The organism is Phytohabitans sp. LJ34, from assembly GCF_052068095.1.
In the GTDB taxonomy this organism is placed as follows: domain Bacteria; phylum Actinomycetota; class Actinomycetes; order Mycobacteriales; family Micromonosporaceae; genus Phytohabitans.
Genome location: NZ_JBQHDG010000004.1, coordinates 1 through 456,671, shown reverse-complemented (window position 1 = coordinate 456,671; position 456,671 = coordinate 1). Strand labels below are relative to the sequence as shown.

Here is a 456,671-nt window from a genome sequence, read left to right as displayed (position 1 = left end):
ATGCTCGACGTCCTGCTCGGTTCGCCACCGGGCCGCGCACGGACCGAAGGACTTCTCGACTGCATGAAGACCCAGTACGTCGCGGCGTACTCGTGACGCCGGTCTGCGGGTCGGCCCTCCGACAGCACGGCAATACGCCTGACCAACCCAGCAACTCCAGAAGTCCCCCACCCAGAAAGCAGGCCAGAAGATGCGGCATCAAAAGCGAATAGGACGACTCGGTCGAAGGGTGCGGCTAGCGACGGCGGCCATGCTGGTGGCCACGACCGTGGCGGCTTGCGGCGGCGGCGAGGACGACGGCGCGGAGGCGAGCGCCCCCAAGGCACCGGCGACCATCCCGACGCTCACCCAGGATCCGCTGACCCTCAGCTTCGTCTGGTTCGAGTGGCCCCCTGCCCAGGCGCTGGAAGCCTTCGCGAACGCGGAGTACAAGAAGATTCGGCCAAACGTGACCGTCAAGGTCAACACCGTGCCGAACGCGAACTGGCACGACGCGATGTTCACCCAGTTCGCCGCGCGCAAGACCGACTTCGACATCGCGATCCTGGACTCGCAACACATCGGCGAGGCCGTGACGAACGGCAACATCCTCGACATCACCGACTTCGTCAAGCAGAACATCGACGTCAAGGCCTACAACCCGTACCTGCTGGCGGCCTACGGCCAGTTCCCCCAGGCGGAGACCGGGCAGCGCGACGAGAACGCGAGCCTGTACGGCCTGCCGCTGCTCGGCGACACCTGGACGATGATCTACCGCAAGGACCTGATCGGCGACAAGCCACCGCAGACCTGGGACGAGATGATTTCGGCCGCCGAGAAGTGCCAGGCGGACAACCCGGGCGTCAGCGGGCTGGCTTTCCACCAGGCCAACGGCTCCGACGCCGCGGCCGTCACCTACAACACGGTCAACGGCGTCTACGGCGGCAACCTTTGGAACTCCAAGGACCGCAAGATCGAGGGCGTCCTCAACGACGCGGCGGGGCAGGAGGCGATGGACGTCCTGGTCAACAAGATGAAGCCGCTGACCGCCAAGGGCTCCGGCAACTGGTTCATCGACGAGGTCAACGCGGCGGTCGCCCAGGGCAAGGCATGCATCGCGTTCCAATGGATCGCCGCGAGCGGCGGCCTGCTTGACCCGAAGCAGTCGACGCTCGGCACCTCGCGGGAGAAGATTCTCGACAAGCTGGGTTTTGCCACCTTGCCGACCCAGAAGACGAACCTGGTGCCGCTCGGCGGCATGGGGATGCACATATCGGCCTACGCCGCCGAGAAGAACCAGGCGGAGGCACTGAACTTCATGAAGTGGTTCGAGCAGGCTGACATCCAGAAGATGTGGGCCGCGGCCGGTGGCGTGCCATCGCGCACGGACGCCCTGGAGTCGCCCGAGTTCCTCAATGCCGCGCCGTTCAACAAGGTGTACACCGACTCGGTTCCGCGTTTGCGGGACATGTGGAACGTGCCCGAGTACGCGCGCCTCGTCGACATTGAGAACACCAACGTGAACGCGGCTCTCAACGGCGCGAAGAGTCCGAAGGACGCGCTCGACGAGATCGCCAAGGAGCAGCAGAAGGTGCTCGACAGCGGCCGCAAGGGCGGCGGCGGGCTGTGAGTGACCTCGTCCCTCTGACGACCGATCACCCCGGGCAGGTGGCGTCTGCGGCGCCGCCTGCACCGGGGCGGTCCCGCCGATTGAGCGACCGCTGGCTCGCCGTGGCCTTCATCTCCCCCGCGCTGCTGCTGTTGCTCGCGATGTCGGTGTTCCCGTTGCTGTGGGCGTTGTACCTGTCTTTCACCGACTACTCGGCCACCCGTGGAGGGCCCGCCAATCTCGTCTGGTTCCAGAACTACACCGCCGTCCTGACTTCGGCGCAGGTCCACCAGAGGGCTTTGACGACGTTGATCTATGTGGTCGGTGCGGTCACCCTCCAGACCGTGCTCGGTTTCGGCATCGCCTACCTGATCTCACGGCGCACGCACGGGCGAGGATTGCTGACCACACTGTTCCTGGTTCCGATGATGCTGTCGCCGGTCGTGGTCGGGCTGTTCTGGCGATTCATGCTCGACGCGCAGTTCGGCGTGATCAACAGCATGCTCGACTCGCTCGGCCTGGGGCAGGTGGAGTGGCTCACCCAGCAGCGAACGGCATTGCTTTCCCTGATCGTGGTCGACACCTGGCAATGGACGCCGTTCATCATGCTCATCGCACTCGCGGGCCTTACCGCGGTCCCCAAGTACTTGTACGAGGCCGCCTCGATCGACCGGGCGTCCGAGTGGTTCCGGTTCCGCACCATCACTCTTCCGCTGGTGTGGCCGCTGCTCCTCATTGCCGTGCTGTTCAGGGCCATCGAGGCCTTCCGGCTGTTCGACCTCGTCTACATCCTCACCAGCGGAGGGCCGGGGGTGTCCACCGAGACGTTGTCGTTCCACGTCTACAAGGTCGCCTTCCTGGGCTTCAACACCGGCACCGCCTCGGCGTACGGGATCCTCATGGTCCTCGTCGTCATCATCCTCACGCAGCTCTACCTGCGCTACTTGAACAGGCTCAAGGAGAACTAATGGCCGTCTCCGTCGACGACGCCGTGTCCACAGGTCCTGTCCCGGATCACCCGCCCCCTACGCGCCGCCTTGGCAGCCGGGGCCGCTCCGTGATGGAGGTCGCGCTGCTGACCGTGCTGGCCGTCGTCATGCTCTTTCCGGTCCTGTGGATGATCGAAACATCCATCAAGGAGAACCGGGACGTCTACGCCATCCCGGCCAAGTTCTTCGACTTCAAGGTCACTTTGGACCATTTCAAGGACGTGTTCGTCTCCTCCGGCGGTGGTCGCTCGGGCTTGTCCGTCTCGTTCCTCAACTCCGTCGTGGTCGCCGGGGTCTCCACGGTGCTGGCCACCGTGCTGGGGGTCCCGGCGGCCTGGGCCTACTCACGCCTCGCCGTGAAGGCCAAGAAGGACCAGCTGTTCTTCATCCTGTCCACCCGCTTCATGCCGCCCGTGGTGGTCGTGATCCCGATCTTCCTCATGTACCGCCAAGTCGGGCTCATCAACACCCAACTCGGCCTGATCCTCATCTACACCGCGTTCAACCTCCCGTTCACGATCTGGATGATGAAGGGGTTCGTCGACGAGGTGCCCGCGGAGTACGAAGATGCCGCCATGCTCGACGGCTACACCCGCTTGCAGGCGTTCTGGAAATTTACCCTCCCCCTGCTCGTGCCCGGCATCGCCGCGACGGCGGTCTTCGCACTCATCTTCTCGTGGAACGAGTTCGTGTTCGCCATCTTCCTCACCTCCAGCGACGACGTGCGGACGGCCCCACCCGCCATCGCCGGCCTCATCGGTGGCACCACTGTGGACTGGGGTCTGGTGGCCGCTTCCTCCGTAGTGTTCGCCCTACCGGTGCTCGTCTTTGCCTACCTGGTGCGCAAGCACCTCGTCGCCGGTGTGACCCTCGGGGCGGTGCGACGCTGATGGCGGGCATCGAGGTGACCGCCCTGCACAAGCGCTACCCGGACGGGACGGTCGCAGTTGACCATGTGGACCTGTCCATCGTCGACGGCGAGCTGTTCGTGATGCTCGGCCCTTCGGGTTGCGGCAAGACGACCACGCTGCGCGCCATAGCCGGCCTGGAGAGGCAGACGACGGGCGACATCCGCATCGGCAACACGCTGGTCAACGACCTGCCGCCCGCCGAGCGCGACATCGCCATGGTGTTCCAGTTCTACGCTCTCTACCCGCATCTGAGGACCCGCGACAACCTGGCGTTTCCACTGCGGGCCGAGGGACTGCCCAAGGCGGAGGTGCGCAAGCGGGTCGACGAGGCCGCCCGGCTGATGCGGCTTGGTCCGCTCATGGACCGGCGACCGCGCCGGCTGTCCGGCGGGGAGCAGCAGCGCGTCGCGCTTGCTCGCGCCCTGGTGCGGCGTCCACGCGCATTCCTTATGGACGAACCTCTGACCAATCTGGACGCGGAGCTGCGGGCGGACATGCGCACGGAGATCAAACACCTCCAGGGGCAGCTGGGGACCACGATGGTCTACGTCACCCACGACCAGGTCGAAGCGATGTCGCTCGGTCACAGAATCGCCATCCTCAACAAAGGCCGCGTCGAGCAGATCGGCACGCCGCTGGAGGTCTACAACCGTCCGGCGAGTCTTTTCTGCGCCGAGTTCATCGGCTCCCCGCCGATGAACCTGATCGAGGTGGAGGTGGCCGACGGGGAGCTGCGCAGCAAGGGCGGACTGGTCCTCACGCCACCGCCAGGCCTGCCACGCGACCGTTCCCTCGTCGCAGGCGTCCGGCCGGAGGCGCTGGAAGTCACAGAACCAGGAGCGGAGCGTTCAGTCCCGGCCCGCGTGGTCTCGGCGGAGTGGCTGGGCGACGAGATCATCTACGTGGTCGACCACGGCGGCCAGCGCGACGTACGGGTTCGGATGCCAACGACTGTCCGCTTCGCCGCTGACGCCTCGGTCGGACTGCGGCACGCCGGCGGGACCCCGGCGGTCTACGACCTGAACACGGAAGAGTTGGTGGCCTGATGGGAACCGTGACAGTGCACGGGCTGCGCAAGTCCTTCGGTGCGGTCCAGGCCCTGGACGGGGTGACGCTGGACGTGCCGGACGGCTCGTTCTTCGTCGTGCTCGGGCCCTCCGGGGCAGGCAAGACGACGACCCTGCGGGCGATCGCCGGCCTTGAGACGCTTGACGCCGGGTCGGTGCATCTGGACGGGAGGGACGCGACCGCTGACACCCCGGCCGCACGCGACCTGGCCATGGTCTTCCAGAGCTACGCCCTCTACCCGCGACACACGGCGTACGAGAACATCGCTTCGCCGCTGCGGGCACGCCGCCGTTCTTCGAGCGAGATCGCCGCTGCCGTCGAGCAGGTCTCGAGCCTGCTGCACATCGAACGCCTGCTTCAGCGTCGTCCCGCGCAGTTGTCGGGCGGTGAGATGCAGCGTGTCGCCCTGGCCCGGGCGCTGGTCCGTCGCCCACGCGCGTTTCTCATGGACGAGCCGCTGACGAACCTCGACCTCAAGCTCCGCGTCGAGATGCGCACCGAGCTCACCCGCATCCACCGGAGCCTCGGAGGAACCTTCGTCTACGTGACCAACGACCAGGTCGAGGCCCTGTCCATGGCCGACCAGGTCGCGGTCCTCAAGGAGGGGAAGGTGCAACAGGTCGGAACGCCGACCGAGGTGTACGAGCGTCCAGCCAACCAGTGGGTCGCAGGCTTCGTCGGGAGCCCGCCGATCAGCCTGCTCGCCTGCCACGCCGAGGGCGATCGTCTGGTCGGGGCGGAAGGCTGGACGCTGCCGCGACCCCGTTGGACCACGGCCGAGGACGGTCTTCCGCTGCTGCTGGGCGTGCGCGCCGAGGACCTGTCCGTCGAGCAGCGTGGGAACGCGTCGTTGTCGGGTGAGCTCTACGGGCTCGAGCCACTCGGTGACCGAACGGTGGTCGACGTCCGAGTGGGGACGGTGATCCTCAAGGTCAAGGCACGACCCACCGTCACCGGTACGCCGGGCGAGCGGCTGCTCGTCACGGTCGACCTGGACCGTGCGCACCTGTTCGATGCGGGCACCGGGCTGGCGCTGTCCGAGGCCGGGAGGTAACCCGCGCGGGACGGCGCCGTCAACATGCGGCCGCGCGTGGCGCGATCGCTGAGGTCTCGCTGGGCATCACCAGAAGCATCACAGGAGGCGACGCGATGAGTGACCCGATGAACGTCCTGGCCCCCGAGCACCGGCGGCTCCGGATTGGCGACGCCTGGCGCGACGCCGCCAGCGGAGCCACCTTTGCCGTCGAGGACCCGGCCACCGGCAAGACCATCGCCGAGGTGGCGGACGCCGACGTCGTCGACGGGCTCGCCGCTCTGGACGTGGCGAGCAAGGCACTGGCGGAGTGGGCGGCGACCCCGCCGCGAAAACGGTCCGAGTTGTTGACCGCGACGTACCGGGCACTGACCGAGCGATCCGAGCAGGTCGCCCGGCTGATAACGCTCGAGATGGGCAAGCCGCTCGCCGAGGCTCGGGCAGAGGTGGCCTACGGCGCCGAGTTCTTCCGTTGGTTTGCCGAGGAGGCGGTGCGCGTCGAGGGGCGCTACAACACCGCTCCCGCTGGCGGATATCGCATCCTCACCGTGCCGAAGCCGGTCGGACCGTGCGTCTTCGTGACGCCCTGGAACTTTCCGTTGGCCATGGGTGCCCGCAAGATCGCTCCTGCGCTGGCGGCGGGCTGCACGACGATCACCAAGCCAGCGGGTCAGACGCCACTCACCATGCTGTTCCTGGCCCGCATCATGGAGGAGGTCGGCGTTCCCCCGGGCGTCGTCAACGTGGTGACGACCAAGCGTGCCGGCGCGGTGGTCTCAGCCCTGCTGGCCGACCGTCGGACCCGCAAGCTCTCGTTCACCGGGTCGACCGAGGTCGGGCGCGTGCTGCTCCGACAGGCGGCGGACAACGTGCTGCGCACCTCCATGGAACTGGGCGGCAACGCGGCCTTGATCGTGTGTGCCGACGCGGACCTGGACGTCGCGCTCGACGGTGCCATGGTGGCCAAGATGCGCAACATCGGGCAGTCCTGCATCGCGGCCAACCGAATCTACGTCGAAGAGCCGGTGCGCGAGGAGTTCACGGCGCGCTTCGCCGAGCGGATGGGCGCGCTTTCGGTGGGCCATGGTCTCGACGACGGCGTGGACGTCGGGGCGTTGATCGACGAGGCCTCGGCCACCAAGATCGACGAGCTCGTCGCCGACGCGGTCGATCGCGGCGCCCGTGTGTTGGTGGGCGGCGAGCGTCCGGATGGGCCGGGCCACTTCTACCCGCCTACGGTCCTCGTCGACGTGCCCGAAGACGCGCGGATGTTGGAGGCGGAGATCTTCGGCCCGGTGGCGCCGATCATCTCGTTCACGTCCGACGACGAGGTGATGGCGAAGGCCAACGACACCGAGCACGGCCTGGTCGGATACGTCTTCACCCGGGACCTCCAGCGGGCGCTCCGGTTCACCGAGGGGCTGGAGACGGGGATGGTCGGCATCAACCGTGGTCTGATCTCGGACCCGTCAGCTCCGTTCGGAGGCGTGAAGCAGTCCGGGATCGGCAAGGAGGGGTCGCACGAGGGCATCCTCGAGTACCTCGACGTCACCTACGCGGCGATCGACCTACCGTGACCGGCCTCGACGCCGTCCCGGTCGTGCAGGTGACCTGGACGTCCGACCAGCAAATCGCCGCCGGCGTTCCAGAGAGGTACTGACATGCTTGAGACCGTCCGCGGACCACGCCAGCTGATGGTGGGCGAAGGGGTCGCGCAGAACATCCCACGAGTGGTGGCCGAGTGTGGCTCGCGAGTCCTCGTCGTGACCGACCGGGTTCTTCTGGGGCAGCCGGGCGTGGCCGAGATCGTGGCCGCCGTGCGGGAGAAGGCCGAGGTCGTCGAGGTGTTTGCCGACGCGACTCCGGACGTGCCACTGGCCGATGTCACCCTGGCCGTCTCGGCCGCCGCGGAGGTGGACGCCGACGTGATCCTCGCCATCGGGGGTGGCACGGTGATCGACCTCGCCAAAATCGTCGGCGTCATCCGGCGCCACGGTGGGACGCCGCGCGACTTCTACGGCGAGTCGAAGGTGCCGGGGCCGACGATGCCTCTCGTCGCGGTCCCGACGACCTCAGGCACCGGCTCCGAGCTCACGCCGGTCTCGGTGTTGACCGACCCGGACCGCGAGCTGAAGGTGGGGGTCTCCAGCGTCCACATCGTGCCCGACTTCGCCATCGTCGACCCCGAGCTCACCTACACCTGCCCGGCGACCGTCACCGCCCACTCCGGCATCGACGCGTTTTGTCACGCGGTGGAGAGCTACACCGCGCGACCCCGGGCTCACGGACCGCGCGACCCGGTGGAGCAGGTCTTCCTCGGCCGCAACCCGATCACCGATCACTACGCGCTCCTAGCCGCGGAGCGGATCGCCCGCAGCTTGCGCCGTGCCGTCAGGGACGGAGGCGACACGGACGCACGCGCGGACATGTCCTATGGGTCCATGCTCGCCGGGCTCGCGTTTTCCCACGCGGGCAACGCGGCCCCGCACGCCCTCCAGTACGTCATCGGCGCAGCCACCCACACGCCGCACGGCCTGGGCGTCGGGCTGCTGCTGCCCTATGCGCTGGACGCGGCCAGGGATGCCATCGGCGACCGGTTGACCATCCTCGCCGGGGTGTGCGGGCTCGACGTGACCGACGCCTCGGATGCCGAGGCCGCGGACACGTTCCTCACCTGGCTCGACGGGCTCCTTGTCGACATCGGCATCCCTACCACCTTGGCGGACATCGGCGTGGCACGCGCCGACCTCCCGCGCTTCGCGGAGATGGCCAGTGGCATCACCCGCTTGATCCAGAACCATCCAGGCCCGACCGACACCGCCAGCCTGACCGCGATCCTCGAAGCGGCCTGGATCGGGGACCGGACCCGACACGTCCTGACTCCGAGCAGAGATAGTGACGGGCCGCGACGGCGGTGAGGCGGCCGCGCCGTTCTATATAGGAGTCCACATGCGACTGTTGAAGCAGCTGCTCGCCGTCGCCGCGATCGCTTTGGCCGGCGGTCAGGCGGTCGCCGCGGTGAACGGCAATCCCTGGCTCACGCTGCTTTTCGGGGCGGCCACGGCGGTGATCGCCGTGCTCACGTACGCGTGGGTGGTGCGGCGGACCGAGCGCCGCGCGCCCACGGAGGTGGCCCGGAGAGGAGCAGGCGCCGCGCTCGGCCGCGGCGTGCGCGACCGGGTCCAGGCCGTGGTTTACGCCTACCGCTAGGGCCTGGTCACCTAGGCGACCTCTCCGTGCCGCGCTCCGCGCATCGACCGTCGTTACCGGTTGTCGTATGCCGCACGGGCGGCGTCGATGTGGGGGAGGTGCGTGATGCTCCACTCGAGCAGCGGCGCGGTGGCCTCGCGCAGGGTCCGGCCCATCGTGGTCAGCTCGTAGCTGACGTGCGGCGGCATTACCTCGCGGACCGTGCGCGTCAGGATCCCGTCGCGCTCGAGGTCGCGCAGCGTCACGGTGAGCATGCGCTGGCTGATGCCGTCGATGGCCCGCTTGAGCTCGGTGAAGCGCTGCGGCCCGTCCTTGAGCATGCGCACGATCAGCAGCGCCCACTTGTCCCCGACGATGCCGAGGACTTCGCGGGCCTGACACGGGTCCTGCACTGGTTACCTCCTGAGAACCGGGTCACCGAAATGTGCCGTATTGCCGGGGGCGCGTCGCGGAGATCATGATGCTTCCGGTTACCCAACGGTACCGAGGCACGAGGAGGAACCAAACGGCCATGGCCACATTTCTACTGGTACACGGCGCCTGGCACAGCGGGCGGAGCTGGGACCGGATGGTCCCGCTCCTGGAGTCGGCTGGGCACCGGGTGCTCGCGCCGTCGCTGACCGGCTACGGCGACAAGGCACACCTACTGGGCCCTGCGGTCGGGCTCGGCACCCACATCGACGACGTCGCCGGCCTGATCGAAGACGAGCGTCTCGACGACGTCGTGCTCGTCGGGCACAGCTACTCCGGGATGGTCATATCGGGAGTTGCCAACCGGGCCCCGCAGCGGATCGCGCACCTGGTGTTCCTCGACGCGATGGTCCCCGAAGACGGCGAGACCGCGGTCGACGTCCTTCCGATCACCAAGCAGCTCATCGACCTCGCCGTCGACGGCTGGCGGGTTCCGCCGATGCCGGAGCAGCCGCCGCCGATCGGCTTGTTCGGCGTCATCGATCCCGACGACGTCGCCTGGTTGCGCTCGATGCTGTCGGACCACCCGGCGCGGTCCCTCCAAGAGCCGGTCCGGCTGGACAACCCGGCCGCGCACGCGATCCCACGCACACACGTCCACTGCGTCAAGGGCCAGCCGGCGGGCATCACCCGGCGTCCCGTCCCAGCAGGCGACCGGCTACGGGAGCTACCGACCGGCCACGACTGCATGATCACCATGCCCGTCGAGCTCGCCCGGCTGCTGCTCGAGGCGGTCTAGTGTGCATCCGCTAGCCGGCGGGCCGTCTGTCAGATGGCTGCCGGTCGCGCACCCGCGTGGTCTCCACCCACGTATCTTGTTCGTGTGGTCGACTCCGTCGCGGGGGACGCGTTCGGCGAGCTGTTGTTGCGCCATCGGGCGGCGGTGGGCCTGAGCCAGGCCGTCGTGGCCCGGCGCAGTGGGCTCAGCGAGCGCGCCTTGCGCGATCTCGAACGGGGAGCGACCAAGAGTCCGCGCCGCCACACCGTCGCGGCGCTGGCCGAAATCCTCGGGTTGAACGGGGTTGAACTCGTCGCTTTCGCCGCCGCGGCGCAGGGGCGGGCGGCGGCGCCGTCCCCGCCGCTCGCCGGTGCGGGTAAGGCGGCTCGCGGTGACCTGATCGGTCGCGAGCGGCATCTTGCCACCCTCGTCGACTTGGTGCTCGGCGAGCGGCATCGGATCGTTACGGTGGTCGGCGCCGCTGGTGTAGGCAAAACCCGGCTCGTCGCGGAGATGATCAGCACCGCCCGGGTGGGAGCGCCGCTGTCTATATACACCCTCGAGGCCGCGGCGGTTACCGACCCGGCCCAGCTCGGCGAGCTGATCGCGCAGGTGGTCGGTGCCGGCGGGCGGTCGAGGCTGGCCGTGCAGGACCGTATCGCGGCCGAGCTCCGCGACCGGCGGGCGCTGCTCGTCCTCGACTGTGTCGAGCGCACCGTCGCGGCCGCACCCCTGGTTTCCTCGCTGGTACGCCGTTGTGCCCGGCTGACCGTCTTGGCCACCAGCCAGCGCCCCTGGCGGGTCAGCGGCGAGCGCGAGCTGCGCCTTCCGCCCCTGGCCGCCCCCGCGGCCGCCGAGCTGTTCGCACGCCGTGCCGCCGCGGTCAATCCGGCGTGGACGGTCGGCGGCGTGGACCACGAGGCGGTGGTCGACATCTGCCGCCGCCTCGAGGGCTTGCCGCTCGCCATCGAGCTGGCCGCGGCCCGGATGCGGGTGTTGAGCGTGCGCGAGCTCGCCAGCCGGCTCGATCGGCGACTACAGATCCTCGCTGGCGGGCCGGTCGACCTGCCGGAGCGGCACCGGTCGCTGCGCGGCGCCATCGAGTCGAGCCTCGAGCTCGTCACACCCACCACGCGGACGGTCTTCGGGTGGTTCGCCGCGTTTCCCGGCGGGGTACGGCTGACCGATCTCGAGTCCGTGGCCACGGCCGTGGACCTCGACGCGGACTGCTGCCTCCCGGCGGTGGAGGAGTTGGTGCAGACAAACCTCGTCAACGTCGCCGAGGACGCGGGATCGTTCCGGTACACGCTGCCCGACGCGGTCCGTGAGCTCGCGGTGGAGGAGCTGGCCGCCGCCTGGGGCGGGGAGGTGCGGCGTGCGGCCGCGGCCCGCTGCATCGCCAATGTCGTGGCGTGGTGCGATGACCCGGCGCCCGGGCGCGTGCTGTCGGGTGCCGATGCCGACAATCTCCGTGCCGCGGTCGAGTTCGCCGTCCGCGATCACCCGGCGCTGCTGACCCCCGAGGTCATGGACGCGCTCTACCGCCATTACGACCTGACGGGGCGGTACAGCGAGGGTCAGACCGCGTTCAGCCGGGCCGGTATGGGTGGGCCCGGACTGGTCCGCGCGGGCCGGCTGGCCCTGTTGCGGTGCGACACCGAGGCCGCCGAGCGGTTCGGCGAGCAGGCATTGGCGCACCTGGCACCCGACGACCACATCGGACTCGCGGAGGCGCGGCTCTTCCTCGGCTGGGTCGGCCTGGAACGGCGCGACTGGCGGCAGGCCCGCGCCCACCTACGAGCCGCGCTGGTCCAGGCGCGCCGGGCCCGCGACCTGGCCATGCTCGCCCGGGTGCTCAACAATCTCGGCGTGTGCTCGGCGTTTGACGGCCGGCTGCGCGACGCCGAGCGACAGACGGCGGCCGCCCTCATCGCGAAGCGCCGCAGCGGCGCTGGTCCGATCGAGCTGGCCCGCACCTTGAACAACCTTGCGGAGAACGCCCGCGACGCCGGCTCGTTCGGCAACGCGGCGCAACGGGCCGAAGAAGCGACCACGCTGTTCGCGTCCGCCGGACACCAACGAGGCGCGGCGACCGCCGCCAGCACCGGCGCACTGATCTGGTTGGCGCACGGTGACACGGCCGCGGCGTCGGCCGCGATCGACCGTGCGGTCGATGTGCTCGGCGATACCGGCGAAGACCTGCGCACGATGGCCGTCGTCGACCTACGACGCACGCTGGTGTGGCACGCCATCGGACGGGTCCGCGAGGCGGCCGAGCTGCTGCGGCGGACGCTGCCGCACGCGATGCGCCATGACCGCCGGACGCAGGAGGAAGCGGCCCTGATGCTGGCGCAGCACGCCGCGCTCGTGGCCACCCGCGTCCCGACACTCGCCGCCACCATGATCGGCGCGGCCCGGGAGTTGCTGCTGTCGGTCAACCGTGACACCCCGCCAGCCGAGCAGAGGGCGATCGACGAAGCCACCCGGATCGGTGTGGCGGCGCTGGGCGAAGACGGGTTCGCCCAGGCGGCCGCGGCGGGCGCCGGGGCCGGGCCCGAGACCTTGGCGGCACTGTGCGGGCGGCTCGCCGAGGCGAGTTGAGGCCGGTCACGGCGCGGGTGGCAGGAGTATCTGGTCGGGCCGGACCCAGCGGAGCAGGGACAGGTTCGCCCGCACCGGAAACGGCACCTTCAGAGCCAGGCCGGGCGCCTGCTCGAAGGCCGCCCGGGTGGCCTCGTTGGCCGGAAACACCGCCACCGCGTGCACGTTGAACGGGTTTGCCGGATCGAGGTTGACCGCGGGTGCGGCGCCGCCGGCGACCGGCACCTCCCCGACCGGGATGGTGTGGTGGGCGATCCGGCGCGGCACGGCCAGCACGAAGAAGCTCAGCGAGTCGGCCGCCCCGACCGCGACGCTGGTGCTGCCTTCGTCGTCGAACCCGTCCAGGTCCCACTTCACGTCCTGAAGGACCATGGTGCGGCCGCGAGCCGTGGCGAGCATCCGCCGGGGAAACGGGGTGCGCAGGTCGGCGGGACCGGAGGCGGCCTTCGGCTCCTGCCAGACCTCCTCGTACCGCAGTTGCTCGCGTTCGCCCGGTGTGCGCATCGCGGCGGGTGCGGCGAGGATGTCGGCCATCGCCTCCTCCGGGGTACGCCCGTAGCCCACCTCGATCCGGTCGAAGACCATCGGCCCGGTGATCGTGGTGTCCGGCAGGGACGCCTCCCGGTAGGCCATCCGGAACAGCGCGCCGTCGTGCGGACGCTGTGCCATGTGCGCGGCGGCGGCCTGCGCGTACGGTGCCAGGGCGGCCTCGACCTGCGGGCTCTGCTTGTCCCGGAAGCGGGAGTTGAACCAGGCGGCCAGGGCACTCAACGCGCCGACGGCGGCGCTGGCGCCGGCCTGCGCCTTCTCCTGCCGCCCCGTCGGGAGCTGGATGGCCGGACCGCGGTTGCGGGCCAGGACCTCCTCGAGCTCCTTCGCCGTGGCGGGCGGCTTCTCGCGCAGTATCCGCCGAGTGTTCTCGTCCATCGACGGGTCGAATGCGGCGAGCACCCTCATGAGTTCGGAGCGGTCGAGGTGGTAGGCGCGTCCCATCGGGCCTTCCTTCCCGGCCGTCTTGTACACCCGCTCGTGGAACCTCATGGCATCCGCGCTATCGCTGATATTGATGCTCATGCCCGCTCGGCTGGCGCGCAGCGTCTCCCGGATCCGATTGGCCAGCATGATCTGGCCGGCACCCCGGCTTTCCTCTGCGGCGTGGACCCATCCTCGGCTGGCGTCCGCGGCCGGGTGTGGCGGCGGTACCCAGGTGTCGGCAGCGACGAGTATCAGGCGTCCGCCTTGCCGGCCCAGCATCGCACGCGCCACCCGGCCCTTCTGCTGGGCTTCCGCGCGGAGCGTGGCCATCGTCAGCGGTTTGTTCCGATCGAGACCCTTGACGTGCATCTGGAGTTGGTTGATCTCGGGGGTGTCCGGTAGGTCACGCACGTCGAAGATCTGCGTGCGGACCAGGAACTTGTTGCCCGTGGCGTCTTTCAACAGCGCCCGGCCGGGCGGGGCGACCTCCGTGTCGCGCGGCACCGGTATCGGTTCCTCGGTGAGCAGGTCGAGCGGGTCGCCGATCGGGGCGAGCTGCGGCCCCAGCGGCACGCCCGCGGCACGCTGTTGCAACACGTGGGCGAGCTCGTGGCGGAGCAGCCGGTCACCCGGGCCGGTGCCCGGCGCGTACCGGCCGGCGCCGAACGCGATGTGCTCGCCGACGGTGAACGCCCGCGCGTGCAGCCCGGCCGCCGCGGCCGCGGCCCGGCCGTCCCGGTGCACCCGGACCGTACTCAGGTCGGCGGCGGTCTCCCGTTCCCAGCGCAGCCGGTCTGGCTCGGGCAGTGGAACGCCGGCGCCGAGTTCGGCGAGTACCCCGACCGGCGGGGCCGGTGCCGGTCCGGTGGAAGGACCGGCGGGCGGCAGGATGCCGCGCGCCGCGTCCCGCTCGTACTCCGCCCGGTGCCGGACCAGGGCGCGCACCGCTTGGTTGCCGAGGGTGTGTTGCAGGTGGGCGAGCCCTCCGGGTGCGCGGGCGGCGGAACCGCCGGCGTCAGGCGTGCGCTGCCGGTCAGCCGCGATCCGCTTCTGCATGTCCGTCCTCCCGTTCCGGCCCCGGCTCGCCGCCGAGCACCTCCCGCAACACCTGGATCGCTCCGCTGATCAGCAACAGGGACTCCTGGAGACGCACGCTCTCCTCCGCCAGGGCGCACAGGCGCTGCTCACCCACCTCTTGTTCGCGTTCAAGGAGCACCAACCGGTCGGTGAGGCACTGTCGCATCCGGTCCATCGCTATCCCTCCTTTGTGGACCGGTTGGGAGTGGCGCGCCGGGTCAGCCGCCAGGCGGTGCCCCGTTCGGCCGGCTGGTCGTACAGGTCGGGATGCAGGTAGGTGCCCTGCTCGTCGGCTGGCTTCTCCTCGTCCACGACCAGGGGGTTGGCCTTCGCGTACGGGTCTCGCCGGACGCCGGTGAGCTGCCAGCACACCCGCATACCCGCCCGGCCGCCGGCGATCCGGAACCTGTTGCCGGCGACCTCCTCGGCCACGTGCAGGTCGGGGGCCGCCGCGCCGATCGGGGTGAGCTGGTAGCGGAATTCCCGGTTGAGCGTGTCGCACCAGCCGGCGAGCTCGACCTCGGCCGCGCCGCCGGCGTCGAGCTCGACCACGCCGTCGTACACGGTCTTCAGCTCGTCGCTTTCCACCAGCGCGTGGGACAGCGTACGGGTCTCCGGCGCCTCCGGGTGGTCGATGCGGATCCGCCCGGCCGCCTTGTTGACAGTGCCGGTGACGTTGACGTCGCCGACCAGGATGGCCGCGAACACCTCGCCGCCGGCGATGACTCCGGTGCCCGCACCGCCGACCGCGAACACGGCCGTCCCGTCGGGGACGCTGGCGAACACGCCGACGCCCCGCGTCGCGTTCGTCGCCTCGATGACCGTCCCGCTGGGCTCGGCGGAGCGCACGTCCAGCCGCGCGTCGGCGTTCGGGGCGTGGACGCCGATGCCGACCTGGCCGGTGCGGGTATGCATGGTCAGGCCGAAGCCGGCCGCGTCACCCCACAGGCCGACCCGGTCGTTGTCGGCCATCCCGACGAACGCGCCGAGCGCACCGGCGCTGTCCTGGCGCAGCCAGAGCCCCGCCGACGCGTGCCCGGCCTGGCGGAGCTGGATCCGGCCGGCCACGTCGAGCGGGAACGCCGGTGCGGTCGTCCCGATGCCCACCTTGCCGTCGTTCTTGACGATCATCCGGGTCACGTTGCCGCCGGCCCGTAGCCGCAGGTCGTGGTTTGTCATCGTGGAAACGATGCCGCCGTTGACGTCGGCGCCGAGGAGGATCTCGGCCGGGCCGCCGGCGATGGCGGTTTTCGCGCGTACGTTGAGGTAGGCGCCGGCCGTGCCCTCCACGGTCAGCCGCTGGTCGGGAGCGGCGGTGCCGACACCGACCCGTCCGGTGCCGGCCGAGCCGACCACCACGTTGCCGGCGGCGGCGTCGACGGTCAGCGCCGGCGTCCCGTCGTCGCGGCGGGCCACCACCTGCTGGGCGGTGATCGCCAGCCGGGCGAAGCCGCGCACGGCGCCGCCCTCGTCGCGGCCGAAGTCGACCTCGTCGGTGGCCGACTCCACGCGCAGTTCGAGCCCGCCGGCCGCGCGGGCGCGGAGTACGGCCGCCGGCTGGGGGCGTTGCTCCACCGCGAGCCCGTCGGCGCTGGCCGTGCGGACCGGCCGGCGCAGCACCACCCGTTCGGCCGGCAGCCCGGCGCCCCGGCGCTGCTCCCGGCCGAGGTCGGCGACGTTGCCGGCGGGGTCCAGGACCACCCGCGCAAGGACCACCCGGGATCCGTCGGCGGGCAGGTCGGCCGGCCGGTACCGCTGGAGCAGCGGGGTGTGGTCGACCCGCGGGGCGCCGGGGATCGCGCTGTCGAACGTTTCGGCGAACCCGATCGTGAGGTACCACTCGCCGGACTGCCCCGGTGGCGTCGGCAACGTCACGCCCGCCGGTCCGACGTCGGCCAGCGTCGTCCCGTCGAGCCTGGCCTGCCCACCCGCGGCGAGTGAGAGGTGCCGGCCCTGCGCGTCCAGCGCGACGCCGGGAGCGACCGTGACCCCGGCTTGGTTGACGGTGGCGGTGACCCGCAGGCCGGAGGCCACCCCCCACTCGTGCAACTCGCTGCCGTGCAGGCGTTCCATCGGCTGGAGGTACTGCTCGACGTCCCAGTTGCTCTCCTTCCGGGACGTGTCGCCGCCGCGTTCGTCGCCGTTGGCGTCGCGGTAGGAGGTGCGGGTCAGGTTCTGTGCGGTCATCGTTCGGCTCCTGTGTGTTCGGCGGCGCCGCTCGGTGCGGCGGTGCTGCGGGCCGGGGCGCTGACCTGTTCCGGGCGGGGCAGCACCGAGGCAAGGGTGGTCGCCGGCTTCTGCTCGGCGACGATCCGGTCGATCTCCCGCATGATCATTTTCTGTACGGGAATCCGGCCGACGTCCGGCTCGCGTGACTTGGCGAAGTGGACCAGCACCCCGAACTCGTGCGTGCCCGCGCGCCACGTCCGGCGTTCGGTCAGGTGCGGTTCGCCGGGGTCGCAGAGGTACACGGTGCCCTCGTGCAGGACCATCCCTTGTGGATAGACCAGCCGGCCGGGCTCGGTGACCCGGGTGACCGTGGGCGGCGAGACCCCGATGTCCACCCGGTACACCGCGGCGTGTTCGGCGAAGTCGTGCCGGAACGGTTCGTTGATGGTCGGTTCCGGCCACAGTCCGAGGTCGAGCACGAGCAGCCGGGTGGCGTCCTCCTCGACGATGGCCACCGGGGCGATCAGTGGGTTGGCGGCGGCCGGCAGCCCGGCCAGCAGGCGGTGTTCGCCCCAGGGGTCGGAGCGGCGGTCCACCCGGACCAGTTCGGCGGGCGAGGGCGGGTCGAAGGTGCGGGCCACCCCGATGACGAGGTCGCCGTCGGCCCGGGCCAGCAGCGACCGGGCCGGTCCCGGGGTGGCCAGCGGCCGGCGGGGCTGTACGGCCGGGGCGGTGCCGGTGTCCGCCCCGGTCACCACGGTCACGCCGGAGGGGTCCAGCAACAGCAGCTGCCCGGTGGGGGAAACCGCCATCGACACCGCGGCGGCGTGCAGCGGCGGCTGCGGCTGCAACGTGGTGGCCAGCAGGTCCGGTGCGGTGAGCCGGTGCAGGCCGCCGTTGGCGTCGAACAGGTACACCTTCCACGCCGCGGTCCGCGCGTCGACCGCGACCGCTACCGGCCGGCCCGGCTGGAACGGCTGCTGACCGGCCGGTACGGCCTGGCCCAACGGCAGCGGTGCCGGGGGTGCCCCGGCCATGTCGGCGTACCCACCGCTGCGGGTGATCCGCCACAGGCCGGGCTTGACCGGCTGGGCCGTGCCGGTCATTCCGCCGTCGCCGACCAGCAGGTCGCCGGACGGGCTCAGCGCGATGCACTGCGGGGTGACCAACCCGCGGTACGCGGCGGTGCGGTCGGGCCGGATGAACGGCCCTTGCCGGATCAGCGCCGACACGCCGGCCGCCTGGTCCGGCAGCAGCCGGGCGAACAGCACCTTCGCCGAGTCGTCCACGGCGATCCGGGGCCGGATCGGGCCGACCGTGTACAGGTCCAGGTACCGGGCCAGCCCGATGGCGGTCCCGCGGTCGGCGTAGACCCGGGTGATCTGGGCGATCGCCTTGCGTCTCTGGTACTCGTCCCAGCTGGGCGGCAGGTCCAGCCCGACCCAGGAGGCGAGCCAGGGCAGAAACCGCTCCGGCGTGCGCCAAGGGTCGAACAGGTGGGGCAGCCGGTCGACCGCCTCGGCGATGCTGCCCGGCCGGACGACCCGGCCGCCGGTCTTGCCGGCGCGGTGATCGTCGGGCAGGCCGGTGAGCATCTTCTCGAACACCCGCAGCACCGCGCCGAGCGAGCCGCCCGCCTGCCCCTCCCACAGCACCGGCGGCAGGTACCGCAGGTAGCCGCTGCCCCTGGTGTCGATGTCGGTCACGATTCCTCACTCCGGTTGCGCGGTCACGGTGGCCTGGCCGAAACAGACAAGCTCGTAGTCGGCCAGCAGCACGACCGCCGCGTCGGTCTCCAGCAGCAGCGGCAGCGGCCGTTCGTTGGCGGTCCAGGCGCCGCCGGGTCCGTACGGCGGGAGGTGGTACGGCGGAACCGCCGGCCGCAGGCTCAGCTTGGCCACGTATCCGATGTCGTCGGCCGGCCGGATCGCCTGGTACACCTCGGCGAGGTACACGCTCTGGCCGACCTGCCAGCCACGCTCTCCGGGCCCGCCGTGCACCGGGTGCAGGAACGCCTGGATCCGCTGCCGGATCGTGTTGGCGACCTCCTCCGGGCCGGTGACCCGCCCGTCGTCGATGGCCCGCCGGAACACCCGGACGTCGACGCTCACCTGGATCGGCAGGTATCGGGGACCGGTGACGTGCAGGTACGTGGCCAGGTCCCGGCGCTTGTCGAGGCTGGCGAGCAGGTCCTGGACGAGCGCGGTGGACGGCTCCGGCTGGTCCACCTTCGGCCCCAGATCGGGGACCACGATGAGGTTGACGTTGCCGGGCGCGCGCAGCAGGGAGGCGAACCGCCAGGGGTCGCCCTTCAGCCAGGCGGTGCCGTTGTCCTGCTCCTGTACCCGTGGCGGCAGGCAGCGCACCACCGCCAGGTCCGGCCGCGCCTCGCGGGCGAGCTGCTCGTAGTCCTCGACGTTGACCGCGCCGTTGCCGTGCCGCAGCACCTGCGGGGCGCGGCGCTTGGTCTCCTCGACGGGTTCCTCGTCCGCCCCGCCCTGTGCCGGCGCCAGGTTGCGGACCGCGACGATGCCCGGGACGGGCGCGGTGAGCGCGGCGATCGCCCCGGCGGGTACGTTGCCGGCGGCGCCGGCGGCCACGTACCGGTAGCTGGCGGTTATCCGGCTTCCGGACGGCGGTACGGTGCCGCGGCCCTTGCCGGTGGTCGGTTCGTGGTTGCCGAAGCTGATCTCGCCGGTGACCGGGTCGAGCCGGTAGTGGTTGCCAGGTCCGGCCGGCAGGTCGTCGACAAGGGTCCACGGCTGGTCGTCGACGCGGACCGTGACGTGGTCGTACGGGCTGTCGGTGGCTGGCCGGCGAAACAGCGGCCGGTTGCGCAGGGGCAGCACCTGGAACGGTGTCCCGTCGCCGCGGCCGACCTCCTCCGGCGCGGACGGGCGGGCGCTGAGGGCCGCGGTGGCGGGTGCGGTGTTGGCCAGCAGGTACCGCAGGCCGACCTGGATCGGGTTGGCCGAGCTGTTGGTCACGCTGACTCCGAGCCAGCGGTACGAGCCGGTGACCGGGGTGGTGCCGGCCGCCGGCCGCACCGGTGCGGCGCCGGCGGCCCAGCTGGTCGGTGCCTGGGCCGCCCAGCCGGCGGGTGCGGTCAGCCGGATCCGCCCGTCGCGGCGCAACCCACCGGTGCGGTCCGCGCGCACGGTGACCGCCGGCCACTGTGCCGGCGCGATGGTGGCGACCGAGCACCGCCAGCCGACCGCGGGTTGCGGGCCGGGCGGCAGCGGGCCGGCCAGTTCGACGTACAGGTCGACGTCGCCGCTGACCGGCCGGTCGAAGCCGAGGCACAGCAGCACTGTGCTGTTGGGCGCCACGCTGAGCGTCGCGCCGGCCGGTGGCGGGCTTCCGGCCGGGCCGCCCGGCGGCGGCGGGACGAACGCGTCGGAGACGTTGGTGTAGCTGCCCTGGCCGGCGGCCGGCAGGCTCAGGTTCAGTGCCACCGCCGGTGCGGGCAACACCCGGACCGCGTCGTCGGTCTCGAAGCCGACCGGTGTCTCGCCCTCGCCGGCCGGGGTCTGCGCCTGGGTGCCGGCCGGCACCGGCACCGGCAGGTCGCCCTGCGCGGTGAAGGTGAGCAGGGTCCGGGCGGGGGTCCGCGGGGACCGGGTGATGCCGAGCAGGTTGAGGAACGCGGCGTAGTTCTTGTCGGGGACCTTGTTGAGCCGGAAGATGAGGCCCTCGACCAGCCAGGCGAACAGCTCGACGAGCGTGATGCCGAGGTCGCTCGGATTGTGGTCGGTCCACTGTGGAGCATATTTGGGGATCAGGGCGCGGGCCTCGTCCACCAGGTCCTGCCAGCGGCGGTCGTCGAGGTCGGGTACGGGCACGGTCATGACAGCTCCAGCGGGACGGGTACGGTCAGCTCGCCGGTCTCCGGGCCGCCCTTGACCCGGTACCGGACGGTGATGGACAGGGCGGCCCGCCCGTTGTCGTGGGCCACCTCGACGCCGGTCACGTCGATGCGCGGCTCCCACTCGTCGAGCGCCGCCTTGACGAGGTGCCGGGCCAGGTTGGCGGTGGCCGGGCTGTTCGGGGCGAACGCGAGACCGCGTAGGTTGGCGCCGAAGGTCGGGCGCATCAACCGTTCGCCGTGCTGGGTGCCGAGGATGATCCGGATCGACTGCTCGATCTTGGCCAGGTCGGCGGCCTCGCGGATCCCGCCGGTCGCGCCGGTGCCGAAGGGGTGCGCGATGCCGCGCCCGTAGAAGTCCGAAGCCATCGGGGTCCTCCTAGACCGCGCTGAGCTTGATCTGGGCGGGCGTGGTGCTCAGCTTCGCCGGGACACCGGCGAGGAGGCCGTCGGTCGTGCCGGTCAGCCCGAGCAGGACGGCTTGGCCGCCGACGCTCAGCTTGGCCGCGCCCAACGAACTGACCGTCTGGACGGTCCCGCACTTGGTGGTGTTGGCTCCGGACGCCACGCAGCCGCTCACGGGCATGCCGGCTACGCCATCGCGGGTCAGTACCTCCGCGCCGGCGACGACGAGCCTGGCCGCGCCGGCGGTGTCGACGTGTCCCGGCGTGGGGTGGTCGCAGACGACCGCGCTCGCGGTGGTCAGCACGAAGTCCACGGCTAGCTCACGTCCATCCGGTTGGCGACCTTGACCTTGACGTCGATCGCGTTGAGCCGGATCTCGCCGGCGGCGTTCAACTCGATGTCTCGCATGGCGGTGATGGACACCGTGCCGTCGGCTGCGAGGGTGACGGTGCTGCCGGCCCGATCCTCGATGACGATCTGCTCCGCCGCGGTGCTGTCGTCCAGGGTGATGGTGTGCCCGGCCTTGGTGCGGATGCGGCGGATCGAGTTGGTGCCGTCCAGCGTGGTGACCGGCTTGCCGCGTAGCTGGTCCCAGAGGCTGCCGATGACCACCGGGCGGCCGAAGTCGCCCTGCTCGAACGCGACGACGACCTGGTCGCCGGGGTCGGGCAGGAAGAAGGCGCCGCTGCCGGCACCGGCCATCGGTGTGGCGCAGGCGGCCGTCGTGGTCTCGCCGCTGTCGGAAAACCACGGAAAGGCGACCTCGGCCTGGTACGTGAGCGGGTTGACCGACTCCACCGTGCCGATCGCCACGCCGGGGGAGGGCTCCGGCCGGTTGGGCGAGGGCTGGTCGACCACCGAGCGGCGGACCAGCTGGAGCAGGCTGGACGCGGCCCGCTGGGTGACCTCGAAGTCGGTGCGGTAGCCACCGCCGTCGAGGGTGTGGGTGACCCGCCGCAGCCGGTACCCGCCGCTGAACCGCCTACCTACGCCGCGTACCGCGACGGTCTGGTCGGCGCGCAGGTCGGGCAGTCCGGGGCAGGACCCGGACGCCTCGTACATTCCCTCCAGGATCTCCTGGAGGATCGACTTGGCCAGGGCGAACGCGTCCACAGGGGACTTGACCGGCTTGTCCCGCACCACGCGGCGGCCGAGGCCGAGCAGCATGTCCAGCGCCGTACCGCCCAGCCGCTCGACCACCGCGTCGAGGTCGACCGTGGCACCGGTCATCACGCCGACGATGGTCTGGGCCAGTTCCTCGTTGTACCCGCGCACCACCTGGATACCGGCCAACGCGGCCGAGGACAGCCGGGGGTTGAAGCTGGTCAGGTTTCGGCCCCATTCCAGGACCAGTTCACCGGCCTGCGGGCGGGGCAGGCGGAAGTACAGCCGGTCCCACCACACGTACACCTCGAAGAAGTTCGCCCGGGCGCGCTCCTTGAGCAGGGCCATGTCGGTGCCGGTCTGGCGCAGCTTGGTGTGGAAGAACAGCGAGGGGTCGACCACCGGGATCAGCCCGGCCTCCACCGCGATCTGAGCCGCGATCATGCTGTCGTTCATGAACTTGAACGCCGGCCGGTCCGGCACGTCGTGCCGCAGCCGGTGCGACCGGTCGTAGCCGGACACTGTCAGCGTCGGGGCTCCGGACTGGGGAAACGAAGGCTGCAAGGCGGTGATCTCGCCGAGCATCATCGGGTGCAGGTCGTCGCCGTACCCGAGGTGGATCTCCACGCTCTTGCCGAGGTCGAACAGCGGCGAGTCGGTGAACCGGTTGCCGGCGTTGTCCAGCACGATGGTGAACATGTCGGCCAGGTCCAGGTTGTTGTCGTACTGGACGCTGAGCACGTGCCGGCTCACCTCGGCGGCGAGGGTGACGCCGCTGACCACGATCCGGGCCCGGGGGGCGAGGCCGGCCGTCATCGGGGGTCTCCGGTGGGGATGACCACCGGCTGGCCCGGCGGCAGCCGCAGCGGGTCGGCGATGTCGTTGTGGTCGGCGATCTCCCGCCAGCGGCCCGGGTCGCCGAGGTAGATCCCGGCCAGGCCGGACAGGGTGTCGCCGTCGCTGAGCCGGTGCAGCGTGGGCGGTGCGAGAAACAGCCCGCCGCGCACCTCGGTCTCCACCCGGGCGTACTCCTGGAACCGCACCACGAGCCGGGCCCGCACCGGGGTGCCGTCCGGCAGGAACATCGACATGTGCTGGTCGGCCTGCGCCAGCACGCATTCGAACGAGAACCGGCCCATCACGAACAGCAGCACCGGCGGCGCGAACGTGCGCGGCTCGGGGTCGAGCAGGCCGACGATGCGCCGGGTGTGCTCGCGGACGTCGGTGCGCCGTTCGTAGGTGTCGAAAAACAGCTCCAGGTTCAGCGTGCGGGCGCGGCCGCGCACGTACTGGATCGGCGGGGTCGCGAGGCCTGGCACGCCGATCTCGGCGATCTCGTTGCCCTGCTCGATCCGGTACTCCTCCGGGTTGTACATCACCGGGATGTGTTCGCCGGAGCGGGTGTTGACGATGAAGGCTCTGGTCAGCTGTACGGCCATCGGCTATCCGCCCCGCTCCCACTCGATCCGTAGTTGGTAGCGCAGGTCCTGCGGCACGGCTGGGGCCGGGCCGCCGGTGCGCGCGGGGCTCGGCTCGGCCGGCCGGTGCGGCTCGCGGCGCAGCGGCGCGGCCATCGGCCGCGGCGTCGGCGCGGCCGACGGTGCGGGCGCGACCGGTGCGGGCACCGGTGCCGTCGAGGTGGGACCGCTGGGCCGGACCGCCCGGTCCGCCGCCTCGGGTGGGCGGGGGCCAGCGGCCGGCAGGACCAGCGCGGCGCGTTCGTGGATCGCCGCCGCGTGCTCCTCCGCGGCGGCGCCGGCCGCGGTGGCCCTGCGCCAGGCGGCGTTGGGCCGCATCGCCTCGCTCACGTGCGTCGCCTCGTGCACCAGCAGGGCGAACCCGGCCGGCTCGTGCGGGCGGAACTGGCCGCGGCCGAAGAAGACATCTGCGCCGACGGTCACGGCCGCGGCCTGGTGCCGGTGCGCCACCTGTTCGGCCGGCGCGCCGCGGTGCACCCGCAACCGGTCGGCGGCGGCGCCGGCGTACGGTCGCAACCGCTCCCGGACACCGGCGTCCAACGGTGCGCCTGGCGCGGCGGGTGCGTCCGGCGGCCCCGGCGGGCCGGTTTCCGCCGGCCACGTCGGCCCGCCCGGCGGCGGCTCGTGGTGTGCCGGGCGCGCCCAGGCGACCGGTGGGTCCGCTTCCACCCGGCGCAGCCGGCTCGCGGTCGCCGCGGGTCGGTTCGCGGCGCGGCGCAGCACCGGCCGGGCCCGCTCCACCCAGCCGATCGTCACGGTGGGGCGGCCCATCAGCCGCCGCGCCTGTATGGCAAGGCGCGCGCCGAGGGTTCTCACGTCGTCTCCTCCAGTTCGAGCACGGTGGCCAGCCACCGCCGGCGCTCGGTGTGGTCGAGGTTCATCAGTTCGTGGTGGGTCCAGTGGACGCGCTGTCCGAGCAGGGCCACCTCCTGGTAGACCCGCGTCAGGGGGTAGCCGAGGATCCCCCCGGCGGCGCCGGGTCGAGGTCCAGGGCACAGCGGGGGCACCGGCTCGGGCCGGGTTCCGGGGCCAGGCCGTTGATCCGGTTGTACATCTCCTGGAGGTAGGCCAGGTCCGGTGAGAACAGCCCTTCGATCACGGCCGGGTTGACCTGGGTGACCGACCCGATCCGCCGGACCACCCGGGAAAGCAGGATCACGATGAGGTACGCCGGCAGGTTGTGCACCCGCGGGTCCTTCATCGGCAGGATCTCGTCGGCCGCGGTGGCCAGCCGCATCACCCCGGTCCGGTGCAGCGTGCCGGTCTCGTCCAGGTACCCGACCGGCAGCTCGAACTCGTGCTCGGTCAGCAGCGGCTGCTGATCAACGGCGGACACGCTTTACCCCCTCGTGCGCGAGGATCAGCGTCTCGATGGCCACCTCGTTGCCACCGGCGTTGAGCTGCGGGCCCTCCCACTTGTGCGGCCAGGCGTTGACGAAGTTCCACCGCACCACCTCGCGGCGGTTGGCCAGGTCGTACACGATCACCGACCCGTTCTTGCGCTGGACGTTGCCGTCGATCACCTGCTGCCGCCAGGCCCACAGCTCGTCGGAGTCGGTCAGCCCCCACTTGAGCGTGATGTCGGTGAACGTCGTCTTGCCGGGAAGCTTGCGTACGCCGGCGTTGTCGCCGCCCTCGCGGGTCTCGATGACCTCGGTCGTGGCGTCGAGCCCGGCGCACTCGCGAAAGCTCGCCTGGGTGATCCCGTCGATCTCGACGAGGAAGTTGAAGTTGACGTACGGGTCGACTCGGGCACCGGTCTGCGCCATGGTTGTCTGCTCTCCCTGCCTGCTAGCGGTCTTGTCATCCCTCGGTGACCTGCGCGCCGCCCGGCCACATGCCGATGCGGACGACGACGAACTCGGCCGGGCGCACCACGTTGACGCCGATCTCGATGACGATCTGGCCCAGTTCGCGCAGCGACGGCGGGTTGTTCTCACTGTCGATCTTGACGTAGAACGCCTCCTCCGGGCTGGCGCCGAACAGCGCGCCGGAGCTCCACACCCGGGTGAGGAAGTCGGTGATGGTCCGGTCCAGGCGCTTCCACAGCGACTCGTTGTTCGGCTCGAACACCGCCCAGCGGATGCCCTCCTGGATGGACTCCTCCATGAACAGGAACAGCCGGCGCACGTTGACATAGCGCCAGGCGGTCTCGTCCCTCGGCGCAGTGGTGCGCGCACCCCACACCTGGGGCTGGCCGCCGCCGAACACGCGCAGCACGTTGACGCCCTCGATGTTCAGCTCGCCCTGGTCGGCGTCGCTGAGTACCCGCTCCAACCCGAGCGCGCCGGCGATCGTCTCGTTGGCCGGGGCCCGATGCACGCCGCGGCTGCCGTCGCTGCGGGCGTACACGCCGGCCAGGTGCCCCGACGGCGGGACGAGCAGGGTCTGCGCACCGGAGCCGCTCGGGTCGCTGATCGACAGCCAGGGGTAGTACAGCGCCGCATAGCCGCGGCTGGAACCGATCCCGGCGCGCTGCTCCAGGACGCTGCCGGAGCCGGACAGCCCGGCCTTGGGCGCGGAGTCCAGGATCGCGAACCGGTCCGCCATCCGCTCGCAGTGGTTGATCACCGCCTGCTGTACCGCGGGGTCCGTCCGCCCGGGGACGCACACGACGTTGATGTCGTCGACCCGCTCCAGCGCGGCGAGGGCGGCCGCGTAGTCCTCCACGGTGACCGCGGCCGGAGTGTCGGCCGTACCGCCGGCGAGGCTCACGTCGGTGACCACCGCGGGCCGGTTCGTCGGCGGCGGCTGCACGCTGGGCACGTCCGGCAGGCTCACGTCGACGAAGGCGGACTCGACGGTGCGGATGACGTACCGGTTGTGCCGCGGGTCCATCGCCAGGTTCGGGAACGTCTCGGTGACGCCTTGGAAGGTGACCGCGAGGGTGAACTCCGACGTGGTCACCGCGACGTTGTCGGTACCGGCGAGGTTGTAGCCCTTGGTTAGTCCGGCGGCGAAGGTGACGAACTCGCCGTCCACCGCGGTGGCGACGGCGTCCTCCTGGGTCGTGCCCTGTGCCAGGCGCACCGCACTGCCCGGCTGGATGCCCGTCCGGTTCTCGACGCGGAACGTCTTCTGCCCGGGCACCAGGTTGGCGATGCGTACGGTGCCGGCGCCGGAGGGCGTGCCGAGGACGGATTCGAGGACCAGAGTGGCTCCGGTGATCCGGGAGATCGGGAACCGGTCGGTGCCGGTGCCCACGGTGACCACGTCGCCGGGCCGGAACTGGCCCGCGTCGGCGGCGTTCTGGAGCGTGACCGTGTCGTTGGCGGCACCGGTGATCGGCGCGCTCGCCTTACGTACCCGGGCGTTCTTGCTCTGGTCCACGATCTGCGCGTCGCTGACCCTCAGCTTGATGTCGTTGCCGGCCGCCCCGCCGGTGTTGCCGTCGCGGGCCCGCACCACCAGCGCCTTTCCGGGCGTGCCGCCTCGGTCGTTGAGCTCCAGCACGGCTCGCCGAGCGGTGCCGACCCGCACCACGTAACACACCGTGCCGCCGTTCAGAAAGAACCCGCGCACGGCGTGGGCGAGATAGCCGCGGGGCGCGGTCATGTAGTCGCCGAAGGTGTCCCGGAACTGGGTCCAGTTGGTGATTTTCACCGGTACGTTCACGTCGCCGACGAGGGCCGGGCCGATGAACGCGGCGGTGCTGGTGCCGACCCCCGCGATGGGGCCGGTGGCCGGGATCTCCTCGATGAAGACGCCCGGGGTGGTCAGGTTTGGCATGCCGTTTTCTCCTACGGTGCTGGCCTAGAGCGGCTGGAGTTGGATGTCGGTGCCGGCGACCGGCGACGGGACCACGATCGGCGCGCTCGCCGGGTGGAAGCCCACCGCCCGCACCTCGATCTGGTGGTCGCCGGCGGTCAGTCCAGATAGGACGAACCGGCCGCCGGCGTCGGTCACGGCGATCCGCGCCGTACCGGCGACCCGCAGCCAGGCGCCGGCCACCGGCGCGGCGTCCGGATCGGCCGGCCGCACGGTGCCGCCGACGGTGTACCGCCGGCCCGGGTCTTCGGCGGTACCGACCTCGACGGTGCTGACCGGCGGGCCCCCGTCGGTCGGGCGGTCGGGCAGGGCGATGGTCACCCGGCAGGTGATCGAGGGCCGCAGGTAGGTGCCGAGCCCGGACCAGAACTCGCCGGTGGCGCCCGGGCCGTCCGGCTCGGCGGCCATCAGCGGCAGGTCCCCGTGCTGCGCCACCAGGCCGGTCAGGTGCCGGCGCGGGAGGGTCGGGTTGCGCAGGATCACGTCGAGCGCCTGGCTGAGCAGCCGGTGTTCCTGGTCCTCCAGGTCCGCGCCGCTGATTGGCTGGCCCTTGTTCCAGGCCGTGATCAGGTACGAGCAGTCCACCCGAGCCGGCGGCCCATCGACGAGCATGACGCCTCCGTCCAACCGGGTGAACCGTTCGTTGGACCGAAGGGCCCGGTTCTCGCCGACCCGGAACAGGTAGGCGTTGAGCGCGAGGCCGGTGCCGGTGCCGCGCCAGCGCTGGTCGGGCACGGCGAAGGAGACCGGCGCGTTGGCCAGCTCCGAACCGGGCACTGCCTCCCCGGCGAACATCCGTCGCAGCGCGGCGTCGAGGTCCCGGATCACGCCAACCCGCCTTCCGCCGCCATCTCCTGGTACGGTCCGAAGTCCTCGGCCACGCACAGCCGGCCGAGCTTCTGGTACTCCCGCTGGGTGGCCGCGAGCAGGTGCGGCATGGCGACCACGCCGCCGTTGGCCGCGGCGAGGAAGGCCGCGTTCAGGGCCACGTTGCGGATGTGCCCGCCGGGCAGCTCGAACTGCTGGGCCATGAACGCCAGGTCCAGCCCGGCCTCGCGGGGCGCCTCGGCCGGCCACACTTTCCGCCAGATCTCCAAGCGCTGCGCCGCGCCCGGATGCGGGAAATCCACCGCGAACGACAGCCGGCGCAGGAACGCCTCGTCGAGGTTGCGGCGCAGGTTGGTGGCGAGGATCGTGGTCCCCTCGTACGCCTCCATGCGCTGCAACAGGTACGACGTCTCGATGTTGGCGTAGCGGTCGTGCGCGTCGCGGACCTCCGACCGCTTGCCGAAGATCGCGTCGGCTTCGTCGAAGAACAGGATCGCGTTGCTCTCCTGCGCGGCCACGAAGATCCGCTCCAGCCGCTGCTCCGTCTCGCCGATGTACTTGCTGATGACCTGCGAGAGATCGATCTTGTACAGGTCGAGGCCAAGCTCGTTGGCGATCACCTCGGCCGCCATCGTCTTCCCGGTGCCGGACGGGCCGGCGAACAGGACGGTGAGCCCCTTGCCCAGGGACAGCCGCCGGTCGAACCCCCACCGGTCGAATACCGTGTGCCGCCACTCGACGTGCTGGCACACCTCGCGTAGTTGCGCGAGCCGGTCGGCGGGCAGGACGAGGTCATCCCATCGGTACGTGGGCCGCACGCGAACGGCAAGGTTCGCGAGGCCCGGCCCGGATCCGGCCCGGGCGGCCGCGAACAGGTCGGCGCGGTGCGGGGGAGCCCCGTCGCGCAGCGTGGCGGCGTAGGCGGCAGCGGCGACCGTGCGCTCGATCTGGTCGGCGGTGAACCGGAACCGCCCGGCCAGCGCCCGGATGTCCGCCGCGGCGAGTTCGGCGCCGACCGCGCGCAACCGCGTTGTCCAGCAGGACTGCCGGGTCTCGAAGTCCGGCAGCGGCACCGTCACCTCGACCACCGGCGTCGCGATTTCGTCGACCACGGTCCACCGGCGGGTACCGGCGAACACGACCGGGCGGCGGCAGCCCGCCACCGCGCTCAGCACCGCCTGGCGCAGCCCCGGCAGGCCGTCACCGGTCGCCGCGAGCAAGGCGTCGAAGCCGGACAGGCACACCATCGCCGCGCGCAAACCCGCCTCGCGCAGCGCCGCGTCCAGCCGGTCGGTCAGCGCGGCGGGTACGTCGAGCGCGGCCTCGACGTCCAGGTCCACCACCGGCAGTCCGAGCACGCCAGCCAGCCGGTGCACCGCATCGCGAGCCGCGACCCGGGACGGTCCACGCAGGTACAGCCGGGGCGCTGGCTCGCCCTTCCGGCTCGCGCCGAGTGCGGCCACGGCCGGCGCCAGCGGGTCACCCGCGCCGATCGCCGCGGTGGTCGCAGGGGGCACCGCGGCCGGCGTCAGCAACCGGTGGCCGCTGGCCGGGCCAGCTCCGCCGCACAGCAGCCAGACCAGCTCAGGCGCCGGTCGCAGGCTGTGCGCCAGCAGCGGCGGTTCCGGCAGGCCCGGGTCGTAGGTGAGGCCGACCAGCCCGTGCCGGCGCAGCGGCGCGTCCGGGGCCAGGTGCGCCCGGCGGCCCAGCTTCTCGCCGGCGGTGCCGCACAACAGGTTCAACGCCAGGTCCACGGTCGGGCGCCGGCGGGTCACGTCGTCCTGGAGGTATCCGAACAGCCGTTCGTACTTGAGGTCGAACTCCGGGGCCAGCGCGATGACGACAAGGTCCAGGTCGAATGGGGTCAGGTCGAAGCCGTCCAGCATCCGCCGCAGCACCGGCCCGGGTGCCACCGCCAGCCCACCGTGTTCGCCGACCGGACCGAGCGGAGGTTCGCCCGGCTCCCGCACCAGCAACCGGCGAACCTCCGGACCGTCGACATAGAGGCCGCGGTACGGGTCCGGGCCGCGGCCGGCGAAGGCCGCCTCCGCTTGGACCACCGCCGCGGCAAGCACCTCGTCCAGCCGGCCCAGGACCGATCGCAACTCGTCGACCGGCTCGGCGTTCGCGGTGCCGTTCACTGGTCCGACCTCCGATGCTTGGCTCGATGCGTTGCCAAGCCTGCGTTGGACCGACCTGCGTCAGCCCCGCCGCGCGTGAAACTGCCGGCCAACTGCCGGGGCGCGACCCTGCCGCCGCGCTGCCACCTGGCAGGCCGGTGCGCGTCGGTCATCACGCCAGGCGTGGCGGCTTGCGCCGGCGTGGTCGAGGGACGCGCTGTGGCGCAGGACTGTCAGGAGGTGCTCGACCAAATCGCGCGACCGGACCTGGTCCACCTGCCCATGGCAGTCAGCACCCTCGATGCGTATGTGGACGGTCACCGCGCTCCCGCCCACGCGCGGTCCGTCGCAGTCGTGGGAAACCGTCGCCGGCCCTAATCACGCCACTGACCGTGCCTCCTGTCGCCCGACGAATGTCAGTCGGCGCGCTCGGTGGCATCACGCGCAGTTCGGCGGCGGCCTTCACGGTCAACGCCTCGATTGCGAGGCGAGCCCAACATAAGCCGACCTACCCCATGCCGCTTCGGGCCTGAGTTTTGGCCAGGTGGTCGGCTCGCGGATGAGACTTCACGGCGGCGAGCCGCTTGGCCAGCCGGTCTCCTTCGACGTCGACGTTCGGCAGGATCCTGTCCAGCCACTTCGGCAGCCACCACGCCGATCTGCCGAGCAGCGACAGCACGGCCGGCACGATGGTCATGCGGACCAGCAGGGCGTCGACGGCGACGCCGAACGCGAGGGCGAATCCTAGCGACTTGACGATGGGGTCTTCGGCGAGGATAAAGCCGGCGAAGACGCTGGTCATGATCAGTGCTGCGGCGGTGACGACCCGCGCGTTGTGCCGCATGCTGGAGATGATCGCGTCGTTCGGGGTGGCGCCGTGTACGAAGTCCTCGCGGGCGCGGGTGACCAGGAAGACCTCGTAGTCCATGGCGAGTCCGAAGAGGACACCGACCAGGAAGATCGGGACGAAGCTGATGATCGGGCCGGTCGACTCGATGCCGAGCGGGCCGGCGAGGTGGCCTTGCTGGAAGATGAAGACCAGGGCGCCGAACGAGGCGGCCACCGACAGCAGGAAGCCCAGCGTCGCCTTGATCGGCACCAGGATGCTGCGGAACACCAGCATCAGCAGGATGAGCGCGAGGCCGACCACCACGGCCAGGTACGGCAGCAGCGCGTTGTTGATTTCTCCGACACGTCGATGTCGATCGCGGTGCGGCCGGTGACGGCCAGCGTCGCGCCGCCGGTGGCTGCGGTGAAGCGCGCTTGCTGAGCGCGGATGTCGTGTACGAGCTCCTTGGTTTCCTCGCTGGTGGGACCGGTGCCGGGGATGATCCGGAGGATGGCGGTGTCCCCGGCCCGGTTTGGCGTGGGGGCGGTTACGAGCACGATGTTCCCGGTCCCCGAAATGATCTTCTGTGCCTGTTCGCCCGCTGCCGTGGCCGCGCCGGGGGCGGCCTGAACCACGATTATCAGGGGGCCGTTGACGCCGGGTCCGAAGGCTCCGGCGAGTTGGTCGTATGCCTTGCGCTGGGTGGACCCGGGGGACGCGGTGCTTTCGTCGGGCAGCGCCAGACGTAGGTCGAGCGTCGGGATCGCCACGGCGCCGACCGCGACGACGGACAGGATCAGGGCCGGGACGCGGTACGTGACGACGGTGCGGGCCCAGCGCTGGCCGAACGGGGTCCTAGTTGGCCCCTCGTGCTTGGCGATGCCACGGCGCTGTGCCCTGGGCAGGACGACTTTGCGGCCGGCGAAGCCGAGCAGGGCAGGTAGCAGGGACAGGCTGATCACGACGGCCACGGCGACGGTGCCGGCGGCCGCGATGCCCATGGCGGCCAGGAACGGGATGCCGACCACGGTGAGCGCGGCCAGGGCGATGATGACGGTCAGGCCGGCGAAGACGACGGCGGATCCGGCGGTGCCGACAGCGCGGCCGGCGGCCTCTTCTCCGTCGTGGCCGGCGGCGAGCTCGTGCCGGTAGCGCGACAGGACGAACAGCGCGTAGTCGATGCCGACGGCCAGCCCGAGCATGGTGGCCAGGGCGGCGGCGTTTGAAGACAGGTCGAGGAAGCCGGTGGCGATGCTGATGCCGAGCGTGCCGATGGCGACGCCCGCGAGCGCGGTCAGCAGCGGCAGGCCGGCGGCCGCGAGCGCGCCGAAGGTGATCAGCAAGACAGCGGCGGCCACGACGATGCCGAGCGCTTCGGCGGCACTGGAGGCTTCGGACTCCGCGGTGACCTCCCCGGAGTAGTCGACGCCGATGCCGGCCTGTCGTGCGGTGTCACCGGCCGCGAGAAGTGCCTCACGGGACGCGGGGCTCACATCGGGTGCGGCGACCGGGTAGGAAACGGTGGCGTAGGCGGTCTTCCCGTCAGGTGTGACCATCCCGGCCTCGTACGGGTCGGCAACCGCCGTGACCTGCGATGCCTCCCTTAGCGCGGCGACCGTTGCCTGGACAGCGGCCTTCTGGTCCGCGCCGGTCAGCGTGGCGTCGCCGGAGGCGGTGAACACGACCCGGGCCGAGGCCCCGTTGACCTCCGGGCCGAACTTCTCCGCCAGTACATCCCTCGCCCGCCACGACTCGGTGCCGGGAATGGACACGGCGTCACTGGTCGGTCCGGACAGGCTCGCCGCCCCGAAGCCGAACGAGGCCAGCACGATCACCCACGTGAACAGGGTCAGCCAGCGGCGCCGGAACGAGAACCTTCCAAGCCGGTACAACAGGATTGCCACGACCATCCTCCGTCCATTCTTGATCTCAACGATGGCGGAGGCGCCGCTGGTGCGTCGTCCTGTCAGCGCAGGCGACGACGTACTGCGAACGCAGTAAGTTCACGGCCCCCGATACCACGGGAACAGGTCGATAGGAACCGGCTCGGCGTTCTACCGTGTGATCATGTCCATGGTGCGCCACCAGCAGATGCGCCTGTACGTCGACAGGTATCGCGGCCCGCTGGGCGACGTGGTGCTGGCCGCCTCCGGAGTACTGGTCGTGCTGTTCGTGGGCAACCCGGCGGTACACAGTGGACCGACGCTGCTGGCGGTGCTGTACGCCCTGCTGCTCCTGGCGCGCCGGCGGTATCCCGTGCCGGTCTTCCTGGCCGGCACCGCCGTCGCCATCCTCGTCATCGCGCTGGGCCGGCCGCCGGACGGGCTGTTCGTCGTCGCCGGCATGATGGCGTACTCGGCCGCGCTGTACAGCCCGCGTCGCCGGCCCTGGCTCTACGCCTTCTTCGTGTGGGGCTCGCTCATGGTCGCCGGCACGGTAGTGCACCAGCCCAGCGAATGGTGGAACGCGGAGCAGTTCGGCCCGTTCGCGTTCATCCTCGGCGGTGCCGGCGTCGGAGACTCGATCCGGATGCGCCAGGCGTACATCGCGGAGGTGACCGAGCGTGCCCGGCAGGCGGAGGTGACCCGCGAGGAGGAGGCCCGCCGCCGGGTGATGGACGAGCGGCTGCGCATCGCCCGGGAGCTGCATGACGTCGTCGCCCACCACATCGCGGTCATCAGCGTGCACGCCGGCGCGGCCGACCACGTGCTGCGCGCCGAGCCGGACAAGGTGTGGCCGGTGCTCGCGAACATCCGCACGGCCGCGGACGCCGTCCTGGAGGAGCTCAAGTCGGTGATCAGCGTGCTGCGCGACCCGGACGAGGTGCGCAGCGTCGAGCCGGCGCCCGGGGTGGAACGCCTGCGGGACCTGCTGGACGGGCTAGGCTCCGTGGGCTTCTCGGTGCGGTGCGAGCAGCGTGGTGAGCCCCGGCCGTTGCCGGCGGTGGTGAGCCTGGCCGCGTACCGGATCGCGCAGGAGGCGCTGACGAACGCGCACCGCTACGGCGACGGCAGCGCCACCCTCGACATCGAGTACACCGCGGACACCGTGTGCATCGAGGTCACCAACCGGGTCGCCGAGTCCGGCAGCCGCCGCTCCGGTTCGGAGTTTGGGCTTCTCGGCATGCGCGAGCGCGCCACGGCCGCGCACGGCACGATCACCGCCGGCCTCGTCGAAGGCGGCCTGTTCCGGGTCCGCGCCGAGCTGCCCACCGGCAGCCGGGCGGTCAATCGGCTCAATCCGCCGAACCTTGTCTCCTCTCCAGCCGCCGCAAAGGAAAGCCTGACGTGACCATCCGTGTGCTGCTCGCCGACGACCAGGCGCTCATCCGCGCCGGGTTCAAAATGATCATTGACGCCGCGCCGGAGATGGAGGTCGTGGGGGAGGCCGCCGACGGCCGCGAAGCCGTCGATCTGTGCTACACCGGCCGGGTCGACGTGGTCCTGATGGACATCCGCATGCCGCACCTCGACGGCATCGAGGCGACCCGCCGCATCGGCGCCGACGAGCGCCTCGCCGGCGTGCGCGTGCTGGTGCTGACCACGTTCGACAACGACGACAACGTCATCTACGCCTTACAGGCCGGCGCGAGCGGCTTCCTGGGCAAAAACGTGGCCCCCGGCGACCTGGTCAACGCCATCCGGGTCGTCGCCGACGGCGAGGCGCTGCTGTCGCCCCGCGCCACCAGCGGCCTGATCGGCCGCCTGATCCACCACATCCGCCCGCCCGCGCGGCACCCGCCGGAGCTCGCGCTCGTCACCGACCGGGAGATGGAGATCCTGCTGCTGGTCGCACATGGACTGTCCAATGGCGACATCGCCGAACGCCTGCACCTGTCGCCGCTCACGGTCAAGACGCACATCAACCGCACAATGATCAAGCTGAACGCCCGCGACCGCGCCCAGCTGGTCGTGTTCGCCTACCAGCACGAGCTGGCCAAACCCGGAGACACCCTGGGCGAACACCGATAGTCCGTGGCCCTCTTGGCGCAGCCAGCGTCGCAGCACCCGGTGGTGGGCGGCGAACACCGCCTCGAGCAGATCAGGTGCGCCGGCCGGAGCTTCGGTAGAGGTAGCGCCGGCCGGCCGACGGGTGATCCACTAGCGGATGATCCGCGGGGTCAGCGCGGGTAGTAACCGATCGTGCTGTGGATCCAGGGCACGATCACGTCGATCCGGGCGGTGGTCTCGTCCAGCACATGGGGGCAGCTCGGCCCGCTGTTGACGATCGCTACCAGGAGCGGACGGCCGGGGAGGCGCTCGGAGAAGAACGGGCCGCCTGAGTCGTACGGGCAGGGAGTGGTGTCCCGCTGCGGCGCGTAGCCGGTCATGCCAAGCGTCGCGGCGTTCACCGTCGTGACCTGGAGCTGTCCGGTGCGCAGCCGGGTCGACGGGGTGGGGTTCTGGCTGGTGATCGAGCCGTAGCCGGTGAGCCGCAGCACGTCGCCGACCTCGGGTGCGGTGCGGCTCAGCCACAGCGGCCTAATGTCGGTGATCCGCTTGTCGATCTTCGCCAGTGCCACGTCGTTGGTGGGGGACTGCCGCACCGCGATCACGGTGGCGACGTGGCCGCCGGTGCCCTCCAGGTCGGTGCGGCCGACCGTCGCGGTGGTGAGGTCGGCCACCGGCCGCTCCACCCGCACCCCGTTGACGTCGCGGAAGCAGTGCCCGGCGGTCAGGACCCAGTCGGGCGCGATCAGCGAGCCGGAGCAGGCGCTGTTGCGGCGCCCGCCGTCGGCCGTGGGGATACCGGTCATGGTCAGCTTGACCGAGAACCGGTACTTGCCGATCGGCACTTCCTCACCGTTGGCGATGGCATTGGCCGGCGCGGCGTGCGCGACAAGGGCCAGCGCGGCCGCGCCGAGTACTGCTGTGAGCCTTCTAGTCCACATAGGCACCATTTAACCCCGGCCGGCCGCCCGCCGCTGTCCCAGCGCATGGCAGGCCTCCGGCGTGATCGACCCGTTGACCGCCGCGGCGGCGGAAACACCACGGCGCGGTGACCCTTCACTGAAATGCCACCACGGTCCACAGTAGAGGGCCACCGAACGATGAAGAGACCCCGTGCCTTCCCGCACCGCCCGACCGGACGCGGCCGTCGACCTGCTCGACCGGGCGCTGGACCGGATCGACCGCGTCTTCGCCCTCGCCGCCGAGGTCGCGACCGACAGGGCATTCGCCCGACAATGGTCCGTGTTGCCGATGACGGGCGGCTTGGCACCGGTCTGTGCGGCGACTTCGGTGAACTCTTTCGAAACGAGGCCACCCACATCCCGAGGCAGTTTCTCGGCACCGACTGGGAAAGTGACGGGGCTCTTGGCTGATGTCATGTCAGCGGGGAACCGTCGGAATCGCCGATTGCGGGTCAACACCGGCGAATGCCAGCCCGATGACGAAGCCGGCGACCTCCTCCAACTGGCGTACCCGGTCGAGCTTCCCGAGGATCGCGGAAATTCCACCCACGTCTCGCACGAGGGCCCCGACCACATCGAGGGCGCGTTCGTCGTCACCGCACATGGCGACGGTGACCGGTCCGGCGTCGGGCGTCACCCACCGCTCCGCCGGAAACAGATGGAAGGCTTTGACCACGTGCGCGCCAGGCGCGAGGGCGGCGACGTGCTCGGCCGCTGACCGGGCAGGTTCGGTATGGAGGGCGCCGACACCGTGCTCGACAGCGTTCGTCGGGTCGATCAGGGGAAGGTCGGCGAGTGCGCCGGCTGGCCCACCGGCCGCCGTGAGCATTTCGGTGACGCCATTCCAGCGGACTGCGAGCAGAACCGCGTCGGCGCCGGCGGCGACTGTCCGCACGGGCCGGGCGGTGCCGCCGATCCGGTTCGCGATCGCTTCGGCGGCGGCCGTCGAGCGACCGCCGATGGTGATGTCATGCCCGGCCCGGGCCCAGCCGGTGGCCAGTGCTGTGGCGAGGTTGCCGGTGCCGAGGATTCCGATACGCATGCCGTCACGCTAGGCCGGCCGACGCGCACCGGATGGTGCGTGTCGGGTGTGCCAGGATGGGGTGCATGGGTGATGGCGCCTACTGCGAGGAATTCGTGGCTGACTGCCGGCTGCGCATGGCGGCCGACCTGTTCGCGCATACGTGGGATGCGGTCGTGCTCGCGGCGCTGACCGAGGGCCCGCGCCGCCGCCGCACGCTACGGGCGCGCATCGGAGGAATCAGCGACAAGGCGCTCACCGAGGCGTTACACCGGTTGGCCGGCAATGGCCTGATCGAGCGGCGGTTCTTCGCCGAGGCGCCGCCCCGGGTCGACTACGCGCTTACCGATCTCGGCCGTAGCTTCGCCGACGGCCCGATGCGGGCGCTGGGCGCCTGGGTCACCGAGCGCGGCGACGAACTGTTCGAGGCACAGGAGCGACTCACCGCGTCGTAGCGCCGAACGAGATCTGGCGAATGTGTAGCCGCCTTCCGCACCTTCGACGCCAGCCGTGAGGCGTTCGTGTACAGGCTTGGATCCAGGGCCGGGTAGAGGTCTTGTCGGCGACGGTGGGCACCCTCGCGGGGGAGGTGCGGGCTGCGCCTGGTTGAATCATGGTGTGCTGATATCAGCTGAGCATGATGTGATCCGCCTGTTGGCCGACCCGCTGCGGGCCCGGATCGTGGAGATCCTCGCCGCTGGGGCGGCGTGCACCTGCCACCTGGTGGCGGATACCGGTGCGACACAGCCGAACGTCTCCAACCACCTGCGCGCGCTGCGGCAGGCGGGCATCGTGGAGGCCAGGCCAGAGGGCCGTTATACGTTCTACCGCCTGCGGGCGGAGGCTCTCGACGGCGCGGCCGGCTACCTGAGCGCGCTGGCCGAGCAAGCCCGCGACAGCGGCGATGTGCGGCGGGAGTGCTGATGGGCCTGCCGTTGTGGCGTCGCGCGACCGCCGAGTTCGTCGGCACGGGGCTGCTGGTCACGGTGGTGGTCGGCTCGGGGATCATGGCGGCCCGGCTGTCGCCGGATGATGTGGGCCTTCAGCTGTTGGAGAACTCGACCGCCACCGCGCTCGGCTTGGCGGCCCTCATTCTGGTTGTCGGTCCGGTCTCCGGCGCTCATCTCAATCCGGTCATCTCGCTCGCGGATTGGTGGCTGGGTCGGCGTTCTGCCACCGGTCTGACCACCGGGGACCTGGCCGCGTACGTGTCCGCGCAGGTGGTCGGGGCGATCGGTGGCTGCGTGCTGGCGAACCTGATGTTCGAGCTGTCGCCGGTGGACTGGTCGGGCACCGGTCGCGGACGGAGCCACCTGTGGATCGGGGAGCTGGTGGCGACGGCCGGTCTGGTGCTGTTGGTGTTCGCCCTCGCTCGCGCGGGCCGAGCTTCGGTCGCGCCGGCCGCGGTGGGTGCGTACATCGGTGCGGCGTACTGGTTCACCTCCTCGACGAGCTTCGCCAACCCGGCGGTCACGGTGGGGCGGGCGTTCACGGATACGTTCGCCGGTATCGCCCCGGGATCGGTGCCGGGTTTCGTCGTTGCCCAGCTGGTGGGTCTGGTTGTGGGATTGGGTGTGTTGGTGGTGTTGTACCCGCGCGCGGCGGTCGGCGCGGAAGAGGTCGTGGTCCCACAGTTGTCGGAAGGGCGATCAGGATGAGCGGTTCGAAGCCGGTGGTGTTGTTCGTGTGCGTGCACAACGCGGGCCGATCGCAGATGGCGGCAGGGTGGCTGCGCCATCTGGCCGGAGACGCGGTCGAGGTCCGCTCGGCCGGCTCCGCGCCGGCGAGCGAAATCAACCCGGTCGCGGTGGCGGCGATGGCCGAGGCCGGCGTCGACATCACCGGCAACATTCCAAACCTGCTGGAGTACGACGACGCGTACGCCGCCGACGTCATCGTGACGATGGGATGCGGCGACGCCTGCCCCGTCTTTCCGGGTAAGCGGTATGAGGACTGGAAGCTGGACGACCCGGCCGGTCAGGGGATCGAGGCGGTGCGGCCGATCCGTGACGAGATCCGCCGCCGCGTAGGGGACTTGGTGGCGGATCTGGTGCCAGGGCGGGCGGCGGGGTGACCCGGCTGGTCATCGTGGGCGGCAGCGACGCCGGGATCGGCGCCGGGCTGCGCGCGCGGCAGGTCGACCCAGACGTGGAGCCGTTGCTGGTAGTGGCCGACCGCTTTCCGAACTACTCGATCTGCGGCATCCCGTACCACGTCTCCGGGGATGTGCCGGACTGGCGCGACCTGGCCCACCGCACCCAGGCTGACCTCGAGGCGGCCGGTCTGGAGCTGCGGCTGGACACGACGGCCCGGCGGATCGACCCAGCGGCCCGCACCGTCACCGTGACCGGCCCCGATGGGCGGGAGGAGACGATCGGCTATGACCGTCTCGTGGTCGGCACCGGCGCGAGTCCGGTCCGCCCGCCGATCACGGGTCTGGACCGGCTCGGCACGGCCGACGGGGTGTACGTGTTGCACACGATGGCGGACACGTTCGCCCTCACCGAGGGGTTGGCCCGTGAGCCGCGGTCGGCGTTGATCGTGGGTGCCGGGTACATCGGCCTGGAGATGGCCGAGGCGCTGCACGCCCGCGGTCTCGCGGTCACGGTTGTGGAGCAGCTGCCGCAGGTGCTGCCGACGGTCGACGCGGACCTGGCGGCACTGGTCGAGGAGGAGCTCGCCCGTCACGGCGTCCGGGTGTGCACCGGCGTCACGGTCACGGCGATCGAGCGTGGACCGGCCGGGTTGACGGTGGCCGGGCACACCACGGCCGACCGCGCTGACGCGTTCTCCTCCACTGTGGACTTTGTGCTCGTGGTCGTCGGCGTGCGCCCGGACACGACCCTGGCCGAGACGGCCAGTGTGGGGCTCGGCGTGCGTGGGGCGATCGCCGTGGACCGGCGGATGCGCACCAACGTGCCCGACGTCTACGCGGCCGGTGACTGCGTGCACACCTACCACCGGCTGCTGGAGACCGACACCTACCTGCCGCTGGGCACGACCGCACACAAACAGGGCCGGATCGCCGGCGAGAACGCCGTCGGCGGGGATCGGGAGTTCGCCGGCTCCCTCGGCACACAGGTGGTCAAGGTGTTCGACCTCGCCGTCGCCCGCACCGGGCTGCGCGACCACGAAGCCGCCGCGCACGGCCTCATGCCGGCCAGCCGCCGCACGGTCGCGGACGACCACAAGGCGTACTACCCGGGTGCGAAGCCGATCACCATCAAGGTCACCGGTGACACCTCCACCGGCCGGTTGCTCGGGGCGCAGCTGGTGGGGCACCGGGATACCGGCGTGGCCAAGCGGGTGGACATCTACGCCACCGCCCTGCACCACCGGATGACTGTGGATGACATCGCCGACCTGGACCTGTCCTACACGCCACCGCTGGGCAGCCCGTGGGACGCGGTCCAGATGGCCGCACAGACCTGGATGCTGACCACCCGCTGACCAGACCGCGGTTGGCCGACCGATCCTCTTCGGCGCCAGGGACGGCGCGGGTTACCTGGCGCGGCTCCCGCTCGCGGCTGGTGGAGTCGGCGCGGGTGCGGACAGCAGACCGCCGCCGATCCCGGTGGCCAGGCCGCGACCCGGCGGTGCCGCCGCGGCCGTGGTGACGCCGCAGCAGCCACCGCCGTCTTGGATCCGGTCGCTGTCGACCGGCTGGCCGCTGTTGCACACCCCGGTCTCGGGCAGGTCCAGCTGGACGTCCCGTGCGGCGGCCCAGTCGCCAGCCAGGGCGGCGACGACCGAGCGGGCCTGCTCGTAGCCGGTGGCCATCAGGAACGTCGGCGCCCGGCCGTAGCTCTTGACCCCGATGCCGTAGAAGCCGGGCTCGGGGTGAGCGAGCTCCTCGACGCCGTGCGGCGGCACGGTGCCACAGGAATGCTCGTTCGGATCAATCAACGGGGCCAGCGCGCGGGTGGCGCCGAGGATCGGGTCCAGGTCCAGGCGCAGTTCGGTGGTCAGCGCGTGGTCTGGCCGGAACCCGGTCGCCGCTACCACCCGGTCCACCGTGAGCGTGCGGGCGCCGTCGGAAACGGCCACCCCGCCCTCGTCCGAGGCGGCGATGGCATGGACACCGAAGCCGGTGACCAACTCGATCGCCCCGGACTCCACGTGTTCGCGTAGCCGGCTGCCGATCGCGCCCCGGGCCGGGAGGGCATCGGCCGCCTCGCCGCCGTACGTGCGGGCGGGGCTGGCCGACCGGATCGCCCACACCACTCGCATCCCTGGCGTCTGGGAGGCGAGGTCGGCCAGGGCGAGAAGGGTGTTGGCAGCGGAGTGGCCCGCGCCGACCACAAGGGTGTGGCGGCCGGCGAACCGGTCCCGGTCGGCGCCGAGCACGTCCGGCAGCGCCGTCTCGATGAACCGGGCGGCCTCGGTTTCGCCGCGGGCGGGGATGCCCGAGGCGCCGAGCACGTTCGGCGTGTCCCAGGTGCCGGAGGCGTCGATCACCGCCCGGGCCAGCAGGACTTCGCCGCCGGCGAGCCGCACCACGAGCGGCGCGTCCGCGCGGCCGGCCGTGCGGAGCCGGTCTACACCCTGCCGGGTCACCGCGATCACCCGGGCGTCATAGCGCAGGTGCGGCTTGAGCGCGGACAGGTCCGCCAGAGGCTGGAGGTATTCGGCGGCCAACTGCCTGCCCGTCGGCAGCACCTCCGGATCCGGTTCCACCCATCGGGCATCCGCCAGGAGGCGGCGGGCGGCGGCGTCGATGTTGTACCGCCACGGGGAGAACAGCCGCACATGCCCCCACGCCCGCACGGCGGCGGCGGGGCCGTCGCCGGCCTCCAGGACGGTGAACGCCAGGCCGCGCTCGTGCAGGTGGGCGGCGGCGGCCAGCCCGACCGGGCCCGCGCCGATGACCACGACCGGTAGATCGCTATCCACTGTGGACTCCTTGCTCAATGACGTACTGAAGGGTTTGGGTGATGTGTGGGCTTCGGCGTTCGATGAACACGACGTCGTGCCACCAGCAGCCGTGCATGGCGTGCTGACCGATCCGTTTCCGGCGTTGCCCGCCTTTCCTCCGAAGCTCTGTTTAGACGTTCCTCTAAGCAGGGTTGCACTCTGCTTCGAGAACTGTCAACCTAGACGCATGTCTAAACAGGCGGCGCTCACCCTCACCGACCTCAACGCTGGTGTGGCGTGCTGCCCGCCGATCGCCGAACAGCCCGTGTCCGCCGACATGGCCGCCGTGCTCGCACCGGCCTTCAAGGCCCTCGGCGACCCAGTCCGGCTCCGGCTGATGTCGATGATCGCCTCAGCCCCCGACGGGGAGATCTGCGTTTGCGACCTCACCCCCGCCTTCGACCTCACCGGGCCGACGATCTCCCACCACCTCAAGACCCTCCGCGAAGCCGGCCTCGTCGACGCCGAGCGCCGCGGCACCTGGGTCTACTACCGGCCGCGGCACGGCCTGATGAGTCAGCTCGCCGCACTGCTCACCTCCGCCGAAACCGCCACCACCTAATCGGTGATGACACGATCCGCAACGCGGCTCGCTGGAAAGTGCGGCGGTACCAACGCCCCTGCGCAGGTTGTCGCGATCTTCAAGGGCTGAGGGGCCAAGGCCGCCCACTAGCTCCGCTGTCTGGACTGGCCGGGCACACTTGGGTCGTGGCACGTCAGGAGTTCGGCGCTGCGGTGCGCCAGTTGCGGGAGAGTACGGCCCCGGCGGCTGTCGGGCTGCCGGTCGGCCGTCGGCGGGTGCAAGGGTTGCGGCGGGAGGAGCTGGGCGAGCTCGCGGGGATGTCTGCGGACTACGTACGCCGGTTGGAGCAGGGGCGTAGCCATCCGTCGGCCGGGGTGGTGAACGCCATCGCTCGTGCGTTACGGGTCGGGCGGGCGGAGTATGAGCGGCTCTGCGCGCTGGCCGGGTACGCCGCCGCGGACGGGCGGGTGCCGAACGAAGTCGGTCCGGGTGCGATGCGGTTGCTGGAGCGATTCACGGACACGCCGATGTTCGTCTCCGACGCGGCGATGAATTTGATCGCCGTAAACAGTGCGTTCATGGCCCTGGGGCATTGGAATCTCACCGGGGACCCGTGGGAGTGGAACATCGCCTGGCGTTCCTTCTGCGATCCGTTCAGTCGTTTCCAGCAGTCTGCGGCTGACGCGACCGATCATCAGGCGATCCTCGTTGCCCGCCTGAAGAGCGCGCTGTTGCGCTACCCCGCCGATGCGTCGCTTGCCGCGCTGGTGGACGAGATGCGGAGCCGAAGCCGCCTGTTCGACACCTTGTGGCGCACGCCGCGGCCGGTGGCGGCCTACGAGAGCAGTGCCGCGTTCGTTCATCCGGACGGCGGCTCCGTCACGCTCGTCGGCAGCCTGCTCGCCATCCCGGGGGACGATTTGGCGGCTCTCGTGCTCACCGCGGCGCCGGGCTCGGCCGATGCGGCGCGTCTGGCTGAGATCGTCGGCGGCGCCGGGGAGCCGACCATCATCAAGGTGGGCCAGCCCGGCCCAGGCTAACCGCGCTGGATCCTGCGAAGTTGAGTGACGTCATTGACGGCGCTCACGGAAGCAGGTTCAGCAATGAAGGCAGTGCGTTTTCACGAGTTCGGTGGTCCCGAGGTTCTGCGCTACGAGGACGCGGCGCAGCCCACCCCCGGCGCCGGTCAGGTCCGGATCCGCGTCGCCGCGACGTCGTTCAACGGCGTCGACGGCAATATCCGCGCGGGCTACATGCAGGGTCCGATCCCGGTCGAGCTGCCACACACTCCTGGCATCGACGTCGCCGGCACGGTCGACGCGCTCGGTGACGGCGTGGACGACGTCGCGGTTGGCGACCGCGTCATCGGCTTCCTGCCGATGACGGGGGCTGGGGCGGCTGCGGAGTATGTGATCGCGCCGGCGGAGATCTTGACAGGGGCACCCAAGAACATCCCGTTGGCTGAGTCGGCGGCGTTGCCGCTGGTGGGCCTGACCGCGTGGCAGGCGCTGTTCGACCACGGCAAGCTGACCGCCGGTCAGCGGGTGCTGATCAACGGCGCCGGCGGAGCGGTCGGCGGATACGCCGTGCAGCTGGCCAAGGAGGTCGGTGCCCAGGTGATCGCCACGGCCAGCCCGCGCAGCGCCGAGCGTGTCAAAGCCGCCGGCGCCGATGAGGTGATCGACCACACCACCACGGATGTGACCGCGGCGGTGGCCGAGCCGGTGGACCTGGTACTCAATCTCGCGCCGGTCGCTCCGGAACAGCTGGCCGCGCTGGTCACGCTGATCCGTGACGGCGGCACCCTCGTCAATACCACGGTCTGGATGCCGGCCCCTTCCGACGAGGAGCGCGGTGTGCGCGGTATCGACCTGTTCGTCCGCAGCGACGCCGACCAACTCGCCGACCTGGCCGCTCGCGTCAGCACCGGTGAGTTGCGCGTCGAGGTCGCCCAGCGGGTACCCCTCGCGGAGCTGCCGGCCGTGCACGCCCAGGCCGCTGCGGGTGGGCTGCTCGGTAAGACCGTCATCGTCGCCCCCACCGCCTGATCCGGACCAACAGGGAGGAAACGTCGATGTCTTACGACAAAGTGATCACCGTGCTCGGCGCGACCGGCACGCAGGGCGGCGCGGTCGTCCGGGCGCTGCTGACCGGCAGCGAATTCACCGTACGGGCGGTGACGCGCAACGCCGCGTCGCCCAAGGCGCAGGCGCTGGCCCGGCGCGGCGCCCACGTGGTGGAGGCGACCCTCACCGACGAGGGCAGCCTGCGCCGGGCATTCGACGGGGCGTACGGCGCGTTCCTGGTCACGCCGTACTGGGAGCACCGTTCACCGGCCCGGGAACTGGCCGAGGTGGAGAACCTCATCAGCGCGGCCCAGGCGGCCAGCCTGCGGCACGTCGTGTGGTCGACGCTCGAGGACACCCGGGAGGTGATCGCGGCCGATGACGATCGGATGCCTGTCCTTGGCGACGGCTATCGGGTGCCGCACTTCGACGTGAAGGGCGGGGCCGCCGACGCCTTGTTCGCCAAGTCCGGCCTGCCCACCACGTATCTGTTGATGTCGTTCTACTGGGACAACCTGCTGACCCTGGCCAAACCGCAACGCGACCCGGACGGGACGCTCGCCGTGCACCTGCCGCTCGGCGACACCGCGATCGCGGGCGTCGCCTCCGATGACATCGGCCGGGTGGCGCTGCGCGTGTTCCAGCAGCCGGCGGAGACGGTGGGCGCCACGATTCCCGTGGTCGGCGAATACCTGACTGGCGAGCAGATGACGGCGGCGCTCGGCGCGGTGCTCGGTGAGCCGGTGGCCTATCGCCCGCCTACCCACGAGCAGTTCCGCGGCTTCGGTTTCCCCGGCGCGGACGAGCTGGGAAACATGTTCCAGTACTACGCCGAGTTCCCCGAGTCCTACCTTGGCCGCCGCAACATCGAGGCCGGGCGCGCGTTCAACCCGCATCCGCTCAGCCTGACCGATTTCCTGACCGCGCATCAGGCCGAGCTCGGCAATGCGGAGGAGCTCCGGTGACCACCATCGACCTCACCCCGTTCAGCCCGCCCGGAACCTCCGAGTATGCGCAGGCCGGCGCCTCCTTCCAGCTCGCCGCGCCGGTCGACCCGGCCGGGGCGTTCACCGCCCGATCGATCGACGACGTCGTCCACGCGGTAGCCACGGCGCGCCGGTTGGGCCGGCAGCTCCGGCTGACCACCACCGGCCACGCGATGGGCCGCACCGGCCCGCTGACCGACGCACTGCTGTTGCGTCCCCTGCTGGACGCGCCCGTGCGCGTCGACCCGGACGCCCGGAGGGCCCGTGTGCCTGCCGGCAAGACCTGGGGCGACGTCGTGCCCGAGGTGACCCGGCACGGGCTCACCGCCCTGCACGGCTCATCTGCCACCGTTGGCGTCATCGGCTACCTGCTCGGCGGCGGCCTCAGCTTCTACGGCCGCCGGTTCGGGCTGGCCGCTAACTCGGTGCGCTCGCTTACCGTCGTGCTGGCCGACGGGGAAGTCGTCGAGGCGAATGCCACGCACCGTCCGGATCTGTTCTGGGCGCTGCGCGGCGGGGGCGGCGGGTTCGGCGTCGTCGTGGAAGCGGAGATCGACCTGATGCCGATGCACCGCATCGTCACCGGCATGGCGGTCTGGAATGCCTCCGACGCCGCACGGCTGGCGCCGGTCTGGCAGGCGTGGGCCCGAACTGCCCCACCGGAGATCACCACCAGCCTTCGCATGCTGTCGCTGCCGCCACTGCCGTTCCTCCCCCCGTACCTGGCCGGCAAGCGCGTGCTCGCCCTGGACGGTGCGATGATCGCACCCACCGAACCGGACCTGCCGGCGGCCCAGCGCATAGCCGACGAGATGCTGTCCGCACTGTCCGAACTCGCCTCACCCGTGGCGAACACGTGGGCGGAAGCTGCTCCGGAGGCGCTGCCGCTGGTCCACATGGATCCGCAGCAGCCGGTGCCGTTCCATTCGGACTCGGCCCTGCTGCACGAGATCGGCGCAGCCGACTGGGCGCGGATCCTGGACGCCGGGCCCAACCTGATCGCGCTCGAACTGCGTCAGCTCGGCGGCGCGTTCGCCGCCGCCCCGGCCAACGTTGGAGCGCTCGGCCGTTTCACAGCACCGCTGCACTACTACGGGGTCGGCCTGGCCGGTGAGGAGACCATGAGCGACCTCAAGGCCGTCCGGTCGACTCTCCGGCAGTACCTGACCGGCTTCACGGCGCCCAACTTCGTCGACGACTTCGAACGGCCGCAGCGAACGTACGACGACCAGACTCGCGCCCGGGTGGAGCGGGTACGCCGCGCGGTCGATCCGACCGGCCAGTTCGCCGGTGACGTCGCACCTACCCGCGATCAAGCCTGAGACCGCGTGCCGATCGCCGCGACGTCGGCGGGCCCAGCATCGGTACAGATCGCGTGCGAGGTGCTTGGAACAGAGGGAAAGAACTGAGTGGGCTAGCTGCGGTCACCGGTGCGTCGTCCGCGCCGCGTCCAGCAGGGCGTGCGCGAGTTGCTGGCGCCCTACGCGTACGTGGCGCCGTTCTTCCTGCTCTTCTTCATCTTCGGGCTTCCCGCCGCTTTTCACGTTCTATTTCGCCCTGTTCGACTGGGATCACGTCGGTGAGCGGCATTTTCGTGGGGCTGGCGAGCTCTTCTGAGCTCGTTCACGACGCACGGTATTGGGGACGCCCATGTGGCCCGGCTCGCGTGCGTCCCACGCCGCACCGCGAAAGCGTTGCGACAGCAGTATGTAAGCGCGGTTGGATACGCTCCGCCCGCGACCAGTGGCACCCTTCGATGTCCCCACAAGATCAAGGTCCTCTATCCGTATGCGGGCGCACGTGGGGTTTGTTGAACATGGCTGATTCGGTCACCACGTTCCCGTGAAGGGTGGCTGGTTGCGTCGGTGGTGTTGGCGATGGGAGTGATATGACGGGGCTATTCCGCGGTGCTTTTGGGTGGCTGGGGAGATCGGCCGGTGGCATCTTGCCGAGACGCGGGCGGGCGTTCTACGCGTTGATGGTTATGGCTGTGCTGCTGTCGGCGGTGGGGGTGGTGGTCCAGCCTTCGCCGGTGAGGGCTGATGACTGGTACCGGGATGGGTGTTTCAATGCCCGGCAGGAACATCACGTTATGCGGTGGAATGAGTATGAGCTGGTGGTGGAGCCCGGCCCGGTGATTCGGTACGGCCATGCGTCCCTTTCCACGACCGTGTCGTACAGCACGAGTTTGACGGAGACGAGGACGGCGACGATCACGGTGGAGGGTACGCTCGACGTGGGCAAAGTCATCGAACTGAGCCTGAAGGCCGGCTACCAGACGCAGGTGAGCGTTCAGCGGGGGGTGACGTCGGCCGTCAATATGGTGCTTCCGCCCGGCGAGTTCGTAATGGTGACTCCGTACATGCGGTACGAGTTCCGGAAAGTGATCACCACCTGGGTCAAGGCCGATGGCAGTGGCTCCTGCGGCATATCAGCGACGGTGGCCCGGGTTCCCACGGCGTTCGGCGCGTGTCCGATACGCGAGGGCAGGACATTGGCCGAGGAATGCGGGTCCAGCCTCGCGCGTCGGGGTGGAGGGGCCGGGCCGAACCCTGGTGGCGCGGCGCCGCCGACGCCGCCGGGTCCGCAGCCGGTGACGGACGTGCGTAGCGTGGCCGACGGCACGGTGCTGGCCACGACCGACACGAAACGGATCTACAAGGTGGTGGGTGGGGCGCCGGTCTGGCAGGCCACCTGTGACAACGGGATCTGTGAGCCGCAGTCACGCCCGACGACCCAGGCGGTGATCGACGCCGGCCCGGCGAGGCCGCGTAACGGCTCGTCAGCTATCGACCAGCGTGGCCGGGTGTATCTGTTCGTCGGGGGTGCCCCGCTGTGGCAGGACTCGTGCGCCGCCCCGGTCAACTGCGGCACCCCGGTCAAGGTGTCCAACTGGTCGATCGACGCCCGCGATCACATGAACCAGGTGCCCGCGGACGGTAACCTCGTCCAGGCCGTGTCGAACGGGACCGACCTGCCGGTGGCCGCGACGCTCGGCGGGGCATTGATTCCGTTCGCCAACCCGCAGGAGGTCATCGAGACCGGTCACGGCACGGACTGGGCCCGGAAGGTGACCGCGATCAGCGGCGTCAGCTACCACACGCTTGGGTTCGAGCCGGCCAACGGCACCCTGGTCCAGGGAGTGGCCGGCGGTGTCTCCACCCCGGTCGCCACGTTCGCCGGTGGGGCGATCGTCCCGTTCGCCAGCCCGCAGGAAGTCATCGACACCGGCCATGGCGGTGATTGGGCCGGCAAGGTACGAGCCGTTCCCGCCCGGATCTTCAACGCCCGGTCCCGGGTGCCCACGGATAACACCCTCGTGCAGGGCACGGGTGGGGGCGCCTCCACCCCGGTAGCGATGATGGTCGGCGGGGCGCGGATCAACGTCGCCAGCCCGCAGGAGCTCATCGACGCTGGATACGGCACCGACTGGCCGAGCAAGGTCCAAGCCATCCCGACCCGCGTATTCAACGAACTCCGCGCGGACGTGCCGGCTGACGGCACTTTGATCCAGGGCATCAACGGCAGCACCCCGGTCGCCAAAATCGTCGGCGGCGCCACCGTCCCGTTCGCCAACCCGCAAGAGGTCACCGACGTCGGCTACGGCGCCGAATGGCACCTGCACGTACGGGCGGTACCACACCGTGCGTATACCGCTCTACGGAGCACGCCGGCGAACGGCACTCTGGTCAAGAAGCCGAACCACGAAGGCATCGGCGTCGTTCTCGGCGGCGCATGGGTTTCCTTCAGCAACTGGAACGAACTGGAAGAGACCGGGCACAAGGGCCAGCCGATCCATGTGATTCCCAGCCGTGTTCTGGACGCTCTTCCTCGCACTATCGGGGACGGCGTTCTGGTTAAGAAGGCAGACCATAGCGGCATCGGCGTCATTGTCGGCGGCGCGTGGGTCTCCTTCGATACCTGGAACGAACTCGCGGGTGCCGGGTACGGTAGTCACCCGGTCCATGTGATTCCCGGCCGTGTTCTGGACGCTCTTCCTCGCACTATCGGGGACGGCGTTCTGGTTAAGAAGCCAGACCACAGCGGCATCGGCGTTATCGTTGGCGGCGCGTGGGTCTCCTTCGATACCTGGAACGAACTCGCGGGTGCCGGGTACGGTAGTCACCCGGTCCATGTGATTCCCGGCCGTGTTCTGGACGCTCTTCCTCGCACTATCGGGGACGGCGTTCTGGTTAAGAAGCCAGACCACAGCGGCATCGGCGTTATCGTTGGCGGCGCGTGGGTCTCCTTCGATACCTGGAACGAACTCGCGGGTGCCGGGTACGGTAGTCACCCGGTCCATGTGATTCCCGGCCGTGTTCTGGACGCTCTTCCTCGCACTATCGGGGACGGCGTCCTGGTTAAGAAGCCAGACCACAGCGGCATCGGCGTTATCGTCGGCGGCGCGTGGGTCTCCTTCGATACCTGGAACGAACTCGCGGGTGCCGGGTACGGTAATCATCCGGTCCATGTGATTCCCGGCCGTGTTCTGGACGCTCTTCCCCGCACCATCGGAGACGGCGTCCTGGTCAAATCGCCGGACTCCGCGACCGTCTGGAAGATCGTCGGCGGGAAGCGCACGGTCACTACCGAGACCGGATCGGTCCGGACCGTTCCGAAGCGGGTGATCGACGGCATCCCGCTGGCGTAACCAGGACGACCGGCGGGGTGCGAGGCGTCGACCTCGCACCCCGCCGGACCGACCATTGTCCGTGATGAATGCGGGGATCCAGCGGTGGCGAGATCGGCCCCCCTGGCCGATCTGGTGCCTGATGCCCGGGTGCTTCGCACCTCAACCCTGTGCCCACGGCCGGCGCGCGCGTCCTCGGCATGCACTGCCGGCGTCAGCGAAACGACAGCGGCACACAGCTCTTAGGCACCTGCTTTTGTCGTCACGGATCGGGGCATCTGACGAAAGACTGCGGAACCTGAAAGCCGTTCGATACCTGGTGATCCTGGTCCATCAACATCCCGTCTCGTACGCACCTCCACCAGCCTGGCGGATCGATGCGTCACCGTCTCCCTGGGCCCCGCGTACGGGTATAAACGTGCATACGCGTGGTCGTGGGTGGTGGGTCCGCGGGCGGGAAGGTCATCCGAGTGCTGTTATGGCCTGCACCGACGCGGGCGCGGCGCCCGGCGTCCGGTAGAACGCCGCGTTCGTCACGTAGATGGTCCGGCGGCGGCCGTCGATCGCGACCGCGGTCGGTTGGGACAGGCCGTCGGCCGTCGTTGCCAGGATCGTCGTGGTGCCGTCGGGCCGGATCCGTTCGACGGTCTGCGCCGAGATGCGGGCGACGATGATGGTGTTGTCGTGGTGGATGTCGAAGTCGTCGACGTCGGCGAATATTGGTCCGCGTTGGCGCACCGTGGGCGTTCCCGGCCGGCCGTCGCGGCCGATCGGCACCGACGCGAGCAGCTCCTGCGACGGGTTTCCGATCCACAGCGCGTTGCCGTGCAGTTCGGTGCCGTTCGCGCCGTAGGGCGTGCCGCCGGCCGCGCGCGTCAGCAGCGGATGGCGCAGCCACGTCTCGGCGACCCGTCGGCCGGCCGGCACCCGCCAGACCACGCCGAGTGCGTCGTCGGCGATGTAGAGGTTGCCCTGGTGGTCGCGTGACATCCCGTTCGGGCTCGCATCGACTGGAAGGGCCGCTAGGCGCCGGAATGGCCGTCCCGGCCAGCCCTGCCACACGCCGGCGATCGCCGCGTCGGTCGACAGTACGGCCACCGAGACGACGCCGCTGGGCGCGACCGCGATCCCGTTCGCGCGCGTTACCGCACCTGATTGTCGCGATTTCGGCAACACGGTCACTGAGGTCCGCCCGTCGGGCCGGCGGTGCCATACCGTCGCCGCTGCGTGCAGCGCGACGTGGATCGTGCCGTTGTCGCCGATCACCACGCTTTCGGGATGTTCGTCCGGGTGGGTGAACGTTACGAGCGTGCGCACCGCGCTGGCCGGGGCCGCCACCGCCGGGGACATCGCGAGGACGAGCGCCGCGGCCGTGACGGCGAGGGCACTACGCTGCCAACCAGAGAAGGTCGTCATGAGAGCAACCATAAGGAACCCTGATAGTGGGTGCAAGGGACCCTGATACTTTGGCCGGCCCCGACCGTGCCCTCGGCTGGACGGTGGTGCGGCTCGCGCACGTGCTGAACAGGCGGTTCGAGGACGAGATGCGACCGTTCGGCCTGACGCCGACACAGTTCGGAGTGCTCGCCACGATCGCCACCGAGCCCGGCATCGGGTCCGGGCAACTGGCCCGCCGGGTGCTCGTCACGCCGCAGAGCGTCGGCGAACTCGTCGCATCGCTCGAAGCGGCCGGGCACGTCGTCCGCGACCGCAGCGGCGGACGCGGGCGCCGGGCAGGCATCGACCTGACGTCGCAGGGCCGGTCGGTCCTCGACCGAGCCGCCCGAGCCGCCGACGCGCTGAACGACCCGGCCATCTTCGGCCTCGACGCCGACGAGGCCGCGACGCTGAACGCCCTCCTGCACCGCGCCCTGGCCGCGACTCAGAAGCCAGCATGACCCCGGCGACCGCCGCGGAGTAGGTATCGCGCTGACCAACCTCGCCTACGTGCTGTTCGAGCTGCGCCGGTTCGACGAAGCGGTCACCGCCACCACCGCGGATGTTGTGATCTGCCACGAGCTGGGCGACCGCAACGGCGAGGCCACCGCGCTGAACAACCTCGGCTCAGGGCTGCGCGAGCTGGGCCGACTCGACGAGGCGATCGCCGCCCATCAACAGGCCGTCGATATCCATCGCGTCACCGGCGACCGGTACGGCGAAGGCTTTGCGCTCAACGACCTTGGCGTTGCCCTGACCCTCGCACGTCGCCTCGATGAGGCAATCGCCACCCATCAACAGAATCTCGCGCTCTGCCGACAGACCGGCGACCGGCACCGCGAAGGCCAGGCTTACAACATGCTGGGCAACGCCCTGCTGGAAAGCGGCCGCATCGACGAGGCGATCACCGCGCACCAGCTGGCCATCGACTGCTACCGGGACACCGGCGACCGCCACGGCGAAGGCAAGGCCCTGGTCAACCTCAGCATCGCCCTGCACCGGGCGCAGCGATTCACCGAAGCGATCACCGCGAGCGAGCACGCGATCGACCTCCACGCCGCGATCGGCGACCGCCATGGCGAAGGCTTGGCCCACAACTGCCTCGGCAGCGCATGTCACGTGCTAGGCCGGCTAGATGAGGCAGTCCGCGCCTTCGAGCAGGCCGTCCGCCTCCACCAGGACTCCGGCGACCGCCGCACCGAACAGACCGCGTTGACCAACCTCGGCATCGTTCACCGCGACGCCGGCCGCTTCGATCACGCCGCTGCCGCATTCGAGCAGGCCACCAACATCCTGCGCGACATCGGCGACCACCACGGCGAGGCGCTCACCGCAACCGATCTCGGAACCCTCCAACACCTAGCCGGCCGCACCGCCGACGGGATCGCCACACTGCGGCGCGCGGCAACCCTTCTACACCAGAGCGGCGACACCCACCATGAAGGACTGGCATGGATCAGTCTCGGCGAGATCCTGCACCAGAGCGGCCGCCTCGACAAGGCAGTCACCACCCTCCAGCACGCCGCCGAACTCCTCCGCACAGCCGGCGACCTCCCCGGCGAGAGCCTGGCATGCAACAACCTCGCCGGTACCCTGGCCGCGGCAGGGCGCCTCGACGAAGCGATCGTCATCTACCGCAGAGACCTGGCGATCTGCGAGCAGACCAACGACCGGCGAAACGAAGGCGCGACCCGGTCCGCCCTCGGCGCCGTCCTGTACCAGGTGGGCCAGACGCTGGAAGCACGCGAGCAATGGATCTTGGCGCTCAAGGCCTTCATTGCGGTCGGCGCCAAGGAGGAGGCGGCCCGAGTGCGTACCTACATCACGCGGATCAGCGGGCCGGACAGCTCGGCACCGTCGATGGAATTGTTCGGTCATTGGCGGCTGTGATCTGCGATCGCCGCGACAGCGTCAGGACAGCGTCAAGACAGTGGCATCTGTGAATATTGTTTCGCTGACAACACTGTCAGTCGGCGTGGAGCTCAGAGAAACAGGGCATGCCGCCGTCTCAGCTGGGGAAAGGAAAGGCATGCGCAAAAGCATCGCAAGACCCCTGCTCGCACTTCTGCTCGTGGCAGTCGGAGTGCTGTTCGCCCCCGCCTCGTCCGCCATGGCGGCGCCGTCGACGGCGGCACCGGCGGTCGCCGCGACCGGGCCGGACGCCGGTGAGATCGGGACGATGGATGCGTCGAGCTGCAACTATCCGTCGTGGGGTCCGGTCTGCATCGCCGTCAACGGCAGTGGTTTGTTCGTGTCCCGGATCACCGCCAGCCACGTCAAGCCCGGCTGGATCTGCGACAAGGACTTCCACGTCTGGGGCTATTACGAGAATGGTCAGGAGTGGCATCGGAATGCCACCGCGGGTTGCGGCCTGAACTCCGTGTGGGTCAACTTCGACCTGAACAACTACATGAGGGACGGATCGTCGATCTGCGCTGACATGAAGGACCACACGCAGGGTTCGTGGCACGCGAACGGCTTCGCCTGCGTAAGGATTCACCGATGAGGCACAGTCGGTTCGGACGCATGTGGCTCGCTCTGGCTGTCAGCATTGCCGGGCTGACGGCGGCGCTGGTCACCGCGGCGCCCGCTACCGCAGCTCCAGCCTCCCCGGCCGGCTCGGACGACGTAGGCGTGATGCTTAAATGCGGCTACGACGTTGACAGCGTCGGGATTGTCGCCTACTACACTCACTGCGACCCGAGAACGCACGTCATCATCAAGGTATGGACCACTCCCATTACGGCATACGAGCGGTGTGTCGGCCCGGGCCAAACCACCCTGGGGTGGGTTCAGTTCAACATCTGGGCCGAGTACGTAAGGCTGTGCTGACGCCATCTTGATTGGCCGGCGTGCTCCGACCATCTCCCGGTCAACGGCCGCCAGGGTGTTCGTCTCCTAACGAAACGGCCGGCGGTTTCGTGCACGATCCAGTGCTCGGGCCTGCCGGCCGTCGGTCTTCGACCCGATCGCCTACCGGCAACGCCACGCGGTCAAGATGAGCAAGCAGCGATACGGCGTGGGATAGTGCGGTTCGAGGCGGTGGCGCCGCTGTTCTCTGGCGTCACATGATTGGGTGATCCCCGATGGTTGCTATGCAAGCTCGGGTGGGAGCCTGGTGCGCCCGTCAACGACCGCTCCGGCCAACTGCTCGGCAGTCAGCATCCGGTCGCAGGAGGCCTGGCCGCGGTGCGAGGAGCCGTTGTCCACGACCCAGAACACCCGTCGAGCTGAGGCGTACGGCTCGGCTGTCATGACCTGCTCGACCAGGGCGGCGAACGGTTTGATGCCGGTGGTCGGCGCGCACCGGCCGGTCACTGTGCCGGCGTGCACGTCCAGGGCGGCCAGGTAAGCCAGCGCGTCGCCGCGGTCGTACTCGTGCTCGACGCGCATGTGCCGGGCCAGGCCGGGTGGCAGGGTTGGGTGGCAGCGGCAGCGGGCCTGGATTGCAGCCGGCGCGGGGCTTGGTTGGTGGCGTCGTTGTGCCGCTCGGTCAAGGAGTGTGCCTTCTGCCGATGACCGAGGGCCTGTTCGACGAGGTGGCGCGAGGCGGCACGGTTGACTCGCGCTTCGCCGTGTGCCAGCGCTTTCCGCCGGGGTTTGACACGGTGCTGGCCGAGTGGTCTGGGCGTGGGCCGGTGGCCTACGTGGAGGCCGATTTCTGGGGCGGGACTGGCACGCAGTTCGCGGCGGTCTGGGAGGCCGGCGCGCTTGTGCTCGGACCGATCGTGGACGGTGATGACGCGCCTCCGGTCACGGTCCGACGGTCTGCGATTTCCCAGGCGCTTCGGAGGCTCGGCGTCCGTGCGCATGGCCACATCGATGAATTCGATGCGGTAGGGCTTGGTAGACACCGCCGTGTGGAGGCGTGGCTCAAGGGACAACCGTAGTCAACGATGAGTCGACGAGGGCCGACAGGGCTCGCGCACTCATTTGCCGCGGCTGCTATGGCTGCTGCCCATCACCTCGGCGGAAATGCAGCACGTGCTACGGAAGCTCCGCAACCACAACCATTCGATTGTGGTCGGCATTCAGCGGGCTTCCGTCTTCGCCGTATCCGGCCACACGGGTGAAACCCGCGGCGGTGCACCAATCACGCAGCTCGGGAAAGCCGAACAACCGCTTGACGAAAGTCAATCGGCGGGCTTGACCGTCGCGAACGACCGTGCGTTCGACCTGGAAGCGTCCCGTCAGCGGATCCAGGTGGTGACGGTCGACGAGCATGTCGCCGTTGTTTCGGATAGCCGTGACACGCGACGGCGTGTACGACGCAAGGAATTTCGTCAGGTTGTCGAGATCCATGGCCAGCTTGCCGCCCGGCCGTAGGACTCGTGCCATCTCCGTCAGCACAGTGCGGTTGATGACGTCATCGAAGTACCCGAACGCCGTCGTCCAGTTGACGACCCGGTCGAACCGGGCCGTCCATCCTGGCAGTTCTCGCATGTCCCCGGATACGTACTCGACTTCCACGGCCATCGCCTCCGCGTCGGCTCGAGCGCGACCCAGGAACGCCGCCGAGGAGTCGAGGCCGGTGACCCGGCACCCGCGCGCCGCCAACATGTTCGCCAACACGCCGTGGCCACAGGCCAGATCGAGCACGCTCATTCCAGGTTGCAGATCCAGCAGCTGCCAGACGAGATCAGCGGCGGCGGACGCGCCGGCGTACGCCGTTCCCACAACGGGGCCGTGCGTCGGCGTGCCGTCGGCGTCCGATCCGGCGAAGAAATGCAGGTAGTCCTCGTCGTACATCGCCGCTGCGTCAAACAGATCCGCCGTCACGGTGCCCACCGTATGGACGGGCGGCGTAGCCGGCAACCGCTTTGACCCGACCGCTCACGGCGCGCCTGTTCTGCCGCCGACAGTAGGTTGGCCGGGCGTACCAAGCCTCAGCTGACGCGGTCGACGACAATCTGGGTCCATGTCGGGTCTTCGAGGCGGTCGGCTATGTCGGCGAGCATGACCGCCGACAACGATGTCTGATGTGGAATCCCTACCCCGAATGTCAGGACACGGACCGTTGTCGCACCGGCGCAACCGCTACATCTGGTCCGGCGACAAGTTCAAGGCTGTGGCAAGGGCTGCCGGGCCGAGCCTTTGGTCAGCTCATTTGCCCGTGTCGACGCGCCACCAATCTTTCGCGTCAGTTGCCTCCCCGGACCAGAATTCCAGAAGGTCTCCGGGCGCGAGTCCGAGGGCTCGTTCGATCTCGCTGGGAGTGAGGTCGCGCAGGGAGTTGGACAGCGACCGGGTCAGGTCGAGCCAGTAGCCGCGCAGTGTGGATTCGCTTACGAACAGTTGCTTGGCGATCTGGGCGTAGCTCAGGCCGCGGGCGCGGCCGTGGAGGATCTGGCGCTGGCGTTTGCTGAGCAGGGTGATGCAGTCGCGCCGGACCAGAACCTCGAGTATCCCGACGACCGGCTGCGGCACGATGGTGCCACCGGAGGCGACTTCGAGGAAGAGTTGCTCTGCCCGGCCGGTTGGCAGCGCCTTGGAGACGATCCCGCTCGCGCCCGCCGCGACACACGCGGCGAGGACGAAGCGGCGTTCCTCCTGGCTGTAGACGCAGACGCGGTAGCCGCGGCTCGTCAACGCGCGGATCGCGGCGATGCCCTGGCGGACGTCGGGTTGCTGTTCGAGGTTTGCCAGGTGCAGGTCGAGCAGGACTACGTCTACGGTCGGGCGTCGACGCACGAGTTCCTCCACGGTCGCGAACGCGGCGACGACGTCCAGACCAGGCATGAGCAGGCCGAACGACTCGCGTATCAGCGACGCGTCGTCGACTACCGCCACCTGGGGCCTCATGGCGCGTCCGCGGTGGCGTCCCGGTCCGTATGAACGGCGGCTGGCCCGGGGCCGGACCAGATCGTCACTGTGGTCCCCTCATCTACTCCGGACTCGATCTTTACGTGGAGCCCTTGCCGCCGCAGTTCGCCGACGACGACCTCGCGCAGCCCAACCCCCGCGGGCACGGAGGTTGGGTCGAACCCGACGCCGTCGTCGTGCACAGTCATCACCCAAGTCCCGTCCGTGTCCTGGTCGAGGTGGATCACGACCGTGTCCGCGCGGGCGTGCACGCGTACGTTGAGAAGCAGGCTCTCGAGGGCGCGTTCGAGCGCTTCGGCTTGCCCGGCGGGAACTTTCAGGTCGGCGCCGAGGTCGACCAATGCATCGACGTGCAGGTCGGCGAATCGGTCGCAGACCCGCTCGATCACCGCAGCGAGCACGACGGGGGAGTTGGCATCGGCCACCTCAGCGGCGGCTGCATCCCTGTCCGGCGCCTGGCCGCGCAGGTAGGAGCGCATGCGCCGCAGCTCCACCTCAGCCTGGTCGATGAGCCGGGAGCGTGTGGCGTCGGTCCCCGGCTCGGTGAGCAGCCGCATGAGCGCGACGCCGTTGTGCATCATCACCTGGGCACGCCTCTCCTCCTCGCGCCGCGCCAGCTCCGCGGCGCGGGCCCGCGAGGAATCAGCGTCGCGCGCGATGCGGCGGGTGAATCCGAAGAAGATCCGCGCGACCAGCGCGTACACCACGTAGGTGAGGACGTTGCCGACGGCGGTCCAGGTCATGTTTCCCTCGATCTCGCCGCCGAGATACACCATGTAGGAGACGACAACGCCGAGGAGACCGCCCGCCCAGAGGACGCGGCTGCGGACACCGCTGGCAGTGATGATGACCGACAGCGCGTAGGCCGGTTGGTACGTGACCCAGGTGCCGATGCGTTCCCCCGACGGCAGTACCAGAGGCCCCAGGACGAGCAACACGCAGGCCAGCGCGAAGTCCGTCGCGGAGGTCGCCGCGCCCAGCGGGCGACGGCGCACGAGCGTCACCACGCTCACCGCGACGGCCGCGACGGCTGCGGCGGCCCAGCACGCGAGGTAGCCGACTTCATGCGGTGACGTCGCTACGCCGATGTGAACAGCCGGGATCATCTGCGCGATCGTGCCCAAGCGGATCCCCGCTATGCAGTACGAGAATGCCCGCTCGACGCCGGCCTTGGTCGTTGGCAACTCCGCGACCCGCCATAGCCCCTTCCGGCCGCTCATGGTCCTCCTCGGGGTGACCGACGGTCCAGGCCGACGAAAGTTCGCGGATTCGTTGGGTCACAGCGAACCCCCGAAACGCAACGATCAGGGTACTTCAGCCGACCGAGCGGGATATCACCCGGTTTCCTTCGAGAGGACACGATAGATGCGACGAGTCCTGGCCCTGCTCGTCTCGCTGGCGGTCACCGCAGGCCTGACGGTGGTCGCGGCAGGCCCCGCACGTAGCAGCGCCAAGAAACAACGCGGCGATTCTCGCTCCCGGGGGCATGCCGGTGCGGGCCGCGCCGGCCTCGGCGGGCGCCTTCAGAGTGACCGGGACGGGGCAGTCCGCGCTGGCTCTGGATGACGCGACGATGCAGGACCTGGCTACGTATGCCAAGCAGAGCGGACGGGGTTGGCACACATAGCATGCTCACCCGGATCGGTCGGGTGCACCGCCACCTCGACGCCACGGTATTGCAGAACTAGCCCTGTTTCAAAGAAGCCTCACCCTGAGGTGTTCACCACGGACGAGTTGGGCGGCGGCATAGACCACCCGGTCGGTGCCGCGCCCAGCCGCGCAGGCTATGACCTGTACGGGGGCGCGGCTGGCGGCCGTCTCGCCGATCCCGCGCTGAAAGGAGATCTCCACCATGAAAGGGAAGCATCTGAAACGCAGAATCGAGACGCTGATCGCGGCCTGCGCGGTCGCGATTTCCGGTGGCGTCTTCGTGGCGGTGCCTCCGGCGTCCGCAGACGGTTTGGCCAACCCGAGCGGCACGCTCACCGTCTCCTGCCCGGGCGCCGAGGCCTTCATCCAGGTCGGCTGGGAAGGCCCGAACAAGGTGAACATCTGGTGGCGCGTCGAAGACACCGGCACGGCGGCCAACATCTCTCCGGTCCTGCGGATCCAGGCCCACGACGAGGACCACAACGCGGAGCCCTTCGTCTTCCCCGGCGACAACGCCTACTTCGTCCTCAGGGGCGGCAACGGCACCCATCAGGATGGCGCCAAGTTCGAATGGAACCCAAGCAACCTCGCCGACCTCAACCACCTTCTGGTGAAGGTCCAGAACGGGACGACCGAGCAGGGGACCTCCTGCTACCAGGAGAGGAATATCTTCAACTGGACCAGGATCGCCTACCGGAAAGCTGTCGACAAGCAGGGTGCCGACTACTTGTTGGGTGGTACGGGTCCAGCCTATGACTGCTCGGGGCTCCTGCTCACCTCCTACAACGAGGTCGGAAACTTCCCCGATTTCGACACGAGCAGCGTCCGCACCGCCGAACAGATCTACGACTGGGCGCGGACCCATACCTCTCCCGCGAAGAAATACGCCAAGCGGATTCCGACCTCGGACCTGAAGATCGGTGACCTGCTCTTCTACACCAACACCGTCGACAACGGTCGCTACATCACGCACGTCGCCTTCTGGGCCGGGGACGACACCCTCTACGACGCCCGCAGCCCCGGGGTCAAAGTCGGCTTCCACGCCAATACCTCGTGGTGGAGCAGCCGCTTCGTCGCCGCCTACCGCATCCTCGGCGTTACGACCGTCGACAATGGATGACCTGCAACCTGTGGAGTCCACATTGACCATTCGCCAGGTGACGGAGCGCGTGGTCGAGCTCGGCCTCGTAGACGCGCAGACAGCGTTAGATGCCCTGGAACCGGACATGTTGGACAGGACGCTTGACTACTTCGGTGTGCCGGACGACCGGGCCGTGCTGAGGCTGCTCGACAGTCTGGGGATCTGGTACGACGCCGACCCAGATGCCTTCCGCGGAGTATGTGAAGACGGGCCCCAACTGTACGAGGAGCAGTTGCGGTTGATCGCGGACCGCACGCGTGGACTGATCACGATCACGGACGTCGACGTGGTGGACGACGAGGCGGGCGGTCACCATGCGCTGCGGTTCCGCTGCGACGGGGAGCCGCGCGAGTGGCGGATCCCGCACGACGAGGACGAGGACGAGGAGGAGTTCGATGCCGTGATGACGTTCGCCATGCGCATTCACGAACTCGTGCCGGCCGGCTCGCCTGCTCGGTGGTGCGCCGTCGAGATCTACGACGGCGCCTACGGGCCGCAGGCCGTCTTCGGCGATCCCGAGGCGGTGCGGCAGCTGGGTGCCGAGTTCGGCCTGACCTTCCGGGCGTGAGGCACCGCCTCTCCCAACCACCGCCTGCGCCCGTGCGCGCGCCACAGGCGGCGCCGATCCCGCCCTGTCTGATGGCTCGAGCCGCTCCGCCCCATCCAGGTGATGGCGGCTATGCTGCGCCGTGACTGGCCCGCCCACTGCCCGGTTGGCCATCGTCGAGCAGTGGCCCCCGCATTGTTCGACGACAAAGCGCGACGACTTCCGTCGCCCAGAACGACAAGGGAGTAGGCCTCTGCCGTGACAGATGCGAAGCGTGATTTGGCCGATGTCATCGAGGAGTTCGTCGCGGCCTTCAACGACAACGACCTTGACAGGGTGATGTCGTTCTTCTCGGAAACGGCGGAGTACTGTCCGGGCAACGGCGTCACACATCACGGCCGGGCCGCTATCCGAGCAGAGTTCGCGCCACAGTTCGCCGGCCGATACGGCGCTATGCGCTTCGAGGTGTACGACCGGCTCGTCGACCAGGCCCGGCGGCGGGCGGCCATCCGCTGGGTGTGCCGGATCGACATCTCCGGCCCGCGTGGACGTGCCGTCCCCTTGGCGCTGCGGCTGTTCGCACGCCTGCGGTACGGCACGCACATGCGGTGGCACGGCGTCGATGTCTTCCATTTCGACACCGATGGAGCGATCACCGGCAAATACACCTACGCCAACTACCGCATTCCTCCACTGATGCAGCGCGACCGAGAGCCGAGCTGGTAGCAGCCGCTAGCGGTTGCCGCACAGGGCCGGCCCCCGGTCGCATCGACCAGGGGGCCGGCCGTGAGATGTCAGCTCATCCGATCCGGTACGCGCGCAGGACGGTCTGTTCCGTGCTGGTGCCGTCCCGGTCGGTGGCGGTTGCTCGCAGTGATACGAACCCGTCGCCGGCCGGATGCCTTCGGGACGCGCAAGGGCGACCGGACTGCGCGTCCGAAGGCCCCAGGCAGGTCGTCACTGAGGGTGAGGGTCGCCTCTTTCTCGTGTGGGGTAAGGGTTCTCCGGGCCGCCCGAACAGCCGACGCCTGGCGGCCGCGGCGGGAGCGGTGCCTCGTGGCAATCACGCCGAAGGTTAAGTGTGTGCAAAGTGGAGGACGCCGGACGTGTCGGCGCCGCTACGATCGGCTCGTCCGTCGAGGCGGCTTCCACTGAGGAGGCGTGGTCATCATGGTTGGACGCCGGCTGTTCCCGCGTTTGGCGATCGTTGTGGTTGTGCTGTCGGCGGTGCCGGCGGCGGGGCACACACCAGCCTCGGCCGGTGTGGCCGACCGCCGTCCGCTGGCGGTGGTCAGCCTCGGCGACTCCTTCATCTCCGGTAATGCCGGCCGCTGGCTGGGCAACTCGGCCGACAACACCGCAGACCGCAGGGGCACCGACCGCGCCTACACCGGTTCGCCCGCCGCCCCTTACGACCCCTCGCTGATCTACGCCGACACGGTCGGCGGCTGCTGGCGTTCGGACGTGGCCGAGATAACCCAGGTGCGGCTTCCTGGCGTCACACCGGTCAACCTCGCCTGCTCGGGTATCACCTCCGCCGGCATGCAGGCGCAGATCCTCCAACTCGCGCAGGTCGCCAGGACCCATCGGGTACTGGCGATCGCGGTGTCGGTCGGCGGCAACGACGTCGGGTTCGCGGGGATCGTGACCGACTGTGTGATCGCCTACCTGACGTTCGATCCGGAGGTCGGTCCGCTGCCTTGCCACCCCGCCAAGCAGGCCGCTGTAGAGCAGCGCCTTGCCGACATGCGCGCCGGGGTGGGCCGCGCGATCGACGATGTCCACGCCGCGATGGCCACCGCTGGGTACCGCGCCGGTTCGTATCGGCTGATCCTTCAGTCCTACCCGGCGCCGATGCCGAGGGCCGCGGATATGCGGTACCCGGAGTCAGATCGCGACGGCCGCACGTCGGTGGCTGGCTGCCCGTTCTACGACGCGGACGTCGAATGGGGCCACACGCGACTCGTGGCCCAGCTCGCCGACACCCTCCACGCGGTCGCGGTCGCGCATCGCGCGCAGTTCCTCGACCTTCGGGACGCGTTCCGCGGCCACGAGCTGTGCCACAGCGCGGCGCGGCAGCCGCAGACCGCGCCGGAGGCCGCCACGAGTGAGTGGATCCGCTGGATCGACCTGCCCGGCCAGGGCAGCACCCTCGCCGAGTCGATGCACCCCAACGCGTATGGGCAGGAGGCCCTCGGCCGGTGCCTGCGCCTGACGCTGCTGCTGGCCTTCGGCCACGTGAGCTGCCACGGCGTACCCGGGCAGCCACCCTCGCGGGTATTTCTGCGGCGCGTGCGCGCCTAGGTGGTCGACCGCTGCCCGATGGCTACGCCAGGGACGTACAAGGGGATCGCGAATTGAGTGTCCACGTGTTCAATCGTCGTACTCGACGGCGCCAAGCCCGAGTTCGGCCCTAACCGTGTCGATGAACCGCCGTTCCGCCGCCCACACGGCCAGATAAGTCTCGCGCGGAATACGCCCAGCGTCGTAGTGCGCGCGGGTGGCGACGGCACGACGTACCGCCTTCGACAGGTCGTGCGCACGCTCCACGACCACGGTGGAGCCGGCGATTAGCCGAACACTCGCGTGTGCCGCGTCGAGTCGTTCTTTGTAAGGAACGCCTGTCTCATCGAGGATCGGTATCTCGACGTCGCTGCCGTCCGAGACCTTCACTGCGGCAATCTTGACACTGGGACTTTGGGCGTACGCGAAGTAGGCGCGTACGGCGGTGAGGAACAAACCGTACGCTTGGCGTCTGGAGTCCATCAGGTAACGCTGCTCGTCTCTTCGCCAGCCTCTTTGCTGCGTCCAATGGGTCGCCCAACCTCCTACCAGCACGCCGAGCAGCGGGCCTACCGTGGTAGCGACGATTGCGAGCGCGTTCAGAAGCATCTCCTTAAGACAGCGGTGCCTGGTCACGTGTAGCGAGGCGAGGGCTACACGATCGAGGTTGTCTCCGGACTACTATCGAGGCCTTCCGCATCGCGTTCAACCCCGTACGCCGGCACGGACCGTGCCGGCCTGTCGGACGGAAACCACTGGGAGCGGCTCCGTTTGCCGCGGTGGCGGCTCGGGTGGCGGCCGGTAGGCGGCTGGGGCTAACGCTTCACCAGGTGCACCGGAACGCCGAATCCGTCACGGTGGGTGAGCAGGTCGGAGATGGCCTCGCGCTCGGACCCTGTCTCGTAGGCCACGCTGATCAGCGCGCGGTCCTGTCCAGCGGCGCACGGTTTGCCCACTTCGACGGCGACGCCGTTACCCAACGACTCGATCTCGTTGGCCAGGTCCTGATTTTTGGCGAGCCTTTCGCTGGCCACGGCCACGGTGGGCAATTGGTCGCACGGCGGGTGTGTATCGCCCGATCTCGTGATCACTCCGGATAGAGCGATCGCTCCCACTCCCAGAAGCGACGCGATTCCGAGGACAATTATGGTGACGGACTTCATGATGAACCTTTCCGCAGTGAGTGATGGAGGGGGTCATGCGGCCTGACGGTTCGAACCGATCTCGTGCCGGGAGTCGCACGCGCTGATCATCTCGGAGTCGTGCGTAGACACAAGCACGGTTCGGCCGTCGGCGGCGAGTTCGGCGAGCAGGTCGATGACCTTTTGGCGGTTGGCGGCATCGAGCGATGCGGTCGGCTCGTCGACGAATACGATCCTGGCTTGCTTGTAGATGGCGCGCGCCAGAGCGAGTCGCTGCTTTTCGCCGCCGCTGAGGTGGCTGGCCGTCTCATCTTGTCGCCCCGACAGGCCTGTCCGGTCGAGCGTCCGCCGCAAACGCTCCTGGGCGCCGGTGGCGAGACGTGGGATGAGGCCAGCACGCATCGCGACGTTGAAGGCGACCGACTCCTCGTCCATGATGCCGTAGTCCTGAAGTACGAACGCCGCGTGATCACGCCAGAAGCGGCGTCGCGCCGCGCTTCTGTATGCCGTGACGTCGTCTGTGCCGATCACGATGCGTCCCTCGTCGACGGGGAGCAGCAGCCCGAGGCAGTGCAACAGCGTGGTCTTTCCAGAGCCGCTAGGGCCGACCAGGGCCGTCATGGTGCCGGGCTCGCAGCGAATGGACTCGTTGTCGAGCACGAGTCGCCCGTCGATGGCTTTCGAGACACCGTGCGCGGCAATCAACATCTTCTCGCTCCGATCAGATCCGGCGCCGGCCGACACCGGCGAAACACCATTGTGCGGAGAACAGGTGACCCAGCGGGGGGACGAGCAATCCGAGTGCCGCGGCAACGAGAATTGCGCCTATCGCGTCGGGTTTCTGGAACAGCAGCACAATCATCGTGAGGCCGAGACCGGCAAGCAATTCCTTGGCGACGCGGCGCCGGAGGATCAGCGCCCACGACTGGCCCGCCGCCCGTAACGGGAAGTCACGCTTGGCGTGGAGCAGGGCGGTAATCAATGCGCTGACCGCGGCGGCGACGGTGAACGCTGCGGCCAAGGCGGCAAGCGCGAGACTCCGCAACCACACGACGTACGCAGCGAACCGCGCCTGGATGATCCCTTCCTCCGCGATGTAGACGACCCGGAGCGCCGGCGTGGTAAGACGGTGACGCTCCAGCAGTTTCTGTGTCGCCGCCACGCCGGTGAAGACAATGTTGTGGGTCGAGATCATGGACGTCAGGTTGGAATCGTCGATGGCCTCGTAGAGGGAGGGCATCACGGCGACGAGGACGTCGTCCATCAACCGCAGGTCTCCTCCACCGCCGGTCGCCACTGGTAGCCGGAAACCCTCCACCGGCCGTACGAACCGGAGCTGGGCGAGTTGCGCCTCGCCGGGAGCCTTGCTTCTCGACCACAACGCGAACTGGTCGGCGAACGCGGGGACGATGATTTCTTGGACGTCGCGGTACGGCACATGTGCGACAGCGGGCCGCCGTGCGCCGCGGGTCATGAGGTCCAGCCAACGCTGGTTTACGAACGCTACCGCCGAATAGCCTCCGAAATCCGCCGACGAATCGGGAGTGAACGCGTACGAGTACGCGACCGAGCCGAGTGACTCGGCCTCTTTGACCAGTTGACCGATCTGTGGCTCCACTCCGGTCATCTCGTCGTCGGTGCCCACGAACGCCAGGCCGACCTGGTCCGATAGCTTTCTCCACTGCGCCATCTCGGCGGCGATGGCGGACGACCGTTCGAGTGCGGACCATGCGGGTCCGGCCGTAGCGACCACCAGGACGAACGTGGCGGCTTGGATGACGATGGCTGCCAAGCGCAGGCTCTTCGCCGCGGGTTGCCTGGTGGCGAGGATGGTGGCGCTCGGCCAGGCGGAGGCGGACATGGCGAGCGCGGCGAGCAGTGACGCGACGATGACGGTGATCTCTAGGCCGGCCAACGCCTTCAGGAAGGAACCGACGTACATCCAGCCACGAAGCACGCCGACGCACGCCGCGGCGGCTAGGGCGACGGCGACCGCCGAAACCACCAGCGCGCCGAGGAAGCCGCCCAGGTCCTGCATCTGGATCCGCGCGGTCGGGCAGCCACCCAGCACCCGCAATGCGCGCCCCCGCGCCTTCATCGACAACCAATACAGCGCGAGCGCGGCGATCAGCGCGAACGCGGCAAGGACCGCGGCGAAGAAGCTTGCCTCCTTCACGACGAATCGCAGGCTGTCAGCGACAGAGGCGTCGCTGCGGCGGATGCTCACACCATCACGGCGCAGCGCGTCCTCGAACTCGCCGAGGCGGCCACGATCGCCGGTCACGAGGTAGGTTCCGTCAGGGTAGGAGTGGGCCAGCCGCTCCTTGCCGACGACCTTGCCCACACCCTCGCCGAAGTAACGAAACTCGGCCGGCAGGTCTGCGGAATTGAGTGCTATGTAGACCTGTCCGCCCTCGTCGTCGAGGTCCGGCACGACCCTGACCAGGCCAAGACCCAGACGCGCATCGAGCTCCTCTAGGTACGCGAACGCTTCCACGGGCGTAAATCGCGAGTCGCCGAAGTCAAGACCAAGCCTGCTCTCGACCCCGATGGCCTGCGGAAAATCGCGATCGTAAAGATCAGTAATTACGGCCGACACCAGCGCCAGAAGGGCGAACAATGCCCCTGCTACGGCTCCTACGACGCGCTTGTGCAACGGTCCTCCCATTTGTGTCGGGCTCAAGAGAACAGTTCCGGAAGGCACGCCACATCGGTCCACGGACCGCAACTCCCGCCGGTTGTCGGACGTGGGGCTGTCGGACCGTGGTCTGACGCCCAGCACGGTGACAGCCGCTAGATTCGGCGTATGACCCATGAGCGCGGGCGCCGTTTTCGGCGATCGGTGAGCTGGCTGCTGCCGGTCGGCGCCGGCGTCGTCGCGCTCGCCGCTGTCGTGGTACTCGGGCTCACGTGGCCGCTCGCCACGCTGTTACTGGTCGCTGCCGCCGCGGCGGTCGCGGCGCGAGCGATGGTTCGGCTACGTGCCGAACGCGCCGAACATGAGGCGACGCAGGCGCGGTGGAATGCCGCGGAGGCGGTGCTCGCCGAGCGCTTGCGCATCGCCCGCGACCTGCACGACATCGTCTCTCACGGACTCGGCATGATCACCGTACGGGCGGCCGCGGCGGCGCATCTCCACGCGCGTAAGCCTGACGAGAAGGAGCTGATGGCCGCCATCGCGGACGTCGAGGCACTCAGCCGTCAGGCCACCGTCGAGCTGCGACGGATGCTTCAGGCGCTGCGCGAGGTCGACCACCCGGCCAGCCGCCACCCTACGGATGATCTCGCCTCCCTGCCGAAGATCATCGCGGACGCGCGCCGGGCGGGCCTGCGCGTAGACCTGCACCAGGACGAGCTCGGCCCGGTGTCCTCAGGAGCCCAGGCCGGGATCTGCGCGGTGGTCCGCGAAGGGCTGGCCAACAGCACCCGCCACGCCGGCCTCACACGCGTCGAGGTCAACCTCGCACGAGCACCCGACGCCGTCGTCGTCACCATCACCGACGACGGGCCGAGCCCAGGCTGGGCCGCCAACCCCGGCCCGAGGCACGGCCTCATCGGCCTGCGGGAACGGACCATCAGTCTGGGCGGCACCGTCACCGCTACGCCCCACCCGCCGGGGTTTCGCCTCGTAGCCACCATCCCGGACGGGACGACATGACAAGCGCGCCGGTGCGGGTCGTCCTAGCCGACGACCAGCCACTGCTCAGGCACAGCCTCGCGATGATCATCAACGCCGAACCCGACCTCGCCGTCGTCGGAGAGGCCCACGACGGCCTGGAGGCCACCACCGTCGCCAGCGACACCACACCGGACGTGGTACTCATGGACGTCAGGATGCCGCGCCTCGACGGAATCGAAGCGACCCGGCGCATCTGCCGGATGCCGAAGCTCGCGCACACGCGAGTGCTCGTACTGAGCATGTTCGACCTCGACGAGTACGTCTTCCACGCACTGCGCGCGGGAGCCAGCGGCTTTCTGCTCAAAGACAGCAAGCCCACCGACCTGCTCGCCGCGATCCGCCGCACCCACAATGGCGAGCCGCTGTTCGCCCCTTCGATCCTGACCCGACTTGTCGCGCACTACACCGCCAGAGGACCGACCGCCGTCGAACCCTCCCCGCCAGACCAGCTGACCACACGCGAAGTGGAAATGCTCGGCCTCATCGGGCAGGGCCTGTCCAATGACGAGATCGCCCATCAACTAACGATCTCCATCAAGACCGTCAAAACCCACGTCTCGCACCTGCTACGCAAGCTCGACGCCCGTGACCGCACGCACCTCGTGATCGCCGCATACGACGCCGGGCTGGTCAGCGCGCGGCCGCACCCCTCCCACATCAGCGGTAGAAACCGTCTCGACGAACGTTGATGGTGAACAACACTCGCCGCTGGCTGGAGGTCTCTCACGACCTCGAATGGGGGATCGATGAGTGAGCTCGACAACGGCGCTGCCGGCGACCCCGCCGTGGCGGACAACGCGTCTACAGGTCAGATGCCGCCGTGGGCCAGGCTGTCACCGCCGAGGTGCGGGTGTCGCGAAGGCGGATCCAGCGGTAGCCGTAGCCGTTGAGTTCCAGGTCGTTGAGGTCTATGTCGTCGCCGTAGTCGCTGTCGGCGGCGACCGCGATGGGGTAGGGGTCGCCGGGTTGTGCGGGGATGGCCAGCCGGCAGGGTCGGTCGGCGAGGTTGTGCAGAAACAGCAGTCTGCCCTCGGGCGCGGTGACCAGATGTACCAGGACGTGGGGCGGGCAGGCGTCGGAGAGGATCTCGTGGTGCCCGCCGCTGATTTCTTCGCATTCGCGGAGGGTGTGCAGCATCCGTTCGAACCAGGTCAGCAGGCTGACGGGGTCGCGTCGCTGGGCGGCGACGTTCAGGGTGGGGTAGCCGTAGGGTTCGTCGGTGATCGGCGGTACGGGGAGCCGGTGCGCGGCGGCGGTGGAGAAGCCGCCGCCGGGGGTTTCGTCCCACTGCATCGGTGTGCGGATCGCTTCGCGTTCGGGTAGGTCGAGGTTTTCGCCCATGCCGATCTCGTCGCCGTACCGGATGACCGGTGTGCCGGGCATGGAGAGCTGCAAGCTGTAGGCGAGTTCGAGGCGGCGGCGGTCGCCGTTGAGCATGGGGGCTAGGCGGCGGCGGATGCCGCGGCGGTAGAGCCGCATGTGTGGTTCGGGGCCGAAGGCGCGGAAGACGTCCTCGCGTTCGGCGGCCGTCAGTCGGCCGAGGTCGACTTCGTCGTGGTTGCGGAGGAAGGTGGCCCACTGTGCGTGCCGGGGCAGGTCCGGCAGTTCGGTGAACACCTGCCGGATCGCGGTGGCATCCTGGCGGGCCAGGGCGAGCATGATGGCCTGGTTGAGGCGGAACGCGAACACCATCGGCACCCGGCTGGCGTGTCCATCGTCGGAGCCGAAGTACTCCAGTAGCTCGGTGTCGGATACGTTCGCCTCGGCCAGCAGCACCGCGTCGCCGCGACGCCAGGAGATGGTCTCGCGGAGCTCGCGCAGAAACCTGAAGTCGGAAAACGGCCGGCCGTCGGCATCGAAGTGTTCGATCAGGAACGGGGCGGCATCGACCCGGAAGCCGGAAACGCCGAGCCGCAGCCAGAACTGCACGATCCGGAGGATTTCCGTGCGGACGGCCGGGTTGTCCACGTTGAGGTCCGGCTCGAAGGCGTAGAACCGGTGCCGGTACCACGCGTCGGCGGCCTCGTCGTAGGTCCAGGTCTCCGTCTCCACGTCGGGGAAGACCTGGCCCTCGAACCGGTCGGGCGGCTCGGTGTCCGACCAGACATACCAGTCCCGGTACGGCGAGGCGTGATCGGCGCGGGCGGCCTGAAACCACGGATGCTGGTCGCTGGTGTGGTTGACGACCAGGTCCAACATCACGCGGATACCGCGCTCGTCGGCCTCGTCGAGCAGTTCGGCGAAGTCGCCCATGCTGCCCAGCCGCGGATGGATCGCGTAGTGGTCGGTGACGTCGTAGCCGCCATCGCGCATCGGTGACGGATGGATCGGGTTGAGCCAGATCGTGTTCACACCGAGACGGGACAGGTAGTCGAAACGGCCGATCAAGCCGCGGAGGTCACCGATGCCGTCGCCGTTGGAGTCTTGAAACCGGCTGACGTCGAGCGAGTAGATCACCCCGTTGCGATACCAGCGTCTACTCACCGGGACCGACCGAGAGTCGCCCACTCACAGCCTGCACGATGACCATGGTCCCGGCTCACCGTCCTCCCTCTGCGGTGGCCCCGTACCGGGCCGTCAGTGGAGAGAGCGCGGCGGTGCCTCGCGGCGTTACATCAGACGGGAGTTACCGCCGGACCACGGGACACCTAACGCGATCTACACGGCGGTGTATGGCGGGCCGTGTAGCACCCGACGGCAGCGTTGTCCACGTAGGGCGCCAGCTGGCACTGGCGTGGTCCTCCCGCGAAGGAGCCGTTCGCCCCGCGGGGATGCGGACGTTGCGCCGTGACGTCCTGACCGGACGAGCCAAGGCGCGGCACGACACCGCAGCAATCCACATTGGAGGGTGCAGCGTGCGTGACAGGACACCACACGGGGTGGTCGGGACCGTGCTGTCCGAGCACCGGACGTCGATGGGCCTTGTCCGGTACCGACGGTGGGAGGGCGTCATCACCGGGGAACTGCTCCCGATGGACAAGCCGACCGCGATCCTGGCGGTGGTACTCGGCAGCGACCAGCCCGACCGTCGCCGCCGCACATGAAGGGCGGAAGTTTCGTGACGGAGTTCGACTACGTGGTCGTGGGACACCCTCGAACGTCACCCTCGCACTGTCGACGGCCGTCGACCAGGTGATACTCGAACGTGGCCGGGCCGTCGGCGTGCGAGGCCGCCGAAACGGGCGCCGCGTCGAGGCCTGAGCGACGGGAGGTTGACGAACAATGCTGCTGCTGAACCGAACTGCAATCGTCCACGGTGGAAGCGGCTCCATCGGTTCCGCCGTCGCGCGGGCATTCGCGCGGCAAGGCGCCGCCGTCCACCTGACCGGGCGCACCCGGACGACCCTCGAGGACGTCGCCACCGGCATCCGCGCGGCCGGCGGTGTCGCGCACGTCGACGTCCTGAACGTCCTTGACCGGGACGCGGTCGAACGGCACGCCGCCGCCGTGGCCGACCGCGGTGACGGTATCGACATCTGCTTCAACGCCACCTTCAACGACGACATCCAAGGCACACCGCTGGTCGACATGCCGATCGGTGACGTCATGCAGCCGGTCACCAAGGCCCTCACGTCGAGCCTCACCGTCGCCACCGCGGCGGCACGCCACATGGTCCGACGCGGCACCGGAGTCATCCTCGTCATGGGCGGCGGCCGCGAGGCCATCCCCAACCTCGGCGGCTCCCACGTCGCCTGGGCCGCGCTCGCGGGCCTCTGCCGGCAGCTCGCCGCCGAGCTCGGGCCACACGGCGTGCGCGTCGCCTGGCTACTTTCCCCAGGCTCGCCGAATACGGGGGAGCCCGACCCAGAAGCTGACCGGCTGCTGCTGCCGCGGCGCCCCAGCTACGACCAGGTCGGCAACGCGGCCGTGTTCGCCGCCTCCGACCTGGCCGCCACGATGACCGCCACCGAGATCAACCTCACCGCCGGTGCCGTCGTCGACTAGCTACTTCGACAAGAAAGTGGATCGATGCCCGGCATTACGGCTTGCCCGGTGGAGGCCCGCTGAAGCGGGGCGTCCCGGTCGGAGCCTCACCCGCGGACGGGGATCATGGAGTTTCGGATACTGGGCATCCTGGAGATCAGGGATGATACGGGGCAGCTGCTGACGCCGCCCCGGCGCAAGCAGCGACTGCTGCTGGCCGTGCTGTTGCTGCGGGCCAACACGCCGGTGTCGACCGAGTCGCTGCTCGATCTGCTGTGGCCCGAAGCGCCCCCGCCGTCGGCGCGGGCCAACCTCCAGTCCTACGTCAGCGACCTGCGACGCCTGCTGCACGCCGGTGAGCCAGCCGACCCGCCGCGCCTGCACCGGGCCTCCGGCGGATACCAGCTTCGGGCCGCGGCGGAAGAGCTGGACGCGGCGGTGTTCGAGAGGCTGGCCGGCCAGGGCCGGCAGGCGTTGTCCGAGCAGCGCCACGCACCCGCCGTCGAACACTTTGCCCAGGCCCTGGCCCGATGGCGCGGGCCGGTGCTGGAAGACCTGCCACTGCCCGCCGCGCTCCAACCAGAAGTTGAACGGCTCGAAGAGTTGCGCATGATGGTGCTGGAGGACAGCTTCCAGGCGCGGCTGGGTTTGGCCGAGCCGGCGGTGCTCGCCGCCGAGCTGGCCGAGCTCACCGCCCGCCACCCGCTGTGCGAGCGGCTCTGGGCACACCTCATGCTCGCGCTCTACCGCGCCGGGCGGCAGGCCGACGCCCTCGACGCTTACCAGCGGATCTACCGGCTGCTCGACCAGGAGCTCGGGGTGCGGCCCGGCCCGGCGCTACAGCGGCTGCACCAGCAGATCCTGGCCGCCGACCCCACCCTGACCCCGGCACCGTCCGCGACCGCGCACACCTCGGGCCCGGTGCGGCAGCTACCTGCGCCGCCACAGCTGTTCACCGGCCGGGCCCGTGAGCTGGCCGCGCTGGACCAGACACGGGACGCGTCCACGGTGGTGATCAGCGCGATCGACGGGATGGCCGGGATCGGCAAGACCGCCCTCGCCGTCCACCTGGCACACCGGATCGCCGACCGGTACCCGCACGGGCAGCTGTTCATCGACCTGCACGGGCACACACCGGGCATGGCGCCTCGCGAGCCGGCGGAGGCGCTCGAGCACCTGCTGCGCGCCCTCGGCGTTCCCGGGCCACAGATCCCGGCCGGCCTGGAGGATCGGGCCGCGTTGTACCGCACGCGGCTCGCCGACCAGCAGATGCTGATCCTGCTGGACGACGCCGCCACCGAAACCCAGGTGGCGCCGCTGCTACCGGGCAGCGCCGGCTGCCTGGTGCTGATCACCAGCCGGCACAGGCTGGCCGGACTGGACCACACCCACACCCTGTCGCTGGACACCCTGCCCGCCCCCGACGCGGCCAGCCTGTTCGTGCGGACCGCCGGCCCGGGCCGGCTACGCGACCAGCCAGCTGAGCTGGTGGCGGACCTCGTCGAGCTGTGTGGCCGGCTGCCGCTGGCGATCCGCATCGCGGCCGCCCGGCTGCGATCCCACCCCGCCTGGCAGCTGTCCCACCTGGTGGCGCGGCTCAGCGACCAGCAGCAGCGGCTCAGCGAGCTCGAAGCCGGGCAGCGCAGCGTCACCGCCACCCTCGACCTGTCCTACCGGCACCTGACCGGCGACACCCAACGCGCGTACCGACTGCTCGGCCTACACCCCGGCCCAGACACCGACGCGTACGCCACCGCCGCCCTGCTCGACTCCACCCCAGATCACGCCAGCCGGCTGCTCGACCAACTCCTCGATGCCCACCTGCTGCAAGAACCCACACCCGGCCGGTACCGGTTCCACGACCTCGTCCACGCCCATGCCACGCTCACCGCGACCCGCGACCAGACGGAGTCCACCAACCGCGCGGCGTTGAATCGACTTCTCGACTACTACCGGCACACCGCCGCGCTCGCCGTGGACGCCGCACACCCATACGAGCCCGAAGGCCGCCCCGAGGTACCTCCCGCGAGCACCCCGAGCCCCGACCTCCAGGACCCGGCAGCCGCGCTCGGCTGGCTGGACAACGAGCTTCCCAACCTGCTGACCGCCGCCAGATACACCGCCGAACACGGCCAGGCTGAACACGTCCTGCACCTGTCGACCATCCTGCACCGGCATCTACGCTCCCGAGGCCGCTACCACGACGCCGAAGCCCTTCACCACCAGGCCCTGATGACAGCCCGTGCCACCGGCCACCGCGTCGGCGAGATGGATGCGCTGGCCGGCCTTGGTCACATCCACCGGCTGCGCGGCCGATACACGCAAGCCGCCGACCACCTCGAGCAAGCGTTGCGCCTTGCCCGGGCCACCGGTCACCCGGTTGGCGAGTTGGACGCGCTGACCGGCGGGAAAGTTGGGCCAACCCGTCGACGAGGCCCGCGCCCACGACGGACTCGCCCACGCCCACCACGCCCGGGGCCAGCACGAACAAGCCCGCGAACACTGGCAACACGCCCTGAACATCCTCACCGACATCGGAATCGACCGCACCGACGACGAGGAAACCACCACCGACGCCATCCGTGCTCACCTGGCCTCCACCGAACCCGGGCGGCTGGGCCACCGGCAGAACACATAGCCGCGGCAGATGCCGAGCGCTGGCACACGCTTAGGCGCGTGAGGTGACAGCGCCGTGGAAGACTGCGCCGTCGGGCGGCTCGCTGTCGAACAGGACGTCGCCGTGGAAGGTGGCCCGGCCGGACGATCCGTCCAATGTGAACGTCGCTGGGTCGAACCGGCTGCCGTCGAAGCGGGTTGTCCCGTGGAACTGGGCGCCGGTGAACTCGGCGTACCCACCCTCGCAGCCGCTGAAGTCCAGCTCGACAAGCGTGGCGCCGCAGAGCCACACGTTCATGTCCTTCCACTGTCCGGGGCCGGGCCGCAGCCGCTGCGCGAGTAGTGTTTGCGCCTGCTGGCGCAGCTGGAGCAGCGTGGTCTGTTCTGCGGTGCGTTCCTGCGCGTGCAGATCGAACGGCACCGGGATCCGCAGGAACGAGCACAGCGTCGCCACGACACGCTGCCGTAGCTCGGGCCGGTCGTCACCGAGTCGGTCCAGGCTCTCCAGCGCGGCCGCGCGGACCGAGGGGTCCGGGTCGGCCAGCCGCCGGGTGTGTGGCGCTATCGAGGAATCCGGGACCAGCACGCCGCCGGCGCCGTCCGATCGCACCGTCCAGCCCAGCGGCCACTCGGACCTACCGTCGTCGGTGCCACCGGCCCAGTGCGCGTCGGAGAGGTCGACCGAGGGCTGGTCGAGATGCACCCGCCCCGCGAAGCGGGCCCCCGCGAACGTGGCCGCCGCCGCGAACCGGGCGTTGTAGAACCAGGCCGGGCCGTCGAACCGGACGCCAGCGAACGACGCGTCACCGGCGAACCGCGCGCCGTCGCCGCCCTCCTCCCAGTCCTGGTAGTCCTCGATGAGCACCGCGATGGGCCAGTGCGGATCGTCCTCGTTGAGCTCGTCCCAGGGCGCCGGGTCGATCTCTTCGACCGTCTCCCACGCCTCGTCGTCTTCCCACCACGTGTCGGTGCCGCGCCCGAACCAGGCCATGCCGCCGAAAGCCGCACCGGTGAAGTCCGCCCGGCCACGAAACCGGGCCCGGCCGAACTCGGCATCGCCTTCGAATCGCACCTCCGTGAAGCTGGCGTCGTCGTAGAAGACCGCTCGCTGGAACATGACCTCACCATCGAACGTGACGCCGTCGAAGACCGTGGTGCCGTGGAACCGGGTGTCGGCGAACACGGCACCGCCGAGCCGGCAGCCGGTGAAGTCGGCGTCGACGAGCGTCGCACCGGACAGGTCGACGCTCACGCCTTGCCACGGTGCCTCTCGCGCCCGCAGCCGATCGGTCAGCGACCCAAGTACGGCACGCCGCTGCTGGACCGCGACGCCGCTTGACCCGGCCTCGCCTCGCAGCCACCGGCAAATCGTTTCCGTGACCGACTGCCGCAGCTCAGCGTCGGCCACGGCCAGCGTGATCAGCTCCGCCACGGCCGCTTGTGCCGTGCCCGGAGCAGCCGTCGCGAGCCGGTCAGCCGCCGCCTCGAACCCCGTCAAGGTCTCATCCACGGCGCAGAGCGTAGTGCTTCGAGCCAACCCCGCGGCAAACCGCACACCGTCTCCTGGATCAGCAATTCGTCACGGCTGTGAGCTTGGCTCGCGCCTTTGGCTCTTCGGCGCAGCCGGAGCGGCAGACGATGTACCGGCGTGATGGAGACCCGCGTTAAAGGGCGTCGAAGGCGCCGCGGAGGAACGCGTCACGTCGTGCAGTGACCGCTGGAGTGTCGAGGGGTTGACCGTTCGTGTCGAACCCGGGCCAGCCGTCCATGGTGACGGGGGTGTTGAGGGCGGCGACCGCGTCCCAGTAAGGCACGTTCGTCGCTGTGCGGCCGGCCTGGCGTTCCCAGCCGTCGAGGACGTGTGCCGGCGCATCGAGCCCGTACTGGATTGCCATCTGCATGCGCAACTCGCCAAGGTCGACGCCCGGATCACCGGCGCCGGCGATTTTCCAGTCGATCAGCGCGAGGCAGGTCTCACCATCCCAGCGCATGTTGCCCCACCAGACGTCGCCGTGGACGAACACGGTCCGCGCTTGTGGGCGCGGGATCTCCCGGATCCGTTCGTCGGCGAGTTGCAGCAGCGGCGTCGACCGCGCGCCGGCCGCCACCCGCAGAGCAGTGTCTTCGCCCCACCCGGTCAGTTCACGCAGCGCTGCTACGACCGCCGGCTTCTGCACGTCAGTCGACGCCTGGTAGAGGGTTGCCCAGCGTCGCTCCATGGCACGGTCATCGACCTGGGTAGGGCGGGTCCGCAACGGCAAATCGGCCTGTGGTTCAAGGGGAATCGCGTGTACCCGAGCGATCGCGGCGCCGGCTTCTTTGAGGCACGCGGCCGTAACCGTGCCCGGCAGCGCACTGCTGCCCGGCAGCGCCGTCTCCAACGTCGCTGCCACGCCTCCGGTGGACCGGCCGTCGAGATCGCTGGCGAGCAGCCGAGGAGCCGGCAAGCCATACTTCTCGGCGACGGCAAGCGCCGCTGCGTTGGTCGCAATCATATCGGGACGGATTCTGCTGCTCGGGGACCGAAGGACCACCGAGAAGGGCGACTCGTTGGGCGTCGTCACATCGATCCACCACGGGCTTTCCCCGTCGTGCAGAGAACGAACGCCTGTGACCATCATGCGATGGCCGAGCTGTTTCTCAAGCCAGTCGAGCAGCGACCTAGTAGGACCAGTTCCGCATTGGTTACCTTGCCCGCACTGGACGATGGTGATCCAGACACGGGAACCTGTCAAGACCCGACGGCACGTGTCCGCCTCGTGGAGGAGACTGCGCCTCGCCGGCGCCGCCAACGGCAGCCCACCGCCGGCGGACGTGACCGTGGCCAGCCCGGCCTACCAGCAGATCCTCGCCGTGTTCGCCACCACCGACCTCAGTGGACTACGCGCCAAGGACATCTGCCATGCGCTGGGTATCGGCACCGCCGCCAAAGACGTCGAAGGGCTCCGCGCCAAACTCAAACGCCTCGTCGCCCGCGGCGTTCTGACCGAGGCCGAGGCCGGCCTGTTCACTCTCGCCCGGCCCGCCCACCGGTGGTCCTAACCCAACGCCAGGGTCATAACGGACATAGCCTCCCGGAACGCCCTCTCATAGCTATTCATCGGCCCGTCGCACCGTCGATCTGTTCCCGGAGGATGTCGGCGTGCCCGGCGTGCCGAGCCGTTTCTTCGATCATGTGCGTGAGGAGCCAGCGCATCGATGGTGCTGACTTCGCGTTCACTGATCTCGGAACCGGTTGAGCGAGGTCGTCGCATGACTCGATCACGGCATTCGCCTCGGCGACCGCCTGCCGGTAGCCGGCGAGCACACTGTCTACTGTGTCTTTTCTGGTCGGCTTGAACGTTGCGGCCCAGTTGCGGACGTCTGCGCCCTGGAAGTAGTAGCGCTCGACGGATGTCAGGTGTTTGATCAGTCCGAGCAGGCTGGTGCCGGAGGGCACGCCGGGAGTGCGGACCTGAGGTTCCGGTACGCCGGTCGCCTTGGCGGTGATCGCATCGCGAAGGTAGTTCAGGAATCCGACTAGCGTGGTCTTCTCGTCGGCCGAGATTCCGGGCGGCTTTCGGTCCGTCACCCGGTAAACCCTAACCGCATCCAGCACCCCAGAGACGTTGGAGCCTTAGCGGGGCTTGCGCAGTTGGCTGGACTGATAGCTGTTCCAGCCGCGCAGGCCCGACCGCCATGCCGGTGTGCCGGCTCGCCGCAGGCGGGTCTTGTGCAGACGCCACGCCAATGTCTCCACCAGGATTGAGCGCTCCCGCCAAAGGAACCACAGCAGCACCAACTGCGCAGTCACCGGCAGCCACAGGAACACCTCCGGCCAGCCGGACAGGTCGCCTTCAGCGCTGGCGATGGCGAGGGCGAACGAACCGATCAGGCCGAAAGTGCCCGTGGCCCATACCAGTGCCAATCCCAGTACCGGGAGGATCACCCGGCGCGAGCGGGCTGCGGCATGCTGAACGCACCACCACGCGGCCGGGCCGACGCTGGCTGTCAGCGCGGCCAGTACGACAGCGAGAACGAGATAGGTGCTTAGCTCGACCGCCGGGCCGTAGGCCGTTGCGACCACCAGCAGTGGCACGAGGGCGAACGGCAGCAGGTAGCGGAGCATGACGTGACGGTTACCGCACCGGGAGCACACATGCGCGCCGCCCTGCCGGATGTCGCTGTACCAGGTGACTTCGTAGGACCCGGCCGGTTCGGTGCGCACATGCGCGCCGTAGTGGTACTCGTACCAGGCGTCGGTCTCGTGCTGGCCGCATTTGTCGCAGGTCGCCACAGCCGGAGAGGATACGCGTCGCCCATCAGAGCGCCCCTCGTGTCACGAGCTTGGCGGCTCCTCGGACGCGAACTGGAAGATCACCTCGTACAGCGTCTGCGCGGGCTGAACCCCGCACCAAGACGACGGTGACGTGGTTGCCAGTACTTCGACCGATGCGGTTACTGATCGCCGTGCTCGTAGGTTCCGATCATGAACGCCGTCGCGTCCGCGGCGGGTCCCCGAGAGGAGTAACCGCGAGATGAGCGAGAGCACGAAGCTGGTGCAGGACGCCGAGTTGGCCGCGTTGGATCGCCTGGTCGGCACCTGGAAGGTCACCGGCGGCGCCGAGGGCACGGTCACCTACCGCTGGATGGAGGGCGGCCACTTCCTGATCCAGGATGTGGACCTCGAGCAGTACGGCGAGCGGATCACGGGCATGGAGGTGATCGGTCGGGAACGCCCGTTCGGTGCGGAGAAGGCCAGTGTCGACATCAAGAGCCGTTTCTATGGCAACAGGGGCGACACGTTGGATTACGTCTACGAGCTGGACGGTGACGTTCTCACCATCTGGGGCGGGGAGAAGGGCTCGCCGGCGTACATGCGGGCGACGTTCAACGAGGCTGGCGACGTCCTTACCGGGGCCTGGGTCTACCCGGGCGGGGGCGGCTACGAGACCACGAGCCTCCGGGTCACGCCGGCGGACCGGTAGCCGCCAGACCACCCGGACACGGTTGGCCGCCTGGTGCGCGCGACACCGCCGTCTTTCGCGGTGGCGTTCGCCCAGGCGGCGGCCGGGACGCGTACCGGCCGCGCACGAGTCCGGCGCCGGTACGGATTGTTACTGTGCACGGGTGATCGTCGGGCGATCGGCCGAACAGGCCCGGATCGAAAAGCTGCTGGCCGACGCCCGCGCCGGCGCCGGGGGCGCACTGGTGATCCGCGGCGAGGCGGGGATCGGTAAGACCGCCCTCCTCGATCACGCTGCCGCGGGCGCCGCCGGCCTGCGCGTGCTGCGCGGGGTGGGGATCGAGTCGGAGATCGAGGTACCGTTCGCCGGCCTGCACCTGCTGCTGCACCCCTACCTGGAGCACCTGGATGTGCTTCCGCGGCCGCAGGCGAGGGCACTGCGAGCCGCCTTCGGGCTGGCCGACGCCGGCACCGTCGAGCGATTCCTGATCGGCGCCGCCACCCTGTCGCTCATCTCCGAACTGGCCGGCGAAGGGCCGCTGGTGTGCCTGATCGACGACACCCAGTGGTTCGACGAGGCGTCCGCGGACGCGCTGATGTTCGCCGCCCGCCGGTTGAGACAGGAGCCGGTGGCGATGCTGTTCGCCGTGCGCGACGGCAGCAGGCACTTCCCGACCGAGGGCATCGACACGGTGCGGCTGTCCACGTTGGACCGTGACAGCGCCATCGCGATGCTCAACGAGCGTGCGCGTGGCCTGGCGGGCCCGACCCGGGCGCGGATCCTGGCCGAGGCGCGAGGCAACCCACTGGCGATCATCGAGTTCACCGCCGCGCTCACCGACCGGCACCACGGTGGCGACCACGGCTGGTCCCTGCCCGTCGAACCGCTACCGGTCGCCAGACAGGTCCAGGATGCCTTTCGCGCCCGCATCGGCGAGCTGCCGGAGCCGACACAGCGAATGCTGCTGCTCGCCTCGGCTGACGACACCGCCGACCTCACAGTGCTCCTGCGCGCCGGCGAACGATTCGGGCTGACCGCCGCGGACCTGGAGCCGGCCGAGAACGCGCACCTGCTCGAACTGTCCGCCCACACGGTCGCGTTCCGGCACCCACTGATCCGGGCCGCCGCCCACCAAGGCGCGCCGCGCAGCTGGCAGCTCGCCGCGCACCAGGCACTGGCCGATACCCTGACCGGCGACGAGTACGCCGACCGTCGCGCCTGGCATCTGGCTGCCGCCGCCACGGCCCCGGACGAGACCGCCGCGGGCGCGCTCGAACAGGCCGCCCTGCGCGCCGGGCAGCGGGGCGGATCGGCTGCCGTCGCGATCGCGCTCGAACGCGCCGCCCAACTCAGCACCGACCCCGACCGCCGGGCCCGGCGGCAGATTGGCGCCGCCCGGGCCGCCTACAACGTCAGCTGGCTCGACCGGGCGGCCGAGCTCGCCGCGGCCTCCGCCGGCGTCAGCACCGACGAGTCCCTGCTGGCCGAGGCCGCCTGGATCCGGGCGCAGGTCTCCTACGAACGCGACACCCCGGCCACCGCGGCCGCGCTGATGCTGGACGGCACCGCGCCCATCGTCGGCTCCCATCCCGAGCAAGCCGTGTCGATCCTCACCGACGCGATCGGGTGTGCCAAGGACGCCTGCGCGCACGACCTGATCCGCCGGGCCGCCGAACTGCTGGCCACGGTGTCGTTGCCACCCGAGTCCGCGCTGCGGCCAGTAGTCGACGGCATGATCGGGCTGGGCGACCTTTTCGCCGGCGCCACCCGACCGGCCGTCGCCCGGATGCGGAAGCTCGTGGCCGCCGCCCAGGGCGGAACCGTCCACGGACTGGTCGAGCGGGTCCTCGCCGGCTACCTGGCCCTCATCGTCGCCGACGACCAGGCCGCGACCGAAGTGCTCGACGCGCTGGTCGCCGACGCCCGCCAGCAAGGTGCACTGGGCTGGCTGCCGTACGCGCAGGAGCCGCTGGCCATCGCCCAACTGCTCAGCGGCCGCTTCCGCGACGCCGGGACCACCGTCGCCGAAGCCCTCGCGGTCTCGGCCGACCTCGGCCAGGACACCCAATTGCTCATCATGAACGCCATCCCGGCCTGGCTGGCCGCGGTCGCCGGCGACGCGGACACCTGCCGGTCGTACGCCGAGACCATCCTCCGGAACGAGGCGAAGCACCCCACCAACGCCGCACTGGCCACCTGGGCGCTGGGCCTGCTCGACCTCGGCCATGGACAGTTCGACGCGGCGGCCGACACCCTCGACGCGGTATGCGCCGGCCCGGCCCGGCAGGACTTCCTCATCCGGGCCGTCCCGGATCACGTGGAAGCCGCCGTACGCAGCGGCCAGCCCACCCGGGCCGCGCGCCACCTGCCCGCCCTGGACAACTGGGCCGAACACACCGGGCAACCGCACGCGGCCGCGCTGGCCCGCCGCTGTCACGCCCTGCTCGCCCCCGGTCCCGAGGCCCAAACGCACTACGACGCCGCGTTGCGGCTGCACCACGAGACCGACCGGCCGTACGACCACGCCCGGACCGCACTCCTGTACGGCGAATGGCTGCGCCGCCAACGCCACCGCACCGACGCGCACACGCACCTGACCGGCGCGCTGACCGGATTCGAGCGGCTCGGCACCCACAGCTGGGCCGCGCGGGCCCGAGCCGAACTGGCCGCCCTCGGCGACCGGCCGGTCGCCCGGCCACACGACCCGGACCCCGCCGCGCGACTCACCCCACAAGAACTCCAGGTCGTCCGGCTCGCGGCCGGCGGGCTCAGCAACCGCGACATCGCCGCCCAGCTGTTTCTCAGCCCGCGCACCGTCGGACACCACCTCTACCGCGCCTACCCGAAGCTAGGCATCACCAGGAGAACCGAACTCGCGCAGTTCACCTTGTGACCCGCGGCCGCTTGCGGCACTTCTAGCGTGACGGGCGCTGGAACCGCGCTGGGGTGAAGTGTGTGAATGCCGGAGGCATGACCTTGTCCTGGAACGTCGTGAAGTCCAGGACCCGGTGGAAGGGCTCGGTGAACTCGCCGGCGGCCGCGTTGAGCCGGCGCGGGCTCAGGTTTGGCCAACGGCCGGTGTCGATCCGTTCGAACAGGGCCCGGAGGGTCACCAGCTCTTCGGCGTCACTGAACGCGCAGTGCATGCCGCGGGCCACATAGACCTGTCGCAGGTTTGCCGGGTCTCCGTGCCGGCGGACCTGGCCGGCGTACCACCGCTCGTGTTCGGCGACGGCACCGCCATCCTGCTCGGTGTGGAGGGTAATGAAGGGCATCGAGATCCGCCCAGTCGGCAGGGCGAACTGCTCCATGTAGGCGAGGGCGGCCGGGTCGGCGGCGATCCGCGGCGTGGCGTTGAGACGGTGCAGGTCGGCGTCGAGGTCCGCACCCGGCGTGGCTTTGTAGGCACGGCGTACCAGCTCGGTCTGGCTGGACCGGCTCAGCAGGCGGCGGTAGTCGATGCCGGTATTGAACGAGGGATTGCCGCCGGCGCGGCGTTCCAGATCGGTCCGCTCCTTCGGTCCGCCGAAGAAGACGTAGGCCATGATCCAGTCCGCCTGCTTGCGAACCCAGTCCTCGGTGCCAGGCCGCGGCGCCGGCTCGTGCGCGGAAAACGCGCCCGGGATGTTGCCCAGCGCGGCGATCAGGGCGATGCGGGCGCGGCCCTGCGGTGTCGTCACGGCGTCGCGGATCGCGTTGCTCAGGACCTCGTTGCCGCGATCCGGCTCACGGGATCGGACCAGTTCGATGTCCTGCTGATCAGCCGGTACCAGCAGGGCCTTGACCGCGAACAGCATGTCCAGCGCCGTGTTGAGGGTCCCGGGCGGATCGAACTCACCGCACGAGGTCGCCACTCCGGCGAACCGGCGCGGGTTTCGCTCGGCGAGCAATGCCGAAATCGCCGCCCCGTTCGAATGCCCGGTGGCAACCGTGCGGTGCGGTCGCCCGACGTTCGCCTCGAACCAGTCCAGCAACGCGATCTGGTCCTGAAGCGCGTCCTTCATCGTGAAGCCGGTGACGCCCTTGAAGTTCGAAGCCGCGAGCGCGTAGCCGTTGTCCAGCAGCCATGCCTCGGTCCCGGACCGGTCCGGCGGCCGGTTCGAAAGCCAGATCCCGCCGGGTGGCGGGAAGCCGACCGGCCAGTTGCCATGGCTGAACAGCACCAGGGTGCCGTTCCACCGCCGCGGCGTCTCGACCCTGAAGTCAGCCCTGTCGATTGTGCCCATGTAGGTGTGGCGCCCCGTGGCGACCGCCACGCCTGGTGCCACCGCATTGGCCGGCGACCCGCTGACCAGCAACCCGATCAGCAGCCCAGCCACGGCAAGGCCACGTAGTCCGCTGCTACCACGCTGAAACATCGTCGAAGTAAACCAGTCGGCGCCTTCAATCCGGTTTCAACCTCATGATCTGCTTCCGGGGGCGCGCAGAAGCTCGTCCGACTTTCTCTCATGCCGCTGTCCGGAGGTCAGTGGGGATAGGTGTGGGTAACACCTGGTTCGGAGCTGACGAGAACCTGAGAGGGACTGGGAGTGGGACGGTCGTGCGGGGCGGGTTCGTCGTCATGCCTGGCGATGAGCATTGCGGCGGTGGCGAGAGCGCAGATCGTGGCGGCCGCCGCGGACCACGCCAGCACCGACCGGCGGTGCCGGTGGATGGTGACCAAGCGGCCGCGGGTGTCGTGGACCGGCCAGGCGGTGACGGTCGAGCGCAGGGGCAACGCCGTAGAAGCGGCCGTGCGGAAATTGTCCTCCTCTGCCAGGTACCGGCGATACGTAGCCAGCGATGCGGCCCGGGCCGCATCGAGGTCGGCTGTGGCGGGCGTTTCGATCTGGCCGGCCCGGCAGACGAATCCGTACATGAAGCGCAGCGGCCGGCCGTGCTCGTCTCGCGGCTGGGCGACGTCGGCGGCACTGACGAGGTATGTCGCGTACGCGATCTCGAGCCTGTGGCCGGTGCTCGTCGATACCTCGATCACACGGGGCGGGGCGTCCACGGGTGTCGGCGCGACGACCTCGCCGAGCCGGCCGTGTGTCGAGTCCGCGAGCATGAAGTCTGGTGCCAGGAGCACGCTGTAGTCGCGGCGCCGGCCGGCGCCGACCAGGAAGGGCCAACCTTCGGTGGGTGCCATGTCACCGCTCGGCGGACAGGCGTGAGCTGGGCAGCCGGCCTTCGAGCACGTCGACCCGGCTCTGGAACTCGCGGATCACCTTGCGGCGGGCCAGGTGGAATTCTTCCACCGCTCGTTCGGCTTCGGTGAGGCGGCGTTCGGTGGACATCTGTCGCTCTGTCGCGGCGGCCTCGCCGGGGGAACGGAACAGCGCGGCGACCGCATCACCGACGAATCCGGCATTGACCGGTGCGATCGATCCGAGGGCGCGTCCGGCGGTCCGCGCCACGAAGGCGCCGAGCTCGGCCAGGGCGGCTGCGGGGCCCATCCCGCTTCGCCGGCGAAGGTCGGCGAGCAGGGCGTGCAGGTGGGCCTGGTTCAGGGACCGTTCCACCTGTTCGAACACGTCGGGTACGACGGCGGCGAGCGGGACGTCGACGTTGGTGGGGTGCATGTACCCGTCCGGCCGTTTGGCGACCGCCCCGGCGGTGTCGAGTGCGGCGAACGACGGGCCGACCGCGCTGACCGGAATCAGGCGTACCACCCGGTGTGCACTGTGGACGTTGACCAGGTCGCGGAAGCCCGGGTTGGACATGAGGAGCTTGCGGACGGTGTGCAGCCGGCCGTTCTCGTCCGCGTCGATGTCGGCCAGCAGGTCCCATTTGGTGATGACGAAGGTGATCGGGCAGGAGACGAGCATCATCAGGCTGATCATGGCGGTGAGGGTGTGTTGCAGGCGCATCTGGCCTTCGGGCTTGCCGTCCAGCCATTGCCGGATCCGGTGGCCGTCGATGAGGCCGATCAGGGCGTCCGCCGTGCCGACCCGGTGTAGCAGGTCGGCCTGTAGGGTGCTGCCGGGTGCCTGCGGTTCGGTGAGCAGGCCGCCGGCGTATTCGAGGTAGCCGAGGTTCATCACGGAGTGCAGCGCGCCGGATGGGGTTCTGGTCCGTACGGTGAAGGTGAATTCGCGGGTGTCCGCCAGTGCCGTGCCGGTGGGCCAGTCCAATGCCGGGTCGGCGACCTCGGAGAACCATTTGTTGAGCAGGGTCACCTGCTCGTAGGGCGCGGTGAGGAAGTAGCTGCGCCCGGAGGGTGTCTGCATTTGGTGGTACATGCTGGCCAGTAGCAGCGTCTTGCCGGATCCTCGTGGTCCGAGGGCGACGACGCGGAACGTGGGGACGGGCTCGATGCCGGCGTTCCGGGCTACGGCCGGCGGGCGCTGCGACCGGACAATGAGGACGGTGCCCACAGCTCCCGCGCCGGCGAGGGCCAGGATGCCGGCGATCACTACGACGCCTGTCATGATTTCTCCTTGCTGGGCCGGTCCGGTGATGGCAGTTGGGTTCCGGCGGCGTTCGGGCCGCCGCCGGCGAAGGCGGTAACCGCGCCGGCCGCGTCTTGGGCGTCGCGGCTGGCCACGAGTGCGAGGCCGCCGGTGAGGACGACGCCTTCGGCGTACCCGTCGACGTCGCAGGCCCAGCGCCGCTGGCCGGTGTTCGCGTCGAGGGCGAGCAGGCCGCCGGCGCCGGACGCGACGTACACCGTGTCGCCGGTGAGGGCTGGCCGGTCCACCGGACCAGGCACCGGGCGTTGCCACCTGAGGGCGCCGGTGTCGCGTGCGACCGCGTAGAGCAGGCCTGGCGCCGTGTCGGTACCGATGAAGACGGCGCGGCCGCCGACCGCGAAGGACGACATCGGCGGGTCGCCTGGGGGTGCGAAGACCCATTTGCGGTTGCCGGTGCGCGCGTCGAGCGCGTGTAGCCGGGTTCGGCGGCCGGGAAGGGCGGCGGCGGCGACGCCGGCCACGTAGATGGTGCCGGCGTCGACCGCGGGGGTGACGATCCGGTCGCCGCCGGTGTCGTAGGCCCAGATGACGCGCCGTGTGCGTAGGTCGACTGCGGTGAGCCGGCCGCCGCCCTCGCCGCCGACGTACGCGATGGTGTCCGAGATCGCGATGCGGGACACGTTGTGTCCGATGTGGACCGACCAGCGTCGGCGGCCGTCCGTCGGGTCGTGTGCGGCGAGGTCGCGCGTACGGGTGCCGGCGTACAACACTCCCGCGTGCACGCTCACCTGCGCCCCGTCGACCACGCCGGCCAGGCGCCAGCGTTCTCGCCGTTGGTCGAGGTCGATCGCGTGGGTGACGCCGTCGGCTGTCGTGGCGTACACCGTGGGGGCGGCGACCGTCAATGGGGCGTTGAGCGCGGCGCCCAGCGCGACCGACCACAGCGGGGCGCCGGTGGCCAGGTCCAGAGCCACGAGCGACCGGTCGCCGGGCGCCAGGACGTGGCCCGCCGCGACGGCTGGTGGGAACGTGACCGGCGCGGGGCCGGTGTGCCGCCACCGCTGGTGGACCGGTGCCCGCGGCCCGGGTCCGGGCATGCGTCCGGTGCGGCTCAAGTCGCCACGGTAGTCCGTCACGTCCGGCGGGGTCGGGACCGCTGGCGTTGCGGTCGAGCAGCCGGCCATCAGGACCGCGGCGGTCGCTGCGAGGAGGGTCGGTTGTCTCATGTGTCGACTCTGCGGCCGTACACCGGCGGCGCCTACCGTGCTGCCACGGTGCCGGCGACCCGTTACACCGCGCATGATGGTGGTCGTGAGGGTGCGCCGGCTGCTGGCGGCCGCGGTGGCGGTCGCTGTCGCCGCGCTGTCGGTTCTGGCTTCGCGGGCGGATGCCGCAGCCGGCGCCGCACCGGGGTATGTGGCCGCCGACCTGGCCGTCGGGGTGGCGCTCGCCGGTGCCGCGCTGGTGGCGGCCGGCGCCACCGCCGAACGGTTGCTCGTGGCCGGTGCCGGCGCGGCGTGGCTGGCCGGTTCGGTGTTCGCGGAGGTCCGCTCGTTGCATCAGGGCATGCTGCTGGTCGCGTTGGTTGCCTTTCCTGACGGGCGGATCCGCGGTCCGGTGCGGGTGTCGCTGGTGGCTGCGGCGGCCGTTGTGGCGTTCGGGCTGGTGCCCCAGGTCGGTGTCGCGGCGTTGTTCGCCACCGTCGCGGCGGTCGCGCTGCTCGGCGCTGCGCGGCTGCGCGGCGCTTTTCCGGCCGCCGCCGGCGGCGTGCTCGCGAGCGCGCTGCTGTACGCGTGGTGGAGTGGCCGGCACGACGCACCGGTGCCGCCGCTGGCCGTGTACGAGGCGGCGCTGCTCACGGTCGCCGCCGGTTTCGCCGTCGCCACCCGGCTGGTGCGTCGCGACGCCGCCCGGCTCGCCGACACCGCGCTCGGCGGTGGACTGAGCGCCGGCCTTCCGGGCCTGCGCGAGGTGCTGGCCGGCCTGATCGGCGATCCCGGCCTGCGCATCGAGATGTGGGACCCGGTGGCGGAGCGGTTCCGCGATCCGGCGACCGGCGGTGCCCGGCCCGCCGAACAGAGGCCGGCGTTTCCGGTCCGGGACGGCGGTGCCTTGGTGGCCCAGGTGGTGACCGGGTCCCGGGCGATGGCCGACCCGCCGACGGCGGCAGCGGTCGGCACCGCCGTCGCTCTGGCGGTAGCCAACCACCGGCTGCGTGAGGCGCATGAGCGACACGTCGCGGAGCTGGAGGCGGCGCGGCGGCGGCTGCTGGCCGTGACCGACCGGGAGCGGGACCGCGCGGCGCAGGCGCTGCGCACCGGCGTGATCGCCGCATTGGACAAGGCGGCGGCTGAGCTGGCCCGCCGGGACAGCAGCGGGACCGGGCCGCAGCTGGCGGCGTTGCTGGACGAGGCGGCCACCGAGCTCGGGCTGGCGGCCGCCGACGTACGGCGGATCGTCGGCGGCGCCCCGCCGCTGGCGCTGGGCGAGGGCCGGCTGCGGGCGGCGGTCGAGGCGCTCGCAGCGGCGAGTCCAGTCCCGGTGGCGGTACGTGTGGACCCCACGCTGGCGGCGGATGCCGCGGTCGAGACCGCCCTGTTCTACGTGTGTTCCGAGGCGCTGACGAACGTCGCGAAGCACGCCGGCGGCGGACGGGCCTGGATCGATCTGCGGTGTGTGTCGGGGCATGTGGTGCTCGACGTCGGCGACGACGGGTGCGGTGCCGCCGACCCGCGTGGCTCGGGGCTGCAAGGCTTGGCCGACCGGTTGGCGGCGGTCGGCGGCCGGCTGGCCGTGACCAGCCCGCCCGGTGGCGGCACGGTGGTGACAGCGACGGTCGGGCTCACATCCGGCAGTCCGCCGGCACGTCCAGCGGTTCCGGCGCAGCCGCTGCCACGCTGAGCACGTCGGCCAGGGACGGCGCGGTGGCCGGGTCGCGGGCCAGCGCGTCGATGACCGGCCGCATCGCCTGCCGCATCTCCGCGAGCTGCCGCGGCGACGCCGTGGCCACCCGGACACCTTGCCCGCACAGCCGCCGGGCGATAGCCGAGTCGTCGTACGGGTGGGTGGCGGAGGCCTCTACCGCCTCCTCGGCGGCGGCCCGGAGCCACTCGCGCTGGCGGCCGGTCAGCGCGTCGTGCCGGGCCCGGCTCATCGTGATCACCGGCATGCGGGGCCACAGGACGACGTTTCCGGCCAGCGCCGGCAGCAGCCTGCCGTAGCTGTTGCGGGCGTACTGGGCCACGTCCGTCTCGACCGCCCGCAGCGTGCCGGCCCGCACCAGCTCGGGGAACGTATAGCTGGCCTGCACCGGGACGGCACCGAGCGCTCGGTACGCCGCCTGCTGTACCGGCGAATTGAATGCGCGCACCGGCACGCCGCGCCACCGGCGAATGTCGGTCAGCGCGGCGGTGGTCGACCACGGCCGGCGCAGCGGACCGACCGCCAGACCCAACCCCACCACACCGGAACCATCGAGTGTGGACAATAGCCGTCCGGCAGCCGGCCCGGTCACCAGAGCTCGCTGCGCGGCGTACGTGGTGACGGTGAACGGCGCCTCGATCGGCTCCAACCCGCGCAGCCCGGCGTGGCTGAAGGCGCGGCTGGCCGGGAAGCCGCCGTCCAACTCCCCGCGCGCGAGGGCCGCCACCATCTCGCTCTCCGCGGCGGCCGCGCCATCGCCGTAGTGGTCCACCACGCTGATCCGCATCTGGCCCCCGGACAGCCGCGACACCGCCGCCACGAACACCTCCGGCGCCACGATCTGCCCGTTCGGGTTGAGCGTGTCGATCGTGCCGAAACGCAGCACCACGACATCACCGCCGGTCTTGTCCACCACGCCGGCGCCGTCGCAGGCCGCGCCGGCGCCGACGCCCACCGCCAGCGCCAGGCACACCAGCACCCGAGCCCTCACGAGATACGCGTCCACGGTTGTGCCGTCCAGTTGCTCAGCTCGGGGAAGGTGGCCTGGTCGCCCAAGCCGCCGTAGTTGCGGAACGAAACGCCATCGCCGGCAAGCGTCCAGTCCAGATGGTAGGCGTCCTCGGGCCCACAGCCGTCCGCCTGCTCGGAATGCCGGACGCATCCGGAGAGCTTCATCTTCCGTTCGACGTCACCGACGAACCAGACGGTCTGTCCGGTGCCGCGCAGCGTGCCCACCTCGACCACTGCCGGCATGCTCGGGTCGTAACCGCCACAGTCGACGCCGGGCGTGGTCACCGGCCGGCACTCGAGTGTGAATGTGCCGTCCTTCACGGTCAGCGTCCACGTGCCCGCGTGACCGGGATCGTCGACGCCGAACGCACGCAGCCGCTCAACCGAGAGCTGGGTGCGGTAGACCCCGCCGGGGAACTCGGACGCCTCGGCCGGCACCTGTGGTCCGGCGGAAGCCATGGGGGCGGAGGTGACAGGCGGCGGCGCGGCCGGCGGTTGATCGGAGGCGCTGTCCGCGCAGCCCGCGACGAGCGCCGGCAACAGCGCCAGCCAGGCCATTCGATATGCGGTCATGCTGCTCACGCTACGAACGGAGTCACCGGTACACCACCGTGGTAACCCGGTGCCCGGCCGCTGCCGCCGGGGATACGCTGCCTGACGTGACCGGCCGGAAAGAGACCACGCTCGCGGTCATCCTCACGGTGACCGCGCTGGCCGCCGTCCCGGTCCTCACGACGCCAGCGGAGCCGGCCCTGACCGCGCTTCACATGCTCGCGCTCGCGACCGTTCTCGGTGCCTGTTGGACGGCGATCAACGAAGATTCCGGCGCGGTCGCCGGGATCGCAGTGATCGGCCTGGCCTGGCTGCTTCCGACCTTCGCCGGATGGTCGCCGCTCGGACCGTACCCCCGGGCGCTGCTCCTGGCCGCGCCGCCGCTCGCGGTCGCCGGCGTCGCCGTGCTGCTCGGCGGCCGGCAGCCGGCGCCGATCCTCCTCGCCTCCGCGGCGGTCGCGGCGCACGCACTGACGTACGACCCGTTCTACGACACGTCCTGCGAACGCACCTGCCTCGCCGCGCCGGCCCCGCTGTCCACCGTGGTGGACAACCGGACGGCGACCGCGCTCGTGACCGGGCTGACGCTGGCAGCCGCGCTCGTCGCGATACGCCGGAGCCGGCCACCGCTGGTCTGGACCGCCGGCGCCGCCACCGCCGCACTGACCGTCGCCACGATAGCCACCGGCGCCGACCCGCTCCCGGCAGCAGGGGCGGCGCTCACCAGCGCGGCCGTATCGGCAGAGGCGATCCGGGTACAGCTCGTCCGGCGCCGGGTGCGCCGCGCGGTGGCGCAACTGGCCGGTGCCGCACCCGCCATCGCCGCGCACTTCAGCGTCCCCGGCGACGGCCGTTGGGTCGACAGCGCCGGCCGGCCATTACCCCAGGACGGCGGACCAGCCGCGATCCTGCTCGACCGGGACACGCCCGCGGTACGGCTGCTGCTGACCCCGCACGCCGACCCCGCGCGCACACTCGCCGCGCTCACCCCGGCCGACCGCCTCGCCCTACAGAACGCCCGCCTCCGCGCGGCCGGCGCGTTCCAACTCGACGAGATCCAGGCCTCACAGCGGCGCATCGTCCAGACCGCCGACGCCGAACGCCGCCGCATCGAACGCGACCTGCACGACGGAGCACAGCAACGGCTTGTCGCGGTAGCGATGCACCTCGGCTCGGCCCGCCCACAGGCGGACACCGCGACCGCCGCCGCCATCGCCGCGGCCACACACCACGTGCGCCAAGCGCTCGCGGCCCTGCGCGCGCAATCGTCCGAGTCCAGCGAGGTGCTAGCCACCGAGGGGCTGACAGCCGCCATCGAGGACCTCACCGACCGGGCCGCAGTCGACGTCGACCTGCACGTCGCGCTCACCGGCACCTCGATCACCTGGCCGGCGCAGCGGGCCGCGGTCGCCGTGGTCGCCGAAGGGCTCGACAACGTGGCCCGGCACGCCGGCACAGGCCAGGCCAGCGTGAACGTCGCCGACGACGGCACGGAACTGACGATCCGCATCACGGACAACGGGCCAGGAGGGGCGTTCCCCGGCCCCGGGCTCACCGCACTCGCCGACCGGGCCGGCGCACTCGGTGGCCACTTTCAGCTGGTCAGCCCCGCCGGCGCCGGCACAACGATCGTGGTGACCCTGCCATGCGCCTAGTCGTCGCCGACGACGTAATGATCGTCCGGGCCGGCCTCGTCCGCCTGCTCACCGATGCCGGGATGCAGGTCGACGGCGAGGCGTCCGACGCGGCACAGCTGCTGCGGCTCGTCGCGGTCGAACGCCCAGACGTCGCCATCGTCGACATCCGCATGCCACCCACCCACCGCGACGAAGGCCTCGTCGCGGCCCGCGAGATCCGCACCCACTACCCCGACACCGCGGTGCTTGTGCTCAGCCAGTACCTCGCCACCCGCTACGCCGAACGACTGCTCGCCGACCAACCCGCGAGCCTGGGATACCTGCTCAAAGAGCGAGTGTCGGACGTCGACGTCCTCACCGACGCGGTCCGCCGGGTCGCGGCCGGCGGATGCGTGATCGACCCGACCATCGTCCAGCGCCTGCTCGGCCGGACCGGCGCGGCGGCCGCCGGGCTCACACCCCGGGAACGAGATGTACTCGCGCTGATGGCCGAAGGCCGCTCGAACGCGGCAATCGCACAACGGCTCGGAATCCGCGAACGCACCGTCGAAGCCGCCTGCGCCCAAATCTTCGCCAAACTCGGCCTACCGCCCGACCCCGACGCCAACCGGCGCGTGCTGGCAGTCATCAAGGTCCTCCGCGGCGCCTGACCCGCGCCCAGCGCCCGGGACGAAAGTGCATGGTCGGCAGCCGAGCGCCCGCGGCCATCGTGGATGAGTACCACGCTGCTGCTGTTTGGCGCGTTCTCGGTGTCCTGTCGGCGTTCGACTACCGCTCGTCACGATCTCCCTTGACAATGTTGCTGAGTGGAGTCATAGTTGAGTGCACTCAGAAAGTCGAACCGCATGGTGCCGCCGGCAAACGCGACCGCCCGCGCCCGGCAGCTGCCGACCACGACATAACAACGTCACGAAGAAGGAACAAGAAGTCATGAGAGCGTTCGTCGTCGACAAGTACAAGACTCCGCCGCACCTGGCGGACGTGGCCGAGCCCACCGTGGGAGAGCGCGACGTGCTCGTGCAGGTGCAAGCCGCGGGTCTCAACCAGCTCGATGAGAAGATCCGAGCGGGCGAGTTCAAACAGATCCTGCCGTACCGGCTGCCGCTGATCCTGGGCAACGACGTCGCCGGCACCGTCGTTCGGGTCGGCGCGAAGGTGCGCGGGTTCAGGTCGGGCGACGAGGTATACGCCCGGCCCGACAAGGACCGCATCGGCACGTTCGCCGAGCGCATCGCCGTCGCCGAGTCCGACCTGGCACTCAAGCCCGCGTCGATCAGCATCGAGGAGGCGGGCTCGCTGCCGCTGGTCGCGTTGACCGCATGGCAGGCCCTCGTCGAGCGGGGCAACGTGCGGGCCGGGCAGAAGGTCCTCATCCACGCCGGCGCCGGCGGAGTCGGGTCGATCGCGATCCAGCTCGCCAAACACCTCGGCGCGACCGTCGCCACCACGGCCAGCGGCGCCAATGCGGACTTCGTGCGCGAACTCGGCGCCGACACCGTCATCGACTACCGCACCCAAGACTTCGAACAACTGCTTGCCGGGTACGACCTGGTGCTGGACAGCCTTGGCGGCGAGAACCTCAAGAAGTCGCTGCGCGTGCTTCGTCCCGGCGGCACGGCGATCGGTATCGCCGGCCCTCCGGACCCGGCCTTCGCCCGCGAGATCGGCGCCAACGCGGTGCTGCGTCTGGTGATCACCGCACTCAGCAGCGGCATCCGCCGCCAGGCCCGCAAGCTCGGCGTGAACTACCAGTTCCTGTTCATGCGTGCCAGCGGCGACCAGCTCCGCCAGATCGCGGCCCTCATCGACGGCGGTGCGCTGCGTCCGGTCGTCGGCAAGGTTCTCCCCTTCGACCAGCTCCCCCGGGGCCTGGAAGCACTCGAGAAGGGCGGCATCCGAGGCAAGGCCGTCGTCAGTAAACCGTGATCGCACCCACAGGACTAGCAGTAACGTCAAATCATATCCAAGGAGCACGATCATGAGCACACGCGACAACTCGAACGAATCCGTCATCACGTCCTACGCCCAAGCGCCGGCCCGTACCATCTCCGCCGGTCACGTCACCTACGCCTACCGCGAGCTGGGCCCGAAGGGCGGGATTCCGGTCGTCTTCCTGGTCCACCTGGCCGCGACCCTCGACAACTGGGACCCCCGGATCGTCGACCCCATCGCGAAGCACCACCACGTCATCGCCTTCGACAACCGTGGTGTCGGCGCGTCGACGGGCCAGGTGCCCGACAGCGTCGAGGCGATGGCCGACGACGCCTTCACCTTCATCAAGGCGCTCGGCTTCGACAAGGTCGACATCTTCTCCTTCTCCCTCGGCGGCATGATCGCCCAGGCACTCGTGCTCAAGCACCCAGAGCTCGTCCGCAAGCTGATCCTCACCGGGACCGGCCCCAAGGGCGGCAAAGACATCGACAAGGTCGCCGGCATCACCTACTACGACATGCTCCGGGCGACACTGACCCGGTCGGACCCGAAGGAGTTCCTGTTCTTCAACCGCAACACCACCGGCAAGCCCGCCGCGAAGGCATTCATCAAGCGCCTGGAGGAGCGCACCGCGGACCGTGACGCGCCGATCAAGGTGAAGGCGCTCCAGACGCAGTTGAAGGCCATCAAGAAGTGGGGACGCGGCACGCCCGACGACCTGTCGACGATCACCCAGCCGACCCTGATCGCCAACGGCGACAACGACCGCATGGTGCCCTCCGTCCTCTCCGAAGACCTGCACCGTCGCATCAAGGACTCCGAGCTGATCATCTACCCCGACTCCGGCCACGGCGGGATCTTCCAGTTCCACGACAGGTTCGCTCCCGTCGCCGTGGAGTTCCTCGCGCGATGACCGGCACACTACGAAATCCAGGAAGCCGAGCAATGGCTCAGACACCGACGTATACCAGGAAGCCCTTCGCCTCATCGATCCTGCTGTGGATGCGCACCGACCAGCCCCGTCAGCAGGGGATGGATCACTGGAAAGGCCCACACTCCAAGATCATCAGCGCGACCCCGGGGTTCGAGGAGTACCGGCAGATCCACCTGACCGAAGCCAACCCCGGGCTGTGGCCGGCCATCAGTGGAGTCGAGACGGCCATCCCCGTCGATCGCCGCATCGACGGGGTCGCCGAGGTCACCTTCACATCGGTCCTCTCGCCGCTCTCGGGCCGGAAGCAAACGAAGCTGGCCTACAAAGACGAAGTGAATGTGTTCCGGCGCACTCTTCTCTACGCAGGGCCGCCGAACTCCGCTCGCTGGTACCACGTCGCGGATCCCAACGAAAAGGAGCAAGCCCGAGCCCTGATCTACCTCAGGCGAAGGCAGGACGTCAACACCGGTGCCTTCCGGCGGTTCCTCACCGACGAGATCGTCCCCGCCCTCGCGAACACCGGCATGCTGAAAGAGCTCCGAACACAGGTGTTCATGCCTTGGAACCAAAGGCTCTGGAACACGCCCAACGTGGCACACGACAACCCCACGGACGAGCGCTTCCACGCCTCACTGATCCTTGGCTTCACCGACGGCGCCGCACGACGGGCATACTTCGCAAGCGATGCCGTCACGACGCTGTCGGCCAAACTTCCCGCGTTCGTCTCAGCGGTCCACGCCTACGAGGTTGCCGAGGCGCTCACCTATGTGAAGCACGGAAAGATCCTGCCGAACTACCACAAGTAATCGACCGGGGCGCAGCAGCGGTGAACGCGAGCCGACGTCTCCGCCCCCACGTCGCCGGTTGACTATGCTCATAGCTGAGCATAGTCAGATCTCGGCGAGAGGACACGTTATGCCAGCCGCCCCTCAGCCGGTCGGACGGCGTGAGCGAAACAAACAGGAAAAGCTCGACCGCATCACGGCCGCCGCTCGCCAGCTCTTCGCCGAGCACGGCGTCGATGAGGTCACCACCCAGCAGATCGCCGACAAAGCCGACATTGGCACCGGCACGCTGTTTCTCTACGCCAAGACCAAAGGCGAGCTGCTCCTGCTCGTGCAGAACTCCACCTACGCCGAGGCGCTCGCCCAGGGCAAGGCGCAGGCACAGAACACTCCCGACGTGCTCGATGCCGTGATGGCGATCATTCGCCCGGTCGTGGAATGCAACCGCGTCCAGGTCGACAACGGCCGAACCTACCTGCGAGAGATGGTGTTCGGCGACCCCGAGGAACCCCACCACCGCGACGCCTTAGGCCTCACCGTTCAAACCGAGGAAGCGATCGCCGTCGTGTTGCAACGGGACCAGCGCATCGACCCCGGCGCCGCTGCCACACTCGCCCACGTCGTCTCCGCGATCATGTTCCTCAGCATGGCCGCCACGATCAACATCAACAGCACCGTCGACGACATACTCAAAGAGATCAGGGGCCAGGTAAACGTGCTCCTGACGCGCTAATCACAACGGGTCCCAGAAAGAACAGGCACCCGGCGGCCATGCCGAGTGCGGCTTTGGCGTCAATTAGTCCTGGCGCAGCATTGACACAGGTCCACCGGCCTGGGGCGGTGCGGTGCGGGGCGCCGGCCTCGACATCGACCAGTAGCCGCGGGGGGTACGTTCTTGGAGTGATCAGGGTGCTGCTCGCCGACGACGAGGTGATCGTGCGGGCGGGGGTGAAGGCGATCCTGGCCGCCGCGCCGGACATCGAGGTGGTGGCGGAGGCAGGTGACGGGCGCGAGGCGCTCGACCGGGCGCGAGCCCACCGGCCGGACGTGGCGCTGCTCGACATCCGGATGCCGGTGCTGGACGGCCTGGCTGCCGCGGCCGAGTTTCACCGCGTGGTGCCCGACGTCTCGGTGGTAATGCTCACGACCTTCTCCGAAGACGAGTACATCGCGTCCGCTTTGGACAGTGGGGCGAGCGGGTTCCTGCTCAAGTCCGGCGACCCGTACGAGCTGATGGCGGCGGTGCGAGCCGTGCACGGTGGCGCCGCTTTCCTGTCACCGCAGGTCGCCCACCGGGTGATTCGGCGGCTGTCCGGTGGCGTGATGACCCGCGAGGCGGCGGCCAGGGAACGGGTCGCAGCCCTGACGCCGCGGGAGCGGGACGTGCTCGCCCTGGTCGGTGCCGGGTTGTCCAATGCGGAGATCGGCGAGCGGCTGTTCCTGGTGGAGGGGACGGTGAAGGTCTACGTCAGCGCGATGTTGAGCCGCCTGGAGCTGAAGAACCGGGTACAGGCCGCCGTGCTGGCGTACCAGGCGGGGCTGGTCGAGGAGTAGCTACTCGGCGCTGATCGCGGTCAGCACGTCGGTCCGCGCGGCGCGGCGGGCGGGCCAGAGCGCGGCCACGACACCGACCAGGGCGGCCACGGCGACGAAGAGCGCCAGCCGGCCCCAGGGCAACACGAGGCTCCAGGTGTCGATGCCGATCGCGGCGACGACCTCGCCGATACCCCAGCCGAGGAAGGTGCCCAGCCCGACGCCGAGTACGCCGCCGAAGAGTGAGATGGCCAGCGACTCGAGGCGGACCATCCGCTTGACGCCGTGGCGGTCCAGGCCGACGGCGCGGAGCAGGCCGATCTCCTGCACGCGTTCGTGTACCGACATGGCGAGCGTATTGACGACGCCGAGGATCGCGACGACGACAGCGAGGGCGAGCATGCCGTAGAGGAGGTTCAGCACGAGGCCGATCGCCCCGGTGATGCCGTCGGCGACCTCCTGCCGGTCCTGGGTACGGATCGCCGGGCTGTCGCCCAGCGCGGCGCGCAACGTGCGCCTCGTCGCCTCGCTCGCGCCGTCCCGGGTCGCCACCATGATCTCGGGGGCGGTCGGGCGGTCGAGATGCGGATCCATCACGGACACGTCGGTCTTGAACCCGTCGTCGAACGCGCTGCGGTAGAAGCCGGAGAGCGTCAGGTCGGTGCGGGCACCATCCGGCCAGGTGAACTCGACCGTGTCGCCCAGCCGCCAACCGTTGGCCGTCGCGGTCTCCTGATCGACCACCACGGTGTCGCCCGGGGCGAAGCCGCCCTCGGTGAAGTCGATGTCGAGCAGCTTGTCGATGCTGGCCGTGCGGAAGCCGACCACGATCTGCTCGGTGCCGGCGACCTGGACCGGGATCTCCCGCCGGGGGGACGTGGCGACGACCTCGTCCAGGGCCTCCAAGATCTCTTCGGTCTTCGCCGCGAGCGGGCCGGCGTTGGCCATGGAGACGATGTAGTCGGCGCGGTAGACGCCCGCACCGGCCAGTTCGTCGACGGCCTTGTCCGCGCTGGCTCCGGTGACGGTCAGGGCGGTGATCAGCGTGAGGCCGATGGTCAACGCGGAGGCGGTGGCGGCGGTACGGCGCGGGTTGCGTACGGCGTTCTGCGCGGCCAGCGTGCCGCTGATGCCGAACCGCCGCAGCACCGGCCGCGCGGCGGCGATCAGCAGCCGGGACAGCAGCGGGGTCAGCGCGATGACGCCGACCAGCAGCAGCACGGCGCCCAAAGCAAGTGGGAGCTTGCCGTCGACCACCGCCGTCGCGGCGACCACCAGGGCGGCGCCGGCGGCGGCCAGGACGGCGCCGACGGTGTTCCGCAGCACCAGCGAGCGTCTGGTCGCCGGTGCCTGTATCGCGCTCATCGCGGCCACCGGCGGGATCTTCGCGGCGCGGCGGGCCGGCAACCAGGCGGCGAGCAGCGTGACGCCGACCCCGAGCGCAAGGCAGACCAGGACCGTGCGGGCGCCGACGACCAGCGGACCGTCCGGCACCGTGTCGCTGGTGGCGGAGAGCACCGCGCGTACCCCGGCACCTACGCCGATTCCGCTTATCAGCCCGGCCACGGTGGCGGCCAGCCCGACCACGCCGGCCTCGGCCAGCACCGAGCGCGTCACCTGGCGGCGGCTGGCGCCGACGGCGCGCAGCAGCGCGAGCTGCTTGGTGCGCTGGGCGACCAGCATCGTGAACGTGTTGACGATCAGGAAGCTGCCGACGAACAGGGCGATGCCGGCGCTGGCGAGCAGCACCGGGCTGAGGCTACGGATGCTCGCGGCGTTCCGGTCGGCCTGCTCCGCGGCGAGTTGGGCGCCGGTGACCGCCTCGATCCCGGGCGGTAGGAGTGGCTGGGCCTGCCCGCGCAGCTGCTCGGCGGAGGTGCCCGGCGTCACGGACAGCTCGATCTGGTTGTAGCGGCCCGGCTCGGCGAAGAGCGCCTGGGCGGTGGCGGTGTCGAAGAGGGTGAGGGTGCCGCCGGCGGCGACGTTACCGTCGTCGGTACGGAAGACGCCGGTGATCCGCTCTTCGAGGACGGGTCCGCTGACCGACAGCCGGACCGTGTCGCCCACCGCGTAACCGGTACGCCTGGCGGTCGTGGCGTCGATGGCGATCTCACCAGCGGCCTGCGGCGCCCGGCCTTCGGCCATCGGGTGGCGGATGCGGTTGGTGCCGAGCGTGGCCCAGCCGTCGCCGACCATCTGCCCGTCCTTGCCGGCCAGCGCGGTGAAGCCGGAGATCACCCCGGACGCGGAGGCGGCGCCGGGCAGGGCGCGCGCCTGGTCGAGCAGCTCCTCGTCGATCAGCCGTGCGGTGTCGTGGCCAGCCCCGCTGCGAGCCGCCCGCAGCTGCACGTCGACGCCGGTGAAGCTCTTCTCCGCGCTGTCGAGGTAGGCGCCGGAGACCGTGTCGGTGAACACCAGAGTGCCGGAGACGAACGCCGTGCCGAGCAGCACGGCGAGCATGGTCATCGCCAGCCGGGCCTTGTGGGCGAGCACATCGCGCATGGCGGCACGGAGCACGCCGGGTCCCCTCAGGGTCTTTCGCACCGCTTTCCTCACGCCGACGAACCTACGAACATGACCGGGTACCCGGCTGCACCCGATCGTCAGCGGCCACTACTAACCTTCGTCAAAGGCCGGCTTACTGTCTTTCGTCAGGTGTCCCGTCAGGCCGCGGCCCGTAGCGTGAGGCTCGTGCAACGGCTCACCCGGCTCGTGAGCGGCAGATGGGCGGCCGACCTGCTGCTGTGGCTCGTGATCACCGCACCACTGCTCATCCCGGACGACGGGGAGTCCGCGCAACTGGCCGCGGTGCCGGTGCTGTGGCTGCGGATCGTCGCGGTCCCGCTGCTGGCGTTCGCGGTGCTCATCTCCCGGCGCGCGCCGGTGGCCGCGACCGCGGTGACGATGGCGCTCGGGCTGGCGGCGACGCCCGAGCTGCTTAGCGCCAACTTCGTGCTGGCACAGGGGCTGCTGGCCTACCTGCTGGGCCGGCGCTCGGCGCGGCGGCGGGAGCCGCTGCTGCTGTTCGCCGCGGGGTGCGCGACAGGGCTGCTCCTCGTGCCGGCCACCGCGAGCGCCACGATGTCCGACTGGTTCGGTCTGCTCGCCAACGTGCTGGTCACGTTCGTCCTCCCGTGGCTGGCGGGCCGTTACGCGCGCCAGCACGCCGAGCTCGTCCGCACCGGCTGGGAGCTCGCCGAGCGGCTCGAACGGGAGCAGGAGCTCGTCGGCGACCGTGTGCGGCTGCGGGAGCGCTCACGGATCGCCACCGACATGCACGACTCGCTCGGCCACGAGCTCAGCATGATCGCGTTGCGGGCCGCCGCGCTCCAGGTGGCCCCCGACGCCGGAGAGCGGTCCCGGCAGGCCGCTACGGAGCTGCGCCAGGCCGCGTCCGCCGCCACGCAGCGGCTCCGTGACATCGTCGGCGTGCTGCGCGAAGACGGCGAGAGCCCGCCACTGCTGCCGGCCGACGACACCGTGGGATCGCTGGTCGCCCGCGCCGAGGCCGCGGGGATGCCGGTGACACTCGTCGACGGCATGTCCCCACCAGGCTCGCCACCGCTCGCGCCGATGACGGACCGGGCGGTGTACCGGGTAGTTCAAGAGGCGCTGACCAACGCGACACGGCACGCCGCGGGAGCGAAGGTCACGGTGACGCTGCACCGGGACGGGACCGACGCGGTGGTGAGCGTCGTCAACCAAGCACCGCCCGCGCCGCCGGCGGCCTCGTCCAACGGCGCGCACCCCGGCTCACCCGACGGCGGCCACGGCCTGGTCGGCCTGCACGAGCGGGTCCGGCTTGCCGGCGGCACGCTACACACGGAGCCGCTGGACGGCGGCTTCGCGGTCACCGCCCGGATCCCCGAGACCGCCGCGGCGGTCACCACCCCGCCACCGAGCACCGGCACCTCGCGACGCGAGCTCGCGCTGGCCCGCGGCCGGGTCCGCCGCACCATCATCGACGCGATCTGGGTACCGGTGGCGGCGGCCGCCGTGCTGTTGCTCGCGTTCGCCGTCGACACCGACAGCCGGTCCCGGTCCCTGCTGCACCGGGACGTGTACCAGCAGCTGCGCATCGGCGACGCGCAGCCGCTGGTGGAGCAGCACCTCCCGGAATGGCAGGTCGGCGGTCCCGGGCGGCCGGACGGCACCCCCGCCGACCCACTCGGCGTCGACGAGTGCCTCTTCTACCGCACCGACCCGCACGTCCGGTCGCCCGCGTACCGGCTGTGCTTCACCGGCGGGCGCCTGTCGCACAAGGACACGGTGTACCTGCGCGACTGACCGACGCTGTGGGGTGTTCACCCGACACAGGTCTGGCGCGTTCGTAGCTACCGTGAGCGCTTCGATCGGCAACCCACGCCTAAGGAGTGCTTCATGCGCCGACTCACCCGCCACGTCGTGCGGATCGCCGCCCTCGGCCTCGTCGCCGTCGGTGGTCTGACGGCCACGGCGAGCCCAGCCGCCGCCGCGTACACGCCGGAGGGCCTTTGCGGGTCCAGCTACTACCGGCTGTCCTCGGTGGCCCTGAAGACCAACAGCGGATACGTCTGGGGCACGACCTACGTCCTCTACAGCGCCTCCACCCGAAAGAACTGTGCCGTCACCATCAAGAGCGCCCACGTCGGCGTGCCCACGAAGACCACCGTGCGGCTCGAGGACCAGAGTGGCGAGCTGGGCTACGACTCGGACTCGTACCGTTGGTACGCCGGGCCGGTCTACGTGACCGCGCCGAACGAGTGCATCACATACGGCGGCTACGTCTACAACGGCGCCGGCACCACATACGCCTATGGATCCCGCTGGTACGTGCACTGCGGCTAGGGCTGAGGTGCGGGTCGACGTCGCGGCGCTCGAAACGTTCGCGTCGCGTATTCACGGGCTCGGGCTGGACGTGGCGGCGGGCCGGCGTTATGTCCGCGACCACGCCGACTTCGGTTGGCTGGAGGACGGGCTGATCGGCTTGCTGCGCCCGGCCCACGAGAACGCGGCCGCCGAGGTCGACGAGGCGTTGCGGCGCCTGGAGTACCTGCTCGACCGGTCGGCTTTGGAGCTGCGATTCGCGGAGCGGTACTACGTCACCACCGACGTCGCCGCGGCGTCCGATCTGGACCGTACCTTCGACGGGGCGCCCGTCCTGTACGGGCCGCTGCGGCCACGGACACCCGACGTTCGGGTGCCCCTGGCCGGCTGGCGTGATCCCCAGGTGCACCTGACCGATCCGGGGGAGCCCGAGGCCACGATCGGCGACGGGTACGTCGATCCGGTCCAGGTGTTCGAGGTGGTCAGCCCGGCGTCCTGGCTCAACTGGCTGCTTCGGGAGACCGTCGGCTTCGACCTGATCGGGTCGATGACGAAGCCGTTCACCGGGGACTGGCGGGCGCTGGCCCGCTTCGGCGTCGCGGTGGCGCGGCTCGGTGACTGCTTGGACGACGTCGGTCAGAACATCCGGTACGCCAGCGAGGAGGTTGGCCGCCACTGGACCGGCAACGCCGCCGCCAGCGCGCTGGCGTACTTCGGCGAGGTGGCGGCGGCGTGCGCGGCGGCGCGGTCGGCGTTGCAGGAGCTGTCCGAGCGGTACAAGGAGGCCGCGCGCGGCAACTGGCTCTTCGCGAACCAGATCGCCGGTGTCATCACCGCCATCACGGACGCGGTGATGGTCGGCGGTATCGGCGCCGGCATCGGTACGCTGCTGGGCTGGACCGGGATCGGCGCCTGGGCCGGCGGCGTGCTGACCGCGTCGCAGGTGATGCGCATCCAGGCGCTCGCCGCGGAAGCCACGAAAATCATCCAGTCCGCCGGCACCGCGCTCGCGGCCATCGCCGGTGCCGTGATGGCGATGACCGACCTGGGTGGCCTCAAGTCGCTGCCGCTGCCCAGCCGCCCGTACGACCACCCGGGAGCGCCGTGACCGCGTACGACGAACTGGTCGAGATGACCGGGGGCGACGAGCCGACCGCCCGGGCACTGCTGGACGGACTCCGCCAGATGAGCGAGCTGTCGCCCGACCCGGGGCTGCGCCGGTTCGCCGCCGATGTGCTCGCCGGCCGGGTCACGCTGCGGGAGGTGGCCCGGTCGGAGTCGTACGACGCCGTGCTGAGCCCACACTTCCGCGGCCTGACGCGGTGGCGCGACCATGCCGGCGAGGTCGAGACCGGTAGCGGCTCGTGAGCGGGTGGTGCCAGCGTGTCCACATCGGACACGCTGGCACCGCACTCCGGTACTCCGCACTCAGTAGTTGGCGAGGCGGAAGGTGGACCAGCCGTGGCCGATTTGGGCGGGTGTGGCGAAGGTGCCGTCGCCGTCGCCGGTCCAGCCCCGAGCGACCCGGATACGACCACAGCACGTTGCCGGAGTCGACCGCCAACAGATCCTCGTACCGATCCCCGTTCACGCTCTCCGCCGCCAGGTTCACCGCCGGCGGGTTGCCGAAGTAGATGTACTCGAAGCTGGACGCGGAGACGGTACGGGTGCCGTACCCGGACGGCCGCGCCCAGTTGTACTCCTCGATGAGCACTGTGCCGTCGCCGTTGACCCGGGCGACCCACGCGACGTGGCCGAACGAACCGGCGTCCGATTGTGCGATCGCACCCGGCCGCGGCGTGGAGCTGACCGTCAGCCCGGCGCGTCGGGCGGCGTCGTCCCACGTGTTCGCGTTGCCGAAGTGTTCGCCGAGGTACTGGTTGGTGAAGTCGATGCCGATCCGGTCGTTGAGCCGCCACGCGGCGAACGAGGTGCACTGTCCCTTGTAGAAGTTCCACGGGTCGACGCCGCTGCTCTGGCCCCGGTAGGGGTAGTCGTCGACGACCGGGCCGGCGTCGGCGTGCGCCGGACGTGCGGTGCTGGCCAGGTCGACCACACCGGTGGTGAGCAGGCTGAGCGCGGCCGCCGCGGCGAGCGCGACGGCGAGACGCCGAAGGCGTCTTGCGGTATGAATCAAGGCCCTACCTCCTGTGAACGCGGGCGGGTTTGCCCGGCGCTCACGGTAGGGACGGCCGAACACGCACTGTGTCAGGCGAACACCCCACAGTTACCTTGTGGGGTCGGATGCCTCCCCGAGCTCATCGAGCGTGATCAGGCCGTCGTGCAGGGCGCGCGTGACAAGGTCGCTCTTGGTGCGCGCGGCCCGGCCGGCGTTCGCGTACTTGATCCGGACCCGCTCGATGTGGGTGTCGACGGTCTTGACGCTGATGTGCAGTTTCGCGGCGACCAGCTCCTTGGAAGACGAGGCGAACCAGGCGCGCAACACCTCCGCCTCGCGCTGGGAGATCCGCGGCCGGCTCGGGTCGTCGTCGGCGATCAGCACCCCGCCCAGTGAGGGCGCGGTGTAGGGCCGCCCGTCCGCGGCCGCCTGGATCGCCGGCACCAGGTGCTCCGGCCCCTCGGTCTTGGTGAGGTACGCCAGCGCGCCGAGGTTGACGCACTTGAGGACCGTCCGGGTGTCGGCGTGCTGGGAGTAGACGACCACCCGGCGGCCGTGGTCGACGAGCCGGCGCAGCTCGCCGAAGCCCGGGTTCTTCGGCACGAGCTCGAGGTCGAAGATCACCACGTGGGCCTCGGCGCCGGGGCCGGTCCACACGTTCGCCATCCGGGCCCCCGCGTCGATCAGGTCGATCGGCGGCTGGGCCCGCTCACACCAGTACCGGACGCCTGCGGCGATCGCGGCGTGGTCGTCGACGATCACCGCGGTGATGCGGTCGCTTGCCACTGCACCTCCACCCACAGCCTTTCCCCGCTACGGAAGGCGTCGAGCCGCACACCCGGCGCCGCCGGGCGCGGCAGCTCCACCTGCCCGCAGTCGGCGAGCACGTTGACGGAGACGAGGTCCGGGCCGCCGACCACGGTCACCCGCGCCCAGGACGTGGCCGTCGCCAGCACGGTCAGCGGGGCCTCGGTCAGGTCGCGCCGCACCGGCAGCGGCAGGTCCGGCCACTGGCCTCGAGCGTCCAACTCCACCAGCACACCCTTGCGGTCCGCGACATCCGCGCAGTGCCGCAGCTCGTGCAACAACCGGTTGGGTACGACATCGACCTCGGCGAACAGCCGCCGCATCCGGGCCGCCTCGATGGCGCAGTCGTGCCGCACCCGCCGGTCGGTCGGGTCGAGCCGCCCGCTGGCCAGGCCCTCCAGCAACGGCATCGTGCTCAGGTCGAGGTCGGTGAAGCGCTGCTGCCGCCGCCGGTGTGACTCGGCCGCGGCCGCCTCGGCGACGGCCACCTGTTCGGTCTCCCACTTCGCGGCGGCCGCCGAGCGGGCGATCCCACGAAACGCCGCCGCCGTCACCGCCATACACAGTGGATAGCCGATGACGCCGATCGAACCGGTGGCGAACCGCAGCACCGTCGTCCGGTCGACGTCGGTGGAGAGCAACATGTTCACCAGCGCGACGCTCCAATGTAGACCAAGGAACGCGAGATGCACGCGGAGCGGCCGGCTCAGCAGTACGACGAGCCCCACCCAGGTCGCCTCGCCGAAGATCCAGTCACCGGCGGTCGCCGAGTGCCCGTAGGGCAGCGCCGCGTACGACAGCACGGACGCGGCGACCACCACGCCCACGGCCGGCCACCGCCACGCCGCCGGCCAGAGCCGGCCGCGGACCACCAGCACGGCCTCTGCACACAGGACGCCGGCCAGCATCGCGAACGCGACCGCCTGCGCCCACGCCGGCTGGTACCGGTCCCAGTCGCGCAGCATGTTGGGCAGGCTCAGCAGCACCAGCCCGCCAGAAGCCGTGACCAGGATGCCCACGCGCAGCCGGGCGATCAGCTGGGCGCGGGTATCCCGCTCGATGGCGGCCCGGGGGTCCTCACTCACCGCGCCACTCCAACGACACGGTGGTGCCGGCGCCGAGCAGCGAGGCCACGCGCACGGTGCCGCCCACCGCCGCCACCCGTCCCCGCACGCAGTCGCGCAGACCGCGCCGGGTCGACGCGACAAGCTCGGGCACGAAACCCTTGCCGTCGTCGACCACGTCCACCCGCAGCTGGCGCGGGTCGCCGGTCAGCCGCACCTGGATCCGGCCGGCGGCGGCGTGCCGCACGACGTTGTTCAGCGCCTCCCGCGCCGCGTCGGCGACCGCCCGCCCGACCCGGTACGGCACCGGCAGGTCGGCGGGGGCGGAGAAGCTCACCGGGAGCTGGTTGACCGCGTCGACCTCGGCGCGCAGAAGCTGGACCAGATCGGCCGAGGTGGGTGCCCGCTCGCCGTACGCGCGCAGCATCTCCAGATCGCGCCGCGCCCGCGGCGCCAGCCAACCCTCGTCCGGCCGCACCTGGCCGCTGCCCACCATCAGCAGGGTGGTGGCCGCGGTGTCGTGCAGCGCGTTGACCAGGTCGCGCTCGTCGGCCCGGACCGCGGCGGCGACTTGCTGGGCCTTGCGCGCCCGCTCGGCGTCCAGCGCCAGCCGGTCCGCGCTCCGCGCCCCGCGCATGACCAGCGTCCACGCGGTGCGGGACAGCGTGGCGATGGCGAGGACCCAGACCGCCGCGTTCACCACGTCCGCGGCAGGCTCGGTGACCAGGACGACCGCCAGCAAGGTGCCGGCGGCCACCGCGGTCGCCGCGACGCCGTGGGCCAGCGGCGTATACCACTGGTACGCCACGCAGGCGAAGCTCACCAGCAGGCGAATCCAGCCGACGTTGCCCTCAGCCGCGGCGTCGGTCCAGAAGATGCTCAGGCACACGAGCACCATCACCGCGACGTCCACGGCGGTCGCCCACCGGCCGGCGCGTCGCAGCAGCCACCACACGTACACCGCGCTCCACGCCGCGACGCCGGCGACCACGACGGCGGTCGGCATCGCGTGCTCGCCGGTCGCCCGGACGAGCCCGATCGCGGCCACCGGGCCGAAGATCATCACGCGGACGGCGGCGGCGAACCGGCGCCCGAACCGCGACAGCAGCGCCACCGACTCGCCGCCTGCGCTCGGCGCCTTTGCCGCCACCGCACCGGCGCTCGGCACCATGCCTCACCGCCCCCTCAGGCCCCGTCTGACACGGCCGGCAGGACACCCTAACCCCGGGAGCGGTCAAAGAGGTGAACGAGGCACCGCCGGTTACGCCGCGACGCCGGGAATCTCGGTGAGGTCGTAGTAGACCGGCAGCCCGCGCTGGCGGGCGATTGCCACGTCTTGGTCGGCTCCGGTGGACTCACCGGGCAGTCGCAGCACGGCGTCGCAGTGCGCCAGCAGCCGCTGCGCCGTGGGGTAGAGCACCTGCTCGGCCACCGGATCGGCGACACTGCCGGCGCCGGCGCCCCGCAGCACCGGGAGCGCCACCCACTCGCCGATCATCGGGACGTGGCCGGCCTGGAAGATCGGCCAGGCGGCTTCCTCCAGCCGGCGCAGATTTGCCGCGAGCAGGTCCGGGTCGTCGCCGGTGCCGGACCGATAGGGCCCGGCAATGAGGATCAGCATGGGTTTCGTCGCCAGCATGACCATGAGAGTATCGGTAGAACGTGCAGAAATAAACAAGAACGTGGAGGACCGTGCATGCTGGCTGCGCAGCGTCGAGATCTTCTCCTGGCCCGGCTCCGGCAGGACCAGCGCGTCGTGGCCAAGGATGTCGCGGCCGAGCTCGACGTGTCGGAGGACACGATCCGTCGTGACCTGCGTGACCTCGCCGCGGCGGGGCTCTGCCAGCGGGTATACGGCGGGGCGCTGCCGGCCTCGCCCGCGGTAGCCGACTATCCGACGCGCCGCGGCGTAGGCGTCGCCAGCAAACAGCGCGTCGCGGCGGCGGCCGCCGCGCTGATCCAGCCGGGTACGACCGTCGTCGTCGACGGCGGCACGACCGCGCTCGCCGTGATCCAGGTCCTGCCCACGACGCTCGCCGCCACGGTGGTCACCCACAGCCCCACGGTCGCGGCGGCCCTGGCCCAGCATCCGGCCGTGGAGGTGTATCTGCTGGGCGGCCGGCTGTTCAAGCATTCGGTCGTCACCTGCGGCGCGGCGGCCGTCGAGGCCGCACAGGCGGTGAACGCCGACGTGTTCCTCCTGGGTGTCACCGGGGTACACCCGGACGCCGGCCTGACCACCGGCGACGCCGACGAGGCCGCCATGAAGCGCGCCCTCGCGCGTCGCAGCGCCGACACCTACGTGCTGGCCAGCGCCGAGAAGATCGGTGCCGCGTCCCGCTTCACGGTCCTGCCGATCACCGCGGTGGCCGGCATCGTCACCGACGCACCCGCCGACGACGACACCGTGCGCCGGCTCACCGAGGCCGACATCCCGATCATCCATGCGTAGCGGGCTCCTAAACGGCGCCAGGGTGATGTGTTGGTGGGAGGGACCGTCAGTGCGCGGCCGGGCTGACGATCCCTCCGTTGGTGGCTTGGTCAGGCGGTGGCTGCCAGGGTGAAGTGGTCGGCGTTGATGTGTCCCCAGCCGCCGGTGTTGTTGTCGACGATTTGGATCTGTGCTGTGCGTCCGGTGAGGTTGCCGAGGTCCCAGGTGGTCCAGCGGAGGTATTCCTCGTTGCGTCCGGTGGTGGTGCGGACGACTTGACCGCCGACGACGAGGTTGACCGCTGTGGGGCTGCCGGCGGTGTGGGGATGGTTTCCGCCGCCGACGAGGAATTTGAGATACCGCTGGTTGATGGTGAAGGCGGGCGAGGTCAGGGTTCCGGTGGTGGCGTCCCCGTTGAGGTACGTGTTGACGAGGCCGTCGCCGAGGTATCCGCTGACATGTTGTTGGTTGGGCAGGGTGCCGTTGGCTGGCGCGGTGCCGAATGCCGTGCCGGTGCGGGCCCACGATCCGTAGGTGTTGTTTTCGAAGCTGGCCAGCACCGTGCCGGTCGGGACGGGTTGGGCGTTGATGTCGCGGAGGCTGCGGATGGTGAGGTTGGCGAACGTGGCGGTGCCACCGTCGGTGTAGAGGGCGATGCCGTTGTCGCCGGGGGCGGCGAAGACCTCGCTGGAGTGGACGTGCTTTCCATCGTCGACGAACACTTCGATGGTGGTGCGGTCCACCAGGATGCGTAGCCGGACGTTCTTGCGTGCGGGGTCGAACGGGCTTTTGCTTTCGAGAAACCTGTTGGTCTGGTCGGGGTGGTTGGTGTAGCCACGGTTGAGGTAGGCGTAGTCGCCGTAAACGCCGACGTCGGCGTGGCGAGTGCCGTCGGTGGACTTGCGCAGTTGCATGCCGACGTTGTTGAGCTGGGTCCAGCTGACGTCGGTGGTGAGCTCGTACGCCTCGCCGGAGTAGCTGAGCGGGACGACGCCGTTGACCTGGATCGTGCCGAGGTTGGTGGTGCTCGCGACGATGTTGTCGAGGCCGTTGACCGGTTGGGATACGAGGCTGTAGCCGCCGGTGCCTTGCCGCTTGAGTTTGATCTCGCGCACGATCGAGTTGGTGCCGTTGAAGCCGTCGTTGGCCCAGGTTGGTGTGTTCGCCGAGTAGGCCCAGTTGTTCATCCAGCCGATGGCATATCGGCTGCCCAGTGGGTTGGTGGGGTTCTCCCAGGTGACGGCGGCGTACCAGTCCCAGCCGTAGTCGAGCCACTGGTGTGCGGAGTCTTGCTGGAAGCCGGTGCCGGTGAAGGTGCCGGTCCAGTAGGCGTAGGTGTTCGGTTGGCCGATGCCCTTGCCGTCGGCGGACGCGCCGATGATCCATTTCGTGGTGCCGTCGTCGGCCACCATCTTGAACAGGTCGGGGCATTCCAGTACACCGAGGCCGGGCATCCGCCATTCGCCGGCTCGCTGCCAGTTTCTGAGGTTGGTGGAGGTGTAGAAGCTGAGCTGGTCGTTCTCGGCTAGTACGGTGACCCATCGGTTGCGGTCGCTGTCCCAGATGGTCTTCGGGTCGCGGGAGTCGAACCGGCCGGGGTTGGGGATGACCGGCGTGGTGCTGTAGTTGCGGAAGGTGGCGCCGCCGTCGGTGGAGTACCAGAGGAACTGGGCTTGGGCGTTGTTGTTCGCGGCGTGTTCCTGAGTGGCAAGCACGACAACCGCGTTGGCGCCGAAGCCCGCGGTGTTGTTGGTGTCGACGACCGGTGAGCCGGACCAGATGCTGCCGTTGGGGGTGGTGTCCTTGGGGACGGCGACGCCGCGGTCGGTGAACCGGACGAGGTCGGTGCTGGTGGCGCGCCGCCAGGCGGTGTGGTTGGTGTCCGGGTAGTCGTTGTTGTAGAGGTAGTAGTAGTGGAACTGTCCATTGAGGTGGATGGGTCGTTGGGGGTCGTTCATCCACCGGTCCGGGACGATGTGGTGGTACAGCGGTCGGTAGGTGGTCGCCGCTACGGGCGTCGCGTCGAGGCGATGCGGTGCGAGCGTGGATGCGATCACCAGCGTCAGCGCACCGAGGAGCGCGGCGTTGCGGGCGATCGTTGCGGGGGTGGGTCTCACAGGGTGCCCTCCTTGCTGTGCTCCCGGCGTTCTCAGGGGACGCCGGGGAGCCGTAGCTGCCAGGCGGTGATCACCGCCTGGGTGCCGACCGATCCACGCAGGTGCAGCGACGTGTGCCGGGCCGGGGTCGTGGGGTAGAGCCGTTCGGTGAAGACGACGCCGTCGGGCAGGAACACCTCGGCGATGGAGCCATCCAGCAGCAGACGCATGTGGACGGACTCGGTGCCACCGGTGATGTGCACGGTGGCGTCGCGGGTGGCTCGTTCGGGGTGCAGCACGTTTCGGTGTACTGCGGCGCGTCCGGTCGCGGGGTCGACCGTGACGGTGAGCCAGTTGTCGCCCAGGCGCAGTGTGAGCGCTGTCGGCTGCCGTGCCTGGCTGTGCAGGCGGATTTCGATGTCGAGTGGGCCTGATGGCAGGTCCACGGTTTGCGGCTGTTCCCGTACGGCCACCACACGTCGGACGGGAGTGCCGCGCAGCGCGTGCAGCTCCGGTGCGGGGGTCGAGGCGAGGCGGCCGGCGGGGTTGAGCGTCAGTACCCGGGGAAGGGTCAGCAGGCCTGCCCAGCCACCCGCCAATACGTCGGCGTCGGTGCGGTCCTCCCAGGACCAGCCCCACAGCAGGACGCGTTCCGGGGATGCCAGGACGGCTGGGGCGTAGAAGTCGCGGCCGGCGTCGACGAGCCCGCCGTGGGTTGGGGTGAAGCGGGGCACGCCGCCGGAGATGTCGAGGTCTCCGACGAGGTAGGCGACGCGGCCGAGGATCTCGCTGGTCCAGAGGGAGACGATCAGGACCCATCGGTCGCCCAGGCGCACCAGTTGTGGGCATTCCCAGATGTCCGCCGGGGCGTACCGCGCGGCCACCGGGTCCGCGGCGTTGGTCAGCGGGCCGAGGTAGGTCCACTCGTACAGGTCGTCGCATCTGTAGAGCAGCACGGTGGCGGCGCCGCCACCACGCAAGCCGGCGCCGACGAGCGCGTAACGGTGCCCGTAGGCGGTGAAGACAAAGGGATCCCGGTAGCCGATCAGGTGCAGGCCTTGCGGAGCGCGGGCGGCGGGGGCCGGATGTTTACGCCACGTGCGCAGCTGCCCGTCCGCGGATGTGGCCAGGGCGATGCTGGCGTCGAGGACGCCGTTGCCGATCGCGGTGTAGACGGCGGTGGGCACGCCATCGTCGTCGACCACGCACCCGGACCAGCAGCCGCCGGCGTCCAGATGTCCCGGCGTCGGGGTGAGGGCGATGGGTTCGGTGCGCCAATGCACCAGGTCCGCACTGCTGGCGTGTCCCCATTGGATGTTCGCGTGCACCGGCGCCGACGGATTGTGTTGGTAGAACAGGTGGTATCGGCCGTTCCACTGGAAAGGGCCGTTCGGGTCGTTGACCCATCCCGCGGGTGGTCGCACATGTAGCGCGGGGAACGCATCATCCTGCGTGCGGTTCTCCACGGGGTCGGCGATGGTCATCGGCTACCGCTTTCGGATGGAGTCGGTGTGGTGGGGTTGTGCCTGGCGGCGGAGGTCATCCCTTGACGCCGGTGGAGGCGATGCTGTTGACGAAGGCGCGCTGGAAGGCGAGGAACAGCACCAGGACCGGCAGGGTGATGAGGGTGGAGTACGCCATGATTTCGCCCCAGTGGACCTTGAGCTGGAAGAAGTAGGAGACGCCGACCATGACCGGCCGTAGCTCCTGCGTCTGGACCACCATGAGCGGCCACAGGTAGGAGTTCCATGCCGGCAGGAAAGTCAGGATCGACACGGTGGCCACGGCAGGTCCGGACAGCGGCATGACGACGGTGCGGTAGATGCGGAACCATCCGGCGCCGTCGACCCGGGCGGCCTCGTCGAGCTCGCGCGGGATGCTCTGGAAGTAGGAGTAGAACAGGTAGATGGAGAAGGCGTTGGCCACGAACGGCAGGATCTGCACCCGGTAGGTGTCGAGCCAGCCCTCGCTGATGGTCAGTTGCAGTCCGTGCATTGTGAGCCAGGGCAGCTTGTTCACCCACCACACCAGCGGCAGCGCGAATGTCTCGAACGGGACCACCAGGGTGGCGATCACGACGCTCAACGCGACGCGCCGGCCCGGCCAGGACAGGCGGGACAGCGCGAACGCCGCCATGCTGTTCACCAGCACACCGAGCGCGACCGTCAGCAGAGAAATGAACAGCGAGTTGAGCAGGAACCGGGCCGCCGGCACGGTCTCGAACACGCCGGCGTAGTTGCGCAATGAGATGTCACCGACTGGCAGGAAGGCGCGCACCGAGCCGATGTCCCGGAAGATGTCGGTGTCGGACTTCAGCGACGAGACGAACATGAACAGCATCGGCGCGGCGAACAGGAACACGCACACCAGGCGGGCAGCCAGCACGGCGGCGCGGGTGGCGTGGTGTCGGCGGCGCTTGGCGCCGTGGACGGCGGGCATCGCCATGGCTAGGCGTTCCTTTCTCGGGTCAGCCACCGCTGGATCAGCGAGACGGTGAGCACCAGCAGGAAGAAGACCACCGAGATGGCCGAGGCGTAGGCGGTCTGCTGCTGCTGGTATCCGACCCGGACGGCCTGGTAGACCACCGTCGAGGTGGCGTCCAGCGGGCCGCCCGCGGTCATGACGTGGACCTGCGTGAACAGGCTCAGTGCGGCGATGGTGATCGTGACCAGGATGAAGGTGCGGGTGCTCCGTAGGCCGGGCCAGGTGATGTAGCGGAACTTGTCCCAGGTTCCGGCGCCATCCAGGTCGGCGGCCTCGTACAGCTCACCGGGAATCGTCTGTAGCCCGGACAGCCAGATGACCATGTGGAAGCCGACCGCTTGCCACACCGACATGACAATGATCGCGGGCAGCGCGGTGCTGGTGTTGTTGAGCCAGTCGACGCGTACGACGTTGCCGGTGGCCCAGTGCAGCATGCTGTTGACCAGCCCGTCCTGCTGGTACATGAACCGCCACAGGATCGAGACGACGACGATGGACGTGACCACCGGGATGAAGTACAGCGTCCGGAAGATGTTGGTGCCGCGCATCTTCACGTTGACCAGCAACGCCAGCAGCAGGGCGAGCCCCGATTGAACGGGCACGACGACGGCGGCGAAGAACAGCGTGTTGCGCAACGACTTCCAGAACACCGGGTCGTCCAGGATCCGTTGGAAGTTGTCCAGGCCGATGAACTCCAGCGGCTTCGGGCTGATCAGGCGCGCGTCGGTGAAGGCCAGCGCGAACCCCAACGCGACCGGCACGAAGAAGAACAGGGCAAGCAGGACACCAGCAGGGGCGATCATGAGCAGCCCCACGCGTCGCTGATCCCGGCTCTGCCGGCGGTCGTGACGCCGCGGCGCCGGCTTCGCCGCGGCGGCGACCGGGGTCGGTGAGATGCTGACGGCCATCGTTTCTCTCCAAGGCGGTGCGCGCGGGGTGCGAGCCGCCGCCCGCACCCTGCGAACGGTCAGAAGCCGTAGTAGTTGTTGGACTTCAGGTCCTGGTCGATCTCGTTCGCGGCGCGGTCCAGGATCTGCTTAGGGTCTCCGCCCGCGACGATGTCCTGCGTCGCCTTCGCGAACGTGGTCGTCAGGTACGGGTAACCCGGGGTCGGCGGCCGGACGGTCGCCAGCTTTTTGGACTCGTCCAGGAAGAACCGCTTCTCTCCACCGGGCTGCCAGCCGGGAACCAGCGCGGCCGCCTCCTCGGTGGCGGGGATGACGTTCTGCTTTTCGGCGAACGCCGCGATGTTCTTGGCCGTGAGCGACGTGCGCAGGTACTCCATCGCGGTCGCCTTGTCCGCACAACTGCTACTGACCGCCCACTGCCACGACCCGCCACCAACCTTGGCGCCGCTGCCGAAGTCCGGCGGGGGCAGCACGACCCCGTCCTCGACCTTGCTCAACGAACCCGCGTTCCAGATGCCGGACCAGACCATCGCCGACTTGCCGTTGACGAAGTCGGCGAACGCGTCCTGGCTCGACTTCTGTGGTGAGTAGTCCTGCTCCACCAGATTCCGCAACCAGGTTGCCCAGGCCACCGCCTTGTCGCCGTTGAGCACACCGTTGGCGGTCTTGTAGGTGTTGCGGTCGATCAGGTCCCCGCCAAAGCTTTGTAGGAAGGGTGAGTAGGCGTAGGTCCACCACTCGGTCGTGGTGTCGCCGGTGCCCAGGTCGAAGGTGATCGGGTACTTCTTGCTCGCCTTGATCGCGCGCAGGGCCTGGTCGAACTCGGCGGCGGTCCACGGCTGCTCGAGCGTGGGGATCCGCACCCCGGCAGCCGTGAGCGCGGACCTGCGGGCGAACAGTCCCAGCGCCGCCTCGTAGTAACCGACGGAATAGGTCTTGCCCTGGTAGGTGCCCACCGTGCTGGGCAGCTGCTTGGCCAGCAGGTCGGCCGGAATCTCCAGCGGAGCCAGGTAGCCCGCGTACGCCCAGTTGGGCACGGCGGGCGCGTCGGTGTCCAGGATGCAGGGCAGCTTCTTCGCCGTCGCCGCCGCGACGACCGCCTCGTTGTACGCGGCCTGCGGGAAGGCCTGAACCGTGACCTTCTTGTCCGGATGGGCCGCGTTCCAATCAGCGACGATCTGCTCCACGACCGCCAGCTCCTGCGGGTTGCCGGCATTGTGCGTCCACAGGGTCAGGCCGCCGTCGGCGGACGTGCCCGCGCCCTCGCCCGACCCGCACGCGGCCACGCCGGCCAACACCACGGCCGCCAATCCGGTGGCCAACAAGCGTCGCTTCGAAGTGTTCATCGGTGCCTTCTCCTCTTTATTGGGCATGGCTTCGCCGCCGTCGCGGTGTGAGCGCGGCGGCCGTCACGAACCGGAAAGTCATCTCCTGCCTGCGGCCGTGCCACCGGCCAGGCAGTGTTACGCGGTCACAGCGTCGGCGGTGTGCCCACCGACTCGCGCCGAACGATCGGGCACGGCAGGAGCACGCGCTCCACCGGCGTCTGTGGATCGGTGATCCGGGCGATGAGCGCGTCGACCGCCCACGCCCCCATCGCGTAGTGCGGCAGCGCCACCGTGGTCAACCCCGGCAGCAGACCCTCGCTGATCTCCTCCTGGTCATCGAAGCCAACGATGGACACGTCGGCCGGGATGCGCAGACCAAGCGCCGCGGCCGCCTGGTAGGCGCCCATCGCGACCCGGTCGTTGAAACAGAACAGCCCTGTCGGGCGCTGCTCGGCGCCCAGCAGTCGCAACGTGGCGGCATAGCCTTCCCGGGCCACCGGCGGAACCGCTACCACCAGGTTCGGGTCGAACGGCACGCCAGCCTCCCGCAACCCGCGCTGGTAGCCGGCCAGCCGACCCCAGGTCGCCGGGATGTCACCGCTGTGGTTGACGAAACCGACACGGCGATGCCCGTGATCCAGCAACTCCTTCGTCGCCAGGTACGCGCCGTCCAGCTCGTCAGGCACCACGGACGGCACCTCGGCGGTGTCGTCCTCGGCGTCCAGCAGCACCGTCGGCACCGTGCGCAGCCGCTCCGGCACTCGCACCACCCGGTGGTACATCGTCGTGTACAGCACGCCGTCCACCCGCCCACGGAGGAACGCGGCGATCTCCTTGCGCTCCAACTCGGGGTCCTGGCCACTGTTGAGCAGCATCAGCAACCAGCCGTGCTTGCTCGCCGCTTCCTGCGCTCCCAGAACCATCCGCCCCGCGAACGGAGTGGTCGTCACCTCGTCACCCAGCAGACCCAACGCCTTGGTCCGCTGGGCGCGCAACTGCCGGGCGACTTCGTTCGGTACGTAGCCGAGGCGCTGTGCCGCGTCGTGGATCCGCTGCCGGGTCTCCGCGCTGACCCGGGCCCCGGCCACCTCGTTGAGTACGAGGGAGACCGTCGTGACAGACACGCCAGCGGCCTCGGCCACCGTGCGGATCTTCACCCTCGGCTTCGCCATCTCGACACCTGCCAAACCCTTTTACCACTGGAATGCAGAACACTTTGCTTCTGGTAAAACGGTTTGTCAACGAAGGTAAACCGACGTTACATACACGAAACATTCGGCGCCCGGTTTCAGCGATTTTGGGCGATCCTAAACGCTTTGGGACCACGAATTCCGACCCTTGGACGCCGGTAGGGCGCCTGCTGAAGGGCGCCTCACATCGGCGTAGATGGGGAGTCAGAGCGTGTCGGGCTGCGCAGAGTGGTGGGTGGGCTGTGCCGTCCGGGATTGGGTAGCTGCCCAGCTGGCGAGGAGTTTGAGTCGGTCTTCGGACGTGCTGCCGGGTTCGGCGGTGTAGATGACCAGGTCGTGCACGGCTCGGCCGGGCAGGGGTAGGTCGAGGGATTGGAAGGTCAGTTCCAGGTGGCCGACGTCGGGGTGCTGGAGCCGTTTGATGCCGTCGTGGCGGATCAGGACGTCGTGCGCCGCCCATCGGTTGCGGAACTCGGGGCTGAGCGTGGACAGCTCGCCGACGAGCTCGCGTAGTGGCCGGTCGCGGGGCTCGCGCCCGGCTTCGGCGCGTAGCAGGGCGGCGGTGGCGATGGTGGCGGCGTCCCAGTCGACGAAGAAGTGGTGTGCACCGGGGTCGAGGAAGATGTAGCGGGCGACGTTGGGGCGGCCGCGCTTGTCGACGGTGGCGCTGTCGAACATCGGCGTGAGGAGGGCTCGGGCCAGGGGGTTGCTGGCGACGACGTCCATGCGGCCGTTGCGTACGAACGCCGAGGACATCGTCATGGAGTCCAGCAGCCACTGGACCCGGGGCGGGACCTCGACGTCCCGGCGACGCGACGGCGTGCGACTGTCGGGCCGCGATGACCGGGCCAGGTCGAACAGGTAGGTGCGTTCGTCGTCGTCCAAGTGCAGGGCGCGAGCGACCGCGTCAAGGACGTCTTCGGACACGCCGCCGATGTGACCCTTCTCCAGCCGCGTGTACCACTCCGTGCTCACGCCGGCAAGGACGGCGACCTCCTCGCGCCGCAGCCCGGCGACCCGCCGACGGGCGCTGGTCGGCAGTCCGGCATCCGCCGGGGTGATCTTGGCGCGTCGGCTGGCAAGGAAGTCCCGGATTTCGCCGCGGTTTCCGGGCTGCTGGTCCATGTCATTCACGGTAGCCGCTGGTCACGGCGCGAGGGGGGGTTGAGGTTGTACCCCCGATAAACGCGACCTTCTCCGGCGCCGGCGATCGCGGTCTTCTGGGGGTCGAACGTTCCGTGGGCGTGCGTGACTCGGGCGGAGCTGTCGACTGGGCGTTCACGACAAGTTGCCGCGGCCGACGGACAAGCGATGGAGGTAGGGGACATGACGAGCAAGACGCTGACAGTGCCGGCGGTGGCGCTGGGCACGTGGGCCTGGGGAGACAGCGGCGAGGTGGGCGACGGCTATTTCGGCAGTCAGCTGACCGCGTCCGGCCTGCGAGAGGTCGTCGAAAAGGCGCAGTCGAACGGGTTCACGCTGTGGGACACGGCGGTGGTGTACGGCATGGGTCGCTCGGAGTCGGTCCTCGCTCAGGCGCTGAAGGGCTACGCCCGCAGCGAGTACCAGTTGTCGACGAAGTTCACCCCGCAGGCCGCGGGCGACGGCGACGATCCGGTCGCGGACATGCTCGAGCAGAGCCTCGACCGGATGGGTACGGACTATGTGGATCTGTACTGGATCCACAACCCTGCCGACGTGGCCCGGTGGACGCCGCTTCTGATCCCGCTGCTGCAAAGCGGCAGGATCAAGCATGTCGGTGTCTCGAACCACAACCTGAAGCAGATCGCTCTCGCCGATCAGATCCTCGGCGAGGCCGGCTTCCGCGTGGAGGCGGTCCAGAACCACTACAGTCTGCTGTACCGGGCCGCTGAGCGCGCGGGCATTCTTGATCACTGCCGCGAGCACGACGTGCCGTTCTTTTCCTACATGGTCCTCGAGCAGGGGGCGTTGAGCGGCAGGTACAGCCCGGCCCATCCGTTGCCGGAGGGCAGCAGCCGGGCGGCCACGTACAACGGCGTCCTGCCCCAGCTTCAGGCGCTGACGGACAGGATGGCGGCGATCGGCGAGGACCGAGGCGCGTCCGCCGCCGACGTCGCCACCGCCTGGGCCATCGCCAAGGGGACCACCCCGATCATCGGGGTCACGAAGGCGGGTTACATCGACGGGATGATCCGAGCTCGTGGCATCGAGCTCGCCGACGAGCAGATCGCGGAACTGGAGGCGCTGGCGGACGCCGCGGACGTCGACACGCGCGGCTGGTGGGAGCAGGAGATGTAGCAGTCGTCGGTGGACCGAAGCAGAGACCACGCGGGAAAGGAGGGGGAGATTCGTCCGCCATCTGACGGCCGAACTCTCTCTTGGCGCGCGACCATACCCCCATGGACTGGGGTGGCACCGAACCCCGACCCGGCGACGACCGCATCCTGCGCATCGAGTTCCGACCACGCTGAACGAGACCCGCCCCGGCGGCACCCAGGGCACGGAGGGCGCACACGTCCCGGTCTCATCGATCCGGGAGCGCGGCCGGGCCGAGGCTGCCGTTGGGGAGGCGCCGGTAGTGGGCCAGGAAGTCGTCCCATAGCTTGAAGCCCAGGTTTTTGGGCCAGAAGTGGCCGATGTCGCCGTTGACGGTCCAGCGATACTCGGCGGCGCCGTCGTGGTAGATGTCGGTGGTGTATCTGCCGTCGACCTCGACGGTTGGTGGTGCGGTGTTCTTGTTGACGGTTTCCCGCCAGAAGACTCTCGCGGTGGCTTCGCCGGCGGTGCCGCCAGGGTAGTCGGTGGGTACCTCGTTGACGCCGCGGCATTGCCACACGGGTAGGGGTACGTCGGTGCGCACGATGGGGTCGCTGTAGCTGGCTGCGTTGAGATGTCCGGAGTAGCAGGGTGCGATCGCGGCGAACAGCTGGGGGTATTGCACGGCGAGTCGGTTGGTGAAGGCCGCACCTTGGGAGACGCCGGTGACGATGACTCTGGTGGTGTCAACGGCGAAGCGGGCGGAGAGGTCGGCGAGGACGTCGAGGGTGAAGGAGACGTCGGGGTTGGCCGCGTCGATGCTTCCGCTGAAGCCGATGTTGGGTCCGGTGGCTGGTTCGGCTTGCGGGTAGACGACGATGAAGCCGCGCGCTTCGCCGACCTGGTGCCAGCCGGTTTGCTGGGCCATGTAGCGGCCGGATCCGTTGCGGCCATGGAAGGCGAGCACAAGGGGGAGTTTGCGGCCATGGTTGGTCAGCTTGCGGTAGTTGGTGGGAAGGTAGACCAGCCAGCGGCGGGTTTGGCCGGCGATGCTGGCGGTGTGCTCGGTCAGCCGCATCTGTCTGGCGGTCTGGAACGGGACGAGGCGTCCGTTGGTGGAGTCCTGGTCGGTGAAGCGCAGGGTCGGGTGGAACATGCCGCGCCATACCGCTCGCGCCACGCTGGTGCCGCCGAGCGCGGACGGGCTGCGTAGGTAGGAGACGCGGACCTGGGCCAGCGGATTGTTGGGGTTGCGGTAGATGGTGGTGCTGAAGTCTCTCCCGTGTTCGTGTTGAGGCCGTGGGTTGACCTTGTTGGCGTGTTTCCAGTACTCGATCTGCCGGTGTTCGTCACCGCTGAGGCGACCGTTGACGAATGTCCAGCTCGCCATCGTGGTATTTCGCAGGCGGGTGCTGGCGGTCTGGTAGAAGTCGGCGGGCGCGCCGCCGGTGAGGCTGGCGACGGCGACGTACTTGGGTGAGTTGATGGCGGCGACCTCGTTGGCGACGGCCGCGCCGGTGCCTTCGCCGACGATGTACACGTTGACGGAGCTGCCTTGGTAGGCGCCGCGGACAGCGTCTGTTACGGCGGTGACGAAACCGATGTCGTCGGGCCGGCCCGGGTCCAGGTGGGCGTTCCACGTGCCGTTCTGGGCGGTGGGGAAGGCGGCGATGAAGCCTTCCTCCTCGGCGACCCGTGACCACTGGGTGCGCAGCGCGTATTCATGGGCGGTTTCGCCGTCCGGGTGCAGGATCACCACGATCGGGTTGTCCTTGGGGTCCGCGACACGGTAAACGGGCTGTTGGCTCGGGACGTACACGGCGTACTGCCTGGTGATGCCGTCGACCACCAGCGTTTGGTCCAGCAGCGGTCGCAGGCCCGGCTCGGTGGGAGGGGCGGACGACGCGGCGGAGGGGGCGGCGAAGGTAAGCCCGGTCAGACAGGCGACGGCCACCACGGCGGTGCCTATTCGTTTCACAGTGTCGTCTCCTCGTTAGCGGTCGAGGGTGCTCTCGACCGCCTGCATCAGGGCGCGCAGGTAGCCGTATCCGTGGGCGTACGCCTGTTTGCCGCCTGGGTCGTCCGGGTGGTCGGGAACGTGGTCCGGGTCCACGTTGTACGCGTAGCCTTCCTCGGCCAGGATGCGGATGACGCGGGCGTGGTCGATGTCGCCTTCGTCCGGCCACACCTCCATGAAGTCGTCGCGGCGGCCCTTGATGTTGCGCAGATGGATGTTGAACAGCCGCTTGGTCCGGGCCAGCCGGCGCACGATGTCGTAGATCTCTCGCTGGGGGTTCCACAGCATCTCGGCCAGGGTGCCGACACAGAGGTTGAGTCCGTGGTAGGGGCTTTTGTGGAGGGACAGGAAGGTGAACAGGCCCTTGCCGCCGGGGACGCTCAGGACGTTGGTGATGCCGCGGTAGCCGCCGGGCGGCGTTCCTGGGTCCTGTGGGTGGCATGCCGCGCGCACCTTGAAGTGGTGGGCGACGGGGATCACCCGCTGGATGAAGTAGTCGATGCGTTCCCAGAAGGCGTCCGCGTCGACGACGCCGGCACGGGTCAGCGGCTCGTTCTTGGGAAGGTCGGCGGCCCGGAACTGCCCGTACAAGGATCCGCCGCGGCCGGGGACCTCGCCGGTGCGCAGAACCCCCAGAAGGCTCATGTTGTATTTGAAGGCCGGCACGCCGGCGATCGCGCACGCCTCGATCATCCGGTGGATGTCGTCGATGTCCTTGTCACGTTCGGGACTTTTCGCGAGCATGATCGCTGGCCGCGGGTCGCGGTCGATGTGCGACGAGGTCAGCATCGGTAGGGCAACCATGTCGAGGGTGACGCCGTTCTGCTCGGCGAATTCGCGGGTCTGCTCGACCTCGGACGGCAGCCAGTAGCCACGGCCCTCTGCCAGGGGAGGGGCGGGCGGGTAGCCGACCCAGTGGGTCACGCCGTGCCGGGTGAATTCGCGCAGTACGGCCGGTGTCGAGGCGCGGCGCTGGGTACCGACGTACATCTTGAGCCTGCGGGGTGGCCGGTGGCGGTCTCCGCCAGCTGCCTGTGCGGGGGACGGCGGGCCAAGCAGTCCCCCCGTCCCCGCGCCGGCCGCGGCCACCCCACCTAGCTGGATCAATGCCCTGCGGTTGATCGACTCCTGACCCATGGGGACCTCCAAACGAGAAACCAAGATCATTCACGCGTTGTGCGCACAGAAACGCGTTCCGGCGCGCGACGTCGGTGGTCGGGTCGGGGTGGCGTTGCCCGTGACCCTCGAGTTGACTGGCCAAGCCGCCCGCCTGATGCGGATTCCTGCAAGGCCGACGGCACGCTCGCGGATGCCGCCCGGGTAACCGTGATACGTCCGGACCAATCGATGGCCGAACTCTGTTTCGAACTGGTGACCGGTACGTTAAGCGTGGTCTGTCATGCCGATCAAACACAGGTTTGGTATCGACCGATACCTCATTGGCATGTGCCTATTTCTCGTTCGCTACCCGCTCCAGGAGCGCTGTCAGCGCCGGATTCTCGTGCGTGGTACGCCAGACGCAGTGCAGCGTCACGGTGTCGTCCGGAAGGTCTTCGACTTCCAGGAAGGTGAGGTTCTGCAACCGGAGCGCGGAGGCCGACCGTGGCACGAGAGCCACACCGAGCCCGGCGTTCACGACGGCCAGGACGGTGTGGATCTGGCTGATGTGCTGCACGTACCGGGGCCTGAGTTGAGCACGGTGGAAGGCCGCGACGACGAGTTCGTAGAAGTACCACGCCTCGGACGGCGAGTATGTCACCACGTCATGGTGTGCGATGTCGGCGAGGCGAGGTGGTCGGCCGAGGGCGGTGAGCGGGTGTCCGCGGGGCGCCGCCAGCACGAGCGAGTCGGTGTGGGCCAGTCGGGACGAGAGCACCTCGGACTGCGGCACCTGGCGCACCAGTCCCACCTCGATCTCGCCGGCCAGGATGGCGTCGAGTTGAGCGTGGGTGACCATCTCGTGCAGGACCAGGTCGACTTCGGGTAGATGCTTCGCGGCTACGGCGATCCAATGTCCGAGCACGGTCAGCGCTGAGACGGCAGTGAACCCGATCCGGATGGTTCCGGCCGTCCCGGCGGCCACTCGCCGGGCGAGGAGAGGTGCGGCCGCCGCGAGGTGTAGCACGCGGCGTGCCTCGTCGAGAAACACGCGACCCGCGGGGGTGAGCGTCACGCCGGTGGGGGTGCGGTCGAACAGCACGATGCCGATGCCGCGCTCGAGCCGCTGTATCTGACGGCTCAGCGGCGGCTGCGTCATCTGGAGTCGGGTGGCCGCCCGCCCGACGTGCCCCTCCTCGGCGACGGCTACGAAACCCCGAAGTTGATCAAGCGTGTACATCGACGCCCCCAGCATGATGCCTGAAAGGTATTGGGCGATGCCAAATCTGTGTTGGATCGGTATGGCCTTGTCCGCTTAACGTACCGGTCACCTCATCGAAACGGAGTTCGACGTCATGACGCGATACGCCCCGGAAGAGATCCGGCACGCGCTGGGTACCGGGCTGTTGTCTTTCCCGGTCACCCACTTCACGGCCGAACTGGATTTCGACGAGGCGTCTTACCGCGACAACCTGGGCTGGCTGTCGTCCCATCCGGCGGCTGGCCTGTTCGTCGCGGGTGGCACCGGTGAGTTCTTCTCGTTGACGATCGGCGAGGTGGGGCGGGTGTTGCGCGCCGCCGTCCAGGAGACCGCGGGGACGGTCCCGATCATCGGTCCCGCCGGGTACGGCACGGCTCAGGCGGTCGAGATGGCCCGCGACGCCGAGGCGGCCGGTGCGGATGCGATCCTGCTGTTCCCGCCGTACCTGACCGAGGCGAGCCAGGACGGGTTGGCCGCGCATGTGGAGGCGATCTGTGCGGCCACCTCGCTGGGCGTGATCGTCTACCACCGCGCCAACGCCGCGTTCAGTGTGCCGACCATCGAGAGGCTCGTCGGCACCTGCCCCAACCTGGTGGGGTTCAAGGACGGCGTGGGTGATATCGAGCTGATGACGCGCCTGTACGCGACGGTGGGTGACCGGTTGCTCTACATCGGGGGCTTGCCGACCGCCGAGACGTTCGCCCTGCCGTACCTGGAACTCGGGGTGACCACGTACTCCTCAGCGATCTTCAATTTCGTGCCGAAGTTCGCGCTCGAGTTCTACGACGCGGTGCGGGCCCGGGATCGGGCGGGCGTCTATGGCCGGCTCAACGACTTCGTACTGCCGCTGGTGGAGATCAGGAACAGGCGGCCGGGCTACGCGGTGTCGATCGTTAAGGCGGGTATGCGCGCGATCGGCCGACCCGCCGGACCGGTCCGACCGCCGCTGACGGATCTGACCGACGAAGAGATGATCAAGCTGACGGCCCTGATCGAGAAGCTGGGGTGATACCTGTGACCAGCGTTCTGACCGGCGCGATGCTGATCGGTGGCAGCGAGATCCGCGGCGGCAAGGGCGAGGTCCGGGCGGTCGACCCGCGCACCGGGCAGGCGATGGAACCGGCATACGGGCTGGGCGGCACCGAGGAGGTCGACCGTGCGGCGGAGCTGGCCTGGGCGGCGTTCGCCGGCTACCGCGACAGCGACCTGCCGCGGCGGGCCGCGTTCCTGGACACGATCGCGGCGAACATCGAAGCGCTCGGCAACGACCTGATCGACCGGGTGCGCCGCGAGACCGGACTCCCGCAGGCCCGGGTGGAGTCCGAGCGCGCCCGCACGTGCGGGCAGCTGCGGCTGTTCGCCGAGCTCGTACGCGAAGGCAGCTGGCAAGGCGTACGGATCGACCCGGCCCGACCCGACCGGATCCCGCTGCCACGGCCAGACATCAGGCAGCGGCGCGTTCCCCTGGGCCCGGTGGCGGTCTTCGGCGCGAGCAACTTCCCGCTGGCCTTCTCGGTGGCCGGCGGAGACACCGCGTCGGCGCTCGCGGCCGGCGCACCCGTGATCGTCAAGGCACACAGCGCGCACCCCGGCACGTCCGAGCTGGTCGGCCGCGCGGTCAAGGCCGCGGTCGAGGAGCACGAACTGCCCGAAGGCACCTTTTCGCTGCTGTTCGGTGACGGCCCCGGGCTCGGCACCGACCTGGTCACCCATCCACGCGTCCAAGCGGTCGGGTTCACCGGGTCCCGCGCCGGCGGCCTCGCCCTGGTCGCGGCGGCAGCCGCCCGCCCCCAACCCATCCCCGTCTACGCCGAAATGTCGAGCGTCAATCCGGTATTCGTACTGCCGGGCGCGTTGGCCGAGCGCGGTGCGGCGCTCGGCTTGGCGCTGGTCGGCTCGCTCACCACGGGCGCCGGCCAGCTTTGCACCTGCCCCGGCCTGGTTTTCGTCCCGGACGGCGACGGCTTCAGCGAGTTCCTGGCCGCGGCCAGCGACGCGGTGCGAGCCACCCCGGCGGCGCCGATGCTGAGCGCGAGCATCCACGCCGCGTTCGCCGACGGCGTCGAGCGGCTCCGCACCGCCAGTGGGGTGACCGTCGCCGCCGAAGGCGAAGACGACGACACGATTGCCGCCGCCGGCCGCGCCGGCTTGTTCGTCACCGACGGCGCCACGTTCCTGGCCAACCCGATGCTGCACGAGGAGGTCTTCGGAGCGGCGGCGCTGATCGTGCGGGTCGCCTCCAGCGGCCAGCTATGCCAGATCCTGGACCGGCTTGAGGGGCAGCTCACCGCCACCGTGCACGCGACCGCCGAGGATCACGAGCAGGCGCGAAGTCTGCTTCCGCTACTGGAGCTGATCGCCGGCCGCATCGTGTTCAACGGCTGGCCTACCGGTGTCGAGGTCGGGCATGCCATCGTCCACGGTGGACCGTTCCCCGCGACCTCCGATGCCCGCACCACCTCGGTCGGCACGCTCGCGATCGACCGGTTCCTGCGGCCGGTCAGCTACCAGAACGTTCCCGCGGAACTGCTGCCGCCGGCGGTGACCGACGACAACCCGTCAGGGCTGTGGCGGCGCGTCGAGGGCCGGCTTGAAAGGTGACCGCCATGCCTGCTGACCATGCCGTACCGGTCGTGACCGACATGCGAGTCGTGCCGGTCGCCGGGTACGACTCGATGCTGCTCAACCTCAGCGGTGCGCACGGCCCGTTCTTCACCCGCAACCTGGTCATCCTCACCGACACGACCGGGCATGTCGGCGTGGGCGAGGTGCCCGGCGGGGCGGCCATCACCCAGACCCTCCGAGACGGCCGCGACCTGGTGGTCGGCCGCCCGATCGGCCAGCATCACGCTGTTCTCGGTGAGGTACGGAGCCGGTTCGCCGACCGCGACGGGAGCGGGCGCGGCCAGCAGACCTACGACCTTCGCACCACCATCCACGCCGTTACCGCCCTGGAGGCGGCGTTGCTGGACCTGCTCGGGCAGTTCCTGGAGGTGCCCGTCGCCGCGCTGCTCGGCGACGGGCAACAGCGGACCTCAGTACCGACCCTGGGATATCTGTTCTTCGTCGGCGACCGCACCCGGACCGATCTGCCGTACCGCTCCGCCGCGGACACCGCCGACCCCTGGCTGCGACTGCGTGACGAACCGGCCCTGACACCGCAGGCCATCGTCGCCCAAGCCGAGGCCGCCCAGAACCGCTACGGATTTTCCGACTTCAAACTCAAAGGCGGGGTGCTGCCCGGCCCGCTGGAGGCAGAAGCGGTGGCCGCCCTGGCCGCCCGCTTCCCGGACGCTCGTATCACCGTCGACCCGAACGGCGGCTGGCTGCTGCGCGACGCGATCGCGCTGTGCCGAGGCTTGGACGGAGTGCTCGCGTACGCCGAAGATCCCTGTGGCGCCGAGGGTGTCTACTCCGCCCGCGAGACGATGGCCGAGTTCCGGCGCGCCACCGGACTGCGTACCGCCACCAACATGGTCGCCACCGACTGGCGGGAGCTGGGACACGCCGTCCGCGCCAACGCGGTGGACATCCCGCTCGCCGACCCGCACTTCTGGACCATGAGCGGGGCGGTGCGCGTCGCCCAGGTCTGCGACGCATGGGGCCTGACCTGGGGATCCCACTCCAACAACCACTTCGACGTGTCGCTGGCCATGTTCACACACGTCGCCGCGGCGGCGCCCGGCGACATCACGGCCATCGACACGCACTGGATCTGGCAGGACGGCCAGCGGCTCACCAAGAACCCGCTGTCCATTCGCGACGGCGCCATCGCGGTGCCGACCGCACCGGGACTCGGCGTCGACCTCGACCTGGAGAGGGTGGAGGCGGCGCACGAGCTGTACCTGAAGCAGGGCCTCGGCGCCCGTGACGACGCCGTCGCCATGCAGTACCTCATCCCGAACTGGACGTTCGACCCCAAGCGACCCTGTCTGTCCGCTCTCTTCTAGGAGTCGTCATGAGTGAGTCCTATACCCGCCGCCGCGTCCTGGCCGCCCTCGCAGCGGTGTCCATCCTGCCCGTCGCCGCCTGCGGCGGTGTCAAGGGTGGTAGCGACGACGCCGGCAGTGACTACCCCACGCGGGCCGTCAACTTCACCGTGCCGTTCGCGGCCGGCGGCAGCGGCGACCTGATCAGCCGCGCCGTCGCGAAGGCCGCCGAGAAGCCGCTCGGGCAGTCGATCGTCATCGCCAACAAACCCGGTGCCAACGGTGCGGTAGGCGGCAAGGAGGTGCTGGCCTCGTCGCCGGACGGTTACAACATCGCGCTGGCGGTCAAGTCACTGTTCGCGATCACGCCGCTGGTCGTCAAGGATCCCACCGCGATCCAGCCTGACAAGATGGAGATCGTCACGACGCTGGTCCAGGAGGACTACGTCCTGGTCGTCAACGCGCAATCGCCGCACCAGACGGTCGAGGACCTGGTGAAGGCGCCATCGGTGAAGTACGCGACCCCGGGCGTGGGCACCGGCGGCCAGCTGTCCCAGGCGCTGCTGTTCAAGGGTGCCGGCACCAAGGCGACCGACGTGCCGTTCGACGGCGGCGCGCCCGCGGTGACGGCACTGCTGGGCAAGCAGGTCGACGCCATGTCCGGCTCCCTCGCCGAGACGATGGAGCACATCAAGGCCGGCAAGCTGCGGCCGCTGGCCATCTTCTCCACCGAGCGCAGCGAGTTCCTGCCCGAGGTGCCCACCGCCACGGAGAAGGGCTACGACGTCGTGGTCGACCAGCGACGGTTCATCATCGCCCCGGTCGGCTTGCCCGAGGCCGTCTCCACCAAGCTGGAGCAGTCGTTCGCCGAGGCCCGCAAGGACCCCGCCTACGAGACGTTCCTGAAGGACAACTACATGGCGCGCTGGGAGGTCTCCGACCAAGAGGCGCGCCAGCACCTGACGGACTCCGCCGCGCAGTTCGCGTCCCTGACGCAGAAGTTCGGCCTCACCTTCAAGTCATGACCGTCGAGCAGTCCACGCCAACCGAGGCGTCCGACGAGGCCGGGCCCCCGACCGGGGGCCCGGCCCTGTCCGCCATCGCCGGCGCGATCCCCGTCGCGCTCGGCCTGGCCACCCTGTGGTACGCCCGCGCTCTCGGCTTCGGCGCCCTCGCCGACCCCGGACCAGGGCTGTGGCCGAGCATCGTCGCGGTGCTGCTGATCGGCGCCGGCGCCACCATCGCGGTCCGGGCCCGCGCGGCACGCGACACCGAAGCCTTCACCCGCGGTACCACGGCCGTCGTCATCGGTGCGGCCAGCCTGGCGATCTACGCCTACCTGTTCGAACTGATCGGCTTCGAGATACCCACCGTGCTGCTGCTGGCACTGTGGCTGCGGTTTCTGGGCGGGGAGAGTTGGCGGGTCACCGCCGTGGTGTCGGTGCTGGCCACCGTGGCCGCGTACCTGCTGTTCATCACCGGGCTCGGCGTGCCGCTGCCGCACCTGATCGGGAGCTGACATGGACTTCGGTTCCGTGCTGTCCGGGTTCGAGGTCGTGTTCGAGCCGCAGAACATCCTGTACTGCGTGATCGGCGTGACCCTGGGCATGCTGGTGGGCGTGCTGCCCGGCCTCGGCCCGGCCGCCACCATCGCGATCCTGCTGCCCATCACCTACAACATCGAGCCGGCGCCAGCCGTCATCATGCTCGCCGGCATCTTCTACGGCGCCCAGTACGGCGGCACCATCACCTCGGTCCTGCTCAAGCTTCCCGGCGAAGCGTCCACTGTGGTCACCGCGCTGGACGGGCATCAGATGGCCCGCCAGGGCAAGGCCGGCTCCGCGCTCGGGATCGCGGCGATCGGCTCGTTCATCGGCGGGACCGCCTCGATCGTTTTGCTGACGTTCATCGCCCCGCTCGTCGCCGACGCCGCACTGGAGTTCGGGCCAGCCGAATACACCGTCCTGGCGCTGATCGGCATCTTCCTGGTCGCCACCCTCGGAAACGGCGCGCTCATCAAGAGTGTCGCGGCCGCCGGCGTCGGGCTCCTGCTCGCCACGGTGGGCCTGGACCCGCTCGTGGGCACTCCGCGGTTCACGTTCGGCAGCGACCAACTGTCCGACGGCATCGACTTCGTCATCGTCGCGATGGGCGTATTCGGCGTCGGCGAGATCCTCTACAACCTCGAACACCGGCTGCGGCCACAACCGGCGGTGCTCTCCTTCGGCCGCGCCATCCCGCGACGACTGGAGTGGCTCCAGTCCCGGATGGCGATCCTGCGCGGCTCGATCGTCGGTTTCGTCCTCGGCGTGCTGCCCGGCGGCGGCGCCACGATGTCCTCGCTCGTGGCGTACGCCGTGGAGAAGCGCTCCGCCAAAGACCCGTCCCGGTTTGGCAAGGGCGCGATCGAGGGGGTCGCCGGTCCGGAAAGCGCCAACAACGCCGCGGCGACGTCCTCGTTCATTCCCCTGTTGACGCTCGGCATCCCCGCCAACGCCACCATGGCCGTCCTCTTTGGAGCCCTGCTGTTGCAGGGCATCCCGCCCGGACCACAGCTGATCGTCGACCATCCCGACGTGTTCTGGGGCGTCGTCAACTCCATGTACCTGGGCAACATCATCCTGCTGCTGCTCAGCATCCCACTCATCGGCGTGTTCGTGCGGCTGCTGAGGGTCCGCGCGGGCATCCTGGCGCCGCTGACCGTGCTGGTCACGATGATCGGCGTCTACAGCATCAGAAACAACGCCTTCGACATGTTCCTCGTCGTCGCGCTCGGCATCCTCGGCTACGGCATGAAGAAGCTCGGCTTCGAACCCGGACCCTTCGTGCTCGCCTTCGTGCTCGGCAAGCTCCTCGAAGCATCATTCCGCCGGTCGATGCGCCTGTTCGACGGCGATGTCCTCGGATTCTTCCAGCGTCCGGTGTCGGCCGTCCTTGTCGCCGTGCTGGTGCTGACCGTCGTCGTCATCCCGCTCCTGCGCATGGTCCGCAACCGCCAGGCGGCCCGAATCGCCCGTGAAACAAGGCAGGTATAGCCCGGCCTCCAGCACTTCGACGGAACGGAACCCATGACGACCCACAGCACTCAGCCGTTCCAGCCGGCGCCTACGCCAGCAGGCGGCACCGACCGCATCGACCGCATCCGACTCAGCCTTGTCCGGCTGCCCCTCAAGACGGCGATCAGCGACGCCAAGGTGCTCACCGGCAGGCAGAAGCCACTGACCGAGGTCGCCGTGCTGGTCGCCGAGATCGGCACGTCGGACGGACACCAGGGCCTGGGGTTCAGCTACTCCAAACGCGCTGGCGGCCCGGGCCTGTATGCCCACGCCCGCGAGGTCGCGCCGGAGCTCATCGGCGAAGACCCCAACGACATCGCTCGACTGTGGACGAAGCTGGTATGGGCCGGCGCATCCGTCGGACGCAGCGGCCTGGCCACCCAGGCGATCGCCGCGACCGACATCGCGTTGTGGGACCTCAAGGCCAAACGCGCCGGCCTGCCACTGGCCAAGCTGCTCGGTGCCCACCGTGACGCCGTGCGCTGCTACAACACCTCCGGCGGTTTCCTGTCCACACCGTTGGACGAACTGCTCGACAACGCAGAACAGGCGCTGTCCCGCGGCATCGGCGGCATCAAGATCAAAGTCGGTCAGCCCGACGCGAAAGCCGATCTGCGACGGCTGGCGGCCGTACGGGAGCGGCTCGGCGACGATGTGACGCTGATGGTCGACGCCAACCAGCAGTGGGACCGCGCGACCGCCCGACGCATCGGCCGCACCCTGGAACAGTTCAATCTGGAGTGGATCGAGGAGCCGCTGGACGCGTACGACGCCCAGGGCCACGCCGCCCTCGCCGCCTCGCTGGACACACCCATCGCCACCGGGGAGATGCTCACCAGCGTCGCCGAGCATTGGACACTGATCCAGGCGGGCGCGGCGGACTTCGTCCAACCCGACGCGCCACGTGTCGGAGGCATCACCCCCTTCCTGCGCGTCGCGGCCCTCGCCGACCACGCGGGACTGCGCATGGCGCCCCACTTCGCGATGGAAATCCACCTGCACCTGGCCGCGGCTTACCCGCACCAGCCGTGGGTCGAACACTTCGAGTGGCTCGAACCCCTCTGGAACGAACGTCTCGAACTGCGCGACGGCCACATGCTCGTACCCCACCGCCCAGGACTCGGTCTGAGCCTCAGCGACTTCGCCGCGGTTCACCGTATCGACGGGGTGGAGATCACCTCCTGACGCAGAAAGGACCCCGATGAGCGTGCTGCTTGGCTACCTGCCCACCCCGGAGGGAAACGCGGCTTTCGCGTACGCGCTCGCGGAGGCGGCAAGACGGTCCACCGGCCTCGTCATCGTCAACTCAGCCCGCGCCGGCGCCCAGGTCGATGCGGCCCTCGCGAGCCAAGCCGACCTGGACCGGCTCCGTGCGGACAGCGCCGCGGCGGCCGTGGAGGTCGAAATCCGGCAACCGGTCGACGGGCATTCCGCCGCCGATGACCTCATCGACGCCTCCAGCGAACCCGGCGTCGAAGTAACTGTCATCGGGCTGCGGCGGCGGACCGCCGTCGGCAAGTTCGTCCTCGGCAGCAGCGCCCAACGCGTGCTCATGGAGGCACACACGCCCGTGCTCGCCGTCAAAGCGTGATCCTGCGACACCAGCCCAACCCATCCTGCACGCACGCGCGGGAGGCACTAACATCGTCGGGCAAAGGAATCAGCGCCGGCGCCGCGGTGAGGCGGACGGTTCATGCGGTTGTCCAAGATCAGTGACACGTCGGAAACCGCCGGTCCTTACCGTCCGGGCATGTTGATCACGACAAGGTCGGGCACCCCACCCGCGGACGGCCCCCCGGACGGTCCAGCAAACACGGCGGTCGTCGACGACTGCGGCCGCCCGTTGCCGGCCCACGGGCTCGGGCGCCGTACTCTGCTCGTCTCGGTCGGGGCGGCGGCCGCCGCTCCACTCGCCGCCGCACCGACCGCCGCCGCGGGTTCGCGCAAGCCGGACCTTGTTGGCGCCCGCAAGCCCGGCGAACGCCCCGGACGCGGCCACTACCTCATCAAGGGCGCCGCCCTGGTGTCCGTCGACCCTTTGATCGGCAACCGGGCCGTGGCCGACATCGAGGTCCGCGACGGCCGGATCATCCAGGTCGGCCGCCACCTGCGGGTCCGCGGCGCCCAGGTCATCGACGCGTCCCGAATGATCGCCATGCCGGGCTTCGTGGAAACGCACTACCACATGTGGAGCGCCTTAGGCCGCAACTTCGTCTCCACCGGGTTCGAGTACTTCGCCGCTAAATCGGCGACCGTCGCCGCGTACACACCGGACGACTTCTACCACAGCGTCCTGCTTGGACTCGTCGAATGCGCCAGCGCCGGCATCACCACGGTCAACAACTGGGCGCACAACGTACGCGGGCCCGAGTACGCCGACGCCGAGCTCCACGCCCACGCCGACGGTCTGGTCCGGGCCCGCTACTCGTACGGGCACCGCGACGGCCAACCGGCCACCCAGCCAATAGACTTCGCCGACATCGACCGGGTACGGGCCACCTGGTTCGGCCCAAAGTCACCCTTCGACGGACTGGTACACCTCGGCGTCAACCTGCGCGGCCCCGGCCAGCTGCAAAACTTCCTCGTCGAGATGACCGAGGTCAAGAAACGCCAGCTGCCCATCTCTGTGCATTCAGGTCAGGGACCGACCACGGCGGTACGCGCGGCGGACCTCGAGCGGATGGGCTTTCTCGGACCGGACTTCCTGCTGTGCCACGCCCTGCCGTTCGACGAGGCGGATCGGCAGGCGATGCTGCGGACCAAGGCGCCCGTGAGCTTCTCGGTCCACTCCGAACTGCGGCTGGGCACGGCCGGCGGCTTCCACGGTCAACTGCTGCGCATGCTGGCCGCCGGCATTACCGTCTCGCTTTCCTTCGACGCCAGCTCCCTCGCGCCGATCAACATGTTCGAGTCCATGAACGTGGCGTGGAACCTCGGCATCCCGTACCTCGGGACGGACACCGCCAACCTGCCGGCCGTCGTCTTCCATCAGGTCATCGAGATGGCCACCATCAACGGAGCACGCGCTCTCGGCCTCGATGCGACGACCGGCTCTATAACGCCCGGCAAGCGCGCGGACATCCTCCTGATCCGCGCCGACGACATCAACATCGCACCGATCGGCGACCTGGAATCCACCCTCGTCCGCTCCGCGACCCCGGCGAACATCGACACCGTCCTCATCGACGGCCGGATCGTCAAACGGAACCGGGAGATGGTCAGCCACGACGTCGACAAGGTGGTCCGCGACGCCGCACGAGCGGCACACGCGGTCCGCACCCGAGCCGGCGGCATCCTCACACCGACCAGCCCCACGCCGCCCGCCTTCTGATCCAAGCCGTCATCTACGCCAAGGCGTTGGCACAGCGGAGGATGTGAGGACGCAGCAAAGTGGACGGTTCGCGTAGGCTCGCCGATGTATGTACGAAGAAGCCGTGGGTTTCACCGGCCGTCAGCGAGATGAGCATGTCGTCGACGACCGCGTCGGGGGCCACCTTGTCGGCCAGCAGGGCGAGATCCCGGACGTACGAGGTGGCCCGTACGTCGACCCGGTAGCCGCGTGCCACAGGTGTGACCGTGGCCGTGAACGGCGCCGGGAGATACGCGAGGTCGCGGTCCTCGGCGAACAAATGGTGGGCACGGGCATCCCCAGCGGTCGCGACCAGCACCTCGCTTCGCACGTCGACGGGCTTGAGCAAGTCGTCGGCCAGATCCAGCAGGGCGGTTGACCTGGCCGGCACGCTGAGCGGCAGCTCAGCCGTGGCGAGCACGTCGCCGGCGAAGGTCTGTCGCGTCGCGAGGACCGTCCCCGTCCAGGGGCGGTCGTGGTCGTTGACCGCGACCAGGGTGGGCCTTCCGTCACGGGGCTGTACGGTCAGCAGGCGTGGCGCGAACGCATGCTTGATCGCGTAGTGGAGCGGCTTGGGTCGTCCGTCACTGTCCACAGCGGACCATGAGGTGACCGGCCAGCAGTCGTTGAGCTGCCAGACGAGGGCCCCCGCGGTCTGTGGCCACCACGAGCGAAAGTGTTCGATGCCGAAGGCCACCGCGCGGGCCTGGTTGAGCTGGGTCGCCCAGTGCCACTGCTCGAAGTCGTCCGGGACCGGCAGGTGGGGGGCGAGGCCGCGGTGCAGTTTGCCGTTGCCGTCATCGGCCTTCTGGTGGAGCAGGAACGCCGGTGAGGTGGGCGTCAGCGGCTGATCGTGGACCCATCGGGTAAGGGTGGCCCAGGTGGGTGGCCCCTGGAAGCCGAACTCGGCGCAGAACCGCGGGATGTGGTCGCGGTAGTGGGTGTAGTCCACCCGGTTCCAGACGTCCCATTCGTGGCGGGTGCCGTGGTAGGCGTCGTTGGGTGGCAGGTCGCCGGGGCTGTACGGGCTGCCGGGCGCGTACGGGCGGGTGGGGTCCAGCTCGGCGACGAGCTTGGGTAGCAGCTCGGTGTAGTAGCCGACGCCCCAGCTGCGCCCGTCCAGGCTGTCCTGCCAGCCCCAGTCGGTGTAGGCGACGAGGTTCTCGTTGTTGCCGTTCCACAACACGAGCGACGGGTGGGCAACGAGCCGCGTGATGTTCTCCCGGGCCTCGGCCTCGACCTCGCCGCGCAGCGGCTCCTCTTCGGCGTAGAACGCGCAGGCGAAGGGAAAGTCCTGCCAGACCAGCACGCCGCGTTCGTCGCAGGCGTCGTAGAAGTCGTCGGTTTCGTAGATGCCGCCGCCCCAGACCCGCAGCATGTTCATGTTCGCCTCGACGGCCTGGTCGATCCGGCGGGCCAGCCGCTCCGGGGTGATCCGGCTGAGGAAGTGGTCGTCGGGGATCCAGTTGGCGCCCTTGGCGAAGACGCGTTTGCCGTTGACGACGAAGGTGAACGGCGTACCGATCTCGTCCGGCTCGGTGTCCACGGTGACCGTGCGGAACCCGATCCGGCGCCGGTCGGTGTCCACCGGCTCGCCGTCGGCCAGGAGCGTGACGGTCAGCTCGTACAGCGGCTGGTCGCCGTAGCCGACCGGCCACCACAGCCGTGCGTCGGGCACGAGGACGGTGACGTGCGCGGCGTCGCCGGAGACCGTCACCCGTTCCGCGTGGTCGCCGACGGCCACGACCGCGGTGTAGTCGCGGTCGGAGGCGCGGTCCAGTTCCAGGTGTACGTCGACGCGGCCGGTGCCGCCGGCCTCGACGGTGACCAGGGGACGCACCTGGGCCAGGCGGGCGGTGTCCCAACGCTCCAGCCGTACGGGTTTCCACAGGCCGGCGGTCTGAAGGTCTGGTCCCCAGTCCCAGCCGAACGAGCAGGCCATCTTGCGGATGGCGTTGTACGGGTGGGGGTAGGCCCGCTGCCGCCAGCCGAGTCCCTGCTCCATCTGCTCGGCGTGGGTGAGCGCGGATCTCAGCGTAACGGTCAGGTCGTTGCCGCCGTCCCGCAGCGACTCCCGGACGTCGAACCGGTAGCCGCGGTGCATGTTGGCGGTGCGGCCGAGCACGTCGCCGTTCAGCTCGACGGTGGCGATCGTGTCGATGCCGTCGAAGACCAGCTCCACCCGCTCACCGGAGCGGGGCGCCTGCGCCGGGAACGCCGTCGTGTACTGCCAGTCGACGCGGTGCATCCAGGTCAGCGTCGCCTCGTTGCGGTCCAGGTAGGGGTCCGGGATGAGGCCGGCGGCCATCAGGTCGAGGTGGGTGCTGCCGGGCACTCGAGCAGGCACGTCCCGTCCCGCGAGCACGTCGGGCACCGGCCCTTCCACGGCGCGCAGGCGCCAACCATCGTGCAAGGTCTTGCGCATCATCCGCCCTCTCTTCGACGGTCGGCGGCAGTGGACGCGGGGTGACCCGAATCCTTACGCAGGCAAGTTAAGTAAGTCAACAGCCCTCGATCTCCGCCAGTTCTGCCGGAGCGCCAACGAACGCCGGACTCCTGCAAGTGCAGGTATTGACGACTTTCTTAGCCAACTTGATAATGGCCGCAGCGCGGGCTCCATGTCGTAGCACATCCCAGGAACACCGCACGTCGGGAGGACTTCGCGATGTTGTCGATGAAACGCGGCGCGAGCACGCGCGCCGCCGTGATACTGGCCGCCGCGGCGGCCGTTGCCGCAGGCTGCGGATCGTCGGGTACGTCAGCCCAGGGCGAGAGCCCGACGCTGGTCGCGTACACCGGCCAGTCCACCGACTATCAGATCAACTTCAACCCATTCGCGCCGACGGCCATCGGCGGGACGGGGACGATCTTCCAAACCCTGTTCTTCTACAACATCGTCCGCGACGACGAGCCAACACCGCGGCTGGGCACCCAGTTCGCCTGGAACGCCGACGGCACGCAGCTCTCGATCACGCTCCGGGACGGCGTCACCTGGTCCGACGGCGAGAGGTTCACCGCCGACGACGTGGTGTTCACGCTCGACATGATCAGCAAGCACAAGGGGATGAACAGCACCGGCTACGCCGGGCGGGCCACCGCGGTCGACGACACGCATGTGACCATCGCGTTCGACCAACCGTCGTTCGTGGACGGCCCATCGGTCCTGGGCAAGACGTACATGGTGCCGGAGCACAAGTGGAAGGACATCGCCGATCCGGCCGTCGCCGTGGTCGAGGATCCGGTCGGCACCGGTCCGTACCAGCTGGAGGAGTTCAAGCCGCAGGCGTACACGCTGAAGGCGAACCCGACCTACTGGGGCGGCGAGCCGGCGGTGAAGAAGATCCGCTACCTGGCGCTGTCCGGCAACCAGTCCGGAGCCACCGCACTCAAGGCCGGCCAGATCGACTGGCAGACCGGGCCGGTGCCGGACGTCAAGGACGTGGAGAAGCGCTATCCCGGCTACAAGGCCGTCATCACCCCGGTGAACCAGATCGTGCTGGTGACGTGCAGCAGCGCCGCCCTGGGCTGCCAGGGCCCGCAGACCGATCCGGCCGTGCGTCAGGCGATCTACCAGGCCATCGACCGCACCCAGCTCAACGCGCTGGCGTTCGAAGGCACCGGCCGCGACGTCTCACCCAGCTTCCTGCTGCCGGACCGGGACGGTGAGCTCATCTCCGGCAAGCTGCGGCAGCGGACCGCCCCGATGCAGCCGGATCCGGCCAGGGCGCAGCAGATCCTGGAGGGCGCCGGCTACGCCAAAGGCTCCGACGGCTTCTACGCCAAGGGCGGCAAGCCGCTGTCGCTGACGCTGAAGACGGTTTCCGGCTGGACCGACTACATCACCGCGGTGAACACCATCGGCCAGCAGCTCAAGCAGGCCGGCATCAAGCTCACCGCGCAGCAGCTGTCCTGGAACGAGTTCGTCGACGTCAAGGACCGCGGCCAGTACCAGCTGGTCATCGACTCGCTCTACCAGGGCCCGGCGCCGGACCCGTTCTACGTCTACAACTACTTCTTCAGCACCGCGCAGACCGCCAAGGTCGGCGCCAAGCCGGGCCCGAACGTCAGCCGCTTCTCCGACCCGCAGGTCGACCAGGCCCTCGAGGCGCTCAAGCGCATCAACCCCGCCGACGCCGCCGCGCGGCAGCCCCACCTGGAGACGATCCAGACCCGCATCGAGCAGGCGATGCCGTACATCCCGGTCCTCACCCAGGGCACGATCAACGTCTACCACGACGCCAAGTTCACCGGCTGGCCGACCGACGGCGACCTGTACGCCTTCCCGGCGGTCTGGGCGCATCCCGACAACGCGGAGGTCTACCTGCGGCTCAAGCCAGCCGGCAAGTAAGTCCGGGCCGATGCGGTACTACCTGCGCAAGCTCGCCTTCTACCTGGTCGCACTCTGGGCCGCGGTGACGTTGAACTTCTTCATCCCGCGGATGATGCCGGGCGACCCGGTGGACATCCTCATGGCAAAGCTCCAGCAGCGCGGCGGCGGCGTCGACCCGTCCGCCCGCCGGGCGTACGAGCTGCTGCTCGGCACCGACTCGGACGAGCCGCTGTTCCGGCAGTACCTGTCGTACCTGGGCAACCTGGTGCGCGGTGACTTCGGGATCTCGGTGAGCGACTTCCCGACGCCGGTCTCGACGGTCATCGCCACCTCGCTGCCGTGGACCGTCGCGCTGGTGGGGATCGCGACGGTCCTGGCGGTCCTGTTCGGGATCGTGCTGGGCGTTTTCGTGGGGTGGCGGCGCGGCACCTGGCTGGACTCGCTGGTGCCCGCCACCACCGTGCTCTCCGCGGTGCCCTACTTCTGGCTGGCGCTCATCCTGGTCGCCGTGCTCGGGTCCGCGCTGGGCTGGTTTCCCCTCCTCGGCGGGTACGACGTCGTCCTCACCCCGGGCTGGAACGCCGACTTCCTCGGCTCCGCCCTCTACCACGGCGTCCTGCCCGCACTGACGATCGTGATCTCCTCGGTCGGCGGCTGGCTGCTGGGCACCCGAAACATGATGGTCTCCACCATGGCCGAGGACTACGTGCTCACCGCCCGCGCGAAAGGCCTGCGCGAGGGGCGCATCATGATCTGGTACGCGGCGCGCAACGCGGTCCTGCCGTCGGTCGCCGGGTTCGCCATCTCTCTCGGCTTCGTCGTGGCGGGGTCGATCGTCACCGAGCAGGTCTTCGCCTACCCCGGCATCGGTTCGAAGCTGCTGCAAGCGGTGCAGAACAACGACTACGCGCTCATGCAGGCCATCTTCCTGGTCATCACGGTCGCGGTGCTGGCCGCCAACCTCGCCGTCGACCTGCTCTACGGCATCCTCGACCCCCGCACCCGGACCGGCGGTTGAGGATGACCAACCTCAGTCCCGACCTGCTGGAGCCGCGACCGAGCGCCGGCTGGCGCAACCTCGTGCCCCGCTGGTCTCCCAAGCTCGCCGTCGGATCCGCGCTCATCCTCGCGATCACCGTTTTCGGTCTCGTCGGGCCGCTGCTGGTCGGCGACCCGGACCGGATCGACAACATCGGCCTGACGCCACCGGGCGGCGGGCACCTGCTCGGCACCACCCAGACCGGTCAGGACGTGCTCGCCCAGATCGCCTATGCCACCCGGGGATCGCTCTACATCGGCTTCCTCGTCGGCGTCATGGCCACATTCCTGTCCGCGCTGTTCGGCATCGTGGGCGCCTACGTCGGGGGAGTGGTCGACGAGGCGTTCTCGCTGTTCTCCAACGTGATGCTGGTGATTCCCGGCCTGCCCCTGGTGATTGTGATCTCCGCGTTCGTGCCGCCGGAGCAGCGCGGTGCGTGGACCATCGCGCTGGTACTGGCGATCACCGGCTGGGCGGCCTCGGCCCGGGTGCTGCGCGCTCAGACCCTGTCCCTGCGCGGTCGGGACTATGTGCTGGCCGCCCGCGTCGCCGGGGAGCGACCCTGGCGGGTCATCGGCGTCGAGATCCTGCCGAACCTGTTGCCGCTGCTCGCGTCCCAGTTCGTCTTCGCGGTCATCGCCGCGATCCTCAGCGAGGCCGGCCTGTCGTTCCTGGGCCTGGGCGCCTCGTCATCCTCGACGCTCGGCACGATGCTCTACTACGCGCAGAACGGCTTCGCCCTGCAACGCGGCGCCTGGTGGTGGTTCGTGCCGCCCGGTCTCGTCATCGCCCTGTTCGGCTGCGGTCTGGCCCTGGTCAACTTCAGCATCGACGAGATCATCAATCCGAAGCTGCGGGACCTGCGCCGGCGCGTCGGCACCGTGGCCCGGCAGACCACCGTCCCTGTGCCGAGCCCCAGTGCCGACGAGGTGCTCACCTTGACCGGCCTATCCGTGACGTACCAGGGCGAACGCCCGGTGCACGCGGTGCGGGACGTCTCTCTGACGCTGCGCCGCGGCGAGATCTTCGGCCTGGCCGGCGAGTCGGGCTGCGGCAAGACCACCCTCGCGTACGCGGTCAACCGGTTGCACCGCCCGCCCGCTGAAGTCACCGCCGGATCCGTGACCTTCCACGACCGCGCGGACGGCGACCTCGACGTACTCGCCTTGACGCCGCGGCAGCTGCGCACCTTCCGGTGGTCGAAGCTGTCCATGGTCTTCCAGGGCGCCATGAACGCGCTCAACCCGGTCCTCACCATCCGGGCGCAGATGGAGGACGTGCTCACCACCCATCGGCCGGCGATGTCCCGCGCGGCGCGGCGGGCCCGCTGCGCCGAGCTACTCGCGCTGGTCGGCGTCGACCCGCGGCGGTTGCGCTCCTACCCGCACGAGCTGTCCGGCGGGATGCGGCAACGGGTGATGATCGCCATGGCGTTGCTACTCGACCCGCAGGTCGTGATCCTCGACGAGCCGACCACCGCGCTGGACGTGGTCGTGCAACGCGGCATCCTCCGGGAGATCATGCGGCTTCGCGGGGAGCTCGGCTTCGCCGTCCTGTTCATCACCCACGACCTGCCGCTGTTGCTGGAAGTCGCCGACCGGATCGCCATCATGCTCGACGGCGAGATCGTGGAGTACGCGCCCGCCGAGGACATTCGGGACCGGCCACGGCACGCGTACACCCGGCGGCTGCTCGACTCCTTCCCCAGCCTCACCGGCGAGCGCGGGGGCTTCGTGCGATCCGGGGGTGCGCCGTGACGACGCTGGAGGTGGCGGATCTGGTCAAGGACTTCCGCATTCGCGGCGGTCTGCGCCGCGCCCGGCTGCGGGCCGTGGACCACGTCTCGTTCACCCTCACCCCGGGCCGCACGGTAGCGCTGGTCGGCGAGTCAGGATCGGGCAAGTCCACGATCGCCCGGATCATCGCCCGCCTGGAACGGCCCACGAGCGGCCGGGTCATCCTGCGGGGGCCCGGCGGCGCAGCGGTGCCCAACCGCGGCTACCGGCACCACGTGCAGATGGTGTTCCAGGACCCGTTCGCCTCGCTGAACCCGTTCCACAGCATCGCCCACCACCTGGCCCGCCCTCTGCGGCTGCACGGCCACACTCACACACGAGCGCAGACCTGGTCGGCGGTGGTAGAGCTGCTGGAGCGGGTCAACCTCCCAGCCAGGGACATCGCGCACCGCCGGCCGCACGAGCTGTCCGGCGGCCAGCGCCAGCGGGTCGCGATCGCCCGCGCGTTGGCACCTGGCGCGACCGTCATGGTGGCGGACGAACCGGTGTCCATGTTGGACGTCTCGATCCGGCTGGGCGTGCTCAACCTCCTGGCCCGCCTGCAACGCGAGCAGGACCTCGCCGTCCTCTACATCACCCACGACCTGGCGACCGCGCGGCACTTCGCCGACGACATCCTGGTCCTCTACCGCGGGCGGGTGGTCGAGCGGGGCCCGGCCGACGAGGTCATCCTCAACCCGCGACACCCCTACACCAAGCTGCTGGCCGCGGCGTCGCCCGATCCGGCCGCGCGAGGCCGGTCCTTCGACGTCGACCCGGCCGAGGTGGTCACGGCCGGCAGCGCACCGCCGTACGAGCACAGGTAGAGGTCAGGATGCGGGCACCGGGCGTGCGTCCTCTGGCCGCGGATTGCCGAGGGTCAGCTCACTTTGCAAGACGAGGACCGCCCCGCCGATCGCCGCCGCGTCAGACCCGTTGACCGACGGCACGACCCGCACCCGGTGCGCCCGCCGCGCGAACATGCGGCGGTCCACCTCCTGCTGGATCACCGACTGGTAGATCGAGCCCGCGACCGCGAAGCTCGGCCCGGCCAGCACGATCGTGTCCACGTCGAACAGGCTCGTCATGGTGACGGCGGCAGCGCCCAGATAGCGGGCCGACTGCTCGACCAGGCCCCGGGCCTCGGCATCGCCGGTGTTCGCGGCGGCCGCGATCCGCGCGAACTCGGTGAGGAAGTCTGCCCCGGCCGGGTCGAGCGCCAGCCGCTGGGCCAGCCCCGGCGTCGCTACGGCCTGCCGGACCAGAGCCGACGGGCCGGCGTAGTTTTCCAGGCAGCCGACGTTGCCGCACGGGCACTCCTCGCCGTGGACGTCGATCGAAATGTGGCCGATCTCCACGCTGTTGGAGGAGCTGCCCCGATAGACCTCGCCGGCCACCACGACGCCACCGCCGATCCCGGTGGCCATGTAGATGCAGCCATAGGTGCTGCGCGGGTCCACCGCTCCCATCCAGTACTCGCCGATGGCCGCCGCCGCGGCGTCGTTGTCGAGCACGACGGGCAATCCGACGCTCTCCGCGAGCCGCCGCGCGACCGGGTAGTCGAGCCAGTCTTCGGTGGGCTGCGGGGTCAACAGCACACCCGCGCGCCGGTCCTGCGGGCCGTAGCTGACCAGGCCGATCCCGAGTACCTTGTCGCGGTCGACGGCCGCCGTGGCCAGCAGTGCCTCCACCTGCGAGGCCACCAGCGACAGCGCCTGCTCCGGCGGCGACAGCGCCGCGCCCTGGAACGAGGTCCGGGCGACCTGCCGGCCGGCCAGGTCGACGACGACGATGACGCACGTGTTGCGCTCGAGCTGGACACCGACGCTGTAGCGGGCCAGCGGGTTGAGCTGGACCATCGTGCGTGGCTTGCCACCTGTCGGCGCACCCCGGCCGACCTCGACGACCAGGCCGTCGCCCATGAGCTCGCGCACGACCTCGGAGATCGTCGCGCCGGTGAGCCCGGTCGCCGTCGCGAGCTCCACCCGGCTGATCGTGCGCGCCGCCCTGATCAGATCCAGGACCAGGCCACGGGTCTTCGGCCGGCTGGCCCAGATCGGGCTGCTCGCCACGTCCCCTCCCCTACGCGTCGGCTTTGCCAGGCTACTTTACTTACCGCGTTGCGCGATTGCCTGAGCCCGGCTGCCCTGCCGTGCCACACCCGACTATGCGGTGGGTTGACTTTCGTAATCAACATAATAAAGATGGCAGCAGCGCTCCCATCGATCTCTCGCGATACCTAGGGAGATCAGATGAAACATCGTCATGCACTGCTGGCCGTCGGCGCTGCCGGCGCGCTGGCACTGGGTGGCATGGCAACGGCTACCCTTCCCGCCTCGGCGGCCGCGTCCGGCTGTTCGGTCACGTACACGGTGCAGAGCCAGTGGCCGAGCGGGTTCACCGCGAATGTGGCCATCACCAACCTCGGCTCGGCCGTGACGAGCTGGACGCTCGGCTTCGACTTCCCCAACGCCAGCCAGCGCGTCACGCAGGGCTGGAGCGCGACCTGGACACAGTCCGGCGCCCGGGTATCCGCGGCCAGCATGGGCTGGAACGGGTCACTGGGCACCGGCGCGTCCACCTCGGTCGGGTTCGTCGGCTCGTGGAGCGGCGCCAACCCGGTCCCGGCGTCGTTCGCGCTCAACGGCACCACTTGCACCGGGTCGGTGACCACGCCGACCGCCAGCCCGACCACCGCCAGCCCCTCACCGACCGCTACCACGCCCCCGCCGAGCGGTCCGGCGCCGAAGCTGCGCGTGTCCGGCAACAGGATCCTCGCGGACGGCAAGCCGTACCGGCTGCTGGGCGTGTCCCGGTCCAGCGGCGAGTTCGCCTGCGTGCAGGGCAAGGGCATGTGGGACTCCGGGCCGGTCGACCAGGCCTCCGTGGATGCGATGAAGACCTGGAACATCCACGCCGTCCGCATCCCGCTGAACGAAGAGTGCTGGCTGGGCGTCAACGGCTCTCCCAGCGGCGCCACCTACCAGCAGGGCGTCAAAGAGTACGTCAACCTGCTGGTCGCCAACGGCATCAACGTCATCCTCGACCTGCACTGGAACTGGGGCGCCTATACCAACAGCCCGGACTGGCACTGCAAGGACGCGGCCGCCGTCTGCCAGAAGCCGATGCCGGACGCGCGGTACGCCCCGCAGTTCTGGACCGGCGTCGCGAACGCCTTCAAGGGCAACGACGCCGTCGTCTTCGACCTGTTCAACGAGCCCTACCCGGACATGCCCGCCGAATGGAACAAGACCCTGGGCTGGCAGTGCCTTCGTGATGGCGGCACCTGCACCGGCCTCCCGTACGAGGCGGCCGGCATGCAGGACCTGGTCGACGCGGTCCGGGCCACCGGCGCCACCAACCTGCTCATGGTCAGCGGTCTGGAGTGGACCAACGACATGCGGGAGTGGCTGGCATACAAGCCGAACGACCCGCTGAACAACATCGCCGCGTCCTGGCACGCCTACAGCTTCAACGCGTGCGCCAGCGAATCCTGCTGGGACACCCAGATCGCCCCGCTCGCCCAGCAGGTACCGGTCGTGCTCGGTGAGTTCGGCCAGGACAACTGCGGCTTCGACTACATGCAACGCCTGGTCACCTGGGCCGACGCACACGACCTCAGCTACCTGGCCTGGACCTGGAACCCATGGGGATGCACCAGCGGCGCGGTGCTCATCAAAGACTGGACCGGCACCCCAGAGGCCGGTGTCGGCGAGGGCTTCAAGGCCCACTTGCTGACCCAGAACCCGTACGCGTAGCACGCACCGGCGGTGGCCTCTGCCGGTCGGGCATCGGCCGAGGCCACCCTCCAAAAGGAGACCCTCATGCGCAAGAAGCTCGCCGGCGCGCTATCAGTCGCGTTGGCCGCGGGCGCGACGGCGGTCGCTCTGGTCACGATGAATGCCCCGAGCGCCAGCGCAGCCACGTCCGTGCCGTACTCCTGGAGAAACGTCCGCCTCGACGCAGGCGGATTCGTCTCCGGCATCGTCTTCAACCCGACCGAGCAGAACCTCATCTACGCGCGCACCGACGTCGGCGGCGCGTACCGGTGGAACCAGAGCACGAGCAGCTGGACGCCCATGCTGGACTGGGTCGGCTGGGACCGCTGGGGCTGGAACGGCGTGCTGAGCCTGGCCAGCGACCCGGTCAACCCGGCCCGGGTGTACGCCGCCGCGGGCATGTACCTCAACAGCTGGGATCCCAACAACGGCGCGATACTGCGCTCCGCCGACCGGGGCGCCACGTGGCAGGTCACCGAGCTGCCGTTCAAGGTGGGCGGCAACATGCCCGGACGGGGGATGGGTGAACGCCTGGCCGTGGACCCGAACAACAACAACGTGCTGTACTTCGGCGCCGAGGCCGGTCAGGGCCTGTGGCGCAGCACCAACGCCGGCGTGACCTGGTCGCGGGTCACGAATTTCCCCAACGCCGGCACCTACGTGCAGGACGCGGCCGACCCCAACCAGTACCTGACGTTCAACCAGGGCGTGGTGTGGGTCGCGTTCGACAAGGCCAGCGGGACCTCCGGCAGCACGACGCCCGGCATCTACGTGGGCGTGGCCGACCTCCAGAACACTGTGTACCGCTCCACCAACGGTGGGTCCACATGGGAGCGGGTCGCCGGCCAGCCGACCGGCGCGTTCGCCCACCAGGGCGAGGTCGCCGGCGGCGCGCTGTACATCGCGACCAGCGACAAGGGCGGCCCGTACGACGGCGGCACCGGCGCGGTGTCGAGGTACCAGATCTCCACCGGCACCTGGACGGACATCACCCCGCCCACGCCGGGTGGCGGCGACAACTGGTACGGCTTCTCCGGCCTGTCCGTCGACAAGCGGGCCACCAACACCGTCATGGTCACCGGCTACAGCTCGTGGTGGCCGGACACGTTCATCTTCCGCAGCACCGACGCCGGCGCGACGTGGCGATCCTTCTACGACTTCGCGGGCTCGAACCGCACCAACCACTACAACCTCGACATCAGCTCGGTGCCGTGGCTGACGTACGCCGCCCAGCCCTCGCCGCCGGAGCAGGCACCGAAGCTCGGCTGGATGACCGAGGCGCTGGAGATCGACCCGTTCAACTCCAACCGGATGATGTACGGCGGCGCCTCGGTCTACGGCACGACGAACCTGACGGCGCTGGACACCGGCGGCACGGTCAACCTCGCGCCGATGGTGCGAGGCATGGAGTCGAGCGTCGTCACCGATCTGGTGAGCCACCCGAGCGGACCGCTGTTCTCCGGCCTGCTCGACATCGGCGGGTTCCGGCACACGAACCTCGACGCCGTGCCGGCCCTGATGTACACGCCGTTCATGAGCGCGGTCACCAGCCTCGACTACGCCGAGAGCAATCCGATGTGGATGGTCCGCGTCGGCCAGACCGACCGTACGAACTCGGCGAACATCGCGTACTCCACCGACGCGGGAGCGAACTGGTTTCAGGGCAGCGTGCCCAACGGCGCGCAACGCGGCCATGTGGCCATGAACGCCAACGCCAGCCGCGTCGTGTGGAGCAGCGAAAACGCGGGCGTGTTCTTCTCGACCAGCGTGGGCGGCTCGTTCAGCCAGTCCAGCGGCTTGCCGAACCAGGCTCGGGTCGAGGCCGACCGGGTCAACGCGAACAAGTTCTACGGGTTCTCGGGCGGCACGTTCTACGTGAGCACCAACGGCGGGCAGAGCTTCACCGCGGCCGCGACCGGCCTCGGCTCGACCGGCCAGTTCAAAACCACGCCCGGCGTCGAGGGCGACATCTGGCTCGCCAGCGACACGGGTCTCTACCACTCGACCAACTCCGGCTCGACCTTCGGCAAAATCGCGGCGAGCTCGAGCGCGGTCAGCATCGGATTCGGCGCGCCGGCTCCCGGCCGCACCGACCCGGCGCTGTACACGATGGCCACGATCGACGGTGTCCGGGGCGCGTACCGGTCCAACGACACCGGGGTCAGCTGGGTGCGGATCAACGACGACCAGCACCAGTACGGCAACGCCGGCCAGGCCATCACCGGTGACCCAAGTGTCTACGGCCGGGTGTATCTCGGCACCGACGGGCGCGGCGTACTCGTGGCCGATCCCAACGGTCCGCCGACAAGCAGCACGACATCGCGTCCGCCGACGACCACCATGTCCCCACCGCCCACGACAACGTCGCCGCCGCCTACGGGCACGGATGGCTGCTCGGCCACGTTTGTACGGATGGGCCAGTGGGGGACCGGCAGCGGCGGCTTCCAGGGCGAGGTCCGGGTCGCGAACACCGGAACGACCGGCACCACGAGCTGGACGGTGACCATGGCCTTCGCCAACGGCCAGACCCTGTCCCAGATCTGGGGCGGCCGGACCACGATCCCCGGCAGCAGTCCGTACACCGTACTCAACGAAGGCTGGAACGGCGCGCTGTCACCCGGCCAGACGGCGACGTTCGGGTTTGTGGGCAACTGGAACGGAGCCAACAACCCACCCACGGTGACCTGCGCCCGCAAGCCGTAGGGGGCGCCCTTGACCCCGGTGGCGGCGATGCTGTTCAGGGTGCGTGCCCACGGAAGCCGGTTCTGCCTCCGGCACCCGTGGGCACGGGTCCGATCCGCCCGCGTCACCGCCTTCCGTGTGGGGTCGACCGCCGGCTGAGGCCGGCCGGGGAGGTGGCGGCTGGCTGACCGGCCGCCCGAACTGGAATCGAACGGTGCGCCGTGGTGCGTCGCCATCGCACCATGGCGCCCCGCCCGCCGTTTGCCTGAATCCCTTTGCCCAAACGTTTTGGCTTCGTGCTTAGGTTGACTTTGCTCTCCGACTGCGACGAAGTCAAGAGCCTGTTACGCGCTCGTTGTGGTGACCCCGAAGTTACGTCCATTCTGGACGGCCGGTGCCTCAGCCGTAGGCGGGGTTCATCTGCCATACCTTGAGGTTCTTCACGGTCACGTTCGCCTCGGCCCATAGTTGCAGGCCCAGGGAGTCGCCTCGGAACGGGTAGACGCGGCTGGTGATGGCGCGGCGTCCGTTGGCGTATGCCTCGATCATCGACTTGTCGAGGTAGATGTCGAGTTTGAGGTTCTGTCCGGCCAGGTTCAGCGGCCCGCCCTGGACGCCGAGGTTGCCGAAGAGGCTGGAGTTGTTGCCGGACCTGGTGCGGTCGATGGAGAGGGTTCTGGTCGCGGTGTCGTAGAACAGCAGGGTCTCTTCCTCGCCGCCGGGGCTTCGGCGCAGTTTGACCCCGTAGCGGCCGGTGCCGCCCGCGGCGAGCTCGAGGCTCAGGTGCAGCATGTCACCGCGGACGCCGGCCAGTTGCTGGTTGGCGGCCTCGATGGAGGTGTCGGACGTGATGGACACCGGCGGGTTGGTTGTCGTGTGCAGGGTGGTCAGCTCGGGCAGTGGCTGGACGGCGACGTCGCCGTCCGGGCCGAGGGACAGCACGATGGGCAGGCCGGCGTTGTGCGCCCATCCCGAGTCGTAGTGGGCGCGCTCGGTGCGCTTGTCCTGGGCGATGGAGAACACGACGGAGCGGCCCTGCTGGTCGACGAAGCCGCTGGGGCCGGTGAAGTGTTCGCCGTAGTCGAAAAGGCGCGGGGCGGTGCTGTCCGGGGTGAAAGTGCGGGTGGTCGGGTTCCAGGCGCCGATCCAGTACCACACGTACTTGACGTTGTGTTCGGTGCCGTAGCTCCACATCGGATTGGTCAGCAGGATGTGCTTGCCGCCGCCGAGGGGCAGGAACACGGGCAGCTCCCACACCTGGCCGGTTCTGGGGTAGGCGTTGACGTCGCCGACCATCAGCGGGCCGGAGTAGGTCCAGTTTCTGGCGTCGGCGGAGGTGTAGAGCAGGGCGGTGCCCCCGACGTCGCCGCCCGAGCTGGTCTGCACGCCGGAGCCGACGAGCTGAAACCAGGTGTTGCCTTCCCGCCAGACGAACGGGTCGCGAAAGTCGCCGTAGCGGACCTTGCGGCCGGCGCCGACGTCCAATGTGGGGGACTGCACGGTGACCGGCGCGGGGTCCATGGTCCAGGTGTTCAGGTCGGTGTCGCCGGGTCCGCCGCTGCCGCGGGCGACGCCGGTGCGCTGGTTGGGGAAGACCGAGTCGTCGCCGGCCGTGATGAACAGCAGCGGCCTGCCCGAGGCGTCGACGGCGGCGCTGCCGGTCCACACGCCGTCCGGTGCTACCGACCCGGCGGTGGGTACCAGTGCGACCGGGGTGTCGCGCCAGTGCACCATGTCCGGGCTGACGCCGTGTCCCCAGCTGATGTTGTGCCAGTAGGGGCCGTGCTGGTTGTGCTGGTAGAACAGGTGGTACTGCCCGCCGGCGTACACCGGGGCGTGCGGCTCGTTCATCCAGTGTTCGGGCGGCATGAAGTGGTACTGGGGACGATAGATGTCCCCGTCGTAGCGGCTGCGGCGCATCGCCAGGTCGGGGGTCGGCGCGGCCGGCACCGCCTGGTAGGCGGCGGTCACCTCCGCCGGGCCGAGCGCCCGCCGGCGCAGGCTCACCTCGTCGATGAGCCCGGCGAACATGTTCACGGTGAAGGTGCCGTTGATGACCACGCCCTGGTTGTGCCGTCCGATCTGAAGGTTGCCGGGATACGGGGTGATGCCGCCGGCTGGTGTGCCGAGACTCCCGGCCGGCGTCCCGTCGAGGTAGAGCCGCATCGTGCGGGTCGCGGCGTCGAAGGTGGCGACCAGGTGGTGCCATCGATCGCGGCGCAATGGCTTGGCGGAGTCGGCCCACAGCGACTGCCAGGTCCCGGCGATGCCGGCCTGGAACGACCAGGCGCCGTGCCGGCCCACGCCCAGGATGAAACCCTGTCGAGCGGCCTCGTCGTGCTGGTCGACGATCGCGGACAGCTTGCGGTCGTCGCCCCACTCGAAGGCACGCGGCGCGACCCACGCCTGCACGGTCAGCGCCTGCGTCGGGGTGTCCAGCCCGGAACGGGTCAGCCAGGTGGAGTACCCGTCGAACAGCAGTGCATTGGATACCACGCCCGGGCGTCGCTGCGGCGGCGAGGAGGGCTTGTAGACGGCGTTGTTGAATACGTAGTTGATCGGATCGTCCCGGCCGGCGACGCTGTCCCGGGCCACCGCGCCGCCCGGCTCGTCAAACGACCAGTGCGCGACCAGGTCGCCCGGTGCGGGCTCGTCCAGGCGCACGTCGTCGAGGTTGAGGTGGCCCCAGCCGCCGGTGGCGGTGTCGACCGCGCGTAGGTAGAGGGTCTGTCCGATGTGGGCGGAGGCGTCCCAGGTGACGCGGTGGTAGTTCTCTTCGTTGCGGCCGGTGGCGCGGAACAGGATCGCGCCGTCACCGGCCCGTACGAGTGCCAGGTAGAGGTTGGTGGTGTCGTTGCCGCCGCCGAGCAGGAAGCTGACCTGCCCGGAGCCGCCCAGCTCGAACTGACTGGATGTCAGCGTCCCGGTGGCCGCGTCTCCGGCGGTGCGGTGACCCCAGACATGGGATGCGCCTTGCTGGCCGAAGCAGCACCCCCAACCCCAGCCGGTGTCCTTCGTGACCGCGTGCGTGAAGGTGGTCCCGGTGGCGGTCCAGCCGGACAGGTCGCCGGTCTCGAAGTCGGCGTTGACGATGTCGGCTGCGGCCGCGGATGCCGGTGCGGGCAGCGCGACTGGGTGGAGCAGGAGCAGGACAGCGACGGCGGCGCCGGTCAACCGTCTCATCACGACCGTCCTTTCCGAGAAGGGAAATGTGTCGGTCATGTGAGCGTGCCGTTGCCAAAACGTTTAATCAAGGCCTGGAAACGTACATTCCCTGCCAAAATCGTTTGGCAGGGAATGCGCCTCGCGGAAACACGCAAGCCGGCATCGGCGCCAGCGCATGGTGCGCCGGTGCCGATGCCGGCCTGGAGATCGTCCGCGTTACGGGGTCGGGCGGAGGGTGTAGTTGGTGGTGAACGCGAGGATCTGCGCGGCGGTGCCGCTGTCGAGGATCTTCGTGTTGGTCGTGCCGGCATCCAAGACGACGTGGTTTGTTTCGGTGTTCGTGACGAAGTGGTTGTTGCTGATGAAGTTCGCGTCGCCGGCAGCGACCAGGACCATGGTCGGGGTGGCGCCGGACGGCGTGATAGCCGAAGGCGGCACGTCGAAGCTGACGATGTTGGTGGACACCATGTTGTTGTCGCCGACGAGGTGGATCAGGCCGTACAGGTCGTCCTTGCCGTTGTCGAAGGCCTGCAAGGGCGGGAAACCTTCCGGCACGCGCCGGAAGTGGTTGCCGACGATCAGATTCTCCTTGTTGACCCCCTCGAAGTCGATCATGCCGGGGTAGAAGGCTTGGAACCGGTTGCCGGTGATCGAGCAGCGGTTGCTGGTCTTCAGGTGCACCATGCTGCGCCCGCGCGGGAAGATGTTGTTTCCCTGCACGAGCAGGCCCTCGGCGTTCTCGGCGAAGATGGAGAAGCCGACGAAGCCGGCGCCGATGAGGTTGTTGGTGATCTTGCTGGCTTGGGAGGCGCCGGTCAGCTCGACGCAGCTGCCGCATTCGGCGATGAAGTTGTCGGTGACGTTGAACGCGTCGGCGCCGTTGTTGACCAGGGCGCGTTCGAGGTAGACGAAGCCCATGCCGGCGACTTTGAGCGCGTCGTTGTCGGAGGCGATGCGGATGCCGGTCTTGCCGTTGGTGTAGGAGTTCTGGGTCGGGGTGAAGCTGAGCCCGTCGATGCAGAAGTCGCGGAACTCGATGGAGCTGAGCCGGGGTGCCCCGCCGCGGGTGACCAGAAAGGCTTCGGCGTGTCCGTCGGTGTTTTCCACCTTGACGTGGCTGGCCCCGGGCCACAGCTCGTGCCAGCTGGAGGTGTCGCCGGCGTTGTAACGGATGCTCGACGAGGCGAAGCCGTGGCCGGATCCCTTGATTTGCAGGTAGCTGACGTCGATGACGACGCGGGTCTTGAGCGAGTAGTCACCTGGCGGGATGTAGATGACCGCACCGGGCTTGGACGCCTGGTTGGGTTGCCGGGCCTTGACGTCGGCGATGATGCTGTTGATGACCGCCCCTATGTCGTGCTTCGCGGTCACCCCGGGCTGTCCGGGTATCGTCCAGCGGGTCACGTCGTACACAGTGGACATGGTCCACCGTCCTTCCTGAGAAAGTCGTGGCAGGGCAGGCGATTGCGGCGTCACAGGACGCCGATGAGGGTCTCGTGCGCCAGGACCGGCGCGCCGGACGGTCGGCGCGGCGTGCGGCTGTGCGGTTGACCGGTGGGCTCGCCGCGGCCGGTTGAGCCGGCGGTCAGTGGACTTGCCAGGACCGGTGCGGCGGCCAGCGCTTTGAGCACCGAGCGCCGGCCGACTGGATTGACGTAGGCAGGCATGAGCCACTCCTCGAAAGTGGGTAGCGGCGATTGGTGTGGGAGCCGGAAACGACACGGCCGGGGCAGACCGACGCGTCCTCGGGCGGGCCGGCGACGCCACGCCAAGAGGAGCGAGCTCGTGTCAGCGACGTTCCTAGCACCGTGACGGCGGCAGCGTCAACCATCCGCCTCGCGGGCAGGCGATGGCTGATGGCCGCCGCAACACAGCCGACACTTGACGGCTACACGAGCCGCGATCTATCGTTGCCAAAACCATTTGGCGAAACGTTTTGGCACGTGGCCGGCGGCGGGATCTTCGCTGGTCATGGGCGATATAGCGCTGCACGCCGAGCTGTCGGCGCGGGCGGCGCGGTCGTGCCGTCCCGCGCGTCCCGGCGCTCGACGGTCGTTGGCGCGATTGAAGGAGCGAGATCGTGTTTTCTGCACGTGGCGGTGCCGGCTCCGCGGCCCGCGGTGACTGGCCGGCGGCCGGCGGCGGTGCGTCCAGCCTGACTCGGCGGCGACTGCTCGGCCTCTCCGCGGGTGCGGGTGTGGCCCTGCTCGCGAACGCCTGTGGCGCCGGCGGCGACAGCGGCTCTGGCTCGGGTGGTGCGAAGACGCTGTCGCTGGTGTGCGAGGGCGGCGGCAAGATCGAGTTGCAGCCGATCGTGGACAAGTTCCAGCGGGAGACCGGCGCCACCGTCACCTTGATCGAGCTGCCGTACGAAGGCTTGTTCAACCGGTTGACCAGCGAGCTGGGTGGCGGCAACGCGAGCTTTGACCTGTGCGCCGTGGACGCGGTCTGGCTTCCGTTGTTCGCCGGCAAACTGGCCCCGATCGACGACCTGTTCACCTCGGCGGTGCAGGCCGACCTGTTCCCGGCACTGGTGAAGGAGCCGAAGGTCGGTGGTCACGTCGTCGGCATGCCGGTGTGGACGAACGCCGAGGTGTTGCTGTACCGCACGGACCTGTTCGAGGACGCCAAGGAGAAGACGGCGTTCCAGGCCAAGTACGGCTACGAGCTGGCGCCGCCGACCACCTGGCAGCAGTTCACCGACGTCGCGCAGTTCTTCACCCGCCCGGCGCAGAAGCTGTACGGCACGGACGTCAAGGGCAAGGTCGAGACCGAATGGCTGGCGCACGTGCTTCAGGCCGGCTCGCCCGGCGTGATCCTGGACGACGGCGGCGCGGTAAACGTGGACAATCCGCAACACCTGGCGGCCCTGACGTTCTACGCGGACCTGCAAAACAAGTACAAGGTGAGCCCGGCCGGGGCGGCGCAGACCGACTGGAACGCCGCGCAAACCCTTTTCAACCAGGGCAGCACGGCGATGACCCGGTTCTGGGCGCACGCGTACCGGCAGATCCCGGCCGACGCCGCGGTCGCCGGCAAGGTCGGCGTGGCGCCGATGATCGGTGGCTCGGCCGGCGTCGCCGGCATTCCGGGCCCGTGGTACCTGTCGGTCCCGCAGTCGTCGACGAAGCAGGACCTGGCCAAGCAGTTCATCCAGTTCTGCTACGACAACAACGCGCTGAGTCTGGAGACCACGCTCGGCCTGGCCGCGCGCAAGTCGGCATACCAGCAGTACGCCGACAAGAAGGGATTCGAAGCGTTCAGCCCGCTGCTGACCACTTTGGACGCACCGGCGACCACGTCGAGGCCGGCACACCCGAAGTGGCAGCAGATCGTGGACAGCGCGCTGATCCCCATGTTGCAGAAGGCCGTCGCACCGGGCGCTGACTACGCCGCACTGCTGGCGGCGACCCGTACGCAGATCGAAGGCATCATCAAGTGACCCGTACGCCGCTGGCCACCGCGCAGCGCCCCGCGTTGCGCGGTGCGGCCGCCAGCACGCACCGGCGACGCCGCCGGAGCCTCAGCGACAACAGCTACGCGCTGCTGCTGATCGCTCCGGCGGCGCTGGTACTGCTCGCCCTGGTCGCCTGGCCGCTGGTGAAGCTGGTCGTCGACAGCCTGTACAGCGGCTCCACATTCGACATTGGTGGCCGCCGGTTCGCCGGGTTGGCCAACTATCGCGAGATGTTCAGCGACCCGGCCGTGCGCGCGGCGTCCTGGCGGACCCTGGTGTACACGGTCGTGGTCGTGTTCGCCGAGTTGGTGCTGGGCCTGGCGATGGCGTTGCTGTTCTACGCGCTCGGCCCCCGGTCGCAGATACTGCGGACGGTCTTTCTCTATCCGCTGATGATCGCGCCGCTGGTGGCCGGCCTGCTGTGGCGGTTCATGCTGATCGACAACTTCGGCATCGTCAACGAACTGCTGGCCCGGGTCGGCGCGATCGACAGCACGGGAGACATCGCCTGGCTCAGCGACCCGGACCTCGTGCTGTTCTCGGTCGCCATCCCGGACGTGTGGCTGACCACCTCGTTCATGACGCTGATGCTTTTCGCCGGGTTGCAGTCCATCCCGCCGGAGCTGATGGAGTCGGCGCGCCTGGACGGCGCTCGAGGGCTGCGGCTGCTGGGCTCGATCCTGCTGCCGTTGCTGCGGCCGGTGATCGCGGTGGCTTTGATCATCCGCGGGGTCGACGCCGCCCGCGCGTTCGACGTGATCCTGATCCAGACCGGCGGCGGGCCGCAGTCCGCGTCGGAGACGCTCAGCCTGCACATCTACAAGACGATGGTCACCTACAGCGACCCTGGCTCGGCCGCCGCGATCAGCACCGTGTTCATGACGGTGATGATGGTGGTCGCGCTGATCGCGGTGATGACCATCTGGCGTCCCGGCCGGGGGTCGTGATGAGCCGTCGTGACCGTGCCCGCCGGATCCGCCGCGCGGCGCTGTGGCTGCTGGCCGCCGCGGTCGTCGTGGCCTACGCGTTCCCGTTCGTCTACCTGCTGCTGACCTCGTTCAAGCCGGCCAGCGACGCGATCGCGGTGCCGCCGACGGTCCTGCCGCAGCGGTTCACATTGGACAACTACGTCACCGCCCTCAACCGCGAAGGCGTGCGCGCCTCGTTCGTCAACAGCGTGACCACCGCGACGCTTGCCACGGTCATCTCGCTGGCGCTGGCCATCCCGGCGGCCTGGGGCATCACCCGATATCGCACCCGAGCGGGGCGGATCATGCTGGCCGGCTCGCTGCTGGTCCGGATGACCCCGGCGGTCGCGATCGGCGTGCCGCTGGTCGGCATCTTCAGCGCGGTCCACCTGACCGACACGCCCACCGGGCTCGCGCTGGCCCAGACCACCGTCGCGCTGCCGCTGTCGATCTGGCTGCTGGCCAGCTTCTTCGAGTCGGTGCCCCGGGAGATCGAAGAAGCCGCCCTGGTCGACGGCTGCTCCCGACCGCGAGCGCTGGTCTCGGTCATCCTGCCCGTCGTGGGCGGCGGCACCGCGGTGACGGCGATCTTCGCGTTCCTCGCCTCGTGGAACGAGTTCCTGTTCGCGCTGCTGCTGACCTCGGTCAAGGCGCAGACCACGCCGCTGGCCATCGCGAACCTGCAAAGCCAGTTCGGGCTCGACTGGGGTCCGATGACCGCCCTCGCAGCCCTGTACTCCCTGCCCGCCGTGGTGCTCACGCTGCTGCTTCAGCGGCGCATCGTGGCCGGCCTCAGCCTCGGCGCGGTCAAAGGCTGACCCGCCGCACAGCACGAAAGGCAAACCACTGTGACGTTCTGGCAAGCCAGCAGCCCGCTCGGCGGACTTCCGAAAATCAAGTCCGCCCGGTCCCGGCGCGAGTCGAGTTGGGACCGCACCGGCGGCAACCACGACTTCGTGGTCGTCCCGGCCGGCGGCACGCACGTGCTGGCCGACCTGACCGGCGCGGGCATCATTACCCACATCTGGCTCACCACGCGCTGCTACTCCCCGCAGTACCTGCGCAAGCTGGTGCTGGAGATGTACTGGGACGGCGAGGACACCCCGAGCGTGCGCAGCCCGCTCGGTGACTTCTTCGGCGTCGGGCACGCCACCTGCACCCACTACGTGTCGCTGCCGCTGAGCATGGTCTTCGGCGCCCGGCGCGGGCCGAAGGGGCCGTTCGCGGCGGCGATGAACTGCTACTTCCCGATGCCGTTCGGCTCCGCGGCCCGGATCGTCCTGCGCAACGAGAGCGACCAGCCGATCGAGAACCTGTTCTACTACGTCGACTACGACCTCACCGACGAGCCGGTACCCGACGACATCGGCCGCTTCCACGCGCTCTACCACCAGGAGAAGCCGACCCAGAAGGTGGTCCACCCGGCCACCGAGGAGAAGCCGGCACCGTGGGACCTGCCCGGCACCAACCTCACCGGCGCCGACAACTACGTCATCCTCGACGCCGAAGGCACCGGCCACTACGTCGGCTGCGTGCTGAGCATCGACAACTTCGACGCCTCCAACCAGGTCTTCACCTGGCCCGGCGAAGGCGACGACATGATCTTCATCGACGGTGAACAGTGGCCGCCGTCGCTGCACGGCACCGGCACCGAGGACTACTTCGGCGCGGCCTGGGGCTTTCCCAGCGGCGCGTACGCCGGCCCGTACCACGGCATCACGCTGGCCAGCAGCGTGCAGGAACACTTCGGACTGTGGAGCATGTACCGGTTCCACATCGAAGACCCGGTGCGGTTCAGCACCTCGATCCGGGTCACCATCGAGCACGGGCACGCCAACGACCAGGGCAACGACTATTCGAGCGTCGCCTTCTGGTACCAGCACCTGCCGCACCGGCCCACACCGCGGCTGCCGCCGGTCGAGCAGCGGCTGCCGCGCCGCTGGCCGGAGCACGGGCTGTGGGATGAGTAGCGGCTGGATTAGCGTGGTGCCGGCACGGCCAGCCGCGGCGGCACCCGGGTGGACATCAAAACGGCATAGGTTGGGCGATGGGACGGAACATAAGCATCCGGGATGTAGCCAGCGCGGCGGGCGTGTCGGTGACGACGGTCTCGCACGTGCTCAACAACACCACCGGAGCACGCGTCAGCGAAGAGACCCGCGAACGCGTGTCCACGGTCGCCGCACGGCTCGGCTACGCCCCGAACAAGCTCGCCCAAGGCCTGCGGCTCCAGCGCACCCAGATCCTCGCCCTGCTGTCGGACCAGATCGCCACCACCCCGCACGCGGGACGCATCATCCTCGGCGCGCAGGAGGCGGCCTCGGCGAAGGGCTGGGTCGTCATGCTGCTCAACAGCGGCGGCGACCCCGACCTGGAGGACCGGGAGATCAACGCCTTGCTCCAGCACCAGGTCGACGGCGTGCTCTACGCGACCATGTACCACCGGCAGGTCACCGTCCCGGACCGGCTGACCGGCGTCCCGGTCGTGCTGCTGGACGCCAGCTGCACCGACCCGCGATACCCGTCGGTGGTGCCGGACGAGGTCGGCGGCGGCCGTGCGGCCGTACGGGAGCTTGTCGCGGCCGGGCATCGCCGGATCGGGTTCACCACCAACATCGACGACATCCCGGCCACCCACGGCCGGCTCGTCGGCTACCGGCAGGCACTCGCCGACGCGGGCATCCCGTTCACGCCCGAACTGGTGGTGGTCGAGGAGTCCGACACCCCCGGCGGCTACCGCGCCGCGTTGGAGCTGCTGCGCCGCCCAGACCGGCCGACCGGCCTGTTCTGCTTCAACGACCGCATGGCCATGGGTGCCTACCGGGCCGCGCACGAGCTGGGGCTGCGGATACCCGACGACGTGTCAGTGGTCGGCTTCGACAACCAGGAACTCATCGCCGACGGCCTGTACCCAGGGCTGACCACCGTCGCCCTGCCGCACTACGAGATGGGCGCCTGGGCGGTCAACACCATGATCGACATGTTGGACGAGACACAGCCGGCCCGTCGCCGGCGCCGCCGGTCCTCCCAAACGACCATGGAATGTCCGATCGTCCGGCGGGACTCCGTGGCGGCACCCGCCACCGCCTGACCCGCACGCGTACCCCGTCACCCCGGTACCGCGCACGACGCGGCACCGGCGTTCACCCTGCACCCAAAGGACTTCTCTGTGTTCAAACCCGCTAACGCCTGGTCGTGGGACTTCTGGCTGGCCCGCGAGGGCGGCAGCTACCACCTGTTCTTCCTCCAGGCATCCCGGGCGCTGCGCGACCCAGACCGCCGGCACTACCGGGCCAGCATCGGCCACGCCGTCTCGACCGACCTGCGCCGGTGGACCCAGGTCGACGACGCGCTGGTCCACGACGACCGGCCAGCCTTCGACGACATCGCCACCTGGACCGGGTCGGCAATCCGCGGCCCGGACGGGCTGTGGCGCATGTTCTACACCGGCGTCGGCAGCCCCCACGACGGCCTTGTGCAACGCATCGGACTGGCCACCTCCGCCGACCTGACCACGTGGACTCGACACCCGGGCGGACCCGTTCTCCAGGCCGACCCGCGCTGGTACGAACGGCTGGGCGAGTCGTCCTGGCCGAACGAGGCATGGCGGGACCCATGGGTGTTCGCCGACCCCGACGGCGACGGCTGGCACATGCTCGTCACCGCACGGGCCAACCACGGCCCCGCCGACGACCGCGGCGTCATCGGCCACGCCCGCTCCGCGGACCTGCTGCACTGGGAAGCACAGCCGCCGCTGACCGAGCCCGGCAGCGGGTTCGGCCAGCTGGAGGTGCCGCAGGTCGAGGTCGTCGACGGCCAGCCGGTGCTGCTGTTCTCCTGCCTGCGACCCGAGCTTTCCGCCGCCCGCCGCGAAGACGGCGAGACCGGCGGCGTCTGGGCCGTCACCGGCGACAGCCTCCTCGGCCCGTTCGACACAGCCAAAGCCCGACCGGTCACCGACGAAAGCCTGTACGCCGGCCGCCTCGTCAAGGACCCGGCCGAGCGGTGGCAGCTGCTCACCTTCCACAACACCGACGCCGACGGCCGGTTCGTCGGTGGACTCAGCGACCCCATGCCGGTTTGGCTGGCCGGCGGCACCCTGACGGCCGACACCACCACGGTGGCAGCGTGCTGACCGTCCTCGGCGAAGCCGTCGTCGACCTGCTGCCCACCGACCCGGACGGCGGCTATCGCGCCCACCCCGGCGGCAGCCCACTCAACGTGGCAGTCGCCCACGCCCGCCTCGGCGAGCCGACCGCGCTGCTGGCGCGGACGTCCGGATCCGCGTTCGGACAACTGCTGCACGCGCACGCCCACCGCAACGGAGTCACCGTCACCGGCCCGGCCGACCAACCCGAGCCGGCGTCCCTGGCCGTGGTCACCCTCGACAGCGACGGCGTGGCCGGATACGACTTCTACCTCGACGGCACAGTCGACTGGCAATGGCGTCCGGCCGAGCTCGCCGTGCCGGCCGGCACCACGATCCTGCACACCGGATCGCTCGCGTGCTACCGGCCGCCGGGCGCCGACGCGGTGAGCAACCTGCTGACCCGCCTGCGCGGGGAGGGAGAAATCCTGCTCAGCCTCGATCCGAACATCCGCCCGACTGTGGTGGGTGACCTGGCCGAGGCCCGGCTTCGGACCACCCGGCTGGTCTCCACCGCGCACGTGGTCAAGGCCAGCAGCGAGGACATCCAGACCCTCTACCCGGACCAGCCGGTGACGGCCGTCGCCCGCCACTGGGCCACCCTCGGCCCAAGCCTCGTCGTAGTCACCCTCGGCGGCGAGGGCGCCTACGCCGTGCACGCCGACCTGGAAGTACGCCGCACCGCGCCGACGATCGACGTCGTGGACACCGTCGGCGCCGGCGACGCCTTCACCGCGGGCCTGCTGTCCGCACTGCGCTCAACCGGACACGGCACGCCGGCGACGAACCGCGACCTCGACCGCGAACAACTCGTCGCGGTGATCGACCAGGCCATCAACGTCGCGTCCGTCACCTGCACCCGCGCCGGCGCCGACACCCCACGGCGCGCGGACCTGTAGCCGGGATCTACCGATACGACGCGCCGTGTGGAAGGTGGCCCAGCCGAGCGGTCCGTCCAATACGGATCCGGGCTCAGTGGATCGGGCCCGGAGGTGACTGGATGTACCACATCTGGTTGTAGGAGTTCCATTGGACGCCGGACGTGACGCAATCCCATTGTTGCAGCCGTGCTTGCTGGCCTGGCTGGCCGGAGGAGGAAGGCGCTTCCAGACACCTTCCGGTTTGGCGGTTTACGATGGTCCTTTTCCACTCGGCAGCCCAGACGCCGTGCGCGGGGATCTCCACCCACCGGATGTACCACTCCGCCGGCGCGTAGCCGGCATCGCAATACGGGTACTGGATGATCGGCGTGCCGTTGACGTAGGACCCCGACCGCCAGTCGAGCATGAGGCATTGGTTCGAATGCCGCGCCCTGATGCGGAAGAAACCGTTCCCGCTGTCCAGCAGGTCGAACTCCTGCGAGGCGCTGGTGTTGTTCGGCCACAGGAAAACGCCTGTGTAGGGGTCGACGGACGCCCACATGACGTCGGCCCGAAGGCCGTTGCCGACCATCGCGATCTCCTGTCTGAGCGTGTCAGCCGCGTACGCCGGTGTCGGTGTGATCGCTGCCGAGAGGGTGATCGCCAGAGCCGCGGCCAAGCTGAGAGGTGCGACCCTCCTGAAACGTTTTCTCATCCTCTCTCCCTTTCAGTCGGAATAGCCCGTGACCCGCCATTGGTCAAGACTCCTTCTGCCGGAACACGGCTACCTCGGTGAGCGTGGCTATGACGCGGATAGTTGAGCGTCGGCCGGCGGCCCAGAAAAGCAGTCCCGGAGGCTGGCACGGTTGCTTCGGTACTCCTGGTGGTTGGTAACAAGTCAGGGGAGCAAGCGCGTGGCCAGATACACCCGATCCGGGGATCGACACGGCGGCGGAGTGCTCTGATGGTGGACGTATCCGGGCGACCTCCCACGTCCCCTTGGATTTCAACACCGTGTTCACAAATCGCTGGAGTTGACGATGAACGACGCCCACCGCAAGAGCGGCTACGAGGTCGCCACCAATGGCGAGGCGCGCCCCGGTATCTACCAGCTGTATGGCGAGAAGAGCGGGCACGGACGCTGCGACGCCGCATGGATGCCAGTCGATCGTGCCGAGTTGGGAGACCCGCCCGCTCGGCGCCCGGCGCGCCGGCGAGCGGTGGTCGCCCTGCTGGACAGCGGCGTACGTGAGCATCCCTGGCTGCTTGAGCGGGGCGGGGAAGACTTCGTCCTCGACGCTCCCGGGTGGGAGGAGGCGCGCCCGAACGCCATGCCAAAGTTGGCCAAGGTAGGCGATCAGGAGAACTTCGGGAGCCACCTGGGCCACGCCACCTTTATCGCCGGCATCATCCGTCGGGTCGCGCCCGATGCCCAGGTGTTGTCGATGAAGGTGATGGACGATCAGGGCAAGGTCGACGAGAAAAACGTGGTAGCCGCCCTAGAATGGCTGGTCAAGTATCCGGGGACAGTTGACGTCGCGCTGCTGGCCTTCGGCCGCCGGATCGAAGATGGGGACGATACGACCGCCGAGGCCGAACAGACCAGGGAAGGTATCGACAACTTGGTCCGACGTGGTGTCCGGATGGTGATCTCGGCTGGTAACGGCGGCACCGATGAGCCGGTCTTCCCGGCCAGCTACGCGCGGGTGGCCGGGCACTCCACCGGCATGGTCGTGAGCGTCGGCGCGGGCCTATCGGCCACCTTCCCGGAGGATTACAGCAGCCGGGGAGGGTGGGTCACCGACTGGCGACTCGCCGGCGACATCGTCAGCACCATCCCCCTGACGCCGGGCTCCAAGGAGGAAACACAGGGCAAATCGACCGGGGAAGGCTACGGGAAATGGAGCGGCACCTCCTTCGCCGCCGCCATCGTCGCCGGCGAATTCGCCGCGCAGGTGGAAACCGTCGTGTAGGCCACCAGCGGCCCGTACCATTTGGCCCATGTCCACGGTGAACCGGGCCGACCGCACCGCATGGCTTGCCGCCTGCCTGGATCGCGCCCGCGTGGGGGATCAGACAGCGCTCAACGACATCGTGATGGTGCTCAATCCGTTGTTGTGGCGTGTGGTCCGAGATCAGGGGCTCGGCGTCGAAGAGGCGGCCGACGTCGTGCAGACGACGTGGATGGAGTTTCTGCGCCGGATGGACGAGATCCGGTCGCCGCAGGCACTTGCGGCCTGGCTGGTCACAGCGGCCCGACGGGAGGCGTGGCACGTGCGGGGCCGGGCACGACGCGAGATGGCCGACCCGCATACGGTTCTCGACGAGGTGCCCGACCCGCAGCTCCCGCTGGACGAGCGGCTGCTGTCCGACGAGCGTGACCGGAGCCTATGGCGACACTTGCAGCAGCTAACCCCCCGCTGCCGTGAGCTTCTGCGCATCGTCGCCCACGTCGAGCGGCCCAACTACGACGCGGTGGCCGAAGCGTTGGCGATGCCACGGGGAAGCATCGGCCCGACCCGGGGCCGTTGCCTGGCCAAGCTGCGAGAGCTTCTGCTGGCCGATCCTCTGTGGAGAGAACGATGACCGATCCAGCCGCCCCGCTAGACGAGGTCGACTTGTCCATTCTGGACCACATCGCGGCCGTACACGGCAAGCTCGACCCACCGCCCGCCGACCTCGACGCACGCGTACGGTTCGCCCTTTCGCGGCCGGATCCAGACGTGTCCGAGTCGGTCTGGGAGTTCGAGGTTGCCCGACTCGTCGAGGAGGTGCCGGTCGGCTCCGGCGCCCGGGCCTCGGAACGGACCCGGACAATTACATTCGAAGCGGACAGTCGCACCGTCATGATCACCATCGTCGGGCGGCTGGACGGGTCGGTCCGGCTGGAGGGTTGGCTGGCGCCAGCCGCGCCCTTGCGGGTCGAGTTGCGCCTCCCCGAGCCTGCCCCGGCCCAGACGGCGCAGGCCGACGAGGTCGGCCGGTTTGTCTTCGACGAGGTGGCGCGAGGGTTAGCGCAGTTGCTGGTCCATCCGCCGGATGACACGGTTCCGCGCGTCGTCACGCCATCGCTGGCCCTGTGAGCTGATGGCGCTCGCCAGTCACGTATCGGCGACGGCACAGCGGATCGAGAAGGCACGTCGGCTGCATGCCGCCGCCATGACGTCGAGCGACCACGGGCGGCCGGCCACCGCGATCCGCCAGCTTCGCACCGGCCTCGCCCTGCTCGCCGGCGGCGACGGCGGTACCGCGGACGAGATCCGGGCCCGGCTGCTGTTGAGCCTTGCCTGGGCCGAGTCCGAGCGAGGGCGGGTCGAGCTCGGACTGCGGCTGCTCGACGAGGCTGAGGTGGTGATGGTCCGGTCCCAACGACCGATCCTGCTGGCCCAGCGGGCGCTTCTGCTGAAACGGCGCGGCCGCAACGACCTGGCCCTGCGCCACTACGACGATGCGGTGGCGCTGCTGCGCGAGCGCGACCACCCGCTCGACCTGGTCAAAGTGCTCAACAACCGCAGCCTCGTACACCTCGAGGCCGGCCGGGTGACGCAGGCCCGGGCCGACCTGCGCCGCTGCGGGCAGATCGCGGCCCGCCATGGGCTCGCCTTACACCTGACGATGAGCCGGGTCAACCTCGGTTGCATCGACATCGCGGCCGGAGACCTGCTCTCGGCACTGCGCCGCTTCGCCGAGTGCCGCGCCGACTACGAGACGATCGCGCCCGGCCGGCTGCCGATCCTGGCCGTCGAAAACGCCCGTGCGCTCGTGGCAGCAGGGCTGTTCCGCGAGGCCGACGGGGAGCTGGCCTGGGCGATCGAGGCCGCCGCGCGCCAGCGGCTCAGCCATACCTATGCCGATGCGATGCACGCGCGCGCCGAAGCCGCGCTGCTGGCCGATCGGCCCGTGGAGGCGGCGGCGTTGGCCGAACGGGCCCGTGCGCTGTTTCTGAGCCGGGCCAACGCGCGCCGGGCCGGCCTGCTCTCGTTGCTGCGGCTTCGGGCCGAGGCGGCCACGACAAACAGCGCCGTCGGGCACGCCGCGCTGGCCGCACGGGCGCAACGGCTGGCGCGCCGGCTCCGGCCGCTCGGGTTGGTGGAGGACGCCCGCGTCGCAGACCTCGTCGCCGTGCGCGCTCTTGTCGCGGCGAGGCAGCCGGCTCGTGGCGCGCGGCTGGCCCAGCGACTCGGAAGGCCGGGTCGGGCCGAACGTCTCGACACCCGCCTCGTGCGGCGCCTCGCGCTGGCCGAGCTGGCCCAGGCCGCCGGGCGCCCCGGCGAGGCGAGCAGGCAGCTGCGTGCCGGGCTGACCGCCGTGCACCGGCACCGCACCCAGTTCGGCTCCTTCGATTTGCAAACCGGAGCCTCCGTACACGGTCGCGACCTCGCACGGGCCGGCCTGGCCCAGGCACTGGCGCAAGGGTCGGTGCCGGCGATCTACCGATGGTCCGAGCGGGCGAGGGCGCAGGCACTGTTGCTGCCACCGGTGCGGCCGCCCGCCGACCCTATGGCCGCGGCCGCCCTGGAAGAACTTCGCCAGCTCCGGTACACACTGCGGGACACTGAACTGGCCGGCCGGCCGACCAGCGGCCTACGGACACGGATTGACGCTCTACAACGGACGATCCGGGAACGGAGCTGGTTAGCCCCCGGAACCCGGTCCGGCGCCGGGCCGGCACTAGCCTCGCTTGGCGAACTCAAAGATCAGCTCAGCGACGTGGCGCTGGTGATCTACCTGCAAGACGGCCAGGCACTGCGCGCCCTCGTTCTCACCACCGGCACGGCCACGGTGATCAACCTCGGCAGCTACAACGCGGTGGCGGAGACGGTCGCGCGGCTCCGGGCAGACCTCGACGCCCAAGCCGGACGCGCCCTACCAGCACGCATGGCCACGGCACTGGCCACCGCCACTCGCTACGACGCCGCCCGCCTCAGCGCCGCGATCCTCGACCCGCTCCTGCCCCACATCGCAGACCGGGCACTTGTCGTGGTACCGACTGGGGCGCTTGCGACGGCCGCCTGGTCGGCTCTGCCAGCCGGGACCGGCCGGCCAGTCACCGTCGCAGCATCGGCCACCGCCTGGCATACGGCCCGGCAACGCCGACGTCGCATCCAGCGCGACGCCCGGGTGCTGCTCGTGGCCGGCCCCGGCAACGACCGTGGCGAAGCAGAGGTAGACGCAATCGCCGCACTGTATCCCGATGCGACCGTCCTCAAAGGAGACTCAGGCACGCCGGCCGCCACCATGGCCGGCCTCGGCCACGCCTCGCTCGCGCACCTGACAGCTCACGGCCACCATCACCCCGAAAACGCCCTCTTCTCCAGCCTCGACCTCGCCGGGGGGCCACTGTTCGGCTACGACCTCCACGACGGCTTCGCTACCCCAGACACCGTCGTCCTGTCCTCCTGCGATCTGGGCTTAGCCGAACTCAGACCCGGCGACGAGCCACTCGGCCTGGCGACAGCCCTGCTCGCCGCGGGGACCGCGACCGTGGTGGCCAGCGTCGCCCGGGTCGCCGACCACACGGCGATGGAAGTGATGGTGCGCTACCACCAGCGAGCGGCAACGGGACAAACGCCCGCGGACGCCCTCGCGGCCGCCAACCTCGCTACTGGGTTCATCTGCCTTGGCGCCGGTTGAGGCAATCGGCGCGGCGGCGGGCGATCCGTGAAACGCGACCGCCCACCGCCGATATCAGCCGCAGCTCAGATCAGCCGCCAGTGCTGCTGCGGAACTCCGTCACATGTCCATTGCTTGACGTTGGCGCCGTTGTGCGTGTAGGCGTTGTCCACGTCCAGACACTTGCCGCTGTGCTGAGCGCGCAGCTGGTAGAAGCCACCCCCCACAGCCTCCAGCGCCCAGCGCTGCTGCGGAACCCCGACGCAGTCCCACTGCTTGACGTTGGCGCCGTTGTACGTGTAGGCGTTGTCCACGTCCAGACACTTGCCGCTGTGCTGAGCGCGCAGCTCGTAGAAGCCGCCACCCATGTAGGCCAGCATCCAGCGCTGCTGCGGAACCCCGACGCAGTCCCACTGCTTGACGTTGGCGCCGTTGTACGTGTAGCCGTTGTCCACGTCCAGACATTTGTCGCTGTGCTGCGCACGTACCTCGAAGTACGGCGCTGCGACCGCTGGTGCTGCCGGAGCGACTGCGAGCAGCCCAACGACCAACGCTGTAACCAGCGCCCACCGGCCTGCTCTACCTGAAATCCGCACGAGACCCCCTCGATCCACCATCGACCGTCCGCCTCTCCGGTGGCTACCGGCGGCGTCGGTCCGCTACCGCACAAGGGATCGCAACCAACCGCGAGATACATGCCAGAACGTTGGCCCTGCATCTTCCCAGCTGCGATGGCGTACTCCCGTTCCACGAGCTGGGCGAAGTCTTCGGCGTGAGCAGCGAGTGGGTCAGACGCAGGTCGAGTGAGCCGAAATATTGGCGGGATCGGGTGGCCCGCCGGGGACTGCGTGCACGTAGAGAACATTCGTTAACTTCGATGCATTTGGGACCTGAGCCTGGCGTGTCCCCATAGGACTGTTCTACCGTCGCGGCATGGTCTCGCGTCGATCGGTTCTCGGGGCGCTCCCGCTCGCGGCCGCTGCCCTTACCGCCGCCCCAGGTCATCCCCGCCGGATCGGCGGATCGTCCACGGCGACGGACCCGCTACGCGTTCCGCCCGATCCGGCCACGACGCAGGCGGCCGCGACCGCGGTACGCGGCTTCACGGCCGACCTCTACCGCAAGCTGGCGTCCACCCGTGCGGGCGGCAACGTGGTGTGCGCGCCGTACTCGGTGGGACTCGCGCTCGCGATGACCCGGGCGGGCGCCGGCTCGACGACGGCGGACGAGATGGATGCCGTGCTCCACGCGCCGTATCCGCGGCCGGGTGCGCTCGACAGCGGGTTGAACACCGTCGATCAGGTGCTCGCCGGCCGATACCAGGACGGCGACGGGATCAAGCAGCCGCGGCTGACCACGGCCAACGCTCTGTGGACACGGCTCGATCTGGGCCTGCGCGCCGGGTTCCGGGACACCCTGGCCGGCTACTACGGTGCCGCGCCGCGCCCGGTCGACTTCCGCGGCGCGCCGGAGGTGGCCCGCCACGAGATCAACACCTGGGTGTCCGACCGGACCAACGCGAAGATCCCGGAGCTGTTGCAGGCCGGCGTCCTGAGCCCCGACACCAGCCTGATACTGACCAACACGATCTACCTCGTCGCGGCCTGGAAGTACCCATTCAAGGCGACGGCCACGGCGGTCGGGGCGTTCACCCGGGATGACGGCAGCGTCGTCGACGTCCCGATCATGCGCGGGCCCTTCGACAGGATGGGCTACCTCGAGGGGGACGGCTGGCGCGCGGTCGACGTGCCGTACGCGGGCGACGGGCTGGCCATGGCCATCGTCATGCCGACCCGGGACAATCTCGCCGCGGTCGAGGCGAGTCTCGACGCCACGTGGCTGGGCGCGCTGCTGACCGGGTTCCAGGTGACCGACGTCCAGCTGCGCCTGCCACGGTGGACGTTCCGCCTCCCGGCCGAGCTGGGTGCCGCGCTGGCCAGCCTCGGCATGCCTACGGCCTTCACGTCACGGGCCGACTTCACCGGCATGAGCACCGATCCGGCCTTGTGCATCGACGACGTTGTGCACGAGACGTTCATCGCGGTGGACGAGAAGGGCACCGAGGCGGCAGCCGCGTCGGCCGTCATCGTCCGACCGCCGTCGATCCCGCAGGGCCCGCAGTTCTTCGTCGACCGACCGTTCCTGTATGTCATCCACGACCGGTTCACCGGCGTACCGCTGTTTATCGGCCGGGTTCACGACCCGCTGGTCACCGGCGCGGCCTGACCGCACCGCGATCAGCCGCTCCAAAGATCTCCGGACGTGTGTCGGGATGGCTGTGCTTCCGATTCGTGATCGTGTGGGCAACACCTTGGTCGACTTCCGGTTCCTCGCGGAGAAGGACCTGGGGCAGGTGCCCATGCCAGCGTCGTTGGTGGTTGCCACTTACGCGAATGCCGTCCTAATGATCTTCGATAGCTGGCGAAAGCAGTGGGAGCTGCCGGGCGGACGGCGTGAGCCAGGTGAGACGGCACGCCAGACCGCCGTACGGGAACTGCGCGAGGAGACCGGCATCGACCTGCCGAGCCTTACCTTCGCCGGCGTGGCCGAGTTCGTTCTGGCGAGGCCGAAGCGCCGGGAACTCCTCGCTGTCTACCAGGTTCACCTTGAGCTCATGCCCCGGCTGACCGTGAACGAGGAGGCTCTGGCCTTCAGGTGGTGGCCTCCATCGGAGCTCCTGAGCCACGACATGAGCCCACTGGACGCGGAGATCGCGCGACGCGTCGTCCACTTTCGCCCACCTCACAGCTGACCGCAGCAGCTCCCAACGCCCTTGGGATGAGAAAGTCATCGCGCGCGGCGGTACCAGGAAAGCGGCGACGGAGGCCACGCCGACGTAGGACAGAAAGCCGACGGTGCGTGCCCTTTCGGTGGGCGTAGCTTCCGATCACGGCGGCGAGGTAAGAGGATTGCCTACGTCGGGTCGGAAAGCAGAGCGCCAGCGGGCGGCCCAACAAACCGGCGCCGGAGGAGGCAGGCCGTGGACCAACGACAGTCCTGGATGGACGGGCCCACGTACGACTACCGTGGTCGGCTCCCGGCACGGCCGGTAGGCACGGCGACCGTACCCGTGCCTGGGCTATGGCTTCCCGCCGGCATCCGGCCACCAAATCTGCGTACACCGACAAGTGTGTACCGGCGCCCGCACCGACCGGGGCGTGCAGCGTGAACCGACCTACGGCACGGTGAAGGACACCGACGTGCCTCTCCCGCCGCCAACCGCCGCGTCATCTGTCCACTGTGGGCGGCCACGATCGCGAGCCGAGCTCACCTCGCGGCCGCCTCGAGAAGTTGTAGGGCGAGCGCCTGGAGTTCCGGTCCAGCCTTGTCGGGGCTGCCGGTGTCGAAGGGTGGCGCGGGGTCGTACTCGACCGCCAGTTGTAGTGCCTGGGCCACCCGATCGCCGGCCAGTTTCGCGGCCAGGTGCAGGGCCATGTCGATGCCGGCGGACACTCCGGCCGCGGTGATGATTTTCCCGGACTCGACGAAGCGGCCTTCGGTGAGGACGGCTCCGAAGGTGTCGCGCAGGTACGTGCGGGAGGCCCAGTAGGTGGTGGCGGGTACGCCGGTGAGCAGGCCGGCGGCGCCCAGGATCAGGGCTCCGGTGCACACCGAGGTGGTCCAGGTGGTGCGCCGGTGGATCCGCCGTACCCAGTCGAGGGTCTCGGCGTCGTCCATGGCGGCGATGACACCCCGGTTTCCGGCGCCGGGGATCAGCAGGACGTCGGCGTGCCCTACCTGGCGCAGGGAGCGGTCCGCGACCAGTCCGAGCACGCCGGTGTCGGTGCGTAGCTGCCCGGCCCGTTTGGCCACGGTGAACACGGACGCGTCCGGTACCCGGGAGAGCACCTCGTATGGGCCGACGGCGTCGAGCGCGGTGAGGCCGTCGTAGAGCAGGATCGCGATCCGCGGACCCCGTCCGGTGGCGGCCGCTGCCGGGGTCGCCGCGGACAGTCCTAACCCGACACCGCCCAGCGCCGCCGCGCGCAGGACCGTACGCCGTTCACTCATGCTGGTTCCTCCCGAGAAATCGACTGGATGGACAAGCGGGTCTACCCGCGGGCAACGGCTGCCCGGCGGGTGATGAGGGTGGCGGCGACCGCGGCCGCGGCGACGAGGATGGCGAGGGCGAGGGCTGCCTGTGGGAGGCTGGCGGCGCCGGTGTCCGTCGGCGCGGCGGGCGCTCGCGCCGCCGCTCCGGGCTGGGGAGCGAGGATCGCTCCCGTGGCGATCAGGCTCGGTGCCGGATGCTCGTCGCCGGGTTGCGGGTCGGTCCACTGGTACTGCTCTTTGTTGGCGCAGCGTTGCACGGTGGGGAAGCGCAGTGGCTGGCCGATCGTGCCGGTGAGCCGGGTGACAAGGGAGAACGCGGCTTCGGCGCCGGCCTTGAGCCCAGGGCCGGTCCAGGCGATGCGACCGGGCTCGGTGGTCGCCTTCCAACCCGCGGGTTGTTCGGTGCGGGACGGCGGCGTCGCGCCGGCGGGAAGCGAGACGATCAGTTCGGTGGTGGGTGAGTCGCCGCAGCCGTGATCGAAGGTGAAGGTGAGCGTGGTGCTGCCGTCGCCGTTGGGTTGTGCCTTGGCGAGCAGGACGTGCGCGGCCGCGGGGGAGCCGGCGAACAGCAGGGCGGCCACCGCGGCCGCCGCGATGACGGTCAGTCGTCCGGTCCGGCGCTTCACGAGATCTCCACAGGGATCTGGGCGATCGGGTTCTCGTACTTGGACGTGCGCACGCTGACCTCGATGATCCATCGGCCGGGTAGCGGGAACTCGGCGACCGCCTCGTAGCGTCCCGGGGCGGTACGCGAGACCGGGCGTTCGAGCGGTCCGACGTCTCGTGCGGGCAGGCTGAAGCTGAGCTCGGGGGCCGCGATCGGTTCGATCGGGCGTTTGCCGGCGTCGAGGATGTTGAGCTGGAGCGAGTTGACGCCGGTGGTGCCGGGGGTGAGCACGACGACCGCGCTGTGGTCGCCGAGCTGCGCGGTGAGTTCCACCGATGCCGGGCGGTCCGGCGGTGTGGACGGGTCGGTGCTTTCCTGGACAGGGCTTTGGGTGACCAGGACGCCGGTGGTGGCCAGGACGGCGGCGAGCAGGCCGGCCTCGGCCCGTACGGTGCGGCGCAGCGCCGGCCATGCCGGGCCGGTGCTCTGCTGCGGCGTGATGCGCGGAACGAGGCGATAGCGGTTCCACGCGGCGATGCCGAGGATCACGGCGACGAGACCGACCTTCACCAACAGGGCGGCGCCGTAGGTGGTGCCGAACAGGGCGGACCAGGAGCGGATGATCCGCCAGCCGAGCAGGACGCCGGTCAGGGCGAGGCCGGCGACCAGCCACGCGGCGATCCGGGAGAACCCGGCGACCACCGTCGCGGCCGCGCCCGCGGTCGCCTCGGACGAGGGCAGCAGCAGTAGGGTCAGGCCGATCAGCCCGCCGAGCCAGAGGGCCGCGTTGGTGACGTGAAGCAGGTCGGCGGAGAGCACCAGAGCGGCCGGGCCGAAGGTGCGGGTGTGCCCGGCCAATGCCAGCGATCCGACGGCCAGCGCGGCGGCGGCCGCGCCCCCGGCCGGCGTGTACCGGGGATGGGTGTCCGCCCGGGCGACGCGGACGGCGAGGAACGTCACGGCAAGGCCCACGGCGGCCAGTAGGGCGGTCAGCGTGGTGTCGCTGCTCAGGGCCGTCCGCCAGGTCCCCGGCTCGGCGAGCGCGTCCAAACCTCTGCCGTCCTGCCAGGCGACCACCACCGGCAGCGCCACGACGAGGACGGCCAGGGTGGCCGGTACCGACCAGCGCAGGACGGCGTAGACGCGGCGGCGTACCAGGACGGTGCCGGAGGAGCCACCCGCCCGGGGCAGCAGCAGCAGCGCGAAGGCGGCCAGGCCGGCAGTGCCGAGCACGCCGGCGTAGCCGAGCGCCTCGGTGACCTGCCTGGTCAGGCGGACACCGCGGCTGGGTTCCGGGACGGTCGCGACGTCGATGCCGGTCGCGGTGGGGGCACCGATGGCGAACGTGAGACCGCCGGCGACCGGGTGGCTGTCCGCGGAGATCACCCGCCAGGTGATCACGTAGCTGCCGTCGCCGAGTCCGGGCGGCACGGTGAGCACGATGCGGGTGTCCACGGTGCGTACTTCCGCCGGCTGTTCGGTGCCGGCGGCGTTCAGCAGCCGGACCGCACCGGTGCGGACCTGGACCGGTTCGTTGAAGGTCAGCGTGACCTCGGCCGGCGCGTCCGGCAGGACCGCACCGTCCGCCGGGTCGGTGCCGAGCAGGGCGGCGTGCGCTCGGGCCGGGGCCGCCGGCCCGAGCGCCACCAGCAGGCCGCAGAGCACGGCACCGGCCAGGCCCACCAGCCGGGCCAGCGGGCGTCGGGCAGCGACCGGCATCAGGCCGTCGTGTCGCGGGACTTGGTGAGGGTCGGGCGCAGGACCGCGAACCCGCCGAGCAGCAGACCGAGAATGCCGACGGCGAGCGCGATCCAGCTCACTGTGCTGGTGCCGCCGCTGTCATTGTCACCGGTGTCGCTCTGGGCGCTGGTCAGTGCCGTGTTGGCGTTCACGGCGGCCTCGTCGCCCTCCTTGGCCGCCTCGGTGACCTTGAAGCCGGGAGCCGGGTGCTCGAGGTCGTCCGGGTTCTGCCCGGTGGCCGGCACCTGTACCCAGGCGGTCTCGCCCTTCTCACAGGTCTGCACGGACGGGAACACCAGCGTCTCGCCCGGCGTGTCCGGCAGCTTCAGCGACAGCTCGAACTTGTCCCGCATGTCGTCGGGCAACGGTGCCTTCGCGGTGTAGACGACCTCGGAGACGCGTTGGGTGACCTCGTTACCGTGGCTGTCCTTGACCGGCGGGTTCAGGTCAGCCATCACCTTCCGCACCGACCAGTTGGTGTTGACCGTCGGCGTCACCGCGATGATCTTCTCGGGGATCTTGATGGCCACCTTGGTCGTGCCGGCGCCGTCGCAGCCGTGCGGCACCGATACGGTCAGCACCGTGTACGACCCGGCCGCGGTAACCGTCGGGCTGACGGTGACATGGGCGGCGGCCGGCCCGGCGGTCAGCAACACGACACCACCAACGAAAAGGCCGGCCGCACCGGCCTGCACGGTACGCCGCAACGCGGTCCTCATGACATTCAATCCTTCCGCCGGGGAGATGGGGATCCGGCTCTCGTAGTAGTCGGCACCGAGCCCGGAAAAGTTCCGACCGCCTCGACGCAGTCCCGGCGGGGCGATTTAGAAATGTCGATGAGTCGCGGGAACTGGACCGGTGTCGCCGCCGACTACTTCCCTGTGGCGCGGTGACGGCCGGGAAAGGGTGATGGTGTGGAGCGCAGGAGCTTCGTGGCAGGGGCGGGTGCGCTGGCCGCCGGTGCTGGTGCGGCCGTGCCGGGGACGGCGCGGGCGGCGTCGGGGCCGCTGCGGGTGCAGATCGTGATGTTCGACGGCGCGGAGGAGCAGGACTTCGCCGGCCCTTTCGAGGTGTTCTCGTTGGCCGGGCGGCTGTCCGGCGGCGCGCTCGCGGTGTCCTGTGTGACCGGTGGGCGTCCGCGAGTGGTGACGCTCGCGTTCGGCACGAAGGTCAGGGTTGAGCAGGGTTGGTCCCCCCACTCCGCCGACGTGATCGTGGTGCCGGGTGGCGGGTTCGCCCGGCCGAACGAGCCGGGCATCTGGCCTGAGATCAACAAGGGCGACCTGCCGCGCAAGCTAGCCGCCGCGCGCCGCCCCGGCCTGACGATCGCGTCGCTGTGCACCGGGGCCATCATCCTGGCCGCCGCTGGGCTGACCAACGGCCGGCCGTGCACCACGCACACCGGGGCGAAGGCCGAGCTGACCGCCCGCGGTGGCCTGGTCAAGAACGCCCGGGTGGTCGACGACGGCGACCTGGTCACCGCCGCCGGCATCACCTCCGGCCTGGAGCTTGCCCTTCACCTGGTCCGTCGCGAGGTCAGCGCCGACGTGGCCACCCGAACCGAGGGTGTGCTGGAGTACGAGGCCCGCGGCACCGTCTGGACTCCCTGACACCTCAGTAGGCACACCTTTGTCCACCAAGGACAGTTGCGGTGACGGGGAGAATCCGAGACCTTTCGGAGTCGGGGTGGCTTCGACCCCCCTATTTGGACAGAGATTTGAGCTACCGCGATGTCCGTCGTGGTCCAGACCGTTGCTCCCGCGGCCTCACCCGTCCGCCGTTGGTCGCGCCGGTGGTCGACGTTTGTCCACAATGTCTGTTCCCGGATCGGCGATCCGGGAAAGCAACGGGGAAGTCTGGTCCGTTTGGCTGGTTACGTTGCGTCAGGGTGGTGCAGGTGGGGCCGCGTAGACCCGCTCGGGCTTGTCTCGCGGAGCTGGCAGTGGACGGCCGGGGGGTTCGGCGAGCGCTGCGATCCGTGCGTGCGGGTGTAGGTGGCCGGCAGCCGGTCCGGGCGGGGTCGTCGGCGACCCACGACGAGCCGTGGTGCGGGCGGATCGACAAGTGGCCCGACGATGACCCGATCGCTGCGTCGATCATGCGTTGGGACGTCCGGGCCGGGCCGATGGTTCGGGGTGCGGTGGAGCGGGTCGTGCGGCCTGAAGTGGGGGGCGGATGCTTCTCAGGTCCAGAGTTCTGGGCATGACCAGGCTTACCGCCAGCGCGCCGGCGACGGCGAAGATGGCGCCGGCCAGGTAGGCGCCGCGGTAGCCCAGGCTTGACGCGATCAGCGCTAGGTACGTGGCTACCGCGGTGGCCCCGCCGATGTGTGTCGCGGCCTCGAAGATGCCGGCTCGGGTGCCCCGGTCGGCGTCGCCGACGCCTCCGATGGTGGCCTGGGTGAGGGCGAGGTAGATCCAGCCGCCGCCGATGCCTTGCAGAATCAGCCAGGGCAGGACGGCGGTGGCATAGCTGGGGCTGCCGGCGTTGACCGCCAGCAGGGTGAGGGCGACAGCGTCGAGTGCGAGGCCGGCCGCGGCCACCGGGCGCGCACCGGTCCAGGCGACGAGCCGGGCGCCGAGCGGTCCGCTGGCGGTGGCTGCTATCAGGGCGGGGGTAAGTGCCAGGCCGGCGGCGGCCGGGGATAGCCGGTGGGCGTCTTGCAGGTGCAGGCTGCCCACCACGACGATCACCGAGTGGACCGCCGAGTGCGCCGCGATACCCAGGCTGCCGCCGGTGAGGCGGCGAGACCGCAACAGATTCAGCCGCATCAGAGGGTTGGCGGTGCGCCGCTCCACCGCCGCGAAGCAGGCGAGCAGCGCGGCACCGGCCGCGACAGCGCCGAGTGCGTCGGCGTGCCACGGGCCGGACTCTCCTATCCGGCCGAGCCCGAAGATGACGACGACCAGACCGGCGGTGACCAGTGCCGCCCCGACCAGGTCGAGTCGCCGGCGCCGGTCGGCCCGGGCCGGATCGAGCGGCAGTACCCGTATCGCGGCGACCATCACCGCCAGATTGACCGGGAGGGTGACCAGGAAAATCGATCGCCAGCCGAAGGCGGAGGTGAGCATGCCGCCACAGATGGCACCGGCCAGACCGGCGGTGCCGCCGAAGACAGCAGCCACGGTGAACGCGCGGTTGCGCCATGGTTGCTCGGGAAACAGCGCCCCGGTCAAGGCCAGTGCGGTCGGCAGCGCGAAGGCGGAGGCCAGCCCTTGCAGCGCCCGCCCGGTCAGCAGCATCGGCATGCTCGTCGCGGTGCCCGCCACGAGGGAGCCCGCGGTTAACAGCGCCAGACTCGCCACCAGGATCCGGCGGCGCCCCCACAGGTCGGCGACCCGGCCGCCGAGCAGGAGCAGACCACCGATGATCAGGGAGGTGAGGTTGACGACCCAGCTCAGCTGGACCGGGCTCATCTGAAGTTGCGACCCGATCGACGGCAGCGCGGTCGCCACGGAGAGGCTGTCGAACACGACCAGGAATACGGCACCGCTGAGCACCAGTGCCGCGGTCCACCGGCGTGCGGCGGATGCGATGGGTGTCCGCGTCACCTTTCGTCGCTCCCGTTCTGCTGGCGCCTGTGGATGGTTCTACCCACTGGACGGTGTTCTCATGCCGTGGATTGGGATGCGGCTGTCCGGGCGATGCTGGCTCAAGACTTGGCGGCCATCCAGCCGACGGTGGTGTATGGCACGTCGATCTGATCCGTGAATCTTTCGCCCACCATCCGCTCGATCGCGTCGATAATATCCTCGAACGCGTCGCCGGCCTGACGCTGAAGAGTGCCGTGGGAGCGCCAGGCGTCTATCCAGTCGACAACCGGCACGCGGTGCACGATCTGTTCCTCCAGCTTGGTTACCGGCCCGTACCTGCCGCTTGCTTCGATCAGCGGTTGTTGGTTCTCCCGCCGGCTTCCGTAGGTGTAGTTCGGAATCTGTCGGTGGATGTAGGCCTCGATCTGGGCTTGCAGTGGGTCGTCGAGCCTGCGGTGGTTCCAGATGCAGGCGAACCAGCCGCCGGTGTGCAGGATCCGCGCGGTTTCCTGGAGGGCCTGGGGCCGGTCCGTGGTGCTGAATGCCGATCCGTAGGCGACGAGGTCGTAAGTGTCCGCGGGCAGGCCGTTGTCCTCGGCGATGCCGACGGACCAGCTGATGTGGGGACGTCCCGCTGTACGTCGTACGCCGATGTCCCGCATGGCCTGGTTGGGTTCGACGGCGTCGACGACGCAGCCGCGGTCCAGCAGATCCACCGTGAGATGGCCGTTTCCGGCGCCGATGTCGGCGGTGCGTGGATTGGGGCGCCCGCTGGCGGCGACGATTTGGTCGACGACGCCGGGCGCGTAGGGCGGCCGCATGGAGTAGGTGGCGGCGAGGTGTGTGTAGTCCCACTCCAGTTGGCCGGTCCTGCTGTTGTCGCCTTTCATGGTCTTCCTTTCGTTGTGGGTGGCCGGGTGGGTCGTGTCTGGGTACGGGGTCATCGCGCCCAAGCCACGCCGGCCTGATGCGCGGCGTTGGCGGTGGCGAGGTCGTCGGCGGTGTCTACTTCTATCCACTCGTCCGGCTGGGCGTAGAGCGGCGGTATCCGCAGCCGCTTGGCGAGCTCGCGGATCGCGAACACGTACCATGTATCCGTTGTGCCGGCGTCGACCATGTCACGCATGGTCTTCAGGAGCTGCAAACCGCTCGCCTTGCTCCATCGCGAAACGCCGAAGAACTCCCCTCCGATTTTGGCTGGCGGCATCTGCTTGGCAAGGTGCCATACCGCGCCGTCGCGCAGTTCGACAGCCATGTCTATGGTGTCGGGTTTCCGGGAGGTGTCGATGACCATGGTGTCTCCGGTGTCGCGGACGATCTGCTCGACGATCCGGGCGGAGACGAGCACGTCGGAATCGATGATGGCGATTTCTCGATCCCAGTACGGCGCCGTGGCGAGCAGCGACATGATGTTGTCCGCGCGGGCGTAGTGTGCATTGTGGACGAAGGCGACGGGTGGGCGCTTGGAGATCCGCTGGACGTGCTGCTTCAGTTTGGCGGCCTGGTGTCCGACGACGCAGACCACGTCGGTTGCTTGTGCGTCGTGCAGTTGGCCCAAGAGCCGTTCGATGATCGGTACGCCACCGACGGGGAGCATCGCCTTCGGCATGTCCGTGGTGTGCGGCAGTAGCCGGCGTCCCTGGCCCGCGGCGGGGATGATGACGCGCACGACGTGTCCTTTCTTAGAGCGCCTCGGTTTCTGTTAGACCAGGCTGTAGATGCGAGCCGAGACGGCGCCGTGGTCCAGGGGGACCGGGTTGTTTCCGGATCGGGTGGAGCCCAGCCCCGCGTCGACGAGGTGGCAGACGTCGGCGTGGCGTACGCCGTAGTCGCTCAGGCGATCGGGGAGGCCGGCACGGACCAGCAAAGATCTCACCGCCTGCGCCGGCGCCGAGCGCGGGTCAAGGCGTCGCAGGGCGGCTCGTACCGTGGACACCCGCGTCGCGGCCGGGGTGCGGTGTGCGATGCGTTCGCTGTTGTAGTCCACGAGCCAGAGCAGGTTGAGCAGGCACGCCACGCCGTGCGGTACCCCGAAGTGGGCGGTGAGGGGATAGGAGAAGGCGTGGGCCGCTGTGGTGCGGGTCAGGTCGATGGCCCGGCCGGCGGCGGTCGCGGCGGACGCCAAGGCGAGCCGCTCGTTGTCGCCGACGACTTCGAGGTCTCGGGCGAGGATCTCGATGGTCTGGCGCAGCGCTGGTAGTGCCAACGCGCGCGACGGGGCGGTCGAGCGTCGGCTCCAGTAGGACTCCAACGCGTGGCAGAGTGTGTCGAACGCGGCGCTGTACATCAGCGTGGTGGGGCACGTGCGCAGCAGTTCCGGATCCACGATCGCATGTTCTGGAAGGACGGTCGGATGGTCCAGGGAGGCTTTGACGTCGCCGACGTAGACGGTTGCGAACCGTGTCACCTCGCTTCCGGTGCCGGCCGTGGTGGGTACCGCGACCAGGGGCACCGGATGAGGCACGGGCGCCTCGTCGCCGGCGAGTACCCGCAAGGCCGTCTCTCGCCGCGGGGGCAGTGATCTGAGGAGCTTGGCGGTGTCGATGGCGCTTCCGCCGCCAATCGCGACAATGATGTCCGGCTGCCAATGCTCCCGCAGGGCGCTGCCCGCCAGGGTCTGCTCGATGCGAGGGTTGGGTGTGAAGGCGGTGAAGCGAATGAGGAAGCGGGCAGCGGTGCGGTCGAGCATGGCTCGCACGACGCCGGAGCCGGCTGTGCGCTCGCTGGCCACCACCATGACCCGATTGACGGCTCTGGCGGCCAGCACCGCGCGAAGCTGGTGGCGCGCACCGAGGGCGATCGACACCTGCGCGGGCGCCGCATCTGGGGCGAAGGCGGGGCTCTTCATGACCTCACCGAACTGTGGACTCGGGCGGCTCGCGCGAACCGGGCGTGGATCTGGGGAGCGGAGATCGCCGAGGTTGCCCGCGGCGGCGGGTCGCCGCGAAGGCTGGCGACGTCGGCCACGACCAGGTGCGGTCCAGGGGCATTCGAGGCGCCGGCGACCGCACGGGTGAGTTCTTCACGGCTGCGGCAGCGTACGGCGGTGCGGTATCCGGCGGCGAGGCCGACCTCGGCGAGTGAGGTGTGCTCGGAGGTTGTCTTCTGTCCACCGGTCGAGTCGTAGCTGCCGTTGTCGAAGACGACGTGGACGAGGCCTTCCGGCGCGGTCGCGCCGATGGTTGACAGCGTGCCGAGGTGCATGAGCGCGGCCCCGTCGCCGTCCAGAACGACCACTCTCGTGCCAGCCGTGAGGGCCACGCCAAGACCGAACGCGGACGCGTGACCCATGGAACCCTGCATGTAGAAGATCCGTTCGGAGTCCTCCAGGGCGAACAGCTCCCGAGAGGTGTAGCCGGTGGTCGACACGAAGAGTGCGTTGGGAATGCCGTCCAGGACCGTTCGTAGCGCCTCGACGCGGGTCATCCGCCACGGTTCGGCGGGCCGGCCGTCGACCGGGGGAGTTGGCGGCGGGGCTATCGCGCCCTTCTCCACCAGAACGAACGTCGGCCGTCCCGCGGTCATCTCCGCCACCGCCCGGTCGAGCACCTCGCTGATATCGCCGGCCGTCGCCGGCAGCGTCTGGTGCTTGACGCCCACGGCGTCCAGCAGTGCGTGGGTGGCCTCGCCCATGACCCGATGCTGCGGCTCGTCCCGGTTCGGATCGGGCCAACCGCGCAGGCTCATGAACACCAGCACTGGAAGGTGGTACGGGATGAGCAAGGAGGTGAGTGGGTTGAGCAGGTTGCCCAGTCCCGAGTTCTGCGCCCAGACGGCGGATCGGATGCCGGCCGCGGCCGCGCCGGCGGCTACCGCCGCGGCGGCACCTTCGTTCACCGCGGACACGTACCGCTTCTGTCCGGTCAGTTCGGCGATGGGGCCGGCGAGGTAGGAGCACGGCACGCCGGTGTGAAAGCCGAACTCACGCTCGTCCAGCGCCCGCAGGAGGCGATCGGTCGATATCACTCCTCCACCTCCAACCACTCATCGAGACGTTGCAGCGCGAAGATCTCGGACACTGACGCGATCTTGTCCTCCACCGGTGCGGAGTTGCCGTGCCGGCGAATCGTCTCCAGCACCTCGCGCACTGACCTGACCGTCGCTCTCAGCGACTGATTCGCGTATATGATCATGGATACGCCCGCGCGGTGCGCGTCACCGGCGTCCCAATTGGGGTACGTCGTGGGAACGATCACCACCGGCACCCTGCGGTCCCAGCCCGCAAGGAACTCCAGGATCGGCTCGTTCGACTTGGACTTCGAGTGCACGAGCACCGAGTCCGCGCCGGCCTCGGCGTAGCGTTCGCAGCGGTGCAGCGCCTCGTCGACGCTGTGGCCGTCGATCAGCGCCTCGGTGCGGGCGATGACGTGGAAGTCCGCTCCCTGCTGGACGCTCTTGGCCACCTCGATCTTCCGGCAGAAGGTCTCGACGTCGACGAGGGTGTGGTCGGTGGACACGAAGCTGTTCATCTTCGGGAAGACCTTGTCCTCGATGCAGACGGCGGTCACACCTTCGCGCTCGTACTCGCGGACCATGTGCGCCACGTTCATCGTGCCGCCGAACCCGGTGTCCACATCGGCCACGACCGGGATACCACATGCCTCCTGCATCTGGACGGCCGCCTGTAGGTAGTCCGTCATTGTCAGCAGGCTCGCGTCGGGCAGGCAACGCGCCGCGGAGATCTCGAAGCTCGAGGCCCAGACGGCGTCGAAGCCCGCATTCTCCACAAGAGACGCACCCAACGCGCTGTGCGCGCCAGCGGCGCGCACCAGGCCACCTTCCGCGAACAGCGCGTGCAGCGAACGCGGGCTCGCGGCCTCTGTCAACGAGGTCGTGTGCAAACTCATCATCAGATCCCCGGTCTGTGACGGCGATGCCAGCACGATCGTCGGCGTGGGCCGCAAAGCAACCCCAGCGCCTCCTCCGAGTGACACCTAGGCGTATGGAGAGTGAACGTTGGGCGGCTCGTACCCCGGTCCGCCGTGCTCAAACGAACTAATTCCGAGTCGCGAAAAATAGTCGAAGATCAATTCTCGGCGTGCCAACATCTCTTTCTGGCTGCTCCGATCAAGGTGGGGGAAAGCGCAATAACTGATCGGCCGATGAGTCGTCAAGGGCTATCGGGAGATCTGCCGGCGCGGGATTGTTCAGCATGTGATACATCCGTTGGCAAGATCCTTTTTGTCGTGGCGCAATCGGATGTTTACCACTCCGCCTCCCGGGTAGCGCCGGTGTTGTTCCGACGTCTCGAAGGTGCAGCAAATGATCTCCGTTGAACCGAGCAGGACAGCTACGGACACCGGCGGCCAGAAGTGGCATGCGTCAATGGGTCCGCGGGCATCGGTCATCTGGATCACCGGCCTTTCCGGAGCTGGAAAGACCACAGTGGCCCGTGAGCTGGTGCGACGTCTACATGCCGGCGGCTGCCGTCCGATCCTCCTTGACGGGGACGATCTGCGCTACGTCCTCGGCGTCACGGGAGCCTTCGACCTGGCCAGTCGCCGGCAACGTGCGTTTGTCTATGCGCGGCTATGTGAGTCGCTCGCCAACCAGGGCCACATCGTCGTTTGCGCGACGATCGCGATGTTCCACGACGTCCATTCGTGGAACCGCGCCCACCTGCCCGGATATGTCGAAGTGCTCTTGGACGTACCTATGCCCGAGCTCCACAGGCGTGATCCGAAAGGGATCTATGGCGCTGGTGGCGCAAATGGCGAGATCGTCGGCGCGGCCTTGCCGGCCGAGTTCCCGAACGCGCCGCACCTGGTCATCGCCAACCATCCGCCGGAAACACCGACGTCGGCCGCGGATCGCATTCATCGAGCCTGGACACAGGTAGTCCGGGCAACCCACCCTCCCACATCGACAAGCACGGACACCGCGACCTGAGAAAGGAATCATCGTGACCACACCGAACTCGTTCGACCCTCAGCGCGTTCCCGTCCCGTCCGACCTGCGGCGACAGCTGTCCGCCGGCGACACCGTCGACGTCGACGACGGCTGGCTCGCGGAGCTCGTCGAGAAGAACATCCAGCACGGAGCCGGCTATCTCGTCCTGACCGGACTGGATGGCGACGATGCCGTCCTGCGCGACGTGTGCCTGCGGCTGTCCTCGTCCATCGGCACGGTGCTCGCCCAGGATTCATCCGGCACACGGCTGCGTGAGGTCGCCGACCGCGGCACTCAGATCGGCGAGGGGGCCTCGGCGCGATACGCCGATTCCCGGCACGGCGGCAGCCTGCACACCGACGGCGCCGAGAGCCCCATGCCGGTCCCTGACTGTTTCGCTCTCCTGTGTGTACGGCAGGCGCCGGTCGGCGGTGCCCTGCGGCTCGTACATGTCGAAGAAGTCGTGCGCGGGATGTCGAGCAGAGCAGACCTCCTTGAAGAGCTGCGCCGCCCGTTCCATTTCGACCGGCGCGGCGACCAAGGCCCGGGCGAGTCACCCACCACGCAGAAGCCGGTTCTGTTCGAGGACGGCGACGGGCTTGGCGTCACTTACCTACGCGAGTACATCGAGGTCGGACACAGCCAGCCCGGGGTTCCACCCCTGACCGAGAAGCAGCGCGACGCCTTGGACCTGCTCGACCGCATCCTGAACCAGTCACCCAACGCCATCGAAGGAAAGCTGGCGCCCGGCGAGTTCGCGCTGTTCAACAACAAACGGCTTCTGCACGGACGGACCACGTTCCAGGACGACTCCGACCCGGGCGCGAAGCGGTTGCTGTTCCGGACCTGGATCCGGCGTACCCCATGAGGCGGCGATCTCTATAGCCCGGCGAGGAGCGGTACTGTGATCATCTGTGGCGCAAAGCTCACCCACGACGGAGCGGTGGCGCTGATCGACGGAAACCGTCTGGTATTCAGCGTCGAAACCGAGAAGATCGACAATAACCCGCGGCACTCGAACATCCACGACCTCGACCTCATCTTCCAACTGTTGAGAGAGCACGGATACGACCCTGGGCAGGTCGATCGGTTCGTGTTCGACGGTTGGTGGAAGACGGAACGGATCAAGCCGTGGGGAGACCAGCAGGTACGGATCGAGTTGGCGCCGTACCGGCGCGGGCTCCTGGATACCGATCTGCTGCGGTCCTATCACCTACGAACCTTGGATCTGGAGTACACCAGCTACCACCACTATGCCGGTCACCTGGCCAGCGGGCTGTGCACCAGCCCGGCCACGGCCCGCGGTGAAAGCAGCTATGTGCTGTGCTGGGACGGGGCGGCCTTTCCCTACCTGTACCACTACGACCTGCCGACCGGAAAAGTCCGCAGCCTCGGCCCGCTGCACTACATGATCGGCAACTGCTATCACAGCATCGCGATGGCGTACCCGCCGTTCGATCTGGACATCGAGTATCCGCAGACCATGTCCCTACCGGGCAAGATTATGGCGTACGTGGCCAACGGCAGCCCAGCGGACGCCGGCCGGAAAATGTTCGACGAGGCGTACCGCCACGCCATCCGGGTCGTCTTCGGTGACGGCGTGGTACACGACGAGCAGTGCAGTCACCGCAACGGCCAGCGGGTGTTGGGCACCATGCGTGAGGCATTGGACGATGTCGACGTCCATCCCGACGACATGCTCGCGTCCCTTCAGGCGTTCATGGGCGACAAACTGGTAGACGCGCTCGCCGCCGCGATCGCGGCAGACGGGCGACAGAGTCAAAACCTGACCCTGGTAGGCGGCTGCGCCCTGAACATCAAATGGAACCGGCAGATCCGTGACAGCGGCGTGTGCGCGGATGTATGGGTGCCGCCGTTCCCGAACGATGCCGGAAGCGCGATCGGCACCGCCTGCTGCGCCCTCATGGAAACCGGAAGAGCGCAGCTGGACTGGGACGTGTACGCCGGACCGGACCTCAAGCCCTCGGAACTGGACGACCGCTGGACGGCCAAGGCACACACCATCGAGGATCTAGCCCATTTCCTGCACCACACCGGTGAACCAGTGCTGTTCCTCCACGGCCGGGCTGAACTCGGGCCGCGGGCGCTGGGACATCGCAGCATCCTCGCACCCGCGGTCGACCCGGTCATGAAGGACCGCCTGAACGAGGCCAAGGGACGCGAGGCGTACCGGCCGGTCGCCCCGATCTGCCTGGAGCACCGCGCCGCGGACGTGTTCGACCCGGGCACGGCCGATCCATACATGCTCTTCGATCACGATGTGAGACCCGAATGGCGCAGCCGCGTACCGGCGATCTGCCACATCGACGGCACCGCACGCGTCCAGACGGTCAATCCCCGCCAAAGCCCCGAGATACACGCGCTACTCACCCACTACGCGGACCTGAGCGGAATCCCCCTCCTGTGCAACACCAGCGCGAACCGCGGCGGCGCCGGCTTCTTCCCGGACCTGCGCAGCGCCGCCGAGTGGGGCCGCGTTCCGTACATCTGGTCCGACGGCGTGCTTTACGAACGTAGCTGACCGCACCCGAAGGGAGTGTCCTCGTGGAACCGTCCGTCGCCGAGCGTCGGCGCCTGATCGGCGGTCCGCTCAAGGAAGAGAACCTGCACGTGCTCAGCGCCAACGACATCGTGCTCGCCAGCTACGGCGGCGCCGGCCAAGCCCTGGTCGGCAACGTACTGCTCAACCTTGGGCTCAACTACGTCGACCCGTACACCGAGAAGTTGCAGCCGGATGGAGGCTCTGCCGCCAGCGCCAAATACACCGAGTACCGCCGCCGGCTGGCCGCAACGCACCAGCACGATACGGCTGCCCCGGACACCCGACCCTTCCGACCGTGGCCGCGGTTCGTCAAGACGCACTTACCACTCGAACGTTTCCACGGGTGCACCTACGGAGGCGTATGGCTACTGGTCAGAGACCCGCGGGACGCGCTGTACTCGTGGCACAAATGGCGTCTCGGCTTCGCCGAGGATGTGTGGGACAAGGCGCCAGAGGAGTTCGAGCAGTTTCTGCGGGCACCCGACTACACCGGGCGATCGCCCATCGACGACTGGAGCTCGTTCTACGAGCACTGGTACGAAAGGCTGACCCAGATGAGGCGGGGCGTCGTCATCCGGTTCGAGGATCTCAAGGCAGACACCGCCGCAACGATGCGTTCGGCACTTGAATCCGTCGACATCCGCCCGACGGCGCCGCAGCTACAGGCGGCGGTCCAAGCTAGCAGCTACGAAACCATGCGCGCCCACGAAGATCTGATCAGCGGTACCGAGCTGCCGGCATCCGCCGGCCCGCAAGCCGTTCGTAGGAACGCGACCGCTGAACCCCGAATAATGCGGAAGGGCGAGCCAGGCGAATGGCGGCGGTGGATCACTCCGCCGCTGGCGCGGCTGTTCTCCACGCCTTCCACCGTCGCCGTCGCCGCCACCTTCGGCTACCAGATCGATCACAGCTAGCGCGCCGCCACCACAGACACCCACGTACGGATGACCTCAACGAGGAGAACTCATGCTGCCTGGCTCCGCGAACGGATCCGCGCCCAACGGTCGGGACCGACTCAACAAAAGCTTCATCACCAACGTGATCGCCGGCATCGAGGGTCTTTCCCTCGTCGCGTTGGCCTCGGCTCAACGCGCCCTACACGCGGCACGCGCCCGCGGCAGCCGGGTATACGTCGCCGGCAACGGCGGAAGCGCATCCACCGCGAGCCACCTCGTGTGCGATCTCACCAAGACGGCCGAACGAGCGACCGAACGGACGTTACGAGCGTTCGCGTTGGTCGACAACACCGCCACGCTCACCGCCTATTCGAACGATGTGAGCTACGACCAGGCGCTCGCCCGGCAGGTACGGGCACACCACGACCCCGGCGACATACTGATCGTCATCAGCGCCAGCGGAAACTCTCCCAACATCTTGGCCGCGATGCGATCCGCCCGAGCGTGCGGCATGTACACCATCGGGCTGCTCGGCCCGCGGCGCGCGCCCGCCACCGCGCTCGCCGACCTGGCCCTCAACGTCGAGTCCTCCGACGCAGGGGTCATCGAGACAGTCCACGTCGGCGTCGTCCACGCCCTTGCCCGTGCGCTCCGCGAACCCGACAGCGGAAGTACGCCACCGTGCGCCAGTGACGGCCACCACGTGACGCTGACACCGATCGGCCATATGTCGGCCGCGCGAGGAAAGAGCCGGCCGTGACGAAGGCTGGGCCGGTCGGTCGGAGCGCGGCCGGCGCCGCCGCTCACGTCGTCCTCGTCTCGGACCGCGGTCCGATCGAGTTCGCCGCCAAGGCCCGGACGCTTGAACCACGCCGCCGGCACGGCAGCGTCACCGCCTTGCTCGACGGCGTCGCCGGAAGCCTCGCCGCGCCGACAGAATGGATCGCGCCGTCGACGTCGCCGCAGGACCAGCGTGCGCAACAAGAAGGACGCTTCGACCAGCTGGAAACCGACCTGGGCTACCGACCAGTGACGGTGCACGTCGAGGCCGAGCGTTACCGGGCCTACTACGACGACGCGGGCGTGTGCGCGATCTGGAACATCTGGCACGGCGTTCACGACGACATTCCCATCCGGTGTGACCCCGCCGCCATCGCGGCGTACCGTCTCGTCAACCGCCACCTCGCCGAACGGGCCACGAGCACCGCGGCGGCCGGCGCCGTCGTCGCGATCCAGGACTACCAACTCCTGTTGATGCCCGCCATGGTCCGCGGCGCCCGGCCCGACGTGGCGATCGTGCACTTCAGCCATACTCCCTTCCCCGAGCCGGACACACTCGCCCTCCTACCCGCCGCGCTCCGCCTTGAGCTGCTGACCGGAATGCTCGGGGCGAACGTTCTCGGATTCCAAAGTAGACGCTGGGCTCATCGGTTCTTGCGGTCGTGTCACCGCTGGGGTATCGGGGCGGTCGACTACCAGCAGGCCTGCGTCGAGCGAGCCGGCCGGCGCACGTGGGTCCGCACGTATCCCGTGCCGGCGGACGTCGACAGCCTTCGCGCCGCGGCGCGCCAGCCACCAGCCACCCGATGGGCCGAACGAGTCCGGGCGGGCGACCGCCGGCAGCTCATCCTGCGCGTGGATCGTCTCGACCCAACGAAGAACGCCCTCCGCGGATTCGAGGCCTACAGCCTGCTGCTACACCGCCAGCCGGACCTGGCAGAGCGCACCCGGTTTGTCGCCTGCCTGATACCCTCCCGCGAGCGCATTCCCGCATACCGGAAGTATGCGGAAGCGGTCACCAGACAGATCGAACACATCAACGCAAGGTTTCCCGGCGCCATCGCCGTCCACCACGGCGAAGACCGCGCCCGCGCCCTCGGCATCATGCGTGAATACGACGTCCTACTCGTCAACGCCGTAGCCGACGGCATGAACCTTGTCGCACAGGAAGGGCCAGTGCTCAACACCCGGGACGGAGCACTCATCCTGTCATCGCAAACCGGCGCCAGCGACCTGCTTCCCGACGCCATGACACTGCGACATCCCAGACACGTGGAGGAGACAGCCGACCTCCTGGCCGCGGCACTGAGCGCATCCCCGCTCGAACGGGCCCGGCGGGCACGCACCATGCGGGCATCAGTGGAAAGCTCCGACCCCCACCGGTGGTTGGGGCGCCAGCTCGCCGACGCCTACGCAGCCCGCCGCGGCGGCCGTCTTGCCGCCGCCGCCGCGCGGTCGGTCCCGCCACAGCCAGGAGCCCACCCATGCCACACCCGCACCGGTTCAGCGCCGTACTCCTAGACTTCGACCGTACGCTCTTCGCCTTCGACGACAGCGTGCGATGGCCCCGCACAGCGCTGTCCACATTGCACCGCGACCTCCCGCCGGACGAGGTTCTTGCCCTGCACCATCGGCTGGAGCACGCACGACAGCACCCAGACATACGCGCACAACAAACCGGATGCCAACGCTCACCCGAACAACACCGACGCGCACACACTGCCTGGTTTCAACACGCCGGCATCGACCCACCGCTGGCCGAAGCCCTCTACAACCAGCTCACCGGCACTACCGCATGGATTCCCTACGCCGACACAGCCGATACGATCACGAGGCTTCACAAGCGCGGCATTCCCGTCGCGATCGTCAGCAACGTGGGCTGGAACATTCGCCCACTCTTCGAGTACCACGGCCTCGCCAGCCTCGTCGACTCATTCGTTCTGTCCTGCGAACACGGAACCGAGAAACCCGACACACAACTATTCAGCGTCGCCTGCGCCAACCTCGGCGTCCACACGGCCGAAACGTTGATGGTAGGCGACGACCCGGTCAACGACGGTGCCGCGACAGCCATCGGGATTTCAGTGGCCATCCTGCCCAGACGACCCATGGGCGCGGAGCGAGGACTGGGCACACCCCTGGCCCCTCTGTGATCATGTAACCCGCGGCCAAAGGTGGGGATTTTCGCCAGGACGGGTGCGGTCGCGGTGCGGGGCGGTGAGCCTATGCCGGTCCCGGCGCCGGGGCGGGAGCCTGCCCCGCCGGGGGCGGGTCGACGGCGGTCAGATCCATGATCTGGGTCAGTCCGAGTAGTTCAAGACGCCGCCACACCGTGTGGCTCGTCTTGATCGTCAGTCTGGTTTCCGCGTCGGCGGCACGCTGCCCGGCGTCGACGAGGGCGCTGGCGCCTTCGGAGGAGATGAACGGTACGGCGGTCAGGTCCAACACCACGCTGCCTGGGTAGCCGGCCAGGACCGCGCGTACCGCGGCGTCGAACGCGTCGTGGGTGCTGTGGTCGATCTCGCCAGTCACGATCAAATGCGTCCCATCCGCACGTTCCTCGACGTGGCACGACAACGGGTCCGGGACGGGCACGGGCCTCAGAATATCGAGCCGTCGGCGCCGTCGCCGGACGACCGAGGCAGCGGGGCTGTCACGGGCTGCCCAGCGGGCCGCTGCCATCACCGGTCGGCTGGGGCGCTGTCGGCCGACCGGCTTGGTCGGCGTCGTCAGCGGTGATCTCGGTGAGCCCGACGCTGTGCAGGCGCCGTGCGACCTGCGAGCTCGGGCGGATGGCCAGCGTGCTACCGCCGTTGACGGCGCGGTAGCCGGCATCGACCACGGCCGCGACGCCCTCCAGTGACAGGAATGTCACCGCGGTCAGGTCCAGGACCAGCATCGCCGGGCGGCCGGACAACACCGAATGTACGGTCTGGTCGAACACGTCGCGGGACTGGTGGTCCAGTTCGCCGACCGCGATCAGGTGTACCGCGTCGCCGCGCACCTGCACCTCGCATGACAACCCCGGCGACTGCGGCATGCCAACCACGGTAGCGACCGGCGAACCGGCGGTGGCCGACTACATCCGCCTTTGTCTACTCCGCGGACCCGCTACCAAACAACCTGTACGGGTGCTGACCTGTAAACCTCGTCGATACAAGGGTGTCGAGCAAGGAGGGGATCGAACATGCGAGCTACCCGAGTGGTCGTAGGATTGGCCACCATCATCACCGCCGCTCTCGGGCTGAGTGTGCTAACGGCCGGGCCCGCCGCAGCCGCGGAGAGCGGCACCTGGCGTGCTTAGGGCAACACAAACCCGATCAGCTCCAGCCCCAGCACATGGCGTTGCGACGACACCAGGCCGGTCGCCACCGATGTGGTCGCGCAAATCTGCTCGGTCAGGTCCGCAAGTGGAACCTCCGTGCAGGCGGCGGTGATCGTGCGCAATAACCGATCCAACCTCTATTCCGCAACAGCAACGATGGACATGTACACCCATGATGCCTATCTAGGCACGTGGGTATGTCCGTCCTCGGGAGTCGGGGCGAACTCGTGGTCAGTGTGCTTCGGACGCACCTGCTCTGGAACGAGGCTGTGTGGTTACGGCCGTTGATGCGGCGCCGGCGATGGCCGGTCTTGCCGGCCGACGACGCGCCGTTGAGGAAGACGACCTGTGCCATCCAGCCATCCTCGCAGCGAGATTCTCTCCACGGGAGCGTCCAGAGGACCGCCTGCCGGGTCGCGAGCGCCCTCGGCCGTTCCAGCAGCATTTTCCGCCCCGCCCACCTCTCGATCTCAGAGCCGGTCGCTGGCGACCATCGCGGCGAGCTTCGCGCGGGCGGTGATGTCCAGCTTGTCGAAGATCCGGGCCAGGTGACGTTCCACCGTCTTCACGCTCAGGAAAAGTTGGCCGCCGATCTGCCGGTTGGTGTGGCCCTCCGCCACCAACTCGGCGACCTGCCACTCACGCCGGGTCAGCCGCTCCATCGTTGCCATATGTCCCCCTCAACGTCCGCGGCGGAAAGGCCCCGCCGCCGCGTCCCGAGGATGCGGGCCGTGGGGCGCTGGGAGGTACCTTGGCGGCGCGAGTTGCCGGCAAGCTGCCGGTCGTCGCCGGGCCGGTGTCGGATCCACGACCGTACGAGCCACGCCGCACCGCATTTCCCGCGCCCGGTCGGCGGTGAGCGTGTTGAGTGGGATGGTCGAGGCGTGCACGGCCGAGACCGGTCTTCGGCCGGACCACCCATTCGGTCTGCGCCGCGGACGGGGCGTTGCGGTCACCGGCCATGCCGATCACACCGGTTATTGACCCAATGCTGCGCGCAGGGTTCGCAACGCGTAGTAGAGACGGCTTTTCACGGTACCCATCGGGATGCCCAATTCGGAGGCGAGCTCCTCATACGTGCGCTGGCGGAGATAAAACCCAGCAATGATGGTTCGATGGTCTACACTAATCCGGTCAAGGGCAGCGGCAAGCAACTCCCAGTCAAACAACTGGTTGAGGTCATGGTCAGGCGTAGGCAGCTGGCCCAGGTCGTGGTGGTCCAACAGTTGCCATGCCCGTCGTCTGCCCGCGCGCACCACGTCGATGACCGCGTTACGGGCGATCGCAAAAAGCCACGTACGCAAACTAGCAACACCGGGCTCGAAGCGGTGGCAGTGCCGCCAGGCCCGCATGAACACCTCTTGCACCACGTCTTCAGCCGCCGCGTAATCGCGCAGGGACCTGCGGCAAAACCCAAGCAGCTCACCGGCATGCACGGCATACGCCGAAGCCAAACCCGCTGACGTGCACAGCCGCGCACATTCCAGGCGGCACGCTCGTGGGATGAATGATCCTGACATGGTCGACTCGAGGTCCTGTTCGCCGGCCGCCGTTCCTGCCCAGTGCCAGGATCCACACACGGGCGGAGCTTCAAATCGGGGAAAACACCCAACCTCATCCCTTGAGTATCAGCCGTCCCCTGCGGCGCATATGAATAGTGGCCCGAGACGCTGCCAAGGAGGCTGTGCCCGGGCCTACCGTTGCTACGGTGCCGGAATCAGCCGCCACATCGCGTTTGCGCCAGCAGCAGCCGCGTCCTGCGGCGGAGCCAAAACCACTGACACCACCGCGGGTGGCGTCGCCGCGGCACTCATCGCCACCAGACCGGTGAGCGTGCTCGTCAACCTCGACGGCACAGGGTCCCGCGGTGCGGGCCCTGTCCATCCGGTGAAGTAGCCCGCGGAGGTGCAATCCAACAGTCGCAGCCGCTGCGGCCACTCATCCATCGGATCCGCCAGGCACAAGCCGGTGGCGACATTGGCGAATTGCCAGCCGCCGAAGGGATGACCAGCCGGAAGCTGTCGGCGGTGCCACCGCTGTAAGGAGCTAGACGACGACGCGGCGGGCGCGACGGTTACGGTTGCCGTGGCCGGGTCCGCCGTCAGTACCCAGGAGGCGCCTGTCGAGTCGGCCCGCGAGCTGACAATGTGGTAGCTGGCCGGTAGGCCGGCGTAGACGGGACTGACTACACCCATCGACAGAACAGCTGTCACCAGTGGCAGCACGAAACGGAAGTTCATGGCCCGGATACGTCGCAGCCGGCGTTGATGTTCAACGAGACGTTTCCTCGTGCCGGGGTTACCCGGATTGGTCAGCGACGGATCACCGCGGTGAGCGTGCACGTGGGTGTGGCCGACCGATTGCCGCCGCCGTACGCGTGCCGGCGTCAAGAGCGCGTCAATATTCGCCGCCGGTCCGTATGGATCCCGTCAAAGCCCCTGTCGCCGTGCCGTGGCCCGCGTTTGTATTTGCCCGGCGCGGTCGAACGGCGACCGCGGGCCAGGGTCAGGAGTAGGCAATGTCCGCTGAGGCGGGGCAGCAACGCGGCGGCTGGCGCTGCGCTGATGGTCGTCGCGGCGATGGCCGCCGCGACGCTGTTTCCGGACAGCGACGCGACCGGGCGACTGCTCGCGATCGTGCTCGCGGTCGGCGGGTATGCCGCGCTCGTGGCCGACACCTGGGCCGCGCTTGTCACGGCCGGACTCGGCTGCCTGCTGTTCGACGGGTTTCTGGTGAACCGCTTCGGCGACCTTACCTGGGACGGTACAACCAGCATGTGTGGATTTGACCGTTTTCCCTGGTGGTCGGGTTGGGCCTCGGGCGGCGGTGGATCCGCCGACTCCCGGACACACCGGGCCCTCGATGAAGAGCTCGACCAACGTGGTCGGGCATCCAAACAGGAGTACGAAGGAGAAGCACGGTGGCTGACGTGGCCCTGGTGCTGTTGACGGTGGGGCTCTTCGCGCTCCTCGCCCTGGTCGTACGGGCGGTGGAGCGGCTGTGAACGCCGTCAACCTGATCGGTCTGATCATTTCCGCCGGCCTGGCGATCTTCCTGGTCGCGGCCCTGCTCTTCCCGGAACGGTTCTGATGGGCCTCATCTTCGTCACCACCCTGATCGCCGCCCTCGCCGTGGCCTACCGCTTCCTGGGTGACTACATGTACCGGGTCGTCTCCGGCACGAAGCACTCCGCCGTCGAGCGGGGCATCTACCGCCTGGTCGGCGTCAACCCGAACGGCGAGCAGACCTGGGGCGTGTACGCCCGCAGCGTGCTGGCCTTCTCCGCGGTGAGCATCCTGTTCCTGTACGCGTTCCTGCGTCTACAGAGCTACCTGCCGCTGTCGCTGGGCTTCGACAACGTGATGACCCACGGCGCGTGGAACACCGCGGTGTCGTTCGTGACCAACACCAACTGGCAGTGGTACTCCGGTGAGTCCACGATGGGCCACCTGGTGCAGATGGCCGGCCTGGCGGTGCAGAACTTCGTCTCCGCCTCGGTCGGGATCGCGGTCGCGATCGCGCTGGTGCGCGGCTTCGCCCGCCACCGGACCGATCAACTGGGCAACTTCTGGGTCGACCTGACCCGGATCACCATCCGCGTCCTGCTGCCGATCAGTGTGCTCGCCGCGATCGCGCTGATCATCGGCGGTGCGGTGCAGAACCTGTCCGGTGGCACCGACGTCACCACGCTCGGCGGTGCGGCCCAGCACATCACCGGCGGCCCGGTCGCCTCGCAGGAGGCGATCAAAGAGCTGGGCACGAACGGCGGCGGCTTCTACAACACCAACTCGGCTCACCCCTTCGAGAACCCCACCACGTGGACGAACTGGATCGAGATTTTCCTCATCTTCGTGATCCCGTTCAGCCTGCCCCGGGTCTTTGGCCGGATGGTCGGTCAGAACCGGCAGGGCTACGCGATCCTCGCGGTGATGGCGAGCCTGGCGATCGCCAGCATCGCGCTGACCAACGCTTTCGAGCTCTCCGGCGACGGCACCGTCCCGCAGGCGGTGAGTGCCGCCATGGAGGGCAAGGACGTCCGGTTCGGCGTCTCCAACTCCGCGACGTTCGCCGCGGCCACGACCCTCACCTCGACCGGCGCGGTCAACTCCTTCCACGACTCGTACACGTCGCTGGGCGGCATGATGCCGATGATCAACATGATGCTCGGTGAGGTCGCGCCCGGCGGGGTCGGGGCCGGCCTGTACGGCATCCTCGTGCTCGCTGTGATCACCGTGTTCGTGGCCGGGCTGATGGTCGGTCGCACGCCGGAGTACCTGGGCAAGAAGATCGGCGCCCGCGAGATCAAGTTCGCGTCGCTGTACTTCCTGATCACCCCGACGCTGGTCCTGATCGGCACCGCGGCGGCGATGGCGACGAAGAACCACGAGACCGCGCTCAACGTGGGCCCGCACGGCTTCTCCGAGGTGCTCTATGCGTTCACCTCGGCGGCCAACAACAACGGCTCGGCGTTCGCCGGCATCACCGTCAACACCGCCTGGTGGAACACCGCCCTCGGGCTGGCGATGCTGCTGGGCCGGTTTCTGCCGATCGTCCTGGTGCTCGGCCTGGCCGGCTCCCTGGCCAGACAGCAGCCGGTACCCGAGTCGGCCGGGACGCTGCCCACGCACCGGCCGCTGTTCGTCGGCATGGTCGCCGGCGTGACCGTCATTCTCGTCGCGCTCACGTTCCTGCCCGCCCTCGCGCTCGGCCCGCTGGCCGAGGGTCTCTGAGATAAAGGAAAGTCTGAAATGACCGTCACGTCAGTGACAACCGAGGCGCCGGCGCCGGTCCAGCGGGCCAAGCCGGTGGGCGGTGGCCTGCTCGACCCCACGCAGCTGTGGCGCTCCACACCGGACGCTTTGCGCAAGCTCGACCCGCGCACGCTCTGGCGCAACCCGGTCATGTTGATCGTCGAGGTCGGCGCGGTGTTCACCACCGTCCTGGCGATCACCGACCCGTCCGTGTTCGGCTGGCTGATCACCGTGTGGCTGTGGCTCACCGTGGTCTTCGCCAACCTGGCCGAGGCTGTCGCCGAAGGCCGCGGCAAGGCCCAGGCCGCGAGCCTGCGCAAAGCCAAGCAGGACGCGGTCGCCCGCCGGCTGGTCGGGTGGGGGACCGACGGCGTCCGCGAGGAAAGCGTCGACGCCGTCGACCTCGCGCAGGGCGACATCGTGGTCTGTGAGGCCGGCGACGTGATCCCCGGAGACGGCGATGTCGTCGAGGGCATCGCCAGCGTCGACGAGTCGGCGATCACCGGCGAGTCGGCGCCGGTGATCCGGGAGTCCGGCGGCGACCGCAGCGCGGTCACCGGCGGCACGAAGGTGCTGTCCGACCGGATCGTCGTGAAGATCACCCAGAAACCGGGGGAGAGCTTTATCGACCGGATGATCGCCCTCGTCGAGGGCGCCAACCGGCAGAAGACGCCGAACGAGATCGCGCTGAACATCCTGCTCGCCGCGCTGACGATCATCTTCCTGCTGTCCGTGGTGACGCTACAGCCGATGGCCATCTTCGCGAAGGGCTTCCAGGCCGCCGCGCCGGACACCCAGGCGATCAACGGCGACGGCGTCACCGGCATCGTGCTCGCCTCGCTGCTGGTCTGCCTGATCCCCACGACGATCGGAGCGCTGCTGTCCGCGATCGGCATCGCCGGCATGGACCGCCTCGTCCAGCGCAACGTACTCGCCCTGAGCGGGCGCGCGGTCGAGGCCGCCGGCGACGTCAACACCCTGCTGCTGGACAAGACCGGCACGATCACGCTGGGCAACCGGCAGGCCAGCGAGTTTCTCCCGGTCGACGGGGTCACCGCCGCCGGCGTCGCGGACGCGGCGCAGCTGTCCAGCCTGGCCGACGAGACCCCCGAGGGCCGCTCGGTGGTCGTGCTGGCCAAGACTGCATACGGGCTGCGGGCCCGGGACGACGGGATCATCCCGCACGCGCAGTTCGTGCCGTTCACCGCGCAGACCCGGATGTCCGGTGTGGACCTGACCGAGGACGGCCGGATCCGCCGGATCCGCAAGGGCGCCGCGGCCGCGGTGATGAAATGGGTACGGGACAGCGGCGGCCACCCCACTGACGAGGTGGGTCCCATCGTCGACGGGATCTCCGCCACCGGCGGCACGCCGCTGGTGGTCGCTGAGTGCGTCACCGGCCCGAGCGGCACCACCGCGCGCACCCTCGGCGTGATCCACCTCAAGGACGTGGTCAAGGCCGGCATGCGCGAGCGCTTCGACGAGATGCGCCGGATGGGCATCCGCACCGTGATGATCACGGGTGACAACCCGCTCACCGCCAAGGCGATCGCCGACGAGGCCGGCGTGGACGACTTCCTCGCCGAGGCGAAGCCCGAAGACAAGATGGCCTTGATCCGCAAGGAGCAGGAGGGCGGCCGGCTGGTCGCGATGACAGGCGACGGCACCAACGACGCGCCCGCGCTGGCTCAGGCGGACGTGGGCGTGGCGATGAACACCGGCACGTCGGCCGCCAAGGAGGCCGGCAACATGGTCGACCTCGACTCCGACCCCACCAAGCTGATCGAGATCGTGGAGATCGGCAAGCAGCTGCTGATCACCCGCGGCGCGCTCACCACGTTCTCCATCGCCAACGACATCGCGAAGTACTTCGCGATCATCCCGGCGATGTTCGCGGCCGTGTACCCGTCGCTGGACGGCGTGAACGTGATGCGGCTGCACTCGCCGCCCTCGGCGATTTTGTCCGCGGTCATCTTCAACGCCCTCGTCATCATCGCGCTGATCCCGCTCGCCCTGCGCGGCGTGCGGTACCGGCCGTCCAGCGCATCGAAGCTGTTGACCCGCAACCTGTGGATCTACGGCCTCGGCGGCGTGATCGTCCCGTTCGTCGGCATCAAACTCATCGACCTTCTCATCCAGTTCGTCCCAGGGATCTCGTGATGCGCCTACCCGGCTGGCTCACCCAGCACATCGCCGCGCTCCGCGCGCTGCTCGTCTTCACCGTCCTGTTAGGACTCGCCTATCCGCTGGCCATGGTGGCGGTCGCGCAGCTGCCCGGGCTGCGGGACAACGCCAAGGGCTCGCTGGTCGAAAACGCCGCCGGCCAGAGGGTCGGCAGCAAGCTCATCGGCCAGGCGTTCACGGACGCGGACGGCAACCCCATCCCGGTGTACTTCCAGTCCCGGCCCTCGGCCGCCGGCGACGGCTACGACCCGACCGCGACGTCGGCCAGCAACCTCGGCCCGGAAAGCATCGTCGACACGCTCGCCGCCAACCCGGACGACGCGACGCAGAGCCTGCTGACCCAGGTCTGCGCGCGCAGCCTCGCCATCGGGCAACTGGAAGGCGTCGACGGCCGCCGGCCCTACTGCACCCCGGATGGAGTCGGCGCGGTGCTGGCCGTCTTCCACCGCGACGGGCTCACCGGCCCGATCACCCGCGTGGTCAGCGTCAACCAGACGGGCATGCCGTTCATCTCCGCCTACGAAGGGGTACCGGTGCAGAGCGCACAGGTCGGCATCGACTACCGCGCCGAAGGCGCCGTGATCGTCCCGGTCCGCGGCGACGCACCGAGCAAGCCCGCAGTTCCCGCCGACGCGGTCACCGCCAGCGGCAGCGGCCTCGACCCGCACATCAGCCTGGCGTACGCGCGGCTCCAGGCACCCAGGATCGCGCGCGAGCGGGGCACCGACACCGCAACCGTCCAGCGGCTGGTCGAGGAGTACACCGACGGGCGGGCGCTGGGCTTCATGGGCGAGCCGGGAGTCAACGTCCTGGAGCTCAACCTGGCCCTCGACCGCGAGTTCCCCCGGTAGCGGAGGAAGATCGAGTCATGGCACGTGGCCAGTTGCGCGTCTACCTCGGCGCCGCGCCCGGGGTGGGCAAGACCTTCACCATGCTGGAGGAGGCCCACCGCCGCAAGGGCCGGGGCACCGACGTCGTGGTCGGGTTCGTGGAGACGCACGGCCGCACGCACACCGCGCGGATGGTCGGCGACCTCGAGGTGGTACCGCGCAGGCAGGTGAGCTATCGGGGCACGACCTTCGAGGAGATGGACGTCGACGCGATCCTGGCCCGCCGCCCCGAGGTCGCGATCGTCGACGAGCTCGCGCACACCAACGTGCCCGGCTCCCGCAACACCAAGCGGTGGCAGGACGTCCAGGAGCTGCTCGCGGCCGGGATCACCGTGCTGTCCACCGTGAACATCCAGCACCTTGAGTCGCTCAACGACGTCGTTCAGCAGATCACCGGCGTCGTACAGCGGGAGACCGTGCCGGACGCGGTGGTGCGCGCTGCCGACCAGGTCGAGCTGGTCGACATGACGCCGGAGGCGCTGCGGCGGCGGATGGCGCACGGCAACGTGTACAAGCCGGAGAAGATCGACGCCGCGCTGGGCAACTACTTCCGGGTCGGCAACCTCACCGCGCTGCGCGAGCTGGCCCTGCTGTGGCTGGCCGACAAGGTCGACGAGCAGCTCGACCGGTACCGCGCCGACAACCGGATCGGCGGCACCTGGGAGACCCGGGAGCGGGTCGTGGTCGCGCTCACCGGCGGCCCGGAGGGCGACACGCTCGTGCGCCGGGCCGCGCGGATCGCCGCCCGCAGCAAGGGTGCCGAGCTGCTCGCCGTGCACGTGGCCCGCTCGGACGGGCTGGCCGGCGCCGACCCGGCGCTACTGGCGAAACAGCGGCTGCTGGTGGAGAGCCTGGGCGGCACCTACCACCAGGTGATCGGCGCCGACGTCCCGCAAGCCCTGCTGGACTTCGCCCGCGGCGTCAACGCCACCCAGCTCGTGCTCGGCGCCAGCCGCCGCGGCCGGCTCGCCCAGATCTTCGCCGCCGGCATCGGGGTGAGCACCACCGCCCGGTCCGGGCCGATCGACGTGCACCTGGTCACCCACGAGCAGATCGGCCAGGGCCGCCGCCGGCCGGTGCTCACCGGGCAGGCCGCACTGTCCCGGCCGCGGCGGATCGCGGGCTTCGCGCTCGCGGTCTTCGGGTTGCCGCTGCTGACGCTGATGCTTCACCTACTGCGCGGCGACCTCGCGCTCGCCAGCGACATCCTCTTCTACCTGGCCTGGGTCATCCTGGTCGCGCTGGTCGGCGGGATGTGGCCGGCGCTGCTCACGGCGCTGGCCGGGTCACTGCTGCTCAACTACTTCTTCACAGCTCCGATCCACCAGTTCACCATCGCCGAGACCGAAAACCTGCTGTCCCTGGTCGTCTTCCTGGTCGTCGCGGTCGCGGTCAGCGCTGTGGTGGATACCGCCGCCCGGCGTACCCGGGAAGCCGCCCAGGCCAGCGCGGACGCCTCCACCCTCGCTACCGTCGCCGGCAGCGTGCTGCGCGGCGACCGGCCCTTGCCCGCCCTGCTCGAACGGCTCCGCGAGACCTTCGGCCTGGAATCAGTCACCCTGCTCGAACGCCGCCCCGACGCACCACCCAGCCCGGACCGGCCGCACGACCCGCAGTCCTGGCGCATCGCGGCCACCGTCGGCGGCAAGCCCTGCGCCGCACCCGGCGAAGGCGGCACCGACGTACCCATCGACGACGACCTGGCCCTCGTGCTGCGCGGGCATCCGCTGCCCGCCGCCGACCGGCGCGTCGTCGAGGCGTTCGCCGCCCAGGCCGCCCTCGCGCTGCGCCAGGAACGCCTCGCCCAGGAGGCTGCCAGCGCCCGGCCCCTCGCGGAGGCGGACAAGATGCGCACCGCGCTGCTCGCCGCCGTCAGCCACGACCTGCGTACCCCGCTCGCCTCCGCCAAGGCGGCCGTGACAAGCCTGCGCAGCCACGACGTCGCCTTCTCCGACGACGACCGCGACGAGCTGCTCGCCACCGCCGACGAGTCCCTGGACAAGCTCGGGCGCCTCGTCGCCAACCTGCTGGACATGAGCCGCCTCCAGGCCGGCGTTCTCGGCCTCGCGCTCACCGAGATCGGCGTCGAGGAGGCCGTGCCCCGGGCGCTGGACGAGCTCGGCCCGCACGCCCGTGCCGTCCGCGTACGCATCCCACCCGAGCTGCCCGCGGTCCACGTCGACCCGGCACTACTCGAACGCGTCCTGGTCAACGTCATCGGCAACGCCCTGCGGTTCAGCCCACCCGATGACCCCCCGCAGATCACCGCCAGCGAACACGCCGGGACGGTGCAGCTACGCGTCATCGACCATGGTCCCGGCATCCCCGAAGGCGCCCGCGAGCACATGTTCCAGCCGTTCCAACGACTCGGCGACCGGGACAACCACAGCGGCGTCGGCCTCGGTCTGGCCCTGTCCCGCGGCCTGGCCGAGGCGATGGGCGGCACCCTGGCGCCCGACACCACGCCCGGCGGCGGCCTCACCATGATCCTCACCCTGCCGTCAGCCGAGGCTAGCGGGAACACAGCCGGCGACGCGGCCACCGAGGCCGAAGCGGCCGAGGTCGCCGACCGGGCGATTGTCGAACGCCTGCGCCGGCGGCCCGCGACCGAACAGGAGAACCTGCGATGACCCGGATCCCGGTCCGGGCATGGGCTACCGCCTGCACCTCGCGGCGCGGCCGGCCCAACAGGAGCCCTGACCGCGTAGGCCGCGGCTCAGCGGTCAGCGCGCGGTGTTGCGGTTGTACAGCCTCTTGGCCCACCAGAAGGCGACCACAGTGATGGCGGTGCACCACGCGGCCGCGGCGATGGCGTTGTTGCCGATGCCGGTGCCGAGCAGCAGCCCGCGCAGGGTTTCCATGATCGGGGTGAACGGCTGGTACTCGGCGAACCAGCGCACCGCGGTGGGCATCGAGTCGGTGGGCACGAAGCCGCTGCCGAGGAACGGCAGGAGCACCAGCGGCATGGGCAGGTTGCTGGCCGACTCGACGGTCTTGGCGAACAGGCCCAGAGCGACGGACAGCCAGGTGAGCGCGAACGCGATCATGGCCAGCACGGCGGCCGCGGCGAGCCACTCGATCGGGTTGGCGTCGGGGCGGAAGCCGACCAGCAGCGCGACGCCGACGACGATCGCCAGGCCGAGCATGGTCTGGATGACGGCGCCGAGGACGTGGCCGGTCAGCACCGACGGGCGGAAGATCGCCATCGTACGGAACCGGGCGATGATGCCCTCGGTCATGTCCATGGCGACTGTTATCGCGGTGCCCTGCGCCGTCCCGGCCACCGCCATCAACAGGATGCCGGGCACGACGTAGTTGGCGTAAGCCTCGCGGCCCCCGGAGGCTCCGCCGAGCCCGTTGCCGAGCGTGCCGCCGAAGACGTAGACGAACAGCAACAGGAACACGACCGGCATGCCGACCAACATGAACGTCAGGGACGGGTAGCGGCGCATGTGCCGGAGGTTGCGCCGCAGCATGGTGCCGGAGTCGCGGACGGCGAGCGTGAGGGTGGTCATCGCACGGTGGTCCTTTCACGGTCGGGCTGGCCGGTGAGGGCGAGGAATACGTCGTCGAGGTCGGGCTGGTGCACCGACAGGCTGACGGCTTCGACGGATGCGTGGTCGAGCTGGTCGAGCAGAGCGCGCAGGGACCGCACGCTGCCGTCGTGGGGCACCTGGATGGCCAGGGCCGCCTCGTCCCGTACCGGTGCGTCGAGGGCCTGGGACGCGAACTGGAACTCGTCGGCGTCCGCGAACTGGAGGCGGACGTGGCCGCCGGGGACCCGGCGCTTGAGCTCGTCGGGGGTGCCCTGGGCCACCAGACGTCCGTGGTCGAGGAGCGCGATGTGGTCGGCGAGCTGGTCGGCCTCTTCCAGGTACTGCGTGGTGAGGAAGATGGTGATGCCGGCGGCGGCCAGGTCACGGATGACGTCCCACATGCCGCGGCGGCTGCGCGGGTCGAGCCCGGTCGTCGGCTCGTCGAGGAAGATGACGCGTGGATCGCCGACCAGGGTCATGGCGAGGTCGAGCCGCCGGCGCAGGCCGCCGGAGTAGGTCGACACCGGCTTGCCGGCCTCCCGTGTCAGGTCGAACCGCTGGAGCAGCTCGGCGGTGCGCCGGCGGCGGGTCGGCTTGTCCAGGTGGTGCAGGTCGGCCATGAGGTTGAGGTTTTCCTGGCCGGTGAGCAGGTTGTCGACCGCGGAGAACTGGCCGGTGACACCGATCAGGGCGCGTACCGCGTCGGGTTCGCGGGCCACGTCGCGGCCCAGGATGCGGGCTTCGCCGCCGTCGGCGCCGATCAGCGTGGACAGGATCTGCACGGTGGTGGTCTTGCCGGCGCCGTTGGGGCCGAGCAGGGCGAAGATGGTGCCTTCGGCGATTCGCAGGTCGATGCCGGCGAGCACCACCTTGTCGCGGTAGGACTTGTGCAGCCCGGTGACGGTGATCATGGGTTCCTCGTTTCCTCGAACGGGTTTACGCGGCGCGGCGGATCATGATGTCGCCCCAGTTGGAGCTGGCCCGGACCTCGACGGTGTCGTCGCCCTGGGCCGGCCCGTCGGTGGTCTCGAGCGCGTTGTGCACCCGGCCGTGGCGGGAGCTGAGCTCGAGCCACGCGGCGGTGCCGGGGCGCACACCGATCTCGATACCGCCGTAGCCGGTCTGCACGTCTACCGATCCCCGCGTGACCTCACCGATCCGGACGCTGCCGTGGTTGCTGCGCGCGGTCACCGAGGCCAGCGCCCGGTCGACGGTGACGTCGCCGTACGCGGTCTTGACCCGGACGTCCCCGGTGCTCTGGCCGATCCAGCAGTCGCCGGACGAGTTCTTGATCTCGACGGTGCCGTCGACCTCGCCGAGGCGCACCTTGCCGGAGGAGGCCGTGACCCGGGCTGCGCCGCTGACCTGCTGCACCACGACCTCGCCGTGGCTGCTGTCGACCTCCAGCGGTCCGGTCTGGTCAAGCCGAACGGCGCTTCCGCTCTTGAACCGGCACTCGCCGAGCCGCCCCTCGCAGCGAAACGACGCCCACGACGCCTCGGCCTGGATGCGCGATCCGCTGGGCAGCTCGATCACGACGTCGACCGACGGGCTGTTGCCGGGAGCGAATCGGCGCCAGGACTTCGGTGCCCTGATCGTCAGCTGGCCCGCCGCGTACTCGACGGCCGTCTGCTCCGCGGCGTTGACGTCGGCCTTGTTCGACGCTTTGCGCGGACGCACTTCCACCACGGTGTCGGTACGGTCGGACGCGGTGATCCACGCGTCTCCGATCGGCAAGTCGATCTGGACGGCAATCGGTTCTGGCGTGTCGAAAACAGGCATGGTGGTCTCCCGAAATGTGCCTGATGGATGTCGTTGCTGGTCAGATGGATACGGCGAGGGGTGTGCGGTCAGCGTGCCCAGCCGGTGAAGTGCTGGCCGGAGCCCGGCTCGGCACGCCGCGGCGGCCGTCGCCGCGGGTCGCCGGCCTCGACCGCCGCGGCGGCGGCCCGCACGAGCCACGCGTTGACGGACAGCCCGGCCCGGCCGGCGGCCTGCTCGATGCTGGCCTTGAGGTGGTCGGGCAGGCGCAGGTTGATCCTCGAGGTGCCCCCGTCCTCGCCCTCCGCCACCGCCACCAGGGCCGGTGACGCGGCCGGATCCTCGTCCGGCGGGGAGGGCAGTGCCACCACGAACGTGGGCTCCCGACCCCGTAGTCGCACGTGGACCGACCCGGGGGCCAGCTCGCGGGTGATCTCGTCGGCCGCGTCGGACAGCGCCTCCAGCAACGTCAACTGGGTCGCCGCCTCCAACTGCGTGACCAGCCGCTCGGCCAATGCCCGGCCTTCGGGGTCGGCGCCCTCCGCGGCCACGGCGAACTCGGTACGCAGCTGGTCGATGTACGGCCTCAAGTCCATGGCGCCATAGTGGCACCACAATGGCATCATCGCAACCCGATCTGGCTCACGGCTGGCGCCATCGCGAGCGAGCGGGTGGTGGTCCGCTCGATGTCCGAATGATCCGCGCCGACCTGGACGAGCCGCCTGGGTCAGTGTCCGAACGCCCAAGCCACCATCAGCGGGAACTCGTGTTTCCAGAAGGCGTCGCCGTGCGAGCCGGCCCGTTCGGTCATGACAACGTCTCCACCGACCTCGCGTAACGCGTCTGCCCACCGGGTGGCGTTCGTGAGGAAGAACGGTTCGTCGGTGCCGGCGACGAGGTAGGTACGCGGAAGCCGGCCGGGTAGCGCGGCGGGCGGTCGGTAGCCTGCCCCGGGTGAGGCGCAGAAGACCGTGCCGTAGATGTCGGGATGGCGTAGCCCCATGGCCAGCGCGAGTTCCGCACCGACGGAGACACCGAACACCGCGGTTCGGCTGGCTGGCAGGCTGACGGCCAGGCGGGTCGCCGCCCATCGCCGGACGTCTTGGACGAAAAACTTCTCGTGGGCCGCGAACCGTTGCGGATCGAAGGCGAATTCGGCCGTGGTACGGCCCGGTGAGTACTCGTGCAGCCGCAGTGTTTCGTCCTCGATGCGGTGGGCGCCGATGATCATCGTGGGCGGCAGATCGGCAGCCGCCAAATCCTTGCCCCACGACGTGATCAGTTCTCCGTCGCCAGCGAAGACGACCGCCTCGGCCGCTGCCGCCGGTACGTAGGCGGTGACCTGCCGCCCACCGTCGTACTCCAACGACTCGGTAATGAGCTCGCCCGCTGTGGACGACATCGGCATGGGCTCCCTTACAGGCGTGGGACAGCGGACAACGCCGGCATCCTCAGCCGCTCGGCGACGATCGAGGAGAGCGCCCCCCGGAGAGTTTCCGGCACGTGCTCGACGTCAACCTCACCGGGTGCCGTTGCTGCGCCGCGCCGGCGGCGGCGCCCCGGACCTCGCCCCGCACCTACAAGATCCATCAGATGGGCTTTAGTCCGCTGGCGATGCAGCGTCGATCGCCTTCAGCGCGTTGTCGTGTGTTGCCCGGTGGGCACGGGCCAGCTCGGCGAACCGAGCGCCGTTCTCGTCGATGAATCCCTGCTGTATGTCGGTCTCTACCGCGACCCAGATCCGCACGAGGTCCACCCTGTTCTTGCATCCGGCGTCGGCCAGCGCGGTGGCGAACTCCTCTTCGGACACATATGGTGCGTCGAGGTCCCATCGGGGGTCACTGACGGCGTCGTACGGGTCCTCGTAACGGTGTCCGCGTTCGCTCATGCACCGTCGCCAGAACGCGACCGCAGCGATGACTCTCGGATCGACTTCAGATTGGTCGAGAGACCTGAAGTCGAATTCGGTGAGAATGTTGGTGTCCACCTCCGGCACGCCGCGTGAGAGCGCCGCGACGGCGTCGTCCAGACAACCGGGGCGCGTGGCGGTGCCATACAGCGCCGCTTTTTCGGCGCCGCCCAGGCTGGACAGCCAGGCGTCCAGATGTGCGGCCCTCGCGTCGGAGTCTCGATCTGCGGGGAAGTGGTATCCGAACCGGCGCGCCGTGCGCTCGCCGACGATGCCGTATCGGCGGATGTTGTCCGGCATCGCCTCGACGGCTCCGATCAGGCTGGCCGGCACGGCGATGTCCGGACGGCCCCGTGCATGCAAGCATCGGTCTACCAGGATGTGCGTCGCGCGGTTGACGACGTTCTGCTCCGCGGCGGTGGGGCGGTATTGGTCGAACGGCAGGACGATGCGTTCGGCGTCCGACCAAATGTCGTCAGTGTCGCGGCCTTTCGCGTCTGTCCGGGCTAGCCCGACGATTAGCAGGGCGGCCACGGAAAGTCCGGCGAATTTGAGCGCTTTCCACATCGCGTCGCCCCTTGATGTCGACGGACTAAAGGGTCGGTCCGACCGCGGAGCCGGCCGTCTGATGTCGGCTCCGCGGCCGCACCCTGGTGCTCAGCAGAAGATCCTGAGTGAGCTTCCTCGGTTGTCGCCAATGTCCCGGCTGCTCAGGCTGGAGAATGCCCCACCGTGCGCGATGCTTGTCCGAGCCCCGCTGTAGTCGGCGTGCTGGTACAGCGCGGCGGTGCAGCCACGGTCGTTCCTCATGGAACTCGTTTCGTCGTTCATGCCGTCACCGGTCGCCACGTGGTTTTCGTCCAGCCACTCGTTGTTGTTGAAGGACGAGTCGCTGGTCAGGAAGTTCATCCAGTGCTCGGCACTGCCCTCGTTCCGGTTGTAGTTGGTGTTCTCGTACAGGCAGACACGGCCACTGTTGCAGAACCCGCCCGGGTCGGCCGAAGCCGGTTGTGCCGCGACGGCGATGCCGGCAACGGGAAGCAGTGCCATCGCCACCGCAATGATCAAGCGCCTCATGGTGAAACCTTTCTGAATGGGAATGGCCATGGCGGTCAACGGGCCATGTGCCAAGACGACCCGAACATGATTACGTCGCGGCCGGGATTGGAAGCAGGTCGATCAACGGCAATGCCGGGAAGGCACCAAAATCCTGCAAGATCGCGAAGGATGCGATGCAGTAAGCGGAAAGAGATCTTTTCTCGTCAGGAGCCGCATTCGGATCTTGCAGGATCTTGCATCATGAAGGCGCGATTCGATAACAGCGGCACCGCCGTCGCCGATGATCTGGTTGTATTTCCGGCACGGGGGAGGTGACGGCAATGTCTCAGCCCATGGGGGCGGCTGCGGGTGGATCTATCCCGTCACTGGTCAGCTTCGGTTGTTCGCCAGATGCCGATCTGATCTACAGGTACATCGTCCGTTACGGGCCTCGGCCACCCGGCGCGATTCAACACGACCTGGGGATGCCACGTCGCCGGGTGGCCACCGCCCTCGACGAGCTCGCGTCGGTCCAGGCGGCTACGGCCTTCTTCCCCTCCGTGGCGAAGGAGCCGGTCTGGCGGGCCAGCCCACCGGCCAAGGTCAACGAGACGCTGCGGCGCATGCGTGTCCGGCATGTCATGGCGAACGCTGGGATCCGCCGCCCGAGCAGCCCTCTCGCGCTCCTGACGGACGTGCCGACAGCGCTCGGCGACGACCTGCGTCACCTGCCCAGCCGGGCGGTCGCGCGCGCCCGGCTGGCGAGACTGGCCGAGGTGGCCCACCAGGAGCAGCTCGCCATGCATCCCGAGCCGACCTTCGACGCGGAGACGCGCCGGGCGGCCGCGCCGATGGACCGGACCCTGCTCGAACGCGGAGTCCAGATGCGTGTCCTGGGCGTGCAGCCGGTGGACCCGGACGGCTTTCCGAGCGTTCCGGCAGCGCCCCAGCCCGCCTACCGGATGAGCCGTCGGGTGCCGGCCAAGCTGATCATCGTCGACCGCAAGGTGGCCGTGTTTCCGGTCGCCCCGGACAACCCGGAGCGCGGCTACCTGGAGGTGGCGCAGGAAACCATGGTGTCGGCGCTGGTGGCGATGTTCGAGCGGGAATGGCATCGGGCCGATGACCCGCCGACGCTTCCCGCGCGGCTGACGCTCCATCCACGAGAGCGTGCCGTGGTGGCCCGGCTCGCCGAGGGACACACCGATGCAAGCGCCGCGCGAGACATGCTGATCAGCCCGCGGACCGTGGCCAACATCCTGCGCCGCCTGATGGACCGGCTTGGTGTGGAAAACCGGTTCCAGCTTGGCCTGGCTCTCGGCGCCGCGCACGCCGTCGCCCTGCCCCAGCCAGACCACGAGGGGGAGCTATGACGCGTGATCACCGCCTGCGTCGATTGCTCTTGGCGTCGCTCGCCGTCGTGGCGGTGCTGGCGGCTCAGCTCGCCGTTCCCGCGGGAGTCACCAACGCAGCCACCCGCCCACCCGTCGACGGTCTCCCACCCGGGCTGGTGTGGTCGTCCTGTGCCACCGGAGCGATCACCGAGTACTCGGTCACCGTGGAGCCGGGCCCGCCCACCCACACTCGCATAGCGATTTCTGGCTGGGCCCAGCCCTGCGCCGGCACGTCGCCGAATACATTCGCCATCGTGAAATACGGCATGTACGCCACCCTCTCGCCGGCAGGGCTCCGGAGGTACGAGTCGTTGACGGCACCCACCGCGTTCCGCGTGTTCGCGGACTACTGGGGTACGTCGAGCGACGCGTTTCCATCGGGCACGGGCATCTGCCTGCACCGCACCCTTGACGGCCGGCTCGCCTGCCTCGCGGTGGGGGTCCTCGGCGACACCGGCCAGTTGGTCGCGTCGCTGGTGCCGCCGGCCGAGATACCGGCGCGTCCGCTCGTCGTGTACTCCGATCCCGACCCGAACTGCGGCATGTGCCTATGAACGGGCGCTACGCGAGCACGCCGTCGACGTCGACGATCGTGTAGGCGTCGCCCTACTCGGCCACGTCGAAAACACTGACGCACTCCGTGAGGTGAGTAGATTTGTGAAACAGTTGCCGCCGAGGGAAGCCGAGGCAGCGGCTTCGTGGCTCTCTGGGCGAGCAGACTGCCGTGATCCCGCGGGCGACGGATCTGCTGCCGCGGAAATCTGAGACCATGTCGCGATGGTTGTCCTCGTGCAACTACCGGACCCCAAGACGTGGCTGGGTGCCGTCGGCTACAGCAGCCTGCTGTACGCGACTCTCGACATCGCCACCCCGCTGGTGTTCCTGCTTCTGGAACCCTCCGCGCTCTGGTGGTACCCACTGCCATACCTGGGCATCGGCTGGCTAGCCGGTAGCGTGCTGACCTTCATCCTTCGGACGACGGACCCATGGCGCACCACATGGCGGCCTCGCGTCTCGAGGCTCGTCCTCGCGGCATGCGCCGCCCTGCTCGGACTGCTCCGGCACACGCTCGGCGGGGCGACCCCGAACGGTGACTTCGATCCGCTGTTCTACTTCCTACCGCTGCCGGCGATGGTGGTCTGCATTGCGTTGACCGGCTGGTTCCTCAGCCGGTAACCCGGCCGCATGCAGCTGTCTACGCCGTGCGGGCACCGCTTCGGCGACGACCAGACCGCCCTGGTCTGGTACGACGCCCGAACCAACTGTCGCCGCGGTGACCACCGCCCTCGACCACAGGCGTCGACCACACACAGCCCTCACCGGCTCTCTGGATGTTGCTGCGGATCAGAGGTGTGGTGTCAGCCGAAGAGGGCGCCGGCGATGTCGGCGTAGAAGAGGGCGGGGTCGCGGGACAGGGAGGCCTTGACGTTGGCGGTGGGAGTGTCGGCGATCACCTCGAGTTTGCCCGCTTCCAAGCCGTCCAGGGCCATGGCGACTACCTCGCGGGGTGGGAGTTTGGGGATGTCGTAGGCGGCCATCATGTCGGTGTCGGCGATGGCCAGAGCCAGGGCGGTGACCTGAGTTTTCTGGTCGGTCAGCTCGAGTCTGATGCCGTTGGTGAGGGACCATTCCGCGGCTTTGGAGGCGGCGTAGCCGTTGCTGGCGGGGGCGAAGGTGTACCAGCTCAACGCCGAGATGACGTTGAGGATGGCGCCGCCGGCGAGTTTGGGGGCGAAGGCGCGGGTGACGTTGAGGGTGCCCCAAAAGTTGGTGTCGAATTCGCGGCGGATGTTTTCCGTGGAGGGACCGAGCAGGGGAGCGTTCGTGGAGATGCCGGCGTTGTTGATGAGGACGTCGAGGTCGCCCACCTCGGCTGCTGCGGCTTCGATGGAGGGCGGGTCGGTGATGTCCAGCTGGAGGGGGATGACACCGGGGACGTCGATGCGGTCGGGGCGGCGGGCGGTGGCGTAGACCGTTGCGGCGCCGCGGGCGAGGAGAGCCTCGGCGAACGCCTTGCCGAGGCCGCGGTTGGCGCCGGTGACGAGAGCTTTCGTGCCGTTGATCTGCATGCCGCTACGCTAAAACCTCACGTTGACGTCAGAGGCAAGTATTGCGAGGTGGGTCACTGTGCGGATCGGGGACCTGGCGACCCGGACGCAGGTGAGTGTGCGGGCGCTGCGCTACTACGAGGAGCAGGGGTTGCTGGCCTCGACGCGTAGTCGGAGCGGGCAGCGGCTCTATGGGGACGCGGCGGTCAACCGGGTGCGGCTGATTCGGCAGTTGTACGGCGCGGGACTGGCCAGCAAGACGATCGCGGAGCTCTTGCCGTGCGTTGACGCCAAGGTGAGCACGCCGCAGTCGCGGGAACGGCTGGCAGCGGAGCGGGACCGGATCAACATGCAGATCGCCGAGCTGATGATCGCGCGGGACAGGCTCAACGACATGATCGACCTGACGTCGAGACCGAACCCGAAATGCGACTACGTATAGGCGTGGGTGCGCGATCCAGCGATTTCCAGAGCGCCGGTCGTAGGTGTCGGCGGCGGAGAAGCTAGCGCTGAGGGCGACAGTCCAGGGCTAGCTGTTGCGGGGTGTGCGCCACTGCACGACGACCGCGCTGGCATCGTCCTGGAGTTGGTCGTGTTGGTAGGCCAGGATGGCATGTACCAGCCGGCGCATCGTCTCGGGCAGGGGAAGCTGGTCGGCCAGCGCACGGGTGAGGAAGTCGACGAGCCGGTCCAGTCCGAACAATTCCCCGTTCTCGGTCCGGGCCTCGATCACCCCATCGGTGTATGCAAGTACCTGGTCGCCGGGGTGCAGTGCCTCCACCTCGATCCGGGGGTCATTGTCCGAAAGGTGCCACAGACCCAGCGGCAACGCGGTCGGACCGGGCAACACTTTGATCACCCTGCCGTCCCGCAGCAGCAACGGCGCCGGGTGCCCGGCGATGATCAGCCGGAGTTGGCCGGTGGCGCAATCGAGCTCGGCCAGCACCGCGCTGACGAACGCGCCGTGCTGGTGTGCGCGCAGATGTTTGTCCACGCTGCGTGCCGTATCGGCGAGGTCCAGGCCGCACCGCCGTGCGTTGCGGTACGCCCCAATGGCCAGGGTGCCGAGCAGGCTGGCCGGGGTGCCGTGCCCGACGGCGTCGAACACGGCGAACGAGAGCAGATCACCGTTGATGGCGTAGTCGAACGCGTCCCCGCCGATATCGAAACACGGCTCCAGGACGCCGGCGACCACAACCTGGTCGGTAGCGAAACTCAACGGCGGCAGCAGGCCCCACATGATCTCCGCCGCCACCTGCATCGGCTCGCGCCGGCGTACCCGTTCGATCAGGTCGCTGGTGAAGCGACGGCTGATCAGGAGCTGGGTCACGGCTGCGGCGACCTGCTCGGCCGCGTCCCGGGTGTGCGGCGAAGCGGGCTGGGCGGTCGTGACCTCCAGAACACCGAGCCGGTCACAGCCGTGCACCAGCGGCACCCACAGCCGGCACGCCTGCCCGCCCTGCTCCTGGACCTGTTCGGTGGCGAAGGCCCGTCCCGCCACGCTGCCATCCACCGACAAGGCCTCACCGCCCGCACGGTCAGCGATAGGCAGCGGGACCAGCCGGGTCTGCGTGTAGTCCACGACGTAGACGAGCACGGTGGCCGCCTCCAGGGCCGGCGCCAGCCGCATCACCAGGCCAGGCAGCTCCTGCACGCCGGCGCCGGTAGCAGACTCCAGCAACGAGCGCACCGCACGGCCCACGTCCATGAACACCACCCACCGAAGAACGCCTGCCCGGCCGGCAGGCCACCCCACTGTAGGGACACCCGATGGACGTCCACCAAACACGCGATCAGCCCTGCCACCTCGTGCAGGGAAGCCGGAGCGCTTCAGTGCCGAACAGCACCGGCTGACCGCGTCGAAGCAACGATCCCAGCGTGCCGTCCACCGTGGGCGACGGCGTCGGTGGTGGCCGGATCCCTTTTAGGGAACGCGGATGTGGTCAGCGGCCCGGGGCCTGCCCGCCTGCTCTGGTTGGGGCGGCGCCATCGCGGCGATACCGACGGGATCTGTTGCCGCCGCGGTCTGTGCGGGCTGGGTGACGAACTTGTAGCCAACCTGGCGGACCGTGCCGATCATCGCCTCGTGGGAGGGGCCGAGCTTGGCTCGCAGCCGCCGCACGTGCACGTCGACGGTGCGGGTACCGCCGAAGTAGTCGTAGCCCCACACCTCGCGCAGCAGCTGCTCCCGCGTGAACACCCGGCCGGGATGCTGGGCAAGGTACTTGAGCAGCTCGAACTCCTTGTAGGTCAGGCTGAGTAGCTCGCCCCGCAACCTCGCCGCGTACGTGTCCGAGTCGATGACCAGATCGCCGTAGCCGGTCGCGTTACCGTCTGCCCGGTCCGTGACGGCGAGGCGGCTCACCGCCAACCGCAGGCGGGCGTCGACCTCCGCGGGTCCGGCGGTGCCCAGGATGACATCGTCCAGGCACCAATCGGCCGACACGGCCACCAGGCCCGCCTCGGTTACGACGGCGATCAGCGCAGCGCTCAGCCCGGTGCTTCGAAGCATCCGGCAGGTCGCCTTCGCCTCGGCCAGCTGGCCGCGAGCGTCGACCACCACCACGTCCGGCGACGGACCGTCGTCGATAGCGGCCGGCACGTCCCGCAAGGCAGACCGGACGGTGTGTGGCAACAGATCAAGCGCGGGAAGGGCATCCGTCCCGTCACGGCTTTCCACGTTGGTCAAAAGCAGGATCTTCACGCGTCACCGTCCGACGTAGCGACTGTCCCGACAACGCCGGCGGGTGGGTATCCCAGGACAATATCGGGATTCCCGCGCGAACGGTTGTGAACTGCGGCACGTCATCGGCAACGTGGGCTGGCCGTTACATCGTGTCGGGCAATGTGCGACGCAGTCCGAGCGGCTCGGCGAGTCCGGTGAGCGTGATGACACGTACGACGAGCTGCCGGTGGGCCACCACCCGCAGTGTCGCGCCGCGCTGGTGAAGATCGGCACGGGCCTGAACCAGGACGGACAGCCCGCCGCACGAGAGGTAGTACACGTCGGACAGGTCGCAGACCAACGTGTGTATCCGCCGGTCGGTGATCGCCGGGGTGAGCGCGGCGCGGAGGGCTGGTTCGGTGGACAGGTCGATTTCGCCGCGGATCGTGACGACCGATACGCCGGGCTGTGGCCGGTAGCTGTCGGTGAACAAGATGGGACGGACCAGTGGGCGGGAACGGTCGTCGGGGTGCGGCTCCGGCTCCGGGTGCGTCAAGGGTGGCCTCCGAGGTCACGCCAAACCACGCACCGCGGGGCCGCGACGGGCCGGCGAGCGGTGGTCAGCGAACGTCAAGATGGCGCACAGCTGACTTCGTAACCGTGAGCGAGACGCAGTTTAGTCCGCCTCGTCAATGGCGGGTGAGTGGCACGGCTGCGGTAGCGGGCCGCGTCGATCACACTGGGACGGTGAGCGATGACCTGCTGCCGATCGCGCATGAGTTGGCGGAGATCACCCGGCTGGTGGAGGCCGATGATTTCGGCGCGACACTCGACCGGTTCGTGACCCGGGTCGTACACGCGATTCCGGGCTGCGACCGGGCGCTGATTACCGTCCGGTCGCGCGGCGTCCTGGAGACAGTGACGGACATCGAAGGGCTGGGGTTGGATCCGATCGCTGCCGGTCCGATCGTGGAGGCGGCGACGTTCGACGAGCCGCGCCGCTTGGACGATGTGGCCGTCGATCAGCGGTGGCCGAGTTTCAGCGCGCAGCTGGCCGGCGCCGGATTCGCCAGCTGCATGGTGCTGCCATTGAGCACCAGCGGTGACGAGACGGCTGTGCTCACGCTGCTGTCGGCGACACCGGGACAGTTCACCGACACCGCCTACGACGTGGTGCTGCTGCTGACCCTGCACGCCGGCGTCGTGTTCGACAACGCCGCGCTGTACCACGACAGCGGCAAGCTGGTCGGGCAGCTGCGCGCCGCGCTGGATACCCGGTCGCTGGTCGGCCGGGCGCAAGGCATGGTGATGCGCCAGTTCAATATCGACAGCAAGCACGCGTTCGACACGCTGAAACGGTCGTCGCAGAACAGCAACACCAAGCTGCGCGATCTGGCCGGGTTGTTGATCGCCGCGCATGAGCAGGGTGAATTTGAGGACGCGCTGATCAAGTTGGCGGTGACCGCGTCCCGCTGACCTGCCCATGGTCCGGCAGCCAGGTCAGCCGCGCCCGGACAGCGCACCGGCCGGCGGGGGCGGCGCCGATCGCCGCAGCGGCGACACCCAACAGGGCACCCCTGACGATCGCGCGGCGTGGTGGCGTGCTCGCATGGCGTCCGGCATGGCGCACCGCTTCAGTCGTGGATCTGGTGGTCCGCGGTGTGCTGGAAGAACGGGTGGGTTCCTTCAGTCATTGCACGGCCAAGGTCAGGCCAGCGGCGGAGAAAATCTGTGGCGTTGGCGCTAGACATTGTCGTTATGACTGGCTAGGCTTCCTCGTGTTGAGCAATGAGGTCGGCAAGAGACGCTGACGAACGCCCCGTCAGTGGGCGTCGCGGAGCAGGGGCCCGAGCAATTTGGCGGGCTCCGCTCCGCGGGATCCGGATGCCGTGCCGGCGTGGCGAGGCAGGTGAGGGTTAACCTCCCCGTTTCAGCCCCGCCAGTGGTGTGGCATCTCCGCCGTACGAGCTTCGTCAGGCGGACAGCACCACCGAACACCGATAGGTAAGTGGAAGCAGAGGAAGCAGAGGAAGGGGAGGGCTGTACACCCGTTTTGATCGCCCGCCTATGGCTCGTCGCAGAGCCGGGGCGGACACCGCAGGTTTCACCCGCACGAAAGGTGGTCTTCGGTCACGCTTATGCGATCTGAGCGCCCCGGTAACCGTCTCTCGGACGGCGGGCGCGGTTAAGAAACCCGGCGTTGCCGCCGGTAATGGTGTACTGATCCACAACCCTGGGCCCCGGCGCTTGCACGACTGCGCCGGGGCCCTCGACTCCGTGGAAGGTGACATGGCCCAACCCGACGACAGATTCGACGACGAGGACTACCCCGCATACACGATGGGCGCCGCCGCCGAGCTGATCGGCGCGACACCAGACTTCCTGCGCCGGCTCGACCAAGCCAAGCTGTTCACCCCGCTGCGCTCTACCGGCGGACACCGCCGGTACTCCCGCTACCAGCTACGCTTGGCGGCCCGCGCCCGGGAAATGGTGGACCAGGGCACCCCGCTGGATGCGGCGTGCCGCATCATCGTCCTGGAGGACCAGCTTCAAGAAGCCCTGCGCCTCAACGAGCAAGCCCAGTCACACACCACCGACCACTAAGTACCCTGGCTGCCTTAGCGCCGTGTCCGCCCCACTACCGGGCCTGACTCGCAGCTCGGCCCCGCGGCCGGCGCGTCAGAGCGTGATCTCCCGAGGCCCGGCCGGGTCCGGACCCCCATCGCTGTGGAATCAATGGGGGTGATTCCGGTTTGGGGCCTGAACCCCGCTGCCGATGCTACCGAGTTGCCAGTGTGGTCGATATCGACCAACGTCGACCCGCCCGGGATGGCGGGGCAGCCTGCCGATGACGGCTGATGCCCGGCCAGCCGGTCCGAGCCGTACCGGCCGGGTGCCTGCGGTCGCCCGGCCGGTATCGGATTGCGTCAGAGGACGCGGACCGCGGTGGCCTGGGGGCCCTTGGCGCCCTGGGTGATCTCGAACTCCACCCGCTGGTTCTCTTCCAGGCTGCGGTATCCGTCCGCGGCGATTTCGGAGAAGTGGACGAAGACGTCCTTGTCGCCGCCGTCGACGGTGATGAAGCCGAAGCCCTTGTCGCCGTTGAACCACTTCACAGTGCCCTGTGCCATATCTGTCTCCTCCTCGGAGTGCGGGACCGCACGGTGCGGCCGCGCTAGCCGTCGTCAGCCGGCAGCTCACCGCCCAAGGGAGATGGCAACGCCCGCGAGACCTGATCCGCGAGCTTCATAGATCAACCACGAACACGCAAGAAAACGACCTGCCAACCCTACCAGGCCCGCCGTACACAACCTCGAGCGCTTGGAGCTCGCTTCGCGTTCGAAACCGCACTCGTCAAGCTCGCGCCGGACCAGCGCCATAGCCCACCGAGCCCACTCCTTCTACGGGCGGCAAGATCTTCGATGGTTTCAGTCCATCGGCGTCGGGAACTGACTTACCAACGACGCAGGCGATGCCAACGCTGACAACGAACAGGGGGTGCGCGGATGCCTCGCAATCACCCACCGCACCGGACGTTGACGGCCCCCCACACCGCCCTCGCAGGCCATGTCCGTCGCCGGAGACGGGCATGCGTCCTCCACCACGGCGGTCTTCGGCCGCGTCCGATCGACCTGCGGGTCACGCTGCCCAGGGAGACCTGGACCGTGCCGCTGGCCCGCCGTGTACTCCGCGATGTCCTGCGCCGTTCGCTGGCCGGCGATGACTGCCGCACCGCTGTGGAGATCGCGTTGGGCGAGGCGTGCGGCAACGCGGTCCGTCACGCCGACCCGGCGACCCATTACGACCTGCACCTGCGGGTGCAGAACGGGACGTGTCTGGTCGAAGTCGCGGACGCCGGCACCGGGTTCGCACTCCACCAGGAGCCGACAATGCCGGCGGCGAACACCGTGTCCGGACGCGGACTGGCGATCATCGCCGAAGCTACGGACGAGCTGGACGTTCAACCGCGACACCCCAGCGGCACCCTGCTCAGATTCGTCAAGCATCTATACGGGTGACTGTCTACGAGGGCTGGTCGGCGAGGCTTTCCCGTCGGGCCAGTACCGCGGCGGGAACGGTCCAGCCGAGCTCTCGAAGTCGTTCTGTCGGAATCGTGCGGAGGATCGAGTCGGGTAGGTCGCGAAGGAGAGCGGAAAGGCGGACTCCCAACGGCTCGTTGCGGTCGAATATGTTGACTTGCCAGATGTCGACGGCGATCGGGATGAGTCGTGGGTCGGCCTCGGCATCCTTGAGGACCCGGTTGACCAGGGCAAGATCACATTCCGCGGCGGACGCCAGGCGGAAGCGATCGGCGGGCGACAGCGGCAAGCTGGCCAGGCATCGCAGGTGGGCGATGCTCACCTTCGGGTTCAGCTGGAGCAGCGTCTCCAGTACCACCGACCCCACCTCCGGTGAAGCGGCGGAAAGGTGACGCAGAAGCAGGTGGTCGTACACCTGCTGGCGGGCCGGCGGCAACCCGGCCGCCGCTTTGGCCGCCTTGATGTAGTCGCTCGCCTGCGGCGCGGGCTGCGACAGCACGTTCAGCAGCGCGTGTGCGGGTGCGATCCGGCTCGTGCTGGAGGGTTGCAGCTCGGTCTGGAAGATTTCGACGACGGGCGTCGCTGCCTTGAGCAGGTCGGTGAGCTCCGGCTCGGGGGCAAGCAGGTTGCGTCGTTGGAGCCGGCCGACGGGGATCCCGAGCGAGTCGTCCACCGGCGCCGGCGTCGTCGACATCATCCGCAGCGCCGGCGCGTTGCCCCGGTGGTACTCGACAAGGCCGGCGAGCACATCGACGCTGGAGCGCCCGTGCCGGGACAGCCACAGCCGCACCTCCCGGCGCCAGAGCCGATGGAGTTCGTCGGGCGTGTCCGGCCCGAACAGGTCCGCCAGGAGGCACCAACCGTCCGCGGTCATGAGGACGAGCAGCATGAGGTTGGTGCTGTAGGCCGCGGCCCGCTCCATGAAGTCGATGCCGGTGGGCCGGTACGACTCGTACCCGCGCCACGGCAGGTGTAGGAAGCGCTGCCGGAAGGCCTCCAGCAACAGCTCGTGGGTCCGCGGCCGGTCGGGCAGGCCGCCGAGCATGTGTTCGAGGAACTCCAGCGCCGGGGTGCTGAAGGCGAGCAGGTCGTAGGAGAGCACCGCCGCGAGCAGGGCATCGTCCACTTCGGAGCGGACGGAGGCCAGCGCGCGCCGCGGTGCGGGCTCCGGCAGGGCCCGGACGACGAACCATGCCACCAGGTACTCGCCGAAGGTCGCGTGCAGGAACTCGTAGGTGCGTACGACCCGTTCGTACCGGGCCTCGGCCACGTGTACGAAGAAGAAGCGGCCCACGAGGCGCCGAGCGCTGTCGTCGCCGGCGCCGATCAGGGCCGAGATGTCGGCGTCGAGGTCGTGGTCGGCCACCTGCCGGCTGCGCCGGTTGAACATCGCCAGCGCCGCGACCGCCAGCCGCTCCATCTCCTGCTCGACCAGGGCCGCGACCACGGTGTCGTCTTCGTGCTCGTGTCCCTTGAGCATCTCCCGGTGGACGAAGGAACGCAGCAGCCGGTCGTAGAGGTCGGCGTCGGCGAGCGCCTCGACCTCGCGGCGCAGCGCGTTGTCCGTCGCGTCGTAGAGGGCCAGCAGGAGCAGCAGCAGGGGCTGGCCCGCGAGGTGCTGGTGGCGGGCGAGCGTCTCCACGCCCAGCGGTGTGAGGCCGTGCCGCGCGTGGTACTCCGCGTTCGCGCCGTTCCAGGTCGCCAGCCAGCGGGACACCCGGCCCTCGTCGAAGGGTTCCAGCCGTACCGCCGTCGTGCCGGCCGGGATGCGCGCCCGGTCCGCGACCACGGTCCGGCTGGTCACCACGACGGCGACCGGGCAGTCACGGGTCACCCGCGCGGTGTCCTGGAACTCGCGGAGCCGTTCCAGGTAGTCGGACCGGCCCGTGGTGGCGCCCTGGAGAAGCTCGTCGAAGCCGTCGAAGAAGATCACCGGCGTGCCGTCGCCGCTGTCGTCGGCCAGGTCGGCCCAGTCGACGTCGCTCTGGAGCGCTTCACGCAGCGCCGCCCTGACCTGGTCGACGATCGGCGCGTCGGCCGAGACCCGGCGCAGGTCGATCCGTAGCGGGCGGAAGCCGGTGTGCTGTAGCCGCGCGGCGAACGCCCGGGTGAACACGCTCTTGCCGGCACCGGGATGTCCCAGCACGAGCAGCGGCCGGACGGTGGCCTCCGGCGAGCTGAGGTGCCGCACCAGGAAGGTGGCGAGGTCTTCGCGTGCCTCCGTCGCCTCGTCCCACCAGTGATCCTCGGCCAGCTTGTTGACCGGCCCGGCGACGGTCACCCGAAACGCCGGGTCGAGGTAGGCCGCACCCAGCGACGGGATCACCAGGTCCGGTGGGGCGCCGTGCTCGCCGCTCGCGATGACCGGCGCGTCGAGGTCGGCCGCGTACCTACGGGCGAGCTGCCGCCACCGCCGCTCGACGTCACCGGCCGGTGCCTGGGCCGCCAGGCGCTGCGCGACCTCGGCCAACCCTTGCCGCACCTCGCCGACCCGCGCCCGCGTCGCGGCGTGGTCCCACACCCCAAGCCAGAAGGCGAACCCGGGCACCTGGCCGGCGAGCTCGCGCACGTTTCGTTCGTACCGCCGGACCGCGGCGGTGGGTGTCTCGTCCGACAGCCGCGCCGAGACCCTGATCCGCGCGGACTCGGTCAGCTCGTCCCAGACCACCAGCCCGGCCAGGAACCGCTGGGTCCTGCGCGCGAGCGTCGCGTAGTAGTCGGCGAGGTCGACCGCGAGCCGCTCCGGCGGTACGTGTGCCGACGGAGCCGGCGGCTCGACGTCGACCAGTGACGCGATGAGGATCCGCTGGTCCTCGCCGCGCCAGCGGACGGTGGCCAACTCCTCGTACGTCGCCAGCTCGTCGAAGAACGCCGAGGTCACCAGGACGGTGTGCGCCGCGACCATGACGTCGGCGCGGTCCTTGCGGGCTCCACCGGCCGCCCGCTCACCCGCTCGGCCACGCAGCTCTCGCAGGAGCCCGATCACGGCGTTCTTCGGTTCGAACAGGTCGATCTGGAGGGTGATCTTGGTGGCCGTCAGCGCGACGTCGAGCACCCGGTCCACGGTCGTCAGGAGCGCGTCATCGTCGCCGGCGAGCAGCCGCACAGCGTCCTTGAACCGGATCGGACGAGACATACGTCGATTTCATCAGCAGGGGGCAAGCGGGGCCGTCAGCCGTGCGGCGGGTCGGCTGGAGCCGGGACCGGCGGTCAGCCGCGTTGACACCTCGGCGGGCGACCAACGAGTATCGCGGCGTGCGCAGGGAAAAGGACGGACCGGCGACTCGGGAGGCCATCCTCGACGCTGCTCTGCGCACGTTCACCGAAAACACGTTCGCGGGCAGTTCGATGGCCGATGTCGCGCAGCGGGCCGGGGTGGCGGTCGGGAGCATCTACCGGCACTTTCCCAGCAAGGATTCCCTGGGCAGTTCGGTGTACCAGCTCTGGAAGGGGCGCGCGCTGAGCGCGACCGTGGCCGCGGTCGACCCGGCGGCGCCGAGCCGGACCGCCTTCGGGCAGATCTGGCGGGCGCTGACCCGCTTCGCGGCCGAGCACCCCGATGCCTTCGCGTTCCTGGAGTACCAGCAGCACGAGGCGTACCTCGACGAGACGGGGCAGGCTGCCGCCCACGGGCTGACCACGTTCGCCCGCGACTTCGTCGTGCGCGGGCAACAGGCCGGTGAGATCCGGCCCGGGCCGCCCGACATGCTCATCGCCCTGGCCTACGGTGCGCTGGTCGGATTCACCCGGCAGGGCGACTCGGGCTCGCCGCGATCCGCCGCCGACCCGGCTCTGGTGGCCGAGGCCGAAGAGGCGGTCTGGGCGATGCTGCGCGCTGACGGCTGAGGCGCGCACCGAAGCTGAGACGGACCTGAGTCCGCCCTTGACAGCTCCGCGGATGCGAATGAACATTCATTCGCAGGGTTTGGAGCGCGTCCGGCGGAAAGGGACACCCGCATGGCTGACCAACCACGCACCAACGACGCCGAAATCAAGATCCTCGTCAACCGCGAGCCGCGCTCGGCGCGGGTCGACGACGACACCCTGACCGCCGAGGTGCTGCGCGAGCAGCTGGGCCTCACCGGTACCAAGGTCGTGTGCGCGGCCGGGGTTTGTGGCGCCTGCACAGTGCTGCTCGACGGCGAGCCGGTGGTCAGCTGCCTGCTGCCGGCCCGGGCGCTCGCCGATCGGGCCGTCACCACCGTCGAAGGCACCGCCGAGCACCCCGTCGCCCGCGCGTTCGCCGCGCACAACGCACTACAGTGCGGCTTCTGTACCCCCGGGTTCGTGGTCGAGGCGACCGCGCTGCACGACCGGTGGCGGGCCGAGCATCCGGGCGAGGTTCCCGACCGGGCCACCGTGGAGGCCGCACTGGCCGGCCACCTGTGCCGGTGCGGCGCCTACCTCGAGATCGTCGAGGCCGTACAGGCCGCCTGCGCCGGTCGCTTCGACGACCCCGGCCCGCCGACCGGCCCGCGCCGTGAGGCTGGCGCCAAGGTCACCGGAGCGGCGGCCTACACAGTGGACACTCGCTATTCCGGCCAGCTGACCGGCCTCATCCTGCGCTCGCCGCACCCGCACGCCGAGCTGTCCGGGCTCGACCTGGCTCCGGCCTTGGCGATCGACGGCGTCCGCGCGGCCGTGTCGCTCGCGCCCGAGGACGGCGTGCTCCGCTACGTCGGGCAGCCGGTCGCGGCCGTCGCCGCGGTCGACGAGCCGACCGCGCGGCGAGCGTTGGCGGCCATCGCGCCCCGCTACGTCAGCCGGCCGGCCGTGGTCGGCCTCGATGCCGCCCGCGCGCCCGGGGCCGCCGAGGTGTACGCGACGGGCCGTCGCCGCCCGCCGAACGCCGGCGAAGGGGCGGGCGCGACTCCGGCACCGTGGCGCGGCAACGTCCACGGCCCGGCGGCCGCGTTGTCGGTGGGCCGGCGCAAGGCCCGCCAGCGCCTCGACGCCGCCCGGGCCGCGGGCGATCCCCGACTGGTCGAGGCTGTTTTCACCACCGCCGCCCAGAGCCACACCACGCTCGAGCCGCACGCGACGGTCGCCTGGTTCCGGCCCGACGGCACGCTCGAGGTGCAGGTCTCCACCCAGGCCGTCGCCCACGTCGCCGCCGACCTGGCCCGCTTCACCGGTCTGCCGAAAGACAAGGTGCGCGTGCGGGCCGAGCACGTCGGTGGTGGCTTCGGGGCCAAGGGCACGATGGGCACCGAGACCCGCGCGGCCGTGCTGCTGGCCCGAGCGGCCAAGGCGCCGGTCGGGGTCGCCTACGACCGGATGGAGGAGCTCACCGACGGCGGGTACCGGCCACCGGGCCGGATCGAGCTGGCCCTGCTGGCCGGCGACGGGGACACGCTGTCGGCCCTGCGGGTCGCCGCCTACGCCGACTCCGGCATCGCGACCGGCACCCTGGTCGCCGGCCTCGCCCGGCTCATGTATCCGGCCGACGCCAAGGAACTGCTCGACTACGACGTGGTGACCAACACGGCGCCCGGCAAGCCGTTCCGCGCTCCGGGTGGGCCGCTGCTCAGCTTCGCTCTGGAGCAGGGCATCGACGAGGTCGCCGGGAGGCTGGGCCGCGACCCGATCGTGTTGCGCCGCACGTGGGACCCGCATCCGCCGCGACAGCGCCTCTACGACTGGGCGGCCACCCTGCCGGCCTGGCGCGACCGGGGAGAGCTGCCCCGCACCGGCCGCTTCCGGCGCGGGGTCGGCGTCGCCGCCGCGAACTGGTTGTACCTGTGGGAGCACGGCACCTCGGTCGAACTGGCCGTCGAGCGCGGCCGGCTGGTCGTGGCCAGCGCGACGCAGGACATGGGCACGGGCAGCCGTTCCGTGCTGGCCGGCACCGTGGCCACCGCGTTCGGACTGGACCCGGCCGAGGTGGAGGTCCGCCTCGGCGACTCCCGCCTGCCGGTCGGGCCGCTGTCCGGCGGGAGCCGCACCACGGCCTCGATCGGCCCGGCGGCGCTGGCCGCCGTGGCTCGGCTCCAACAGCGCCTGGCCCAGCGGGACCAACGGGCCCGCGACCTGGTCGACGGGCGAGCCGGCGACTGGCGAGCCGTGCTGGCCGGTGTCGACGGGCTTCGGGTCACGGCCACGCGACCGCCGGACGACCGCCGGCGGGCCCGGTCGGTGGCCAGCCCGTTCGCCGGAACCGGACTGATCGGGCTGGCGGTCGGCACGATGATGCGCTACACCAGCAAGCTGCACGCCGGTCGCGGATCGACCGGCGCGGTGCACGTGGCCGAGGTCGAGGTCGACACCCGGTTCGGGCACGTGCGTGTCCTGCGCTACCACGCGGGCACCGCGGCCGGCCGCCTCATCGAGCCGCGGCTCGCCGAGGCCCAGGTCCGCGGCGCGGTGATCCAAGGCATCGGATGGGCGCTGTACGAGGAGCGCGCCCTCGACCCGACCACCGGCCGGGTGCTGACCGCCGGGCTGGAGGACTACCGGATACCCGGGATCGCCGACACCCCCGAGATCGACCTGCATTTCGACACCGACGGCTTCGACCACGTGCCTGGCGGCGGCGTCGGGCTTGGCGAGGTCGCCACCATCCCGGTCGCCGCCGCCGTCGCCAACGCGGTGCGCGATGCCACCGGGGTTCGCCCCTATGACCTGCCCATCCGGCCGGACCGGGTCCTGGCCGGCCTATCCGGAGCCGTGACCGCATGAGCGCCACGACCCAACCCATCCTGGCGGAGTACCGCGCCGGCGGCACCGATCTCAGCGAGCGCCGCCGCACCGGCGTGTCCCGCGGCCAGGTACGCGACGTCCCCCGCACCGGACCGGACGCTCCCGGTTCCGACCTCGTCCGCCGCGCCGATGGCGGGCTCACCCTCGGCGCCCTGGTCAGCATCGACACCCTGGCCACCGATCCAGCGGTCCGCGACCGGTACCCGGCGCTGGCCCTCGCCGCCGGTGCGCTGGCCACCCCGCAGATCCGCCGCGTCGGCACCGTCGGGGGCAGCCTCCTTCAACACAACCGTTGCTGGTACTACCGGCATCCGGAGACCAGCTGCCTGAAGAAGGGTGGCGACGACTGCCCGGCCCGGGCCGGCGACCATCGATACGGCGCGCTGTTCGACCTGGGGCCCTGCGTCGCCGTACATCCGTCGACGCTCGGGGCGGCGCTGCTCACGTACGACGCCACCGTCACCACCGACCGCCGCGAGCTGAGCGTCGCCGACCTGTTCGGCGACGGTCGCGACGGGCGCCGCGACCACCAACTCGACCCGGGGGAGCTGCTCACCGCCGTCCACCTGCCCGAGGCCCGCACCGGCGAGCGGGGCGCGTATCACCGGGCGACCAGCCGCCGCTACGCCGAATGGCCACTTGTCGAAGCGACCGCCCGCGTCGTGCTGGACGGTGACCGGATCGCGTTCGCCGCGGTCGCGGTCGGCGCGGTGGCGCCGATCCCGCTGCGCCTGCCGGCGGTGGAGGCGCTGATCACCGGGGCGACGGTCACACCCGACCTGCTGGGCCAGGCGGGCGCCCGCGCGGCCGACGGTGCGACCGGACTGCCGCAGACGGAGTACAAACGGGACCTCCTGGCCGCCACCGTGACCGAGGTCCTCGAACAGGCGACGAGGTAGGTCTGCCCCCCCGTATCCCGTCGGGTTCGGCTCGATTGACGGTTGTCGGTGTGGTCGTTAGGGTCGCCGTGGAGTGTCCTTTGTAGTCAACGGGAGGGAGCGCGGTATGCAGGCCGAGCAGGCGGACGAGGCGTTCGAGGTAATCGTGCACGACGACTACGACCAGGAGCTCACCTGTCTGGAGCCACCGATCGACATCTGAGTCGGTGCATGAGTGCCCCGGGCTGATGTTTGGCCCGGGGTTCACGTCTGTTCGGGGAGGCACGGCGTGCGGGTACGCGTTTCGCGGCTGGTCGCTTTCTGGTGGCGTGACGGCCAGCTGATCTGCGACGATCCGGTGCGCCACCGGCAGCTCGCGTTGACCCCGGAGGCCGAGCGGCGGCTACGATCCTATGCGCGGTGGGCTGACCTGGCTGATGGCGACGCGTTGGCTCGGCGTCTACTCGACGCGGGTGTGCTGATCGCGGAGGGTTCGCCGGAGCACGCGCTGGAGGAGCGGTTGGGTGCCTGGCGCGCGATGGGTCCGGCCGCTACGCATTATCACTTGGCCAGCCGCACGCAGGCCGGCGACTCGTTCCGCACGGCTGTCGAGGACGCCGCCGTGCTGCGTGCCAAGGCGGTGCGGACCCCACAGCCGAGTCCGGTCAAGGAGTACGCGGGGCCGCGGGTGCCGCTGCCCGACGGTGAGCTGCCGGCGGAGCCGTTCGGTGCGGTGCTGGAGGGCCGGCGGTCGACCCGCTGGTTCGACGCCGAGCGGCCGATGTCCGTGGTCGACTTCGCCACGCTCCTGCGCTGGACGGCTGGTGTGCGCCACGAGGTCGACGTGCCCGGGCTCGGCCCGACCCTGTTGAAGACGACCCCGTCCGGCGGCGCCCGGCATCCGATCGAGGTCTACCCGGTGGTCCGCGCCGTCGACGGGTTGGCACCCGGCGTGTATCACTACGCGTCGCGTGAGCACGCGCTGTCCCGCCTCACCGCCGCACCTGTTGACGCGGACACGCTCCAGGCGTGGTGCGGCGGGCAGCCGCACGCCAGCTCGGCCGCGTGCCTGTTGCTCTACACCGCGGTGCCGGAACGCACCACGTGGAAGTACGCGTCGAGCCGCGCGTACCGGGCGCTGCTGCTGGATCTGGGCCACCTGAGCCAGACGGTGTACCTTGTCGCGGCCGCGCTGCGGCTCGGCGTGTTCTTCACCGCGGCCACCCGGGACGCGATGGTGGAGGAGGCGCTCGGGCTGTCCTGGACGGACGAGGTGTTCCTCGGCGTCACCGGTGTCGGCGTCCCGCACCCGGCCGAGCGGGACCGGCAACGCGCGATGCGGTCCGGTGCCGGTGCCGGCTTCTCGTTTCCCCCGGATGCCTGGCACGGGTACGGCGAATGACCCCGAGGGTGACGGTGGACCCGGAACGCCTCGACGCCAACCTGATCCGGTTCGGTGCGGCCGCGCGTGCCGCCGGAGTCGTGGTACGGGCGCATGTGAAGGGGCACCGGACGGTGGCCATCGGCGTCCGCCAGGTCGCGGCCGGCGCGGTGGGCATCGCTGTGCACTCGGCGGCCGAGGCGCGGTGGTATGTGGACGCCGGAGTGTCCGATGTGGTCATTGCCTGGCCGTGGCGGGACGCCTGGCGATGGCCTCGCTTCGCGCGGCTTGCCCGGCACGCCCGGGTGGCGGTACACGTCGATCGCGGCGAGGCGTTGGCCGGGCTGAGCGCGGCCGCCGCCGAGCAGGGCGTGACGCTGGGTGTGCGGGTCGAGGTGGACACCGGCCTGCACCGCACCGGCGTCGCACCGGAGGAGGTGGTGTCCCTGGCGAAGGCGGCCGCGAGCACGCCCGGCCTGCGCCTGGACGGGGTCACCGGTTACGTGCCCGTGCTGACCGCTCGGGACGCCGCCGACCGGTACACGCTCGGCCAGCGGGTGGCGCGGCAACTTGTCGACGTCGCCGGGGCGGTACGCGATGCCGGGCTGCCGTGCCAGGTGGTGAGCGTCGGCGGCACGGTCACCGCGCCCGGTGCGCTCAGCGTGCCCGGCGTGACCGAGCTCTGCTCCGGGGCGTACGCGCTGCTCGACGGCGGCCACGCCATGCTCGGCGCGTGCCGGCCGCAGGACGTCGCGATCGCGGTGACGACGGCGGTCACGGCGGTGGCCCCGGATGGCAGCATCTCGACCGATGCCGACGAGTTGCTGGCCGGTGCCGACCAGGTCTGGGCGCCCGGCGTGCGGATGACTGATGCGAGCGGCACCCCGCGAGTCGGTGGGCCGCTGCGGGTCCTGCCCGCGCACGTCTGTCCGGTGGTGGCCCGGTGCCCGCCGCTGCACCTGCCCGACGGCACGGTATGGCGGCCGCGAGTCGCACCGGACCGGCCGTGACCACCGGCCAGCTGCTGCGCCACCGGCGGTTCGTCCGGCTGGTGGCCGCGCGGACCATCTCGGTGTTCGGTAACGGCCTCGGCCCGCTCGCGCTCACGTTCGCGGTCCTCGGCCTGCCCGACGGGTCGCCGACCGCGCTGTCGTTGGTCCTCGCCGCGCTGGCCATACCCCGTTTGGCGTTGCTGCTGCTGGGTGGGGTGGTCGGTGACCGGTGGCCGCGGTACCGGGTCCTTGTCGCGGCCGAGCTCGCCGGCGGCGCCGCCTATGCCGCGATGGCGGTACTCCTGCTCGGCGGCTGGGCGTCGGTGCCCGCGCTGGCGGTGTGCGCGGTGTTCGCCGGCGCGGCGTCGGCCCTGCTGCTGCCGTCGCTGACCGGTGTGGTGGCCGAGGTCGTCCCCGAGCCGGACCGGCAGTCCGCGAACGCGCTGCTGCGCCTCGGCACGAACAGCGCGATGATCGCCGGCTTCCTGGTCGGGGGAGTGCTGATCGTACGGCTCGGCGCCGGCTGGGCGCTGGTCGTGGACGCCGCCACGTTCGTGCTCGCCGCGGTGCTGCTGGTCGCGCTGCGGCTGCCGGTGGCGGCCCGGACGGCGCGCCGGGACCTGCTCGGCGACCTGCGGCACGGCTGGCGGGAGTTCGCGAGCCGGCAGTGGTTGTGGACGGTCGTGGTCGCCGCGGCGTTCATCAACGCGGCGGTCGGGGTGACGTTCGGGCTCGCCGGGCCGCTGCTCGCGCAGACCCGGCTCGGCGGCGCCGCCGTGTGGAGCTGGGTCCTGGCCGGGTACGCGGCCGGCACGTTGGGCGGCGTACTGATCGCGATGCGGGTGCGGCCGGCGCACCCGTTGCGCACGGCGGTGCTGGCGGCCACCGCGCTCGGCCTGCCCGCGCTGCTGCTGGGCACCGGGGCGCCGATGCCGTTCGTCGTCGCCGCCTCCGTCCTGGCCGGCGTCGCGTTCGACGTTTTCGGTGTCCTGTGGGAGACCACGTTCCAGCGTGAGGTGCCGCCGGCCGCGCTGTCCCGGGTCAGCGCGTACGAATGGATCGGCGCCATTGGCCTCGGACCCGTGGCGCTGCTGGCGGCGGGCCCGATCGTCGCCACGACCGGTGCCGCGACGCTGCTGGTCGGGCTCAGTGGCCTGATCGCCGTGGCCGGGCTGGCCGCACTGTTGTCGCCGCAGGTATGGCGATACCGACCGAAGGAGCTGACATGACGCCGGAATATGTCGAGGACTTCGCCACCGCCTACGACCGCTTCTGGGCGCCGTACCCGCTCCGGATGGGTGCGGCCTGGCTGGCGTTCCACGCGCGGGTGGCACCCGACGCGCAACGCAGCCTGCTCGACGTCGGCTGCGGCACGGGCATCGTCGCCGAGCAGTTCTGCGCGGCCGGCTACGAGGTGGTCGGCCTCGACGTGTCGGCGGCGATGCTGGCCCGCGCCCGCGAACGGCTGGCGCCGGCAGCCGACCGGGTAACGCTGCTGCGAGCGGACGCCACCAACTTCGCCATACCCCGACCGGTCGCGTTCGCACTGTCCACATACGACATACCCAACCATCTGGGCGGGCTGGATCGGGTGCGCGGCTACCTGCGAAGCGTCCACCGGGCGGTGCTTCCCGGCGGCTGGCTCGGTTTCGACCTGTGCACGCTGCGCGGCCTGCGGTCCGACCTCGCACCGGTCAGCCGGGACGACGACACCGTGTCGGTCGCGGTCAACCGGGGGCCACTCGACCCCGCCACCGACCGCCGGCCACTGCACGTCTCCGGCACGGTCCGCGACGCCGCCGGCGGCCACGTGCCCTTCAAAACGACGATCACCAACACCGCGTACCCCATCGCCGACATCCTCGCCGCACTCGCGGACACCGGCTGGACCGACGCGTACGTCGCGGCGCTCGACGACCTCGGCACCCCCGTCCACGACGGTGAACAACGCGACCGGGTCGCTGTCATCGCTCGCCGCCGCGACCACCCGCATGAGGGGTGACCCGCCCGCTCGCGACCGTTATCCGCGACCGTGACCCGGCCGCGGCCACACCACCAGCAAGCACGCACCGAGCACGTGCACGACCGCCGCGGTCCGCGGGCCACCGCTCAGCGAACGCGCCGCACCGCCCGCGCCTACTCCGCGGCATTCCTTGCGGGTGGGACCCACCGTCGCCCTACGCCGTCGCACCACCACAATCTACTACGTGGCGTAGTATAAGGCCAGGTCCATGTCCGCGGTCGGTGTTCACTCGGCATCTGGTGGCCGTGGTTCAGGAGGGTTCGCGGCGTTGGCGGCGGGTCAGCACGGTACCGAGTGTCCAGAGGACGTCGATCACGAGGATGACGGCCCACACCCTGGTCGCGCCGTAGACGAACTCGGCGACGTCGCCGAGTTCGCGGTTGGTGCCGTTGAGCACCTCGAGCGGGTCGTCAGTGAAAAGGTGGTGGATCCAGGACAGGTCGAGGAAGGCGAGTACCACCTGCGCGGCGGCGTACAGGCCGAGGTGGCCGGCGAGGTCGATGACCCGCTTGCGCGCCGAGGTCTGCTCCGGCCTTGCCTGCTCCGGGCTCGGGTCGGCGATCGGCGCCGGCGCGGCGGGTTGTGCGGAGTCTGGGGCAGGGCTGGTCGGAGCGGGTGGGGGAAACTCGGCGACGCCGAGACGGCGGACCGCGCGGGGCACGACGACGGTGCTGGCCAGCAGTATCGTGGCGGCGGCGAGGCAGGCCACGACCCAGCTGGCGTGGTCGTACACCACGCCGGCGGCGATGGTGCCGACGAAGGCGCCGATCAGGCTGGCTGACTCGTACACGCCCATGCCGCGGCCGACCTTGTCACCGGAAGCCTCGGCCACGACGGCTTGCTGGATCGGCATAACCGCTGCCCAGGCGAGGCCGCTGAGGATCCAGAGCGCGGCGATGGTGTAGGCGTTCGGCGCCCAGGCCAGGCCGACGACGAAGGCGGTGCTGGACAGCGAGGCGGCGGCGAGGACGCGGGTGCGGCCGAAGCGGACGGTGTACCGGTGCAGGTAGGGTGCGGCCGCGCTCATCGCGATGGCACCGGGCAGGAACACCAGCGCGACCTCGATGACCTCCAAGTCGAGCTCGCGCTGGAGGTGCAGCATGAGCAGCAGTGCGACGGCGGCCTCGGCCATCATGGTCATCGCGACCGCGAACAGCATCGGCCGCAGGCGGCGCCCCACCGCGCGGAGTCCGGCCGTGGCCCGCCCTTCGGTGTCCGGCGTGCCGCCTTGCCTCGGGGGAGCGGTCAGCAGCAGCGCGGCTGCCGCCGCGCAGGCGGCGCCGCAGGCAAGGAACACGGCGCGGAAACCAAGCGGGCCGACCAGGGACATGCCGGCGACGAAGGCGACCCACGAGCCGGTCTCCTGCGCGCTGAACAGTCGCGGGAAGACCCCGGAGTCCCGCTCCAGCCGTTCGCTGACAATGGTCCGGACGCTGACCCAGAGCAGAGCACCGCCGGCACCTCCGACCGCCGCGGCGCCATATGCGACCAGCGGGTCGCCACCCACCGCGTACCCGAGACAGCTCACCATGTAGAGCAGCGCGCCGACGCCGGCGACGTTGCGGCGTTCCCGCCGATCCGCCAGGACGCCTGCGATCGGCCGGACGATCACCGAGACGGCGATCTCGACGGCCAGCAGCACGCCGATGGCGGCGCCGCTCATGCCCAGAGAGGCGCCGGCCCACAGCGGCAGGACGAAGTCGATGAGCTCGTTCGGCCCGTTGGTCAGGGCAGCAGCCAGCAGCGTGCGCTTCTCGCGGCCGCGCGCTCGGGCGGTGGCGGTCGGGTCGAGGGTGGTCATGTGCCGTCCACACGAACTTCGAACACCGTTCGTACAATACCGAACGTCGTTTGGAGTTTCCAGTGGCATCGCGTACGGTGAAGCCGGTGGAAGACGCTCCGGGCGCGCAGGAACGGGCGCTGCGCCTACTCTGGTCGAGCGCCGGCCGACCATCCCGCGGACCGCGACGCGGGTTGACCGTCGAGGCGATCGTGGCCGCCGCCATCGAGCTCGTCTCGACTGAGGGCCTGGCGGCGCTCTCCATGCGCCAGGTCGCGGCCAAGCTCGGTGTGGGCGCGGCATCGCTGTACACGTACCTGCCCGGCCGGGCTGAGTTGGCCGCGCTCATGCTCGACGCGGCCATGGCCGAAGCGCCGCTTCCGCACGAGCTGCCCGGTGACTGGCGTGCCAAGCTGGCGGCCTGGGCCCGCGACGACTGGGCGGCCTACCGAGACCACCCGTGGGTCCTCGAGCTCGCCGCCCTCGGCGCGGCGCCCGGCCCGTACATGCTGCGCTGGCTCGACTCCGCCATCCAAGCCCTCGACGGCACCGGGCTCACCGACCCGGAGAAGCTCGCCGTGATCGAGTCCGTGGACGGCTACGTCAGGGGCCTGGCCACACTGCACCAGCGCGGCGGCGGTGACGTGACACCTGACGAGGCCGAGCGGCGCAACGTCGCGCTGCGTGAACTGGTCGACTTCGACCGCTATCCAGCCCTGCGACGAGCCTTGCGCGCCGGCGCCAAACCCTACGCGGGGGACCAGTTCGAGTTCGGTTTGCAACGCCTGCTCGACGGCGTCGCGTCGCTTATCCGCGATCGCCGACCGGGCGGAGGCCGGCGAAACCCGAACTAAGTGCCGCGCCGCCGGTGCCATACCGGACGAGGCGTCAGCAGCGTTCGCCAGGACGGGTGGTCTGTGCCCCCGCCTCAGTGTTGATCTCGTATGCGCTGTGCCAGCGCTGCCTGAGCGACGTCGTCGACTACGAGAACGCCGTTTTCGGCCATGAGGGAGTGGAACTGTTGCTGGTGGTACGGCACTCCGGGAGGTAAGGGTGCGAGGTGCCAGTGCAGATGGGCGTTGCCTTGTCGGCTGCCCAGGCTCATTGAGTACATCCGCTCGGTAGGCACCGTGGCAGCCAGAGCGCGGGCAACTTTGTGGACCACGCTTTGGAAGCGGAGGAATTCCAGCTCCGCCATCTCATGTACCCAGCTCTCGATGTGTGCTTTCGGTGCCACGAGGCAGTATCCCAGCAGCGTCGGGTAGCGGGTGAGGAACGCGATGGTGTGCTCATCCTCGTAGACGCTGTGGTGCTGGTAGTCGGGACGGCCAGCGACGAAGGCGCAGACGAAGCATGGTCCTTCACGGACTCGACGACCGTACGCTTCGAAGTCGAAGGTGGTCCTCGTCGGCGGGTCTTCGTTCATACCGGCACGATAGGCCCGCGCGTGCAGCCGGCGGGCCACCTCAACCACGGCTTTCACGCGCTGACGAACGCTGGGCCGTCGTGCGGGCCCGAGGAGAGCGTTACGGCAGGGCGAGTTCGTAGAGGTGAGTTCGCCGGAAGAAGCGGAAGCCGAGGTGCTCGTGTAGGGCGACCAGGTGGGGATCGTCCTCGGCGGCGGTTTCGATCTCGTCGACGTACGGGTGGACCTCGCGCAGTCGCTGGATCAGAGCGGCGTTGACCCAACGGCCCAGCCGCCGTCCGCGATGCTCGGGAAGCACGGTCGGTCCGTACTGGCGAGCTCGGGGTTGGAAGAGCGCGTCGACGACCGCCACGGCGTAGGCCGCCAGGTCGCCGTTGGTGTCCGCGGCGGTGAGCAGTGCGTTGCCGGGGCGGTCCGGGCTGCGCAGCAGTTCTTCGACATTGGGTGCGTCGGACAGGTCGCCGGTCCAGTGGGTGAGGCGGTAGCCGGGGTGCTCGGCGTCGACCAGCTCACCTAGCCAGGCCCGGTGCACATCGCCGTAGGTGAGCAGATCGTGGCGCCTGGATCGGGTTTGCCGGAAGCCGTGCCGCCGGCAGAATGCCTCACCCGGCGAGCCCTCGGGTACGTCCGCGACAAGACGTGGCTCGCTGACCTGTTGCCGGACGGCGGCCAGCAGCAGGGAGCCGATCCCGCGGCGGCGCCACCGCGGCTCCACGTACAGGCTCAGCTCCGGGGCGGCCGGCTTCGTGGCTCGGACCGGAGGCAGCAGAAGAGCGTGCCCGAGAGGGATGGTCGTCCTCAGGGTGGCCACCCCGACCACGGAGCCGCCTGGTGACACAGCCTGCCACTGCGAGCTCCCCAGGTGATGCGACACCGTCACGGTGTCGATCACGGGTTTGCTCATGGCACCCACGATCGCCCGGACCGTCTGCGCGGAACAATGCGAAAGATCGAATCGCCGCATAACCCACCGGTTATCGTTCGAGCCGACGGGTGGCCGCCACAGGTCGCGGCTGGCCGTCGCCATGGCCGTAAACTTCCAGGTTGCGCCGGTCAGGACGATGATCCGCGCGCGTCGTGACCAGAGGGAGACGGCCCGGGTGGAGCTGCGAGACATCGAGATCTTCCTGACGCTGGCCAAGGAGCTCCACTTCGGGCGTACGGCCGAACGCCTGCGCATCTCACAGGCGCGGGTCAGCCAGTCGATCAAGCAGCAGGAGCGCCGGATCGGCGGCGCCCTGTTCGAGCGGACCAGCCGCAGCGTACGACTGACGCCGCTCGGCGAGCGCTTACGCGACCGGCTCGACGCGGGCTACGGCGAGATCATGGCAGGCATCGACGAGGCCGCGGCCGCCGCTCGCGGGCAGGTCGGCACCCTGACCATTGGCACGATGGCCAGCGGGCACCATCGGATCGCGGGCGTCCTCGATCTGTTCCGGCAGCGGCATCCGCAGTGCGAGCTGCGCATGCGCGAGATACTCCCCACCGACCCGTTCGGTGGGCTGCGTGCCGGCCGGGTCGACGTCGCGATGGTCTGGCTGCCTGTCCGGGAGCCTGACCTGGCCGTTGGGCCGGTGCTGCATACCGAGCAACTGACGCTTGCCGTCGCCTCCGATCATCCGCTGGCCGGTCGCGAACAGGTCGAGATGGAAGCTCTCGGCGACCACCCGGTGGTGTACCCGGACGGGCCCATCCCCGAGTACGTGTGGGAGGCGCACACCCCGTCGGCGACACCGGCCGGCCGGCCCATCCGGCGGGAAATCGCGGTCGCCACCCTCGAGGAGGCGTTTACGGCGATCGCCAGCGGCAGCGTCGTCTCTCCCATCGGGGTGGACGCGGCAGCCACCCGGCGGCGCGGCGACATCACCTTCGTACCCCTCACCGATGGACCGATCCTGCGGTATGCGCTGGTGTGGCGCAGGACCGACGAGACTCTGCTGGTCCGTGCGTTCGTCCAAGCCGCCACTGACGCGCGGCAGACCGCGTAACGCGCTCTGCCGCTTCAAGCGAGGCGGCCGATGCCGCACTCTCCCGCCGGCTCGCGATAACCGACGCGTTATGAGTCGATGCGGAAGTCGTCGTTGATCGACCAGACAAGCCCGCCGCACGCTGTGGGCGGCGCCGGCCTTCCCGCGGCCACGCCGAAATCGGACTTCATGGCCGAACGCCGCACGCAAGGGAGATTCATGATGGGACAAGGCAACGTCGGCTTCTCCAAAACGGGACTGGACAGGCTACGGGAGGTGCTGGCGCGGCATGTCGAGTCGGGCCGGATTCCCGGGCTCGTCGCTCTGGTCAGCCGGGGTGACGAGACGCACGTCGAAGCGATCGGGACGATGCGGCACGGCGGTGGACCGCCGATGCGACCGGACACGATCTTCCGGATGGCTTCCACGTCCAAGCCGGTCACGGTCGCGGCCACGATGGTGTTGCTCGACGAGTGCCGGTTGCGGCTGGACGACCCGGTCGAGCCGTGGCTGCCCGAGCTGGCCGACCGGCGGGTACTGACCCGGATCGACGCCCCGCTGGATGACACCGTGCCGGCCCGGCGGCCGATCACGGTACGGGACCTCCTGACCTCCACATTCGGGCTGGGTATGGACTTTACGGCGCTGGGCACGCCGATCATGACCGCGGTCTTCGAGGAGGGGCTGACCCCGAATCTGCCGGTGCCGGTGCCCGAGCCGGACGAGTGGATGCGCCGCCTCGGCACGCTGCCGCTGATGCACCAGCCCGGCGAACACTGGCAGTACCACATCAGCAACGACCTGCTCGGCGTGCTCGTCGCCAGGGTCACCGGCCAGCCGTTCGAACAGTTCTTGCGCGAACGCGTCTTCGACCCGCTGGGCATGAAGGACACCGGCTTCCACGTACCTGCCGAAAAGATCGACCGGTTCCCGATCCTGTACGCCCCCGACCCGCAGACCGGCGAGTTCACCGTCTGGGACGAGCCCGCCAGCGGACGCTGGAGCCAGCCCCCGGCGTTCCCCGGCGGCGGCGGTGGGCTGGTCTCCACCGTCGCGGACTACCACGCCTACTTCCGGATGCTGCTCAACGGCGGCACCCAGGACGGCGAACGGATCCTGTCCCGGCCGGCAGTCGAGCTGATGACCACCAACCGTCTCACGCCCGAGCAACTGGCCGCCCGCACGGCCCTGGCCCGCGACAACGTCAACATCTCGTTCGGCCAAGGCCAGCACGGCGGCTGGGGCTTCGGCATGGCGGTACGCACCTACCGCGGCGACTACGCATCCATCGGTCAATTCGGCTGGGACGGCGGCAGCGGCACCTCTACCTACGCCGACCCGGACAAGGACCTGATCGGCATCCTGCTCACCCAGGTCGGGGCATCCAACCCGAACTCGGCATGGGCTTTCCACGACTTCTGGACCACGCTCTACCAGGCCATCGACGACTGACGGCAAGCATCCCGGTGCGCGCGAACGCGCGCGGACACCGGGTCAGGGGTCGTGTCAGGGCGGTGGCAGGGCCGCGTCAGGCGGGACGCCGACAGTTGCCGTCGCTGACCCAGGCCGTCGGTCTGCTCAAGCAGGCGGATCCGGCCGAGGCCGACAACTTCCGCAGCACCGCCATCGACGCCGCTGTCCAAAGCCACAAAGCCCCACGCTCCGTCGCCGATGGCAGCTCACGCCTGCCGTCGGCGGCGCGAGCCGGGTACTTGGACGCTTAGGCGCGTGAAGGTCCGGCGCAGGCACGCCATCGCTCACCCTCCGGCCTGAATACGGGTGTTCTGGAACGCGGCGATCAGCCATCCGTCCGGACCCTTGGTGGCCACGAACGTTTGGATCGAGTTGTCGCCCATCGGCACGATCTTGCCCTCCGTGTGGAAGACCGCGACATCGGAGGCCAGGAAGCGCAGGTCGACGATCCGCGCTTCGACCCTGCTGTTTTTGAGCACGCCGTCGAAAGCTGGCTGGAGCAGGTCGATGATCGCCTGCCTGCCGGCGGCGTGGGTGCCGCGGAAGTCGATCAGATCAGCATCGGCCGTGTGGAACGATGCGTACGCCGTCGCGTCACCACGTGCCCACGCCTCATTGATCTTGTCGAGCAAGCCCCGGACGGCGGTCTCGTCGGCCGCGGACGGCACGCTCGCGCTCGCCGGTGGCGGCGCCGATGTGTCCTGTCCCGCGCCGTTGTCCGAGCCGCATGCGGTCGACGCGACGATGGCGATGACCGACGCGGCGACCAACGGACCGAACCGGAAACGTCGCACGTTCATGGATGCCCCAATCCCTTCACCGACGAGTGCCAAAGGCCTTGGCTGTGGCGCCCAGTCAAACAGTCGCTGCTGCGAGCAGCTAGTGCTTGCAGCAGCTATCCGGGATGGATCAGGGTGTGCCCCCATCGTTCTCTAGGGGCCGGCCCCCAGCGGGCGGATGCCCGACACGGCGGCCCCGGGTGCCGTGCTGCCGGCCACCGGCCCGCAGGTTGACGGTCTCCGCTTGGGCGTCCTCGCGGCCCCGCCGCAGGAACCCGAGCAGGAAACGCAACTCGGCGTCGGAGTACTGGCCGATCTGCCGCTGCCAGCGAAGGTTCAGCGGCTCGTAGAACCGGGCGACCCGCGCGATGCGCTCCGGCACGATGTGCACCAATATCCGCCGCCGGTCCGCGGGATCCGGCTCCCGCCGCACGTACCCGTCCCGCTCGAGGCGGTCCACCAGGCGGGTCACCGCACTCGTGGTCATGCCCATCAGATCGGCCAGCCGTCTGACCCCGACCGGCCCGGTCTCCAACAACGCGGCGAGCCCGTGCACATCGGAGACCGGCATGTCCAACTGATGAGCGACCGCGACCTGGAACCGCACCGCGGCGGAGATGTACCGCGGCATCTCCTCCACCAACCCACTGACCAGCTCATCCCGGCCGCCCACCACCCACACCCCTCCGCCCTCGATAGCCGGTCGCCCGGTCGCTCCGCCGCAGCCGAGACTCAGGCCTCAACATCCGCTCATGGCCGATGACAGTGTGCCCGGCCGGTGGTGGGATTCGCCGCTAGGCGAGTGCCTTCGCGGTCTCAGAGGAAACCTTTGGGAGCTGACGGCCCTTTCGGACGCCGAGGCCGTACGGTGCGCTGCTCGGGGAACGTCCAGCCGAAGCGAACGGCGGCCAGACGCAGGGACGTGGTCACGACCAGGCAGCCGAGACCCGCGATCAGGGTCGGTGTGCCGAATCCGGTCAACAGGACGAGCGTCCCGGCCCCCGCGCCGGCGGCGACGGCATAGAGGGTGCCGATCTGGAGAACGGAGATCGGCAGGCTCAGGATGACGTCGCGCAGCATCCCGCCTCCGATCGCTCCGATGACCCCGACGACCAGTGCCCCGGCTTCGCCGACGCCGAGAGACAGCGCCTTCGAGGCCCCGATCGCGCCGAACAGTCCCATGACGACCGCGTCCAGCGCGGTGATCAGCCAGTCCGCTCGCGCGAATACCGGTTGGAGCACCATGCCCAGGACCGCCGAGGCGCCGGCCACCGGCAGGTACCAGTTCTGCCAGACCACGACGGGCGGCTGGTTGAGCACTATGTCGCGCAGCAGGCTGCCCCCGAGCGATACGGCGAGCCCGATGACGATGACGCCGAGCACGTCGATGCGGCGATGCCTCTCGCCTGCCGCGAACAGGGCACCCTGAAGGCCGCCGAGTCCTGCGGCGAGGAGCTCGATCCACAGCGCCACTTCAAACGACGTGGTGGACATGCGGTCACCCTCCACAGAGCTCGGGGCCGGCCCACGTGTCACGTGCGAGCCGGCCCGGGGTGGAAGTGGTCAGCGAGCGCCGCCGGCGGCGTTTTGCGCGGCGGTGACGATCACGTCGGAGACGACGCCGGACTGCGTCACGTACACCGCGTGACTGGCCGGGACGTTGGTGATCTTCGCGTTGATGCGCTTGGCCATGTGCTGAAGCATTGCCTGGTCGAACGACTTGTCGTCCGTCGCGATGACGGCCCAGCTCGGCTTGTCGCGCCAGGCGGCGTTCTTCACCGGCGTCGCGAACACCGCCATATTGATGGGTACCTGCGAGTCGCGAAGGAAAGCGGCCTCGGTGTCGCTGACATCCGCGGCGAACCCGGCCTTGAACTTGTCGGGGTTGAGGAAGCCGTATCCGTCCGCGCCGACGTCGATGACGAAGTCGGGCGTCGCGCCGAATCCCTCGTACTGCTGGGCGGTGGTCTCGCCGGCATCGGGCGCCAGTGCCGACACGTAGACAAGTCCGGCGACGTTCCGGTGAACTCCCGCCTCGGTGATCACCGTGCCGCCCCAGGAGTGGCCGACGAGGATCGTCGGGCCGTCCTGCTGGTCGAGCACTCTTGTGGTCGCCGCGACGTCGTCCTCCAGCGAGGTCAGTGGGTTCTGCACGATCGTGACGCGGTAGCCCTGGGCCGTCAGCTTGTCGTACACACCGCGCCAACCCGAACCATCAGCGAACGCGCCGTGCACGAGCACGACATTCTTGATCTCTTGACCGGTGGTGCTCATGAGGAGCTTCCTTCCGTCGCCGCGCCGGCTTCCCAGGCGGGTCCTCAGTGATCCGGCGGTCGCCGTCTCTGCATGCAATATATTGCATGCAGAAGGACTCGACAAGGATCATGCCGACTTGTGTCCACTGGCACAATGTGTGCAATATGTTGCATGCCGATCCCATCGAGCGGCCCGGCCGTGGACCGCTCCCTCCTGCGCGACGATGTCTACCGGCGCCTTCGCGACGCCATCGTCGACTGCACCTTCCTGCCAGGGGAGCAGCTCAAAGACGGTGAGCTCGCAGAGTGGCTCGGAGTGAGCCGCACTCCGGTGCGCGAGGCTCTGTTACGCCTCGGGGCCAGCGGTCTGGTGGTGGCACTGCCCGGCCGATCGACGAGGGTAAGCGCCATCGATCCGGGGGCGGTACGGGACGCTCGCGACGTCATCGCCGCGATGCACGAACTGGCCGTTCGCCAGACAACGGGCCGGCTTGGCGAAGAGCACATCGATCGCATGCGGGAGGCCAATCGCCGCTTCGCCGAGGCGGTGGACTCGGGCGATGTCGACGCGGCACTCGACGCCGACGAAGAGATACATTGGATTCCGGTCACCGCGCTGGGCAACAAAGCGCTCGAAACCGTGCTCGACCAGTTCGATCCCCTCGTACGCCGCGCGGAGCGGCTGCGTTTCAGCGCGGATGGGCACGCGTCCGTCGAACTTCATTCGCGGCTGATCGAACTCATGGCGGCCGGAGACGCGCAGGGAGCCGCGTCGGTGGCGTTCAACATCTGGCACACCCTGCCGGCCGAGGATGCCGACGGCTGATCTCCAAGGCGGGGGACACCGACCGCGTCGGCACGCGGCCGGCGTCCTCACGGGGGTGACTACTTGATCGAGATGTTGCTCAGCGTCAGCTCGATCGGAATCCACGACCGATCCGGCGTGCCGTCCTCCTGGCGGATGTAGATGTTGCGCTTCGTCGGGACGACGAAGCCGTCGATCTTGGTGTGCGCGGTCACGTAGTGAGCCGTGGGGGAGTAGCCGTTGACCACCGGCTGGTAGTCCATGCGGCGCAACAAACCGTCGTCGTCGAAGTAGTACCGCTGGGTTTCGTTGTGTGTGTCGACGTGGTCAGGGAATGTGACATCGAGTCCGCGCCAGCTCTGCCCGTCCTCCACCCACGGTGCGACTTCCTCGGTTGAGGCTCCGGGCCATGCGAAGAGGAAGGGCTCGGGCAGGTAGTGCCACGTCGCATAGCAGCGGAAGTAGGCCATCTGGGCAAGGCCCCACTTGGTCTCGCTGGTGTATCCCTCGAAGGTCGCTCGCGGATTCTCGAGCTTGTCGAGGATCGTCCCGTCCGCCGAGGTCACCGTCACAAGGCTCTTGGCGCGGTCGAACTCCACCGTGCGCCCATCCGGCCGCCGCTGGCTGATCTTCTGCGAGTGCAGGTCGGCAACCACCTGCTCGGTACCGGCGAAGTCCGGATGACCCTTGAAGTCCCAGAAGGGCCCGCTGTACTCGATGTCCAGCGTCATGGTCGAGATGGAGCGGTAGCGGTCCAGCCCTCCGTGGGCGTCCAGAACCTTGGTGAGCAGGTCAGTCACAGTTCCTCCTGAACAGGTATCGTCTGGTCCTAAGTAAGGACCAATGAGTTAGCCAGCGCTACCTGTCGGGCTGTTATTCCCGCACCGCCAGATCTGTCGGAGCGGCGCCGTAACGTCGTCCTGCGCCACCGAAGAGAGGAAGACAATGCCGTTCGCCGACCAGCTCATCAGCGCGGTCACCGCGGAGCGCCTCGCGCAGGCCATCGGATCGGCCGCCCCCGAAGCGCCGCTGCCGCACCTGCGGCGAGCGCCCGGTCAACTTGACGGCCTGACACTCCGCGCTCGCGCGGACGTGCTACGGGACGCTCTGCTTGCCGATATCCCAGGTAGCTACTCGGATCTGGCCCACGTGGTGCGGACTGCGCGCGATGTGGCGGCCGACTTCAGCGGATGGATGATCTGGCCCGTAACCACCGCGGTCGCCGCCAAGGCTGTGGAGGACGGTGGGTCGACGGTGCTCGACGACGCCATGAGCCTGCTTGCGGAGCTGACCGGGCTGCTGACGTCAGAGTTCGCCATCCGCTCGCTCCTGCGCCACGATCTCGACCGTGCACTGCGGACGATCCTGTCCTGGACCGCCTCCGATGACGTCGCCACCCGCCGTCTGGCCTCGGAGGGCACGCGGCCGTACCTGCCCTGGGCGGTGCGCGTAAACGAGCTGATCCGCCGGGAAGGCGTCACGGTACCGATCCTCGACGCCCTCTACCGTGATCCCAGCGACTACGTGCGCCGCTCGGTCGCCAACCATCTCAACGACATTAGCCGCGACCACCCAAAGCTGGTCGTCGACACGGCAGCGCGATGGCTCGCCGATCCCGACGAGCACACGACCGCCGTAGTCCGCCACGGGCTGCGCACCCTCGTCAAGCGTGGCCACCCCGACGCTTTGTCCCTGCTGGGATTCCCAGCCGCGGCCGCATCGCTCGACATCGACGGCCCCCACCTTGACCGCAGCCTCGTCGCCATGGGTAACGCGATCGAAGTCCACGGGACGATCCGCAACATCGGTGGCGAGGACGTACGCGTGGCCGTCGACTACGTGGTGCACCACAACAAGGCGAACGGCACGCAGGCTCCGAAGACCTTCAAACTGACGACCGGCACGGTGCGCCCGGGGGAAAGCATCGAAGTGCGGCGCGTGCACTCCTTCCGACCCATCACAACGCGGCGCTACTACGCCGGACCGCACGCCATTTCCCTCCAGGTCAATGGAGTTGAAACCCCGCGCGCCGAGTTCGAGCTTGTCACCGAACCAACACGGACATGATCAGTCGGGCGGCCTGAAGAGAGTGAAGAAGTGGGCAGCGGCCGCGGGGTCCCCAGTGAGGTCCAGATCGCCGGCTTCGGCGGCCGATTCCAGCGTGCGATCCGTGAACATGACCTCGCGCAGCACGGCCACGCTCGACGTGATGGTGACGTCGGGCTTCGCGGTCGCGCCCCGGGTGACGTCGACGGCCGCCGGTCCGACCTCCACCTCGATCGTGTCCGTTGCGATGTGCAGGCGAACGGTCGTCGGTGGGACGCTAGGGCTCTGCGGACGATAGAGGGCCTTGAGCATCAACATGAACGAGTCGGTGCTCATCTGCGCGTCCTTCGGCGCCGGCTGCTTCGCGCCCCAGCGAGCGAGGGCGATGAGCGTCGGCTCGAGCTCACGGCCGCGGTCGGTCAGCTGGTAGACCTGCGCGCTGACCGGCGGACCCAACCGGGTGTGCCGGACGATCCCGTTCTCCTCCAAGTCACGCAGGCGCTGGCTGAGCACGTTCTGACTCAGCTGCGGCAGCCCAGCCCGAAGATCCCGGAAACGCTTCGGACCAAAGATCAACTCCCGGACGATCAGCAGGGCCCACCGCTCGCCGACGGCGTCCATGGCCAAAGCGGTACCGCAGGCGTCCTCATAACTCCGCTGTGGCATGCGTCAACAGTAAGCACTTGGTGCTTAACCGATATCGGCCAGTCCTGAGACAGGAGTGTGGGGTGTCGGCGGTGCTCACCTGTGGTCGTCAGCGTAGGTCAGAAGGAAGGAGCTGCTCGGTGAGGAGCCGGCGGATCCGGTCATCGCGGTCGGGGGCGTCGAGCCAGCGGCCGACCAGTCGCCATCCGTGGTAGTAGCCGAGGGTGTAGAGCTGCATGCCGGGGCCGCGCAGCGACCGCAGCGCACCTTCCGCGTCGGCCTCAGACAGGAGCCCCCAACGACACAGGTAGCCCCCGACCTCCTCGTCGGGACGTCCCTGCGCGAGCAGGTGTGCCGCGTTGGCCCACACGCCGAACAGCGCGTTGCGGGCGCGGTGGATGGCGGCGAAGTCGCCGCCATCCGGCGTGATGCCTTGCTCGGCCAGGACGTTGTCGGTCAGCCACGCCTGGGCCTGGTCGTCGGGAAAGAACGGCTGACTTCCGCTCCTCGGCGCTGGCGCGGGAGGGACAAATGTCGGGCGTCGCTGTGCCTTACGCGCTACCGTCGACGCATGAGGATCACGACCGTGACGGCCGCGCGAGCTACCAGCTCGACGGTCGCCGCTGCCTGACCTCCGCAATCCCACCCACCGGCGGCCGAGATCGGCTCGCCGGTGTTTCGTGTCCAGGCACCGCCGTGCGCGCCGTCCGGCCATGCACGGAAGGCCATCGCCATGCATGTCGACCAGACCATCCGCACCTTCATCGAGTACTTCGAAGAGCGTGGCCACCGCCGCGTCGTCGGCAGCTCGCTCATCCCGCCGCCCGGCGATCCCGTGCTCTTCACCACCTCGGGCATGCACCCGCTCACGCCGTACCTGACCGGCCGCCCCCATCCGCAGGGCACCCGCCTCGTCGACGTTCAGCGCTGCCTGCGCACCACCGACCTCGACGAAGTAGGCGACCGCACCCACCTCACCGTGTTCCAGATGCTCGGTTCGTGGTCGCTGGGCGACTACGACGGCCCGCAGAGCCTGCGATGGGGCCTCGAACTGCTCCGCGACGGCTTCGGCCTTGACCCGGGCCAGTTGCACGTCACCGTGTTCGGCGGCGACGGCCAGGTCGGACCGGACACCGAGTCGATGCGGACCTGGGGTGAGCTGGGCCTGCCGGTCGAGCTGACCGGCGAGGAGAACTGGTGGTCCAACGGTCCCACCGGCCCGTGCGGCCCCGACTCGGAAATCTTCGTGTGGACCGGCGACTCGCCGCCACGCGGTACGCCCACCACCGACGACCGGTGGGTCGAGGTGTGGAACCACGTCGGGCTGCGGTACGAGCGCCTGGGCGACGGCACGCTGCGGCCGCTGACCCGGCCCGGCGTGGACACCGGACTGGGGCTGGAGCGGCTGCTCTGCGTGCTACAGGGCAAGGACTCCGTGTACGAAACCGACGTCTTCGAGCCATGGATGTCGACGGTGCCGGTGCTGTGGCGGCTCGACGAGACGTCCACCCGCGTCGTTTGCGACCACCTCCGTTCGTCCATTGTGGTCGTCGGGGACGGGGTACGCCCGTCGAACACCGGACGCGGGTACGTGCTGCGCCGCCTGGTCCGGCGGGTGCTGACCGTGCTGTGGCGGGAAGACCCGACCCGTACGCTTGTGGACCTGCCATCCGGACCGGTCGAGCACACCGTCGACCACTTCGGACTGTCCACCGGCGTCGAGCCGGTGCGCCGGGTGCTGCTGGAGGAGCAGCGCCGCTTCCACGACCTGGTGCGGCGCGGGCGGCGGGTGGTGTCGCGGCGGCTGTCGCGCGGCACCCTCACCGACCGCGACTACCAGGATCTGCACGAGACGCATGGCCTGCCCCCGGAGCTCGTGCGCGGCCTGGTCGACACCGACGGCCAGGTCGTCCGCGGTCAGACCACCGGAGACTGAGGGGCCTGGTGCTCGTCGGCCTCCTGCTCATCGTCGGCGCGTTAGTCGTCGGCGTGCGTGCCGTTTACCGACACCGGCGGGGCGCCGGCCGACCCTGAGCGGCGGGTCCAGGAAGTGGTCGGCGCGGAGCGGGCCGTCGGTGGTTCACGTGGTCCAGTCCTGCCGCGCGGCCCAGGCCCGGACGGTGGTCGGGCCGTGGACGAGGAGGGACGGGTCCGCCTGCGGCGCGGGGTTGGCGTACGCGGCCGCGATGCCCGCTGCCGTCGCTGGCCCGACATGTGGTGTCAGCATCCGGGCGTACTCGTCGGGCTCGATCGTGTGCCAGCGGACCCGGCGGCCGAGCGCGCCCTCGACCTCGGCGGCGACCTGCGGACCGGTCAGGGCGGAGGGACCGGCCACGTATCGCGCGGTCGGTGGCGCCGCCGCCACAGTGAGGTCGGCGACGACCGCGCCGAGGTCGTCGGCCGCCACCCACGGGTTCGCCAGGTGCGCCGGGAGTGGGTATCGCAGCTCGCCGTCGCGGTGCACCAGGATCCGCGACCAGGGAGCCACGAGGTTTTCCAGGTATGTGCTGGCCGGCGCGACCACCGAGGCTACCGGTACCGCGTCGGGCAAGCGTGCGGCGAGACGGAGCCTCGCGTCGACGAACGGTACGCCGACCGGGTCGGCCGGGAGTACGCCGCCGGTGTTGAAGACCGCACGGGCCACGCCGGCTTTCGAGAGCGCGGTGAGGACGACGTCGGCCTGCCGCAGCGCGTCGGCGGCGAAGTGCAGTGGCAGCTGGACGATGACCGCGTCGGCGTCGGCGTACGCGGCGACGAGCGCGTCAAGGTCGAGCAGGTCGGCCGCGGCGGGTTCGATGGCCGGGTCGGTGCTTGCCCGCGGATGCCTGGCCACAGCGCGGATCCGGTGCCCGGCCGCGCGCAGGGCGCGGACGATCGCGCGGCCCTGCGTCCCGGTGGCGCCGTGGACGACGATGGTGGTTTCGCTCATGGGCGAGACCATAGTTACCAAACCCAACTAGTACCCAAGACGTTATATTGTTTCCCCATGGAAACCATTGGCCGGGAGCGGCTGGCGCGGCTGCTCGGCGCGAAGGAATCCGGCTGTGGAGTCGAGCGGACGCTGCGGGTGCTCGACGGCAAATGGGCCACCCTGGTGGTGCGCGAACTGCTGAGCGGGCCGAAGCGTTTTGGTGAGCTCCGGGCCGCCCTCGGCATGCCGAGCGCCAAGACCCTCACCGATCGGCTACGGATGCTCGAGCACCAGGGCATCCTCACGCGTACCATCCACGCCGAGGTGCCGCCACGAGTGGTGTACGCCTTGACCGAGCAGGGATACAGCCTCAGTGACATCCTGTACGCGATGCTGGTGTGGGGCGAGGCGAATCCCGAGCCTGACACACCATCGGCTTGACGCCGCGAGGAGTCGCATGTTCGACGGGCCTGTTCAGCGCATCTTCCCGGGCGTTGACATGGACGCGTTCTGGGTCGACACCGAGTACGCGCTTGACGCCTATGTCGGCGCGGCTCCGTCGACCGCACTGATCGCCTCGGTGGAGGCGGAGTTGGGCTACCGGCTACCGGCGTCGTACGTGGCGCTGATGCGGTCGCACAACGGCGGAATGCCGCACCACGCGTGCTGCCCAGCGCCGAGCCGCACCACCTGGGCCGAGGATCATGTCGCAGTCGACGGGATCATGGGGATCGGACGGGCGAAGCGCTACTCACTGGCGGGCGAAGCCGGCAGCCGGTTCTGGATCGACGAATGGGCCTACCCGGCGATCGGGGTGTACTTCGGCACCTGCCCGTCCGCGGGACACGACATGATCGCCTTCGACTACCGCGACGTGGGCCCGGACGGCGAGCCGCGAGTAGTCCACGTCGATCAGGAGTGGGACTACCGGATAACAGTGCTGGCGCCCAACTTCGTGTCTTTCGTGCAGGCTCTGCGGCCCGAGAGCGCGTACGACGACGAGGGTTGATCCCCACACGCGTGCACCGGCCGGTCGCGAGGATGGGTTCATGGTGGGTGATCTGTTGCTGGCTCGGTAGCCAGTTCGGACGTCGGATCGTCACGTGGCGGACTGGCCGCGTGTGAGGTCCATCAGATGGTGTTCTATCTCGTGGACGGTGTGCCTACCGAGCCAGAGGATCGAGCGTGTCTCGACAGTTGGCCAGTTGTATACGCCAGTGCGGTTCCACTGCGGTGGGCTTAGGGCGCCGAAGGCGTGCGCCAGATCATTCGCGGCCTCCGCCAGCTCGGTCAGCACGGTCTGCGGGTCCTGGTCGTTGTAGGCGTATTGCATTGCTCGCTCTTCGCGGCCCATCGGCGTGAACTGCGGATTGTCGGTTCGCAACGCGAGAGCCAGGCGTTCGCCTTGTACCCGGAGGACGTCCCGGACGTGGCAGGTGTACTCCAACGGCGACCAGACCGACGGGGCGGGACGACGGCGCGGGTGCTGAATGGTGGCGAGGGTGGCGACGAACCGGGGGCCGGCTGCCTCCAGCCGGCGAGGCAGATCTTCCGCCGCGATGGTGGTGTAGGTAAAACCGCACTCGTCGCAGTGATCCACGCGGAGGAGGCTAACGCATGGTCCTGTCGAGACAGGTTTCCCGGATTCGCGTCAGCTGCGGACCGCCGCTCCCGCCGGAGACCGCTGCGGCCGGCGGCTCGCCAGGGCTCGCCGAAACCCCCGGCCTCCGCTGCCACGCCCGCGGTCCACGATCCACCGATGAGCGCTGTGACCAGCGACCGTTACCGCCAGCTCAGGGCTCCGGTCGCGTCATGCACCTGCGGTAGCAGGTGGACGGGTGCCGGTCGCCAAGTGGCTTTTGAAGCGTAGTGGTGCTTCGCCGACCTCGCGTTTGAACGCTGTGCTGAACGCGGCCTCCGACGCGTAGCCCAGCTTCGCTGCGAGAGATGCGATCCGGACGTTGCCATCGCGTAAGGCCCGCTGGGCGAGGAGCATGCGCCACCGGGTGAGGTAGGTCAGCGGCGGCGTACCTGCCACTTCGCGGAAGCGCACGGCGAACGTGGTGCGCGACATGGCGGCGGCGCGGGCGAGTTCGTGCAAGCTCCACGCGCGTTCCGGGCGGTCGTGCATGAGGTCGAGGGCCGGTCTGAGGCGTTCGTCGCGTAGGGCCGCGAGCCAGCCCGGTGGCAGGTCGTTGGTGCTCATGAAGGTGCGCAGGATTTCGAGTAGCAGGAGCTGGCCGTGCTGGCGGATCGCGAAGGCGGCACCGGGCTTGGTGCTGGTCATTTCGTCGACGATGCGGTGTACGCAGCCGCGTAACGAGGATGTGGCCGGGGTCGACGGTCCGATGTGTACCACGGGCGGGAGCGCGTTGAGTAGCAGCGCCCGGCCGGCGGAACTGAGGTCGATGCGGCCGCCCACGACCACGTCGTCGCGCTCGCGGTCGACGGCGAACGAGAAGTGCTCGTCCGGCATGACTTCGCGTGGCGGCTCGTCGCCTGTGCCGCCGTCGAGCCGCAGCCACGACCGATCGTTGAGGATCGCGACGTCGCCGGCTTGGAGGGTCAGCGGCGTGTCGAGGCCGTCGGTGGTGAGGCGGACCTGCCCGAATGGGACGGCGAGGAACTTGAGCGGGAGGTGCACTTCGGCGCGCGTGAACCACCGTCCCCGGGCGGCGAACCCGCCGGACAACACTCCGCGGACCTCGACCAGGTCAACCACCGCGGAGAGGCCGTCAACAGCCATTCCCGTACTCTCGCACAAGAATTACGAACTAACAACCATTCAACGTACGGCACTCGGCGCGCAGGCTATGGGCATGAGCGACGCCTTCAGCGAAGCCGCCGGCTTCCCGGTCAACCAGGCCAGTCCTGTCATCTCCTACGGCCCGATGGCCATACCTGTTTCCGACCGTGCCGTCGACCTACAGATCAAGGTTTCCGCCCCCGAGGCCGGGGAGGAACTGCCGATCATCGTGCTGTCCCACGGCAACGGCCCGTCCAACTTCGTGTCCTCGCTGTACGGATACGGTCCGGTCGCGCACTTCTGGGCCGCACACGGCTTCGTCGTCATCCAGCCCACGCACCTGGACTCGATGACACTCGGGCTGCGCGAGGCCGACAGTTTCGAGGCGCCACTCTATTGGCGTACCCGGGTCGACGACGTGCGCACGATCCTCGACCACCTCGACCGGATCGAGGCCACCGTGCCAGGTCTGGGCGGGCGTATCGACCATGGCCGCATCGCCGCGGTCGGCCACTCGATGGGCGGGCACACCGTGGGGATGCTCTGTGGCGCGACACTGACCCACCCGGTCGACGGCTCGCGGGTCTACCTGCCCGACCAGCGGATCAGGGCGGGTGTGCTCCTCGGCGCGCCCGGCCTGGGCGACGACCTCGCGCCGTACGCGACCGAGCACTGGCCGATCCTGAGCACCACCCGCTTCGACCGGATGACCACACCGGCGCTGGTCGTCACCAGCGACGACGACACCAACGAGTACTTCAGCGAGCGCAAGGACTGGCGAGCCGACGCCTACCGCCTGGGCCCGGGCCGCAAGAGCCTGCTGTGGCTGTACGGAGCCGGGCACAGCTTCGGCGGCATCAGCACCTACGACGCGGCGGAGACCACCGACGAGAACCCCGAGCGGGTCGCCGCGCTCCGCGCCCTGGTCTGGGCCTACCTGCGTAGCGAGCTCTATCCGGACGACAAGTCCTGGGAGGAGGCGGTGACCATGCTGCGAAGCATGGACACCCCGTGGGGCCGGGTGGAGACCACACCTGGCAAAGATTCGATGACCTCGTAAGGAGTGGTGCGCGTGAAGCGGCCAACTGCCGGCCGGGCGTCGCCGGCCAGCCGACCCCGCGGCAGCCGCGATGCCCGGCACGACATCGTCGGCCGGCGGGTAACCGCGTTGGCGGAGGAGGCGTCCGGTACGCGTGGTCCCGGGGTGGGTCAAGGTGGCGATGATCGAGGGTGGCTCGGCGAGCATGGTCATGTTGGTCGACGCTCGTTACGGGGGACACGCCGCGGGTGAGCCGGCCGGGACGGCGCCTCTGCTGAAAGCGCCGGATTCGCTGATCAAATGACCGCGGGGTCCGGGCGGCAACGAAATGTCAGCGCGAACGCCGACTGGAACGTCGGCGTGTCCAGCCAACTCTGCGATCAACACTACGCCGCTTGTGGACAGCCGGCAGCACTCAGCGGCGCGCGACGACACCGCCATGCTCGGCCCGCACCTTCTCCCGCCTCGGCTCGCGCGTGCCGGCGGCCACTGTTAGCGTCCATGTTGAACGCAGCCAGCACCTTCCCCGGCCCGCCGTCCGGTCACCTGGACGGCACAACGGCAATGGTCGACCCCCGGACCCCGGGCGACGCATCACCGGCACGATCAGATGCGCACCCCTGGAGGTCCACTGTGGCGGCACCCGTAGCCCAGGCCGGTCACGTCGCGGCAGACGCCGCGCGGCAGACGACCCGAAACAAGTACTTTCAGCTCGTCGGCCGAGTAGGTCTTGCCGCGTACGGGCTGGTGCACTTCACGATCGCCTACCTCGCCGTACAGGTCGCGCTCGACGCCCGTGGCGCCAAGCCGGACAAGGGCGGCGCGTTGCAAACCCTCGCCGCCCAGCCAGGCGGGCAAGTACTGCTCTGGACCATCACGGTCGGGCTCGCCACGCTCGTGTTGTGGCAGCTCGGCGAGGCCGCGGTGGGCCTGCGGTGGATACGACCGCCAAACAAGCGCACCCGTAAACGGATCGAAAGCGTCGTCGAAGCGGTGGTGTTCGGGGTCCTGGCCCTCAGCGCCGGGAAACTCGCGGCCGGCGGCGCCGGCTCCTCCGGGCAGACGCAGGAAACCTTCACCGCCCGGGTGCTCGCCCTTCCACTCGGGCAACTGCTGGTAGGAGCGGCCGGCGTCGCCCTGATCGTGGTCGCCGCGATGCTGGTGCACCGCGGGGTGCGAAAGACGTTCACCGCGGATCTCGACCTGTCCACCGCCAACCCCACCACCCGTCGGGCGGCCATCCGGCTGGGACAGGTCGGCTACCCCGCGCTCGGCGTCGCGTACGCCATCATCGGCATCCTGATCGTGACCATGGCGGCCAGCTACCGCCCGGACAAGAAGGTCGGGTTCGACGCCGCCCTCACCACCCTCGCCGCGCAGGCCTACGGCACCGCGCTGCTGCTGCTCGTCGCCGCCGGGCTGGCCTGCTTCGGCGTCTACTGCCTGTTCGACGCCCGCTACCGCCGCGGCTGACGTGCAACAACCCGCCCACAGCGGTGCGTCGCCCCTACCAAAGGGGGTGCCGTCCAGTGAGCGTCCCCCGGGAAGGGACGCCTACTATGACGTCGCCGCCAGCCCAGCCACCCGGCACGTCGTTGCTTCCTCGCCGAGGCCACAGCGGCCATAGCCCCTGCGACCACCCTCCGGTCGCAGGGGCGGCGATCAGCCAGTGCCATCAGGACATCGCTCAGGCGGCGACCATCAGGTCGGGCGGCTGCGTCACAGCCGCCAGGGCAGGTGCGAGCCTGGACGGGCGTCCGGATCCCGTCGGCGTTGGCACGATCGTCGGGGCGGTGAACACGGCCAGCAGTCCGGTCACCTCCAACACCCGACGCACGATGGGTTGCGGGTGGCTGACCCGCATCTGGCCTCCGGCTTGGACGGCGGCGTTGCGCACCGCGACCAGCGCGGCAAGACCGGTGCAGTCCAGGAACGTGACCTCGTTCCACCTGCTACCAGCGGCTCCGGCGGCCAGAGGCTGTCCTACTGCGGCTACGCCACCCGCCGCCGGAGCGCCGCGTCCGTCCGCCGCGACCCCGGACGGCACCGAACAGCAGGAACAGCACGACGGCGCCGATGATCGCGGTGACCCAGGTGCTCAGGTCGAAGAACGTGTCCAGAGTCTTCACTCCGAACAGTTCCTTGCCTAGGAACCCACCGAGCAGGGCACCGACGATCCCGATGACGGTGGCCAGCAGCAGGCCGGCCTTCTTTCCGGTGAGGTTTTCGGCGATGAGGCCGGCGACAGCACCGAGCACGATCCAGGCGACAACGCCCATGACGCTCTCCTTGATGGTGGGCCAATCTCCCGCAAGCCGGGGCGGCCCACACTGTCGGGTTCCCCATCGACTGATTCCTAAACGGTTTGCGCGATACCGAACCAGGCAGACGTCAATACGCCAGCGCTACCCGCTACCGGCGGTCCGCGACCTGGGACCTGCTCAGCCGGCGTCGCCGGTCGCCCCGCAGTCGTGGTGGCAGAGGCGTGGTGGCAGATTGGGAGGCGGCGTACCTTGTGGACGGCGCAGCCCCGTTGGACACCCACGGATCCGCTGCCGGCCGATGAGCGTCCCGCGCCGAATAGGCCTGCGATCGAAGTATCCGGAATCGGCGTCATCCTGATCGTGGGATGCTCGCCGCACCGGCACACACGGCGTCGCCGCAGGCCGCGGACGGCCCGTCCATGACATCGCCGACACCTCGGGTGCCGCTCACCCGCACCGGCGCCGCCTGGTTCGGGATCTGCGTTGCCGCGCTGCTGTTCGTGGTGCTGATCGTCTTCATGCTTGCAGAACACCCGCAGCGTCGAGGTCAGCTTCCTGTGGATGCACGGCACCCTGCCGCTGGCCTTGGCCCTGCTGATCGCCGGCGTCGGGCGCCGCGATCTTCACCATGGTGGTCGGCGCCGCCCGGATCACCCAACTGCGCCGCCCGTCCCGCCACCAGCGGCCCTAGCCGCGCCACGGACGATCGACGCCCTGGACCACCGTTGTTCCGACCGCGGCCCGTCGCCGGATCCCCTTCCAGCGAGAGGCGGGAAGGACATCGCGTGACACCCCGCTACCGCGTCGCCCACAACCCTCAAGGCCAGGTCGCGGGGCTGTACGTTCTCGTTCCCGACATCGGCTGACTCGAACAGCCGGAGGCCGAACCCGTCGACTGAACGGGGGACGGAACCGGGGCAGACCTTCGCCGGCGTGCGTTACAGCTGAGGGAACTGGGGGACGGGCCGCTCGTCGTCCTCGAAAATCTGGGAGGCTCGGCCGATGAGCCGCCGGTCCGGGGCGCCGACCACGTCGATGTCCTTGTCGCTGTAGTCGAGTTGGCCGAGCAGGTGGCGCATGGCCTGGATCCGGGCTCGTTTCTTGTCGTTGCTCTTGATCAGCGTCCACGGCGCGTCGGCGGTGTCGGTGTAGAAGAACATCGCCTCCTTGGCCTCGGTGTAGTCATCCCACTGATCCAGCGAGGCCAGATCGGTGGGTGAGAGCTTCCACCGCCGCACCGGATCGACCTGGCGGATGACGAACCGGGTTTGCTGCTCACGGCGGGACACCGAAAACCAGAACTTGACCAGGTGGATGCCGGAGCGGACCAGCATCCGCTCGAGCTCCGGCGCCTCGCGCATGAACTCCATGTACTCGACGCGGGTGCAGTAGCCCAGCACCCGCTCGACGCCGGCCCGGTTGTACCAGGACCGGTCGAAGAACACCATCTCCCCAGCCGCCGGCAGGTGGGTAAGGTAACGCTGGAAGTACCACTGCGTGGACTCGCGTTCGCTGGGCTTCTCCAATGCCACGACCCGGGCACCGCGCGGGTTGAGGTGTTCCACGAACCGTTTGATCGTGCCGCCCTTACCGGCAGCGTCTCGCCCCTCGAACAACACGATCAGCCGTTCCCCGGACGCCTTGACCCACCTCTGCACCTTCAGCAGCTCGATCTGCAACAGCCGCTTGTCCCGCTCGTAGTCCTGCCGGCTGAGCCGCTCCTGGTACGGGTAACCCTCCCGCCACGTGTCCACCGGATTCCCGTCGCGGGTGAGCAGGACCGGATCGTCATCGTCGTCGTCGACCACCCGGTAGCCGTCCAGCCGGTCCAGCAGCGGGCCACTGACCGGCTGCGCCAACGGCGCCGGTTCGCCGGCAAGGGGCGCCGCGGCGTCGTCCAGAGCGGCGCGCCCAGGTTCATCCTCTGGCTGGTCCGGGTCGTCGTTCTCGCCCAAGCGGATGCTGGAATCCCCGGTCATCGTGGCAATCCACACACGGCGGCCGGCCGAGCCGGTGACACCTCGGCCAGTTCGATGACAACCATCTCCACACCCCTCTTCGCGTCGCGCTGTGATACGCGGACGACCGCCGGGGTCCGGAGCGGGTTCGTTGACGGCAGTGCACGCCGTGCCTGAATGACAACGATAGACCGCCCCGGCGGCGATCACGTTAATCGGCGTGCCGCTCGACTCGAGGCGGCACAGCGCGGCGGCCAGCCTTCGCCGCGCCAAACGGCGCGCGCGTTGATGCGACGGCACGTTCGAACTCGTCCAGTGTCGGCAGCGTGAACGAAGCAGTGGGGCGCGCGATCGGCGTCGTGGGCGCCGAGGCGTGCACGAACGTGTTCCGCCACGCGGACCCGGCGCACGGCTACCGGTCGCCGGCCGGCCACAACGGTGCGGTTCGTCAAGCGGCTGAGCTGACGTCCGGGGACTGGGGTCGCAGATCATTGGCCGGCGTGGTGTGCCCGAGGTGCGGTCAGTGGCCGTCGGCCGGGGGGCGACCTATCCGCCTTGCTGGTCGCCGCGCCCTACGGTGTCCAGGTGGTGCAGGGCTTGCCGGTAGGAGTCGATCAAGCTGGTCTCCGCGTAGGGTAGGCCGTGATCCAGGCAGTAGGCGCGGATGAGGGGTTGCGCGCGGGGTAGCGACGGGCGTGGCAGGTGCGGGAACAGGTGGTGCTCGATCTGGTAGTTGAGCCCGCCGAGCAGCAGGTCGGTCAGTCGTCCACCGCGCACGTTGCGGGCGGTCAGGACCTGGCGGCGCAGGAAGTCGCTGTCGTCGTGCTTGGACAGGATCGGCATGCCTTTGTGGTTGGGGGCGAACACCGACCCGAGGTACAGGCCGAGCAGTCCCTGATGGACGACGATGAAGACCAGCGCCTTGACCGGCGACAGCACCAGCAGCACAACGGTCAGGTACGCCGCGATGTGCAGGCCGAACAACAGCGCTTCCGGCAGCCGGTTGCGGTAGCCCGGGCGCATCAACGCTTTCACACCGGACACGCGCAGGCTCAGGGCCAACAGCAGCAGCATCGGGAAGAACAGCGCACCCTGGTAGCGGGCCACCAGGCGTCCCAGTCCGCGTCGGGCGCCGGCCTGGGCGCTGGTGTAGACGATGTTCTCACCGCCGATGTCGGGGTCGAGTCCTTCCTGGTTGGGATGGGCGTGGTGGCGGTGATGCTTGTCCACCCACCAGCCGAACGCCAACCCGATGCCGAGGTTGCCGTGCACCCACCCGACCAGTTCGTTGGAACGCCGGGATCGGAAGATCTGCCGGTGCCCGGCGTCGTGGGCCAGGAACCCGTTCTGTGCGAACGCGAAGGCTAGGAACGCCGCAGTGGCCAGCTGCCACCACGAGTCGCCCAACAGCACGAACACCGCCCAGCCGGCGGCGAGCAGGAGCAGACACGCGGTGATGTACACCGCGTAGAAGGCCGGGCGTCGCTCAAGCAGACCGGCTTGGCGCACCTGCCGCATAAGCTCGGCGTAGTCGCTGCCGCGGCGCGGTGAACCGGCGCGGACCTGCGTGATGGTCACGTCAATGGTGCTCACTGTGGGCCTCCGGCAAAAGAGCGGTCATCACGTCGCCGGGGTCCGGAGCAAGCGTCGCCCTGATTCTACCCAGGGCGGGGGTTCGCCGCCCGGGTGCGATCGACGTGATCAGGCTCTGCGCGGGAGGTGAACGTACGGATCGTCCACGACGCCGCAGCGCTACCGGTGGCCGATCTGGAGCGTCGGCGCGGCTCCGCTCAACCGTTTCGCGGGGCGCCGCTCACAGGTGCCATGGCGGCGGGGTCGATGTGAAGCGTCCGCAGCAGTGAGCCGTTCTTGGACGTATCGATGATCGCGGGCAGTTCTCGGTCGACCCAGTCGGCCCTTTCCCGCTGCCCTCTGGATCGCAGTGTCGCGATGATGTCGGCTTTGTCGACCTGCATCTGGTCCTCGCGTTCGTCACGTCGATGGCGCTGTTGGGGACGCAGGCGTAGTCGGCCGCTACCGGCAGGATCGCGACGCCCGACGATCAGCAGCCTCGGGCCAGCGGCAAGGTGCTACCGGGTCCGCCGCCACGTCGCGCCAGGCGATCTAACCTGCGTCTACACCGCGACTGCGCCGAACGCGGCAACGGACGGCTCATCAATGGAACGCCGCACGACGCGCTCAACGAAGATGGCGACGAAGGTTCGGACGTGGGCGGTGCCGAACTGGCGGTAAACGCGCCGGACCCGGCCTTCGAGGTCGAATCCGGATACCACCTCGCGCGGGTACCGCTGCTCGAGCCGGTCGACGATCCCGGCGATCTCATCGTCGTACCCAGACCTGATCTGTGCTGCGTCCCCGCTCTCGTCGCCGCGTGCGGGTGGATTTGGCAGAACGAGCCGGACGGGGGCTTGCTGGGAAACGTGCAGTGTCGACATGGCTGTCACGGCCTTAGCTGGAAGGATTCAATCATCCCATGCCAGCCACCTGCCGTCGGCGAGTCGATCATGAACATCGGAAGTGGAGCGCTATCAAGCCTCACCCGATCCTGGCGCTGGTGTTGTTTCGGTTAGCGTGACGCGGATGCCCACGGTGCCGTCGCGGCCGCGTCGAATCCGGCTACCGAGCATGCTCATCCGGCCGATGAGTCCGTACTTGCGCGCCATGATGCCGCGGATGTGTTGGTCGGCCGCGACCGAGCCAGTCAAGGCGGCGTGGCCGGCGACCGCCTCGCCGCGTGGGTTGCCGCGGAAGTCGCACGGCGCGACCGTGACCTTGCCGCTGCGTCGGATGCGTTTGACCTTGCCGGAGTCGGCGACCGTCCACACCGCGAGGGTGTCGCCGTCGCGGACCGCCCACACGGGTGTGGCGACCTCGCGGCCGTCCTTGCGGAACGTGGTCAACAGCAGGTACTTCTCGCCAGCGAGACGATCGAGTGCGCTCACCACGCCAGCGTACCGCTGACGGTGAGGGGCCGGGTTCGACCGTGCGGTCAGCAGGTTCGATGGCCTGCACGTCGCGGCATGCCTCGTCGTCGTGCTGCTGCCGCCGCAGGTGAAGGAGCTGGTTTCGTGGCGGTACGGCAGGGGCTGCCAGCGCGGACGATCGTCGGCCCACGGGCTGGTCGTGCCGGGACGAGCACACGGCTCGTGGCTGGCCCGCGGTCGCGGTGTCCGAAGTAGACACTCCGGCGCATGGCACGCCGGCGGCTGTCAATGACGGGAGGCCGGCTCACCAGACCGTCGGCGGGAACAGCAGTCGGTAGCCTGCCGGAAACGTAGGGATGGGTGTGACACGGGGCGGTGGGGTGTAGTGTCCACCGTGTCACCCCGGTCCCTGGTGGCGAAATCCTTGGCGTGCCATCGATTTTGCTTGCCATCGGAGGGGTCCACGCGACTGGTATCGGTACCTGCGCTCGCACTGGGAGCACGACTAGTACCCGAGCCGGCGGCCCCGATCCCGTCGGAGGCGTACGCCTGCGATCCTCTGCATCGAATGGCGGAGGCATTCGACGCCGGTGATCTCGGCGATGGTCTTTGTGCGATCGCTGACGCGTTGTCGGACGCGTCCAGGCAAATAGCGGCTGAGGCCGCGGTAGCGCCTGCGGCTCGGACAGCCCTGATTCGAGTACCTACCAGACCGTCCGGCCACTGCGCGCGATGGACCCGCGGGCCATCCTCAGTACGCACCTTGCGCCGGCACTGGGCCAGACCACAGAGTTCCTGGACATACTCGCCGAGGCGCCCCGATCCGACCCGTTCGTCGGCCCCGATCAGCACGCGCTGGAGGAGCTGCTTGCCAGCTTCGAACCGGTGACCGCGACAAGGTAGGCGACCACGAGATCCGGCCCATCGCCGACGCGCGTCCGCCGACCGTGGCTCAGCGGTCACCCACCGCCCAGCGCGATGTCGTCGTCGTCCGCCCGCCGCCGTGCGAGGGAGCCCAGCGCCACGTCGGTCCCGAGCCTGTACTCGACGGCGGCGCGGAACGCACGCAGCAGCGCGGCGGCCTCGTCGTCGAGGTCCTCTCCCTCCAGTGCGGCCACGGTGTGCAGCATCGCCGGCGTCGCCTTGGCGATGGGCCAGCGGATCAGGTCGACGAGTTCGCAGAGGCGCAGGTCCCGTACCTCCAGGCCAACCCGCGGCCAGGTCCATTTCGGCTCTGACGCGGCGAAGTCGCGGTGCCGCGACAGTGCCGGCGTCGGTGCGTCCGACGACCGGTGGCCGGGCGGCCCAGCGACCTGTTCGAGGGTGGCCGGGTCGTACCACGCCAGCACGCTCACGTTCCGCCGGACGGGGACGCCCAGCTCCATGCGCACCGACTCGGGAAAGGCGTCCTCACACTCGGTGGCGACGGTGAGGCTTGTGCCCTCCCGGCGCCAGGACCGCAGCGTGCCCCTCTCCGAGCCCCAGGTGAGTACGTGGTCGGGGCCGGACACATGGAGGCCCCACGGGCGGTCGTCCACCGTGCCTCGCGCGAGCGGTTCGAGGTCCGCGGTCAGCAGCACGACCCCGTATTTCGTGCCGTCGCTCGCCGCGATCGCGAGCAGCCCCGCCACCGGATCGCCGGCGATGCGGGCCAGCCACCCGTCGAGTCCGAGCGCCTCCAGGTCGACCTTGGCACCGAGCGGACCGGCGGCCGTGCCGAGCCGCAGGCTGGTCCCGGTCGCGACCACGAAACCCGACGGGGTCCTGGCCAGATCGAGATTGAGGCCGTCCGCGAGTACCTCTTCGGGCTGGCCACGGCGTTGGCGGACGAGCCGGCGTGCCAGCCCCTTGGAAACGACGTACACGACGGTGCCGTCGCCGAGGTGCAGCAGGTCGGAGGCGAAGGGGCGGGTCTTGTACGTGACGACCGGCTGCCCGTCGTGGAGGCCGTACACGGTGATGGACTTCTCGTAGGCGACGGCGATCTCGGACAGGTCCGGCGCGAACGACGCCTCGCGGCTTCCCCCGCTGCCGATGCGGCGCAGCGACCGCTGGACCACCGACGTGACCGTAGCCGGGCCGGCAACGGAGAACCGGTCGAACAGCTCCGCGTCGGCCGGGTCGGTGGGGCGCCAGGTGCCGAAGAGCGGCATGGCGGTCACCGCGGCGGCCACTGGTGCGTCCCGCACCAGCCGCCACAGCTGCGCCCACTCGCCGTGCTCGGCCAGCAGGCGCGCCAGGTCGCCGATCTCCTCCTCGGACATGTCCTGGACACCGCGCCGGCCACCGACGGTGGGCAGCAGCCGCACCACGTGCAGCATGCCGGCCGTCACCAGGATCCGCCGCAGCTCGTCCCTGGTCGCCTCGGACGCCAGCGGGTAGGCCTTGGCGATGAGGGACCCGTCCGGGTCGAGTGCGTCGTACTCGGCCAGCTGTTCGGTGTAGAGGCTGAGGAAGGCACGTTCGACGCTGCCGGTCGGTGTCAACCGGACGGCGGCGAAACCGCCATGCCGGGCGCTGTAGACCCTGTGCTCGTCCATGAAGGCGTCGAAGACGGCCACCAACCAGCGATCGTCCTCCGCCATCCGGCACAGGGTGCGCAACGCACGGCGTGCCTTCGGGCTCCGGACGCCGTCGGCGCCGCGCTGCTCGGCGATCCGCGCCAGCCGCCGCGCCTTCACCCTTCGGTCCTCGGTCCCCATCATGCGAAGGTCGGTGACGAGGTTCTCCCACCAGCCCATGGGTCAGGTGGCTCGCCGCAGGGTCAGGCGGCGGGTGCCATCCTGCTGGAGCTCGTCGGTGGCGACCTCGTAGCCGTGCGTCGCCGCGTAGCGCAGTGTCGCGGCGTGGCTGTAGGAGTGGGTGAGCTTTGCCAGCCATGCGGCGTTGTATCTGGACCGGTCGTACTCGCTGATGATCGCTTCGAAGGAGCCGTCCGGTTGGCGGGCGAAGCCGATGTCGTTGCTCGCCGTGCCGATGTGCTCGCGGCGGACGATCACCTCGGCCTTCTCCGGGCGTGCGTCGCCCCGGTACCCGTAGAGGGTCTGTGGCTGGTCGTGGACCTCGACGTCTGGGTGGCCGACCTCGCGTAGCGCCGCGGCCAGGATCTCGGGGTCGCGCAGTCGGGTGCGGATCCGGGTGAAGTGGGACAACGGATCTCCCTTCAGGCCAGTTGGACGACCGGGTGGCCGTGTAGCACCCAGGTGCGCCGCTCGATGTCGAACGCGGAGACGGTGAGGCGTTTCTGCGCGTCGATCCGGAAGTCCAGCCGGAACCGGTCGACGCCGGCCGCGGCCGGAGGGTTGGCTTCGAGGAACGTGGGGCTGTCCTCGTTGAGCCACAGCGTGGCCCGCTCTTGGCGTTGCTGTGGGGTCACCGCGACGGTACGGGCCCCGCCGCGCGCGTCGAACACGATCTCCAGGTCGCCGCCGGCGTCGCGGTGGGTGGCGTGCGCGAGTTCGTAGATGGCGATGCCCATCCGCCGCTGCCCCTGGTGGATCGCCTTGATCGTGATCGACTTGACCGGTTCCGGCGTCGGGTAGGCGGTGCCGGCCTCCACCAGGAGCTCGAACTCGTACGTGCCGGTGGCCTGCTCGACGTGCCGGATCGCGTAGTCGTGCTGGATGTGGTCGTGCAGCTCACGCCCGCCGGCGATGCCGGCCGCTCCGGCCGCCACGGCCTCCAGCGGCCGGTCGAGATGCACGAGGCTCGGCTCGAACTGCAGGTGCAGCAGGTCCTGCACCGCAGGGATGAGGCTGGTGCCTCCGACCAGGAACACACCGGCGAACCCGTCGGCTGGGTAGCCTTTCGCGGCCGCGTTCTCGAGGGCTTTGCGCAGCGCGCGGTTGACCCGGCCGAGCACGTCCTTGTCGCGCAGCAGCCGCTCGAACCGGGACCGGGTGATCTCACTGCGGTACTTTCGGCCGGTCGCCGGGTCGGTCGCGGTGATCTCGGCTTGCTCGGCGCGGGTCAGCTCGACCTTGGCAGCCTCGGCGGAGTGCAGCAGCCGGCGAAACACGCGGTTGTAGGTGACCGGGTCGCCGTGTGGCAGCCGGGCTTCGGCCGCGGCGTGTTCGGCGAGCAGCGCGTCGACATGGTTTCCGCCCAGGTCCAGCCCGACCTTGGCGATCGCCCGCACGCCCGCGCCGGCGCCGGCCGTGCCCGGCTCCTGCACCCGTACCACCGAGACGTCCAGCGTGCCGGCGCCGAAGTCGAACACGCAGAACACGTCGCCGGGGCTCATCCGGGCGCTGTACCCGACCGCGGCCGCGGTGGCCTCGTCGACCACCCGCAGCCGCGCCGCGCCGATCCCCGCGCCGACCTCGCGGACGAGCCAGTCGCGGTAAGTGTCGAACGTCTCGACCGGGGCGGTGGCCACGATCTCCAGGTCGTCCGCACCGACCGCGAGCACGGCGAGCGCGGTGACGTCGCCGAGGAACTGGGTGGCCGCGTCCCGTGCGGTGACCTTGCGGTCGCCCACCGTCCGGGCGATGTCGATGGCCCGGCCGGTCACATTGCTCTTGGTCGACTGGAAGACGGTGACGTCCGGGTCGTCCCACAGCTCGGGCCGCTCGGTCACCTGGGCGCCCAGCCAGCGCCGCGACCCGGTGTGGCTGTAGGCGACCAGCGACGGCACCACCCGCTGGCGTACTCCCTCGCCGGCCGGCCGGCTCAGGTCGAGGCCGTCGAGCGGGACCGGCTCGCCCCGCCCGCGTGCCTCGTCCCACCGCGCGACCACCGTGTTGGCGGTGCCGAAGTCGATACCGATGCGGGCCGTCACGCCGGACCTCCCAGGGCGATGTCGTCGTCGCGCGCGTGGACCGGTGCGGCCGCACCGATCGCGACCTCCATATCGAACCTGTACGCCAGGCACCCGCGGAGCAGCTCGAGGAACAGCCGGACGGGTGAGCGCGGCGGGGTCCGGCTGAGCTGGGAGGTCACCGCGTACAGGTAGGCCGGGCTGGTCGCGGCGAGCGGCCAGTCGGCGAGGGCGACCACAGCCGTGCTACACCCAGCCGCGGCCACCTCGACGAACTCCTGGCCGCCGACCGCGAGCATGCCGTCCGGCGAGGCGAACAGGCACGTGGGGTCGGCCCGGCACGCCGCCTCGATCACGACCGCCGCGGCGGCCGGCTGGCCAAGCGTGACGAGGCTCGGCCCGCCTTCGGTGTGTGGCCGCCGCCAGCGGGCCAACGCCGCCCACAGCCCGCCACGTGGTTCGCCGAGCCACAGGTCCCACACCGTGTCGGTCGCCCTGGGATCGCCACGATTGCCGGTCCAGACCAACCACCGCAGCGCCCACCGGGCCAGCCGACCGCGCCCCCGCACCTGGTCGGCCAGCAGAGCCGCATGCGCCGCCGACAGTGCCATCAGCCGGCACCGCCGATCGCGATGTCGTCGCCGCGTGCCGCGGCCCGGGTGGCGGGGCCGAGCGCGATGTCCGCGCCGAACCGGTACTCCAGGCCGGCACGTACCAGCCCGAGCACGGCAGCAACGGCCGGGTGGTCTCTTGGCGTACCAACGGTTTCCAGACCCGAGCGGCCCAGCTCGGTCAGCGACCTGTCGGCCAGCGCGGCGAGCCGGTGCACCGCGAGGTCGTGCACCTCCACCTCGGTGTGCGACGCGGCGGCGACCAATGACCCGTCTTGGGAGAACGTGACGAGCCTCCCGCCCAACGGGGGAAATGCCGATGGCGGGCCAGCTTCCTTGAGCGTGCCGGTGTCGAGCCAGAGCCTGTCCTCGAAATGTGTCAGGACCAGGTCGTGCCCCGGCACCGGAACTAAGGTCCCGACCATCCGGCACCCGGCCTCGGCCTCCCGAACGAGGTTCGTGCCGTCGTACCGCCACGACAGGAGCGTGTGGTCATAGTGGAGCCCGCTGCTACTGGGAATGACGGTGATCAGGCGTCCAGGCGCACAGTACACCCCTGCACCGAACCCGTTGCTCTTGGCGGTAGCCAGCACCGAGCCGTCCGCATCGGCCATTAGCAAGGTGCCGAATCCGTCGATCGCCACCCACCCGGTCGTCGGGTTGGCGCACACCAGCCTCTTGGTCTTTCGGCGCACCGGGGGCAACGTGTTCCAGGGCACAAAGCGCGACAAGTGACCCTCGGCCGTGCCGAACCACATGCCATCACGGATGGCGACGACGAACCCGCCCGGTGTCCGGGCAAGCGTCCTCTCGCCCGTGTCGGGCAGCAGCACCTGGCGAGGCTGCTCCGGGGAGCAGCGGATGAGCGACCAGCGGTAGGCGTACCAGCCGCGGCACACGATCGTCGCGTCGCCGAAGGCCACCATCTCGTAAACGCCGTCGTAGCTCGCGACCGGGCTGCCGCCGGGCAGGTCGAAGATCGTGGCGTCCGACTCGCCCGCGACCGCGAGCTCGGAGTTGTCCGGGGCGAACGAGAGCCGCCGTGCCTTGGCGAAGTCCAGGCGAGTCACCGCGGCCGGTCCCAGCGCGGCGATCGCGTCCGGGGCCGTGCCGGTGAGCCGGTCGAGGAACGCCCGCCCGGGACCGTCGGCCGGTCGCCAGTTGCGGATCAGGTGGGCGGCGCGCAGCGCGTTGGCGATCGGGACGGTCGGGATGAGCCGCCAGAGCTGGTCCCATTCACCGGCTTCGGCGAGCCGCGCGGTGAGGTGGTCCGCTTCCGCGGCGGTGAGCGGACGGTCGGGGCGGTCCGCGATGACCCGCAACGCGCTGAGGTCGCCGAGGCCGATCATGGTGCGGCGCACGGCTTCCCGCGCCGGCTCGTCGGCGGCGCGGTAGCCGCGGGCCAGCAGCGAGCCGTCCGGGTCGTGCGCCTGGTACTGCTCCCGCTGGCCGGTGAGCACGAAGAACAGCGCGCGGTCGACCGCGTCGTCCGGGACCAGTCCGTGGCCGGCGCAGAAGGCACGGATCGCGGCCACAGCCGAGGCGTCGGTCGCGTTTTCCACCGCCGCCGCCAGGACGTCGGCCGGCGTAAGCCAGCGCCTCGCGACGGTCCACAACTCGCCGGCCGGGTCCCGCCGCCAAGCCCGCCTCAGGGCATCGATCGCGATGACGTCGCCGCGCTCGGCCCCGCCGACGAGGCTCCGCCAAGCGTGTCGGGCGAACCAACCCCGGCTGCCGTCCGGGCGCCGCCGCTCCGCGCGCCGCGCCCGCCGCTCCGCCGACACCACCGTCACTGCCCACCTAGCGCGATGTCGGACGCACCACCCGCGATCCGGGTACCGGCTCCGAGCGCGATGTCGGTGGCGAACCGGTACGCGAGTCCCGCGTGCAGCAACTCCACCGCCGGACTGAGATGTGGGGCGACCTTGCGCTTGCGCAGCTCGGCCGCGGCTTCCAGGTCCGCCACGCGGCCCTGGGACAGCGAGCCGGCGGCCAGGTCGGCGAGCTGGTGCAGCGCCAGGTCGTGCACCTCGATACTGTTCTCCACCTGCACGGCGACGAGCGACCCGTCGGGCGAGAACGAAGCCAACCGGCCGTCCAGCACGGGGAAACCCGCTGGCGGGTCGACCTCGACAAGCGTGCTGGCGTCGAGCCACGCCAGCCTGCTGGCCTCGGTGAGGAGCTCCAGCTCCGGTTTGCCCTCTCGGCGGACGACCAACAGGTTGCGCGCCGGCACCGGCGCCACGACGCTCGCATCGATCTCGGCCGCGGCGGCCTGCACGAGGTCGGAGCCGTCCCGTCGCCACAGGCTGAGGCGACTGCCCAAGCTCTCGACGAGGACCTGATCAGGACCGTAGAACGCGTGAACGTGGCCGAAGTCGTCGTCGAGTTTGGCACGGGCAAGCAGCTGACCGCTGGCATCGACCAGCGCGAGACCTTCCGTGTAGCCGTCGTCGCCCTCGTCGCCATTGCCGACGTGGAACGCGAGGTTTCCGCTTCCCGGGTCCGCAGCGAGCAGGGTCTTCTCGGAGGTCGCGACGTCGGCCGGCCACTCGACGCGCGCCACCCGCGACCAGGAGCGCGTGGCGCTGCCGAACCACAGCTTGTCCTGCGCGCCGACGACGAACCCGCCCCGTGTGCTGCCGATGTGCAAGGAGTTCAGGCCCCGCAGCAGAGTTTCGGGGGCACGGCCGGGGGCGTTGCGGATGACCGTCGGGCCGTACGGGCGCACGTAGGCCACGTGCACGATCGTCGCGTTACCGAGCGCCAACTCCTGGGTTCTCGTTTCGTAGCTTGCGACCACGTGCCCACGGGGCAGCGTGAAGAGCGTGCCCCTGACCGCGATCTCGGAGTTGTCCGGCGCGAACGAGGGAGCGCCTTTCCACCGGTCGCGGCGGTGGTACCAGGGCTTCAGCGACGTCACCGCGGCTTGGCCGAGTGCGATGATCGCATCTGGACTGGTGCCGGCCAGCCGCGCGAAGAAGTCGCGGCCCACGCCGTCGTCCGGCCGCCAGTGCGGAAAGAGCCGGGCCGTCCGCACGGCGCTGGCCAACGGCATGACCGGAACCAGCCGCCACAACCGCTCCCAGTCACCAGCATCGGCGACCTGCCTCGCCAAGTAGTCCGCCTCCGCCCCGGTGAGCACCCGGTCAGGCCGGTCGGCGATCACCCGCACCAGGTTCAGCTCGCCCAGCTCGACCATCGTCTCCCGCAACACCTCCCGAGTCGCCTCGGTGGCACCCCGGTAGACGGCGGCCAGCAGCGTCCCGTCCAGGTCCAGCGCCTGGTGCCTCTCATGCTGGCCGGTCAGGACGAAGAACAGCGCACGCTCCACCGGGTTGTCCGGGACCAGGTCGTGCTCGACGCAGTAGCCGCCGATCGCGGCCCGGGACTCGGCGCCCCGATCCGGGTCCACCGTCGCGGCGAACATGTCGGCCGGAGTGCACCAGCGGCCCACGTACCCCCACGTGTCCTCCCGCGGGTCAGCCAGCCACGCCTCGTGCAGCGCCGCCGCCGAAAAGTCGTCCCGCGACTGGGACGCGTCCGCGAGCCGCTCCCAGGCCCGCCGCGCCCGCCACGTCAGGGTGCCGTCCGGACGCCGCCGGCCCGCCCGCCGGGCCAACCGGTTCGCTCGCCCCGCCCGCATGGCGCGCTCAACTCAGCTCGAGGCGCACCTGCGCCCGCTCGGCCTGAGCTGCCTCGGCGAACGAGGCAGACTGGGCGCGGCCCTCATGAAGCCAGGACCGCAGCCGCTCGATCACCTCGCGGTGCGAGCGACTCAGCGGCACCGCCCGACCGATCGCCGCCGTGACGTCGGCGGTGCGCACGTCCCGGTCCTCGGAGAACGCGTGGTACAGGGAGTCCACAATGGCCTGCTCGAGCTCGGCCCCGGTGAAGCCGTCGGAGACCTGCGCGAGGTGATAGATGTCGAAGGTGCCCGGATCCCGGCGACGCTTGCGCAGGTGCACCGAGATGATCTCCCGGCGCTCCTCTTCGGTCGGCAGGTCGAGGAAAAAGATCTCGTCGAACCGGCCGCGCCGCAACGTTTCCGGCGGCAGCGCGGTCACGTCGTTGGCGGTCGCGACGACGAACACCGGGCTCGTCTTCTCCTGCATCCAGGTCAGGATCGTGCCGAACACCCGCTGCGAGGTCCCACCGTCGGCGTCCCCACCGGACAGACCCTTCTCCATCTCGTCGATCCACAGCACGCACGGCGCGACCGTCTCGGCCAGCTGCAGCGCCCGGCGGACCCGCTCCTCGGACTCACCGACCAACGAACCGAACAGTGCGCCGATGTCGAGCCGTAGCAACGGCAGCCGCCACAGGCCACCGATCATCTTCGCGGTCAGGCTCTTACCGGTGCCGGGAATCCCGATCAGGGCAAGGCCTTTCGGCGCGGGCAGGCCATAGCTGGCCGCCTCCTCGGTGAACGCCCGCTCGCGCAACGCCAGCCACCGTTTCAGCGAGTCCAGCCCGCCGACGTCGTCCGGCGTCTCCTCGGCCGCGTAGAACTCCAGCGCCTGGCTCTCCCGGATGATCACCTTCTTCTCGGCCACCACCGCGTCGATACCCCGGTCGTCGAGCACCTCGTCACGCACGATCGCCTTGGCGAACGCCCTTTTGGCCTGCGCCGCCGTCAACCCCAAGGCGGCCTGCGCCAGCCGGGCCCGGCCGTGCGGCGTCAGCCTGGACCGCACACCCTTGGTGTCGTCGATCAGCGTGTCCAGCGCCGCACGCAATGCCTCCACCGTCGGCAGCGGCATCTCCACCACCACCGCATCGTCACGCAACTCAATCGGGACGGCCCGGGACGGGGTGGTGACGATCAGGGAGGCACCCGTGTAGACCAGCTGCTGGGCCAGGCTCCGCAGCTTGCGGCGCACCCGCGGATCCTTGCCCCAGAATTCGTGGAAGTCCTTGAGCACGTACAGATCCCGCCGAGCCGGCGCCTTCAACGCCAGCTCCTTGACCTTGTCGAGCGCGACGATCGGGTCGGTGGCGTCGGGTAGCTGCCGACCGGCCGTCGAGGCGAACCGGTCGGCGACGTCCCACAGCACCAGGTCGGAGTCGGCGTCGCGGCCCCGGCGGACCTCGTCGAGCACCTCGAGCGCCCGCTGCTCCTCCACCGTGACCAGCACGATCAACGCCACCCGCGCGCGCAGGTACAGCCGAATCTCGTCCTGGATGCTCACCACAAGGCCCTCCCCGGCGCCGCCATGCCGGTCACCGTGACCGTGCCGTCCACCCCGAGCGTGACCTCCAGCTCCGGCACCGCTGCCAGCTCGCTGGGCCGGTACCGTCCGGTGCGATCCCAGTACACCTTGTTCGCCGACCCCCGCAGACCGGTCGCCACCGGCATCCGCCGGTTGTACCGGCCGGCCACCACCAGGTCCACCGCCGCCACAGCGCCCGCCCGCGCCGGGTCGGCCTCGATCTCCGCCCTGGTGAACCCGGTCAGCACGATGACACCGAGGTCGGCCCGCGCCGTGACCTGCGCACAGAACGCCGCGACCGCGCCGGGTTGCTCCAGCGGCTCACCCCCGGTCAGCGTCACGCCCTCGATGCCCGGCACCTCGGCCAGCACCGCGTCCACCAACTCGCCCACGGTCCGGACGGCACCGCCGGCGAGGCCGTGGGTCTCGGGGTTGAAACACCCAGGACAGGCCAGCGCGCAGCCCTGGCTCCAGATCGTGAACCGCTGCCCCGGCCCGTTCGCGACGCTGCGCGGCAGCACGGCATGCACCCGCCACGGCGTAATCAGCGCCGTCAATGCCACAGTCGATCCTGGGCGTCCTGCTCCACCTCGACAAAAGCCTCGTCGGTCAGCTCGCGCGACTCGATCTCGCCGCCCAGCAGCTGAACCAGATCCTCGGTCTGCGTCAGGCACTCCATCCCGGCGACCCCACGCACCGACATCGCGACCGTGCCATCCGGGCCGATGCTGACCTCCACCACCTCGTCCGCCACGCGCCAATGGTAGAAGTCGAACGCCAGCCATCCAACCTGGACAAACCCGCCAACCACCGGTGCTCCCGGATGACTACCTGCTTCGATAGACCAACAACCCACCGTGGAGGTGTAGGGCATGACAGGGCAGGCCGCAGCCCGGCTGGCGCGGCGGGCCGCGAGCGACGCCCGGACGGTTCCCGGGGGCTGCGGGCGCGCTGGGCATGGCGCCGGCTGGTCCGGGCCTGCGCCAGAGGCAATCGCGCCGCGCAGGATGCGATACGGGACGTAGCCTCAAGCCTGCCCGAGGCAGACATGCTCGACCTGCTGGCGGCGGCGCCCACGGTGCCCGCCGACCGTGCCGCGTATCTAGCACTCGTCGGTCACGACGCCCAGCGGCAGGCCCTCGATCCCGACGGGGCACTGCTGGCCCTGGCCTACCGCGCCGCCGTCCCAGAGGTACGCGAACGTCTTCAAAGAAAGTGATCAGCACCCGACGCGCTGGCACAACGACGGCTCTCCTGAACGCGAACCGTTCAAGCGTCACGCCGTCTCGGCCAGTTCCCGCCACTGCTGCCACGTGGCCAGCCGTTCTCCGTAGATCTTTTCCGCGATCGGGTACGGGTAGCCGCCCAGGAACAGCCGTAGCGGCGGTTCCGGTGTGTCGACGAGGCGGAGGATGGCCGCCGCGGTGTGGGACGGGTCGCGGGGCGCGCGGGCGGTGGCGCTGGCTCGGCGCGCCTGCCGGATCGGCTCGTAGGCCGGGATCGGGGCGGTGTGCGCCGCCGAGTCGCCGGCCCAGTCGGTGCCGTACGGCCCCGGCTCGACGATCGTCACCTTGATGCCGAGCGGGCCGACCTCCTGAGCCAGCGCCTCGCTCATCCCTTCCAGCGCCCACTTCGAGGCGTTGTAGAGGCCCAGCGTGGGGAAGGCGGCGATGCCGCCGATGCTGGAGATTTGCAGTAGGTGCCCGTGGCCCTGTGCCCGCATGAACGGCAAGGCGGCCTGGGTCACCCAGAGCGGGCCGAACACGTTGGTCTCGATCTGGGCCCGCGCCTGCTGCTCGGTGCTCTCCTCGATCATTCCGAACAGCCCGTAGCCGGCGTTGTTGACGACCACGTCCAACCCGCCGAACGTCTCCGCGGCGTGGTTCACTGCGGTGAACACCTGGGCGCGGTCGGTGACGTCGAGGGTGATCGGCAGGAGGCGGTCGCCGTACATGTCAGCCAGGTCCCGCAGCGTCTCCCGCCGGCGTGCGGCCGCGGCGACCCGGTCGCCGCGCTCCAGCGCAGCCGCCGTCCAGATGTGGCCGAAGCCGCGCGACGCCCCGGTGATGAACCATGTCTTCATGGCCTCGACAGTGCCCCCGCCGGCGGTCGCCAGCCAGCACCCTGATAGGGATACCCTCGACAGGAATGACACGCGGCAACCTACTCGGTGAGTTCCTACAGGCACGCCGGGCGCGCGTACAGCCCGGCGAGGTCGGGCTCGCCGGGCACGGCCGGCGCCGCGTGTCCGGGCTGCGCCGCGACGAGCTCGCCCAGCTGGCCGGCGTCTCCGTCCAGTACCTGACCAGGCTGGAACAGGGCGTCGACCGGCACCCGTCCGCGCAGGTGCTGGACGCGCTGGCGACTGCGCTGCGCCTCGATCCGGACGCCGCCGCCCACCTGCGCGCCCTGGCCGCCCCCGCCCGCCGCCAGCCGAGCGGGGCCGGCGCCGAGGTGCGGCAGTTGCTCGACTCGTGGGGCGGCACGCCGGCGTACGTCCGCGACCGCCGGTTCGACGTGCTGATGGCCAACAAGGCGGCCATGCTGCTCGCCCCGATGTACCACCCCGGCCGCAACCTGGTCCGCGACATGTTCCTCGACCCCACCGCCCGGCGGTTGTTTCCCGACTGGCCACACATCGCCGAGCAGACGGTCGCCGCGCTACGGGCGGCGGCCGACCCGCACGATCCGCGGACCGCCGCCCTGGTCGCCGAGCTGCGGTCCCACGACGAGGACTTCCGCCGGCTGTGGGCGCGGCACGACGTACGCCCATCCCGAAACGAGATCAAGCGGTTCGACCATCCCGACGTGGGCCGGCTCACCCTGCGTCGCCAGAGCCTCGCCATCGCCGGCGCCGACGACCAAGTGATCATCGTGTACCACCCGGAGCCGGCCAGCCCTTCCGCGGACGCCCTGGCGCGACTTCTCTGACCGGCTTCGTGCTTACCGCGCGGGCGGTGCCCCGGCAGTTAGGCGACCATCGCCGCGGCCGGTATATCCGGCTTCGTCTATGGTCACGAGTTCGCCGGGATCGGCGAGGACGGTCGAGCCTGGTTCGTCGAGCCGACCCTCTACGGCGGGAAGTGCGAGCAGTGCCGTCGCGGCGCCACTCAGCGTTGTACCGAGGACGGTCACGGTCACCTGGGGGTGTTCCGTGACGGCGGGATGGCCGAGCGTGTACTGGTCCCGGAGTACACCCTGCTCCCATTGCCGAGCACACTCGATGTTCGTGACGCCTGCCTGATCGAACCGGGCGCTGTCGCACGGCACGCGATCCGGCGCAAGCGAGGCGTTCCGTGTCGCCGCCGACCGCACGTCCGGAGCGATCAAGGTCGTCATCGAACCATACGAAGACATGTGGCGGGTTGTGTAGAGGGTTCCGGCAAGGTCCTCGACCGGAATCATTTCGCGATCCCGCAGGAGGTCATCGATGTCGGCTACGACGCGGAGTGGGCGATCCACGTACGAGCGGTGCCGCAGCGTGCGTATCTCGCGCTTCCGGCCGCCCCGCCGCCACGAGCCCTCGTACGGGCGCGCTCGGGTGACACGCTGACGGCGGTCAGCCGGAGCTGGATGTGACGCGCGCCGTATCGCCGCGGGGCGCGTCATGCCCGACCTGCGGGCGCCGGTCCAGGTCACGGAGCTTGGTCCGGACGGCCTCGCCGTCCGGGTGTCCGAGCTGTTCGAGGATGTCCGCGGCCTCGGACCACGCCGCCCGGGCGGCTTCGTGGGTTCCGGCCGCGTGCTGGGCATCACCGAGATGTGTGAGCACATCGGCCTGGCAGTACCGGTCGCGGGCCTCGCGAAACAGTGCGACCGCGCGCTGGAAGCAGGCGACCGCTTGCGTGTGGTCACCGAGATGCCGGTAGATGTAGCCGAGGCTGTCCCAGGTGTACGCCTCACCGGTCTGGTGGCCGAGCTCCTGAAGCTTCTCGAGCGCGTCCCGGCAGTAGGCCAGGGCGCGTTCGTGGTGGCCCATGAGCCCGCTGTACCAGCCGACGGCGTTGAGGCTGTTGGCTTCGCCCGTGCGCAGACCGGCGGCCCGAAACAGTGCGAGGGCGGATTCGGAATGCTGTAGCGCCTGGGCGTGGTCGCCTGTTTGGCCGTGCACCCAGGCGATGTTCCGGTGAGTGTGCGCCTGTCCAACGGGATCGTCCGCGCGCTGGTACAGGTCGAGGGCCGCCCGGTAGTGTGCGGGAGCCTCGTCGAGCTGGCCCACGCTCGCGTACGCAAGCCCCAGGCCGCGGTGGGCGTGGGCCTGCGCGGACGGATCGGCCAACCGTCGCGCCGCCCGCAGCGCCGCGCGCTGGGCGCCCATCAGCTCGTGCCAGAATCCCTGCCGGTCCAGGTAGTTCGTCAGAGCCCAGGCCAGTTGCCAGGCTTGGGCGTCGTAGCCGGACGAGGCCGCGAGCTCCACCGTGTCGAGCAGGTTGGCGTGTTCGGCTCTGAACCACGCGAGCGCCTGTTCCGGATCTTCGAGGCGTTCCGGCGTTACGCCTTCGGCGGCGAGCGACGGGGTGACGCCGTCCCGATGTGGATTGAGCAGCAGCGCCGCGGCGTGTCCTGTGTGGAGGTAGTGGTCGATCAGCCGGTGCTCGGCGGCCTGCCGCAGGTGTTCGCCGCGCGGTTCGCCGGCAAGGTCGCGAGCATAGGCGCGCAGCAGGTCATGGCTGGTGAACCGGCCAGGTGCGTGCTCCGTGAGCAGGTTGGCACCGGACAGCTCCGTGAGCAGCGGGCGCGTCGCGGGGGCACTGCGGCCAGCGAGGCTTGTTACGGCCGGTACACCAATGTCGGCACCGGGATTGACGCTGAGTTGGCGAAACAGCTCGGCCGCCGCGGGGCTCAGCGCGCGGTAGGACAGCAGGAAGACGCTACGCAGGTCGGTGGCGGCGTCCGCGTCGGTCAAGGCGCCCAGGGCGTCGTTCGACGAGCGCAGCTGGTCGGCGAGGCCCGTCAGGGAAAGGTTGGGGTGGGCGCTGGCATGGGCGGCCACGATGGCCAGCGCCAGTGGCAGCCGCGCGCATGCTTCGACGAGCTTGGCGGTCGCCCGCGGTTCCTCCAGCGTCCGGTGCGGACCGATGCGGCGGGCCAGCATGCTTTGTGCTTCGTCAGCGTCGGGTAGGTCGACGGGCAGGATCCGGGCGGCGTTCGTGGCGGCCAGGCCGGTCAGCTTGCTCCGGCTGGTGATGACGGCCAGCGACGTCGGCATACCGGGCAGCAGGGGGCGTACCTGCTCGGCGTCCCGGGCGTTGTCCAGCAGCACGAGCATGCGTCTGCCCGCCAACGTGCTCCGGTACAAGCCGATTTGGCTCTCCACTGTGGTGGGCATGCGGTGGGCCGGGATACCGAGGGCCTCGAGCAGGACCCGGATCGCTTCGGCGGAGGTCATCGGCAACCCCGACGGGTCGAAGCCGCGCAGGTTGAGGAACAACTGCCCGTCGGGGAAATGACCGGCCGCGCGGTGGGCCCAATGCACCGCCAAAGTCGTCTTGCCAACCCCGGCGGTGCCGGTGATCACCAGGCTGGTGGGCCGGCCGTCGAGCCCGAACGCGACAGAATCCAGCTGCCGCAGGTGGTCGGCGCGGCCCGTGAAAGCCGAGACGTCGGCGGGCAGCTGACGTGGCGGGACCGACGCCGGCGCACCGGTCCCGCCGGTCGTCGACAGCGCCAAGTCGGGAGACGCGGCGGTGATGCGCCGGTGCAGATCGGCCAGCGCCTGCGCCGGCCGGACGGCGAGCTCCTGGTCCAGCAACCGGCAACACCGCTGGTAGGCCTCCAGGGCCTCGGCCTGGCGACCGCAGCGGTACAGCGCGAGCATCAACTGTCCCCACAGCCGCTCCCGCAGCGGATGCCGAGCGGTCGAGGTCAGCAGCTCCGGGACGAGGTCCGCGTGTGCGCCGAGGGCCAACCGAGCATCGAAGGCATCCTCCATAGTGGTCAGACGCAGTTCTTCCATGCGCTCGGCCTCCAGCTGGCCTGCCTCCGGCAGAGCGATGCCCTCCAGGACGGGACCACGCCACAGGGCCAGCGCGCGCAGCAGCGCATCGGCGGCCGCCGCCGGCCACCCGTCCGCGTGGTGCCGGCGTCCGTCAGCCGACAGCCGTTCGAAGACAGTGGCGTCGAGCTCGTCCTGCTCCACCCGCAGGTGGTACCCGCCGCGCGTCATGACGATCCGCTCCCGTCCCGGTAGGGCCGGGCTGTCCAGCACTCGCCGGAGGTCTGAGATGTACGACTGGAGGTTCGCCGTCGCGGACGCGGGTGGCCGCTGCGGCCAGAGCGAGTCGATGAGGACATCCGCCGTCGCCGGCTTGTTCGGCCGCAGCAGGAGCAGGGCCAGCAGTGTTCGTGGCTTTCGCCGGACGGAAGCCACGACACGGCCCGACTCGTCGCGAACCTCCAGCGGACCGAGCACCCGGAAATCCATCAGACAGCCCTCGCCGACACCGTTGACGCAGCCACGATACGAGCAAGATCGGGTCGGCAGAGCCGTAAACCGGCGCGGTTCGCACCCGCGTAAGGGTCGCGTCAGCGCGGCGTAAGCGTCGCGCAAGCGCGGACGCCCAGGCATGCGGAAAACCGTCGATGGTGAGCGTGAGCACGCCGACAGCAGGAGGTAAGCACATCGACGGCGGCTCGGGCTGCTCGGAAGCGGTCAGCTGTGACCGCCGGGACTGGCCCATACGGTGAACAGGGACGACCAGGTGAGCGTGTCGTCTCGGTCCAGGTAGGCAAGGAGCCTGTTGCGTAGCGCGTCCGCTTCCTGGCGGCTGCCCAGGGCCCGCGCGGCGGCCGGCTGGGCGATGTCGAGCTTGAGAGCCCACAGCCGTCGCGTGTGCTGGTCGACCTCGCCGGCGATCAGGTGGTACGGCTCCACGCGCAGGTCGCGAACACTCATCCCGGCGGCGCGTGCGAGGGCGAACAGTTTGCGTCCCACGAACGGGTCGAAGCCGGTGGTGCGCAGCCCCGCCATGGCCGTCTCCAGCTGGCGCTGGAGTGTCGGGTCGGGCGGATGGTGCTGGAGGAGCTGTCCGTCGACGTCCTGGAGGACCACCGTGCCCCCGGCCCGGCAGACGCGGGCCGCCTCCACCACGGCCCGCGCGGGGTCGGGGAGGTATTCGAGCAGGAACCGGATGTACACCAGGTCGAAACCGCCGTCGGGGAACGGCAGCGCGGTGGCGTCAGCGCGTACCACATTGCCGTTGGCGACCGTGCACAGCGACTCGCGTGCGACGCGGGCCCGCTCCGCGCTGGCGTCCACACCGACCACCCGCGCGTGCGGCACGGCCGTGGCGAGGCGGGTGGCGATGGCCGCCGGCCCGCAGCCCACGTCGAGGACACGCGGCGCGTCGGGCAGGTACCGGCGCAGGTAGGTGGCGACCCACGCGTCGGCGTCCACCTTCTCGGCTAGTCTTCGCGCCTCACGTGGGTCCTCCATGAGGTAGCGCGTGGTGGTCATCTGGCGGGCCGCTGGTAGCGGCGCTCCATGTGGCGGTACGCCGCGAGGAAGCCGGCTCGCAGCCAGAGCGCCTGCGCGTACCGCCGCAGCGGACGCACGCCCTCACCGAGCCGCCGCGGTGCCGGGAGCGCGTCGACCACCACGGGTATCCATCCCGGCCGGAAGCCGGCGTAGGCGGGTGCGGCCGCGCCGACGAGTGCTCGGGCGACCCTTTCGAGTAACAGATCTTCCTGATCGAGCTCCTCGGCCGTCGCGTACACCCGGCCGCGGGCGCGCACGGCCAAGTCGAGCAGGCCCGATCCGGCGCCGTCCACACACGGCACGACGGTGACGCCCGGCGCCTGGCTGGGCGCCCGCGGCGGCACCGCGAGGTAGTGGAAGTCGGTCCCGGCGGACCGGTCCGGACCGGCAACGACCGCGATGCGGCCGAACATGGCGCGGCTGTACCTGTTGCTCGGCTGGAACCAGGCCTGGATGGAGTCGCACGCGCGGTGGCGCATCTTCATCGCCTGCTCGGAGAGCACGACCGCGCGGGACGCGCCGCGCCCTCCGGTCGAGACGACGTGCTGATGGTGCCAGCCTTTGTAGACGGTGCGCCAGCCGCTCAACGATGCCCACGTGCCGCCGGGCTGGCCGTGGGTGACGACGCTGAGTACCGAGTCGCCGCCCGCCATGCCCCGACGCCAGTTGTCGAGGATCTCCGGCAGGAACGCCGCTACCCGTTCGCGCTTGGCGGGGTACAGGAAACGGGTGCGCTCGTAGCCGCGGAGCAGGTCGGCCGGGGCGACCGTATTCACCGAGCATCCGAGCTCGGCGTAGGAGGCGGGCGGTGGCTCGGGTTCGTATGCGGCAGCGCTGTCGCTGTCGTCCATCTGGCGCATGTCGCCGATCTCCCCTGCTTTCCGCTTTCCGGTCCCTTGTCTCGCAGTATGGGGAGAGGCTTCATCCAACCCGCATCATCGCGTTCATCGAACCGCGCAGCCGATACGTTTACCGCAGGTCGAGGACGGTGGTGCCGCGCTTGCCCCTGCGGTCGAGATGACGGTACGCGTCGGCGACGCGTGCCAACGGGACGGTCTGGTCGATCACCGGGATGATCCGACCGGCTTCGGCGAGTTCCTTCACCAGGGCCAGGTCCTTCACCTTCGCCGCCACCGGACGCAGCCCGGTGAAGGCGATGACCGCGCGCCGGCTGCCGAGCACCGCGGTCCATGGCGCCTGGACCATGATGGCCAGCGACGGCACTGTGGTCAGATACCGGCCGCCGCGCCTGAGCAGGCGCCGGCAGCGGCTGAACGAGCTGGTGCCGGCCACGTCGAAGATGACGTCATAGGTGCGGTCTTCGTTGGTGAAGTCCGTGCGGGTGTAGTCGATGACTCGGTCCGCGCCCAGCCGTGTGACGAGCTCGGCGCCGGCGCCGCTGCACACGGCCGTGATGTCGGCGCCGAAGTAGCGGGCGAACTGCACCGCTTGGACCCCGACGCTGCCGGACGCGCCGTTGATGAGAATGGACTGTCCGTTGTGGAGCTTCGCGTGGTCGCGGAGGAACGCCAACGCGGTGCCGTCGACGAGTGTCGCCGCCTCGGCATAGCCGAGGCCGTTGGGCAGCGTGGCCAGAGGCCCGTCTTCCTTGACACAGACGTATTCCGCGTGGGCTCCGAGGCCGACGTCGGTGGCGCCGAACACCTTGTCTCCCACGGCGTACCGGGTGACCGCCGCGCCCACCGCCGAGACCTCGCCGGCGAACTCGGTGCCCAGCACGGACTTCTTCGGCCGGCGCAACCCGGCGAAGAGACGGGCGTACCGCGGTGTACCCGACCGGAAGGCGCTGTCGGCCGCGGTCACGGTCGCGGCGTGGACCCGGACGAGCACCTGGTTGGGCCCGGGCACCGGAGTGTCCACATCGGCCTCGTGGACGACGTCGGGCGGGCCATAGGTGGTAAAGACAGCGGCTTTCATCGTCATCTCCTCTGGAACGACCCGCGCCATGTTAAGCAAACTTGACACGTAAGGTAAAGCAACGCCGACACTCTGTCAAGAGTTCTTGACATCGCCTGGCGCGGCGTAGGAACGTGCTCAACGGCTGTATGAGCGGCTAGCTTCCCTGCCCGAGGTATCGGCGCAACAGCTCGGCCTCGCGATCGCGGGTCATGAATCGCTCCAGCGGTCGCCCACCCACGAGCACATCGCGGGCCGAGTCGGCGACGGGCCGCACCCTGAGGCCGGCAGCGAGCGACGCCGCCGGGTCCGCAGTACTCGCGAGATCCTCCACGGGATCGCCGGCCGACCACAGCGGCAACGTCCGGGCGGTCTCCCCGGCCGCCCGCAGGAACGCGTTTTCGACCCAGGTCACGGTCGTGTCCGTGGCACCGACACCGGTCGCGATGTCGTCGAGCAGGTCCCCAAAGGTGTACGTGGCCGACGCCCCGACCAGGTGGAAGGTGCCGACCCGGCCGGTCGCGAGCGAGGCCACGACGAAGTCGGCGAGGTCTCGTGCGTCGATGACCTGCATCGGTGCGTCAGCGTCGCCCGGCGCGAGCACCTCGCCTCCGCGTGCGATCCGCTGTACCCAGTAGTCGAAGCGTTGGCTGTGGTCCCAAGGCCCGATCACGTACGTCGGGCGGATGACCAACGGCGCGTGGAAGCGTTCGCGGGCAAGCCGCTCGCAACCAACCTTCAACGGTCCGTACGTCGCGTCGGTCACCGTCTCAGGCTCGGGGTCGATCTCGCCGACGACGCGTCCGTCCTCGGTGAAGCCCGCGGTCCGCGGGTCGTAGACGGAGGTCGTGGAGACGAACACGTACCTGCCACCGCGGCCGTCGAGCGCGTCGGCGAGCGCGGTGACCTGCCGGGGGAGATACGCGGACACGTCGAGCGTCGCATCCCAGACACCATCCGCCAGCGCCGCCGAAAGCGCCGCCGTATCGTCACGGTCGGCCAGGCGATGCTCCGCGTCCAAGAAGAGACCCGCACCGGTGCGGCCACGGTGCAGCAAGGCCACATCATGACCTGCCTCGATGGCGGCGGCCACGATATGCCGACCGACGAACTTCGTCCCACCAACCACCAACACCCGCATCGCCGGAGCATACGTCCGATTGCCGAAGACACGTGCCCAGCTCGCGCCGCTGATACAGGCTCGCGGGTGATGGGTGTGTGACCTCACGGAGGATAGGCGGGTGCGTGCCGCGTACGTCCTTGTGCACAGCCTGCTGTTGGGTCCGTCGACCTGGGCTCCGGTAGCGGCCAGGCTGACCGCCTCGGGTGACCGCCGGCTGGCTCCGGCCTGCCGGCTGAAGCGGTGCGCCCAGGCGGCCGCCGCTCTGGGAGCGCTACACGCGGGTGGGGCCGGGGGGCAGGGGGCCGTCAAGCACCTTGGGTATGTACTCGAGCAGCTGGGTGCCGGTGTCGAAGCTGCGACTCTCGACCAGCGAGAGAGAAAGGTCCGGGTAGCCGGCGAACACGGGCTCGTGCCCGGTTTTACCGGTGAGCACCGGGAAGATGACCACACGCAACCGGTCGACCAGGCCGGCCGTGATCAGTGCCCGGCTCAGGCTGATGCTGCCGAGAGTGCGCAGCTGCCCCGACTCGCTTCGCTTCATCTCCCGCACGGTGGTGATCGCGTCGTCGGTCACCAGTTCGGTGTTGGCCCACGACAGCGGCTCGGTGAGCGTCGACGAGAACACCACTTTGCGCGCGGCGTCCAGCGCCAGTGAAGCGGTGTCGTTGTTCTTGCCGGCCCACGGCGACATGATCCGGTAGGTGTTGGCGCCCATGAGGTGGACGAGGCCCTTCTCGGCGAGGCTGTCCTCGTTTAGCCAGGCAAGGTATTCGGGCCCTTCCAGGCCCCAGTAGCTCGGCCAGCCTTCGGCGGCTCCGTAGCCATCGAGGGAGATGATGTAGTCGACCGTCAGCATTGCCATTGCTTCGCCTCCTGGACTGGTGGGGAGGTTCGCCGTCACGAACGCTCGATCCACGTCGTTTGCGCACCGTACGCTCGCATGCCTTCATACCGGCTTCATCTTCGGTCCGATGCCCGCCTGACCCGGGTACCGTCCTGCCGCGGCCCCCTTGTTCGACGGGGCCGCGGCAGCGGTGCCGCGTGAGGCCGCATGCTGACCAAGGGTCTGATCAAGCGATAGGTCAGCCCTTCACCGCGCCCGCGGTGAGCCCCTCGGTCAGGAAGCGTTGCCCGAAGGCGTACATGACGACCACGGGGATGCTGACGAGCAGCGACGCCGCGGCGAGCTGTCCCTGCGGCACGACATCGCCGATGATCATCGACTGCATGCCGACGGGGAGGGTTTTGTACTCGTCCTTCGTGATGAACACGAAGGCGAAGAGGAACTCGTTCCAGGCGTTGGTGAGGGTGAACAGCGCGACCGCGAGCAGCCCGGGCTTGGCGAGGGGCAGCACGACCCGGCCGAACGCTTGGAGGCGGGTGCAGCCGTCGACCAGCGCGGCTTCCTCCAACTCGACCGGGATCGACGAGAAGTACCCCGTCAGCAGCCAGGTGGCGAACGGGAGCGTGAAGGTCGGGTACGTCAGCACCAGCGACCACAACGAGTCGGTGAGGCGCGCCCCGATGAGCAGCTGGTACAGCGGGATGAACAGCAGCGCGCCCGGCATCACGTAGGTGAGCAGCACCGTGACGGTGAAGCCCTGCGCGCCGCGGAACCGCAGCCGGGCCAGCGCGTAACCGGCCAGGGCGGCGAAGACAAGTGCCACCGCGGTGGACGCCGCGGACACCAGCACCGTGTTGAGGTACCAGCGGCCGAAGGGCTTGGTGGTGAACAGGTCGGTGAACTGCTGCGTGGTCCACGGGGTCGGCCACAGGTCCTGGTCGTGCATGACGATCTGGCCCTCGGTCTTGAAGGCCGTGACGACGATCCAGTACAGCGGGCCGAGCACGAACAGGAGCAGGCCGGCCAGCGCCAGGGCGGATCCCAGGCCCGACACCACGGACGACGCCCGGCCACGCCCCCAACTTCGTAGCGCCGTGACCACCCGGCCGACCGCGGCCACGACAAGTGCCATCGCGGCGAGGACCACCGCCGCCTTCCAGAAGATGTGTGGTGACGCCCAGGCCAGCAGACCGGTGACCGCCGCGGCGATGACCCACGGCAGTGCCTTCCGGGTCTTCCGCGCCTTCTCCGTCCACTGTGGTGGCGCGGCGTCGGTGTCCCGGCGCAGCAACCGGACCAGGACGAACACCAGCGCGCCAACGACTGGCACCATCACGAGCGTGACCGCCGCCCCCGCGCCGTACTGGAGTTGCAGGATCGCCTTGGTGTAGGCGACGAGCACGTACGGCGCCGTCGCGTCGCCCGGGCCACCCTGCGTCAGCAGCCAGATGAGGTCGAAGTTGTTGAACGTCCAGATCGACGACAGGGTCACCGTCACGGTCATCACGTGGCGCAGTCCGGGCAGCGTCACGTGGACGAAGCGCTGCCACGGCGAGGCGCCGTCGACGGTCGCCGCCTCGTACTGGTCCGCCGGGATGGCCTTCAACCCGGCGAGGAACGCGACGGTGAAGAACGGCACTCCCTTCCACACGTTGACGAGGATCACCGACGGCATGGCCAGCGACGGGTCGGACAGCCAGCCGGCGGGCCAGGTGTCGACCAGGCGCAGATCGGCCAGCAGCGGCCCGATTCCCGACGAGGTGAGCAGCATGTTGACGCTGCCGAAGATCGGGTCGAGTAGCGAGCGCCAGCTGAACGCCGTCACCACCGTCGGCACCACCCAGGGCAGCAGGAGCAGCCCGGCCAGCACGGACCGCCCACGCCGCCGGTGGTGCAGCAGCAAGGCCGCGGACAGCCCCAGCACCACCTTGAACACCTCGGCGTACGCCGTGAAGACGAACGAGTTCAGCACGCCCGTGCGGAACTGCTCGTCGCTGGCGAGGGCCAGGTAGTTGTCCAGGCCGACGAACACGCTGTCCGGCCCGTGCCGTTCCGTCGTGCTGGTGACCACCGACCGGGCGATCGGCAGGAGCACGAGCCCGCCGACCAGCAGGGCCGTCGGCGCGAGGAACAGTGCCGCCAGCCGCCAGTCCCGACCCAGCCGCCGCTGGACCTTCGTGAGTGAGCCCGACCCCGGCGGCGAAGGCGCCTTCGTCGCCGGAGTCGGCGCGGGACGGACAGCCGTCACCTTGTCTCCTGGTTCGCTCGCTCGCTCACTGCGGCAGGCCCTGCTGGGTAAAGACCTGCGCGATCTTCGCGTGGGCGTCCTGCACGGCCTTCGCGGGCGCGGTGCCCTGGATGACCTGCTGCATCATGTCGGTCAGGACGTAGGCGCCGACGGCGGCCTGCTGGCCCGCGCTGGCCTTCTGCGGAAAGTTCAGCCCGTTCTTCGTGGTCAGCGGCAGCGACTGCTGGGTGATCTTGCGCATGATGGGGAACGCCGGGTCGCCGCTGGTGAAGAACGGGTCGGCCTCCCAGACCTTCTCCCAGGCGGGCAGCGCCAGGCCGGGCGCCTCCTTCGCCACGCCCAGCAGCGCGGGCGCGGTGATCAGGTACTGCGCCAGGAGCTTGGCGAGCGCGGCGTTCTTGGCGCCCTTGAAGACGACGAAGCCCTGGGACTGGCCGAGGAGCAGGGGCTTGTCGGTAGCCGGCCCGATGCAGTCGGCGAAGACGTGGGTGTTGTCGTAGACGGGGTTCTTCTTGGTCTTGGAGTCCGCGTAGACGCTGAATTGGTTGCGGGTGTAGCCGAGGATCCCGGCGAGCCAGTTCTCGTTGTTGCTGGAGTCGGTCCAGGCGGCCACCCCTGGCGGAAGCATCGGCTTGAACTTGGGATTGGTGTAGATGTCGCCCAGGAAGGTCACCGCCTGCACCGTCTCGGGCGAGTTGAACGTGACCTTCCTGCCGTCGTTGGAGGCGATCGAGCCACCATAGGCGTTGATCACTGCCTCGATGATGCCGTTGCCGTCGCCGGACCGGTTCATGGTCATGCCCCAGCCGAACCGGCGCTTGGCCGGATCGGAGATCTCCAGGCACAGGTCCCGCAGTTCCTCCCAGGTGTACACGTCCTTGGGGGCGATGCCCTTGTCCCGCATCCAGTCCTTGCGTAGGAACGACCCGATGCCGATGAAGTGGTAGGGAATCGCGAACCACCTGCCGTCGAAGACGCAGAAGTTCTTGGACTCCGCGGTGGGCTCGCCGTAGGTGGCCGTCAGCGCCTCGACGACGTCCGTGACGTCCTCCAGGTCGCCCAGTGCGTGGAACTGCGCGACGAATCGCGAGTCGGTCATGAACGCCAGGTCGCGCGCCACGCCGCCCTTCACCTCGGCGTCGAGCTTGGCCACCACGTCACCGGCGTCGGCCTGCACCAGACTGTTCTCGATTTTCGTCCCGGTGGAGTCGGCGAATTTCGCGATCGAGCTGTCGAGCGCCGCGTTCGCCGCCTCCGAGTACAGCTTCTGCGAAAGCATTCCCATCGAGGTGCCCTTCAACGACGCCGCGGCGTCGAGCAGCTCCTTCGGTACCTCGGCCTGCGTCCGAGGCGGCGACGTCGAGCCGCCTCCGCACGCGGCCAGACCTGCCGCGCCGAGTAACCCCACCCCCAACCCGAGAAAGCCGCGTCGAGACCGCAACGGGTTGTCCTCCATGGCGATTCGCCTCCTTCGTCTCGTCTCACCGCCGCACGCCCAAGGCGTACTGGGCCTTTCGGCCGTTTCTCGATGTCGGCGTGACTCAGGTATTGGATGGGTCTCGCTGGAGTGCCGCGCACGGACACGGGCCGTCCACGATCGGGAAGTCAAGGTCGAGTCATGCCTCATCGCCGTTCGAAATTTCGAACGAGGTTCGAGATACCGTACCGAATGGACGCGACGGTAGAGGACACCAGCGGGAGGTGTCAATGTCTCGATGTGGCGGGCCGACCACGAGCGCCGGCCCGGGTATCAGGGCTGGCGGTACCCCATGCGGGCGGACAGCGTAGCCGCGCCCTCGCGTACCAGCTGGGTCCACGCCACGCACGCCTGCGGGGTCCAGCGGATGATCGGCGCGGAGACGCTCATCGCGGCGACGGTCGCGCCGGTATGGTCGTGGATCGCCGCGGCGACGCAGCGCACGGCGGTGTCGGACTCGCCGTTGTCGATCGCGACGCCCTCGTCCCGCACACGATCGAGATGTTTCCGCAGGCGGTCCGGGTCGGTGATGCTGGCCGGCGTCATGGCCGGCAGGGCGCCGTTGGCCAAGACGGCGTCCAGGCCCGCGGGCTCGAGGCTCGACAGAAGTACCTTCCCGACCGCCGTGCAGTGGGCCGGCAGCCGCCGGCCGACCCCCGAGACCATCCGGACCGGGTGCGTGCTGTCGACCTTGACGAGGTAGATGACGTCGGCGCCGTCGAGTACGGCGACCAGGACCGCCTCGTCGCATGCCGCAGCTACCTCCCGCGCGACGCCTTGCGCCTCGCGGACCAGGTCAAGCCGGCCCGCGAACGCCGAGCCGAGCTGGAAGAGGGGCATGCCGAGCCGATATCGCACAGGCTGACCTGGCACGGAGATCAGGTATGAGCGAGCCACGAGCGTGACGAGCAGCTCGTGGACGGTGGTGCGGGGCAGGTCGAGCCGCTCGGCCACCTCGCGGGCCGACAGTTGAGGGCGGTCCAGAAACAGTTCGAGGATGTCGAGTGCGCGGATGACCGCCGGTACCACGCGGGGCATGTCGATAGTCCTTTCGGAATGCCGGACCCGCGTCAACGACCTCCACGCGTAGCGGCACCTGGACAGCGTAACGGCAGCCCTCGCGGTAGGTCGCGGACCCGCGGTCGGCAGACGAGGTCTGGCTGCGGGACCATGGGGTCTCGGATGGGGAGCAGGGGCGGACGCCGGTTCGGCCCGGGTGTGGGGGAACAAGCGATGCTTCGAGGTCGACGCGCTGAGTGCGAGGGCGTCGAGCGGTTACTGGCGCGGGCGCGGGCCGGGCGCAGCGGTGTGCTTGTGGTGCGCGGCGAGGCCGGCATCGGCAAGACGGCGCTGCTGGAGCATGCGAGCGCCGCCGCGACCGGGATGCGGATCGTCCGCGCGGTGGGCGTGGAGGCCGAGACCGAGTTCGCTTATGCCGGGTTGCATCAGGTTTGTGCGCGGGTGCTGGACCAGGTCGGTGCGCTTCCGGGCCCGCAGCAGGTAGCGCTGAGTGTGGCCTTGGGGCAGCGGGACGGGGATCCGCCGGATCGGTTTCTGGTCGGGTTGGCGACCTTGAGCCTGCTGGCCGAGGTCGCGGAGGAGCGGCCGGTGCTGTGCCTGGTGGACGACGCACAGTGGTTGGACGCGGCGTCCGCACAGACCCTCGCGTTCGTGGCCCGGCGGGCGGAGGCGGACCGGTTGGCGATGGTGTTCGCGCTGCGCGACCCGTGCCCCGACGGCACCGGCGAAAGTGTTCGCCGGCTTGCCGGAGCTGCGCGTGGACGGGCTCGGCGAGGCGGACTCCCGAGCCTTGCTCGCCACCGCGGTGTTGAGCTCTTCTAGTGTCATGCGTGCGGTCTTGCCGGCGCGGGCGGCGAAACCCACGGCCTGGGTCGCGGAGGGCGGCCAGGAGGCGGGCGGCTTTTGGGCGGCGTTTCCACGGCAGCGAGCGGGACAGGCCGACGTCGAAGAACTCGGCGACGATCCGCCCGCCGGCCGGTTCGATCAAGGACCGGACGACCTCGGTTATCGCTGTGCCGTGCGACGTGCGCGCCGGTCTCAGCAGTATCGCTCGACGAGCGCGTTGCCGATCGAGGCCAGGTGGTCTCGCACACCGGGAGGGCCGGTCACCTCGATCCATTCGACGAGCCCGGCAAGCTCGCCGGCGAGTATGTATTCGTCGCTGCCGCGGATCACGACCTCGATGCGGCCGTCGGTCGTGGTGCCTCCCACCTCGAGCCGACCGCCGAACCCTATCTGGAGCACACCTATCCCGTGGGGCGCGCATACCGCCCGGGCCTCGAAAGGTGTTCGCTTGCGGTCGACCTCGTCGGCGATCGCGCGCCAGCTCTCGGCAAGGTCGAAGTCCTCGGGCCGGTGCACGGGGTCGCGGGTCGGGTCGGCGGACGACACGCGGTCGATCCGGAAGGTCCGCCGACCGGCCTCGGTGTCGGCGACGAGGTACCACGACGGGCCTTTGGCGACGATGCCCAGCGGGTGGACGGTTCTCTCGGTTTGGCTGCCTTCGCGGTCGACGTAGCCGAGCCGGACTTGGACGCCGCGGATCACCGCGTCCTGGAGCTCGTCGAGGAAGTGAGGCGGTCGGGGCTCGACCCGGCTCGCCCCCCATCGCCGCGGGTCCGTGACGAGCGACGACGCTGCCGCCTCGGCCTGCACCCGGAAGGGTTCCGGCAGGGCTTGGACGAGCTTGCGCAGCGCCGCTTTCACGGCCGGCGTCACAGACGAGGCCGGGCCGGCGACCAGGAACAGGGCGCGTGCCTCACTCGCGGTCAACCCGGACAGGTCGGTGCGGGCGCCGCCCACGAGGCGCCAGCCGCCGCCCCGGCCCTGGATGGAGTACACCGGCACGCCGGCCATGCCCAAGGCGTCGAGGTCGCGGCGGGCGGTGCGCTCGGAGATCTCCAACTCGCGGGCGACCCCCGCTGCTGTCACCTGCTCGCGATGTTGCAGCAGAAGGAGGATGGCCATCAACCGGTCGGCTCGCACCTCGACAACACTTCCACAAAAACCGGTCACGAGGTGACCGGTATGGGTCGGCAAGATGCCGGCATGACAACCGATTTTCCCGAGCCAACCCGCATTTCGGTCAACGGTGTGGAACTCGAAGTCTTCGAAGCCGGCCGGCAAAACGTGGAGAACCCCATCGTGCTCTGTCACGGCTGGCCGGAGCACGCCTTCTCCTGGCGCCATCAGATGCCCGCCCTCGCGGCAGCGGGCTACCACGTCATCGTCCCGAACCAGCGGGGTTACGGCAACTCGTCGCGCCCGACCGAAGTCACCGACTACGACATCGCGCACCTGTCGGGTGACCTCGTCGCACTGCTCGATCACTACGGATACGACGATGCCACCTTTGTCGGCCATGATTGGGGTGCGGCCGTCGTTTGGGGGCTGACCCTGTTGCACCCAAACCGGGTCGACAAGGTGATCAACCTGAGCCTGCCGTACCTCGAGCGCGGAGACAAGCCCTGGATCGAGGTCATGGAAGCCGTGCTCGGCAGCGACTTCTACTTCGTCCACTTCAACCGGCAGCCGGGCGTCGCGGACGCCGTGTTCGAGGAGAACACGTTCCAGTTCCTTCGGAACCTGTACCGCAAGAACATGCCCCTCGCAGAGCCTCAGCCGGGCAATGCGTTGATAAACCTCGCCAGAGCGGAAACCCCACTCGGTGAGCCCGTCATGAGTGACAGCGAACTGGCCGTCTTCGTCTCCGCCTTCGAATCAACAGGGTTCACGGGCGGAATCAACTGGTACCGAAACCTGGACTGCAACTGGCGCCTGCTGGCGGACGTGGACCCGATCATCCGACAGCCCACCCTCATGATCTACGGCGACCGCGACACGGTCGCGAGGTCTGAAAGACTGACGGAATTCGTGCCGAATGTGGAAGTGGTCAGCCTGGACTGCGGTCATTGGATCCAGCAGGAGAAACCGGAGGAAACGACCGAGGCGATCCTGAAGTGGCTGGACCAGCGGGATGCCGCCTAGCATTCCAGCAGGAGATCCGCTGCACGGTCCGCTGAGGGCTCGCGGGTTTTAGTCGCTGGTCATGCCCCTGCGCTGCGGGTTGGTGGCGTCAGCCACCAGCCCGCTAGGCTACCTCAACCACCCCGGCCTACCCCGCGACGTCCGCCGCGCGGTCGAAGGCAACGCACCGGCTGGCAACGCCTGCACCGCTACGCCCACGCCAACGCCCGACCCAAGATCGGCCCCTACCGCCGGTCCCGGCCTGACTGACCGACACCCCGCGGCCTACTCACGTGTGACCAGCACTGCCGTGTCGAGGATTCGGTGCCAGTCCAGTTCGGACAGTGGCCGGGCTACCAGGCAGGCCATGGCCGCCATGGCATGCAGCAGACGCTCACGAACCGCACTTTGTGGTGATCGGGTGGCCTTGGCCAATCGGGTGGATTCGGTCGAGAATCGTGCGCCCCGTGCGAACTGCACCAGCGAGTCGGGCAACCGTTCTGGTTCAGTCCGTCGGGGTTCGTCGTCGTCGACCAGTTCTACAACCAGGCGAGCACCCAGAGCTGTGGCGAGGTTGGCCACCGCGGCCAGCGTCGGGTTCCCCCGACCGTTTTCGAGGTTGGCGATATACGGCACCGACAGGCCGGCGTCCGTCGCCACAGAAGCGATCGTGCGGCCGGCCGCCACCCGCCGGTTCCGCAACACGTTGCCCAACTCGACTATCTCCACAGAACACATCTTGTCACAGAGTTTTCCCACGGGATAGCCTGCCGTGGCATGTGGCATACGCTGGCGCACCACCGAGCCTTCCGCCGGCTCTGGATCGCCGCGACCGTGGACGCCCTCGGCTCCTGGCTACTGGTCATCGCCGTGCCAGTGCACATCTACGCCCTGACCGGCTCCGCGACATCCACCAGCCTGGCGCTGGCCATCCAGGCGCTGCCCGCCATGCTGATCGGCCCGTGGGCCGGCGTCGCGGCCGACCGGTTTAACCGCCGAACAGTGCTGGTGGTCGCCAACACAGCCAGCGCCGCCGGTGTTGCCTTGATGCTAGCGGCCACCACCCCCGGCCGCGTGGGACTCATCTACCTCGGCCTGCTCGTGGAGAACCTCGCGGTGTGCTTCCTGCGCCCAGCCTTTCAAGCAGTGACCCCCGCGGTCGTTGCTGACGAGGCCAGCCTCGCTTCGGCCAACGCCCTGCTGGCCATCAGCAACAGCACCTGGCGGATCGCCGGCCCGCTACTGGGCACCTACCTGGCCGCCATCGGCTGGTTTCAGGCCGTCGTCCTGCTGGACCTAACCAGCTACCTCATCGCCGCCGCGATCATCAACCGCCTGCCAATCCCCGCCACCACACAGCCCACCGGCACCACCCGCGTTCGCGACCAGCTGGGCCGAGGACTGCACCACATCGCGCGCACTCCGTCATTGCGCGGCCTGCTCGCCAGCAGCTGCCTCTACTGGACCGCCAACGCCGCACTCACCGCGCTGCTGGTCCCGTTCGTCACCCAACAACTACACGCCTCGGGCCGCGCCGTGGGCAACCTCATCACCGGCCTGGGCATCGGCTACCTACTCGGGGCAGCGCTCAGCAGAAAGCTCATCGTCCACCACCACGCGCGCACCATCATCGCGATCGGGTACGCCACAGTAGGACTCTGCTTCCTCGTCATGTTCACCACGACGAGCCTGCCGGTCGCTGTCGCCGCCGCTACCGCCAGCGGCCTACCCGGTGCCGCCGCACTGGTCGCCACCGGACACCATCTACAAACCTCCACACCGGACCAGGTACGCGGGCGAGTGTCAGCCGCCTTCCACACCAGCGACGCCCTCGCCGCCGTTGGCGGCGCTCTGGCCGCCCCCGCAGTCGTGGCACTGGTCGACCTGAGCATGGGCCTGATCATCTTCAGCCTCACCGTGCTGATCGCTGCCCTCATGGCCGCGATCCTGCTCCCGACCGCACCGCGACCGCGCTAACTGTGCCCCCGCATCGCCAGCGAGACTCTCAGCGATCACGGCGCCACTACCGCAACAGCACGCACGCCAGCGCTACGAGGAATGCGCCCCCTAACCGACAGTCCAGACGACAGCCACTGTCAGACGGGCTGACCCCGCCATGAGCGCGTCATCGATCGCCGACGGCGGACGGCCCCGCCTCGAACAGCTCACCTGCTCCTGGTCCAGATCGTCTCGTGCCCTACCCGCCACTGTGGACGGGGCGGCTGACCGTGGACGGAAGCGGGTTCTCGTCGAGGTCCAACGTGGACATGGCGGCGACCAGGTACGCCAGGGCGTATATGGCGATCATGGTAAGTGAGGTCGAATAGCCCTCGGTGAAATCCGTCAGCATGCTGACGGCGGGCCGGACACTGGTGCAGACACCGTCGACACCGACGCAGTTGTCAGGAGTGGTTGGCAGGACGCCGAGCGGCACGTCGATGGGTCCCGGCCACAACAGGTCAGCCGGATACCACATCGCCGTGTAACTGGGGTCAAGACCAAGCCTCGCCGCGTGCGGTGCCACCGCGAGCGTGGACGCGAGCCAGCATCCCGCGACGGCGCCGGCACCACCCACCAGCACCGCGAGGCGCGGGGAGAGCCGGACAGCGACCAGCATCGCGGCGGCCAGTATCGCCCCCCACACCAACGTCGCGGTCGGCATACGCCACGCTTCGTCGAAGGACGGCATCGTTGACGGCGTCGCCACGACCACGACGACGGCCGGTAACACGACGGCGCCCACGACCGACCAGGGCCGCAACAGTGGGCTTGTCAGCCCCGCGACCCACGCGAGCATGACGAGCGGCACGCTCAGGACAAGCCCGATCGTGCCGAAGAGGCCGAGCCACACGCAGGCGACTGGGGCCGCGACGAGCAACGCCGCGTGGCGGAGGACCCGGCCGATGGACGCGTCCGGATCGAACAACGGCGCCCGGCCGCCCAGGCGGGGGCGAGTCGCCGCGAGACTCGCCGCGAACCACAGCATCCGCCGCTGCTGTCGCCGCGAGGCCAGCTCATGCAGCTCGCCTCGCCACTCGGCGAGCATCTCGTCGCGCAGGTGCCTTGGCCAGCGCTTCGCCGCCATCCGGAGCAACAGCTGGACCAGCCACAGCGTCACCACGCCGGCCTCGTCCGTGGCGCACCGGCCGGCCTGGGTGAGGTGGTCGCCGTCCTCAGCTCGGCCAGGGCCGCTTCGGCACGCTCGATCCCCTCGGCGGTGAGGTGGTAGTAGCGACGCGCCGGCCGACCCGCCGCGACCGGATCCACCTGCTCCCACTTCGCAACGACCCAACCGGCATCCTGAAGCCTGCGCAGCAGCGGGTACAGGGTGCCGCTTGGCAGGCCGGTCGCGGTCATCAGATCCAGTCCGTACCGCAGCTCGTCAGGGTCGTCCATCAGTGCCGACAGCACCTTGGCCACCGCGATCGTCACTCGCACAGCAGGACACTATCCGTTTACTACATAGGGGTCAAGATCTGACCTCGCAGCCGTCCTCGCTTTCGCCACGCTCGCCCTCACCACCCCAGCCCGGTGCGCCGACTCGAGGCTGCACACCGCCGCAACCAATGTGCACGATGCGACAGTCTCGCGGGACGACCGGTCAGCACCGGTACTCAAGCGACTGCTCGCCTGCCCAGGCGGGTGCGATGGGCGCCGGGAACCGGTTTGGCCGGTAGTGGCAATACAGCTGTGACGGTGCAGACCGAAGGGGAGTTCAGTGACGGCGGAGGTTACGCGGGTGATCCAGGACGCGGAGGTGATCGGGGCGTCCCTGGCCGACCCGGACCGGTTCGCCCAGTTGTACGACCGCTACGCGGCCCAGCTGTACCGGTACGCCTACCAGCGTGTCGGGCCTCAGCATGCGGAGGACGTGGTCGCCGACACCTTCGTGGCGGCCTTTCAGGCGCGGCATTCTTACGACCAGGACCGGGTCGAGGCCCGGCCGTGGTTGTTCGGAATCCTCACCCGCAAGATGGCCCGCCACCATCGCTCCGAGAAGGCGCGGTTGGGAGCACATGCCCGGGCGGCGCCGGAGGCTACGCCGGATTTCGCGGATCGGGTGGCGGCCCGGGTCGCCGCCGGCGCCGTCGCGGCCGAACTGGCGGCGGCCCTGGCTGGACTACCCCGGCGTAACCGGGACGTGCTGTTGCTTATCGCGTGGGCGGATCTGTCCTATGAGGAGGCTGCCGCCGCGCTGGACATCCCGGTCGGCACGGTTCGAAGCCGGCTACACCGGGCGAAGAAGCGGGTCCGGGCGGCGCTCAGCGGAGCCGACCCCACCGCGCTCACTCTCCTCGACGACCAGTGAGAACCGGAGGAACCCGATGACAGCGCTACACGATCTCGGCGACGCTCTTGCACCGCCCGCGCTCGGCGGGAGCCAGGCCGAACCGCCACTCGACCTGCGCCGGCGGGTGCTGACCAGCGTCCGCGAGCCGAGCCGATCCGCGGGCGTGTACGGCCGGAGGCTCGCGTTGCGCCTCGGTACGGTGGGCGCCGGTGCCGTCGCCGTCGCCGTACTCGTAGCGACGAACTCCGGTCCGGGCGCTGATCCGCCGGCCGGCACGACCCTCGACGCGGCTCGCGTCTGGGAGTTGGCGGCACAGGGCGCGGCGGCGCTGCCCGCGGCCGGTCCCAAAGACCGGTTCGCGTTTTACGAGACGGTGGGATTCAACCGGGTCCTCGAGCCCGCGAAGCGGTACGGCACCAGGATCGTACCCCCCGACCTGCCACCGGTCGGGACCCTCGAAGGACCGCAGGTAACGCAGGTCTGGCATCCGCTCGACCAGACGCGGGACGGGTACTTCAAGCTCCTGGCTCCCTACAACGGCCGGGCGGCGATCCTCGGATCGCACCCCGGCATCCGCGTCGCGTCGGGAACGGTGAAGGACGGCACGCTCGGATTCTTCGGTGAGCAGGTCGACCTGCCCACCGAAACCGACGGCATCGCGGCCTACCTCTACCGCGACTCCGGTGAGATCTCGCGGGAAGAAGCGGACCGGCGCGCGTTCGACCGGATCGTCATCATGTGGCTGCCGCAAAACGTGGCCCGGCCGCAGGTCCAGGCCGCCGTGCTACAGGCGGCACGGCGAATCGGGGGCGTGCAAGTGCAGCAGCAGGCGAAGGACGCGGCCGGCCGGCCGGGCGTCGGGCTGATCCGCACCGACAACAACGTCCGGACGGAGCTGATCTTCGACCCGAAGGACTACCGCTTCCTCGGCTACAACAAGGTCACAACCGTCGACGACCCAACCCGGCACATGAAGGCAGGCGACATCATCACCAGCTACGCCATCAAACGATTCACCTACGTGGAAAAGATCAAGCAGCTTCCGTGAGATCGGTTTATGCGGTGGTGGCGCGGGGGCTGGCTCCACAGCGGGCACCGCGGCGGAGACGCCCACCATGACGAAGGCACCGGTTACCGTGCCACCGCCTAGCGGCGAGGAGACTTCCGTGCATCTGAGCGCCCCACGCTTGGGTGGGTGCGACACGGCCTGGAAGGCCGTTGCCGCCGAACCTACGGTCGAGTGAGATAACCGCAATCGCTGGGAGACAAACAGATGCGCGCTCATCTCATCGGATCGGGGCGCCGTTCGGCCGGCCTCGTGCTTGTCCTCTTCGCGGCCGGGGTGCTGGCCGCGTGCCGCACGGCGTCGCCGGGGGAGTCACCGTCCCGGCAGCCGCCGGTCGCCGGCGCCCACCCGTACGTCGGTATGTGGGTCACCGCGGACAACTACATCCGGCAGGAGCTGCGGGTCGACGGCCGCTACGACGAAGCCCGTGGCACCCGGGCCAGTGCCTACACCGGCCGGTACGAAGTGACCGGCGACCACATCGACTACTGGGACGACAGCGGCTTCACCGCCGACGGCCGGTTCGACGGTGACGTCCTGCATCACGGTGGCTACCTCTTCTACCGCGAGGGCAGCGACTCACACCGCGAGGCTACGGCGGCCCGAGGGCCGGAAGGCGAGGGGGTCTCGTGACGCGCGTGTGCCGCGGTCATTAGGTGATTTCCGCCGACGCGGTGCGGCGCCTCCGATGCGACCTTGACCGCAACGGGATTGGAGACAGTCGCATGACCGAAGAGAAGACGCGGCTGATCACGGGAGCGTCGCCCGGCTTCGGCCGCGAGTTGGCTACCGGGGCGGACCGCACAGCCCGCGCGTACGGCAGGTAACGGCGATGGACGGCCAATCTCCCAGGCAAGGAGAGGACATGTCCAGGCACGTGCCGGCGACCCCGGTGTCGCGGCGAACGTTCATCGCCACGACGGCCGCTGCCGGCGGGGCGGCCGCGGGCGGCGGCGTGCTGACCGGCGCGCCGGCACAGGCCGCGCCCGCCGCCGCGGACGTACCGTCGAGCACCGTCGAACTGCTCGTCAACGGCCGGCGGCAGCGCGTCACTGTGGACAACCGCACGTCGCTGCTGGACCTGCTGCGCGAGCAGCCGGGCGAGCTGATCACCGCCGTCGAGATCCCGCCGCACGCCCGACCACTGGCCTCCGGATACCTGAAGGTTCGTTACCGCCAGTCGTACGAGTTCGCACTGACCTCGGCCGCGGTCGCCCTGCATATCCGCGGGCGGCGTGATCCGCGAGGCGAAGGTGGCGGCCGGGGGAGTGGGCACCGTGCCGTGGCGACTGCGGGCGGTCGAACGTCACCTCGTCGGGCAGCGGCCCGCGCCGGGGCTGTGGGCGAGCGCGGCCGAACACGCCGCCGAAGGAGCGCAGCCGTTGCGGCACAACGCCTTCAAGGTGAACCTGCTTCAACGCACCGTCGAACGCCAGCTGCGAGTCGTCGGAGGTGGCCAGTGACCGGTCAGCCCATCTGGCCCACACGCACGGAGGGTTCCTTCCCCGAGGCCCATGGGGAAGGAACCCTCCGCGTTTTCAGCCCCGTTACAGCAGAAGCTTGTCCTGGGTGAACGGGACCTCGCGGAGCCGCCGCCCGGTGGCGTGGAAGATGGCGTTGCCGATGGCGGTGGGCACACCGGTCATCGGGGTCTCGCCGAAGCCCTTGGCCTCGAGCGCCTGGCTGCCCGGGTCGGGCGCGTCGACGAAGAGGGCCTCCACGCTCGGCGGCGCGTCGGCGTTGACCGGGACGAGGTAGGTGGACAGGTTCGGGTTGACCACCCGGCCCGTCGTCCGGTCGATCACCGTGTGTTCCATCAGCGCGAATCCGATACCCCAGGTCACCCCGCCGAGGACCTGACCGCGCAGCGTCCGCCGGTTCATCACGCGGCCGACGTCGTACGCGCCGACGACGCGGGTGACCCGGACTCGGCCGTACCGCGGATGCACCCGCACCTCGACGAAGACCGCGCCGTACGTGTGCCCCGGCGCGTTCCGCACGTTGGCGCGAGCCGTGACCTCCTGGCCGTGGCGGCGGACCACGTCGCGGTAGGTGTCGAAGCGCGACCGGTTCTGCGAGTCGAACAACCGGCCCTGCTCGACGGCGACCCGGTCCGCCGGGACGCCGTACAACCGCGACCGGCGGTCGGCGACGGCCAGCCGGATGACGGCGGTGCGCACGTCCAGGACGGCCTGGTTCACCGAAGGGACCACGCTCGGTATCGTCGACGAGGCGACCGACAGTCCCGCGGCTGGCAGGGCGGTGTCACCGAGAGTCGTGGTGACATGCGCCAGCGGCACCCCGGCCGCGTCGGCGGCCACCTGCGAGAGCACCGTGTACGTGCCGGTGCCGATCTCCTGGGTGCCCACGCCCACTCGCACCCGGCCGTCGGTGTCGATCGTCGCGTCGGCGTTGGATTCGAAGTTGCCGTAGGTGTGCGTCTCGGTGGCCATCCCCCAGCCGACGTACTCGTCGCCGTCCCGGTTGACGCCGGGCCGGGCGTCCCGTCGCCGCCAGCCGAATGCCTCGGCGCCCATCCGGAGGCACTCGGCGAGGTGCCGACCGGTGAAGGGGCGCCCCTCGTGGTCGACCTTGGCGTCGTTGCGCAGGCGCAGGTCCACGGGATCGATCCGGAGCTCGTAGCTCAGCTCGTCCATCGCCGTCTCCAGCCCGAACTGCGCCGCGAGCTCCGGCGAGCGCATGAAGATGGAGGTCGGCATGTCCAACGGGACACCGAAATGCCGGACGTGGACGTTCGGGCAGGCGTAGAGGGTGTGGGTGGCGATGCTGGTGTTGAAGATGGCTTGGTCGTCGCGGGTCAGCTGGGCGGTGCTGTCGTGCGCGATAGCGATCAGGCGTCCGTCCCGTGCGGCGCCGATCCGGAGCCGCTGGTGGAACTCGGACCGGTGACCGTTCGACGTGTACATGTGCGCGCGGGTGAGCACGGTCCGCACCGGCCTGCCGAGTTCGCGCGCGACCGCGGCGTTGAGCAGGGTGTGCGGCCAGACAACTCCCTTCGCGCCGAACCCGCCGCCGAGGTAGGGCGAGATCACCCGTACGTTGGCCGGCTCGACGCCGAGGGCGAGCGCCACCATGCCACGGGTGGCGGAGACGCCCTGCGCGGACTCGTACACGGTCACCCGGTTTCCGTCCCACACCGAGGTGGTGGCGTGCGGTTCGATGGGGTTGTGGTGGTGGGTGGGAGACCGGTATTCGAGGTCGAGCCGGACGGGCGCGTCGCCCAATCCCTGGTCGACGTCGCCGCGGGACACCTCGTTCGGGTCGCCCATGAACGGACCCGGAATGAGCGGCTCGGCGGTGGCGTCGTCGATGGCGATCTCCGGCTTCTCCGCCCGGTACTCGACGTGCACGAGGCTCGCGGCGAAGCGGGCCTGCTCGAAGGTCTGCGCGACGACGAGGGCCACCGGCTGTCCATTGTGGTGGATGCGGTTGTCCTGGAGCGGTACGAAGCCCTTGACGTAGAAGGGCTGCGGGCGGGCGATCCGCGGCATGTTCTCGTGCGTATAGACCGCGACGACACCGGCGCTTCGCCGTGCTTCGTCCGCGTCGGTGCGCGTCACCTCGCCGCGGCTGATGGTGCTCAGCACCAGAAACCCGTGCAACAGGCCGTCGACGGGCTGGTCCGCCGCGTACCGCGCGGCGCCGGTGACCTTGGCTCGGCCGTCGACCCGAGGGACGTCACGCCCGACAAGCTTCCTGCTCATCGCGGGCCTCCCAGCTCACTCAGCACGCCGGCCAGGGCACGCTGCACAAGTTCCACCTTGAACTCGTTGCCATCCCGCGGTGCCGCCTGGCGCACCAGCGCGCGTCCCGCCTCGGCGACGCTTTCCGCGGTCAGCCGTCGACCCCGCAGCGCCGCCTCCGCCTCCGGCGAGCGCCACGGCTTGGTGCCGATGCCGCCGAACGCCAGTCGAATCTCCTGTACCCGCCCGGCCCGCACGCGCAGCACGGCGGCGACGGAGACGACGGCAAACTCGAACGTCGCCCGGTCACGCAGCTTGAGGTAGCGCGACATGGGTGCTGAGGGGCCTCCGGGCACCTCCACGCCGGTGATCAGCTCGCCGTACCGCAAGGCGTTCTCCAGGTGCGGCGTGTCGCCCGGCAGCACGTAGAAGTCGGTGATCGGGATCTGCCGTGCGCCGTCCGGACCGAGCACGTTCACCGTCGCGTCCAGCGCGGTCAAGGCCACCGCCAGGTCGGACGGGTGCGTGGCGATGCAGCGGTCGCTCGTGCCGAGGAAGGCGTGGATGCGGTTGTCCCCCGTGATCGCCGGGCAGCCGCTGCCGGGCACGCGCTTGTTGCAGGCCGAACCGGCGTCGCGGAAGTAGCCGCACCGCGTGCGTTGCAGCAGGTTGCCGCCGATCGAGGCCATGTTGCGCACCTGGGGTGACGCCGACGCGAGCAAAGCCTGCGACACCACCGGGAACCGTCGACGTACCCGGGCGTCGTCTGCCACCTGCCGCATCCGGGCGAGCCCGCCGATGCGCACACCGTCGTCGTCGACGGTCACGTCGGCGAGCCTCAACCGGTTGATGTCGACGAGGTGGTGATGGTCCTCGGAACCGTCCCGCATCAGATTCAACAGGTCCGTGCCGCCCGCGATGTACGTCGTGTCCGGCCGGGACGCGAGCCGGACGGCCGTCGCCGGGTCGGTCGCCGTGGAGTAGCCGAAGGCCCTCATCCGCGCATCTCCTCACTCGCGTCCAGGACGGCGGCGACGATGCCCTGGTACGCCGCGCACCGGCACAGGTTGCCGCTCATCCATTCCCGCACCTCGTCCTCCGAGCGGGTGTGGCCCTCGTGGATGCATGCCACGGCGGACATGATCTGACCCGGGGTGCAGCCGCCGCACTGGAACGCGTCGTGGCGGATGAAGGCTTCCTGAACGGGATGCAGCTTGTCCCCGCTGGCCAGCCCTTCGACCGTGGTCACCTCGGTGCCTTGGCGCATGACCGCCAGGGTGAGGCAGGACTTGATCCGCTGGCCGTCGGCCAGCACGGTGCAGGCGCCGCACTCGCCGCGGTCGCAGCCCTTCTTGGTGCCGGTCAGCCCCATCCGGTCCCGCAACGCGTCCAGCAACGTGACCCGCGGCTCGACGACCACCCGCCGCGGCACTCCGTTGACCGACAATGCGATCTCGACCGACCCACCGGCCGCCACGGCGACCGGAGGCGCCGCCGCGGGTGGGGCCGCGGCAGCCCCCGCCGCGGGCGTTACCGTCGGCGCTGCCGCCGCGACTGACCCTGCCGCCGCGGCAGCCTTCAGCACCGTGCGGCGCCGCACAGGTACAACCTCCTGCTCAGACACGCTTTCCCTCCCTCAAGGTCTGCCCTTTGTGGATGGTCGACCCGCTCGTGGAACGCCCGCGCGGCGTCGTCATGCGGCCAAGGTCGCATCGTTGGCCCGGCATTCGCGTCGGCGGGAACCGCCTAGATCGCCGAGGCGACGTTGACGGCATGGCATGCGTGACCACCTGACCTGACCGTATCAGTGATAACTAGATTCCGATAGCGTCTTGACCTATCATCTTTATGCCATCACCCGGTATCAGCGCTACCATGTCCTGGGGGAGAGGGAGTACACCCGTGAACACGAACCAGCAGCGAGTTGCGTCGTGACCGGCGGATCCCGCGGTATCGACCGCGCCGTCGCGCGGCGGCTCGCCGGAGGCAGTGCCATGTCACATCGACCGTTTCGACGCGCCGCGACGGGTGCGAGCATGATCGCCGTGCTCGTCCTGACGGCATGCTCGACCGACCGACAACCGATCACCAACCCTGCCGGCGCGCAGCCGGCCGCCACGGGCAGTGGCGGCCCGGCCTCGACGCTCGGCGAACCCACCGAAATCACCACCGGCCTCGCCGCTCCCTGGGGGCTGACCTTCCTGCCCGACCGATCGGCGCTGGTGTCCCAACGGATCACCGGTGACATCGTCCGCATACCCGCGGGCGGCGGCACCCCGCAGACCGTCGGCGTGGTGCCCGGTGTCGTGGCCACCTCCGAGGGCGGCCTGCTCGGCATCGTCGCCTCACCGGACTTCGCCACCGACCGCACCGTTTACGCCTCGGTCTCGGGGGCGCGGGAGAACGCCATCGTCGCCCTGCGCATCGCCGAGGACTTCCGGTCGCTGCGGCGCGTACGGGTGCTGCTCGACGGCATCCAGACGGCCGACCGCCACCACGGCGGACGCATCAAGATCGGCCCGGACGGCAACCTGTGGATCGGCACCGGCGACGCGTTCGAACCGCAGAACGCCGCGGCCGACGACACGCTCAACGGCAAGATCCTGCGGATCCGGCCGGACGGGAGCATCCCGCCGGACAACCCTAGGCCCAATTCCCCGATCTACTCCTCCGGGCATCGCAACGTCCAGGGGATCGCCTTCGGACCCGACGGCACGGCGTACGCCACCGAACTGGGCCACCGCACCTGGGACGAGGTCAACGTCCTCCAGGCGGGCCAAGACTACGGCTGGCCGGAAACCGAGGGCGTGCAAGGCGACACCGGACAACCACCCATCTTCACCGTCCATCCCGACGACGCCTCACCCTCAGGCGCCGCCTACGCCGCCGGCTCACTCTGGATCGGCGCACTCGGCGGTCAACGCCTGTGGCAGCTACCGGTCGCCGGCAACGCCGCGAACGGAAACGCCGTCGAGCATTTCGAGGGCGACTACGGACGCATCCGAACCGTCGAGGTCGCCCCCGACGGAGCGCTCTGGCTGGTTACCTCCAACACCGACCGCGCCACCTGGGGCGGCACCGACGGCCGGCCCGGCGACGACCGCATCCTGCGCGTCGAAGTCCAACCACGCTGAACGGAGGTAGATTACGGCCATGTCCGCCAAGGCCCCACGCGAGCGCATCATCGAGGCCACGGCGACGCTTCTCGCCGAAGGCGGACGTGACGCCGTCTCCACCCGCACCGTCTGTGCCGCGGCCCAGGTGCAGGCACCAGCCATCTACCGGCTCTTCGGCGACATGCAAGGCCTGCTCGACGCCGTCGGTGGCTTCGGCCTCGCCAGCTACCTGTCCGAAAAAGCCGCGTTGGACGACAGCGCCGATCCGGTCGACAACCTGCGCGCCGGATGGGACCTCCACGTCGAGTTCGGCCTGGCCCAGCCGGCCTTCTACACGCTCATTTTCGGCGACGTGCGCCCCGGCCACCAACCTCCGGCGGCGGCACAAGCCGCGGCCATCCTCGCCGATCGGGTGCACCGCATCGCACAGGCCGGACGGCTCCGCGTCACCGAGGAGCAGGCGGCTCAGCTCATCCACTCCGCCGGCAAAGGCGTGACGCTCACGCTCATCGCCACGCCACCGGAGAAACGCGACCTGAGACTGTCCACAATGGCCCGCGAGTCGATCCTCGCCACCATCACCACCGAGACCGCCGCCGCGGTCGCATCCAACGGTCTTGTCAACGCGGCGGTCTCGCTGCAAGCCCACCTCGACGAGGCCACGATCCTCACCGACCGGGAGCGCGCCCTGCTCGACGAGTGGCTGCACCGCATCGGCACGGTCTCACCCACGCACCCCACGACCGGCGCGCGCGCCGGTCGTGAAGACTCAGTCGACAGCGGCCGGAGAGGGTGGGAGTAGCGCGGCCACCCTTCCCAGCCAGGTCCGGCATAGTGTCGAAGGCATGGATCGGGAAGACCAGCTCGGGCGGTTTCTGCGGGCGCGCCGCGAGCTCGTGCGGCCGGAGGATGTGGATCTGCCGACCGTCGGGTTGCGCCGGGTGCCAGGCCTGCGCCGCGACGAGGTGGCGATGCTGGCGGGTGTGAGCACCGACTACTACGTGCGTCTGGAGCAGGGCCGGGAGCGGCACCCGTCGGCTCAGGTCGTCGACGCGCTGGCCCGTGCACTCCACCTGGAGGAGGCGGCGACCGCGTACATGCATCAGCTGGCGCGTCAGACGCCGCGCCGGCGCCGTCCGGTCGCACGCCGAGAGCAAGTGAGCCCGACCTTGGTGCGCATGATGCAGGCCTGGCCGCACACGCCTGCCCTCGTGCTGGGGCGCTACCTGACGGTGCTGGCGCACAACCCACTCGGTGCGGCCCTGTTCGACGGCCACCGCTACAGCGGCGACCTCGTACGGCTCGTGTTTCTCGATCCGGGCGCGCGGGAGTTCTACCCGGACTGGGAGCGGGCGGCGGCAAATACCGTCGCCGGCCTTCGCGCGGCGGCGGGGCTCGACCACGACGATCCGCGGCTGATCGAGACCGTGGGCGAGCTGTCCCTCAAGAGCGAGCACTTCCGCAAGCTGTGGGCCCGCCACGACATCCGGCAGAAGACCCACGAAACCAAGAGGTTCCACCATCCGCTGGTCGGTGACCTGGTCCTGAGCTACGAGGCACTGACGGTAAACGGTGCCCCGGGTCAGCAGCTCGTCGTCTACGAGGCCGAGCCGGGCAGCCCTTCGGAGCAGGCGCTGTCCCTACTGGGCAGCCTCACCGCGGGCGAGGCTGCCCAGGTCGCGCACCGGTCGGAGCGACCGCACCGCCGCTGAAGCACAGCCCGCCGACCGCGTCACCCGCACAACCCGTAGCCGCAGGCCACGTTTTCCCCCTGCGACGGCTTCACCGCGCCTGCCGCAGGCAGAGCAACCCGCCCAGTCCGAAAGGAACGCAATGACCAACCACAATCCCTCGAAGGTCGTCCTGGTGACCGGTGCGAGCAGCGGCATCGGATACGCCACCGCGGTGCGGCTCGCTCGTGAGGGACACCATGTCGTCCTTGGCGCACGCCGCAAAGACCGGCTCGACTCGCTCACGGCGGTCATCCGCGACGCCGGTGGCAGTGTCGACACGCGCGCCCTGGACGTCACCAACGCCGACGACGTCGCCGAGTTCGTCGACGTCGCCGTCCGTGAGCGCGGGCAGGTCGATGTGATTGTCAACAACGCCGGCGTCATGCCGTTGTCCCGGCTGGATTCGTTGCTGGTCGACGAGTGGAACCGGATGATCGATGTCAACGTCCGCGGCCTGCTGCACGGCATCGCCGCCACGCTTCCGCACTTTCAGCGGCAGGGCAGCGGCCACTTCGTCACCATCGCGTCCGTCGGCGCCCACCAGGTTTCCCCGACCGCGGCCGTCTACTGTGCCACGAAGTACGCCGCTTGGGCGATCACCGAGGGCCTGCGGCTCGAGGTCGACCCGAGCATCCGGGTCACCACGATCTCGCCGGGAGTCGTTGAGTCCGAGCTGGCCGACACCATCACCGAGCCGGGCGCCAAAGAGCTGATGCGCACCTACCGGGCCGCCACCATCCCGGCCGACACCATCGCCGAGGCCATCTCGTACGCGATCGGACAGCCGGCCGGCGTCGACGTCAACGAGCTCGTCATCCGGCCGACGAGGCAGCGATAGCACTGGGCGGTCTACACATCCGAGCACGGTCATCGCGTTGGTCCACGTCTGTTGGCCCCCGCGATGACCGTCTCGCCGTTCGCCACCGCCAGCCGTGACCGGCGGCGAACCAGGGAGCGAACCGGGCTCGTCTGCTCGCAGAATTGCCAAGCGCCGGGGTCAGAGGACGTTGAGGGCCGAGAGCGCGCCGAGGGTCACGAGGAAAAGACCGAGCGCTGTGAAGGTCCATCCCATCGTGGAACCGCGCTGACCGCTGGAGTTGATGACGGCACGTCCCGAATCTTCGGGGGCGTAGAGGATGGTGACGCGAGCTCCGGGCTGAGGAGGGTTGGTCTCACCATACTTCGACGTGACCTCGACCGGATGGCCTTCGAGGGTCGTGAAGCGGAAGATCGGCCTGACCGAAGGGCTGTCCGGGTCACGACTCCGCACCAGACCAGTGACCACGCCGGGAACCTGTATCCAGCGGGCACGGAGCCGTCGTGTTCTGATCAGCAGCCAGGCACCGCACACCATCCACGCCAACCCGAGGCAACCGAGCGCCGATGTCGATTGCAATCAAGACCGCCTTTCGCGCCGCGAATGACGACCGCCAGCGTATACCCCGCATCCCTCAGCCCAGTTTTCCTACAATCTTCGCTACTTCGCCCGGCATGGAGAGGAACGGCGCGTGTGAGGCGTCGAGCGTGACGACGGCGGTCTGATTCACCCGAGGCGAGGTCGAGCCGCAACGCCCCGGTCACGTCGGGATCGCCGCGAAGCGCGGACAGGACCAACGCGCCGGCGTTCTCCGGCCGAACGAAGTACGGGTCGGCCGGACTGCCCGAGGCGGGCATGACCGCGGCGATGTACACGGCGTGCGCCACCAACTCGGGAACCTGCTGCGCCACCCGGGTCAGGACGTGGCCGCCCATGCTGTGAGCCACCACCGTGACCGGGCCGCCACGCCCGAGCTGTTTCACCTGGGAAGCCAGCAGATCGGCCGCTTGGTCGAGGTCCACAGTGGCTACTGGCGAGACCTCGGTCGCCAGCTTCGCCGCGTCGAACGGACGGACGGTCAGGCACGCGGGCCGACGGGCACGCAACCCGTGCCCGGCCAGGTCAACCGCCAGAGCCGGACGGCCGTACGGCGCGAGGTCGGCGATGACCTCGCTCCAGCACCAGGCGCCATGCCAGGAGCCGGGCAGGAAAAGGATCGGCGTAGAACTGGGAGACATACCCGCTCCGTTGAGATGGGACTACAGCTTGTTTCAAACGGCCTGCGCCGCGGCGCCAATTTCGCATCAGCGGCACCGCGCTCGCGTCGGTGGAGTTCACCTATATCCCGTGTGCGAGCAGATGCGATGGGCACCGTCGGTAACCGTCGGGGATAGATGGCAATACGCTGGCACTCGTGCGCGGCGGCGGAGCCCGTGTGGTCGGGTGTCGGTGGCGTGCTGGTGGGGGACCGTCGGGGCTCCCTGGTGCTGGATGGTGAGCGCTGGAAGGCACCCCGGGGGTGCCGCGCCCTCGTGGCTCAGGGGATAGAGCAACGGTTTCCTTAGACGATGACATGATCTTGGATGTGTAGCCCTGACCTGCCTGGTCGCGGCGACCCACAGTGCGAACGGCACCGTGTCGAAAGCCAGCACGTGCGAGCCGCTGCCGAGCTCGTCGGCGGCCACGGCCGTACTCACCCCGAGCAGCCGCCTGCGCCGGACGATCCCGTCCGTCACGCGCCCGTCGACCAGATACGTCAGCACCGCGTCAAACAAAACCCTGCCGGCGCAAGCCGCTGCCGGGCCGTCCGGGCCCACCCGCTTCGGCCGCAGCGACCGCGACGGCGCCGCGAACGGCGCAGCGCGAACCAGGCCCGGCTTGGGCCGCGCTTGCAGGCGGTCAGCTTCTGCTCGGTCAGCCAGCAGCCTCCAGTGTCGACCAACTCGGCGAGATCTAGCGATCGAGCCACGCCTGGACTTCATCGCGTATCGCCCCGGCCGAGCGGGTCGACGGCGCCGGGGTGGTTGTGCTCTGAGGCTCAGAACGCCGTGCAGATGGCGGAGGTCGGTATCCCGCTGAGCGCGAGCGAGGTCCGGGTGGCGATGAACCCGAAGTTGGTCGTGCCGCCTGGATTGAGGGCGGCGTTCCATGCGACGCTGCCGAACGTCAGGCGGGGCTCGTCCTTGAGCTGTGTGGTGTTCCAGACCTGGTTGACCGTGTACTCGTCGGGGTTGTATACGAGCCGTACCTTCCAGCCCGTGGTGCGCTGGTTGCCGGTGTTCGTGACGTCGACGCTGGCCTGGAACGGCAGCAACTCGACGCCGTTGCGGTCCTTGAAGAAGACGGGGTGATAGGCGACGGCGCAGCTGGTCGCCGCGTGGCTCGGTGTGGCGACCGCGAGCGTGCCGGCGACAGCGACCAGGACGGCGGCGAGCCAGGGAACGAGCCGGCGGACTCGGCCGGGTCGCAATGGTTGATCAGACACGGATGCCCCCTTCGACATTGTGGTGCGCTCAGTGTCGGGGGAGGCGTTCATCGATCCTGCATCGCCGCGTTCATCGGACCCATTTGCCAGCACCTCATCCAAGGAACCGGCCACCGTGATCGACCTTGCCCACGCAGCTCAACTCGCAACCGAGAGCAAAGCGAAGAAGCCCCGCGACCCTCCACTCGGGACCAGGAACCGGGCAGGAGCCCGCGCTCGCGCAGGCACGCAGGGGATTTTCTCTCGGAGCCCTCGACGGATAGGAGGCAAGCGACAACCCAGAGCCGTTGGCAAGGCGGCCACCGCGCGAGTTCGTGGGCGATTTCGTGCGTAGGCGGGCGTTTTCATCGAATCTGCACGCTGCTCGCATCGCAGGGCACGGTGAAAGGCCCGGCCGGGCTGGCGGCGGCCCGGCTGGCCTTCCTCGTCCGGATTGAGCGTTGTGTCAGCGCGCGGCGACGACGCTCGCGCAGTTGGGCTGCGGCGCTTCGCTCGCGCTGGGGCACAGCGAGATGCGCATTGTGTCGGTGGTCGGGCCGACCCTGGTGCTACCGGACAACGTCTCTCCGCGCAGGACGCGGAAAGGACGCGTCTCGATCACGACACCATTGTCGAGCTGGGTGAAAAGGACGGTGACCAACGGCAGGCGGCTGTTGGTCGCCTGGAAGTTGTTGACGTTCTGATCCCAGACGACCGTGCCGGTTACCGCAGCATTCGGGACCGGCATGCAGGGCATCGGCAGGCAGACCGCGTACGGATCGGGCGCCGTCGCCTGAGCCGAGGCCAGGGCCGGCGACCCTATGGCGGGCCCGACCAGGCCGATTGCCACCGCCGGTACGACGGCGGCACCACGGAGCCATCGCCGCCAACCCGGCGGTCGGGTGTCAAGGGCCTGAATGGTCATCTCGTCCTCCTCGAGGGATAGAACAGAGGGAGGAGCCGTGCTCGCCACGTCGCGGACTCCTCGTGCGGGTTCGCCATGCATCGTGGCCGGGGCGGTTCACGCGAACCGCATCGATCGGTTCATCGTCCAACGTGATCCGCCGGGCTCTGGTGTCGGTTTGCCTTCCTGGTATGGACGGGCAGCGCGGCCGCGGGCGGCAGTGCAGTTTGCGTGCAGGATCGGTGAACGGGCGCTGCGAGGCTACGTCGCATGTTCAAACGCCAACGAACCGTGACCCGATGGGGTGTTGCCGCCGTGGCGGCCCTGACTGTGGTGGGCGCCAGCCTGTCGATCGCCACCCCGGCGCAAGCCGCGACGTCCATCATGGACAGTTTCGAGGGCAACCCCTACGACCGGTGGATCGAGGATGAGCGCCAGGGCTACAGCATCGTCGAGCTGACAAACCACCAGCGCGCCCGGACCGGACACAAGATCGCCTGGCTGGAAGCATATCCACCCTCCGAGCACTCCGCGCGGATCCACCGCACGGTGAGCCTGGACCGTCCGGGCGGTGGCCCGGCGTGGTGCTACGGCGAGGCCTGGCTGATGAGGTCGAACATCGGGCTGCCGCGGCCGGAAAACGTGCGTGTGACCCTGGCGATTCGGGCGGGTGGTCCGGACGGCTTGCGCATCCACGGCTCCACCTACGAGCTCACCAAGGATCACGAGCAATCGTACGGGCGGGCGGCGTTCGCGAGCTTCGCCTACCAGTCGGGCCCGCTGACCATCGACATCTCCGCACGATCGGGCACCGTCCTGGTCGACGACGTAGCCGTCTGGTGCATCCGCCAAATCCACTAGAAAGGAACGTACTGACATGCTCCGACACCGACGGACCGGGCCGCCCCGATGGGCCGCCGTCGCCGTCGCGCTGGCCGTCGCCGGCGCGGGTCTAGTCGTGGCTGCCACCCCGGCATACGCCGAGCCGTTCCCCTTCTCGGAAGGCTTCGAAGGCAGCCCGAACGACCGGTGGATCCCGGTGGTCGTCCCGGGCCAGACCTCGGTGAGACTGGGCAACGACGCACGCGCCCGAACCCCCACGAAGGTGGCAAGCCTGAACGCCGGGCCGTTGGTGCCCTCAACGGCGGGGATCTACCGCACGGTGACCCCCGACATCACCCAGCCCATACCGTCCAGCTGCCAGGTGCAACTGTGGGCCCGCCGGGTCCCGAACGTGCCGGGACCGGACCCGCAATCCGTGGAGATGCAGTTCAAGCTCCGCTCTGGCGGTCCCAACGGGCAGATCACCTTGTCGCGAGGGACAAGCATCTACCGCACCGACGGCTGGGAGGCCTGGAACGTCGGCACGTTCTGGTACCCGTCGAGCACCTTCACCATCGAGATCACCGCGTACCACGGCAGGGCTCTGCTCGACGACCTCTTCTTCCAGTGCATCGGCTTCCACTGAAGGGACGCCCGCATGTTCCGACGTCACCGAACCAACCGGACCCGGTGGGTCGCCGCCGCGGCTGTGCTGACCCTGGTGGGCGGCGGCGTGTCCGTCGCCAGCCCGGCCCAGGCCGCGACCTCCGTCGCGGACGGCTTCGAGGGCAACCCCTACGACTTCTGGACTACCGTGGACCAACCCGGCGACAGCCTCGTCTGGCTTGGCAATCACAAAGACCGCCGCACGGGATCCGGCGCCGCGGTGTTCGACGCGCCGTTCGAGGTGCCCGCGCGGATCCACCGCCCGGTGATCGTGGACCGGCCGACCGGGGGCGCCGTGTGGTGCTACGCCGAGGCGTGGGTGCGCAAGGTCCCCGGCACGCAGACCACCCCCCGCGCCAGGCTGGGCATCCGGTCCACGGGAGCCTCGGACGGGATCTACATCGACCGCAGCACCTATGACCTCACGAACACCGACTGGGGGCGCGCCGCGTTCGCCTCGTTCGCTTATCAGACGTCCACCCTGACCGTGGACATCTCGGTGACCCGTGGCGAGATCTTCCTCGACGACGTGACTGTCTGGTGCAACCGACAGATCGGCTAGAAAGGGTCCCTTCATGCTCCGACACCTCTTCCAGCGCCAACGGTTTGGGCGAGCCCGCTGGATCACCGCCGCTACCGCGGCCGTCGTCCTCACGGCGGCCAGTTTGGCCCGGCCCACGCCGTGCCGCTACCGGTCAACGACGGCTTCGAGGGCAACCCGCACGACCGGTGGACCGTCTCCGAGGTACCGGGCCTGACCAACGTGTTCCTGGGCGAGGACAGAGTTAACGCCCTCAACGGCAGCAACCTCGCGTTTCTGAACGCCTATCCGGACGCCCCCGCGACCGCGACGATCTTCCGCACGATCACTCCCGACACGGTGACCTCGTCCATCCAGGGGCGGCTCTGGATGCGACGGTGGGCACACCCGGGCGAGACGGAGGACACCGTCATCGTCTTTCTCCGGATCCGCGCGGGCGGGCCGACCGGGCGGATCATCTCGGTAAACAACACAGCGTTGGAGGACGCCGACAGCTGGTTCCTTCGCACCTTCAACCTGTTCCGGCCGGCCGGCACCTTCACCATCGAGATCTCCGCCTACCGCGGCACGGTCCTCGTCGACGACCTCAACTTCAGGTTCGTCTGAGGCAGACCTGGGATGAAGCGCCGCACCGTCCACACCGGACGGTGCGGCCTTTGCGTCGCCGGTGCGTGCGGCGTGGCCAGGACCCCGGGATCGGAGTCCTGGCCGCAGGACCACTCAACCGCGATCTCTGATCCGGCGGCTACTCCTGCGCGAGGGCGATCGCGTCCACGCCGCGGGGACGGATGGTTCACGAGGGGGATACCCCACCTTCGGCAACGCGGACCTGGCCGGCATGTCCGGTGCCGATCCAGAACATGGTGCGTTGCTGTCACCGATACGCTGCGATGTGACGACATCCACGCCCCCGCGCCGCACGACGTCGAGGCACTCGGGCCGGCGTGCACGGTGCTGCCGAACTCCGATGTGGACCGCGTCATCGCGACGGCGTCAGCCTGGCCGGTCGCATCGTCAGCCCCGACCACGACGTGGCCTGGCGTCTGGTCACCTGGCATGGCCGGCTGCTCGTCCTCGACCGTGACGGTGCCGCCGAATCCACCAACCCAGGCGACGCCGCCACCGGTTTGGGCGCAACGGTGGCCTGTTCCGCTTCTTCCAGGGGACCAGCCCGATTTTCTGCTGGCCAACCTGAACAAGGCGCCGGTACCGCTTTCAGGCTCGCCACCGCCCTGAACACCGCGACCTGAGGTCATTCCTTAAGAGGTCCGGCCGGCGCTCTCCTCCGCCACATCCCGCGACCAGTCATACCGCGGACAAGTTCGGGCGGTGACAGCCCATCCGCTCGCTCAGTCGGGCGTCGTTCCAACCTGTTCACCGGATACGCCGACCAAGCGCCGCCCGGACACCGCCTGGGTGTAGCCGATCACGTAGAACGGTCGGATCTTCAGAAATGACCCGCCAGCCGTTACGGGACGACTGTTTCTCACCTCGGATGCGGTGGGGAGGCTGACGGACGGTGCGCCCATTGCCGCGCCGACTTGGGGCAACGGTGACACAGGCCGTTACGCGGAAGGCTCCTTGGCCTGCACATCGATGATCGACATCGGCAGGTATCGTGGCCGGGACCAGGGGAGGCGGCGTGAGGTTTCTCGTCCTGGGGCCGCTCAAGGTGATCGACGGTGATCGTGAAGTCGCCCTGGCCGGTCGCCGGCGTACGGTGCTCGCGGTGTTGCTGTCCAACGCCGGCCAGGTGGTGCCGCTGGACTACCTGGTGGACGCGGTCTGGGATGACGGCCCGCCGGCGACCGCCCGCCGCCAGATCCAAAACGACATCTCCGCCCTGCGCCGGGGGCTGTCCGGCGGCATCGTGAGCGACGGTTACGGCTACCGGATCGTGCCGCGTCCCGGGGAGCTGGATGCCCAGGTGTTCGCGGACCAGGTGGCCGAGGCTCTGGAGCTGGCCGGTCGGGGCGAGCACGCCGCGGCGGCCGCCGAGCTCCGGTCCGCGCTCGGGTTGTGGCGCGGGCCTGCCCTGCTGGGCCTGTCCGGCCGAGCCGTCGAGGCGGCAGCGGTGCGGCTGGACGAGCAGCGGCTCGCCGCCGCCGAGGACTGCTTCGACCTGGAGCTGAGCCTCGGCAGGCAGCGCGAGCTGGTGGGTGAGCTCGTCGAGCTGGTCGCCGCGTATCCGCTCCGGGAACGCCTGGTCGGCCAGCTCATGCTCGCCCTGCACGGTTCGGGCCGGCAGTCGGAGGCCCTAGCCGCGTACGACCGGCTGCGCACCCGGCTCGCGGACGAGATGGGCCTGGCGCCGGGCAGCCCGCTCCAGCAGCTGCAAGTCGCGATCCTGCGCAACGATCCCGCGGTCGACCCGCCGGCCGCGGCGCCCGCCGTTGCCGGCGATTCCGGTGCCGCAGCGGCGCCACCCGCGCAGCTGCCCGCCCAGGTGTCCGGGTTCACCGGCCGGGACGACCATCTGCGCGGGTTGGACGAGCTGCTTCCGGGACGTACCGGGCGGGCGGCCAACGCGGTGGTCATCACGGCCATCGCCGGTACGGCGGGGATCGGCAAGACCGCCCTGGCCGTGCACTGGGGGCACCGGGTTCGTAGCCACTTCCCCGACGGGCAGCTCTACATCGACCTGCGCGGCTTCTCGGTCGACGCGCCGGTACGTGCGGTGGAGGCGCTGGCACACCTGCTGCGTTCGCTCGGCGAGCCGGCCGAACGGATCCCGGCCGACGTGCAGACCGCGGCCGGCCGGTACCGTTCGCTGCTGGCCGACCGGCGGGTGCTGGTGGTGCTGGACAACGCCGTCAGCGCCGATCAGGTCCGCCCGCTGTTGCCGGGCAGTCCCGGCTGCCTGGTGCTGGTCACCAGCCGCGACCGGCTGACCGGCCTGCTCGCCCGCGACGGCGCCGGCAGCCTCACCCTCGACGTGCTCACCCCGGTCGAGGCGTACACCCTGCTGGAGGCGGTCCTCGGACCGGACCGGGTGGCCGCCGAGCCGGCCGCCACGGCGGAGCTGGCCCGGATCTGCTCCCACCTGCCGCTGGCGTTGCGGGTGGCGGCCGCCAACCTCACCAGTCACCCGTGGACGAGCATCGCCGCCTACGTTGCCGCGCTGCGTGCCGGCGACCGCCTGACCGCACTGGACGTCGACGGTGACGAACAGAGCGGGGTACGGCGCGCTTTCGACCTGTCGTACCGGACGCTGCCCCCCGACGCGCAGCGGGTCTTCCGGCTGCTCGGCCTCGTCCCCGGACCGCACGTCACGGTCGAGGCGGTCGCGGCGATGGCCGCCACCAGCGCCGCGCACGCCCGCCGCCAACTCGACCGGCTGGTCACCGTGCACCTGGTGAACCAGCCCGTGCTGGGCCGGTACACCGGTCACGACCTGCTGCGTCACTACGCGGCCGACCGCGCCCGCGCCGACGACACCGGGGCCGACCGTGAGGTGGCGCTGCGCCGCCTGCACGACTGGTACCTGCACAGCGCCGACCGCGCGGCACGCCTGCTGTATGGACAGATCATGCGGTTGCCGGCGCCGGCCGTCGACGTACCGACCCCGGTCGCCATGGCCGACGAGGCGGCCGCGCTCGCCTGGCTGGACGCGGAACGCGCCAACCTCGTCGCCGCGATCCGGCACGCCGCCGAGCACGGGCCCCGGTCGGGTGCGTGGCTGCTGGCCGACGCGCTGCGCGGGTACTTCTGGCTGGGCATGCACATCGCTGACTGGCAGCACGCCGCCCAGGCCGCGCTGGCCGCCGCGCAGGCCGACGGCAACCTGCGCGCCCAGGCCGCCGTACAGCTCAGCCTCGCCGACTCCCACTACCGGCAGGGCCGGCTCGAGCCGGCCATCGAGCGGTACGAAGCCGCGCTGCCCCTCGCGGAGCAGGCCGGATGGGCACAGTGCGAGATAGCTGCCATCGGCAACCTGGGCGTCATCTATCGGGACTCGGGGCGGGTGCGGCACGCCGTCGACTACCTCGACCGAGGACTGAAGCTGTGCCGCACGAACGGGTGGCAGCACGGCGAGGCCATCACCCTCCACTCGCTCGGCCGCGCCTACCTGCAGCTGGGACAGCTGCTGGAGGCGAGCCAGTGCTGTGCCACGGCGTTGACCATCAACCGCGCGATCGGGTCGCGGATGGGTGAGGCCTCCGTGCTCGCCGATCTGGGCGAGATCCTGCACGCCCAGGGCCGCCTCGACGAGGCGGTGGAGCACCTCACCGAAGCGCAGACCCTGTACCAGGAACTCGGCGACCGGACAAACCAGGCGATCATCTTGCGCGTACTGGCCGCCGTGCGGTGCGACCGCGGCGCCACCGCCGAGGCGGCGGAGCTCGGCCAAGCCGCCCTGGCGTTGACCCGCGAGCTCGGCGAACGCAAGGTCGAGGCCGAGGTCCTGAACACCCTCGGCGCCCTCGCCCACCACGACGGCCGGCATCGGGACGCGATCGCACACCACGAACGGGCGCTGGCACTCACCCGCGCGACCGGAGACCGGTACCCCGAGACGGAAGCGCTGATCGGACTCGCCGCCGAACACCTGTGCCTCGGTCACCGCGACCAGGCCGACGCTCACGCGCGGCGCGCCCTGGTGATCGCCCGCGAGGCCGAGTACAGGCTGCTCGGACAGCGGGCCCAAGCCGTCATCGACCGCCTCACGCTGGCCACTTCCTCCTAGGCCGTTGCGCTCCCTGGCGTGCCAGCATGGTCCTCTGGGAGCCCCTAGCCGACCCCTGGCTGCGGGACCGTGCAGACGACAGCTGCCTGCCCGACGGCGGTGTCGCTTTGGAGCGACCAGTACAGGGCGATCTGGTCACCGGTCTGGATGGTCCCGCCACCGGCGGAGCCCTTCCAGTTGTAGTTGTTCAGCTGGCGTGGAAGTCGTAGGTGTTCACCTCGAAATGCGGGCCGTACGGCGAGGTGATCTCCCGGCCGTTTACGTAGGCCCGATCGATCCAGACCGTGAGGTAGGGGCCGAAGGCCAGCCTGGCCGTCGGGGTCAGCAGGAAGTTCCAGTCGAGCCGCCCGACCGGCGCCGGCGACCGGCGCATCGTGATCACCGCCGGGGACCACCAGGACGTGAACGTCCCGGCACAGGCTGGGTCCGCCAGGATTTGCGGGGTCGGTGCGGCGGGGGCGGCAAGAGCCCCGGGCGTGCTGACCGTCGTGGCGACGGCGGCGGCGAGCACAGCCAGCGCCAGCCGACTTCCCACCCTCGACGCGAGCGCTGCGGAGAACTTCATCTGGGCCTCCTCGATCTGCTTGGATCGCGCGGCCCAGGCGGGGCTGCGCCCGACCATGCTGGCCGAGAGCGTTCACAAAAGCGGCATCGCCGCCTTCATCGCCAGTGCACAACGGCCGGGCGTTGGCGTTCGACCGGCCTCCCACTCCCGCATTCGTGTCCTCGGCGCCGCCGTCCTACGCGGGCGGCGGCACACTGCATGAGCGAGCACCAGCCAGAACCGGGCACTGGGCTGTTCGGTGGCCTGTCGCAGCCCGCCGGCATGACGGGGTACTCACCCACGGCCGGCGACCGCTTCAGGTAAGCCACGCACAGAGCGGCGGCGCAACGCCCTGGAGCGGATCGAACTCGACATGGCCAGCTACGGCATCGTGAAGCCGATCAAGGAGCGCCCGGACGACCCGAACTCCGGCTGGCACTGGGAACCGAAGGCGGCATACCACGCACTGGCCCGAGCCTACGGCCGCCGAAATGGTCGGAGTCATGCCTCTGTCAGCCTCAGGTGACGGTTCGGTGGAGGAGGTGGGCGAGGTTGGTGGCGCAGTGTTCGACCAGTTGGAGTACGGCCGGGGATAGTGCGGCGATGCGGTCCGGGCTACCGCTGACCGCGAGTCCGGCGATGAGTGTGCCGTCCTGGTCGCGTACTGGCATCGCGACGCAGCCGCGGTCCGTGCGCAGCTCTCCGAACTGCCTGGCCACCTGGTCACCGCGAACGCGGTCGAGCTCCCGCTCCAGCGCCTCCGGCTTCCTGAGCGTGCGTGGGGTCAGCCGTCGGAGATCTGCCGGGCGCCAGTCGGCCTGGTTGGCGAGGAGCAGCTTGCCCAGCGCGGAGGCGTGCAGGTGTCTGGCGAGTACCGCGTCCGGGGAAGGCGGATGGTCCGGGTCGGGGTCGAGCATGCGCAGCCGGCCGTGGCGTAGGGAGGCAAGGTGCACCGCGAGTCGTACCCGGGAGCGCAGCTCGGCCACGGCGTCGGCCGCACCGGCCGGCACGGCGGAGTCGGCAACCGCTCCGGCCAGTTCCACGACCTTGCGTCCCAGCGCGAAGCCGCGCAGGTCGGGGAGGCGGACCAGGTACTCCTCCGCGACGAGCAGGTTGACCAGGCGGTACGTGGTGGCGGGTGAAAGGCCGAGCGCGGTCGAGAGCTCCCGCGCGGTGACGCCGGGGCCGGCGCGCGCGACCTGTTCCAGCACGGTGAGCGCACTGCGGATGGCTGCGGGCTGGCGTCCGGCTGGCGGATGGTCGGTGGTGGCCATGGCGGGCCTACCTGGGCCGTGGTGGCTGGGCGCTGGGCAGGATGTCGTCCGGTGTGGCCGCGTCATAGAAGCCCATCGCGCTCACCCGGTGCGGTGTGCGGCGCCGCACCCGTAGCAGCCACAGCAGGCCGAGCCCGAGAAATCCGAGCAGCGCGACGACGAGCCAGCCCAGCCCGTCGCCCCGGCCGGCGCGAACGACCAGCACGAGCGAGCCGGCGATCACCGCGACGGCGAGGGCCGCGAGGCCGGTGGCGCCCGCGGTGGCCTCGCCGATCCGGTGCAGGAACGGCCGCACGGCGAGGCAGACCAGCAGGTACGCGATAAGGAACGCGAGCACGGCGAGTAGCTCCAGCCAGCCGAACACCTGGCGGGTGGGGGTGCCGAGCGCCCACAGTGCGATCGGCACGCCGACGGCGAGCGGCATCATCGCGTACGCGGCCACGTACGGCGTGCGGTAGCGGGTGTGGGTGCGGCCCAGCGCGGCTGGCGTGACCCGCTCGCGGCCCATGGAGAAGAGCACCCGCACGACCGCGTTCGTCGACGCCATCGCACAGGCGAACAGCGACGACGCGAGGCCGAGCTGGACCAACGCGGGCAGGAACGGCAGGGCCGGCCCGGCCGCTCCTCCGCCGCCGCGGGCGTTCCCGACGAGGTGCAGGACCGCGGCCACCGCGAAGAGGGCACCGCACGCGGCGGGCGTCCAGAGCACCACACGGGGTACCACCGCGAACGGCTTACGCGCCTCGACGCTCAACGCGCAGCCACTCTCGAAGCCGACGAGCGCCTTGAGGCCCGTCATCAACGCGGCCGCGAAGACCCCGATGTCTAGAGTGGATGGTGGCGGTCCGGCGTCCGAGCCACGGTACGCGGCTACGGTGAGCGCGGTCAGCACCGCCACCACCGAGCCCGCTTCCAGCAGCAGCGTGAGCGCGGCGGAGACCCGGATGCCGCGTACCACGACGGCGGTCATCGCGGCGCCGAGCAGAGCGGTCACAAGGAGCGCAGGAGTGTCGCCGACCGGGGCGGGCACGGCGCCGGCCTCGGTGAGGAAGCCGACCACCCGCCGGCCGGAGCCGAGCAGGCACATCACGACAAGCGACCCGTACGCGACGATCAGCGCGCACCCGGTCAGGAAGCCAGCCGCAGGGCCGAGCCCTTTCGACACGTAGGTGTACAGCGAGCCGGCCGCCGCCATCCGGCGGGCGAACTGGGCGACCGCGAGCCCCACCAGCATCATCGCCAGCGTGGCGAGCCCGATGACCGGCACCGCCGCCGCGCCCATCGCGGTGACCATCGCCGTCGCCGACATCATGCCCGGCGACGGCGCCACGACCGAGACCGCCTGGGCCGCGACCGGCAGCGTGGAGAGCCGCCGCCGGTCCAGCCCCGCGCGCGGTGCCGGGGGCCGCTCGTCGGAGCGGGCGAGTGCGTCGGCGATGGCGTCGGCCAGCGCGCTCATGATCCACCCCCTTCCGGCGCTGGCCCGGAAGCTAAGTGATCAACGTTTCGGCGGTGTTGCGGCATCTGAGAAACGGCACCGTCGCCGCTCTCGTTTACCGGAGTCGCGATCTTCCAACGCGTTGATGATCGCGACATCGACGCCACCGAGGGTGAGGTCCGTCCACTCACCCCCGCTGGAGGGTCTATGGAACATCCCTGGAAGTCCCGGGCGCAGCGCCTGCGATGGGGGTTAGGTGTCGCCTCCTGTACCGCCGTCGTCGCGCTCGCCGTCGCCTGGATCGGCGGTGCCACGGCGTCGACACCCGAGCGGGTGCCGGGCGGCGAGGCGGCGGCCCCGGCCAGTGCCGAGGCCGAGCCGGCCCAGGCACCCGCCGCCGACCCCACCACCGGGCCAGCGCCCGCGGCCGGCACGGGTCGCGACCCGCTCACACCGTCCGAACTGGACCGGGCACGGACCGCCGCGCTCGACGCGTCCCTGCGCGCCGGGACTACCGACGTGAACGGCGCGACCGGGCCGGAGTACCTCTCGTTCGAACTTGTCGAGACCAAGTCCGCAGACGCGCCCCGGCGGGCGGCCGTGTACTTCTACGACTACACGGCCAACAAGCTCATCAAACGGGTCGTCAACCTGAAGACCGGTGCGGTCGAGGGCACGTTCACGGCCGCGAAGCGGCAGCCGCCGCCCTCCGACCGGGAGGTCGCGAAAGCGCTCGAACTCTTCCTCGCCGACGGGCTGAGCGCCGACTTCAAGTCCCGGTACCAGAAGGCCACCGGAAAGGCGTTCACCTCACCGGACCAGCTCGAGATCACCGGCACGACGTACGTCGCCCGCCCGGCCGACACCGGCGCCGACCAGTGCGGCGAGCACCGGTGCGTGCAGTTCATCACCCAGGTCCCCAGTGGACCGTTCATCGACATCACCGACATCGTGGTCGACCTGTCCGGTCGCACGGTGGCGCGCCTACGTTAGGAGCCGGATGCGCAGGAAGCTTTGGGGCGGCGCCGCGGCGCCGCTGCTCGTCATCGCCGGCATCGCGGTGCCGGCACCGGCCGCGGCCAACGACCGATGGGAGTACTGCGGCAACAACGCCCTCGTCAAACAGGAGCTGAAGAACGGCACGCTGTGGCAGATGTGCTGGCGCGTCGACGAGAAGACCGGCCTGGTGCTGGAGAAGGTCGCCTTCAAAGGCAAGCGCGACAAGCTCCCCGTCATGGTCCTCGACTCGTCCACGATCGCGCAGCTGAACGTGCCGTACGACTCCGGGTACAACGAGTGGAACGACATCACTTCGTACGGCTTCGGCGGCGACTTCATGCAGCCGCTCGCCGCGTCCGACTGCAAGGGGCAGCGCCGCGGCGTCTGGACCGGCGCCGGCCAGGACACCAAGAAGGTGCTGTGCATAAGCCAGGAGGAGACCGGCCTCGCGTACCGGCTGGAGGGTGAGACGCCGGAGAAGCCGTACGCCAAGATGGGCCACGACCTGGTCCTGCGGACCATCTCGAAGGTGGGCTGGTACGAGTACATCACCGAGTACCGGTTTGCCGACGACGGCCAGATCTCGGTGCGCCTCGGCGCTACCGGCGACCTGGCGCCGCGCGACTACACCACCGCCGATCAGGGCTGGCCGATCGGGCCGGGCCAGAGCGACTACTCGGTCAACCACTACCACAGCGCCTTCTGGCGGGTCGACTTCAACATCGGCGGGTACGGCACGGAGAAGGTCGAGCAGTACGACACCGCACCGACCGGCGAGCGTGGCCGGCGGGGTGCCATCTACAAGACCACGAAGACCGACCTGGGCACTGAGTCGACGCTCAACACCGATCTGCGCCGGTGGTGGCGGCTGGTCAGCCCGACGAGCAAGAACGCGGACGGCCACAACCGCTCGTACGAGTTGGAGCTGGCCGCGAACGACGCGTACGAGGCACACCCGGAGACCCAGCCGGACGTGACGTTCACGCAGTACAAGCCGTGCGAGAAGTTCGCCACGTTCAACCAGGACCCGGAATGCGCCGGCACGTCCATCCTGGAGTACACGAACGGTGAGCGGCTCAGCGACCCGGTGATGTGGGTCCGGGTCGGCTTCCACCACGTGCCGCGCGACGAGGACCAAAGCCCGATGCCCGTGCACTGGCAGGGTTTTGAGCTCGTGCCGCGGGACTTCACCGCGCAGAACCCGCTCGCTCCGGCCGACCGGCTCGGTGTCAACGGTGACGGCGTGGCCTGACCCAACCCGACTCCGCCCCGCGTGCGCGCCGACGTGCGCGGGGCGGATCCCGATTGGAGGTTGCCATGCGCGCGACGCTGTTGCTGTCCGCCTGTCTCCTGCTCGCCGGCTGCGGCGCGGACGCGGTGGCGACTCCGCCCCCGCCACCGTCCACTGTGGCACCCACACCTGAAGCCTCGTCGGTCCCGCCGAACGGCCAGGACCTGCTTTTCGCGGCCATGATGATCGCCCACCACGGGCAGGCCGTGCGGATGAGCCAGACCCTGCTCGGCAAGGCCGGCGTACCGCAGCGGGTGGTCGCGGTCGCCGACTACATCCGCGCCGACCAGAGCCGCGAGATCACCGAGATGAACGCGTGGCGGGTCGCCTGGGACTCGCCCGCGGTGTCACCGGACGACCCGGCCGCCGCACGGCACGGCGCCGGCCACGGCATGATGACCGAGCAGCAGCTGGCCGCGCTCAACGCCACCGACGGGCCCGCCGCGACCCGCCTCTACCTCGAGCAGATGATCGCGCACCACAACGGCGCGATCCTGATGGCCAAGGCAGTGCTGAAGGTCGGGCGCAACGCGTACATCCACAACCTCGCCAAGCACATCCTTAACGAGCAAGGCGCGGAGAACGACGTAATGGCCAAGCTCCTCGCCATGTGACGCCTCAGGTCGGATCGGCGCTGGACAACGCCGCCGCTGAGGCGTTCAATTCGATCATCAAGGTCGAGTACATCCACCGGCACCAGTTCCGCACTCGCGCTCCAGCCCGACTCAAGATCGCCACCTGGATCGTGGACTTCTACAACACCCGCCGTTCGGCACAGTGCCTGCGACGGCCTACCACCTATCGATTACGAGCGATTGATGGCAGAGGCCGGGAGGCCCGAAGCCGCATAACGGAGTCCTCCACGATTTCTGGGGGTCCCGAAGTCGGTACACGGGGGGCGTCCAGAACTTCCGGGGTAGACCGAGGTTGAAACGACGCCCGGAGGTTAGTCGGGCGGTTGCGTCAGCCGCTCCGGCCGGGTCCGGATCCAACTGGCCCAGCCGCGCTCGCGCATCAGGTGCATTAGCCGCTGCGCCCGCGGGTCGGACTCGACGGCAAGTGCGTCCAGAAGGTCGAACGGTAGGTCGTCGTGCGCCCCGTCGTCGGGTTTGGTCTCGCCGGAGGCGTATGCCTGCTCGGCCAGGCCGGCCATGATGTCGGCGAGTTCCTCCAGACGCGGGTCGTCGTCGCCTGTGTCGCTTTCAAGGATCTCCGACCCCAGCCGATAGAGCCGAACGAGCTGCGGGTCCTCGAGCTGCGCGTGTTTCGCGGGCATGATCTCGCGTATGTGATCGGGCCAGCGTGCCGCAACCAGGATCCACCCGTCCCGTTCAGCCTCCACCATCCGTTCTGACACCCCGATCTCCCGAAGCCGATCGAGATAGGAGATCACCTCCGGCGGGAGTGCCAGACTGTCCCCGGCGACGAGTTGCGCGATCTGCTTGCGGCTGGTCTCAAGCCGTTCGATCTCGTCGTGCAGGTGGCTGTCGATCCTGTGGACCGCTTCGGCAAAGGTCGCTGTGTCGGCTTCGAGCATTTGACGGATCTGAGACAGCGGCACGCCGGCGTTGGCGAGGGTGCGGATCTTGATGAGGGACACGACTGCCATTGCGCCATACCGCCGGTAACCCGAAGCATCCCGCTGCGGCTCGGGCAGAAGTCCGATCTGGTGATAGTGCCGCACCGCCCGCACCGTGACGCCGGCATACGCCGCAAGTTGACCGATCGTCAGCATGCTCTGATCCTGCCCTCAACTCGCCCGGACCTGGGCGACGTCGGCTCAGGAGATCCTGCGGCGGTAGGAGACGGTGGCGAAGATGTAGGCAACGATGAGGATGCCGACGCACCAGGCCAGGGCGATCCAGATGTCGGTGCCGACGGGTTGCTGGGTGAACAGGGCGCGGATCGTGTTGACGATGGAGGTCACCGGCTGGTGTTCGGCGAAGGCGCGCACCGGGCCGGGCATGGTGTCGGTGGGCACGAAGGCCGAGCTGATGAACGGCAGGAAGATGAGCGGGTAGGAGAACGCGCTCGCGCCGTCCACGGTCTTCGCGGTGAGGCCGGGTACCACGGCCATCCACGTCAACGACAGGGTGACCAGGATGAGGATGCCGGCGACCGCGAGCCAGGCCAGCACTCCAGCGCCCGAGCGGAAGCCCATGAGGAGGGCGACGCCGACGACGACCACGAGCGAGATCACATTGGCGACCAGCGAGGTCAGCACGTGCGCCCACAGCACGCCCGATCGGGCGATCGGCATGGACTGGAATCGCTCGAAGATCCCGCCCTGCATGTCCGCGAAGAGCCGGAACGCGGTGTAGGAGATGCCCGACGCGATGGTGATGAGCAGGATCCCCGGAAGCATGTAGTTCACATACGAGACCGTCCCGGTATCGATTGCGCCGCCGAACACGTAGACGAACAGCAGCATCATGGCGACCGGTGTGATCGCGGTCGTGATGATGGTGTCCAGGCTGCGTGTGACGTGGCGCATGGTCCGTCCGGTGAGGACGGCGGTGTCGCCCCAAAAGTGCGTGGCCATTGGCGTTCCCTACTTCTTGTTCGACGCGGTCGTGCGGTCTTGGCCGTCCTTGTCGTCTTCACCGGCGTCGCCGACGACCGCGAAGAAGACGTCTTCGAGGGAGGGCTGCTTCTCGACGTATACGACCTTGGCGGGCGGCAGCAGCTGTTTGAGCTCGGCCAGGGTGCCGTTGACGATGATCCGACCATGGTGGAGGATCGCGATCCGGTCGGCGAGCTGTTCGGCCTCGTCCAGGTACTGCGTGGTGAGCAGCACGGTCGTGCCGCCCTCGGCGAGCTTCTGGACGGCCTGCCAGACCTCGATGCGCGCCTGCGGGTCCAGCCCGGCCGTCGGCTCGTCGAGGAAGATGACCGGCGGATTCCCGATGAGACTCATCGCGATGTCCAGGCGGCGGCGCATGCCACCGGAGTACGTCGCTACCCTGCGGGTGCCCGCCTCGGTCAGCGAGAAGCGCATCAGGAGGTTGTCCGCGATCGCGCCCGGGTCCTTGATGCGCCTCAGCCGGGCGACCAGGACGAGGTTCTCCCGCCCGCTGAGGATCTCGTCGACCGCCGCGAACTGCCCGGTGAGACTGATGGACCCGCGTACGTCGGCCGCCTGCGACGCGACGTCGAAGCCGTTGACCCGGGCCGTCCCCGTGTCGGCCTTGAGCAGCGTGGACAGGATCTTCACGACCGTGGTCTTGCCCGCCCCGTTTGAGCCGAGCAGGGCGAAGATGCTGCCCCGCGCCACGTCGAAGTCCACACCGCGCAGCACACGCAGTTCCTTGTACGCCTTCTCCAGGCCGTGCACGTGGATCGCAGGCCCCCGGGCCTGATCGGTCGTTGGCGGGATGCTCATGACAGCCAGCATGCGGGGTTGACGCGGCGTCAGGGTCAAGCCCGCCGGGCCCGATCCGTGGATCCGCACCCATCAGACAGCCGCGGCACGGCTACGGGGTAAGGCAGGAGGTCGAGACCCTGTCCGGTGGCCGGGTGCGGCTGCGGCCAGCACCCTCTACGACGCGCTTGACCGGTTAGCCGACGAAGGGCTGATCGAGGTCAGTGGCGAAGAGACGGTGGGGCGGCGGCTGCGCCGGTTCTACCGGCTCACCGGTGAGGGTCGAGCGGTTCTGGCGGCGGAGGCGGAACGGCTGCGGCACAACGCCGAGCTGGCCGTCACACGCCTGTCCGCAAACCCGTCCAGCCGGCGGCTCCGGCCGGAAGGTGCCGCGCGTCTCCCGCTCTCATGGACGGCGGGTGCGCGGTGACCCCGGAGCGCGCGGAGGAGCTTCTGGCCCGCCGATACGGATGGCTGATCAGGGCCTGTCCGACCGACTACCGTGACCGGCGCGGCGAGGAGATCATCGGCCTGTTGCTCGACGCCGCTCGTCCCGGCCAGCGGTGGCCGACACTGGTCGAGGCTGCCGACCTGGTGTTCGGCGGGCTGCGCCGCAGGATCGGCGGGCTTAGGCTCGATGCGGTGTTCGGTCGGCTGTCGGCTGCCGGGCCGGTGGCGCTCGCGCTGGCCGCGAGGCTGTCGCTGTTCTGGCTCACTGGGTACGAGTTGGCCGGCGAGCCGAACTGGACGCAGTACGGCGTCTCACAGCTCGGGCCGTTCGAGACCAGCGCACCCATCATGTACGCGGCCTGGGTGGCCACGGCGGCCGTCGTGTGCCTGCTCGGGCGGTACGGCCGGCCGCTGATCCTGCTGTCCGTCGCGCTGGTCGCCGCGATGCCGTACCTGGCCGATCTGTTCCAGCTGCCACAGCCCCCCGGCAACTTCCTGCTGTTGACCAACCTGCTGTACTGGGAGGCGCCTACGCTGAACTTCGACACCGTCCTGATCGTGCTCGGGCTGGTGGCGCTGGCCACCCCGGCCCGTCCGACGTCCCGGACCAGGCAGGGCATCGCCGGCGGGGCGGTCGCCATCACAGCCGTTGCCTGGGCTGGCGGATGGTTGGCGACACGCTCGGCAGACTATCCCTACGTACTGCATGGGGCTATCGCCGGTGCCGGTCCCTGAAGATCACGGACGTCCCCGGCGGCGGCCCGGATGCCGGCGAGCAGCTCTGAGCTCAGGGGATATATAGCAACGGTTTCCTAAGCCGATGACATGATCTGAATGTATGCCGTTGACCTGCTGTTTCGCTCATTCTGACCGACCGGCGTCGGCTGGCATTCGCTGTTGCCCCGGCGATGCGACGTTGTTTACTGAGTCGATGCATGCGAAGCGGTCGGTCCAGGCGCCGACCGATCCGGTTCTGACGCGGCGGCTCGTCCTGACACCGGTCGGTCGAGGCGATGTCGATGACCTGGTCCTCTTGTATAGCGATCCCGTGGTCGCGTATTGGACCGGACCTTGGACCCGCGCTGGCGTGGAGGCGTGGGCCGCGAACATGGCGGCCGGGTGGACGGCGGACGGAGTCGGTAAGTGGATGGCGCGCGCCCGATCGGACGGGTCGCTCGTGGGGCGCGGTGGCTTCACCCGTTTTGACCTCGCCGGTGAGATGGTGCTCGAGCTTGGCTGGGCGGTACGCGATGCCCGCACGGGCCGTGGCTATGCGACGGAGCTTGGCCGGGCAGCGCTCGACTGGGCAGTAACCCACCACGCGGAACTGCCGATCGTGGCGTTTACCGAGGTGCACAACCGTGCCTCGCGGGCGGTCATGGAGCGGCTCGGGATGGGACCAGCGGGCATCATCCGGCGTGAGGGACTTGTCGAGGGCCGGACCGGCATACACCCGGACGCCCCATTCGCTCTTTATCGGCTCTGAGTGCCTGGCGATTGGTTCGGCGCTCAGGTCGGGTCGTCGTTCGGAAGCGACCAAGCTGCTGTCGCGGAAGTCCAGTACGTGGGGCGTGACCTGCGCGTTGTTCGCCAGTTCGGATCCCACCTCGATCGGCTGGATTCGAGGTCCGGCGCGGTAGTGACCGACGTAGCCGATCCGGAACTCGCGGCGGCGTGGTACACAGTGGAGCTTCCGGTGTTGATCGCGGCGGTGCGCGCGGGGTCCTGATCCGGGCTGCCGCACTGTTTGCCGATCTGGGCGACACGGTCAGCCAGGCCGGGGATATCGGCGACTGCAACGCCGCGGCCGGTGACACCGACGCCGCGCGGGCGGCCTGGCGGCGCGCGCTCGGCGCGGCCGGTAGTCAGGAGCACGAGGAGGTCGAACGGGTACGCGCCGCCCTGGCCCAGAGGTCCCCAGCCCCGGCACAGCGCTAGGTGACGGTGACGGGCCTGGGCTAGGCCCGCTGCTCGGAAGCGGCTTTGACGTGGATCACATCTCGTCTTTGTGGAACGGACCATTCCGCTCTGCTACGCTGAGTGGGTCAGAATGAAGCGTTCCGTTCCGCAAGTCGGAATCGAAGGGGTTCGCCATGAGCACCGAGATCCGCCCGTACCGCATCGACGTCCCGCAGGCCGACCTCGACGATCTGCGCGAGCGCCTGCACCGCACCCGGTGGGGTACTGACCTGCCGGGCCAAGGCTGGAGCCGCGGCGTCCCGGTCGACTACCTCAGGAGCCTGGCCTCCTACTGGGCCGACAGCTACGACTGGCGCGCCGCAGAGGCCGCGCTGAACGAGCTGCCACAGTTCGTCACCGAGGTCGAGGGGCAGCCGATCCACTTCGCACACATTCGCTCAGCCAACCCAAACGCGACGCCGTTGCTGATGACGCACGACTGGCCGGCGTCATTCGTCGCGTTCACCACGGTCGTGGAGAAGCTGACCGACCGTTTCCACCTCGTGCTGACCAACCTTCCAGGCGTCGGCTTCGGCGGCCCGCTGGTCGGGCCAGGCTGGAACACCGGCCGGATCGCCGGTGCGTTCAACGAGGTCATGGCGCGGCTCGGGTACGAGCGCTACGGCGTGCAGGGCTCCGGCGGTGGCGGCTGGATCGCCGTCGAGATGGGCCGGCAGGCGCCCGACCGAGTGCTCGGAGTGCACCTGAACGGGCACGTCACGTTCCCTTCGGGCGACCCGGCCGACTTCGACGGACTCACCGAAGCCGAACAGATTCGCCTGCAACGGCTCCAGAACTTCCGCGACGACATGATGGGCTTCAACGCCATCCAGTCGACCCGTCCGCACACACTCGCGCACGCGCTGCACGACTCGCCGGCAGGCCAACTCGCCTGGATCGTCGAGAAGTTCAAGGAATGGACCGACCCCGCGGCCGAGCTGCCGGAGGACGCCGTCGGCCGCGACACGTTGCTGACGAACATCAGCGTGTACTGGTTCTCGGGAACGGCCGGCTCGTCGGCGAACCTGTACTACGAGATGGCCCACGACCCGGCCGGCTGGGCGCCGAAGGACCGCAGCCCCGTGCCCACGGCGGTGCTGCTGGCCGCGAACACCGACATCACGATCCGACGCTTCGCCGAGCGGGACAGCGTCGTCGTGCGTTGGACGGAGATCGAGCGCGGCGGCAACTTCCTCTCCCTCGAACAGCCTGACGCGTACGCCACCGACGTGCGCGCGTTCTTCGACGGGTTGAGTAACTAGCGGGCGACGGATCCGTCCACTTTGGCCTTTGGAACCCAGAAAAGCTGTTGCCCCTGCGGACGGCTACCTCTACCGTTGATCTCAACGCCCACATCGAACCCCGGGAGCGACCGTCATGTTGTGGCACGCCTCATCCGCACCGCAGCGCCTCGCGCTGTGCGGTTCCGCGGGCATGCCCATATTCGGGCGACCCGTCGAGCAGACCGCCAGCGAAAAGCCAAACCTGGGCCGGAGGCGGCGACCGTAGCGCACACCAGCAGCGTCTACGCCGCCCTCCCAGACCAGGGACCGGGCGGCGTTTTCGTTGCAGGGCAACCAACTCCATAGGGGCGTGTCGCCCCTGCGATCCCCCGACTTCGGCCGGCGGTGTTGGGCGTCCGCCGGCTGCCAGCCACAAGCGCCGATTCGACCATGGGTTAGGTCGTCAGGTTCTCACCCTGGAGCAGCGGGTTCGAGTCCCGCATCGGCGACGCGATCGAGGTGTTGGTGGTGACACTCCTGGCTTCCACCCAGAGGTAGCGGGTTCGACTCCCGCCGATCGCTCTCGATGGGGGCTCGGCTAAGGGCAGGCCGACGCATTTTCGATGCGGCTACGAGGTTCGACCCCCTCTGCCCCCAGCTGTAGGTGCTCGTGATGGAAGCAGGTAGACATGCCGGGCTCAAACCCCGGTGCCGCGAGGCGTGAGGGTTCGACTCCCTCCGAGCACACGCCGTCGTAGCTCAGCAGGTAGAGCGCGGACGTAGCGCAGCAGGTAGCGCGTCACCTTGCCAAGGTGAAGGTCGCGGGTTCGAGGCCCGCCGTCCGCTCCAGCTCCCAACACCCGTTGGGAGGACACCGGCTCATCCCAACGGAATCCCCGGTTTCGTTGGCGCGACGAGGAAGGAGGATCCGATGGCCGGGTGACCGGTCCGGACCGGCATCCTTGCCCGCGACGGCCGCCGCTGCGGCTACTGCGACGGGCTGCCCTTGGGAGCTGATGTAACGGAAGCATGGTTGCCTCTGAAGCAGCTCGTCTAGGTTCGAATCCTGGGCTCCCAGCGACACTCGCCGACGAAGCACAACAGGTTGTGCCCCGGTCTTGTAAGCCGGAGGACCCAGTTCGAGCCTGGGCGTCGGCTCCATGCCAGCGCAGCACGACAGGTGGTGCACCGGATTCGTAACCCGGAGGTAGGGCGTTCGAGTCGCCCCGCTGGCTCTCACGCGTCGGGGCGTCGCCCGGGTGTAGGGGTGACGAACAATGTCGTGCCGAATAGCCGACGATAACCCCTTAAACACATGCACTTCCGAGCGAATTCGAAGATTTATTCAGATAAATTGCAAATAGGGTGGCGTGTATCCGGCCGGAGGGCCATGGTTGGCATATGACAGACACGATCCGTAGGAGTGATAACGAACTTCAGACCAACGTCACCGACGAGCTGCTCTACAACCCCAGTGTCGACGCCGCGCAGCTCGGCGTATCGGCGAAAAGCGGCGTGGTGACACTCTCCGGCGAGGTGAACAGCCTGCCCGAGCGTCACGCGGCGAAACGATCAGCCCTACGAGTACGGGGCGTCAAAGCGGTCGCCGATGACATGGTAGTACGCGACCCGGGCACCTCCGGCGCGAACGACACCGATGTCGCCGAGACGGCCAGGCAGATGCTCAGCTGGGCGGTCGACGTGCCGTCGGACTCGGTCAAGGCCAGCGTCCGCGATCACACGATCACCCTGTCGGGCACCGTCAACTGGCAGTACCAGCGCGAGGCCGCAGCCCGCGCGGTCATGTACCTCAAGGGCGTGACCGCGGTCGCCAACACCATCTCGCTAGCCGCGTCCGCGCCACAGTCTGGAGCGAAGGCCGCGATCGAGGCCGCGATCCTGCGCAACGCGCAGCTCGACTCCCGCGAGATCGCCGTTGACGTCAACGGCGCAGACGTCACGCTGAACGGATCCGTCCGGTCGTGGGCCGAACGCCATCAGGCCGGGTACGTAGCGTGGGCAGCCTCCGGCGTGACGGGTGTGAACAACCACCTCGCCGTCACCTCCTGATCCCATCCACCCGCCGCTCCCGCGGCAGGTTGTCAGGACCGTTCCACCACCCCCCGGACAGGGCCGGTCAATGCGCTGCATTGACCGGCCCTGTCGCCCGTTCACAAGGAACTGACCTGAAACGGGGCCCAGCGAATCCGCTAGGCCCCGCAACCTTCATGTACCCGATCGGTGCGAGACGTGCCGGATGACCGGCAGGGCCGCGGAGCCCCGACAGGCGTAGAGTGAGGGTGTTGCTCGGGACCCCGGTGGCGTGACAGTCCGCCTCGGCGGGGCCGAGTCAGACGCCGCGGCGAGATGGGTCAGGACCGGGCCGGCGACGTCGTCGCGCGTCTCCTGGCATCGACCACTGCCTCACGGCACTCGACCGGGGCTGCGCTGTCTCGATGTTCGCTTGACGAAGGGGTTGCCATGTCAGACAAGTCTCCGCAAAAGTCCAACACGAAAAAGCAGGGCAGAACATTGAAGGAGAAGCGGGCCGAGAAGAGGATGAAGAAGATCAGGCGCGCGGACAAGACCTCGAACATCCCGCCAACCGGCCGCTGAACACCTACCAAAGGTCCGATCCGCTTGGTGCGCTGGATCTTCCTCGATGACGGGCGAGCGTGGGCTGGTCGTGGGTGCACTCGTACCCCGACCGCGACCCGTACGTCGAGCTGGACGAGGCCAGCGCGCCCACGTACGCCGAGCCTAGGTGTTGGCTCGCCAGCGTGGCGCGGATGCCGGCGGAGCCGTGGCGGCCGGGTTCGTCGGCCTCGCTTTCGGGGTGTCGCCCTGGTGGCGTAGGCCGTCGTCCGTTCCCGCAGCCAGCCCCTCCGGGCCGTTGGGGGTAATCCCAGGTCATTCTCGACCGGGCATGCGGCTGCCCGGCAACACGGCCGTTGCCGTGGCCGCCGGCGATCCGTTGCGCTGGCTAGTGCTTCAGCGCTCTACGCCGGAGTCCGCCGATCACAGCGGTCCCGAGGAAAAGAATGATCCCGATGATGCCGAGCCACAACAAGCCATCGATGGCGATCCCAACGATTGCCAGAATGAGCCACAGCGCCATCAGCACAACGAAGAGTATGAGCATGACAACCTCCCACGGCTGTAATGCCAGCATAACCGGCCGAGGTGGACACCGCTGGCAACCTGTAGGAGTGCCGAGCGTGCGCGCCCGGCGTACCGTCCACCTGCCGGCGGGCAGGTGTCCAGGGTCAGGTGTCCAGGGTCGCCCGCCGAGGCCGCCGGTTGTTCGCACTGGCGGCTCGGCGAGCTGCGTGCGCTTACATGGCGAGGAGGCGGTCTACGAAGTCGCGGTAGCGGCGGACCGCGACCCGCAGCCGTTCGGTATCCCCGAAGTGCGCGTCGACGCCGTCGTCGGACTGCCAGGCCTCCAGCGTCGTGCGGTGCTGGTCCACGGCGTCGCGCAGGGCGGTGACCATCTCGTCGGCCAGCGCGCCGGCCTGCGCGGCCACGGTGTGCGGGTCGTCGATGAAACGCAGCTGCAACTGCTGCCACCGATCCCGGAACCCCTGCATCGCGGCGCCGTCGAACAGCGCTGCCGGCTCAGCCGGCACATCGCCGGGTAGCAGCTCGCCTGAGCCGGCAACGTCGGGTGCGGCCGTGTCGTCCACGGATGCCGGCACGGTCGGCGCCTGGCCCCCGGTGACGTCGCTTTCCTCGTTGACGTCGCCCACCGGTCCGCCGGTGTCGGCCGCTACGGCGACGCCGTGGTGCTGCTCGGCTGGCTGGGGGTCGGGGCCCGGCCCGGCGTCCGGCATCGGCGCCACACCGACGGCTTGCTCGGGGTCGGCCTGCTCAAGGGCAGCGTCGTCGGCCCAGACGGAACCGCCGACCGCATGCTCGGCGGCGGTATGCGCCGCTGGATCGTCGGCGGCACTGTCCTGAGTGGACGGCTCTGGTTCGGTTCGTTCTGGACCGGCCCGTTCCAGCGTTTGGGTCGGCCGTGTCCACTGCTCACGGGTGCTCTGGTCGGTCATGAAATCCTCCACGGCTCGTTTCCGGGTATGGACATCGGGACGGTGTTGTTGACGGCGCGGTCTCCGGCCGGCTCGGTGGCGGGCGGTTCCACGCCGAGCGGCTTACCGCCCTGGGGGATGGGCTGTTCGCCGAGCAGTTCGGCGAACAGCGCCCGATAGTGCACCAGCGCCTGGCGCAGCTGTTCGGTGCTGGCCTCGCCACGGGTGTTGCGTAGGGAGATCTCGTGCGCCTCCCGGTAGTGGCCGAGAGTGGCGCTGTGTTCGACGGATAGCAGCGCGAGCTGTTCGTCGTCGCTGTCGGTCGGGTACCCGATGTCGCCGACCAGTCTGGTGACCAACTCGTCACCGTCGCGCACCGCGTCACTGGGCGAGTCGAGGAAGCGGGCCTGCACCGTCGCCCACTCGGCCGCGTACCGTGCTCGGGCTTCCGGCGCCAGCGGCTTCAAATTCAGTTCGGCGTGCTTGCGTTCGCGCTGGTGCAATTCCCGCTCGGCCGCGGCGCGGCTGGGCTGCTCGGCGATCACCCGGTGGTATTCCGGGCCGAACTTTGCCCGTAGGTTTCGCCGCCGGGCGGTGAGCCAGCCGGTGACGGCGAGCGCGACCACCACAACGATGATCAGGATGACGATTACAGCAGTGGACATTGGGATCCTCCCTCGGTAGGGCGTATGCCCTGAGCCCGATGAGTTCCAAACCGTCCCGCGTGCCAATTGCCGCGTCGTCGCCGAAGCCGGGTTCCCTCACCGAAACGCCGCTCATCGGTGTCCGTTATGGACATCGCCGGTCTGGGTATCGCTGTGGTATCGGTCGCGGCGGCACGAGGTCACCGCGGAACCACCGTTCGGATTCGCATCAGGAGGCAAGCCGTGCGCATCGGAGCAGTAATCGTCGTGATCTGGTTGATCATTGGCCTGGTGGCTGCCGGACAGCGCGGATACCTCGGCGGGTCTTCCAGCAGCTGCGCCAAAGCCGGAAACACCGTGATCACGATCATCGCGGGACCGCTGAACTACGTGGGCGTCAACCCAAAGGTCGACTGCACCGTGCCGCAGCCGTCAGAGTAACCTTCCGCGCTTATCCGTCCGGGGACGCTGACGTCGACCCCGACGCTGGGGCTGGCGTTGGTGTCGGCGTCAGGGTTGGCGTTGATGTGGGCGCCCGTGACGGCGATGGAGAAGCCGGTGGGGTACGGCTGGGTTTCGACGTGGGGCTCGGCTCCGTCGAGGATTGGCCTGTGGGTGTCGGGATCCTCGACGGGACGACGACGGATGCCGGTACCGGCCGCACGAGCAGGTAGGTCGCCAGCGTGACGACGAACACCAGCGCGATCAGCACCGTCGACAAGCGGACATGTCCGCGCAGCAGGTGTTTGGGCATCAGCGCGCTCCGGCGGGCTCGACGGTGTCGAGGCTGGTCGACACGTTGATGCCCTCCGCTTGCAGGGCCAGCGCGACTCGGGCCCGTAGTTCCCGGCCGACGGTGAACTGTTTGCCGGGTAGTGTGCGGGCCACCATGCGCACGTGGAGGGTGTCGAGCTCCAGGCTTTCCACACCCAGGACGGACGGCGGGTCCAGCAGCAACGCGCTCAGCGTCGCATCGTCGCGGGCGTCCAGGCCGACTCGGCCGAGGATCTCGCGGACTCGGCTCACGTCCACATTGCTGGGTACCGGCACGTCGACGACCGCGCGGGCCCAGTCGCGGGACTGGTTGGTCACCTGCACGATCTGCCCGTTGGGCACGATGACGACCTCGCCGTTGACGGTGCGCAGCCGCGTGACGCGTAGCGTGACCTCCTCGACGGTGCCGCTCACGCCGACCTCGGAGCCCAACGCCGCGATGCGTACCACGTCACCGAAGCCGTACTGGCGCTCGACGATAATGAACAGCCCGGCCAGGACGTCCTGTACGAGGCGTTGGGCGCCGAACCCGAGCGCCACTCCCACCACCGCCGCTGGCGCGACAAGGCCGGTGAACGGCACACCGAGGCGCCGGAGGGTGAGGACCGCCGCCACGCTGTAGAGCAGCACGATCACCGCCCACATGACCACCTGCGCCAAGACGTGGCCATGTTTCGCGGACTCCGTGCGAACCAGGCCGGCATCGCGGGCAGACCTCGCCTCGATCCGACCCGTGACCGCGGAGCCCACCCACCTGGTGATCCGCGAAAGCACGATCGCACCGCTGATGAACAGCACGATTTCCAAGCCGCTGCCGCGAGCCCAGGTGGTGATGTCAGTTATCGGAGCCACTGCCAGACTTGTCATCACCGGACCGGTGGCAGTCACGCCGGCGGCTGGCCGGTCTCCCTCCCGGTGAGGTTTTCGGCGATGAGACCGGCGACGGCGCCGAGCACGATCCAGGCGATAACGCCCATGATGCTCTCCATTGCTAGCGGGCCGATGCCCGCAGTGGGCGGCCCACAACGATGGCTTCCCTCGCCGCGGATTTACCAAACCCCCCGTCCGGACTACACAAACGTCCGATTCCCGCCGGACAGGTGTGGTCGACACGAGCACACTCAGGCATGACCAAAAATCTGGACGGCAAAGTGGCATTGGTAACCGGCGGTAGCCGGGGCATCGGCGCGGCAGTGGTCTCACGCCTGGCCGAAGACGGCGCCGACGTGGCGTTTACCTACCTGCAAAACGTCGACCGGGCCAGCGACGTAGTCGAGAGGGTCAAGGCCGTCGGGCGCCGGGCGATGGCGGTGCGGGCGGACAGCGCCGACTCCGCCGCCGTGAAGGACGCGGTGGACCAGGTGGCCGCCGAGTTCGGACGGCTCGACATCCTGGTCAACAACGCTGGCGTGTTTCTCATCGGACCGGTGGAAGAGCTCGGGCTGGACGAATTCGAACGTACCGTCGCCGTCAACGTGCGCGCGCCGTTCGTCGCGGCGAAAGCGGCCGCCGTCCACATGCGGCACGGCGGACGGATCATCAGCATCGGCAGCAACGCCGCCCAGCGGATGGTGTTCCCCGGTTTCACCCTGTACGCGATGAGCAAGAGTGCTCTCATCGGCCTGACCAAGGGTCTGGGCCGGGAGTTGGGGCCGCGCGGCATCACCGTGAACCTGATCAACCCGGGACCGACCGACACCGACCTGAGCCCAGCCGACGGCCCGGACGCTGACATGATCAAGGGCTTCACCGCCCTCGGGCGTTACGGCACACCGGACGAGATCGCGGGAGCCGTCGCCTACCTCGCCGGCCCGGACGGCCGATACCTGACCGGCGCGACGATCAACATCGACGGCGGCTTCACCATCTGACCTGTTCATCGACCTACGCGGTGAGGATCCCGCATCAACCGCCAATGCGGTGACCTGCCGTCGGGGTTCGGAGTAGGGGCGACGGCCGAGCCGCGCCTGGCGGGTCGGAGCCCGTCAGGCCAGTGCGACGTCGACCCGTTTGGTCGCTGTCAGCGCGCCGCGCGCGGCACCGCGGTAGGTGCCGGAGGTCGGGGCGACATCGGTGTAGTCGCGTCCGGTGGCGACGGTCAGGTAAGCGCGTCCGGCGCGGCGACCGTTGCACGGGTCGAACGCCACCGCGCGGGCGCCCTCCGGATCGGCGACGACGACCTCGACCCAGGCGTGCGTGCCGCCCTCGCTGAGAAGGTGTCCGGAGACATAGCGGGCCGGCAGACCGGTGGCGCGGCAAAGCGCGATCATCACATGGGCGCTGTCCTGACACACGCCACGGCCGAGGGCGAGCGCCTGGGCAGCGGTGGTGTCGACAGTGGTCACCCCGTACTCGTAGGTGATCGCGTCGTGCACGTACGCGCAGAACCGCTCGGCGGTGGCCAGCGGATCGCGGTCAGCCAGCCTCGCCGCGACCCGGTCGATCGTGGGGTCGGTGGCGGTCAGCCGAGTCGGCCGGAGCAGCCGGGGATCGTGCAGCGCCGCGGCCGGCAGGCCGACGTCGGTGCCCGGCCCGGCCCGCTCTACGACCGCCTCGATCACGAACTCGATCCCGTCCGGCACCAGCGGCACACGCGATCGGGTGACGATGTTGCCAGCGGCGTCACGGCGATGGGTGGTACGGGCGCCGGCCGCGGAGACAGCTATCGAATGCCGCCGCCGGCGCTGATCACCATGCTGGCGGGGAGGGACCACCACCAGCCGGTGGTCGAGGTCTCGCACCGGGCCGTCATAGCTGTACCGGAAGCGCTGGTGCAGCACGTACGTGAGCCGGCTGGCCTCCTCCAACTCCGCGGGGGAGGGCAGCCGGGGTGGTGCGTCGGGCGGTGCCCCGCCGTCCGATGTCACGTCGCCTCCTCTGCCCAGACCTGCATGCTCCGCAGCAGTGGTCCACCATAGGTGGTGACCATGGCGACGTCGACCGCGTCGCGGCCGCGGCCGATCAGCGTACGGCCTTTGCGGGCGGCGTTGTTGCGGGGGTCGAAGGTCCACCAGCGGTGGTCGAGGTAGACCTCCATCCAGGCGGCGAAGTCCATCGGCGCCGGGTCCGGCGGCACGTCCATGTCGGGCAGGTAGCCGAAGACGTAGCGGGCCGGGATCGACAGCGCCCGGCAGAAGCTGATCGCGACGTGGGCGAAGTCGCGACAGACGCCGCTGCCGGCCGCATAGGCCTCGGCGGCGGTGGTGGTGGGGCTGCTGGTGCCGTACTCAAACCGCAGGTGGCTGTTGACGTGGTCGCAGATCGCCTGCACCCGCCGATATCCGGGCTTCTGGCCGCCGAACAGGCGCCATGCCTGGTCGCCGAGGACGTCGGGCAGGCAGTAGCGGCTGGGCATGGTGTAGATCAACACGTCGTCGGGCAGTTGCGGGACGGGTAGCTCGGCCGCGTCGAGGTCCACGTCCTCGGTCGCGTCCGGGACGGCGACGAGGGCGTTGTAGCGCAGCGTCGAGTCGCCCGCGGGCAGGGTGAGTCGTTGGCAGTCGTTGCCGTACAGGTCGGTGTAGCCGTGGCGGGTGGTGGCGGGCTGGATATCCCAGCCCTGCTGGAGCACCGCCGCGGGCCCGACCCCGGACGGCTCGACCTGGAAGATCGCGGGCGTTTGCACCTCCGCGGTGTACCGGAACTCACACCCGACCCGGACCTGCCGCGAGACGGCTGTCATGCCCTCAGTCTGGTCCGTCATTGTTTCCTCACCGTAACTGCTGGTCGCGGCAACGAATCGGTGGTACGAATCCTCGCATGGGAGGGCTCCTCGACGGATATCCGCGCGGCCCAGCCTACGACGAGATGTTCGGGGCGGACGGGCTGCCGCATCCCCACATGCGCGCGCTCTACGACGCCCTACAGATGCTCACCGGCGAAGACCTGGCGCAGCGTGCGGCGGCGCGGGATCGCAGCTTCCGCGACCAGGGCGTCACCTTTTCCCACGCCGGCGAGGAGTGGCTCTTTCCGCTCGACCTGATCCCCCGGCTGATCCCGGCCGCCGAGTGGGAGGTCGTCGAAGCGGGCGTCGTGCAGCGGGTACGGGCCTTGGAGGCCTTCCTCGCCGACGTCTACGGCCCGGCCGAGGTCGTGCGGGACGGGGTGGTGCCGCGCACTCTGCTGACCACGTCGGCCACGTTCTGCCGGCCGGCACACGGCATCCGGCCGCGCAACGACGTCCGGATCCACCTCGCCGGGATCGACCTGGTCCGCGATGAGGCGGGTGTGCTGCGGGTGCTCGAGGACAATCTACGGGTGCCGTCCGGAATGTCCTATGTTGTGGAGAACCGACGGACTATGGCGCGGGTCTTTCCCGGGCTTTTTCTGGAGCAGCAGGTGCGGCCGGTCGCTTCCTACCCGGGGCGGCTGCTGGATGCGTTGCGCCGGTCGGCGCCGGACGGCGTAAAGGAGCCGGTCGTGGTGCTGCTCAGCCCTGGCGTGTACAACCCGGCCTATTTCGAGCATGCCTTCATGGCCCGCAAGATGGGCATCGAGCTCGTCGAGGGCCGCGACCTGTTCTGCGACGAGCACGTCCTCTACATGCGCAGCCTCGGTGGCAGGCAGCGGGTGGACGTCGTCTACCGGCGGGTCAACGACGACTTCCTCGACCCGGTGCATTTCCGGCCCGACTCGGTCGTGGGGTGCCCGGGCCTTCTCAACGCCGCCCGCGCCGGCAACGTCACGATCGCCAACGCGGTCGGCAACGGCGTCGCCGACGACAAGCTGACCTACACGTACGTTCCGGCGCTCATCGAGTACTACCTGGGTGAGAAGCCATTGCTGCCCAACGTCACGACCTACCGGCTCGACGACCCGGACGTTCGGGAGGAATGCCTGGAGCGACTCGATCAGCTCGTGGTGAAGCCGGTCGACGGTTCCGGCGGCTCCGGCATCGTCATCGGGCCGTCCGCCTCGGACGCCGAGCTGGCGGCCGTGCGCGCGCGGGTGCTCGCGGAGCCACGCGGGTGGATCGCGCAGGAGCTGGTGCTGCTGTCGACCTCGCCGTCACACCTCGACGACCGGCTGTTGCCCCGGCACATCGACCTGCGGCCGTTCGCGGTCAACGACGGCGAGCAGGTCCACGTCCTGCCCGGGGGGCTGACCCGGGTGGCGCTGCGGGAGGGGAGCCTGATCGTCAACTCCAGCCAGGGCGGCGGCTCCAAGGACACCTGGGTGCTCACCTCGTCGCCGCAGCCAGCGTCCGAAGCCACCAGTCCGCCCGCTTTCCCCGCGCAGGCGGTGCGGGGCACGACACCCGACCGCGGCCCGCACGACGACCAGCCACAACAATGAGGGGACCCGGGTGCTGAGCCGCGTAGCCGAATCGCTGTTCTGGATCGGCCGGTACATCGAACGGGCCGAGGACACGGCCCGGCTTCTCGACGTGCATTTCCACGAGGTCCTCGAGGACCCGACGGTGGACGAGGCGGCCGCCTGCGCCGTCCTGTTGACCGTCATGGGTGTGCCGGACGAGGTCGCCGGGCGGCACCAGGACAGCCAAGCCGTACTGGAGCTGCTGGGCTACGACGACGCCCCCAACTCGATCGCCGGCGCGCTGGTCGCCGCCCGGCAAAACGCCCGCGGCGCGCGGGAGGCGCTCTCGGCCGAGATCTGGCAATGCCTGAACTCGACCCACAACGCGCTCCCGGCCCGGGTGGCCGCCGCCCGGGACTTCGGCCCCGCGCCCTTCTTCTCCTACGTCCGCGAGTGCGCCGCGACCTTCGCCGGCCACGTCGAGGCCAGCATGAGCCGGGACGCCGGCTACGACGTGCTCGTGCTCGGCCGCAGCCTGGAGCGCGTCGACATGACCGCGCGGCTGCTCGCGTCCCGGATCGGCGCCGGCGTCGGCGACGAAGGCTGGACATCCACCCTGCGGGCGTGCTCGGCCCACGACGCCTACCTGCGCACGTACCACCAGGGTGTCGACGCCCGCCGGGTGCTCGAGTTCCTCCTGGTGGACCGGCTCTTCCCCCGGTCGGTCTTCCACGCGCTGTGCGCCGGAGAGGAAGCGCTGACCCGACTCGACCCGGCGTCCGGGCGGTCCGCGCTGGACGAGCCTGCCCGCCGAGCCATCGGCCGAGCCCGCACCGACCTGGAGTTTCTGTCCGCCGCCACACTGCTCGACGACCTCGTGGAGCGGCTGCACGAACTACAGCGAACCGTATCCACGGTCAGCGAAGACGTCACCCGGCGGCTGTTCACCGGGTCCGCACCGCTGCACTGGCGCATCGAGGAGCCCGCCACATGACCTGGCGGATCGCGATCCGACACCGCACCGGCTACCGGTACGGCGGACCGGTGCGGGCCTCGTACAACGAGGCGAGGCTCACCCCGCCGAGCGTCGATGGACAGCGCACCCTGCACGCCGCCCTGGAGATCACGCCTACCGCGAGGCCGCTGCGCTACGTCGACTACTGGGGCACCACGGTGGACGCGTTCGACATCCACATCCCACACACCGAGCTCGTCGTGCTGGCGACCTCGACGGTCGAGACCGCCCGGCCGCGCCCCGCGCCGGTCGGCGTCGACTGGACCGACCTGGCCTCCCGCGCGATCCGGGAACGCTTTGGCGAGCTGCTCGCCCCGTCGCGCTATGTTCAGGCGGAGCCGGAGATCGCCGAGCTCGGGCAGTCCCTGCGCACCGGCTCGACGCCGATGCAGGCCGGGCTACGCGCCGCCGCGTGGACTCACGAGACGCTGCGGTACGAGCCGGGCGCGACACACGTGCACACCTCATCGGCCGAGGCCCGGGCCGCCGGCAAGGGCGTTTGCCAGGACTTCGCCCACATCACGCTGGCCCTGCTCCGCGCGGTCGGCCTGCCCGCGCGTTACGTCTCCGGCTACCTGCACCCGACCGTGGAGGCCGAAGTCGGGGAGGCGACCGCCGGCCAGAGCCACGCGTGGGTGGAGTTCTGGGCCGGCGGCTGGATCCCGGTCGACCCGACCAGCCTCGCCGAGGTGGCCAGCCGACACGTGCTGCTGGCCCGTGGCCGCGACTACGCCGACGTGCGGCCACTGTCCGGCGTCTACTCCGGGCAGAAAGCGGAGCTCTTCGGCGTCACCGTCGAGATCACCCGGCTCGGCTGACCCGCCGGGCGCGGCGGCGGCAGCCTCGTGGCCTTCGCCGGTCAGAACGACTGCGGGCCGCTGGGAGGCACGGCGGTGGTCTCCGCGCGGACGTGGGTGGGCCTGGCGACGCCGGCCTGGCCGTCAGGGTCAGCGAGGCGGACTGGCGGCTGTCGCGGGTGGGATGTGTTCGGTGCCGTCGACGACGGCCTGGGCGAGATCGGACAGGCGCCGGTTGCGGCTGCGGGCGTTGCCGCGCAGCAGAACGAAGGCTTCGGCCATGTCCAGGTGAAGGCGTTCGGCCAGCACGCCTTTGGCCTGCTCGATCAGGACCCGGCTGCGCAGCGCGGTCTCCAGCTGTTCGGTCAGGATGTCGCGGCGGTGGATAGCGCGCTGTTGCAGTAGTCCGATGGTGGCCACGTCGGCCAAGGCTTGGCCGATGCGCAGCTTGCCTTCATCCAATGGACCCGGGGCGGTGTCGAACAGGTTCAGCGCGCCGATCACCTCGGCACGTAGGCGCATCGGCACCGCGTGGACCGCGGCGAAGCCGACCTCTGCGGCGGCTGCGGTGAAGGCCGGCCACCGGCCGGCCGCGGGCAGGTCAGCGACCGACACGGGTTGGCCGGTGCGGAAGCAGTCCACACACGGGCCCTGGTCGGTTTGCAGCTGAAACAGCTCGAGCAGCCGGGTGCGTTCGGAGGAGGCGGCTACCACCTGCAACGTGTCCCGCTGGTCGGTCAGCAGCAGCCCGGCCGCCGCCACGCCCAGGAGTTGGACGCACCGCTCGGTCAACCCGTGCAGGAAGTCGATCACGTCGAAATCGTCGACGAGAGTGTCGGCCATCTCCACGAACACGTCGGCTAGCTGGATCTCGGCCATCTCACTCACCCTCGTCATACGGTAGACCTGACGTCCGATTGGGCGGAAGCCGTGACCCGCGGAATGCGATCTGGCCGGTCTGACCCGGGACCTCAACAGGCACCGAAGTCCCCGTCCGGATCGAATCGTAGGCGTCGGGCCACGACATCACCGGCGACATCGCGCAGCCGCCGATCGTGAGCGTACGCGTAGGCACGCAGCCGGATCAGGGCCACTGCCGCGGTCACCCCCAGCTGCACGATGATCATGCCGGTGGCCTGATGGACCTCGGGATGGGCAAGGCCGGCCGGCTCGGGCCGGCGCCCGTTGAGGTGGGGGCGGTCCGGCTGCGCCGCGTCGAGTAGCAGCGCGCAGGCGGTGTCGGCCAGTAGCAGCGCGTCGGCGAGCCGTTCGCCGTCCAGGCCGCCGGGCTGGGCGCGGTAGAGGTCCATGACACCGATCCGGATCGCACCGACCCGCAACGGGAACGCGAACATCGCGGCTGCTCCGGCGTTCCCCGCGGCCGGTGCGAACGCCGGCCAGCGCGCCAGGCATTCGAAGCTCGTCAGGTCGGCGGCGAGCGCCGGACCGTCGGCGGACGCGTCCACACCCGGACCCTCACCAAGGGTCACGGTCAGCTCCTCGAGCTCCGAGGCGACCTGATCGCTGGCGTACACCGTTTCGCGTAGACCCGAGCCGAGTACCGCGGTGACCGCGGCGCCGTCCACGCCGGTAGCCAACGTCACCGCGGCGCACACGTGCTCGACCCCGACCGGCGCATCCTGGGCGTGTCCGACGACTTGGGTCCACAGCCGCAGCCTGCGATCGGTGTTCATCGCGCCACCCGAACCGGACACCGCGCCAACCGAAGGTGGTTCCATGAGGGCGCCTCCGATACCAGAACGGTTCGTGAGGGGCCGCGACGAGCAGGTGACGTAGGACAAGGACCGGGTCGAACGCGACTGGCTCCCCTTGGGCGGCTTGTCACCGCCAGCCTACGCCCGGCACCCGCCGTCCGCTCGGGTGCCGCGTGTCGGTCGCGACCCCTGCCTTTGACGCTGGCGAATGTCCGGCCCGCCAGGCGCTGGTGTCACCGCCACAACGGCGTACGCTGAACCGCAGGATCGGCGTTTCATCCGTCGACGCGCAGTCAGCCTTCGTGCTGGCAGTCTTCTCACCGCCTGGACCCCGCGGTCAACGACCAGCGACTACCGGCGCTTCAGCAGAGACGCCGGCCCTGCCGGCACACCCGCGGCGTGACCCATAGGGCGTTGACCACCATGACCACCCTTGCCGAACCAGCCCTGACCATCCCGGCTGCCGCCATCCTCGAACCAGCGACGCCGGCCACCCGCCATCCCGGCCAGCGCACCACCACCGCCTCCGGTCGCCGCGGCGAACCGGACGATGCGCAGGTGAGCACCGAACGGTTGCTGCACCAGCGTGACTGTCTGCCGGCCGGGCATCCCGGACGTGGCAGACTCCGCGCCCGAGCCATCGAGCAGAATCTGCCGCTGGCCAACCGGCTGGCCCGCCGCTATGCCGGACGCGGTGAACTCGTCGACGACCTGGCCCAGGTCGCCGCCCTCGCCCTGATCAAATCCGTGGACAGCTACGACCCCGGCCGGGACGTCCCGTTCGCCGCCTACGCCGTCCCCACCATCCTCGGCGCCCTCAAACGCCACTTCCGCGACACCGCCTGGGCCATCCGGGTGCCACGTCCCATCCAGGAACTGGCGCAAGACGTGCCCGCCGCCACCGGCCGACTCAGTCACGAGCACCGCCGCACGCCAACCCCCACCGAACTCGCCGACCACCTGGACGTGAGCGTCGATCAGCTGCGGGCCGCTGTCGGCGCCTGGCACGTCTACCGCCTGACGTCCCTGAACGCGCCACCCGCGAAGGGAATCGACGCCGACCGCATCGACCTGATCGGCGGCACCGACCCCGGCTACGCCCACGTGGACGACTACCTCACACTGCGACCGCTCGTCGCGGCGCTACCGGCCCGGCAACAGCGCATCCTGGTCATGCGGTTCTACGACCACATGACCCAAACCCAGATCGCCGACGAGATCGGCCTCTCCCAAATGCACGTCTCGCGCCTACTGAAACGAACCCTCGCCCAGCTGCGGACCGCAATGCCTGCCTGAGGTAGGCCGGGTGACAGGCGGTCACCGGGCGTCGTGGGTTAGCTGCCTCCCCGGCCTGGGCCCACTCCCCGCCCGCTCACGGCGCAATTACGCCGGTCCACTGCGCGAGCCGTGCGGATCTGCGCCCGTGGAGGTGGGGCCGTGGCTTGCGTCGCCGTCAGGAGTCGCGGTCAGCGGCTCCTGACGGGATCTCGTTGGTGTCCGCCGGAGAAGGGTCGCGGCTACGACGGCGGCAGCCGCCAACGCGACCGCGCTGGCCGCGGCGGCTGCCTGGAGTCCGTCGGTGTACGCCTGCCCGGCGGTGACGAGCAGTCCTGCCGGAAGCTGGTCGGCTACGCCGGTGGCACCGCCGAGGGTGTCCCGGGCGGCGTCGGCTGCCTGAGCGGGGCTGTCCGGTGGGAGCGCGTCGGTCATCCGGCGGCGGTAGACGGCTGTGCCGAGGCTTCCCAGTAGCGCGATGCCGAGTGCGAAGCCGAGTTCCTGGGTGGTTTCGGAGATGGCCGAGGCGGCTCCGGTCCGCCGCGGCGCGACGGCGTTGATGACGACGTCCATACCCAACGCGGCCACTGGCATCAAACCGGCGAAGACCATCGCCGTCCCGGTGACGACGAACGGGAGGCCGGCGTTGTCACCGACCTGGCTCACGACCACGAAGCCGGCCGCGGCCAGGGCCAGGCCGGCGCCGATGACGAGCCCTGGACGAACCCGGCGCACGAGCAGCGGAGCCACCATCATGAGGACGATCCCCGCTCCGAACGGAGGCAGCATCCACAGACCCGCTTGCAGTGGTGACAGCCCGAGCACCAGCTGGAGATACTGGGCGGTGAGGTAACCCACTCCTCCCATTACGGCCGCGGCGAGGGTGAGGACACCCAGCGAGACACTGAATGTGCGCTCGCCGAAGAGCGTCAGGTCGAGCAGTGGGTCGGACAGCGCGCGCTGCCGTCGTACGAAGACCACTGCGGTGGCGACACCGGCGGCGATCACCAGGATGGGCGGCAGCGCGAGGCCGTCCGCGGCGACCTGCTTGAGCCCGTAGATCACGGCAAGGACCGCGGCCAGCGACATGGCCGCACTGGCCAGGTCCAGCCGGCCAGCCGTCGGGTCGCGGTACTCGGGCAGCAGGAAAGGTCCGGCCGCGAGCAGCAGCGCCATCACCGGGACCCCGATAAGGAACGCCGAACCCCACCAGAAGTATTCGAGCAGTGCGCCGCCGACCAGCGGGCCAACCGCGGCACCGGCCAGGAAGCTCATGAACCACATCGAGATCGCCGCCGTACGCTGCTGCGGATCCAGGAACATGTTGCGGATCAACGCCAGAGTGGACGGTGCGAGCGTCGCCCCGGCGACCCCGAGCAGCATCCGCGCTGCGATCAGCATCCCGGCCGTGGTGGAGAACGCCGCGAGCACGGAAGCGACGCCGAACGCGGCCGCGCCGACCAGCAGCAGCTTGCGGCGCCCGATCCGATCGCCCAGCGTGCCCATCGTGATCAGGAATCCGGCGATCATGAAGCCGTAGATGTCCACGATCCACAGCAGCTCGGTGCTGGTTGGCCGTAGATCGGCGCTGAGGCTCGGTACGGCCAGATGCAGCACCGTCATGTCCATGGAGACCAGCACGGCGGGCAGGGCCAGCAGCCCCAGTCCGACCCACTCGCGACGCCCGGCCCGGTGCGTGGACGCCGCGGCTGGACTGGTCAGGTCAGGCCGGCTCATCGGAACGCTTCGGCGTGGTCGAGCACCTGCATGCTTGCCGGGTCCGCTCGGCCCTGTACGAGCTGGCAGCCGACCTTGCCGGTGGCGCCGGTAACGAGAATCTTCCATCGCGTCGTCACGCCTGGGCCTTTCCGAGCCTGTTGTCGGGCGCCTAGCCGAGGTCATGAAACATCGACAGCGTGCCGGACCATGCGCGGCCAGGACGGCCGACAGGCAGTAGACGCCGAAGCAGGCCAGCCCGGCGGCGACGAGCAGCAGCAGCGCGTGCCGTAATCCTGCGCGGTGGGCTCGTGTCGGTGATGCGTCGCCCGGGGTCTTGGGGTCGACCGTTGCCGTTTCGCCCGTCCGTGTGTCCAGACGGCGGGCCAGCAAAGAATTGGCCGCGCTCGCGTTGACGCTAACACCGGCGGCCGACAAGCGCGCGCCGAGGCGAGACGGCCGTAGGGAACATCCGTCCACCCACCCGGCTACCAAACCAATCCGGCACCGAACGAAGGCGCGACCGCGCCGACACCGGGGCGTCGGCGGACGCTGAGTCGTGCCGCCCCGCCCATAGCGGCGTAGTGTTGATCGCACGGTCGGCTTCACACGCCGACGCTCCAGCCGGCGTTCGCGCTGGCATCTGTCCACCGCCCGGACCCCGCGGTCATTTGATCAGCGACTCCCGGCGCTTTCAGCAGAGGCGCCGTCCCGGCCGGCTCACCCGCGGCGTGTCCCCGTAACGAGCGTCGATCAGCATGACCGTTCTCGTCGAGCCACCCTCGATCACGATGACCGAACCCCATCCCGCCGAACCGACCACCGATCTGCCCCGGCAGCGCCCTCCCGCCGGCAGCTGGCCGCTTCGCGTCACCGACCCGGTCAGTGTCGACGGCCACCGGTTGATCGCACGTCTGGGGTCCGGCGGGATGGCGGACGTGTTCTACGCCTGGGCACCGGCCGGCGAGCCTGTCGTGGTCAAACTCCTACGCCCCGCCAGCGGGGCCGCGGAGGCATGCCAGCGCGAATACCGGCTAGCGTCCACTGTGGACCCGCACTGCACCGCACCCGTGTTCGGCCACGGTACGTCGACGGCCGGCGCGTACCTGGTGACCGCCCACCTACCGGGCTACCGGTGCGGCTCCACATTGGTGGGCAAGCCAACACCGGCCAGCCTGCTATGGAGCCTCGGCGCGGCGCTGGCCCGAACGCTCGCCGCGGTCCATGCCCGCGGCGTCGTGCACTGCGATGTGAAGCCATCCAACCTGCTCGTCCGCGACCACGACGTCCGTATCATCGACTTCGGTATCGCCCGGCACATCGGCCAGCGGTGCGGCGATGACGGGATCGTGCAATGCAGCCGCGGCTGGGCCGCACCCGAACAGCTACGCACCGCACCAGCCACACCGGCGGTCGACGTCTTCGCCTGGGGATGCCTCCTCGCGCACCTCGCCGCCGGCGTCCACCCATTCGCCAGCCGCAGCGAACAGGAATGGATCCTGCGCCTCCAGTCCGCGCAACCAGACCTGCACGGCCTACCCCCGCACCTGAACGACCTGGTCCGGCGGACGCTGACGCGCGACCCCCGCCACCGGCCCAGCGCGGCTGAACTGGCCACCATCTGCGGAACACACGCTGACGGACAACCACAGCCGGTGCCCGACCACGGCGCGCACAAGCCCCTACACCACAACCCGCGTCCCCGAACGTCGCGACGCCCGCGACGACGGTCCGGTTGGCCCACACAGGTGCGATCGACGGCCTTCGTCTACACCGTCAACGGCCACGGCGAGCTCGGCCTGCAAGGGGCCATCGACCGTTGACCTGAAGGAGAGCTGGCATGGCCACAGTGGAGGCGAACATTTCGATGTCGCTGGACGGCTACGTCACCGGCCCGAACCTCGACCGGTATCCCGGGCTGGGCGAGGGCGGCGAGGTCATACAGGCCTGGGTTGAGGAGAGCCGGGCTATGGACTTCGCCTTCGGCGAGGAGCGCCAGATCGCCGGGTCGATCATTACCAGCCGGAAGGTGTACGACGAGACCGGAGGCTGGGCCGCGGAGGACGGGTTCTACCGGATGCCGGTGTTCGTGGTCACCCACCGCCCGCACGACGTGGTCGTGAAGGGCGAGACGACGTTCACGTTTGTCACCGAGGGCATCAGGCACGCCATCGAGCAGGCGAGGGTGGCCGCTGGGGACAAGGTGGTGCACATCATGGGCGGCGCCAGCATCATCCAGCAGGCGCTCGCGGCCGGGCTGGTCGACGAGCTGTTCCTGCACGTCGCCCCGGTGATCCTTAGCAGTGGTACCCAGCTGTTCGAGCACCTCGGCGGCCCGATCCAACTGGAGCGGGCCGAGGTGATCGAGTCCCGCCACGCCACTCACCTGCGGTACCGGATTCTGAATTAGCGCATCGGTCGAGCCCAGGCGGCGTTTAGGCGCTTGTCGCGGCGCTGGCGCGTTCGGCCATTTCCTGCGGAGAAAGATCCTCGATGCGGGTCGCGACACTCCACCGGTGCCCGAACGGATCCTCGAACTGGCCGGTGCGATCACCGTAGAACTGATCGATGACTGCGCTCGGTCGCTCCAAACACGGTGCGGTAGAAATCGATCGCCGCGCTGGCGCCGTCGACGCATAGGTAAGGCACGACCTGGGAGTAATTGTCGGGGATGGGCTTCACATCAGGCATAGCAGACCACTTCCTGCTGGTGGCCCGGTCACCAGAATCTCAGCCCGCTCGATGCGTCCGCTAATGGCGGACTGTCACGCCACCGGGGACACGAGCGACAATCCGAACTCTACGCCTGCTGAGGGGGTCGGGGCGTCGAGCAGCCGCGCTGTTGCTCACGACAGAGGTACTTATCGCCGAAAGGCCTAACGCCTGCCCGCGTCCGCGTACCGTCATTCGTGAACTGCGGACGATACGTCGGTAGGCACCCTTGCTGGTCAATTGTCCGCCGGTTGGTTGCCGCCCCGGTCCCCGGCGGCGCGTCTACACCCATCCAGACGCACCCGGGGAGCGGACATGCTCAAGGCTGTAACACCGACACATGCCATCACCACACCGGAGGCCGGCGACCGTCTACACGGGCTTGTCGATCGGATCGCTTCCGGGGACCAGGTGGCGTTTCGACGCCTCTACGCCCTTCTCGCTCGGCGGGTCTGGCGCGACGCCATCCGGGCGTTGCCGCGTCCGCGCGACGCCCGAGCCGTGACGCGGTCGACGTTCGTCGAGGTGTGGCACATGGCCAGACACCATGTCGACGAGGCAGGCATCGATAGCCGCGCCTGGATCGCGACGATCACCGCCCGACGTGCGACCGATCGGCTTCGCGGCACCGACACAACCTGCCCCCTACGCGACGACCATGACAGCCATACCCTTCGCGAGCTCACCGCGCTGCTGGGTCACCGACCCACCGCCGCCGACCGCTGAGACCACACCGTCGGAGCAGACCCCCCGACCGCTGCTCACGGACGACGCCATCGTCACCACCGACCGCCGCGAGCTGAGCGCGTCGTGCTGGACGGTGACCGGATCGCGTTCGTCGCGGTCGCGGTCGGCGCGGTGGCGCCGATCCCGCTGCGCCTGCCGGCGGTGGAGGCGCTGATCACCGGGGCGACGGTCACACCCGACCTGCTGGGCCAGGCGGGCGCCCGCGCGGCCGACGGCGCGACCGGACTGCCGCAGACAGAGTACAAACGGGACCTCCTGGCCGCCACCGTGACCGAGGTCCTCGAACAGGCGACGAAGTAAGTCCACTGTAGACGTCACGTCCCGGGGATCACCGCAGCCTGGCGCGTACCTGGTCGGCGTCTGGGTGGCCGAGCTCGTCGAGGATCTCCAACGCCCGCTGCCAGGCCGACCGCGCGGCGCGGGCGTCGTCGGCGGCGTGGTGGGTGTCGCCGAGGCGGGCCAGGGTCTCGGCCTCGCGGTAGCGGTCGCCGAGGTCGCGGTACAGCCGCACCGCCTCGTCATAGCAGGCGACGGCGTGCTGGAGCGCCCCGAGGTGATGGTGTGCGTACGCGAGACTGTCCCATGTGGTGGCCTGGCCGTGGCGGTGGTCCAGCGTGCGGTGCACCGCCAGGGCCTGATCGCAGAACTCGATGGTGCGCCGGTACTCGCCCAGCATGGCGTAGCACCAGCCGACCTCGTTGAGGGCGTCGGCCTGCCCCGAGCGGTGGTCGGTGGCCCGGTGCAGGTCGAGGGCGAGCAGGCTGTGCTCGAGCGCCGACCGGTGATCGTCCTGCCGGCTGAACAGCTGTCCGAGGTTGAGGTGGGTACGGGCCTGCCCGGTCTTGTCGCCGAGTTGGGTGTACAGGTCGAGTGCCTCGTTCAGGTGGAGGTGGGCCTCGTCGTAACGCCGCAGCCGCATGTTCACCTGCGCCAGGTTGACCTGGATCCGGGCCTTGGCCGCCCGGTCGCCCAGCCTCGATGTGGCCTCCAGCGCCGTCCGCTGGGTGGCGGTCTGGTCGTGCCAGCGCCCTTGCCAGTCGAAGAAGCTGTAGAGCGTCCAGGCCAGCTGCCAGGCGTGGGTGTCGAAGCCGGCGCCGGCGGCGAGATCCACCGCGGCCACCATCACCTGGTGCTCGGCGGTGAACCACGCCATGGCCTGCGCGTGGTCGGCGAGCGCCTCCGGATGGACTCCGGGCAGGGGCGGCGCCGGCGTGATCGGGTCACGTGGGTAGATCAGCAATGCGGCCGTGTTGCCGGTCTGTACATAGTGGTCGAGCAGCCGCCGGGTGGCCTCCCGCCGCTGGTCGGCGGCGTCGACGGTGTGGAGCAGCTCGGCCGCGTACACGCGGAGCAGGTCGTGCAGCGTGTAGCGGCCGGGCGCGTGCTCGGTGACAAGATGCGCGCGGGTCAGTTCCGCCAGCAGCGCCCGCGCCCGCCGGACCGGCAGGCCGGCCAGGCTGGCCGCGGCGGGCGCACCGAGGTCCTGGCCCGGGTACTCGCCGAGTAACCGGAACAGCCGCGCCGCGCCGGCGCCGAGCGTGCGGTAGGACCAGGAGAACACGGCGCGCACGTCGGTGGCCGGGTCGCCACCCGCGAACGCGTCCAGGTCGTCGCGGGCCAGGCGCAGCTGGTCGGCGAGCGTGGCCAGCGGAAAGGTCGGGTGGTCGGCCGCCCGAGCGGCCACGATCGCCAGGGCCAGCGGCAGACCATCGCAGTGCGCGACCATCGCCGCCACCGCGCCGGGCTCGGCCGCCGCCCGGTCCGCGCCCAGGCGGCGCGTCAACAGCGCGCGTGCCTCGTCCACGCCGAGCAGGTGGAGCGCCACGGGGTACGCGCCGGCGGCCGCGACCAGCCCGGATAGCTGGTCGCGGCTGGTCACCACCGCCATCGACGCGCCCGCGCCGGGCAGCAACTGGCGTACCTGCTCGGCGTCGCGGGCGTTGTCGAGCACGACCAGCATCCGCCGCTCGGCCAGCAGGCCGCGGTACAGCGCGGCCTGGTCTTCCACGCCATCGGGTACCGCGGACGCCGGCACGCCCAGCGCGTCGAGGAATCCGCGGATCACCTCGGCGGGGGACCGGACCGGCCCCGACTGGTGGAAGCCGCGCAGGTTCGCGTACAACTGGCCGTCGGGGAACCGGTCAGCCATCCGATGCGCCCAGTGGACGGCCAGCGTGGTCTTGCCGACTCCGGCGGTGCCCGTGATCACGGCGATCGCCGGCGGCTCGCGGCCCACCACCGGCTGATCGGGTACCAGCTTGTCGAGGGCCACCATCGCGGGCTCGCGGCCGGTGAACGCGTCGATGTCCGCGGGAAGCTGCCGGGGAATCGTCGCCCGTGGCCGGATGGGCGACCGGTGGGTGAGCATCTCCAGGTGGACGGCCTGTAGCTCCTGACCCGGATCCACGCCCAGCTCCTCGGCCAGGTGCAGCCGGATGATCTCGTACCGGCTCAGCGCCTCGGCCCGCCGACCGCACCTGGCCAGCGCCACGATCAGCCGCAGCCACAACGATTCGCGCAACGGGTGCCGCTCGGCCAGCGCCCGCAGCTGAGCCACGGTTTCGTCGGCCCGACCGTCCGCGACGTCGAGGTCGGCCAACCGCTCCACCCCGCTCAGGTACCGCTCGACAAGTCCTGGCGTCTCCGACTCGTCCAGCCAGGCCGAGTGCACGTCTTCGAACGGTGTTCCGCGCCACAGAGCGACCGCGGTGCCCACCAGCGCGCGCTCGGCGGCGCGGTCCGTCGCCTGCGCCGCCGCGTCCAGCAGGCGGACGAACCGCACCGCGTCGACCTGGTCCGGCTCGGCCTCCAGCTGGTAACCCGCCCGCACCGTCGTGATGAGGTCGGCGCCCAGCAGGCCGCGCAGCCGGTTGACGTAGGTGCGCAGGCTGCGCCGCTCATCGGCGGGCGGGTCGTCGCCCCACAGCACCGCGGCCAACTGGTCCGCCGGCACGGCGGTGCCCGGGTGCAGCGCCAAACCCGCCAGCAGACCTCGCAGCATTGGCGCGGTCACGGCTACCGCGCGCCCGGCCACCCGGACGTCCAGCGGTCCGAGCACCCCGACCGCCAGCGCGTTTCGATCAGGCATCGTCTCCGGTCCCCCAAACGGCTCCGCCCGACCCGCATCGATCCTCAGCAGATCGACGGCCATCTTACTCGGACGGCGCTCGGCGACACGCGTTTGAAAGGTTTGTGAGGCGTCGCGGGCGGTTCACTATGGGCACCCGATTGGAAGGGAGTAACCCATGACCGCTCTGCTAAACCGGCTGGGCGACCGCCTGCTCGGTGCGGTACTGCCGCGGGCCACCGCGTCGGCGTGCTTCGTCGAGCGAGAACGGTGCTACCTGGTGAAGCAGGAGTGTTACGGCGGCACGGCGTGCACCGCGTGGTGGCAGTGCCACAACAGCCAGGACGGGGCGTTCTGCTACGTCGATCCGCCGGGCAGCTACGACTACAGCTACGGCGGCTGCTGCTAGCGGTCCCGATCCGAAAGGAGTTCACATGACCGCTCTGTTGAACCGGCTGGGCGATCGCCTGCTCGGTGCCGTGCTGCCGCGGGCGACCGCGTCGGCCTGCACCGTCTGGGCCAACCAGTGCCGCGCGGTGTACCAGGAGTGTTACGCCGGCGCGACCTGCACCACCTGGTACCAGTGCCACAACAACGTCGACGGGGCGTACTGCCACGTCGACGCGCCGGGCAGCTACGACTACAACTACCGCGGCTGCTGCTAGTCAGCGATCAGGTGGCGGCCGTCCTGTATCGGATGGCCGCCACCGTCTCATCGGAGTGTCGGAAAGGGGCGATGGTGTATCTGTTGACCGCCGCGGTGGTGCTGCTCGCCGCTCTGGTGTTGCTCAACATGTCGGTGACCGCTGCCATGGTTCGGCGGCTGGGCCGTGTCGAGGAAAGCCGCCAGCAGCCACCCGATCTCGGCGGCCTTCCGGTCGGCGCCGAGGTGCCGGCCTTCGAGGCGGCGGCGGTCGACGGCGACCTGTTGACGACGGACGCGCTGGCCGGCCGGCGAACGGTGGTGGCCTTCTACTCGACGAGCTGCGAGGGTTGCCGCGCGCAGGCGCCGCGGTTCGCCGACGAGGCCAAGACGCTCGCCGCCGAGGGTACGCAGGTGCTTTCCGTACTCCTGCTGATGGGCAACACGCGCGAAGGCGAGGGCGCGGACGGCCTGCGGGACCTGCTGGCCGGCGCGGGCCACCTGGTGGTCGAGGACGGCGTCGGCGCGCTGGCCACCAGCTTCGAAGCCCGCGCGACCCCGTCGTACTTCGCCGTCGGGCCGGACCGGCGGGTCAGCGGCAAGGGGCTCACGCTCGCCGAGTGTCTGGCTGGCAGCCCGTCATGACGGGACCGGGCGCGGGCACCGGATCGTTGCGGGCGTTCGGCCACGCCGTTGGCATCTGCGTACGGGCCGCGCCCGGCTTCGCGGTGCTGAGGCTGGTGGCCAGCCTCGTCGCCGGCCTCGGCCCGGTGGCGGTGGCTTGGCTCACCAAGGTGGTGCTCGACGCGCTCGCGGCCTCGGGGGGACAGAGCATCCGGCCCGTCGCCGCCCTCGCCGCGGTGGTCGGCTTGCTCGCCGTCGTTGGTCACTTCATGCGGTACGTCGACCGTGAGATCGGCCGCCGGGTCATCGCGTACACGCAGGACCGGTTGTTTCGCGCGGTCAGCGAGCTGCGACTGCCGGAGATGGAGAACCCGGCGGTGCACGACCGCCTGCGCCTCGCCCAGCAGGCGAGCAGCGTGGGCCCGCAGCAGCTGACGAACGCGGTGCTCGCCATCGCGCAGGTGACGTTGACGGTCGGCGGGTTCGTGGTCAGCCTCGCCGCCATCTCGCCGTTCGTGGTCGCACTTGTCGCCGCGTCCGCCGCGCCAAGCCTGTACGCGCAGCTCTCGCTGGCCCGCGACCGCAGCAGCATGATGCTGACGACCAGCCCGCGCTTGCGGCGGCAGGCGTTCTACTATGGACTGCTGCTGGACCTGCGAGCGGCCAAGGAGATCCGGCTGTTCGGGCTCGGTGACTTCCTGCGTGGCCGGATGCTGACCGAGCTACGCGGCGCGCAAGCCGGCGAGCGGCGAGTCGACCGCCGGACCGTGCGCGTGGACACGCTCTTCGCCACGCTGACCGCGGGGGTGTCCGCCGTCGCGCTGCTCGTCGGGGCGGCCCAGATCGCCGCCGGCGGCTCGGTCGGAGACTTCAGCGTGCTGATCGCGGCGCTCACTGGCGTGCAGGGCGGCCTTGCCGGCATCGTCGGCCAGATCGCCATGGTGCACCAGACGCTGATCCTGTTCGGACACTACGTGGACGTGGTCGGCCGGGAGGCCCGGCCGGCACAGCGCCCGCCGGCCGCGGCGGTCACCGCCGTGCCGCTGCGGCGAGGGATCGAGCTGCACGACGTGTGGTTTCGTTATCACCCCAGCCACGACTGGGTCCTGCGCGGTCTGAGCCTGACCATCCCACATGGACAGTCCACCGCCCTGGTCGGGCTCAACGGCGCCGGTAAGTCCACCCTCGTCAAGCTGCTGTGCCTGCTCTACGAGCCGCAACGCGGCCGGATCACGTGGGACGGCGTGGACATCCGCGAGATGGACCCCGCGCAGGTGCGGCGCCGCATCGCCGTGGTCTTCCAGGACTACATGACGTACGACCTCTCCGCCGCGGACAACATCGGCGTCGGCAACCTCGACGCACTCGGCGACGAGCCGCGGGTACGTGAGGCCGCGGCCTTCGCCGGCGTCCACCAGACGCTGGCCAGCCTGCCCATGGGCTACGACACGACCTTGAGCCGCACGTTCGTGAATCTGCCCACGGACGGCGGCAAGAGGGAGGCGCCGGAGGTGGGCGTGCCACTGTCCGGCGGGCAATGGCAACGGGTGGCGCTGGCGCGGGCGGTCCTGCGCGACGACGCCGACCTGCTGATCCTGGACGAGCCGTCCGCGGGGCTCGACGTGGAGGCGGAGGCCGCCGTCCACGCCAAATTCCAGGATCTGCGGGAACGGCGGACCAGCCTGCTGATCTCGCATCGGATGAACACCATCCGCACCGCGGACCGGATCGTCGTCCTCGACAACGGCCGGATCGTCGAAGAAGGCAGCCACGACGAGCTGATGCTGGCCGACGCTCGGTACGCGGCGCTGTTCCGGACCCAGGCCAGCGGATACCAGATCGCCGTCGGAGGTGAACGATGAAGGAGCTGGCGTGGCTCGCGCCCGCCCTGCTCGCGTGCGGCTGCGCACTCCTGGCGCGGCGCACCCTCGTCGTCGTCACGGTCATCGGCACCAGCATGGTGCCCACCTACCGGCCGGGCGACCGGGTGCTGGTCCGGCGCACCAGCCGGGTAAGGCGTGGCCAAGTGGTGGTGGCGCGGCCGCCAGGCTTCCTGAGCCTCGTCATCAAGCGGATCGCGGCGGTCGCCGGCAACGAGGTGCCGCCGGCGGTGCGACCGGCGACGGCCGTGCCGACCGTTCCACATGGGACGGTGGTACTGATCGGAGACAGTCCTGGCAGCACCGACTCGCGGGTGTGGGGTCCGGTCGCGGTCGAGAACGTCGTCGGCGTTGTCGTGGCACGGTTGGGCGGTGCCGCGTGACCATGTACGCGCAGCTGTGGTGCCAGGCGGTGATCGCCGGGGTGTTCCTTCTCGCGGTATCGGCGAAGGCGCGCCGCCCCGCCGAGTGGGTGTCCTCTGTGGACGCGATGGGTATCGTGCCGGCGAAGTGGACGCGGCTGGTGGCGCACGCTGTGCTCGTTTCCGAAGCGGCCACGGTGATTCTCGTGGCGACGCCGCCGACCGCACCGATTGGCTTGACGAGCGCCGCGGCGCTGCTGTCGATCTTCACCGCGGGCATCGCGCGCACGTTGAGACGCGGCAACCGTATGGCGTGCCACTGCTTCGGCGCGTCCACGACGCCGCTGGGCTTGCCACACGTGATGCGCAATCTAATCTTGCTCGCGCTGTGTGGCCTCGGATTGGTGACAGCCGTGAGCGGAGCCGGCACGCCGCCGGACGCGGCGGGAGTCGCGCTCGCCCTCGCCGCTGGCGCCGTGACCGCCCTCTTCATCTCCCGCATGGCTGACATCGCCTCCATGGTCGTGGCGTCCCGGTAGTAGAGAGCTTTCGGAGTTGGGGTTACGCGCGTGGCGGCGCTCCGGCAGATTTTTCCCGGTCCGTGTCAGTTGGAGACCGTACGCTCCCGCGGGGACCGTTCCCGGCCGGCGGCTCGCGGGGCGAGCCGATCCCCGGCCGTCCACTGCCAGGTCCGCGAGACAAACAGTGACCGTCGCGGCGGCCCGACGGGGTGAGGGCGACCGGCGGCGGACGGGTGAGGCCGCGGGAGCAGCGGTCTGGACCACGACGGACGTCGCGGTAGCTCAAATCTTTGTCCTAAAAGGAACTTAGCGGTTCGGCCACCTCGACTCCGAAAAGGCTCAAGATGGCACCGTTTCACAGCCGCTGTGGCGGTGGAGCGCGTGAGCAGGGGCGAAAGGTTTGTGAGAGCCATGTGAAACCCCTGTTTGCCGATACTTTCCTGGTCCGAAAGACAACGTGGTGGAAGGAAACGGTCTTGATGCGAGCGACGAGAAACGTTGTGGCGGTGATCGGCGGTCTCCTGGTCGGGCTGACCGCGGTCCTGGCATTCGGGGGGCCGGCCGCCGCCTCCGGCACGCTCACCCGGGCGGGCGACCATGCCGTCACGGCAGAGGCGCCCGGGCCGGCGCCCGCACAGCGGGCCGCTCAGGAAGGTGAGTGGCGCTACTCGGACTTTTACTTGACGGCGTTCTGGTGCGAGCAGGACCGCGGTCTCATGGCCGCGTTCTTCGAGACCGATGGGTGCTACTACGCCTCCGGCCTCGGCTACTACTTCTGGTACTACGTCCCGTAGCCCCCTGATCAAGGCGCCCTCCTGGTAACCCGCGGTTACTAGGAGGGCGCCGATCTGTGTGACGATGCCCGGTACGTGCGTTCGGCCGTTGACCCAGTCGGGTCAACGGCTTCGGTCGATTGGGGCGATGTAGCCGTGGAGCGCCTTCTTGAGCTCGCCGGTCAGCGCTTGGCGTTCGGCGCCTTTCGCGGCCACGATGGGCGGCATCATGGCGGCGACGATCCGCACCGCCACCATGGCGGTGAGGCTCTGTTCGGCGGCGGTCAGCGTGGGGATGCGGGCCTGGAGGATGGCCGCCACTCTGCTGACCACCGCCTCGTGTAGCGGCCGGGTCGCCGCTCGCAGGTCGGCTGGCATGTCGGTGTTCGCGAGCAGGACCTTCGCGCCCGGGTTGGCCACGTTGAACGAGATCAGCGGGTCGACGATCTTGTCGATGAGCTGGTCCAGCGTCAGCTCGGTGACCTGGGCGAGGTCGAACGCGGCGGCGTGCGCCGCCCGCATCTGCTCCACCACGCGGGTGGCGAGCGCCTCGGCGATCGCGTCCTTGTTCGGGAAGAACTGGTAGAGCGAACCGGGGGAGATGCCGGCGCGGGCGGCGATGGCGTTGGTGCTGGTCCGCTCGTAGCCGTGCTCGGCGAAAAGGGCCAGCGCCGCGTCGAGGATGTCGGCGATCCGCTGCCGCCCTCGCGCCTGACGCTTGACGGGACGCGTCTCGGTCACCTGTCTCCCTCCTCACGGTCCTGACAGGCTTGACGAATACGAGAGGTCGCTCGTATTGTCAAAATGCGGGCGACCGCTCGTGTTCTGAGCCTAGCAGGGGGAACGGCACATGACTGGACTGCACCGCCTCGGCGCGTTCGTCGCCAGGCGCCGGCGTCTCACGCTGGCCACCGGCCTGGTCGTGACCCTGGTGTTCGCAGTCTTCGGCGCCGGTGCGTTGGGTGCCATGGTGCTCAGCCGCTGGGAGGCGCCCGGCACCGAGTCGGTCCAGGCCCAGCAGCTGCTGCGAGACTTCGACACCGGCAACGCCAACCTGATCCTGCTGGTCACCGCCCGCACCGGCACGGTGGAGAGCGCCCCGGTCCGCGCCGCCGGTCAAGCGCTCGCCGACGACCTGCGGAGCCGGCCGCTGGTCGGCGACGTGTGGTCGTACTGGTCCGAGGGCGACGACCCGATGCTGCGCGGCACGGACGGCCGGCAGGCGCTGGTGCTGGCGCACATCGAGGGCGACGCCACCACCGCCCGCGCGGAGATCAGGGAGCGGCTACTGCCGGCGTTCACGCGCACCGGCGGCACGATCGACGTCCGCGTCGCCGGCGGGGAAGCCGCGTCCGCCCAGATCAGCGAGCAAGCGGCGGCCGACTTCCTACGGGCAGAGATGATGATCATCCCGCTGATGTTCCTGCTCCTGTTCGCGCTCTATCGCCGGGCCCGGCTGGCCCTGCTCACCTTGGGCATCGGGTTGTTCGCCGTGTTCGGCACCCTGGCCGGGCTCCGGCTGCTGGCCAGCGTGACCGAGGTGTCGACCTTCGCCGCCAACATCACGCTGGTCATGGGGGTCGGTCTCGGCGTCGACTACAGCCTGTTCGTCATCGCGCGGTTCCGCGAGGAGCTGGGCGCCGGCGCACGCGTGCCCGACGCGGTCGCGACGACGGTCCGCACCGCCGGCCGCACCGTCATCTTCAGCGGGCTCACCGTCGCCGCGTCCCTGGCGGCGCTGCTCGTCTTCCCGTACTCGTTCCTGCGCTCGTTCGCCTACGCCGGCGTCCTTGTCGTCGCGATGGCGGTCATCGGCTCACTCACCCTGCTGCCCGCCGCGCTCGCCGCCATCGGCCCGCGCGCGGTGCGGCGCGGCTCGGCGCCCGTCGGGGACAGCGGGCTGCGCTGGCACCGCTTCGGTGCCCGGGTTATGCGCCGGCCACTGCTCTTCGCCACGGCCGGGCTGGTCTTCGTCGCGGTGCTGGCCGCACCCGCGCTCGGGCTACGGATCGGCCTGCCGGACGATCGAGTGTTGCCGCCGTCGGCGTCCACCCGGCAGGCGTACGACCAACTGCGGGCCAACTTCGCCACGGAGGCGAACGACGCCATCCACATCGTCGCCGCGACCGGGCGGCCCGCCGCCGCGGCCGGGTACGCCGGTGAGCTGTCCCGCATCGACGGCATCGCCCAGGTCAACTCGGCGGCCGGCGTCTTCGTCGACGGCGCGCTGATCCGCCCGGCGCCCAACCCCGAGCGGCTGACGAGCGCGGGCGGCACCCGCCTGGAGGCGATCCCCACCCGCGAGGTGCTCGCCGGCACCGACGTCGCCGGCCTGGTCGAGAGGATCCGCGCCACACCATCACCGTTCGAAGGGGCACTCGTCGGCGGGTACCCGGCCGAGCTGACCGACTTCCGGTCCACATTGATGGATCGCGTGCCGCTGGTCGGCACGCTGATCCTGACGGTCACATTCGTGCTGCTGTTTCTGATGTCCGGCAGCCTGCTCATCCCGGTCAAGGCCACCGTGCTGAACCTGCTCAGCCTCTCGGTCATGTTCGGCGCGCTCGTGTTCGTCTTCCAGGAAGGGGCGTTCTCCTCGCTGCTCGGCTTCACGCCGATCGGCACGCTGGATCCCGCCTTCCCGATCCTGATGTTCTGCGTCGCATATGGACTGTCCATGGACTACGAGGTGTTCATGCTGTCCCGCATCAAGGAGCGGTACGAGGCCACCGGCGACAACACCCGCGCGGTCCTGGAAGGGCTCCAACGCAGCGCTCCCTTGATCACCTCCGCGGCCCTGGTCCTGGCGATGTCGTTCTCCCTCTACGCCACCGGCAGGGTCATGTACCTCCAGATGATCGGCGTCGGCGTCGCGATCGCGATCCTCGTCGACGCGACCGTCATCCGCGCCATCCTGGTGCCCGCCCTCATGCGCCTCGCCGGACGGGCGAACTGGTGGGCCCCCGCTCGGCTGCGCCGGTTTCAACGACGCGTCGACCCGCACGCGACCAGCCCCGTCCGGCGCGGCAGCCGCGAAAGCCAAGCAGCCCGATAACCGTCGGCTCACTCAGGCGGGGACGCCGATCACCAGTTCGCCGTCGTCGTCGACGCGGACGGGGTACACGGTGAGGGGTGGTTGGCCGGTCTTGGAGCAGCCGGTCGCCAGGTCGAAGATGTGCTGATGCAGCGGGCAGATGACGACCTCGGCGTCGGCGAGCCCATCGGCGATCGGGCCGCCGGCGTGCGGGCAGACGGCCGAGACCGCCCGCAGCGTGCCGTCGCGCAGCCGGAAGACCGCCACCATGTCGCCGCCGATCGCGTACGCGCGGCCTTCGCCGACCGGCAGCTCCGTGACGGGCCCGACCCGGTACTCCACCAGGTGGGCGGTCATGGCGTGCCCCCGTCTCGGACCGGCACCCGGGGCAGCGGCAGCAACGGGAGGGCGGTGCGGAACTGGCCGGGCGTGGACGGCTCGGTGCCCTCCTTCCACGGGTCCTTGTAAGCGCCCACCGCCGCGGCCATCCGCTCGTCGAGGCCGGCGGCGAGCCCCTCGCTGTCGTCGACGATCAGGGCGCGGAGGCGGTCGATGCCGACGCGGGGGACGAAGGAGTAGGTGCGTTCCAGCCAGTTGGCGTTCTCGCGGTAGTACTGAAGGAAGCGGCCGGTGAGGGCAACGACATCGTCGGGACTGTCCACAGTGGCTAGCAGATCGCCTTTGCGGACGTGGGCGCCGGCCGCCCCACCGACGTAGATCTCCCACCGCCCGCCCTCGATCGCGACCACGCCGAGGTCCTTGACGTACGCCTCGGCGCAGTTGCGCGGGCAGCCGGTGACCGCGAGCTTCATCTTGGCCGGGCTTTCCAGGCCCTGGAAACGGGACTCGATGGCGATGCCGAGCGCCGTGGAGTCGCCCACGCCGAAGCGGCAGAACTCGCTGCCGACGCAGGTTTTCACGGTGCGCATGCTCTTGCCGTACGCGTACCCGGAAGGCATGTCGAGGTCGGCCCACACCTTGGGCAGGTCCTCTTTGCGGATGCCGAGCAGGTCGATGCGCTGTCCGCCGGTGAGCTTGACCATCGGCACCTGGTACTTGTCGGCCACGTCGGCTATGCGGCGTAGCTGGTCGGGGGTGGTGACGCCGCCCTTCATCTGAGGTACCACCGAGAAGGTGCCGTCGCGCTGGATGTTCGCGTGTACGCGGTCGTTGATGAAGCGGGCGCCGCGCTCGTCCTGGTACTCCTCGCCCCACATCATCCGTAGCAGCGAGACCAGGCCCATCTTGCTCTTGGCGTCCTCGTGGCCGCCGGCCAGCGCGTCGAAGACCGCGGACACGCTCTTGAGACCCCGCGCGCGGATCGCCGCCATCAGCGCCGGCTTGTCCAGGGGTACGCCAGGGACGTACCAGGTGGCGGACGGGTCCTCCTCGACGGCGCCGCCGGCCGCCCACTCCACGATCTGTGCCACGAGCGACCTACACGAGCCGCAGCCCTTGCCGGCCCGGGTGGCGTCCATCACCCCGCCGACCGTTTTGACGCCACTGTGGACGGTCGTTACGAGGTCACCCTTGCTGACGCCGTTGCAGTTGCACACCTGCGCGCCGTCGTCCAGCTCCGCGGCCGACTCCTCGGCCGGTGGCCCACCGAGGTCGAAGAGCAGCCGTACCCGCTCCTCCGGCAGCGGCAGGCCACGGTCGAACGCCTGCATGAGGAAGCCCACCTTGGCTACGTCACCGAGCAGCGTCGCGCCGACCAGCCGGTCGTCGCGGATGATGACGCTCTTGTAGACGCCGCGCCGCGGCTCGGCGAAGACCACGAACTCGTCGTCCTCCCGTTCCGGAGTCGTGACGCCCATCGCGGCCACGTCGACGCCGGCCACCTTCAGCTTCGTGGCGGTCCGCGAGCCGTGGTACGCCGCGGTGCGGTCCCGCCCGGTGACCTGGTCGGCGAGCACTTTGGCCTGCTCCCACAGCGGCGCGACGAGGCCGTACGTCTGGCCGCGGTGCTGCACGCACTCGCCGACCGCGTAGATGTGCGGCTCGTCGAGCACCCGCATGTGGTCGTCGACCAGGATCGCCCGCTCCACCGGCAGCCCGCTCAGCGCGGCCACCTCCACGTTGGGCCGGATGCCGGCGGCCACGACGACCATGTCGCAGCGAACGGTGCGGCCGTCGGCGAGCCGTACCCCCTCGACCCGGTCCTTGCCCACGACCGCGGTGGTGCGCGTCCCGACCTCGACGGCGATGCCGAGGCTTTCCACGCTGCGCCGCAGGATCGTGCCGGCCTGCGCGTCGAGCTGTGCGTTCATCAGCGTGTCCGCCGAGTGCAGGAGCGTGACCTGGACGCCGTACTGCTGTAGCCCGCGCGCCGCCTCCAGCCCGAGCAGGCCGCCGCCGATGACCACCGCCCGCTCGTGGTCGCGGGCGTACCGGATCATCGCGCGGGTGTCGTCGATCGTGCGGAACGTGAACACGCCCTGGTGGTAGCCGCGCCGGGGATGGTGCATCCCTTCGATGGGCGGCACGTAAGGGCGGCTGCCGGTTGCGATGACGAGCTTGTCGTACGGGGTCGTCGAGCCGTCCGCGGCGCGCACCACGCGGGCGAACCGGTCGATCCGCTCTACGCGTACGCTGGCCCGGAGCGCGATGCCGTTCTCCTCGTACCAGGGCAGGCTGTTGAGGAAGATGTCGGCCTCGTCCTCCACACCGGACAGCACATTGGACAGCAGGATGCGGTTGTAGTTGCCGTAGGGCTCCTCGCCGAACATCGTGATGGCGAACTGCTCCCGGCCGCCCCGTTCGAGGATTTCCTCGACGGTGCGGGCGCCGGCCATGCCGTTGCCGATGACCACCAGCCGCTCCATTCAGACCTCCACGAGCCCGAGATCGACCACGACGGCGCCACCGACGCCCTCCGGCGCGGCCAGGTGCAGCTCGATGACCGTGCCGCTGTCCAGGTCCTCGACCACCCGCAGCGCCACGTGCACCTCGCTCTTCGCGCCGATGGGGAAGTACCGCATCGGTGTGCCGTCGCGGATCAGCACCACGTAGATCAGCTCGCCGGTGGTATTGCCACCGCGGAAGTAGACCGGCTGGGTGACCACGCCGTCCGGGACGGTGTACGCGAGTGCGGCGTCGATCGGGAAGGGGGACTCGATCCCCTTGCCCTGGAACGGGAAGACCCCTTGCAGGAACTTCGATGTGGACTGCACGTCAGCTGTCCCTTCTGGACGGCGGTGGATGCGTGGGTGGTGGTGTGGCGGGCGAGCGGTCGTCGGGCCCGCCGATCCGGCGCACCGCGACGGCGCAGGACTTGAACGCGGGCATTTTCGAGTGGCGGTCGAGCGTCGGGTCGGTCAACGCGTTCGCGCTGGCCAGCCCGCCCCAGTGGAAGGGTGCGAAGACGGTGTCGGGCCGGATCGTGTCGGTCAGGTAGGCGCGGAAGACGGCGGTGCCGCGGCGGGTGCGCAGCTGGACCAGGTCCGCGGCGCCGATACCGAGCCGGCGGGCCAGGTCGGGGTGGATCTCCACCCTCGGGTCGTCCGCGGTCAGCCGCAGCGAGCGGGACCGGCGGGTCTGGTTGCCGCTCTGGTACTGCTGCATGATGCGGCCGGTGGTGAGCACGTACGGGTACTCCGCATCGGGCGGCTCGGCCGGCTCGCGGTGGTCCACCCGGATGAACCGGGCCCGCCCGTCCGCGGTGGCGAACCGTTCGGCGAAGAGCCGCGGTGTGCCCGGGTGGTCGGGTGCCGGGCAGGGCCAGAAGACGCCCTGCTCTGCTTCGATCCGCTCGTACGAGATGCCCGCGTAGTCGGCGGTCCCGCCCGCGCTGGCCCGGCGCAGCTCCTCGAAGACGGTGCGCGGGTCGGCCGAGAACCGGCCGGGTGCCTCCAGCCGCTCGGCGAGCGCGGCGAGCAGCGCCAGGTCGTCGAGCACTCCTTCCGGCGGCGCCAGCACGCGCTTGCGCCGGATGACCCGCCCCTCCAGGTTGGTCATCGTGCCCTCCTCCTCGGCCCACTGGGCGGTGGGCAGGACGACGTCGGCCAGCGCCGCCGTGTCGGAGAGGAACATGTCGGAGACGGCCAGGAAGTCCAGAGCGGACAGGCGGGCGCGAACCCGGTTGCGGTCCGGGGCGGAGACGACGATGTTCGAGGCGAGCACCAGCAGCGCGCGTACCCCGCCGGGCGTGCCGAGCCGGTCGAGCATCTCCATCGCGGAGACGCCCGGGCCGGGCAGGTCCGCCGGATCCACACCCCAGACGCCGGCGACGTGCGCGCGGGCGGCCGGGTCGTCGATGCGCCGGTAGCCGGGTAGCTGGTCGGCCTTCTGCCCGTGCTCCCGCCCGCCTTGCCCGTTGCCCTGGCCGGTGACCGTCCCGTACCCGGAGTACGGACGTCCCGGCAGGCCCAGGGCGAGGGCCAGGTTGATGTAGGCCTGCGTGGTGTCGGTGCCGTTGCTGTGCTGCTCGGCGCCGCGCGCGGTCAGGATCATCGCGGACGGCGCGGTGGCCAGCAGCTGCACGGTGCGGCGCAGCAGCGCCTCGCTCACCCCGGTGACCCGCTCCACCCGGTCCGGCCACCAGGCGGCCACCGCCGCGCGTACCGTGTCGAAGCCTGTGGTGCGGCCGTCCACATAGGCCTTGTCCACGTGGCCTTCGCGGATCGCGATGTGCAGCAGCCCGTTGGCCAGTGCCAGGTCGGTGCCGGGGGTCGGCTGGAGGTGCAGCGTGCCGCCCCGCGCGGTGGCCGAGCGGCGCGGGTCGACCACGATGTGCGCCGCGCCGCGAGCCCGCCCCGCGTCGAAGTACTGCATCGCCGGCGGCATCGTATCCGCAGGGTTGCTGCCCACCAGCAACACGGCATCGGCCTCGGCGATATCGGCCAGTGGAAACGGCAGCCCCCGGTCGATGCCGAACGCGCGGTTGGCCGCCGTCGCCGCCGAGGACATGCAGAACCGGCCGTTGTAGTCGATATGCGGCGTCCGCAGCGCCACCCGCGCGAACTTGCCCAGCTGGTACGCCTTCTCGTTGGTCAGCCCGCCGCCGCCGAAGCAGCCGACGGCTGCCGGCCCGTACGCCCGCTGCGCACGCCGGATCGCGGCGGTGACGCGGTGGAGCGCCTCGTCCCAGCTCGTCGGCCGGAACGGGCCGGACCGGTCGTCGCGGACCAGCGGTGTGGTCAGCCGGTCGGGGTGGTCCAGCAGCTCCGGTGCGCTCCAACCCTTGGCGCACAGGCCACCCCGGTTGGTCGGAAACTCAGTCGGCTCGATGGCCGGAGCACGGCGCGGCTCGACCCGCATCCGCACGCCGCACTGCAACGAGCAGTACGGGCAATGCGTCTCGACCCGCGCGCCCATCCCGTGACGATCGCGACCGCACGTTACCGGCGTATGCCGCCGCCGTTACACCGCAGTCGCCAAGTGCTACCAAGGGCAGAAGGAGTGGCCGACCCGTTCCGATAGTTGGCGTCCGCCAGCTCGGGCCTGGTGGGCGCTTCTCCCCTTCGCCATGTATACTACCTCCGTCCACTATGGAACTTCGTCCTGGCTCACGGTGCCGGCGCGGGCCCTGCCTCGAGCGGGCGAGTACGGTTAGCCTTTCAGGAGTGGTACCCCAACCCGCCGGCTCGCGTTTCGCAGCGGGCGGCGCTCTTCGCCTTGTTAGCTTGCATTGGAGCCGAAATGACCAGTGAGGCAGTACGTGATCCCGCCCCGGAGGCGTCCGGATCATACGGAGATCTTTTCCTGCCGGCGCCGACCGCCGAGACGTCGGCGCAGCGGCGGGCCGTGCCGGACGCGGGCGAGGCCGCGATGGTGCGACTGCGGACACCTTTCGATGTCGGTCCGGTCGATGCGGCCGAACCCCGCGGGTGAGCCTGCCGGACCGGGATGGCCAGGCGAGTCGTGTCGGTTGCACGCTCGCCCTTGACGTGGCCACACCGGCCACCGTCGTGATCCAGATCGCGGTCGCCCGCCGGCACGGGGCCACGATCAGCGAGCGTCTCGAGATCGTCAACAACACGGTTCCGATGCCCGCTCAGGAACTGGTTGGAGCGGTCGGGGGTCGGCAGCACCTGTTCCACGTCCAGCCGGGGACCGTGACCGTCGGCTACGAGGCGACAGTCGCCGCCGGCGCTGGAACGCCTGCACCGGTGACCGATGAGGAGCGGGTGGAGGCCCTACGCCCGAGCCGGTATTGCCCGTCGGACCGGCTGGCTGGCCTGGCGCAGAGCCACTTCGGCGAACTGCCCACGGCCCTGGAGCGAGTGCGGGCGATCCATGACTACGTGTGGCGGCACGTCGGGTACGTGTCCGAATCGAGCGGCCCGACCACGGACGCGGTGGACACGCTGATGTCCGCTCGCGGCGTCTGCCGTGACTTCGCCCATCTGGTGGCCGCGCTGTGCCGGGCGGTTGACGTGCCCGCGCGGATCGCTTCCGTTTACGCCCCTGGCCTTGACCCGATGGATTTCCACGCCGTGGTGGAGGCCGAGATCGATGGCCGCTGGCAGGTGTGGGATGCCACGCGGTTGGCACCTCGCCCGGCCCTGGTCCGCATCGCCACGGGCAGGGACGCCGCCGACACCGCGTTCACCACGGTGACGGGCGGTCGCGCCGAGCTGCGCAGTCTGGAGATCAACGCGGTAGCCGCCGGCGAACTCCCGTTGGACGACCACGTGCGCCTCGCCGCCCTCGGCTGATTCTCGACCAGCAGTCCGGCCATGGATCCGGGCAGCGGCAGCACCCCACACCGGCGGTCGATTGACCAGGCACCGCCGGCCGCCGGGCGCGCGGCGCCTGGCCGCTCACGCAGGCGGTTGCCCCCTTCTTCTCGTCGCAGATCAGCGGGCGGCGTGGCGTGCGCCAGACACTACGGGGCGGTCGTCGGCCGAGCCGGCCGGTGGGTTCGACCCCTTTCGGCGCGCGGATAACAGCACGATCGGAAGCGCTGGTGATCTATGACGGCTGAGGGGTCCCCGCCGGCCGCTCCCACCGTCCGGAGAGCAACGCGGCATCGGGTGGCCCACCGGGAAGCTGGTGGGGTGCGCCGGCGCGGAGGCCATCGAGGGCGATGGCGTTGATGCGGGCGCGTGCGTGCCTGGCCGTGTCGATGAGGTCGGTGCGGCCCTGCCGGCGCAGCTGGTCGATCATTGGCGACTTTCCGAGCTGCTCGATCAGCAGGTGCAGGTCGGTCCTGGTGACGTCGGGGCGCAGCACACCGGCCGTGTGCGCGCGGCTGATGAGCGCGTCGACGGCTTCGTCGCAGCGCCGGTTTTTCTCGGTGATTTCGTCGGTGATCTCGATTGTGCCGGCGATCGCGCCGAGCGACCCCTGGCCGATGTCGATCCCGGCCAGGACGTAGTGCGCGAGCCCGTCCCACGGGTCGTCGTGGGCCAGACCCGCCTCTGCCGCGGCGAGCCAGCGGTCTAGCCCGATCACGACCAGCCGCTGAAAGAGCTCCTCCTTAGTTCGGTATCGCCGGTAGAGGCTGCCGATGCCCACGCCGGCCCGCGCGGCGATCGTGGCCACCGACGCGTGCACGCCGTCGACGGCGACGACCTCGCGTGCGGCTTCGAGCAGCGCACGGTCGTTGGCTTCGGCCTCGGCCTGCCGGTGGGTACGTCGGGTGGGCCTGCTCACGTCCGCATCATACGCATTGCGGAGCACTTCGCTCCGGCGTACTGTTCCGAGTGCGGAGCAAATCACTCCGCAACTGAAATCCCGGGGAGTCCCGATGACCGACCAGCAGGATCTGACCGCCATCCGCGACCTTGTCGCCGCCGTCGACCGGCACCAGAGCGACGTCGAGGAGTTCGTCGCACTGCACCACCCCGACCTGGTACTGGTGAACATCGCCGGGCGCCGCGTCCTCGGAAGGGAGGCGCTGCGCGAGGCGATGACAGCCGGGCTGAAGAGCCCGATGGCCAAGGTGTTCACCCGTCTGGAAATCGAGGACATCCGCTTCATTCGTCCCGACGTCGCGCTGGTGAGCTGTGCCAAGTACGTCTCCGACGAGCGCGGCGAAGGATCCGCCGTGCCGACGAGGGGCAGCCTCACGTTCACCGTGGTGCGCGAGCCCGCCGGCTGGAAAATCGCTGTCGCACAGACGACGCCGGTGCCGTAGGTCCTGACCAGGCAGCGACGCACCCGAACGCCGGGTCGGCACTGGCGCCGAGCAGGTCAACATCGCCTTGGTGGGGATCGCGGGGTGGCGCCGGCAACCCGGCGGACTGGTGCCTAGCCTCGACCGATCCGCTGCGGTGGACATCGAAGCGATCAGCGAATACGACAACGGGGTCTCGCTCACTTCGGACAGATCAACACATAGAGAAACCTCGATGTCCTTCCAGATGGTCGTGCCCGACCTGTTCCGCTGCCAGCCGCGCAGTGCCGCGGGGTTGGCGCAGGACACAGAAGGCTCCCTGCGCGAACACTCCTGGGGTAGCCTGCGGGGTAGCTGCGCCGCACCGATGTGCGCGGCTCATCGAGCCCGCAACCACCAGCCGCAGTTTCGGGTGGTTGCCTCCCCGGCCACGGGCCCAGCCCTCGCCCGCTCACCACGCAATCCCCGTACGGCAGTTGGGCCGGAGGTTCATCATGGCCACCACGTTTTCGCCCGGGACCGCGTTTACCCAGCTCCACCTCGACACCAGTTGGCCATCACCGTCCACGGCGCTGGTCGCCGTGGCCGGCGAGGTCGACCTGGCAACCGCTTACGTGCTCCGCGACCGGCTGCTCGGCCTCCTGCACGAGCACGGCCCCGCTGTGCTTGACGTCGACCTGGCCGGGGTGAGCTTTCTGGATTGCACCGGCATCGGCGCGCTCGTCGCCGTCCGCAACGCCGCCGTCCGGGCCGGACGCCGGGTGTGGATCACCCATCCGCAACCGATAGTCCGCCGCGTGCTGGAGGTGACTGGGCTGCTTGGCCTGTTCACCGCCCCGATCGACCGGTCCCTGCCCATGTCGACCGGCTCTGAAAACCAGTCCCGGACCGGCCCCGCCGCCGCGACCGCGACTGATCCGCCCGGCATGCTGGCCACCGCCTGACGCACGCACCACCGGCGCCCGATCGGCTGCCCCCGGCAACGACGGTGCCCTCGCCGACTCGGTTCAGGCTGTCAAAGCCCAGCTATGCGGGCTGTCCGGCCGTCCGCAGAATCGATCGCGCCCACTCGCGTCCGCCGCGGCAACACCCCCGACCCGCTACACCAGGACAGCGCGTCATACGCGGCCGGCCGGTCGCAGACGTGGCGGCTACGGTTTTTGCGTGGTGGTGCACCGACAGAGTGGACCGGTGCCGGAGCCGTCACGGTGGCGGCCCCGGCAGTCGGTTCGTGGCGTGCTGGGGCTGGTCGCTGCCGTGGGCGCGGCCGGAGTGCTGGTGGCGCAGGTGCCGGACCGGCTCCGTTCGCCGCGCCCTCGGCCGCCTGCCGCGGAGGTGGTGTGGCCGCATGCCCAGCGCGCGCAAGTGCCTGGTGTGCTGTCTGACGGCGCGCTCTACAGCCCGGTCTACTTCCTGGACGAGCGGGTCTCGGTCGGTACCGCGTCCGATCCGGGCGGCGGTGAGGTGCGTCTGGTGGTGCGGGGAGCTGACGGGGCGGTCCATGTGCTGCGCCGGCTCCCGACGGCGGTGGCCCCGCGGTACGCCGGCTTCACCCCCGCCGGCGGGCAGCTGGTCTGGGCCGAGTCGGTCACCGGCCGGGACGGCACAGTGCGGACCGAGCTGTGGCGGGCAGGTCTGCCTGGTGGGACGCCGCGGAAGATTACCGGGGACACCGGCCGGGTGGCGTTCTTCGGCTCGGACTACGACATCGTCGTCGAGTCCGGCCGGCTGTACTGGACGGCGGAGGCACCCGGCGGCCAGGAAGCCACCGAGGTACGGTCGGTGCCGGTCGGCGGTGGCCGGGTTGAGGTGCGCACGGAGCCTGGTACGTGGACGCTGTCCGGCTGGCCGTGGCTGGCCAGCGCCGGCAGTAGTGGTCGGGCTCGGCTGCGCAGTATGGACACCGCGCAGGTGGTTACCGTCGACGCCGCCGGCGACATGCTGGACAGATGCGGGCCCGGCTGGTGCCGGGTGTTCGTCTTGTCCGGCGACGGCCCTGTTCGGAGCGAGCTGATACGGGTGGACGGCTCGCAGCGGCGGCGGGTGGCCGACGACGGCGCTACCGCCGCGATCGTCGACGTGGCGGTGCTGGACCGGTTCGAGGTGCTCTTGGCGGGCTCGAGCACGGTCGTCGCCGCGAACGGTGGACGGCGGCTGCTCGTCTACGACCTGAAGGTACGGCGGCTGATCAGCGTGGCCGACGCGGTGGCCAGGGTGTTCTACCGGGGCGGGGTGCTGTGGTGGTCCACCGCCATAGGAGAGAGCATCGCCTGGCACACGCTCGACCTGCGCACCGTGTGACCACGTGTCCGCTGATCAGTCGCCGGACTTCGCAGCTCACGGACTTTGTATGCTTCATTGCGCATGCGACTATGTATCGGTGACAGAGGCGTCGCTGGATCGTTACGAGGAGGTGGGGGCCCTGTTTCGGGTGCTGGCCTCGCCGGTCCGGGTGGCGATCGTGGACCTGCTGGCCGACCAGGAACACCTCGTGCACCAGTTGGTGGCGGCGACCGGGTTGGCGCAGCCGCTGGTGTCGCAGCACCTGAAGGTGCTGCGGGACGCACGGCTGGTGCGGCGGGTCCGAAGGGGGAGGGAGATGGCGTACGCGTTGCGCGATGCCCATGTGGCGCACATCGTGCGTGATGCCATCGCCCACGTGAAGGAGGAAAACCAGAGATGACGACCGCGACCGAACACCGCCCGCACACTGGGCACGAGCACACCCACGCCGGCGACTGTGGACATGCCAGCGTGCGGCACGGTGACCATGTCGACTACCTGCACGACGGCCACGTGCACCACAGTCACGGCGACCACTACGACGAGTGCAGCGTCCAGGGCGTGCACGTGCAGGCCGAGGCGCACGAGCACACCCATGCCGACGGCTGCGGGCACGACGCCGTGACACACGAAGACCACGTGGACTACGTGCATGACGGGCACCGCCACGCCGTACACGGGGAACACTACGACGAACACTGATCCGCCTTCGGGTGGTATAGCGGGACGGGGTCGACCGGGTCGGCCCCGTCCCGCTTTTCGCTGCCTGCGTCACAGATCTCGTTGAGGGTCTTTGCCGCCGCTGGATCACTGGCTATGCTACCGAAAACCGTTTTCATTACTGATAGTGAGCGGTGCGGGTCGGCTGGCCATGTGGGGAGGAGACCAGCGGATGAGGACGCCGTGGTTGACCGCTGCCGTCGTGGCGGCGGTTGTCCTGTCCGGGTGCACGGCGCCGGTCGCGCTGAGCGACTCGGACGAGCGGGTGCAGGTGGTGACGACGACCGGGATCCTGGCCGACCTGGTGCGCAACGTGGGCGGTGACCGGGTGCTGGTGGACTCGATCGTGCCGGACGACGCCGACGCGCACGGGTACGAGCCGACGCTGCGGGATGTCCGGAACGTGGTCTACGCCGACGTCGCGTTCAGTAACTACCTGCTGCTGGAGGCGCAGAGCGTCATCAAGGCGCTGGACGCCAACCTCGGCGAGGGCGTACCCAATATCTCGCTCGCCGAGGGCGCCACCAAGTACGCCGCCGAGATCATCCCGCTGGTGGAGGATGCCTCGCTGGACACGATCTGGCTCGGCATGCGGGTGCGTGGCACCGGCCGCCAGTACGGGGCGAACCGCTCGTCGGATGTGTTGCTGTCCGCCACGGAGGTGTCCGGCCCCGGTGACCTGGTCGCCTACCTGACCGAGTCGTTCGGCGATCCGGAGTTCTACGTCAACTCCGCGGACGGGTTCGACCCGGCCGGCGGCTACCGGGACGACACGGCCGTGCTGCCACCGGACGCGCACACGCACATGAGCTGGGCGTTCACCGAGCCGGGTGTCTACCGGCTGACGATGGAGGCCCGGCTGGCGGTGGCGCACGGTTCGAAGCCGGTGGAGTTGGGCCGGCAGACGTTCACGTTCGCGGTGGGTGTCGACCCGCACTCGGTCGGCGGGACGGTGCTCGGCGCGGGTCACGCCGACATCGCGGTCGACGTGGACCAGAGGCGGCTGTACCTGTACGCCGACCCGCACGGGGGTGGGGAGGCGCACCAGGAGACCTACGACCCGGCGACCACCGTGATCGAGGTGCCGGGCAAGGCGCTCAAGCAGATCCCGTCCGGCCGCGGGTACCGCTTCCTGGGCCGGCCGGGTGACAAGGTGTACCAGCTGCCGCAGGCGGTGCTGGGCCGGCACGTGCACGGCGAGATCGACCCGCACCTGTGGCAGGACGTCGGCAACGCGCAGTCCTATGTGGAGCTGATCCGGGACACGCTGATCGGCGTCGACCCGGCCGGTGCCGCCGGCTACCGGCGCGGCGCGGACGCCTATCTGGCCGAGCTGACCGCGCTGGACGCGTACGTCGCCGCCACGATCGCCGCGATCCCACCGGCCAACCGCTACCTGGTGACGACCCACGACGCGTTCGGCTACCTGGCCCACGCCTACGGCATCCCGGTCGCCGGCTTCGTGACGCCCAACCCGGCCACCGAACCGAGCCTGGCCGACCGGGTCAAGCTCACCGAGACGATCCGCAACCTGCGGGTACGGGCGGTCTTCCTCGAACCGAACCTGCGCGCCCGTTCGTCCACATTGGTCGAAGTCGCCAAGGAGCAGGGCGTGCGCGTGTGCTCGATCTACGGGGACACGTTCGACGGCACCGTCGAGACCTACGTACAGATGATGCGCTTCAACGCCGACTCCTTGAAGGAATGCCTGAGCTGATGAAGACGATGGCAGCCGCGCTGGCGGCGACGCTGGCGCTCGCGCCGACCCCGCAGCCGGACGGCCTGGGCCAGACCCTCGACCCCGACCAGTCGGTGGCGGCCGGCCGGGCGGTGCTGGAAACCGGGCACGTGGACATCGGACCGCGCTACCGCGACGGTGCGTGGACGATTCAGATCCACGACGACACCGTGGTACCACCGGTCTGGCGTAAACCCTCCGACGCGGTCCTGCGCGTGCGCGACGCGGCGGTGCAGCGGGTGCCGGACGACCCGGCATACGCGTTCCTCGGCCAGAGCCCGGGTACACCGGTGCACGTGGTGCCGCAGACGCAGGACCAGGACGTGGTGTGGATCGGCTGGAACACCCAGGATCCTGGCGTCATGGAGGCGATCGCGCGGGGCGTGACGATGAACCTGCTCGGCGTGCAAGGCCCCGGCAGCCTCACGGTGTACCTACAGTCCGGCAACCTCGGCGCACCACAGGTGCTGTGGAACTCCACCAAGCCGTATCCGCAGCCGTTGTGGGTGGAGACGAACACGCACACGCACGCCAACTGGATCTTCTCCAAGCCTGGCGTGTACCTGGTCGCGGTCGAGATCACCGCCGACCTGGTGGACGGCACCCGGGTCGCCGGACGGGAGGTGCTGCGGATCGCGGTCGGCGACAGCACCCCGGTCGACGGCGCGTTCACCGCCTCCTACACCGGAAGCCTGCCGAGCACCGGCGCCACGCCGAGCGCGGCCGCGGCTGCGGAGTCCGAGAACGGCTCCGGCGGGTCCGGACTCGTCGTTGCCCTGCTGGTGGCCGCCGCGGCCCTGTTCGCCGTGGCGCTGATCGTCGTCACGGTACGCGGCGCGCGGGCTCGCCGCCGCGCCCTCGCCGCGGAGGAGCAGCAATGAGCGCGCTTACGGTCGAGGGCCTGGCGGTCGACCTCGGCGGGCGGCCCGTGCTCCGAGACGTGCATATGAGCGTCGACACCGGTGAACTGGTCGGGCTGCTCGGCCCGAACGGCGCCGGCAAGACCACCCTGCTGCGCTGCGTGCTCGGCCTGATCCGAGCCAAGGCCGGCAGGATAGCGGTCGGTGGCAGCGCGACGGTCGGGTATGTGCCGCAGCGGCACGAGTTCACCTGGGACTTTCCCATCTCCGTGGAACAGGCGGTCCTCAGCGGCCGCACCGGCCGCATCGGCCTGCTGCGCCGTCCCGGCGTGGCGGACTGGCGCGCGGTGGGTGAGGCCCTGGACCGGGTACGCCTGGCCGACCTGCGCCGCCGGCCGGTCGGTGAGCTGTCCGGCGGCCAGCGGCAACGGGTACTCGTGGCCCGGGCCTTGGCGTTGCGGCCCGACATCCTGCTGCTGGACGAGCCCTACGCCGGCCTGGACATGCCGACCCAGGAGCTGCTCGGTGAGCTGTTCGCCACCCTGGCCCGCGAGCGGGCGGTACTGATGGCGACCCACGACCTGGCCGCGGCGGTGCACGACTGCGACCGGCTGGTGCTGCTCAACCGCACGGTGATCGTCGCCGGCCCGCCGGGCGAGCTGCGCGACCGTCGGGTGTGGATGGACGCGTTCGAGGTCGGCGAGCGCAGCCACCTGTTCACCGCGCTGGGCCTTCAGCCGGAGCCGGCCACGGCCGGTGAGCCCGAGACGGTGGGTGCGTGATGTCGCCCGCGGACTTCGTCGCCGACCTGTTCAACCCCGATCTGGCGTTCCTGGGCAAGGCGCTGCTGATCGCGGTGATGTCGGCGACCGTGTGCGGCGTGGTCGGCTGCTACGTGGTCCTGCGCGGCATGGCGTTCATCGGCGACGCGGTCGCCCACGCGGTGTTTCCCGGCCTGGCGGTCGCGTTCCTCGTCTCCGGCAACCTTGTCCTCGGCGGCACCGTCGCCGGCGTGGTGACCGCGATCCTGGTGGCGGTGTTCGCGCAGCAGCGGCGGCTGAAGGAGGACTCGGTCATCGGGGTGTTCTTCGTGGCCGCGTTCGCGCTCGGCATCGTGGTCATCTCCCGCGCCCCCGGGTACGCCGGTTCGCTTCAACAGTTCCTGTTCGGGTCGATCACCGGGATCCCGGACGAGGACGTGTACGTCGTCGGCGGTACCGGCCTGGTCATCCTGCTGGCGATCCTGTTGCTGCACAAGGAGTTCGTCGCCATCTCGCTGGACCGCGAGTCGGCCCGCGCGATGGGGCTGCGGGTGTTCTGGCTCGACCTGCTGCTGTACGTGCTCGTCACGCTCGCCGTGGTCATCTCGGTCCGGACCATCGGCAACATCCTGGTGCTGGCCCTGCTCGTCACACCGGCCGCGGCGGCCCGCCTGCTGACCGACCGGCTCGCCGTGATGATGGTCCTCGCACCGGCGATCGGTGGGCTCTCCGCGCTCGCCGGCCTGTACGTCTCGTGGTCGTGGGACCTGCCGGTCGGCGGCACCATCGTGCTCGTGCTCACCGCGGTCTTCCTCGGCGCCTGGCTGGGCGCGCCCCGGCACGGACTGCTGGCCCGGCACGTCTTCTAGCCGCGGAAGCGGAAAACGAGGCGACACCTCGGATCGGACGGACGACCGGGATGGCCCGCCTCACCTCGACGCGCCGGTCGCGTCCGTGCTAGATTCCGGCGCAGTTAGTGGTATTGGATTTCATTTCCAATATGAGGTAGATGGCGCAAGGGGGAGGAATGTGAGAAGCCGAATGAGACCGATGAGCAGACCGCTGGTGCTGCTCGCGGCGATCGGTTCGCTGGTGGCGGCGGCCGTGGTGACGCCATCGCCGGCGCTGGCGGCGGAGCAGACAGTGCTCTCGCGGGGGCACGTCGACGTGATCGACGTGCACTACGAGGGCGGCGCGCTGTCGCTGAAGGTGCGAGACGACACGGGTGCGTCGCCGGTCACCCGGGATCCGGCGGACGTGCTGTTCCACGCGCTGCCGGAGTCGCAGACCACGGTGCCGGACGTGCCCAGCTACGCGTTCCTGGGCGCGCCGGGCACGCCGGTCTGGTTGTTGCCGCAGGTGCAGGACCCGAACCTGTTGTGGCCGGGCTGGGAGACGCTCAACCTGCCCACCGGTGTCTTCGCCGGCGGGAAGATCCGGCTGAGCCTTGTCGGCGTCGAGGGGCCGGGCCGGGTGTCCGTGTTCGTCAACGACCCGTTCGGCAACGCTCAGGTTCTGTTCCGCAGCGACGACGGCCTGCCGGACGCGATCGAGGTCGGTGACCACGTGCACGCCCACGCCAACTGGGCGTTCAGCGCGACCGGCCGCTACACGCTGAAGTTCCAGGCGGACGGCACGCTGACCGACGGCACAGCGGTGTCCAGCGGTGCGGTCGACTACACGTTCGCGGTTGGTGAGCTGACCGACCCTGATCCGGAGGTGGCTTTGGACATCTTCGGGATGCAGGACAGCTACGCACCGGGACAGCAGGTCAACCTCGTCGCCTTGCAGACCCCGGAAACCGAACTGGACCACTACCACTGGTTCAGCAAGTGCGCGGGCGCGGCCGACTTCGCCGTGGTGCCGGGCGAGGGCGGTGCCGCGTACTCGTTCACCGCGACCGAAGCGCTGGACGGCTGCCAGTACAAGGCGGTGCTCTACGACGAGGACCACAACGCGGTCGCCGAGGCGGCACCGGTGACCCTCGTCGTGGAGGACGGTGGTGGGCCAGGTGAGCCGGGCGGCAGCCAGTCGATCGTCGCCACGGTCCGGGAAAGCGACGGCGCGCTGGTGCTCAGCGTCGACCCGAACGACCGCACCGTCGCATTGCCGGCCACGACGCTCGGCGCCGCCGGCGACCGGCTGGAGGCCGCCGGGGCGCTGCGTCCGGTGACCGTCACCGACACCCGCGCCGCCAAGCCGGGCTGGAACGCGTCCGGCCAGGTCTCCGCTTTCACCGCCGACGGTGGGGCCAACTTCGGGGGCAAGTACCTGGGCTGGACGCCGCAGATCCTCGCGCAGGCCAGCGGGCAGGGTGTGGTGGCCGGGCCGATCGCGCCACCCGGCTTCACGTCCGGCAACGGTATCGCGGGTGGCGCGGTGCTGGGCTCGGCACCGGCCGGCAGTGGTCGTGGCACGGCCCGGCTCGGCGCCGAGCTGCGTCTGGAGCTACCGACCGACACCGGCGCCGGCACCTACACCGCGACGCTCACGCTGACCGCGATCTAGCCGTGCGCGTCCTTCTCACGATGGTGGCCGTCCTGGCCGGCGTACTGCCGGCCGGGCCGGTCGCCGCCGCCCCACCCCCGTCGCCGTCAGCGCCCGCCCCAGCGGCGGGTGCCGCGCCGGTCACCTGGGGGGTGGCGCCGTCCAGCCGGAAAGGACCGGACGGCCGGGCGGCTTTCACCTACAAGCTCGACCCCGGCGCGGAGCTGACCGACTACGCCGGCATTTCCAACTACTCCGGCCAGCCCATCACCGTAGACGTGTACGCCAGCGACGCGTTCACCACGCCCAGCGGCGGCTTCGACCTGCTGCCCGCCGCCCAGCGACCGACCGACGTAGGCGCGTGGGTGGTGTTCGAGCCCCGGTACCGGCGGCTGGTGATCCCGTCCAAGTCCAGAGTGGACGTACCGTTCCGGCTGACCGTGCCGCGCGACGCCACCCCAGGCGACCACGCGGGCGGGATCGTGGCGTCGATCGCCGAGCCGGGTACCGACGCCGGCGGCAACCGGGTGCGGGTCGACCGGCGGGTCGGCGCCCGGGTGTACCTGCGGGTCACCGGTGAGCTCGCGCCCGCGTTCACGGTCGAGCGGCTCGACGCCGGCTACGGCGGCACGCTCAACCCGTTCGCCGGTGGCACCGTGACCGCCACCTACCGGGTGCGCAACACCGGCAACGTCCGGCTCACCGGCAGGCCGCGCGTCGAGATCGCCGGCCCGTTCGGGATCGGCCGTCGCGGGGTGGACGCGGCCGCGCTGCCGGAGATCCTGCCGGGCGACGAGTACACCGTGACGACCCGGGTGCCGGGTGCGATCCCGTTGTTCCGCCTCGACGTCGACGTCGAGCTCGCCCCGGTGCCGGTCAACGCGACCGCGGCGGCCCCGGCCGCCACCGGCCACGCGGCGGTGTGGGCGTGGCCGGGGCCACAAGCGGTGCTGCTCCTGCTGTGCGCCGGCGCCGTCTGGCTGGTGCTGTACCGCCGCCGCGCCAGCGCCCGCGCGTTGGCCGCCGCCCGCGCGCAGGGCCGCGCCGAAGCCGCGGCCTCGCCGGCGGCCGGCCCGGAGCTGTCCGATGCCAACACAACCCGATCACGAGGGACATGACGCGATGAAACGCACCGCGAGCCTGCTGGCCGCCATCACGCTGGCGATCGCCACCGCCCCGGCCGCGGCACACGCCGAGCCCCGACCGCTGCCGGCGGCCGGCGCCGACCTGGTCTCCGTCCGCCTCGACGGCGACGCGCTGTCGGTGCGGGTCCGCGACGCCGGCCAGGCCCGCCGCGGCGAACCCGGCCATGACCCGGCCGCCGTGACGTTCGGCGGCGGGATGGCCGGCACTGTGCCCGACCGCGCCGAGTTCGGCTTCCTCGGCAAGGCCGGCACACCTGTCTGGGTGCTGGGCGGCGCCGGCGGCTTCCCGTTCTGGGACACCACCGCGATCCCGCGCGGCCGCATCGCCAACGAGACCGTCACGCTGCGGCTGCGCGACGTGGCGGGTCCGGGCCGGTTCCACGCGTACACGGTCTCGTCGTTCGGGGTGCCCACGCCGCTGCTCGGCACCAGCGAGGCCGGCCCGCGCGCGATGACGTTGCCGGTCGGCATCCGCACCGGGGCCGCGCTCTGGGCGTTCGACGCACCGGGCAGCTACCGCGTCACGCTCGACGCATCCGCCGGGCAGCTCACCACCACGGCGACGTACCGGATCGAGGTCCCGGAGATCTCGCCCGCCTCGCCGCCGCAGCCGCCGGCGAAGGCGGTCCCGGCGCCGCCCGCCCTCCGGACGCCGCCCACGTCGCCACCGGCGGACACCCTCGAGGCGCCCGAGGCCCGAGCGGCGCCGAAGGTCGCTGCCCAGGCCGCCGCCGCGCCGGCCAGCGGGCGCAAGGTGTTCGCCGACGGTCACATCGACATGGGCCCGCAGCTGTCCGGGAACACCTGGCGGATCCGGATCCGCGACGACACCGGCAGCCCGCCGGTCTGGCGCGAACTGTCCGATGTGGTCATCCATGCCGTAGACAAGGCGAAGATAAAGGTGCCGTCCGGAGCCGACTACAGCTTCCTCGGACCGGCCGGCTCGGACGTGTGGCTGCTGCCCCAGGCGCAGCAGTCCGGCATCGTCTGGCCCGGCTGGAACACCCAGGACCCCTCCGTCGTGGGCGGCACCCGCGGCAACGTCACCTGGCGGCTCACCACAGTGGACGGTCCGGGACAGTTCAAGCTCTTCCTCACCGGCTCCTTCGGCAAACCCAACGTGCTCTTCGACTCCGCCAAGTCGTTGCCGCAACAGCTGAGCATCCCGCCGAACACGCACGCCCACGGCAACTGGGCCTTCACCAAACCGGGCGTGTACCGCCTCGGCGTGCAGATGACCGGCACCACCAAGGCCGGCCAGAGCGTCACCGACAGCCGCACGCTCAACGTCGCGGTCGGTCCGGTCGACCCGAACACCGGGTTCGGCGGCGGCTCCTCAGGGGGCGGCGAGAACGGTGGCGGCTCGAACGGTGGCGGCAGCCTGGCGCGTACCGGGTCGGGCTGGGTGGTCCCGGCTGTCGCGGGTGGTGCCCTGCTACTGATCGTCGGCGCCAGCCTCGTGGTGGCCACCCGCCGTCGCGCCCGATCTGCCTGACTAGGGACGTGCCGGCAAATCAGGGCGGCGTGCGCGACGCCCTCACCACAGTGGGTGCGAATTTTCTTAACCGTCAGTCCACCGTCGCGCTATCGCTAACGGTTATCATTATCGTTAGTGCGGTCCATTGGGGACCGTCGGGGAGGAGTCAGTTACGTGCGCACCCCATTCCGTCTGTTGGTCGCGTCCGGGGCGCTGGTCGGTGCCCTCGTCGCGACCGGCACGCCGGCCCAGGCGAGCTCACAGGTCGTGATCAGCCAGGGGCACGTCGACGTGGTCGGCGTGGCCTACGAGGACGGCGAGCTCAACCTGCACATCCACGACGAGAGCGTCGACCCCGGCGTCGAGCGCGAGCCCCACGAGGTCACGTTCCAGGTGCTGCCGCAGGCCGAGACCACCGTCCCGGCCGACCCGGCGTACGGCTTCCTCGGCGCCGCCGGAGACCCGGTGTGGATCCTGCCGCAGGTGGAGAACCCGGAGCTGATCTGGCCCGGCTTCGGCACCGAGGAGATCGAGCCCGGCGTGTTCCAGGGCGACTCGGTGAAGGTGACGTTCGCGTTCGTCGCCGGCCCGGGCGAGGTGGCCGTCTACACCGAGAACGCCTTCGGCCTGCCCGACAGCGTGTTGGTCGACAGCGGCGACGGGCTGCCCGACACGGTCACCCTGCCCGCCGGGGACCACATGCACGCCAACTGGGCGTTCGACGCGCCCGGCCACTACTGGGTCGTCGTCGCCGCCAGCGGCAAGCTCGCCGCCACCGGCCAAACCGTGGCCGACGCCGGCCTTTACCACTTCCAGGTCCTCAGCTAGGAGAGCGCCATGCGCATCAGAACCAAACTGCTCGCGCCGGTCGCGTTGGCCGCCGCCGTCCTGGCCGGCACGTTGACCGCGGCGCCGGCGCAGGCCGTGCCGATCACGCTCACCAGTGGTCACGTGGACGTCCTCGACGTCGACTACGCCAGCGGCGCGCTCGTGCTGCGGGTCCTCGACGGCACCGGATCGACCGATGTCGAGCGCAACCCCGCCGACGTGGTCTTCCAGGTGCCGGTCGCGGCGAAGACCACCGGCGTGCCGAACACGCCGGCGTGGTCGTTCCTGGGCACCGGTGGCACCGCCTGGATCCTGCCGCAGAACCAGACCTCGGGCCTGCTCTGGCCGGGCTGGAACACCACCGAGGTCCCCGCCGGCGTCTTCGTCGGTGACAAGGTCACCTTCAACCTCACCGCGGTCAGCGGCCCGGCCGGCTTCAGCATCTACACCGCCGCGGGCGGCACCCCGACAGTGCTGTTCGACAGCGGCAACGGCCTACCCGACACCCTCGACGTCGCCCGGCTCGCGCACGCCCACGCCAACTTCGGCTTCGACGCCGCCGGCACCTACACCGTCACCTTCAACGTCACCGGCACCCTCGTCGGCGGCGGCAGCATCAGCTCCGGCTCCAAGCAGTTCACCTTCCAGGTCCTCAACAGCTGAGGACTTCCGCTCCACCGGGCCCCCGCCGACCTCCCGTTCGAGGCGGGGGCCCGTCCGCGCAAGGTGGGCGAAGCCCTCAGTACAGACTAGAATGACAACCGTTTCCGATAGGCTGTGATGGCTGGCCGATGGTGGCGAGGGGGCTGTGATGACCGAGGAGTTGTCCGGGTTGGGACGGCACACTCGGCAGCGGCTACAGGTCACCGCTCTGCTGGACGAGACGGACGAGTTCCGCAGCGCCCAACGCCTACACGAGATGCTGCGGGCGCGCGGCGAACAGGTTGGGCTCACCACGGTGTACCGCACGCTGCAAATCCTGGCCGAGGCTGGCGAGGTCGACGTCGTGCGGCTGCCCAGCGGCGAACACCTATACCGGAGGTGCGGCACCGACCGCCACCACCACCTGGTCTGCCGGCACTGCGCCCGCACCGTGGAGATCCCTGGACCCGGCGTGGAGACCTGGGCACGGCGGATCGCGCGGCAGCACGGATACGTCGACGTCGCCCAAACCCTGGAACTTTTCGGCACCTGCGCCGACTGCGCCGCGCTGGGCGCGACCTGAGCCGCGCCCGGTTGGTCGTAGGGGTTCACGTCGGGCGGCGGCCGGTGGCCGGGATCGTTCCACCGCGGACAGTTCTTCAAGGTGTAAGGCCGGCGAGGGGAGCGAACCATGACGGACAACGACAGGGCCGACGTCCGGTTGGGTGCCGTCCAGCAGACGTTGATGATCCCGCTGTACGGGCGGTCGGTGGAAAGCCGCAAACGGCGGCCGCTGCTGCGCGACGACCGGGCGGTGCAGATCGTCGAGTCCATCGACTACGACTTCGCCCAGATGAAGGCGTTCGCCGGCGGGGCGCGGGGCGCGGTGTTGCGTACCGCCATGTTCGACGTGTGGGTGCAGCGGTTCCTGGCCGAGCACCCGGGCGGCACGGTGGTGGAGATCGGCACCGGGCTGAACACCCGGTTCGAGCGACTGGACAACGGCAGTGTGCACTGGTTCGACCTGGATCTGCCGGACGTGATCGAGCTGCGCCGCCGGTTCTTCGCCGACACCGACCGGCGACGCATGATCGCCGGCTCCGTGTTGGAGCCGGCGTGGGTGGACATCGTGCGAGCCAGCCCCGGGCCGTACCTGTTCGTGGCCGAGGCGGTGCTGCTCTACTTCACACCCGACCAGGTGGAACAAGCGATCACGCTCATCGCCGCCAACTTCCCCGAAGCCCTGCTGGCGCTGGACACCGGCGGTCAGGTGATGGCCGACTCGGTGAACCGCAACGACGTGATGCGCGACATGGGCGCGCGGATGACCTGGATTTGCGAGGACCCGGCCGAGGTGGAGCGGCTCGGTGTGCGGCTGCTGGACTCGCGGACCTTCGCCGAACCCCAGCCGGAGCTGCGCGCCCGCATGCCGCTGCGCTTCCGGGCCCTCGCGGTGGTGATGGGGGCGCTGTTCCGCCGGCAAGTACGCGGCTACCACCTGAACCTGTTCCAAGCTCGGTAGGGGCCGCCCGCCGAGCGGCGAGCTGCGGGGGCAAGCAGCGCATATGCGAGTGGATGCATAATTGGTCGGTGAACCAGACCATCCCCAACGCGACCCGAAACACCCGCCAGCGGGCCGAGGTGCTCGCGCTGTTGCAGGAGACCGAGGGCTTCCGTACCGCGCAGGACCTGCATCAGACGTTGCGGCAGCGGGGAGTCAAGGTGGGGCTCACGACCATCTACCGCACCCTTCAGTTGCTCGTCGACGCCGGTGAGGTCGACACGACCCGCACCGGTGGTGGGGAGCAGCTGTTTCGGCGGTGCAGCCGCACCCACCACCACCATCTGGTCTGCCGGCATTGCGGAACGACCGTCGAGGTGAGCGGGCCGGCGGTCGAGCGCTGGGCGGACAAGGTCGCCACCGATTACGGCTTCACCGACGTCAACCACACACTGGAGATCTTCGGCACGTGTGCTCACTGCGCCGCCGCCGGAAACGGCCAGCGCAAGGCCGACGGCTGACCAGCACTACCAGAACTCCCATGGATTCGCCCGCACCGGTCCGACCAACGAGTCCGCCTTCGACCCGGACGCCCACCCCACGCCGCCATCGGCTGGCTCACCGACACCCTGACCCCCGTCACCGGTTTCCTCGTCGCGTGGCGATCGCATTGCTGATGAAGAGGACGATGCCGAGGGCGCCGAGGCCCACTCCGACGTAGCCAGCGAGTTCTCCCCGGGCTTCGTTCCTCTTCTCCTCGTCGTAGCTGTTGGTTTCGCCACCGGCAAAGCTCACGCACAACTGATCAGGTCTCATCGGGCTACCGTCGCACTCGACGGCGTCGCCGTTCGAAAGGGCCTCGGCGTTGATGAAGACCATGGCCAAGCCGACGATGACCAGAGCAAAGGCCATGATCCTCAGCCATGGCCAAGCTGAGCTGCGCATGCAACGGACCCTATCCGCCCCGATGTCAGGGATAGGATCCGGTTGAACGGTCCCGGCGGCGGCCTGGTGCCAGAGCACCCCACCACCGTTGCCACGGCTCGGGGCTGTCCGGCCGGTCCGGTCCGGCTCGCCGGGAGCGTTCGGGCATCGCGTCGGCAACCAGTAGCAGGCCGCCGGGCGTGCCGGCGCGGCGGCAGGCGACGACACGGGCGGTTGAGCCGGCACCGACCGGGCCAGTGCCGCGGCGGCGATCTGTCCGAGGACAGACGTCGCGACTGCTGGTCCGGCCGGCGGTCCACGGTGGCAGCTGGCCATCAACAGGCCCGGCCGTGGGGAGGCCGACTGCCTGGACGAGGTCGCGGCCAGCGGCGGCGGTCTCGACCTGGCCGCTCTTGCCAAGGCATGGGCGTAGCCGCTGCGTGTGCGAGAGCCTCAGCGGGCGGCCAGGACCGTCCAGGACTCGGGGGGAAGGGTCGTGGTCACGGTGTGCGGATCGGTGCCGGCGCTGACCGGCAGCGTGGTGAAGCCGAATCCCGCGGCCGCCTCCCGGTCGCGGGGACCTTTCTGGTCGGCGACGAGCACCCGGCCTGACTCGGCGCTCAGCGTTCCCGGCCCGCGGTACCGGACCTCCACAGTGGCCGGCTCGTCGCCGCGGTTGGTCAGGTAGGCGGTCACCCGCCCGGTCGCCGGGTCCGCCACGGCCGCGGCCGCGACCGCCGGGACGTCGCCGTACCGGCGGGTGTACAGCTCCGGCGCGGTGACCCGGGTGACCAGGCTGTGGCCGCGTGCGGTGGCGGCGACGGCGGCGACGGGGTGGAAGGTGGTCTGCCGCCACGCGGCGCCACCCGGGTCTGTCCTGATTGGAGCGATTACGTTCACGAGCTGGGCCAGGCAGGCGATCCGGACCCGGTCGGCGTGGTTGAGCAGGCTGATCAGCAGGTCGCCGACGACGACGGCGTCCAAGGCGCTGTAGGTGTCTTCGATCCTCGGGCCGGCCACGTCGATGTCGGGCAGGCCGGCGGCCTCGAACCGGCTCTGGTACCACACGTTCCACTCGTCGAACGAGATGCCGATCCGCTTGCCGCTGTGCTTGCGGGCGGCGACCGCGTCGACAGTGGCGGCAACGCCGCGGATGAACTGGTCCATGTCCACGCCGGAGGCCAGGAAGCTGCGCCGGTCGCCGTCGTGCTCCTCGTAGTAGGCGTGCATGGAGATGTGGTCGACGACGTCCCAGGCGCGTTCGAGCACCTCCGTTTCCCAGTAGCCGAAGGTCGGCATGGTGTGGCTGGAGCTGCCGCACGCGACGAGCTCGATCGACGGGTCCACGAGCTTCATGGCCCGGCCGGCCTGTGCGGCGAGCTCGCCGTACCGTTCGGCGGTCAGGTGCCCGGTCTGCCAGGGCCCGTCCATCTCGTTGCCGAGGCACCACAGCGGCACCCCGTACGGCTCTTCGCGGCCGTGCCGGTGGCGCAGGTCCGACCAGTGCGTGCCGCCCGGCAGGTTGCAGTACTCGACCAGGTCGGCGGCCGCCTGGATGCCGCGGGTGCCGAGGTTGACCGCCATCATCGGGGTGACCGCGGCGCGTTCGGCCCAGCCGAGGAACTCGTCGGTGCCGACCTGGTTGGTCTCGATGCCGCGCCAGGCAAGGTCCAGGCGGCGGGGCCGGTCGGCGCGCGGCCCGATGCCGTCCTCCCACCGGTACCCGGAGACGAAGTTGCCGCCCGGGTAGCGGACCAGGGTGGTGCCGAGCTCGCGGACCAGGGCGCCGACGTCGCCGCGGAAGCCGTGCGGGTCGGCGCTGGGGTGGTCGGGTTCGTAGATTCCGGTGTAGACACACCGGCCCATGTGCTCCACAAAGGACCCGAACAGGCGCGGGTCGACCTCGCCGCGGTGGTGCTCGGAGTCGATCAGGATCTTCACCGTCATCGTGGCCCCACCCTCAGGCCGCCGGCGCCGGCGCGGTGCCGACGACGATGTCGAGGTTTCCGGCCGCGTTGCGGCGGCTCGTCGACTGGACGAGGGTGCGGCCGTCGGGTGACAGCAGCAGGGTCTGGCTGTACCCGGCGTTCGGGTCGTCCGGGGCGACGGTGGCGGCGACCGGCAGGGGCACCTCGTGCCAGTCACCGTGACCGCTGGCGCGGTTGACCAGTGCCACGTTCCGGATGGCGCCGTCGGCGGCCACGGCGATCCGGCCGGTGACCAGGACGGTGGCGTGGTCCGCGCCGGGCGGGCGGGTCCAGCTGATGTTCGGCGTGCCGGACAGGCGGGTGCCTTCGACGGACTCCAGCAGGGTCCCGAGGTTGTCAGCCGGGGTCCACCGCAGACCGTCCGGTGAGGACACGAGGTGGACCGGCACGCCGGGCGGGCCGACCAGCTCGAGCACGCCCAGGACGCGGCCGTCCGGCAGGGCCGGAGTGGTGACCAGCATGCCGGGCCGGGTAAGCCGGTCCGGGACGCCGAAGTCGAGGACCGGCTCGCTCCAGGTGCGCAGGTCGGTGGAGGTGCGGTGGACGAGGACCTGGAGCATCCCGCGGTCCTTGTACCGCTCGTCGGAGTAGAGGCAGACCAGTTGCCCGCCGATCAGCTCCAGCTCCGGCTCCCACACGGCGCTGGTGGTGGACTCCGGTCCCGGGTCGTAGACGGCCGGCCCGCCCGAGTCGATCACCGACAGGAACTGCCAGGTGCGGGCGCCGTCGGTGCTCGCGTACAGCACAAGGTGCGTGCGGGACATGTCGTCCGGGATGGCGTTGCCGGCAGCGAGGATCGTGCCGGCGGCGAACCCGCCGACCGCCGCGGGCAGCTCGTACAGGGTGGGCTGGAACCGGTGCCCGACACCCAGCGCGGTGTCCCGGATCTGGGAAATCTGCGCCCAGGTCACTCCACCGTCGTCGCTGCGGTACACCGGGAAAGCCAGGAGCCCGGCCGGGTCGGGTAGCCCGTAGTCGAAGATCAGCAGCAGGGCTCCGGCGTGCGGCCCGTCCGGGTCGGTGTGCAGCAGCCGCGGATAGTTCGGCTCCCGCTCACCGGCCGGCGCGCTGAAGATCGTCGTCTCGGTGATGGTGGTTTCCGGCATGGTGCTCCTTACTCTTCATGCTTTCCCGAACGGACTTTCACTTGATGCCGGTGGTGGCTATGCCCTCGATAAACCGGCGTTGGATCAGCAGGAACAGGACGATCAGCGGCGCCATCGAGATGACCGAGCCGGCCATCACCAGGCCGTGGTCGACGACGCCGAACTTTCCGGTCAGCAGCGCCAGGCCGGCGGTCAGCGTGCGCATGTCCTGGTCGGTGGTGAAGACGAGCGGCCAGAGCAGGTCGTTCCAGTTGTTCATGAATACGAACAGCGCCAGGGTCAGCAGGGCGGGCTTGGCGTTGGGCAGGATGATGGTCCGGAAGATCCGGAACTCGCCCGCGCCGTCGACGCGCGCCGCGCTGTCCAGGTCGCGCGGGATGGACAGGAAGAACTGCCGCAGCAGGAAGATGCCGAACGCGTCGGCCGCGCGGGGCAGGATCATCCCGGGGTAGGTGTTGACCAGACCGAGCTCGTTGACCAGCCGGTACACCGGCACGAGGGTGGCCTGGAACGGCACCATCAGCGTCGCCAGGATCGCGACGAGTACCACTTCCCGGCCGCGGAAGTCGATGCGGGCCAGCGCGTACGCGGCCATCGAGTCGAAGGCCAGCGCGAGCACGGTGACCCCGCCGGCGAAGATGACGGTGTTGAGCAGCAGCCGCCCGAACGCGAGCTGGTCGGCGATACCGGAGTAGTTGCCGGTGGTGAAGTCGCGCGGCAGCAGGGCCGGCGGATACGCGTTGATGTCGGCGGTCGTCTTGAACGAGGTGGTCAGGATCCAGATCAGCGGCAGCAGGACGGCGGCGGCGCAGACGAGCAGCGCGCCCAGTGTGGCCACCCGGCGGACGGCGGTCACGATGCGAGGTCCTTTTCACCACGGCGGAAGAAGAGCAGCTGGAGTCCACTGAGGACCAGCGTGGCCACGAGCAGCAGCAGCGACAGCGCCGACGCGAAGCCGAGCCGCAGGTCGGTGAAGCCGCTCTCGTAGATCTGCATGACGATCGTCGTGGTCTTGCGGTAGGGCCCGCCGGCCGTCATCACGTAGATCTGGTCGAACGCCTGCAACGCCGCGATGACCGCGATGATCAGCACGAACGCGGTGGTGTTGGAGAGCAGTGGCAGGGTCACCCGCCGGAAGCTCTGCCAGCGGTTGGCGCCGTCGACCCGGGCCGCCTCGTACAGCGGCCGCGGGATGCCCTGAAGGCCGGCCAGGAAGATCACCATGTAGAAGCCGACGTTCTTCCAGACGGCCACCGCCACCACGGCGGGCATCGCCCACGTCGGGTCCTCCAGCACGTTGCCCAGATCCAGCCCCACCTTGCCGAGCCAGTGGTCGAGCAGTCCGATGTTCGGGTCCAGCAGGTACGACCAGGCGATCGCGACCACGCCGAGCGAGACGACCACCGGCAGGAACAGCGCCGTGCGCAGCGCGGAGCGCAACGGCAGCCGGGGGCTGTTCATCAGCAGCGCCAGTCCCAGCGCCAGGCCCACGACGACGGGGGTGAACATCACCGTGTACGCCACGGTGTTCACCACCGCGGTGCGGATGTCGTCGTCGCCGAAGATCTCGCGGTAGTTGTCCAGCCCGACCCAGGAGGACTGGCCCAGCCCGGACGCGTCGGTGAACGACAGCCACACGACCGAGACGATCGGCCAGCCGACGAATACGACGAGGATCGTCACCGCCGGCAGCAGGAACGCGGCGGCCACCCGTCCTCGCCGGGCGCCTGGCGGGCGGCGCCGGCCTCCCAGGGGCGCCGGCGCGCGGTACGGCTTGCGGTGTTTCCGCGGTGGTGCGATCGCGGAGGACGTACTCATGGGACTCCCTCACCCGTGGGTGCGGGTGCCCGCGGCGCGCGGTCCGCGGGCACCGGCATCGCGCCTAGCCGAGCTGTTCGACGAGCTTGTCCTGGTACTCGGCCAGCAGCGCCTCGGGTGTGCCCTGGCCGGCTACCGCCTTCTGGGTCAGCTCGTCGACCACGTCAGTGCTGATCTTGTCGTAGTTGACGACGCCCGGCAGGTAGATCCGCGCCTTTGGGGTGAACGAGGAGAACGCGGTCACGTCGGGGTTGGCGGCAAGGCTGGCGGCCGGCACGTCGGTGCGGTCCGGCGGCCACCCGGAGCCGATCGACCACTCGGTCTGCTGCTGTGCCGCGTTGAACCAGGTGAAGAACTTCTGCGCCGCCTCGGCCTGGCGGTCGCCGGCCTTTGCGCTGATCGACATGGACAGCGAGACCGCGGCGGTCACCTGCTCCTTGGGGCCGGCGGGAAACATCGCCACGCCGTAGTCGATCTTCGAAGCCTTGGACAGGCCACCCATCCACACGCCGCCGATGTACATGGCCGCCTTGCCGCCGAGGAAGAGCTTGTCGCCGTTGATGCCGTCCAAGCCGGCGGGGGAGAGCTTCTTGGTGCGGATCGCGTCGACCCAGAACCGGAGCGTCTCCGCGTTCTCCGGGCTGTCCAGCACCGCCTTGCCGTCCTTGACCACGTCACCGCCGTTGCCCCAGAACAGCGACGGCCAGATGCCCGGGTTGCTGTGGTCCGGCAGCGCGATGCCGTACTGCTCCGGGGTGCCGTCCTTGTTGGCGTCGACGGTCAGCTTCTGCGCCGCCGTGACCCACTCGTCCCAGGTCGCCGGCGGTGCGGTGATGCCGGCCTTCGCGAAGAGCGCCTTGTTGTAGTAGAGGGAGATCGGCCCGAAGACCATCGGCACGCCGTACTTCTTGCCGTCGAGGGTCACGCCGTCGACCGCCGGGGCGAGCAGCTTGTCGGTCTCGTTGGCCGGCGCGGCGTAGTAGTCGCTCAGGTCGGCGTAGGCGCCCTTCTTCACCCGCCCGGCGAGGCGTTCGTTGGGCTGGGCGATGATCGTGGGTCCGTTGCCGGCCGAGAGCGCCGGCAGCAGCTTGTCCTCGATCACGTCCCAGGGATTCACCTCCTGCTTGACCACCACGCCGGACTGCGAGCTGTTGAACCGGTCGATCAGCTTGGTGAGCACCTTGCCGTCCTCGGCGGTGAACCCGTGCCAGAACGTCACGGTTACCGGCCCGCCGGCCTGCTCCTGCTCGCCGTCGCCGCAAGCGGACGCGGCACCTAGTGGCAACGCCAGCGCGAGTGCGAGCGCCACCCACCTCGCCATCGGTCGTCGACGCATGATCGTCCCTTCTATCGAAGCCCTTCGCACTGTGTGAGCGTTAACATGACCGCTCGAGCGCGTGGGTTGGTTGGTCAGTGCTTTGAAGACATGGGTGCTAGCCAGACCCGCCAGGTGGTGGGCCGACGCTCGCGTCGCGGTGGTGACGCCGAGGTTTCAGGTTGGTTGCCTAGACGAGTGTTATCGTTCTCACGCGGCGCTGTCAAGAGCGACACCCGTCGGTAAAAATCAATGCGTAGGGCCAGCACAGCTGGGCATGGCAGCGTTAACATGCTTCGGAGACGGCTCGACTCGCGCGGGAGAGGACTCAGGTGACGGTTCCAGCACGGACCACCCGTACGGCGGTGATCGGCGATGTCGCCCGGCTTGCCGGCGTCTCCAACCAGACCGTCTCGCGCGTGCTCAACGACCACCCCCGGGTGCACCCGGAGACCCGCGACCGCGTCCTCGAAGCCGTCCGCCAGCTCAACTACCGCCCCAACGCGATGGCCCGCGGCCTGGTCCGGCGCCGGTCCCACATGATCGGCGTGGTCAGCTTCGACACCGTGCTGTTCGGCCCGGCTGCCACGCTCCTCGGCATCGGCCGCGCCGCCCGCGCCGCCGGCTACGGCGTCAACATCATCACTCCGGAAACCGCCGATCGGGCCGGTGTCATCGAGGCCGTCGAGACGCTCGCAAGCCAAGCCGTCGCGGGCGTCATCATCGTCTTCGCTCCGCAGGCCGCCGCGGCGACCGCGCTCTACAACCTGCCGTCCAACCTGCCCGTTGTCGCGATCGAGGTCGGCGTCAACGACGAGATACCGACCGTCCGGATCGACCAGAGCACCGGCGCCCGGCTCGCCGTCGAGCACCTGCTCGAGCTCGGCCACCAGACCGTCTGGCACGTGGCCGGCCCGCGTGACCGGCTCGACGCCCAGGATCGCGTCGAGGGCTGGCGCGCCACCCTCGAAGCCGCCGGGCGCACCGTGCCACCCGTGATCGTCGGCGACTGGAGCGCGGAAGCGGGATTTCAGGCCGGGCTCCAGCTCGCCCGCCGCGACGACGTCACCGCGATCTTCGCCGCCAACGACCAGATGGCCCTCGGACTCCTCCGAGGACTACACGAAAGCGGCGTGCGCGTCCCCGACGACATCAGCGTCGTCGGCTTCGACGACATCCCCGAAGCCGGCTACCTCATCCCGCCACTGACCACCATCCGCCCCGACCACGACCACGTCGGCCGGCAAAGCGTCACCGCGCTACTCCACCTCCTCGATCACCGCACCGGCACGGGCCAGATCCCCGCCAAGATCGTTCCCACCCTGATACGCCGCCGCAGCACGGCGCCGCCATACGTCGCAAGCTAGCGCCGGTACGGACCACACAGGCGGAGCGTCGTCTAATGCCCGCGGCGGTGGACTGGATCGCGGCCCGCCCACAGCAGCGCGATCAGCGCCGCGGCCAGCAGTAATGCCCAGCGGCCGTGGGCGGCGGCCCAGCGGTCGTCGCCGGGCGGCACGTACAACGCCCAGCGGGCCGGGAGCAGGACCGCGGCGGTGGCCAGCACCAGCACCCCGGGGCCGGCCAGCAGGCCCGCGGCGCCATCGCCCATACGGAGCCGCGCGGCGGCCAGGGCCAGTGCCGTCGCGGCGAGGGCCGCCGCCTCGATGGTGACGCCGCCCAGTCGCAGCGTGGCCGCGGCGCCGTCTTCGGCGCCCGCGACGGTGGCGCCGAGAAGGGCGGCCCACCAGGCCCCGGCCACGGCGGCGGCCAGGGCGGCGCGGAGCAGGTGGCGCAGCAGGCGTGGGGTCGGCACGGTCGCGATGCTGCGCGCCGCCGGGTCGTCGAGCAGGAACGCGATGCCCACCGCGCCGCAGGCGGCCGCCACGCGCAGCAGCCCGAGCAGGTCCTCGTCGCGCAGCGAAACGGTGGACACGGCGGGCCCGGCGACGATCACCAGGCCCAGCCCCGCCGCGGCGAGGAACAGCGCCCACGGCATCGCCCGCGCGGTCGGCACAAGCAGCGCGGGCACCGTGCGAGCCTTCATGCCGAGCACACCATCCGCTCGCCTTCCGGCAGCTCGGCGGGCACCGGCACGCCGAAGAGCTCGCCTACCCGCTCGGTCGGAGCGTCTGTGGCGGTCAGGCGGGCCCACGACGACACGATCAGTGGGGCAACCTGCTCGGCCGGGCGGCGCAGCAGGGCCCAGGCCACCGCCATCTCACGGTCGGGCACGCTGGCCCCGAGCAAGCCGCTCACCGGGTCGTCGAAGCCTACGGCTCCCCCGCTGCTTTGGTCTATCGCGCGGAGGTCGTCGACCGCGCCGGGCATGGACTGCGCGGCGAGCCAGGCCATCACCACCGCGCGCGCTCCACAGAGGACGCCCGCCGCACCGGTGCCCGCATGGGTGACCATCTCATAGGCCACCATGCCGGCGAACGCGATCTCGGACCGGCCGTCGCCCCAGGCGGTGCCGACCGCGACGGTGCGCGGAGTGCCGGCCGCGGCGTCGCCCCGGCGCCAGACATCCGCCTGCGCGGAGGGGTTTCCCACTGACGAGCTGGCGAACGAGTCCCGCTCCACGACCCGCTGGCGCACCGTGAACGGCTCCCGGGCGACGTCTTCCGGCACCCACCTCAGGACGCCGCGGACTACTTCGTCCCACGCGTCGATCCACGGGGTGAAGTCGGCGAACGCGCAGTATGTGATCTGGTCGACCCGCCGGCACACCTGGCGCTCCGCGGGGCGCTCGACGGCGGCGGTGAAGGCCGCCCGCGCCGCCTTGTCGGGTGGGATCAGCTGTGCCGTCCCGGCCAACGCGGCGACCGACAGGCCGGCCACGGCGACCGCGGTGAGGCGGCGGCCGCGCGCCCCGCTGACCAGCAGCGCGGCCGCGGCGGCCAGGACGATCAGGCCCACCACGTATGCCAGGTGGCGGCCGGCGGGGCGGGTCAGCAGGTCGACTGGCAGGCGCGGCGGCTCCGGCTCCATGGCCACGGGCAGCAGCCACCGCACGTGGCGCGCGCCCGGGACGGAAGGCAGGATCGATGCGAAGCTCGCCACGGCCAGCGCGGGCAGCATCAGGACCGGCAGGATGTGCGACCGGATGGTGCGTGCCAGCAGCACACCGGCGGCGCCGAGCAGCAGCACGAGCGCCGGGTAGAGGGCGAGCTCCCACGGATTGGGGCGGCCGGCGGCGCCGGGCAGCGCGGCGAGAAAGCCGATGCGCACGCCAGCTAGCGCCGCGGCGACCACCGCCAGTGGCACCACGGAGAGCAGGAACGCGCCGGTGCGCCACGGGTCGGGCAGGACGAGCACCTCGTACAGCGGTGCCGTGTGGTGCCGCTGGGCCCGCAGCGCCGCGAAGCTGGCGCCGACCAGCGCGCCGCCGCCGAGCAGCAGCATCGCGACGAACTGCGGTGCGGAGTCGGCGTCCTGGAGGATCGGGTAGCGGTCGCCGCCTATCAGCTTGCCGACCGCCCAGGGGACCATGAAGAGCAACACGCCCAAGATCACCGCCGGGTGGCGGAGCAGCCGCACCGCCTCGACCCGGGCCAGGGCGAGCATCGCCCGCCGCTGTTCGCCCGGCACGACCGCGATGTCCGCCACGCGCGGTGGCGCCTGCGCCGCCGTGCTCACGCCGCCTCCTTGCCGGACGCGACGTCGACGAGCATCAGGTAGCCGTCTTCGACCGTGGGGTCGACCAGGTCGGCGCCGGGCGGCGGGTCGCCGACGTGCCGGTATAGCCCGCTGCCGGTGCGCCACGAGGCCAGCGCGCGCGGCTCGCGGGTGCCGCCGGTCCAGACCCGGCCGGCGGCCAGCGCGGCGAGGTCGGCCGGTGGACCGGCGAACCGCACCTCGCCGTGGTCGAGGACGATCACGCGCTGGCACAGTGCCATCGCCTCTTCGGTCTGGTGGGTGGAGAGCAGCACCGTGCGGCCCTCGCCCAGCTCGGCGATCATCTCGCGGAAGCGCAGCCGCTGCTCCGGGTCGAGGCCCACGGTCGGCTCGTCGAGGATCAGCAGCTCCGGGTCGCCGACCAGCGCGGCGGCCAGCGCCACCCGTTGGCGCATGCCACCGGACAGCGCCCGGATCCGCTTGCCCCGCTGGCCCTGCAAGCCGACCGCCGCCAGCACGCGGCTCACCTCCTCGTGCCGGCCCCGCCGGTCGGTCAGCTCCTTGAGGATCGCCACGTAGTCGACGAACTCGAACGCGGTGAACCCCGGATGGAAGCCCGGATCCTGCGGCAGGTAGCCCATCCGGCGGCGGACCGACAGCCGGCCGGCGCCGGTGCGCGGGTCGGCGCCGAGCACGGTCAGCTCGCCGCTGTCCGGGATCAGCGCCGTGGCCACGATCCGCAGCAGCGTCGTCTTGCCCGCGCCGTTGGGCCCGAGCAGTGCGGTCACCCCGTCGGTGAGCGAAAACGTCACACCGGCGAGGGCGACGGTCCGCCCGTATCGCATGGACAGGTCGGACGCCCGGACGGCCGGAGCGGTCGCCGTGACGGTCACCTGAACCTCCTTGATGTCTCGAACGCCCGGCGGTGCCGGGCGAGGAACGCGGCCACCATGACGGTGGCCAACGCCAGGACGACCTGGCCGGCGGGAACGAACACCGGCGATCCGCCCGAGCCCGCCGCGGCTGTGGCGCCGACCAGCGCCAGCCAGCCCAGGCCGACCGCGACCGCGGCGGTCACCGGGCCGAACCGCGGCGTCAGCGCCAGGCAGGTCACGGTCAGGGCCAGCGACGGCAGGAACCAGCCGATCGCCACCAGCCCCAGATCGGGCACGGCCAGCGTCACCGCCAGGCTGAGCGCCGTCGTCACCGACAGCACCGCCGCACACCGCAGCAACAGCAGCCGGAACGTGTGCATCGGTGCCACCAACGCGACCTCGTATGTCGGGTCGACCCGCGGCCCGAACGAGAGCGCCACACCGGCCACCGGCAGCAGCGGCGCCATGGTCAGGAAGGCGATCGGGTCGGCAAGGCTGCCCATCAGCGCGGACAGCACCAGGGTCGAGGTGACCGCCGCCAGCCAGGACAGCCGCAGCGAGGGGGTCGCGGCCAGGAGGCGGGCGGTGTGGTCGGGCACCCCGGCCCTGACCAACAGGCGCTCGATCGGTCCGGGGCGCGGCGCGTCGAGCTCGACCTCCAGCCGCCGCCAGCCCGCCCCCACCAGCTCTGGCTCGACCGCGCCCGAGAGCCGCGCGCGGCACCGCGCGCAGGCGGCCAGGTGTGCGTCGGCCGACCACAGCGCCGGCGGTGCGAGCGCCTGCGCCACGTATCGGCGGATGTCGTCGTCGGGCAGGTGCCACTCGGTGTCCACGCCCCCTCCTTCCCGCTCGCTCACGCCAGCTCCTCGCGCAGCTGGCGGCGGGCGCGCATCGCCCTGGTTTTGACCGTGCCGGCCGGTATGCCAAGCAGCACCGCGGCCTCGGCGGTCGTGAGGCCGTCGATGACGGTCGCCTGCATCACCGCGCGCAGCTCCGGTGACAGGCGGGCGAGCGCGCCGGCCAGGTCGCCGTGCTCGACGCCGAGCAGCACACGCTCCTCCGCCGATGGCTCCTCGACCGGCCGCCGCCGGGCCAACATCCCCAGCAGCCGGTCGCGGGCGCCATGGCCGCGCAGCGCGTCGATCAGGCGGCGCGAACCGATCCGCCACAGCCAGCCTGCGACGTCAGCACCCGGCTCGCCGCGGAACCGCGCGGTGCCTCGCCACACCGCCAGGAACGCCTCCTGCACCACGTCGTCGACGAGGCTGTGGTCGGCACAGCGATACCGCAGGCGGATCACCAGCCACGCCGCATAGCGCCGGTAGAGCGCCTCGAAGGCGTCCCGGTCGCCACGAGCGATGGCGGCGAGCAACTCGACGTCGCTCGGCGTGCCAGCCGTATCCCTCACACCCTCTCATCGCGTCGAAGCGGCCGAACGGTTCACGGCTCGCCTTGGTGTAGGCGGTTGCGGATTAGCGAAGCATCGAAGCCGATCTGTTGACAGCATCGATGGCGCAGTGACAGCATTCGCTCCATCGATACTGTGCGCCAACGGGGGACTACTGCGCGCGAGTACGACGGGAGTTTGTGCGTGGCTTCGTGCCGCGGTCCCCTGACACCTCATGGGGGAGGACCGCGTGGCCGCGCATTTGGTGGATCTCACGCCGTTGTTGATCGTTCTGGCCATCTTTTCGGTTTTGCTGTTCAAGGCCGGCCGGCACAGGTCGTCCTTGACCAGGATCGCACTCGGTGTGGGTGCTGGGTTGTGGTTGGCCCTGGTCGGAGGCGCGTTGTGGATGGTGGGTCAGGCCACCGCCGCGCAGCTGGCGGTGCCGCCGGTGGCGACCTCGCCCGGTAATCCGTGCGCACAGGGGCAGACGCCGCGAGTTTTCAACGTGTCACTGATCAACATACCGATCTTCCTGAACCGTTTCGGCGACGTGGTGCCGGAGGGTCGGATGTACGTGCTGGACGAAAACATCGCTGCGGTCCGGGCGGGCTTCGCGGGCGCGGCCAACCCGGCGAAGGCGGCCGAGAAAGATCTGATCGAGCCGTTGACGGTACGAGCCAATTTGGGTGACTGCGTCGAGGTGCGGTTTACCAACCGGCTCAACGAGCCGGCGCCTTCGTTCAACCGCGACGCGTCGATCTTCACCCTGCCGGGCGAGACATTGCGCGCCCGCGGCACGGCGACGCCCAACCCGCGGGAGTTCGCGCCCGCGGCGACGCAGCCGGACAACGACTTCGATCCGGCCACCGCGCCGAACGCGTCGATGCATTTCGACGGGCTCGACTACGACGTCACCGGCTCGGACGGCATGGTGGTGGGCAACAACCCGGATTCGACCGCGAGGCCCGGCCAGACGATCACGTACCGGCTGTACGCGGGGGTGGAAGGCGAGTTCCAGTTCAAGGACGGTGCGGACTTCTCGTCGCAGCAGACGCGCCCGGTGGACGCCAACGGCAAGGTGCGGTTCATCGGCTCGCACTCGTTCGGCGCGTTCGGCGCGATTGTCGTGGAGCCGGCCGGCGCGACCTGGGTCGATCCGCGCACCGGCGGAGCACTGCCATCCGGCACCCGGGCGGTCGTCAAGCAGCCGAACGCCCCGGACTTTCGCGAGCACGTGCTGTTCATGCATGACGAGGTGGAGGCCGAGCCGGGAATCCTCACGCGGTTCTGCCGGTCGGGCGACGACGCCGGCGGAAACGAATGCGTCACCCCGACAGCCGCCCAGTTGGCCAAGCTCACCGCTGGCACCCTGCCCGCGCTCGGTGGCGGTGACGCGGACGCGCTCGTGCAGGGCGAGGTCCCGGTGAAGTTGGAATGGTTCGCGTTCAACTACCGGTCCGAGCCCGGGTTCAACCGGGAGGAGGTCGGTTGCCCGGCGGCGACCCAGGCGGCGCAGGGCTTCAAGGCGAACCGGTGCGTCGGTGAGGAGACCAGCCTGTCATCGTGGGCGTACGGCGACCCGGGCGGCGGCGACCTCGTGTTCGCCAACTACCGGGGCGAGCCGATGCAGATCCGGTTGCTGCATCCCGCCGAGTTCGAGACCCACACCTTCCACTGGCACGTCAACCGGTGGCCGTTCGACCCCAAGGACGAGGGTGGCCTCGCCGCCGTCTCGCGGCCCGACCATCACACGAGCACGACCAACGTTCTGGACGTGCAGGCCGTCTCGCCCAGCTCGCACTACGCGCTGATGGCCGAAGGCGGCGCCGGCTCCGCACATCTGGACAAGCGCGCGACGTTCGGCGACATCATCTTCCACTGCCACCTGTACCCGCATTTCGCGACCGGCATGTGGGGCCTGAACCGGACGCTGGACAAGCGCGAGCGGGGCACCCGGACAAATCCGGACGGCACCCCGGTGCCGGCGCTGGTGCCGCTGGAGGACTTCGACTACGACCCGACGGTCACGGGCCGGCAGGACCCGCCGGAACCCACCGCGGCCGCGCCCGGGTTCCCGCTGTTCGTGCCGGGCAAGTTCGGGTTCAAGGCGCCGAAACCGCCGCTGTCGGTGTCCGACCGTTCGCCGACCGGTGTGTTTCCGCCGACCGCGCTCGAGAAGGCAGCGGCCGACCCGCGGGCCCAGGTCGCCGGCGGGTTCTTCCAGGATCCGTGTCCCGCGGGGCGGCCGGTGAAGACGTTCGACGTCGTGGCGATCGAGATCAGTTCGACGTACAGCCCGCACCTCAACTGGAAGAACCCGCACGCGCGCGTCTACGCGCTCGCCGCGGACGAGTCCTTCTTGCGCAACGGGGTGATGCGCCCCGAACCGTTCTCGCCGTTGCTGAACGTGGGCGACTGTGTGGTGTACAAACTGACGAACAAGCTACCGGAACAGTTCGGCGGCACCGTCTTCGACCGCGCGCAAATCACCAACGAGGTCGGTATCCACCAGCACATGGTGCAGTTCGATGTGCTGTCCAGCGACGGCGCGGCCAACGGCTGGAACTACGACCAGGGCGCCGACTTCGGCCAGACATTCACCTACCGCAACTTCGTACACGACGACACGTCCACCAACTCCTTCCACGACCACTTCTTCCCCAACGTGCACCAGGACAACGGGCTCTTCGGGGGTTCGACCATCCACCCGGCCGGCTGCACGTTCGAAGACCACAGCAGGGGCCATGCTTCGGTCGGCGCGTTGGCGGCCGTCAAGTGCCAGCCGACCACCGACTATCTGGGCCGGCAGACCAACGGCGAGGACTACCAGAGCTATGGGCTGTTCATCGAGGACCACGTGCCGATGTTCCGCCCGGCCGACCCGAACGATCCGAACGACGACGCCCTGGTCACCCCATTCGGCGTGCCGATCTTCCCGGCCAAGTTTCCGTCCAGCACCGACGACCAAGGCGTCATGGGGGTGAACTACGGCCTGCAACCGTTCGAGGCAACCCGGACCAAGTACGCGTCGACCGCCCAGGACGACCCGTCCAACCTGTTCGACCACTGGAAACTCAACGGCGCCGGCACACCCAAACTACGCGCCTACGACGGCGACAAGACGAAGTTCCGACTATTCCAGCTGTCGCAGGAAGAGTCGCACGGGTTCAACCTCGACCGCTTCCCATGGAAGTCCGAGCCCCGCGACCCCGAGTCGAATATCGTGCAAGCCCAACACATCGGCATGCTGGAGTACTTCGAAGTCCGCGCCGATATCCCCGGCATCGAGAGCGGCTTCCAGTACCTGTGGTCCTACGGTGCCAGCGACGACCTCTTCCTCGGCGCGTGGGGTGTGTTCCAGGTGGAGTCGTGCTGGGAACGCCTGAACTATCCGGGATACCTGCCGTGGCTGCCGGACAACTATCCCCCTGAATGCGGCAGCGCACCGGCCGCCCCGGGCGTCAAGAAGCGGAGCGACCGCGCCGCCGCGGCACTCGATCCCGGCCAGCCCTGCCCGGTCAACAGCGGCGGCACGATAACCGTCCCGGTCCGCCGGTTCGCCGTCTCGGCCATCCACAAAGACATCGTGTACAACGCCGCGGGCGACCACGACCCGAACGGGCGGATGTTCGTCCTCGACAACGAACGAGCCGCCGTCGAGGCCGGCACGAAACAGCCCGAGCCGCTCACGATGCGGGTCAACGCCGGCGACTGCATCGAGGTGACGCTCACCAACCGGCTCGACCCGGCCAAGCTCAAACCACACTGCTTCGAAGCCATCGAGCCGGGCCAACTGGGCTACAAGGCCGGCGTGCTGACCTATCCGGCGTGCCTGGACCAGCCTCCACGCAACGAGGTCAACGTGCCCGGGTTCAAGCCGCTGGAGGTAGGCGCGCGAGTCTCCCTGCGACCACAGCTGGTCGACTACCACAGCCCATCCGCGGGCAGCTCGATCGGCACCAACTTCGACTCCACCGTGGGTCCGGGCGAGCAGATCACCTACCGCTGGTACGCCCGACCCACCGCACCCGGCCTGGCGATGCTGACCGACTTCGGCGACGTACCCAACCATCAGCATCACGGCCTGTACGGTGCGCTCGTCATCGAACCCGCCGGCTCGACCTATCTCGACCCGAAGACCGGCCAGCCCTTGGTGGACCCGGCCACCGGGCAGACCCGCACCAGCACCACCCAGGCCATCATCGTGGACCCGAACGGCCCCGACTTCCGGGAAAACATAGTGCTCATGAACAGCGACCTGTCGCTGTTCCGCAAGGACACCAACGGCAACCCCGCCGACGACCAGCCGGTCCCGGACAACTTCGACCTGAAGCTCACCCCGAGCCGAGAGGCCGACGACCCCGAGGACCAGGGCGAGTTTTCGATCAACTACCGCAACGAGCCATGGTCGCACCGGTACGCCGCGGACCAGAACATCACCAACATCTTCAGCTCCGCCGTACACGGTGATCCGGCCACGCCGCTGTTCGAGGCGTACGCCGGAGACCGCACCGTCTTCCGGGTGGGGCAGGCGGTCGGTGACGCCAGGTCCACAAGCTTCGGGCTGAACGGACACACCTGGCGCCGGTCACCCAACGACCCTCAGTCACAGATCGCCGCGTCGCAAGGCCAGTTCAACCCCGGCGTCTCCTACAACATCGTCCTCGACCCGGCCGTCACCGGCGGTGCGGGCGGCCGCCGCGGCGTCGCCGGCGACTACCTCTACCGCTCCAACACCCTCGCCCGGCACCTCACCGGTGGGCAGTGGGGCATCTTCCGGGTCCACGCCAGCGCACGGCCCGGCCTGGCAGCCCTGCCCGATCACCCACCGAACACGGCGACCGGAGCCGCCACCACCCAGGACCACCGTCCCGCCCTCGCCTGGGTCGCGGCACCGGCGGCATGGTGGCGGCAGGGGCGAAGGAGGCGGTGGTGAGCCGACGCGGCAGGCTGACCCTGCCGGACGAGATGCGCGGCACCACCGGCCGCACAACCGGATCCGGCCGCGCCACCCGGCGCGGCCGGCCCCACCCGCACGACAGCCGATACCGGCAAGGCTTCGTCCTGGGCCTGAGCGTCGGCATGAGCCTGGCGCTGGTCCTGGCCGTCGTCGCCTTCGTACTCACCCGCCCCCAGACGTCCCCACCGGCGTCGACGACCGCGGCGGCGACCACCGCCAACAGCGACGCCGGGCATCAACAGCAGGCCAAGGCCGCGATCGCCATCACCGCTCGCCACCTCGGCAACCTGCGAGTACAGATCGACGCGCAGGTCACCGCACCGGTTTCCTACGACCCCATCAGCATGGGACAGGTCGTCGCCTACACCGACATGGTGGAGATGCCGATGTCCCATCGAAAAGGGCCCATCGTGATGGCCGAACTGGGCAACCGCAAAGGCACCTACCAAGCCGTCACCACACTGTCGATGATCGGCGAGTACGACATCATGGTCGAGGTGAAACAACCGATGGCGAGCACCGCACACGAGCGTCTCGCCATCAAGTCACTCTCGGCCGGCACCGGCTAGCGGCGGGGGTTGACGGTTCGTTCGGCGGGTTGGTTCGTCGGCCGCGACCGAAGCAAGGAGCTGGCCGCGATGGCTGCGGCGGTGGTGAGGACCAGCAGGATCCACACCACGGTGAGGATCGTGTAGTTGCGGTCGGAGGTGCCGTCCCGGAAGAGGTTGACCGATCCGGTGAGGGTGAGCTCAGCGCCGCCCAGAAGCCATCCGAGCGGCAGGAAGACCGCGCCGCGCCCGGCGATCACGACGGCCGGAATCACGACGGCGCAGGCGATGCCGGCGAAGGCACGTAGCGTGGTCCCTTCGCCGGTGTTCAGGTGCCATGACTCGTAGAGCAATGGAACGAGCAGCAGGGTTGTGGTGAGCGCGAGTGCGGCCAGCAGCACCGCGGTAGCCGCCCTGATCGCGTCGGGGCGAAACCGGTTTGTGCGGTCGCGGGTTATCGCGACGACCAGGCATGCCTGCGCGGCGATGGCGACGAGGTCGGCCGTGACCATGAATCCCCAGGCGTCCTGGAAATGGCTCTGGACGCTGCTGTGCAGGGTCGGTGCCAGGTCGACCCACGCCCAGGCCAGCACCCCGAGCAGAAACCAGGCCCAGCGGGACTGTCGAGTCGCGAGTAACAGGCCGGCTCCGGCGACCTGAACGACCCAGACCAGGTTGTGGTACCAGTCATCGCTGAGGGGCACCTCGGCGATCCCGTAGACGGCGATCGCGTACAGCAGGACGCTGATCGTGACGAGCAGGCTGGCGGCCAAAAGGAGGCCGCCCGCCTCCCGCACTGCCGGGTGACCGGAGGCCGACCGTGCCGTGGCTGCCGTCGCGGCCGGCGCTGTCCCGCCGTCTGGTTCGCCGACGGCGGCGGGCGGCGGAGCAGAAGCTGGGGCTGGGGCGGGCCGCGGCGGAGCCTGGTCAGCTTCCGGCGCCGTGGGCTGGCGCCGCACGCTGTCAGTGCCAGGCTCGTCGTCGGCCGCCGGCGTCTTGGTGTCGCCGGCGAGGGCGGTGCTGGCGGCGCGGCGTACCTGGGCGCTGTCATCGGTGTCGCTCAGGCGAGCCAGCGTGACTGTCGCCAGGTCGGCTAGCGCAGGCTTGTCGGAAGTCGACAGCTGCGCCAGCGCGCGGACCGCCTCGAGCCGCAGGACCACCCGCTCGCTGGCCAGATCGTCCACGATGGACTGTGGCAACGCGGGCGCGCGGACGCTGCGCGCCACGACCAGGCTGCCCTCCACACCGAAGCTCCACTTCATCGGCGCCTGGCCGGGCGTGCGGTCGCGGACCGTACGGTACGTGTAGTCGTACAGCTCGTCGATGCTGATCTCACCGTCGGCGTCCAAATCGGCCGCACCGCTTTGCAGGCCGTCGACCAGCGCGGCGGTGAACACGGACGGTTGGGCCTGCGCCTGGGTCAGATCCCCGCCCTCGAACGCGTACTCGGTGGCGCTGGACGCGGTGAGCACGACGCGACCGCTGCCGGCGCCGAACTCGTCGGCGATATGGACGTCGTTGCCGGAGCGCACCGTGGCACCGCGGGTGAACGCGCCGCTGTAGCAGCAGTCCAGGATCAGCACCACGCGCCGGGACTGGGTCTCGTCCAAGGCCTCGTGCACGAAGCTGGCCGGCACGCTGGTGGCGCCGAGCACGGACAGGTCGGTATCTCGGGCCGCCAGGTGCAGCCGCCCACGGGTGTCCTTGACGCCGTGACAGGAGAAGTGCAGCAGCAACAGGTCGTCGCGGTCGCGGTTGGCGAAGAACGCGGCGATGCGCCGCCGGATACTGCGCTCGTCCGCGTCCGTCATCAGCTCCACGTTGAACCCACCGATGGTGGGATCGCCCAGGACGCGGGCGAGCGCGTCGGCGTCGTGGCTGGGTGACCGCAGCTGGGCCAGACCGGGATCGTCGTAGTGGGCGTTGGCGATGACGAGCGCTTCGCGTACTCCCACGGGCGGTTGGGCCGGCAACGCGAGCAGCGCCCGGACGAGCCGTGCGGTGGCCTCGTCGTCAGCGGTGGCCAGGTCGATGTCGACACCGGCGATCGTGACCCGCACCCGTTGCCTGCGGCGGGTGTACCGGTCCACGACTCGCCGGACCGCCGCGACCACCCGGCCCATAGACTCGCCGGCCTGCACCGCGGTGATGACGAACGAGCAGACCGCGACGATCTCCGCTAGCCCACGGGTGCCCTCCGGCGCCCCACCCAACGGCACCTGCTCCAGCCGCAGCGCGCCGGCGTCGGCCAACTCGGTCCGCAGATCCAGGGCGATCGCCTCGATGACTTCCGTGGCGTCCGGCGCGTCCTCCGCGGCGGAAAGACGCAACACGAACCGAGACGTCGGTGCCTCAGGCATGCGGACCTCGCGACGGACAAATGGATCGAAGTACCGGCCAGCGTAGCGGCCGAAAAAGATCGGCGGACAGTGACGGTCGACTTGACGACTGAAGGCGGGCGCTGCCAGCGGACGCGCTGGGAGTAGCGCGATCTCAGTATGAGGTGTCCTGCGTTGTTACTTTCGCCAGGTGCCGGTCCAGTCGTAGAGCGGTGCGGTGGTCGCATACTCGCGGAGATAAGCGATCCGCGCACCAGCGAGCCTGGCGATCGAGGCTCCCTCGATGGTCGTGGCCTCACCTTGCCAGGTGCAGGAGAATATCCACTCGGCGATCAGGACGTCACCGGCGGCCGCTTGGGTGGTGATCTGCCAATCGCGCACCACACCGCCCGCGTCGAACCAGGCACGCATCCATTGTTCGACGCGCCGCTTGCCTCGGTAGACCGGTCCGTAACACTCGATGATCACGCACTCGTCGGCCAGCGTCTCCAATATGCCGGCTACGTCGTGGCGTCGCCAAGCGTCTATGTAGTCGGTGAGCTGGTCCACGGCCGGTTGAAGATGATCACGGGCCACACCGCGATGGTACTCAACGTGCCGCCGGGTCGCCGGGAATCACGCACCGCGTGAAGATCAACTGGCGGTGCGGCCAATCAGTCGTAAGGACGTGAGCGACGAAGGGAGCCGGATGGGTGCGCATGTGGCGGTCCAGGTGGACGAAGCCGAGTTGCTGGCGCGCTCACGCGCCGACCCGGAGTGCTTCGCCGAGCTGTTCGACCGTTACTTCGCGGCGTTGCACGGATACGCCGCGCGACGGCTCGGTGGCCCGGGAGGCGATGACGTGGCGGCCGAGACGTTCCTCGTCGCGTTCCGGCAGCGGGACAAGTTCGACCCCCGGCGGGGGACGGTCCGCGCCTGGCTGTACGGGATCGCGACGAACCTGATCCGCGAGCATCGGCGCGCGGAGGAGCGCGGCTACCGCGCCCATGCTCGGGCGGCCGCCGAGCCGGCGTACAACGTGGACCTCGACGGCGCCGACTCCCGCGTGACCGCGGAGGCCGCCCGCGACCGGCTCGTCGCCGCGCTGGCCGACCTGTCGGCGGGCGACCGGGACGTCCTTCTGCTGGTGGTCTGGGGCCAGCTGGCGCACGACGAAGTGGCAAGTGCGCTCGGCATCCCGGCGGGCACCGTCGGGTCCCGGCTGCACCGGGCCCGCAAGCGGCTGCGCGCCGCACTCGACGACGACAACCCGATGGAAAGGTGACGCTACCGTGGACGAACTTGACCTGCTTGCCGGCGCCCGGCCGGTAGACCCGCCGTCGACGCGAACGGTCGACGAGGCCCGGCGTCGCCTGACGCGGCAGATCTACGCCAAGCGCGCGTCGCGCTGGAGGACTCGCATCCTCGTGCCGGTCGCCGCCGGTGTCCTCGCGGTGTCCACCGGCATCGTGGTCGGAGCACACGTGCTGGGCTCGGCGCCGCCGCCCTCGCGCGGCGCGACGGACGGCCCGGGCGTTACGGACGCCGGGCCGATCGAGGCGGACAACCGGTCGGCGCGGGAGTTGCTGCTGACCGCCGCCGAACAGACGCTGAACGAGCCGGACCCCGGCTCCGGCAAGTTCTGGACATCCACGATCGAACACGGGTCGCTCATCCGGGTCGGCCGACCCGGCAACCGGTACGCCATCATGGGTGCGTACACCGAGACATGGTGGATCCCGGTCGTCGACCCGTACCGGGTGCTGGACCGCCGGTGGGCCGGCGGCGAGCCGGCCTCCGACGCTGACAAGGCGGCCTGGAAGAAGGCCGGCTCGCCGAGCAGCTGGCCGAAGGAGCCGCGGGCGGGCTGCCCGGTGGATCCGAAGAACGCGTACACCGCCGCACCGGCCACGGCCAGCACCGTCACGAAAGACACGGGGAAGGGCCCGCAGATCCAGTACCGGTACCCAAGCACGAGACCGTACGTGCCCAAGTTCTGGGTCCTCGGCGAAGACCTGACGGTCGACCAGGTCCGTGCCCTGCCGTCCGACCCGGCCGCGCTGAAGGCCTGGCTGATCGGCGTCATCAAGAAGCAGGACCTGCCGCACCGTACCGACGTCGAGCTCGGCGAAGCCATCTTCAACGGGGTGATGAACCTGCTCTTCCAGAACCCGATCACGCCGCAGGTGCGCTCGGCCGCGTACCAGGTGCTGGCCGGATTGGCGGGGGTGACGTCGCTCGGTGCGGTGAAGGACGCCAAGGGGCGCGACGGTGTCGCCGTGGCCATCACCACCAACGACACGGTCGACGAGCAGATGGCCGACTCCGGCGGGCCGTACCAGGTCAGCCTGGTCTTCAACCCCGACAGTGGACAGACGCTCGCGGAGGTCATCCGGGCGATGAAACCGGCCGCCGAGATGGCATGGGTGCCGAAGGGCGCGGTGATCGGGTACCGGGTGCTGGAGTCGACCCGCTGGACGGACGAGGAGCCGCCGGCGGCCAACGCCCCGGCCGCGGTCGCGTACGGCCCGGGGGAGTGCTGACGCGATGCGCCGATCATCTTCGCTGTACGCGGTGGGCCTGGTGCTCGCCGCGACGGCGCTGGTCGTGCCGCTACGGGAGGGCACCGTTGCCGCGGCCACGACCGGTTCGCCGGGGCAGCAGCGGTGGGTCACGCTCGTCACCGGCGACCGGGCGCTCGTGCGGGTGAACGGCGACGCTGTCCGGTTGGTGACGGTCGAGCCGGGCAAGGGGCGCTCGGGTATGTCGTTCCGGCACCGGAGCGAACACGGCGACGAGTACGTGGTGCCCGCCGACGCGGCGGCCCTGATCAAGACGAACCGGGTCGACCGGCGGCTGTTCGACGTCTCGCTGTTGGTGCGGTCCGGGTACGACGACCGGAGCCGGACCACGCTGCCGCTCGTCCTCAGTGGACAGGCCGCGGCCGGCGTACCGATCGCGAAGGCGCTCGCGAGCGTCAGCGGCGGGGCGACCGAGCTGAAGAAGGCCGACGCGGCCGGCTTCTGGCGGTCCGTCACGGCCGACCGGGCGAAGCGCCTGACTGCCGCCACGAGCCGGATCTGGCTGGACGGCAAGGTGCGGGCCGCACTCGACAAGAGCGTGCCGCGGATCGGCGCCCCGGAGGTGTGGAAGGCCGGCCACACCGGCAAGGGTGTCACGGTGGCGGTGCTGGACAGCGGCATCGACGCCGGGCACCCGGATCTGACCGGAGCTGTCGTGGAGGCGCGAGACTTCAGCGGCAGCCCGTATGGCGCAGTGGACAAGGTCGGCCACGGCACGCACGTCGCGGGCATCATCACCGGTAACGGCCGCAAGTACGTCGGCGTGGCGCCCGATGCGACGCTGCTGAACGGCAAGGTGCTCGACGACAACGGCTTCGGTATGGAGTCGTGGACCATCGCCGGCATGGAGTGGGCGGTCCAGCGGGGAGCCCAGGTGGTGAACATGAGCCTCGGCGGGCTGGTCGTCAACGGCGAGGACCCGATGGCCGAGGCCCTCGACCGGCTCTCCGACCAGTCCGGCACGCTGTTCGTGACGGCCGCGGGAAACTCCGGGCCGTACCCGGGATCCATCAGCACCCCGGGTACCGCCGACCGCGCGCTCACCGTCGGCGCGGTGGACCACACCGACTCGCTCGCCGACTTCTCCGGTCGTGGCCCGCGCGAGCGCGACGGGGGGCTCAAGCCCGACGTGACCGCGCCGGGCGTCGGCATCGTGTCCGCGCTCGCCCCGGGTTCGAGGATCGCCAATTCCGAACCGGTGGTGGACGATCACTACGTCGCGCTCTCCGGCACCTCGATGGCGACGCCGCACGCGGCCGGTGCGGCGGCGCTGCTGGCCGGCGAGCACCCAGGCTGGAAGGCGACCGAGTTGAAAGCCGCGCTGATGGGCACGGCGGTCCCACGCGACGGGGTCAGCCTCTACGCCCAGGGCGCGGGCCGCATCGACGTGGCCGCCGCCGCGAAGCACCCGGTTTTCGCCACCCCGTCCAGTGTGGACGCTGGGACGGCGAGGTGGCCGCACCATGACGACAAGCCGGTCGACAAGGCGCTCACCTACCACAACGACGGGGACGCGGCCCTGACGCTGCATCTGGAGGTCCTGATGAAGAACCCGTCCGGCGACGCTCCACCGGCCGGCATGTTCACCCTCTCGCCGGCCCACCTCACGGTACCGGCCCACGGCACGGCGACCGCCCACCTCGTCGCCGACACCCGGATCGACGCGCCGGACGGGCGGTACGAGGGGTTCGTCGTGGCGAGCGGTGGTGGCATGGTGGTTCGCACACCGGTCGGCCTCACGCGGGAGGTGGAGAGCTACGACGTGGGCGTGCGGGCGATCGGGCCCGACGGCGCCCCGGCCACCGAGCACTGGGCGAGCTTCGCCAACGTGGATACGAGGTTCGACGCGTCGACGGACGGCACGACCGTCCGGCTGCCGAAGGGCACCTACTTCGTGCTGGAATCGATCGCCGTGCCAACCGGGCCCGAGGACTACTCCTATGTGCTCGGTGCGGAGCCGGCGTACACGGTGGATGGTCCGAAGACGCTCACCATCGACGCGCGCCGGGCCAAGCCGATCGGGTTCGAGCTCGACCGGCCGGACGCCGCGCTCGCCGGAAGTGTGAACATCGGCTTCTTCCGGACCGTCGCCGGAAATACCGACAGCGACGAGACGATCGGCCCGCCGAGCAAATACGCGGTCATTCCGTCGCGGACGTCGGCGCCGCCCGGGCAGTTCACCTACCGGGTCGTCGCGGCGGCAGGCAAGGCGGACGGCAACGGCGGGTTCAGCGGTTCGCCATACGGGTACGTCATCGAGTGGAAGCACGACCGGAACGTGCCCGCCGACCTGAGTCCGCGTCTGCGAAACCGCGACTTCGCCCGGATCGAGCACACGTTCGGGGAGAGCGGGCCGGACCAGCAGACCTGGCTCGGGCCAGTTGGTCCACTCGCGAGGTCGGTCCGGATCACCCAGTTCGTCTCGCCCGGCCTGGAGATCTCGAACGGAGTCGGCCTGTTCCGCGAGGGCGACGCCGACCCGCACACTGTGTACTACTCGCTGCCGTCGACCTACCAGCGTGGCCAGGTCGCGCGGAAACAGTGGAACTACGGGGTGTTCGGGCCGGCCCTGGCCGCCCATCCGACGTACTCGCCATATCTGGTCCGGGACCGGAGCGTCATCTACGCCGGGATTCCGCTCTACGGCGATCGGTCCGCCGACCACATCGGCTTCAGCACGACCGACACCATGCGGCTCGCCCTGTCGAAGGACGGCGAACCGGTCGGCGAGTCCGCGCGCGACGCGGACATCTTCACCGTGCCGGACGACCCGGGAACGTACCGGCTCGAGGCCACCGCGACGCGGAGCAACTCCACGTACACGACCAGGCTCGCGGCGGCGTGGACGTTCACGTCGGCCAGGGCGGTCAACACGACGCTGCCGGTAATGGTGGTGCGGTTCGCGCCGCACCTGGACGACCACAACGCGGCGAAGGCGGGCAAGCGGTCGACGTATCCCGTTTTCGTCCAGCAGGGTGCCGGTGCCACGTACGGCAACCTCACGACGCTCACCGTCGAGGTGTCCTACGACGACGGTGTGACCTGGAAGGCGGCGCCGGTCAGCGGCACGGGCCTGGACCGGAAAGTCACCGTGTACCACCCGGCCGGAAAGGCGTTCGTGTCACTGCGGGCCACCGCGGCTGACGACCGCGGGACGTCCGTGACGCAAACCATCATCCGGGCCTACGGGCTGCGCTGAACAGACACGGGGCGGGCGGCCGAGGAGGGTCCCTCCACGGCCGCCCTTCGCGTTCGACGATCGTCGCCGCGCGGCGGGATCAGGGCCGGAGGGGATAGGGCCAGACCTTCTGTTTGCCCCAGTGCGTGGATGGACGACGATGTCGGAATGGACGTCGACTTCCGGATACTCGGCCCGGTCGAGCTTCGAGTCGGCGGGCGTCCCGTGCGCCTCGCCTCCCCGAAGGTACGCGTGCTGGCCGCCCGGCTGCTGCTCGACGCCGGTCGGCCAGTACCGATCCACGAACTCGCCGCGATGCTCTGGGGCGAAGACCAGCCCGAGCGGCCCCGCCGGGCGGTGCAGCTGTACGCGGCACGGCTGCGCTCGGCGCTCGCCGCCGTGCCAGACCGGCAGATCATGCGGACGGTGTCCGGCGCGTATGTCGTCGACGTCCCACCCGAGGTGATCGACCTCGGCCGGTTCCGGGCACACATGCGCGAGGCCGGGCGGGCCGCCGAGCGTGAAGACCGCGAGAGCGAGGCGGCCTCGATCGCGGCGGCGCTCGCGGAGTGGCGCGGAGAACCGCTCGCTGACGTCGAGTCGGACCAGTTGCGCGCCTGGGCCGTAGCCAGCCTGCGGGACGAGTGGTTCCAGGCCCTCGCCCGGCGCATCGACCTGGACCTCGACCGGAGGGCCACCGCTGAGGTCATCGGCGAGGTCCGCGAGCTCACCGGCAGGTACCCGCTGCACGAACGGTTCTGGGAGCAGCTCATGCAGGCCCTGGACGCGGCCGGGCGGCGGGCCGAGGCGCTCGACGCCTACCACGCGGCCCGCCGCCGGCTGTCGGAGGAGCTGGGGATCGAGCCCGGCGAAGAGCTGCGCCGGCTGCACCGCCGGATCCTGGACGGACGCTCCGGAAACGGTGACGCACCGGCGCCAGCGATCTACGAGCCCCCGGTGCCGCGCCAACTGCCCCCGGACGTACCCGGCTTCGTCGGCCGGGTCGAGGAGCTCGCCCGGCTCGACCGGTTGGCCGACGATCCGGCGCAACCGCGCACGGTGGTGGTCTCCGGGGCGCCCGGTGTGGGCAAGTCGACGCTCGCCGTCCGGTGGGCACGCCGAGTCAGCGATCGTTTCCTGGACGGGCAGCTCTGGGTCGACCTGCGGGGCAACGCCTCCGGTGAACCGGCGACGCCCGAGTACGCTCTGGCCCGGTCTCTTCGCGCGCTGGGGGTGCCCGGCGACCGGATCCCGTCCGACCGCGAGGAGCAGGCCGCGATGTACCGGTCGCTTCTCGACGGGCGGCGGATGCTCGTGGTGCTGGACAACGCCGGGTCGGCCGAGCAGGTCATGCCGCTGCTGCCGAGCGGGCCCGGCTGCGTGGCGGTGGTGACCAGCCGTAGCCAGCTCACCGGCCTGGTGGTGGCCGGCGCCCAGCCGATGACGCTCGACCTGCTCAGCCCGGCCGAGTCACGGCAGCTTCTGGCCGGGCGGATCGGCGCCCACCGCACCGAGGCCGAGCCCGCCGCGACCGACGAGATCATCAGCCGTTGCGCGCGGCTTCCCCTGGCGCTGGCGATCGTCGCGGCGCGAGCGGCAACCCATCCAGGGTTCGCCCTCGGCGCGTTCGCGCGGGAGCTGCGCACCCTCGACGCGTTCACCACCGGAAGCCCGGCAACCGACGTGCGCGCCGTGTTCTCGTCGTCGATGCGCGCGGTCAGCTCGGCCGCTGCGCGGTTGTTCCGCCTGCTCGGCCTGCATCCGGGACCGACGGTGAGCGTCGCCGCCGCGGCGAGCCTGGCCGGCGTCCCGGTACCGCTGGCCGGGCGGCTGGTGGCCGAACTGACCAGAGCGCACCTGCTCGCCGAGCCGGAACCCGGCCGGTACGCCATGCACGACCTTCTGCACGCCTGGGCCGTCGAACTCGCGCAGGCGGAGCCGCCGGGCGAGCGTCGGGCGCCACTGGAGCGGATGCTCGACCACTACCTGCACAGCGCGATGACGGCCGTCGGTGTCTACCGGCGGCTGCTGGTGCCGATCGACGTGGCGCGGCCGTGCTCCGGCGCGGTAGTGACCGACGTAGCCGATCCGGAACTCGCGGCGGCGTGGTACACAGTGGAGCATCCGGTGTTGATCGCGGCGGTCGAGGTCGCGGTGGCTCATGGGTTCGAGCGGCATGCGTGGCAGCTGGCGTGGGTGGTCGGCGGCTTCCTGGATCGGCACCGCCACGTGCACGACATCGAGCGGATCAGCCAGTCTGCGCTTGCCGCCGCCGCACGGCTGGGCGACCCGGTCGCGGAGGCGCACACGCTGGGCGGTCTGGCGACCGCGATGGCCTTGTCGAACCGCTATGACGAGGCGCTCGCGGTCCTGATCCGGGCCGCCGCACTGTTTGCCGATCTGGGCGACACGGTCAGCCAGGCCGGGGTGTACGTCAGTTTGGCGCAGGCGTACGGGCGGTTGGGGCGTGATGCCGAAGCGTTCGACTGGTCCGGGCGCGCCGTCGCGCTGTACCAGGAGGCCGGGCACGACCTCGGGTATGCCAACGCGCTGAACGCGGTGGCCTGGTTCGCGGCCAAGCTCGGCCGGCACAGGGAGACCCTCCGGTACGGCCGGCAGGCGATGCGGATGCTCCGCGCGCTTGGCGACGTCCGGGGCCAGGCCGGCATGCTCGACACGCTGGGCATCGCCCACCACCACCTCGGTGAGTGGCAGCTCGCGGAAAGCTGCTTTCAGCAGGCGGTAGTCATGTTCGAACGGCTGGAGATGCCGTACCACGTCGTCGATACGCTCGTCCACCTCGGCGACTGCAACGCCGCGGCCGGTGACACCGACGCCGCGCGGGCGGCCTGGCGGCGCGCGCTCGCCGCGGCCGGTAGTCAGGAGCACGAGGAGGTCGAACGGGTACGCGCCGCCCTGGCCCAGAGGTCCCCAGCACCGGCACAGCGCTAGGTGACTTGTGTTGCACGTGGCCCGGCCCGGCGGGCCGGACCACCGTTCGCTCGTGGCGCTGTAGGCGGGCCGGCGGGACCGATGGTTGAAACTCCACAGTGGACCGTGCCGGGGTCACACCCGAGAGTTCGATTCCCTCATCCTCCTCCATGCGCCGCTAGCTGAGTGGTTTAGCACCCGACTCTTAATCGGGGGAGCGGAGTTCGATCCTCCGGCGGCGTACCATCGAACACGCGGCACGTGCGCTGGATGCGCTTCTCGGCCTCCTAAGCTGAGTGTGCTGGGTTCGATTCCCAGGTGTCGCACCTCCCTCGGTAGCTCAATGGACAGAGCAGCGGGCTTCTACCCCGCCAGGTGCGGGTTCGACTCCCGCCCGAGGGTCGACGCCGGCCGCTCTTCCGCTGAGCTACCGGGGCGCCGGTGGCAACAGTCAGCAGGTCGAGTGGAAGAGCCCCGCGACGGTGACGCCGTCGGCGGCGAGGGCGTTGTAGACGCCAACGGCCTCGGTGGTCTCGGCGATGTGGACGGTGATCCCGCGCTGCTCCAGGAGGTCGAGGGTGCGTGGGTCGACCTGAGCGAGTGCTTGGGAACCGGATCTGTCGTCGACCGTGTGCGCGGCCATAGGCGCGAGCAGTTCCTCCGTGGGATGGCTGCTACGACACCTGAGGGCGGCCTCCAGCGAGCGACACTGACTGGTGATCCACTCACCGGCAGGTGGCGGGATGCCGGGCACGGTGCATCGGCAGCAACAACGGGTCGGACCGCGACCTCGACACCGCCTGTGCCGTGACGCGCTGTTACTACGCGAACCCGCTCAGACTCCGACCGCGTGTTGCCGCTGCTGGGGTTCTAAGCTGTTGGCGTGAGCGCTGCGGAGCCGCTGCTGCTTGTCGTCGACGGCAACAGCCTGCTGCACCGCGCGTACCACGCCGCGGCCACGGGGGAGTTGCGCGACAGCGAGGGGCGGGCGGTGTGGGCGCTCAAGGGTCTGGTCACGCATGTCGCCCACGCGGCGGCCCGGCTGCGTCCGGACGCGGTGCTGGTCGGCTTCGACTGTCCGGTGTCGTCGGCGAGGGCGGACGACTACGCCGGGTACAAGGCGCAACGGGCGGCCAAGCCGGCGGATCTGCGGGAGCAGCTGGACGTCGCGCCCGACCTGCTGCGCGCGGCCGGGTTGCCGGTGTTCGTCCCGGCTGGCTACGAGGCCGACGACGTTCTGGCCAGTTGCGCGGCGAAGGCTCGGGACGCCGGCTGGCGTACGGTCCTGGTCACCAGCGATCGCGACGCCTTCGCGCTGCTCGACGCGGGCACCTCGGTGCTGCGGATCCGCAACGGTGGCCGCGACGCCGCGGTGCTGATGAGGGCGGCCAGCTTGCCTGACGTGTGCGGGGTCGAGGCGTGGCAGTACCGCGACTTCGCCGCGTTGCGCGGCGATCCGTCCGACAACCTTCCCGGGGTGCCCGGCTTTGGGCCGGCGACCGCCGGCGACCTGCTCGCCGCGTTCGGGACGGTGGACGCGGCGTGGGCGGCGCTGGATGGTGGGAGGGTGGCTGAGGTGAGCGCGGCCGTGGGTGCACGGGCGGCCGAGCGGTTGGCCGAACCGGCCGCGCGCGAGTTGGTGGAGCGTAACCGCCGGTTGATGCGGATGCGTACCGACCTTCCGGTGCCCGATCTGGAAGGGATCCGGCTCCCACTTGAGTTTCCCCGGATGCGACGCGCGCTCGCCGGCCGGGGCATCCTGCTCGGCCCGTCGTTGTGGGCGCTGACCGGCGGCGCTCCTCCCGACGAGGTCGAGGACGCGCCGGCATGGGTACGCGTGGCGCTCCGTCCGCCGCGTTCCCGCCGGCCCAGCCCGACGCCGGGCCAGCTCACCCTCTTCTGACCGGCGGGAGCCGGCGGTGGCGCACCCGTCCAGCAGCCTGCCCAGAACCATTCCATAACCCGGCCCGCGCGGTCAGCATCCGCCCAGAACCTTCGGACAGCGGCAAGTTGGCGTGAGCCACGCACATTGAGAGGTCGTCCGCGCACCGCGGCCTTCGGTTATCCTGCGGCTCATGGCATGCCGAGGAATGTTCTTCGCCCTCACTGAGGAGCAGGAAGCCGCCCTGATGGCGACACGCGACGATGCCGAGGTTCGAGCCTTCGTCGAGGACGTCGAGATGGGTGACTGGGATGGTGAGCCGTTGGACTGTGAGACGGACAAGGCGTGGGACGCCATCCACCGCTGTTTGAGCGACGGGACGCTTGGGTCTGGCAGGCGTCTTTCGGCGCTCGATATGGCGGTGCTTGGCGGCGGCCAGCACTATGAGGGTGACGACTACGTCGTCGCGCACTTGCGGGCAGGTGAAGTCGCCCAGGTCGCGGCGGCCCTTGAGGCAGTAGACGAGGATTGGATGCGCCGGCGCTACGACCGGATCGATCCCACCGACTACCAGGGCTCGCTGAGCGATGAAGACTTCGGCTATACCTGGGGCTGGTTCAAGCGGGTACGCGACTTCTACCGCCAGGCAGCAGCCGCGAACCGCGCGGTCATCTTCACCGTCGACCAGTAGCCATGCCAGGGCTGCGGGACCATCCGCAGCCCTGGCCGGAGGAATGCACACTGCGGATCTTCCAGTACTCGATCTATCGCCGAGCGACGCGTGGCGAGTCACGACGCCGGCGGAGTGAGACACAAAGCGGGTAAGGGCCAGACGAGCTAACCCGTAAGCGTGAAGCGTCGAAGCCGTAGCACCGATTGTCTGGGCCGGGCCGGTATTCAGCGCAATCATGGTTGCGATGGACGACGAACATGTGGGCGCACGCTTACGGCGATGGCGTCACCGTCGGGGGTTGAGCCAGCGTGTGTTGGCCGAGCTGGCCGGGTTCAGCCAGGGCTACATCGCGCAGATAGAAAGGGGGTCGACGCCACTCGATCGATATGCGTCACAGGAGGCGATCGCCCGCGCATTGCAGATCTCGGTGCGTGAGCTGACCGGCCGCGAGAACGTCCCCGCGCGCTACCAGCCGGTCGATGACGCCTCCGTAGCGGTATTGAGGTCCGGCATCATCGCACTCTCGTATCCTCAGCTCGTCGTCGTCGTCGACGACGATCCAGGCTCGCGACCGCACACTCCCACCGCCGAACAACTCGATCAGCACTTCTATGCATGCCGATATGATGTTCTCGTACCGGCGCTCGGATCTGCCTTGACGCGTCTGGCGTACCGCTTACACGCTTGCGCGGATGACGAAAAGCGGCGGCTGCTGCGTGAGGCCGTGGAGATCTGTTCGACCGCCGCGTCGACGTGCATGCAGTTGGGGTATCCGGATCTGGCGTTGACGGTAGCCGAGTTGGCCGCCCGCACTGCGCGTGAGCACGGTGATCCACGCTCGCTGGGCCTCGCCAACTACGCTCGGCTCCGAGCCGTCGCCAGCGAGCCGGGCGCTATCCATGTGGCACGGGAGGGTGTCGAACTGCTGAGCGCGCACGTCGGCACAAGCGTCACCGCGGCGAGCACCTATGGCATGCATCATCTCGTCAGCGCCTGGATAGTGGCCGGTACCGGGCAGCGCGCCAAGGCTTTCGCGCATCTCGACGAGGCGAAAAGGGTCGCCGCCTACACGGGCGAATGTCCGGAGGGAAACTTCAACTTCGGCCCGACGAACGTCGACATCTGGCGGGTCGCCATCTTGGTAGCCCTCGAGGAGGGTTCGGCGGCCAAAGCCCCGACAGCAGCCGCTGGACTGGAGAGCATGTCGCGGCACCGCCGTGCGACGTACTTCATCGATCTCGCGCGGGCCCTGCTCCAGGGCAGGGGATCGGAAAGCGCGGCCGCCGCGGCGCTCTACCAGGCGGAAGCGATCGCACCGCAGCAGGTGTCCGTTTACGACGGGGGTCGCGCCGCCGCCCGAGAGCTGCTCTCCAGGCCACGGTTTGGTCGAGACGGTCGACTGCGAGGACTGGCCAAACGCCTGGGCGTACTCGATTAATTCCATTAATCGAATGACCGGAAACCGGATCTAGCATTTTCGGCATGAATAGAAATCCTGCCGGCACGTCCTTCCTCCTTACCGCATTGGACACGCTTCTTTTGTTCAGTGACGAAGCGTCCACTGTCGCGGCGATGCTGACCGCGGGATATGCGCTCCTCACGCGGCACTGGTTGCGCACCGGCGAGCCACGGGGCGCGACAGCGCCAGGTAAGCGGCGCGTAAGCGGCCTCTGTCACGCTCCGTGCCGTGCGCCTGACGTCCGATAAGCATGCCCTCCGCCGGGTCGTGGTCCCGGTTCTCCTTTTCGCGCTGGTGGCTTCGCTGCTCACCGTCGCGAGGTTGTCGTCGTCCCCGTCCCCGCGTCCGCCGGCAGGGCCGGTCGTGCGGGAGGCCGCGGACACCGCTACGGCGGTCCAGCTCGCGGTGGCGCAGCGGTCTTCCGTGCGGGTCGCCGAGCTGACCACGGAAACCCGGGTCGTGGACGCGAAGCCGGACGGCACGCTGACGGCGACGCTGGCTGCCCGCCCGGTGCGCGTGCGCAAGGGCGCGACGTGGCTCGACGTCGACACCACTCTGGTACGCCAGGCTGACGGTTCGATCGCGCCCCGGGCCACGCTGGGCGACTACGCGTTCTCCGGCGGGGGTGAGGGGACGCCGCTGGTGCGCTACGGGCGGGACGGCGCGCGGCTCGCGCTCAGCTGGCCGGGGCGGCTGCCGGCCCCGGTCGTCGACGGGCCGACCGTGACGTACCCGGAGGTGCTGCCCGGCGTCGACCTGACGCTCCGCGCCGAGGCCGACGGGTACGCCCACCACCTCGTGGTCAAGAACGCGACGGCGGCGAAGAATCCGGCCCTGCGCCGGATTCGGCTGGGCCTCACCACCAAGGGCGTGCGGGTCACCGCGACCCGGTCCGGCACGCTGGAGGCGCGGGACGCCAAGGGCAAGCCGGTGTTCGCCACGCCGCCGGCGCAGATGTGGGACGCCGCGGAGACGCCGCGCCGGGCGGCGGTGGGTGTGGCCGTCGAGCGGGGCACGCTCACCCTGACGCCGGACCGCGCGCTGCTGACCGGCGCGAAGACCGTGTACCCGGTGGTGATCGACCCGGACTGGCGCACGTACTGGAACGTCGGCTGGACGAAGGTCTTTTCCGGCGCGCCCGGCAGCACGCATTGGGGCGGCGGAAACGACGTCGACGGCTGGGCCAAGGTGGGCTACTGCGGTTGGGCGGGCTGCAACGGCATCGGCGCGACCCGCTCGTACTTCATGTTCGACACCGGGTTCCTGTCCGGCAAGCGGATCATCTCGGCGGGCTTCAACGCGACCATCGTGTACGGCCCGAGCTGCAACACCCGTAACCACCAGCTGTTCATGGCCAACGCCGGGATCGGTGGCGGCACCTCGTGGAACAACGCGCCGCAGGGTTGGCATGTGGGCACCTCCGGGGCCCAGAGCAACTACAGCGGCTGCGGGGGCAACAAGGGGATCGGCTTCAACGTGGCCGGCGCGTTGAACAGCGGCGGCATCTCCACGTACTTTCTCAAGGCGGAGGACGAGGGCGACGCGTACGCATGGCGCAAGTACGACGCGTACGCCACCCACGTCGTGGTGAACTACAACACCCGCCCGAACACGCCGTACGACATGGGCACCGACCCACCGCTGCGCGCGTGCCGGTGGTGCGACGGCACGCCGTACGCGGGCGACGAGTGGATCCGGCTCCAGAGTCGACTGTCCGATCCGGACAACGACCAGGTGAGGCCGATCTGGGACATCTACGGCGGCCCGTCGACCGACCACCGCGACTGGGGGCCGTGGCAGGGCTCGGGCGCGTTCTTCAGCACCGACCTGGACCTGCGCCAGCGGCACGGCCAGCACGTCACCTGGACGGTGTGGGCCAGCGACGGCCACGACGGCGGCCCGTGGGTGAACGGTCCCGGGTTCGTCGTCGACCGGGTCGGCGTGGACAAGCAGCCGAGCGTCTCCGCGCTGCTGTACAAGGACGACAATCGGTGGCACGGCGGTGTCGACGTGCCGGACACGTTCACGTTCGGCGCCAGCGGCGTCGAGGACATCGACCATTACCTGTACGGATGGCAGGATCCGCCGTCGACCAAGGTGGACGCGTCGGCGCTGGGCGGTCCGGCGAGCGTCACGCTTACACCGCCCGGTGACGGGCCGCGCGAGCTGTTCGTGCAGAGCGTCGACCGGGCCGGGCACCGCAGCCCGACGAAGGTGCACCGCGTCTACGTGCGGGCCGGGAGCGGACCGCTGGCGCAGTGGTCGCTGGACGGCAACACCAAGGACACCGCGTTTCTGGGCGACCGCGACGGCACGCTGGCCGGCGGCGCCACCTACCAGGCCGGCGCGGCGGGCATGGGACTGCGGGTCGACGCGGCGGCCGGCGGGCGGATGACCGCGCCCAACACACTGCGCACCGACACGAGCTTCTCCGTCTCCGCCTGGGTGAAGCTGGACAAGGTCGACGACAAGTGGCAGGGCGTGGTCCGGCAGAACGGCGCCAACCAGTGCGCTTTCTGCCTGCACTACGAGGGCGCGTACAAGCGCTTCGTTTTCGTCATGCCCTCGGAAGACGCGCTGAGCCCGTCGGCGTCCAGCTTCGTCCGCGCGCCGGCTGAGCCGGTGGCCGGGCAGTGGACCCACCTGGCCGGCGTGTACGACGCGCCCGCCAAGAAGGTCCGGCTGTACGTCGACGGCGTGCTGGTCGGCACCGCGGCACGCGACACGTCATGGCACGGCGCCGGGCCGCTGCTGGTCGGCAGCGCGCTCACCGGCATGGTCGACGAGGTGCGGATGTACGACCGGGTGCTGTCGGACACCGAGGTGCGCGCCGCGGTGAGCCAGGAGAACGTCCAGGTTGGACACTGGAAGCTCGACGACCAGGAGGGCACCACGGCCGCGAACGCCGTGCCGGGCGCGGAGTCGGCCGTGCTGCACGAGGGTGCCACCTTCGTGCGCGAGGGCCTGGTCAACGGCGCGGCGAAGTTCGACGGAGTCAAGGGCTTCGCCGCCACCACCGCACCGGCCGTGCGCACCGACCGCAGCTTCTCGGTGGCCGCGTGGGTGCGCGCGGACCGGCTCGCCGGTGACGGGCTCGCGACCACGTTCGTGAGCCAGGACGGTTGGTCCAACAGCGGGTTCCTGCTACAGCAGCGCGGCACGTCCTGGCAGTTCTCGATGCTGAACGAGGAGGCGGCCACGGCACATTGGCCGGGCTGGGCGGCATCGCCGGCCGGCACCGCCCAGCCGAACGTGCCGACCCATGTGGCGGGGGTGTACGACGCGGCGGCGAAGAAGATCCGCGTCTACGTCAACGGCGCGCTCGCCGGCGAGGGCGACGTCAACGGCGCCTGGAACGCCACCGGACCGCTCGTCATCGGCCGCGGCATGGTCGCCGGCAACCACGTGGACCAGTGGCCGGGACTCATCGACGAGGTCCGGGTGTACAGCCGACCGCTGTCCACCGACGAGATCGAGGGCATCGTGGGCCGCGAGGGCGTCCCGGCCGCCATGTGGCGGTTCGACGGCACGGCGCAGGACGCGTCGGCACGCGGGCAGCACGGTACGCTGCGCGGCGGTCCCGCCTGGGCGGCCGGCCAGTCCGCGTACCCGGACGCCGGCGACCTCGCGGTGCAGCTCGACGGCCAGGACGACCACGTCAGCGCGCCCGGCGTGCTGGACACCAGCCAGAGCTTCTCGGTGGCGGCGTGGGTGCGGCTCGACAAGCCGGGCAAGTGGTCGACGGTGGTTTCCCAGGACGGCGCCCGTGCCAGCTCCTTCCACCTACAGGCGATGGAGGACGGCCACTGGAGCTTCTTCGGGTCCACAGCGGACGAACCGGCGCCACCCGGCGATCGCGCGAAGAGCTCCGGCCTGGCCCAGCTCGGCGTGTGGACCCATCTGGTCGGCGTCTACCGCAAGCAGAGCAGACAGCTGGAGATCTACGTCAACGGCGTGCTGGCCGGCACCGCCGTCCACCAGTCGAACGTCAAGGCCAGCGGTGGACTCCAGATCGGGCGCTCCCGGTACGACAGCCGCGACGTCGACTTCTTCCCCGGAGCCGTCGACGACGTGAGCGTCTACGGGCGGCCGCTGTTCGCCGACGAGATCAAGGTCATGGCGGGCCGTGACCTCTCGCTGGCGCACAACTGGCGGCTGGACGAGACCAGCGGCACCAACGTCTCGGACGCCGTCGGCACCCGCGCCGCGAAAACCACCGGCGGGGCGAGCTTCGCGCCCGGCCGGGTCGGCAACGGCGTCGCGCTGGACGGTGTCACCGGCGCCGCCACGGCGACCGGCGTCGACGTCCGCACCGACCAGAACTTCACCGTGTCGGCGTGGGTGTACCTGCCGGACCGCAACTGCGACCTCAACGAGGTGGAGCGGTGCCGCATGGACGCGGTGGCCCTGGACGGCGGCGACGTCGGCTTCAGCAAGTTCCGGCTCGGGCACCTGGTGGACGACATCCAGCGCCCGGACGGGGCCTGGGTCTTCGAGATGCCGGAGCCGACGACCGGCAGGGTGACCAAGGCGGCGGTGACCACCGAGCCGACCGACGTCGACACGTGGGTGCACCTGACCGCTGTGTACAACGCCGACACCCGCAAGCTCTGGCTCTACGTCAACGGCTCCCGGATCGGTGACGGCACGCTGAACACACCGTGGAACGGGACCGGCGCGCTCCAGATTGGACGCGGCAAGGCCGCCGGCGCCCACACCGCGTACTGGAAGGGTCGCGTCGACGACGTGCGCGTCTACACCGGCGCCCTCAACGACGACCGGGTCAAGGGCCTCCACGGCTCGTATCCGGCGCAGATCGGGCCGGACAAGCTGCCGGCCGCCGACGCCGGGCACTGGAAGCTCGACGAGGGCAACGGCACCGCGGTCGCCGACGCCAGCAGCCGCGGGCTCCCGGCCACGCTCAAGGGCGGCACCGGCTGGATCGGCGGCCGCACCGGCGCCGCCGCCTGGCTGGACGGCTCCACCGGATACGCGGAGACCGCCGGGCCGGCGCTGGACACCGGACGCAGCTTCTCGGTCACCGCGTGGGCGTATCTCACCGCCGCCGGCAACGGCAACCGCACGGTGGTCGCACAGGACGGCGCCCACGTCAGCTCGTTCATGCTCCAGTACCACGCGGGCGCGAACAAATGGGCGGTCTGGATCCCGGAGACGGACACCAACATGCCTGGCGGGGTGCTGCTCACCTCCGCCAACGCCGCCGCGCCGGGCGGCTGGACGCACCTGGCCGCCGTGTACGACGCCGGCTCGCGCCAGCTCCGGTTGTACGTCAACGGCGTGCTCTCCGCGGCACAGGTGGGCGTCACGGCGTGGAACAGCACCGGCCCGCTCACCATCGGACGGTCCAAATGGGACGACAAGCCGGTGGACTTCTTCCCCCGCGGCATCGACGACGTCCGCGCGTACTCGCGAGCGCTCAGCGACGGCGAGGTGCGCAAGGTGCACGACGACGCGGCGTCGGTGGGCCTCAACCTGTGGCGCTTCGACGACGGGACCGGCCGTAACGACGACTGGCAGGACAACCCCCTGACCGCCACCGGAGGGTCGTCCTTCGGACCCGGTGTCACCGGGAAGGCGTTGCGGCTCGACGGCGTGAGCGGCGCGGCCACCGGCCGGCTCCCGGCCGTCGCCACCCGGGACAGCTACACGGTGTCCGCGTGGGCCAAGCTGTCCACCGGCGACCGGGCCGGCACGGTCGTGGCACAGGACGGCATGCGGATGAGCAGCTACTTCCTCCAGTACCGGCCGGGTCTGAAGCGTTGGGTGTTCGGCGCCCGCGCGCAGGACGCCGACGGCGCCGACATGGTCTACGCGGCCTCACCCCTGCCGGCGAAGGTCGGTGAGTGGACGCACCTGGCCGGCGTGTACGACTACGCGGCGCGGCAGCTCCGCCTGTACGTCAACGGCGAGCTGGCTTCGGTACGGGACGGCGTGGCGCTGTGGGTCGGCGACGGGATCGTGACCGTCGGCAGGAGCAAAGTGGACGGTGCACCGGCCGAGTTCTTCCCCGGCGACATCGACGAGGTGCACGCCGACCTCGGCATGGTGACCGACCAGAAGATCGCGCAGCGGGCCAGCTGGCCCAAGCCGATCGGCTACCAGCTCGGCAGCTACGTCAACGCCGCCGGCGACCACCACACCGCGTCGACCAGCGAGGAACCGCCGGCCGGCTACCACTTCGAGGCGACGCTCGGCGTGCTGGTGCCCTCGGAGCAGCCCAACACCCGGGTGCTCTACGCCTGCCGGTACGGCAACGACACCTTTACCTCGGTGTTCGCCGAATGCGAGGGTCAGACGTCGCTTGGTGCGATCGGCCGCGTGTACGCCCGCCAGCCGACGAACGTGCCCACGGTGGCCGTATACCGGTGCATGGGCCCGTCCGACCACTTCGAGTCGCTGCGTTCCGACTGCGCCGGCGCGACCGTGGAAGGCGTGCTCGGGTACACGCTCGCGTACGCGTCGCTGGCGCGCTACTACGGCCCGGCGTGGGACCACATCACCACCTACGACGGCAGTTCCGTGGTGCCGCCCGGTCACTGGCTGGAAGGGCCGACCGGTTGGGTGGCGCTGACCGCCCAGCCCGGCACCCAGACGCTGACGAGCTGTGTGGACGGTGATGACCAGTTCGTGTCGCTCGACCCCACGTGCGCGGGCAAGCGCGTGCAGTCCGGGCTCGGTCACATATGGACGGAGCCGCCGGACGGCGTGGCGAGCCGGCCGTTGTACGCCTGCCGCGTCAAGGGCGAGGCCTACACGTCGCTGCGGGAAGACTGCGAGGGCTATCAGATGGAGCACCGCCTCGGCTACGCGCTCATCGCGTTCCCGAACGAAGAGCCGGTCTTCGAGTGAGCTGGGGGATGAGTCTCGTGGGAGCACGTATGGCGACGCGTCGCGTCCTGTCCGCTGTGCTGGCGGCCGTCCTGATCGTCACGGCCGACCTCGCGGTGGAGCGGACCGCCGCCGAGGCCGCCGCCGGACCGTCCGTCCCGCTGCCGGACCTTCGATCGACTCCGCTCGAGCGGCAGGACATGACCTCCCGCCCGGCGGACCAGGCCAGCGACAACGCGTTGGACGGCGACCAGCTGGCCAGCGGGTCCACGCTGGAGGGCGCCGGAAATCCCACGGCGACGCCGTTGGCGCCGTCGTCGACCTGGCAGGTGTCCGCGCAGACGGGTGACTTCAGCTGGTCGTACCCGTTGCGCGTGCCACCGGCGCCGGGTGGGCTCGAGCCGGACCTGGCGTTGTCGTACGCGTCGTCGGCCGTGGACGGGCGCACCAGCGCCACCAACAACCAGGCGTCCTGGGTCGGTGAGGGCTGGGACCTGTCGCCGGGGTTCGTGGAGCGGGTCTACGGCGGGTGCGCCGACGACGCCGGCAACGGCCGGGGCGACCTGTGTTGGCGCAGCGACAACGCGGTGGCGTCCTACTCCGGCGGCGGCGGGCTGCTGATCTGTTGTGACGGCGACGGGAAATGGCGGGCGCAGGGCGACGACGGCTCGCGGATCGAGCGCCTGACGGGCGCCGGTAACGGCGACGACGACGGCGAGTACTGGAAGATCACTACGACCGACGGCACGCAGTACTTCTTCGGATCGCGGGCGGACGCGCAGTCGACCTGGACGGTGCCGGTGTACGGCGACGACGACCGCGAGCCGTGCCACGGTGCCACGTTCGACACCTCGCGGTGCGTGCAGGGCTGGCGGTGGAACGTCGACAAGGTGGTGGACCGGCACGGCAACCAGATCCTCTACGGGTACGAGCGGGAGACGAACTCGTACGGTGCGAACCTCAAGGACGCGGCGGTGTCCTATGTGCGCGGTGGCACGCTGCGGCATGTCGAGTACGGCGTGCGGGACGGCCAGCCGGCGACCGGGCGGGTCGAGTTCACGGTGGCCGACCGCTGCGTGCCCGGCAGCGACTGCGTCCTGAGCAAGAAGGACAACTGGCCGGACGTGCCGCTCGACGCCCGGTGCGAGGCGGCCACCTGCCCGGGCAAGTACTCGCCCACGTTCTGGAACACCAAGCGGCTGGCGAAGATCACCGCACAGGTGCGGGGCTCGGGCGGCGCCTTCACCGACGTGGACTCCTGGACGCTGGACCACAAGTTTCCCGACCCGGGCGACGGGGAAAAGGCCGGCCTCTGGCTCGCCGGCATCACCCACACCGGCCACGTGGGCGGCACCGCGCCGCTGCCGGCCGTACGCTTCGAGGGCACCAAGCTCGCCAACCGGGTGTACAAGGTGGACGGATACGCACCGCTCAACCGGTACCGGATCACGGGTGTGGTGTCGGAGTCCGGTGGTGTGCTGTCAGTCAAGTACGCCAGCCCGGAGTGCGTCGCCGGCGGCACGATGCCGGCCAAGCCGGAGTCGAACACGCTGCGTTGCTTCCCGGCGATCTGGGCCAAGAAGGACCACGCGGAGCGCACCGACTACTTCCACAAGTACGTGGTGGAGAGCGTGACCCAGTCCGACCGGCTGAGCACGTTCAGCGAGCAGGTGACGAGCTACGAGTACCTCGGCGGCGCGGCCTGGCACCACGACACGTCCGAGTTCACCAAGGACGACAAGCGCACCTGGAACGAGTTCCGCGGTTTCGGGCGGGTCGTGGTGCGTACCGGCAAGCCCGGTGACCCGAGCGGCCCGATCGGCAAGACCGAGCAACGGTTCTACCGCGGCATGCACGGCGACAAGCTGCCGTCGGGCACCCGGGCGGTGACCGTCCAGCCGAGCGAGGGGGAGGCCCGCACCGACGAGGACTGGCTGCGGGGTGTCCAGCTCGAATCGGTCGTGTACGACGGGGACACCGATCGGGTGGTGAGCAAGACGATCGACGAGCCGTCCTGGCAGGGGCCGACGGCGACCCGCGGTGCGCTGAAGGCGTACCTGGTCCGCACCGGCGCGAGCCAGTCGTACGTCGCGCTGGCCGCCGGTGGCTGGCGCGGCACCCGCACCGAGTCCACATACGACGACCGTGGCCTGCTGACCCGCACCAACGACCTCGGCGACACCGCGACGCCGGCGGACGACAGGTGCACCCGCGTCTGGTACGCGCGCAACGCGGACAGGTGGCTGCTGAGCTTCCCGTACCGTGTCGAGACGGTCGCGGTCGGCTGCGGCGCGGAGGCCTCGTTCCCGAAGGACACCATCGCCGACGTCCGCTCCGCCTACGACGGCCAGGCCGTCGAAGTGGCACCGGTCGCTGGAAACGTGACGCGGACCGAGTCCATTTCGGACGACAAGAAGTACGTCACGACGTCCACGGCGAAGTACGACGTGCACGGACGGGTCGTCGAGGCGGGCGACGCGCTCGGCCGTGCGACGAAGACGGCGTACGTCCCGGCGACCGGCGGGCCGGTCACCCAGACGGTCACCACCAACGCCTTGGGCCACGCGACGACCACGACACTCGCGCCCGCGTGGGGGCAGCCGACCACCGTCGTCGACGCCAACAAGCGCAAGACGGAGACCGCCTACGACCCGCTCGGCCGGACCGTGGAGGTATGGCTGCCCACCCGGCCGCGCGTCGTCGACGGGGTCGACTACGAGGGCAGCGCGAAATTCGCGTACCTGATCCGCGACGACGCGCCGTCGGTGGTCACCACCCGCAGGCTCGGGCCGAACGGAAACTACGTCACCAGCAAGGAGATCTACGACGGCCTGCTGCGACCGCGGCAGACGCAACGGCCGGCCAGCGGCGGCGGCCGGCTGCTGACCGACACCCGCTACGACTCGCAGGGCCGTGCCTACAAGGCCACTCAGCCGTACTTCAACGACGCCGTGCCGGACGACGCCCTCTGGGTGGCCAGCGACACCGAGGTGCCGGGCCTGACCACGACACGGTTCGACGGCGCGGGCCGCGCGGTCGCGCGGATCTACCAGAGCGGCGGCGCCGAACGGTGGCGCACGACGACCGCGTACGGCGGCGACCGGGTGCACGTCACCCCGCCGGCCGGCGGCACGGCCGCCACCACGATCACCGACGCCCGGGGGCAGACGGTCGAGCTGCGCCAGTACCACGGTGGCACACCGTCGGGCGGGTACGACGCGACGAAGTACACCTACACCCCGGCCGGCCAGCTCGCCACGGTCACCGACCCGGGCGGCAACACCTGGCGATACGGGTACGACGTGCGCGGCAACCAGACCCGGGCGGACGACCCCGACAAGGGTGTGTCCACGATGGAGTACGACGCCGCGGGCCAGCTCGTCGCGATGACCGACGCCCGAGACGTCAAGCTGACCCACGAGCACGACGCCCTCGGCCGCCGCACCGTCGTGAAGCGGGGAGACACGGTGCTGGCCGGGTGGAGTTACGACACCGCGACGAAGGGCAAGGGCCGGCTCGCCTCGTCCGTCCGGTACCTGGACGGCGCGGCGTACACCCGCACGATCGCCGGTTACACGCCGCTCTACCAGCCCACCGGGGTGACGGTGGCGGTCCCGGAGGCGGAGCAGACACTCGCCGGCTCCTACACCACCTACTACAGCTACAACCCGGACGGCAGCCCGTACGGCGTCACGCTGCCGGCGGTCGGCGACCTTCCCAAGGAGACGGTCAGCTTCGAGTACGACGACCTGGGCGCGCCGCGCACCATGTCCGGCGGGCTCGACCAGGCCGGCACCGCCTCGTACGTGACCGGCACGCAGTACACCCGATACGGCGAGCTGGCGCGCCTCCAGCTCGGCGACACCGGAAAGCGGGTGTGGCTGTCGCTCTACTACGAGGACAGCACCCGCCGCCTGAGCCGGACCATTGTGGACGCCGAACTGCCCAAGCCGGTGCAGGCCGACGTGCACTACGGATACGACCCGGCCGGCAACGTACTGTCCATCGCCGACACTCCGCCGGACGGTCCGGCAGACCGGCAGTGCTTCCGGTACGACCACGTGCGGCGCCTCACCCACGCGTGGACGCCCGCGGGGAGCTGCGCCGCCGATCCGGCGGTCGGCGACCTCGGCGGACCGGTGTCGTACTGGCAGTCGTTCACCTACGACGCCGTGGGCAACCGGCTCACCGAGACCCAGCACGCGCCGGGCGGCGACACGGTCCGGCGGTACGCGTACTCGGCCGCCGGCGCGCACGACCTCACCGCGGTCACCACGGCCGGCCCGGCCGGCACGAAGACCGACGAGTACGCGTACGACGCCACCGGCAACACCGTGAAGCGGCCGGGGCAGGACCTGACCTGGGACGCCGAGGGCAAGCTGGCGAAGGTCACCGGCGGCGACAAGTCGACCGAGTTCGGATACGACGCGGAGGGCGACCGGCTGATCCGCCGCGACCCGACCGGGCGGACGCTGTACCTGGCGGGGCAGGAGCTCCGGCTGGACGCGGCCACCGGCAAGAAGACCGCCACCCGGTACTACAGGTACGGCTCCGCCACGGTAGCGGTCCGGACCGCGGCCGGCGTGCGGTGGCTCGTCGGCGACCACCAGGGCACCGCCCAGCTGACCGTGGACAGCGCCAGCCAAGCGGTGACGCAGCGCCGGCAGACGCCGTTCGGCGTGGCGCGTGGCACGGCGGTGAGCTGGCCCACGGAGAAGGGCTTCGTCGGCGGCACACTCGACGCCGACGCGGGACTCACCCACCTCGGCGCCCGCGAGTACGACCCCGGCATCGGCCGGTTCATCAGCGTCGACCCGCTGATGAACCTCGCCGATCCGCAGCAGATGCAGGCGTACTCGTACGCCAACAACAGCCCGGTCACCCTGAGCGACCCGACCGGGCTCAGCCACTCGTGCCCGGACGGCGACTGCCGCAACGGCAAGGGCCCGGCCGGCAAGAACAAGCCGGCAACACCGGCCACACCACGGACTTTCACGCGAAGCTGCCCGGACGGCTACGGCTCCTGCCAGGCATCGGGCGGCTGGGCTCCGCAGTACTACGCACCCGTTCGGGCCAGCCGCGGCGAGTTCGAGGTCGGCCGCGGCCCCACCCGGACCCAGGCACCGGTTTGTGGAAGCAGCGCGGCCTTCCTCATGACGGAGGTGGGTATCTGGTGCAAGGGTCTGCGCAACCAGGGATACAAGCAGTACCAGCCGCCCGCGCCCAAGTGCGGTCTGGTAGACCTTCCGGGCACGAACAGCTTCGAGTGCGCGGCTTACCGGGAGAGCCGCCGACCCAAGCCGACGCCGCAGATGACGCACCACACCTGGCTCAAGGTGACCTGTTCGGCGGTGTCCGCGCAAGGCTTCTACGTCGCCGGAGGATTCGAGCAGTGCACATCCGCGGCCGAGCCAGACCTCGTTCTCAACGCCGTCAAGTTCGGTCCTGGCGTGGGAGCCGGCGTAGGGCTGGGTAACTCGGTGAAGCTCATCCAGGACGCGGAAAACCTGGACGGTGCGGCGGGCTTCGGGCTGACGCTCGAAGTCGGAGCCTCCGCCGGCCCCATCGGTATCAGCGGCTCAGCCGGCGGGAGCATCAGCGACGAACAAACCTTGACCAACCCCGCCTTCGGCTTGGGCTACTCGGGCGATCCCACCGACTTCCAGGAGTGGTCCGGAGTCAAGGCGGGCGCCAGTCTGACCCTCGAGTTCGGCTGGACATGTCTTGCGTCCAACCCGTACTGCGCGCCCCACTACTGACCGGTCGCCGTACCGGGCGGCCTTCTTGCCACAGAGGCCGCCCGGGATCGGGAACGCCGGAAAGCGGGTGCGTCGACGAACTGCCAGTCCTAGATTGCGTGGGGTGGAGCTTTCACATCTCGGCGCGCCGATCGGTCCGATGATCCGTGTCCACGGCGGGTTCGCCAACCGGATGTACCGGCTCGACACCGAGCAGGGGTCGTTCGCGGTGAAGGAGTTGAACCTCCTCGATCGCCGGTGGACCTATGGCGTCGAAGACGTGTTCAGGTTCGAGCGGGCGGCCTTCGCCGCTGGAATCCCGATGCCGGAGCCGATCTCGGCCAGTCACGACACGCTGGTCCACCGGTGGGTCGAGGGTGAGAAGGTGCCCGAAGAACCGGTGCCGGCGGCGTACGCGTTCGAGATCGGCGAGATTCTCGCGCGCATCCACGCGCTCGACGTCGCGTGGACCGGCGTCTCGACCGAGGAACCGGCGTCACGGGACTGGCCCGAGCTCGCCGAGCGGGCGACGGCGACCGGGCAGCCGTGGGCCGACGAACTTACCGCCCAGGTCGAGACGTTCCTCGCGATCGCCCACTTCGTCGACACCTGCGAGCGACCGGGCCCCGTCGTGTTGACCCACAAGGACATCCAACCGTGGAACCTGCTCTCTCGACACGGTCGGCCGGTGGTGCTCGACTGGGAGCTCTCGGGGATGCTCGACGTGTCCAGCGAGCTCGGCTCGACCGCGCTGAGCCTCGCGAAGGGGCCTGGCTTCGACGACATCCAGCCCGCCATCTTCCGCTCGGTCCTCGACGGCTACGTCGCAGCGGGCGGAGCGCTGCCGCCGTGGGGTCCAAGTTGGTTCGTGTTCATGATCGGCGGCTGGCTGGGGCACACGAGATGGAACATCCTCCGCTGCCTCGCCGGCGTCGAGGCCAGCACCGGCCCCGACCTCGCGCTGTCGCACGAGTCCGTGCGCAACGGCGTGCGCGGCCTCCCCGTCCTGTTCCGCCGCCTTCCACAACTCCAGGGGATGCTCAGGTGCTAACACCCGCGTCGTTCAACGGTGCCACCAGGGTGGTCGCGTGACGCGGGCGGGCCCGGCGTTGTGCCGAGCCCGCCCGTTTTCCGTCCGTCCCTGTTCAGGGATTTTTGGACGGCGTTAGCGCTGGAGGGTGAGCAGCCCGGGGCGGTAGGGCAGGAGGCCGTAGTCGCCGCCGGAGTTGGGGGACCGTCCCTGGTAGAGCAGCTGAAGGTTGCACGGGTCGACAGTCATGGTCTGGTCGGCGTTGGTGCGGATGAGTTCGCCGTGGCTGATGTCGTTGGTCCAGGTGGCGCCGCTGTTGGCCTTGCCGGCGAAGGGGTTGCTTTCACTGGTGGCTTGCGGCGTCCACGTACCGCCCAGGCTGGTGGCCGTGAACGAGCGGAAGTAGCGACCCTGGGAGCCGATCGCCTCGACGAGCATCAGGTACCGGTTCTGGCCCTGAAGCTTGTAGACCTGCACGCCTTCGAACAGGTTGTTCGTCGAGTCGGTCATGATCGTCGTGTAGTTCGAGCCGAAGCTGCCCGGGAAGTTCCCGATGGGCATGCTGGCCCGGTAGATGCGGCCGTTGTCGCCGGCGAAGAAGAGGTACATGTTCTGGTCGTCACCGATGAGGGCTTGGTCGATGGGGCCGGTGCTGGAGTCGGAGATGCTTCCGGTGAACAGCGTCTGCGGCGACGACCAACCGTTGGCGTTGGTGGGGTTGCTCGAAGTGCGGTACGAGAACGCGGGTCCACCCCACTGGTAGGCCAGCACCCAGATGTTCCTGGGGGCGAAGTAGAACAGTGAAGGCGCGACGGTCGCCGAAGACATCGCGTTCTGGGTGGCCGAGCCCATCTGGTTCCAGTTCGAGAAGAGGCTGAAGTTCATCGAGCCCCAGGTCGTTCCCGTGTCGTGCGTCGTCGCGTAGACCAGATGCTGGCCGTTGTACGGGGCGTAGGTGAAGTCCTTGAGCGAGACCCAGCCCGACCTCGGCTGCGCCAGCGCACCCGTCGAGGTCCAGCGGTACGACGACGGCAGAGAGCACATACCGCCGGTCGGCGTCGGCGTCGGTGTCGTCGTGGGCGGCGGTTGGCTGGGACCGCCGAGGGAGACGAGCCTGAATTGCTGGTTGGTTTGTCCGTGGCAGTCGTACAGCTGGATCTGTGCTCCGTTGGCGGTGCTCCAGACATCGAGGCACCGTCCGGATTGGACACCGCTGATGGTGCCGTTGGCGTTGATGTTCCACTGCTGGTTGGTCTGACTGTGGCAGGTGTAGATCTGGACCGCCGCGCCGTTGCCGGAACCCGCCGCGTCCAGACACATGTTGCTGTACACCCGTAGTTGCTTGCCGGACGTGTACGTCCAGGACTGGTTGGACTGCTTGTTGCAGTCGTAGAGCTGTACCCGGGTGCCGTTGGTCTGTGAGGCGTTGGTTACGTCGACGCACCGGCCCGACTGCGTGCCGACGATCTCGGAGGCAGAACTCGGTGGTGTGGTGGGTGAGACGGTCGGCGTCGGCGCCGACGTGGTGGGCGTGGGGCCCACGCTGTTCAGCGCGTCCAGTGTGGAGTTGTAGGCGGCCTTCTTGTTGCCGTTGCACTCGAACAGCAGCGGAGTGCCGCCGGAGCGCCACGAGTCGCAGTCCCGCACGCCCCACACGGTGATGCCGTTGCAGCGGGCCACCGCCAGGCAGTCGTTGACCACGTTGCGGTACGTGTTGGCCTGCGTGGTGCCGGAGCCCTCGATGTCCAGTTCGGTGATCTGCACGTCCACCCCGAGGGCGGCGAAGCTGGACAACGTGGTGCGGTAGTTGCTGTTGTACGGCGAGTTGGCGTTGAAGTGCGACTGGAACCCGACACAGTCGATCGGCACGCCGCGCTGCTTGAAATCGCGCACCATGTTGTAGACCGCCTGGGTCTTCGCCCAGGTCCAGTTGTCGGTGTTGTAGTCGTTGTAGCAGAGCTTCGCGTTCGGGTCCGCCGCGTCCGCGGCCCGGAACGCGGCCTCGATCCAGTCGTTACCCGTGCGCTGAAGGTTCGAGTCACGCCGCCCGCCGCTGTCACCGTCGGCGTACGCCTCGTTTACCACATCCCAGGAGTCGATCTTGCCTCGGTAGTAGGTGGCCACCCGGGTGACGTGGTTGAGCATCGCGTTGCGCAGCGTGGTGCCGGACATGTTCTGCATCCAGCCAGGCTGCTGCGAGTGCCAGGCCAACGTGTGCCCGCGCACCTTCCAGCCCCGGCTGATCGCGTGGTTGACGATCCGGTCCGCGTTGCCGAAGGTGAAGTTGTTCTGCTGCGGCTCGGTCGCGTCGATCTTCATCTCGTTTTCGGCGGTGACGCTGTTGAACTCGCGGTTCAGGATCGTGGTGTACGCGCTGTCGCCGAGCTTTCCACCCGCGACGGCGGCACCGAAGTACCGGCCGGACTGGGCCGCGGCCGCACCGAGGGTCGTCTCGGCCGCCTGGGCGAGATTGGGCAGCAACGAGACGGCAAGGACCGCAACTATCGCAGCAGTTCCGGAGAGGGAGAGCGCTCGTAGTCGGGTGCGTCTGGTGGGACGTGTTCGGGAAATCATGCGGATCCTCCAGCGTGGGATAGGAAAATCGCTGTCGCTGTTCGGGTGGTGGGCCCGCTCAGTTGGCGGCCAGACCGGGCCGGGATTCGTGTCACACATCCGCCCGTCGGCGTGTCGCTTTAGCCTGCCTGACCAGCGGGTATAGGGCCTGGTAAACAGGCTTGATCGACCGCCGAGGTGGTGGTGGGCGCTGGGCTCTCCAGGTGGGGGACGTGGGTCACCTGGCGGGCGGCTGGGCCTGATTGGTCGCGTGAGGCGCCTCCGGCAAACTACAAGATCATGTTAGCGTTCACAGTGATAGACGTCTTTCAGGCTGGCAGAAAGTCACAAGATTTTCAACCGGTAGTTTCAGGAAGCGGCCGATAGTTTTGGGGCCCGTGCTGGCCATCGGCCCGTGGCAGGAACCCGCACGGTCGACCGCGGCATCGCACGCCAAGAGCTGGCCAAGGCGGGGCTCGCCCGCTATCCCACCTTTTCCGGCAAGCCAAAGCGTGGCATCAGGTGGTTGGTGTGGAAGCGGGTGACGGCTCGAATCCGACCACCGGTCAGAGTGAGCACGATCAGCCCTCCCGAGCCGGCCGGCACCTGATCGGACTCGGCGTGGTAGACGCCGAAAGCCGGCTGGGTGTTGGCGCGGGCCGGCACCAAAACGGTTCGCCGGTTACCGGGGTACGCCATGCTGGTCCGGAGGAAGTCGGCGATCGCGGGGATGCCGTGATACTCGTGCGGCGCCGGCGGCATACTCAACCACGCGTCGTCGGTCAGGAGGGCGACGACCCGGTCGACGTCCGCCGCGGTAAACGCCTCGGCGAAGCGGCGGACCAGCTGCCGCTCGTCGCTCGACCCGGGCGCGGACAGCGCCGGCTGACCGGCGGTGCGGCGCCCGTCGAGCGCGGCGCGGGCCCGTTGGAGCGCGCCTTTCACGGCGGTCTCGGTGGTACCGAGCATGGTGGCGACCTCAGTGCTCGGGTAGCCGAGCACGTCGCGCAGGACGAGGGTCGCGGCCTGGCGTGGCGGCATCCGCTGGAGGGCGACGACGAACGCTAGCTCGACCGCCTCGCGCGTCTCGTACCGCGCCTCGGGGCCCGGTGCCGGCTCCGGCAACTGCTCCAGCAGGTCGTCCGGGTAGGGCTGGAGCCAGGTGACCTCGCCGCGCCGGCTCGGCTCCGGCGGCGTGAACGGCGGCACCGGCTCGGCCGGAACCCGGCGGCCCGCGTCGCGCAACGCGTTGAGGCAGCGGTTGGTCGCGATCCGGTAGAGCCAGCCACGCAGCGAGGCCCGTCCCTCGAAACGGGGCAGCCCGCGCCACGCCGCGATCAGCGTCTCCTGTAGCAGGTCCTCGGCGTCGGTCAGCGAGCCGAGGATGCGGTAGCAGTGCAGTTGCAGCTCACGCCGGTGCGGCTCGGTGAGGTCACGGAACGCGTCCTGGTCACCGGCCTGGGCGCGCTCCAGCAGGTTCCGGCCCACGAAAAGATCTTGCCATGCTTTCCGCGGGAGCGTTCCGCCCAGGCCTTCGGTGGTGTCTGAACGAACGGAAGGACGTACGAGAAGGAGATACCGTGACCGAGAACAGCACCGCCCTACAGATCGCGCTCGCCTACCACGAAGCGTGGACGACCAAGGATCTGGACCGCGCCATGTCCTACATAGCCGAGGACATCGTCTGCGACGCGCCGGCCGGCCGCATCGAGGGCGCCGAAGCGTACCGCGCGTTCATGGCGCCGTTCGTGCGGATCCTCCTCGACGCCAGGATGATCGCCGCGTTCGGCGACGAGCAGACCGCACTGGTCATGTACGACACGACGACCGTACCGGTGCCGAACGCGCCAGGCGCCGAATGTGTCACCGTCAAAGACAACAAGATCACCTACAGCCGGTTCCTGTTCGACCGCGCTCCCTTCGAGGCAGCCCGGCGATAGCCAGGTGGTGGGCGTCTTCGGCCGGCCAGCGTTTACGGAGCTGGCCGGCCGAAAAAGGTCACCGAGCCGGTGCGGGCGGTCCTCGTCCTACAGGGCGAGCTGACCCTCGCCCATGCCCGCCACGAGCTCGACTACCGCGAGGGGTAGTGCCAGCCCCACTCCGGTCCCTCCAGGCTGCCGGATGTCCATGCCGCGCGGGCGTCCGTAGCGTCGTTCGGACAGCGACGTCCACGCGGAGGAGACGCACCCATGTCCACGCCCACGCGACGAAACCTCTTGCGCACCACGGCCATCGCGGCCGCGGCCGGAGTCACCGTCCACTCTGGAGCCGCCGGCGCCGCCCCGGCGGAACAGCCGGCGCCCTTCGGCCCGGCGGTCGTCCCGCCCGGCGACCCGCGCTACCCCGACCTGGTCCGGCGCCGCTACAACCTCCGCTTTTTGGGCAACCCCGAGCGGGTACACGTGCTCGGCTCGACCGCGCAGGTGGTGCGCGCGGTGCAAGACGCGGTACGGGCCGGCAAGCGGATCGCCGTACGCAGCGGCGGCCACTGCTTCGAGGACTTCGTCGACAGCCCGCGGGTCCGGGTGGTGCTCGACCTGTCCGGCATGACCGGCGTGTACTACGACCCGCACCGGCGCGCGTTCGCGGTCGAGGCGGGCGCGACGCTCGGTGAGGTGTACCGGCGGCTCTTCCTCGGCTGGGGCGTGACGATCCCGGGCGGCTACTGCCCCGAGGTCGGCGCCGGCGGGCACGTCCAGGGCGGTGGGTACGGTCCGCTGTGCCGCCTCCTCGGCCTGGTCGTCGACCACCTGTACGCGGTCGAGGTCGTCGTCGTGAGCCGGGACGGCACCGCGCGCAGCGTGGTCGCGACCCGCGAGCCCGACGACCCGCACCGCGACCTGTGGTGGGCGCACACCGGCGGCGGTGGCGGCAACTTCGGCGTGGTCACCCGCTACTGGTTCCGCTCTCCCGGCGCGCGTGGCAGCGACCCCGAGCGGCTGCTGCCCCGCCCGCCGGCCTCGGTGCTGACGTTCTCGATGGAGTGGTCGTGGGACGGGCTCGGCCCGGAGGCGTTCGCCCGGCTGGTGCGCAACCATGGCCGGTGGTTCGAGCGGCACAGCGCGCCCGGATCGCCGTACGCCGGCCTCTACAGCGAGCTGCTGCTCTTCCGGCGCCCGTTCGGCCGGCACATGATGCTCGGTCAGGTCGCCGGCGAAAACGCCGAGCGGCTGCTGGACGAGCATGTCAGCGCGCTCGCCGACGGGTTCGCCCCGCCGTCCGCGCGCTCCCAGGAGCGGATGCCGTGGCTGGCCGCCGCGCTGCGCGGGCCTGGCGAGGACCCGGGCCGGTGGCGGCTGAAGTGCAAGGCCGCGTACCTGCGCCGGGCCTTCACCGACCGGCAGGTCGACGTCGTGTACCAGCACCTGACCAGCGACGTCCCGGGGCTGTTCAGCGGCACGGTCAGCCTCAACTCGTACGGCGGGCAGGTCAACGCGACAGCGCCCGACGCCACTGCGGCGGCCCAGCGCGACTCGATCCTCAAGCTCTTCTACCTGGCCGCCTGGCCCGACGCGGCCGGCGACGCCCTGCACGTGGGCTGGCTGCGCGAGTTCTACCGGGACATGTACGCGGACACCGGCGGCGTACCGGTACCCGGCGCGACAAACGACGGCTCCTTCATCAACTATCCCGACGCCGACCTCGCCGACCCCGCGTGGAACACCTCCGGCGTCACGTGGCAGACCCTCTACTACAAAGACAACTACGCCCGCCTCCGCGCGGTGAAGGCCCGCTGGGACCCGCGCGGCGTCTTCCGCCACGCCCTCTCCATCCGGTGAACGGGCGACCCGCGCACACCGCCGCCTGAGCGGCGTTGGGACGGGTGCTGGTCCCGGGCGGGGGGAAACGCCCGGGACCAGCGGTTTGGGTTATCGGCCGTAGCGGCTCTTGAGGTGGCGCCAGAAGTCGCGGAACATCCATCTGTCGAACTCGGTGATCTGGCTGGCGCTGCCGGCCCGCATCAGCCGATGGGGGCGGCGACGCGGATCAGGTCGAGGTCCGGGGCGTAGCCGCTCGTGGCGTTGCCGAATGTGATGGTGTTGGCGCCGGCCGCCAGGTCCACGTCGATGACGGTGGTCCTGAAAGTGGTCCAGCTCAACGTGTTGCGGAAGTAGACCCGCCGCGAAGCGCCGCCGTTGACACTGATGTCCGCGCCTCGGTCGACGATGTTGTTGTTGTACTGGTGGTTGCCGACGACCTCGGCGTTGGCGTACGCGACCACCATCCGGTACCGGCCCGCGGTCGGCACGGTGACGTTGTTGAACCGCAAGGTGTTGCCGGCGCCCGCGCCGACGAACCCCACGTGCTGGCCACCAGAGGCGCCGGTGTTGCTGCCCCGGGCGGCGGTGCCGGACAGCGTGTTGCCGCTCGCCTCGGCCTCGTACGAGGTGACCGTGCCGGTGGTCGCGGTGACGTCGACGTAGTCGAGGTTGACGGCGTCGCGGTCGTCTCCGGCGTACGCGTTGGCCTCGACGCGGCTGATGCCGGCGGGCAGGAACACCTTCGTGGTCACCGTGTTCCAGCTGTTCCAGTCGGCGGTGCCGGGCAGCGTGAGGTCGGTCAGGTCCGATCCGTTGAGCCGCAACCGGATCGACCGGTTGGCCGGGGCGCCGGAGAGCAGACCGGCCGAGTACCGCAGGCCCAGGTTGTAGTAGCCGTCCGAGGGCACCGTGACGACGAACTTGGTGCTGGCACTGGTGCTGGCACCGTAGCCCTCGACGAAGTAGGTGCCGGAGTAGCCGGTGTTGCCGCCGTAGGTGACGCGGGCACCACCGTCCAGGCGCGCGTACTCGGCCTGGTACCGAGACGCGCCGCCCACAGTGGACAGGTCCTTGTTCGGAGTGAGGATCACCTGGTAGGCGGCGGAGCCACGCAGCCCGGTCAGCGGGATCGTCACCTGGCCGCCGCTGGCGGTGTAGTCGCCCTCGGCCACGACGAACGGTCCGGACGACGGGTTCAGGCCGGACGAGTCCACACCCCACACGGTCGCGTGCACGGTGCCGCCGAGGAACGGCGCCGAGCCCAGGCCGCGGACCACGACGTTCGTGTCGTAGCTGCCGGATGGCGGGTTGTTGCCGCCGAAGACGACGCGGGCCTGCTGCTTGGCCGGGTCCACCGCGGCCAGCCCTTGCAGCGAGCCCCCGATCGAGGGCGGCGTGACGGCCACTGTGTTGCCGGTCAGCTCGCCGTACCACTTGTACAGCCACCAGCCGCCGGTCGCCTGGTTGTTGCGGGTGACCAGGTCGTTGAGGCCGCCGGCGGTGGTCCAGTAGGCCAGGCACGCGTCGACCTTGCTGGCCTCGAACTTGGCCACGTACTGCACCAGGTTGCCGGGCACGCCAAGGTCACCGTTCTGCCGCGCGTACTCGTCGATGGTGATCGGCCGCGGGCTGATCCCCAGGCTGCTTTCGATCGCCCGGAAGTCGTTGTAGTGGTTGTTCCAGTTGGCGAAGAAGTCGTTGCCCAACTCGTGCCACGTCGCCACGTCCGGCAGGACGTTGTTGTTCCGCGCGAACGTGAGGAACGCGCGCAGGTCCGCCGAACGGTAGCTGGCGAAGCCCGGCCCGGCGATGCGAGCGCTCGGGTCGATGGACTTGATCCGCTGGTACACGGTGCGCCAGTCGGTCAGGAACCGGCCCTGGAGCTGGCCGGAGTACCAGATCCAGTCGGGTTCGTTGAACGGCACGTACACGAAGAAGCCGCGGTTGGGGTCGGCCACCACCTTGCGGGCGATCGTGTCCACCTTGGACAGGTAGTCGTTGATACCCAGGTTGTCGTACGGCCAGTTCGGATAGATGTCCTGCATGTAGATCTCGATCTGGCGGCCGCCGGCCCGCTTGAACATCGGCGCCACCCGCAGGGCGTCCCCGTTCGGGTGCTGTAGGCCGTCCGGCGCCTTCTGCGCGGCGACCTGCGGCTTGATCGCGGACAGCATCGTCTCGTTCGGGATGCCTTCGTCACCGAGGCCGTACAGGAATCCCGTCGCGCCGTACCGCAAGGCGCCGGTGTTCGCCGCCAGGTCGACGGTCAGCTGGGACGGTGCGGCACTGGCCACGCCGCCTGGCAGTGCCGACGCCAGCAGTACCGCCAGCGCGGCGGTGGCGAGGAGTTTTCGACGTATCGGTCTCATGGGGGAGCTACCTCCGTGGGTTTTGAGCAGCGTCAGCCGCATGCGCGTGCGGAATCATGGCGTGGGCTGCCCGGCGCCCAACGGCATCCGATGCGAGATGCCAGCAAGTAGTGTGACCGGTCACACGCATCAACGAAAGTCGCTGTTACCATTCTGTTACATTGACGGACCTGACCGGGCGGGTTCAGCCGGGCAGGTTGTCAACGCAGTTGGCGATGGTCACCCGGCCACCGACACCAGCCCGGTCGCCACCACAGGCGAGGCGTCCTGCCCGTCACCGCGGGCACGGAAGGCGGTGACCAAAGCGCGGACACCGAGCGCGAACGGCACCAGCCCAAGCAGCCCGACCTAGCGCGCGGCGGCCTCGGTGCGGGCGTTGAAGACCAGCTCCCAGACGTGCCCGTCGGGGTCGCTGAAGTAGCCCATGTACGAGCCGTCATGGTCCGCTGCCGGCCCAGGGACCGAACCCCCGGCTACCCCGGCGCGCGTGAGGATGTCGTCCACTTCCTCTTTGCTGCCGATCGCGCACGAGAAGACACACGCCCCCGGCGTGGCGGCGTCGACCGGCGGGACACCGGCGCGGTCGGTGTACGTCGCGTACTCAGACCGCTCGATCAGGAACAGCGACAGGTTCGGCAGCTCGAACGCGATCATCCCCTCGTCAATCTCGGGGTTTGTTAGTTGTAGACCGTCGCGATAGAAGCGCAGCGACTTCTCGACATCCGCGACGGGCAACGAAACGACGACAGTCACAGGTCTCATCCGGACCACCCTAATGCGCGGCTTCACCGCCGTGACGCTCTCGGGGTACGGCTTGCGCGCAAGCTATATGTAGCCGCCTTCTCGGCACGCCGCCAGCAGGTCCTGAACCATTCCGCGCAGGTCGCCCGCCTGATTTCCCACTGCGGCCGCCGCCGCGTACGCGGCCAGCAGCTGCGCCTGCCGGCTGATGTCGGGGTTGGATGACTGCGTGCCGACCTCGCCCGCGGCGGCCAGGTCCGCCGGGGTCGCCCCGCCGGCCGCCTCGATCGCCTTCAACGAGTCACACATCTGCTGGCCAGCGGCGTCGGTGGAGGTCGACGACGATTCGCTCGGTAAGGCCGGGGTCGTCGCGGCGGCCGTGGCCGGCGTTGCCACCGCGCTCGATGACGCTGTGGCCTTGCTGGCAGATGAGCCCTCGTCACCTGCGGCACATCCACACAGCGCGGTCACCAGGATGAGGGCGGGTGCGACGATCAGCCATCGAGGTATCACAGTGCTTGAGTGTCCCATGTGCCCGGGCCGAAGTGCTCGCTGCCGGTGGTGGCGGCCGTAGAAGTCCGAGAAAGTTCAGGTGGGCAGTGCGACCGGCGAGGTGTAGTCGTCGGGTGGTAGGTCGCCGGCGGTGGTGGCGGTGATCGTCTGCTCGACCGGTTCGAGGGTGCCATACCCACCAGCGGCCGTCGAGTGCGGTCTCGGTGACCAGGTGGAAGCCCATCGGGTCGAGGCCGGCTGCGTAGACGGCGGCTACTCGGGCTGGCACGCCGATCGCGCGGCACAGGGTCGCGACAAGGTGCGCGTAGTCGCGGCAAACGCCTTGGCCGGCCAACAGCATGTCCGCGGCGTCGGTGGTGGGTCCGCTCGCACGGAACAGGGCCGGCACGGCGGCCGGCCTGTCCGTTGCCGTGCGGGGCGCACGGCGGTCGATTGCTAGTTGGTGCAGAGGACGGGGCTCAGCGCCGGACTTGTGACGGCGAACCCGCTCGGTAGCGGGGCGTCGCCCGACCGGGTCGCGTTGAAGCCCACAGTCGTGCCTGAGCCGGGAAGGATTCTGGTGTTCCACGATGCCGGGGTGCCGGTCGCCTGGTCCCCGCTGCGGCTGACGGTCATGCTGAACGCCGAGTCCACGGTGTACGCGGTCGGCAGGGTGAAGGTGAGCCGCCAGTCGTTCAGCACGGTGTCGAGGGTGAAGTTCCGGATGGTCACGTAGACGGTGACGTACTGACCCCAGCCGCTGATCTGGACCTTGCATGTGGGGTACGGCTCGGGCTTCGCGGTGGCGAATGTCAGCGGGGCCGAGCGCGGCGACCGGTTGCCGTTCGCGTCGAAGGCGACCACGGCGATCGTGTAGCTGGTGTCCGGGGTCAGGTTGCGCAGGTACAGCGAGGTGATGTCGTTGGTGGCGACGTCGGTCCATCCGCCGTCGGTCTGGCGCTGGACCACGTATCCCGCGACGCGATGGTTGTCCGTCGACGGGTTGAGCACCACGACGGTGGCGGAGATCGTTCCGACGCTGGATACGTAGGCGCCGCCGGGCGCGGTCGGCGGCGCGCTGTCGGGTACCGGTTGGGTGCGGACGGTCAGGTACCCGGACGGATTGCTCATGGTGTAGCCGGAGCCGGGCTGCGGGTTGGCCCACACCCGGTACTGGTAGGCGGTGTCCGGGTTCAACCCGGTGTGGGTGTGGTACGGCGTCGTCGTGGTGATGAGCCTCTGCGGGACGGAGGCGAAGATGGGGGTCACTTCGATCGTGTAGTTGGCGACCGGACCGGTCGACGGCGTCCAGGAGAAGGAGGCGCTGGTCGTGGTGACGGCGCCGGCGACCGGGGTGCCAGGCGTCGACAGTGGAGTGTCCGCCCGTGCCGGGCGGCCGGACACGGCCAGCACCACGAGTACGGTCAGGAGAGCGGTACCAAGGGTGGCGAGCGGTCTGCGGGGCAGGATACGGGCGGTCATCGGCAGTCCCTCAAGTTCGATTTCCATCAATATATCGATGGTTGTCGAAACCAACGCCGGCGGCCGCACCAGGGTCCACAAGAGACATTTGACTGAATTGGGCCACAGGCCGCAGGCCGCCCGGCCGGAGGGGCCGGGCGGCGATGGCTGTTGGGGCGGGCTCGTTCGCTCAGGGCGCGACCGGGATGGCGGTCGCGGCGTCGAACCAGGTGTCGTCGTTGTCCACCGAGGCGAGCGCGATGCCGTTGAGTACCTTGATCATCTCGTTTTTGGAGAGCGCTCCGTTTTCGGTGGCGATCTGAATGTTGACCTTGCCGTCCGGTGTCCAGGTGTTGCAGAGGGTGGCCGAGCACCTGGGTGACGTCGGGGGGCGCTGGCCGCCGCGCAGTTGTTGGTTGGAGTTGGCGTTGGGTACCACGAAGATCTCGAAGCTGCCGGGCAGGCCGGGGCCGGCGCTCTGCGGCCAAGGCTTGGTCAGGCCGGCGGGTCGGGGGGCCGGCTTGGCGAAGACCGCACCGCCGAAGTCGCCGTCCTCGGCGGCGGCGACGCCATCCATTCCCGCCATCGCGTGCGAGCCGAGTACGACCGGTTTGAACCCGGCCGGCACGTAGCTCATCCGGAATGGCAGCCTGACCGGGGCCGGGTTGGCGGGTGCCAGGGCGAGGGCGAGCCGCTCCAGGTCGTCCGGCGAGGGATCATCCGGGTCGCTGGAGTACGTCTCGAGGGTGGCCCACGCGCCGTCCAGATATTGCCAGGCCAACAGCTTGTGGAAGCGGATGTCGGTGAGCTCCTGTAGCAGGGCCGGCCGTCCGGCGACCGTGAGCCGCCGCGGGTTTCGCAGTCCGTTGGGGTCGAAGGCGCCCGGCCGGTAGACCACCAGGTAGGCCGACAGCCCGTTGTCGCTGTCTTCGACGACCGGGGCGATCTGGTAGGCCGTGGACGCGACCAGTGGCGCCTTCACCTGGAACCGGCCAACCTCGTAGCCCGTGAAGGTGAACGTGAACGGGTCGGCGGGCACCTTCAGCGGGCCGGGCGCGGTGGCCGGCACCGCGTTGGGCGGTGCGCCGGCGGGCTCTGGCGATGCGTCGGTGGACACCGGGCTCGGCACGACGACCGCGACGGCGACGGCGGTGGCGGCCACCGCGGCGGCGCCGCCAGTGATCGTGGCCCAGACCCGGCGGCGTCGCCTGCGCACCGCGGCCCGGACGATGTCGTCGGCGCTGTGCCGCAGCGGCGGCGCCCCGGACGTCGCCAGGTCGACAACGTCATATACCCGCATTGATCCACTCTCCCGTGTTGATAGCGGCGTTGCCGCCCGACCGGCGGTCGGGGGGTTCGTCCAGCTCGATCCGGTCCACACCCAGGACCGCGCGCAGCCTCGCCAAGCCGTGCTGCGTCTGGCTCTTCACGGTGCCGCCCGAGCAGCCGAGGACCTCGGCGGTCTCGTCCACGCTCAGGTCCTGGAAGTAGCGCAGGAAGAGCACGGCCCGCTGCCGGGGCGGCACCGTCATGAGGGCAGCCCGCACCCGGAGGCGTTCGTCGGTGGACTCGGCCGGGTCGGGCCGCGGTACGTCGGGCAGCACGTCGCCGGCCGGTCGTTCCCGCCGCCACCAGGGCCGGCGGGTCTCGTCGATGGCGGCGCGGAACACCATCGTCTGCGCGTACAGGTCAGGTCGCTCGAGCCGACCCCAGCGCGGGTAGAGCCTGGCCAGGGCGTTGGCCACGGCGTCCTCGGCGGCGTACCAGTCGCCGCAGGTCACGTACGCCAAGCTGCGCAGCGATGCCATGCGCGCGGTGGCGAACTCGCGAAACCCGTCGTGATCGTCCTGCTTCAACAGGCCGGCTCCCTCCGTCGAGGTGAAACGGACGCGGCCTACGGCGGGGTTGCATCACCGCGGCGGCTATTTTCGTACCTCGGCTATCCGACCTGGAGGGCCAGCTTCCCGACATAGTGATCAGTCAGGGCGCGATGCGCATCCTCGACGCGCTCCATCGGGAAGGTCTGGGCGACGTGGACCTCGAAGGAGCTCGCCTCGATGATCGCGTTCAGCCGGTCGGTGCCGGCACGGGTGATATCCCCGTCGTAGTAGGACACCGTCGCGCTCGGCGGCGTCACAGGCGCGGGCATGACACCGTTCGGCCAGGCGATCCGTCCAGAGTCCTTGACCGCGCGAAGAGACCGCTCGGCGATCTCGCCTCCCGCGGTGACCAGAGCCGCATCGAGCCCGCCTGGTGCGAACTCGAATGCCGCGGCCAACACATCGTCCTTGCGCCCGTTGACGACCTCGTCGGCGCCCAGCCGCCGGGCCAGGGCGACACCGTCGTCACCGGAGGCCACGGCCAACACCCGGATGCCGCGGTGCCGCGCCAGCTGCACAGCCATGTGCCCGACACCCCCGCTGGCCCCGAAGATCATGAGGGTTCCGTCCGGCCGCAGGCCGAGCAGGTCGAGGCCGCTCAACGCGGTCAGGGCATCCCAAGGCATCGCGCCGGCCTGCTCGGCCGGCAGCCGGTCGGGCACGCGCGCCACGAACTCCGCCTCGACGACGCCGTACTCGGCGTAGAAGCCGCCACGGTTCACCGGGTTTGTCGAAGCGTAGACGCGCTCGCCCACGTCGAACCGGGTGACGTTGCGGCCGACCGCGGCCACCGTGCCCGCCGCGTCCCAGCCGAGAACATAGGGGAAGGTCGACGCGACACCGAAAGCGCCGTCGTAGCCCCCCTCCCGCTCGAACGCGTCCCAGGACGCGACCCCGGCGAACTCCACCCGGATGAGGACGTCGTCGTCGCCGACCACCGGGAGCGGTATCCGGCGCGACGAGAGTTCGTCGACGCCGCCGAACCGGTCGAGGACGACCGCCTTCATCTGTGGCGCCACGGTCGGGATGCCCGTTGAGCGCTCGATCCTGCTGTCCATCAGCTCTCCTCGTTTACTTGAGTGAATCAAGGATCATTGGACCACGGATACTTGAGTACATCAAGTAACTGCCCTAAGCTGGACGCCATGGCACTGCCGAACGGGCCCGTAACCACCTCGTCGGAGGCCGAGGCCGTCCTGTTCGACCTGGTCGACGTATACGACCGTGCCTACGAGGCGGCCGCGGCCGAGCTGTCGCTCAGCCCGGCGCAGGCATGTGTCCTCGGGCGACTCGACGAGCAACGCGGCATGGGCGCCCTGGCCGAGGAGCTCGGCTGTGATGCCTCCAACATCACTCAGATCGTCATGCGTCTCGAAGCGCTCGGCCTGGTGACCCGCGAACCGAATCCCCGGGACCGCCGCGCGCGACTCGTCACGCGAACCCCCCAAGGAGACGAGATCAACCACCGGTTCGCAGCAGCCTTCACCTTCGCCCGCACGGCGGTCGGGCGACTCTCGTCCGACGAACAGGATCAGTTGACGGCCCTGCTGCGCAAAGCACTGGGCTGACACGCACCCGCGGCCCCATCCAAAGCGACCTACGCGGAATCACCGAGCTTGGTGCGGAGCTTGTCGGCGTCGGGGTGGTTGAGATCATCCAGGATGGACATGGCACGCAGCCAGGCGTCACGGGCGGCGTGGCGGTCACCGGCGGCGTGCTGGGTGTCGCCGAGGTGGGTGAGGGTCTCCGCCTCGTAGTACCGGTAGCCGAGCTCCCCGCGCAGCTCGAGGGCGTGCTGGTAGCAATCGATCGCCTGACGGTGCTCACCGAGGTGGTGATGGGCGACGCCGAGGCAGTCCCATGCGGTTGCCGTCCCCTCGCGGTCGCCCACATCCTGAAGCAGCGTGAGCGCCTGGCGGCATCTGTCGACGGCCCGATCGTGGTTGCCGAGGCGGCCCTCGTACCACCCGACCAGGTTCAGCGCGTGCGCCAGGCCCCGGCGGTGACCGGTGACCTGGTGCAGCTCGTACGCACGTCGCGCATGGTGTAGCGCCGAGGGATTGCGATCCTGCCGCCCGCACACCTCGGCGAGCGCGATGTGCGCGTGGCCCTGCCCGGTTTGGTCGCCGGCCTGTTCGTACAGGTCCAGGGCCACCCGTAGGTGAGCCTCCGCGTCGCCGATCGCGCCTACCTCAAGGTGGGCGTGTGCGAGCATGCGGTGGGCGCGGACCCGCGCCGCGGGGTCGCCCAGCTGGTCGGCGGCGGTCACGGCGGCTCGTGTGACGGCGATCCAGTCGTCCCAGTGCCCCCGCAGGTCGAGGAAGCTGGTCATTGTCCAGGCCAGCTGCCAGGTGTGCGCGTCGAACCCGGCAGCGGCGGCGTGATTGATCGCCGCTAGCAGGACGGTGCGTTCGGTGGCGAACCAATCGAGGGCTGCCTGGTAGTCGGCCGGCCGCTCGGGAACCAGGACGGAACGGGATGGAACGAGTGCGATCGGGTCCTGGTGCGGGTTCAAGAGCTGGGCGGCGGCGTGCGCGGCGTGCAGGTAGTGGCTGAGCATCCGGAACGTGGCGTCGCGGCGGTCGCCGTCGGTGTCGATGTGCCGCGCCTGCTCGGCGGCGTACACGTGCAGCAGGTCATGCATGGCGTACCGGCCCGGTGCCGGCTCGGTGAGCAGGTGGTGAAGGACAAGCTCGGTGACCGCGTGTCGGGCTTCCGGCAAGGACGTCCCGGCGAGGCTGGCCGCCGCCGACGCGGTGATCTCCGGCCCGGGATGCAGCCCGAGCAGCCGAAACAGCCGAGCCGTCCGCTCGTGGAGGTAGCGGTAGGAATAGGAGAACACAGCGCGCAGGTTGACGGCTGGATCACCGATGTCGAGGGCATCCAGGCGACGGGGGTCGGCCAGTTCGGCGGTGAACGTCCGCAGCGGGAAGGTCGGCTGTCCAGCGGCGCGGACCGCGACGATGGCCAACGCCAGCGGCAGCCGACCGCAACGCCTGACCAGCTCGACCGCGGCGGCCGGGTCGCCAGCCAAGCGCTCGGGGCCCAGGTGGCGTGCGAGCAGGTCGTGCGCTTCGACGTCCGACAGCGGGTGGAGCGTGAACGGGTGGGCGCCCGCGGCAACGGCCAGGCCGGCGAGGGGGCTACGACTGGTGATCAGCACCAGGCACGCGGCGCTGCCGGGCAGCAGCGGGCGCACCTGCTCGGCGTCGCGGGCGTTGTCCAGCACGATCACCATGCGGCGGCCGGCGATCACGCTTCGGTACAGGGCGGCCTGGGCGTCGAGGTCGGGCGGAATCCGTTCCGCCGGCATCGCGAACGCTTCCAGCAGCGAGCGGATCGCGGCCGACGGCGTCACCGGAGTGTCGGCGGGGTCGTATCCCCGCAGGTTGAGGTACAGCTGGCCATCGGGGAACTTGTCGGCCACCTGGTGGGCGGCGTACACGGCCAGTGTGGTCTTGCCGATGCCGCCGGCTCCGGTGATCGTGCAGACGACCGCACTGTTTTCGCCGGTGGCTTCGGCGGCGAGCTGGGCCAGCTCCTTCAGCTCGGCGGTACGGCCGACGAAGTGGCGGCTCGCCGCGGGCAGCTGTCGCGGCGCGGCTTTGTGGCTCTCGGTCGGTCCCGCGGTCGGGCCGGCGGCAGTGCCGGTGTCGTCCCGCAGGACCGCGGTGTACAGATCCCGCAACGGCGCGCCGGGGTCGATGCCGAGGTCGTCGGCGAGCCGGCCGCGCAGCCGGTGGAAGGCGTCCAGAGCCTCGGCTGATCGGCCGCAGCGGTGTAGTGCCTGCATCAGCTGCCCGACCAGTCGTTCGCGCGTCGGATGGGTAGCGACCAGCTCGGTGAGCTCCGCGACGAGCTGATGGTGGCGGCCGAGCAGCAGCTCCAGGTCGACACACTGCTCCAGTGCCGCAAGGCGTTCCTCGTCGAGCCGGGCCGCGGCGGCCACCAGGATGCCGCCGGCGCATCCGGCAAGAGCGGGGCCGCGCCACAGGCTCAGCGCGGCACGCAGTTCCACCGCGGCATCGGCGATCCGGCCGTCGTCCACCATGGACGGCACGGCCTCGACGCGGCTGGTGAACTCCAGCCGGTCGAGCCTCGCGGTGTCGAGCCGGATGCGGTAGCCGGGTCCGTCGGCGACGATGACCGACCCGCCGCCGGCATCGGCTAGCCGGCGTCGCAGCCCCGAGACGAGGTTCTTCAGCTGCTGCACGGCGGTGGCCGGCGGCCCTACGTCCCACAGCGCCTCGACCAGGGACTCGCGGGTAACGGTGCGCCCGGGGGCCAGCAGCAGCGCGGCCAGCAGCCGGACCTGCCGGGGCTCGAGCGGGCACCGCTCTCCGGCCGCGTCGACGACCTCCAGCGGCCCGAGGATCCGAAACTCCACACCCCTCCCCCCGGACGCCGGTACCGGTCCGGCCCATGCTCGCACGCGTCGCCCAGCCGCGGGTCGCACCAGTCAGATACCGGATGGCTGACCGGATCGGTACCGGTCCGATGACGGCCGCCATTGATGCTCTCCGCGGTACGACACATTGCCAAGCTTCAGGAGGTGGAGTTGATGACAACAAGAGGATCGTTCGTCGGGTGGTTCCGCGATCGAAGAGTGCTCATGATTGTGCTCGCGGTGGTGGCGTTGTTGGGTAGCCAGGCCGTGGCAACGGCCGCGTCGGCCGTGCCGAGCACGATCACGTTTCCGCTCGACGCGCCAAAATCGGTCATCGAGTCGCAGTCGCCCCTGCGATGGTGCTTCGCGAGTCAAGGCAACTGCCATCACGACTACAACGCCGCCGACATCTTCGCTCCCACCGGCACGCGAGTGGTGTCACCGGTGTCCGGCACCGTCATCAGCGCGACGCTGGCATCGTCCGGCGTCGGCAGCCGGGTCCAGATTCGCGATGACGAGGGCGACATCTGGTACCTGGCACACATGCATCACTCGCCTGGGTTGGCGGTCACCGATGGCCAGCGCGTGGCGCGTGGGACCCTCATCGGCTACGTCGGAACGTCCGCCCATGCCGTGGGCACGCAACCCCACCTGCATATCGACATGCTGCCGCCGCCTTACACGTCACGGCCTTCGTGCTCCGGGTCAGCCTGCGCCGCCTATCCGTTCGTCAACCTCCAGCCGCTGCTCGTCGCCGCGTACAACAACGTGGTGGTCGAGCCGCCGCCACCGCCGCCGCCGGCGCAGCTGGTGGGGGCGGTGTCAGCGGTCACCCGGGGAGACAGGTACGACGTGTTCGGGCGTACCGCGGACAACCGGCTGTTGCAGTGGACGTATCTGAATAGTCAGGATGGTCGTTGGCACGGGCCGACGGACCTGGGTGGGCCGGTCATCTCCGCCGCCGCGGTCACGGTCGACTCGTCCGGACGCTACGACGTATTCGCCATCGGCTCGAACCATCAACTCATCCACCGCATCTACCAGGGCGGTTCCTGGTCGGCCTGGGAACACCTCGGTGGTGTTCTGCACTACGGCATCAGCGTGGTCAACCCGTCGCCCGGGCGGTTCGACGTCTTCGGTGTCGACACCGACTACCACCTGGTCCAGAAGATCTACGCCGGTGGCCAGTGGTCGGCCTGGAACGACCTGGGCGGGGTGCTGCGCTCGGCCCCGGACGTGGTCTCCGTCGGTGGCCGGTACGACGTGTTCGCCACCGACACCGACCACCACATGGTGCAGAAGGTCTACTACGGCGACGGCAACTGGTCGAACTGGAACGACCTGGGCGGCTACCTCACCTCCGCCCCGTCGGTGACCCGTCGCGGTGACCGGTACGACGTGTTCGCCACCGACTCGGACCACCACCTCGTCCACAAGATCTACGACGGCACGGCGTGGACCGGGTGGAACGACCTCGGCGGCGTACTCACCGCCGCACCCACCGCCGTCAACCCCGACCCCGGCCGCTACGACATCTTCGCCGCCAACACCAACCACCACCTGATCCAAAAGATCTACAACGGCACCTGGAACCCCTGGAACACCATCACGACCACCAAACTCGCCGGCTGACCGAACGCTACGGGTCCGGAGCGCCACCGTTGTCTCGGCGGCGCTCCGGACCTCGGCCTGAGCGAGCGGGCGGCCGGCGGCTCAGCCGCCGAGCAGAGGTAGCAGCTGGTCGCCCTGGCGCTTGATCTCCGGCAAGTACGGCGTGTCGGAGAGGACGAGGTGGGTGATGCCGAGGCTCTGGTACTTGCGCAGCGACCTCGCGACGTCTTCGGCCGAGCCGACCAGCCACGTGGTGCCCGCTCCGCCGCCACCGAACCGGCCCGGTGCGGTGTAGAGATTGTCGTCGAGCACCTCGCCACGCGCGGCGAGATCGAGCAGCCGCTGCTGCCCGACGGCCGCCCGCCGGAGCGGGTCGGGTGGAAAGGCGCCGTTGCCGTTGGCCATCCGCGCGACCTTGGCTTCGGCGTCGGCCCACGCCTGTTCGGTGGTGTCCCGTACCAGGGTGGTGACCCGTAGGCCGAACTCGAGTGGGGCGTGCTCGCGTCCCCACTTCTCGCCGAGGCGCTTGAGGCGCTCGATCCGCTCGGCCACGCCGTCGAGCGGTTCGCCCCAGAAGAGCTGGACGTCGGCCTCGGTGGCGGCGACCTTCTCGGCGGCCTCGGACGCGCCGCCGAAGTAGAGCCGTGGTGGCTCGGTCAGTCGTGGCACCACCGTGGCGCCCGTGACGCTGAAGTGCTCGCCCTGGTAGGTGACGCCTTCCTCGGTCCAGAGCCTGCGCACGACCTGGATGAACTCTTTGGTGCGGGCGTAGCGGTGGGCCTGGTCGCCTTCGCGGTCGCCGTACGCTGCCAGGTTGTCCTTGCCGGAGACGATGTTGACCAGTACCCGACCGCCGGTGAGGTGGTGCAGGGTCGCGGCGGCGGAGGCGAAGTTGGCTGGTCGCCAGTACCCGGGCCGGATCGCGATCAGCGGCTGGAAGGTGGTGGTCTGCGCGGCCAGCGCGGCGGCGACCGTGAAGGTGTCCGGTCGTCCCCAGCCGGTGCCGATGAGCGCTCCGGCCCAGCCGTGCTCCTCGAGGGCCTTGGCGTGGCTGGTGAGCGTGGCCAGGCTGTTGTGGTCTGGCGCGACGTCGTCGCCGCGGTGACCGGGCTGGGCCTGGTTCGGGATGTACCACAGGAACTTGGCGCTCATCAGCGGAACAACCTCGCCGCGTTGCGTACGGTGTGTGCGGCGACGTCACGTCCGAGCCGGACGCCGACCTCGTCCGCGGTGCGGGTGTGGATGCCGGACCAGACCCGGGCGTCGATGTTCTCCTCGGTGGGGCGCCGCCAGTCGGTGTAGGTGCGCGTGGCGCCGGGCTGGCTGGGGCTGGTGAGGGTGTAGGGCTCGCGAGCTCTTGGGCCGACAAGGGCGGTGAGCACCTGTTCGGCGGCGCCGGAGTAGGTGTTGTGCCCGCTGGGGTAGTCCGGGTGCGCGGGGGTCGGATGCAGTGGCGTCCACTGTGGATCACGGTCGGCGCCGGTCCGGATGGCGGTGACCGGGCGCCAGCGCAGGTACGCGTACTTGGTGTCGGACGTGGCGATCTGGGTGTCGACGAGCGCGACGTGGAAGATGGCGACCAGGCCGGCCCGCCAGGCGACCGGGCGGGTGGATTGGGCGAGCGCGGCGCGCAGGACTCCGGTGTAGAGGGTCAGCGAGGAGCCGAGCCAGAACGTGGCCGTGTCGGTCTGTCGCGGTGTGCGTACGGCGCTGTCGGCGGCACCGTACGCACGGACCTCGGCGAGGTCCGCGCGGTACCGCTGTGAGTCCAGCGCGGGCGGTGGCTCGGGCCGGTACAGATCGGCGCGGTCGAGCAGAAACGGCGTGGCGAACCGGGCGCCGGTCTGCTGGGCGGCGGTGAAGCTCGGCGGGGTTGGTTGCCAGACGCCTGGAGCGGGATCGGGCGTGGCGTATGGCGGGTTGACGGAGGCGGGGTCGAGCCTGTCGCCGGCTCGCTGGGCGAGCAGGGAGCGGGCTTGGGCCTGGCCGGCGGCGGTGGCGCGCTCCTTGGCCCGCCCGTCCGGGATCCGGTCCAATGTGGTCCGCAGCGCGGCGTCGAGGGCGGCCGTGCCTTCGGGTATCAGGGTGGTCAGCGCGGTGTGGACGGCGGATGCGAGCGCGGCGTCCTGGTAGTGGCGAAGTGTCCCGGCGGGCGCGGTGCGGACGGCGCGGGCGGCGGCGAGCCAGCTGATCGCCCATGCGCGGCTGCTGGTGACCTGCGGCCGGGTGCCGGTGGCGACGGTGGCGGCGGTGACGTCGTACCATTCGACCGCGACATCCACAGTGGACGCGGCTGCGGCGGGTGCGGCGGAGATGCCGGCGACCAACGCGGCCGCGGCGATACCGGCCGCGCAACGGCGCCAGACGCGAAAGGTCGGCGGGTTCATGCTGGTCCCTCCTCAACGGGATGCGGTCGCGGGCTGCCGGGTGGACTGGTTGGCCGGGCGGGCGAGCCCGTAGTGGTCGCGCAAGGTTCTCCCGGTGTATTCGGCGCGGAACAGGCCGCGCCGCTGGAGGATCGGCACGACGTGGTCGACGAACGTCTCCAATCCGGACGGCAGCACCGGCGGCATGATGTTGAACCCGTCGGCCGCGCCGCCGCGGTACCACTGCTCGATGGCGTCGGCGACCTGTTCGGGCGTCCCGGCGAAGGTGCGGTGTCCGCGGCCGCCGCCGAGCCGGCCGATGAGTTGGCGTACGGTCAGCCGCTCGCGGCGGGCCAGGGTGACGATGAGCGTGTACCGGCTCTTGGCGCCCTCGATCTGGTCTTCGCCGGGCAGGTCGGCGGGGAGTTCGGAGTCGAGGTCGAGGTCTTCGGGGGCGACGCGCAGCGTGGTGGCGAGCTGCTGCCGGGCGTACTCGGGCTTGATCAGCCGATCCAGCTCGTCTTCCAGCGCCCGTGCCTCGGCCTCGGTGGCGCCGATGGCCGGGACGATGCCGGGCAGGATCTTGACGCTGTCCGGCTCCCGGCCGAGGAGGGCGGCCCGGCGCTTGAGGTCGCGGTAGAACGCTTGCGCCTCGGCGAGCGTTTGCTGCGCGGTGAATACCGCCTCGGCGTACCGGGCGGCCAGCACCTTGCCGTCCTCCGACGAGCCGGCCTGGACGAGCAGCGGGTAGCCCTGGGGCGAGCGGGGCACGTTGAGCGGGCCGGCCACCCGGAAGTACCGTCCGCGGTGGTTGGGCGGGTACAGCAGGTCGTCGTCTCCCCACCGGCCGGCGTCCTTGTCGCCGAGCGGCGCGGCGTCGTCCCAGCTGTCCCACAGCTTGAGCGACACCTCGACGAACTCGGCCGCCCGCTCGTACCGGTCGCGGTGGGCGGGCAGCTCGTCGAGGTTGAAGTTGCGGGCCGCCTCGACGCCCGCGGTGGTGACGATGTTCCAGCCGGCCCGGCCGCCGCTGATGTGGTCCAGCGACGCGAACCGGCGGGCCAGGTTGAACGGCTCGTTGTACGTGGTCGACGCGGTCGCGATCAGTCCGATGTGGTCGGTGGCCGCGGCGAGCGCGGTGAGCAGCACGGTGGGTTCGAGGGTGCCGGCCGGCCGCCGTCCGATGCTGTTCCACAGCACCGGGCTGTCGGCCAGAAACAGAGAATCGAGTTTGCCGCGTTCGGCGATCCGGGCCAGGCGTTTGAAGTGCTCGACGTCGGTTTGTGCGAACGGGTCGCTTTCCGGCAGCCGCCACGCGGCCTCGTGGTGGCCGACGCCCATCAGGAACGCGTTCAGATGCAGCATGTCATTCCTCCACGCCGAGGGCGTTCAGCAATGATTCGCGGTACGCCAGAAACCGTGGCTGCCGGTGCGAGCGCGGCGCCGGCAGGTCGATGGCCTGCTCGACCGCGATGCGGCCGGCGTCGAGCAGGACGATCCGGTCGGCCAGCGTGATGGCCTCGTCGACGTCGTGGGTGACCAGGAGGACGGTGGGCCGGTGCCGGGCGCACAGTTCGCGCAGCAGGCCGTGCATCTTGATCCGGGTCAGCGCGTCGAGGGCGCCGAACGGCTCGTCGGCCAGCAGGAGCTCCGGCTCGGAGACCAGGGACCGGGCCAGCGCCACCCGCTGCTGCTCTCCGCCGGACAGTTCGTTGGGCCAGGACCGCTCCCGCCCGGACAGGCCGACCTCGGCGAGCGCCGCGCGGCCCCGCTCGTGGGCGTCCGGCCCGCCCAGGCCGAGGATGACGTTGTCCAGGACGCGCTGCCAGGGCAGGAGCCGGGCGTCCTGGAACACGACCGACGACTTCTCCGGCACCTCGACCAGGCCGGAGCCGGCCACGTCACGGTCCAGCCCGGCCAGGGCGCGCAGCAGAGTACTCTTGCCGGACCCGCTGCGGCCCAGCAGTGCCACGAACTCGCCACCGGCGATCCGCAGATCCAGTCCATTCAGGACGGCGCGGTCACCGAAGCCGCGCACCAGTCCCTGTACATGGACGGTGTGGGTGGCGGTCAGTCCGCCAGTGTGCGTCGCCACGACAGCGCCCTCCTTTGCACGAGTCGGACGGCGCCGTCGGAGAGCAGACCGAGCAGCCCGTACAGCACCAGGCCGACGATGATGACGTCGGTCTGGCCGTACTCACGGGCCAGGTCCATCATGTAGCCGATGCCACTGGTCGAGTTGATCTGCTCGACGACCACAAGGGACAGCCACGCGCCCACGACCGCGAAGCGCATGCCGAGCAGGAACCCCGGCAGCGCACCGGGCAGGACGATCCGCCGGACGAACACACTCGGACGCAGCCGCATCGACTCGCCCAACTCGACGTACCGGCTGTCGATGCCGCGTAGCCCGTTGTGGGTGTGGATGTAGACCGGCACGAACACACCGAGGGTGATGGTCGTGACCTTCATCTGCTCGCCGATGCCGAGCCACAGGATGAGCAGCGGCACCAGGGCGAGGGCCGGGATCGCCCGCTTGATCTGGATCGGCCCGTCGAGGATGGCCTCACCCCAGCGGCTCAGGCCGGAGATGACGGCCATGACGGTGCCGACCGCCGTGCCGATCGCCAGGCCCAGACCGGCCCGGCGGGCGGAGACCGCGAGGTTGTCCGGCAGCCGGCCGTCCGCGACGAGGTCACCCGCCGTCGTGACGACGGTCCATGGCGCCGACAGGGTACGTGAGTCGATCCAGCCGGTCGCCGAGCCGACCGTCCACACTGTCAGAAGTAGCAACGGGCCGACCGCCGCCCCGAACGGGATCGGCCGCCCGGGTCCGAGCCGGCGCCGCGGCTTGCGGGCGGGCACCGTCGTCGTCGCCGCCCGCGGCGGGGTGAGAACCGAGGCGGTCATCCGGCACCTCCCGCGGTGAGCGCGTCCGCGGCGACGGATTCATACCGACGGTCGTAGAGGTCCTCGGCCTTGAGCGGCTTGTTGCCGGTCTCCTTGGCGAGCAGGTCGATGGTTTCCTGGTGTCGGGCGATGGCATCGGTCCAGCTGGCCGGGATGTCGGCCAGGCCAGTGTTCTCGACGATCCACCTCCCGTCTTCGGTGGTGAGGCCCTGGTCTTTGACGTAGTAGCGCTCGATCCACTCGTCCGGGTGCGCCTCCCGCCACCGCCACGCCTTCGCCCACACCCGCACGTACTGGCGGATGGCGGCGGCCTTCGCCGGTTCGGCGAGCACGCTGGTCGGGGCGTACAAGTGGCCGGGGTCGTCGCGCAGCCCGTGCGGGATCGTCTTGGCGCCGTCCTTGCCGTACTTGCTCTCGTAGCGCTTGATCTGCACTCCGCCGATCGGCGCCACGTCGACCTGGTGGCTGGCCAGTGCGGTGCCGTAGACGTCGTTGGTGCTCGGCAGCTCGACGAGCTCGACGTCCTGCTTGGACAGTCCGGCCTTGTGCAGCACGCGCAGCACGAGCGCGCCCTGCGCCTGCCCCGGACTGTAGGCGATCCGCTTGCCGCGGATGTCCGCGAGCGTGGTGACCGCGACGCCTGGGGCGATGCCGAGCCGGTAGATGGCGTGATCGAGCGGGTCCTGGCGGAACCTGGACGCCACGATCTTCGTGGGGATGCCGGTCCAGTGCGAGTGGATCGGCGGGATGTCGGCCACCGCGCCGATATCGAGCGCGTCGGCCCGAAACGCCTCCAGCGTCTGCGGGCCGCCACTGATGTTGGCCCACTTGACCTCGAACGTGAGCGAGTCCACCAGACCGGAGAACTCGATCGCCTTCTGGTGCTCCTTGTCGCCTACGGTGAGCACGGTGCCCTTCGGTACCGAGTCCGTGAGTGGTGCGGCGGCGAGTGCCGCGTCCGGCTCGTCGTCGCCGGCGCAGGCGGTCAGGCCCAGCGCGACCGCGCCCAGAGTCGCGGACAGAAACGTTCGGCGGTCCACAATGGATGACACTCAGTACTCCTCGGAAGCGTTGTGCAGGGCTGCGTACCGCCCCATGTGGTAAAGCAACGGACTGCCGTCGCCCGGCTCGCCGGCCACCGGCTCGGCGAGCACCACGGCGTGGTCTCCGGCCAGCACCCGCTGGGTCACCCGGCACAGCAGCCAGGCCAGCGTCCCGTCCAGCAGGGGCACCCCGTACGGTCCGGCTTGCCAGCCGGGGTGCGCGGCGAACCGGTCGATGCCGCTGGTCGCGAACGTCCGCGCGACATCCCGCTGATCGGCATCGAGCAGGTGCACCGCGACGTGCCCGGCGCGCGCCACGGTCGGCCAGCTCGACGACGCCCGGTCCAGACAGAACGACACCAGCGGCGGGCGCAGCGACACCGACGTGAACGAGGTCGCGGTGAACCCCACCGGCGGGACACCGGCGGCGGTCACCACGGCGACCGACGCGGCCTGCCGGCGCAGCAGCGCGCGGAACGCGTCGGGGTCGACCGGAGCGAGCGGTTCGGCGGCAACGGTCATGGCATTCCTCCCGGTTGAGACGACCGGCACACGGCAGCACGAGCAGGCGTCCGGGGCGGGCGCGGGCGCGGTGATACCTCAAGCGGCCGTTGATCGGATCACGGCGAAGGCAGCCGGTCCCCATTGAGCCGGCGGCGCGACGCTGATGGCAAAGTCAGGGAAGGAAGAGCGCCTGGCGGCAGCAGCCGCACGCGCCGGTCCAGCCACGGCAACACACCCGCGACACCGCCACCGCGGTGCCGTCAAGCGGAGCGTCCTGGCTGGTCATGGCCTCAACGTTAGCCTATTTCTCCTACGTGTCAAGTAGGATTTCGATGGCGTGCAGCCCGTGCGGCCGGCCGGAATGATCGGTATCGGGTTCGCCGGCCCACCGGCCGCCAAGCCGCGGCTACGTCGCGGTGCAGCTCAGGAACGCCGCGGCGGTCGAGCCGGACGAGCCGAGGCGCCCGTTGAAGGTGATCGTCACCGCGCCGCCCGGTGGCACGATCCCATTCCAGGTGAGGTTTCGCATGGTGACGAGAGGGCCGATGATCGGCGGCCACGTCGCCCGCACCAGCTCCGCGTTGGCGACCGACTGCGCGACCACTCTCTGCCCGTCCAGGTAGGACCAGCGGACCTGCCAGCTCTGCGTCGTGACCGTGCCCGTGTTGCGCATGGTCGCGGTCGCGGAGAAGCCCGTGTCCCAGACCGCGAGCACCTGATAGCTCGTCTGGCAAATCGGCGCGTCCGCCCGGGCCGGCACGGCGACCCCAACGGCGGCGGCCAGTGCGATGATCAGCGGGACGGTGCGCCACAACCATCGACGACGACTCATGCCCGCCATCCTACGTGCGTCGCCGTGGACCCATCGTGCCTCTTTTGGACGTCCTTCTGCGGCCGCTTCGACCACGTGGTCCTGCTCAGCGCGTCGCTGGAGTCGCGCCGGACGCACCGCCGGCGCGCTGTGCCGCGTGGCTTGCGCGAAGCATCGGTGAAGGCGATCTGAAGCTGCGAGCCTCTACGTTTCGTACAGGCGTCGATGTCCGGGCCTTGGGGGAGGGCGGCATGCTCAGGCACGCGTGGGTAGGGGCGCTCTTGGCCGTCGCGTTGGTCGGCTGCGGGAGCGGTGGCGGGGCGCGGGCGGTGGAAGATGTGCCGCCGCTGTCTCCGGCCCAGCTGCGCGAGCTGGCCGAGGCGGAGGAGGTCCTGGTGGCGCGGTGCATGCGTGCCCAAGGTTTCGAATACCACGTTGTGCCGCCTGATCTGGTGCTGGCCGAGGACCGCGACTTCCCGTACGGCATCGACGATCCCGCGTGGGCTGCCCGCCACGGGCTGGGCCGGGTTCTCCGCGATCTGGCCAGCCGCCGCGCCGGCCAGGACAACCCGAACAGCCGGTACACGGACTCGTTGTCGCCGGATCGGCGGCGTGCCTACTCGACTGCTCTGTTCGGCGCGGAGGTCAAGGTGTTGGCGGTGACGATCCCGACCGGCGACCAGGTCACCATGGCGACGGACGGCTGCCTCGCGTCGGCCCAGCAAGAGCTGTACGGGGACCTGCGGCGATGGTTCCCGGCCAAGACCATCGTCAACAATCTGGCCGCCGCGATCCGGCCGAAAGTCTTCGCCGACAAGCGGTTCCAGGAGCTGGCGCGGGAATGGGCGGGGTGCATGGCCGGCCGGGGCTACGCCTACCGGGACCCGGTAGACCTGCGGGAACGGTTTCCCTCGACATCCGCCGAGCGGGAACGACAGGTGGCGACGGCGGAAGCCGAGTGCGTCGGGCGGACCCGGTTGGCCGAGGTGGGTCGTCAGCTGGAGCGGGAGTTGGGCGCGCCGGTGCGGGCCATGTTCGCCGCGGACATCCGCGCCCACCGCGATTTCCAGGCCGCCGCACTGCCTCGGGCGGCGGACCTGACCAGAAACCGTTGACCGGGGCAGCTTTGAAGGGAGAGAGCCTGGTGAGGACACAAATGAGGTTCGTGACGGCGCTGGCCATGGGCGTCGGCCTCGTGGTCGGCCTGCTGCCGGGGGCGGCGCACGCCGCGCCGAAGGCCACGGTCGCCACCGTCGTGGACGTCGAGCCGCTGGCCGCGCATTCGTGCGATCCGGGCGACTTCTGCGCGTACGAAGTCGTCAACTTCACCTTCAGCCTGTACGCCTGGGCGGGTAACGACTCCAACTGGTCCAACAACTTCACGGCCAGCGGTATATCGATCAACAACAACGACTCGTCCTGGCGCAACCGGAGCAACCCCTGCGTCGGCTGCGACGCGGTCCGCGTATTCGACAACACCAACTACGGCGCGCCGGTCACGGTCTGCCTCACCCGGGGCCAGAGCCTGGCGTCCTGGGGACCCGCCAACAACCGCGGCTCGTCGCACAGCTGGTACGGCGGCTGCTAGCGCGCGGCGACCACTGGTCCTGGGGCGCTACCGTGGTGCCGCATTGGTGTCAAGCGATCAGGAGGCGCCAGATGGCGACCGCGGATCAGATCCTCGCCTCCCTTGCCGGACGGCTGCGTGGCCGGCCCGTGCCCGACGATCTGCGCCGGCTCGTGGCCATCCAGGCCGCGCGGCCCGCCGGCGAGCAGCGGGCGAGGGATCCGTTGCTACACACCAGGACTGTCATCTTCGAACCGGGTGAGTCCGACGCCCTGCTCGACCACAGCTACCTCAACGAGAACGATCGTGCCGACCCCGACATCATGGCCAACATCGCCGCGATCGATACCGTGCTGCCGCACGCGGCGTGGATCGGCACCCTTGTGGACGGCGACGTGGTCGGCTACTGGCTGCACCCCGACGAACCGGTTGGCGAGCCACCGCTGGTCGTCACCTTCAGCACCGAAGGCGAGTTCGACATCCAGCCCGGCGAGTCCCTGGTGGAGGCCGTGATCTACCACTACGCCGGATACCAGGACGACCGGTTCGCCGCGGCCGCGGAATTGTACGAGGCGCACGGGCTGCCGATAGCCGCGCGGCGAGCGGACGACCTACCGCACCGTCGTGCGGTCGTCGACCCGGCCGCTCTGCACAGCAAGCGGTACGAGGAGGAATGCGCGGCGCGCGGCCTGAGCTAGCCGCGGCTGTCGCGGGCTTTACGTCTGGCACATCGCCCGCGATGACCGGGCAACCTGGATCAGATTGCATTCGAACATGATGGGTTTGGTGATGTGCCCCACAGTGGCAGAGGACTTCTCGCTTGAATTTCGGCAGGATTTCGTTCAACCAGAAGTTCTGGATCAACTCACGTTGGGCCATTTTTCCTTTAAAGCATTACTGGATAGGTCGGCGAATCGGTTGTTGACGTAGTTCGGTGGTGGCGGTCAAAACTCATGGGCCATGAAGATATTGATAGGCGTCGCATCGATTCTGGCTGTTGTGGCCGTGCCGGCGGCTCCGGCCGCGGCGGCGGCGTGTACCTGGCGGGTTAGTCCGCTGCCCGCGCCGGCTGGGTACTCGTATGCCGTCGCCAACGGGGTCGCGCCAGCGTCGGGGTCCGTCGTCGGGCACGCGGTGCGTACGGATGGGAGCGGGCGCGATGCCGTGGTGTGGCGAAACCGGATCCCCCAGGTATTGCCCAAGCCGCCGATCCAGGGCAGCGGCTCCAACCGCGCGGACATCATCAACGACCAGGGTGTGATCGCGGGTGTCTGGTGGGGTGCGGACAACCGTGTAGCGGCGTGGCGCTATCGGGACGGCGCCTACGAGATCCTGCCCGTGCCGTCGACGATGATGGGTGTCGCCGTCACCGGGATCAACAGCGTCGGCGACGTCGTCGGTCAGGCCTTTACTCTCTCCCCCTCCTCGGAGGGGTTGCTGTGGAAGGCGGCGACGCCGGGTCAGTTCACAAGCCTTGGCTCCTCGATCTATGCGGTGGGCATCGACGACAGTGGCCGGATGGTCCTGAATAACCGCGTCATCGTCAACCCGGACGGCTCACGGATCACGTTGCCGCGTCCCGTGTCCATGAGGCTGTACGACCGGGGTCGAATCCTGAGCGAGGACCTGGCCACGAACACCGTCGTGGAGTGGAACGTCTCGGCACAGGTTGTCCGGGAGTTCGCCGGAAGCTTCCCACATGCGGTCAACGCTTCGGGCGTGATGGTAGCCACGCCTCCGGGCACCGTCTATGTGGCGGTGCGCAACGGCAACGCGTGGGAACAGTTCGCCATCCGGATGACCGCGAGCGAGGGAATCACCGACGGCAATGTCGTGGTGGCAAACTTCGACCACGACGGGACGACACAGACCCAGCAGGTTGCCGGTACCTGGCAGCGAGGCTGCTAGGCCGTATTTCGTAAGTTCCGTGCGACGCGGCCGGCACACCCGCTGACCGCCAGTTACCTGGGGGCAGCGGAGCCTACACTTTGGACGATGCGGGACACGCTTTCGTTCGAGCGGTACCTCACGTCGCTTGTCGGGTCCTGGCAGGCGCTCGCCGCGCCGCACGATGACGCGGAGGTCGTGCTGGGTGACGGCTTCATGGCGGCACGGTTCGGCGGACACCCCGTGCTCAACAACGCCGTCCTGCTGCGCCCGGACGCGCTGCCGGCGGCCCTGGCGGTGTTCGCCGGCACCGTTCAGTACGCGATCTGGTCGGCCGACGAGGTGACCGGAGCGGCGGTCCAGGCGGCCGGGCTGCGCCGGGACATGACAACGGTGCCCATGTGCTGCGACCTGCGTATCGTTCCACGGCCTGAGGACGACGGCGTCCTGGAGGGCGTGGCGCCTGAGGTGATCGCCGAGCTCACCGAGGTGGACCCCGCGCTGCTGCGGGGAGTGCCAGGGCTGTGGACATTCGCCAGCAAGGGATTTGAGTCGGGACTCGTGCTCATCCCGGTCGACACGGACGTCAACGTTTCGTTCGTCACCACCCGCGAGACGGCGCGCCGTCGTGGTCTGGCCACGACTGTGCTGCGCCACGCGCTGGCTGGCGCCAGGGCTCGCGGGTTCGTCACCGCCAGCCTCCAGTCGACCGCGATGGCGCAGCGGCTGTACGCACAAGCCGGATTCGTTCCCGTCGGCCGGTGGCAGGAGTGGGTACCGACACGCTGAGCACCATCCGGACATGGGCCGGCACCACTGGTGGTCTTGGCGGCGCGACGACACGATAAGTTCCATGCGGTACGCACGTTACCTACCTGTACTGGTCCTCCTCGTCGCCGCCATCGTCGCACCGGCCGCACCAGCGGCCGCGGCGACCAGCGCGATCACCGTCGACGACGTCCACTTCGGGCAAGGCAACGAGATCGTCGTCTCGGGCACGGTCACCTGCTCGCAGCCGACCGGCCAGGCCCTTGTCCGATACTGGGCGACCAACTCGTTTCCCCTCGACGTGGCCACCGGCTCCGGCCAGGTGAGCGTGCCGTGCGCGGACGGGCCGGTGCCATGGGCCGCCTCGGCCCGACCCCAACTCAACGGCTTCGACGACAGGTTTCCGCTCTCGGTGATCGCGACCTTCTACCGCGATGGCACACAGGAGGCGGCCACGCTCAACCTGTTCCAGCCCGGCTGGGGCGACTGAGCCCGCAACGCGCCGACGGCGTCGTCACCACGTCAGCCGGACTCCTACAAAACAGACGCGGGACCGCCCGTGAATCCTGCACGGGCATCGGCTGTGTCGCGCGGTCGCGATTTTGCGCGCGATAAACCTGCGGCGGCGTCGATGATCGTTCCGCGATAATGGCCGGCATGGAGGAGGTCAAGGTCGTTGTCGCCCACGACGACTGCGCGACCCTGCGCGTCGGCGACGTGTTCCTGAAGATCGACGCTGATCAGACGCGCACCGACGTCGAGGTCGAGGCGATGACGATGGCGCCGATCCCGACTCCGCGGGTGCTGTGGCGCAAGCCGCCCGTGCTCGCGCTCGCCGCCGTGCCCGGGATGGCATTGGGCCGCCTCGGCGAGCCGTCGCCCGCGTCGCCGGCGGCGTGGGCCGCGGCGGGCGCGGCCGCGCGGAAGCTGCACGACGCGCCCCTGCCGCCATGGCCTGGCCGGCGCCTCGACGAGCTCGCCTCCCGCCTGGACGGCGAGTGCGAGTGGCTCGTCACGAACGGTGTGCTTCCCGCGGAACTTGTCACCCGTAACCGCGAGGTTGCCGAGACCGCGCTGCGGCCGTGGAAACCGGTGTTCGCGCACGGCGACTTGCAGATCACCCACGTGTTCGTCGACGGTGACGAGATCACCGGTGTGATCGACTGGTCCGAGGCGGCTCAGGGCGACGCCCTGTACGACCTCGCCGTCCTGACGCTCGGACACGAGGAGCACCTCGCCGACGTGGTCGCCGGCTACGGCACCGATGTCGACACCGACGTGATCCGCGGATGGTGGTCGTGGCGCAGCCTGGTGGCGGTCCGCTGGCTGGTCGAGCACGGATTCGACCCGTCCTTGCCGGGCTGCGAGTTCGACGTACTGAGATCGCAGATGTGAGGCCTCACGGGGCGGCAATGCCTCGGGCCAGGCCAGGCGTCGTGGCGCGAGGATTGCGGGTCACCGTCACCCGAGCCTGAACAACTCGCCGATGACACCGGACTCGGCGACGATGACCGAGCCGATCAGCATAAACACCGCCGGGACGATCCAGTGCCCGAAGCGCTGCATGGCCTCGATGACCCTCTTGTGCGAACCCAGCCAGGAGCCGGCCGCGCACCACACCGCCACCAGTAGCGCGAACACCGCCACCGTCAGAAGGCTTTCGGCGACGCCGATGCTGCGCAGCATCGGCGTGTAGACGGAGATGTTGTCCGCGCCGTTGGCGATCGTCACCCCGGCCACCGACGCCATCCCGGTCGCCACCACGGGCGGGGCGTCCTGCTCGCCACCGCGGGCGCGGAAGGCGGTGACCAGAGCGCGGACGCCGAGCGCGAACGGCACCAGCCCGAGCAGCCCGACCCAGCGGTCCGGGATGATCGTCAACCCGAGCGCAGCCACCGCCGACGCCGCAACCAGCACCCCGATACCGGCGTACTGCCCCACCCAGACCTGCCACGGCCGGGGCCGGCCAGCCGCGCGGGCGGACAGGAACAGCACCGTCAACACGATCAGGTCGTCCACGTTGGTACCCGCGAACACCCCAACCGCTGCCACGACAGTTCTGAGCTGGTCACCCACGACCGGCCAGCGTAATGCCCGCTCGACCGGAGTCGGGTTCGTGCCTTTCCTGAATTGATCACACCGAATGCGTCTGGCCCGCGATAGTCTGCGTGGCGCGGGATCGACCACGGGGGAGGGCGCGATGACAATGCTCCGGCGAGGCGTCGTGGTGGCGGCTGTGACGACGCTGGCGTTGGCGGGTCTGGCAGCACCGGCGCGGGCTGAAGCCGCCGGCGGCACGCCACCGACCAGGACCGAGACCGACGTGCAGGTCGTGCACAGCGATCCGGTGGCGTGCGGCGACTACGGCGTCGAGTGGAACATCGACCTGCACTCGGTCAACCTGACGTTCTTCGACCAGGCCGGGCGCCGGGTAAAGCTGGTGCAGCACATCACGGAGGACAACACCGTCCGCAACACGGTCACCGGGCTCACCCTGCCGGACAGTCCCGTCGACTTCGTGCAGACGTCGACGTTCGATCCGGAGACGGGGCTGCGCACGCACATCTTCGTCGTGGGCACCTCGGTAAACGTGCGCCGCGGCAGCCAGCACCTGGTCGACCGCGGCCCGATCCTCATCGACGGCCAGACCGGCAGGATTCTCTTTGCCGTCGGCCCGCACCCGATCCGCCGCCTCATTGACGGCAGCTTCGACATTCGGCGAGCGCTGCCAGGGTTCTGCGACATCTTGCGTTAGCGACACTCCACCTCCGACCTTTCGTGAACGGGGCAGTGCCGCGGGGAGTAGGCGTCAGGACACCGATGGCGGCCAGCGGTGTCCGCGCCACTGGTCCCATGTCGCGAATCCAGCCGGTGGGTCGTCGACGGGTTCACTGCCGTCGAGTTCGCCTCGCGTCGGGATCTCGAAGATGGTTGCCCACTCGGCGAGTTCCTCGTCGGTCACGGGCCAGGTCGTGTGTGGCGCTTCGGCCAGGCGCTGATCGAGTCGTCTGCGCTGCTCGGCCGGGGCGAGCGCGAAGTAGCGCAGCTCCGCGGTCGCGCCAAGGTCCGCGGCTGCCTGGCGTAGACACGAGCGCTCGTTTCGACTCCAGAGGCCGTAGTCGATCACGACGTTGTTGCCCAGTTCGAGCGCGCGCAGCCCGATCTGGATGAGCCGCCCTTCGATCACGTCTCCAGCCGATGGTGGATTCTCGCGCCCGTAGAGAGCCTTCACCCATTCGTCCTTCGTGAGACGAAGCGCTTTTCGCTCGATCTCGATGCGCCGAGCGGCAGTGGTCTTTCCGGTGCAGGGGAGTCCCACGGTCAGGAACAGCGTTGGTTGCCGCATCATCACCCACTTCCGGCGCCCGGCTATCGCTGGCGGACTTGCCGTCCTGGGAACCGTCATACCATGACTTCGCCCGCACCGAGACGACCGGCCCAGGACACCGAGTGTCCTGGGCCGGGGTGGTGCTGTGGCTGTTGGTGTTACCGGTCAGGTGATGGTGATGTCGCTGCACCACATGTAG

General features: G+C 69.8%; 411 protein-coding genes, 11 tRNA genes and 3 pseudogenes. 222 read left to right on the top strand and 203 right to left on the bottom strand.

The annotated features are described in order from the left end of the window. Window positions 1-190: 190 nt before the first annotated feature. The 8 genes and pseudogenes from ACTMTJ_RS09805 to ACTMTJ_RS09770 form a co-directional block, all read left to right on the top strand. Window positions 191-1,609 carry an extracellular solute-binding protein gene (locus ACTMTJ_RS09805; RefSeq protein WP_441215826.1) on the top strand — a complete coding sequence of 473 codons (1,419 nt, stop codon included), beginning with the start codon at window positions 191-193 and terminating at the stop codon, window positions 1,607-1,609. Beyond that, complete coding sequence (locus tag ACTMTJ_RS09800; RefSeq protein WP_441215825.1) at window positions 1,606-2,556, top strand: carbohydrate ABC transporter permease; 951 nt, start codon at window positions 1,606-1,608, stop codon at window positions 2,554-2,556. Before ACTMTJ_RS09805 ends, ACTMTJ_RS09800 begins: the two co-directional genes overlap by 4 nt. After that, window positions 2,556-3,467, top strand: coding sequence for a carbohydrate ABC transporter permease (locus tag ACTMTJ_RS09795; protein WP_441215824.1), 912 nt, complete (start codon window positions 2,556-2,558; stop codon window positions 3,465-3,467). Before ACTMTJ_RS09800 ends, ACTMTJ_RS09795 begins: the two co-directional genes overlap by 1 nt. After that, window positions 3,467-4,534: an ABC transporter ATP-binding protein gene (locus ACTMTJ_RS09790; protein WP_441215823.1), complete on the top strand. Its 1,068-nt coding sequence runs from the start codon at window positions 3,467-3,469 to the stop codon at window positions 4,532-4,534. The genes ACTMTJ_RS09795 and ACTMTJ_RS09790 overlap by 1 nt, the downstream gene beginning before the upstream one ends. A gap of 14 nt (window positions 4,535-4,548) precedes the next feature. After that, on the top strand, window positions 4,549-5,610 hold the full coding sequence (locus ACTMTJ_RS09785) for an ABC transporter ATP-binding protein (protein ID WP_441215822.1): 1,062 nt from the start codon (window positions 4,549-4,551) through the stop codon (window positions 5,608-5,610). Window positions 5,611-5,705: 95 nt separating this feature from the next. Then, window positions 5,706-7,166: an NAD-dependent succinate-semialdehyde dehydrogenase gene (locus tag ACTMTJ_RS09780; protein ID WP_441215821.1), complete on the top strand. Its 1,461-nt coding sequence runs from the start codon at window positions 5,706-5,708 to the stop codon at window positions 7,164-7,166. A gap of 84 nt (window positions 7,167-7,250) precedes the next feature. After that, a complete protein-coding gene (locus ACTMTJ_RS09775) occupies window positions 7,251-8,507 on the top strand; it encodes an iron-containing alcohol dehydrogenase (protein WP_441215820.1) in 1,257 nt (418 codons plus the stop codon). A 31-nt stretch (window positions 8,508-8,538) separates the two neighbouring features. Next, a pseudogene (locus ACTMTJ_RS09770) lies at window positions 8,539-8,760 on the top strand (CPBP family intramembrane glutamate endopeptidase); the annotation flags it as partial. 92 nt (window positions 8,761-8,852) lie between these two features. Here ACTMTJ_RS09770 and ACTMTJ_RS09765 read toward each other — a convergent pair. Then, window positions 8,853-9,191: a winged helix-turn-helix transcriptional regulator gene (locus ACTMTJ_RS09765; protein WP_178063181.1), complete on the bottom strand. Its 339-nt coding sequence runs from the start codon at window positions 9,189-9,191 to the stop codon at window positions 8,853-8,855. A gap of 119 nt (window positions 9,192-9,310) precedes the next feature. Between ACTMTJ_RS09765 and ACTMTJ_RS09760 the strand changes: the two genes are divergently transcribed. Next, entirely contained in the window at window positions 9,311-10,009 is a 699-nt protein-coding gene (locus tag ACTMTJ_RS09760) for an alpha/beta fold hydrolase (RefSeq protein ID WP_441215819.1), read from the top strand. A gap of 84 nt (window positions 10,010-10,093) precedes the next feature. Continuing rightward, window positions 10,094-12,589, top strand: a complete 2,496-nt coding sequence (locus ACTMTJ_RS09755; protein ID WP_441215818.1) for an ATP-binding protein — start codon at window positions 10,094-10,096, stop codon at window positions 12,587-12,589. 6 nt (window positions 12,590-12,595) lie between these two features. On the opposite strand, the gene ACTMTJ_RS09750 is transcribed toward ACTMTJ_RS09755, so the two are convergent. The 17 genes and pseudogenes from ACTMTJ_RS09750 to ACTMTJ_RS09670 form a co-directional block, all read right to left on the bottom strand. Further along, a complete protein-coding gene (locus ACTMTJ_RS09750) occupies window positions 12,596-14,620 on the bottom strand; it encodes an eCIS core domain-containing protein (RefSeq protein WP_441215817.1) in 2,025 nt (674 codons plus the stop codon). Continuing rightward, window positions 14,598-14,816 (bottom strand): hypothetical protein, encoded by a 219-nt coding sequence (locus tag ACTMTJ_RS09745; RefSeq protein ID WP_441215816.1) that lies wholly within the window; start codon window positions 14,814-14,816, stop codon window positions 14,598-14,600. Before ACTMTJ_RS09745 ends, ACTMTJ_RS09750 begins: the two co-directional genes overlap by 23 nt. Window positions 14,817-14,818: 2 nt before the next feature. Further along, the gene (locus ACTMTJ_RS09740; protein ID WP_441215815.1) at window positions 14,819-16,828 is read right to left on the bottom strand and encodes a hypothetical protein; all 2,010 of its coding nucleotides are present in this window, start codon (window positions 16,826-16,828) and stop codon (window positions 14,819-14,821) included. Continuing rightward, window positions 16,825-18,516, bottom strand: a complete 1,692-nt coding sequence (locus tag ACTMTJ_RS09735) for a phage tail protein (protein ID WP_441215814.1) — start codon at window positions 18,514-18,516, stop codon at window positions 16,825-16,827. Before ACTMTJ_RS09735 ends, ACTMTJ_RS09740 begins: the two co-directional genes overlap by 4 nt. A gap of 6 nt (window positions 18,517-18,522) precedes the next feature. Next, window positions 18,523-20,658 carry a putative baseplate assembly protein gene (locus tag ACTMTJ_RS09730; RefSeq protein ID WP_441215813.1) on the bottom strand — a complete coding sequence of 712 codons (2,136 nt, stop codon included), beginning with the start codon at window positions 20,656-20,658 and terminating at the stop codon, window positions 18,523-18,525. Next, window positions 20,655-21,044 (bottom strand): GPW/gp25 family protein, encoded by a 390-nt coding sequence (locus tag ACTMTJ_RS09725; protein ID WP_441215812.1) that lies wholly within the window; start codon window positions 21,042-21,044, stop codon window positions 20,655-20,657. The genes ACTMTJ_RS09730 and ACTMTJ_RS09725 overlap by 4 nt, the downstream gene beginning before the upstream one ends. A gap of 10 nt (window positions 21,045-21,054) precedes the next feature. Further along, window positions 21,055-21,393, bottom strand: coding sequence for a hypothetical protein (locus ACTMTJ_RS09720; protein ID WP_441215811.1), 339 nt, complete (start codon window positions 21,391-21,393; stop codon window positions 21,055-21,057). 2 nt (window positions 21,394-21,395) lie between these two features. Continuing rightward, on the bottom strand, window positions 21,396-23,000 hold the full coding sequence (locus ACTMTJ_RS09715) for a phage baseplate assembly protein V (protein ID WP_441215810.1): 1,605 nt from the start codon (window positions 22,998-23,000) through the stop codon (window positions 21,396-21,398). Next, window positions 22,997-23,623 (bottom strand): CIS tube protein, encoded by a 627-nt coding sequence (locus ACTMTJ_RS09710; protein WP_441215809.1) that lies wholly within the window; start codon window positions 23,621-23,623, stop codon window positions 22,997-22,999. The genes ACTMTJ_RS09715 and ACTMTJ_RS09710 overlap by 4 nt, the downstream gene beginning before the upstream one ends. Before the next feature lie 3 nt (window positions 23,624-23,626). After that, window positions 23,627-24,478, bottom strand: a complete 852-nt coding sequence (locus tag ACTMTJ_RS09705; protein ID WP_441215808.1) for an eCIS core domain-containing protein — start codon at window positions 24,476-24,478, stop codon at window positions 23,627-23,629. Beyond that, window positions 24,475-24,669 (bottom strand): DUF6760 family protein, encoded by a 195-nt coding sequence (locus tag ACTMTJ_RS09700; RefSeq protein WP_441215807.1) that lies wholly within the window; start codon window positions 24,667-24,669, stop codon window positions 24,475-24,477. Before ACTMTJ_RS09700 ends, ACTMTJ_RS09705 begins: the two co-directional genes overlap by 4 nt. Continuing rightward, window positions 24,606-24,998, bottom strand: a complete 393-nt coding sequence (locus ACTMTJ_RS09695; protein ID WP_441215806.1) for a hypothetical protein — start codon at window positions 24,996-24,998, stop codon at window positions 24,606-24,608. The genes ACTMTJ_RS09700 and ACTMTJ_RS09695 overlap by 64 nt, the downstream gene beginning before the upstream one ends. After that, window positions 24,985-25,431 (bottom strand): phage tail protein, encoded by a 447-nt coding sequence (locus ACTMTJ_RS09690; protein WP_441215805.1) that lies wholly within the window; start codon window positions 25,429-25,431, stop codon window positions 24,985-24,987. The genes ACTMTJ_RS09695 and ACTMTJ_RS09690 overlap by 14 nt, the downstream gene beginning before the upstream one ends. A 34-nt stretch (window positions 25,432-25,465) precedes the next feature. After that, entirely contained in the window at window positions 25,466-27,391 is a 1,926-nt protein-coding gene (locus ACTMTJ_RS09685) for a phage tail sheath family protein (RefSeq protein WP_441215804.1), read from the bottom strand. 24 nt (window positions 27,392-27,415) lie between these two features. Next, window positions 27,416-28,258: a Pvc16 family protein gene (locus tag ACTMTJ_RS09680; RefSeq protein WP_441215803.1), complete on the bottom strand. Its 843-nt coding sequence runs from the start codon at window positions 28,256-28,258 to the stop codon at window positions 27,416-27,418. After that, window positions 28,255-30,399, bottom strand: coding sequence for an ATP-binding protein (locus ACTMTJ_RS09675; protein WP_441215802.1), 2,145 nt, complete (start codon window positions 30,397-30,399; stop codon window positions 28,255-28,257). Before ACTMTJ_RS09675 ends, ACTMTJ_RS09680 begins: the two co-directional genes overlap by 4 nt. Before the next feature lie 487 nt (window positions 30,400-30,886). Beyond that, window positions 30,887-33,111 (bottom strand): annotated as a pseudogene (locus ACTMTJ_RS09670) (MMPL family transporter). 163 nt (window positions 33,112-33,274) lie between these two features. Between ACTMTJ_RS09670 and ACTMTJ_RS09665 the strand changes: the two are divergent. Beyond that, window positions 33,275-34,498 (top strand): sensor histidine kinase, encoded by a 1,224-nt coding sequence (locus ACTMTJ_RS09665; protein WP_441215801.1) that lies wholly within the window; start codon window positions 33,275-33,277, stop codon window positions 34,496-34,498. After that, entirely contained in the window at window positions 34,495-35,178 is a 684-nt protein-coding gene (locus ACTMTJ_RS09660; RefSeq protein ID WP_441215800.1) for a response regulator, read from the top strand. The genes ACTMTJ_RS09665 and ACTMTJ_RS09660 overlap by 4 nt, the downstream gene beginning before the upstream one ends. Window positions 35,179-35,327: 149 nt before the next feature. On the opposite strand, the gene ACTMTJ_RS09655 is transcribed toward ACTMTJ_RS09660, so the two are convergent. Continuing rightward, window positions 35,328-36,098: a S1 family peptidase gene (locus tag ACTMTJ_RS09655; protein ID WP_441215799.1), complete on the bottom strand. Its 771-nt coding sequence runs from the start codon at window positions 36,096-36,098 to the stop codon at window positions 35,328-35,330. 439 nt (window positions 36,099-36,537) lie between these two features. Further along, entirely contained in the window at window positions 36,538-37,161 is a 624-nt protein-coding gene (locus ACTMTJ_RS09650; protein WP_441215798.1) for an NADPH-dependent F420 reductase, read from the bottom strand. A gap of 65 nt (window positions 37,162-37,226) precedes the next feature. Here ACTMTJ_RS09650 and ACTMTJ_RS09645 point away from each other — a divergent pair, with 65 nt between their 5' ends. The 5 genes from ACTMTJ_RS09645 (at window position 37,227) to ACTMTJ_RS09625 (ending at window position 40,590) form a co-directional block, all read left to right on the top strand. Beyond that, window positions 37,227-37,595 (top strand): winged helix-turn-helix transcriptional regulator, encoded by a 369-nt coding sequence (locus ACTMTJ_RS09645; protein WP_441215797.1) that lies wholly within the window; start codon window positions 37,227-37,229, stop codon window positions 37,593-37,595. A 187-nt stretch (window positions 37,596-37,782) separates the two neighbouring features. Continuing rightward, window positions 37,783-38,064: an ArsR/SmtB family transcription factor gene (locus ACTMTJ_RS09640; RefSeq protein ID WP_441215796.1), complete on the top strand. Its 282-nt coding sequence runs from the start codon at window positions 37,783-37,785 to the stop codon at window positions 38,062-38,064. Next, a complete protein-coding gene (locus ACTMTJ_RS09635) occupies window positions 38,064-38,798 on the top strand; it encodes an aquaporin (protein ID WP_441215795.1) in 735 nt (244 codons plus the stop codon). The genes ACTMTJ_RS09640 and ACTMTJ_RS09635 overlap by 1 nt, the downstream gene beginning before the upstream one ends. After that, a complete protein-coding gene (locus tag ACTMTJ_RS09630; protein ID WP_441215794.1) occupies window positions 38,795-39,214 on the top strand; it encodes an arsenate reductase ArsC in 420 nt (139 codons plus the stop codon). Before ACTMTJ_RS09635 ends, ACTMTJ_RS09630 begins: the two co-directional genes overlap by 4 nt. Further along, window positions 39,211-40,590, top strand: a complete 1,380-nt coding sequence (locus tag ACTMTJ_RS09625) for an FAD-dependent oxidoreductase (RefSeq protein ID WP_441215793.1) — start codon at window positions 39,211-39,213, stop codon at window positions 40,588-40,590. Before ACTMTJ_RS09630 ends, ACTMTJ_RS09625 begins: the two co-directional genes overlap by 4 nt. A 51-nt stretch (window positions 40,591-40,641) precedes the next feature. Here ACTMTJ_RS09625 and ACTMTJ_RS09620 read toward each other — a convergent pair whose 3' ends face one another. After that, complete coding sequence (locus ACTMTJ_RS09620; protein ID WP_441215792.1) at window positions 40,642-42,033, bottom strand: FAD-dependent oxidoreductase; 1,392 nt, start codon at window positions 42,031-42,033, stop codon at window positions 40,642-40,644. Between the two features lie 208 nt (window positions 42,034-42,241). Here ACTMTJ_RS09620 and ACTMTJ_RS09615 point away from each other — a divergent pair, with 208 nt between their 5' ends. The 6 genes from ACTMTJ_RS09615 (at window position 42,242) to ACTMTJ_RS09590 (ending at window position 50,280) form a co-directional block, all read left to right on the top strand. Next, window positions 42,242-42,616, top strand: coding sequence for an ArsR/SmtB family transcription factor (locus ACTMTJ_RS09615; RefSeq protein ID WP_441215791.1), 375 nt, complete (start codon window positions 42,242-42,244; stop codon window positions 42,614-42,616). 146 nt (window positions 42,617-42,762) lie between these two features. Next, window positions 42,763-43,617: a helix-turn-helix domain-containing protein gene (locus tag ACTMTJ_RS09610; RefSeq protein WP_441215790.1), complete on the top strand. Its 855-nt coding sequence runs from the start codon at window positions 42,763-42,765 to the stop codon at window positions 43,615-43,617. A 33-nt stretch (window positions 43,618-43,650) separates the two neighbouring features. Continuing rightward, window positions 43,651-44,625 carry an NADP-dependent oxidoreductase gene (locus ACTMTJ_RS09605; RefSeq protein WP_441215789.1) on the top strand — a complete coding sequence of 325 codons (975 nt, stop codon included), beginning with the start codon at window positions 43,651-43,653 and terminating at the stop codon, window positions 44,623-44,625. Window positions 44,626-44,651: 26 nt separating this feature from the next. Then, window positions 44,652-45,608: an NmrA/HSCARG family protein gene (locus ACTMTJ_RS09600; protein WP_441215788.1), complete on the top strand. Its 957-nt coding sequence runs from the start codon at window positions 44,652-44,654 to the stop codon at window positions 45,606-45,608. Next, window positions 45,605-46,951: an FAD-binding oxidoreductase gene (locus ACTMTJ_RS09595; protein ID WP_441215787.1), complete on the top strand. Its 1,347-nt coding sequence runs from the start codon at window positions 45,605-45,607 to the stop codon at window positions 46,949-46,951. Before ACTMTJ_RS09600 ends, ACTMTJ_RS09595 begins: the two co-directional genes overlap by 4 nt. 662 nt (window positions 46,952-47,613) lie before the next feature. Then, entirely contained in the window at window positions 47,614-50,280 is a 2,667-nt protein-coding gene (locus ACTMTJ_RS09590; protein WP_441215786.1) for a hypothetical protein, read from the top strand. Between the two features lie 441 nt (window positions 50,281-50,721). Here the strand turns inward: ACTMTJ_RS09590 and ACTMTJ_RS09585 are convergent, their stop codons facing one another. Beyond that, window positions 50,722-51,675 (bottom strand): SMP-30/gluconolactonase/LRE family protein, encoded by a 954-nt coding sequence (locus tag ACTMTJ_RS09585; RefSeq protein WP_441215785.1) that lies wholly within the window; start codon window positions 51,673-51,675, stop codon window positions 50,722-50,724. Between the two features lie 50 nt (window positions 51,676-51,725). Here ACTMTJ_RS09585 and ACTMTJ_RS09580 point away from each other — a divergent pair, with 50 nt between their 5' ends. The 4 genes from ACTMTJ_RS09580 (at window position 51,726) to ACTMTJ_RS09565 (ending at window position 54,528) form a co-directional block, all read left to right on the top strand. Next, window positions 51,726-52,157 carry a MarR family winged helix-turn-helix transcriptional regulator gene (locus ACTMTJ_RS09580; RefSeq protein WP_441215784.1) on the top strand — a complete coding sequence of 144 codons (432 nt, stop codon included), beginning with the start codon at window positions 51,726-51,728 and terminating at the stop codon, window positions 52,155-52,157. Window positions 52,158-52,182: 25 nt separating this feature from the next. Beyond that, entirely contained in the window at window positions 52,183-53,586 is a 1,404-nt protein-coding gene (locus tag ACTMTJ_RS09575) for a tetratricopeptide repeat protein (protein ID WP_441215863.1), read from the top strand. Window positions 53,587-53,725: 139 nt separating this feature from the next. Then, window positions 53,726-54,202 carry a hypothetical protein gene (locus ACTMTJ_RS09570; RefSeq protein WP_441215783.1) on the top strand — a complete coding sequence of 159 codons (477 nt, stop codon included), beginning with the start codon at window positions 53,726-53,728 and terminating at the stop codon, window positions 54,200-54,202. A gap of 20 nt (window positions 54,203-54,222) precedes the next feature. Next, the gene (locus ACTMTJ_RS09565) at window positions 54,223-54,528 is read left to right on the top strand and encodes a DUF6355 family natural product biosynthesis protein (RefSeq protein WP_441215782.1); all 306 of its coding nucleotides are present in this window, start codon (window positions 54,223-54,225) and stop codon (window positions 54,526-54,528) included. A 261-nt stretch (window positions 54,529-54,789) separates the two neighbouring features. Here ACTMTJ_RS09565 and ACTMTJ_RS09560 read toward each other — a convergent pair whose 3' ends face one another. Further along, on the bottom strand, window positions 54,790-55,089 hold the full coding sequence (locus tag ACTMTJ_RS09560; protein ID WP_441215781.1) for a hypothetical protein: 300 nt from the start codon (window positions 55,087-55,089) through the stop codon (window positions 54,790-54,792). Between the two features lie 122 nt (window positions 55,090-55,211). Here ACTMTJ_RS09560 and ACTMTJ_RS09555 point away from each other — a divergent pair, with 122 nt between their 5' ends. Further along, on the top strand, window positions 55,212-55,586 hold the full coding sequence (locus tag ACTMTJ_RS09555) for a hypothetical protein (protein WP_441215780.1): 375 nt from the start codon (window positions 55,212-55,214) through the stop codon (window positions 55,584-55,586). Window positions 55,587-55,683: 97 nt separating this feature from the next. Here the strand turns inward: ACTMTJ_RS09555 and ACTMTJ_RS09550 are convergent, their stop codons facing one another. The 3 genes from ACTMTJ_RS09550 to ACTMTJ_RS09540 all read right to left on the bottom strand — a co-directional run bounded on the left by ACTMTJ_RS09550 (window position 55,684) and on the right by ACTMTJ_RS09540 (window position 58,643). Beyond that, entirely contained in the window at window positions 55,684-56,475 is a 792-nt protein-coding gene (locus ACTMTJ_RS09550) for a class I SAM-dependent methyltransferase (RefSeq protein ID WP_441215779.1), read from the bottom strand. 324 nt (window positions 56,476-56,799) lie between these two features. Further along, window positions 56,800-57,486, bottom strand: coding sequence for a LuxR C-terminal-related transcriptional regulator (locus tag ACTMTJ_RS09545; RefSeq protein WP_441215778.1), 687 nt, complete (start codon window positions 57,484-57,486; stop codon window positions 56,800-56,802). 8 nt (window positions 57,487-57,494) lie between these two features. Beyond that, complete coding sequence (locus ACTMTJ_RS09540; RefSeq protein WP_441215777.1) at window positions 57,495-58,643, bottom strand: sensor histidine kinase; 1,149 nt, start codon at window positions 58,641-58,643, stop codon at window positions 57,495-57,497. A gap of 728 nt (window positions 58,644-59,371) precedes the next feature. On the opposite strand from ACTMTJ_RS09540, the gene ACTMTJ_RS09535 reads away from it, so the two are divergent. From ACTMTJ_RS09535 to ACTMTJ_RS09520, 4 genes are all read left to right on the top strand, one after another. Further along, the gene (locus tag ACTMTJ_RS09535) at window positions 59,372-60,289 is read left to right on the top strand and encodes a C40 family peptidase (RefSeq protein ID WP_441215776.1); all 918 of its coding nucleotides are present in this window, start codon (window positions 59,372-59,374) and stop codon (window positions 60,287-60,289) included. Beyond that, window positions 60,282-60,878 (top strand): hypothetical protein, encoded by a 597-nt coding sequence (locus ACTMTJ_RS09530; protein ID WP_441215775.1) that lies wholly within the window; start codon window positions 60,282-60,284, stop codon window positions 60,876-60,878. Before ACTMTJ_RS09535 ends, ACTMTJ_RS09530 begins: the two co-directional genes overlap by 8 nt. A 237-nt stretch (window positions 60,879-61,115) precedes the next feature. Continuing rightward, window positions 61,116-61,583, top strand: coding sequence for a YybH family protein (locus ACTMTJ_RS09525; protein ID WP_441215774.1), 468 nt, complete (start codon window positions 61,116-61,118; stop codon window positions 61,581-61,583). Window positions 61,584-62,120: 537 nt separating this feature from the next. Continuing rightward, on the top strand, window positions 62,121-63,161 hold the full coding sequence (locus ACTMTJ_RS09520) for a GDSL-type esterase/lipase family protein (protein ID WP_441215773.1): 1,041 nt from the start codon (window positions 62,121-62,123) through the stop codon (window positions 63,159-63,161). Between the two features lie 69 nt (window positions 63,162-63,230). On the opposite strand, the gene ACTMTJ_RS09515 is transcribed toward ACTMTJ_RS09520, so the two are convergent. The 4 genes from ACTMTJ_RS09515 to ACTMTJ_RS09500 all read right to left on the bottom strand — a co-directional run bounded on the left by ACTMTJ_RS09515 (window position 63,231) and on the right by ACTMTJ_RS09500 (window position 66,902). Next, window positions 63,231-63,749: a hypothetical protein gene (locus ACTMTJ_RS09515; protein WP_441215772.1), complete on the bottom strand. Its 519-nt coding sequence runs from the start codon at window positions 63,747-63,749 to the stop codon at window positions 63,231-63,233. A gap of 206 nt (window positions 63,750-63,955) precedes the next feature. Further along, window positions 63,956-64,303, bottom strand: coding sequence for a hypothetical protein (locus ACTMTJ_RS09510; RefSeq protein WP_441215771.1), 348 nt, complete (start codon window positions 64,301-64,303; stop codon window positions 63,956-63,958). Window positions 64,304-64,336: 33 nt separating this feature from the next. Continuing rightward, complete coding sequence (locus tag ACTMTJ_RS09505; RefSeq protein WP_441215770.1) at window positions 64,337-65,026, bottom strand: ABC transporter ATP-binding protein; 690 nt, start codon at window positions 65,024-65,026, stop codon at window positions 64,337-64,339. Then, window positions 65,004-66,902: a hypothetical protein gene (locus ACTMTJ_RS09500; RefSeq protein WP_441215769.1), complete on the bottom strand. Its 1,899-nt coding sequence runs from the start codon at window positions 66,900-66,902 to the stop codon at window positions 65,004-65,006. The genes ACTMTJ_RS09505 and ACTMTJ_RS09500 overlap by 23 nt, the downstream gene beginning before the upstream one ends. 186 nt (window positions 66,903-67,088) lie before the next feature. Between ACTMTJ_RS09500 and ACTMTJ_RS09495 the strand changes: the two genes are divergently transcribed. Together ACTMTJ_RS09495 and ACTMTJ_RS09490 are read left to right on the top strand one after the other, a co-directional pair. Beyond that, a complete protein-coding gene (locus tag ACTMTJ_RS09495; protein WP_441215768.1) occupies window positions 67,089-67,940 on the top strand; it encodes a sensor histidine kinase in 852 nt (283 codons plus the stop codon). After that, window positions 67,937-68,650 (top strand): response regulator, encoded by a 714-nt coding sequence (locus tag ACTMTJ_RS09490; RefSeq protein ID WP_441215767.1) that lies wholly within the window; start codon window positions 67,937-67,939, stop codon window positions 68,648-68,650. Before ACTMTJ_RS09495 ends, ACTMTJ_RS09490 begins: the two co-directional genes overlap by 4 nt. A 112-nt stretch (window positions 68,651-68,762) precedes the next feature. Here ACTMTJ_RS09490 and ACTMTJ_RS09485 read toward each other — a convergent pair whose 3' ends face one another. Continuing rightward, on the bottom strand, window positions 68,763-70,445 hold the full coding sequence (locus tag ACTMTJ_RS09485) for an alpha-amylase family protein (RefSeq protein WP_441215766.1): 1,683 nt from the start codon (window positions 70,443-70,445) through the stop codon (window positions 68,763-68,765). A 371-nt stretch (window positions 70,446-70,816) separates the two neighbouring features. On the opposite strand from ACTMTJ_RS09485, the gene ACTMTJ_RS09480 reads away from it, so the two are divergent. From ACTMTJ_RS09480 to ACTMTJ_RS09470, 3 genes are all read left to right on the top strand, one after another. Then, window positions 70,817-71,005: a hypothetical protein gene (locus ACTMTJ_RS09480; RefSeq protein ID WP_441215765.1), complete on the top strand. Its 189-nt coding sequence runs from the start codon at window positions 70,817-70,819 to the stop codon at window positions 71,003-71,005. A 178-nt stretch (window positions 71,006-71,183) separates the two neighbouring features. Further along, on the top strand, window positions 71,184-71,906 hold the full coding sequence (locus ACTMTJ_RS09475) for an SDR family NAD(P)-dependent oxidoreductase (protein WP_441215764.1): 723 nt from the start codon (window positions 71,184-71,186) through the stop codon (window positions 71,904-71,906). A 105-nt stretch (window positions 71,907-72,011) separates the two neighbouring features. Continuing rightward, window positions 72,012-74,570 carry a BTAD domain-containing putative transcriptional regulator gene (locus ACTMTJ_RS09470; RefSeq protein WP_441215763.1) on the top strand — a complete coding sequence of 853 codons (2,559 nt, stop codon included), beginning with the start codon at window positions 72,012-72,014 and terminating at the stop codon, window positions 74,568-74,570. Here ACTMTJ_RS09470 and ACTMTJ_RS09465 read toward each other — a convergent pair. Both ACTMTJ_RS09465 and ACTMTJ_RS09460 read right to left on the bottom strand, forming a co-directional pair. Continuing rightward, window positions 74,554-76,011: a pentapeptide repeat-containing protein gene (locus tag ACTMTJ_RS09465; protein ID WP_441215762.1), complete on the bottom strand. Its 1,458-nt coding sequence runs from the start codon at window positions 76,009-76,011 to the stop codon at window positions 74,554-74,556. The two genes, ACTMTJ_RS09470 and ACTMTJ_RS09465, sit on opposite strands and share 17 nt — an antisense overlap. A gap of 154 nt (window positions 76,012-76,165) precedes the next feature. Next, window positions 76,166-77,236, bottom strand: a complete 1,071-nt coding sequence (locus tag ACTMTJ_RS09460) for a phosphotransferase family protein (protein WP_441215761.1) — start codon at window positions 77,234-77,236, stop codon at window positions 76,166-76,168. A gap of 13 nt (window positions 77,237-77,249) precedes the next feature. On the opposite strand from ACTMTJ_RS09460, the gene ACTMTJ_RS09455 reads away from it, so the two are divergent. Further along, window positions 77,250-77,543, top strand: a complete 294-nt coding sequence (locus ACTMTJ_RS09455; protein WP_441215760.1) for a hypothetical protein — start codon at window positions 77,250-77,252, stop codon at window positions 77,541-77,543. 55 nt (window positions 77,544-77,598) lie between these two features. Here the strand turns inward: ACTMTJ_RS09455 and ACTMTJ_RS09450 are convergent, their stop codons facing one another. Together ACTMTJ_RS09450 and ACTMTJ_RS09445 are read right to left on the bottom strand one after the other, a co-directional pair. Further along, a complete protein-coding gene (locus tag ACTMTJ_RS09450) occupies window positions 77,599-78,072 on the bottom strand; it encodes a DinB family protein (RefSeq protein WP_441215759.1) in 474 nt (157 codons plus the stop codon). A gap of 45 nt (window positions 78,073-78,117) precedes the next feature. Next, window positions 78,118-78,777, bottom strand: a complete 660-nt coding sequence (locus ACTMTJ_RS09445) for a hypothetical protein (protein WP_441215758.1) — start codon at window positions 78,775-78,777, stop codon at window positions 78,118-78,120. A gap of 241 nt (window positions 78,778-79,018) precedes the next feature. Here ACTMTJ_RS09445 and ACTMTJ_RS09440 point away from each other — a divergent pair, with 241 nt between their 5' ends. Beyond that, window positions 79,019-79,468, top strand: a complete 450-nt coding sequence (locus ACTMTJ_RS09440; protein ID WP_441215757.1) for a hypothetical protein — start codon at window positions 79,019-79,021, stop codon at window positions 79,466-79,468. 142 nt (window positions 79,469-79,610) lie between these two features. Continuing rightward, on the top strand, window positions 79,611-82,340 hold the full coding sequence (locus ACTMTJ_RS09435) for a helix-turn-helix transcriptional regulator (RefSeq protein WP_441215756.1): 2,730 nt from the start codon (window positions 79,611-79,613) through the stop codon (window positions 82,338-82,340). A gap of 22 nt (window positions 82,341-82,362) precedes the next feature. Here ACTMTJ_RS09435 and ACTMTJ_RS09430 read toward each other — a convergent pair whose 3' ends face one another. The 4 genes from ACTMTJ_RS09430 to ACTMTJ_RS09415 form a co-directional block, all read right to left on the bottom strand. Next, a complete protein-coding gene (locus ACTMTJ_RS09430; RefSeq protein WP_441215755.1) occupies window positions 82,363-83,766 on the bottom strand; it encodes an alpha/beta hydrolase family protein in 1,404 nt (467 codons plus the stop codon). Window positions 83,767-83,912: 146 nt separating this feature from the next. Then, the gene (locus ACTMTJ_RS09425) at window positions 83,913-84,575 is read right to left on the bottom strand and encodes a hypothetical protein (RefSeq protein ID WP_441215754.1); all 663 of its coding nucleotides are present in this window, start codon (window positions 84,573-84,575) and stop codon (window positions 83,913-83,915) included. A 1-nt stretch (window position 84,576) separates the two neighbouring features. Next, a complete protein-coding gene (locus ACTMTJ_RS09420; RefSeq protein WP_441215753.1) occupies window positions 84,577-85,857 on the bottom strand; it encodes a hypothetical protein in 1,281 nt (426 codons plus the stop codon). Next, window positions 85,854-87,065 carry an outer membrane protein assembly factor BamB family protein gene (locus ACTMTJ_RS09415; protein ID WP_441215752.1) on the bottom strand — a complete coding sequence of 404 codons (1,212 nt, stop codon included), beginning with the start codon at window positions 87,063-87,065 and terminating at the stop codon, window positions 85,854-85,856. Before ACTMTJ_RS09415 ends, ACTMTJ_RS09420 begins: the two co-directional genes overlap by 4 nt. Before the next feature lie 85 nt (window positions 87,066-87,150). On the opposite strand from ACTMTJ_RS09415, the gene ACTMTJ_RS09410 reads away from it, so the two are divergent. Then, entirely contained in the window at window positions 87,151-88,740 is a 1,590-nt protein-coding gene (locus tag ACTMTJ_RS09410) for a sensor histidine kinase (RefSeq protein ID WP_441215751.1), read from the top strand. On the opposite strand, the gene ACTMTJ_RS09405 is transcribed toward ACTMTJ_RS09410, so the two are convergent. Both ACTMTJ_RS09405 and ACTMTJ_RS09400 read right to left on the bottom strand, forming a co-directional pair. Further along, window positions 88,682-89,767, bottom strand: coding sequence for a TRAP transporter substrate-binding protein (locus tag ACTMTJ_RS09405; protein WP_441215750.1), 1,086 nt, complete (start codon window positions 89,765-89,767; stop codon window positions 88,682-88,684). The genes ACTMTJ_RS09410 and ACTMTJ_RS09405 overlap by 59 nt on opposite strands. Continuing rightward, window positions 89,749-90,330, bottom strand: a complete 582-nt coding sequence (locus tag ACTMTJ_RS09400) for a hypothetical protein (protein ID WP_441215749.1) — start codon at window positions 90,328-90,330, stop codon at window positions 89,749-89,751. Before ACTMTJ_RS09400 ends, ACTMTJ_RS09405 begins: the two co-directional genes overlap by 19 nt. Window positions 90,331-90,431: 101 nt before the next feature. On the opposite strand from ACTMTJ_RS09400, the gene ACTMTJ_RS09395 reads away from it, so the two are divergent. The 7 genes from ACTMTJ_RS09395 to ACTMTJ_RS09365 all read left to right on the top strand — a co-directional run bounded on the left by ACTMTJ_RS09395 (window position 90,432) and on the right by ACTMTJ_RS09365 (window position 97,166). Beyond that, the gene (locus ACTMTJ_RS09395; protein ID WP_441215748.1) at window positions 90,432-91,979 is read left to right on the top strand and encodes a sensor histidine kinase; all 1,548 of its coding nucleotides are present in this window, start codon (window positions 90,432-90,434) and stop codon (window positions 91,977-91,979) included. Continuing rightward, the gene (locus ACTMTJ_RS09390; RefSeq protein ID WP_441215747.1) at window positions 91,970-92,611 is read left to right on the top strand and encodes a response regulator transcription factor; all 642 of its coding nucleotides are present in this window, start codon (window positions 91,970-91,972) and stop codon (window positions 92,609-92,611) included. The genes ACTMTJ_RS09395 and ACTMTJ_RS09390 overlap by 10 nt, the downstream gene beginning before the upstream one ends. Before the next feature lie 331 nt (window positions 92,612-92,942). Next, window positions 92,943-93,887: an NADP-dependent oxidoreductase gene (locus ACTMTJ_RS09385; protein ID WP_441215746.1), complete on the top strand. Its 945-nt coding sequence runs from the start codon at window positions 92,943-92,945 to the stop codon at window positions 93,885-93,887. A gap of 52 nt (window positions 93,888-93,939) precedes the next feature. Further along, window positions 93,940-94,806, top strand: coding sequence for an alpha/beta fold hydrolase (locus tag ACTMTJ_RS09380; protein WP_441215745.1), 867 nt, complete (start codon window positions 93,940-93,942; stop codon window positions 94,804-94,806). 89 nt (window positions 94,807-94,895) lie between these two features. Beyond that, window positions 94,896-95,633: a hypothetical protein gene (locus tag ACTMTJ_RS09375; protein ID WP_441215744.1), complete on the top strand. Its 738-nt coding sequence runs from the start codon at window positions 94,896-94,898 to the stop codon at window positions 95,631-95,633. A 109-nt stretch (window positions 95,634-95,742) separates the two neighbouring features. Then, window positions 95,743-96,345 carry a TetR/AcrR family transcriptional regulator gene (locus ACTMTJ_RS09370; protein ID WP_441215743.1) on the top strand — a complete coding sequence of 201 codons (603 nt, stop codon included), beginning with the start codon at window positions 95,743-95,745 and terminating at the stop codon, window positions 96,343-96,345. 167 nt (window positions 96,346-96,512) lie between these two features. Further along, entirely contained in the window at window positions 96,513-97,166 is a 654-nt protein-coding gene (locus ACTMTJ_RS09365) for a response regulator (protein ID WP_441215742.1), read from the top strand. Here ACTMTJ_RS09365 and ACTMTJ_RS09360 read toward each other — a convergent pair whose 3' ends face one another. Then, complete coding sequence (locus ACTMTJ_RS09360) at window positions 97,167-99,662, bottom strand: ABC transporter permease (protein ID WP_441215741.1); 2,496 nt, start codon at window positions 99,660-99,662, stop codon at window positions 97,167-97,169. A gap of 174 nt (window positions 99,663-99,836) precedes the next feature. Between ACTMTJ_RS09360 and ACTMTJ_RS09355 the strand changes: the two genes are divergently transcribed. The 3 genes from ACTMTJ_RS09355 to ACTMTJ_RS09345 all read left to right on the top strand — a co-directional run bounded on the left by ACTMTJ_RS09355 (window position 99,837) and on the right by ACTMTJ_RS09345 (window position 103,059). Continuing rightward, on the top strand, window positions 99,837-101,432 hold the full coding sequence (locus ACTMTJ_RS09355; protein WP_441215740.1) for a sensor histidine kinase: 1,596 nt from the start codon (window positions 99,837-99,839) through the stop codon (window positions 101,430-101,432). Between the two features lie 93 nt (window positions 101,433-101,525). Further along, window positions 101,526-101,972, top strand: a complete 447-nt coding sequence (locus tag ACTMTJ_RS09350) for a hypothetical protein (protein WP_441215739.1) — start codon at window positions 101,526-101,528, stop codon at window positions 101,970-101,972. A gap of 7 nt (window positions 101,973-101,979) precedes the next feature. Next, window positions 101,980-103,059, top strand: a complete 1,080-nt coding sequence (locus ACTMTJ_RS09345) for a hypothetical protein (RefSeq protein ID WP_441215738.1) — start codon at window positions 101,980-101,982, stop codon at window positions 103,057-103,059. A gap of 141 nt (window positions 103,060-103,200) precedes the next feature. Here the strand turns inward: ACTMTJ_RS09345 and ACTMTJ_RS09340 are convergent, their stop codons facing one another. The 5 genes from ACTMTJ_RS09340 to ACTMTJ_RS09320 form a co-directional block, all read right to left on the bottom strand. After that, window positions 103,201-104,088 carry a CHAP domain-containing protein gene (locus ACTMTJ_RS09340; RefSeq protein WP_441215737.1) on the bottom strand — a complete coding sequence of 296 codons (888 nt, stop codon included), beginning with the start codon at window positions 104,086-104,088 and terminating at the stop codon, window positions 103,201-103,203. Window positions 104,089-104,178: 90 nt separating this feature from the next. Then, complete coding sequence (locus tag ACTMTJ_RS09335) at window positions 104,179-104,856, bottom strand: response regulator (protein ID WP_441215736.1); 678 nt, start codon at window positions 104,854-104,856, stop codon at window positions 104,179-104,181. Next, complete coding sequence (locus ACTMTJ_RS09330) at window positions 104,829-105,962, bottom strand: hypothetical protein (RefSeq protein WP_441215735.1); 1,134 nt, start codon at window positions 105,960-105,962, stop codon at window positions 104,829-104,831. The genes ACTMTJ_RS09335 and ACTMTJ_RS09330 overlap by 28 nt, the downstream gene beginning before the upstream one ends. Next, on the bottom strand, window positions 105,955-107,112 hold the full coding sequence (locus tag ACTMTJ_RS09325) for a sensor histidine kinase (RefSeq protein ID WP_441215734.1): 1,158 nt from the start codon (window positions 107,110-107,112) through the stop codon (window positions 105,955-105,957). The genes ACTMTJ_RS09330 and ACTMTJ_RS09325 overlap by 8 nt, the downstream gene beginning before the upstream one ends. A 90-nt stretch (window positions 107,113-107,202) precedes the next feature. Further along, complete coding sequence (locus ACTMTJ_RS09320; RefSeq protein WP_441215733.1) at window positions 107,203-107,580, bottom strand: DUF4406 domain-containing protein; 378 nt, start codon at window positions 107,578-107,580, stop codon at window positions 107,203-107,205. A gap of 57 nt (window positions 107,581-107,637) precedes the next feature. On the opposite strand from ACTMTJ_RS09320, the gene ACTMTJ_RS09315 reads away from it, so the two are divergent. Further along, window positions 107,638-108,393: a DeoR/GlpR family DNA-binding transcription regulator gene (locus tag ACTMTJ_RS09315; protein WP_441215732.1), complete on the top strand. Its 756-nt coding sequence runs from the start codon at window positions 107,638-107,640 to the stop codon at window positions 108,391-108,393. Window positions 108,394-108,482: 89 nt separating this feature from the next. On the opposite strand, the gene ACTMTJ_RS09310 is transcribed toward ACTMTJ_RS09315, so the two are convergent. The 7 genes from ACTMTJ_RS09310 to ACTMTJ_RS09280 form a co-directional block, all read right to left on the bottom strand. Continuing rightward, window positions 108,483-110,489 (bottom strand): glycoside hydrolase family 32 protein, encoded by a 2,007-nt coding sequence (locus ACTMTJ_RS09310; protein ID WP_441215731.1) that lies wholly within the window; start codon window positions 110,487-110,489, stop codon window positions 108,483-108,485. A gap of 32 nt (window positions 110,490-110,521) precedes the next feature. Beyond that, window positions 110,522-111,952: a glycoside hydrolase family 32 protein gene (locus ACTMTJ_RS09305; protein WP_441215730.1), complete on the bottom strand. Its 1,431-nt coding sequence runs from the start codon at window positions 111,950-111,952 to the stop codon at window positions 110,522-110,524. Between the two features lie 55 nt (window positions 111,953-112,007). Beyond that, window positions 112,008-112,913, bottom strand: coding sequence for a carbohydrate ABC transporter permease (locus ACTMTJ_RS09300; protein ID WP_441215729.1), 906 nt, complete (start codon window positions 112,911-112,913; stop codon window positions 112,008-112,010). A gap of 2 nt (window positions 112,914-112,915) precedes the next feature. Further along, complete coding sequence (locus ACTMTJ_RS09295) at window positions 112,916-113,860, bottom strand: carbohydrate ABC transporter permease (RefSeq protein WP_441215728.1); 945 nt, start codon at window positions 113,858-113,860, stop codon at window positions 112,916-112,918. Between the two features lie 59 nt (window positions 113,861-113,919). After that, window positions 113,920-115,206 carry an extracellular solute-binding protein gene (locus ACTMTJ_RS09290; protein ID WP_441215727.1) on the bottom strand — a complete coding sequence of 429 codons (1,287 nt, stop codon included), beginning with the start codon at window positions 115,204-115,206 and terminating at the stop codon, window positions 113,920-113,922. Between the two features lie 125 nt (window positions 115,207-115,331). Next, window positions 115,332-116,360, bottom strand: coding sequence for a LacI family DNA-binding transcriptional regulator (locus tag ACTMTJ_RS09285; protein ID WP_441215726.1), 1,029 nt, complete (start codon window positions 116,358-116,360; stop codon window positions 115,332-115,334). Between the two features lie 222 nt (window positions 116,361-116,582). Next, window positions 116,583-117,503, bottom strand: a complete 921-nt coding sequence (locus tag ACTMTJ_RS09280; protein WP_441215725.1) for a helix-turn-helix transcriptional regulator — start codon at window positions 117,501-117,503, stop codon at window positions 116,583-116,585. A 201-nt stretch (window positions 117,504-117,704) separates the two neighbouring features. On the opposite strand from ACTMTJ_RS09280, the gene ACTMTJ_RS09275 reads away from it, so the two are divergent. Continuing rightward, the gene (locus tag ACTMTJ_RS09275) at window positions 117,705-118,658 is read left to right on the top strand and encodes an aldo/keto reductase (protein WP_441215724.1); all 954 of its coding nucleotides are present in this window, start codon (window positions 117,705-117,707) and stop codon (window positions 118,656-118,658) included. 226 nt (window positions 118,659-118,884) lie between these two features. Here the strand turns inward: ACTMTJ_RS09275 and ACTMTJ_RS09270 are convergent, their stop codons facing one another. From ACTMTJ_RS09270 to ACTMTJ_RS09260, 3 genes are all read right to left on the bottom strand, one after another. Then, the gene (locus ACTMTJ_RS09270; RefSeq protein WP_441215723.1) at window positions 118,885-120,594 is read right to left on the bottom strand and encodes a PHB depolymerase family esterase; all 1,710 of its coding nucleotides are present in this window, start codon (window positions 120,592-120,594) and stop codon (window positions 118,885-118,887) included. A 15-nt stretch (window positions 120,595-120,609) separates the two neighbouring features. Further along, a complete protein-coding gene (locus tag ACTMTJ_RS09265; RefSeq protein ID WP_441215722.1) occupies window positions 120,610-121,623 on the bottom strand; it encodes a mannonate dehydratase in 1,014 nt (337 codons plus the stop codon). Between the two features lie 460 nt (window positions 121,624-122,083). Next, on the bottom strand, window positions 122,084-122,971 hold the full coding sequence (locus ACTMTJ_RS09260) for a LysR family transcriptional regulator (RefSeq protein WP_441215721.1): 888 nt from the start codon (window positions 122,969-122,971) through the stop codon (window positions 122,084-122,086). 115 nt (window positions 122,972-123,086) lie between these two features. Here ACTMTJ_RS09260 and kdgD point away from each other — a divergent pair, with 115 nt between their 5' ends. The 9 genes from kdgD to ACTMTJ_RS09215 all read left to right on the top strand — a co-directional run bounded on the left by kdgD (window position 123,087) and on the right by ACTMTJ_RS09215 (window position 133,308). Then, window positions 123,087-124,001 (top strand): 5-dehydro-4-deoxyglucarate dehydratase, encoded by a 915-nt coding sequence (kdgD, locus tag ACTMTJ_RS09255; protein WP_441215720.1) that lies wholly within the window; start codon window positions 123,087-123,089, stop codon window positions 123,999-124,001. Window positions 124,002-124,006: 5 nt separating this feature from the next. Then, entirely contained in the window at window positions 124,007-125,593 is a 1,587-nt protein-coding gene (locus ACTMTJ_RS09250) for an aldehyde dehydrogenase (NADP(+)) (protein ID WP_441215719.1), read from the top strand. A gap of 5 nt (window positions 125,594-125,598) precedes the next feature. Then, window positions 125,599-126,942: an enolase C-terminal domain-like protein gene (locus ACTMTJ_RS09245; protein ID WP_441215718.1), complete on the top strand. Its 1,344-nt coding sequence runs from the start codon at window positions 125,599-125,601 to the stop codon at window positions 126,940-126,942. Between the two features lie 8 nt (window positions 126,943-126,950). Further along, window positions 126,951-127,946, top strand: a complete 996-nt coding sequence (locus tag ACTMTJ_RS09240) for a Bug family tripartite tricarboxylate transporter substrate binding protein (RefSeq protein WP_441215717.1) — start codon at window positions 126,951-126,953, stop codon at window positions 127,944-127,946. Beyond that, window positions 127,943-128,440, top strand: coding sequence for a tripartite tricarboxylate transporter TctB family protein (locus ACTMTJ_RS09235; RefSeq protein ID WP_441215716.1), 498 nt, complete (start codon window positions 127,943-127,945; stop codon window positions 128,438-128,440). Before ACTMTJ_RS09240 ends, ACTMTJ_RS09235 begins: the two co-directional genes overlap by 4 nt. Before the next feature lies 1 nt (window position 128,441). Continuing rightward, complete coding sequence (locus ACTMTJ_RS09230; protein WP_441215715.1) at window positions 128,442-129,956, top strand: tripartite tricarboxylate transporter permease; 1,515 nt, start codon at window positions 128,442-128,444, stop codon at window positions 129,954-129,956. A 33-nt stretch (window positions 129,957-129,989) separates the two neighbouring features. Next, window positions 129,990-131,162 (top strand): L-talarate/galactarate dehydratase, encoded by a 1,173-nt coding sequence (locus ACTMTJ_RS09225; protein ID WP_441215714.1) that lies wholly within the window; start codon window positions 129,990-129,992, stop codon window positions 131,160-131,162. A gap of 16 nt (window positions 131,163-131,178) precedes the next feature. Beyond that, a complete protein-coding gene (locus ACTMTJ_RS09220) occupies window positions 131,179-131,568 on the top strand; it encodes a universal stress protein (RefSeq protein WP_441215713.1) in 390 nt (129 codons plus the stop codon). A gap of 159 nt (window positions 131,569-131,727) precedes the next feature. After that, window positions 131,728-133,308 (top strand): amidohydrolase family protein, encoded by a 1,581-nt coding sequence (locus ACTMTJ_RS09215; protein WP_441215712.1) that lies wholly within the window; start codon window positions 131,728-131,730, stop codon window positions 133,306-133,308. A 13-nt stretch (window positions 133,309-133,321) separates the two neighbouring features. Here ACTMTJ_RS09215 and ACTMTJ_RS09210 read toward each other — a convergent pair whose 3' ends face one another. Further along, window positions 133,322-135,754, bottom strand: coding sequence for a glycoside hydrolase family 2 protein (locus ACTMTJ_RS09210; protein ID WP_441215711.1), 2,433 nt, complete (start codon window positions 135,752-135,754; stop codon window positions 133,322-133,324). A gap of 237 nt (window positions 135,755-135,991) precedes the next feature. On the opposite strand from ACTMTJ_RS09210, the gene ACTMTJ_RS09205 reads away from it, so the two are divergent. The 4 genes from ACTMTJ_RS09205 to ACTMTJ_RS09190 are packed head-to-tail and all read left to right on the top strand — an operon-like array spanning window position 135,992 to window position 141,297. After that, window positions 135,992-137,674 carry an ABC transporter substrate-binding protein gene (locus ACTMTJ_RS09205; protein ID WP_441215710.1) on the top strand — a complete coding sequence of 561 codons (1,683 nt, stop codon included), beginning with the start codon at window positions 135,992-135,994 and terminating at the stop codon, window positions 137,672-137,674. Window positions 137,675-137,684: 10 nt separating this feature from the next. Next, window positions 137,685-138,674, top strand: coding sequence for an ABC transporter permease (locus tag ACTMTJ_RS09200; RefSeq protein ID WP_441215709.1), 990 nt, complete (start codon window positions 137,685-137,687; stop codon window positions 138,672-138,674). A 2-nt stretch (window positions 138,675-138,676) separates the two neighbouring features. Continuing rightward, a complete protein-coding gene (locus ACTMTJ_RS09195) occupies window positions 138,677-140,452 on the top strand; it encodes a dipeptide/oligopeptide/nickel ABC transporter permease/ATP-binding protein (RefSeq protein WP_441215708.1) in 1,776 nt (591 codons plus the stop codon). Further along, the gene (locus tag ACTMTJ_RS09190; RefSeq protein ID WP_441215707.1) at window positions 140,449-141,297 is read left to right on the top strand and encodes an ABC transporter ATP-binding protein; all 849 of its coding nucleotides are present in this window, start codon (window positions 140,449-140,451) and stop codon (window positions 141,295-141,297) included. Before ACTMTJ_RS09195 ends, ACTMTJ_RS09190 begins: the two co-directional genes overlap by 4 nt. Window positions 141,298-141,300: 3 nt before the next feature. On the opposite strand, the gene ACTMTJ_RS09185 is transcribed toward ACTMTJ_RS09190, so the two are convergent. Continuing rightward, on the bottom strand, window positions 141,301-142,542 hold the full coding sequence (locus ACTMTJ_RS09185) for an ROK family transcriptional regulator (protein ID WP_441215706.1): 1,242 nt from the start codon (window positions 142,540-142,542) through the stop codon (window positions 141,301-141,303). A gap of 180 nt (window positions 142,543-142,722) precedes the next feature. Here ACTMTJ_RS09185 and ACTMTJ_RS09180 point away from each other — a divergent pair, with 180 nt between their 5' ends. Continuing rightward, on the top strand, window positions 142,723-144,228 hold the full coding sequence (locus ACTMTJ_RS09180; protein ID WP_441215705.1) for a cellulase family glycosylhydrolase: 1,506 nt from the start codon (window positions 142,723-142,725) through the stop codon (window positions 144,226-144,228). Window positions 144,229-144,294: 66 nt separating this feature from the next. Next, a complete protein-coding gene (locus ACTMTJ_RS09175) occupies window positions 144,295-146,952 on the top strand; it encodes a cellulose binding domain-containing protein (RefSeq protein ID WP_441215704.1) in 2,658 nt (885 codons plus the stop codon). A 378-nt stretch (window positions 146,953-147,330) separates the two neighbouring features. Here the strand turns inward: ACTMTJ_RS09175 and ACTMTJ_RS09170 are convergent, their stop codons facing one another. The 3 genes from ACTMTJ_RS09170 to ACTMTJ_RS09160 form a co-directional block, all read right to left on the bottom strand. Beyond that, entirely contained in the window at window positions 147,331-150,114 is a 2,784-nt protein-coding gene (locus ACTMTJ_RS09170) for a GH32 C-terminal domain-containing protein (RefSeq protein ID WP_441215703.1), read from the bottom strand. Between the two features lie 198 nt (window positions 150,115-150,312). Further along, the gene (locus ACTMTJ_RS09165; RefSeq protein WP_441215702.1) at window positions 150,313-151,518 is read right to left on the bottom strand and encodes a NosD domain-containing protein; all 1,206 of its coding nucleotides are present in this window, start codon (window positions 151,516-151,518) and stop codon (window positions 150,313-150,315) included. Window positions 151,519-151,568: 50 nt separating this feature from the next. Continuing rightward, window positions 151,569-151,763: a hypothetical protein gene (locus ACTMTJ_RS09160; protein ID WP_441215701.1), complete on the bottom strand. Its 195-nt coding sequence runs from the start codon at window positions 151,761-151,763 to the stop codon at window positions 151,569-151,571. Window positions 151,764-152,176: 413 nt separating this feature from the next. Here ACTMTJ_RS09160 and ACTMTJ_RS09155 point away from each other — a divergent pair, with 413 nt between their 5' ends. From ACTMTJ_RS09155 to ACTMTJ_RS09125, 7 genes are all read left to right on the top strand, one after another. Beyond that, complete coding sequence (locus tag ACTMTJ_RS09155; RefSeq protein WP_441215700.1) at window positions 152,177-153,538, top strand: ABC transporter substrate-binding protein; 1,362 nt, start codon at window positions 152,177-152,179, stop codon at window positions 153,536-153,538. Next, window positions 153,535-154,500, top strand: coding sequence for a carbohydrate ABC transporter permease (locus ACTMTJ_RS09150; protein ID WP_441215699.1), 966 nt, complete (start codon window positions 153,535-153,537; stop codon window positions 154,498-154,500). Before ACTMTJ_RS09155 ends, ACTMTJ_RS09150 begins: the two co-directional genes overlap by 4 nt. Continuing rightward, the gene (locus ACTMTJ_RS09145; protein WP_441215698.1) at window positions 154,500-155,339 is read left to right on the top strand and encodes a carbohydrate ABC transporter permease; all 840 of its coding nucleotides are present in this window, start codon (window positions 154,500-154,502) and stop codon (window positions 155,337-155,339) included. The genes ACTMTJ_RS09150 and ACTMTJ_RS09145 overlap by 1 nt, the downstream gene beginning before the upstream one ends. A gap of 30 nt (window positions 155,340-155,369) precedes the next feature. Beyond that, window positions 155,370-156,491 carry a glycoside hydrolase family 172 protein gene (locus ACTMTJ_RS09140; protein WP_441215697.1) on the top strand — a complete coding sequence of 374 codons (1,122 nt, stop codon included), beginning with the start codon at window positions 155,370-155,372 and terminating at the stop codon, window positions 156,489-156,491. Between the two features lie 77 nt (window positions 156,492-156,568). Then, entirely contained in the window at window positions 156,569-157,612 is a 1,044-nt protein-coding gene (locus ACTMTJ_RS09135; protein WP_441215696.1) for a LacI family DNA-binding transcriptional regulator, read from the top strand. A 78-nt stretch (window positions 157,613-157,690) separates the two neighbouring features. Next, window positions 157,691-158,656: a glycosyl hydrolase family 32 gene (locus ACTMTJ_RS09130; RefSeq protein WP_441215695.1), complete on the top strand. Its 966-nt coding sequence runs from the start codon at window positions 157,691-157,693 to the stop codon at window positions 158,654-158,656. Beyond that, entirely contained in the window at window positions 158,650-159,567 is a 918-nt protein-coding gene (locus ACTMTJ_RS09125; protein WP_441215694.1) for a carbohydrate kinase family protein, read from the top strand. The genes ACTMTJ_RS09130 and ACTMTJ_RS09125 overlap by 7 nt, the downstream gene beginning before the upstream one ends. 73 nt (window positions 159,568-159,640) lie before the next feature. Here ACTMTJ_RS09125 and ACTMTJ_RS09120 read toward each other — a convergent pair whose 3' ends face one another. Beyond that, the gene (locus ACTMTJ_RS09120; RefSeq protein WP_441215693.1) at window positions 159,641-160,243 is read right to left on the bottom strand and encodes an RICIN domain-containing protein; all 603 of its coding nucleotides are present in this window, start codon (window positions 160,241-160,243) and stop codon (window positions 159,641-159,643) included. A 325-nt stretch (window positions 160,244-160,568) separates the two neighbouring features. On the opposite strand from ACTMTJ_RS09120, the gene ACTMTJ_RS09115 reads away from it, so the two are divergent. The 4 genes from ACTMTJ_RS09115 (at window position 160,569) to ACTMTJ_RS09100 (ending at window position 165,162) form a co-directional block, all read left to right on the top strand. Next, window positions 160,569-161,501 carry a S8 family peptidase gene (locus tag ACTMTJ_RS09115; RefSeq protein WP_441215692.1) on the top strand — a complete coding sequence of 311 codons (933 nt, stop codon included), beginning with the start codon at window positions 160,569-160,571 and terminating at the stop codon, window positions 161,499-161,501. A gap of 28 nt (window positions 161,502-161,529) precedes the next feature. Beyond that, window positions 161,530-162,114 (top strand): RNA polymerase sigma factor, encoded by a 585-nt coding sequence (locus ACTMTJ_RS09110; protein WP_441215691.1) that lies wholly within the window; start codon window positions 161,530-161,532, stop codon window positions 162,112-162,114. Next, window positions 162,111-162,611, top strand: coding sequence for a hypothetical protein (locus ACTMTJ_RS09105; protein ID WP_441215690.1), 501 nt, complete (start codon window positions 162,111-162,113; stop codon window positions 162,609-162,611). The genes ACTMTJ_RS09110 and ACTMTJ_RS09105 overlap by 4 nt, the downstream gene beginning before the upstream one ends. Window positions 162,612-162,687: 76 nt before the next feature. After that, entirely contained in the window at window positions 162,688-165,162 is a 2,475-nt protein-coding gene (locus ACTMTJ_RS09100) for a CHAT domain-containing protein (RefSeq protein WP_441215689.1), read from the top strand. A 65-nt stretch (window positions 165,163-165,227) separates the two neighbouring features. Here the strand turns inward: ACTMTJ_RS09100 and ACTMTJ_RS09095 are convergent, their stop codons facing one another. Further along, a complete protein-coding gene (locus ACTMTJ_RS09095; protein WP_441215688.1) occupies window positions 165,228-165,758 on the bottom strand; it encodes an RICIN domain-containing protein in 531 nt (176 codons plus the stop codon). Between the two features lie 316 nt (window positions 165,759-166,074). Here ACTMTJ_RS09095 and ACTMTJ_RS09090 point away from each other — a divergent pair, with 316 nt between their 5' ends. Further along, entirely contained in the window at window positions 166,075-167,367 is a 1,293-nt protein-coding gene (locus ACTMTJ_RS09090; protein ID WP_441215687.1) for a serpin family protein, read from the top strand. A gap of 46 nt (window positions 167,368-167,413) precedes the next feature. Then, window positions 167,414-167,893, top strand: a complete 480-nt coding sequence (locus tag ACTMTJ_RS09085; RefSeq protein ID WP_441215686.1) for an NUDIX hydrolase — start codon at window positions 167,414-167,416, stop codon at window positions 167,891-167,893. A 515-nt stretch (window positions 167,894-168,408) separates the two neighbouring features. On the opposite strand, the gene ACTMTJ_RS09080 is transcribed toward ACTMTJ_RS09085, so the two are convergent. From ACTMTJ_RS09080 to ACTMTJ_RS09065, 4 genes are read right to left on the bottom strand one after another with little or no spacing between them, the layout of a single operon-like run. Next, complete coding sequence (locus ACTMTJ_RS09080) at window positions 168,409-169,152, bottom strand: DJ-1/PfpI family protein (RefSeq protein ID WP_441215685.1); 744 nt, start codon at window positions 169,150-169,152, stop codon at window positions 168,409-168,411. A 41-nt stretch (window positions 169,153-169,193) separates the two neighbouring features. Then, window positions 169,194-169,820 (bottom strand): DUF1775 domain-containing protein, encoded by a 627-nt coding sequence (locus tag ACTMTJ_RS09075; protein ID WP_441215684.1) that lies wholly within the window; start codon window positions 169,818-169,820, stop codon window positions 169,194-169,196. Then, window positions 169,817-171,520 (bottom strand): copper resistance CopC/CopD family protein, encoded by a 1,704-nt coding sequence (locus ACTMTJ_RS09070; RefSeq protein ID WP_441215683.1) that lies wholly within the window; start codon window positions 171,518-171,520, stop codon window positions 169,817-169,819. The genes ACTMTJ_RS09075 and ACTMTJ_RS09070 overlap by 4 nt, the downstream gene beginning before the upstream one ends. Further along, window positions 171,520-172,260 carry a YcnI family copper-binding membrane protein gene (locus tag ACTMTJ_RS09065; RefSeq protein ID WP_441215682.1) on the bottom strand — a complete coding sequence of 247 codons (741 nt, stop codon included), beginning with the start codon at window positions 172,258-172,260 and terminating at the stop codon, window positions 171,520-171,522. Before ACTMTJ_RS09065 ends, ACTMTJ_RS09070 begins: the two co-directional genes overlap by 1 nt. Window positions 172,261-172,455: 195 nt before the next feature. On the opposite strand from ACTMTJ_RS09065, the gene ACTMTJ_RS09060 reads away from it, so the two are divergent. Next, on the top strand, window positions 172,456-173,151 hold the full coding sequence (locus tag ACTMTJ_RS09060) for a DJ-1/PfpI family protein (RefSeq protein ID WP_441215681.1): 696 nt from the start codon (window positions 172,456-172,458) through the stop codon (window positions 173,149-173,151). A 486-nt stretch (window positions 173,152-173,637) separates the two neighbouring features. Here ACTMTJ_RS09060 and ACTMTJ_RS09055 read toward each other — a convergent pair whose 3' ends face one another. From ACTMTJ_RS09055 to ACTMTJ_RS09030, 6 genes are all read right to left on the bottom strand, one after another. Continuing rightward, complete coding sequence (locus tag ACTMTJ_RS09055; RefSeq protein ID WP_441215680.1) at window positions 173,638-175,092, bottom strand: MFS transporter; 1,455 nt, start codon at window positions 175,090-175,092, stop codon at window positions 173,638-173,640. Window positions 175,093-175,193: 101 nt separating this feature from the next. Next, window positions 175,194-175,964, bottom strand: a complete 771-nt coding sequence (locus tag ACTMTJ_RS09050) for a class I SAM-dependent methyltransferase (protein WP_441215679.1) — start codon at window positions 175,962-175,964, stop codon at window positions 175,194-175,196. A 50-nt stretch (window positions 175,965-176,014) separates the two neighbouring features. Next, window positions 176,015-176,743 carry an NTP transferase domain-containing protein gene (locus ACTMTJ_RS09045; RefSeq protein ID WP_441215678.1) on the bottom strand — a complete coding sequence of 243 codons (729 nt, stop codon included), beginning with the start codon at window positions 176,741-176,743 and terminating at the stop codon, window positions 176,015-176,017. Window positions 176,744-176,776: 33 nt separating this feature from the next. Continuing rightward, window positions 176,777-177,922, bottom strand: a complete 1,146-nt coding sequence (locus ACTMTJ_RS09040) for a phosphonoacetaldehyde reductase (protein WP_441215677.1) — start codon at window positions 177,920-177,922, stop codon at window positions 176,777-176,779. Further along, window positions 177,919-179,040 (bottom strand): phosphonopyruvate decarboxylase, encoded by a 1,122-nt coding sequence (gene aepY / locus ACTMTJ_RS09035; RefSeq protein ID WP_441215676.1) that lies wholly within the window; start codon window positions 179,038-179,040, stop codon window positions 177,919-177,921. The genes ACTMTJ_RS09040 and aepY overlap by 4 nt, the downstream gene beginning before the upstream one ends. Continuing rightward, window positions 179,037-179,921 carry an isocitrate lyase/phosphoenolpyruvate mutase family protein gene (locus ACTMTJ_RS09030; protein WP_441215675.1) on the bottom strand — a complete coding sequence of 295 codons (885 nt, stop codon included), beginning with the start codon at window positions 179,919-179,921 and terminating at the stop codon, window positions 179,037-179,039. The genes aepY and ACTMTJ_RS09030 overlap by 4 nt, the downstream gene beginning before the upstream one ends. 415 nt (window positions 179,922-180,336) lie before the next feature. Between ACTMTJ_RS09030 and ACTMTJ_RS09025 the strand changes: the two genes are divergently transcribed. The 7 genes from ACTMTJ_RS09025 to ACTMTJ_RS08995 all read left to right on the top strand — a co-directional run bounded on the left by ACTMTJ_RS09025 (window position 180,337) and on the right by ACTMTJ_RS08995 (window position 187,355). Then, window positions 180,337-180,963, top strand: a complete 627-nt coding sequence (locus ACTMTJ_RS09025; RefSeq protein WP_441215674.1) for an adenylyl-sulfate kinase — start codon at window positions 180,337-180,339, stop codon at window positions 180,961-180,963. Window positions 180,964-180,976: 13 nt separating this feature from the next. After that, window positions 180,977-181,831, top strand: a complete 855-nt coding sequence (locus ACTMTJ_RS09020) for a TauD/TfdA family dioxygenase (RefSeq protein WP_441215673.1) — start codon at window positions 180,977-180,979, stop codon at window positions 181,829-181,831. A gap of 36 nt (window positions 181,832-181,867) precedes the next feature. After that, entirely contained in the window at window positions 181,868-183,505 is a 1,638-nt protein-coding gene (locus ACTMTJ_RS09015; protein WP_441215672.1) for a carbamoyltransferase N-terminal domain-containing protein, read from the top strand. A gap of 23 nt (window positions 183,506-183,528) precedes the next feature. After that, window positions 183,529-184,440, top strand: a complete 912-nt coding sequence (locus tag ACTMTJ_RS09010) for a sulfotransferase domain-containing protein (protein ID WP_441215671.1) — start codon at window positions 183,529-183,531, stop codon at window positions 184,438-184,440. Between the two features lie 124 nt (window positions 184,441-184,564). After that, on the top strand, window positions 184,565-185,182 hold the full coding sequence (locus ACTMTJ_RS09005; RefSeq protein WP_441215670.1) for a D-sedoheptulose-7-phosphate isomerase: 618 nt from the start codon (window positions 184,565-184,567) through the stop codon (window positions 185,180-185,182). Beyond that, window positions 185,179-186,723, top strand: a complete 1,545-nt coding sequence (locus tag ACTMTJ_RS09000) for a trehalose-6-phosphate synthase (protein WP_441215669.1) — start codon at window positions 185,179-185,181, stop codon at window positions 186,721-186,723. Before ACTMTJ_RS09005 ends, ACTMTJ_RS09000 begins: the two co-directional genes overlap by 4 nt. Then, complete coding sequence (locus tag ACTMTJ_RS08995; RefSeq protein ID WP_441215668.1) at window positions 186,687-187,355, top strand: HAD family hydrolase; 669 nt, start codon at window positions 186,687-186,689, stop codon at window positions 187,353-187,355. Before ACTMTJ_RS09000 ends, ACTMTJ_RS08995 begins: the two co-directional genes overlap by 37 nt. Window positions 187,356-187,425: 70 nt before the next feature. On the opposite strand, the gene ACTMTJ_RS08990 is transcribed toward ACTMTJ_RS08995, so the two are convergent. From ACTMTJ_RS08990 to ACTMTJ_RS08965, 6 genes are all read right to left on the bottom strand, one after another. Then, window positions 187,426-187,734, bottom strand: a complete 309-nt coding sequence (locus tag ACTMTJ_RS08990) for an STAS domain-containing protein (protein WP_441215667.1) — start codon at window positions 187,732-187,734, stop codon at window positions 187,426-187,428. 121 nt (window positions 187,735-187,855) lie between these two features. Beyond that, window positions 187,856-188,242 (bottom strand): STAS domain-containing protein, encoded by a 387-nt coding sequence (locus ACTMTJ_RS08985; protein WP_441215666.1) that lies wholly within the window; start codon window positions 188,240-188,242, stop codon window positions 187,856-187,858. 260 nt (window positions 188,243-188,502) lie between these two features. After that, window positions 188,503-188,649 (bottom strand): hypothetical protein, encoded by a 147-nt coding sequence (locus tag ACTMTJ_RS08980; RefSeq protein WP_441215665.1) that lies wholly within the window; start codon window positions 188,647-188,649, stop codon window positions 188,503-188,505. 348 nt (window positions 188,650-188,997) lie between these two features. Then, window positions 188,998-189,198, bottom strand: a complete 201-nt coding sequence (locus ACTMTJ_RS08975) for a helix-turn-helix domain-containing protein (RefSeq protein ID WP_441215664.1) — start codon at window positions 189,196-189,198, stop codon at window positions 188,998-189,000. 306 nt (window positions 189,199-189,504) lie between these two features. Next, window positions 189,505-189,981 carry an RNA polymerase sigma factor gene (locus ACTMTJ_RS08970; protein ID WP_441215663.1) on the bottom strand — a complete coding sequence of 159 codons (477 nt, stop codon included), beginning with the start codon at window positions 189,979-189,981 and terminating at the stop codon, window positions 189,505-189,507. A 249-nt stretch (window positions 189,982-190,230) separates the two neighbouring features. Beyond that, the gene (locus tag ACTMTJ_RS08965; RefSeq protein ID WP_441215662.1) at window positions 190,231-190,917 is read right to left on the bottom strand and encodes a hypothetical protein; all 687 of its coding nucleotides are present in this window, start codon (window positions 190,915-190,917) and stop codon (window positions 190,231-190,233) included. A gap of 174 nt (window positions 190,918-191,091) precedes the next feature. Between ACTMTJ_RS08965 and ACTMTJ_RS08960 the strand changes: the two genes are divergently transcribed. From ACTMTJ_RS08960 to ACTMTJ_RS08935, 6 genes are read left to right on the top strand one after another with little or no spacing between them, the layout of a single operon-like run. Continuing rightward, window positions 191,092-191,475: a hypothetical protein gene (locus ACTMTJ_RS08960; RefSeq protein WP_441215661.1), complete on the top strand. Its 384-nt coding sequence runs from the start codon at window positions 191,092-191,094 to the stop codon at window positions 191,473-191,475. A 52-nt stretch (window positions 191,476-191,527) separates the two neighbouring features. Then, on the top strand, window positions 191,528-191,617 hold the full coding sequence (kdpF, locus tag ACTMTJ_RS08955; protein WP_441215660.1) for a K(+)-transporting ATPase subunit F: 90 nt from the start codon (window positions 191,528-191,530) through the stop codon (window positions 191,615-191,617). Further along, a complete protein-coding gene (kdpA, locus tag ACTMTJ_RS08950; RefSeq protein ID WP_441215659.1) occupies window positions 191,617-193,257 on the top strand; it encodes a potassium-transporting ATPase subunit KdpA in 1,641 nt (546 codons plus the stop codon). Before kdpF ends, kdpA begins: the two co-directional genes overlap by 1 nt. Window positions 193,258-193,275: 18 nt before the next feature. Then, window positions 193,276-195,438 (top strand): potassium-transporting ATPase subunit KdpB, encoded by a 2,163-nt coding sequence (gene kdpB / locus ACTMTJ_RS08945; protein WP_441215658.1) that lies wholly within the window; start codon window positions 193,276-193,278, stop codon window positions 195,436-195,438. Beyond that, window positions 195,438-196,313 carry a potassium-transporting ATPase subunit C gene (locus ACTMTJ_RS08940; RefSeq protein WP_441215657.1) on the top strand — a complete coding sequence of 292 codons (876 nt, stop codon included), beginning with the start codon at window positions 195,438-195,440 and terminating at the stop codon, window positions 196,311-196,313. The genes kdpB and ACTMTJ_RS08940 overlap by 1 nt, the downstream gene beginning before the upstream one ends. A gap of 17 nt (window positions 196,314-196,330) precedes the next feature. Beyond that, window positions 196,331-198,982: a DUF4118 domain-containing protein gene (locus ACTMTJ_RS08935; RefSeq protein WP_441215656.1), complete on the top strand. Its 2,652-nt coding sequence runs from the start codon at window positions 196,331-196,333 to the stop codon at window positions 198,980-198,982. 93 nt (window positions 198,983-199,075) lie between these two features. On the opposite strand, the gene ACTMTJ_RS08930 is transcribed toward ACTMTJ_RS08935, so the two are convergent. The 7 genes from ACTMTJ_RS08930 to ACTMTJ_RS08900 form a co-directional block, all read right to left on the bottom strand. Next, the gene (locus ACTMTJ_RS08930; protein ID WP_441215655.1) at window positions 199,076-199,867 is read right to left on the bottom strand and encodes an ABC transporter permease; all 792 of its coding nucleotides are present in this window, start codon (window positions 199,865-199,867) and stop codon (window positions 199,076-199,078) included. Beyond that, window positions 199,864-200,799 carry an ATP-binding cassette domain-containing protein gene (locus ACTMTJ_RS08925; RefSeq protein WP_441215654.1) on the bottom strand — a complete coding sequence of 312 codons (936 nt, stop codon included), beginning with the start codon at window positions 200,797-200,799 and terminating at the stop codon, window positions 199,864-199,866. Before ACTMTJ_RS08925 ends, ACTMTJ_RS08930 begins: the two co-directional genes overlap by 4 nt. A 25-nt stretch (window positions 200,800-200,824) precedes the next feature. Then, the gene (locus tag ACTMTJ_RS08920; protein ID WP_441215653.1) at window positions 200,825-201,670 is read right to left on the bottom strand and encodes a DUF4097 family beta strand repeat-containing protein; all 846 of its coding nucleotides are present in this window, start codon (window positions 201,668-201,670) and stop codon (window positions 200,825-200,827) included. A gap of 68 nt (window positions 201,671-201,738) precedes the next feature. Further along, window positions 201,739-202,245 (bottom strand): hypothetical protein, encoded by a 507-nt coding sequence (locus ACTMTJ_RS08915; RefSeq protein ID WP_441215652.1) that lies wholly within the window; start codon window positions 202,243-202,245, stop codon window positions 201,739-201,741. Window positions 202,246-202,376: 131 nt separating this feature from the next. Continuing rightward, window positions 202,377-203,051 (bottom strand): alpha/beta hydrolase, encoded by a 675-nt coding sequence (locus ACTMTJ_RS08910; protein WP_441215651.1) that lies wholly within the window; start codon window positions 203,049-203,051, stop codon window positions 202,377-202,379. A gap of 198 nt (window positions 203,052-203,249) precedes the next feature. Next, window positions 203,250-204,125: a hypothetical protein gene (locus ACTMTJ_RS08905; RefSeq protein WP_441215650.1), complete on the bottom strand. Its 876-nt coding sequence runs from the start codon at window positions 204,123-204,125 to the stop codon at window positions 203,250-203,252. Window positions 204,126-204,215: 90 nt separating this feature from the next. Continuing rightward, the gene (locus tag ACTMTJ_RS08900; RefSeq protein ID WP_441215649.1) at window positions 204,216-204,635 is read right to left on the bottom strand and encodes a peptidase inhibitor family I36 protein; all 420 of its coding nucleotides are present in this window, start codon (window positions 204,633-204,635) and stop codon (window positions 204,216-204,218) included. A 446-nt stretch (window positions 204,636-205,081) separates the two neighbouring features. Between ACTMTJ_RS08900 and ACTMTJ_RS08895 the strand changes: the two genes are divergently transcribed. The 3 genes from ACTMTJ_RS08895 (at window position 205,082) to ACTMTJ_RS08885 (ending at window position 207,166) form a co-directional block, all read left to right on the top strand. Next, window positions 205,082-205,969: a helix-turn-helix transcriptional regulator gene (locus ACTMTJ_RS08895; protein ID WP_441215648.1), complete on the top strand. Its 888-nt coding sequence runs from the start codon at window positions 205,082-205,084 to the stop codon at window positions 205,967-205,969. Further along, window positions 205,966-206,544 carry a hypothetical protein gene (locus ACTMTJ_RS08890; RefSeq protein WP_441215647.1) on the top strand — a complete coding sequence of 193 codons (579 nt, stop codon included), beginning with the start codon at window positions 205,966-205,968 and terminating at the stop codon, window positions 206,542-206,544. The genes ACTMTJ_RS08895 and ACTMTJ_RS08890 overlap by 4 nt, the downstream gene beginning before the upstream one ends. Before the next feature lie 223 nt (window positions 206,545-206,767). Further along, the gene (locus tag ACTMTJ_RS08885) at window positions 206,768-207,166 is read left to right on the top strand and encodes a hypothetical protein (protein ID WP_441215646.1); all 399 of its coding nucleotides are present in this window, start codon (window positions 206,768-206,770) and stop codon (window positions 207,164-207,166) included. Between the two features lie 182 nt (window positions 207,167-207,348). On the opposite strand, the gene ACTMTJ_RS08880 is transcribed toward ACTMTJ_RS08885, so the two are convergent. After that, window positions 207,349-208,059 carry an SDR family oxidoreductase gene (locus tag ACTMTJ_RS08880; RefSeq protein WP_441215645.1) on the bottom strand — a complete coding sequence of 237 codons (711 nt, stop codon included), beginning with the start codon at window positions 208,057-208,059 and terminating at the stop codon, window positions 207,349-207,351. A 58-nt stretch (window positions 208,060-208,117) separates the two neighbouring features. Here ACTMTJ_RS08880 and ACTMTJ_RS08875 point away from each other — a divergent pair, with 58 nt between their 5' ends. After that, window positions 208,118-208,480: a MerR family transcriptional regulator gene (locus tag ACTMTJ_RS08875; protein ID WP_441215644.1), complete on the top strand. Its 363-nt coding sequence runs from the start codon at window positions 208,118-208,120 to the stop codon at window positions 208,478-208,480. A gap of 87 nt (window positions 208,481-208,567) precedes the next feature. On the opposite strand, the gene ACTMTJ_RS08870 is transcribed toward ACTMTJ_RS08875, so the two are convergent. The 3 genes from ACTMTJ_RS08870 to ACTMTJ_RS08860 all read right to left on the bottom strand — a co-directional run bounded on the left by ACTMTJ_RS08870 (window position 208,568) and on the right by ACTMTJ_RS08860 (window position 211,259). Then, on the bottom strand, window positions 208,568-209,668 hold the full coding sequence (locus tag ACTMTJ_RS08870) for a PP2C family protein-serine/threonine phosphatase (protein ID WP_441215862.1): 1,101 nt from the start codon (window positions 209,666-209,668) through the stop codon (window positions 208,568-208,570). A 294-nt stretch (window positions 209,669-209,962) separates the two neighbouring features. Next, window positions 209,963-210,742 (bottom strand): winged helix-turn-helix transcriptional regulator, encoded by a 780-nt coding sequence (locus tag ACTMTJ_RS08865; protein WP_441215643.1) that lies wholly within the window; start codon window positions 210,740-210,742, stop codon window positions 209,963-209,965. Window positions 210,743-210,866: 124 nt separating this feature from the next. Then, window positions 210,867-211,259 (bottom strand): anti-sigma factor antagonist, encoded by a 393-nt coding sequence (locus tag ACTMTJ_RS08860; RefSeq protein ID WP_441215642.1) that lies wholly within the window; start codon window positions 211,257-211,259, stop codon window positions 210,867-210,869. 191 nt (window positions 211,260-211,450) lie between these two features. On the opposite strand from ACTMTJ_RS08860, the gene ACTMTJ_RS08855 reads away from it, so the two are divergent. Both ACTMTJ_RS08855 and ACTMTJ_RS08850 read left to right on the top strand, forming a co-directional pair. Continuing rightward, on the top strand, window positions 211,451-212,179 hold the full coding sequence (locus ACTMTJ_RS08855; protein WP_441215641.1) for a GAF and ANTAR domain-containing protein: 729 nt from the start codon (window positions 211,451-211,453) through the stop codon (window positions 212,177-212,179). Window positions 212,180-212,992: 813 nt separating this feature from the next. Next, window positions 212,993-213,307, top strand: a complete 315-nt coding sequence (locus tag ACTMTJ_RS08850; protein WP_441215640.1) for a MerR family transcriptional regulator — start codon at window positions 212,993-212,995, stop codon at window positions 213,305-213,307. Window positions 213,308-213,630: 323 nt separating this feature from the next. On the opposite strand, the gene ACTMTJ_RS08845 is transcribed toward ACTMTJ_RS08850, so the two are convergent. Continuing rightward, a complete protein-coding gene (locus ACTMTJ_RS08845) occupies window positions 213,631-213,834 on the bottom strand; it encodes a cold-shock protein (protein WP_441215639.1) in 204 nt (67 codons plus the stop codon). A gap of 534 nt (window positions 213,835-214,368) precedes the next feature. Between ACTMTJ_RS08845 and ACTMTJ_RS08840 the strand changes: the two genes are divergently transcribed. Continuing rightward, window positions 214,369-214,722 carry an ATP-binding protein gene (locus ACTMTJ_RS08840; protein ID WP_441215638.1) on the top strand — a complete coding sequence of 118 codons (354 nt, stop codon included), beginning with the start codon at window positions 214,369-214,371 and terminating at the stop codon, window positions 214,720-214,722. Between the two features lie 4 nt (window positions 214,723-214,726). Here ACTMTJ_RS08840 and ACTMTJ_RS08835 read toward each other — a convergent pair whose 3' ends face one another. Then, window positions 214,727-217,879, bottom strand: coding sequence for an NACHT domain-containing protein (locus tag ACTMTJ_RS08835; protein WP_441215637.1), 3,153 nt, complete (start codon window positions 217,877-217,879; stop codon window positions 214,727-214,729). A gap of 119 nt (window positions 217,880-217,998) precedes the next feature. On the opposite strand from ACTMTJ_RS08835, the gene ACTMTJ_RS08830 reads away from it, so the two are divergent. From ACTMTJ_RS08830 to ACTMTJ_RS08800, 7 genes are all read left to right on the top strand, one after another. Then, complete coding sequence (locus tag ACTMTJ_RS08830; RefSeq protein WP_441215636.1) at window positions 217,999-218,589, top strand: TetR/AcrR family transcriptional regulator; 591 nt, start codon at window positions 217,999-218,001, stop codon at window positions 218,587-218,589. Between the two features lie 111 nt (window positions 218,590-218,700). Then, a complete protein-coding gene (locus ACTMTJ_RS08825) occupies window positions 218,701-221,421 on the top strand; it encodes a molybdopterin-dependent oxidoreductase (protein ID WP_441215635.1) in 2,721 nt (906 codons plus the stop codon). Then, the gene (locus ACTMTJ_RS08820; protein ID WP_441215634.1) at window positions 221,418-222,341 is read left to right on the top strand and encodes an FAD binding domain-containing protein; all 924 of its coding nucleotides are present in this window, start codon (window positions 221,418-221,420) and stop codon (window positions 222,339-222,341) included. The genes ACTMTJ_RS08825 and ACTMTJ_RS08820 overlap by 4 nt, the downstream gene beginning before the upstream one ends. Before the next feature lie 268 nt (window positions 222,342-222,609). Beyond that, window positions 222,610-223,722, top strand: a complete 1,113-nt coding sequence (locus ACTMTJ_RS08815; RefSeq protein WP_441215633.1) for a SagB family peptide dehydrogenase — start codon at window positions 222,610-222,612, stop codon at window positions 223,720-223,722. Next, window positions 223,719-224,711 (top strand): alanine racemase, encoded by a 993-nt coding sequence (locus tag ACTMTJ_RS08810; protein ID WP_441215632.1) that lies wholly within the window; start codon window positions 223,719-223,721, stop codon window positions 224,709-224,711. Before ACTMTJ_RS08815 ends, ACTMTJ_RS08810 begins: the two co-directional genes overlap by 4 nt. Further along, window positions 224,708-225,922 carry an MFS transporter gene (locus ACTMTJ_RS08805; protein WP_441215631.1) on the top strand — a complete coding sequence of 405 codons (1,215 nt, stop codon included), beginning with the start codon at window positions 224,708-224,710 and terminating at the stop codon, window positions 225,920-225,922. The genes ACTMTJ_RS08810 and ACTMTJ_RS08805 overlap by 4 nt, the downstream gene beginning before the upstream one ends. Continuing rightward, on the top strand, window positions 225,919-226,695 hold the full coding sequence (locus ACTMTJ_RS08800) for a class I SAM-dependent DNA methyltransferase (RefSeq protein ID WP_441215630.1): 777 nt from the start codon (window positions 225,919-225,921) through the stop codon (window positions 226,693-226,695). The genes ACTMTJ_RS08805 and ACTMTJ_RS08800 overlap by 4 nt, the downstream gene beginning before the upstream one ends. Window positions 226,696-226,966: 271 nt before the next feature. Here the strand turns inward: ACTMTJ_RS08800 and ACTMTJ_RS08795 are convergent, their stop codons facing one another. Beyond that, entirely contained in the window at window positions 226,967-228,517 is a 1,551-nt protein-coding gene (locus tag ACTMTJ_RS08795; RefSeq protein ID WP_441215629.1) for an MFS transporter, read from the bottom strand. A gap of 86 nt (window positions 228,518-228,603) precedes the next feature. On the opposite strand from ACTMTJ_RS08795, the gene ACTMTJ_RS08790 reads away from it, so the two are divergent. Continuing rightward, the gene (locus tag ACTMTJ_RS08790) at window positions 228,604-229,350 is read left to right on the top strand and encodes a TetR/AcrR family transcriptional regulator (RefSeq protein ID WP_441215628.1); all 747 of its coding nucleotides are present in this window, start codon (window positions 228,604-228,606) and stop codon (window positions 229,348-229,350) included. Between the two features lie 74 nt (window positions 229,351-229,424). Here ACTMTJ_RS08790 and ACTMTJ_RS08785 read toward each other — a convergent pair whose 3' ends face one another. Together ACTMTJ_RS08785 and ACTMTJ_RS08780 are read right to left on the bottom strand one after the other, a co-directional pair. Beyond that, on the bottom strand, window positions 229,425-229,922 hold the full coding sequence (locus ACTMTJ_RS08785) for an HIT family protein (RefSeq protein WP_441215627.1): 498 nt from the start codon (window positions 229,920-229,922) through the stop codon (window positions 229,425-229,427). A 100-nt stretch (window positions 229,923-230,022) separates the two neighbouring features. Further along, window positions 230,023-230,826: a GNAT family N-acetyltransferase gene (locus ACTMTJ_RS08780; RefSeq protein WP_441215626.1), complete on the bottom strand. Its 804-nt coding sequence runs from the start codon at window positions 230,824-230,826 to the stop codon at window positions 230,023-230,025. On the opposite strand from ACTMTJ_RS08780, the gene ACTMTJ_RS08775 reads away from it, so the two are divergent. Both ACTMTJ_RS08775 and ACTMTJ_RS08770 read left to right on the top strand, forming a co-directional pair. Further along, entirely contained in the window at window positions 230,825-231,910 is a 1,086-nt protein-coding gene (locus tag ACTMTJ_RS08775; protein WP_441215625.1) for a LysR family transcriptional regulator, read from the top strand. The genes ACTMTJ_RS08780 and ACTMTJ_RS08775 overlap by 2 nt on opposite strands. Before the next feature lie 201 nt (window positions 231,911-232,111). Then, window positions 232,112-233,341, top strand: coding sequence for a serine hydrolase domain-containing protein (locus ACTMTJ_RS08770; RefSeq protein ID WP_441215624.1), 1,230 nt, complete (start codon window positions 232,112-232,114; stop codon window positions 233,339-233,341). Between the two features lie 305 nt (window positions 233,342-233,646). Here the strand turns inward: ACTMTJ_RS08770 and ACTMTJ_RS08765 are convergent, their stop codons facing one another. From ACTMTJ_RS08765 to ACTMTJ_RS08750, 4 genes are all read right to left on the bottom strand, one after another. Then, on the bottom strand, window positions 233,647-234,195 hold the full coding sequence (locus ACTMTJ_RS08765) for an SgcJ/EcaC family oxidoreductase (protein ID WP_441215623.1): 549 nt from the start codon (window positions 234,193-234,195) through the stop codon (window positions 233,647-233,649). Window positions 234,196-234,271: 76 nt separating this feature from the next. Then, complete coding sequence (locus tag ACTMTJ_RS08760) at window positions 234,272-234,814, bottom strand: MarR family winged helix-turn-helix transcriptional regulator (protein WP_441215622.1); 543 nt, start codon at window positions 234,812-234,814, stop codon at window positions 234,272-234,274. 143 nt (window positions 234,815-234,957) lie between these two features. Further along, window positions 234,958-235,635, bottom strand: a complete 678-nt coding sequence (locus ACTMTJ_RS08755) for a trimeric intracellular cation channel family protein (protein ID WP_441215621.1) — start codon at window positions 235,633-235,635, stop codon at window positions 234,958-234,960. A gap of 69 nt (window positions 235,636-235,704) precedes the next feature. Then, window positions 235,705-236,415, bottom strand: coding sequence for an alpha/beta fold hydrolase (locus ACTMTJ_RS08750; RefSeq protein WP_441215620.1), 711 nt, complete (start codon window positions 236,413-236,415; stop codon window positions 235,705-235,707). 153 nt (window positions 236,416-236,568) lie between these two features. On the opposite strand from ACTMTJ_RS08750, the gene ACTMTJ_RS08745 reads away from it, so the two are divergent. Beyond that, the gene (locus ACTMTJ_RS08745) at window positions 236,569-237,222 is read left to right on the top strand and encodes a GntR family transcriptional regulator (RefSeq protein ID WP_441215619.1); all 654 of its coding nucleotides are present in this window, start codon (window positions 236,569-236,571) and stop codon (window positions 237,220-237,222) included. A gap of 59 nt (window positions 237,223-237,281) precedes the next feature. On the opposite strand, the gene ACTMTJ_RS08740 is transcribed toward ACTMTJ_RS08745, so the two are convergent. Then, a complete protein-coding gene (locus ACTMTJ_RS08740) occupies window positions 237,282-238,001 on the bottom strand; it encodes a hypothetical protein (protein ID WP_441215618.1) in 720 nt (239 codons plus the stop codon). A gap of 145 nt (window positions 238,002-238,146) precedes the next feature. Between ACTMTJ_RS08740 and ACTMTJ_RS08735 the strand changes: the two genes are divergently transcribed. After that, window positions 238,147-239,268, top strand: a complete 1,122-nt coding sequence (locus ACTMTJ_RS08735) for a hypothetical protein (protein WP_441215617.1) — start codon at window positions 238,147-238,149, stop codon at window positions 239,266-239,268. Here ACTMTJ_RS08735 and ACTMTJ_RS08730 read toward each other — a convergent pair whose 3' ends face one another. Both ACTMTJ_RS08730 and ACTMTJ_RS08725 read right to left on the bottom strand, forming a co-directional pair. Then, the gene (locus ACTMTJ_RS08730; protein ID WP_441215616.1) at window positions 239,269-239,868 is read right to left on the bottom strand and encodes a winged helix-turn-helix transcriptional regulator; all 600 of its coding nucleotides are present in this window, start codon (window positions 239,866-239,868) and stop codon (window positions 239,269-239,271) included. Window positions 239,869-240,001: 133 nt separating this feature from the next. Beyond that, the gene (locus ACTMTJ_RS08725; protein WP_441215615.1) at window positions 240,002-240,607 is read right to left on the bottom strand and encodes a hypothetical protein; all 606 of its coding nucleotides are present in this window, start codon (window positions 240,605-240,607) and stop codon (window positions 240,002-240,004) included. Between the two features lie 18 nt (window positions 240,608-240,625). Here ACTMTJ_RS08725 and ACTMTJ_RS08720 point away from each other — a divergent pair, with 18 nt between their 5' ends. Further along, window positions 240,626-241,828, top strand: a complete 1,203-nt coding sequence (locus tag ACTMTJ_RS08720; protein ID WP_441215614.1) for an alanine--tRNA ligase-related protein — start codon at window positions 240,626-240,628, stop codon at window positions 241,826-241,828. 144 nt (window positions 241,829-241,972) lie between these two features. On the opposite strand, the gene ACTMTJ_RS08715 is transcribed toward ACTMTJ_RS08720, so the two are convergent. Then, window positions 241,973-242,821 carry an SDR family oxidoreductase gene (locus ACTMTJ_RS08715; protein WP_441215613.1) on the bottom strand — a complete coding sequence of 283 codons (849 nt, stop codon included), beginning with the start codon at window positions 242,819-242,821 and terminating at the stop codon, window positions 241,973-241,975. Between the two features lie 57 nt (window positions 242,822-242,878). Between ACTMTJ_RS08715 and ACTMTJ_RS08710 the strand changes: the two genes are divergently transcribed. Continuing rightward, window positions 242,879-243,244 (top strand): winged helix-turn-helix transcriptional regulator, encoded by a 366-nt coding sequence (locus ACTMTJ_RS08710; RefSeq protein WP_441215612.1) that lies wholly within the window; start codon window positions 242,879-242,881, stop codon window positions 243,242-243,244. Window positions 243,245-243,260: 16 nt separating this feature from the next. After that, the gene (locus tag ACTMTJ_RS08705) at window positions 243,261-243,812 is read left to right on the top strand and encodes an SMI1/KNR4 family protein (RefSeq protein ID WP_441215611.1); all 552 of its coding nucleotides are present in this window, start codon (window positions 243,261-243,263) and stop codon (window positions 243,810-243,812) included. Between the two features lie 90 nt (window positions 243,813-243,902). Here the strand turns inward: ACTMTJ_RS08705 and ACTMTJ_RS08700 are convergent, their stop codons facing one another. Together ACTMTJ_RS08700 and ACTMTJ_RS08695 are read right to left on the bottom strand one after the other, a co-directional pair. After that, entirely contained in the window at window positions 243,903-244,403 is a 501-nt protein-coding gene (locus ACTMTJ_RS08700; protein ID WP_441215610.1) for a DinB family protein, read from the bottom strand. A 210-nt stretch (window positions 244,404-244,613) separates the two neighbouring features. Beyond that, the gene (locus ACTMTJ_RS08695) at window positions 244,614-245,549 is read right to left on the bottom strand and encodes an AraC family transcriptional regulator (protein WP_441215609.1); all 936 of its coding nucleotides are present in this window, start codon (window positions 245,547-245,549) and stop codon (window positions 244,614-244,616) included. Between the two features lie 73 nt (window positions 245,550-245,622). On the opposite strand from ACTMTJ_RS08695, the gene ACTMTJ_RS08690 reads away from it, so the two are divergent. The 3 genes from ACTMTJ_RS08690 to ACTMTJ_RS08680 all read left to right on the top strand — a co-directional run bounded on the left by ACTMTJ_RS08690 (window position 245,623) and on the right by ACTMTJ_RS08680 (window position 248,061). Further along, entirely contained in the window at window positions 245,623-246,609 is a 987-nt protein-coding gene (locus tag ACTMTJ_RS08690) for an alpha/beta hydrolase family protein (protein WP_441215608.1), read from the top strand. A 154-nt stretch (window positions 246,610-246,763) separates the two neighbouring features. Beyond that, window positions 246,764-246,892, top strand: a complete 129-nt coding sequence (locus ACTMTJ_RS08685; protein WP_441215607.1) for a hypothetical protein — start codon at window positions 246,764-246,766, stop codon at window positions 246,890-246,892. Between the two features lie 329 nt (window positions 246,893-247,221). Further along, the gene (locus tag ACTMTJ_RS08680; RefSeq protein WP_441215606.1) at window positions 247,222-248,061 is read left to right on the top strand and encodes a DUF1206 domain-containing protein; all 840 of its coding nucleotides are present in this window, start codon (window positions 247,222-247,224) and stop codon (window positions 248,059-248,061) included. A gap of 214 nt (window positions 248,062-248,275) precedes the next feature. Here the strand turns inward: ACTMTJ_RS08680 and ACTMTJ_RS08675 are convergent, their stop codons facing one another. The 8 genes from ACTMTJ_RS08675 to ACTMTJ_RS08640 all read right to left on the bottom strand — a co-directional run bounded on the left by ACTMTJ_RS08675 (window position 248,276) and on the right by ACTMTJ_RS08640 (window position 253,773). Then, entirely contained in the window at window positions 248,276-248,635 is a 360-nt protein-coding gene (locus ACTMTJ_RS08675) for an STAS domain-containing protein (protein WP_441215605.1), read from the bottom strand. After that, a complete protein-coding gene (locus tag ACTMTJ_RS08670) occupies window positions 248,541-248,867 on the bottom strand; it encodes a GlsB/YeaQ/YmgE family stress response membrane protein (RefSeq protein ID WP_441215604.1) in 327 nt (108 codons plus the stop codon). Before ACTMTJ_RS08670 ends, ACTMTJ_RS08675 begins: the two co-directional genes overlap by 95 nt. 334 nt (window positions 248,868-249,201) lie before the next feature. Beyond that, complete coding sequence (locus ACTMTJ_RS08665) at window positions 249,202-249,372, bottom strand: hypothetical protein (RefSeq protein WP_441215603.1); 171 nt, start codon at window positions 249,370-249,372, stop codon at window positions 249,202-249,204. Between the two features lie 418 nt (window positions 249,373-249,790). Then, complete coding sequence (gene ppk2 / locus ACTMTJ_RS08660; protein WP_441215602.1) at window positions 249,791-250,831, bottom strand: polyphosphate kinase 2; 1,041 nt, start codon at window positions 250,829-250,831, stop codon at window positions 249,791-249,793. Between the two features lie 525 nt (window positions 250,832-251,356). Continuing rightward, a complete protein-coding gene (locus tag ACTMTJ_RS08655; RefSeq protein ID WP_441215861.1) occupies window positions 251,357-252,328 on the bottom strand; it encodes a fatty acid desaturase family protein in 972 nt (323 codons plus the stop codon). A gap of 272 nt (window positions 252,329-252,600) precedes the next feature. After that, window positions 252,601-252,786 carry a hypothetical protein gene (locus ACTMTJ_RS08650; RefSeq protein ID WP_441215601.1) on the bottom strand — a complete coding sequence of 62 codons (186 nt, stop codon included), beginning with the start codon at window positions 252,784-252,786 and terminating at the stop codon, window positions 252,601-252,603. A gap of 159 nt (window positions 252,787-252,945) precedes the next feature. Continuing rightward, complete coding sequence (locus ACTMTJ_RS08645; protein ID WP_441215600.1) at window positions 252,946-253,266, bottom strand: three-helix bundle dimerization domain-containing protein; 321 nt, start codon at window positions 253,264-253,266, stop codon at window positions 252,946-252,948. A 93-nt stretch (window positions 253,267-253,359) separates the two neighbouring features. After that, window positions 253,360-253,773 (bottom strand): PPOX class F420-dependent oxidoreductase, encoded by a 414-nt coding sequence (locus ACTMTJ_RS08640; protein ID WP_441215599.1) that lies wholly within the window; start codon window positions 253,771-253,773, stop codon window positions 253,360-253,362. 714 nt (window positions 253,774-254,487) lie between these two features. Between ACTMTJ_RS08640 and ACTMTJ_RS08635 the strand changes: the two genes are divergently transcribed. Then, window positions 254,488-254,658 (top strand): hypothetical protein, encoded by a 171-nt coding sequence (locus ACTMTJ_RS08635; RefSeq protein ID WP_441215598.1) that lies wholly within the window; start codon window positions 254,488-254,490, stop codon window positions 254,656-254,658. A 56-nt stretch (window positions 254,659-254,714) separates the two neighbouring features. Here the strand turns inward: ACTMTJ_RS08635 and ACTMTJ_RS08630 are convergent, their stop codons facing one another. From ACTMTJ_RS08630 to ACTMTJ_RS08590, 9 genes are read right to left on the bottom strand one after another with little or no spacing between them, the layout of a single operon-like run. Further along, entirely contained in the window at window positions 254,715-256,457 is a 1,743-nt protein-coding gene (locus tag ACTMTJ_RS08630) for a hypothetical protein (protein WP_441215597.1), read from the bottom strand. Between the two features lie 42 nt (window positions 256,458-256,499). Then, window positions 256,500-256,907 carry a DUF1257 domain-containing protein gene (locus ACTMTJ_RS08625; RefSeq protein WP_441215596.1) on the bottom strand — a complete coding sequence of 136 codons (408 nt, stop codon included), beginning with the start codon at window positions 256,905-256,907 and terminating at the stop codon, window positions 256,500-256,502. Window positions 256,908-256,918: 11 nt separating this feature from the next. Further along, window positions 256,919-258,535, bottom strand: coding sequence for an Hsp70 family protein (locus tag ACTMTJ_RS08620; RefSeq protein ID WP_441215595.1), 1,617 nt, complete (start codon window positions 258,533-258,535; stop codon window positions 256,919-256,921). Further along, complete coding sequence (locus tag ACTMTJ_RS08615) at window positions 258,532-259,125, bottom strand: hypothetical protein (protein WP_441215594.1); 594 nt, start codon at window positions 259,123-259,125, stop codon at window positions 258,532-258,534. The genes ACTMTJ_RS08620 and ACTMTJ_RS08615 overlap by 4 nt, the downstream gene beginning before the upstream one ends. Next, on the bottom strand, window positions 259,125-260,918 hold the full coding sequence (locus ACTMTJ_RS08610; protein WP_441215593.1) for a hypothetical protein: 1,794 nt from the start codon (window positions 260,916-260,918) through the stop codon (window positions 259,125-259,127). The genes ACTMTJ_RS08615 and ACTMTJ_RS08610 overlap by 1 nt, the downstream gene beginning before the upstream one ends. Continuing rightward, window positions 260,915-262,771, bottom strand: coding sequence for a hypothetical protein (locus ACTMTJ_RS08605; RefSeq protein WP_441215592.1), 1,857 nt, complete (start codon window positions 262,769-262,771; stop codon window positions 260,915-260,917). The genes ACTMTJ_RS08610 and ACTMTJ_RS08605 overlap by 4 nt, the downstream gene beginning before the upstream one ends. A gap of 7 nt (window positions 262,772-262,778) precedes the next feature. Next, window positions 262,779-264,317 (bottom strand): AAA family ATPase, encoded by a 1,539-nt coding sequence (locus tag ACTMTJ_RS08600; RefSeq protein ID WP_441215591.1) that lies wholly within the window; start codon window positions 264,315-264,317, stop codon window positions 262,779-262,781. After that, window positions 264,314-264,901, bottom strand: a complete 588-nt coding sequence (locus tag ACTMTJ_RS08595) for a 4Fe-4S cluster-binding domain-containing protein (RefSeq protein WP_441215590.1) — start codon at window positions 264,899-264,901, stop codon at window positions 264,314-264,316. The genes ACTMTJ_RS08600 and ACTMTJ_RS08595 overlap by 4 nt, the downstream gene beginning before the upstream one ends. Then, window positions 264,892-265,092 carry a DUF2997 domain-containing protein gene (locus ACTMTJ_RS08590; RefSeq protein WP_441215589.1) on the bottom strand — a complete coding sequence of 67 codons (201 nt, stop codon included), beginning with the start codon at window positions 265,090-265,092 and terminating at the stop codon, window positions 264,892-264,894. Before ACTMTJ_RS08590 ends, ACTMTJ_RS08595 begins: the two co-directional genes overlap by 10 nt. 294 nt (window positions 265,093-265,386) lie before the next feature. Between ACTMTJ_RS08590 and ACTMTJ_RS08585 the strand changes: the two genes are divergently transcribed. After that, window positions 265,387-265,557 carry a hypothetical protein gene (locus ACTMTJ_RS08585; RefSeq protein WP_441215588.1) on the top strand — a complete coding sequence of 57 codons (171 nt, stop codon included), beginning with the start codon at window positions 265,387-265,389 and terminating at the stop codon, window positions 265,555-265,557. Between the two features lie 57 nt (window positions 265,558-265,614). Here the strand turns inward: ACTMTJ_RS08585 and ACTMTJ_RS08580 are convergent, their stop codons facing one another. After that, complete coding sequence (locus tag ACTMTJ_RS08580; protein WP_441215587.1) at window positions 265,615-266,421, bottom strand: SDR family NAD(P)-dependent oxidoreductase; 807 nt, start codon at window positions 266,419-266,421, stop codon at window positions 265,615-265,617. A 65-nt stretch (window positions 266,422-266,486) separates the two neighbouring features. On the opposite strand from ACTMTJ_RS08580, the gene ACTMTJ_RS08575 reads away from it, so the two are divergent. Further along, on the top strand, window positions 266,487-267,269 hold the full coding sequence (locus tag ACTMTJ_RS08575) for a helix-turn-helix domain-containing protein (protein WP_441215586.1): 783 nt from the start codon (window positions 266,487-266,489) through the stop codon (window positions 267,267-267,269). A 48-nt stretch (window positions 267,270-267,317) separates the two neighbouring features. Next, window positions 267,318-267,917: an alcohol dehydrogenase catalytic domain-containing protein gene (locus ACTMTJ_RS08570; protein WP_441215860.1), complete on the top strand. Its 600-nt coding sequence runs from the start codon at window positions 267,318-267,320 to the stop codon at window positions 267,915-267,917. Here ACTMTJ_RS08570 and ACTMTJ_RS08565 read toward each other — a convergent pair. The 10 genes and pseudogenes from ACTMTJ_RS08565 to ACTMTJ_RS08520 form a co-directional block, all read right to left on the bottom strand. Next, window positions 267,898-270,477 carry a BTAD domain-containing putative transcriptional regulator gene (locus tag ACTMTJ_RS08565; protein ID WP_441215859.1) on the bottom strand — a complete coding sequence of 860 codons (2,580 nt, stop codon included), beginning with the start codon at window positions 270,475-270,477 and terminating at the stop codon, window positions 267,898-267,900. The two genes, ACTMTJ_RS08570 and ACTMTJ_RS08565, sit on opposite strands and share 20 nt — an antisense overlap. A gap of 27 nt (window positions 270,478-270,504) precedes the next feature. Continuing rightward, a pseudogene (locus ACTMTJ_RS08560) lies at window positions 270,505-270,762 on the bottom strand (AfsR/SARP family transcriptional regulator); the annotation flags it as partial. Window positions 270,763-270,990: 228 nt separating this feature from the next. Beyond that, a complete protein-coding gene (locus ACTMTJ_RS08555) occupies window positions 270,991-271,773 on the bottom strand; it encodes a methyltransferase domain-containing protein (RefSeq protein ID WP_441215585.1) in 783 nt (260 codons plus the stop codon). A gap of 17 nt (window positions 271,774-271,790) precedes the next feature. Continuing rightward, window positions 271,791-272,675 (bottom strand): hypothetical protein, encoded by an 885-nt coding sequence (locus ACTMTJ_RS08550; RefSeq protein WP_441215584.1) that lies wholly within the window; start codon window positions 272,673-272,675, stop codon window positions 271,791-271,793. Window positions 272,676-272,784: 109 nt separating this feature from the next. Further along, window positions 272,785-273,753 (bottom strand): NAD(P)-dependent alcohol dehydrogenase, encoded by a 969-nt coding sequence (locus ACTMTJ_RS08545; RefSeq protein WP_441215583.1) that lies wholly within the window; start codon window positions 273,751-273,753, stop codon window positions 272,785-272,787. Between the two features lie 136 nt (window positions 273,754-273,889). Continuing rightward, window positions 273,890-274,873: an NAD-dependent epimerase/dehydratase family protein gene (locus ACTMTJ_RS08540; RefSeq protein WP_441215582.1), complete on the bottom strand. Its 984-nt coding sequence runs from the start codon at window positions 274,871-274,873 to the stop codon at window positions 273,890-273,892. A 253-nt stretch (window positions 274,874-275,126) separates the two neighbouring features. Beyond that, window positions 275,127-275,711: a dihydrofolate reductase family protein gene (locus ACTMTJ_RS08535; protein WP_441215581.1), complete on the bottom strand. Its 585-nt coding sequence runs from the start codon at window positions 275,709-275,711 to the stop codon at window positions 275,127-275,129. A 226-nt stretch (window positions 275,712-275,937) separates the two neighbouring features. Then, window positions 275,938-277,947 carry an ABC transporter permease gene (locus ACTMTJ_RS08530; protein ID WP_441215580.1) on the bottom strand — a complete coding sequence of 670 codons (2,010 nt, stop codon included), beginning with the start codon at window positions 277,945-277,947 and terminating at the stop codon, window positions 275,938-275,940. Window positions 277,948-277,972: 25 nt separating this feature from the next. Next, window positions 277,973-279,403 carry an extracellular solute-binding protein gene (locus ACTMTJ_RS08525; protein ID WP_441215579.1) on the bottom strand — a complete coding sequence of 477 codons (1,431 nt, stop codon included), beginning with the start codon at window positions 279,401-279,403 and terminating at the stop codon, window positions 277,973-277,975. A gap of 294 nt (window positions 279,404-279,697) precedes the next feature. Then, window positions 279,698-280,462: an IclR family transcriptional regulator gene (locus tag ACTMTJ_RS08520; RefSeq protein WP_441215578.1), complete on the bottom strand. Its 765-nt coding sequence runs from the start codon at window positions 280,460-280,462 to the stop codon at window positions 279,698-279,700. Between the two features lie 195 nt (window positions 280,463-280,657). On the opposite strand from ACTMTJ_RS08520, the gene ACTMTJ_RS08515 reads away from it, so the two are divergent. Continuing rightward, window positions 280,658-281,266: an ATP-binding protein gene (locus ACTMTJ_RS08515; protein ID WP_441215577.1), complete on the top strand. Its 609-nt coding sequence runs from the start codon at window positions 280,658-280,660 to the stop codon at window positions 281,264-281,266. Between the two features lie 216 nt (window positions 281,267-281,482). On the opposite strand, the gene ACTMTJ_RS08510 is transcribed toward ACTMTJ_RS08515, so the two are convergent. Further along, entirely contained in the window at window positions 281,483-282,412 is a 930-nt protein-coding gene (locus ACTMTJ_RS08510; protein WP_441215576.1) for a helix-turn-helix transcriptional regulator, read from the bottom strand. Here ACTMTJ_RS08510 and ACTMTJ_RS08505 point away from each other — a divergent pair. Beyond that, window positions 282,386-283,432, top strand: coding sequence for an alpha/beta fold hydrolase (locus ACTMTJ_RS08505; protein ID WP_441215575.1), 1,047 nt, complete (start codon window positions 282,386-282,388; stop codon window positions 283,430-283,432). The two genes, ACTMTJ_RS08510 and ACTMTJ_RS08505, sit on opposite strands and share 27 nt — an antisense overlap. Window positions 283,433-283,696: 264 nt before the next feature. Here ACTMTJ_RS08505 and ACTMTJ_RS08500 read toward each other — a convergent pair whose 3' ends face one another. Next, entirely contained in the window at window positions 283,697-284,140 is a 444-nt protein-coding gene (locus ACTMTJ_RS08500) for a helix-turn-helix domain-containing protein (RefSeq protein ID WP_441215574.1), read from the bottom strand. A 48-nt stretch (window positions 284,141-284,188) separates the two neighbouring features. On the opposite strand from ACTMTJ_RS08500, the gene ACTMTJ_RS08495 reads away from it, so the two are divergent. Next, entirely contained in the window at window positions 284,189-285,388 is a 1,200-nt protein-coding gene (locus ACTMTJ_RS08495) for an MFS transporter (RefSeq protein ID WP_441215573.1), read from the top strand. A 220-nt stretch (window positions 285,389-285,608) separates the two neighbouring features. Here the strand turns inward: ACTMTJ_RS08495 and ACTMTJ_RS08490 are convergent, their stop codons facing one another. After that, window positions 285,609-286,532, bottom strand: a complete 924-nt coding sequence (locus ACTMTJ_RS08490) for a hypothetical protein (protein ID WP_441215572.1) — start codon at window positions 286,530-286,532, stop codon at window positions 285,609-285,611. Beyond that, a complete protein-coding gene (locus tag ACTMTJ_RS08485; RefSeq protein ID WP_441215571.1) occupies window positions 286,526-286,849 on the bottom strand; it encodes a PadR family transcriptional regulator in 324 nt (107 codons plus the stop codon). The genes ACTMTJ_RS08490 and ACTMTJ_RS08485 overlap by 7 nt, the downstream gene beginning before the upstream one ends. A gap of 280 nt (window positions 286,850-287,129) precedes the next feature. On the opposite strand from ACTMTJ_RS08485, the gene ACTMTJ_RS08480 reads away from it, so the two are divergent. The 4 genes from ACTMTJ_RS08480 (at window position 287,130) to ACTMTJ_RS08465 (ending at window position 290,231) form a co-directional block, all read left to right on the top strand. Continuing rightward, window positions 287,130-287,720 (top strand): RNA polymerase sigma factor, encoded by a 591-nt coding sequence (locus tag ACTMTJ_RS08480; RefSeq protein WP_441215570.1) that lies wholly within the window; start codon window positions 287,130-287,132, stop codon window positions 287,718-287,720. Window positions 287,721-287,736: 16 nt separating this feature from the next. Then, complete coding sequence (locus ACTMTJ_RS08475) at window positions 287,737-288,750, top strand: CU044_5270 family protein (protein ID WP_441215569.1); 1,014 nt, start codon at window positions 287,737-287,739, stop codon at window positions 288,748-288,750. Window positions 288,751-288,975: 225 nt separating this feature from the next. Beyond that, window positions 288,976-289,401 (top strand): Atu4866 domain-containing protein, encoded by a 426-nt coding sequence (locus ACTMTJ_RS08470; protein WP_441215568.1) that lies wholly within the window; start codon window positions 288,976-288,978, stop codon window positions 289,399-289,401. A gap of 602 nt (window positions 289,402-290,003) precedes the next feature. Next, window positions 290,004-290,231: a hypothetical protein gene (locus tag ACTMTJ_RS08465; protein ID WP_441215567.1), complete on the top strand. Its 228-nt coding sequence runs from the start codon at window positions 290,004-290,006 to the stop codon at window positions 290,229-290,231. Between the two features lie 84 nt (window positions 290,232-290,315). Here the strand turns inward: ACTMTJ_RS08465 and ACTMTJ_RS08460 are convergent, their stop codons facing one another. Genes ACTMTJ_RS08460 through ACTMTJ_RS08450 form a run of 3 tightly spaced genes read right to left on the bottom strand, consistent with a single transcriptional unit; the run spans window position 290,316 to window position 293,949 of the window. Next, a complete protein-coding gene (locus tag ACTMTJ_RS08460; RefSeq protein ID WP_441215566.1) occupies window positions 290,316-292,493 on the bottom strand; it encodes a xanthine dehydrogenase family protein molybdopterin-binding subunit in 2,178 nt (725 codons plus the stop codon). After that, window positions 292,490-293,470 carry an FAD binding domain-containing protein gene (locus ACTMTJ_RS08455; protein WP_441215565.1) on the bottom strand — a complete coding sequence of 327 codons (981 nt, stop codon included), beginning with the start codon at window positions 293,468-293,470 and terminating at the stop codon, window positions 292,490-292,492. The genes ACTMTJ_RS08460 and ACTMTJ_RS08455 overlap by 4 nt, the downstream gene beginning before the upstream one ends. Continuing rightward, window positions 293,467-293,949, bottom strand: coding sequence for a (2Fe-2S)-binding protein (locus tag ACTMTJ_RS08450; protein WP_441215858.1), 483 nt, complete (start codon window positions 293,947-293,949; stop codon window positions 293,467-293,469). The genes ACTMTJ_RS08455 and ACTMTJ_RS08450 overlap by 4 nt, the downstream gene beginning before the upstream one ends. A 559-nt stretch (window positions 293,950-294,508) precedes the next feature. Between ACTMTJ_RS08450 and ACTMTJ_RS08445 the strand changes: the two genes are divergently transcribed. From ACTMTJ_RS08445 to ACTMTJ_RS08430, 4 genes are all read left to right on the top strand, one after another. Continuing rightward, window positions 294,509-295,606, top strand: coding sequence for a PQQ-dependent sugar dehydrogenase (locus ACTMTJ_RS08445; RefSeq protein ID WP_441215564.1), 1,098 nt, complete (start codon window positions 294,509-294,511; stop codon window positions 295,604-295,606). Window positions 295,607-295,625: 19 nt separating this feature from the next. Then, window positions 295,626-296,390: a TetR/AcrR family transcriptional regulator gene (locus ACTMTJ_RS08440; protein ID WP_441215563.1), complete on the top strand. Its 765-nt coding sequence runs from the start codon at window positions 295,626-295,628 to the stop codon at window positions 296,388-296,390. Window positions 296,391-296,433: 43 nt separating this feature from the next. Then, a complete protein-coding gene (locus ACTMTJ_RS08435) occupies window positions 296,434-297,300 on the top strand; it encodes a helix-turn-helix domain-containing protein (RefSeq protein ID WP_441215562.1) in 867 nt (288 codons plus the stop codon). A gap of 121 nt (window positions 297,301-297,421) precedes the next feature. Continuing rightward, window positions 297,422-298,159 carry an SDR family oxidoreductase gene (locus tag ACTMTJ_RS08430; protein WP_441215561.1) on the top strand — a complete coding sequence of 246 codons (738 nt, stop codon included), beginning with the start codon at window positions 297,422-297,424 and terminating at the stop codon, window positions 298,157-298,159. 159 nt (window positions 298,160-298,318) lie between these two features. Here the strand turns inward: ACTMTJ_RS08430 and ACTMTJ_RS08425 are convergent, their stop codons facing one another. The 4 genes from ACTMTJ_RS08425 to ACTMTJ_RS08410 all read right to left on the bottom strand — a co-directional run bounded on the left by ACTMTJ_RS08425 (window position 298,319) and on the right by ACTMTJ_RS08410 (window position 301,527). Continuing rightward, window positions 298,319-298,606 carry a DUF3592 domain-containing protein gene (locus ACTMTJ_RS08425; RefSeq protein WP_441215560.1) on the bottom strand — a complete coding sequence of 96 codons (288 nt, stop codon included), beginning with the start codon at window positions 298,604-298,606 and terminating at the stop codon, window positions 298,319-298,321. Between the two features lie 44 nt (window positions 298,607-298,650). Next, entirely contained in the window at window positions 298,651-299,376 is a 726-nt protein-coding gene (locus ACTMTJ_RS08420) for an alpha/beta fold hydrolase (protein ID WP_441215559.1), read from the bottom strand. 800 nt (window positions 299,377-300,176) lie between these two features. Continuing rightward, on the bottom strand, window positions 300,177-300,623 hold the full coding sequence (locus tag ACTMTJ_RS08415; protein ID WP_441215558.1) for a cellulose binding domain-containing protein: 447 nt from the start codon (window positions 300,621-300,623) through the stop codon (window positions 300,177-300,179). 445 nt (window positions 300,624-301,068) lie between these two features. Beyond that, window positions 301,069-301,527: a hypothetical protein gene (locus ACTMTJ_RS08410; protein ID WP_441215557.1), complete on the bottom strand. Its 459-nt coding sequence runs from the start codon at window positions 301,525-301,527 to the stop codon at window positions 301,069-301,071. Window positions 301,528-301,776: 249 nt separating this feature from the next. Here ACTMTJ_RS08410 and ACTMTJ_RS08405 point away from each other — a divergent pair, with 249 nt between their 5' ends. The 5 genes from ACTMTJ_RS08405 to ACTMTJ_RS08385 all read left to right on the top strand — a co-directional run bounded on the left by ACTMTJ_RS08405 (window position 301,777) and on the right by ACTMTJ_RS08385 (window position 308,222). Then, window positions 301,777-302,367 (top strand): hypothetical protein, encoded by a 591-nt coding sequence (locus tag ACTMTJ_RS08405; protein WP_441215556.1) that lies wholly within the window; start codon window positions 301,777-301,779, stop codon window positions 302,365-302,367. A 16-nt stretch (window positions 302,368-302,383) separates the two neighbouring features. Then, complete coding sequence (locus tag ACTMTJ_RS08400) at window positions 302,384-302,974, top strand: hypothetical protein (RefSeq protein WP_441215555.1); 591 nt, start codon at window positions 302,384-302,386, stop codon at window positions 302,972-302,974. A 12-nt stretch (window positions 302,975-302,986) separates the two neighbouring features. Beyond that, on the top strand, window positions 302,987-303,556 hold the full coding sequence (locus ACTMTJ_RS08395; protein ID WP_441215554.1) for a hypothetical protein: 570 nt from the start codon (window positions 302,987-302,989) through the stop codon (window positions 303,554-303,556). Window positions 303,557-303,676: 120 nt separating this feature from the next. Then, window positions 303,677-304,141 carry a hypothetical protein gene (locus tag ACTMTJ_RS08390; RefSeq protein ID WP_441215553.1) on the top strand — a complete coding sequence of 155 codons (465 nt, stop codon included), beginning with the start codon at window positions 303,677-303,679 and terminating at the stop codon, window positions 304,139-304,141. A 1,036-nt stretch (window positions 304,142-305,177) separates the two neighbouring features. Further along, window positions 305,178-308,222 carry an AfsR/SARP family transcriptional regulator gene (locus ACTMTJ_RS08385; protein ID WP_441215552.1) on the top strand — a complete coding sequence of 1,015 codons (3,045 nt, stop codon included), beginning with the start codon at window positions 305,178-305,180 and terminating at the stop codon, window positions 308,220-308,222. A 187-nt stretch (window positions 308,223-308,409) separates the two neighbouring features. Here the strand turns inward: ACTMTJ_RS08385 and ACTMTJ_RS08380 are convergent, their stop codons facing one another. From ACTMTJ_RS08380 to ACTMTJ_RS08370, 3 genes are all read right to left on the bottom strand, one after another. After that, complete coding sequence (locus tag ACTMTJ_RS08380) at window positions 308,410-308,787, bottom strand: hypothetical protein (protein ID WP_441215551.1); 378 nt, start codon at window positions 308,785-308,787, stop codon at window positions 308,410-308,412. A gap of 497 nt (window positions 308,788-309,284) precedes the next feature. Continuing rightward, on the bottom strand, window positions 309,285-310,040 hold the full coding sequence (locus ACTMTJ_RS08375; protein ID WP_441215550.1) for an IclR family transcriptional regulator: 756 nt from the start codon (window positions 310,038-310,040) through the stop codon (window positions 309,285-309,287). Window positions 310,041-310,047: 7 nt separating this feature from the next. Continuing rightward, window positions 310,048-311,499 (bottom strand): APC family permease, encoded by a 1,452-nt coding sequence (locus ACTMTJ_RS08370; RefSeq protein ID WP_441215549.1) that lies wholly within the window; start codon window positions 311,497-311,499, stop codon window positions 310,048-310,050. Window positions 311,500-311,685: 186 nt separating this feature from the next. On the opposite strand from ACTMTJ_RS08370, the gene ACTMTJ_RS08365 reads away from it, so the two are divergent. The 4 genes from ACTMTJ_RS08365 to ACTMTJ_RS08350 all read left to right on the top strand — a co-directional run bounded on the left by ACTMTJ_RS08365 (window position 311,686) and on the right by ACTMTJ_RS08350 (window position 314,699). Then, a complete protein-coding gene (locus ACTMTJ_RS08365; RefSeq protein ID WP_441215548.1) occupies window positions 311,686-312,471 on the top strand; it encodes a hypothetical protein in 786 nt (261 codons plus the stop codon). Between the two features lie 7 nt (window positions 312,472-312,478). Then, window positions 312,479-313,729: a copper amine oxidase gene (locus ACTMTJ_RS08360; RefSeq protein WP_441215547.1), complete on the top strand. Its 1,251-nt coding sequence runs from the start codon at window positions 312,479-312,481 to the stop codon at window positions 313,727-313,729. A gap of 65 nt (window positions 313,730-313,794) precedes the next feature. Then, window positions 313,795-314,382 (top strand): DUF305 domain-containing protein, encoded by a 588-nt coding sequence (locus ACTMTJ_RS08355; protein ID WP_441215546.1) that lies wholly within the window; start codon window positions 313,795-313,797, stop codon window positions 314,380-314,382. Next, entirely contained in the window at window positions 314,379-314,699 is a 321-nt protein-coding gene (locus tag ACTMTJ_RS08350; RefSeq protein ID WP_441215545.1) for an integrase core domain-containing protein, read from the top strand. Before ACTMTJ_RS08355 ends, ACTMTJ_RS08350 begins: the two co-directional genes overlap by 4 nt. Window positions 314,700-314,714: 15 nt before the next feature. On the opposite strand, the gene ACTMTJ_RS08345 is transcribed toward ACTMTJ_RS08350, so the two are convergent. Genes ACTMTJ_RS08345 through ACTMTJ_RS08335 form a run of 3 tightly spaced genes read right to left on the bottom strand, consistent with a single transcriptional unit; the run spans window position 314,715 to window position 317,150 of the window. Further along, the gene (locus tag ACTMTJ_RS08345; protein ID WP_441215544.1) at window positions 314,715-315,503 is read right to left on the bottom strand and encodes a helix-turn-helix domain-containing protein; all 789 of its coding nucleotides are present in this window, start codon (window positions 315,501-315,503) and stop codon (window positions 314,715-314,717) included. 45 nt (window positions 315,504-315,548) lie between these two features. After that, entirely contained in the window at window positions 315,549-316,310 is a 762-nt protein-coding gene (locus ACTMTJ_RS08340) for an ABC transporter permease (RefSeq protein WP_441215543.1), read from the bottom strand. 9 nt (window positions 316,311-316,319) lie between these two features. After that, entirely contained in the window at window positions 316,320-317,150 is an 831-nt protein-coding gene (locus tag ACTMTJ_RS08335; RefSeq protein WP_441215542.1) for an ABC transporter ATP-binding protein, read from the bottom strand. A gap of 61 nt (window positions 317,151-317,211) precedes the next feature. On the opposite strand from ACTMTJ_RS08335, the gene ACTMTJ_RS08330 reads away from it, so the two are divergent. From ACTMTJ_RS08330 to ACTMTJ_RS08265, 14 genes are all read left to right on the top strand, one after another. Beyond that, on the top strand, window positions 317,212-317,559 hold the full coding sequence (locus tag ACTMTJ_RS08330) for a PadR family transcriptional regulator (protein WP_441215857.1): 348 nt from the start codon (window positions 317,212-317,214) through the stop codon (window positions 317,557-317,559). Beyond that, window positions 317,556-318,314, top strand: a complete 759-nt coding sequence (locus tag ACTMTJ_RS08325; RefSeq protein ID WP_441215541.1) for a hypothetical protein — start codon at window positions 317,556-317,558, stop codon at window positions 318,312-318,314. Before ACTMTJ_RS08330 ends, ACTMTJ_RS08325 begins: the two co-directional genes overlap by 4 nt. A gap of 196 nt (window positions 318,315-318,510) precedes the next feature. Next, window positions 318,511-319,065 carry a GNAT family N-acetyltransferase gene (locus ACTMTJ_RS08320; protein ID WP_441215540.1) on the top strand — a complete coding sequence of 185 codons (555 nt, stop codon included), beginning with the start codon at window positions 318,511-318,513 and terminating at the stop codon, window positions 319,063-319,065. Window positions 319,066-319,672: 607 nt separating this feature from the next. Then, window positions 319,673-320,800: an epoxide hydrolase family protein gene (locus ACTMTJ_RS08315; protein WP_441215539.1), complete on the top strand. Its 1,128-nt coding sequence runs from the start codon at window positions 319,673-319,675 to the stop codon at window positions 320,798-320,800. A gap of 398 nt (window positions 320,801-321,198) precedes the next feature. After that, window positions 321,199-321,270: transfer RNA gene (locus tag ACTMTJ_RS08310), tRNA-Glu, on the top strand. Between the two features lies 1 nt (window position 321,271). Continuing rightward, window positions 321,272-321,343 (top strand) — tRNA-Gly (locus tag ACTMTJ_RS08305). 5 nt (window positions 321,344-321,348) lie between these two features. Next, a tRNA-Glu gene (locus tag ACTMTJ_RS08300) sits at window positions 321,349-321,419 on the top strand. 6 nt (window positions 321,420-321,425) lie between these two features. Beyond that, window positions 321,426-321,508: transfer RNA gene (locus ACTMTJ_RS08295), tRNA-Leu, on the top strand. 26 nt (window positions 321,509-321,534) lie between these two features. Beyond that, window positions 321,535-321,610: transfer RNA gene (locus tag ACTMTJ_RS08290), tRNA-Gly, on the top strand. Between the two features lie 158 nt (window positions 321,611-321,768). Further along, a tRNA-Gln gene (locus tag ACTMTJ_RS08285) sits at window positions 321,769-321,839 on the top strand. Window positions 321,840-321,847: 8 nt separating this feature from the next. Further along, window positions 321,848-321,922 (top strand) — tRNA-Thr (locus tag ACTMTJ_RS08280). Window position 321,923: 1 nt separating this feature from the next. After that, a tRNA-Thr gene (locus ACTMTJ_RS08275) sits at window positions 321,924-321,996 on the top strand. Between the two features lie 166 nt (window positions 321,997-322,162). Next, window positions 322,163-322,831, top strand: a complete 669-nt coding sequence (locus tag ACTMTJ_RS08270; RefSeq protein WP_441215538.1) for a BON domain-containing protein — start codon at window positions 322,163-322,165, stop codon at window positions 322,829-322,831. 856 nt (window positions 322,832-323,687) lie between these two features. Then, window positions 323,688-323,924, top strand: a complete 237-nt coding sequence (locus ACTMTJ_RS08265; RefSeq protein ID WP_441215537.1) for a hypothetical protein — start codon at window positions 323,688-323,690, stop codon at window positions 323,922-323,924. Between the two features lie 172 nt (window positions 323,925-324,096). Here the strand turns inward: ACTMTJ_RS08265 and ACTMTJ_RS08260 are convergent, their stop codons facing one another. Next, complete coding sequence (locus tag ACTMTJ_RS08260) at window positions 324,097-324,813, bottom strand: hypothetical protein (RefSeq protein ID WP_441215536.1); 717 nt, start codon at window positions 324,811-324,813, stop codon at window positions 324,097-324,099. Next, window positions 324,810-325,457, bottom strand: coding sequence for a hypothetical protein (locus ACTMTJ_RS08255; protein WP_441215535.1), 648 nt, complete (start codon window positions 325,455-325,457; stop codon window positions 324,810-324,812). Before ACTMTJ_RS08255 ends, ACTMTJ_RS08260 begins: the two co-directional genes overlap by 4 nt. Before the next feature lie 126 nt (window positions 325,458-325,583). Between ACTMTJ_RS08255 and ACTMTJ_RS08250 the strand changes: the two genes are divergently transcribed. Beyond that, window positions 325,584-325,877 carry a hypothetical protein gene (locus tag ACTMTJ_RS08250; RefSeq protein ID WP_441215534.1) on the top strand — a complete coding sequence of 98 codons (294 nt, stop codon included), beginning with the start codon at window positions 325,584-325,586 and terminating at the stop codon, window positions 325,875-325,877. Window positions 325,878-326,189: 312 nt separating this feature from the next. Here ACTMTJ_RS08250 and ACTMTJ_RS08245 read toward each other — a convergent pair whose 3' ends face one another. Then, window positions 326,190-327,062: a mechanosensitive ion channel family protein gene (locus ACTMTJ_RS08245; RefSeq protein WP_441215533.1), complete on the bottom strand. Its 873-nt coding sequence runs from the start codon at window positions 327,060-327,062 to the stop codon at window positions 326,190-326,192. A 275-nt stretch (window positions 327,063-327,337) separates the two neighbouring features. Here ACTMTJ_RS08245 and ACTMTJ_RS08240 point away from each other — a divergent pair, with 275 nt between their 5' ends. Beyond that, window positions 327,338-328,081: an SDR family NAD(P)-dependent oxidoreductase gene (locus tag ACTMTJ_RS08240; protein ID WP_441215532.1), complete on the top strand. Its 744-nt coding sequence runs from the start codon at window positions 327,338-327,340 to the stop codon at window positions 328,079-328,081. A 114-nt stretch (window positions 328,082-328,195) separates the two neighbouring features. Here ACTMTJ_RS08240 and ACTMTJ_RS08235 read toward each other — a convergent pair whose 3' ends face one another. Both ACTMTJ_RS08235 and ACTMTJ_RS08230 read right to left on the bottom strand, forming a co-directional pair. Further along, the gene (locus ACTMTJ_RS08235; protein WP_441215531.1) at window positions 328,196-329,077 is read right to left on the bottom strand and encodes a transglutaminase family protein; all 882 of its coding nucleotides are present in this window, start codon (window positions 329,075-329,077) and stop codon (window positions 328,196-328,198) included. Continuing rightward, window positions 329,074-329,892, bottom strand: coding sequence for a transglutaminase-like domain-containing protein (locus ACTMTJ_RS08230; RefSeq protein WP_441215530.1), 819 nt, complete (start codon window positions 329,890-329,892; stop codon window positions 329,074-329,076). Before ACTMTJ_RS08230 ends, ACTMTJ_RS08235 begins: the two co-directional genes overlap by 4 nt. 77 nt (window positions 329,893-329,969) lie before the next feature. On the opposite strand from ACTMTJ_RS08230, the gene ACTMTJ_RS08225 reads away from it, so the two are divergent. The 3 genes from ACTMTJ_RS08225 to ACTMTJ_RS08215 are packed head-to-tail and all read left to right on the top strand — an operon-like array spanning window position 329,970 to window position 333,299. Then, complete coding sequence (locus ACTMTJ_RS08225) at window positions 329,970-331,505, top strand: circularly permuted type 2 ATP-grasp protein (protein WP_441215529.1); 1,536 nt, start codon at window positions 329,970-329,972, stop codon at window positions 331,503-331,505. 10 nt (window positions 331,506-331,515) lie between these two features. Further along, complete coding sequence (locus ACTMTJ_RS08220; protein ID WP_441215528.1) at window positions 331,516-332,460, top strand: alpha-E domain-containing protein; 945 nt, start codon at window positions 331,516-331,518, stop codon at window positions 332,458-332,460. After that, on the top strand, window positions 332,457-333,299 hold the full coding sequence (locus ACTMTJ_RS08215; protein WP_441215527.1) for a transglutaminase family protein: 843 nt from the start codon (window positions 332,457-332,459) through the stop codon (window positions 333,297-333,299). The genes ACTMTJ_RS08220 and ACTMTJ_RS08215 overlap by 4 nt, the downstream gene beginning before the upstream one ends. Window positions 333,300-333,428: 129 nt before the next feature. Here the strand turns inward: ACTMTJ_RS08215 and ACTMTJ_RS08210 are convergent, their stop codons facing one another. Then, window positions 333,429-334,157: a GAF and ANTAR domain-containing protein gene (locus ACTMTJ_RS08210; protein WP_441215856.1), complete on the bottom strand. Its 729-nt coding sequence runs from the start codon at window positions 334,155-334,157 to the stop codon at window positions 333,429-333,431. Between the two features lie 92 nt (window positions 334,158-334,249). Further along, a complete protein-coding gene (locus ACTMTJ_RS08205) occupies window positions 334,250-334,972 on the bottom strand; it encodes an ANTAR domain-containing protein (RefSeq protein ID WP_441215526.1) in 723 nt (240 codons plus the stop codon). A gap of 444 nt (window positions 334,973-335,416) precedes the next feature. Here ACTMTJ_RS08205 and ACTMTJ_RS08200 point away from each other — a divergent pair, with 444 nt between their 5' ends. Then, window positions 335,417-336,289, top strand: a complete 873-nt coding sequence (locus ACTMTJ_RS08200) for a SigB/SigF/SigG family RNA polymerase sigma factor (protein WP_441215855.1) — start codon at window positions 335,417-335,419, stop codon at window positions 336,287-336,289. Window positions 336,290-336,376: 87 nt separating this feature from the next. On the opposite strand, the gene ACTMTJ_RS08195 is transcribed toward ACTMTJ_RS08200, so the two are convergent. Together ACTMTJ_RS08195 and ACTMTJ_RS08190 are read right to left on the bottom strand one after the other, a co-directional pair. After that, complete coding sequence (locus tag ACTMTJ_RS08195) at window positions 336,377-338,005, bottom strand: MFS transporter (protein WP_441215525.1); 1,629 nt, start codon at window positions 338,003-338,005, stop codon at window positions 336,377-336,379. After that, window positions 338,002-338,124, bottom strand: coding sequence for a hypothetical protein (locus ACTMTJ_RS08190; protein WP_441215524.1), 123 nt, complete (start codon window positions 338,122-338,124; stop codon window positions 338,002-338,004). Before ACTMTJ_RS08190 ends, ACTMTJ_RS08195 begins: the two co-directional genes overlap by 4 nt. Before the next feature lie 618 nt (window positions 338,125-338,742). Between ACTMTJ_RS08190 and ACTMTJ_RS08185 the strand changes: the two genes are divergently transcribed. Both ACTMTJ_RS08185 and ACTMTJ_RS08180 read left to right on the top strand, forming a co-directional pair. Continuing rightward, window positions 338,743-339,807, top strand: a complete 1,065-nt coding sequence (locus ACTMTJ_RS08185) for a serine/threonine-protein kinase (protein WP_441215523.1) — start codon at window positions 338,743-338,745, stop codon at window positions 339,805-339,807. A 17-nt stretch (window positions 339,808-339,824) separates the two neighbouring features. Next, complete coding sequence (locus ACTMTJ_RS08180; RefSeq protein ID WP_441215522.1) at window positions 339,825-340,394, top strand: dihydrofolate reductase family protein; 570 nt, start codon at window positions 339,825-339,827, stop codon at window positions 340,392-340,394. 25 nt (window positions 340,395-340,419) lie between these two features. Here ACTMTJ_RS08180 and ACTMTJ_RS08175 read toward each other — a convergent pair whose 3' ends face one another. Then, entirely contained in the window at window positions 340,420-340,575 is a 156-nt protein-coding gene (locus ACTMTJ_RS08175) for a hypothetical protein (protein WP_441215521.1), read from the bottom strand. A 532-nt stretch (window positions 340,576-341,107) separates the two neighbouring features. Between ACTMTJ_RS08175 and ACTMTJ_RS08170 the strand changes: the two genes are divergently transcribed. Then, window positions 341,108-341,422, top strand: a complete 315-nt coding sequence (locus ACTMTJ_RS08170; protein WP_441215520.1) for a hypothetical protein — start codon at window positions 341,108-341,110, stop codon at window positions 341,420-341,422. An 84-nt stretch (window positions 341,423-341,506) separates the two neighbouring features. Next, window positions 341,507-341,743, top strand: a complete 237-nt coding sequence (locus ACTMTJ_RS08165; protein ID WP_441215519.1) for a hypothetical protein — start codon at window positions 341,507-341,509, stop codon at window positions 341,741-341,743. Window positions 341,744-341,771: 28 nt separating this feature from the next. On the opposite strand, the gene ACTMTJ_RS08160 is transcribed toward ACTMTJ_RS08165, so the two are convergent. Beyond that, window positions 341,772-344,531 carry a BTAD domain-containing putative transcriptional regulator gene (locus tag ACTMTJ_RS08160; RefSeq protein ID WP_441215518.1) on the bottom strand — a complete coding sequence of 920 codons (2,760 nt, stop codon included), beginning with the start codon at window positions 344,529-344,531 and terminating at the stop codon, window positions 341,772-341,774. Between the two features lie 157 nt (window positions 344,532-344,688). Here ACTMTJ_RS08160 and ACTMTJ_RS08155 point away from each other — a divergent pair, with 157 nt between their 5' ends. The 7 genes from ACTMTJ_RS08155 (at window position 344,689) to ACTMTJ_RS08125 (ending at window position 349,334) form a co-directional block, all read left to right on the top strand. Then, window positions 344,689-344,919 (top strand): hypothetical protein, encoded by a 231-nt coding sequence (locus ACTMTJ_RS08155; protein WP_441215517.1) that lies wholly within the window; start codon window positions 344,689-344,691, stop codon window positions 344,917-344,919. Window positions 344,920-344,944: 25 nt separating this feature from the next. Continuing rightward, complete coding sequence (locus ACTMTJ_RS08150; RefSeq protein WP_441215516.1) at window positions 344,945-345,175, top strand: hypothetical protein; 231 nt, start codon at window positions 344,945-344,947, stop codon at window positions 345,173-345,175. 71 nt (window positions 345,176-345,246) lie between these two features. Then, the gene (locus tag ACTMTJ_RS08145; protein ID WP_441215515.1) at window positions 345,247-345,798 is read left to right on the top strand and encodes a peroxiredoxin family protein; all 552 of its coding nucleotides are present in this window, start codon (window positions 345,247-345,249) and stop codon (window positions 345,796-345,798) included. Beyond that, window positions 345,795-347,639: an ABC transporter ATP-binding protein gene (locus tag ACTMTJ_RS08140; protein WP_441215514.1), complete on the top strand. Its 1,845-nt coding sequence runs from the start codon at window positions 345,795-345,797 to the stop codon at window positions 347,637-347,639. The genes ACTMTJ_RS08145 and ACTMTJ_RS08140 overlap by 4 nt, the downstream gene beginning before the upstream one ends. Then, the gene (locus tag ACTMTJ_RS08135; RefSeq protein WP_441215513.1) at window positions 347,636-348,040 is read left to right on the top strand and encodes a S24/S26 family peptidase; all 405 of its coding nucleotides are present in this window, start codon (window positions 347,636-347,638) and stop codon (window positions 348,038-348,040) included. Before ACTMTJ_RS08140 ends, ACTMTJ_RS08135 begins: the two co-directional genes overlap by 4 nt. A gap of 2 nt (window positions 348,041-348,042) precedes the next feature. Then, complete coding sequence (locus ACTMTJ_RS08130; RefSeq protein ID WP_441215854.1) at window positions 348,043-348,558, top strand: MauE/DoxX family redox-associated membrane protein; 516 nt, start codon at window positions 348,043-348,045, stop codon at window positions 348,556-348,558. A gap of 461 nt (window positions 348,559-349,019) precedes the next feature. Continuing rightward, complete coding sequence (locus ACTMTJ_RS08125; protein WP_441215512.1) at window positions 349,020-349,334, top strand: hypothetical protein; 315 nt, start codon at window positions 349,020-349,022, stop codon at window positions 349,332-349,334. 102 nt (window positions 349,335-349,436) lie between these two features. Here the strand turns inward: ACTMTJ_RS08125 and ACTMTJ_RS08120 are convergent, their stop codons facing one another. Then, on the bottom strand, window positions 349,437-350,054 hold the full coding sequence (locus ACTMTJ_RS08120) for a TetR/AcrR family transcriptional regulator (RefSeq protein WP_441215511.1): 618 nt from the start codon (window positions 350,052-350,054) through the stop codon (window positions 349,437-349,439). 109 nt (window positions 350,055-350,163) lie between these two features. On the opposite strand from ACTMTJ_RS08120, the gene ACTMTJ_RS08115 reads away from it, so the two are divergent. Further along, complete coding sequence (locus tag ACTMTJ_RS08115; protein WP_441215510.1) at window positions 350,164-352,368, top strand: MMPL family transporter; 2,205 nt, start codon at window positions 350,164-350,166, stop codon at window positions 352,366-352,368. 12 nt (window positions 352,369-352,380) lie between these two features. Here ACTMTJ_RS08115 and ACTMTJ_RS08110 read toward each other — a convergent pair whose 3' ends face one another. Genes ACTMTJ_RS08110 through ACTMTJ_RS08095 form a run of 4 tightly spaced genes read right to left on the bottom strand, consistent with a single transcriptional unit; the run spans window position 352,381 to window position 357,663 of the window. Continuing rightward, window positions 352,381-352,704, bottom strand: a complete 324-nt coding sequence (locus ACTMTJ_RS08110; protein WP_441215509.1) for a Rieske (2Fe-2S) protein — start codon at window positions 352,702-352,704, stop codon at window positions 352,381-352,383. Continuing rightward, on the bottom strand, window positions 352,701-355,172 hold the full coding sequence (nirB, locus tag ACTMTJ_RS08105; protein WP_441215508.1) for a nitrite reductase large subunit NirB: 2,472 nt from the start codon (window positions 355,170-355,172) through the stop codon (window positions 352,701-352,703). Before nirB ends, ACTMTJ_RS08110 begins: the two co-directional genes overlap by 4 nt. After that, entirely contained in the window at window positions 355,173-355,520 is a 348-nt protein-coding gene (locus ACTMTJ_RS08100) for a molybdopterin oxidoreductase (RefSeq protein ID WP_441215507.1), read from the bottom strand. It lies immediately after the preceding gene. Between the two features lies 1 nt (window position 355,521). Next, complete coding sequence (locus ACTMTJ_RS08095; protein WP_441215506.1) at window positions 355,522-357,663, bottom strand: molybdopterin oxidoreductase family protein; 2,142 nt, start codon at window positions 357,661-357,663, stop codon at window positions 355,522-355,524. Between the two features lie 512 nt (window positions 357,664-358,175). On the opposite strand from ACTMTJ_RS08095, the gene ACTMTJ_RS08090 reads away from it, so the two are divergent. Beyond that, the gene (locus tag ACTMTJ_RS08090; RefSeq protein WP_441215505.1) at window positions 358,176-359,006 is read left to right on the top strand and encodes a transglutaminase-like domain-containing protein; all 831 of its coding nucleotides are present in this window, start codon (window positions 358,176-358,178) and stop codon (window positions 359,004-359,006) included. Between the two features lie 256 nt (window positions 359,007-359,262). Here ACTMTJ_RS08090 and ACTMTJ_RS08085 read toward each other — a convergent pair whose 3' ends face one another. Further along, window positions 359,263-359,946 (bottom strand): TetR/AcrR family transcriptional regulator, encoded by a 684-nt coding sequence (locus ACTMTJ_RS08085; RefSeq protein ID WP_441215504.1) that lies wholly within the window; start codon window positions 359,944-359,946, stop codon window positions 359,263-359,265. A 94-nt stretch (window positions 359,947-360,040) separates the two neighbouring features. Between ACTMTJ_RS08085 and ACTMTJ_RS08080 the strand changes: the two genes are divergently transcribed. From ACTMTJ_RS08080 to ACTMTJ_RS08000, 17 genes are all read left to right on the top strand, one after another. Further along, window positions 360,041-360,430, top strand: coding sequence for a YybH family protein (locus ACTMTJ_RS08080; protein WP_441215503.1), 390 nt, complete (start codon window positions 360,041-360,043; stop codon window positions 360,428-360,430). A gap of 473 nt (window positions 360,431-360,903) precedes the next feature. Then, a complete protein-coding gene (locus ACTMTJ_RS08075) occupies window positions 360,904-361,353 on the top strand; it encodes an STAS domain-containing protein (protein ID WP_441215502.1) in 450 nt (149 codons plus the stop codon). Between the two features lie 220 nt (window positions 361,354-361,573). After that, on the top strand, window positions 361,574-362,710 hold the full coding sequence (locus tag ACTMTJ_RS08070) for a hypothetical protein (RefSeq protein ID WP_441215501.1): 1,137 nt from the start codon (window positions 361,574-361,576) through the stop codon (window positions 362,708-362,710). Between the two features lie 79 nt (window positions 362,711-362,789). Next, window positions 362,790-363,092, top strand: coding sequence for an ArsR/SmtB family transcription factor (locus ACTMTJ_RS08065; protein ID WP_441215500.1), 303 nt, complete (start codon window positions 362,790-362,792; stop codon window positions 363,090-363,092). After that, window positions 363,089-363,394, top strand: a complete 306-nt coding sequence (locus ACTMTJ_RS08060; RefSeq protein WP_441215499.1) for a hypothetical protein — start codon at window positions 363,089-363,091, stop codon at window positions 363,392-363,394. Before ACTMTJ_RS08065 ends, ACTMTJ_RS08060 begins: the two co-directional genes overlap by 4 nt. A 190-nt stretch (window positions 363,395-363,584) precedes the next feature. After that, entirely contained in the window at window positions 363,585-365,129 is a 1,545-nt protein-coding gene (locus tag ACTMTJ_RS08055) for an anchored repeat ABC transporter, substrate-binding protein (RefSeq protein ID WP_441215498.1), read from the top strand. After that, entirely contained in the window at window positions 365,129-366,031 is a 903-nt protein-coding gene (locus tag ACTMTJ_RS08050; RefSeq protein ID WP_441215497.1) for a choice-of-anchor M domain-containing protein, read from the top strand. The genes ACTMTJ_RS08055 and ACTMTJ_RS08050 overlap by 1 nt, the downstream gene beginning before the upstream one ends. Further along, on the top strand, window positions 366,028-366,792 hold the full coding sequence (locus ACTMTJ_RS08045; RefSeq protein ID WP_441215496.1) for an anchored repeat-type ABC transporter ATP-binding subunit: 765 nt from the start codon (window positions 366,028-366,030) through the stop codon (window positions 366,790-366,792). The genes ACTMTJ_RS08050 and ACTMTJ_RS08045 overlap by 4 nt, the downstream gene beginning before the upstream one ends. Next, complete coding sequence (locus ACTMTJ_RS08040) at window positions 366,792-367,640, top strand: anchored repeat-type ABC transporter permease subunit (RefSeq protein ID WP_441215853.1); 849 nt, start codon at window positions 366,792-366,794, stop codon at window positions 367,638-367,640. Before ACTMTJ_RS08045 ends, ACTMTJ_RS08040 begins: the two co-directional genes overlap by 1 nt. 181 nt (window positions 367,641-367,821) lie before the next feature. After that, entirely contained in the window at window positions 367,822-369,279 is a 1,458-nt protein-coding gene (locus ACTMTJ_RS08035) for a choice-of-anchor M domain-containing protein (protein ID WP_441215495.1), read from the top strand. Between the two features lie 20 nt (window positions 369,280-369,299). After that, window positions 369,300-370,376 (top strand): WxL protein peptidoglycan domain-containing protein, encoded by a 1,077-nt coding sequence (locus ACTMTJ_RS08030; RefSeq protein WP_441215852.1) that lies wholly within the window; start codon window positions 369,300-369,302, stop codon window positions 370,374-370,376. A gap of 4 nt (window positions 370,377-370,380) precedes the next feature. After that, window positions 370,381-371,898, top strand: coding sequence for a TIGR03773 family transporter-associated surface protein (locus ACTMTJ_RS08025; protein WP_441215494.1), 1,518 nt, complete (start codon window positions 370,381-370,383; stop codon window positions 371,896-371,898). Between the two features lie 156 nt (window positions 371,899-372,054). Continuing rightward, window positions 372,055-372,708 (top strand): choice-of-anchor M domain-containing protein, encoded by a 654-nt coding sequence (locus ACTMTJ_RS08020; protein ID WP_441215493.1) that lies wholly within the window; start codon window positions 372,055-372,057, stop codon window positions 372,706-372,708. A 9-nt stretch (window positions 372,709-372,717) separates the two neighbouring features. Then, the gene (locus tag ACTMTJ_RS08015; protein ID WP_441215492.1) at window positions 372,718-373,371 is read left to right on the top strand and encodes a choice-of-anchor M domain-containing protein; all 654 of its coding nucleotides are present in this window, start codon (window positions 372,718-372,720) and stop codon (window positions 373,369-373,371) included. Window positions 373,372-373,519: 148 nt separating this feature from the next. Continuing rightward, on the top strand, window positions 373,520-373,933 hold the full coding sequence (locus tag ACTMTJ_RS08010) for a Fur family transcriptional regulator (RefSeq protein WP_441215491.1): 414 nt from the start codon (window positions 373,520-373,522) through the stop codon (window positions 373,931-373,933). A 108-nt stretch (window positions 373,934-374,041) separates the two neighbouring features. Beyond that, the gene (locus tag ACTMTJ_RS08005; protein WP_441215490.1) at window positions 374,042-374,872 is read left to right on the top strand and encodes a class I SAM-dependent methyltransferase; all 831 of its coding nucleotides are present in this window, start codon (window positions 374,042-374,044) and stop codon (window positions 374,870-374,872) included. Window positions 374,873-374,925: 53 nt separating this feature from the next. Continuing rightward, on the top strand, window positions 374,926-375,372 hold the full coding sequence (locus ACTMTJ_RS08000) for a Fur family transcriptional regulator (protein ID WP_441215489.1): 447 nt from the start codon (window positions 374,926-374,928) through the stop codon (window positions 375,370-375,372). A gap of 118 nt (window positions 375,373-375,490) precedes the next feature. Here the strand turns inward: ACTMTJ_RS08000 and ACTMTJ_RS07995 are convergent, their stop codons facing one another. The 6 genes from ACTMTJ_RS07995 to ACTMTJ_RS07970 form a co-directional block, all read right to left on the bottom strand. Continuing rightward, window positions 375,491-375,796, bottom strand: coding sequence for a hypothetical protein (locus ACTMTJ_RS07995; protein WP_441215488.1), 306 nt, complete (start codon window positions 375,794-375,796; stop codon window positions 375,491-375,493). Between the two features lie 432 nt (window positions 375,797-376,228). Then, window positions 376,229-377,722 carry an arabinosylfuranosidase ArfA gene (gene arfA / locus ACTMTJ_RS07990; RefSeq protein WP_441215487.1) on the bottom strand — a complete coding sequence of 498 codons (1,494 nt, stop codon included), beginning with the start codon at window positions 377,720-377,722 and terminating at the stop codon, window positions 376,229-376,231. Window positions 377,723-377,735: 13 nt separating this feature from the next. Then, window positions 377,736-378,869, bottom strand: coding sequence for a sialidase family protein (locus ACTMTJ_RS07985; RefSeq protein ID WP_441215486.1), 1,134 nt, complete (start codon window positions 378,867-378,869; stop codon window positions 377,736-377,738). A 37-nt stretch (window positions 378,870-378,906) separates the two neighbouring features. Continuing rightward, complete coding sequence (locus ACTMTJ_RS07980) at window positions 378,907-379,725, bottom strand: carbohydrate ABC transporter permease (RefSeq protein WP_441215485.1); 819 nt, start codon at window positions 379,723-379,725, stop codon at window positions 378,907-378,909. Continuing rightward, on the bottom strand, window positions 379,722-380,687 hold the full coding sequence (locus tag ACTMTJ_RS07975) for a carbohydrate ABC transporter permease (protein WP_441215484.1): 966 nt from the start codon (window positions 380,685-380,687) through the stop codon (window positions 379,722-379,724). The genes ACTMTJ_RS07980 and ACTMTJ_RS07975 overlap by 4 nt, the downstream gene beginning before the upstream one ends. A gap of 64 nt (window positions 380,688-380,751) precedes the next feature. Next, on the bottom strand, window positions 380,752-382,023 hold the full coding sequence (locus tag ACTMTJ_RS07970) for an ABC transporter substrate-binding protein (RefSeq protein ID WP_441215483.1): 1,272 nt from the start codon (window positions 382,021-382,023) through the stop codon (window positions 380,752-380,754). A 311-nt stretch (window positions 382,024-382,334) separates the two neighbouring features. On the opposite strand from ACTMTJ_RS07970, the gene ACTMTJ_RS07965 reads away from it, so the two are divergent. Continuing rightward, window positions 382,335-383,369, top strand: coding sequence for a LacI family DNA-binding transcriptional regulator (locus ACTMTJ_RS07965; protein WP_441215482.1), 1,035 nt, complete (start codon window positions 382,335-382,337; stop codon window positions 383,367-383,369). A gap of 32 nt (window positions 383,370-383,401) precedes the next feature. Here ACTMTJ_RS07965 and ACTMTJ_RS07960 read toward each other — a convergent pair whose 3' ends face one another. Genes ACTMTJ_RS07960 through ACTMTJ_RS07940 form a run of 5 tightly spaced genes read right to left on the bottom strand, consistent with a single transcriptional unit; the run spans window position 383,402 to window position 387,903 of the window. Next, the gene (locus ACTMTJ_RS07960) at window positions 383,402-384,049 is read right to left on the bottom strand and encodes a hypothetical protein (protein WP_441215481.1); all 648 of its coding nucleotides are present in this window, start codon (window positions 384,047-384,049) and stop codon (window positions 383,402-383,404) included. Next, the gene (locus ACTMTJ_RS07955) at window positions 384,046-385,641 is read right to left on the bottom strand and encodes a hypothetical protein (RefSeq protein WP_441215480.1); all 1,596 of its coding nucleotides are present in this window, start codon (window positions 385,639-385,641) and stop codon (window positions 384,046-384,048) included. The genes ACTMTJ_RS07960 and ACTMTJ_RS07955 overlap by 4 nt, the downstream gene beginning before the upstream one ends. After that, complete coding sequence (locus ACTMTJ_RS07950; RefSeq protein ID WP_441215479.1) at window positions 385,638-386,513, bottom strand: ABC transporter ATP-binding protein; 876 nt, start codon at window positions 386,511-386,513, stop codon at window positions 385,638-385,640. The genes ACTMTJ_RS07955 and ACTMTJ_RS07950 overlap by 4 nt, the downstream gene beginning before the upstream one ends. Further along, window positions 386,510-387,328 (bottom strand): hypothetical protein, encoded by an 819-nt coding sequence (locus tag ACTMTJ_RS07945; protein ID WP_441215478.1) that lies wholly within the window; start codon window positions 387,326-387,328, stop codon window positions 386,510-386,512. The genes ACTMTJ_RS07950 and ACTMTJ_RS07945 overlap by 4 nt, the downstream gene beginning before the upstream one ends. A 20-nt stretch (window positions 387,329-387,348) precedes the next feature. Then, window positions 387,349-387,903, bottom strand: a complete 555-nt coding sequence (locus ACTMTJ_RS07940; protein WP_441215477.1) for an RNA polymerase sigma factor — start codon at window positions 387,901-387,903, stop codon at window positions 387,349-387,351. A gap of 487 nt (window positions 387,904-388,390) precedes the next feature. On the opposite strand from ACTMTJ_RS07940, the gene ACTMTJ_RS07935 reads away from it, so the two are divergent. Both ACTMTJ_RS07935 and ACTMTJ_RS07930 read left to right on the top strand, forming a co-directional pair. Beyond that, window positions 388,391-392,821: a hypothetical protein gene (locus ACTMTJ_RS07935; protein WP_441215476.1), complete on the top strand. Its 4,431-nt coding sequence runs from the start codon at window positions 388,391-388,393 to the stop codon at window positions 392,819-392,821. A 32-nt stretch (window positions 392,822-392,853) separates the two neighbouring features. Next, window positions 392,854-393,414 (top strand): hypothetical protein, encoded by a 561-nt coding sequence (locus ACTMTJ_RS07930; RefSeq protein WP_441215475.1) that lies wholly within the window; start codon window positions 392,854-392,856, stop codon window positions 393,412-393,414. On the opposite strand, the gene ACTMTJ_RS07925 is transcribed toward ACTMTJ_RS07930, so the two are convergent. After that, entirely contained in the window at window positions 393,411-395,726 is a 2,316-nt protein-coding gene (locus ACTMTJ_RS07925; protein ID WP_441215474.1) for a caspase, EACC1-associated type, read from the bottom strand. The two genes, ACTMTJ_RS07930 and ACTMTJ_RS07925, sit on opposite strands and share 4 nt — an antisense overlap. Before the next feature lie 183 nt (window positions 395,727-395,909). After that, on the bottom strand, window positions 395,910-396,308 hold the full coding sequence (locus ACTMTJ_RS07920; RefSeq protein WP_441215473.1) for a nuclear transport factor 2 family protein: 399 nt from the start codon (window positions 396,306-396,308) through the stop codon (window positions 395,910-395,912). 112 nt (window positions 396,309-396,420) lie between these two features. On the opposite strand from ACTMTJ_RS07920, the gene ACTMTJ_RS07915 reads away from it, so the two are divergent. From ACTMTJ_RS07915 to ACTMTJ_RS07885, 7 genes are all read left to right on the top strand, one after another. Then, on the top strand, window positions 396,421-396,996 hold the full coding sequence (locus ACTMTJ_RS07915; RefSeq protein WP_441215472.1) for an RNA polymerase sigma factor: 576 nt from the start codon (window positions 396,421-396,423) through the stop codon (window positions 396,994-396,996). A 7-nt stretch (window positions 396,997-397,003) separates the two neighbouring features. Continuing rightward, a complete protein-coding gene (locus ACTMTJ_RS07910; RefSeq protein WP_441215471.1) occupies window positions 397,004-398,254 on the top strand; it encodes a CU044_5270 family protein in 1,251 nt (416 codons plus the stop codon). 4 nt (window positions 398,255-398,258) lie between these two features. Then, window positions 398,259-401,492, top strand: coding sequence for a S8 family serine peptidase (locus ACTMTJ_RS07905; protein ID WP_441215470.1), 3,234 nt, complete (start codon window positions 398,259-398,261; stop codon window positions 401,490-401,492). A gap of 129 nt (window positions 401,493-401,621) precedes the next feature. Then, window positions 401,622-404,423, top strand: a complete 2,802-nt coding sequence (locus ACTMTJ_RS07900) for a BTAD domain-containing putative transcriptional regulator (protein ID WP_441215469.1) — start codon at window positions 401,622-401,624, stop codon at window positions 404,421-404,423. Window positions 404,424-404,574: 151 nt separating this feature from the next. Continuing rightward, a tRNA-Lys gene (locus tag ACTMTJ_RS07895) sits at window positions 404,575-404,648 on the top strand. An 8-nt stretch (window positions 404,649-404,656) separates the two neighbouring features. Then, window positions 404,657-404,728, top strand: a tRNA-Arg gene (locus ACTMTJ_RS07890). Window positions 404,729-404,731: 3 nt separating this feature from the next. Beyond that, window positions 404,732-404,804 (top strand) — tRNA-Arg (locus ACTMTJ_RS07885). Window positions 404,805-404,853: 49 nt separating this feature from the next. Here the strand turns inward: ACTMTJ_RS07885 and ACTMTJ_RS07880 are convergent. After that, on the bottom strand, window positions 404,854-405,045 hold the full coding sequence (locus ACTMTJ_RS07880; protein ID WP_441215468.1) for an MTH938/NDUFAF3 family protein: 192 nt from the start codon (window positions 405,043-405,045) through the stop codon (window positions 404,854-404,856). A gap of 240 nt (window positions 405,046-405,285) precedes the next feature. Here ACTMTJ_RS07880 and ACTMTJ_RS07875 point away from each other — a divergent pair, with 240 nt between their 5' ends. The 6 genes from ACTMTJ_RS07875 (at window position 405,286) to ACTMTJ_RS07850 (ending at window position 422,054) form a co-directional block, all read left to right on the top strand. Next, window positions 405,286-406,305 (top strand): 5'-3' exonuclease, encoded by a 1,020-nt coding sequence (locus ACTMTJ_RS07875; protein ID WP_441215467.1) that lies wholly within the window; start codon window positions 405,286-405,288, stop codon window positions 406,303-406,305. 172 nt (window positions 406,306-406,477) lie between these two features. Beyond that, window positions 406,478-406,975, top strand: a complete 498-nt coding sequence (locus ACTMTJ_RS07870; RefSeq protein ID WP_441215466.1) for a YfbM family protein — start codon at window positions 406,478-406,480, stop codon at window positions 406,973-406,975. Window positions 406,976-407,192: 217 nt separating this feature from the next. After that, on the top strand, window positions 407,193-408,395 hold the full coding sequence (locus tag ACTMTJ_RS07865) for a helix-turn-helix domain-containing protein (protein WP_441215465.1): 1,203 nt from the start codon (window positions 407,193-407,195) through the stop codon (window positions 408,393-408,395). 384 nt (window positions 408,396-408,779) lie between these two features. Beyond that, window positions 408,780-415,286, top strand: coding sequence for a LamG domain-containing protein (locus ACTMTJ_RS07860; RefSeq protein WP_441215464.1), 6,507 nt, complete (start codon window positions 408,780-408,782; stop codon window positions 415,284-415,286). Window positions 415,287-415,315: 29 nt separating this feature from the next. Beyond that, on the top strand, window positions 415,316-421,024 hold the full coding sequence (locus ACTMTJ_RS07855) for an RHS repeat-associated core domain-containing protein (protein WP_441215463.1): 5,709 nt from the start codon (window positions 415,316-415,318) through the stop codon (window positions 421,022-421,024). Window positions 421,025-421,127: 103 nt separating this feature from the next. After that, window positions 421,128-422,054: a phosphotransferase family protein gene (locus tag ACTMTJ_RS07850; protein ID WP_441215462.1), complete on the top strand. Its 927-nt coding sequence runs from the start codon at window positions 421,128-421,130 to the stop codon at window positions 422,052-422,054. 114 nt (window positions 422,055-422,168) lie between these two features. Here the strand turns inward: ACTMTJ_RS07850 and ACTMTJ_RS07845 are convergent, their stop codons facing one another. Then, window positions 422,169-424,607, bottom strand: coding sequence for a non-reducing end alpha-L-arabinofuranosidase family hydrolase (locus tag ACTMTJ_RS07845; RefSeq protein WP_441215461.1), 2,439 nt, complete (start codon window positions 424,605-424,607; stop codon window positions 422,169-422,171). Between the two features lie 462 nt (window positions 424,608-425,069). Continuing rightward, entirely contained in the window at window positions 425,070-426,074 is a 1,005-nt protein-coding gene (locus ACTMTJ_RS07840; RefSeq protein ID WP_441215460.1) for an RNA polymerase subunit sigma-70, read from the bottom strand. Between the two features lie 92 nt (window positions 426,075-426,166). Between ACTMTJ_RS07840 and ACTMTJ_RS07835 the strand changes: the two genes are divergently transcribed. After that, complete coding sequence (locus ACTMTJ_RS07835; protein ID WP_441215459.1) at window positions 426,167-426,526, top strand: nuclear transport factor 2 family protein; 360 nt, start codon at window positions 426,167-426,169, stop codon at window positions 426,524-426,526. A 249-nt stretch (window positions 426,527-426,775) separates the two neighbouring features. Further along, the gene (locus tag ACTMTJ_RS07830; RefSeq protein WP_441215458.1) at window positions 426,776-428,365 is read left to right on the top strand and encodes an FAD-binding protein; all 1,590 of its coding nucleotides are present in this window, start codon (window positions 426,776-426,778) and stop codon (window positions 428,363-428,365) included. 182 nt (window positions 428,366-428,547) lie between these two features. Here the strand turns inward: ACTMTJ_RS07830 and ACTMTJ_RS07825 are convergent, their stop codons facing one another. The 8 genes from ACTMTJ_RS07825 to ACTMTJ_RS07790 form a co-directional block, all read right to left on the bottom strand. Beyond that, window positions 428,548-430,716, bottom strand: coding sequence for a CBM35 domain-containing protein (locus ACTMTJ_RS07825; RefSeq protein WP_441215457.1), 2,169 nt, complete (start codon window positions 430,714-430,716; stop codon window positions 428,548-428,550). A 348-nt stretch (window positions 430,717-431,064) separates the two neighbouring features. Then, entirely contained in the window at window positions 431,065-431,478 is a 414-nt protein-coding gene (locus ACTMTJ_RS07820) for a VOC family protein (RefSeq protein ID WP_441215456.1), read from the bottom strand. 63 nt (window positions 431,479-431,541) lie between these two features. Then, entirely contained in the window at window positions 431,542-431,853 is a 312-nt protein-coding gene (locus ACTMTJ_RS07815; protein WP_441215455.1) for a hypothetical protein, read from the bottom strand. Window positions 431,854-431,896: 43 nt separating this feature from the next. Then, entirely contained in the window at window positions 431,897-432,358 is a 462-nt protein-coding gene (locus tag ACTMTJ_RS07810) for a transglutaminase-like domain-containing protein (protein ID WP_441215454.1), read from the bottom strand. Between the two features lie 47 nt (window positions 432,359-432,405). Beyond that, window positions 432,406-433,431 (bottom strand): fibronectin type III domain-containing protein, encoded by a 1,026-nt coding sequence (locus ACTMTJ_RS07805; RefSeq protein WP_441215453.1) that lies wholly within the window; start codon window positions 433,429-433,431, stop codon window positions 432,406-432,408. Between the two features lie 169 nt (window positions 433,432-433,600). Then, window positions 433,601-434,710, bottom strand: a complete 1,110-nt coding sequence (locus ACTMTJ_RS07800; RefSeq protein WP_441215452.1) for a hypothetical protein — start codon at window positions 434,708-434,710, stop codon at window positions 433,601-433,603. Further along, a complete protein-coding gene (locus ACTMTJ_RS07795) occupies window positions 434,697-435,266 on the bottom strand; it encodes a SigE family RNA polymerase sigma factor (protein ID WP_441215451.1) in 570 nt (189 codons plus the stop codon). The genes ACTMTJ_RS07800 and ACTMTJ_RS07795 overlap by 14 nt, the downstream gene beginning before the upstream one ends. 83 nt (window positions 435,267-435,349) lie before the next feature. After that, entirely contained in the window at window positions 435,350-436,348 is a 999-nt protein-coding gene (locus ACTMTJ_RS07790) for an NADP-dependent oxidoreductase (RefSeq protein WP_441215450.1), read from the bottom strand. A gap of 87 nt (window positions 436,349-436,435) precedes the next feature. On the opposite strand from ACTMTJ_RS07790, the gene ACTMTJ_RS07785 reads away from it, so the two are divergent. Further along, entirely contained in the window at window positions 436,436-436,858 is a 423-nt protein-coding gene (locus tag ACTMTJ_RS07785; protein WP_441215449.1) for a MarR family winged helix-turn-helix transcriptional regulator, read from the top strand. A 29-nt stretch (window positions 436,859-436,887) separates the two neighbouring features. On the opposite strand, the gene ACTMTJ_RS07780 is transcribed toward ACTMTJ_RS07785, so the two are convergent. Continuing rightward, a complete protein-coding gene (locus ACTMTJ_RS07780) occupies window positions 436,888-439,677 on the bottom strand; it encodes a BTAD domain-containing putative transcriptional regulator (protein ID WP_441215448.1) in 2,790 nt (929 codons plus the stop codon). A 225-nt stretch (window positions 439,678-439,902) separates the two neighbouring features. On the opposite strand from ACTMTJ_RS07780, the gene ACTMTJ_RS07775 reads away from it, so the two are divergent. Next, complete coding sequence (locus tag ACTMTJ_RS07775) at window positions 439,903-441,309, top strand: peptidoglycan DD-metalloendopeptidase family protein (RefSeq protein ID WP_441215447.1); 1,407 nt, start codon at window positions 439,903-439,905, stop codon at window positions 441,307-441,309. A gap of 81 nt (window positions 441,310-441,390) precedes the next feature. Here ACTMTJ_RS07775 and ACTMTJ_RS07770 read toward each other — a convergent pair whose 3' ends face one another. The 8 genes from ACTMTJ_RS07770 to ACTMTJ_RS07735 all read right to left on the bottom strand — a co-directional run bounded on the left by ACTMTJ_RS07770 (window position 441,391) and on the right by ACTMTJ_RS07735 (window position 448,943). Then, entirely contained in the window at window positions 441,391-442,440 is a 1,050-nt protein-coding gene (locus tag ACTMTJ_RS07770; protein WP_441215446.1) for an LLM class flavin-dependent oxidoreductase, read from the bottom strand. Beyond that, window positions 442,440-443,675: a vanadium-dependent haloperoxidase gene (locus ACTMTJ_RS07765; RefSeq protein ID WP_441215445.1), complete on the bottom strand. Its 1,236-nt coding sequence runs from the start codon at window positions 443,673-443,675 to the stop codon at window positions 442,440-442,442. Before ACTMTJ_RS07765 ends, ACTMTJ_RS07770 begins: the two co-directional genes overlap by 1 nt. A 12-nt stretch (window positions 443,676-443,687) precedes the next feature. Next, window positions 443,688-445,019, bottom strand: a complete 1,332-nt coding sequence (locus ACTMTJ_RS07760; protein ID WP_441215444.1) for an LLM class flavin-dependent oxidoreductase — start codon at window positions 445,017-445,019, stop codon at window positions 443,688-443,690. 1 nt (window position 445,020) lies between these two features. Further along, window positions 445,021-445,749: an ABC transporter ATP-binding protein gene (locus ACTMTJ_RS07755; protein ID WP_441215443.1), complete on the bottom strand. Its 729-nt coding sequence runs from the start codon at window positions 445,747-445,749 to the stop codon at window positions 445,021-445,023. Further along, window positions 445,725-446,564, bottom strand: coding sequence for an ABC transporter permease (locus ACTMTJ_RS07750; RefSeq protein ID WP_441215442.1), 840 nt, complete (start codon window positions 446,562-446,564; stop codon window positions 445,725-445,727). The genes ACTMTJ_RS07755 and ACTMTJ_RS07750 overlap by 25 nt, the downstream gene beginning before the upstream one ends. After that, the gene (locus tag ACTMTJ_RS07745) at window positions 446,561-447,616 is read right to left on the bottom strand and encodes an ABC transporter substrate-binding protein (protein ID WP_441215441.1); all 1,056 of its coding nucleotides are present in this window, start codon (window positions 447,614-447,616) and stop codon (window positions 446,561-446,563) included. The genes ACTMTJ_RS07750 and ACTMTJ_RS07745 overlap by 4 nt, the downstream gene beginning before the upstream one ends. After that, the gene (locus ACTMTJ_RS07740) at window positions 447,617-448,129 is read right to left on the bottom strand and encodes a flavin reductase family protein (RefSeq protein WP_441215440.1); all 513 of its coding nucleotides are present in this window, start codon (window positions 448,127-448,129) and stop codon (window positions 447,617-447,619) included. A gap of 388 nt (window positions 448,130-448,517) precedes the next feature. Next, window positions 448,518-448,943 carry a cellulose binding domain-containing protein gene (locus ACTMTJ_RS07735; protein ID WP_441215439.1) on the bottom strand — a complete coding sequence of 142 codons (426 nt, stop codon included), beginning with the start codon at window positions 448,941-448,943 and terminating at the stop codon, window positions 448,518-448,520. Between the two features lie 44 nt (window positions 448,944-448,987). On the opposite strand from ACTMTJ_RS07735, the gene ACTMTJ_RS07730 reads away from it, so the two are divergent. The 7 genes from ACTMTJ_RS07730 (at window position 448,988) to ACTMTJ_RS07700 (ending at window position 454,539) form a co-directional block, all read left to right on the top strand. Then, window positions 448,988-450,037 (top strand): hypothetical protein, encoded by a 1,050-nt coding sequence (locus ACTMTJ_RS07730; protein WP_441215438.1) that lies wholly within the window; start codon window positions 448,988-448,990, stop codon window positions 450,035-450,037. 41 nt (window positions 450,038-450,078) lie between these two features. Then, window positions 450,079-450,510: a peptidase inhibitor family I36 protein gene (locus ACTMTJ_RS07725; protein WP_441215437.1), complete on the top strand. Its 432-nt coding sequence runs from the start codon at window positions 450,079-450,081 to the stop codon at window positions 450,508-450,510. A gap of 71 nt (window positions 450,511-450,581) precedes the next feature. After that, the gene (locus ACTMTJ_RS07720) at window positions 450,582-451,187 is read left to right on the top strand and encodes a hypothetical protein (RefSeq protein ID WP_441215436.1); all 606 of its coding nucleotides are present in this window, start codon (window positions 450,582-450,584) and stop codon (window positions 451,185-451,187) included. A 262-nt stretch (window positions 451,188-451,449) separates the two neighbouring features. Then, the gene (locus ACTMTJ_RS07715; RefSeq protein ID WP_441215435.1) at window positions 451,450-452,397 is read left to right on the top strand and encodes a hypothetical protein; all 948 of its coding nucleotides are present in this window, start codon (window positions 451,450-451,452) and stop codon (window positions 452,395-452,397) included. 87 nt (window positions 452,398-452,484) lie between these two features. After that, on the top strand, window positions 452,485-453,165 hold the full coding sequence (locus tag ACTMTJ_RS07710) for a GNAT family N-acetyltransferase (protein WP_441215434.1): 681 nt from the start codon (window positions 452,485-452,487) through the stop codon (window positions 453,163-453,165). A gap of 64 nt (window positions 453,166-453,229) precedes the next feature. Then, on the top strand, window positions 453,230-453,634 hold the full coding sequence (locus ACTMTJ_RS07705; protein ID WP_441215433.1) for a hypothetical protein: 405 nt from the start codon (window positions 453,230-453,232) through the stop codon (window positions 453,632-453,634). A gap of 167 nt (window positions 453,635-453,801) precedes the next feature. Next, a complete protein-coding gene (locus ACTMTJ_RS07700) occupies window positions 453,802-454,539 on the top strand; it encodes a phosphotransferase family protein (RefSeq protein ID WP_441215432.1) in 738 nt (245 codons plus the stop codon). Window positions 454,540-454,605: 66 nt separating this feature from the next. Here ACTMTJ_RS07700 and ACTMTJ_RS07695 read toward each other — a convergent pair whose 3' ends face one another. Beyond that, window positions 454,606-455,220: a cadmium resistance transporter gene (locus tag ACTMTJ_RS07695; RefSeq protein WP_441215431.1), complete on the bottom strand. Its 615-nt coding sequence runs from the start codon at window positions 455,218-455,220 to the stop codon at window positions 454,606-454,608. A 124-nt stretch (window positions 455,221-455,344) separates the two neighbouring features. Here ACTMTJ_RS07695 and ACTMTJ_RS07690 point away from each other — a divergent pair, with 124 nt between their 5' ends. Then, window positions 455,345-455,899, top strand: a complete 555-nt coding sequence (locus tag ACTMTJ_RS07690) for a hypothetical protein (RefSeq protein WP_441215430.1) — start codon at window positions 455,345-455,347, stop codon at window positions 455,897-455,899. Between the two features lie 54 nt (window positions 455,900-455,953). On the opposite strand, the gene ACTMTJ_RS07685 is transcribed toward ACTMTJ_RS07690, so the two are convergent. Next, entirely contained in the window at window positions 455,954-456,490 is a 537-nt protein-coding gene (locus tag ACTMTJ_RS07685) for an AAA family ATPase (RefSeq protein WP_441215429.1), read from the bottom strand. Window positions 456,491-456,671: the final 181 nt, after the last annotated feature.

Coding starts and splice junctions, on each gene's coding strand:
- ACTMTJ_RS09265 (WP_441215722.1), bottom strand. CDS start 121,623: ATGTACGTCGGTACCCAGCGCCGCGCCTCGACACCGGCCGTACTGCGC.
- ACTMTJ_RS07785 (WP_441215449.1), top strand. CDS start 436,436: ATGGCACTGCCGAACGGGCCCGTAACCACCTCGTCGGAGGCCGAGGCC.
- ACTMTJ_RS09470 (WP_441215763.1), top strand. CDS start 72,012: ATGGAGTTTCGGATACTGGGCATCCTGGAGATCAGGGATGATACGGGG.
- ACTMTJ_RS07790 (WP_441215450.1), bottom strand. CDS start 436,348: ATGGACAGCAGGATCGAGCGCTCAACGGGCATCCCGACCGTGGCGCCA.
- ACTMTJ_RS08745 (WP_441215619.1), top strand. CDS start 236,569: ATGCCGATCCCATCGAGCGGCCCGGCCGTGGACCGCTCCCTCCTGCGC.
- ACTMTJ_RS08710 (WP_441215612.1), top strand. CDS start 242,879: ATGGAAACCATTGGCCGGGAGCGGCTGGCGCGGCTGCTCGGCGCGAAG.
- ACTMTJ_RS08820 (WP_441215634.1), top strand. CDS start 221,418: ATGAGCGCCACGACCCAACCCATCCTGGCGGAGTACCGCGCCGGCGGC.
- ACTMTJ_RS08510 (WP_441215576.1), bottom strand. CDS start 282,412: ATGGCCATCCTCCTTCTGCTGCAACATCGCGAGCAGGTGACAGCAGCG.
- ACTMTJ_RS09390 (WP_441215747.1), top strand. CDS start 91,970: ATGCGCCTAGTCGTCGCCGACGACGTAATGATCGTCCGGGCCGGCCTC.
- ACTMTJ_RS08630 (WP_441215597.1), bottom strand. CDS start 256,457: ATGGGGACCGAGGACCGAAGGGTGAAGGCGCGGCGGCTGGCGCGGATC.
- ACTMTJ_RS09050 (WP_441215679.1), bottom strand. CDS start 175,964: ATGAAAGGCGACAACAGCAGGACCGGCCAACTGGAGTGGGACTACACA.
- ACTMTJ_RS09535 (WP_441215776.1), top strand. CDS start 59,372: ATGAAAGGGAAGCATCTGAAACGCAGAATCGAGACGCTGATCGCGGCC.
- ACTMTJ_RS09780 (WP_441215821.1), top strand. CDS start 5,706: ATGAGTGACCCGATGAACGTCCTGGCCCCCGAGCACCGGCGGCTCCGG.
- ACTMTJ_RS09375 (WP_441215744.1), top strand. CDS start 94,896: ATGCGCACCGACCAGCCCCGTCAGCAGGGGATGGATCACTGGAAAGGC.
- kdgD (WP_441215720.1), top strand. CDS start 123,087: ATGACGCGATACGCCCCGGAAGAGATCCGGCACGCGCTGGGTACCGGG.
- ACTMTJ_RS08395 (WP_441215554.1), top strand. CDS start 302,987: ATGTTCCGACGTCACCGAACCAACCGGACCCGGTGGGTCGCCGCCGCG.
- ACTMTJ_RS07690 (WP_441215430.1), top strand. CDS start 455,345: ATGACAATGCTCCGGCGAGGCGTCGTGGTGGCGGCTGTGACGACGCTG.
- ACTMTJ_RS08430 (WP_441215561.1), top strand. CDS start 297,422: ATGACCAACCACAATCCCTCGAAGGTCGTCCTGGTGACCGGTGCGAGC.
- ACTMTJ_RS07845 (WP_441215461.1), bottom strand. CDS start 424,607: ATGATTTCCCGAACACGTCCCACCAGACGCACCCGACTACGAGCGCTC.
- ACTMTJ_RS07880 (WP_441215468.1), bottom strand. CDS start 405,045: ATGGCCGCGCACACGGTCGACGACAGATCCGGTTCCCAAGCACTCGCT.
- ACTMTJ_RS07765 (WP_441215445.1), bottom strand. CDS start 443,675: ATGAACCCGCCGACCTTTCGCGTCTGGCGCCGTTGCGCGGCCGGTATC.
- ACTMTJ_RS07715 (WP_441215435.1), top strand. CDS start 451,450: ATGAAGATATTGATAGGCGTCGCATCGATTCTGGCTGTTGTGGCCGTG.
- ACTMTJ_RS09400 (WP_441215749.1), bottom strand. CDS start 90,330: ATGGCCTGGCTGGCGCTGTTGCCGGCGCTCGTCGCGGGCTGCGCGGAC.
- ACTMTJ_RS09095 (WP_441215688.1), bottom strand. CDS start 165,758: ATGGTGGATCGAGGGGGTCTCGTGCGGATTTCAGGTAGAGCAGGCCGG.
- ACTMTJ_RS07900 (WP_441215469.1), top strand. CDS start 401,622: ATGGACGACGATGTCGGAATGGACGTCGACTTCCGGATACTCGGCCCG.
- ACTMTJ_RS08770 (WP_441215624.1), top strand. CDS start 232,112: ATGGGACAAGGCAACGTCGGCTTCTCCAAAACGGGACTGGACAGGCTA.
- ACTMTJ_RS07870 (WP_441215466.1), top strand. CDS start 406,478: ATGGCATGCCGAGGAATGTTCTTCGCCCTCACTGAGGAGCAGGAAGCC.
- ACTMTJ_RS09160 (WP_441215701.1), bottom strand. CDS start 151,763: ATGCCTGCCTACGTCAATCCAGTCGGCCGGCGCTCGGTGCTCAAAGCG.
- ACTMTJ_RS09795 (WP_441215824.1), top strand. CDS start 2,556: ATGGCCGTCTCCGTCGACGACGCCGTGTCCACAGGTCCTGTCCCGGAT.
- ACTMTJ_RS09650 (WP_441215798.1), bottom strand. CDS start 37,161: ATGCGTATCGGAATCCTCGGCACCGGCAACCTCGCCACAGCACTGGCC.
- ACTMTJ_RS08055 (WP_441215498.1), top strand. CDS start 363,585: ATGAGGACGCCGTGGTTGACCGCTGCCGTCGTGGCGGCGGTTGTCCTG.
- ACTMTJ_RS08050 (WP_441215497.1), top strand. CDS start 365,129: ATGAAGACGATGGCAGCCGCGCTGGCGGCGACGCTGGCGCTCGCGCCG.
- ACTMTJ_RS08850 (WP_441215640.1), top strand. CDS start 212,993: ATGGCCCAACCCGACGACAGATTCGACGACGAGGACTACCCCGCATAC.
- ACTMTJ_RS07760 (WP_441215444.1), bottom strand. CDS start 445,019: ATGCTGCATCTGAACGCGTTCCTGATGGGCGTCGGCCACCACGAGGCC.
- ACTMTJ_RS07770 (WP_441215446.1), bottom strand. CDS start 442,440: ATGAGCGCCAAGTTCCTGTGGTACATCCCGAACCAGGCCCAGCCCGGT.
- ACTMTJ_RS07905 (WP_441215470.1), top strand. CDS start 398,259: ATGCGCCGATCATCTTCGCTGTACGCGGTGGGCCTGGTGCTCGCCGCG.
- ACTMTJ_RS09715 (WP_441215810.1), bottom strand. CDS start 23,000: ATGACGGCCGGCCTCGCCCCCCGGGCCCGGATCGTGGTCAGCGGCGTC.
- ACTMTJ_RS08025 (WP_441215494.1), top strand. CDS start 370,381: ATGAAACGCACCGCGAGCCTGCTGGCCGCCATCACGCTGGCGATCGCC.
- ACTMTJ_RS08605 (WP_441215592.1), bottom strand. CDS start 262,771: ATGCGGGCGGGGCGAGCGAACCGGTTGGCCCGGCGGGCGGGCCGGCGG.
- ACTMTJ_RS08550 (WP_441215584.1), bottom strand. CDS start 272,675: ATGCGCCAGATGGACGACAGCGACAGCGCTGCCGCATACGAACCCGAG.
- ACTMTJ_RS08545 (WP_441215583.1), bottom strand. CDS start 273,753: ATGAAAGCCGCTGTCTTTACCACCTATGGCCCGCCCGACGTCGTCCAC.
- ACTMTJ_RS09220 (WP_441215713.1), top strand. CDS start 131,179: ATGAGCGTGCTGCTTGGCTACCTGCCCACCCCGGAGGGAAACGCGGCT.
- ACTMTJ_RS07720 (WP_441215436.1), top strand. CDS start 450,582: ATGGCGACCGCGGATCAGATCCTCGCCTCCCTTGCCGGACGGCTGCGT.
- ACTMTJ_RS08045 (WP_441215496.1), top strand. CDS start 366,028: ATGAGCGCGCTTACGGTCGAGGGCCTGGCGGTCGACCTCGGCGGGCGG.
- ACTMTJ_RS08870 (WP_441215862.1), bottom strand. CDS start 209,668: ATGCGGCTGGCGCCGGCCCTGGAGGCGGCCACCGTGCTCGTCTACGTC.
- ACTMTJ_RS08360 (WP_441215547.1), top strand. CDS start 312,479: ATGCGCAGGAAGCTTTGGGGCGGCGCCGCGGCGCCGCTGCTCGTCATC.
- ACTMTJ_RS07825 (WP_441215457.1), bottom strand. CDS start 430,716: ATGAGACCGATACGTCGAAAACTCCTCGCCACCGCCGCGCTGGCGGTA.
- ACTMTJ_RS08205 (WP_441215526.1), bottom strand. CDS start 334,972: ATGAACACCGATCGCAGGCTGCGGCTGTGGACCCAAGTCGTCGGACAC.
- ACTMTJ_RS08375 (WP_441215550.1), bottom strand. CDS start 310,040: ATGGCCACCACCGACCATCCGCCAGCCGGACGCCAGCCCGCAGCCATC.
- ACTMTJ_RS08215 (WP_441215527.1), top strand. CDS start 332,457: ATGACCTGGCGGATCGCGATCCGACACCGCACCGGCTACCGGTACGGC.
- ACTMTJ_RS08750 (WP_441215620.1), bottom strand. CDS start 236,415: ATGAGCACCACCGGTCAAGAGATCAAGAATGTCGTGCTCGTGCACGGC.
- ACTMTJ_RS08655 (WP_441215861.1), bottom strand. CDS start 252,328: ATGCGGCAGGTGCGCCAAGCCGGTCTGCTTGAGCGACGCCCGGCCTTC.
- ACTMTJ_RS08230 (WP_441215530.1), bottom strand. CDS start 329,892: ATGACAGCCGTCTCGCGGCAGGTCCGGGTCGGGTGTGAGTTCCGGTAC.
- ACTMTJ_RS09315 (WP_441215732.1), top strand. CDS start 107,638: ATGCTGGCTGCGCAGCGTCGAGATCTTCTCCTGGCCCGGCTCCGGCAG.
- ACTMTJ_RS09210 (WP_441215711.1), bottom strand. CDS start 135,754: ATGATGCGCAAGACCTTGCACGATGGTTGGCGCCTGCGCGCCGTGGAA.
- ACTMTJ_RS08795 (WP_441215629.1), bottom strand. CDS start 228,517: ATGACCACCCTCGACCCGACCGCCACCGCCCGAGCGCGCGGCCGCGAG.
- ACTMTJ_RS07700 (WP_441215432.1), top strand. CDS start 453,802: ATGGAGGAGGTCAAGGTCGTTGTCGCCCACGACGACTGCGCGACCCTG.
- ACTMTJ_RS08040 (WP_441215853.1), top strand. CDS start 366,792: ATGTCGCCCGCGGACTTCGTCGCCGACCTGTTCAACCCCGATCTGGCG.
- ACTMTJ_RS09685 (WP_441215804.1), bottom strand. CDS start 27,391: ATGCCAAACCTGACCACCCCGGGCGTCTTCATCGAGGAGATCCCGGCC.
- ACTMTJ_RS08320 (WP_441215540.1), top strand. CDS start 318,511: ATGCATGCGAAGCGGTCGGTCCAGGCGCCGACCGATCCGGTTCTGACG.
- ACTMTJ_RS09110 (WP_441215691.1), top strand. CDS start 161,530: ATGTCCACGGTGAACCGGGCCGACCGCACCGCATGGCTTGCCGCCTGC.
- ACTMTJ_RS08495 (WP_441215573.1), top strand. CDS start 284,189: ATGTGGCATACGCTGGCGCACCACCGAGCCTTCCGCCGGCTCTGGATC.
- ACTMTJ_RS09300 (WP_441215729.1), bottom strand. CDS start 112,913: ATGGCGATGCCCGCCGTCCACGGCGCCAAGCGCCGCCGACACCACGCC.
- ACTMTJ_RS08210 (WP_441215856.1), bottom strand. CDS start 334,157: ATGGCCGAGATCCAGCTAGCCGACGTGTTCGTGGAGATGGCCGACACT.
- ACTMTJ_RS08520 (WP_441215578.1), bottom strand. CDS start 280,462: ATGCCCCGCGTGGTACCGGCGGTCATCCGCGCACTCGACATCCTCGAA.
- kdpA (WP_441215659.1), top strand. CDS start 191,617: ATGGGCCTCATCTTCGTCACCACCCTGATCGCCGCCCTCGCCGTGGCC.
- ACTMTJ_RS08975 (WP_441215664.1), bottom strand. CDS start 189,198: ATGGCAACGATGGAGCGGCTGACCCGGCGTGAGTGGCAGGTCGCCGAG.
- ACTMTJ_RS09665 (WP_441215801.1), top strand. CDS start 33,275: ATGTCCATGGTGCGCCACCAGCAGATGCGCCTGTACGTCGACAGGTAT.
- ACTMTJ_RS08785 (WP_441215627.1), bottom strand. CDS start 229,922: ATGAACGAAGACCCGCCGACGAGGACCACCTTCGACTTCGAAGCGTAC.
- ACTMTJ_RS07710 (WP_441215434.1), top strand. CDS start 452,485: ATGCGGGACACGCTTTCGTTCGAGCGGTACCTCACGTCGCTTGTCGGG.
- ACTMTJ_RS09025 (WP_441215674.1), top strand. CDS start 180,337: ATGATCTCCGTTGAACCGAGCAGGACAGCTACGGACACCGGCGGCCAG.
- ACTMTJ_RS09510 (WP_441215771.1), bottom strand. CDS start 64,303: ATGAAGTCCGTCACCATAATTGTCCTCGGAATCGCGTCGCTTCTGGGA.
- ACTMTJ_RS09145 (WP_441215698.1), top strand. CDS start 154,500: ATGAGCCGTCGTGACCGTGCCCGCCGGATCCGCCGCGCGGCGCTGTGG.
- ACTMTJ_RS07705 (WP_441215433.1), top strand. CDS start 453,230: ATGCGGTACGCACGTTACCTACCTGTACTGGTCCTCCTCGTCGCCGCC.
- ACTMTJ_RS09570 (WP_441215783.1), top strand. CDS start 53,726: ATGCGCAAAAGCATCGCAAGACCCCTGCTCGCACTTCTGCTCGTGGCA.
- ACTMTJ_RS09590 (WP_441215786.1), top strand. CDS start 47,614: ATGGCTGTGCTGCTGTCGGCGGTGGGGGTGGTGGTCCAGCCTTCGCCG.
- ACTMTJ_RS08940 (WP_441215657.1), top strand. CDS start 195,438: ATGCGCCTACCCGGCTGGCTCACCCAGCACATCGCCGCGCTCCGCGCG.
- ACTMTJ_RS08155 (WP_441215517.1), top strand. CDS start 344,689: ATGACCGCTCTGCTAAACCGGCTGGGCGACCGCCTGCTCGGTGCGGTA.
- ACTMTJ_RS08405 (WP_441215556.1), top strand. CDS start 301,777: ATGTTCAAACGCCAACGAACCGTGACCCGATGGGGTGTTGCCGCCGTG.
- ACTMTJ_RS08755 (WP_441215621.1), bottom strand. CDS start 235,635: ATGTCCACCACGTCGTTTGAAGTGGCGCTGTGGATCGAGCTCCTCGCC.
- ACTMTJ_RS09490 (WP_441215767.1), top strand. CDS start 67,937: ATGACAAGCGCGCCGGTGCGGGTCGTCCTAGCCGACGACCAGCCACTG.
- ACTMTJ_RS07735 (WP_441215439.1), bottom strand. CDS start 448,943: ATGAGTCGTCGTCGATGGTTGTGGCGCACCGTCCCGCTGATCATCGCA.
- ACTMTJ_RS08260 (WP_441215536.1), bottom strand. CDS start 324,813: ATGACCGACCAGAGCACCCGTGAGCAGTGGACACGGCCGACCCAAACG.
- ACTMTJ_RS08650 (WP_441215601.1), bottom strand. CDS start 252,786: ATGCAGGTCGACAAAGCCGACATCATCGCGACACTGCGATCCAGAGGG.
- ACTMTJ_RS07725 (WP_441215437.1), top strand. CDS start 450,079: ATGAGGTTCGTGACGGCGCTGGCCATGGGCGTCGGCCTCGTGGTCGGC.
- ACTMTJ_RS09635 (WP_441215795.1), top strand. CDS start 38,064: ATGGGCCTGCCGTTGTGGCGTCGCGCGACCGCCGAGTTCGTCGGCACG.
- ACTMTJ_RS08455 (WP_441215565.1), bottom strand. CDS start 293,470: ATGAGGGCCTTCGGCTACTCCACGGCGACCGACCCGGCGACGGCCGTC.
- ACTMTJ_RS09105 (WP_441215690.1), top strand. CDS start 162,111: ATGACCGATCCAGCCGCCCCGCTAGACGAGGTCGACTTGTCCATTCTG.
- ACTMTJ_RS08535 (WP_441215581.1), bottom strand. CDS start 275,711: ATGCTGACGGTCGACTACATCATCTCCCTCGATGGCTACGGAGCCGCC.
- ACTMTJ_RS08555 (WP_441215585.1), bottom strand. CDS start 271,773: ATGGAGGACCCACGTGAGGCGCGAAGACTAGCCGAGAAGGTGGACGCC.
- ACTMTJ_RS08265 (WP_441215537.1), top strand. CDS start 323,688: ATGCGGCTGCCCGGCAACACGGCCGTTGCCGTGGCCGCCGGCGATCCG.
- ACTMTJ_RS08340 (WP_441215543.1), bottom strand. CDS start 316,310: ATGGCCACGCACTTTTGGGGCGACACCGCCGTCCTCACCGGACGGACC.
- ACTMTJ_RS08920 (WP_441215653.1), bottom strand. CDS start 201,670: ATGCCTGTTTTCGACACGCCAGAACCGATTGCCGTCCAGATCGACTTG.
- ACTMTJ_RS09790 (WP_441215823.1), top strand. CDS start 3,467: ATGGCGGGCATCGAGGTGACCGCCCTGCACAAGCGCTACCCGGACGGG.
- ACTMTJ_RS09230 (WP_441215715.1), top strand. CDS start 128,442: ATGGACTTCGGTTCCGTGCTGTCCGGGTTCGAGGTCGTGTTCGAGCCG.
- ACTMTJ_RS08890 (WP_441215647.1), top strand. CDS start 205,966: ATGACGCGTGATCACCGCCTGCGTCGATTGCTCTTGGCGTCGCTCGCC.
- ACTMTJ_RS09175 (WP_441215704.1), top strand. CDS start 144,295: ATGCGCAAGAAGCTCGCCGGCGCGCTATCAGTCGCGTTGGCCGCGGGC.
- ACTMTJ_RS07855 (WP_441215463.1), top strand. CDS start 415,316: ATGGCGACGCGTCGCGTCCTGTCCGCTGTGCTGGCGGCCGTCCTGATC.
- ACTMTJ_RS09420 (WP_441215753.1), bottom strand. CDS start 85,857: ATGACAGGCGTCGTAGTGATCGCCGGCATCCTGGCCCTCGCCGGCGCG.
- ACTMTJ_RS09325 (WP_441215734.1), bottom strand. CDS start 107,112: ATGGTGCCGAGCGCCGGTGCGGTGGCGGCAAAGGCGCCGAGCGCAGGC.
- ACTMTJ_RS09100 (WP_441215689.1), top strand. CDS start 162,688: ATGACGTCGAGCGACCACGGGCGGCCGGCCACCGCGATCCGCCAGCTT.
- ACTMTJ_RS08015 (WP_441215492.1), top strand. CDS start 372,718: ATGCGCATCAGAACCAAACTGCTCGCGCCGGTCGCGTTGGCCGCCGCC.
- ACTMTJ_RS07740 (WP_441215440.1), bottom strand. CDS start 448,129: ATGACCGTTGCCGCCGAACCGCTCGCTCCGGTCGACCCCGACGCGTTC.
- ACTMTJ_RS08900 (WP_441215649.1), bottom strand. CDS start 204,635: ATGAGGCGCTTGATCATTGCGGTGGCGATGGCACTGCTTCCCGTTGCC.
- ACTMTJ_RS09440 (WP_441215757.1), top strand. CDS start 79,019: ATGAGCGAGAGCACGAAGCTGGTGCAGGACGCCGAGTTGGCCGCGTTG.
- ACTMTJ_RS08775 (WP_441215625.1), top strand. CDS start 230,825: ATGGCACCCACGATCGCCCGGACCGTCTGCGCGGAACAATGCGAAAGA.
- ACTMTJ_RS08030 (WP_441215852.1), top strand. CDS start 369,300: ATGGTGGCCGTCCTGGCCGGCGTACTGCCGGCCGGGCCGGTCGCCGCC.
- ACTMTJ_RS08130 (WP_441215854.1), top strand. CDS start 348,043: ATGTACGCGCAGCTGTGGTGCCAGGCGGTGATCGCCGGGGTGTTCCTT.
- ACTMTJ_RS09170 (WP_441215703.1), bottom strand. CDS start 150,114: ATGAGACGGTTGACCGGCGCCGCCGTCGCTGTCCTGCTCCTGCTCCAC.
- ACTMTJ_RS09280 (WP_441215725.1), bottom strand. CDS start 117,503: ATGGACCAGCAGCCCGGAAACCGCGGCGAAATCCGGGACTTCCTTGCC.
- ACTMTJ_RS09115 (WP_441215692.1), top strand. CDS start 160,569: ATGAACGACGCCCACCGCAAGAGCGGCTACGAGGTCGCCACCAATGGC.
- ACTMTJ_RS08225 (WP_441215529.1), top strand. CDS start 329,970: ATGGGAGGGCTCCTCGACGGATATCCGCGCGGCCCAGCCTACGACGAG.
- ACTMTJ_RS09165 (WP_441215702.1), bottom strand. CDS start 151,518: ATGTCCACTGTGTACGACGTGACCCGCTGGACGATACCCGGACAGCCC.
- ACTMTJ_RS09740 (WP_441215815.1), bottom strand. CDS start 16,828: ATGACCGCACAGAACCTGACCCGCACCTCCTACCGCGACGCCAACGGC.
- ACTMTJ_RS09560 (WP_441215781.1), bottom strand. CDS start 55,089: ATGCGCGTCGAGCACGAGTACGACCGCGGCGACGCGCTGGCTTACCTG.
- ACTMTJ_RS09585 (WP_441215785.1), bottom strand. CDS start 51,675: ATGACGACCTTCTCTGGTTGGCAGCGTAGTGCCCTCGCCGTCACGGCC.
- ACTMTJ_RS08695 (WP_441215609.1), bottom strand. CDS start 245,549: ATGGCTGTTGACGGCCTCTCCGCGGTGGTTGACCTGGTCGAGGTCCGC.
- arfA (WP_441215487.1), bottom strand. CDS start 377,722: ATGACGGTGAAGATCCTGATCGACTCCGAGCACCACCGCGGCGAGGTC.
- ACTMTJ_RS08635 (WP_441215598.1), top strand. CDS start 254,488: ATGGACCCGCGGGCCATCCTCAGTACGCACCTTGCGCCGGCACTGGGC.
- ACTMTJ_RS08665 (WP_441215603.1), bottom strand. CDS start 249,372: ATGAAGACGATCAGCACCACGAACAGCAGCGCGGCAACGCAGATCCCG.
- ACTMTJ_RS08095 (WP_441215506.1), bottom strand. CDS start 357,663: ATGGGCGCGCGGGTCGAGACGCATTGCCCGTACTGCTCGTTGCAGTGC.
- ACTMTJ_RS09760 (WP_441215819.1), top strand. CDS start 9,311: ATGGCCACATTTCTACTGGTACACGGCGCCTGGCACAGCGGGCGGAGC.
- ACTMTJ_RS09565 (WP_441215782.1), top strand. CDS start 54,223: ATGTGGCTCGCTCTGGCTGTCAGCATTGCCGGGCTGACGGCGGCGCTG.
- ACTMTJ_RS09285 (WP_441215726.1), bottom strand. CDS start 116,360: ATGGCGAAGCCGAGGGTGAAGATCCGCACGGTGGCCGAGGCCGCTGGC.
- ACTMTJ_RS09200 (WP_441215709.1), top strand. CDS start 137,685: ATGCGGTACTACCTGCGCAAGCTCGCCTTCTACCTGGTCGCACTCTGG.
- ACTMTJ_RS09350 (WP_441215739.1), top strand. CDS start 101,526: ATGCGCCGACTCACCCGCCACGTCGTGCGGATCGCCGCCCTCGGCCTC.
- ACTMTJ_RS08115 (WP_441215510.1), top strand. CDS start 350,164: ATGACTGGACTGCACCGCCTCGGCGCGTTCGTCGCCAGGCGCCGGCGT.
- ACTMTJ_RS08720 (WP_441215614.1), top strand. CDS start 240,626: ATGCATGTCGACCAGACCATCCGCACCTTCATCGAGTACTTCGAAGAG.
- ACTMTJ_RS09380 (WP_441215745.1), top strand. CDS start 93,940: ATGAGCACACGCGACAACTCGAACGAATCCGTCATCACGTCCTACGCC.
- ACTMTJ_RS07960 (WP_441215481.1), bottom strand. CDS start 384,049: ATGAAGGCTCGCACGGTGCCCGCGCTGCTTGTGCCGACCGCGCGGGCG.
- ACTMTJ_RS08145 (WP_441215515.1), top strand. CDS start 345,247: ATGGTGTATCTGTTGACCGCCGCGGTGGTGCTGCTCGCCGCTCTGGTG.
- ACTMTJ_RS09240 (WP_441215717.1), top strand. CDS start 126,951: ATGAGTGAGTCCTATACCCGCCGCCGCGTCCTGGCCGCCCTCGCAGCG.
- ACTMTJ_RS07915 (WP_441215472.1), top strand. CDS start 396,421: ATGGGTGCGCATGTGGCGGTCCAGGTGGACGAAGCCGAGTTGCTGGCG.
- ACTMTJ_RS08585 (WP_441215588.1), top strand. CDS start 265,387: ATGCTCGACCTGCTGGCGGCGGCGCCCACGGTGCCCGCCGACCGTGCC.
- ACTMTJ_RS09065 (WP_441215682.1), bottom strand. CDS start 172,260: ATGAGGACCGCGTTGCGGCGTACCGTGCAGGCCGGTGCGGCCGGCCTT.
- ACTMTJ_RS08080 (WP_441215503.1), top strand. CDS start 360,041: ATGACCGACCAGCAGGATCTGACCGCCATCCGCGACCTTGTCGCCGCC.
- ACTMTJ_RS08880 (WP_441215645.1), bottom strand. CDS start 208,059: ATGCAGATCAACGGCACGAAAGCTCTCGTCACCGGCGCCAACCGCGGC.
- ACTMTJ_RS09725 (WP_441215812.1), bottom strand. CDS start 21,044: ATGGCTTCGGACTTCTACGGGCGCGGCATCGCGCACCCCTTCGGCACC.
- ACTMTJ_RS09710 (WP_441215809.1), bottom strand. CDS start 23,623: ATGGCCGTACAGCTGACCAGAGCCTTCATCGTCAACACCCGCTCCGGC.
- ACTMTJ_RS09745 (WP_441215816.1), bottom strand. CDS start 14,816: ATGGACCGGATGCGACAGTGCCTCACCGACCGGTTGGTGCTCCTTGAA.
- ACTMTJ_RS08160 (WP_441215518.1), bottom strand. CDS start 344,531: ATGCCTGATCGAAACGCGCTGGCGGTCGGGGTGCTCGGACCGCTGGAC.
- ACTMTJ_RS08800 (WP_441215630.1), top strand. CDS start 225,919: ATGACGCCGGAATATGTCGAGGACTTCGCCACCGCCTACGACCGCTTC.
- ACTMTJ_RS08060 (WP_441215499.1), top strand. CDS start 363,089: ATGACGACCGCGACCGAACACCGCCCGCACACTGGGCACGAGCACACC.
- ACTMTJ_RS09225 (WP_441215714.1), top strand. CDS start 129,990: ATGACGACCCACAGCACTCAGCCGTTCCAGCCGGCGCCTACGCCAGCA.
- ACTMTJ_RS09180 (WP_441215705.1), top strand. CDS start 142,723: ATGAAACATCGTCATGCACTGCTGGCCGTCGGCGCTGCCGGCGCGCTG.
- ACTMTJ_RS07970 (WP_441215483.1), bottom strand. CDS start 382,023: ATGCGTCGACGACCGATGGCGAGGTGGGTGGCGCTCGCACTCGCGCTG.
- ACTMTJ_RS07805 (WP_441215453.1), bottom strand. CDS start 433,431: ATGACCGCCCGTATCCTGCCCCGCAGACCGCTCGCCACCCTTGGTACC.
- ACTMTJ_RS08730 (WP_441215616.1), bottom strand. CDS start 239,868: ATGGACGCCGTCGGCGAGCGGTGGGCCCTGCTGATCGTCCGGGAGTTG.
- ACTMTJ_RS09555 (WP_441215780.1), top strand. CDS start 55,212: ATGACCGAGGGCCTGTTCGACGAGGTGGCGCGAGGCGGCACGGTTGAC.
- ACTMTJ_RS08420 (WP_441215559.1), bottom strand. CDS start 299,376: ATGTCTCCCAGTTCTACGCCGATCCTTTTCCTGCCCGGCTCCTGGCAT.
- ACTMTJ_RS08010 (WP_441215491.1), top strand. CDS start 373,520: ATGACCGAGGAGTTGTCCGGGTTGGGACGGCACACTCGGCAGCGGCTA.
- ACTMTJ_RS08515 (WP_441215577.1), top strand. CDS start 280,658: ATGCTTCGAGGTCGACGCGCTGAGTGCGAGGGCGTCGAGCGGTTACTG.
- ACTMTJ_RS09655 (WP_441215799.1), bottom strand. CDS start 36,098: ATGTGGACTAGAAGGCTCACAGCAGTACTCGGCGCGGCCGCGCTGGCC.
- ACTMTJ_RS08525 (WP_441215579.1), bottom strand. CDS start 279,403: ATGGAGGACAACCCGTTGCGGTCTCGACGCGGCTTTCTCGGGTTGGGG.
- ACTMTJ_RS08440 (WP_441215563.1), top strand. CDS start 295,626: ATGTCCGCCAAGGCCCCACGCGAGCGCATCATCGAGGCCACGGCGACG.
- ACTMTJ_RS08355 (WP_441215546.1), top strand. CDS start 313,795: ATGCGCGCGACGCTGTTGCTGTCCGCCTGTCTCCTGCTCGCCGGCTGC.
- ACTMTJ_RS08475 (WP_441215569.1), top strand. CDS start 287,737: ATGACAGCGCTACACGATCTCGGCGACGCTCTTGCACCGCCCGCGCTC.
- ACTMTJ_RS09305 (WP_441215730.1), bottom strand. CDS start 111,952: ATGACCATCGCCGACCCCGTGGAGAACCGCACGCAGGATGATGCGTTC.
- ACTMTJ_RS08915 (WP_441215652.1), bottom strand. CDS start 202,245: ATGGACTTGAGGCCGTACATCGACCAGCTGCGTACCGAGTTCGCCGTG.
- ACTMTJ_RS08835 (WP_441215637.1), bottom strand. CDS start 217,879: ATGTCTCGTCCGATCCGGTTCAAGGACGCTGTGCGGCTGCTCGCCGGC.
- ACTMTJ_RS08335 (WP_441215542.1), bottom strand. CDS start 317,150: ATGAGCATCCCGCCAACGACCGATCAGGCCCGGGGGCCTGCGATCCAC.
- ACTMTJ_RS08365 (WP_441215548.1), top strand. CDS start 311,686: ATGGAACATCCCTGGAAGTCCCGGGCGCAGCGCCTGCGATGGGGGTTA.
- ACTMTJ_RS08370 (WP_441215549.1), bottom strand. CDS start 311,499: ATGAGCGCGCTGGCCGACGCCATCGCCGACGCACTCGCCCGCTCCGAC.
- ACTMTJ_RS08195 (WP_441215525.1), bottom strand. CDS start 338,005: ATGAGCCGGCCTGACCTGACCAGTCCAGCCGCGGCGTCCACGCACCGG.
- ACTMTJ_RS09135 (WP_441215696.1), top strand. CDS start 156,569: ATGGGACGGAACATAAGCATCCGGGATGTAGCCAGCGCGGCGGGCGTG.
- ACTMTJ_RS08845 (WP_441215639.1), bottom strand. CDS start 213,834: ATGGCACAGGGCACTGTGAAGTGGTTCAACGGCGACAAGGGCTTCGGC.
- ACTMTJ_RS09750 (WP_441215817.1), bottom strand. CDS start 14,620: ATGCAGAAGCGGATCGCGGCTGACCGGCAGCGCACGCCTGACGCCGGC.
- ACTMTJ_RS09245 (WP_441215718.1), top strand. CDS start 125,599: ATGCCTGCTGACCATGCCGTACCGGTCGTGACCGACATGCGAGTCGTG.
- ACTMTJ_RS09030 (WP_441215675.1), bottom strand. CDS start 179,921: ATGAGTTTGCACACGACCTCGTTGACAGAGGCCGCGAGCCCGCGTTCG.
- ACTMTJ_RS08825 (WP_441215635.1), top strand. CDS start 218,701: ATGGCTGACCAACCACGCACCAACGACGCCGAAATCAAGATCCTCGTC.
- ACTMTJ_RS09090 (WP_441215687.1), top strand. CDS start 166,075: ATGGTCTCGCGTCGATCGGTTCTCGGGGCGCTCCCGCTCGCGGCCGCT.
- ACTMTJ_RS08780 (WP_441215626.1), bottom strand. CDS start 230,826: ATGAGCAAACCCGTGATCGACACCGTGACGGTGTCGCATCACCTGGGG.
- ACTMTJ_RS09215 (WP_441215712.1), top strand. CDS start 131,728: ATGTTGATCACGACAAGGTCGGGCACCCCACCCGCGGACGGCCCCCCG.
- ACTMTJ_RS08540 (WP_441215582.1), bottom strand. CDS start 274,873: ATGCGGGTGTTGGTGGTTGGTGGGACGAAGTTCGTCGGTCGGCATATC.
- ACTMTJ_RS08125 (WP_441215512.1), top strand. CDS start 349,020: ATGCGAGCGACGAGAAACGTTGTGGCGGTGATCGGCGGTCTCCTGGTC.
- ACTMTJ_RS08035 (WP_441215495.1), top strand. CDS start 367,822: ATGAGCAGACCGCTGGTGCTGCTCGCGGCGATCGGTTCGCTGGTGGCG.
- ACTMTJ_RS07775 (WP_441215447.1), top strand. CDS start 439,903: ATGATTGTGCTCGCGGTGGTGGCGTTGTTGGGTAGCCAGGCCGTGGCA.
- ACTMTJ_RS09120 (WP_441215693.1), bottom strand. CDS start 160,243: ATGAGAAAACGTTTCAGGAGGGTCGCACCTCTCAGCTTGGCCGCGGCT.
- ACTMTJ_RS07865 (WP_441215465.1), top strand. CDS start 407,193: ATGGTTGCGATGGACGACGAACATGTGGGCGCACGCTTACGGCGATGG.
- ACTMTJ_RS08460 (WP_441215566.1), bottom strand. CDS start 292,493: ATGAGCAGGAAGCTTGTCGGGCGTGACGTCCCTCGGGTCGACGGCCGA.
- ACTMTJ_RS09260 (WP_441215721.1), bottom strand. CDS start 122,971: ATGTACACGCTTGATCAACTTCGGGGTTTCGTAGCCGTCGCCGAGGAG.
- ACTMTJ_RS08110 (WP_441215509.1), bottom strand. CDS start 352,704: ATGACCGCCCACCTGGTGGAGTACCGGGTCGGGCCCGTCACGGAGCTG.
- ACTMTJ_RS09370 (WP_441215743.1), top strand. CDS start 95,743: ATGCCAGCCGCCCCTCAGCCGGTCGGACGGCGTGAGCGAAACAAACAG.
- ACTMTJ_RS07820 (WP_441215456.1), bottom strand. CDS start 431,478: ATGAGACCTGTGACTGTCGTCGTTTCGTTGCCCGTCGCGGATGTCGAG.
- ACTMTJ_RS09475 (WP_441215764.1), top strand. CDS start 71,184: ATGCTGCTGCTGAACCGAACTGCAATCGTCCACGGTGGAAGCGGCTCC.
- ACTMTJ_RS08000 (WP_441215489.1), top strand. CDS start 374,926: ATGCATAATTGGTCGGTGAACCAGACCATCCCCAACGCGACCCGAAAC.
- ACTMTJ_RS08575 (WP_441215586.1), top strand. CDS start 266,487: ATGACACGCGGCAACCTACTCGGTGAGTTCCTACAGGCACGCCGGGCG.
- ACTMTJ_RS08255 (WP_441215535.1), bottom strand. CDS start 325,457: ATGTCCACTGCTGTAATCGTCATCCTGATCATCGTTGTGGTGGTCGCG.
- ACTMTJ_RS09530 (WP_441215775.1), top strand. CDS start 60,282: ATGGATGACCTGCAACCTGTGGAGTCCACATTGACCATTCGCCAGGTG.
- ACTMTJ_RS08725 (WP_441215615.1), bottom strand. CDS start 240,607: ATGGCCGGACGGCGCGCACGGCGGTGCCTGGACACGAAACACCGGCGA.
- ACTMTJ_RS08315 (WP_441215539.1), top strand. CDS start 319,673: ATGAGCACCGAGATCCGCCCGTACCGCATCGACGTCCCGCAGGCCGAC.
- ACTMTJ_RS07800 (WP_441215452.1), bottom strand. CDS start 434,710: ATGCGGGTATATGACGTTGTCGACCTGGCGACGTCCGGGGCGCCGCCG.
- ACTMTJ_RS09290 (WP_441215727.1), bottom strand. CDS start 115,206: ATGAACACTTCGAAGCGACGCTTGTTGGCCACCGGATTGGCGGCCGTG.
- ACTMTJ_RS08185 (WP_441215523.1), top strand. CDS start 338,743: ATGACCGTTCTCGTCGAGCCACCCTCGATCACGATGACCGAACCCCAT.
- ACTMTJ_RS08580 (WP_441215587.1), bottom strand. CDS start 266,421: ATGAAGACATGGTTCATCACCGGGGCGTCGCGCGGCTTCGGCCACATC.
- ACTMTJ_RS07995 (WP_441215488.1), bottom strand. CDS start 375,796: ATGCGCAGCTCAGCTTGGCCATGGCTGAGGATCATGGCCTTTGCTCTG.
- ACTMTJ_RS08925 (WP_441215654.1), bottom strand. CDS start 200,799: ATGATCACCGTCACCGGGCTGCACAAGTCCTACCGCGACAAGGTGGTG.
- ACTMTJ_RS09275 (WP_441215724.1), top strand. CDS start 117,705: ATGACGAGCAAGACGCTGACAGTGCCGGCGGTGGCGCTGGGCACGTGG.
- ACTMTJ_RS08960 (WP_441215661.1), top strand. CDS start 191,092: ATGGTCGTCGCGGCGATGGCCGCCGCGACGCTGTTTCCGGACAGCGAC.
- ACTMTJ_RS08400 (WP_441215555.1), top strand. CDS start 302,384: ATGCTCCGACACCGACGGACCGGGCCGCCCCGATGGGCCGCCGTCGCC.
- ACTMTJ_RS08810 (WP_441215632.1), top strand. CDS start 223,719: ATGACCCCGAGGGTGACGGTGGACCCGGAACGCCTCGACGCCAACCTG.
- ACTMTJ_RS08410 (WP_441215557.1), bottom strand. CDS start 301,527: ATGACCATTCAGGCCCTTGACACCCGACCGCCGGGTTGGCGGCGATGG.
- ACTMTJ_RS09495 (WP_441215768.1), top strand. CDS start 67,089: ATGACCCATGAGCGCGGGCGCCGTTTTCGGCGATCGGTGAGCTGGCTG.
- ACTMTJ_RS09730 (WP_441215813.1), bottom strand. CDS start 20,658: ATGACCGTGCCCGTACCCGACCTCGACGACCGCCGCTGGCAGGACCTG.
- ACTMTJ_RS09195 (WP_441215708.1), top strand. CDS start 138,677: ATGACCAACCTCAGTCCCGACCTGCTGGAGCCGCGACCGAGCGCCGGC.
- ACTMTJ_RS08435 (WP_441215562.1), top strand. CDS start 296,434: ATGGATCGGGAAGACCAGCTCGGGCGGTTTCTGCGGGCGCGCCGCGAG.
- ACTMTJ_RS09645 (WP_441215797.1), top strand. CDS start 37,227: ATGGGTGATGGCGCCTACTGCGAGGAATTCGTGGCTGACTGCCGGCTG.
- ACTMTJ_RS09080 (WP_441215685.1), bottom strand. CDS start 169,152: ATGAGTGAACGGCGTACGGTCCTGCGCGCGGCGGCGCTGGGCGGTGTC.
- ACTMTJ_RS08005 (WP_441215490.1), top strand. CDS start 374,042: ATGACGGACAACGACAGGGCCGACGTCCGGTTGGGTGCCGTCCAGCAG.
- ACTMTJ_RS09295 (WP_441215728.1), bottom strand. CDS start 113,860: ATGGCCGTCAGCATCTCACCGACCCCGGTCGCCGCCGCGGCGAAGCCG.
- ACTMTJ_RS09320 (WP_441215733.1), bottom strand. CDS start 107,580: ATGCTGGCGACGAAACCCATGCTGATCCTCATTGCCGGGCCCTATCGG.
- ACTMTJ_RS08380 (WP_441215551.1), bottom strand. CDS start 308,787: ATGAAGTTCTCCGCAGCGCTCGCGTCGAGGGTGGGAAGTCGGCTGGCG.
- ACTMTJ_RS09805 (WP_441215826.1), top strand. CDS start 191: ATGCGGCATCAAAAGCGAATAGGACGACTCGGTCGAAGGGTGCGGCTA.
- ACTMTJ_RS08935 (WP_441215656.1), top strand. CDS start 196,331: ATGGCACGTGGCCAGTTGCGCGTCTACCTCGGCGCCGCGCCCGGGGTG.
- ACTMTJ_RS09425 (WP_441215754.1), bottom strand. CDS start 84,575: ATGGCACCCACCGAAGGTTGGCCCTTCCTGGTCGGCGCCGGCCGGCGC.
- ACTMTJ_RS07830 (WP_441215458.1), top strand. CDS start 426,776: ATGTCCACGCCCACGCGACGAAACCTCTTGCGCACCACGGCCATCGCG.
- ACTMTJ_RS09775 (WP_441215820.1), top strand. CDS start 7,251: ATGCTTGAGACCGTCCGCGGACCACGCCAGCTGATGGTGGGCGAAGGG.
- nirB (WP_441215508.1), bottom strand. CDS start 355,172: ATGGAGCGGCTGGTGGTCATCGGCAACGGCATGGCCGGCGCCCGCACC.
- kdpB (WP_441215658.1), top strand. CDS start 193,276: ATGACCGTCACGTCAGTGACAACCGAGGCGCCGGCGCCGGTCCAGCGG.
- ACTMTJ_RS08445 (WP_441215564.1), top strand. CDS start 294,509: ATGATCGCCGTGCTCGTCCTGACGGCATGCTCGACCGACCGACAACCG.
- ACTMTJ_RS07750 (WP_441215442.1), bottom strand. CDS start 446,564: ATGACCGCCTCGGTTCTCACCCCGCCGCGGGCGGCGACGACGACGGTG.
- ACTMTJ_RS07985 (WP_441215486.1), bottom strand. CDS start 378,869: ATGCCGGAAACCACCATCACCGAGACGACGATCTTCAGCGCGCCGGCC.
- ACTMTJ_RS07930 (WP_441215475.1), top strand. CDS start 392,854: ATGCGCGGCACCACCGGCCGCACAACCGGATCCGGCCGCGCCACCCGG.
- ppk2 (WP_441215602.1), bottom strand. CDS start 250,831: ATGACCGGGGATTCCAGCATCCGCTTGGGCGAGAACGACGACCCGGAC.
- ACTMTJ_RS08885 (WP_441215646.1), top strand. CDS start 206,768: ATGGTTGTCCTCGTGCAACTACCGGACCCCAAGACGTGGCTGGGTGCC.
- ACTMTJ_RS08645 (WP_441215600.1), bottom strand. CDS start 253,266: ATGTCGACACTGCACGTTTCCCAGCAAGCCCCCGTCCGGCTCGTTCTG.
- ACTMTJ_RS08250 (WP_441215534.1), top strand. CDS start 325,584: ATGGACATCGCCGGTCTGGGTATCGCTGTGGTATCGGTCGCGGCGGCA.
- ACTMTJ_RS08735 (WP_441215617.1), top strand. CDS start 238,147: ATGCCGTTCGCCGACCAGCTCATCAGCGCGGTCACCGCGGAGCGCCTC.
- ACTMTJ_RS09690 (WP_441215805.1), bottom strand. CDS start 25,431: ATGGCGCAGACCGGTGCCCGAGTCGACCCGTACGTCAACTTCAACTTC.
- ACTMTJ_RS08910 (WP_441215651.1), bottom strand. CDS start 203,051: ATGTCGTCCACAGCGGGCGAGCTCATTACCGAGTCGTTGGAGTACGAC.
- ACTMTJ_RS08270 (WP_441215538.1), top strand. CDS start 322,163: ATGACAGACACGATCCGTAGGAGTGATAACGAACTTCAGACCAACGTC.
- ACTMTJ_RS08150 (WP_441215516.1), top strand. CDS start 344,945: ATGACCGCTCTGTTGAACCGGCTGGGCGATCGCCTGCTCGGTGCCGTG.
- ACTMTJ_RS08690 (WP_441215608.1), top strand. CDS start 245,623: ATGAGCGACGCCTTCAGCGAAGCCGCCGGCTTCCCGGTCAACCAGGCC.
- ACTMTJ_RS08135 (WP_441215513.1), top strand. CDS start 347,636: ATGAAGGAGCTGGCGTGGCTCGCGCCCGCCCTGCTCGCGTGCGGCTGC.
- ACTMTJ_RS08615 (WP_441215594.1), bottom strand. CDS start 259,125: ATGGCACTGTCGGCGGCGCATGCGGCTCTGCTGGCCGACCAGGTGCGG.
- ACTMTJ_RS09615 (WP_441215791.1), top strand. CDS start 42,242: ATGTCTAAACAGGCGGCGCTCACCCTCACCGACCTCAACGCTGGTGTG.
- ACTMTJ_RS09235 (WP_441215716.1), top strand. CDS start 127,943: ATGACCGTCGAGCAGTCCACGCCAACCGAGGCGTCCGACGAGGCCGGG.
- ACTMTJ_RS08505 (WP_441215575.1), top strand. CDS start 282,386: ATGTTGCAGCAGAAGGAGGATGGCCATCAACCGGTCGGCTCGCACCTC.
- ACTMTJ_RS07685 (WP_441215429.1), bottom strand. CDS start 456,490: ATGCGGCAACCAACGCTGTTCCTGACCGTGGGACTCCCCTGCACCGGA.
- ACTMTJ_RS08345 (WP_441215544.1), bottom strand. CDS start 315,503: ATGCTGACGATCGGTCAACTTGCGGCGTATGCCGGCGTCACGGTGCGG.
- ACTMTJ_RS09205 (WP_441215710.1), top strand. CDS start 135,992: ATGTTGTCGATGAAACGCGGCGCGAGCACGCGCGCCGCCGTGATACTG.
- ACTMTJ_RS09040 (WP_441215677.1), bottom strand. CDS start 177,922: ATGAAGAGCCCCGCCTTCGCCCCAGATGCGGCGCCCGCGCAGGTGTCG.
- ACTMTJ_RS08140 (WP_441215514.1), top strand. CDS start 345,795: ATGACGGGACCGGGCGCGGGCACCGGATCGTTGCGGGCGTTCGGCCAC.
- ACTMTJ_RS08930 (WP_441215655.1), bottom strand. CDS start 199,867: ATGACCACCCTCACGCTCGCCGTCCGCGACTCCGGCACCATGCTGCGG.
- ACTMTJ_RS09515 (WP_441215772.1), bottom strand. CDS start 63,749: ATGCTTCTGAACGCGCTCGCAATCGTCGCTACCACGGTAGGCCCGCTG.
- ACTMTJ_RS08075 (WP_441215502.1), top strand. CDS start 360,904: ATGGCCACCACGTTTTCGCCCGGGACCGCGTTTACCCAGCTCCACCTC.
- ACTMTJ_RS08895 (WP_441215648.1), top strand. CDS start 205,082: ATGCCACGTCGCCGGGTGGCCACCGCCCTCGACGAGCTCGCGTCGGTC.
- ACTMTJ_RS08985 (WP_441215666.1), bottom strand. CDS start 188,242: ATGCCGCAGTCGCCGGGGTTGTCATGCGAGGTGCAGGTGCGCGGCGAC.
- ACTMTJ_RS08995 (WP_441215668.1), top strand. CDS start 186,687: ATGCCACACCCGCACCGGTTCAGCGCCGTACTCCTAGACTTCGACCGT.
- ACTMTJ_RS09415 (WP_441215752.1), bottom strand. CDS start 87,065: ATGAGACAACCGACCCTCCTCGCAGCGACCGCCGCGGTCCTGATGGCC.
- ACTMTJ_RS08705 (WP_441215611.1), top strand. CDS start 243,261: ATGTTCGACGGGCCTGTTCAGCGCATCTTCCCGGGCGTTGACATGGAC.
- ACTMTJ_RS09630 (WP_441215794.1), top strand. CDS start 38,795: ATGAGCGGTTCGAAGCCGGTGGTGTTGTTCGTGTGCGTGCACAACGCG.
- ACTMTJ_RS08670 (WP_441215604.1), bottom strand. CDS start 248,867: ATGGGCGTTGTCGCCTGGATCGTGCTCGGTGCTGTCGCCGGCCTCATC.
- ACTMTJ_RS08470 (WP_441215568.1), top strand. CDS start 288,976: ATGCGCGCTCATCTCATCGGATCGGGGCGCCGTTCGGCCGGCCTCGTG.
- ACTMTJ_RS08715 (WP_441215613.1), bottom strand. CDS start 242,821: ATGAGCGAAACCACCATCGTCGTCCACGGCGCCACCGGGACGCAGGGC.
- ACTMTJ_RS09070 (WP_441215683.1), bottom strand. CDS start 171,520: ATGCCGGTCGCTGCCCGACGCCCGCTGGCCCGGCTGGTGGGCCTGGCC.
- ACTMTJ_RS09600 (WP_441215788.1), top strand. CDS start 44,652: ATGTCTTACGACAAAGTGATCACCGTGCTCGGCGCGACCGGCACGCAG.
- ACTMTJ_RS08200 (WP_441215855.1), top strand. CDS start 335,417: ATGACCACCCTTGCCGAACCAGCCCTGACCATCCCGGCTGCCGCCATC.
- ACTMTJ_RS09085 (WP_441215686.1), top strand. CDS start 167,414: ATGGCTGTGCTTCCGATTCGTGATCGTGTGGGCAACACCTTGGTCGAC.
- ACTMTJ_RS08240 (WP_441215532.1), top strand. CDS start 327,338: ATGACCAAAAATCTGGACGGCAAAGTGGCATTGGTAACCGGCGGTAGC.
- ACTMTJ_RS08180 (WP_441215522.1), top strand. CDS start 339,825: ATGGCCACAGTGGAGGCGAACATTTCGATGTCGCTGGACGGCTACGTC.
- ACTMTJ_RS07975 (WP_441215484.1), bottom strand. CDS start 380,687: ATGAGTACGTCCTCCGCGATCGCACCACCGCGGAAACACCGCAAGCCG.
- ACTMTJ_RS08905 (WP_441215650.1), bottom strand. CDS start 204,125: ATGTGGAAAGCGCTCAAATTCGCCGGACTTTCCGTGGCCGCCCTGCTA.